The sequence below is a fragment of the Streptomyces sp. NPDC005962 genome, assembly GCF_040629205.1.
Taxonomy (GTDB): Bacteria; Actinomycetota; Actinomycetes; order Streptomycetales; family Streptomycetaceae; genus Streptomyces.
The window spans coordinates 1-461,373 of sequence record NZ_JBEXVE010000003.1 but is presented as its reverse complement, the minus strand read 5'-3'; the positions used below and the strand labels follow the sequence as shown (position 1 = coordinate 461,373).

General features: G+C 71.8%; 290 protein-coding genes, 8 tRNA genes and 2 pseudogenes (1 of these 300 only partly in view). 119 read left to right on the top strand and 181 right to left on the bottom strand.

What is annotated here, in order from left to right; all coding sequences use genetic code 11:
* From ABZ370_RS08280 to ABZ370_RS08255, 6 genes are all read right to left on the bottom strand, one after another.
* Positions 1-755, bottom strand: the 5' portion of a protein-coding gene (locus ABZ370_RS08280) for a ParB N-terminal domain-containing protein (protein ID WP_358618162.1). 151 nt of this gene lie to the left of the window's left edge; 755 of the gene's 906 nt are visible here — the first part of the coding sequence; it begins with the start codon at positions 753-755; its stop codon lies off the left edge, out of view.
* A complete protein-coding gene (locus ABZ370_RS08275; RefSeq protein ID WP_358618159.1) occupies positions 755-2,098 on the bottom strand; it encodes a hypothetical protein in 1,344 nt (447 codons plus the stop codon). The genes ABZ370_RS08280 and ABZ370_RS08275 overlap by 1 nt, the downstream gene beginning before the upstream one ends.
* 124 nt (positions 2,099-2,222) lie before the next feature.
* Entirely contained in the window at positions 2,223-2,531 is a 309-nt protein-coding gene (locus tag ABZ370_RS08270; RefSeq protein WP_358618156.1) for a hypothetical protein, read from the bottom strand.
* A gap of 194 nt (positions 2,532-2,725) precedes the next feature.
* Positions 2,726-3,136 (bottom strand): hypothetical protein, encoded by a 411-nt coding sequence (locus tag ABZ370_RS08265; RefSeq protein WP_358618153.1) that lies wholly within the window; start codon positions 3,134-3,136, stop codon positions 2,726-2,728.
* A gap of 140 nt (positions 3,137-3,276) precedes the next feature.
* Complete coding sequence (locus ABZ370_RS08260; RefSeq protein WP_358618150.1) at positions 3,277-4,494, bottom strand: ParB/RepB/Spo0J family partition protein; 1,218 nt, start codon at positions 4,492-4,494, stop codon at positions 3,277-3,279.
* Positions 4,495-4,961: 467 nt separating this feature from the next.
* Positions 4,962-5,132, bottom strand: coding sequence for a hypothetical protein (locus tag ABZ370_RS08255; protein ID WP_358618148.1), 171 nt, complete (start codon positions 5,130-5,132; stop codon positions 4,962-4,964).
* A gap of 247 nt (positions 5,133-5,379) precedes the next feature.
* On the opposite strand from ABZ370_RS08255, the gene ABZ370_RS08250 reads away from it, so the two are divergent.
* Both ABZ370_RS08250 and ABZ370_RS08245 read left to right on the top strand, forming a co-directional pair.
* Entirely contained in the window at positions 5,380-5,907 is a 528-nt protein-coding gene (locus ABZ370_RS08250) for a hypothetical protein (protein ID WP_358618146.1), read from the top strand.
* The gene (locus ABZ370_RS08245) at positions 5,864-6,685 is read left to right on the top strand and encodes a hypothetical protein (protein ID WP_358618143.1); all 822 of its coding nucleotides are present in this window, start codon (positions 5,864-5,866) and stop codon (positions 6,683-6,685) included. The genes ABZ370_RS08250 and ABZ370_RS08245 overlap by 44 nt, the downstream gene beginning before the upstream one ends.
* A gap of 6 nt (positions 6,686-6,691) precedes the next feature.
* Here ABZ370_RS08245 and ABZ370_RS08240 read toward each other — a convergent pair whose 3' ends face one another.
* Positions 6,692-7,672: a recombinase family protein gene (locus ABZ370_RS08240; protein ID WP_358618140.1), complete on the bottom strand. Its 981-nt coding sequence runs from the start codon at positions 7,670-7,672 to the stop codon at positions 6,692-6,694.
* 532 nt (positions 7,673-8,204) lie between these two features.
* Here ABZ370_RS08240 and ABZ370_RS08235 point away from each other — a divergent pair.
* Positions 8,205-10,088: a tyrosine-type recombinase/integrase gene (locus tag ABZ370_RS08235; protein WP_358618137.1), complete on the top strand. Its 1,884-nt coding sequence runs from the start codon at positions 8,205-8,207 to the stop codon at positions 10,086-10,088.
* Between the two features lie 147 nt (positions 10,089-10,235).
* Here the strand turns inward: ABZ370_RS08235 and ABZ370_RS08230 are convergent.
* From ABZ370_RS08230 to ABZ370_RS08220, 3 genes are all read right to left on the bottom strand, one after another.
* Positions 10,236-10,312 (bottom strand) — tRNA-Ile (locus ABZ370_RS08230).
* A gap of 180 nt (positions 10,313-10,492) precedes the next feature.
* A tRNA-Asn gene (locus tag ABZ370_RS08225) sits at positions 10,493-10,565 on the bottom strand.
* Positions 10,566-10,570: 5 nt separating this feature from the next.
* Positions 10,571-10,643, bottom strand: a tRNA-Asn gene (locus ABZ370_RS08220).
* A 226-nt stretch (positions 10,644-10,869) separates the two neighbouring features.
* Between ABZ370_RS08220 and ABZ370_RS08215 the strand changes: the two genes are divergently transcribed.
* Positions 10,870-11,142: a YtxH domain-containing protein gene (locus ABZ370_RS08215; RefSeq protein WP_358618135.1), complete on the top strand. Its 273-nt coding sequence runs from the start codon at positions 10,870-10,872 to the stop codon at positions 11,140-11,142.
* A 25-nt stretch (positions 11,143-11,167) separates the two neighbouring features.
* Entirely contained in the window at positions 11,168-12,619 is a 1,452-nt protein-coding gene (locus ABZ370_RS08210; protein WP_358618132.1) for an FGGY family carbohydrate kinase, read from the top strand.
* 61 nt (positions 12,620-12,680) lie between these two features.
* Here ABZ370_RS08210 and ABZ370_RS08205 read toward each other — a convergent pair whose 3' ends face one another.
* From ABZ370_RS08205 to ABZ370_RS08175, 7 genes are all read right to left on the bottom strand, one after another.
* The gene (locus tag ABZ370_RS08205) at positions 12,681-13,958 is read right to left on the bottom strand and encodes an RNA polymerase sigma factor (protein ID WP_358618129.1); all 1,278 of its coding nucleotides are present in this window, start codon (positions 13,956-13,958) and stop codon (positions 12,681-12,683) included.
* 195 nt (positions 13,959-14,153) lie between these two features.
* Positions 14,154-16,085 carry a DNA primase gene (gene dnaG / locus ABZ370_RS08200; RefSeq protein WP_358618126.1) on the bottom strand — a complete coding sequence of 644 codons (1,932 nt, stop codon included), beginning with the start codon at positions 16,083-16,085 and terminating at the stop codon, positions 14,154-14,156.
* 66 nt (positions 16,086-16,151) lie between these two features.
* Positions 16,152-17,447, bottom strand: coding sequence for an FAD-dependent oxidoreductase (locus tag ABZ370_RS08195; protein WP_358618124.1), 1,296 nt, complete (start codon positions 17,445-17,447; stop codon positions 16,152-16,154).
* A 317-nt stretch (positions 17,448-17,764) separates the two neighbouring features.
* A complete protein-coding gene (locus ABZ370_RS08190) occupies positions 17,765-19,189 on the bottom strand; it encodes a deoxyguanosinetriphosphate triphosphohydrolase (protein ID WP_358618122.1) in 1,425 nt (474 codons plus the stop codon).
* Positions 19,186-19,992, bottom strand: coding sequence for a CbiX/SirB N-terminal domain-containing protein (locus ABZ370_RS08185; RefSeq protein ID WP_358618119.1), 807 nt, complete (start codon positions 19,990-19,992; stop codon positions 19,186-19,188). Before ABZ370_RS08185 ends, ABZ370_RS08190 begins: the two co-directional genes overlap by 4 nt.
* Positions 19,993-20,742: 750 nt before the next feature.
* Complete coding sequence (locus ABZ370_RS08180; RefSeq protein WP_358618116.1) at positions 20,743-21,198, bottom strand: MarR family winged helix-turn-helix transcriptional regulator; 456 nt, start codon at positions 21,196-21,198, stop codon at positions 20,743-20,745.
* Between the two features lie 34 nt (positions 21,199-21,232).
* Positions 21,233-22,213, bottom strand: coding sequence for an adenosine deaminase (locus tag ABZ370_RS08175; protein ID WP_358618113.1), 981 nt, complete (start codon positions 22,211-22,213; stop codon positions 21,233-21,235).
* A gap of 165 nt (positions 22,214-22,378) precedes the next feature.
* Here ABZ370_RS08175 and ABZ370_RS08170 point away from each other — a divergent pair, with 165 nt between their 5' ends.
* Both ABZ370_RS08170 and ABZ370_RS08165 read left to right on the top strand, forming a co-directional pair.
* Positions 22,379-22,981 (top strand): Uma2 family endonuclease, encoded by a 603-nt coding sequence (locus ABZ370_RS08170; protein WP_358618111.1) that lies wholly within the window; start codon positions 22,379-22,381, stop codon positions 22,979-22,981.
* A 74-nt stretch (positions 22,982-23,055) separates the two neighbouring features.
* A complete protein-coding gene (locus ABZ370_RS08165) occupies positions 23,056-23,739 on the top strand; it encodes an ElyC/SanA/YdcF family protein (protein ID WP_358618108.1) in 684 nt (227 codons plus the stop codon).
* Between the two features lie 23 nt (positions 23,740-23,762).
* On the opposite strand, the gene cutA is transcribed toward ABZ370_RS08165, so the two are convergent.
* Complete coding sequence (gene cutA, locus ABZ370_RS08160) at positions 23,763-24,086, bottom strand: divalent-cation tolerance protein CutA (RefSeq protein WP_358618105.1); 324 nt, start codon at positions 24,084-24,086, stop codon at positions 23,763-23,765.
* Between the two features lie 109 nt (positions 24,087-24,195).
* On the opposite strand from cutA, the gene ABZ370_RS08155 reads away from it, so the two are divergent.
* Positions 24,196-24,555 (top strand): cupin, encoded by a 360-nt coding sequence (locus ABZ370_RS08155; protein WP_358618103.1) that lies wholly within the window; start codon positions 24,196-24,198, stop codon positions 24,553-24,555.
* A 106-nt stretch (positions 24,556-24,661) separates the two neighbouring features.
* On the opposite strand, the gene ABZ370_RS08150 is transcribed toward ABZ370_RS08155, so the two are convergent.
* Positions 24,662-27,265: a CBM35 domain-containing protein gene (locus tag ABZ370_RS08150; RefSeq protein ID WP_358618101.1), complete on the bottom strand. Its 2,604-nt coding sequence runs from the start codon at positions 27,263-27,265 to the stop codon at positions 24,662-24,664.
* Positions 27,262-28,341, bottom strand: a complete 1,080-nt coding sequence (locus ABZ370_RS08145; protein ID WP_358618099.1) for a LacI family DNA-binding transcriptional regulator — start codon at positions 28,339-28,341, stop codon at positions 27,262-27,264. The genes ABZ370_RS08150 and ABZ370_RS08145 overlap by 4 nt, the downstream gene beginning before the upstream one ends.
* Before the next feature lie 82 nt (positions 28,342-28,423).
* Between ABZ370_RS08145 and ABZ370_RS08140 the strand changes: the two genes are divergently transcribed.
* Positions 28,424-30,595, top strand: coding sequence for an alpha-galactosidase (locus ABZ370_RS08140; RefSeq protein ID WP_358618097.1), 2,172 nt, complete (start codon positions 28,424-28,426; stop codon positions 30,593-30,595).
* A gap of 9 nt (positions 30,596-30,604) precedes the next feature.
* Entirely contained in the window at positions 30,605-30,955 is a 351-nt protein-coding gene (locus ABZ370_RS08135; protein ID WP_358618096.1) for a hypothetical protein, read from the top strand.
* 24 nt (positions 30,956-30,979) lie between these two features.
* Here ABZ370_RS08135 and ABZ370_RS08130 read toward each other — a convergent pair whose 3' ends face one another.
* Both ABZ370_RS08130 and ABZ370_RS08125 read right to left on the bottom strand, forming a co-directional pair.
* Positions 30,980-31,879, bottom strand: coding sequence for a hypothetical protein (locus tag ABZ370_RS08130; protein WP_358618093.1), 900 nt, complete (start codon positions 31,877-31,879; stop codon positions 30,980-30,982).
* A gap of 53 nt (positions 31,880-31,932) precedes the next feature.
* Positions 31,933-32,529, bottom strand: a complete 597-nt coding sequence (locus ABZ370_RS08125; protein WP_358618090.1) for a TIGR04222 domain-containing membrane protein — start codon at positions 32,527-32,529, stop codon at positions 31,933-31,935.
* A gap of 176 nt (positions 32,530-32,705) precedes the next feature.
* On the opposite strand from ABZ370_RS08125, the gene ABZ370_RS08120 reads away from it, so the two are divergent.
* Positions 32,706-33,902 (top strand): SGNH/GDSL hydrolase family protein, encoded by a 1,197-nt coding sequence (locus tag ABZ370_RS08120; RefSeq protein ID WP_358618087.1) that lies wholly within the window; start codon positions 32,706-32,708, stop codon positions 33,900-33,902.
* Here ABZ370_RS08120 and ABZ370_RS08115 read toward each other — a convergent pair.
* From ABZ370_RS08115 to ABZ370_RS08105, 3 genes are all read right to left on the bottom strand, one after another.
* On the bottom strand, positions 33,883-36,546 hold the full coding sequence (locus tag ABZ370_RS08115; protein ID WP_358618085.1) for a fibronectin type III domain-containing protein: 2,664 nt from the start codon (positions 36,544-36,546) through the stop codon (positions 33,883-33,885). The genes ABZ370_RS08120 and ABZ370_RS08115 overlap by 20 nt on opposite strands.
* 147 nt (positions 36,547-36,693) lie before the next feature.
* The gene (locus ABZ370_RS08110) at positions 36,694-37,344 is read right to left on the bottom strand and encodes a 1,4-alpha-glucan branching protein (protein WP_358618083.1); all 651 of its coding nucleotides are present in this window, start codon (positions 37,342-37,344) and stop codon (positions 36,694-36,696) included.
* Between the two features lie 79 nt (positions 37,345-37,423).
* Positions 37,424-38,206, bottom strand: a complete 783-nt coding sequence (locus ABZ370_RS08105; RefSeq protein WP_358618080.1) for a TSUP family transporter — start codon at positions 38,204-38,206, stop codon at positions 37,424-37,426.
* 153 nt (positions 38,207-38,359) lie between these two features.
* On the opposite strand from ABZ370_RS08105, the gene ABZ370_RS08100 reads away from it, so the two are divergent.
* The 8 genes from ABZ370_RS08100 to nirD all read left to right on the top strand — a co-directional run bounded on the left by ABZ370_RS08100 (position 38,360) and on the right by nirD (position 46,980).
* Positions 38,360-39,709 carry an ATP-binding protein gene (locus ABZ370_RS08100; RefSeq protein WP_358618077.1) on the top strand — a complete coding sequence of 450 codons (1,350 nt, stop codon included), beginning with the start codon at positions 38,360-38,362 and terminating at the stop codon, positions 39,707-39,709.
* A complete protein-coding gene (locus tag ABZ370_RS08095) occupies positions 39,709-40,152 on the top strand; it encodes a roadblock/LC7 domain-containing protein (RefSeq protein WP_358618075.1) in 444 nt (147 codons plus the stop codon). The genes ABZ370_RS08100 and ABZ370_RS08095 overlap by 1 nt, the downstream gene beginning before the upstream one ends.
* A complete protein-coding gene (locus ABZ370_RS08090; RefSeq protein ID WP_358618072.1) occupies positions 40,149-40,508 on the top strand; it encodes a DUF742 domain-containing protein in 360 nt (119 codons plus the stop codon). The genes ABZ370_RS08095 and ABZ370_RS08090 overlap by 4 nt, the downstream gene beginning before the upstream one ends.
* Before the next feature lie 100 nt (positions 40,509-40,608).
* Entirely contained in the window at positions 40,609-41,229 is a 621-nt protein-coding gene (locus ABZ370_RS08085; RefSeq protein WP_358618361.1) for an ATP/GTP-binding protein, read from the top strand.
* The gene (locus ABZ370_RS08080; RefSeq protein WP_358618070.1) at positions 41,226-42,539 is read left to right on the top strand and encodes a cytochrome P450; all 1,314 of its coding nucleotides are present in this window, start codon (positions 41,226-41,228) and stop codon (positions 42,537-42,539) included. Before ABZ370_RS08085 ends, ABZ370_RS08080 begins: the two co-directional genes overlap by 4 nt.
* Complete coding sequence (locus ABZ370_RS08075) at positions 42,536-43,849, top strand: cytochrome P450 (RefSeq protein ID WP_358618068.1); 1,314 nt, start codon at positions 42,536-42,538, stop codon at positions 43,847-43,849. The genes ABZ370_RS08080 and ABZ370_RS08075 overlap by 4 nt, the downstream gene beginning before the upstream one ends.
* Positions 43,850-43,957: 108 nt before the next feature.
* Positions 43,958-46,591: a nitrite reductase large subunit NirB gene (gene nirB, locus ABZ370_RS08070; RefSeq protein WP_358618066.1), complete on the top strand. Its 2,634-nt coding sequence runs from the start codon at positions 43,958-43,960 to the stop codon at positions 46,589-46,591.
* A gap of 8 nt (positions 46,592-46,599) precedes the next feature.
* Positions 46,600-46,980 (top strand): nitrite reductase small subunit NirD, encoded by a 381-nt coding sequence (gene nirD / locus ABZ370_RS08065; protein ID WP_358618063.1) that lies wholly within the window; start codon positions 46,600-46,602, stop codon positions 46,978-46,980.
* On the opposite strand, the gene ABZ370_RS08060 is transcribed toward nirD, so the two are convergent.
* The 5 genes from ABZ370_RS08060 to ABZ370_RS08040 form a co-directional block, all read right to left on the bottom strand.
* Positions 46,963-48,165: a hypothetical protein gene (locus ABZ370_RS08060; RefSeq protein ID WP_358618061.1), complete on the bottom strand. Its 1,203-nt coding sequence runs from the start codon at positions 48,163-48,165 to the stop codon at positions 46,963-46,965. The two genes, nirD and ABZ370_RS08060, sit on opposite strands and share 18 nt — an antisense overlap.
* A 94-nt stretch (positions 48,166-48,259) precedes the next feature.
* Positions 48,260-49,435 (bottom strand): CU044_5270 family protein, encoded by a 1,176-nt coding sequence (locus ABZ370_RS08055; protein ID WP_358618059.1) that lies wholly within the window; start codon positions 49,433-49,435, stop codon positions 48,260-48,262.
* 1 nt (position 49,436) lies between these two features.
* Complete coding sequence (locus tag ABZ370_RS08050) at positions 49,437-49,973, bottom strand: sigma-70 family RNA polymerase sigma factor (RefSeq protein WP_358618056.1); 537 nt, start codon at positions 49,971-49,973, stop codon at positions 49,437-49,439.
* A 154-nt stretch (positions 49,974-50,127) separates the two neighbouring features.
* Positions 50,128-51,525: an endo-1,4-beta-xylanase gene (locus tag ABZ370_RS08045; protein ID WP_358618053.1), complete on the bottom strand. Its 1,398-nt coding sequence runs from the start codon at positions 51,523-51,525 to the stop codon at positions 50,128-50,130.
* A gap of 13 nt (positions 51,526-51,538) precedes the next feature.
* A complete protein-coding gene (locus tag ABZ370_RS08040; protein WP_358618050.1) occupies positions 51,539-52,591 on the bottom strand; it encodes an endo-1,4-beta-xylanase in 1,053 nt (350 codons plus the stop codon).
* Between the two features lie 121 nt (positions 52,592-52,712).
* Here ABZ370_RS08040 and ABZ370_RS08035 point away from each other — a divergent pair, with 121 nt between their 5' ends.
* From ABZ370_RS08035 to ABZ370_RS08025, 3 genes are all read left to right on the top strand, one after another.
* Positions 52,713-53,756, top strand: a complete 1,044-nt coding sequence (locus ABZ370_RS08035) for a LacI family DNA-binding transcriptional regulator (protein WP_358618047.1) — start codon at positions 52,713-52,715, stop codon at positions 53,754-53,756.
* Between the two features lie 286 nt (positions 53,757-54,042).
* Positions 54,043-55,353 carry an extracellular solute-binding protein gene (locus ABZ370_RS08030; RefSeq protein WP_358618045.1) on the top strand — a complete coding sequence of 437 codons (1,311 nt, stop codon included), beginning with the start codon at positions 54,043-54,045 and terminating at the stop codon, positions 55,351-55,353.
* Positions 55,353-56,264 (top strand): sugar ABC transporter permease, encoded by a 912-nt coding sequence (locus tag ABZ370_RS08025; protein ID WP_358618042.1) that lies wholly within the window; start codon positions 55,353-55,355, stop codon positions 56,262-56,264. Before ABZ370_RS08030 ends, ABZ370_RS08025 begins: the two co-directional genes overlap by 1 nt.
* Before the next feature lie 34 nt (positions 56,265-56,298).
* Here ABZ370_RS08025 and ABZ370_RS08020 read toward each other — a convergent pair whose 3' ends face one another.
* Positions 56,299-57,504 (bottom strand): transposase, encoded by a 1,206-nt coding sequence (locus ABZ370_RS08020; protein ID WP_358618039.1) that lies wholly within the window; start codon positions 57,502-57,504, stop codon positions 56,299-56,301.
* A gap of 272 nt (positions 57,505-57,776) precedes the next feature.
* Here ABZ370_RS08020 and ABZ370_RS08015 point away from each other — a divergent pair, with 272 nt between their 5' ends.
* Together ABZ370_RS08015 and ABZ370_RS08010 are read left to right on the top strand one after the other, a co-directional pair.
* Positions 57,777-58,592 carry a carbohydrate ABC transporter permease gene (locus ABZ370_RS08015; RefSeq protein WP_358618359.1) on the top strand — a complete coding sequence of 272 codons (816 nt, stop codon included), beginning with the start codon at positions 57,777-57,779 and terminating at the stop codon, positions 58,590-58,592.
* A 42-nt stretch (positions 58,593-58,634) separates the two neighbouring features.
* The gene (locus ABZ370_RS08010) at positions 58,635-60,992 is read left to right on the top strand and encodes a glycoside hydrolase family 3 N-terminal domain-containing protein (RefSeq protein ID WP_358618036.1); all 2,358 of its coding nucleotides are present in this window, start codon (positions 58,635-58,637) and stop codon (positions 60,990-60,992) included.
* A 28-nt stretch (positions 60,993-61,020) separates the two neighbouring features.
* On the opposite strand, the gene ABZ370_RS08005 is transcribed toward ABZ370_RS08010, so the two are convergent.
* Together ABZ370_RS08005 and ABZ370_RS08000 are read right to left on the bottom strand one after the other, a co-directional pair.
* Positions 61,021-61,623 carry a response regulator transcription factor gene (locus tag ABZ370_RS08005; protein ID WP_358618034.1) on the bottom strand — a complete coding sequence of 201 codons (603 nt, stop codon included), beginning with the start codon at positions 61,621-61,623 and terminating at the stop codon, positions 61,021-61,023.
* On the bottom strand, positions 61,620-62,798 hold the full coding sequence (locus ABZ370_RS08000) for a histidine kinase (RefSeq protein ID WP_358618031.1): 1,179 nt from the start codon (positions 62,796-62,798) through the stop codon (positions 61,620-61,622). The genes ABZ370_RS08005 and ABZ370_RS08000 overlap by 4 nt, the downstream gene beginning before the upstream one ends.
* A gap of 164 nt (positions 62,799-62,962) precedes the next feature.
* Between ABZ370_RS08000 and ABZ370_RS07995 the strand changes: the two genes are divergently transcribed.
* The 5 genes from ABZ370_RS07995 (at position 62,963) to ABZ370_RS07975 (ending at position 67,271) form a co-directional block, all read left to right on the top strand.
* The gene (locus tag ABZ370_RS07995; RefSeq protein ID WP_358618029.1) at positions 62,963-63,847 is read left to right on the top strand and encodes an ABC transporter ATP-binding protein; all 885 of its coding nucleotides are present in this window, start codon (positions 62,963-62,965) and stop codon (positions 63,845-63,847) included.
* A gap of 56 nt (positions 63,848-63,903) precedes the next feature.
* Positions 63,904-64,623: an ABC transporter permease gene (locus ABZ370_RS07990; RefSeq protein ID WP_358618027.1), complete on the top strand. Its 720-nt coding sequence runs from the start codon at positions 63,904-63,906 to the stop codon at positions 64,621-64,623.
* Positions 64,620-65,276: a GPP34 family phosphoprotein gene (locus tag ABZ370_RS07985; RefSeq protein ID WP_358618024.1), complete on the top strand. Its 657-nt coding sequence runs from the start codon at positions 64,620-64,622 to the stop codon at positions 65,274-65,276. Before ABZ370_RS07990 ends, ABZ370_RS07985 begins: the two co-directional genes overlap by 4 nt.
* Positions 65,277-65,391: 115 nt before the next feature.
* The gene (locus ABZ370_RS07980) at positions 65,392-66,324 is read left to right on the top strand and encodes an oxidoreductase (protein ID WP_358618022.1); all 933 of its coding nucleotides are present in this window, start codon (positions 65,392-65,394) and stop codon (positions 66,322-66,324) included.
* A 146-nt stretch (positions 66,325-66,470) separates the two neighbouring features.
* Positions 66,471-67,271 (top strand): putative protein N(5)-glutamine methyltransferase, encoded by an 801-nt coding sequence (locus ABZ370_RS07975; RefSeq protein WP_358618019.1) that lies wholly within the window; start codon positions 66,471-66,473, stop codon positions 67,269-67,271.
* 39 nt (positions 67,272-67,310) lie between these two features.
* Here the strand turns inward: ABZ370_RS07975 and ABZ370_RS07970 are convergent, their stop codons facing one another.
* From ABZ370_RS07970 to ABZ370_RS07940, 7 genes are all read right to left on the bottom strand, one after another.
* The gene (locus ABZ370_RS07970) at positions 67,311-67,685 is read right to left on the bottom strand and encodes a hypothetical protein (protein WP_358618017.1); all 375 of its coding nucleotides are present in this window, start codon (positions 67,683-67,685) and stop codon (positions 67,311-67,313) included.
* 43 nt (positions 67,686-67,728) lie between these two features.
* Complete coding sequence (locus tag ABZ370_RS07965; RefSeq protein WP_358618014.1) at positions 67,729-68,241, bottom strand: roadblock/LC7 domain-containing protein; 513 nt, start codon at positions 68,239-68,241, stop codon at positions 67,729-67,731.
* Positions 68,242-68,279: 38 nt separating this feature from the next.
* Positions 68,280-69,047, bottom strand: coding sequence for a transcriptional regulator (locus tag ABZ370_RS07960; protein ID WP_358618357.1), 768 nt, complete (start codon positions 69,045-69,047; stop codon positions 68,280-68,282).
* An 80-nt stretch (positions 69,048-69,127) separates the two neighbouring features.
* Positions 69,128-69,544, bottom strand: coding sequence for a hypothetical protein (locus ABZ370_RS07955; RefSeq protein WP_358618011.1), 417 nt, complete (start codon positions 69,542-69,544; stop codon positions 69,128-69,130).
* A gap of 141 nt (positions 69,545-69,685) precedes the next feature.
* Positions 69,686-70,030: a hypothetical protein gene (locus ABZ370_RS07950; protein ID WP_358618008.1), complete on the bottom strand. Its 345-nt coding sequence runs from the start codon at positions 70,028-70,030 to the stop codon at positions 69,686-69,688.
* A 70-nt stretch (positions 70,031-70,100) separates the two neighbouring features.
* Positions 70,101-71,450: an MFS transporter gene (locus tag ABZ370_RS07945; RefSeq protein ID WP_358618007.1), complete on the bottom strand. Its 1,350-nt coding sequence runs from the start codon at positions 71,448-71,450 to the stop codon at positions 70,101-70,103.
* Positions 71,451-71,543: 93 nt separating this feature from the next.
* On the bottom strand, positions 71,544-72,530 hold the full coding sequence (locus ABZ370_RS07940; protein WP_358618004.1) for an alcohol dehydrogenase catalytic domain-containing protein: 987 nt from the start codon (positions 72,528-72,530) through the stop codon (positions 71,544-71,546).
* 253 nt (positions 72,531-72,783) lie between these two features.
* Here ABZ370_RS07940 and ABZ370_RS07935 point away from each other — a divergent pair, with 253 nt between their 5' ends.
* Complete coding sequence (locus ABZ370_RS07935; protein ID WP_358618001.1) at positions 72,784-73,596, top strand: IclR family transcriptional regulator; 813 nt, start codon at positions 72,784-72,786, stop codon at positions 73,594-73,596.
* Between the two features lie 32 nt (positions 73,597-73,628).
* Here the strand turns inward: ABZ370_RS07935 and ABZ370_RS07930 are convergent, their stop codons facing one another.
* A complete protein-coding gene (locus ABZ370_RS07930) occupies positions 73,629-74,066 on the bottom strand; it encodes a MarR family transcriptional regulator (RefSeq protein WP_358618355.1) in 438 nt (145 codons plus the stop codon).
* A gap of 224 nt (positions 74,067-74,290) precedes the next feature.
* Between ABZ370_RS07930 and ABZ370_RS07925 the strand changes: the two genes are divergently transcribed.
* From ABZ370_RS07925 to ABZ370_RS07880, 10 genes are all read left to right on the top strand, one after another.
* Positions 74,291-75,127 carry a CoA-transferase gene (locus tag ABZ370_RS07925; protein ID WP_358617998.1) on the top strand — a complete coding sequence of 279 codons (837 nt, stop codon included), beginning with the start codon at positions 74,291-74,293 and terminating at the stop codon, positions 75,125-75,127.
* The gene (locus ABZ370_RS07920; RefSeq protein WP_358617996.1) at positions 75,124-75,909 is read left to right on the top strand and encodes a CoA-transferase; all 786 of its coding nucleotides are present in this window, start codon (positions 75,124-75,126) and stop codon (positions 75,907-75,909) included. The genes ABZ370_RS07925 and ABZ370_RS07920 overlap by 4 nt, the downstream gene beginning before the upstream one ends.
* On the top strand, positions 75,909-77,111 hold the full coding sequence (locus ABZ370_RS07915) for a thiolase family protein (protein ID WP_358617993.1): 1,203 nt from the start codon (positions 75,909-75,911) through the stop codon (positions 77,109-77,111). The genes ABZ370_RS07920 and ABZ370_RS07915 overlap by 1 nt, the downstream gene beginning before the upstream one ends.
* Before the next feature lie 9 nt (positions 77,112-77,120).
* Entirely contained in the window at positions 77,121-77,888 is a 768-nt protein-coding gene (gene pcaH, locus ABZ370_RS07910; protein ID WP_358617990.1) for a protocatechuate 3,4-dioxygenase subunit beta, read from the top strand.
* Entirely contained in the window at positions 77,888-78,466 is a 579-nt protein-coding gene (pcaG, locus tag ABZ370_RS07905) for a protocatechuate 3,4-dioxygenase subunit alpha (protein ID WP_358617988.1), read from the top strand. The genes pcaH and pcaG overlap by 1 nt, the downstream gene beginning before the upstream one ends.
* On the top strand, positions 78,453-79,742 hold the full coding sequence (gene pcaB, locus ABZ370_RS07900; protein WP_358617985.1) for a 3-carboxy-cis,cis-muconate cycloisomerase: 1,290 nt from the start codon (positions 78,453-78,455) through the stop codon (positions 79,740-79,742). Before pcaG ends, pcaB begins: the two co-directional genes overlap by 14 nt.
* A 387-nt stretch (positions 79,743-80,129) precedes the next feature.
* Positions 80,130-81,329 carry a 4-carboxymuconolactone decarboxylase gene (gene pcaC / locus ABZ370_RS07895; RefSeq protein ID WP_358617983.1) on the top strand — a complete coding sequence of 400 codons (1,200 nt, stop codon included), beginning with the start codon at positions 80,130-80,132 and terminating at the stop codon, positions 81,327-81,329.
* A gap of 95 nt (positions 81,330-81,424) precedes the next feature.
* Positions 81,425-82,699 carry a sugar ABC transporter substrate-binding protein gene (locus tag ABZ370_RS07890; RefSeq protein ID WP_358617981.1) on the top strand — a complete coding sequence of 425 codons (1,275 nt, stop codon included), beginning with the start codon at positions 81,425-81,427 and terminating at the stop codon, positions 82,697-82,699.
* Complete coding sequence (locus ABZ370_RS07885) at positions 82,699-83,613, top strand: sugar ABC transporter permease (RefSeq protein WP_358617978.1); 915 nt, start codon at positions 82,699-82,701, stop codon at positions 83,611-83,613. The genes ABZ370_RS07890 and ABZ370_RS07885 overlap by 1 nt, the downstream gene beginning before the upstream one ends.
* Entirely contained in the window at positions 83,613-84,479 is an 867-nt protein-coding gene (locus ABZ370_RS07880; protein WP_358617976.1) for a carbohydrate ABC transporter permease, read from the top strand. The genes ABZ370_RS07885 and ABZ370_RS07880 overlap by 1 nt, the downstream gene beginning before the upstream one ends.
* On the opposite strand, the gene ABZ370_RS07875 is transcribed toward ABZ370_RS07880, so the two are convergent.
* Positions 84,437-85,168 (bottom strand): FCD domain-containing protein, encoded by a 732-nt coding sequence (locus tag ABZ370_RS07875; RefSeq protein WP_358617974.1) that lies wholly within the window; start codon positions 85,166-85,168, stop codon positions 84,437-84,439. The two genes, ABZ370_RS07880 and ABZ370_RS07875, sit on opposite strands and share 43 nt — an antisense overlap.
* 201 nt (positions 85,169-85,369) lie before the next feature.
* Between ABZ370_RS07875 and ABZ370_RS07870 the strand changes: the two genes are divergently transcribed.
* Both ABZ370_RS07870 and ABZ370_RS07865 read left to right on the top strand, forming a co-directional pair.
* On the top strand, positions 85,370-86,512 hold the full coding sequence (locus ABZ370_RS07870) for an aminotransferase class V-fold PLP-dependent enzyme (protein ID WP_358617971.1): 1,143 nt from the start codon (positions 85,370-85,372) through the stop codon (positions 86,510-86,512).
* Positions 86,513-86,558: 46 nt separating this feature from the next.
* A complete protein-coding gene (locus tag ABZ370_RS07865; RefSeq protein WP_358617968.1) occupies positions 86,559-88,055 on the top strand; it encodes an amino acid permease in 1,497 nt (498 codons plus the stop codon).
* Here ABZ370_RS07865 and ABZ370_RS07860 read toward each other — a convergent pair.
* The gene (locus ABZ370_RS07860; RefSeq protein WP_358617966.1) at positions 88,041-89,147 is read right to left on the bottom strand and encodes a helix-turn-helix domain-containing protein; all 1,107 of its coding nucleotides are present in this window, start codon (positions 89,145-89,147) and stop codon (positions 88,041-88,043) included. The two genes, ABZ370_RS07865 and ABZ370_RS07860, sit on opposite strands and share 15 nt — an antisense overlap.
* A 404-nt stretch (positions 89,148-89,551) precedes the next feature.
* Between ABZ370_RS07860 and ABZ370_RS07855 the strand changes: the two genes are divergently transcribed.
* From ABZ370_RS07855 to ABZ370_RS07840, 4 genes are all read left to right on the top strand, one after another.
* Positions 89,552-90,391, top strand: coding sequence for a class I SAM-dependent methyltransferase (locus tag ABZ370_RS07855; RefSeq protein WP_358617963.1), 840 nt, complete (start codon positions 89,552-89,554; stop codon positions 90,389-90,391).
* Between the two features lie 118 nt (positions 90,392-90,509).
* On the top strand, positions 90,510-91,727 hold the full coding sequence (locus ABZ370_RS07850) for a helix-turn-helix transcriptional regulator (protein ID WP_358617960.1): 1,218 nt from the start codon (positions 90,510-90,512) through the stop codon (positions 91,725-91,727).
* Between the two features lie 73 nt (positions 91,728-91,800).
* Positions 91,801-92,235: a hypothetical protein gene (locus tag ABZ370_RS07845; RefSeq protein WP_358617958.1), complete on the top strand. Its 435-nt coding sequence runs from the start codon at positions 91,801-91,803 to the stop codon at positions 92,233-92,235.
* Complete coding sequence (locus ABZ370_RS07840; RefSeq protein WP_358617955.1) at positions 92,232-92,423, top strand: hypothetical protein; 192 nt, start codon at positions 92,232-92,234, stop codon at positions 92,421-92,423. The genes ABZ370_RS07845 and ABZ370_RS07840 overlap by 4 nt, the downstream gene beginning before the upstream one ends.
* Before the next feature lie 404 nt (positions 92,424-92,827).
* Here ABZ370_RS07840 and ppdK read toward each other — a convergent pair whose 3' ends face one another.
* A complete protein-coding gene (gene ppdK / locus ABZ370_RS07835; RefSeq protein WP_358617953.1) occupies positions 92,828-95,554 on the bottom strand; it encodes a pyruvate, phosphate dikinase in 2,727 nt (908 codons plus the stop codon).
* A 524-nt stretch (positions 95,555-96,078) separates the two neighbouring features.
* Here ppdK and ABZ370_RS07830 point away from each other — a divergent pair.
* Complete coding sequence (locus tag ABZ370_RS07830) at positions 96,079-97,353, top strand: hypothetical protein (protein WP_358618354.1); 1,275 nt, start codon at positions 96,079-96,081, stop codon at positions 97,351-97,353.
* Between the two features lie 31 nt (positions 97,354-97,384).
* On the opposite strand, the gene dusB is transcribed toward ABZ370_RS07830, so the two are convergent.
* Positions 97,385-98,536, bottom strand: a complete 1,152-nt coding sequence (dusB, locus tag ABZ370_RS07825; protein WP_358617950.1) for a tRNA dihydrouridine synthase DusB — start codon at positions 98,534-98,536, stop codon at positions 97,385-97,387.
* A gap of 167 nt (positions 98,537-98,703) precedes the next feature.
* Here dusB and ABZ370_RS07820 point away from each other — a divergent pair, with 167 nt between their 5' ends.
* Positions 98,704-100,203 carry an MFS transporter gene (locus ABZ370_RS07820; RefSeq protein WP_358617947.1) on the top strand — a complete coding sequence of 500 codons (1,500 nt, stop codon included), beginning with the start codon at positions 98,704-98,706 and terminating at the stop codon, positions 100,201-100,203.
* On the opposite strand, the gene ABZ370_RS07815 is transcribed toward ABZ370_RS07820, so the two are convergent.
* Positions 100,170-101,075 carry a helix-turn-helix transcriptional regulator gene (locus ABZ370_RS07815; RefSeq protein WP_358617945.1) on the bottom strand — a complete coding sequence of 302 codons (906 nt, stop codon included), beginning with the start codon at positions 101,073-101,075 and terminating at the stop codon, positions 100,170-100,172. The two genes, ABZ370_RS07820 and ABZ370_RS07815, sit on opposite strands and share 34 nt — an antisense overlap.
* Before the next feature lie 210 nt (positions 101,076-101,285).
* Between ABZ370_RS07815 and ABZ370_RS07810 the strand changes: the two genes are divergently transcribed.
* The 3 genes from ABZ370_RS07810 (at position 101,286) to ABZ370_RS07800 (ending at position 104,537) form a co-directional block, all read left to right on the top strand.
* Positions 101,286-102,659, top strand: coding sequence for an MFS transporter (locus tag ABZ370_RS07810; RefSeq protein WP_358618353.1), 1,374 nt, complete (start codon positions 101,286-101,288; stop codon positions 102,657-102,659).
* Between the two features lie 263 nt (positions 102,660-102,922).
* Complete coding sequence (locus ABZ370_RS07805) at positions 102,923-103,942, top strand: aldo/keto reductase (protein WP_358617943.1); 1,020 nt, start codon at positions 102,923-102,925, stop codon at positions 103,940-103,942.
* Between the two features lie 7 nt (positions 103,943-103,949).
* Positions 103,950-104,537 carry a TetR family transcriptional regulator gene (locus ABZ370_RS07800; RefSeq protein ID WP_358617940.1) on the top strand — a complete coding sequence of 196 codons (588 nt, stop codon included), beginning with the start codon at positions 103,950-103,952 and terminating at the stop codon, positions 104,535-104,537.
* Between the two features lie 57 nt (positions 104,538-104,594).
* Here ABZ370_RS07800 and ABZ370_RS07795 read toward each other — a convergent pair whose 3' ends face one another.
* Both ABZ370_RS07795 and ABZ370_RS07790 read right to left on the bottom strand, forming a co-directional pair.
* Positions 104,595-105,239: a response regulator transcription factor gene (locus ABZ370_RS07795; RefSeq protein ID WP_358617938.1), complete on the bottom strand. Its 645-nt coding sequence runs from the start codon at positions 105,237-105,239 to the stop codon at positions 104,595-104,597.
* The gene (locus ABZ370_RS07790) at positions 105,227-106,438 is read right to left on the bottom strand and encodes a sensor histidine kinase (protein WP_358617934.1); all 1,212 of its coding nucleotides are present in this window, start codon (positions 106,436-106,438) and stop codon (positions 105,227-105,229) included. The genes ABZ370_RS07795 and ABZ370_RS07790 overlap by 13 nt, the downstream gene beginning before the upstream one ends.
* A 172-nt stretch (positions 106,439-106,610) precedes the next feature.
* On the opposite strand from ABZ370_RS07790, the gene ABZ370_RS07785 reads away from it, so the two are divergent.
* Positions 106,611-107,129, top strand: a complete 519-nt coding sequence (locus tag ABZ370_RS07785) for a hypothetical protein (RefSeq protein ID WP_358617932.1) — start codon at positions 106,611-106,613, stop codon at positions 107,127-107,129.
* Here the strand turns inward: ABZ370_RS07785 and ABZ370_RS07780 are convergent.
* Both ABZ370_RS07780 and ABZ370_RS07775 read right to left on the bottom strand, forming a co-directional pair.
* Positions 107,068-107,370, bottom strand: a complete 303-nt coding sequence (locus ABZ370_RS07780) for a hypothetical protein (protein WP_358617930.1) — start codon at positions 107,368-107,370, stop codon at positions 107,068-107,070. The genes ABZ370_RS07785 and ABZ370_RS07780 overlap by 62 nt on opposite strands.
* Before the next feature lie 121 nt (positions 107,371-107,491).
* Positions 107,492-108,874: a glycine--tRNA ligase gene (locus ABZ370_RS07775; protein ID WP_358617927.1), complete on the bottom strand. Its 1,383-nt coding sequence runs from the start codon at positions 108,872-108,874 to the stop codon at positions 107,492-107,494.
* Between the two features lie 153 nt (positions 108,875-109,027).
* Between ABZ370_RS07775 and ABZ370_RS07770 the strand changes: the two genes are divergently transcribed.
* The 4 genes from ABZ370_RS07770 (at position 109,028) to ABZ370_RS07755 (ending at position 112,343) form a co-directional block, all read left to right on the top strand.
* Positions 109,028-110,014 carry a metal ABC transporter substrate-binding protein gene (locus ABZ370_RS07770; RefSeq protein ID WP_358617924.1) on the top strand — a complete coding sequence of 329 codons (987 nt, stop codon included), beginning with the start codon at positions 109,028-109,030 and terminating at the stop codon, positions 110,012-110,014.
* A gap of 38 nt (positions 110,015-110,052) precedes the next feature.
* Entirely contained in the window at positions 110,053-110,955 is a 903-nt protein-coding gene (locus ABZ370_RS07765; RefSeq protein ID WP_358617922.1) for a metal ABC transporter ATP-binding protein, read from the top strand.
* Between the two features lies 1 nt (position 110,956).
* Complete coding sequence (locus tag ABZ370_RS07760; RefSeq protein ID WP_358617918.1) at positions 110,957-111,832, top strand: metal ABC transporter permease; 876 nt, start codon at positions 110,957-110,959, stop codon at positions 111,830-111,832.
* An 88-nt stretch (positions 111,833-111,920) separates the two neighbouring features.
* Positions 111,921-112,343 carry a Fur family transcriptional regulator gene (locus tag ABZ370_RS07755; RefSeq protein WP_358617915.1) on the top strand — a complete coding sequence of 141 codons (423 nt, stop codon included), beginning with the start codon at positions 111,921-111,923 and terminating at the stop codon, positions 112,341-112,343.
* Positions 112,344-112,356: 13 nt separating this feature from the next.
* Here ABZ370_RS07755 and ABZ370_RS07750 read toward each other — a convergent pair whose 3' ends face one another.
* Positions 112,357-112,770: a VOC family protein gene (locus ABZ370_RS07750; RefSeq protein WP_358617912.1), complete on the bottom strand. Its 414-nt coding sequence runs from the start codon at positions 112,768-112,770 to the stop codon at positions 112,357-112,359.
* Between the two features lie 10 nt (positions 112,771-112,780).
* A complete protein-coding gene (locus ABZ370_RS07745) occupies positions 112,781-113,236 on the bottom strand; it encodes a helix-turn-helix transcriptional regulator (protein ID WP_358617909.1) in 456 nt (151 codons plus the stop codon).
* A 117-nt stretch (positions 113,237-113,353) separates the two neighbouring features.
* Between ABZ370_RS07745 and ABZ370_RS07740 the strand changes: the two genes are divergently transcribed.
* Positions 113,354-114,031 carry a hypothetical protein gene (locus ABZ370_RS07740; RefSeq protein WP_358617906.1) on the top strand — a complete coding sequence of 226 codons (678 nt, stop codon included), beginning with the start codon at positions 113,354-113,356 and terminating at the stop codon, positions 114,029-114,031.
* Between the two features lie 27 nt (positions 114,032-114,058).
* On the opposite strand, the gene ABZ370_RS07735 is transcribed toward ABZ370_RS07740, so the two are convergent.
* Positions 114,059-114,505: a DUF2000 domain-containing protein gene (locus ABZ370_RS07735; RefSeq protein ID WP_358617904.1), complete on the bottom strand. Its 447-nt coding sequence runs from the start codon at positions 114,503-114,505 to the stop codon at positions 114,059-114,061.
* Positions 114,506-114,554: 49 nt separating this feature from the next.
* Here ABZ370_RS07735 and ABZ370_RS07730 point away from each other — a divergent pair, with 49 nt between their 5' ends.
* The gene (locus ABZ370_RS07730; protein WP_358617901.1) at positions 114,555-115,394 is read left to right on the top strand and encodes an AraC family transcriptional regulator; all 840 of its coding nucleotides are present in this window, start codon (positions 114,555-114,557) and stop codon (positions 115,392-115,394) included.
* On the opposite strand, the gene ABZ370_RS07725 is transcribed toward ABZ370_RS07730, so the two are convergent.
* The 13 genes and pseudogenes from ABZ370_RS07725 to ABZ370_RS07665 form a co-directional block, all read right to left on the bottom strand.
* Positions 115,345-115,575, bottom strand: coding sequence for a hypothetical protein (locus ABZ370_RS07725; protein ID WP_358617899.1), 231 nt, complete (start codon positions 115,573-115,575; stop codon positions 115,345-115,347). The two genes, ABZ370_RS07730 and ABZ370_RS07725, sit on opposite strands and share 50 nt — an antisense overlap.
* Before the next feature lie 10 nt (positions 115,576-115,585).
* Positions 115,586-116,089, bottom strand: coding sequence for a hypothetical protein (locus tag ABZ370_RS07720; protein ID WP_358617896.1), 504 nt, complete (start codon positions 116,087-116,089; stop codon positions 115,586-115,588).
* Positions 116,090-116,130: 41 nt separating this feature from the next.
* A complete protein-coding gene (locus ABZ370_RS07715) occupies positions 116,131-116,238 on the bottom strand; it encodes a DUF6086 family protein (RefSeq protein ID WP_358617894.1) in 108 nt (35 codons plus the stop codon).
* Positions 116,239-116,677: 439 nt separating this feature from the next.
* Positions 116,678-116,890, bottom strand: coding sequence for a hypothetical protein (locus tag ABZ370_RS07710; protein WP_358617892.1), 213 nt, complete (start codon positions 116,888-116,890; stop codon positions 116,678-116,680).
* A 990-nt stretch (positions 116,891-117,880) separates the two neighbouring features.
* The gene (locus ABZ370_RS07705; RefSeq protein WP_358617889.1) at positions 117,881-122,251 is read right to left on the bottom strand and encodes a DUF6531 domain-containing protein; all 4,371 of its coding nucleotides are present in this window, start codon (positions 122,249-122,251) and stop codon (positions 117,881-117,883) included.
* Entirely contained in the window at positions 122,248-122,838 is a 591-nt protein-coding gene (locus ABZ370_RS07700) for a hypothetical protein (protein WP_358617886.1), read from the bottom strand. The genes ABZ370_RS07705 and ABZ370_RS07700 overlap by 4 nt, the downstream gene beginning before the upstream one ends.
* Complete coding sequence (locus ABZ370_RS07695) at positions 122,825-123,175, bottom strand: SseB family protein (RefSeq protein WP_358617884.1); 351 nt, start codon at positions 123,173-123,175, stop codon at positions 122,825-122,827. The genes ABZ370_RS07700 and ABZ370_RS07695 overlap by 14 nt, the downstream gene beginning before the upstream one ends.
* 111 nt (positions 123,176-123,286) lie before the next feature.
* Positions 123,287-123,435, bottom strand: a pseudogene (locus tag ABZ370_RS07690) (undecaprenyl diphosphate synthase family protein); the annotation flags it as partial.
* A 194-nt stretch (positions 123,436-123,629) separates the two neighbouring features.
* Positions 123,630-125,027 carry a cytochrome P450 gene (locus tag ABZ370_RS07685; protein WP_358617882.1) on the bottom strand — a complete coding sequence of 466 codons (1,398 nt, stop codon included), beginning with the start codon at positions 125,025-125,027 and terminating at the stop codon, positions 123,630-123,632.
* Positions 125,028-125,241: 214 nt separating this feature from the next.
* Positions 125,242-126,081 (bottom strand): isoprenyl transferase, encoded by an 840-nt coding sequence (locus ABZ370_RS07680; protein WP_358617879.1) that lies wholly within the window; start codon positions 126,079-126,081, stop codon positions 125,242-125,244.
* Positions 126,082-126,115: 34 nt separating this feature from the next.
* Entirely contained in the window at positions 126,116-126,862 is a 747-nt protein-coding gene (recO, locus tag ABZ370_RS07675; RefSeq protein WP_358617876.1) for a DNA repair protein RecO, read from the bottom strand.
* Between the two features lie 77 nt (positions 126,863-126,939).
* The gene (locus tag ABZ370_RS07670; protein WP_358617873.1) at positions 126,940-128,352 is read right to left on the bottom strand and encodes a hypothetical protein; all 1,413 of its coding nucleotides are present in this window, start codon (positions 128,350-128,352) and stop codon (positions 126,940-126,942) included.
* A gap of 36 nt (positions 128,353-128,388) precedes the next feature.
* Positions 128,389-129,129: a methyltransferase domain-containing protein gene (locus ABZ370_RS07665; RefSeq protein WP_358617870.1), complete on the bottom strand. Its 741-nt coding sequence runs from the start codon at positions 129,127-129,129 to the stop codon at positions 128,389-128,391.
* Positions 129,130-129,545: 416 nt separating this feature from the next.
* Between ABZ370_RS07665 and ABZ370_RS07660 the strand changes: the two genes are divergently transcribed.
* Positions 129,546-129,749: a hypothetical protein gene (locus ABZ370_RS07660; RefSeq protein WP_358617867.1), complete on the top strand. Its 204-nt coding sequence runs from the start codon at positions 129,546-129,548 to the stop codon at positions 129,747-129,749.
* 59 nt (positions 129,750-129,808) lie between these two features.
* Here the strand turns inward: ABZ370_RS07660 and ABZ370_RS07655 are convergent, their stop codons facing one another.
* Positions 129,809-130,390, bottom strand: a complete 582-nt coding sequence (locus tag ABZ370_RS07655) for a helix-turn-helix domain-containing protein (protein WP_358617864.1) — start codon at positions 130,388-130,390, stop codon at positions 129,809-129,811.
* A gap of 90 nt (positions 130,391-130,480) precedes the next feature.
* Here ABZ370_RS07655 and ABZ370_RS07650 point away from each other — a divergent pair, with 90 nt between their 5' ends.
* Positions 130,481-131,383 (top strand): SDR family oxidoreductase, encoded by a 903-nt coding sequence (locus ABZ370_RS07650; RefSeq protein WP_358617861.1) that lies wholly within the window; start codon positions 130,481-130,483, stop codon positions 131,381-131,383.
* Here ABZ370_RS07650 and ABZ370_RS07645 read toward each other — a convergent pair.
* The gene (locus ABZ370_RS07645; protein ID WP_358617858.1) at positions 131,352-132,629 is read right to left on the bottom strand and encodes a M20/M25/M40 family metallo-hydrolase; all 1,278 of its coding nucleotides are present in this window, start codon (positions 132,627-132,629) and stop codon (positions 131,352-131,354) included. The genes ABZ370_RS07650 and ABZ370_RS07645 overlap by 32 nt on opposite strands.
* Before the next feature lie 241 nt (positions 132,630-132,870).
* Between ABZ370_RS07645 and ABZ370_RS07640 the strand changes: the two genes are divergently transcribed.
* On the top strand, positions 132,871-134,166 hold the full coding sequence (locus ABZ370_RS07640; protein ID WP_358617855.1) for a serine hydrolase domain-containing protein: 1,296 nt from the start codon (positions 132,871-132,873) through the stop codon (positions 134,164-134,166).
* On the opposite strand, the gene ABZ370_RS07635 is transcribed toward ABZ370_RS07640, so the two are convergent.
* The 3 genes from ABZ370_RS07635 to ABZ370_RS07625 form a co-directional block, all read right to left on the bottom strand.
* Positions 134,139-134,654 carry an N-acetyltransferase gene (locus ABZ370_RS07635; protein ID WP_358617852.1) on the bottom strand — a complete coding sequence of 172 codons (516 nt, stop codon included), beginning with the start codon at positions 134,652-134,654 and terminating at the stop codon, positions 134,139-134,141. The genes ABZ370_RS07640 and ABZ370_RS07635 overlap by 28 nt on opposite strands.
* Positions 134,655-134,747: 93 nt before the next feature.
* Positions 134,748-135,296, bottom strand: a complete 549-nt coding sequence (locus ABZ370_RS07630) for a Clp protease N-terminal domain-containing protein (RefSeq protein WP_358617849.1) — start codon at positions 135,294-135,296, stop codon at positions 134,748-134,750.
* A complete protein-coding gene (locus ABZ370_RS07625) occupies positions 135,296-135,505 on the bottom strand; it encodes a helix-turn-helix domain-containing protein (RefSeq protein ID WP_055553048.1) in 210 nt (69 codons plus the stop codon). The genes ABZ370_RS07630 and ABZ370_RS07625 overlap by 1 nt, the downstream gene beginning before the upstream one ends.
* A gap of 105 nt (positions 135,506-135,610) precedes the next feature.
* Between ABZ370_RS07625 and ABZ370_RS07620 the strand changes: the two genes are divergently transcribed.
* The 3 genes from ABZ370_RS07620 to ABZ370_RS07610 all read left to right on the top strand — a co-directional run bounded on the left by ABZ370_RS07620 (position 135,611) and on the right by ABZ370_RS07610 (position 137,756).
* Positions 135,611-136,303 (top strand): GNAT family protein, encoded by a 693-nt coding sequence (locus ABZ370_RS07620; protein ID WP_358617845.1) that lies wholly within the window; start codon positions 135,611-135,613, stop codon positions 136,301-136,303.
* A 78-nt stretch (positions 136,304-136,381) separates the two neighbouring features.
* A complete protein-coding gene (locus ABZ370_RS07615; RefSeq protein ID WP_358617843.1) occupies positions 136,382-136,573 on the top strand; it encodes a YegP family protein in 192 nt (63 codons plus the stop codon).
* A 76-nt stretch (positions 136,574-136,649) separates the two neighbouring features.
* Positions 136,650-137,756 carry a hypothetical protein gene (locus ABZ370_RS07610; RefSeq protein ID WP_358617841.1) on the top strand — a complete coding sequence of 369 codons (1,107 nt, stop codon included), beginning with the start codon at positions 136,650-136,652 and terminating at the stop codon, positions 137,754-137,756.
* A gap of 71 nt (positions 137,757-137,827) precedes the next feature.
* Here ABZ370_RS07610 and ABZ370_RS07605 read toward each other — a convergent pair whose 3' ends face one another.
* Together ABZ370_RS07605 and leuA are read right to left on the bottom strand one after the other, a co-directional pair.
* Positions 137,828-138,541, bottom strand: coding sequence for a TerB family tellurite resistance protein (locus ABZ370_RS07605; RefSeq protein ID WP_358617838.1), 714 nt, complete (start codon positions 138,539-138,541; stop codon positions 137,828-137,830).
* A 166-nt stretch (positions 138,542-138,707) separates the two neighbouring features.
* On the bottom strand, positions 138,708-140,486 hold the full coding sequence (leuA, locus tag ABZ370_RS07600) for a 2-isopropylmalate synthase (protein ID WP_358617836.1): 1,779 nt from the start codon (positions 140,484-140,486) through the stop codon (positions 138,708-138,710).
* Positions 140,487-140,812: 326 nt separating this feature from the next.
* Here leuA and ABZ370_RS07595 point away from each other — a divergent pair, with 326 nt between their 5' ends.
* Positions 140,813-141,895: a M4 family metallopeptidase gene (locus tag ABZ370_RS07595; protein ID WP_358617833.1), complete on the top strand. Its 1,083-nt coding sequence runs from the start codon at positions 140,813-140,815 to the stop codon at positions 141,893-141,895.
* 27 nt (positions 141,896-141,922) lie between these two features.
* On the top strand, positions 141,923-142,189 hold the full coding sequence (locus tag ABZ370_RS07590; RefSeq protein ID WP_358617831.1) for a protealysin inhibitor emfourin: 267 nt from the start codon (positions 141,923-141,925) through the stop codon (positions 142,187-142,189).
* A 56-nt stretch (positions 142,190-142,245) separates the two neighbouring features.
* Here ABZ370_RS07590 and era read toward each other — a convergent pair whose 3' ends face one another.
* From era to hrcA, 16 genes are all read right to left on the bottom strand, one after another.
* Complete coding sequence (era, locus tag ABZ370_RS07585; protein WP_358617829.1) at positions 142,246-143,202, bottom strand: GTPase Era; 957 nt, start codon at positions 143,200-143,202, stop codon at positions 142,246-142,248.
* A 68-nt stretch (positions 143,203-143,270) separates the two neighbouring features.
* Positions 143,271-143,621 (bottom strand): cytidine deaminase, encoded by a 351-nt coding sequence (locus tag ABZ370_RS07580; protein WP_358617826.1) that lies wholly within the window; start codon positions 143,619-143,621, stop codon positions 143,271-143,273.
* Between the two features lie 130 nt (positions 143,622-143,751).
* Positions 143,752-146,712: an Ig-like domain-containing protein gene (locus ABZ370_RS07575; protein ID WP_358617823.1), complete on the bottom strand. Its 2,961-nt coding sequence runs from the start codon at positions 146,710-146,712 to the stop codon at positions 143,752-143,754.
* Positions 146,713-147,067: 355 nt separating this feature from the next.
* Entirely contained in the window at positions 147,068-148,375 is a 1,308-nt protein-coding gene (locus tag ABZ370_RS07570) for a hemolysin family protein (RefSeq protein ID WP_358617821.1), read from the bottom strand.
* On the bottom strand, positions 148,372-148,869 hold the full coding sequence (gene ybeY, locus ABZ370_RS07565; protein ID WP_358617818.1) for an rRNA maturation RNase YbeY: 498 nt from the start codon (positions 148,867-148,869) through the stop codon (positions 148,372-148,374). Before ybeY ends, ABZ370_RS07570 begins: the two co-directional genes overlap by 4 nt.
* A 38-nt stretch (positions 148,870-148,907) precedes the next feature.
* Complete coding sequence (locus ABZ370_RS07560) at positions 148,908-149,912, bottom strand: PhoH family protein (protein ID WP_358617815.1); 1,005 nt, start codon at positions 149,910-149,912, stop codon at positions 148,908-148,910.
* A 172-nt stretch (positions 149,913-150,084) separates the two neighbouring features.
* The gene (locus ABZ370_RS07555; protein WP_358617812.1) at positions 150,085-151,197 is read right to left on the bottom strand and encodes a PfkB family carbohydrate kinase; all 1,113 of its coding nucleotides are present in this window, start codon (positions 151,195-151,197) and stop codon (positions 150,085-150,087) included.
* 98 nt (positions 151,198-151,295) lie between these two features.
* Positions 151,296-152,216 (bottom strand): ribonuclease Z, encoded by a 921-nt coding sequence (locus ABZ370_RS07550; protein WP_358617810.1) that lies wholly within the window; start codon positions 152,214-152,216, stop codon positions 151,296-151,298.
* Between the two features lie 5 nt (positions 152,217-152,221).
* Complete coding sequence (locus ABZ370_RS07545; protein ID WP_358617808.1) at positions 152,222-152,581, bottom strand: histidine triad nucleotide-binding protein; 360 nt, start codon at positions 152,579-152,581, stop codon at positions 152,222-152,224.
* A 71-nt stretch (positions 152,582-152,652) separates the two neighbouring features.
* Positions 152,653-153,732: a tetratricopeptide repeat protein gene (locus tag ABZ370_RS07540; RefSeq protein WP_358617806.1), complete on the bottom strand. Its 1,080-nt coding sequence runs from the start codon at positions 153,730-153,732 to the stop codon at positions 152,653-152,655.
* On the bottom strand, positions 153,729-155,066 hold the full coding sequence (locus ABZ370_RS07535) for an ATP-binding protein (RefSeq protein ID WP_358617803.1): 1,338 nt from the start codon (positions 155,064-155,066) through the stop codon (positions 153,729-153,731). The genes ABZ370_RS07540 and ABZ370_RS07535 overlap by 4 nt, the downstream gene beginning before the upstream one ends.
* Before the next feature lie 20 nt (positions 155,067-155,086).
* A complete protein-coding gene (locus tag ABZ370_RS07530; protein WP_358617801.1) occupies positions 155,087-155,677 on the bottom strand; it encodes a hypothetical protein in 591 nt (196 codons plus the stop codon).
* Positions 155,678-155,736: 59 nt separating this feature from the next.
* A complete protein-coding gene (locus ABZ370_RS07525) occupies positions 155,737-156,480 on the bottom strand; it encodes a 16S rRNA (uracil(1498)-N(3))-methyltransferase (protein ID WP_358617798.1) in 744 nt (247 codons plus the stop codon).
* On the bottom strand, positions 156,477-157,565 hold the full coding sequence (locus tag ABZ370_RS07520; protein WP_358617795.1) for a nitronate monooxygenase: 1,089 nt from the start codon (positions 157,563-157,565) through the stop codon (positions 156,477-156,479). Before ABZ370_RS07520 ends, ABZ370_RS07525 begins: the two co-directional genes overlap by 4 nt.
* Before the next feature lie 155 nt (positions 157,566-157,720).
* Positions 157,721-158,854: a molecular chaperone DnaJ gene (dnaJ, locus tag ABZ370_RS07515; RefSeq protein ID WP_358617793.1), complete on the bottom strand. Its 1,134-nt coding sequence runs from the start codon at positions 158,852-158,854 to the stop codon at positions 157,721-157,723.
* A complete protein-coding gene (gene hrcA / locus ABZ370_RS07510) occupies positions 158,855-159,868 on the bottom strand; it encodes a heat-inducible transcriptional repressor HrcA (protein ID WP_358617790.1) in 1,014 nt (337 codons plus the stop codon).
* Between the two features lie 176 nt (positions 159,869-160,044).
* Here hrcA and ABZ370_RS07505 point away from each other — a divergent pair, with 176 nt between their 5' ends.
* Both ABZ370_RS07505 and ABZ370_RS07500 read left to right on the top strand, forming a co-directional pair.
* The gene (locus tag ABZ370_RS07505) at positions 160,045-160,779 is read left to right on the top strand and encodes an MBL fold metallo-hydrolase (RefSeq protein ID WP_358617787.1); all 735 of its coding nucleotides are present in this window, start codon (positions 160,045-160,047) and stop codon (positions 160,777-160,779) included.
* A gap of 23 nt (positions 160,780-160,802) precedes the next feature.
* The gene (locus ABZ370_RS07500) at positions 160,803-161,624 is read left to right on the top strand and encodes a DUF3097 domain-containing protein (RefSeq protein ID WP_358617785.1); all 822 of its coding nucleotides are present in this window, start codon (positions 160,803-160,805) and stop codon (positions 161,622-161,624) included.
* Positions 161,625-161,649: 25 nt separating this feature from the next.
* Here the strand turns inward: ABZ370_RS07500 and hemW are convergent, their stop codons facing one another.
* The 4 genes from hemW to lepA form a co-directional block, all read right to left on the bottom strand.
* Complete coding sequence (hemW, locus tag ABZ370_RS07495) at positions 161,650-162,882, bottom strand: radical SAM family heme chaperone HemW (protein WP_358617782.1); 1,233 nt, start codon at positions 162,880-162,882, stop codon at positions 161,650-161,652.
* 102 nt (positions 162,883-162,984) lie between these two features.
* Positions 162,985-164,931: an ATP-binding SpoIIE family protein phosphatase gene (locus tag ABZ370_RS07490; protein ID WP_358617780.1), complete on the bottom strand. Its 1,947-nt coding sequence runs from the start codon at positions 164,929-164,931 to the stop codon at positions 162,985-162,987.
* 210 nt (positions 164,932-165,141) lie between these two features.
* On the bottom strand, positions 165,142-167,031 hold the full coding sequence (locus ABZ370_RS07485; protein ID WP_358617778.1) for a long-chain fatty acid--CoA ligase: 1,890 nt from the start codon (positions 167,029-167,031) through the stop codon (positions 165,142-165,144).
* A 259-nt stretch (positions 167,032-167,290) separates the two neighbouring features.
* Positions 167,291-169,174, bottom strand: coding sequence for a translation elongation factor 4 (lepA, locus tag ABZ370_RS07480; protein ID WP_358617775.1), 1,884 nt, complete (start codon positions 169,172-169,174; stop codon positions 167,291-167,293).
* Between the two features lie 195 nt (positions 169,175-169,369).
* Here lepA and rpsT point away from each other — a divergent pair, with 195 nt between their 5' ends.
* Both rpsT and ABZ370_RS07470 read left to right on the top strand, forming a co-directional pair.
* A complete protein-coding gene (gene rpsT, locus ABZ370_RS07475; protein WP_358617773.1) occupies positions 169,370-169,636 on the top strand; it encodes a 30S ribosomal protein S20 in 267 nt (88 codons plus the stop codon).
* Positions 169,637-170,069: 433 nt separating this feature from the next.
* Positions 170,070-170,828 carry a hypothetical protein gene (locus ABZ370_RS07470; RefSeq protein WP_358617770.1) on the top strand — a complete coding sequence of 253 codons (759 nt, stop codon included), beginning with the start codon at positions 170,070-170,072 and terminating at the stop codon, positions 170,826-170,828.
* A gap of 38 nt (positions 170,829-170,866) precedes the next feature.
* On the opposite strand, the gene holA is transcribed toward ABZ370_RS07470, so the two are convergent.
* The gene (gene holA, locus ABZ370_RS07465) at positions 170,867-171,856 is read right to left on the bottom strand and encodes a DNA polymerase III subunit delta (RefSeq protein ID WP_358617768.1); all 990 of its coding nucleotides are present in this window, start codon (positions 171,854-171,856) and stop codon (positions 170,867-170,869) included.
* An 87-nt stretch (positions 171,857-171,943) separates the two neighbouring features.
* Between holA and ABZ370_RS07460 the strand changes: the two genes are divergently transcribed.
* The gene (locus tag ABZ370_RS07460) at positions 171,944-172,189 is read left to right on the top strand and encodes a hypothetical protein (RefSeq protein WP_358618351.1); all 246 of its coding nucleotides are present in this window, start codon (positions 171,944-171,946) and stop codon (positions 172,187-172,189) included.
* Between the two features lie 47 nt (positions 172,190-172,236).
* Here ABZ370_RS07460 and ABZ370_RS07455 read toward each other — a convergent pair whose 3' ends face one another.
* The 16 genes and pseudogenes from ABZ370_RS07455 to ABZ370_RS07380 all read right to left on the bottom strand — a co-directional run bounded on the left by ABZ370_RS07455 (position 172,237) and on the right by ABZ370_RS07380 (position 187,393).
* Positions 172,237-172,905: an O-methyltransferase gene (locus ABZ370_RS07455; RefSeq protein WP_358618350.1), complete on the bottom strand. Its 669-nt coding sequence runs from the start codon at positions 172,903-172,905 to the stop codon at positions 172,237-172,239.
* A gap of 80 nt (positions 172,906-172,985) precedes the next feature.
* Positions 172,986-175,472: pseudogene (locus tag ABZ370_RS07450) on the bottom strand (ComEC/Rec2 family competence protein); the annotation flags it as partial.
* Positions 175,469-176,281 carry a ComEA family DNA-binding protein gene (locus ABZ370_RS07445; RefSeq protein WP_358617765.1) on the bottom strand — a complete coding sequence of 271 codons (813 nt, stop codon included), beginning with the start codon at positions 176,279-176,281 and terminating at the stop codon, positions 175,469-175,471. The pseudogene ABZ370_RS07450 and the gene ABZ370_RS07445, both read right to left, overlap by 4 nt.
* Before the next feature lie 887 nt (positions 176,282-177,168).
* Entirely contained in the window at positions 177,169-178,014 is an 846-nt protein-coding gene (locus ABZ370_RS07440) for a DegV family protein (protein WP_358617762.1), read from the bottom strand.
* An 81-nt stretch (positions 178,015-178,095) separates the two neighbouring features.
* Positions 178,096-178,833, bottom strand: coding sequence for a hypothetical protein (locus ABZ370_RS07435; protein WP_358617760.1), 738 nt, complete (start codon positions 178,831-178,833; stop codon positions 178,096-178,098).
* A gap of 122 nt (positions 178,834-178,955) precedes the next feature.
* Positions 178,956-181,832, bottom strand: a complete 2,877-nt coding sequence (leuS, locus tag ABZ370_RS07430; RefSeq protein WP_358617757.1) for a leucine--tRNA ligase — start codon at positions 181,830-181,832, stop codon at positions 178,956-178,958.
* A gap of 291 nt (positions 181,833-182,123) precedes the next feature.
* Positions 182,124-182,196, bottom strand: a tRNA-Ala gene (locus tag ABZ370_RS07425).
* A gap of 104 nt (positions 182,197-182,300) precedes the next feature.
* Positions 182,301-182,534 (bottom strand): hypothetical protein, encoded by a 234-nt coding sequence (locus ABZ370_RS07420; protein WP_358617754.1) that lies wholly within the window; start codon positions 182,532-182,534, stop codon positions 182,301-182,303.
* Between the two features lie 5 nt (positions 182,535-182,539).
* Entirely contained in the window at positions 182,540-182,698 is a 159-nt protein-coding gene (locus ABZ370_RS07415) for a hypothetical protein (protein WP_358617751.1), read from the bottom strand.
* Between the two features lie 369 nt (positions 182,699-183,067).
* A tRNA-Ala gene (locus ABZ370_RS07410) sits at positions 183,068-183,140 on the bottom strand.
* A gap of 86 nt (positions 183,141-183,226) precedes the next feature.
* On the bottom strand, positions 183,227-183,868 hold the full coding sequence (locus ABZ370_RS07405) for a histidine phosphatase family protein (RefSeq protein ID WP_358617748.1): 642 nt from the start codon (positions 183,866-183,868) through the stop codon (positions 183,227-183,229).
* A gap of 8 nt (positions 183,869-183,876) precedes the next feature.
* Positions 183,877-184,317, bottom strand: coding sequence for a ribosome silencing factor (gene rsfS, locus ABZ370_RS07400; RefSeq protein WP_358617746.1), 441 nt, complete (start codon positions 184,315-184,317; stop codon positions 183,877-183,879).
* A gap of 135 nt (positions 184,318-184,452) precedes the next feature.
* On the bottom strand, positions 184,453-186,294 hold the full coding sequence (locus ABZ370_RS07395; protein ID WP_358617744.1) for an LCP family protein: 1,842 nt from the start codon (positions 186,292-186,294) through the stop codon (positions 184,453-184,455).
* A gap of 10 nt (positions 186,295-186,304) precedes the next feature.
* Positions 186,305-186,916, bottom strand: coding sequence for a nicotinate-nucleotide adenylyltransferase (gene nadD, locus ABZ370_RS07390; RefSeq protein ID WP_009717958.1), 612 nt, complete (start codon positions 186,914-186,916; stop codon positions 186,305-186,307).
* Positions 186,917-186,975: 59 nt separating this feature from the next.
* The gene (locus ABZ370_RS07385) at positions 186,976-187,143 is read right to left on the bottom strand and encodes a hypothetical protein (RefSeq protein WP_358617741.1); all 168 of its coding nucleotides are present in this window, start codon (positions 187,141-187,143) and stop codon (positions 186,976-186,978) included.
* A 100-nt stretch (positions 187,144-187,243) separates the two neighbouring features.
* Positions 187,244-187,393 carry a hypothetical protein gene (locus tag ABZ370_RS07380; protein WP_167542520.1) on the bottom strand — a complete coding sequence of 50 codons (150 nt, stop codon included), beginning with the start codon at positions 187,391-187,393 and terminating at the stop codon, positions 187,244-187,246.
* Between the two features lie 113 nt (positions 187,394-187,506).
* Here ABZ370_RS07380 and ABZ370_RS07375 point away from each other — a divergent pair, with 113 nt between their 5' ends.
* Positions 187,507-188,700, top strand: coding sequence for a M48 family metallopeptidase (locus ABZ370_RS07375; protein ID WP_358617739.1), 1,194 nt, complete (start codon positions 187,507-187,509; stop codon positions 188,698-188,700).
* 30 nt (positions 188,701-188,730) lie between these two features.
* Here the strand turns inward: ABZ370_RS07375 and ABZ370_RS07370 are convergent, their stop codons facing one another.
* The 5 genes from ABZ370_RS07370 to proB form a co-directional block, all read right to left on the bottom strand.
* Complete coding sequence (locus ABZ370_RS07370) at positions 188,731-189,801, bottom strand: hypothetical protein (protein ID WP_358617737.1); 1,071 nt, start codon at positions 189,799-189,801, stop codon at positions 188,731-188,733.
* Positions 189,802-189,953: 152 nt separating this feature from the next.
* Entirely contained in the window at positions 189,954-190,613 is a 660-nt protein-coding gene (locus tag ABZ370_RS07365) for a hypothetical protein (RefSeq protein ID WP_358617735.1), read from the bottom strand.
* 105 nt (positions 190,614-190,718) lie between these two features.
* Entirely contained in the window at positions 190,719-192,023 is a 1,305-nt protein-coding gene (locus ABZ370_RS07360) for a glutamate-5-semialdehyde dehydrogenase (RefSeq protein ID WP_358617732.1), read from the bottom strand.
* A 105-nt stretch (positions 192,024-192,128) separates the two neighbouring features.
* Positions 192,129-192,620 (bottom strand): hypothetical protein, encoded by a 492-nt coding sequence (locus tag ABZ370_RS07355; RefSeq protein ID WP_358617729.1) that lies wholly within the window; start codon positions 192,618-192,620, stop codon positions 192,129-192,131.
* Between the two features lie 259 nt (positions 192,621-192,879).
* Positions 192,880-194,040, bottom strand: a complete 1,161-nt coding sequence (proB, locus tag ABZ370_RS07350) for a glutamate 5-kinase (RefSeq protein WP_358618348.1) — start codon at positions 194,038-194,040, stop codon at positions 192,880-192,882.
* 373 nt (positions 194,041-194,413) lie between these two features.
* Here proB and ABZ370_RS07345 point away from each other — a divergent pair, with 373 nt between their 5' ends.
* Positions 194,414-196,501 carry a hypothetical protein gene (locus ABZ370_RS07345; protein WP_358617726.1) on the top strand — a complete coding sequence of 696 codons (2,088 nt, stop codon included), beginning with the start codon at positions 194,414-194,416 and terminating at the stop codon, positions 196,499-196,501.
* Positions 196,502-196,645: 144 nt separating this feature from the next.
* On the opposite strand, the gene obgE is transcribed toward ABZ370_RS07345, so the two are convergent.
* From obgE to ABZ370_RS07260, 17 genes are all read right to left on the bottom strand, one after another.
* Entirely contained in the window at positions 196,646-198,079 is a 1,434-nt protein-coding gene (obgE, locus tag ABZ370_RS07340; protein WP_358617723.1) for a GTPase ObgE, read from the bottom strand.
* A gap of 137 nt (positions 198,080-198,216) precedes the next feature.
* Complete coding sequence (gene rpmA / locus ABZ370_RS07335) at positions 198,217-198,474, bottom strand: 50S ribosomal protein L27 (RefSeq protein WP_009717948.1); 258 nt, start codon at positions 198,472-198,474, stop codon at positions 198,217-198,219.
* 14 nt (positions 198,475-198,488) lie between these two features.
* Complete coding sequence (gene rplU / locus ABZ370_RS07330; RefSeq protein WP_358617720.1) at positions 198,489-198,809, bottom strand: 50S ribosomal protein L21; 321 nt, start codon at positions 198,807-198,809, stop codon at positions 198,489-198,491.
* 256 nt (positions 198,810-199,065) lie between these two features.
* Positions 199,066-203,133 carry an Rne/Rng family ribonuclease gene (locus ABZ370_RS07325; protein WP_358617717.1) on the bottom strand — a complete coding sequence of 1,356 codons (4,068 nt, stop codon included), beginning with the start codon at positions 203,131-203,133 and terminating at the stop codon, positions 199,066-199,068.
* 224 nt (positions 203,134-203,357) lie between these two features.
* Positions 203,358-204,137: a TIGR03936 family radical SAM-associated protein gene (locus ABZ370_RS07320; protein ID WP_358617714.1), complete on the bottom strand. Its 780-nt coding sequence runs from the start codon at positions 204,135-204,137 to the stop codon at positions 203,358-203,360.
* Positions 204,138-204,297: 160 nt separating this feature from the next.
* Positions 204,298-206,223: a TIGR03960 family B12-binding radical SAM protein gene (locus ABZ370_RS07315; protein WP_358617712.1), complete on the bottom strand. Its 1,926-nt coding sequence runs from the start codon at positions 206,221-206,223 to the stop codon at positions 204,298-204,300.
* 70 nt (positions 206,224-206,293) lie between these two features.
* Complete coding sequence (locus tag ABZ370_RS07310; protein WP_358617710.1) at positions 206,294-207,919, bottom strand: CYTH and CHAD domain-containing protein; 1,626 nt, start codon at positions 207,917-207,919, stop codon at positions 206,294-206,296.
* Positions 207,920-207,979: 60 nt separating this feature from the next.
* On the bottom strand, positions 207,980-209,113 hold the full coding sequence (gene rodA, locus ABZ370_RS07305; RefSeq protein ID WP_358618346.1) for a rod shape-determining protein RodA: 1,134 nt from the start codon (positions 209,111-209,113) through the stop codon (positions 207,980-207,982).
* A gap of 65 nt (positions 209,114-209,178) precedes the next feature.
* On the bottom strand, positions 209,179-211,326 hold the full coding sequence (mrdA, locus tag ABZ370_RS07300; RefSeq protein ID WP_358617708.1) for a penicillin-binding protein 2: 2,148 nt from the start codon (positions 211,324-211,326) through the stop codon (positions 209,179-209,181).
* A gap of 43 nt (positions 211,327-211,369) precedes the next feature.
* On the bottom strand, positions 211,370-212,089 hold the full coding sequence (gene mreD / locus ABZ370_RS07295) for a rod shape-determining protein MreD (RefSeq protein ID WP_358618345.1): 720 nt from the start codon (positions 212,087-212,089) through the stop codon (positions 211,370-211,372).
* A 6-nt stretch (positions 212,090-212,095) separates the two neighbouring features.
* Positions 212,096-213,037, bottom strand: coding sequence for a rod shape-determining protein MreC (gene mreC / locus ABZ370_RS07290; RefSeq protein WP_358617706.1), 942 nt, complete (start codon positions 213,035-213,037; stop codon positions 212,096-212,098).
* A 152-nt stretch (positions 213,038-213,189) separates the two neighbouring features.
* Complete coding sequence (locus ABZ370_RS07285; protein WP_358618343.1) at positions 213,190-214,209, bottom strand: rod shape-determining protein; 1,020 nt, start codon at positions 214,207-214,209, stop codon at positions 213,190-213,192.
* A gap of 307 nt (positions 214,210-214,516) precedes the next feature.
* Complete coding sequence (ndk, locus tag ABZ370_RS07280; RefSeq protein WP_358617704.1) at positions 214,517-214,930, bottom strand: nucleoside-diphosphate kinase; 414 nt, start codon at positions 214,928-214,930, stop codon at positions 214,517-214,519.
* A gap of 88 nt (positions 214,931-215,018) precedes the next feature.
* A complete protein-coding gene (locus ABZ370_RS07275) occupies positions 215,019-215,372 on the bottom strand; it encodes a DUF4233 domain-containing protein (protein WP_358617702.1) in 354 nt (117 codons plus the stop codon).
* 1 nt (position 215,373) lies between these two features.
* Complete coding sequence (locus ABZ370_RS07270) at positions 215,374-216,894, bottom strand: folylpolyglutamate synthase/dihydrofolate synthase family protein (protein ID WP_358617699.1); 1,521 nt, start codon at positions 216,892-216,894, stop codon at positions 215,374-215,376.
* 66 nt (positions 216,895-216,960) lie between these two features.
* Positions 216,961-218,424: a penicillin-binding protein 2 gene (locus ABZ370_RS07265; protein WP_358617696.1), complete on the bottom strand. Its 1,464-nt coding sequence runs from the start codon at positions 218,422-218,424 to the stop codon at positions 216,961-216,963.
* A gap of 189 nt (positions 218,425-218,613) precedes the next feature.
* Positions 218,614-221,247: a valine--tRNA ligase gene (locus ABZ370_RS07260; RefSeq protein ID WP_358617693.1), complete on the bottom strand. Its 2,634-nt coding sequence runs from the start codon at positions 221,245-221,247 to the stop codon at positions 218,614-218,616.
* Between the two features lie 120 nt (positions 221,248-221,367).
* On the opposite strand from ABZ370_RS07260, the gene ABZ370_RS07255 reads away from it, so the two are divergent.
* From ABZ370_RS07255 to ABZ370_RS07245, 3 genes are read left to right on the top strand one after another with little or no spacing between them, the layout of a single operon-like run.
* Positions 221,368-222,300, top strand: coding sequence for a hypothetical protein (locus tag ABZ370_RS07255; RefSeq protein WP_358617690.1), 933 nt, complete (start codon positions 221,368-221,370; stop codon positions 222,298-222,300).
* Between the two features lie 31 nt (positions 222,301-222,331).
* Positions 222,332-223,321, top strand: a complete 990-nt coding sequence (locus tag ABZ370_RS07250) for a hypothetical protein (RefSeq protein WP_358617687.1) — start codon at positions 222,332-222,334, stop codon at positions 223,319-223,321.
* 59 nt (positions 223,322-223,380) lie between these two features.
* Positions 223,381-224,277, top strand: a complete 897-nt coding sequence (locus tag ABZ370_RS07245) for a hypothetical protein (RefSeq protein ID WP_358617685.1) — start codon at positions 223,381-223,383, stop codon at positions 224,275-224,277.
* A gap of 85 nt (positions 224,278-224,362) precedes the next feature.
* On the opposite strand, the gene clpX is transcribed toward ABZ370_RS07245, so the two are convergent.
* From clpX to ABZ370_RS07220, 5 genes are all read right to left on the bottom strand, one after another.
* On the bottom strand, positions 224,363-225,649 hold the full coding sequence (clpX, locus tag ABZ370_RS07240; protein ID WP_358617682.1) for an ATP-dependent Clp protease ATP-binding subunit ClpX: 1,287 nt from the start codon (positions 225,647-225,649) through the stop codon (positions 224,363-224,365).
* A 183-nt stretch (positions 225,650-225,832) separates the two neighbouring features.
* Positions 225,833-226,489 carry an ATP-dependent Clp protease proteolytic subunit gene (locus ABZ370_RS07235; RefSeq protein ID WP_358617680.1) on the bottom strand — a complete coding sequence of 219 codons (657 nt, stop codon included), beginning with the start codon at positions 226,487-226,489 and terminating at the stop codon, positions 225,833-225,835.
* A 62-nt stretch (positions 226,490-226,551) separates the two neighbouring features.
* Entirely contained in the window at positions 226,552-227,166 is a 615-nt protein-coding gene (locus ABZ370_RS07230; protein ID WP_358617678.1) for an ATP-dependent Clp protease proteolytic subunit, read from the bottom strand.
* 273 nt (positions 227,167-227,439) lie between these two features.
* Complete coding sequence (gene tig, locus ABZ370_RS07225) at positions 227,440-228,882, bottom strand: trigger factor (protein ID WP_358617675.1); 1,443 nt, start codon at positions 228,880-228,882, stop codon at positions 227,440-227,442.
* Positions 228,883-229,036: 154 nt separating this feature from the next.
* Positions 229,037-229,113 (bottom strand) — tRNA-Pro (locus tag ABZ370_RS07220).
* 152 nt (positions 229,114-229,265) lie between these two features.
* Between ABZ370_RS07220 and ABZ370_RS07215 the strand changes: the two genes are divergently transcribed.
* Positions 229,266-229,339 (top strand) — tRNA-Gly (locus ABZ370_RS07215).
* A 90-nt stretch (positions 229,340-229,429) separates the two neighbouring features.
* On the opposite strand, the gene ABZ370_RS07210 is transcribed toward ABZ370_RS07215, so the two are convergent.
* The gene (locus tag ABZ370_RS07210; protein ID WP_358617673.1) at positions 229,430-229,624 is read right to left on the bottom strand and encodes a hypothetical protein; all 195 of its coding nucleotides are present in this window, start codon (positions 229,622-229,624) and stop codon (positions 229,430-229,432) included.
* A 564-nt stretch (positions 229,625-230,188) separates the two neighbouring features.
* On the opposite strand from ABZ370_RS07210, the gene ABZ370_RS07205 reads away from it, so the two are divergent.
* A complete protein-coding gene (locus tag ABZ370_RS07205; protein ID WP_358617670.1) occupies positions 230,189-231,370 on the top strand; it encodes an acyltransferase family protein in 1,182 nt (393 codons plus the stop codon).
* A 93-nt stretch (positions 231,371-231,463) separates the two neighbouring features.
* Here ABZ370_RS07205 and ABZ370_RS07200 read toward each other — a convergent pair whose 3' ends face one another.
* The 5 genes from ABZ370_RS07200 to ABZ370_RS07180 form a co-directional block, all read right to left on the bottom strand.
* Positions 231,464-233,971, bottom strand: a complete 2,508-nt coding sequence (locus tag ABZ370_RS07200) for an FtsX-like permease family protein (protein ID WP_358617668.1) — start codon at positions 233,969-233,971, stop codon at positions 231,464-231,466.
* Complete coding sequence (locus ABZ370_RS07195; protein WP_358617665.1) at positions 233,968-234,780, bottom strand: ABC transporter ATP-binding protein; 813 nt, start codon at positions 234,778-234,780, stop codon at positions 233,968-233,970. The genes ABZ370_RS07200 and ABZ370_RS07195 overlap by 4 nt, the downstream gene beginning before the upstream one ends.
* A gap of 117 nt (positions 234,781-234,897) precedes the next feature.
* Positions 234,898-236,043 (bottom strand): PP2C family protein-serine/threonine phosphatase, encoded by a 1,146-nt coding sequence (locus ABZ370_RS07190; RefSeq protein ID WP_358617663.1) that lies wholly within the window; start codon positions 236,041-236,043, stop codon positions 234,898-234,900.
* 334 nt (positions 236,044-236,377) lie between these two features.
* Positions 236,378-237,187 carry a DNA-formamidopyrimidine glycosylase family protein gene (locus ABZ370_RS07185; RefSeq protein WP_358617661.1) on the bottom strand — a complete coding sequence of 270 codons (810 nt, stop codon included), beginning with the start codon at positions 237,185-237,187 and terminating at the stop codon, positions 236,378-236,380.
* Positions 237,187-237,675, bottom strand: a complete 489-nt coding sequence (locus ABZ370_RS07180; protein WP_358617658.1) for a ribose-5-phosphate isomerase — start codon at positions 237,673-237,675, stop codon at positions 237,187-237,189. The genes ABZ370_RS07185 and ABZ370_RS07180 overlap by 1 nt, the downstream gene beginning before the upstream one ends.
* A 183-nt stretch (positions 237,676-237,858) precedes the next feature.
* On the opposite strand from ABZ370_RS07180, the gene ABZ370_RS07175 reads away from it, so the two are divergent.
* Positions 237,859-239,286 carry an amino acid permease gene (locus ABZ370_RS07175; RefSeq protein WP_358617656.1) on the top strand — a complete coding sequence of 476 codons (1,428 nt, stop codon included), beginning with the start codon at positions 237,859-237,861 and terminating at the stop codon, positions 239,284-239,286.
* Between the two features lie 120 nt (positions 239,287-239,406).
* On the opposite strand, the gene ABZ370_RS07170 is transcribed toward ABZ370_RS07175, so the two are convergent.
* Entirely contained in the window at positions 239,407-240,000 is a 594-nt protein-coding gene (locus ABZ370_RS07170) for a biotin transporter BioY (RefSeq protein WP_358617654.1), read from the bottom strand.
* A 257-nt stretch (positions 240,001-240,257) separates the two neighbouring features.
* Between ABZ370_RS07170 and ABZ370_RS07165 the strand changes: the two genes are divergently transcribed.
* On the top strand, positions 240,258-241,679 hold the full coding sequence (locus ABZ370_RS07165) for an amino acid permease (RefSeq protein WP_358617651.1): 1,422 nt from the start codon (positions 240,258-240,260) through the stop codon (positions 241,677-241,679).
* A 141-nt stretch (positions 241,680-241,820) separates the two neighbouring features.
* Positions 241,821-242,462 (top strand): superoxide dismutase, encoded by a 642-nt coding sequence (locus ABZ370_RS07160; protein ID WP_358617648.1) that lies wholly within the window; start codon positions 241,821-241,823, stop codon positions 242,460-242,462.
* A gap of 110 nt (positions 242,463-242,572) precedes the next feature.
* Here the strand turns inward: ABZ370_RS07160 and ABZ370_RS07155 are convergent, their stop codons facing one another.
* On the bottom strand, positions 242,573-243,208 hold the full coding sequence (locus ABZ370_RS07155; protein ID WP_358617646.1) for a DsbA family protein: 636 nt from the start codon (positions 243,206-243,208) through the stop codon (positions 242,573-242,575).
* A 164-nt stretch (positions 243,209-243,372) separates the two neighbouring features.
* On the opposite strand from ABZ370_RS07155, the gene pepN (ABZ370_RS07150) reads away from it, so the two are divergent.
* Positions 243,373-246,021, top strand: a complete 2,649-nt coding sequence (pepN, locus tag ABZ370_RS07150; protein ID WP_358617644.1) for an aminopeptidase N — start codon at positions 243,373-243,375, stop codon at positions 246,019-246,021.
* Positions 246,022-246,143: 122 nt separating this feature from the next.
* Positions 246,144-247,211, top strand: a complete 1,068-nt coding sequence (locus ABZ370_RS07145; RefSeq protein ID WP_358617641.1) for a hypothetical protein — start codon at positions 246,144-246,146, stop codon at positions 247,209-247,211.
* A 30-nt stretch (positions 247,212-247,241) separates the two neighbouring features.
* Here the strand turns inward: ABZ370_RS07145 and ABZ370_RS07140 are convergent, their stop codons facing one another.
* Complete coding sequence (locus ABZ370_RS07140; protein WP_358617638.1) at positions 247,242-248,978, bottom strand: TIGR03767 family metallophosphoesterase; 1,737 nt, start codon at positions 248,976-248,978, stop codon at positions 247,242-247,244.
* Between the two features lie 325 nt (positions 248,979-249,303).
* Between ABZ370_RS07140 and ABZ370_RS07135 the strand changes: the two genes are divergently transcribed.
* Entirely contained in the window at positions 249,304-250,329 is a 1,026-nt protein-coding gene (locus tag ABZ370_RS07135; protein WP_358617636.1) for an aspartate-semialdehyde dehydrogenase, read from the top strand.
* A 180-nt stretch (positions 250,330-250,509) separates the two neighbouring features.
* Positions 250,510-253,083, top strand: a complete 2,574-nt coding sequence (gene pepN / locus ABZ370_RS07130) for an aminopeptidase N (RefSeq protein WP_358617633.1) — start codon at positions 250,510-250,512, stop codon at positions 253,081-253,083.
* 130 nt (positions 253,084-253,213) lie between these two features.
* Here the strand turns inward: pepN (ABZ370_RS07130) and ABZ370_RS07125 are convergent, their stop codons facing one another.
* From ABZ370_RS07125 to ABZ370_RS07100, 6 genes are all read right to left on the bottom strand, one after another.
* On the bottom strand, positions 253,214-255,001 hold the full coding sequence (locus ABZ370_RS07125; RefSeq protein ID WP_358617630.1) for a tetratricopeptide repeat protein: 1,788 nt from the start codon (positions 254,999-255,001) through the stop codon (positions 253,214-253,216).
* Positions 255,002-255,022: 21 nt separating this feature from the next.
* Positions 255,023-255,997 carry an acyl-ACP desaturase gene (locus tag ABZ370_RS07120; RefSeq protein ID WP_358617627.1) on the bottom strand — a complete coding sequence of 325 codons (975 nt, stop codon included), beginning with the start codon at positions 255,995-255,997 and terminating at the stop codon, positions 255,023-255,025.
* Between the two features lie 225 nt (positions 255,998-256,222).
* Positions 256,223-256,468: a hypothetical protein gene (locus ABZ370_RS07115; protein WP_358617625.1), complete on the bottom strand. Its 246-nt coding sequence runs from the start codon at positions 256,466-256,468 to the stop codon at positions 256,223-256,225.
* 117 nt (positions 256,469-256,585) lie between these two features.
* Complete coding sequence (locus tag ABZ370_RS07110) at positions 256,586-258,295, bottom strand: alpha-L-fucosidase (RefSeq protein WP_358617623.1); 1,710 nt, start codon at positions 258,293-258,295, stop codon at positions 256,586-256,588.
* Between the two features lie 647 nt (positions 258,296-258,942).
* The gene (malQ, locus tag ABZ370_RS07105) at positions 258,943-261,174 is read right to left on the bottom strand and encodes a 4-alpha-glucanotransferase (protein ID WP_358617620.1); all 2,232 of its coding nucleotides are present in this window, start codon (positions 261,172-261,174) and stop codon (positions 258,943-258,945) included.
* A complete protein-coding gene (locus ABZ370_RS07100) occupies positions 261,174-261,461 on the bottom strand; it encodes a hypothetical protein (RefSeq protein ID WP_358617617.1) in 288 nt (95 codons plus the stop codon). The genes malQ and ABZ370_RS07100 overlap by 1 nt, the downstream gene beginning before the upstream one ends.
* A 423-nt stretch (positions 261,462-261,884) precedes the next feature.
* On the opposite strand from ABZ370_RS07100, the gene ABZ370_RS07095 reads away from it, so the two are divergent.
* The gene (locus ABZ370_RS07095) at positions 261,885-264,908 is read left to right on the top strand and encodes a beta-N-acetylglucosaminidase domain-containing protein (RefSeq protein ID WP_358617614.1); all 3,024 of its coding nucleotides are present in this window, start codon (positions 261,885-261,887) and stop codon (positions 264,906-264,908) included.
* Positions 264,909-264,994: 86 nt separating this feature from the next.
* Here ABZ370_RS07095 and ABZ370_RS07090 read toward each other — a convergent pair whose 3' ends face one another.
* A complete protein-coding gene (locus ABZ370_RS07090; RefSeq protein ID WP_358617612.1) occupies positions 264,995-265,534 on the bottom strand; it encodes an HNH endonuclease in 540 nt (179 codons plus the stop codon).
* 409 nt (positions 265,535-265,943) lie between these two features.
* Between ABZ370_RS07090 and ABZ370_RS07085 the strand changes: the two genes are divergently transcribed.
* A complete protein-coding gene (locus ABZ370_RS07085; protein WP_358617609.1) occupies positions 265,944-267,032 on the top strand; it encodes a mechanosensitive ion channel family protein in 1,089 nt (362 codons plus the stop codon).
* Positions 267,033-267,085: 53 nt separating this feature from the next.
* On the opposite strand, the gene ABZ370_RS07080 is transcribed toward ABZ370_RS07085, so the two are convergent.
* A complete protein-coding gene (locus tag ABZ370_RS07080) occupies positions 267,086-269,023 on the bottom strand; it encodes a S53 family peptidase (protein WP_358617607.1) in 1,938 nt (645 codons plus the stop codon).
* A 254-nt stretch (positions 269,024-269,277) separates the two neighbouring features.
* Here ABZ370_RS07080 and ABZ370_RS07075 point away from each other — a divergent pair, with 254 nt between their 5' ends.
* From ABZ370_RS07075 to ABZ370_RS07010, 14 genes are all read left to right on the top strand, one after another.
* Positions 269,278-270,504, top strand: coding sequence for an ROK family transcriptional regulator (locus ABZ370_RS07075; RefSeq protein ID WP_358617604.1), 1,227 nt, complete (start codon positions 269,278-269,280; stop codon positions 270,502-270,504).
* Between the two features lie 88 nt (positions 270,505-270,592).
* Positions 270,593-271,921, top strand: a complete 1,329-nt coding sequence (locus ABZ370_RS07070) for an ABC transporter substrate-binding protein (protein WP_358617601.1) — start codon at positions 270,593-270,595, stop codon at positions 271,919-271,921.
* An 11-nt stretch (positions 271,922-271,932) separates the two neighbouring features.
* Positions 271,933-272,886 carry a sugar ABC transporter permease gene (locus tag ABZ370_RS07065; protein WP_358617598.1) on the top strand — a complete coding sequence of 318 codons (954 nt, stop codon included), beginning with the start codon at positions 271,933-271,935 and terminating at the stop codon, positions 272,884-272,886.
* Positions 272,887-272,915: 29 nt separating this feature from the next.
* Entirely contained in the window at positions 272,916-273,821 is a 906-nt protein-coding gene (locus tag ABZ370_RS07060; protein ID WP_358617596.1) for a carbohydrate ABC transporter permease, read from the top strand.
* Complete coding sequence (locus ABZ370_RS07055) at positions 273,818-275,080, top strand: 6-phospho-beta-glucosidase (protein ID WP_358617593.1); 1,263 nt, start codon at positions 273,818-273,820, stop codon at positions 275,078-275,080. The genes ABZ370_RS07060 and ABZ370_RS07055 overlap by 4 nt, the downstream gene beginning before the upstream one ends.
* 80 nt (positions 275,081-275,160) lie before the next feature.
* The gene (locus tag ABZ370_RS07050; RefSeq protein ID WP_358618342.1) at positions 275,161-276,231 is read left to right on the top strand and encodes a BadF/BadG/BcrA/BcrD ATPase family protein; all 1,071 of its coding nucleotides are present in this window, start codon (positions 275,161-275,163) and stop codon (positions 276,229-276,231) included.
* A 122-nt stretch (positions 276,232-276,353) separates the two neighbouring features.
* On the top strand, positions 276,354-277,772 hold the full coding sequence (locus ABZ370_RS07045) for a hypothetical protein (RefSeq protein ID WP_358617591.1): 1,419 nt from the start codon (positions 276,354-276,356) through the stop codon (positions 277,770-277,772).
* An 80-nt stretch (positions 277,773-277,852) separates the two neighbouring features.
* Positions 277,853-278,872, top strand: a complete 1,020-nt coding sequence (locus tag ABZ370_RS07040; RefSeq protein WP_358617589.1) for a glutamate ABC transporter substrate-binding protein — start codon at positions 277,853-277,855, stop codon at positions 278,870-278,872.
* A gap of 194 nt (positions 278,873-279,066) precedes the next feature.
* Positions 279,067-280,410 (top strand): hypothetical protein, encoded by a 1,344-nt coding sequence (locus tag ABZ370_RS07035; RefSeq protein ID WP_358617586.1) that lies wholly within the window; start codon positions 279,067-279,069, stop codon positions 280,408-280,410.
* On the top strand, positions 280,403-282,892 hold the full coding sequence (locus tag ABZ370_RS07030) for a tetratricopeptide repeat protein (protein WP_358617583.1): 2,490 nt from the start codon (positions 280,403-280,405) through the stop codon (positions 282,890-282,892). Before ABZ370_RS07035 ends, ABZ370_RS07030 begins: the two co-directional genes overlap by 8 nt.
* A gap of 3 nt (positions 282,893-282,895) precedes the next feature.
* Positions 282,896-284,209, top strand: a complete 1,314-nt coding sequence (locus ABZ370_RS07025) for a PP2C family serine/threonine-protein phosphatase (protein WP_358617580.1) — start codon at positions 282,896-282,898, stop codon at positions 284,207-284,209.
* A 122-nt stretch (positions 284,210-284,331) separates the two neighbouring features.
* Complete coding sequence (locus tag ABZ370_RS07020) at positions 284,332-285,699, top strand: VWA domain-containing protein (RefSeq protein WP_358617578.1); 1,368 nt, start codon at positions 284,332-284,334, stop codon at positions 285,697-285,699.
* 60 nt (positions 285,700-285,759) lie between these two features.
* Positions 285,760-286,983 carry an FHA domain-containing protein gene (locus ABZ370_RS07015; RefSeq protein ID WP_358617575.1) on the top strand — a complete coding sequence of 408 codons (1,224 nt, stop codon included), beginning with the start codon at positions 285,760-285,762 and terminating at the stop codon, positions 286,981-286,983.
* Between the two features lie 107 nt (positions 286,984-287,090).
* Positions 287,091-287,495 carry a globin gene (locus tag ABZ370_RS07010; RefSeq protein ID WP_358617572.1) on the top strand — a complete coding sequence of 135 codons (405 nt, stop codon included), beginning with the start codon at positions 287,091-287,093 and terminating at the stop codon, positions 287,493-287,495.
* A gap of 19 nt (positions 287,496-287,514) precedes the next feature.
* Here ABZ370_RS07010 and ABZ370_RS07005 read toward each other — a convergent pair whose 3' ends face one another.
* The 7 genes from ABZ370_RS07005 to ABZ370_RS06975 all read right to left on the bottom strand — a co-directional run bounded on the left by ABZ370_RS07005 (position 287,515) and on the right by ABZ370_RS06975 (position 296,638).
* Positions 287,515-288,303 (bottom strand): hypothetical protein, encoded by a 789-nt coding sequence (locus ABZ370_RS07005; protein ID WP_358617570.1) that lies wholly within the window; start codon positions 288,301-288,303, stop codon positions 287,515-287,517.
* Entirely contained in the window at positions 288,300-288,785 is a 486-nt protein-coding gene (locus ABZ370_RS07000) for a thioesterase family protein (protein ID WP_358617568.1), read from the bottom strand. The genes ABZ370_RS07005 and ABZ370_RS07000 overlap by 4 nt, the downstream gene beginning before the upstream one ends.
* 3 nt (positions 288,786-288,788) lie before the next feature.
* Entirely contained in the window at positions 288,789-290,453 is a 1,665-nt protein-coding gene (gene ettA / locus ABZ370_RS06995; protein WP_358617565.1) for an energy-dependent translational throttle protein EttA, read from the bottom strand.
* A gap of 241 nt (positions 290,454-290,694) precedes the next feature.
* Complete coding sequence (locus ABZ370_RS06990; protein ID WP_358617562.1) at positions 290,695-292,161, bottom strand: Cys-Gln thioester bond-forming surface protein; 1,467 nt, start codon at positions 292,159-292,161, stop codon at positions 290,695-290,697.
* A 207-nt stretch (positions 292,162-292,368) separates the two neighbouring features.
* On the bottom strand, positions 292,369-292,821 hold the full coding sequence (locus tag ABZ370_RS06985; protein WP_358617559.1) for a single-stranded DNA-binding protein: 453 nt from the start codon (positions 292,819-292,821) through the stop codon (positions 292,369-292,371).
* 205 nt (positions 292,822-293,026) lie between these two features.
* Entirely contained in the window at positions 293,027-295,015 is a 1,989-nt protein-coding gene (locus tag ABZ370_RS06980; protein ID WP_358617556.1) for a GTPase, read from the bottom strand.
* A 6-nt stretch (positions 295,016-295,021) separates the two neighbouring features.
* The gene (locus ABZ370_RS06975; protein ID WP_358618340.1) at positions 295,022-296,638 is read right to left on the bottom strand and encodes a dynamin family protein; all 1,617 of its coding nucleotides are present in this window, start codon (positions 296,636-296,638) and stop codon (positions 295,022-295,024) included.
* A gap of 383 nt (positions 296,639-297,021) precedes the next feature.
* Between ABZ370_RS06975 and ABZ370_RS06970 the strand changes: the two genes are divergently transcribed.
* Positions 297,022-297,097: transfer RNA gene (locus ABZ370_RS06970), tRNA-Arg, on the top strand.
* Between the two features lie 140 nt (positions 297,098-297,237).
* On the opposite strand, the gene ABZ370_RS06965 is transcribed toward ABZ370_RS06970, so the two are convergent.
* Positions 297,238-297,672 carry a MarR family transcriptional regulator gene (locus ABZ370_RS06965; protein WP_358617554.1) on the bottom strand — a complete coding sequence of 145 codons (435 nt, stop codon included), beginning with the start codon at positions 297,670-297,672 and terminating at the stop codon, positions 297,238-297,240.
* A gap of 439 nt (positions 297,673-298,111) precedes the next feature.
* Here ABZ370_RS06965 and ABZ370_RS06960 point away from each other — a divergent pair, with 439 nt between their 5' ends.
* The 4 genes from ABZ370_RS06960 to ABZ370_RS06945 all read left to right on the top strand — a co-directional run bounded on the left by ABZ370_RS06960 (position 298,112) and on the right by ABZ370_RS06945 (position 304,324).
* Positions 298,112-301,939 (top strand): amino acid adenylation domain-containing protein, encoded by a 3,828-nt coding sequence (locus ABZ370_RS06960; protein ID WP_358617551.1) that lies wholly within the window; start codon positions 298,112-298,114, stop codon positions 301,937-301,939.
* 32 nt (positions 301,940-301,971) lie between these two features.
* Positions 301,972-302,196: a tautomerase family protein gene (locus tag ABZ370_RS06955; protein ID WP_358617548.1), complete on the top strand. Its 225-nt coding sequence runs from the start codon at positions 301,972-301,974 to the stop codon at positions 302,194-302,196.
* Between the two features lie 70 nt (positions 302,197-302,266).
* Positions 302,267-303,007: an arylmalonate decarboxylase gene (locus tag ABZ370_RS06950; protein WP_358617546.1), complete on the top strand. Its 741-nt coding sequence runs from the start codon at positions 302,267-302,269 to the stop codon at positions 303,005-303,007.
* 93 nt (positions 303,008-303,100) lie between these two features.
* Entirely contained in the window at positions 303,101-304,324 is a 1,224-nt protein-coding gene (locus tag ABZ370_RS06945) for an MFS transporter (protein WP_358617543.1), read from the top strand.
* A gap of 56 nt (positions 304,325-304,380) precedes the next feature.
* Here the strand turns inward: ABZ370_RS06945 and ABZ370_RS06940 are convergent, their stop codons facing one another.
* From ABZ370_RS06940 to ABZ370_RS06930, 3 genes are all read right to left on the bottom strand, one after another.
* A complete protein-coding gene (locus ABZ370_RS06940; RefSeq protein ID WP_358617541.1) occupies positions 304,381-304,647 on the bottom strand; it encodes a GlsB/YeaQ/YmgE family stress response membrane protein in 267 nt (88 codons plus the stop codon).
* 113 nt (positions 304,648-304,760) lie between these two features.
* Positions 304,761-305,786, bottom strand: coding sequence for a hemolysin family protein (locus ABZ370_RS06935; protein ID WP_358617538.1), 1,026 nt, complete (start codon positions 305,784-305,786; stop codon positions 304,761-304,763).
* Positions 305,783-307,096 carry a hemolysin family protein gene (locus ABZ370_RS06930; RefSeq protein ID WP_358618339.1) on the bottom strand — a complete coding sequence of 438 codons (1,314 nt, stop codon included), beginning with the start codon at positions 307,094-307,096 and terminating at the stop codon, positions 305,783-305,785. The genes ABZ370_RS06935 and ABZ370_RS06930 overlap by 4 nt, the downstream gene beginning before the upstream one ends.
* Before the next feature lie 955 nt (positions 307,097-308,051).
* Between ABZ370_RS06930 and tgmA the strand changes: the two genes are divergently transcribed.
* Together tgmA and tgmB are read left to right on the top strand one after the other, a co-directional pair.
* Positions 308,052-308,243: a putative ATP-grasp-modified RiPP gene (tgmA, locus tag ABZ370_RS06925; RefSeq protein WP_358617536.1), complete on the top strand. Its 192-nt coding sequence runs from the start codon at positions 308,052-308,054 to the stop codon at positions 308,241-308,243.
* A gap of 25 nt (positions 308,244-308,268) precedes the next feature.
* Complete coding sequence (gene tgmB, locus ABZ370_RS06920; RefSeq protein ID WP_358617533.1) at positions 308,269-309,201, top strand: ATP-grasp ribosomal peptide maturase; 933 nt, start codon at positions 308,269-308,271, stop codon at positions 309,199-309,201.
* A gap of 4 nt (positions 309,202-309,205) precedes the next feature.
* Here tgmB and ABZ370_RS06915 read toward each other — a convergent pair whose 3' ends face one another.
* Entirely contained in the window at positions 309,206-310,192 is a 987-nt protein-coding gene (locus tag ABZ370_RS06915; protein ID WP_358618338.1) for a zinc-binding alcohol dehydrogenase family protein, read from the bottom strand.
* A gap of 100 nt (positions 310,193-310,292) precedes the next feature.
* The gene (locus tag ABZ370_RS06910) at positions 310,293-310,514 is read right to left on the bottom strand and encodes an MbtH family protein (RefSeq protein ID WP_358617530.1); all 222 of its coding nucleotides are present in this window, start codon (positions 310,512-310,514) and stop codon (positions 310,293-310,295) included.
* A gap of 118 nt (positions 310,515-310,632) precedes the next feature.
* On the opposite strand from ABZ370_RS06910, the gene ABZ370_RS06905 reads away from it, so the two are divergent.
* Genes ABZ370_RS06905 through crcB form a run of 3 tightly spaced genes read left to right on the top strand, consistent with a single transcriptional unit; the run spans position 310,633 to position 311,788 of the window.
* Positions 310,633-311,088 carry a CrcB family protein gene (locus ABZ370_RS06905; protein WP_358617528.1) on the top strand — a complete coding sequence of 152 codons (456 nt, stop codon included), beginning with the start codon at positions 310,633-310,635 and terminating at the stop codon, positions 311,086-311,088.
* Entirely contained in the window at positions 311,085-311,417 is a 333-nt protein-coding gene (locus ABZ370_RS06900; RefSeq protein ID WP_358617525.1) for a DUF190 domain-containing protein, read from the top strand. The genes ABZ370_RS06905 and ABZ370_RS06900 overlap by 4 nt, the downstream gene beginning before the upstream one ends.
* Positions 311,414-311,788 (top strand): fluoride efflux transporter CrcB, encoded by a 375-nt coding sequence (gene crcB / locus ABZ370_RS06895; protein ID WP_358617522.1) that lies wholly within the window; start codon positions 311,414-311,416, stop codon positions 311,786-311,788. Before ABZ370_RS06900 ends, crcB begins: the two co-directional genes overlap by 4 nt.
* A gap of 13 nt (positions 311,789-311,801) precedes the next feature.
* On the opposite strand, the gene ABZ370_RS06890 is transcribed toward crcB, so the two are convergent.
* A complete protein-coding gene (locus ABZ370_RS06890) occupies positions 311,802-312,737 on the bottom strand; it encodes a LysR substrate-binding domain-containing protein (RefSeq protein WP_358617519.1) in 936 nt (311 codons plus the stop codon).
* A 96-nt stretch (positions 312,738-312,833) separates the two neighbouring features.
* Here ABZ370_RS06890 and ABZ370_RS06885 point away from each other — a divergent pair, with 96 nt between their 5' ends.
* Genes ABZ370_RS06885 through ABZ370_RS06875 form a run of 3 tightly spaced genes read left to right on the top strand, consistent with a single transcriptional unit; the run spans position 312,834 to position 316,283 of the window.
* Entirely contained in the window at positions 312,834-313,580 is a 747-nt protein-coding gene (locus tag ABZ370_RS06885; protein WP_358617516.1) for a succinate dehydrogenase cytochrome b subunit, read from the top strand.
* 1 nt (position 313,581) lies between these two features.
* Positions 313,582-315,528, top strand: a complete 1,947-nt coding sequence (locus tag ABZ370_RS06880; RefSeq protein ID WP_358617514.1) for a fumarate reductase/succinate dehydrogenase flavoprotein subunit — start codon at positions 313,582-313,584, stop codon at positions 315,526-315,528.
* Positions 315,525-316,283 carry a succinate dehydrogenase/fumarate reductase iron-sulfur subunit gene (locus ABZ370_RS06875; RefSeq protein WP_358617511.1) on the top strand — a complete coding sequence of 253 codons (759 nt, stop codon included), beginning with the start codon at positions 315,525-315,527 and terminating at the stop codon, positions 316,281-316,283. The genes ABZ370_RS06880 and ABZ370_RS06875 overlap by 4 nt, the downstream gene beginning before the upstream one ends.
* Here the strand turns inward: ABZ370_RS06875 and speB are convergent.
* Complete coding sequence (gene speB / locus ABZ370_RS06870) at positions 316,280-317,266, bottom strand: agmatinase (RefSeq protein ID WP_358618336.1); 987 nt, start codon at positions 317,264-317,266, stop codon at positions 316,280-316,282. The genes ABZ370_RS06875 and speB overlap by 4 nt on opposite strands.
* Before the next feature lie 250 nt (positions 317,267-317,516).
* Positions 317,517-318,560, bottom strand: a complete 1,044-nt coding sequence (locus ABZ370_RS06865; RefSeq protein ID WP_358617509.1) for a sulfotransferase — start codon at positions 318,558-318,560, stop codon at positions 317,517-317,519.
* Between the two features lie 631 nt (positions 318,561-319,191).
* On the opposite strand from ABZ370_RS06865, the gene ABZ370_RS06860 reads away from it, so the two are divergent.
* On the top strand, positions 319,192-321,996 hold the full coding sequence (locus ABZ370_RS06860) for an AAA family ATPase (protein ID WP_358617506.1): 2,805 nt from the start codon (positions 319,192-319,194) through the stop codon (positions 321,994-321,996).
* Positions 321,997-322,035: 39 nt separating this feature from the next.
* Positions 322,036-323,697, top strand: a complete 1,662-nt coding sequence (locus ABZ370_RS06855; protein ID WP_358617504.1) for an NAD(P)/FAD-dependent oxidoreductase — start codon at positions 322,036-322,038, stop codon at positions 323,695-323,697.
* 229 nt (positions 323,698-323,926) lie between these two features.
* Here ABZ370_RS06855 and ABZ370_RS06850 read toward each other — a convergent pair whose 3' ends face one another.
* On the bottom strand, positions 323,927-325,339 hold the full coding sequence (locus tag ABZ370_RS06850) for a class I adenylate-forming enzyme family protein (protein WP_358617501.1): 1,413 nt from the start codon (positions 325,337-325,339) through the stop codon (positions 323,927-323,929).
* Between the two features lie 55 nt (positions 325,340-325,394).
* Positions 325,395-326,009, bottom strand: coding sequence for a thioesterase domain-containing protein (locus ABZ370_RS06845; RefSeq protein WP_358617498.1), 615 nt, complete (start codon positions 326,007-326,009; stop codon positions 325,395-325,397).
* A 375-nt stretch (positions 326,010-326,384) separates the two neighbouring features.
* On the opposite strand from ABZ370_RS06845, the gene ABZ370_RS06840 reads away from it, so the two are divergent.
* The 3 genes from ABZ370_RS06840 (at position 326,385) to ABZ370_RS06830 (ending at position 329,915) form a co-directional block, all read left to right on the top strand.
* Positions 326,385-327,398: an ABC transporter ATP-binding protein gene (locus ABZ370_RS06840; RefSeq protein ID WP_358617495.1), complete on the top strand. Its 1,014-nt coding sequence runs from the start codon at positions 326,385-326,387 to the stop codon at positions 327,396-327,398.
* The gene (locus ABZ370_RS06835; protein WP_358617492.1) at positions 327,395-328,942 is read left to right on the top strand and encodes an ABC transporter permease; all 1,548 of its coding nucleotides are present in this window, start codon (positions 327,395-327,397) and stop codon (positions 328,940-328,942) included. The genes ABZ370_RS06840 and ABZ370_RS06835 overlap by 4 nt, the downstream gene beginning before the upstream one ends.
* A 79-nt stretch (positions 328,943-329,021) precedes the next feature.
* Complete coding sequence (locus ABZ370_RS06830) at positions 329,022-329,915, top strand: ACP S-malonyltransferase (RefSeq protein ID WP_358617489.1); 894 nt, start codon at positions 329,022-329,024, stop codon at positions 329,913-329,915.
* 144 nt (positions 329,916-330,059) lie between these two features.
* On the opposite strand, the gene ABZ370_RS06825 is transcribed toward ABZ370_RS06830, so the two are convergent.
* From ABZ370_RS06825 to ABZ370_RS06785, 9 genes are all read right to left on the bottom strand, one after another.
* Positions 330,060-352,490, bottom strand: coding sequence for an SDR family NAD(P)-dependent oxidoreductase (locus ABZ370_RS06825; protein WP_358617486.1), 22,431 nt, complete (start codon positions 352,488-352,490; stop codon positions 330,060-330,062).
* Between the two features lie 60 nt (positions 352,491-352,550).
* Positions 352,551-369,779 (bottom strand): SDR family NAD(P)-dependent oxidoreductase, encoded by a 17,229-nt coding sequence (locus ABZ370_RS06820; RefSeq protein WP_358617484.1) that lies wholly within the window; start codon positions 369,777-369,779, stop codon positions 352,551-352,553.
* A gap of 41 nt (positions 369,780-369,820) precedes the next feature.
* Positions 369,821-379,444, bottom strand: a complete 9,624-nt coding sequence (locus tag ABZ370_RS06815) for a type I polyketide synthase (RefSeq protein ID WP_358617481.1) — start codon at positions 379,442-379,444, stop codon at positions 369,821-369,823.
* A 56-nt stretch (positions 379,445-379,500) separates the two neighbouring features.
* Positions 379,501-395,772, bottom strand: a complete 16,272-nt coding sequence (locus ABZ370_RS06810) for a type I polyketide synthase (protein ID WP_358617478.1) — start codon at positions 395,770-395,772, stop codon at positions 379,501-379,503.
* Between the two features lie 51 nt (positions 395,773-395,823).
* Positions 395,824-411,474: a type I polyketide synthase gene (locus ABZ370_RS06805; RefSeq protein ID WP_358617476.1), complete on the bottom strand. Its 15,651-nt coding sequence runs from the start codon at positions 411,472-411,474 to the stop codon at positions 395,824-395,826.
* 262 nt (positions 411,475-411,736) lie between these two features.
* Positions 411,737-416,701: a type I polyketide synthase gene (locus tag ABZ370_RS06800; RefSeq protein WP_358617474.1), complete on the bottom strand. Its 4,965-nt coding sequence runs from the start codon at positions 416,699-416,701 to the stop codon at positions 411,737-411,739.
* A 63-nt stretch (positions 416,702-416,764) separates the two neighbouring features.
* On the bottom strand, positions 416,765-436,954 hold the full coding sequence (locus ABZ370_RS06795) for a type I polyketide synthase (protein WP_358617471.1): 20,190 nt from the start codon (positions 436,952-436,954) through the stop codon (positions 416,765-416,767).
* 27 nt (positions 436,955-436,981) lie between these two features.
* On the bottom strand, positions 436,982-448,198 hold the full coding sequence (locus ABZ370_RS06790) for a type I polyketide synthase (protein WP_358617469.1): 11,217 nt from the start codon (positions 448,196-448,198) through the stop codon (positions 436,982-436,984).
* Between the two features lie 50 nt (positions 448,199-448,248).
* A partial coding sequence (locus ABZ370_RS06785) for a type I polyketide synthase (protein ID WP_358617466.1) occupies positions 448,249-461,373 on the bottom strand: 13,125 nt, incomplete at its 5' end.

Below are 461,373 nucleotides of genomic sequence, written 5' to 3'. Positions count from 1 at the left end.
GCCGTCCCCGCCCGGGTCGGTTCCCCGGAAGCAGCGTCGAACCAGCCCTCGGCCAGCTCGCCCACGTGCCGCTCGAACACGGCAATGATCACGCCGAGCGCCGTCGCGCTGTTGCCGATCTTGTACGCGGCCCGGGAGGTCTCCAGCGCATCGAGCACCGGCTCGTACTGCTCCAGACCCGCCACCCACCGCTGGTCCGCCGCCGCCGTCGACCGGGCCGCATCGAACGCGGCCTCCGCCCGCTCCAGCTCATCGGGCAGGAACATGAACTGCACGCTGGCGAAGTCGAGGTTCGCCTCCCCCAGGGAAGCGACGTCCACCTTCTCCAGCAACTCCAGGGCCTTATCGTCCAGGCCCGTGTACTGCCGCCACTCCACCGTCTCCAGCTCGTCGTACAGCTCCTTGAGGATCGCCGGGTCGTCCTGGCCCGCGATCGCGTTATGCGAAAGCTGGAGAGCAATCTGCCGCTGCCGGGGCAGCGGCTCATCTATCTGCATCCACCAGATCGTCCTCAGCCCGGCCTCGACCGCCGCCAGCGTCCGGTGGTTACCAGAGAGCACGATCAGCTGTCCGCTGTCGGTGTCGTTCCACACCAGCGGCGTGGAGGTCAGGTGCCCATCCCTCTTGATGTTCGCGACCAGCTGCTTGAACTGCTCGTGGGGCAAGAACCTCGCGTTGAGATCCAAGAGCGTGAGCGTGCGCGGGTCGCCCTCCACCATCTGCGGCGGGGCGAGCTGCATCGACTCCTCCATCATCACTCTCCTGTCTGCATCGTCGTCTGACGGGCGCCCCACCGCTTCGCCCACTTCTCCATGGCCTCAGCGAGCGTGTGATCGCCCATGACGCCCTGGTACTGGAGCTGGAACTTCCAGCCGTCCTCGGCGGACGGACCGCGCTTCGTCAGCCGCAGCAGCCCGCGGTACTTCATCGAGACCGGGTTGTTGCTGAACGCCGTGGTGGATACCGCCCGGACACGACGGGAGAACGCCCGCTGACACAGCAACTGGGCCTCGCTGGAGGTAGCCGCCAGCACGATCAGCTTCGACAACCGCGGGTAGTCGGTCGGCGCGACCGCGAAGTCGCTCAGCAGGTACGCCTCGTCAGGCGTGTAGCTACTCGGCGCCATCGCGAAGACACCGAGGATCTTGCCACCGCCGTCCTTGACCGCGACCGCCAGATTCGCAGCACCGGGCGCGATACGCGGGTTCAGGTACCGGGACCGCAGTGCGTTGAACTGGCCGGGCTTGAGCAGCGACAACGACAGGGGCGCCACCAGCTCATCACCGCCCCGAAGCCTCGGAGCCCTGACCGGCTCGATGGGCTGGCGAGGAGCAACGATGCGCGTGGGCGCCTCAGACGCGTAGACGTAGAAGGGAGCCGCCCTGGGGGTGGCCTTGATGACGCCGCGCAGGAAGGACTGCAGCTCGGGCACATCGTGGTTGGAGGCAGTCAACCAGTAGGGACGATCGGTGATCGCACCCAGCACGCCGACCACATCAGCATCCGACAGCGGTTCGTACTCCGGAGCATCCCAGGTGAAGTGCTGCTCCAGAGGCTCATACAGCTTCTCGTACCCGCCACCGTAGAAAGGGGGGAAGCTACACACCGGGGCATCGCGTGGCACCTTCTGGAGCCAGGAGCGCACATCCTCCACCTCGTAGGAGGCCAGCGCCACATCCGAGCGCGACAGCCGCTCCACAGTCTCAGCGTGCTTGGCCTTCCACTGATCCCGGTAGGAACGCACCACCCGCTCGTGCCAGAGACCATCCCGACCAACACTGGCCAGGAAACGCGTCGCCAACATCAGGGTGGCAACGGTGCCGATCCCGTCGTCCAGGGAATCAGCCATCCAGTGCAGTTGGTCCGCGCTCTCTTCGTGGAGCTGGATGCCGACGGGCTGTCCGGTGAGCCACCGCCCGATGGCGCTGGTGTAGATGGAGACGTCCGAGGAGTGGAGGGCGAAGCCCATGTCCGCCAGGGAGCGTTCGATGGTGAAGTTGCCGCAGCACGGGATGTAGACCGGGCTCCCTTGGGGCCAACTCCGGGCAGTCTCACGCACGATGGCACGCATGGGGCCCGGGATGGTGCCCTGGAACATCTCTCGCCTCCTGGGCGCTGCGATCACGAGGAACGACAGCGCCCGGCCTGGCGGGTGCCGGGCCGGGCGCTGTGCTGGAACTTAACACAAGAAGCATGAGGCATGCTTCAAGAGTGCAACCTATCTACGAGCCGAAACCGAAACGCACATCCATCTCAGCCTCATCCATATCGATCAGCATCTCCGAAGTGACCCCCAGATCCCGCTCAACCTCTTCCGGAAGCTCACTGTCGCAGTTGTAGGCAGTCACCCACACCTTTCCGTCAGAACCCCGGAGGACCACAGGAACGCTGTTCTCGGGGTTCTCACCCTCAACCGCCTTGTAAGCAACCCGCACATCAAGGTCGATCCCCTTGCAGCCCGTACGAGCCTCTTCCCGCTTGAGAACGTCGCCAATTACCGCCATCAGCGCACGAGCCGAGTAGAATTCCATCTCAATCCCCTTGCCTTTGAATTTCCCCTGTATTTCTTATCTTAATCCTAAGGTATTTGACCCGCTAAGCAATATGAATTGAGGGGTTTTTCATTTATTTTCTAGCCTAGCGCAAATTGCCACCCCAGATACACGAGAGCGCCCGGTCCGGTGATCCCCAGACCGGGCGCTGCAAGGGAAGGCAAGCCGTGCGCCTACATCAGGGTGCCCTGCTCAAAACGGTTAGCCATCGGTCCCAGTTCCCGAACCTCATCACCCGTGGCGTCCTTCCACCAAGTGGCGAAGACCCGGCGGTGGCACCACTGTGCCGGGTCCCTCAGGTCCTCGAAGCACAGCAGTACGAGCCTGTGCTCCCCCTCCGCTTCTGCTATCTCCCGCAGCCGAGCCGCGATCCGTGCCGCCCCGAGCCGATCCAAGTCCGCCCGGTACGCCGCGGTGAACTCGGGAAGACCTTTGGAGAAGTACTCTCGCCGCGGTGCCAGCTCACGCACCGAGTGCGTGAGCTGGTACGGGAGCCGGAAGCGGGGAGCGCCCAGGGTGATCCGTACGGGAACACCCTGTGGTGGCCGGAACTCCTGGTAGCGGTAGGTGAACAGAGTTAGCACGCAGCTCTTTCCTTTCCTGCTGCTCAGCACTTGGTGCTCGTGTTCCCTCAACGCCGCTGTCCCCAGGCCACTGGACCTGGGGACCTACGGAAGTCGACGGAGAGAAAGGGGGGGCGCGGTAGCCGCCGCGCCCCCAAGGCTCACTTCGTAGCCGTGGTGCCCGTGCCCCCTGCCGCCTTGGTCTCCGTGGCCGCACCGCTCTTGGCGACCTGCTTCTTGGCAGGTGCCTTGCGTGTGGTGGCCGTGTTCGCCCCCGCCGCCGACGTGCGGCTCCCCGGGCGCGTGGCACCCGACGGCTTGGGCCCAGGCTTGGCCGGAGCTGCCTTCTTCGCCTCAGGCTTAGCCGAAGCCGTCTTCTTCGCCTCGGGCGCGGCCGCGTCCTTGCCCTTGGACTCCTGCTCCGCCCTGGCCTCCTGCTGGACCTCGGCCACCTTCTTGTTGAACTCGGCCGACATCGCCCGCTGGATACCCTGGGCCTTGCTGAGGAGGTTTCGCACCAGCTGGACCTGACTGAAGAGCTTGCCGACCACCCGCACGTGGCGATCGAGATCGTCACCGAGGATCACGGCCAGGTCCTCCGGCTTCTTCTCCGCCAGCTCCTCAAGGAGCGGCAGCAGGACCTCTTCGGCCTTACCGAGACCGTCCTTCGCCTTCGCCTTGGCCTTCTTGCGGCTCTCCTGCTCCTCGACGCTCGGGGCCTCCTCATTGGTGAGCGACGTCTGCTTCTCCATCGTCTTGAGACCGTTCGCGAAGTGCTGCGCCTCGGCCTCGGAGTCGAAGTCGCCCCGCACGTACCGCGTCGCAGCGACCATCTGGTTGCCCGGGTTGAGCTGCGCGATGTGCCACGCCAGGTTCGGCTTGATGTGCCCCTTGTCCACCATCTCCGCGACCTCCTGGCGCAGAGTCAGAAGCCCCAGCCGCCACTTGATGTGCGTCTCCGTCTTCCCGAACTGCTTGGCGGTCTTCGCCGGGTTCCATCCCGCCGCCGCGAGATCGGCGTACGCTCCAGCCTCTTCCATGATCGTCATGTCCTCGCGCCCGACGTTCTCGGCGATGCTGAGAACGTAGGCCCGCTCCTCATCGATGTCCTTGATGACCTTCGAGGGAATGACCGTGAGGCCGGCCGCCCTGCAGGCCCGCCACCGTCGCTCGCCCGCTATCAGCATGTAGGGAGCCTCGCCGCCCTCGACCGGGCGGACAACGACCGGCTGGAGAAGACCGTTCTCCTCGATGCTGCCCTTCAGCTCCTGATGCTTCGCCTCGTCGAAGAACTTGCGAGGCTGGTCGGGGTTGGGAGAAATCTGGTCAATCTTGAGGTCTGCGAACATTTCCCGCGCCTTTCTCGAACCGAAAGCCACTTTCCGGCTTTCCCTTTGTTCTTATACTTATATCTTAATGGCAAATACCACTAATTCAAGTTACGGCGACTTTTAATTCGAGAAATTCAGTTCCGAATTCTGAGGGAATTCTCAAATTCGGCGTGGGCCTCAAGGTCCGCGCGCCTCCATCCCTCCGCCCAAGGACGCGACAGAGGGGTGAGCCGGACCGAACCCAGGGGGCGAGCGAGCCCGCCGCAGCATGACGCTGCGACGGGCTCGACTCCCATCACTGCACCCCACCGGCCACACCGATTGCGGCCAGCTCCCCGTGGGCGGGGCGCGGGGGGTCGGCCACCCACGAGGAGCAGGGAGAAGCGCCGTTGGCACGGCGCCGCCGGGGTCGGGTTCCTGCGGCTGCTGTACCCGACTCGGCCCCACAGAAGGTACAGCAGTGTTCTAAAAATGTCACCTATCTTGAGGTTGAAAGGCGCGCTGACCCCTGTAGCTCAACAGCCCTCACGCCTCTGCTCGTTCGGCCCCCCTCCCCGCGGATAGAGCAGAGCCTGACGCTCCAGCACCTCCCGCGCCTCCCTGGGGGCTGTCGACGCCGCCCGAGGAAGCACCCGCGGGCGCTCCTTCGCCAGCTCGGCGATCCGCCGCGCATCAAGCTCGGGCATGTTGCACTTCCTCCCCTGACCGGCAAGCTCGGCGCAACCGCCCCGCCGAACTCCCTCGGCGCGCCTGCCCCCATTGACAGACACAGGAGCACGATGATTGCCGGTCATCCATCCGTCGGCTCCGAGAGGGGAACTGTCCGACAAATCTTATAACCCCTCTGACCAGCAAGGTACTGTACAGCTATCGCCCCATAGCCACGGGCGATCACCAGTTGACGGACATACGGCGCACGGCGGGGAGAGGAACATGGCGGTCACCGACGACCAACCGCTCAGCCTGGGTGCGAAGTTGCTCACGTTGCTGCGACTGCGCCGCGACGCACAGGGCTTCACTCCCAGCGCCCGAGACATCACGAGCGCGACGACTCCGCCCGATCAGCGCAAGCCCGCCGTCTCCCACGGCCAGGTCAGCAGCCTCATGAACGGGACCAGCAGCAACCCCAGATCGTCCACCCTGGACGCTCTGGCGAGAGCTCTCGGCGCCCCGGCCGCGTTTCTGCTTCCCGGTTGGGACGACCTCACCGCGCTGACCGTGTACCAGGAGACCCCCGAGGCGCGAGAGACCCTTCGCTTAATGAAAGATCTGGACCCGCAGGACATTGTTGAAATCAATACGAAGCTCCGAGAGGTTCGTGCGCGCCGAGGACTGTCCACGGACGTCCCAGCGATACCGCCCCCTCCTCCCGGCGTCGACCAGCCCCGCGAAGGGCGCCCACGTCGGCTGAGCTTGCATGACGCTGCTGAGAGAGCGGCGGATGATCTGGAAGGACGTTGAGCCCTTGACCGGCCTCTTGTTCGGCGCGTGTGCCGTGCTTGTAGCCGTCAGCGCAGCCACCTACACGGCCTGCGCTCCCCCGCTGAGCCGCGATGAGCCGTTCTTCGTCGCTCGCCGGGCCCGGCTGTCGATCTTCACAGCGAGCTTCGTCAGCTCGTTCCTCGCGGTCCCCTCCATCGCCAAGACCGCAGACGGGCTCATCGAGCGCCCCGGGATCGCCACCCTCTGTTCGCACCTCGCTGCCGAGCTGGTCCTTCTGGGCATGCAGATCATGAACGTCAACTGGACACACCCCACAGCCTGTATCCGCAAAGCCATCGGGGTGCGCATCGTCATCGCCTGCTGCGTCATGGCTACGGTGATCTGGCAGTTCCACCGCATCAACGTTCCCTCGGAGGAACTTGCCTACGGGGCACCCGACAGCAGCGCGGTCGCCACCTACATGCTCATGCAATATGGCTTTCTGACCGTCGCAGGCACGGCCACCGGCCTCCGCTACGCGGCCCTGTCCTGCGCCATCTGGCGACGTCGACGCGCCGCAGCGGCCAGTCTCGCGGCTATCGCTGCGGGAACACTGCTCGCCGTGGTCTACGCCGGGAGCCGCATGGGAGCGGTTCTGGCGCACCTCGGAGGGCTCCCCTGGCCCAGCGCCGTGGGAGCCCTCGTCGTACCCACAGCAGGCGCGTTGTCGCTGCACCTCATCACGGTCGGATTCACGTTGCCCCTGCGTGGACAGCGAGCCACCCTGCCAATCCGTCCGTGGGCGGCAGGGAGCTGAGGAACGCTACGAGGACTGCTCGTCGGCCATGGGGCTTGCACCCCACTGGCGCCACTTCAACCCCACACGTTCAGCGTCCACGGTACGAGAGCCCCGGGCCACGGCCGGATACACCGCGATCTGCTCCAGCATGAGGGTCAGCACGCCCTGCTTCGACGCCAGCGGGGCATGCTTCCACCACCGGACGAGATCCGGCACGTCTCCAACAGGTACATGCCGAACCTGTTCCAGGAGCCGCGCCTGAACAGCGTTCTCTCGAATCCCCTTCGTCAACTGCTGGTCGGCAGCCCTGAAAGCGGCCAACGACAGGTCCGGAGAACTGGCGTAGCTCTCCCCCAGCTCCTTCTTCCGCACCTCGTCAACCTCGATCTGCCGACGAAGTTCGGCAGCCTCCACCAGAACCTCTTCACGCGCCAACGCGATCACCGCACTGACTTCCGGCTTGGCCAGCTCGGCCAGTACATGCTCGGCGAGATAGGTTTCGAGCAAGTCGGCATTGATACGGACCTTGCCGCACCCGCCCGGATGCTGCGCCGTGCTCGGCGGGCACCGATAGCCCCGGCTCCCCGTGTTCGAGGGTGACGAGCCGAGGGAGCCAGCGCACAGGCCGCAGACACCCAGAGCGCCCTGTACCAGGTACTCCCGTTGGTCGCCCTGAGCCTCGGCAGGTTGGTTCGGCTGGCGCATCGCTCGGATGGCCTTGAAGTCGGCTGGGGGGATGATCTGCGGCCCCCCAGTCTCGTAGAGGTTGCCGTTCTCGTCCTCTGCCAGCCCGGCGATCGCTGGGTGGTCGAGGACGTTCGCCAGGACTGCCGGTCGCCACTGGCCACCGCGGGTCGTGCGGTAGCCCTCGTCGTTCATCCAGTCGGTGATCGCCGAGTAGACCTGCTTCTCCAGACGACGGCTGGCAGCCTGCCGGATTCCAGCCGCCTCGCTCTCGCGCACGCGCTGGTACGCCATGTCGTCAAACCCGTATAGCCGAGGCATGTACTGGACTCCTTGACCCTCTCAGCCGACCCCCTTAGCACATCAATCTTACCGAAGATAGGTCACACTGTTGCAAAAACAACAGGACACCTCGTATTCGCACATCGTCCACACCAATCAACTGCGCGACCCTCCGCCACCTTCCACGCCGAGGACCCGCCACAGCTCCGCTGTGGGCACACGAACCGTGCCGCCGAGCGGCAGCGTCCGGACGGGGAAGTTTCCTGCCCGGATCAGCTCGTACGCCTTGTCCCGACCGATCCCAAGTGCTCGTCCAGCGGTTGTCACGTTCACCGTGGCGGGAAGGGCCAACAACTCCTCCAGGCCCATCGCTCCAGCAGCAGCCAGGGCCCGCCCGTTGGTCTCGTGAGCAGTCATCTCAGTTGTCGCTATCTCCCCCGCGCCAACTCGGAAAGGACTTTACAACAGTGTCCGACAGCCCCCGCAGGATGAAGAACAACCAAGTCAGACACGTACAGGCACGTACACGCAACCTCGGCTGGCTGCACGCCAGTCGACAGCAGGGGGTCGGATGTTCTCGCCGAGCTACTACCGGCGATGCCAGTGCAAGGGGCCGCTCAAGGACAAGGAAGGCAATCCAGTCCTCGACGCCGATGGCGCGCCGAAGATCGGAGACATCGGCCTGACGTGTCCGAAGCTGGGGAAGAGCCACGGCACCTGGTACCTCTACTTCGAGGCCGAACCCGGCGAGGGCGGCAAGCGCGCACGGGTCCGCCGAGGCGGCTTCGCCAAGCTGGACGACGCCAAGAAGAAGGCGAAGGAGCTGTATGCCGCCGTAACGGCCGGCACCGACGTGCTGTCCGACGAGAAGTGCGGCGACTTCTTCCTCCGGTGGATCAAGGCGAAGAAGTCCCTCGCCCGAACCACCCGCCACGGCTACGAGGAGCACATCAACCTCTACCTCCTCCCCCACCTCGGCCACATCAAGCGCCGCGACCTCAAGGTCCGCCACCTCGACAAGATGTACGACGCGATCGAGAAGGAAAACGCCGAGCGCATCCTCCAGCGCCTCCGCGTCGACCAGCTCCAGAAGAACCGCGACGAGTCACACCGGGTCTGGGTGAAAGCAGCCGGGAAGAAGGAGGAGCGCCGAGCCGCCCGCCGCGCGTTCCTCGAAGCGAACGCGTCGCTCCGCGAGGGCAAGAGGGGGCTGCGGAAGATCACCTCCGCCGCAACCATGCACCGCATCAACGACACCCTCAGCTCGGCGCTGTCCTGGGGGATCAAGCGCGAGCAGGCATTCGCCAGGAACTGGGCACAGCTCGTAGAGCTGCCGCCGGTCACCCGGCCGAAGCCGCTCGTCTGGACGCCCGAGCGCATCGAGCACTGGAAGCGCACCGGCGAGAAGCCCGGCCCGGTCATGGTCTGGACACCGGAGCTGACCGGCGAGTTCCTCGACTTCGTCAAGGACGACTGGCTCTACGAGCTATGGCACTCGTTCATCTTCCTCGGCCCCCGCCGAGGCGAGATGGCCGCGCTGCCCTGGACCGAGGTCAGCACCGACGCCCTCTGGATGCGGATCTCCCAGCAGATCGTGGAGGTCGCGTACGAGCTGTACGGCGAAGCTCCGAAGGCCGACAGCGTCCGCACCCTGTCCCTGAGCTTGGAGTCCGGGGACAACCTAGCCAGCTTCCGCTCGAAGCAGGCGCAGAAGCGCCAGGAGTGGGGGGACGCTTACGTCGAGACCGGCCGCGTCTATACGCACGAGAACGGCGAGGAGCTGCACCCCGACTGGATATCCCGACGCTTCCACCGCCTCGTGGAGCTGTCCGGTCTGCCGCCGGTCCGCCTTCACGACCTCCGCCACCTCGCCGCCACCCTGTCCCTGCTCGCCGGTTCCGACATCAAGGTGGTCCAGGAGAAGCTGGGGCACTCCTCGCGCCAGATCACCTCCGACACCTACACCAGCGTGCTGCCCGAGATGATGCGGGCCGAGGCCGAATCCATCATGGCTGTCGTCCCCCGCGACGTGCCCTTCGAGGTGCATACCCCGTTGGAGGTACCCGAGATGGTCTGGCAGAACGACATCGCCGTCTTCTTCACCCACGGCGCACGGCAGTCAGGTGGCGCCTGGGCAGTTGGAGCGCAGACCCAGCCCGACTCCGATCTCCTCGGCCTGATCACCCTGGCCAGCCAGGGCCAGGACAACGCCGCCAACGCCGCCGTGAAGTGGATTCGCGACCACTGCACCGCCAACGAATTGGAGCTGGTCCGGGTGGAGAATTTCAACGACCAGTACCCGGAGAAGCAGCGGGCGGACTTCTCGCTCACGCGCTTCACCATCGCCCGCCCAGAGTCCCCGGACCGGAGTAGCTGGGCACTGCCGATGGGCCTGCCGCCCGCTGCGACCCGGACCGCTCGTCGGACTCCGAATGGTGGTCGGAAGGCCGCGTGAGGCCCCTGCGTCCCCTGCACCGGCCGCTTGTCCCCTGTGTGTCCCCTGGACCTTGGTCCGAACGTGGGAATGGGGGTCGCCACGTTGGAGTGGCGACCCCCATTCTCACGTTTTCGCAGGTAAGAAGGTTTCTTCCCGCGTAGCAAGTGGTGGGGCGGGAGGGACTCGAACCCTCGACCGACGGATTATGAGTCCGCTGCTCTAACCGGCTGAGCTACCGCCCCGTAACGGCGCGTCGTGCACATCTGTGCGCGCCGTCTGCCGCAGCATAGCCGCTCATACGATCTGTTGCTTCGGCGGGCCGATGTTGGGCGCCCGCATGCCGTGGATCAGCGGGTGAGCACGGCGTGAACAGGGGATGAGGGCATGAAAAAGGACCCCGTCAGGGGTCCTCTCCCGTATTGCTCCCCCGACTGGACTCGAACCAGTAACCCTCCGGTTAACAGCCGAATGCTCTGCCAATTGAGCTACAGGGGACCGCGCTCCCCCGACTGGACTCGAACCAGTAACCTGCCGGTTAACAGCCGGCTGCTCTGCCAATTGAGCTACAGGGGATTGCTCCGTGTGCGCCGACCGCGCCCCCGTCCGGGGTTCCCGGAGGGCGTGCGTTCGCCGCGACACATACATTAGCGCAAGCAGGGGGGTGCTCCGCCAATCGGTATCCCGGCGCGTGGCCGTCAGATGATCCGCGGGTGATCGGAGGGTGATCTGCGGCGCCTGCGGGTAGACGTGCGGCACGACTCGGGGGTCCGACGCGAAGGACAACCAGAAGGGCAGGTCGATGCGCTACCGGCTGACGTTCATGACCGGGCTGGCTGTGGGTTACGTGTTCGGCACGCGGGCCGGCCGCGAGCGCTATGAGCAGCTGCGTGCGTGCGCGCAGCGGTTCGTGCGCAACCCGGCCGTCCGTAACACCGCCGAATCGGCCGCGCTGGGCGGCCGGGAGGCCGCCACGAAGGCGCTCGGCAAGGTGCGGCCGCTGCGGGACAAGATCGCGCAGCGGGATTCGCGTGCCGCGGCGAAGGAGGACGACTGGGGCACCAGCAACACCTAGCTACCGCGGTGGCATGATCTGGTCCATGGGGATAGTCGCCGGGTTGGACAGTTCGTCCGAGAGCACACGGATCGTCGTCTGCGATACGGATACGGGTGCCGTACTCAAGCAGGGGTACGCGCCGCACCCGACGCCGTCCTCCGGCGGTTCGCCCAATGACATGGACCCGCAGTCGTGGCTGCTGTCCCTCGGGGAGGCCGCCGAGGGCGGGCTGCTGGAGGGGGTCCAGGCCATCGGCGTCTCGGCGCAGCAGCACGGGCTGCTGGCGCTGGACGGGAGCGGGGCGCTGGTGCGCCCCGCCCAGATGGGCAACGACCGGCGGGTGCAGGCCGCGGCCGCCGATCTGATCGAGACGCTGGGCGGGCGGGCGGCGTGGGCCCAGGCCGTGGGCGCGGTGCCGACCGCCGCCCAGTCGGTGGCGAAGCTGCGCTGGATGGCGCGGTCGGAGCCGGACGCGGCGCGCCGGGTGGCCGAGGTACTGCAGCCGCACGACTGGCTGGTGTGGCAGCTGCTCGGGCGGCCGCTGCGACGTACGACGGACCGCGGCACGGCCTCCGTCACCGGCTACTGGTCGGCGGCGACGGGTTCCTGGCGGTCGGATCTGGCCGAGCTGGCGCTCGGGCATCCGGTGCGGCTGCCGGAGGTCGTCGGACCGGCCCAGGCCGCCGGGCAGACGCCGGAGGGGCTGCTGATATCCGCCGGTACGGGCGAGACCATGGCCGCCGCGTTCGGGCTGGGCGTGGGGGTCGGCGACGCGGTGATCTCGCTGGGGGCCTCGGGTTCGGTCTTCTCCGTCCACCACGAGGCGCTGGCCGACCACACCGGCACGATCCTGTCGTACGCGGACGCCACCGGGATGCATCTGCCCGTCGTGCACACGCTCAACGCGGTGCGGGCGCTGCGCGGTACGGCGGAGCTGCTGGGCACGGACCTGGAGGGGCTGTCGGCGCTCGCGCTGAACTCCACCCCGGGCTCGTACGGCATGGTGATGCTGCCGTATCTGGAGGGCGAGCGGACCCCGAACCTGCCGCACACCGCCGGGACGCTGACCGGGCTGCGGCGCGAGTCCATGAAGCCGGAGCATCTGGCGCGGGCCGCGTTCGAGGGCATGCTGTGCGGGCTCGCCGACGCGCTCGACGTCCTGCGGGGGCGCGGGGTCGGGGTGCGGCGGGTGTTCCTGCTGGGACCCGCGGCCGACCTCCAGGCGGTACGGGCGATCGCACCCGCGCTGCTGGGGGCGCGGATCGTGGTGCCGCAGCCGGCCGACTACGCCGCGCTGGGCGCCGCCCGGCAGGCCGCGTGGGCGCTGGGCGCCGCGCAGGGGACGGCGTCCCCGCACGAGCCGCCGCGCTGGCCCGCCGCCGCCAGCCAGGTGTTCGAGCCGGGCGACGACTTGGCGGTGGGGCAGGCGGTGCGGCAGCAGTACGTGGCGGTACGGGAGCAGACGCATCCGGGGGCGTTCGAGGCCGGGGGTTAGGGGCCCCCTGGGGCCTGATCCAAACGACCTGATCCAGGCGACCTGATCCAGGCGACAGGTCCTAGTCCAGGTAGCCGCGGAGCTGGTCGGCGAAGGCGTGGTCGCGGAGCTTGTTGAGGGTTTTGGACTCGATCTGGCGGATGCGTTCCCGGGTCACGCCGAAGATCCGGCCGATCTCCTCCAGCGTGCGGGGGCGGCCGTCGGCCAGTCCGTACCGCAGCTGGACGACCTTGCGCTCGCGCTCGCCGAGCGTCGACAGCACGGCCTCCAGATGCTCGCGGAGCAGCAGGAACGCCGCGGACTCGACCGGTGAGGCGGCGTCGCCGTCCTCGATGAGGTCGCCGAGCGCGACATCGTCCTCCTCCCCCACCGGCGCGTGCAGCGACACCGGCTCCTGGGCGAGGCGCAGCACCTCGCCGACCCGTTCCGGGGTGAGGTCGAGGTGGACCGCGACCTCCTCGGGGGTGGGTTCGTAGCCGCGCTCCTGGAGCATCCGGCGCTGTACGCGGACGACCCGGTTGATCAGTTCGACGACGTGGACCGGGACCCGGATGGTCCGGGCCTGGTCGGCGAGGGCGCGGGACATGGCCTGGCGAATCCACCAGGTCGCGTACGTCGAGAACTTGTAGCCGCGGGCGTAGTCGAACTTCTCGACCGCGCGGATCAGGCCGAGGTTGCCCTCCTGGACGAGGTCCAGCATGGTCAGGCCGCGGCCCACGTAGCGCTTGGCGACGGAGACGACGAGGCGCAGGTTGGCCTCGATCAGGCGGCGCTTGGCCATCCGGCCCAGGACGACCAACCTGTCGAGGTCGAGGGCGAGTTGGCTGTCGAGGTCGGAGGCGTTCGCGAGCTTCTCCTCGGCGAACAGGCCCGCCTCGACCCGGCGGGCCAGCTCGACCTCCTCGACGGCGGAGAGGAGCGGAATCCGGCCGATTTCGCGCAGGTACTGGCGGAAGAGGTCGGAGGAGGGGCCAGTGGTCTCGGCGCGTGCGGGACGCTCGGCGGGGGTGTCGTCCGGTTCGGGGTCGGGGTCGGACAGTACGGGGTTGGTGCGGTCTTCTGCTTCAGTGCCGGGTTCCGCTTCGGCGGCGGGTTCCGGTTCTGCGGCGGGTTCCGGATTCGCTTCGGGGGACCGGGCTTCGGTGGCGTCCGGGGACCCCGGGTCGCGGGCCGCGCCGGACCGCGCGGGCGGTTCCGGTGGCTCCACGGCCGACGGTGCCCGGGACTGCGGCGGCGGCCCGGGGGCCGCGTCGGTGAGGGTCTGGGTCTGCACGGGGGCGACCTCCAGGGTGATCGCTGCTGAGGCGGCAGAACGATCGGGTACGGATGCGGTAGCCACGCCGCCGTCCGTCCCGTACATCATGAGCGGACCTGCGGGGATTCCGGCCTACCCGGCCAACACCGCCGCGCTCCGAGGACTCAGGCACCACAACCCAGTGTGGGGTACGACACACGCCCGCCACGAGGGGCGTGCGAGCACTTTTTGCGCAGCGGCCGGTGACCGACCGGTTACGCGACGTCGGCTACCGCCCCGCTAGAGCGCCGCGGCGCCCTGGGTCTGGAGGGACTGGGCGTACTGCTGGAGGACCCACAGCTCGTTCTGGACGGCGGCCAGATGGGCCGGGTCGGCGTGCTGGCCCAGGCGCTGAAGCGTGCCCTGGACCTCCCTGATGCGGTGGTTGACGGCGGACTGGCGGACCCTCACCAGCTGCTCGCCCGCGTACGCCTCGTCCGCGTCGCGGCGGGTGTGGAGGGGCTCCACGGCCAGCTCGGTGACCATGGCGCGAACCGTGTCGTCGGGGGCGGCGTCGCGGACGCGGCGCAGGTAGTCGGCGTCGGCGCCCTCCGCACCGCCCGCGACCTCGACGGTGCGGCGCACGGCGGCGTAGGGCGGAGCGGTGAACTCGTCCTCCCCGTAGGCGTCGAAGGCCGGGGAGACCAGCTCGGGGCGCTGGAGGGCCAGCTTCAGCAGCTCGCGCTCGACCCGGTGGGCCGGGCTGCGGAGGTTCAGGGCGGGGCCCCGGGGGCCTGCCGGGGCCCCGGACCCCTGGGGGCCGCCGGGGCCGCCGGGCGCGGCGGACCGCTGGTTCGGGCGGCCGCGCTGGTCGGGGCGCTGGTCGCCGCCCCGGCCGCGATCCCGCGCCCACCGGGCGAGCTGGCTGACGCGCTGGACGACGAACTGGGTGTCGAGGATGCCCAGCAGCCCCGCGAGGTGGACGGCCGACTCGTGCTGGATGGAGCTGTTCTTGATGCCCGCGACGACCGGTGCGGCCTCGTCCAGGGCGGCGGCGCGGCCCACCGCCGTGTCGAGGTTGTGGCGGGCGACGATCTTCCGGATGGCGAACTCGAAGAGCTGGGTGCGGCTCTCGACCAGCGCCGAGACCGCGTCGTCGCCGTGCGCGAGCCGCAGATCGCAGGGGTCCATACCGCCGGGGGTGATCGCGATGTAGGTCTCGGCGGCGAACTTCTGGTCGTCCTCGAAGGCGCGCAGGGCGGCCTTCTGGCCCGCCGCGTCGCCGTCGAAGGTGAAGACGACCTCGGCGCCGGAGTTGTCCATCAGCAGCCGCCGCAGGATCTTGATGTGGTCGCCGCCGAAGGAGGTGCCGCAGGTGGCGATGGCGGTGGTGACCCCGGCCAGATGGCAGGCCATGACGTCGGTGTACCCCTCGACGACCACGGCGCGGCTGGTCTTGGCGATGTCCTTCTTGGCGAGGTCGATCCCGTACAGGACGTGGGACTTCTTGTAGAGCGGCGTTTCGGGGGTGTTGAGGTACTTGGGGCCGTTGTCGTCGTCGCGCAGCTTACGGGCGCCGAAGCCGACGACCTCGCCGGTGATGTCGCGGATGGGCCACATGAGGCGGCCGCGGAAGCGGTCGATGGGGCCGCGGCGGCCGTCCTGCGCGATGCCGGAGAGGATCAGCTCGCGGTCGGTGAAGCCACGGCCGCGCAGGAAGCGGACGAGGTGGTCCCAGCCCGCCGGGCTGTAGCCGACGCCGAAGTGCTGGGCGGCGGCCTGGTCGAAGCCGCGCTCGGCGAGGAACTTACGGCCGATCTCCGCCTCGGGGCTGTCCAGCTGCTCGACGTAGAACTGCGCGGCCGCCCGGTGCGCTTCGACCAGGCGGGTGCGCTCGCCCTGCTGGCGGCCGGGGGTGGCGCTGCCCTGCTCGTACCGCAGGGTGATCCCGGCCTGGGAGGCGAGCCGCTCGATGGTCTCGGAGAAGGAGAGGTGGTCGATCTTCATGACGAAGTCGACGGTGTCGCCGCCCTCCTGGCAGCCGAAGCAGTAGTACAGCCCCTTGCTGGGGCTGATCTGGAAGGACGGTGACTTCTCGTCGTGGAAGGGGCAGAGCCCCTTGAGATTGCCACCGCCCGCGTTCCGCAGCTGGAGATAGTCGGACACGACGGCGTCGATCGGGACCGCGTCCCGCACCGCCCGTACGTCGTCATCGTTGATCCGGCCTGCCACGCGTGAATTCTACGGCCGGGGTCCGACACCGATGCCCGGCACCGGTCGGGCCCCGGCCCGGGGGCGTTATGACACGAGCGAGGTGAGCGGGACGGACGGGTCGGCGAGGGCGGCCGGGTCGGGTCGGCCGCCGGTGCGGATGAGCTGCTGGATGGGCCCGGTGACGTCCCACACGTTCACGTTCATGCCCGCCAGCAGCCGACCGTCGCTCAGCCAGAAGGCGACGAACTGCCGCTTACCGACGTCGCCGCGGATCAGCACCTGGTCGTACGAGCCGGGCGGCGCGTAGCCCGAGTACTCCAGCCCGACGTCGTACTGGTCGGAGAAGAAGTACGGCACCCGGTCGTACGAGACGTCCTGGCCGAGCATGGTCCGGGCGGCAGCCGGGCCGCCGTTCAGCGCGTTGGCCCAGTGCTCGACGCGCAGCCGGGCGCCGGGCGGGAGCGCGCCGCGCACCGGGGTCCCCTCCAGGAAGGCGAGCGGGGCGGAGGCGGCGTCGCCCGCCGCGAAGATGTCCGGGTCGCTGGTGCGCAGCGCGGCGTCGACGGCGATACCGCCGCCCGACGCCCGGTCCACCACGTCCAGCCCGGCGGCCTCGGCCAGGGCGGTGCGCGGGGCGGCGCCGATGGCGGCCAGCACGCTGTGGCAGGGGTGCTCCTCGCCGTCGTCGGTGAGGGCGGCGAGCACCATGCCGTCCTGGCCGGTGATCTCGGTGAGCGTGGCGCCGAAGTGGAAGCGGACGCCGTGCTCGCTGTGCAGGTCGGCGAAGAGTGCGCCCAGTTCGGGGCCGAGGACGGAGTGGAGCGGGGTCGGTTCGGGCTCGACGATGGTCACCTCGGCGCCGTATCCGCGGGCGGCGGCCGCGACCTCCAGGCCGATCCAGCCCGCGCCCGCGATGACCAGCTGTCCGTTGTCGCGGCCGAGAGTGCCGAGGACGCCCTTCAGCCGCTCGGCGTGGGCCAGGCGGCGCAGGTGGTGGACGCCCGCCAGGCCGGTGCCCGGAATGTCCAGGCGGCGCGGCTCGGCGCCGGTGGCCAGCAGCAGCCGGTCGTAGTGGATGCGGGTGCCGTCGCCGAGGGTCACGGCCTTGGCGGCGCGGTCCAGGTGGGTGGCGGGCTGGCCGAGGTGGAGTTCGATGTCGGCCTGGGCGTACCAGGCGGGTTCGTGGACGAAGACGCTGTCGCGCTCCTGGCTGCCGGTGAGGAAGCCCTTGGAGAGCGGGGGACGCTCGTAGGGGTGGTCGCGCTCGTCACAGATCAGGATCACTCGGCCGGTGAACCCCTCCGAACGGAGGGTTTCCGCGGCTTTCGCCCCGGCCAGACCCCCTCCGACGATGACGAACGTCTGGTGTGCGTCGACCACTTGTTTTCCTCCTCGCTGCCGGGCGGTGCCTCTGCGTTTGCTTCTACCCCGGTCGCGTCGACCAGTCGCATCAGCCGGAGCTTTGGCCATAGGGAGCCTCCGGGGAGCCTCCCGCACCAAGCGGGGCGGGGGAAGGGGGCCGTGCGGAGTGGCGGGAACGGGCCGGGTGGGGTGTTGTGTGTTCCGGGTGGAGTGTCGTATGTGGCTGTATACGACTGTTTGTGTTCATGTGCGGTCGTACGTGGCGGTCATGTGTGACGGTCGTATGTGACGATCTTGCGCGGCGCGGTCATACGTGACGGTCATGTGCGGCGCGGTCATACGTGGCGTACCGAGCGCTGGGCCGTGAGGCGGGCGTGGAGGGAGCGGGCCGAGACGTCCGTCAGGGCGGCGATCTGGTCCACGATCGCGCGCAGCCGTCCCCTCTCGTCGCCCGCCGCGTCCGCCGCGTCGAACAGGGCGCGGAACTGCGGGTCGAGCCCGTCGGGGGCGCGGGCGATCAGTGCCTCGCCCAGTTCGGCGATCACGACGCGCTGGTCGGCGCGGACCAGCTCCTGGTCGGCGCGCTGGATGACGTAACGGTCCGCGACCGCCTTGAGCACCGCGCACTCCAGCCGGGCCGGGCGCGGCACCACCAGCTCGGCGCGGTAGCGGGTGAACCGGCCCGTGCCGTACGCCGCCCGGGTGGCGGCCTCGGCGGCGAGGCAGAACCGGCCGATGAGCTGGCTCGTGGCGTCCTTGAGGCGGGCTTGGGCGACGGACGTGCCGTCGTAGCCGTGCGGCCACCACTCCTGGTCGAGCAGCCGGTCCAGCGCCTCGGCCAGCTCCTGCGGGTCCGCGCCCGGGGCGTAACGGGCGGCGGCGACCGCGAACACCTCGCGCCGCTCGGGCTCGGCGAGCAGGCTGTTCGGGTCGAGGTGGCCCGCGTGCAGGCCGTCCTCGACGTCGTGCACCGAATACGCCACATCGTCCGCCCAGTCCATGACCTGGGCCTCGAACGGGGTGCGCTGCTCGGGCGCGCCGCGCCGGAACCAGGCGAAGACCGGGAGGTCGTCCTCGTACACCCCGAACTTCGGCGAGTCCGGATCGCGGGGGTGCTCGCCGCGCGGCCAGGGGTATTTGGTGGCCGCGTCCAGGGCCGCCCGGGTGAGGTTGAGGCCGACGCTGAGCGGTTCGCCGGTCTCCGCGTCGGGGACGAACCGCTTCGGTTCGAGCCGGGCCAGCAGCCGCAGCGACTGGGCGTTCCCCTCGAAACCGCCGCAGTCGCGGGCCACCTCGTTGAGCGCCTGCTCGCCGTTGTGGCCGAAGGGCGGGTGGCCGAGGTCATGGGCGAGGCAGGCCATCTCCACCAGGTCCGGATCGCAGCCGAGGGCGGCCCCCAGCTCCCGGCCCACCTGAGCGCACTCGAGGGAGTGGGTCAGCCGGGTGCGGGGCGTGGCGTCCCAGGCCGGGGTGCGGGCGGAGGCGCCGAGGTCCGCGTCGGTGGCCGGGGCGGCGGTCACGACCTGCGTCTTTCCGGCGAGGCGGCGCAGCGCGGCGGAGTGCAGCACCCGCGCCCGGTCTCGCTGGAACGCGGTCCGGCCGGGCCGCTTGTCGGGCTCCTGGACCCAGCGCTCCAGGTCCGCCGCGTCATAGCCGGGGGTCGTGGGGGTGGTGGTGCCGTAGTTCGTGGTGGTGTTCGTGGTGGTGTTCGTGGTGTGGTTCGTGGTGTGACCTGTCGTACGACCTGCTCTGCGGCTCATACACCGACGGTAACCGCCCGGTACGACAGCGGGGCGCTGGAGAGCGCCTGTTCGTAGCGGTGGAGCACCAGCCGGGCGACGGCCGGGTGGGCGCCGAGCGGGGCCGCCGCGATGCCGGGGGCGGCGTCCGCGCACTGGGTGGCGAAGCGGCCGGGTGCGGTGAAGTACGAGGCCACGGCGATGTCGCGGCGGCGGTCCCCGTGCGGGGTGTGCGGGGCGTACGGGGTGTGCGGGGCGAGGGCTCGTATGGCGTCGGCGACGGTGGGGGCGGCGGCGGACGCGTACGCCGGGACGACCGGTATGCCGCCGAGCCGGGCGCTGAGCAGGGCGGCCGTGGCGGTGGCGTCGACGGCCGCGTCGGGGTCGCGGGAACCGGCGGCGGCGAGGACGACGGCCTGGGGGCGGCGCCGGGTTCGGTGCCGCTGACTGGCCTCGCTGAGGCGGGCGTGCAGGGCCTCGGCGAGGAGCGGGTGGGGGCCGAGGGGTGCGGCGATGTGCGTCGTGAGGTGGGCGGCGGCCGCGGCTGCCGCCGGAAGGTCCTCCTTGACGTGATAGCCGCGGCCGAGGAGGAGCGGTACGAGGACGGCTTCGCCGCGGAGCGCGGCGAGGGTGTCCGCGAGGAGCGGCCGGTTCAGCTCGATGTGCCCGAGCTGGACGGGCACATCGGGGCGCAGGGCCCGGACCGCGTTCAGGAGGGCCGTCACGGTGCGCAGCGCCGCCGGGTCCCGGCTGCCGTGCGCCACGGCGACCAGCGTCGGGGGGCCGGAGGGGCGGGGGTGGGGTCGGGGCGACGCTGCTGTCATGACGTGACTGTGGCAGGGGCGTATTGCGCCGCCGTTGCGCGGCCGTGACGGGTGATTGCGGCGAGTTCACGGTGGGGGGTGGGGTGGGCTGAGGTGGGTGGTGGGGGTGGTTGCTGGGGTGGGTGGTGTGGGTGGTTGCTGGGGTGCGTGGTGGGTGCGCCTGGGGTTCGGTGGGTGGTGCGGGGGCGAGGCCTCCGGGGCAGGGCCCTGGACTCGTATATTTTTGGCGCCGGTGCCCGGAGACGTGGGGTGGGCCGGAAGTGTGCGCCACAAATACACGTCATCGTCCAGCACCCCACCCCTGCGACCCCGCCCCCTCCCGCATCGTCGGCGACTCCCCGCCGGTGGCCCCGGCCCCGGTCCGGCTCCGGGTCGCCCCGGGGCGGGCAGCCGGGCGGGGGTGGGCCCGACCCCGCCCCATCCCGTCGAGTAGTGGCTCCCCGCCGGTGGCCCCGGCCCCGGTCCGGCCCCGGGTCGCCCCGGGGCGGGCAGTCGGGCGGGGTGGGTCCGGCGCCGCCCCTCCCGTCGAGTAGTGGCTCCCCGCCGGTGGCCCCTGCCCCGGCCCGGCTCCGGGTCGCCCCGGGGCGGGCAGCCGGGCGGGGGTGGGTCCGGCCCCGCCCCCTCCCGCATCGTCGGCGGCTCCCCGCCGGTGGCCCCGGACCCGGTCCGGCTCCGGGTCGCCCCGGGGCGGGCAGTCGGGCGGGGTGGGTCCGACCCGTCGAGTGGCGGCTCCCCGCCGGTGGTCGGGGGTCAGTGGTGCCAGGCCTTGCCGTTGGTGTTGTGGATCATGCGTTGGAGGACCTTGAGGGTGGCGACGTAGTCCTCGTCGGGGATGCCGTCGTGGATGCGTTCCCGCATTGTCAGCTGGCGTTGCGCCGCGCGGTCGCGGAGGGCGCGGCCCTCGGGGGTCAGGTGGAGGCGCTGGGCGGTGGTGGTCAGCAGGCCGCGGTCGAGGAGGGCGTCCATCTCGGGTTCCAGGGCGGCGCCCGTGTCCAGGTAGCCCTGGAGGACGGCCCGCACCTCGTCGCGGGTGCGGCCGTCCTCACCGCCGTCGCGGACCTGGTTGAGAATCCACCACGCGGGCTGGCTGAGGCCGAATTCCGACAGCCCTTCCCGGATGTACGTCACGACCGCCTCGTGGGCGGCCCAGCTCCAGTAGCCGATGGGCTGGCGGATCAGTTCGGTGTCGCTGTGTGAGTACTCCATGGCGACGAACGTAGAAGTTCAACCAAGGTTGAGGTCAAGACGCGTCGAGTTCCCTCAGGTACGCCGCGCGCGTCTCCTCGTCCAGGAAGGAGGCCTGGAAGGAATTGCGGGCCAGGGTGCGCAGGGTCGTTTGGTCGAGCCCGAGGGCGTCGCGTACGGCGGTGAAGTTGTCCTCCGCGTAGCCGCCGAAGTAGGAGGGGTCGTCGGAGTTGACGGTCACCAGCAGACCGGCGTCCAGCATGGCGGGGAGGGGGTGGTCGGAGAGGTGGCCGACGACGCGGAGGCGGACGTTGGAGAGGGGGCAGACGGTGAGCGGTACCTGGTCCGTGACCAGCCGCTCCACCAGGGTCTCGTCCTCCAGGCAGCGCACGCCGTGGTCGATACGGTCGACGCCGAGGATGTCCAGGGCCTCCCAGACGTACGCGGGCGGGCCCTCCTCGCCCGCGTGGGCGACGCACTTCAGCCCGGCTTCGCGTGCCAGCGCGTACACCTCGCGGAACTTCGACGGCGCGTGGCCGACCTCGGCCGAGTCGAGGCCGACGGCGGTGATCCGGTCGAGGTAGGGGCGGGCCGCTTCGAAGGTGGCCAGGGCCGATTCGGCGGTCTCGTCCCGCAGGAAGCACATGATCAGGCGGGTGGTGATGCCGTGGGTCCGGGGGGCGTCGTCGAGGGCGCGGGTGAGGCCGCGGATGACGGTGCCGATGTCGACGCCGCGGGCGGTGTGCGCCTGGGGGTCGAAGAAGATCTCGGCGTGCCGGACGCCCTGCTCGCGGGCGCGGGCGAGGTAGGCGTTGGTGAGGTCGGCGAAGTCGTCCTCGGTGCGCAGGACGGCCATCAGCGCGTAGTAGAGGTTGAGGAAGTCCTGGAGGTCGGTGAAGGAGTACGCGGCGCGCAGCTCGTCCTGGGTGGCGTAGGGCAGCTCGATGCCGTTGCGCTCGGCGAGCGCGAAGGCGAGATCGGGCTCCAGGGTGCCCTCGATATGGAGGTGGAGTTCGGCTTTGGGGAGCGGCGGCACGGCTGGGATCACCTGCTGGTTTCACTGGTACGGAACGACTCCCCAAGGCTATGCGGGATGGGGCACATCGCTCGTTCGGGGTAATGCGAACGGATAACGGATACCTGGCGCCGCCCGTCGCTACGGTGAGCCCGAGAGTACGCTCCGTAGCAGATGGAGGATGCGGTGACCGCGATATTGGAGCGGCCGATGACCACGGGATTCGACGTTCTGCTCCGGACCACGGAGGAACTAGAGACCCCGGATGGCTTCAAGGCCGAGCTCATCAGGGGAAAGGTCGTCGTGTCGCCGTGGTCGAGCCCGTTCTACAAGCTGCAGATGAGGTCATTACGCCTTCAGCTTGCGGCCCATGTCCCCGAGGGGCATGACGCGGACACCTTCCCATTCCTGTTCAGCTTCGCCTCCTCCGAGCGCGCGTACGGACCTGACCTGTACGTCGCGGACTTGGCGGCCTTCCGCGGAAAGGCGCGCCACGTGGACAGCGAGGCGCTGTCCCTCGTCGCCGAGTTGACGTCGGTCTCCACGCGTGACGTCGACTGGCAGGAGAAGCTCGAGGTCTACGGCCGCCACGTGCCGGTGTACCTGGTGCTCGACATGCAGGCCGAGGAGATCACCGCCTTCTGGGACCCGTCGGACCACGGCTACCGGGCCCGGACGACCGTCCCCTTCGGCAAGCCGCTCCCCATCCCCGCTCCGTTTGGTTTCGACCTCGACACCAGCGAATTCGTTGGACCCGAGGAGCCCGAAGGCGACGACGCCGCCGAATAGCCCGGTGCAACCGACCCGCCCCTTGGCCGCGTCACTCAGCGCGATGGTGCTGGTGAGGCCGAGGAGGACAGGGCATGTTCAGGTGGGCGCAACAGCGGCTGCCTCGGACGCGGCGGGGGTGGCGGGGGGTTTTTCAGGTTGCCGTGCTCGTCAGCGTGCTGGCGCTGCTGCCCGCGACCTGGCTGCGGTTGAGTACGGAGGGGCGGGTGCGGTCGGCGGTCGGGGATGCGCCCTCGGCGCCGGTGGGGGTGGTGTTCGGGGCGGGGCTGTGGGATGGGGAGCCGTCGCCGTATCTGGCGCACCGGCTGGACGCGGCCGTCACGCTGTACCGGGCCGGGAAGGTGCGGGCGCTCCTGGTCACCGGGGACAACAGCCGCGACGACTACGACGAGCCGAACGCGATGCGTGGCTATCTGGTGAAGCGGGGTGTGCCGGACCGGCGCATCGTGAGTGACTTCGCGGGCTTCGACACCTGGGACTCGTGCAGCCGGGCCCGGCGGGTGTTCGGGGTGCACCGGGCGGTGCTGGTGAGCCAGGGGTTCCATATCCGCCGGGCGGTGGCGCTGTGCGGGGCGGCGGGGGTCGACGCGTACGGGGTCGCGGTGGACGAACCGCACGACGCGACATGGGGCTTCGGCGGGCTGCGGGAGACCGTGGCGGCGGGCAAGGCGGTGCTCGACGCCACGTTCCGGCCCGATCCTCGCTTCTTGGGTCCGCGGGAGCGGGGTATCAGCGATGCGTTGACGGCGGACAGATAGCAGATGACAGATAGTGGTTTTTGTCAGCTGATTGTTGTTTCCGCTACGACCCACGCCAGATAGTCCTCGCTGCCCCGCGTGATCGGCGTCGCGATCACTTCCGGCGTCTCGTAGTCGTGCGCCTCGCGGAGGTGCGCCTCCAGCTCGTCGTACCGGGCGGCGGTCGTCTTGAACAGCACCTGCCACTCGGCGGCGGTCTCGATCGCGTCCTGCCAGCGGTAGACGGAGGTCACCGGCTGGCTGATCTGTGCGCAGGCCGCCAGCCGCGCCTCCACGGCGCCGCGCGCCAGGGCCTCCGCCTTCTCGGGGGTGTCGGTGGTCGTCAGGACGGTCAGGTAGTCGGCCACGGCTGCCTCTTTCGGGGTGTCGCGGGGTGCGAACTGGCGCGCAACACGCTAGCCGGTGACGATTGAGGGAACCCGCCGACGATCAGATCAGGACGATCGAGGGGCACTCATGGATGACCTCACCGCGCTCGCACGCCACCATCTGGACCAGGCGAAGGCCGATCCGCACGGGCGCAGCGCGCATCTGTTCCTGCATGACGGGCCGCTGCGGCAGAGTGTGATCGCGATGGTCTCCGGTTGTCAGCTGGACGAGCACAACGCTCCCCCGGCGGCGAGTCTGCACGTGCTGCACGGTCATGTGCGGCTGACCGGGAGCGGGGTGCGCACGGATCTCATCGCCGGGCAGGTGGAGCGCGTTCCGCACGAGCGGCACGGGATGGTCGCGCTGGAGGACTCCGTGGTGCTGCTGACCGCCGTGACCGCCACCGTGGGCTGCCCCGCTCCCGGTGAGGACGCGGCGACCCCCTGACGGTGGTCACCTGAAGCGCGCCGTGCCGGTGTCCTCCGCGCTGACGCCGGAAGCGGTGCCCCACGCCCCGGTGCGTCTGCACGGCCGCACCGGGGCGTATCCGCGGTCAGCCGATGACCGGGGCGAGGTCGATCCGGTCGAGGTTGGGGGCGTACGCGCCCGGGTTGGCGAAGGTGACCGTGTTGGCGCCCTTGGCGAGGTCGACGGGGACGGCCAGGGTCCAGTAGTCGTCCCAGCCCCAGGTGTTCTTGAACATCACGCGCCGGGGCTTCCCCTTGCCGACCGTGATGTCCGCGCCGCGCGAGACGATGTCGGTGTTGTACGCGTGGCCGTTGTCGCGCCGCTCGTTGTTGGCGTAGCGGACCGCCATCAGATAGCGGCCCGCGGCCGGGGCCTGGACGGTGAGGGTGGCGGTGTTGGACGCGCCGTTGCCGAGCCATCCGGCGTAGCTGCCGCCCGAGGCGTGCGCGCCGGACTCGGGCTTGGCGGTGCCGGACAGCGCGCCGCTCTCCGCCTCGTAGCCGCGCACGCCCGCCGTGTCGTCGCCCGCGCCCGTGACGTCCAGGGAGCGCAGCCGCACGGGGGCGGCTCCGGCCGGGGCGGCGGTGACGCGGTTGTTCCCGGCGGTCAGGTAGAACCGCTGGGAGCTGGTCGTGGTCGCCGTGGTCGCTCCGTGCGCGGTGAGCTTCAGCTGGCCGCCTGTCGCGCGCGGGGTCACCGTGTAGTAGCCCTCGCGGGGCGCGTAGACGTCGAAGACCGCGGCGTCCCGGGGGCCGAGGACGAGGGCTCCGGTGCCGGTTCCGCTCGCCGAGGCGTAGTCGTAGGAGGGGCTGCCGGTGGTGTCCGCGAGCGTGGCCTCGTACGCGGCCGAGGGCTGCGTGGCGGCCGTGAGGTCGACGCGGTCGAGGGTCACCTCGGCCGTGTCGTGAGCCAGGGCGATCTCGTGGCGGCCCGCGGAGAGCCGGACGGTGTCGGTCTTGAGGCCGCGGTAGGTCCAGTTCTCGGTGGAGGGGTAGGTGACGGTGCGGGCCGCGCCGCCGTCGACCGTGAGGCGCTGGGTGGCCGGGCCGCCGCTCTGGTTGCCGTAGAGGACGGACAGGTCGTAATCCCCGGTACGGGGGACGTCCACGGTGAAGGCGACCTCGCTGGTGTCCTGGTTGAGGGAGCCGACGTCCTTGGTGCCGGAGGCGGCGTACCCGTTGGCGTTGGCGACGGTGCCCTGGGTGTAGACCTTGCCCGCCGTGATCGCCGCGTCCTCCGCCTCGTACGCGGCGTGCCACGGCGCCTGCGCGGGCTGCGGGGTTCCGCTGCCCGCCGGGGTGAGCACGATCCGGTACGCGGACATCCGGTCCATGCCGGTGAGCGGCACGGTCACCGAGCCGTCCGGGCGGACGGTCAGCTTCTTCCGGGCCAGGGTGCGGGGGGCGGCGTGCGCCCCCTCGTAGCCGGACCAGGCGGCCTCCGAGACGGCGGCGGTGACCTGGCGGCCGAAGACCTTCGGGTCGACGTGGCCGACCGTCACCTCCGCGTCGCCCGCCGCCCCGCCGACCAGCACCTGCGCCTGGCGTTTGGCGGTGTCGTAGGAGGCGAGGCCCTGGAGGGTGTCGACGGCGTCGGGGGTGGGCGGGGTGACCTTGACGGTCCGGCCGGTCATGGTGGCGTACCAGCGGAAGAACCACCACGCGCCGTTGGGGATGTTGGACTGGGCGACGCTGCCGGAGAGGTTGCCCGCGGCGTCCCAGTACGCCTGATCGGCGTAGACCTTGTTGCGCTCGAACATGGAGACCCACTGGACGAGTTGCCCCGGTACGGACAGATCGCGGCGGTTGGCGTACTCGTCGATGTTGACCGGTCGCGGTGCGATCCCCGCGCGCTTCTCCAGGGCGCGGTAGTCGTCGTAGTGACCCTGGAAGTCGCGCAGGGAGTCCGGCCCCAGCTCATGCCACGTGGTGACGTCGGGCAGTACCTTCTGCTGCTTCGCCCAGGTCAGGAAGTCGCCCATCAAGCGGGAGTGGTACGAGGACTCGTTGGGGCCCGCGATGCGGGCGTCCGGGTCGAGGGCGCGGATGCGGTCGTGGACGGTCTTCCAGTCGCGGAAGAAGCGGTCGCGGTTCTTCTCGTACGTGGCCTGGTCGGCGACGCCGAGGTTGTACCAGATCTGGTCGGGCTCGTTGAACGGGACGTAGACGAAGTGCTCGCCGTTGGGGGCGTCGGCGATGTCGCGCACGACCTTGTCGACCTTGGTGAGGTAGTCGTCGATGCCCAGGTCCTCATACGGCCACTTCGCGTAGATGTCCTGCATCATCACCAGGACGTCGCCGCCGCCGTTGCGGAAGAACGACTTCGAGACGGTGACGGCGTCGCCGTTGGGGTGCTGGGCGCCGCCCTCCGGCTTCTGGGTGACGGTGGTGAGCTTCAGCGGCGCGAGGGCGGCGTCGGTCGGCACGCCGTCGTCGCTCAGGCCGTACAGCGAGCCGTTGGCACCGTGCAGGACGGGGCCCTCGGGGGCGGCCAGGTCCACGGCGAGCGGCTGGGCGGCCTTCGGGGCGGCCGCGGGGGTCCGGTGCGGGGTGGCGTCGGCGGGAACGGCCGCCGTGAGGAGCGCGGCGGCGAGGGCGGCGGCGGTGGCGGCCGTTCTTATGCGGTGGCTTCTTATTGGGTGGCTGCCTATTCGGTCGCTGATTGTTCGGTTGCTGCTGGGTCTGGTCATGCGCGGGGGACCTCCGAGGGTGGGTTCGGCGGTAACGGGGCCGGCGGTGGGCCGGAGCTTTCGCGGACGATCAGCAGCGGTACGGAGACGGGGCACGGCGCGACCGGTTCGGCGTCCTCCAGCAGGCCGTACAACCGGCCGAAGGCGGCCCGGCCCAGGCCCGTGAAGTCGAGCCGTACCGTCGTCAGGGCGGGCGTGAGGAACGCGGAGTGCGGGGCGTCGTCGAAACCGGCCACGCTCACCTCGTCCGGGACCGCCCGGCCCGCCTCGTGCAGCGCCCGGATCACCCCGAGCGCGAGGTCGTCGTTGCCGCACAGGACCGCGGTGACGGACGGGTCGCGGGCCAGCCGCCGCCCCGCCCGGTATCCGCCCGCCGGATTCCAGCTCCCGGCCAGCGGGCGCGGCTCCGGCGCCCCGGCCGCGCGCAGCGCGTCCCGCCAGCCCGCGGTGCGCTGGCCGGTGCGGCGGGTGCTGGAGGGGATGGCGACGTAGTGCACGGTCTCGTGGCCGAGGTCCAGCAGGTGGCGGGTGGCGGTGCGGGCCGCCTCGCGGTCGTCCGTCCACACCCAGGGGCGGTGACCGGCGGGCGGCCGGGACGGGGTCTCGACGACGCCCACGACCGGGAGTTCGGCGGGTACGGCGGCCAGGGCGCGGACCCCGGCGGTGTCGTACGCCATCACGATCAGCCCGCCGCCGGTGTCGACGGCCCGGCGCACCCCGGCCCGGACGTCGGCGACGGTGTCGGACTCCAGGACGCCGATGGCGACCGTGTAACCCGCGGCGCGGGCGGCCTCCTCGATGCCCTGGAGGGTGGCGGCGTAGCCGTAGTGCGTGGTGTTCGCGGTCAGCACGGTGACCGACCGGGTCCGTCCACTGGCCAGGGCGAGCGCGGTGGCGCTGCGGCGGAAGCCGAGGGCTTTGATCGCGGCGAGGACGCGTTCGCGGGTGGCCGGTTTGACGCTCGGGTGGTCGTTGATCACGCGGGAGACGGTCTGGTACGAGACGCCCGCGGCGGTGGCGACGTCGCGGATGCCGGGCCGCCGTCCGCCCCCTCTTGTGTGACCGGTCACATGCACGCCAGGATTGTGACCGGTCACACAGGGGTCGTCAAGGGATTCGTCCGGCGGCCGTGGGTGGAATGGGTGGAAGGGGCGGGGCGTGCGGGAGACGTTCACATGGGGCCATTCGGCGCTCGCGGCCACGTTCGCGGCCGGGCCGGACGACGGGGTGCTCCGGCTCGTACGGCTGGGGCCGCCGGGCGATACCCCGCCGTCGAAGGGCACCCCGCCGTCGGAGACCGCGCCGTCGGAGGGCACGCCGGTGGTGGAGGTGCTGGCGCTCGGCTACGGCAGCGAGTGGTCCGGGCAGCGCGGTATCGAGACCGTGCTCGGTGGGCGCCTGCGGTACCGGGGGCACCGGGCCCGGGTGGATGACGGCTGGCACCGGCTGACGCTCGACCTCCACGACCCCGGCTCCGGACTCACCGCCGAGGTCCGCCTCTCCTCCCCCGACGGCCTGCCGGTGCTGCGCTCCGAGGTGCGGCTGACGAACGAGGGCACGGGCCCGCTCGTCGTCCAGGCCGTCCCCCACCTCGTCCTCGGCGGCCTCCCCTCCCCCGACGCGCTCGACGTCCACTGGGCGCGCAACGAGTGGCTGGCCGAGTGCCGTTGGGCCGCCGTACCGCTGCGCGACCGGATCGTGGACCTGTCGCGGGAGGCCCACGGCAACGCCAGCCGCGTCGCCCTCGTCCTCAGCAGCGTCGGCAGCTGGCCCACCGACGGCCATCTGCCGATGGGCGCCCTGACCGAGCGCGCCACCGGCCGGGCCTGGCTCTGGCAGGTCGAGTCGCCGGTGGGGTGGCGGTGGGAGGCCGGGGAGCGGGGCGACGGTACGTACGTCGCGCTCGGCGGGCCCACCGACGCCGAGCACCAGTGGCGCGAACGGCTCGAACCCGGCGCGTCGTTCACCACCGTCCCGGCCGCCCTCGCGCTCGCCGCGCGGGGCGGGTTCGACACGGCGATGGCCCATCTCACCGCGTACCGCAGGGCGATCCGGCGCCCGCACCCCGACCACACCGCCCTGCCCATCGTCTTCAACGACTACATGAACACCCTGATGGGCGACCCCACCACCGAGCGGCTGCTGCCCCTGATCGACGCCGCCGCCCGGGCCGGGGCCGAATACTTCTGCGTCGACGCGGGCTGGTACGACGACACCGACGGCTGGTGGGACAGTGTCGGCGCCTGGCAGCCCTCCACCCGCCGCTTCCCCGGCGGGCTCCAACTCGTCCTCGACCGCGTCCGCTCCCTCGGCATGGTCCCCGGGCTGTGGCTGGAGCCCGAAGTCGTCGGCGTCCGCAGCCCGGTGGCCGCCGAGCTGCCGGACGACGCGTTCTTCCAGCGCGACGGCGTACGCCTCACCGAAAACGGCCGCCACCACCTCGACCTGCGCCACCCCGCCGCCCGCCGCCACCTCGACGCGACGATCGACCGCATCGTCGGCGGCTGGGGCGTCGGCTACCTCAAGCTCGACTACAACATCAGCATCGCCCCGGGCACGGACTGGGACCCGGAGCGCGGCCACGCCGCTCCCGGCGCGGGCCTGCTCGGCCACGCCCGCGCCCACCGGCAGTGGCTGGCCGCCGTGCTCGACCGCCACCCCGCGCTCGTCATCGAGAACTGCGCCTCGGGCGGCCTGCGCATGGACGGCTCCTCCCTCGCCCTCACCCAGCTCCAGTCCACCAGCGACCAGCAGGACCCGCTCCGCTACCCGCCCATCGCCGCCGCCGCGCCGACCGCGGTGCCGCCGGAGCAGGGCGCGGTGTGGGCGTACCCGCAGCCCGGCTTCACCGACGACGAGATCCGCTTCGCGCTGGCCGGTGCGCTGCTGGGCCGGGTCCACCTCTCGGGCCACCTCGACCGGATGACCCCGGCCCAACTGGACCTCGTCCGCGACGCCCTCGCGGTCTACCGGCGGGTGCGCCCCGATCTGCCCTCGGCCGTCCCGTTCTGGCCGCTGGGGCTGCCGGGCTGGACGGACGCGTGGGTGGCGCTGGGGCTGCGTACCGGTGACGGCCGGACGTACGTGGCGCTCTGGCGCCGGGGCGGCGAACAGCCCGAACGGACCCTGCCCCTCCCCCACTTGGCGGGCCACGCGCTCCGCGTCGAACACCTCCACCCGGCCGAATCAGCCGCCGAAACCACCTGGGCGGCGGACCGCGCCGAACTCACCGTCGCGCTCCCGCGCACCCCCTCGGCGCTCCTGCTCCGCCTGACCGCCACCGACGATGAGGGCGGCCGACCCAACACCCTTGAGCAAGCGGCGAGTTAGGCTCGCGGCATGTCTTCTGTGCTCCTTCTGGGCCTCGATCCGCGGCTGGCACCCGGCGTGGACGCGGACGCCGTTCTCGCGCTCATCGACACGGACATGGCCCGCCTCCGCGAGCGGGGCGCGGACACCTCCACGGTGCTGCTCCGCCTCGACGAGTCGACCGAGTCCACGATCGTCGCGGCGCTGGCCGAACACCCCTGGGATGTCGTCGTCATCGGGGGCGGCATCCGTAAGCCGGAGCAGCTTCTGACGTTCTTCGAGCAGGTCGTCAATCTGGTCCGGCAGCACGCGCCCCAAGCGGCGATCGCGTTCAACACCAACCCGGGCGACAGCACGGAGGCCGCGCTGCGCCGGCTGTGAGGGCCGGCTGTGGGCGCGGGCCGGTCAGGCCGCGGGGCGCCGTAGGACGCGGAGCACCTCGGCGTCGCTCGCCGGGCGTGCGGTGCGCAGCATGCGGTGCAGTTCGTCCCGGTCGGCCGGGCCGCCCGGGCCGCGTGCGGTCACCGTGAGCCGCGTTCCGTCGCGGTGCTCCCACAGGACGATCTCGGCGGCCCCGCCGCCGAGGGTGCGGGTCGCCTCGATGATGCCGCCGCCGTCCCGCCCGGCGCCCCGGCTCACCATGAACGCCACGTCGGGCCTGCCGCCGCCCGCCGTGCTCGGGGCGTACGGGACGTAGTGGACGCGGAAGCCGTCGGCCGCCAGATCGCCGTTGCCCTCGTCCACGCGGTACCCGGCGGGCGGGTCGGGCAGCAGCAGCTCCTGCCGGGCCAGTGAGGTACTGGCCATCAGCCCCCGCATCTCCTTCTCCTGCTGGGACTTGTGGGTGACGGCCGTGCCGTACGCGACCACCCCGAGCACGGCCACCCCGGAGATCAGACGGACCGTCACCCCCGCGATGAACAGCGCCGCCACCAGCGCGTACGGCACCCCGCACAGCGCGGCGCGCTGCGCGGGCCCGCCCACGTGGAGCGCGCCGGAGCGCCAGGCTCCGACCCCGGCCGCGAGGCCGACCGTGCCGCCGACGAAGACCGTCACGGCCCAGCCGAGCCGTCCGCCCGGGGTCCGGCACGGCCTCACCACATGGCCCACCGGGGCCACGCCGACCGCGAGCACACCGACCATGGCCGCCGCGCCGATCGCGATCGCGGGCAGCCGGTCGACGTCGATTCCGAGCCCGCGGCCGAAGCCGATGCGGTAGGCGCGCGGCACCACCAGTGCCCCGGCCGCCCACACCAGCCCCAGGTAGAGGGCGAGATGCGTCCATCGTTTCCCCGTGGCCTTCACGTCTCGATCATGTCAGGACGCGTGACTCCAACACCTGAGTACCCCCACCCATTTCAGTCGCCGCCGCCACCTCCCCCGCCGCAGGAGTGACCGCCTCCGGTGTCGTGGCCGTGGTCCGATCCCCAGTCGTCGAGGGCATCGCCCAGCCGGATCAGACGGCGGCCGAGGCCGGGCGCCGGCGGGGTCGCCTCACCGACGTTGCGCCGCAGCGCACCCTGCGGCAGGGCGGCCGGGCCCTCGAAGACGTACGCGGGGAACGCGCCGCTCTGCTCGGCCTCCTCCAGGTGCCGCCAACCCGCGCGGGTGCGCCACAGGCGCCTGCGGGTGAGCAGGCCGGAGGAGACCATGCGGCGCTCGATCTCCTCCACTTCGGGCCCGGTCCGCACGTCACCGAGCAGGGAGAGCGTGTCGCGGGAGCGGCGTCGGCACAGGTCGACGATCGCGCGCTCGAAGGGGTGGGCGTCGGGGTGGTCGACCGCTTCGTCGACGGCACGCACCCGGGAGACGCGAATCCGCACCATGCCGCGCTCGTGCAGCGCGACGAGGGCGACTTCCATCATGCGCTGCGGCCCGCCGGTCAGGTAGGCGACGTCGTAGAGATCCAGCGTCTGCGGTGCGGGATCGGCGGTGCGCCGGAAAATACCCCTCATCGGAATGCCCCCTTCCACCCCAACTGCTTCCTTGTCGTCAGTTTTGTCCGGCAGGCGAGGTCACGAACCGTGATCGCGCCAGTTCAGAGGGAGATTTGAGGTTCGTTACCCCTGAGTCGCTTGCCTAAAAGTATTAGGCATATGGTTAAGCTGTTACGGCTTGAGAAAGGAAAGATATGGCACCCGAGCGACCGACCCGGACCACCCCCGTCACCGCCGAACTCCTGCGCGGCGCGCTCGACCTGGAGCGCACCGAGCACGGGCTGCTGCCGCACCGGCTGCCCGCCCGGGCCCGGGCGCAGTGCGCCGACGGGCAGTTGGCGATGGCGGAGGCCCAGCCCTCCGGTGTGCGGCTGGTGTTCCGTACCCGGGCGACCACGGTCGAACTGGACGCGCTGCGCACCAAGATGGCCTACCGGGGCGCGCCGCCCCGCCCGGACGGGGTGTACGACCTGCTGGTCGACGGCCGCCTGGCCGCGCGGACCGGTGTGACCGGGGGCAACGTCCGGATGGTCGACATGGGCGGCGCCGCCGCGGAGACCGAGCCCGGCCCGGTCGGCACCGTGCGGTTCGCCGGGCTGCCCGACCGCATGAAGGACGTCGAGATCTGGCTGCCGTGGAACGAGATCACCGAGCTGGTCGCCCTGCGCACGGACGCCGCCGTCGAGGCCGTGCCGGACAGGGGCCGCAGGGTGTGGCTGCACCACGGCAGTTCGCTCAGCCACGGCTCCAACGCCGAGAGCCCCAGCACGACCTGGCCCGCGGTGGCCGCCTCACGCGGCGGGGTGGAGCTGATCAACCTCGGCCTGGGCGGCGGCGCCCTGCTCGACCCGTTCACCGCCCGCGCGATGCGGGACACCCCGGCGGATCTGATCAGCGTCAAGATCGGTATCAATCTGGTCAACGCCGATCTGATGCGGCTGCGCGCTTTCACCCCGGCGGTGCACGGCTTCCTCGACACCCTCCGCGAGGGGCACCCCACCGCGCCGCTGCTGGTCGTCTCCCCCCTCTACTGCCCCATCCACGAGGACACCCCCGGCCCGTGTGCCCCGGACCTCTCCCGCCTCAGTGAAGGGAAGCTCCAGTTCCGCGCCACGGGCGACCCCGCCGAGCGCGCCGCGGGGAAGCTGACCCTCAACGTCATACGGGACGAGCTGGTCCGCATCGTGCGGCAGCGGGCGGCCGACGACCCTCAGCTGGGCTACCTCGACGGGCGCGGCCTCTACGGCGAGGCCGATTTCGCCGAGCTGCCGCTGCCCGACCAGCTCCACCCGGACGCCGTCACCCACCGCCGCATCGGCGAGCGGTTCGCCGATGCGGCGTTCGGGAGCGGGGGACCGTTCGGCGCCGGGGCTACGCGGCCGGGGTCGTGACGGACGCGGTGGCCGCCGGACCGGTGCCGGTGGCGGTCACCGCGGCGACCGAGAAGGTGTACGCGGTGGCCGGGCGCAGACCGCCGACAACCCGCAGCATGCCCTTGGCCCTGATCTGGGCCACCAGGACGTCCCGGCCGGTCACCTCGACGGTACGGCCGTCGGAGACGGTGATCCGGTAGCCGATGACGGGGGTGGCTCCGGCCGCCTTGGGCGGTGTCCAGGACACCGTCGCCACCGTGGCCTCGGCGTTCGCCTTCACGCCCGTGGACGCGTCCGGCAGCGCCCCGGCGGTCGGGGCGGGTGTCACGGGGGCCGCGGGCAGCGAACGCTCGCTCGTCCCCGTCCTGTTGTGAGCGGTCACGGTCACCGTGTACGGCGTGCCGTTGGCCAGCCCGTCGACCACCGCGTACGCCGTGCGCTTGAAGCGTGCGGCCGGGACGGTGGTGGACACGGCGCGGGAGCCGTCGGCGGGGGCGGCGGTGACGGTGTACGACGTGACGGGGGCGCCGCCGGTCACGTACGACGGGTTCCACGTCACGTACACCGAGCGGTCGGCCGCGAAGTCGCCCACTCGGGTGGGTGCTTCGGGGACGGAGTCCGCCGCGTATGTACGGCCGAGCAGCCCTCGGTAGCGGGGTTCGAGACCGGCCGCGGCCACGATGTCCGCCGGGGCCTCTCGGGGGTCGGACAGGATGTGGTTGCCGCTGGTCACCACGCCCTTGTCCGCGCCGTCGCGGTCGCCCTGCTCCCAGTAGTTGTCCGCGATGCGCGTCGGATCGTTGTTGCCGAGGTCGTCGCGGTAGTCGGTGTGCTTGCTGAGGACGTTGGCCTGGGCGCCATAGAGGACGTTGCCCTCGACCGTGACGTATGTGCAGCCGTTGTCGGTGTAGACCGACCTGCCCAGACCCCACTGGTCGCGGATGACATTGCCGGTGATCTTCTCGCCGTCGGCGAGCGAACTGCCGGTCAGGCCCTGGGTGTAGACGCCACCGCCGTCGTCGAGCGCCTGTAGGTAGTCGAAGATGAGGTTCTTGGACACCGTGTTGTCGCGGGAGACGTTGGCGGTGGCCGGTTTGGCGATCTTGTCGGGCCAGCCGCCCCAGCCCATGGAGATCGCGGAGTAGCCGACATGGTCGATCTGGTTGTGGGCGATGGTGGTGTTCCGGGTGTAGCCGTTGAGGATGGCGACACCGCCGTGATACTCGCGGGGTAGTGCGTAAAGGTGATTGTTGGTGACCGAGACCCGGCGGGTGAGGTCCGCGTCGGTGCCGGGCTGCGGTGCGTCGACGCCGCCGATCTCCAGGCCGTTGCCGGAGATGTCGGTGAAGACGCTGCCGCGCACGGTCGTGTCCTTGGTACCGGTGCCGAGTTCGAGCCCGGCCGCGCCGAGGTGAGTGAAGGCGTCATCGGAGAACTCGATGTTCCGGCCGTGGCTGATGGACACGTTGCCGGGCATCTTCGTCCAGGAGGCGTACGGGCAGGTGCCGCCCGGGGTGTACCCGCACAGCCCCTGGGTCTTCCAGCCGTCCGCGCCGGTCACCGTGTACCCCGCCTGAACCTCGGAGAAGCCCTCGGAAGTCGAGGGCGTGAGCCAGGTGGCGTAGGAGAACTGGAGGGAGCGGAGCGCGATGTCGTGCAGCGGGGCATCCCCGGTGCCGCGCCCGTCGACCAGCTTCTCCAGCGCCGGGGCCTCGACGGCGGCGGTACGGAGGTTCTCACCGGGGCGCGGGCGGTAGTAGACGGTGCGGCTCGACTGGTCGAGGTACCACTCGCCGGGCTGGTCGAGGACCTCGTACGCGTTCTCGACGTAACCGGGCAGTGCGCCGCCGGTGAGCTTGCCGGGGCCGACCATGTTGATGCTGCGGCCGGGGATGTCGGGGAACTCCACGCGCCGGGTGGAGTTGTCCCAGCACGGCTGCGCCACGGTCACCGTGGTGCCGCGCGCCGAGCCGATCGGGCAGCGCGGCTCGGTCCACGGGCCGAGTCCGTACTGCTGGATGTTCCACAGCGCCTCGCCGCTGGGGTAGACGAACTCGATGTCCGACGGATCGCGCCAGCGGGCGAGGGTGTCGGCGGAGGCGGTGTATCCGGTGGCGGTGGCGGTCAGGGTGACGGGGAGCGGCCCGCGCGCACGCTGGGCGCGTACGCCGTTGACGTACAGCTGCCGGGTGTCGCGGACCCCGGCGGGCGCGGGCGCCGACCACAGCCCGGAGCCGCCCTCGACCGGCCGCCAGCCCCGCACGGCCCGGCCGCCGCTCAGCACGGTGCCGGTGCCGCCCTGCCAGATGACGCGGTGTCCGCCGCGGCCGGAGTCACGGGCGTCGAGGACGAGCGGACGGCTCAGCCGATACGTACCGGGCGCGAGGTGCACGGTGAGGTCGGCGGTCTGGTGCGGGAGGCGCTTCCGCACGAGGTCGCGGGCGCGTTCGGGGGTGCGTACGGGGGCGGCGAGGGTGCCGGGGGCACGGTCGTTGCCGTACGGCGATACGTAGACGTCGGCGGGCTGGGGCCGGACGGCACCGGCCTGGGCGGTGTTCGCGTCGGCGGGGGCGCCGAAGGCGGCGCCCAGGGTGGCGAGGACGGCCGCGACGGCGGCGGCTCTTCGGACCGCCCGGATCGTTAAGCGGAAGTTCTCCGACATGTCCCTCCCTATGGGGAGCTCCTGGAGTGGGCCCACGGAAAGGTAGGATCTATGGCGGGAACGCGTCAATGGGCGGGGCGGAATCCGTGTCTCCCGTACTGATTCATGGGATCTCTCGGCTTCCGCCCCGACGTACCGTCAGGAAGCTCAGGCGTCGCGCAGGACGGCGAACCGGCCACGGGCCTCGCCGCCGTCCGGCAGCCGCCAGCCCGCGCTGACGTGGGCCAGGGCCGCCGCGGCCCGCCCGTCCTCGTCCGGCCGCAGGACGCGCGTCACGTCGAGGGTCAGGGAGCCGATCGCGAGGCGCGTTCCGTCGGGCCCGCTGGTGACGTCCGGCGCGCTGGATGAACCGGTCGGGACGGCTTCCGCCGCCGCCGGGTCCACCGTGACGGAGGGGTCGGGGGCGTCGGACTCGCTCTGCATCTGCGCCTCGGCGCGGCCCTGGAGCAGCGCGAGGAGCTGGGCGACGAGCACCGGGTCATGGGTCCCGTCGTAGATCCACCGCTGCCCGAGCACCCCGTGCTCGGACGTGCCGATCAGCGCCTGCTCTGCCCCGGCGAGCGGGGCGCCGCGGTAGCTCAGCGGTACGTGGTACCAGACCGGCCGCTCACCGGACGCGTCCCCGAGCACCACGAACTCGATCCCCACCTCCCCCGCCGGATCATCGAGCCGGAAGCCCCCGACCCGCGACAGCTCCGGCGCGTGTCCGGCGCCGCGGTACCAGGGCTGGGCGGGGAGCCAGGGGGTGAGGAGTTCGAGCTTGGTGGGGGCCATTGTGGTTTTGTGAATGACAGACATGCCCCCTGAACGCCCTCCCCCGGCGGGCTGTTCCCCCACCGGCGGGGTGAAGCGATGGTTCGGATGAGGGCCCCGAGCTTCAGGCCAGCCACTGGTCGTAGCCGAGCTTGACCACCAGCGAGACCACGACCACCACCAGCACCACACGCACGAAACCGCTGCCGCGCTTGAGCGCCATCCGGGCGCCCACCATGCCGCCCGTCAGGTTGAAACAGGCCAGCAGCGCGGCCAGGCCCCACAGCACCCGGCCCTGGGAGCCGAAGGTCAGCAGCGCGCCCAGGTTGGTGCAGACGTTGACGACCTTCGCGGTGGCCGAGGACGTCACCAGGTCGGTCCCCAGCGTCGCGGCCAGGGCGATGACCAGGAAGGTGCCGGTGCCCGGTCCGATCAGGCCGTCGTAGAAGCCGATGCCCAGCCCGACGCCCAGCACCGCCGTGAGGACGCGGTGGCGGGACAGCGGGCCGGTCATGGCGGGGGCGGCGCCGAAGGCGGGGCGGAGCAGGACGAACGCGAGGACCGCCAGCAGGACGACCATGATCAGGGGGCGCAGGACGGCGCTGTCGATGCCGGAGGCGAGGAAGGCCCCCGCGAGGGAGCCGAGGGCGGCCGCGACGCCGATGCGTACGGCGATCCGGACGTCCACCGGGGCCTTGCGGGTGTACGTGACGGCGGCGCCCGCCGTACCGCAGATGGCGACCGCCTTGTTGGTGCCGAGGATGAACGTGGGCGGGAAGCCCGGCAGCCCGACCAGCAGGGCGGGGAGCAGCAGCAGTCCCCCGCCGCCCACTACGGCGTCGATCCAGCCCGCCGCTCCCGCCGCCAGGCAGAGCAGGAGCAACGTCATCAGCGGTATGTCAGGCATAGCCGGGAGCCTACGAGGCGGGCTCGGCCGGGCCCGGAGGCGGCCGCACCTACCGCAACTCCGGGCCGCTGTGAAGGCGTGATCCGTCACGGGTGAGAGTTTGGCAACTACCTGACCCAACTGATCAGTTGATGAGTAGTATCTGCCCGGTTCATGGCCGTGTCCCGGATGGAGGTGTCAAAGGTGCTGTCGGGGACGGTGGCCGTCATCGTGGCTTTGTCCGTGGTTCTGGTGCTGGTGTTGCTCCTGGGGCTGCTGTGGGTCTCCAGACTGCGCAGAGCCGTCGCCCGGGCCCGGGCGGCGACCGAGCGGGAGCGGGCCGTCGCCGGGCAGGAACGCGCGACCGCCGAGCGGGAGCGGGCGCGCGCCGCCGAGCGCGCCGAGGAGATCACCCGGCTCGCCGCCGTACGGGCGGAGCTGGACGAGGCGGCCCGCCGCGAGCGGATGCTGCGCGACTCCGTCCAGGCGTCCTTCGAGTCCGTGGCCCGGAACATGCACGCCATGTCGACCGTGCAGCAGCAGGTCCTCGACGGCCTGGAGCAGCAGGTGGCCGACGCGCGGCTGATGGCCGAGGTGATGAAGGCCGACCACGCCGCCGCGCAGATGACCCGCAAGGCGCAGACCCTGCTGGTGATGTGCGGGATCTGGCCCGCCCGGCGGGAGACCCGGCCGGTGACGCTCTTCGACTGCGTGCGCGGCGCGCAGTCGCGGATCGTGGAGTTCGGGCGGGTGGAGGTGCACGGCGGGCAGACGCTGTACGCGGTCGCACCGGCCGTCGAGGGGCTGATGCACGCGGTCGCCGAGCTGCTGGAGAACGCGACGGTGTTCTCCCCGTCCCGCACCCAGGTGGCCGTCTCCGTCCGGGAGGTGGCGGCGGGCGCGGTCATCGAGATCGACGACGCGGGGCTCGGAATGCCGCCGGACGTTCTGGAACAGGCCACCGGGCAGCTGCGCGAGGGGCTGGATCTGGCCCAGTTGGGAGCGGTCCCACGGCTGGGGCTCGCCTGTGTGGGGCGCTGGTCGCGGGAGCTGGGGTTCGGCGTCGAGCTGTCGACCGCCTCGGCGTACGGCGGGACCCGGGTCGTGGTCTTCGTACCGCACCGGCTGCTGACCGAGCCGCTGGAGCGCGCCCCGGAGGCGGACGCCGAGCCGGTGGTCATCGAGCCGGTGACCACGGAGCGCGCCGACGGGGACCCGACCACCGCCGGGGACCCGGCCGCCGCCGGGGACGCCCCCGCCCCGGCGGGCGGCGGCCTGCCGCAGCGCCGCAACCGGCGCCGTACGACCCCGCGCACGGCCGCCCCGGGCCCCGGCGGCACCGCGGCGGACACCGACCCGTGGTCGCCCGAAGCCGCCGGGGCCTCCATCGCGAGCGTGGTGTCCGGCACCCGCCGCGGGCGGGCCGAGGCGGCGGAGACCGGGGCCCAGGACCGGGTGCGCGTCCCGGAACACGACCGGGGCCGGGACCGAGAAGATCACGAGGACCGACAAGGAGGCCGGTAGTGGCCGGAACCATATCCAGACTGCCCGACGTTGGATGGATGCTGCGTCCCTTGACCCAGATCGCCGGGGTGCGGCACGCCGTCGTCGTCTCGGAGGACGGTCTGCGCATGGGGCACGGCTCCGCCGAGGGACTGACGGGAGAGGTCGCCGAACTGGGCGTCGCCGAGGCCGAGTCGCTGGCCGCCGCCTGCGCTGCGCTGACGGTGACCAGCCAGTCCACGGTGTCGCTGCTGTTCGGCGAGGAGGCGGGGGTGAGACAGCTGATGATCGAGTCGGACGGCGGGTTCGTGCTGTTCACCTCGGCCGGTCAGGGCGCCTCCCTCGGGGTGGCCACCGGCACGGAGGCGGATGTCGGCCTGGTGGCGCAGCAGATGCAAGTGCTGGTGGCGAGAATCGGCGCCCATCTGAGCAGTCGGCCACGGGAGCAGATCAGCGCGCCATGACCGATCCCGGGGAGGAACGAACCACCGCCGCGGTGCGCCCGTACGTGATCACACGGGGACGCGCGGGTTCCTCACGGGATGCTCTGCCGCTGGAGACGCTGGTGAAGGCCTCCGGAAGCCCACTGCCCCCGGCTCTCCAGCCCGAGTACCGGCGGATCGTCCGCTGCTGTCAGGGGCTGCTGTCGGTGGCGGAGGTCGCCGCCCACCTCGGCCAGCCACCGGCCGTGGTGCAGGTACTGCTCGCCGATCTCATCGACTGGGGGCACATCGTGGCGCGCCCGCCCATCCGGGTGGCCGAGCGCGCCGATATGGACTTGCTGAGGAAGGTGCTCGATGGGCTTGAAAGCAAGCTCTGAGATCTCGATGCCCGACACGGACGGCGCGGACGGCGTGGACGACAACATGGATGACACCCACGGCATGAACGGCACGGACTCCATCGGCTCCATCGACTCCATGGGCTCCATCCAAGACATCGACGACATGGACGACATGGACGACGCGACGGTCATGTACGTGCAGCCCAGCGTGTCCGGCGCGGCGAAGATCCTGGTCGTCGGGCCGATGGGGGTCGGCAAGACCACGCTGATCGGCACGGTCTCGGAGATCAAGCCGCTGTCCACCGAGGCGACCATGAGCCAGGCGGGCGCCCGGGTCGACATGCCCGTGCGGCCGACGAAGTCCACCACCACCGTCGCGCTGGACTTCGGACGGATCACGCTGGGCGGCGAGTTGGTCCTGTACCTCTTCGGTACCCCCGGACAGCAGCGTTTCCTCCCCGCCTGGAAGGACCTGGCGCGCGGCGCCCTGGGCGCGCTCGCGCTGGTCGACACCCGCGATCTGGAGGCGTCCTTCGACGCCATCGGCCATCTGGAGGACCTGGACGTCCCGTTCTCGGTGGCCGTCAACTACTTCCCGGACAGCGTGCTGCACAGCGAGGACGATCTGCGCTCGGCGCTCGATCTGCTCCCCCACACCCCGCTGGTCATCTGTGACGCGCGCGAGCACGCGTCGTCGGTCAAGGCGCTGATCTCGCTGGTGAGCCATCTCATCGAGAGCGTCACGGAGGCGACATGACGGCGGCGTGGGCAACGGGCGCAGCGGGCACGACGGGCGCAGCTGGCGCGGCGGACACGGCGACGCGGCGGGTGCCGCTGCATGGGGCGGCGCTGGACGGGCCGCTGACCGAGCTGTACGAGCGGATGCGCCGCGACCACGGCAATGTGGTGCCGGTCGAGATCGCGCCCGGGGTCGAGGCGTGGCTCGTCATCGGCCACCGCGAGCTGCTCCATCTCACCCGCGACGAGCAGTACTTCTCGCACGATCCCCGCCGCTGGACGCCGCTGCGCGACGGCCGGGTGCCCGCCGATTCGCCGCTGATGCCGCTGGTGGGCTGGCGGCCCGCGCTGCTGTTCGCGGACGGCACGCAGCACCGCCGGATGCGCTCGGCGGTGGCCGACGCGCTGGCCCGGGTGAACGGGCACGAGCTGATCCGCACCGTGCGGGCCACCGCGGAGCGGCTGGTCGCCGGGTTCGCCGATCAGCACCGGGCCGATCTGGTGGCGCAGTACGCGCGCGTCCTGCCGCTCCAGGTGGTCACCGAGCTGCTGGGGCTGGACGAGGAGAGCGGGCCGCGGCTGGTGGAGACGCTCACCACGATCGTCGCCCCGACGGTGGCCGCCACCGGCGCCAACAAGCGGATGGGCCGCATCCTGCTGGACCTGATCGCCTGGAAGAAGCAGCGGCCGGGCGCGGACCTCACCTCCTGGCTGCTGGAGCACCCGGTCGGGCTGAGCGACGAGGAGGTGCTGCACAACCTGGTGTGCATCATCGTCGCGGGGAACAACACCACCGTGAACTGGATCGCCTCCACCACCCAGATCCTGCTCACCGATCCCGCGTTCCGCTCCTCGCTGGCCCGCGGCCATCTCACCGTGGACGACGCGCTCGACCTGGTGCTGTGGCGCCAGCCGCCCACCCAGAACTTCCCCGGCCGCTACGCCACCCGGGATCTGCGCCTCGGCGGCCAGGACATCCGCGCCGGGGACATGCTGATCCTCGGTCTTGCCGGGGCGAACGCCGATCCGGAGGTGCTGCCCGAGGACGGCCGGCCGGTGGTCGGCAACCGCTCGCACCTCGCGTTCGGCGCGGGCCCGCACACCTGCCCGGCGCGCGATCCGGCCCGGCTGATCACCCGTACCGCCGTGGACACGCTCCGCCACCGGCTGCCCGATCTGGAGATCGCGGTGCCGGAGGAGGAGCTTCCGTGGGTCACCTCGCCCTGGTCCAAGGGGCTGGCCAAGCTGCCCGTGCGGTTCTCCGCGCCGCAGCTCGCCGCCGACGCCCCGCCCGCCGCGCCCGACTCGCCTCCAGGAGACCGCAGATGACCGACGGCCGCTGCCCCGTACCGCACGACGGCCCCGCGCCGCATGACGGGCCCGTACCGGACGAGGGGCCCGCGCCGCATGACGGGCCCGCGCCGCACGACAGCGCGCCGCACCGGCTGGAGCCCGACGACCAGCACGCGGTCAACGCGGGGTTACGCGCACGCGGGGCCTCGGTCCCGGTCCTGCTGCCCGGTGGCGTACCGGCGTACGCCGTCACGCGGCACGAGGAGCTGAAGGGCTTCCTCGCCCACCCCGACGTGGCCAAGAACGCCTGCCACTTCGCCGCCCTGCAAAGCGGCGAGATCCCGCCCGGCTGGCCGCTGCTGACGTTCGCCACCGTGCAGGGCATGACCACCGCCGACGGCGCGGACCACAAGCGGCTGCGGTCGCTGGTCACCCGGGCGTTCACCCCGCGCCGGATGGAGGCGCTGCGCCCGGCCGTCGAGGAGCTGACCGCCGCACTGCTGGACCGGCTGGCCGAGGCCGCCGCCGCGGACCCGGACGGGGTGGCCGATCTGCGCCGTCACTTCGCGCTGCCGCTGCCGATGAGCGTGATCTCCCGGCTGCTGGGCGTCGACGAGGAGTACCAGGACCGGCTGCACGAGCTGTCCAACGAGATCGTCTCCACCCGCACCGCCCCCGAGCGGGTCCCGGAGGCCAACCGCGAGATGGTGGCGATTCTCGGCCAGGTGGCCGCGGCCCGGGCCAAGGACCCCGGGGACGATCTGACCAGCGCGCTGATAGCGACGCGCGCGGAGGACGGCGACCGGCTCAGCGAGGGCGAGCTGATCGGCACCCTGCTGCTGATGATCATCGCGGGCCACGAGACCACCCTCAACCTGATCACCAACGCCGTACGGGCGCTCTGCAACCACCGCGATCAGCTGGAGCTGGTCCGCTCCGGGGCCGCGACCTGGGACGACGTGGTCGAGGAGACGCTGCGGTACGACAGCCCGGTGAGCTACTTCCCGTTCCGCTACCCCACCAGGGACCTCCCCGTCGGCGACGCCGTGATCCCCAGGGGCGCGCCCGTGCTCGTCTCGTACACCTCCGCCGGGCGCGACGAGCGGGAGTACGGACCGGACGCGGACCGCTTCGTCGTGACCCGGGCGGCGCGCCATCTCTCCTTCGGCCACGGCGCCCACTTCTGCCTCGGTGCCCCGCTGGCCCGGATGGAGGCCGTGGTCGCGCTGAGAGGGCTCTTCACCCGCTTCCCCGAGCTGGATCTCGCGATTCCGGACGATCGTCTGGTCCCCCACCCCAGCTTCGTCGGCAACAGCCCGCGGAAGTTGCCGCTCATGCTCTTCTAGAGATGCTCAAGGGCTCACAGCCACCGGTGCGGCGCGCTGAGGGCAGCGTTGCGTCCGGGAAACGGTGGTGATGCGGTCGGGAAACAGCGCTCCCGCACGCTTCCTGGCATGACGAAGAGCGCACCGAAGACCGAGACCGCCCCCACGATCGTGCTCGTCGGGCACGGCATGGTCGGCCAGCGCTTCCTGGAGGCCCTGGCCGACCGGGGCGTGACGACACGCGCCCGGGTCGTGGTGCTGTGCGAGGAGCCCCGGCCCGCGTACGACCGGGTGCAGCTGACCTCGTACTTCTCCGGCCGGACCGCGGACGATCTGTCCATGGTCGAGGACGGCTTCATGGAGCGACACGGCATCGAGCTGCACCTCGGCGACCCCGCCGAAAGCGTCGACCGGGCGGCGCGCACGGTCACCGCGCGCTCCGGGCTCACCGTCCCGTACGACACGCTCGTGCTGGCCACCGGCTCGTACCCGTTCGTCCCGCCGGTGCCCGGCAAGGACAGCGAGGGCTGCTTCGTCTACCGCACGGTCGACGATCTGCTGGCGATCGAGGAGTACGCCAAGGACCGGGCGACCGGCACCGTGGTCGGCGGCGGGCTGCTCGGCCTGGAGGCGGCGGGCGCGCTGAAGGGGCTCGGGCTGACCACGCACATCGTCGAGTTCAACGCGCGGCTGATGGCGCTCCAGGTGGACGACGGCGGCGGCGCCGCGCTGCGCCGCACCGTCGAGGACATGGGGCTGGTCGTGCACACCGGCGTCGGCGGCAAGGAGATCACCGCCGACTCGAACGGCGCGGTGACCGCCATGGCGCTCTCGGACGGCTCGTCCATCGACACCGACCTGGTGATCTTCTCGGCCGGGGTGCGCCCCCGCGACCAGCTCGCCCGGGACTGCGGCCTGGCCGTCGGCGAACGCGGCGGGATCGCGGTCGACGAGCGGTGCCGCACCAGCGATCCGGCGGTGTACGCGATCGGCGAATGCGCGCTGGCCGCCGACGGGAAGGTGTACGGGCTGGTCGCGCCCGGGTACGAGATGGCGCAGACCGTCGCCGACGACCTCGCCACGGAGAGCGCCGAGGCGAGCTGCGAGGGCTTCACCGGCGCCGACACCTCCACCAAGCTCAAGCTGCTCGGCGTGGACGTGGCGTCCTTCGGCGATGCCCACGGCACCGCCGACGGCGCTCTCGATGTCGTCTACTCCGACTCCCGCGCGGGCGTCTACAAGAAGCTGGTGGTCGGCGCGGGCGGCGAACTGCTCGGCGGGGTGCTGGTCGGCGACGCCGACGCGTACGGCATGCTGCGGCCGCTGACCGGTTCCGTGCCGCCCGTCGCGCCCGAGCAGCTGGTACTCCCGGCCGGGCTCGGGGCGCCCGCCGCGCTCGGCCCGTCCGCGCTGCCCGACGAGGCGGTCATCTGCAGCTGCCACAACGTCACCAAGGGCTCGATCCGCTCGGCGGTCACCGATCACGAGTGCGTCACCGTGCCCGAGGTGAAGAAGTGCACCAAGGCGGGCACCGGCTGCGGAAGCTGCGTCAAGACGCTCACCACGCTCGTGAACGACGAGCTGGAGGCGGGCGGGATCAGCGTCGACAAGGGGCTGTGCGGCTGCTTCGGCTACACCCGCGCCGAGCTGTACGAGATCGTCCGCACCCTGCGCATCACCACCTACGCGCAGCTGCTGGAGGGCCACGGCCGCGACGAGGCGCGCGGCGGCGACGGCTGCGAGGTGTGCAAGCCGGCCGTCGGCTCGATCATCGCCTCGCTCGCCCCGACGCTGGGCGCCAGCGGCTACGTCCTGGACGGCGAACAGGCCGCCCTCCAGGACACCAACGACCACTTCCTGGCCAACCTCCAGCGCAACGGGTCGTATTCGATCGTGCCGCGCATCCCCGGCGGTGAGATCACCCCCGAGAAGCTGATCGTGATCGGCGAGATCGCCCGCGACTTCGGCCTCTACACGAAGATCACCGGCGGTCAGCGCATCGACCTCTTCGGCGCCCGGGTGGACCAGCTCCCGGTGATCTGGTCCAAGCTGGTGGACGCCGGGTTCGAGTCGGGGCACGCCTACGGCAAGGCGCTGCGCACCGTGAAGTCCTGCGTGGGCCAGACCTGGTGCCGCTACGGCGTCCAGGACTCGGTGCGCATGGCCATCGACCTGGAGCTGCGCTACCGGGGTCTGCGCTCCCCGCACAAGCTGAAGTCGGCCGTCTCCGGCTGCGCCCGCGAATGCGCCGAGGCGCGCGGCAAGGACTTCGGCATCATCGCCACGTCCAACGGCTGGAATCTGTACGTCGGCGGCAACGGCGGCGCCGAGCCGCGCCACGCCGATCTGCTCGCCCAGGACCTGGACGACGAGGGGCTGATCCGGCTCATCGACCGCTTCCTGATGTTCTACATCCGCACCGCGGACCGGCTGGAGCGCACCTCGGCCTGGCTGGAGCGGATCGAGGGCGGCCTGGACCACGTACGGGACGTGGTCGTCCACGACTCGCTGGGGCTGTGCGCCGAACTGGAGGCGCTGATGGCCGACCATGTCGCGGGCTACCGCGACGAATGGGCCGAGACCATCAACGACCCCGAGCGGCTGCGGCGGTTCGTCTCCTTCGTCAACGCGCCCGAATCGCCCGACCCGACGGTCGCCTTCGTCCCCGAGCGCGACCAGGTCAAGCCGGATCTGACGCTGCTGTCCGGCCCCACCATCCCCGTCCGTACCGCCCGCACTCTCGAAGGGACCTCCGTCCGATGACTATGCCGATGACGACGACCATGGCACCCGAGCGGCTCGACCTCCGCGTGGAACTCCTCGTCGACCAGCGGTGGTTCGCGGTCTGCGACCTCACCGACCTCCTCCCGGGCCGCGGCGTGGCCGCCCTGCTGCCCGACGGCACCCAGGTGGCGATCTTCCTGGACCGCGCGGGCCGCCCGTACGCGATCGGCAACCGTGATCCGTTCACCGGCGCGTACGTCCTCTCCCGGGGGCTGCTGGGCTCGGCGGACGGGCGGCCGTTCGTGGCCTCGCCGCTGCTCAAGCAGCGCTTCGACCTGGAGACCGGGCAGTGCCTGGACGATGAGACGGTCACCGTCCAGGCCTACGCCACGCGAACCGCCGACGAGGTGTCAGCGCAGGTCGCGTGAGACGAGCATCCCGCACTGGACGGGATCGCTCGCGCAGCCGGCCAGCCCCGCGGCGAACACGCCCTTCGTCCCGGGGACACCGGCCATGCCGGTCACCGAGGACATCTCGCTGTGTTCGGTGACGTCGGCGGGCAGTTCCTCGGTGGCCCACTCCGTACCGGTCCAGCGGGACAGCACGGAGTGGGGGTTGCCCGCGCTCCAGCCGCCGATCCACAGCCGCCCGGCGCCGTCCGCGCTCGCGGCGTTGATCTGGCCGAGGGGCGGCGCGGGGAGCCGCTGCCAGCGGCTGCCGGTCCAGCGGACGGCCATGGTGGCCTCGGGCGTGTCCTCGTTGGTGCTGCCCACCACGGAGACCGCGTTACGGCCGGTGGCCACGGGGAGCCCGGCCGTCCAGCCGGTCGGGGACGCGGCGGGGGTGGGCACCTCGCGGACCGTCCAGCCGCCGCCGTCCCAGTGGTAGAGCAGCGGCTTCGCCACCTCGCCGGTGAGGGTGTCGGCGGTGACCCAGACGTCGTCCGGGCCGGTGCCGGTGATGCCCGAGGGACGTACGTTTCCGCCGCCGGGTGCGGCGGGGAGGGACACCCGCTGCCACCGGGAGCCGGTCCAGCGCTCCAGGTAGGAGACGTCGGCGCCGCTCTCCGGATTCCAGTCGAAGCCGGTCAGCCAGGCGGACTTCGGGCCGAACGCGGCGATGTCGAGGACGAAGCTCAGCGATCCCTCGGGGGCGGCGGCGTGGTCGACCCCCCGCCACTTCTCGCCGTCCCAGTGCTGGAGCACCACCGAGGTGTTGTCGTCCAGCGTGCCCGCGGCCCAGGCGTCGTCGGGCGCCGCGGCGGCGGCCTCCGCCAGCCGGGCGGGCTTGCCGCCGGTGGCGGCGGCGGGCACGTCCTGCCATGTGGTGCCGTTCCAGTGCCTGATCAGCGGGGTGGACCCGGCGGCGCCGTCCGTGGTCCTGCCCACCACCCACGTGTCCTCGGCGCCGGTCGAGGCGACGTCCCAGAACTCGCGGGAGGCGGTTTCGCTCATCGGCGTCCGCAGCTTCCACGGGGTGGCGGCGGCGCCCGGCGTGGCATTCGCCGGGGTGCCGAGGGTGCCGACGGTGCTGAGCGCGACCGCGCACACCGCGACCGCCGTGCGCGGCCATCTCCGTCGCCGCGCTCCGGGACGCCCTGCGTTTCCGGCCATGATGCTCCTTCTGCCTGTGTGGTGTTCTCAGAAGGAAATGGCCGCTGACCGGGGATTCTTACCGGGGATTTTTACCGGGCGTTCCGATCGGATTTCAGGGCGTCTTCAGCTGCCGGTCCGTCCACTTGGCCGTGACGGTGGCGTTGTAGTTGACCACCGTGCCCGCCGTCAGCCCCGCCTCGGCGGCCTTCGCGTTCGGCCGGGTCAGCGTCTCCTGGTCGGCCAGCAGGGCCCCGGTCGCCGGGTCCACGATCAGCTCCGAGCGCCCCGTCCCGTAGTCGGGCCGGTCGGTCGCGGGGAGCGCGAAGCCGATCCCCTTGCGGCCCAGCGGGTCGGTCACCTCGCCGAGCGACCGGACTCCCGGCAGTTCCGCGATGACCCGGTACGCGGCGGCCCGCACCGCGGGCTTCACCGGCAGCCGGATCAGCCCGGCCGCCTGCTGCCACATCCACTCGGTGCGGCCCTTGATCTCGCTCCCCCGGTCCTCCTCGTACAGCTCCGACAGCTTCGCCTTCAGCTGGGCGCTGTCGCCGGGGAGTTCGCGCAGGTCCGCGTAGGTCACGTTGCGCGCGCCCAGGGAGGCGATCCGGTCGCCCAGGTTGGTGCGGGTCACCGTCGGCGGCTTCTTCTTCCCGGACCCGGTGTCCATCCGCAGGCCGAGCTTGCCGCCCTTGGCGGCGAGCGTCACGTCCTTCGGCATCCCGGCGGCCCGCCAGCGCGACGTGTCGCGTTCGGTGCGGGGTACGACGCGGTCGTCGAGCCCCGAGATCCACAGGCTCTCCGTACCGGGCCGTACACCGACGGACTGCTGGTCCATCCCGGAGGTGACGACGGCGAAGGCCGTTCCGGACGAGGCGACGACGCCGGTCCAGGCCGAGCGTGTGGTCGTCTGCCAGTACGTGCCCTCGTCCGTGGCGCGATCCGCCCGGGCGGCCACGTTCAGCAGCGCGAGACGGCCGTTCTCGGGGGTGTGCCGGGGGGAGTCGTCCGTGGCGGGATGGGCGCCGGCGCGGGCGCCGCCGGAACCCTGGGGGCCCTCGGGCAGGGCCACCACCGCCCCGACCGCGGCCGCCGCCACCGCGACGGGCAGCGCCCAGCGCCAGGTGAACAGCCGGGCGGACCAGCGGGGTTCGGGCGCCTCCGGTGTACTGGCGAGAATGGTGATCAGGTCGTGCCGCGCGCGCGCGGAACCGGCCAGTTGGTCAGGGTCCAGCTCCGGGGGCCGCGCGTTCGCCAGCCTCTTCATGACGTCGGGACGTGTGCGTGCCATGTCAGTGCTCCTTCGCTGTCACGGTCGGGTGGGCGTCGCGAGAGAGCCCGACCGCGTCCACGGCCCGCTCCAGCCGCCGCCGGGCCCGGTGCAGCCGGACCGAGAAGGTGGCGGTGGTGCAGCCGAGGACGCGCGCGGCCTGACGGGGGCCGAGCCCCTGCCAGGCGACCAGCGTCAGCAGCTCGCGGTCGGCGGCGGACAGCCCGGCGAGGGCCTGGAGCGCCGCCGCGCGGTCGGTCACATCGGCGGCCACGTCGTGGACCCGGGCGCCCGAGGTGATCAGGCGCTGTGCCTCCTCCGCGGCCAGGGCGTACTGCCTGCCGTCGCGGCGCCGCAGCTCACGGGTCAGGTTGCGGGCCACGCCGAGCAGCCATGGCAGCGGCGGCGCGGGAACGTCCCGCATCCGGCGCCAGGCGACGGTGAAGGTCTCACTGGTGATGTCCTCACCGACCTGCCGTCCCACCAGGCTGGAAACATAGGCCAGCACACGGGGGTGGCACTCCTCGTACAGGTCCCGGAAGCGTTGGGCGTCGGTCACGCCGTCTCCTCATCTTGGCTCTCTCACCTGGAAATGGCCGGGAGCCGCGACTTCTTACAGCGCTTCTCACATCGGAGGAGAGGAGTTTCGCGGCGACGGGGTGCCGGTGCCTGGACGGCGAGGGCGCCCACCGTCCAGGCGTACGCGAGGGTCCTCAGCCGGTCGTGCAGGCCGTGCCGTTGAGGGTGAACGCGGCGGGCGCGGCGTTGGCGCCGGACCAGGTGCCGTTGAAGCCGAACGACACCGAGCCACCGGCCCCGATGGTGGCGTTGTACGAGGCGTTCGAGGCCGTCACCCCGGCGCCGGACTGGGCGACGGTGGCGTTCCAGGCGGACGTCACCCGCTGGCCGGAGGGGTAGGTCCAGGCCACCTGCCAGCCGTTGACCGGGCTCGATCCGGTGTTCTTGACGGTGACGTTCGCGGTGAAGCCGGTGTTCCACTGGCTGGTGACGGTGTAGCCGACCGTGCAGCCGGTGGGACCGGGATCGCCACCGCCGCCACCGCCGTCGCCGGTCCAGCCGAGGGATTCGGCGATGCCGTAGTAGGCCGGTTTGGGCCGGTAGCCCTCGTCGTACGGGGTGGAGGCGCCCTGGCCGTCGAAGACGTCCGGAATCCAGGAGTCGGAGTCGGTGAAGCCCCAGACGGTGACGCCCTCGCAGCGGGCGACGGCCACGCAGGCGTCGGTGACCGCCCGGTAGTCGGCCTTCTGCTGGGCCAGTTTGGCGTCGGTGGCCGGGAGCGTCATCCGGATGTCCAGTTCGGTGACGGCCACGTCGACGCCGAGGTCGGCGAAGCGCTGCAGGTTGGCCTTCATCGTGGACGGCACCTGGCCGAGGATGAGATGGCCCTGGAAGCCGACGCCGTCGATCGGCACGCCCTGCGCCTTCAGCGACTTGACCAGGTTGTACATCCCGTCGCTCTTCGCGCCGAGGCCGTCGGTGTTGTAGTCGTTGAGGTACAGCTTCGCGTCCGGGTCGGCGGCGCGGGCGGCGCGCAGCGCGTCCGCGATGTACGACTGGCCGAGCTTGGTGTACCAGAGCGACTGGCGGAAGGTGCCGTCCTCGTTGAACGGCTCGTTGACCACGTCCCAGTGGTTGATCCTGCCCTTGTAGCGGCCGACCTCGGTGGTGATGTGGTCGGTCATGAGGGTGCGCAGCTGATCGGCGGTCCAGGAGCCGTTGGTGAGCCAGCCCGGCAGCTGGCTGTGCCAGACCAGGGTGTGGCCGCGTACCCGCATGTCGTGCGCCTCGGCGAAGCCGACGACCGCGTCCGCGCCGGACCAGTTGTAGCTGCCGCGGCTCGGCTCGACGGACTCCCACTTCATCTCGTTGCCGGGGGTGATGGAGTTGAACTGGGAGCCCGCGATGTCGGCGTAGGTGCCGGTCAGCTTGGACGCGGTGACGGCGGTGCCGTAGTACTTGCCCTTGGCCTGGGCGAGGTCGCGCAGGACGGGGTCGGCGGCGTTGCTGGGGGTGGCGAGGCCCAGCAGCAGGGCGCCCGCGGTGGCGAGGCCGAGTGCGGCTCTTCGGAATACGTGCGGGTGAAATCTCATGGCCCTGTCCCTTCTACGATCCGGCGAGTCCGTCGCGGAAGGCGCTGTAGGCGGGCTTGGGCTGGTAGTTGGTGTCGTACAGGTTGGCCGCGCCCTGGCCGGGGAAGGTGCCCGGCACCCAGGAGTCCCGGTCGCCGAAGCCCCATACGGTGATGCCGGTGCAGCGGGCGATCGCCAGACAGGTCCGCGCCACCGTCTTGTAGTCGTTCGCCTGCTGCTGGAGCTTGGTGGCGTCAGCCGGGGTGGCCATCCGGATGTCCAGCTCGCTGATCACGACCTCCACGCCGAGGTCGGCGAAGCGCTGCAGGTTGGCCTTCATCGTCGACGGGACCTGGCCCGCGATCAGATGGCTCTGGAAGCCGACGCCGTCGATGGGTACGCCCTGCGCCTTCAGCGACTTGACCAGGTTGTACAGGCCGTCGCTCTTCGCGTTCGTGCCCTCGGTGTTGTAGTCGTTGATGAAGAGCTTGGCGCTCGGGTCGGCGGCGCGGGCGGCCCGGAAGGCGTCGGCGATGTACGACTGGCCGAGCTGGCTGTAGAACTTGGACGCGCGGAGGGTGCCGTTCTCGTTGAACGCCTCGTTGACCACGTCCCAGCGCTGGACCTTGCCCTTGTAGCGGGCGACCTGGGTGGTGACGTGGCTGGTCATGATGGTGCGCAGCTCGGTGTTGGAGAACGAGCCGTTCGCCAGCCAGTTCGGCATCTGGCTGTGCCAGACCAGGGTGTGCCCGTACACCTTCTGACCGTTCGCCTGGGCGAACGAGACGAGGCGGTCGGCGGCGGCCCAGTTGAACTGGCCGCGGTTCGGCTCGACCGAGCCCCACTTCATGGCGTTCTCGGCGGTGACGCTGGAGAACTCGCTCTTGGCGATGTTCGCGTAGGTGGCGTCGCCGAGCCGTCCGTCGTTGACGGCGGTGCCGACGAAGCGGCCGGTGCGGTTGGCGACCTCGCGCAGGGTGGGGTTGGCGGCCGCCGCCGGGGATGGGGCGGCGAGGGTGGCGGCGAGCGCCGCCGCCGAGGCCACCAACGCGGCGCCGCGGGCGCTACGTAAGCTCAGAAGCTTCATGGGAGTGTCCCTCTCTTCTCTTCACGTCTGATCCGGTTTTCCGGAAGACTTCTGCAAGGTTCCGAGGGTGCGACCGGAAAGCTAGAGGCGGGCCTGACGCCCGTCAACGGAGGAGGCGGAAATGGCTACGGAGAGCGCGGGCCCCGACGGCGGCACCAGGCCCAAGGTGACGATCACCGCCATCGCCCAGGAGGCCGGGGTGTCCGTGCCCACGGTCTCGCGGGTCGTCAACGGACGGTCGGACGTCTCCCCCTCGACCCGGGCCCGGGTCGAGGACCTGCTACGCCTCCATGGCTACCGCCGCCGCCAGACCGCCCCCGGCGACCGTGCCGCCCTCCTCGACCTGGTCTTCAACGACCTCGACAGCCCCTGGGCCGTGGAGATCATCCGCGGGGTGGAGGAGATCGCGCACCAGGACGGGGTCGGTACGGTCGTCTCCGCCATCCACGGGCGGGCGGGCTCGGCCCGGCAGTGGATGAAGAACCTGCGGGCCCGCGCCTCGGACGGAGTGATCCTGGTGACGTCCGTCCTGGAGCCGGTGGTCCACGCCGAGCTGCGGCGGCTGAACGTCCCCATCGTGGTGGTCGACCCGGCGGGTTCCCCCGCCCTCGACGCCCCCACGGTCGGGGCCACCAACTGGGCGGGCGGCATGGCCGCCACCGAACACCTGCTGAGCCTGGGCCACCGCCGGATCGGTCTCATCGCAGGGCCGCCCCGGCTGCTGTGCAGCCGGGCGCGGCTGGACGGACACCGAGCGGCCCTGGAGGCGGCGGGTGTTCCGTTCGATCAAGCTCTCGTCGCACAGGGGGACTTCTACCACGAATCCGGTTTCCACGGCTGCGACCAGCTCATGACCTCCCCCACCCCGCCGACCGCCGTCTTCGCCGCCAGCGACCAGATGGCGCTGGGCGCCATCGAGGCCCTGCGGCGGCGGGGGCTGCGGGTGCCGGAGGATGTGAGCGTGGTCGGCTTCGACGACCTCCCCGAGGTCCGCTGGTCGGCTCCGCCGCTGACGACGGTGCGTCAGCCTCTGGCGGACATGGGCAAGCTGGCGGCCCGCACGGTGTTGCGGCAGGCGCGCGGCGAGGAAATCGACTCGCCCCGCGTGGAGCTGGCGACCCAGCTGATGGTCCGCGCCAGCACCGCTCCCCCGACCAAGGCCTGATCCCCACCCACCCGGGGCTCCGCCCCCGGACCTCGTTCCGGTGCTCCGCCCGGGTTCCGGTTCCGGACGCCCTTCGGGCGTGTCCTCACTCGCCGGACGGGCTGGACTTTCCAGCCCGTCCGGCGATTGAGGACCGGGGTCCGGGGCGGAGCCCCGGGTTCGGGAAGGGGCGGGGTGGGGGACAAAACCCCTCCCGATGCCCGAAGTATTGACACCGCATCAGGCCGCCCATACCGTCCACGCAACCGCTTCCGAGAATTATCGGGCTACTTCCGGAAGGCACGTGATGCGCATACCTCGGTCAAGGTCATCCCTCCGTGCGACGGGCCTCGCGGCGGCAGCCGCGCTCGTGGTGGGGGGAACGCTCAGCGGCTGCGGAAGCAGTGGGCCCGGTGGGTCGGGTAAGGGGGACATCAGCGTCTGGGTCTACCAGGACCCCTCGACCAAGGTGCAGCGCCAGGTCGTCGAGCGGTTCAACAAGACCTCGAAGGTGAAGGTCAAGCTCACCCAGGTGCCCGGCGACGGCTACTCGGACAAGCTGCGCACCTCCATGGGCACGCCCAACGCCCCCGACGTGTTCTTCAACTGGGGCGGCGGCAGCATCAGCGAGTTCGTCGAGAAGGACATGCTGCTCGACCTCGGACCCGCGATGAAGAAGGACCCGTCGCTGCGGAAGGGGTTCATCCCCTCGATCCTCGACGCGGGCGGCATCAACGGCAAGCGTTACGGCATCCCGATGCGCGGCATGCAGCCGGTGATCCTCTTCTACAACAAGGACGTGTTCAAGAAGGCGGGGGCCCAGCCCCCGAAGTCGTGGAACGACATCATCAAGCTCATCGGGACCTTCAAGGGCAAGGGCATCACCCCGTTCGTCGTGGCCGGTACCGACCCCTGGACCGAGCTGATGTGGGTGGAGTACCTGGTGGACCGCTACGGCGGCGCCGGGGTGTTCAAGAAGATCCAGAGCGAGGGCAAGGACGCGTGGGGCGACCCGGCGGTGCTGAAGACGGCGCGGACCATCAAGGACCTGGTGGACCGCGGAGCGTTCGGCAAGAACTACAAGTCGGTCAACTACACGGCGGACGGCGCGTCCACGTACTTCGCCAAGGGCAAGGCCGCGATGCATCTGATGGGCAGCTGGGAGTACGCCAACCAGAAGGCCAATCAGCCCGCGTTCGCCAAGTCGGGCCTCGGCTGGACCACCTTCCCGGCCGTCCCGGGCGGCACCGGTGACCCCAAGAACGTGGTCGGCAACCCGACCAACTACTGGTCGATCAGCGGAAAGCTGAAGGGCGAGAAGCAGCGGGCGGCGATCGACTTCGTCAAGTTCGCGGCCAAGCAGGACTACGCCAAGGCGCTGATCGCCAACGGCGACGTCCCCACGACCTCCGACGCGTCCGCGCTGCTGAACGGGCACGAGAACCCCACGTACGCCAAGTTCCAGTACGACATCGTGCGCGACGCCCCGGACTTCACGCTCTCCTGGGACCAGGCGCTGCCCGCCAAGTACACGCCGCCCCTGCACACCAACGTCCAGAAGCTGTTCAACGGACAGCTCAGCCCGACCGCGTTCGTCGATGCCCTGAAGGGCATGTGATGGCGGACGCCGCCACGAGACACACGAGACACAGACGCGTGGGGCGGCCCAGCGCCGTCTGGGCCCTGCCCGGCGCCCTGTTCTTCGTGTTCTTCGCCGTCGCCCCCATGATCCTCGTCGGCGCGCTGGCCTTCACCGACTGGGACGGCATCGGCACCCCGCGGTGGACCGGTCTGAGCAACTGGACCCGGCTGTGGGACGACCCCGACACCCACCAGGCGATCCGGCTCAGCCTGGTCCTCACCGCACTGACCTGGCTGGTCCAGACCCCGCTGGCGCTGCTGCTCGGGGTCTGGGCGGCCGGGCGGCAGCGCAACCGGGCCGTGCTGTCGGCGATCTTCTTCCTGCCGCTGCTGGGGTCGTCCGTCGCGCTCGCGCTGGTCTGGAAGTCGCTGCTGGACCCGAACTTCGGCCTGATCGCCGACATCGGCCCGGCCCTCGGGTTCGCGGACGGCGATCTGCTGGGCAGCTCGACGGGCGCGTTCGGCGCGGTCCTCTTCGTCACCGCGTGGCAGTTCATCCCGCTGCACACGCTGCTCTACCAGGGCGGCGCCCGGGCCGTGCCGCGCTCGCTCTACGACGCGGCGGCGATCGACGGCGCCGGCACCGTACGCCAGTTCTTCTCGATCACCCTCCCGCAGCTGCGGAACACCATCGTCACCTCGTCGGTGCTCATGGTGGTGGGCGCGCTGACCTTCTTCGACACCGTCCTGATCCTCACCAAGGGCGGTCCCGGCACCGACACCACGATCATGCCGTACCTGATGTACAAGAACGGCTTCCAGGCGTTCGACCTCGGCTACGCCGCCGCCGTCGCGACCATCCTGGTCGTCGTCGCCACCACCGTCTCCCTGCTGCTGGTACGGCTCACCGGCTTCACCGCGATGCGCAGCACCCGGGAGGGGGTTTGACTGCTCTCCCACCCGAAGGCGGGAGATTCCTGGCTCAGGCCGCCTCCCGGACCGGCGGCCCGGGAGGTCTTACGCCCTCGACACCAGCCGGGTCCAGACCAGCCCGGACGAGCATCACACGGGCGGAATTCTTGTCCCTGGGGGATACAACTCCGCACGCGACGCAGGTGTAGGTACGTTCCGAAAGAGGTAGCGCGTGCTTGGTTCTCGCTCCGCACCGCGCACAGTCCATGGTGGTGTACGCAGGGCACACAAGACGGATATCCCGCCCGTGCTTGCGCCCCATCTCGATCAGGGCCGCCTTCGTGGCACCGATGGCGGCATCCGCCGCCTTACGCGCCATCGACGTCCTGGCCAGGAACTTCGGCCGGAAGTCCTCCACCGCCACCACGTCATGATCACGGACCACCTTCTTGGCCCATTTTCGTGCGGTGTCCTGCCGCTGCCGGGCGATCTTCTTGTGCAGCTTGGCCGCCTGCCGCTTGGCGGTGCGGTAGCCCTTCGACTGTGGCGTGCCCTTCGGCGCGCGGCGACGGGCCATCATCCGCTGGTACCGGCCCAGCTTCGCCGCGGCCTTCCGACCATGTTCGGCGTGGGGAAGGTCGTGGGCGCCGGAGGTGGTGGTGGCGGTCTCACGTACGCCCCAGTCCACACCCAACACCAGACCGGTCCCGGGGAACGGCTCGACCTGGGCGGGGACGACGAACGACGCGTACCAATGACCGAGGCTGTCCCGGTAGACGCGCACGCTGGACGGGTCGGCCGGAAGCATGCGCGACCACACCACCCTCACCACAATGCCCCCCGCCAAGTGCAAGCGCCCGTCCTTCAGGCGGAAGCCACGCCGGGTGTAGTTCAGGGTCGCAGCCGCGTCCCGCTTCCTCTTCCAGCGGGGCATCCTCGCCCGCCGATGCATGGGCAGCCGGTCCTTGATGTCCTTCAGCGCCTTCGCACGGGACGTGCCGAAGTCACGAATGAGCTGCTGCTGAGGAACCGAAGAGCCCTCCCGCAGCCAGGGAGTGACACGGCGGGCCTCGGTCAGCATCTTGTCCAGCGCGGCCGGACCGCACCTCTCCCCACTCCTGTGGGCCTTCTTCGAGCGAGCAACACACTCGTTCCACACCCACCGACACCGACCCCACTCCGCCTCAAGCGCCGCCCGGGCACCGGCGGACACACGAAGCCGGAAGGTCCACCGGGCATACCCGGTGTCCTCGCTGGCCCTCGCTTCTGTCGTCACGATCGCCAATCTAAACGGGAGGTACGACAGTTGAGCGTTCCCACCCTGTCTAGCCTGCCCCGGCACGGTGCGACATGGACGCCGAAGCGCTCTCACAGCAATTCGGCTATCCCTGCCCCGCTCTGCGGGAGTCCGAATCGTCCCCGGCCTGAAGGCCGGGGCACCCTCGGAGGAATCAGGTGACCGACACCCTGCACCGGCACCCCACGGACGGCGTCCATACGCCGAAGAGGACTCCGGCGGCGGCACACCCCCGCCCCCGCCGCCGGGGTCTGCCCCGCGCGAACTACCCCGCCGGGCTCGGCTCGCTCCTCTGGCTGGGCATCGTCGGGCTGCCGCTGTACGTGCTGGTCGCGGCCACTTTCCAGACCCGTAACGGCTATATCGACGACGGCCCGCTGGCTCTGCCCGACCACCCCACGTTCGCCAACTACCGGCGGGTGCTGAACTCCGGCTTCCTCCACTACCTCCTCAACACCGCGCTGGTCACGGCCGTGTGCGCGGCGCTGGTGATCGTGCTGTCGGTGACCGTCGGCTACAGCGTCGTCCGCACCCGCAGCCGCGGCTCCCGCCGCGTCTTCCAGATCTTCCTGCTCGGGCTGGCGATCCCCTCCCAAGCGGTGATCATCCCGATCTATCTGGTGATCACCAAGCTGCATCTGTACGACACCCTCCTCGCCGTCATCCTGCCGACGGCCGCGTTCTCGCTCCCGGTCAGCGTGCTGATCCTGGTCGGCACGATGCGCGACATCGACGAGGAGCTGTACGAGTCGATGGCGCTGGACGGTGCGAGCCCGACCCGGGTGCTGCTCCAGCTGGTCGTACCGCTGTCCCGGTCGGGGATCTCCACGGTCGGGGTGATGTCCGCGCTGCACGCCTGGAACGGGTTCCTCTTCCCGCTGATCCTCACCCAGTCCAAGAGCAACCGGCTGCTGACACTGGGCCTGTACGACTACGTCGGCGAGTTCCGGGTGGACACCCCGGCGCTGCTCACCGCGGTGGTGCTGTCCATCGTCCCGATCTTCCTCGTGTATCTGTTCGCGCGGCGCCAGCTGATCAACGGTCTGATGGGCATGGGCGGCAAGTAAGCCGCACGCCCCGGTACTACGCCGCTCACCACAAGGAGCTTCATGCCTCACCCCTGGCAGGACACCTCCCTCCCCGCCGAGGACCGCGCGGACGAGCTGATCGCCCTCATGACGCTGGAGGAGAAGCTCGCCCAGCTGTACAGCGTGTGGCCGAATTCGGAGAGCGAGGAGGGCGAGGACGTCGCCCCGCTCCAGCACGAGGTGGCGGAGGCCGTGGACCTCGACGGCCTCCTCCCGCACGGCCTCGGCCAGCTGACCCGCCCCTTCGGCACCGCCCCCGTCGACCCCGCCGAGGGCGCCGCCGCGCTCGCCCGCACCCAGGCCCGTATCGCCGCGTCGAACCGCTTCGGGATTCCGGCGCTCGTCCACGAGGAGTGCCTGACCGGGTTCACCGCCTGGCGCGCCACCGTCTTCCCCACCCCGCTCGCCTGGGGCGCGTCGTTCGATCCGGCGCTGGTGGAGCGGGCGGCCGGGCAGATCGGCGGCTCGATGCGGTCGGTCGGCGTCCACCAAGGCCTCTCGCCGGTGCTGGACGTGGTGCGGGACGCGCGCTGGGGGCGTACGGAGGAGTCGATCGGCGAGGACCCGTACCTGGTCGCGACCGTCGGCACCGCGTACGTCCGCGGCCTCGAATCGGCCGGGATCATCGCCACGCTCAAGCACTTCGCGGGCTACTCGGCCTCGCGCGGCGCCCGTAACCACGCGCCCGTCTCGATCGGCCCGCGGGAGCTGGCGGAGATGATCCTGCCGCCGTTCGAGATGGCGCTGCGGGACGGCGGGGCCCGCTCCGTGATGCACTCCTACAACGACCTCGACGGCGTCCCCTCCGCCGCCAACCCATGGCTGCTGACCGAACTGCTGCGGGAGCGGTGGGGCTTCACCGGCACCGTCGTCGCCGACTACTTCGGCATCTCCTTCCTGGAGCTGGCCCACCGCGTGGCCGACTCCCCCGCGCGCGCCGCCGCCCTGGCGCTGGCGGCGGGCGTGGACGTCGAGCTCCCCGCCGTCCGCTGCTACGGCACCCCGCTGCGGGACGCCGTACGGGCCGGGGAGGTGCCGGAGGAGCTGGTCGACCGGGCGGTACGCCGGGTGCTGCGACAGAAGTGCGACCTGGGGCTGCTGGACCCGGACTGGTCCCCGCGCGCTCCACAGCGTATCGACCTCGACCCGCCCGCGATGCGGGCCGTCGCGCGGCAGCTGGCCGAGGAGTCCGTGGTGCTGCTCGCCAACGACGGCGATGTGCTGCCGCTGGCGCCCACCGCCCGCGTCGCCGTCGTCGGACCGCTCGCCGACGACCCCGCCGCCATGCTCGGCTGCTACACCTTCCCCCGCCACGTCGGCATCGAACACCCCGGCCTGCCCATGGGCGTCGAGGTGCCCACGCTGCTCGCCGCGCTCCGTGCCGAGCTGCCCGGCGCCCGGATCTCTCACGCCGAGGGGTGCGCCGCGCCCGGCCCGGCGCCCACCGCCCCGGCCGGTTCCGGTTCGGCGGGGGCGGCGGCGCTCACCGCCGAGAGCCGTCTGGCGCAGGCGGCGCGGATGGCGGCGGACGCCGAGGTGTGCGTGGCCGTGCTCGGCGACCGCTCCGGGCTCTTCGGCCGGGGCACCTCGGGCGAGGGGTGCGACGCCGCCGACCTCGAACTCCCCGGCGACCAGGGCGCGTTGCTCGACACCCTGCTGGCCACCGGTACGCCCGTGGTGCTGGTGCTGCTCACCGGCCGCCCGTACGCCCTCGGCCGCTGGGCGGGGCTGCTGTCCGCCGCCGTGCAGGCGTTCTTCCCCGGCGAGGAGGGCGGTCCGGCGGTGGCCGGGGTGCTGGGCGGGCGCGTCGGCCCGTCCGGGCGGCTGCCGGTGAGCGTGCCGTACGCGCCCGGCGGCCAGCCCTGGACGTATCTACAGCCCCCGCTGGGCCTGCGCGGCGAGGCCAGCACCGTCGACCCGACCCCGCTGTTCCCCTTCGGCCACGGGCTGACGTACACCTCGTTCGCCTGGGAGCGGCCGGAGGCCGATGCCGCCGAGGTGCCGACCGACGGCGAGACGACGGTACGGCTGACCGTCCGCAACACCGGCGACCGGCCCGGGACCGAGGTCGTGCAGCTGTATCTGCACGACCCGGTGGCCCGCACCGCCCGCCCGGTGGTGCGGCTGGTCGGCTACACCCGGGTGCCGCTCGGCCCGGGCGAGTCGGCCGAGGTGCACTTCACCTTCCACGCCGACCTCGCCGCGTACCCGGCGGACCAGGACGGCACCCGGATCGTGGAACCGGGCGCGCTGGAGCTGCGGTTGGCGTCCTCCAGCGCCGACGCCGACGTACGCCACACCGTCCCGCTGACCCTGACCGGGCCCGAGCGCCGGGTGGACCACCGGCGGCGGCTGGTGTGCGAGGCGCGCGTGAAGTGACCGTGGCACGCGGCACCCGCCACAACTCCTAGAGCCAGTCGTGTTCCCGCGCGTAGCGCGCCGCCTCGTGCCGGGTCCGGGTCTGGGTCTTGCGCATGGCGTTCGAGAGGTAGTTGCGTACGGTGCCCTGCGCCAGGTGGAGGCGGGTGGCGATGTCGGCGACGGAGTACCCGTCGCCGGTCACCCGCAGGACGTCGATCTCCCGGTCGGTGAGGGGGCAGTCGTCGACGACGGCGAGCGCGGAGACATCCGGGTCGATCCAGCGCTTGCCCTCGTGCAGGGTGGTGATGACCGCCGTGATGTGCGCGGGCTCCGCCGACTTGCTGACGAAGCCCTGGACGCCGAGTCTCAGGGCCTTGCGGAGCACCCCGGGCCGGGCATGCCGGGTCAGCATGAGGACCACTTGCTCCGGCCGCGTACGGCGGATCTCCGCGACGGCGCCGAGGCCGTCCACACCGGGCATCTCCAGGTCGATGACGAGCACGTCGGGCCGGTGGCGCAGGGTGGCCAGGACGGCCGACGCGCCGTCCTGTGCTTCGGCGAGCACGGTGATCTCGCCTTCGAGGGTCAGCAGCGAGGCCAGCGCCCGGCGGAGCAGGGCCTCGTCGTCGGCGAGCACCACGCTGGTCATCGGCCGTCCTCCCGCGCCGCGGAGGGCGCCGTCGCCGCCGTCGCCGTCGCCGGGGGAAGGGAGGGGAAGGCGGCGGCCGTGAGGAAGCGCCCGTCCGTTTGCTCCACCGTCAGCTCGCCTCCGTTGTCGCCCACGCGTTCCTTGAGATTGGCCAGTCCGCCGAGCGCTGGCAGGGGCGCGTCCCCGGCGCCGTCGTTGACGATGGTGATGCCCCGCTCCGAGAGGGTGATCCGCACCCGGGTGGCTTCCGCGTGGCGCAGGATGTTGGTCGTCGTCTCGCGGAGGACCTGGCCGAGCAGCCCGTTGACCCGCTCGTCGACGTCGGCCTCCCGGTTGACGCGCACCCGGATGCCCGCGGCCTCGAAGAGGTTCTTCGCGTTCTCCAGCTCCACGGACAGATTGAGCCGCCGCTGTGCGTAGGCGAGTTCCCTGGTCTGGGTGAGGGTGTCGCCGACCAGTGCGTGCACCTCCCGCAGCTCCTCCTCCGCGCGCCCGATGTCCCTGCGCATCAGCTTCTCGGCCAGCGTGATCTTCAGCTTCACCACATGCAGGGTGTGCCCCTGGATGTCGTGCAGATCGCTGGCGAACCGTATGCGTTCCCGGACGACGGCCAGCTCCGCTTCGCGTTCCCGTGATTGATCCAGCTCCTCGACGAGGTCGTAGAAGACCTGGCCGGCGAACATGCTGCCGGTCACCAGCACCATGACACCTGTCGGGACGAGGACGTAGATGATCAGGATGTCGGACACCGGAGCCGATGACACCAACAGCCTGGCCGAGCCCGCCACGGTGACGAAGACGACCAGCCCGACGGCGGCCACGACACGGTGGCGCGGCAGTTTGGGGGCGTACAGGGAGCCCACGATCGAGATGCCGTAGAACGCCGTATGGCCGCCCACCACCAGCACTCCGGCGATCCACACCAGGGCCGTGACGATCAGGCACGGGAGTACGACCCGGGAAATGCCGGTCCCCGTCCACCGCTGGGAGGCCACCAGCGCCGCGGCCACGCCCAGGCTCAGGATGACCGCCTGCCACCACGTCCGGGCATCGATCACCACCAGCAGTGTCCCTACGGAAGCGCTGACCGCGACCATCGTGGTGACGTTCAGTCTGCGCAGCCGTTCCCACATCTCCGGACGATGCCCGGAATGGCGCGGAGGTCGGGTATCCATGTGCGGCTCTCCGGGATCGAACAGCAGGTCTCTCCCGCAGTATTCTTCCCGTCCCGCGGTGGCACCAGTGACACCGCGTCATGGTCTCACCCCCACGAATGTCATGGCCCGGTGATGACACCACGCCACTGCCGGGCAAGCCCGATGACGGCTGAGATCGGCACATGACCTCGACACCCGTCATCGACGTTGACCATCTGAACCTCAGCTACGGCGACTTCCACGCCGTGAAAGACCTGTCCTTCCAGGTGGCGAGCGGCGAGCTGTACGCACTGCTCGGCACCAACGGGGCCGGCAAGACCTCGACCCTGGAGACCATCGAAGGCCACCGCACGGCCACTTCGGGCACGGTGCGGGTCTTCGGGCAGAGCCCGCGCGACCGGCGCGCCGTGCGGCCCAGGATGGGCATCATGCTGCAGGAGAGCGGCTTCTCCCCGGATCTGACGGTGCGGGAATCGGTCCGGCTGATCGGAAAGCTCTCCGGGCGCCGGGACAGGGCCGAACGCGTGCTCAGCATCGTCGACCTCACGCACAAGGCCACCACCAAGGTGTCCCAGCTCTCCGGCGGTGAGAAGCGGCGTCTGGACTTCGCCACCGCCGTGTACGGGAACCCTGAGCTGATCTTCCTGGACGAGCCCACCACCGGCCTGGACATCCAGTCCCGGGACGCTCTGTGGGACGCCGTGGACAAGCTGCGCGAGGACGGTTCCACCATCGTGCTCACCACGCACTACCTGGAAGAGGCCCAGCAGCGCGCCGACCGCATCGGGCTCATGCACCAGGGCACCTTCCACCAGGAAGGGACCGTCGCCGAGCTGACGCGGACCCTGCCCGCCGTCATCCGCTTCTCCCTTCCGGCCCCCGCCCCGGCGCTACCGCTCCAGGCCACGCGCGAGGCCGGCGGGGCGTTCCTCATCGAGACGCACAGCCTGCAGAAGGACCTGCACACCCTGCTCGGCTGGGCCGACGCCAACGCGATGGAGCTGCGGCAACTCGAAGCCGGGCCGACGCGGCTCGACGACGTCTTCCGCTCCATCGGCAGCGCGTAGCCACCCCACCTCCACCCGGCACATCTCCGGCACATCCCAGGAAAGCGGCCTTCACCATGCTCTCCATCGCTCTCAGCGAGCTGATCCAGATCTTCCGGAACCGGCTGGTTCTGGTCACCAGCTTGTTCATGCCCATAGCGATCAGCGCGTTCTTCGTCTACCGCCACGAGATCTTCGCGGAGGTGGCCAGCCTCGGATACATCGCGGCGGTGGTGATGTTCACCGTGTGCGCGTTCGGGCTCTACACCACCACCGTGACCACGCTGGCCTCGCGCCGCCAGAACCTCTTCCTCAAGCGGCTGCGCTCCACCCCGGCGGACGACGCGGGCATCCTCTCCGGGCTGATGCTCCCGGTCACCGTCATCGCGCTGGTCCAGATGACCGCGATCCTCATCGTGCTGGCCACGGTCGCCGGACAGCCGGACAACGTCCTCCTCCTGGTAGTGGCGGTCCTCTCGACGGTGATCATGATGCTCAGCCTGGGACTGGCCACGGCGGGACTCACGAACTCCCCCGAACACGCCCAGGTGACCACGCTCCCCGTCAGCATCGGCACCATCGCCATCGCCAGCTGGGTGGGAATCAGCGGCACCGAGAAGCTCACCCTGCTCAAGCGGCTCCTCCCCGGCGGCTCCGCCACCGAACTCGTCCTCAACGCCTGGAACGGCGGCGTCCCCGTGGCGGAGTCCCTGCTCCTGCTGCTCCCCACCCTGTGCTGGGTCGCCGTCGCCATCGCGCTCGCCTCCCGCCTCTTCCGCTGGGAACCGCGCCGATGACACACCACACCCTGCCCCAGCGCCTCTACCTGCTCTGCTACAGCGTCGGCAAGGGAAAGTTCGAACTCACCAACCTCCAGGGGCGCGGCCAGCTGCTGCGCGCCGCGGCGCTGACCGAGCTGGCCAGGGACGGGCTCCTCGTCCGCAGGGGAGGGAGGGTCGCGCGGCGCGCCGCCGATCCGCCGAGCGACCCCTTCCTCGCCGAGGTGTGGCGTGATCTGCCCACGGGGAAGCCGAAGAGCTGGCTCCCGCTCGTGCACAACAAGGCCCATACGGCGGAGACGCCCATCCGCCGGCAGCTCGCCGCGACGGGCGCGATCACGGTCCGGCACGAGAGATGGCTGGGAACGCTCCCCCACGACCGGGTCACCGTCAACGACCCCGAGCAGGTGCTCACCTGGCAGGAAAAGGTACGTAACGCCGTGCTCCTCGGCCCCGATCCAGCGGTCATTCCGGTGGACGAGCTGACCATGGCCGTGTTCGCGGCCGAGACCGAGGTGACCAGCGTCTTCACCGCACACGAGCGCCGCACCCACAAGCAGGCGCTCAGCACGCTCGCCGCACACTTCGACGAGGCCGTCCCCGGTCTGCGCAAGGCGCTGCGCGACTCCTACCTGTCGGACCGGGCCGTGGGCGCCGGCTGGAGCACCTGAGCACCGGTCCGCACACCTCGCCCCTCGCACACTCGCACCCTCGCGGCCCCCCGCCTACGCTGTCGCCGGAAAGGTTGGCTACCGGCGCGTAACGCAGACCCCGAAGGAGCGCGTGATGAAGGGCTGGACCGCGAGCGACATCCCCGATCAGACCGGCCGCACCGCCGTCGTGACCGGGGCCAACAGCGGCCTCGGCTACGTCACCGCCCGCGAACTGGCCCGGCGCGGCGCCCACGTGGTGCTGGCCTGCCGGGACGCGGGGCGCGGCAAGGACGCCGAGGAGCGCGTCCGGGCGCAGGTCCCGGGCGCGGCGGTCCGGGTGGCGCCGCTGGATCTGGCCGACCTGACATCCGTACGGGCCTTCGCCGCCGACCTCCCGGGTGACCGGCTCGATCTGCTGATCAACAACGCGGGCGTGATGGCCCTCCCCTACCGCAGGACCGCCGACGGCTTCGAGACACAGTTCGGCGTCAACCACCTCGGCCACTTCGCGCTCACCGGACTGCTGCTGCCGAAGCTGCTGGCGGCCGGGGTGGGCGCCCGGGTGGTCACCATGTCCAGCTTCATGCACCTGCTGGGCACGGTCGATCCGGCCGACCTCTCCATGCAGCGCAAGTACCGCCGCTGGGCCGCGTACGCCCGCTCGAAGTCCGCCAACCTCCTCTTCACCCACGAACTGGCCCACCGGCTGCGCACCGCGAACGCCCCCTTGGTGGCGGCCGCCGCGCACCCCGGTTACGCCGCGACCAACCTCATGTCCGCCGCCCCGAAGATGGAGGGCCGCCGGGCCGCCGAACGCTTCATGGCCATCGGCAACCGCTTCTTCGCCCAGACCCCGGACCGGGGCGCCCTCCCCATCCTCTACGCGGCCACCGCGCCCGACGTCCGCCAGGACGACTACTTCGGCCCACCCCTCCAGGGCCTCCTCCCCGGCTCCCCCACCCGCGCGACCCGCGCCAAGTGGACCCTGAGCGACAAGGCGTCCCGACAGCTGTGGGCGGCCTCGGAACAGCTGACGGGCGTGCGGTACCCAGGCCTCGGGCACTGATCGGGTAATGTGGCCGTCACTCGTACGCACCAAGGAGGTGAGACCCATCAACGCCAGTTCAGGCTGGGTGCTCTCGCCTCAGGGCTACATGGGATAGCCGACCGCCGGGAGCGCCCTCGGGGATTCCGAAAGGCTTCCAGGCTTCCATGTCGGCTTCACCTTCCTCTTCACTTGTCACCTTTTCCGCCGTCGTCGCCCGGCTTCGCGCCGCCGGGTGCGTGTTCGCCGAGGACGAGGCGCGGCTGATCCTTTCCGCGGCGCAGGACCCGGCCCAGACCGACGCCATGGTCGACCGCCGCGCCGCCGGGCTCCCGCTGGAACACGTGGTGGGGTGGGCGGAGTTCCGGGGGTTGCGGATATCCGTCGACGCCGGGGTGTTCGTGCCGCGGCGGCGCACCGAGTTCCTCGTCGAGCGGGCCGCCGCGCTGGCGCGGCCCGGGGCGGTGGTGGTCGATCTGTGCTGCGGGTCGGGCGCCCTGGGGGCCGCGCTGGTGGCGGCGCTGGGCGGCCGGGCCGAGTGGTACGCGGCGGACATCGACCCGGCCGCGGTGCGCTGCGCCCGCCGCAACGTGGAGCCCGCGGGCGGCACGGTGCGCGAGGGCGATCTGTACGAGCCGCTGCCCGCGGCGCTGCGCGGCCGGGTCGATGTGCTGCTGGCCAACGTGCCGTACGTCCCCACCGAGGAGGTCGGGCTGCTGCCGCCGGAGGCGCGCGTCCATGAGGCGCGGGTGGCGCTGGACGGTGGCGCGGACGGGCTCGACGTGCTGCGCCGGGTGACCGCCGGGGCGCCGGGGTGGCTGGCACCGGGCGGCAGTCTGCTGTTCGAGACGAGCGAACGGCAGGCCTCGCGCGCGCTCGACATCGTCGCCGGTGACGGGCTGGTCCCGCGCGTGGAGGTGTGTGAGGAGCGGGAGGCCACGGTGGTGATCGGGACCGTCAGCGGTTGATCGGTCGGCGGTTGACCGTGCAGCGGTCCGGCTGGGGTCTCAGACTTCCAGTTCGGCTTCGATCTTTTTCAGCTGGTGACGGGCCATCGCGAGGTTCGCGCGCCCGGAGTCCAGTACGAGGTAGAGGAAGAGGCCGTTGCCACCACGGCTCTTGAGCAGCCGGATCAGGTGGTACTGGGTGCTCAGGGTGATGAGGATGTCCTCGATCTCGTCCTTGAGGCCGAGGTGTTCCATGGTGCGCAGCTTGGAGCGGACGACGTCGGTGTTACCGGCGGCCGCCACGTTCAGGTCGAAGCTCGCGCCGCCTCCGACGGTGCCCAGCGCCATTCCGCTGGTGTAGTCGACGAGCGCGGCTCCGGTGGCGCCCTCTATCGACGAGAGCGCGTCCTGCAGTGCTGCTTCGGTGTTCGCCATGACGGTTCCTTTCGGGGTTCTGTGTTGTGCGGGGGGCTTGCGGCTACTTCGCCGGGGGCTCGCCCGTGCCCGGGTACCGGGAGCGGGTGCGGGCCCCGCCCGCGCGGGGGGAGGTGGGCCGTACGGGCAACGGGGGCGCGTCGGGGGTGGCGGGTGGCTGTCGGCGGGGGCGGTCGGGCTGCTGAACGGCGGTCTGCAGCAGTTCGCTGACGCGGCTGCTGGAGCGGCGTCCTTCGAGGTGCAGCCGGCCGACGTTCACCTGCCCCTCGGCCAGCAGGGTCAGCACGGCGGACGGTCCGGCGGCGTAGGTGGCCAGATAGCCGTGGTCGCTGCGGACGAGGAGTTCGCGGAAGCCGCCCTGCCCGGTGGCGTCGGTGAGCCGTAGGGCGATGCCCAGAGCGGCCGCGGTGAGGGCGGCCACCCCCTCCGGCTCCACGCCCCGGCAGTCCTGCGCCAGTACGAGCCCGTCGGCGCTGGCCGCGAGCGCGCCGGTCAGCTGCGGCATGCGCGACCGGAGCCGGTGGAGTTCGTCGAGGATTTCAGCCTCGGCCGACATGAGCTGTCTCCTTTCGGCACGCTGTCTGAGCGCGCGGATCACAGGGCCTCCAGTGCGTTCCTGAGTCGGCGCAGGAGGCTGAGGTCGGGGCCGGTGGACGTGTCCGGAGGCGGGGCGGCCCCGCCGCGGGGCCGTGGGGCGGCCACGCTGCCGGGCCGCGATGGCCGCGGTGGCCGCCGGGCCGGTGCCACGGCACCGGCGGCGGCGAGACGGCGGACGTCGACGAGCGTGTGGAAGGCGGGACGGCCCAGCAGGCGGGCGATGTCGGCCGCGGTGCACACCCCGTCGACGTGGTCGAGGACCGCGCGCTGCCGTCGCGGCAGGCTCGCGCCGGAGGAGCGGCGGGTCCGCACGAGCGGTTCGGTGTCCGCTTCCCGCTCCGGCCAGATCTCGTGCAGCAACTCCCGTCGGCGCGACGTCTCACGCTGCACCGAGCCGACCGGCACCGGGCGCACGGCCCCCATCCAGTGCGCGGCCCCGTACCGGAAGCGCGCCGGGCCACCGTCCGGCGCGAGTACGAAGAACGCCGCGTCGTACAGCGCCCCGAGGTGGCACAGTTCCAGCGCCCCCTCGGGGAAGCGGCCGCTGTCCACCAGAAACCGCCCCACCCGCTGTTCGGGTCCGGCCGCGTCAAGGGCCTGCCGCCACTGCTCGGGTGACAGGGCGCCGCCCGCCGTGAGCAGCAGCTCGAGATCGGGCGTCTCCGGGCTCTCCGCGTGGATGACGTGTCCGTCGGCGAGATGCAGCGTGCCCCGCTCCCGCATGAAGGAGCCGGTGGCCTTCTCGGCGGCGAGCCGGTGCAGCATGGGCGAAGCGCCCGGAGCGCTGTCGTCGGTGATCGCGGGGCGCCGCCGGGGCAGCCCGGGGGACAGTGCCCGCAACGCGCTCACCCCAGCACCAGTTGCCGCGCCATCTCGCCCAGCCGGATGCGGGCCAGGGCGAGATTTCCCTCCGTCCGGCCGAGCCATAGATGCAGGAAGACACTGCTGTCGAAGGTGGTGCGGACGAACTGGAGGACGTGGTAGCTGTCGCGGTTGGTGACGATCAGATCGTTGACGGGAGTGTCACCCCCGGACCCGCCGGAAGCATCTGACCAGTCGGACCCGTCGGCGGGGGCGAAAGACTGGTATTCCGCCGCCATCCGGGCGAGTTCCGCCGTCTCGGCCGCCGTGGCCTCGTGGTCGCCGCTCGGCGACTCCCCGACCGCGCCCAGTGCCAGGCCGCTGGTCCAGTCGACCACGGCGGCACCCCGGGCACCGGGCAGTTTCATGGCCTCCAGCAGACATTCATCGATTCCGGGCACCGTGACATCCCTCCCCGTGTGCGTCGAATGAATATGGAGAACCTAGACTCCATATGTGGGGGAGATGTGAAGACACAGGTAAATTCCTGTGGAACCTGTGACTAATGAGTAGCCGGTGTCAACGTTCTGAAATGCCGTCAATTATTGGCGGATGCGCCGGCCCGACGCACTGGCGCCGATGCGCTGATCCAGCGCGCGGCGGGCGCCGTCGAGGGCGGGGGCGGTGGCCCGCCGGGCGGACGCGGCGTCAGGGTGGCCGAGCGCGTCCGCGATGTCGCCCCAGGTACGGCCCGAGGCGAGCAGCGCCCGCACGGCGGCGCCGAGCGCGTGGTCGGTGGCTCGGCGGGCCTCGCCGATCCGGCTCAGGGTGGCGAGCAGATCGGGTGCGGTGCGGGCGGCGTCGGTGTGGTGGCCGACGAGGGTGAGCGACTGGTCCGCGGTCACCCACCAGTCGGCGGGGGTGGGGTGTTCTGGGGTCACGGTCACCCGGCCATCGTAACCCTGTGGACCGGTGAGTGGGTCAGATGGTCCGCTTGGCGGACCAGGGCAACGCTACCTACGCCTCGATGCGTTCCACTCGGTCGATGAGCAGCGCGTACGCCAGCAGCCCGATGGCGACGACGATGCCGATGTAGCCGAGTGCCCAGGCGAACGAGCCGGTCGCGTCGACGATGAAGCCGATGACGAGCGGGGTGAGCACACCGCCCGCGTTGGCCATGAAGTTGAAGACGCCGCCGCCGGTGCCGGTGAGCCGCCGCGGGACGGAGTCCGCGAACAGCGCCCAGCTGTTCTGCATCAGCCCCTGGGCGAAGAACGCGATCGACATGAAGGTGATCACGAGCGGCGCGGAGTCGGTGAAGTTCGCACAGACGATGATCGAGGCGAGCACGAAGCCGATCATCACCGGAAGCTTGCGGGCGACCGTACGGGACCGGCCGTTGTTCAGCATCCGGTCCGACCAGGCGCCGCCCGTCAACGTGCCGACCAGCGCCGCCAGATAGGGCGCGGAGGCCCAGAACCCGGCCTTGATGATGCCCATTCCCTTCTCCTCCACCAGATAGCTGGGGAACCAGGTGAGAAAGAAGAAGAGGACGGAGGCACTGGCGAACTGCCCGATGTACATGCCCCACAGCCGCTTGTTGGTGAACAGCATCCGCAGATCGGCGCCCAGGGTGGAGAGTTCCGCCTCGGAGGCCTTCTCCGCGGCGTCGGACGGCTCCCGCTCGTCGGGCTGCTGGATGTGGGCCAGTTCCTCGACGCTGACCTTCGGGCTCTGTTCCGGACGGTCGTACACCCGGCGGAACCAGACGACGGAGAAGAGCAGCCCGACCACCCCGGTGACCAGGAACACCGAGCGCCAGCCGAAGTGGACGGTGAGCAGCGACAGTACGGGCGCGGCGACCGCGAGCCCGATGTACTCGCCGGAGGTGTACGTGGCGGTGGCCCGGCCCCGCTCGTTGCCCGGGAACCAGTTGACGACGAGGCGGTTGTTGGACGGGAACGCCGGTGCCTCGAAGGCGCCGAGTGCGACCCGGATGCCGATGAGCGAGCCGAACCCGCGCGAGAGGGTGACCGCGGCGGTCGCGAGCGACCAGCCGATCAGGGCGTACCCGAAGGCCAGCTTGGCACCGGCCTTGTCGATGAGCCGACCGGTGGGGATCTGCAGCAGCAGATAGGCCCAGCCGAAGGAGGAGAGCAGGATGCCCTGCTGGGTGGCGGTGAGGTGGAGGTCGTCCTTGATGTGCGGGAGGGCGACCGAAAGGTTCGTGCGGTCCAGGTAGTTGATCGCGGTGATGACGAAGAGGGAGGCCAGCAGCCCGTAGCGGGCGCGGCTGACGGCCGGGCGGGCGGAGTCGGGGACGACGGGCGGGGGCGCGGCGGGAGCGGGCGTGCCGGTGGTGCTCATGGTGAGACTCCTTCGTCTCCGGATGCGGTGGGGAGAGGCGCGGGGAGGGGGACGGAGCGGGGGAAGGGGACGGAGCGGGGGAAGGGGCGCGGCTCAGTCGGCGGGGGTGAGCGAGATCCAGGTCTTGCCCGCGCGTTCACGGGCCCCGGCGAAGGCCTCCTGCGCGCGCTCCAGCGGGAAGCTCGCCTCGATCGAGGCGCCGGGCCGCACCGCGCCCGAGGCGATGTCGGCCAGCGCGGCGGTGAAGTCGCCGGGGTGGTCGTAGATGAGCGAGCCGCGGAGGGTGAGCTGCGCGCGGACGACCTCGTTAAGGGTGAGCGGCAACGGGTCGGCGCCCAGCCCGACCAGGACGAACGTGGCGCCCGGCACGGTACGTCCCAGCGCGGCGCGCAGCGCGGCCTGGGCGCCGGACGACTCGAAGACGTACCCGAACCCGCCCTCGCTCTCGTCCGCCGCCCGGGCGCCCAGCTCCACGGCGTGCGCCAGGCGCGCCGGATGGGGTTCGACGACGGCCGGGCGTACACCGATGGCCAGCAGCGCCTGGCAGAGCAGCAGCCCCTGGGCGCCCGCGCCGACGACGAGGGTCTTGTCGTCGGCGGTGACGCCCCCGCGGCGTACTGCGGTACGGGCCACCGTGTACGGCTCGGCGCAGGCCAGGTCGGTGGCGCGGGCGGACGCCGGGACCGGGTGGACGAAGGGGGCGGGGACGGCGACGCGTTCGGCGAGGAGGCCGGGGGCGTTCATGCCGACGATGGTGCGCTTGGCGCAGGCGGAGGTCAGTCCGCGGGCGCAGTCGGGGCACTGGAGGCAGGCGTAGTTGGGCTCGATGACGACGCGCGTCCCGGGGGCGGGGGCCTCGGCGGCCCGGGCGCCGACGGCGACGATCCGGCCGAAGCCTTCGTGGCCGACCACCCAGGGGAGGGTGGGGGGCTGCCGCGCGCCGTCGAAGACGGCCAGGTCGGAACCGCAGATCCCCATGCCGTCGAGCTGGACGAGGACATCGTGGGGGCCGCACTGGGGTTCCGGCCAGTCATCGGCGATCTGGAGGCGGCGGGGTGCGGTGAGAACGGCTGCTTTCACCGTGACTCCTGACATTGGTCCGCTGAATGGACCCGGAGGTCCGAGTGACGGCGACGATAGGACGTATGCTGAGCATCGACAAGAGGTTGCGGTCGAGTATCCGCGATGTGACGTGGCCCCCGGCCCCCGGGTACCGCTCTGACGTGCCCGAACGCCCTTGCCACCCCCGAAGCCACTGGTCCGCGCAGCGGACCCGGGCCCATACTGGGGCCGTCGGCGGACCAGTCGGCGGACCGGTGCGAGGAGTGGCGGCATGGGCAAGGGCGGGGCGTCGGACGTGGAGCCCGGCGGCGACGGCGGCAGCGGAGACAGCGGCGGGGGCGGCGGGATGAGGACGGTCCAACGGGCCATCGACATCCTCGGCCTCTTCAGCGAGCACCGCCCCGCCCTGTCCATCCGCGAGATCGTCGAGGCCAGCGGGCTGCCGAAGACGACCGTCCTGCGCATCCTGCAGACCCTGCGCCTCAACGGGCTGCTCTGGCTCGACGAACACGGCCGCTACACCGCCGGGCCCACCTTCCTGCGCTGGGTCCGCATGGCGGACCAGGGCTGGCGCCTGCCCGCCCCGGCCCGGCGGGCCCTGCGCGAGCTGGCCGCCGAGCACCGGGAGACGGTGCATCTGTACGTACGGCGCGATGTGCACCGCGTCTGCGTCGCCCAGGAGGAGGGGCCCCAGGCCCTGCGCCACATCGTGCAGGTCGGGGACGAGCTGCCGCTGTGGGCGGGCGGGCCCTCCAAGGTGCTGCTCCTCGGCGCCGACGATCCCCTCCTGGACCGGATCGCCCACCGCTCCCCGAACGGCCCGGCGCACGCCGATACGCTGCGCCGCTGGGCGGCGGAGACGGCCCGGCAGGGGTACGCGGTGAGCCACGGCGAGCACGAGGAGGGCCTGTCCTCGGTGGCCGTCCCCGTCCGCGGCCGGGGCGGCGAGGTGGTCGCGGCCCTGTCCTTCGGCGGCCCGTCGGCCCGCTTCACACCGGAGCGGCTGCCGAGGTTCGTGGCCTCGCTGGCGGGCGCGGCCCGTACGGTGGCGGGCGGTCTGGGCGCGCTTCCGACGGAGGGGTGACCGGGGGTTTCACCCCGTAAGACTCGACGAGGCTACGACCGCAGCTCCTCCGCCGCGTCCGCCACCCGCCCGATGAGCCGCAGCAGCAGCTCCCGCTCGCCCTCGTCCAGCGGCGCCAGGAACACCCGGTTCATCCGCGCCGTCCGCGTCACCAGCTTCCGGTGCAGCCGCACGCCCTCGTCGGTCAGCTTCAGGACGTTGCGGCGCCCGTCGCGCGGGTCGCGGACCCGCTCCAGAAGTCCGCGGCGGCCGAGCCGGGCGACCACGTCGGCGATCGTGGAACGGTCCAGGTGGACGTGTTCGCTCAGGGTCCGCTGGTCGATGTCCGGCTTCTCGGTCAGCGCGTTGAGGACCGCGAACTGCGGCGATGTGGTCTCCTCGGAGACCATCGCGCCCCACAGCAGCGAATGCGCCTGCTGAAGGCGGCGGGCCAGATGCCCGGGATGAGTATTGAGATCGACCGCACCCATGCCTGACACCGCACCCATGCCTGACCTCCCGGTCCCCGCCTTTGGTTCGTGTACTGAACAATTCTGCCCTGTGGAAGCACCAGTGTCGAGCGGCCTGGATTCGACTTAGACTCCCTTGACGAGCGCCCCGAGCGATGGGAGCGTTCGGAAACGGCAAGAAAATAGTCAGCACACTGAGCATTCCGGGACGGTCTGCGGAGGTGTGCGATCACCGCGGAGTGACGATGGCCGACATCCGAAGCCTGCACGACGCCGTGGCGGACCTCATCCACGACGGGGACACCGTCGCGATGGAGGGTTTCACCCACCTGATCCCGTACGCCGCCGCGCACGAGGTCATCCGCCAGGGCATCACCGACCTCACCCTCGTCCGTATGACCCCCGACGTCGTCTACGACCAGCTCATCGGCGCCGGGCTGGTCCGCAAGCTGGTCTTCTCCTGGGGCGGAAACCCGGGCGTCGGCTCGCTGCACCGCTTCCGCGACGCCGTCGAGAACGGCTGGCCCCGGCCCCTGGAGGTGGACGAGCACAGCCACGCGGGCATGGCCAACCGCTATGTGGCGGGCGCGTCCAAGCTGCCGTTCGCGGTGCTGCGCGGCTACCGCGGCAGCGACATCCCGACCCGTACGGACACCATCTCCACCGTCACCTGCCCCTTCACCGGTGAGGAGCTGGCCGCCGTCGCCGCGCTCAACCCGGACGTCACCGTGATCCACGCCCAGCAGGCCGACCGCGCGGGCAACGTCCAGCTGTGGGGGCTGACCGGCGTGCAGAAGGAGGCCGCGCTCGCCGCGACGCGGGTACTGGTGACGGTCGAGGAGATCGTCGAGGAGCTGGAGCCGCGGCCCGGCGGGATCGTCCTGCCGACCTGGGTGATCGACGCGGTGTCGGTCGTCCCCGGCGGGGCGCACCCCTCGTACGCCAGCGGGTACTCGGTGCGCGACAACGGCTTCTACCAGGCATGGGACCCGATCGCCCGGGACCGCGAGGCGTTCACGCGGTGGATCGAGGAGAACGTGCGCAGGCGTACCGACCGTACCGAAAAGGCTGCCGTCCGATGACCGAAAGCACCGAGACCGAGACCCCCGCCTTCACCCGCGACGAGCTGATGGAGGTCAACGCCGCCCGCGCCCTCGCGGGCGCCAAGACCTGCTTCGTCGGCATCGGCCTGCCCAGCACCGCCGCCAACCTGGCCCGCGCCACCGTCAACCCCGGCCTGGTCCTCATCTACGAGTCCGGCACCATCGGTTCCAAGCCGACCCGGCTCCCGCTGTCCATCGGCGACGGCGAACTCGCGGAGACCGCCGACTCGGTGGTCCCGGTGCCCGAGATGTTCAACTACTGGCTCCAGGGCGGCCGGATCGACGTCGGCTTCCTGGGCGCCGCGCAGGTCGACCGTTACGCCAACATCAACACCACCATCGTGGACCGAGGCCCGGACAAGCCCGAGGGCCGTCTTCCCGGCGCGGGCGGCGCCCCCGAGATCGCCTCCAACTGCGGGCAGGTGCTGATGGTGCTGCGCCACTCCACCCGCAACTTCGTGCGGAAGCTCGACTTCGTGACCACCATGGGCCACGGCGGCGGCCCCGGCGACCGCACCAAGCTGGGCATGCCCGGCGCGGGCCCGGTCGCCGTCATCACCGACCTCGGCATCCTGCGCCCCGACCCGGCCACCGCCGAACTGGTCCTGACCGAGCTGCACCCGGACGTCACCGTCGAGCAGGTGCGGGCCGCCACCGGCTGGGAGCTGACCGTCGCCGACACCGTGGGCACCACCGAGCCGCCGACCCCCGACGAACTGGCGGCGCTGCGCGCGCTCAAGGCCGCCGGGAAGGATGCCTGATGAACGCGTTGCCCGCCTTGCGTGACGTCTACATCGTCGACGCCGTCCGCACACCCATCGGCAAATACGGCGGCGCGCTCGCCGGGGTGCGCCCCGACGACCTCGCCGCCCATGTCCTGCGTGGCCTGGTGGCCCGTACGCCCGCCCTCGACCCGGCCCGTATCGACGACGTCTACCTCGGCAACGCGAACGGCGCGGGCGAGGACAACCGCGACGTGGCCCGCATGGCCGTCCTGCTCGCCGGGCTGCCGGTCACCGTGCCCGGCGCGACCGTCAACCGGCTGTGCGCCTCCGGTCTGGAGGCCGTGCTCCAGGCCGCCCGCGCCATCGCCACCGGCGACGCCCATATCGCGCTCGCGGGCGGCGTGGAGTCGATGTCGCGCGCCCCCTGGGTGCTGCAAAAGCCCGAACGCGCCTTCCCCGCCGGGCATCAGCAGCTGTACTCGACCACCCTCGGCTGGCGCATGACCAACCCCGACATGCCGCCCGAGTGGACCGTCGGCCTCGGCGAGGGCGCCGAGCTGATCGCCGACAAGCACGGCATCACCCGCGAAGCGCAGGACGCGTTCGCGCTGGCCAGCCACGAGAAGGCGGCGCGGGCGTGGAAGGACGGCGCGTACGAGGCCGAGGTGCTGCCGTACCCCGACACCGACCTCGTCCGCGACGAGACCATCCGCGACACCACCTCGATGGAGTCGCTGGCCAAGCTGAAGCCCGCCTTCCGGCCCAAGGACACGGGCACCGTCACCGCGGGCAACTCCTCCCCGCTCAACGACGGCGCCGCCGCGCTGCTGCTCGTGGACGAAGAGGGGCTGAAGGCCACCGGCCGCGAACCCCTGGCCCGCATCGGCGCCTCCGCCGTCACCGGCATCGAGCCGCAGTACTTCGGCCTCGGCCCCGTCGAGGCCGTACAGCGCGCCCTGGCCAAGGCGGGCCGTGGCTTCGCCGATCTGACCACCCTGGAGCTGAACGAGGCATTCGCCGCCCAGGCGCTCGGCTGCCTCGCCGAATGGCCCGGCCTCGACCCCGCCCTGGTCAACCCGCGCGGCGGCGCCATCGCCATCGGCCACCCCCTCGGCGCCTCCGGCGCCCGCCTCGCCGGAGCCGTCGCCCACCAACTCGCCGCGGCGGGCTCGGGCACGGGCGTGGCGTCCCTGTGCATCGGCGTCGGGCAGGGCCTCGCCCTCGTCCTCGAAAGGTAAGGCGCACCCATGGCACTCACCCAGGCCGACATCGACCGCGAACTCGCCGACAGCCGCGCCGCGTACGACAAGGCGCGCGCCGACGGCGCCCCCGCCGCCGACCACCCCGCGCGCGACTTCCGGCCGTACCGCAGCAGCGTGCTGCGCCACCCGCAGCAGCCGCTGGTCGCGGTGGAGGGCGACCCCGAGACCGTCGAACTGCACACGCCCGTCTTCGGCCACACCGACGTCACCGACATCGACAGCGACCTCACCATCCAGCACCGGGGCGAGCCGCTCGGCGAGCGCATCACCGTCTCCGGCCGCCTGCTGGACAGCCACGGACGGCCGGTGCGCGGTCAGCTCATCGAGCTGTGGCAGGCCAACGCGGCCGGGCGCTACGCCCACCTCCGCGACCAGCACCCGGCGCCGCTGGACCCCAACTTCACCGGCGTCGGACGCACCCTGACCGGCGACGACGGCTCGTACAGCTTCACCACCATCAAGCCCGGCGCCTATCCGTGGCGCAACCACGAGAACGCGTGGCGCCCCGCGCACCTCCACTTCTCCCTCTTCGGTACGGCGTTCACCCAGCGCCTCATCACCCAGATGTACTTCCCCGGCGATCCGCTCTTCGTCTACGACCCGATCCTGCAGTCCGTGACGGACGACTCGGCGCGGCAGCGGCTGGTGGCGGCCTACGACCACGCGCTGTCCCGGCCGGAGTGGTCGCTCGGCTACCGCTGGGACATCGTGCTGGACGGGCCGTCGGCCACCTGGATCGAGGAAGGCCGCTGATGACCCAGCTCTCCCCCACCCCCTCCCACACCGTCGGCCCCTTCTACGGCTACGCGCTCCCCTTCCCCGGCGGCGGCGACCTCGCCCCCGCGGGCCACCCCGACACCATCACCGTGCACGGCCGGGTCCACGACGGCGCGGGCGCGCCCGTCCCGGACGCCCTCATCGAGCTGTGGCAGGCGGGCCCGGACGGCTCGCCGTCCGGCGCGCCGGGATCGATGCGCCGCGACCCGGTGACCGGCGGCTTCGCCGGACGCAACGGTGTCGACTTCACCGGCTTCGGCCGCATCGCCACCGACGCCGACGGCCACTGGACGGCCCGTACCCTGCGCCCGGGAAGCCCCGCCGCGCCCTACATCAGCGTGTGCGTCCACGCCCGCGGGCTGCTGCACCACCTCTACACGCGCCTGTACTTCCCCGAGAACGCGCAGCTCAATGCCGCCGACCCGCTCCTCGCCGCGCTGGATTCGGCACGCCGGGAGACCCTGGTGGCGACGGCGGACCCCCAGCCGGGGACGTACCGCTTCGACATCCGCCTGCAGGGTGAGGGAGAGACGGTTTTCCTTGAGTTCAGGTAGTGACGACGTGGGGCTGCTCGCTCCCGTATGGGTTGAATCAGCGGTCGAGTCCGCCACCGGCGATACGGCCTACCTCCAGGCCATGCTCGACGCGGAGGCCGCCCTCGCCCGGGCGCTGGCCCCGGCCGACGCGGCCGCCGCGGTGACGGGCGCGGCCCGCGCCGGGCTGTACGACGTCCGCGACCTCGCCCGGCGGGCCCGCTCCGGCGGCAACCCCGTCATCCCGCTGGTCGCCGACCTCACCGCGGCGGTGGCCCGTACGGACCGCGACGCCGCGGCGTACGTCCACCGGGGCGCGACCAGCCAGGACATCGTGGACACCGCCACCATGCTGGTCGCGGCCCGCGCCCTGCCGCTGATCGTCGCCGACCTCGACCGCACGGCGGCGGAGCTGGCACGACTCGCCGCCGCCCACCGCGCCACCCCCATGCCGGGCCGCACCCTCACCCAGCACGCCGTCCCCACCACTTTCGGCCTCAAGGCGGCGGGCTGGCGTTCGCTGGTTCTCGACGCCCGCGACCGGCTCGCGGCGCTACGGCCGGTGGCCCAACTAGGCGGTGCGGCGGGCACGTTGGCCGCCTTCGACGACGGAATCCCGCTGCTGGCGCGCTTCGCGGCGGAAACCGGCCTCGCCGAACCCGACCTGCCGTGGCACACCCTCCGCACCCCCATCGCCGACCTGGCCTCCGCGCTGGCCTTCGGTGTCGGCGCGCTCGGCAAAATGGCGGCCGACGTACTGACCCTCTCCCGTACGGAGATCGGCGAGGTGGCGGAGGGCACGGGCGGCGGCTCGTCCGCGATGCCGCACAAGTCCAACCCGGTACGCGCCACCCTCATCGCCTCCGCCGCCCGCCAGGCCCCCGGGCTCGCCGCCACCCTGCTCGGCGCGCTCGCCGCCGAGGACGAACGCCCCGGCGGGGCGTGGCACGCGGAGTGGCAGCCCCTGCGCGACCTGCTGCGGCTGGCGGGCGGCGCGGCCCGCGACGCGGCGGAACTCGCTTCCGGCCTGCGGGTCTTCCCCGACCGCATGGCCGCGAACCTGGAGCTGACGGACGGCCTGATCGTCAGCGAACGCCTCATCGCGGCCCTCACCCCAACGCTGGGCCGCGCCCAGGCGAAAGACCTGCTGACGCAGGCGGCAAGGGAGGGCAAGCCCCTGACCGAGGCCCTCCACAACACCCTCCCCCCAGACCGCCTGCGCGAGCTGCTGGACCCCACCACCTACGTGGGCGAGGCCCCAGCCCTGGTAGACCGCGCCCTACGCCGCCATGCGTAACACCACCGGCGGCAAGTCCCCCACCCCGCCCCTTCCCGAACCCGGGGCAAGCCCCGGACCCCACCGGGGGCGCACCCCCAGGCCCCACGCGGGGGCTCCGCCCCCGAACCCCCGCCGGGGCTCCGCCCCAAACCCCGCTCCTCAAACGCCGGAGAGGCTGGAGCGTTGTGGGCAATCGTTCCGCGGGGCGGAACGGGTGGGCACAACCCACCCACCGGCCCGCACCCGGCAGCGAAGCCCCAGGGCCCACCGACCGTGCCCCGGCCTGCACCCGGTGGCGAAACGCCGGGGTCCAGGGGCAGCGCCCTTGGTTCGGGAAGGGGCGGGCTGGGGAACAAACACCGGCCGCAACCAACCCACACACCCGCACCCCCGGAGAGCCACCCCGTGAGCCACACCCCCCAACTCCACGCCACCCTGGACGGCCCCGCCACCGCCCCACCCCTCATCCTCGGCCCCTCCATCGGCACATCCCTCGCCGTCTGGGAACCCCAACTCCCCGCCCTCGCCCGCACCCACCGCACCCTCCGCTGGGATCTGCCGGGCCACGGCGGCTCCCCCGCCGAAGCCCTCCCAAGCGACGGCAGCGCCACCATCGCCGACCTGGCCGCACTCGTACTAAACCTCGCCGACACCCACGGCTGGCACCGCTTCGCCTACGCGGGCATCTCCATCGGCGGCGCCGTAGGACTGCATCTCGCCGCCCACCACCCCGACCGCATCACCTCCCTCGCCATCGTCTGCTCCTCGGCGCACTTCGCCGAGCCCTCCGTCTGGCGGGACCGAGCCAAGCTCGTACGCGAACAAGGCACCGAAGCGATGGTGGCAAGCCGCCCGGGCCTCTGGTTCTCACCCGAGTTCGCCACCACACCGAAGGGCCAAGCCCTGCTCCAGGACCTGCGCGACACCGACCCGGCAGGGTACGCCGCCTGCTGCGACGTCCTCGCCGACTACGACCTACGCCCCGCACTGCCCACCATCACCGCCCCCACCCTGATCATCGCGGGCCGCGACGACCCGGCCACCCCTCCCCCGCACGCCCGCGAAATCGCCGACGCGGTACCGGGCGCGAGCCTGGTGGAGGTCGCCCACGCGGCCCACCTGGCAGGCGTGGAGCGCCCGGAGCAGGTGACCTCCGCCCTGGTCGGCCACTTCACACACAGCGACACCTCCACACACAGCGACACCTCCCGGCACGCCGCCGGAATGGCCGTGCGCCGCGCCGTCCTCGGCGACGCCCACGTGGACCGCGCGGTGGCCCGTACGACCCCGTTCACCGCCCGCTTCCAGAACTTCATCACCCGCTACGCATGGGGCGAGATCTGGACCGGGGACGGCCTGGACCGCCGGATGCGCAGCGCCATCACCCTCACCGCCCTCATCGCCCACGGCCACGACACCGAACTGGCCATGCACATCCGTTCCGCGCTCACCAACGGCCTCACCCGCGACGAGATCGGTGAAGTCCTGCTGCAGAGCGCGATCTACTGCGGGGTCCCGGCGGCCAACTCCGCCTTCGCGACAGCCCAACGCGTCTTCGACGAGATCGACGACAACCCCAAGACCGGCACCGACCCCGACAGTTGATATACGGCCGCAACCCATCTGTCGTAATCCCACCCCATCGTTGATCGTTGAGTCTGACGGCGACACGGAGACGAGGCATCGAGGGGGCGCGGCCAATGTCCATCAGCCGTAGGAGACTGCTCGGCACCGGCGGCGGGCTCGTCCTGGCCGGGGCGACAGCGGCCGGGTGCGGGTCCAACACCGGGCGCGGTGGGGACGGCAAGGGCGGCAAGCCCGTCCTGTCGCAGTGGTACCACCAGTACGGCGAACCCGGCACCGAGCAGGCGGTGAAGCGGTACGCCGACGCCTTCGACGACGCACGCGTCGAGGTGCAGTGGCGGCCGGGCAACTACGACCAGCAGACAGCCGCCGCGCTGCTCACCAAGTCCGGGCCGGACGTCTTCGAGGTCAACGGGCCGACGCTGGACCAGATCCAGGGCGGGCAAGTAGTCGATCTGACCGACCTCCTCAAGGAGGCGAAGGACGACATCAACCCGGCCGTCCTCGCGCCCAAGACATACCGGGGCAAGATCTGGGCCATCCCGCAAGTGGTCGACATGCAGCTGCTCTACTACCGCAGGAGCATGCTGGAGGACGCCGGGGTGGAGCCGCCCCGGACGCTGGACACGCTGGTCGACGCGGCGAAGAAGCTGACCACGAAGAACGTCAAGGGGCTGTTCCTGGGCAATGACGGCGGCCCGGGCGTCCTCGGCGGGACCCCGCTGAACGCCGCCGGTCTGGAGCTGGTCACCGACGACGGCAAGGTCGGTTTCGACGACCCGGCCGCCGCCCGCGCGCTCGGCAAGCTGCACCAGCTGTACGCGGAGAAGTCGCTGCTGCTGGGGGCGCCTTCGGACTGGTCGGACCCGGCCGCGTTCACCCAGGGGCTGACGGCCATGCAGTGGTCCGGGCTGTGGGCGTTGCCGCAGGTCAAGACGGCGCTGGGGGACGACTTCGGGGTGCTGCCGTTCCCCCAGGAGGGCGCGCACGGGAAGCCCGCGGTGCCGGTGGGGGCGTACGGGGCGGCGGTGAGCGCCCGCAGCGAGCACAAGGAGCTGGCGAAGGCGTTCGTCAAATGGCTGTGGGTGGAGAAGACGGAGTATCAGGAGGACTTCGCGCTCACCTACGGCTTCCACATCCCGGCCCGGATCTCGCTCGCGCAGAAGGCCGCCAAGCTGCGCCAGGGCGCGGCGGGCGAAGCGGTGCGGTTCGCCACCGAGCACGGCCACGCCGAGCCGCTGCTGTGGACACCGGCGAGCAAGGTGGCGTATCAGGACGCCCTGAGCCGCGTCATCAAGGGCGGCGCGAACCCGGAGAGCGAGCTGCGGGCGGTGGTCCGTAAGACGGCGGCGGAACTGCGCCGCGTGCAGAACGCCCAGAAGAAGAGCTGATGCCGGGCAGATTACGGGAGCGGCGGAACCGGACCCTCTGGTTCTGGATCTTCGTCGGCCCCTTCGTCCTCGGCCTGACCCTCTTCACCTACGTCCCCCTCGCCTGGAGCGCCTACCTCAGCTTCTTCGACGCGCACAACACGGTTTCGCCGACCCGCTTCGTCGGGCTGGACAACTACACGGCGATGCTGCGCGACGACGCGTTCACCGGCAGCCTGGTGACGTTCCTGGTGTTCACGGCCTTCATCGTCCCGGCGACGTACGTGCTCTCGCTCTCCCTCGCGCTGATGGTGAACCGGCTGCCCCGGGCGCAGGCGTTCTTCCGGTCGGTGTTCTTCCTGCCGGTCGCGTGCAGTTACGTCGTGGCGGCGCTGATCTGGAAGATGTCGATCTTCAACGGGGTACGGTTCGGGCTGGCCAACACCGTCCTCGGCTGGTTCGGCGCCGATCAGATCGCCTGGCTGTCGACCACCGATCCGCCCTGGTACTGGCTGGTGATCGTCACCGTGCGGCTATGGCTCCAGGCGGGCTTCTACATGGTGCTGTTCCTGGCCGGGCTGCAGCGCATCTCGCCGCGGCTGTACGAGGCGGCCGCGGTGGACGGGGCGCGGCCGGGGTGGCAGGTGTTCCGGCACATCACCCTTCCGCAGCTGCGGGCGACGTCGGTCGCGGTGGTGCTGCTGCTGGTGGTCAACGCGTTCCAGGCGTTCGACGAGTTCTACAACCTGCTGGCCGACTCGCGCGGCTATCCGCCGTACGCCCGCCCGCCACTGGTCTACCTCTACTACACGGCGCTCGGGCAGGGGCAGGACCTGGGCCTCGGCAGCGCGGGCGCGGTGATCCTGGCGCTGATCATCACGGTGGTGACGGTGGTTCAGGCACGCTGGTTCGGCCTGGGCCGGAAGGAGGACTGATGCGCTCCCGTCAACAGCACCCGCGTGACGTACGGGACGCCCTGGTCAGCGCAGGACGCGCGGTGCGACTCGTCCTCCTGATCGCCCTCGCGCTGCTGTTCCTGATCCCGTTCTATCTCCTCGTACGCAACGGCCTGTCCAGCGAGGCGGACATCACCTCGCCCGGCTGGACGTTCTTCCCCGCCGAGCTGCACTGGTCGAACATCGGCGAGCTGTTCGACGACCCCAACGTGCCGATGGCGCACGCGCTGCTCAACTCCTCCCTGATCGCCGTCCTCACCACCCTCGGCACCGTGCTGCTCGCGTCGCTGGCCGGGTACGGTCTTGCCCGCATCCCGTACCGCTACGCCGACGCCGTCTTCTACTGGATTCTGGGCACCCTCATGGTCCCGGCCGCGGTCACCTTCGTCCCGAGCTTCGTGCTGGTCAGCTCGCTCGGCTGGGTCTCCACGCTGCGCGGTCTGGTCGTCCCGACGCTGTTCAGCGCGGTCGCGGCGTTCATCTTCCGCCAGTACTTCCTGGGCTTCCCGAAGGAGCTGGAGGACGCGGCGCGGGTGGACGGGCTCGGCTACTGGCGTACGTACTGGCTGGTCGTGGTGCCGAACGCGCGGCCGGTCTTCGCGGCGGTCGGCACGATCGTCTTCATCGGCGCCTGGAACGCCTTCCTGTGGCCGCTGGTCATCGGCCAGGACCGGGAGGCGTGGACGGTCCAGGTCGCGCTGTCGACGTTCACCACGGCCCAGAGCGTCAATCTGCACGAGCTGTTCGTGGCGGCCGCGGTGTCGATCGTGCCCCTGCTGGTCGTCTTCCTCTTTCTCCAGCGCTACATCGTCGCGGGCGTCGAGCGCACCGGCATCGATGACTGAGGTTCACCGGACGGCGTCGGCCCGTAGCGCCGCAGCCAGACCTCGGTCTGCGACAGATGGGCGCTCGCGGCCGCGGCGGCCGCCGCCGGGTCGTGCGCGGCCACGGCGTTGATGAGCGCCTCGTGCCCGAGGTCGCTGGCCAGCCGGATGGTGTCGGCCTCGGGGGCGCCATAGATGCTGTAGTGACTGCCGCGTGAGCGCAGGATGTCGATGAGCGCGGCCAGCGCCTCGTTGCCGCCCGCCGCGCACAGTGTCGCGTGGAACTCCCGGTCCAGGGCGTGCCGTTCGTCCTCGGCGTCGGACTCCGCCAGCCGTTTCTGCAGGTCGTGCAGGCGGGCCACGACCTGCTCGTCGGCGCGGGCCGCGGCGAGCGCGGCGGCCTGCGCCTCCAGGGGGCGGCGTACGTCGAACAGCTCCAGCAGACCGTCCAGGGGGAGGACGTCGACGGTCGCGGCGAACCCGGCCAGCATCTGCCCGGGGCGCAGCGTGGAGACGAAGGTGCCCGCTCCGTGGCGGGACTCCAGCATGCCGAGGGCGGCGAGCGACCGCACGGCCTCGCGGAGTGAGCCGCGTGAGACGCCGAGCCGGGCGCACAGTTCGGGCTCGGCGGGGAGTTGTGAGCCGGGGGCCAGCTCACCGCGGGCGATCATGCCGCGCAGCCCCTCGGCCGCCGCACTGGTTGCCGTCATAGGCCCCACCCTTCTCAAGTCATCTGATGAATCGAAGCCAACTCGGAGTCATCACGCGATGCCGCTACCGCCATTTTACGCACATGCCCTGTTCATTGCGGCTTCCTGCCTCTACGGTTCCCCACAGCGCAACCGAAGTCATCGGACAACTGTCGTCGGACAACTATGCCGAAGACCCGCTTGAGGGAGCTTATGTCCCGTATGCCCGATTTGTCGCACTGGCCCCTGGACCCCTCGGTCCGGCATCTCAACCACGGCTCGTTCGGTGCCGTCCCGCGCGTCGCCCTTGAGCGGCAGCAGGCGCTGCGCGAGGAGATGGAGACCAATCCCGACGACTGGTTCCGGAGGCTGCCGGAGCGGGTGGGCCGGGCGCGGGCCACCCTGGCGCGGTGGCTGCGGGTTCCGGCGGAGGCCACCGCGCTGGTGCCGAACGCGAGCGCCGGGGTGAGCACCGTACTGAGCAGCCTCGCCCTGCCCCGCGGCAGCGAGGTGCTGGTCACCGATCACGCGTACGGCGCGGTCGCGATGGGCGTGGCCCGTGCCGCCGCCCGGGCCGGGGCCCGGACGCGTACGCTCCACATCCCGCTCACCGCGACCGCCGAGGAGATCGCGGCCGGGTTCGCCGACGCACTCACCCCCGCCACCTCCCTGGTCGTGGTCGACCAGATCACCTCGGCCACCGCCCGGCACTTCCCCGTCGCCGCCATCACCCGGCTCGCCCACAGCGCCGGGGCGAAGGTCCTGGTGGACGGTGCGCATGCGGCCGGGATGCTGCCCGATCCGGTCGGCGCGGCGGGGAGCGCCGACTTCTGGGTGGGCAACCTGCACAAGTGGTGCTGCGCTCCGCGCGGTACGGCCGTGCTGGTCGCGCGCGGTCCGGACGCTTCGGACCTGTGGCCGCTCACCGACTCGTGGGGCGCGCCACATCCGTTCCCGCGCCGCTTCGACGAACAGGGCACGATCGACCTCACCGCCTGGCTCGCGGCGCCGTGGGCGCTGGAGTTCATCGAGGAGACGTACGGCTGGGACGCGGCCCGGGCCGGGATGACGAAGCTGGCCGAGATGGCTCAGGGAATCCTCACGGACGCCCTGCGCGCGGACCCGGCCGAGGTCGCGGGCGCCCCGGCACCCGCGATGCGGCTGGTCCCGCTGCCCGCCGGACTCGCCACCGACCACGAGGCGTCCCATGTGCTGCAGCGCCACATCTCGGCCGTGACCGGCTGCGAGACCGCCATCACCTCGTGGGACGGCCGTGGCTTCCTGCGGCTGTCCGCCCACGTCTACAACACCGTCGCCGACTACGAGCACCTGGCCGAGCGCCTCCCGGACTGTCTCAACGCCTAGGGGTGTCGTGCCGACCGCCCGGGCGGGAAAGAAAGCGAGCACCGCCATGCGCAACAAATCCATCGAGGCGACCATCGAGGACGCCGCCGGCCCCGACACCCGGCTGGCCCGCACCCTGGGGCCGCTACAGCTCACCCTCATGGGCATCGGCGTCACCATCGGCGCGGGCATCTTCGTGCTGACCGGCACCGCCGCCGCGAACTACGCCGGGCCCGGCATCGCGATCTCTTACACCATCGGCGCGGTCGCCACGGCGCTGGTGGCGCTGTGCTACATGGAGTTCGCCAGCACCGTCCCGGTCGCGGGCAGCGCCTACACCTTCGCGTACGTGTCGCTGGGCGAGCTGGTGGCCTGGCTCATCGGCTGGGACCTCATCCTCGACATGACGATGGGCGCGGGCGCGGTGGCGAGCGGCTGGTCGCAGTACGTCACCGACTTCCTCGCCACCTTCGGGATCCGCCTCCCCGCGTCCGTCGCCGGTCCGGACGCGACGGTCAACGTGCCCGCCGTCCTGGTCATCCTGGTGCTCACCGCCGTGCTGGCCTCCGGCGTACGCACCACCTCCCGCATCAACACCGCGATGACGGTGGTGAAGCTGGCGGCCATCATCCTCTTCCTCGCCATCGGCGTGACCCACATCGACCCCGCCAACTGGTCACCGTTCATCCCCGAGGCCAAGCCGGTGGGCGACGACGGCGACATGTGGCAGCAGCCACTGCTGGGATGGGCCGGGCTCGGGGCGGACGCCACATTCGGCACGGCCGGAATCCTGACCGGCGGCGCGATCGTCTTCGGCGCGTACTCCGGTTTCGACATCATGGCCAGCAACGCCGAGGAGGCCAAGCGGCCGCGGCGCACCCTGCCGATCGCGCTGATGTCCACCGTCGCCGTATGCGCCGTGCTGTACGTGGCGGTGGCGCTGACCGTGACCGGCATGCAGCACTACACCGGACTGGACAACGCCGCGCCCATCACCGGCGCGCTCAAGGCGGCGGGGGCCGACTGGGCGGTGCGGATCGTGGGCATCGGCGCGATCTGCGGGCTGACCACAGTGGTGATGATCATGCTGCTGGGGCAGAGCCGGGTGTTCCTCGCGATGAGCCGCGACCGGCTGCTGCCCGCCTGGTTCTCCCACGTCCACCCGGTCACCCGCAGCCCGCGGCGCATCACCTGGACCCTGGGACTGCTGGTGGCCTTCATGACCGCCGTGCTCCCCATCGGCGACCTCGCCGAACTGGGCAACATCGGCATGCTGACCTCCTTCATCGTCGTGTGCGCCGGCGTCGTCCATCTGCGCCGGACCCGCCCCGACCTGCGGCGCGGCTTCCGTACCCCGTGGGTGCCGGTCGTACCGGCCGTCGCGGTGCTGCTGTGCCTGCTGCTGGTGGGCAGCCTGCCCCTCATCACCTGGGCACGGTTCCTCGGCTGGATGGCCGCCGGGCTGCTGATCTACCTCTGCTGGGGCCGTCGGCACAGCAAGGTGGCCACCGGTGAACTGGCCACCGGGACGGATCGGTCGCGGGTGACCTCATCCGCGCCGTGACGGACCCCGGCCTCCCGCGGCCGTGCCGGTGACCACCTGCGCGAACGCCGTGGACCGGTCGCCGAGCGCCCGGTCGGCGGGGGCGCCGCCGCGCAGCAGGGCGGCGCCCAGCGGGGTGAGGGTGTGCAGGACGGCGCCGCCCTGGCGCAGCGTGTGGACGAGCCCCGCCTCGCGCAGCACGCTGGCGTGCTGGCTGGCCGAGGCGAGCGATACGCCGACCCGGCGGGCGAGTTCGCTCGTCGTACAGCCGCCGCCGACCTCCAGCAGCACCGCCGAGCGGGTGTGGCCGACGAGCTTGCCGAGCGACCGGGTCCGGCCCGGCCCGGCGACCGTGGGCGGGGCACCGGCGATCCGGGGGCTGCTGCGCGGCTGGTCCGGGGCGCCGCTCCGGGCGTGTTCGACGGGGTAGACCAGGACCGGGGTCAGCTCCGGGTTGAGGTAGGTCACCGGGGTTCTGCGGCAGAAGAACGACGGCAGGAGCAGCAGCCCCCGCCCGCGCAGCTCCAGGTCCCGGTCGACGGGGTAGTCCACCTCCAGCACGGGCGCGCGCCAGCGCATGGTCGGCGGCAGCGAGGCCAGCAGCCCGTCGGCGCCCCCGTCGAGCATGGCCCGGCCACGAGCGGCCCGGTCGGCCTCGATACGGGCCTGTATACGCGGCCAGTAGGGGGCGACGGCGGCCTCGTGGTACGAGCGCAACACGCTCACCAGCCGGTCCAGGGGCCGCCGTTCGCCCTGGGCCAGGCCGCGTATCCACCCCGGGAGCGCCCGGGCGGAGGGCAGCCGGTCGATTTCGGAGTACAGCCGCTCGGCAGGGGTCGCGTGCAGCGCGTCCATGGCGGCGTCGCACCCGATTACGCCTTCGGCGGGCGTCAGGAAGTCGGGAAAATAGCCCCGCGAGGGAATGAGCGGCGCCATCAGCCGGCCTTCGCCGTTGAGCCGGTTACGCGCCTCCGAACGCCATTCCCCGTATACGGTCTCGGCACGGTTCTCACGCAACCGGTGGAAACTTAAAACGGTCTCCCAGAGCGCGTCCGGGCGGATCGCCATCCGCAGCCGGGCCAGATCGAGTTCACTGAAATGAACACGGAGCACCAGACCCTCACAAGTGACATGGTGACAGCCCCCCGACCACCGTTGAGTATGCACGCTGGCACGGTCAGTGACCACGCCCTTTTGGCCAGATGTGAAAGGGGGAGCGCTACGGCCCGTCCAAGAGGAAAGCTGTTCTCCGGGAAAGCCGGACGGCGCCGGGGAAACACCACCGACGTCCGTCCGTAATTCAACAGACGGTGCTCTGGGCCGTATTGCTCGTTCCCGTGGGGGGTGACGAGCGCGCAACGGCGACAGGGCACTTGTTGCCGCCCGATCCGATGCCGGGCGGCAACGGCTCCCGTGGGGGGAGTGAGAGGGGGCGGCACCTCCGCACAAAGGTGCCGCCCCTTCAGCCGTGCCTTCGCACCTGCTGCGGCGGGGCCGACCTCGCTAGCCTGCTCCGCATGCCCGACAACACCACGCCCGCACGGCGCGACGACCGGCCCGAGGAGTCCCGGCGCGCGCGCCTGAGCCGGACGTTCGACGAGGACGCGGAGCTGTACGACCGAGCCAGGCCCGGATATCCGCCGGAGCTGTACGACGGCCTCACGGAACTCGCGGGTGTCCGCCCCGGCAGCCGCGTGCTGGAGGTGGGCTGCGGGACCGGGCAGGCGACAGTGCCGCTGGCCGGGCGGGGCTGCCGGATCACGGCCGTCGAGGCGGGCCCGCACATGACCGCGGTCGCCCGCCGCAACCTGGCCGGGGCCGCGGCGGTGGAGGTGGTGACGGCGGAGTTCGAGAGCTGGCCGCTGCCGGAGGAGCCGTTCGACGCGGTCGTCTCGGCGACGGCGTTCCACTGGATCGACCCAGCGGTACGGATCACCAAGGCCGCCGATGCGCTGCGTCCGGGCGGAGCGCTCGCCGTGGTGCGCAGCCAGCATGTGTGGGGCGGCACCGAGGAGTTCTTCGTCGGGGTCCAGCGCTGCTACGAGCGTTTCGACCCGGAGACACCGCCCGGCCTGCGCCCTCCCGCGGCCGCCGACATCGACGGCTCGGACCATGCGGAGGAGGTGACCCGAAGCGGAAGGTTCGGCCCCACGGTCTTCCGCCGCTACGAGCAGGACCTCACGTACGCCACGTCGGACTACCTGGACCTGCTGCGCACCTACTCCGGCCACCGAGCGCTCCCGGAAGCGGCCAGGAACGGGCTGCTGGGGTGCGTCGCGAACCTGATCGACGGGCGATACGGGGGCAGGGTGACCAAGCGGTATCTCATCGAGCTGGGAGTGTCCCGTAGCCGGTGAGTGAGCCTCCCCGGCGCGCGTGAAGTGAGAGCCGACCGGCCATAACTCCCCCTGCTACGGGGGTACCGTTCTGAGTGTCTACGTCAGAACGGAGCTCAAGATGCCCGAGAATTTTGGCGTGCCTGAGGGCGCACAGACGAATGGTCAGAGGCTCGCCCGGCTGCGGATGCGTCGCCGCTGGGATCAGCGCAAGCTCGCGCAGGAGAGTGGCTACTCACTCTCGTCCGTGAAGAAGTTCGAGCAGGGCAAACGGTCGTTGGACCGGGCCGACGTGATCCTCACGTTCGTCAAGGCGCTCGACTGCCACCCCACTGAAATCACCGGCCAGCCCTACACGCCCCCTGACTCGGATCTCGACGGTCAGGCCGCCGTCGCTGCCGTCGCCGCAGTGCGGCGTGCACTCCTGCGTCACGGCCGCCCTACCCGGCCTTCCGACCAGGAGGCCGCCGAGGTAGACCTTCCCGAACTGCGCGCGCGGGTCGCTGAAGCGAATCGATACCGGCAGACTGCCGCGCTCGCGAAGAGCGGGAACCTGCTGCCGGCGCTTCTCCGTGACCTGCAAGTGGCCGCCGACGTGTCCACGGGAGACGAACGCCGGGCGGCTTACGACCTGTTGGCGTCTGGCTATGAGTGCGCCATGCAGTACCTCTACAAGCTCGGCCGCAGCTCCGACGCCACCCTCGCCACCGAACGGGTCGTGTGGTCCGCAGAGCAAACGGACGATCCGCTACGTGCGCTGTCCGCCCGCTGGTACAACGCCGGCGAATTCCTGAGCATCGGCGAGCACGACGAGGCAGGCGCCATCATCGACGACACCCTCACCGAGCTGGGCAGCATCAGCAGCGACCGGCCGGAGAAGGTTTCGCTCACCGGGGCCTTCCACCTCAAGGCGAGCCTGAACTACGCGCGAGCCACGGCAGGGAAGGCGGCCGAGGCCGAGTTGGAGAAGGCGGAGCGGCTGGCCGCCCAACTGGCCGGGGACCGCAACGACTACCAGTTGCAATTCGGCCCGACCAACGTCGCCATCTGGTCCGTCTCGCTGCCCGTGGAGATGGGCAAAGGCCGGGACGCGGTGCGCCGCGCCGAGCACATCTCGGGCAAGTTCCCCGCCCAGTACGCGCAGGAACGGCGCTCGCACCATTACATCGACGTGGGCCGGGCGCGTTACTACAACGGGCAGCACGATCAAGCCCTTGACTCGTTCCTCGAAGCCGAGCGGTTGGCGCCACAGGCGACGCGGATGCATGCGGGTGTCCGCGAGACCACCAGCACCATGCTGAACACGAATCGCAACCGAGCGCTGGTGGAGTTCGGCATGCGCCTCGGCGTGGTCTGACCGAGGTAGGGACACAAGCTGTGTCCCTACCCCTGCCACGGCGCCCCTACTGTCAGTCATCACCTGATCACCGATGACGTCGAGGGCTCCCGTGCAGAACAACAGAACACCCGCGCCGTGGACTCCACCGCGCGGCGAAGTAGAGATGGTCAAGGTCGGCCCGTATTGGGACGTCCTTCGCGCGCCCGCCGAGATCGGCGAACGCGCCCTCGAATTACTCGGCGACACGTCCGGCGCCGTCATCGCGGACTACGGCCTGATGTACTGGCTCATCCCCAGCGGCCACGCCGAGTGGTGGGGCCGCATGCAGAACATCCACGCTCTCGGTGCGCACGCCGCCGAGGTCACGTACGTCGGCGTTCCGCCCGCGCATTGGACGGAGGGTCCGCGCCTGCACTGGCGCATCCCGGTGGGCCCCGACCGGTACCTGACCGGCGCGAACCGGCTGCGCGAGGCCCTGGCCCGGGCGATCGCCGCCGAGCCCGCCAAGGAGGCGACGGCCCGGTGACGGTCCAGATCTGCGCCCGCTGCCAGACGCCCACGAGGGAGCCGGTCGTCGTCGCGATCGGGCACGGCGCGAGCGCCGGCGGCGGCACCGTCTACGCCTGCCCCGGCTGCGCGCCCACGTTCCCGAAGCAACGCGACCCCTTCGGCAGCCTCCTCGCCCGCGACGAGCCCATCAGACGGCAGCGATGAAGCCTCTCTGGAAGCGGGCCCGCCGGAAGGCCGCCGCCCGCATGGCTCCCCAGCCGACGGCCTGGGCCCGGTTCCTCGACCACGCAGTGGGCTGCCCCGGCTGCCGCAACAGTCACCGATGTCCGGCCGGTGAGCGCCTGCACGCTGCTGTCCGGCGCGCTGCGCGCGCCGCTACCCCATAGCCGGGCGGGCGGCTGCTGATCCGGGCCCCGTACCGGATACGCCGACAGCGGCCCGCCCTCCCGGCCCCATCCGGCTGATCCACGCCGGTCAAGGAAGGGGGCGGCACCTCCGCACAAGGTGCCGCCCCCTTTGAGGTCCGGGGCCGGTGCCGGGTGAGGGTGGGTGATCCCGGCTGGGCCCCGGTGGTCCCGGCGGGCCTCAGCGGCCCGCGCTCGCCGCCGTCAGCGGCCGTTGGCCGCCGCTCGGCCCGACTCCAGGCGGGCTACGGGGATGCGGAACGGGGAACAGGAGACGTAGTCCAAGCCCACCTCGTGGAAGAAGTGGACGGACTCCGGGTCGCCGCCGTGCTCGCCGCAGACGCCGAGCTTGAGGTCGGGGCGGGTGGCCCGTCCGGCCCGGGCGGCGTCGCGGACCAGGGCGCCGACGCCGTCCTTGTCGATGGTCTCGAAGGGGCTGACGCCGAAGATGCCCTTCTCCAGGTACGCGGTGAAGAAGCTGGCCTCGACATCGTCGCGGGAGAAGCCCCACACGGTCTGGGTGAGGTCGTTGGTGCCGAAGGAGAAGAAGTCGGCGGACTCGGCGATCTGAGCGGCGGTCAGCGCGGCGCGGGGCAGCTCGATCATGGTGCCGAGGGAGAGCTTGAGGTCCACGCCGTGGGCGCGCTCGACCTCGGCGATGACCTGCTCGGCCTCCTCGCGGACGATCTCCAGCTCCTGCACGGTGCCCACGAGCGGAATCATGATCTCGGCGCGCGGGTCGCCCTTGGCGTTGCGGCGGGCGGCGGCGGCCTCGGCGATGGCCCGTACCTGCATGGCGAACAGACCGGGGATGACGAGGCCGAGGCGGACGCCGCGCAGGCCCAGCATCGGGTTCTGCTCGTGCAGCCGGTGGACGGCCTGGAGCAGCCGCAGGTCGTTCTCGTTGTGGTCCTTGCGGGACTCGGCGAGCGCGACGCGCACCGACAGTTCGGTGATGTCGGGCAGGAACTCGTGCAGCGGCGGGTCGAGCAGCCGGACGGTGACGGGCAGCCCGTCCATCGCCTCGAGCAGCTCCACGAAGTCCTTCTTCTGGAGCGGCAGCAGCTCGCCGAGGGCGGCGTCGCGCTCCTCGTCGCCGTGCGCGAGGATCAGCCGCTCGACCATCTCGCGGCGCTCACCGAGGAACATGTGCTCGGTGCGGCACAGCCCGATGCCCTGGGCGCCGAAGCGGCGGGCGCGGGCGGCGTCCTCGGCGTTGTCCGCGTTGGCCCGTACCCGCAGGCGGCGGACCCGGTCCGCGTACGCCATGATCCGGTGCACAGCGCCGATCAGCTCGTCGGCGTCGTCGGCGCCCGCGTGCATCCGGCCCTCGAAGTACTCGACGACCGGGGACGGGACGACCGGGACCTCGCCGAGGTAGACCTTGCCGGAGGAGCCGTCGATCGAGACGACGTCGCCCTCCTCGATGACCAGGTCGTCCTTGCCGTCCGGGCTCGGCACGATCATGCGGCGGCGCTTGGTGTCGACCTCCAGGTCCTCGGCGCCGCACACACAGGTCTTGCCCATGCCGCGGGCGACGACGGCGGCGTGCGAGGTCTTGCCGCCGCGGGAGGTGAGGATGCCCTCGGCGGCGATCATGCCGTCCAGGTCGTCGGGGTTGGTCTCGCGGCGGATGAGGATGACCTTCTCACCGGAGCGGGACCACTTGACGGCGGTGTACGAGTCGAAGACGGCCTTGCCGACGGCGGCGCCCGGGGAGGCGGCGATGCCGCGCCCGATCTTCCGTACAGCGTCGCTCGCCGCGGCCTCCTCGTCGAAGCGCGGGAACATCAGCTGCGCGAGCTGCGCGCCGTTGACCCGGCGCAGCGCCTCGGCCTCGTTGATCAGGCCCTGGTCGACCAGCTGGGTGGCGATCCGGAAAGCGGCACCGGCGGTGCGCTTGCCGACCCGGGTCTGCAGCATCCACAGCTTGCCGCTCTCGATGGTGAACTCGATGTCGCACAGGTCCTTGTAGTGCGTTTCGAGCGTTTCCATGATCTGCATCAGCTCGTCGTACGAGCGCTTGTCGATCTGCTCCAGATCGGCGAGCGGCACGGTGTTGCGGATGCCCGCGACGACGTCCTCGCCCTGGGCGTTCTGCAAGTAGTCGCCGTAGACGCCCTGGTGGCCGCTGGCGGGGTCGCGGGTGAAGGCGACGCCGGTGCCGGAGTCGGGGCCGAGGTTGCCGAAGACCATGGAGCAGATGTTGACCGCGGTGCCCAGGTCGTGCGGGATGCGCTCCTGGCGGCGGTAGAGCTTGGCGCGGTCGCCGTTCCAGGAGTCGAAGACGGCCCGGACGGCAAGGTCCATCTGCTCGCGCGGCTCCTGCGGGAAGCTGCGGCCGGTCTCCTGCGCGACGATCGACTTGAACTCGGCGACCAGCTTCTTGAGGTCGGCGGCGTCAAGGTCGACGTCGACGGTGACGCCCTTGGTCTGCTTGGCCGCGTCGATGGCCTCTTCGAAGAGGTCACCGTTCACACCCAGCACGGTCTTGCCGAACATCTGGATGAGGCGGCGGTAGGAGTCCCAGGCGAACCGGTCGTCGCCCGCCTGCGCGGCGAGCCCGGCGACGGACTCGTCGGAGAGGCCGATGTTGAGGACGGTGTCCATCATCCCGGGCATCGAGAACTTCGCGCCGGAGCGTACGGATACCAGCAGCGGGTCGTCGGCCTGGCCGAGCTTCTTGCCCATCTTTCCCTCAAGGGCTTCGAGGTGCGCACTCACCTCGTCGCGGAGGGCCGCGGGCTCGGAACCGCTGTCGAGGTAGACCTTGCACGCCTCGGTGGTGATGGTGAATCCCGGTGGCACGGGGAGACCGAGATTGGTCATCTCGGCGAGGTTCGCGCCCTTCCCACCGAGGAGGTCCTTGAGATCCTTGTTGCCCTCGGTGAAGTCGTAAACGAACTTCTGCTGATCTTGTGTTTCCGGCACGGGACTCGATCTCCTCGGCTCGGCTGCCCTGACGGCGGGGAGCGTACCCAGATCGAAGGCTCCTGAGTATGTCCACTCCACCGTCATCGGGCCGTAACCACCCGCCTGCCACGTGTTCGAAAGTGCGCCGCCGAATGGAGTGGTGCGGAGCACTCCTTCAAGAGTCGAACGCATGCATACGGCACGCATATGACGGCAGGCCCCTTCGCTACGTTCTGTCACTGCTGGTTCGAGGTCTCGAACGTCGAGAGCGTGACACTGAGTGCCACGCATTGAGGAGGTGAGCGCAGCGGGTGGCCACCGCGCCACCCCTTCGCGGCCGCTCATTTGAGCGAGAGGCTGATCAGAGTGGCGAGAATCACCCCTTCCTGGAGGGCCTCATCTCACTCCTTGGACACGAAGAGAGGGGGCTCGCTCAGATGAGCGATCCGCAGGTGAACGGTGTCGCGGGCCCGGTATCGTGCCTGCATAAGCGATAACGAGGAGGGCCCGTGACCAGCGCCCGGCCCGCGCTCGCGCAGGTGATGCCCGGCGCGCGGCGAGTCCTCGACGAGAACTGGACCGGCTCCTCCACGGTCCCCTCGCGCGGCCTCTATCCGCACCAGTGGAGCTGGGATTCGGCGTTCATCGCGATCGGATCGCGTCATCTTTCGGTACGCCGCGCCCAGCGGGAGCTGGAAACCCTGCTCACGGCCCAGTGGGACGACGGACGCGTCCCCCACATCGTCTACAACCCCGCGGTGCCGCCGGGCCCCTACTTCCCGGGCCCGGACTTCTGGTGCCCGTCCCCAAGGGGCATCGGCGCCGCGACCTCCGGGATCGTCCAGCCGCCGGTGCACGCGCTCGCCTGTCTGCTGGTCCACCGCGCCGACCCGCGCGCCTCGGTACGGTCCGGCTTCCTGGCCCGTACGTACCCCCGGCTCGCCGCCTGGCACCGCTATCTGACCGACCGGCGCGACCTGGGCGGCGGCGGGCTGGTGTCGGTGGTCCACCCCTGGGAGCCGGGCATGGACAACAGCCCCTGCTGGGACGCCCCGCTGGCCCGCGTCGAGCCCGTCCCGCCGGAGACGTTCCACCGCGCCGACCTCGACCACGGCGCGGCCGCCGACCGTCCCACGGACCTGGACTACGGACGCTACGTACGGCTCGCGGCGGACTACCGGGACGGGGGCTACGCGGACCGTCCCGGCACGCTCTCCTTCGTGGTCGAGGACCCGGGCGTCAACGCACTGCTCATCGCCTCCGAACACGCCCTGGCCGAGATCGCCCGGGACGTCGGCGCGGACCCCCGGCCGCACCGCGCCCGGGCCGCCCGGCTGACCGCCGCCCTGCTGGACCGGCTGTGGGACCCGGCCGCCGGGCTGTTCCTGTGCCGCGATGTGGTCGGCGGGGGCCTGATCCCCGAGCTGAGCGCGGCGGGCCTGCTGCCGCTGCTCGTCCCGGAGCTGCCCCGGGCCACGGTCGGCGCGCTGCTCCGCACGGCCGCGGGCGAGCACTTCGGGCTGGGCACCTCGGTGCGCCTGGTGCCCAGCTACGACCTGCTGGGCCATGCCTTCGACCCGTCCCGCTACTGGCGCGGCCCCGCCTGGTTCAACGTCAACTGGCTCCTGGAGCGCGGGCTGCGGCTGCAGGGCGCGGTGGACGAGGCGGACGCGCTGCGGGCCGCCGCCCTGGAGGTGGCCGCCGCGACCGGATTCTCCGAGTACGTCGACCCGTACACGGAGGAGGCGCGCGGCACCCGGGACTTCAGCTGGACGGCGGCGCTGGCGCTGGACCTGGCGGTCGGCTCGTCCCGCTGAACCGGGCTCAGCCGCTCCCGCTGAACCGGGCTCAGCCGCCCGAGGTGTCCAGCTCCGCGTCCGCCGTCACGCCCGCGCAGTCGTACGGGTCCGCCAGCCAGCCGTCCGGGAGCACCACCCGGTTGCGGCCGGAGGTGCGGCCGCGGGGGCCGTCGGCGCCGGACGGCCACTCCTGGTCCAGGTCAAGACCGGCCAGCAGCTCGTCCAGCTCGGCCAGGGACGAGGTGATCGCGAGCCGCTTGCGCATCTCGGAGCCGACCGAGAAGCCCTTGGTGTACCAGGCGACGTGCTTACGGAAGTCGATCACGCCGCGCTCCTCGTTCTCCAGCCACTCGGCGAGCAGCTCGGCGTGGCGGCGCATCACGGCGGCGACCTCCTTCAGCGTGGGCCGGGCGGAACCGTCCGCGCCGCCGGTCGCTCCGCCGGGTTCGAAGGCGGCGACCAGGTCGCCGAAGAGCCACGGCCGCCCCAGGCAGCCGCGCCCGACGACCACGCCGTCACATCCGGTCCGGCTCATCATCCGCACCGCGTCCTCGGCGGACCAGATGTCGCCGTTGCCCAGTACCGGGATCTCCGGGACGGTCTCCTTCAGCCGCGCGATGGCGTCCCAGTCCGCCGTGCCGCCGTAGTGCTGGGCCGCGGTGCGGCCGTGCAGCGCGATCGCGGTCACGCCCTCCTCGACCGCGATCCGGCCCGCGTCGAGATAGGTGATGTGGTCGTCGTCGATGCCCTTGCGCATCTTCATGGTCACCGGCAGCGCGCCCGCGCCCGTCACGGCCTCGCGCAGGATCGCGCGCAGCAGGTTCCGCTTGTACGGGAGCGCCGAGCCGCCGCCCTTACGGGTCACCTTGGGCACCGGGCAGCCGAAGTTGAGGTCGATGTGGTCGGCCAGGCCCTCGTCCACGATCATCCGCACGGCCTTGCCGACCGTCACCGGGTCGACCCCGTACAGCTGGATGGAGCGCGGCTTCTCGGTGCCGTCGAAGTGGATCAGCCGCATGGTCTTGGCGTCCCGCTCGACCAGCGCCCGGGTCGTGATCATCTCGCTGACGAAGAGCCCCTTGCCGCCGCTGAACTCCCTGCACAGGGTGCGGAACGGCGCGTTGGTGATCCCGGCCATCGGCGCGAGTACGACCGGTGGCTGGACCGTGTGCGGGCCGATCTGCAGCTGCGTCTGGGTCATGGGGTGAGCTTCCTCGCGGTGCGGGTAAGACGTTCGTATGGGTGGCCGTACCGGATCGCCGTACGCGTCGTCGTACGGACCGGACCTCTCATTGTCCCGCACTCGCGCAGGCAATCGGCCGGGCGGTTCACACCGTCGTACCCCCGACATCGTTGTAGCGTTCAACCATGCCTGAGCTCAGCCCCCGGCGGCGCATGTTCGTGCTGGCGATCTGCTGTATGAGCCTGCTGCTCGTCAGCCTCGACAACACCGTGCTGAACGTCGCCCTGCCCTCGATGCGCAACGATCTGCACGCCTCCGTCTCCGGAATGCAGTGGACGATCGACGCGTACACCCTCGTCCTCGCCGCGCTGCTGATGCTCGCCGGGTCGACGGCCGACCGGATCGGGCGCAAGCGGATCTTCCAGACCGGGCTGGTGATCTTCACTCTCGGCTCGGCCCTGTGCAGCCTCGCGCCCAACCTGGGGGCGCTGGTCGGGTTCCGTATGGTGCAGGCCATCGGCGGTTCGATGCTCAACCCGGTGGCCATGTCAATCATCACCAACACCTTCACCGAGCCCCGGGAGCGGGCCCGGGCGATCGGGGTGTGGGGCGGCGTCGTCGGCATCAGCATGGCGGCCGGGCCGATCGTCGGCGGGGTGCTGGTGGAGTCGGTCGGCTGGCGCTCGATCTTCTGGATAAACCTTCCGGTCGGGCTCGCGGCGATGGTGCTGACCGCCCGCTTCGTGCCGGAGTCGCGCGCTCCGAAGCCCCGCAGGCCCGACCCCATCGGCCAGCTGCTGGTCATCGCCGTCCTCGGCTCCCTGACGTACGCCATCATCGAGGCGCCGGGACACGGCTGGGGGTCGCCGCTGATCACCGTCTGCGCGACGGTCGCCGTCGTCGGGCTCGTCGCGCTGATCCGCTACGAGCGGCGGCGCCCCGAACCGCTCATCGATGTGCGCTTCTTCCACAGCGCCCCCTTCAGCGGGGCGACGGTGATCGCGGTGAGCGCGTTCGCGGCGCTCGGCGGCTTCCTCTTCCTGAACACGCTCTATCTGCAGGACATCCGCGGGCTCGACGCCCTGCACGCCGGGCTGTGGATGCTGCCGATGGCGTTCATGTGCTTCATCTGCGCACCGCTGTCCGGGCGGCTGGTGGGCCACGGCGGGCCCCGGCTGCCGCTGCTGCTGGCCGGGGTGACGATGGCGGCGAGCGGGGTGCTGTTCGCGGCCTTCGACGCCCAGTCGACCAATGTGCTGCTGCTGACCGGCTATGTGCTGTTCGGTATCGGATTCGGCCTGGTCAACGCGCCCATCACCAATACGGCCGTCTCCGGGATGCCCCGTTCGCAGGCCGGGGTCGCGTCGGCGGTCGCCTCCACCAGCCGCCAAGTGGGCCAGTCGCTGGGGGTCGCGGTGATCGGCGCCGTGCTGGCCGCGGGCGCGGCGGCCGGGGTGACGGACGCGGTGGCGGGCCACAAGGCCTCGGCCGCGGCGGCCACCGCGTTCGTGGACGCCGCCCGCCCGGCCTGGTGGATCATCGCCGGGTGCGGTGCCGTCATCCTGCTGCTGGGCGCGCTGACCACCGGCCGCTGGGCACTGGCCACCACGAAGCACGCCGCCGCGCTGTTCGAGGAGGGCGGGCCGACGGGTCAGACCTCGGCCCAGTCGAGCGCGAGGGCGTGAAGCGCGTCCAGCCGCTCACGGGACTCCGCGTCCGCCGGGGTGTAGGTGAGCAGCTTGGGCCCCTGGCTGGGGCCGGTCCACAGACTGGTCGAGGTCAGCCGCAGCACGCCCACGTTCGACTGCCGGAAAATCTTGATCTTGTCGCCGGGCCGGACGACCTCATGGCGTGCCCAGATCTCCCGGAACTCCGGTGAGGCCTCCTCCAGCCGCCTCAGCAGCGCCTTCCACGCGGGTTCCGCGACGTGTTCGGCCATCGCCGAGCGGAACTTGGCGGCCATCAGCCGGATCGTCTCCTCCCGCTCGACCAGGCTCGCCCGCCACTCGTCGTTGGTGAAGGCCAGCCACATGCAGTTGCGGTCCTCCGGCGGCAGCGCGTCCAGATCGCACATCAGCAGCCGGTAGGAGCGGTTGTACGCGAGGAGGTCGAACCGGGCGTTCTGCACGCACGCCGGGAACGGCTCCAACTGCTCCAGCATCACCTGGAGCGACTGCGGCACGCCCGTGCACTCGTTCCCGGGCTTCGGATCGACCTGCCCGGCGAGTACGAAGAGATGCGCGCGCTCGCTGCGGTCCAGGAGCAGCGCGCGGGCGATGGCGTCGAGGACCTGCGCCGAGACATGGATGTCCCGGGCCTGCTCCAGCCAGGTGTACCAGGTGACGCCCACCGTGGAGAGCTGGGCGACCTCCTCGCGGCGCAGCCCGGGGGTGCGTCGGCGGCGGCCGCGGACCAGCCCCACCTGCTCGGGGGTGATCCGCTCCCGGCGGCTGCGCAGAAAGGCCGCCAGTTCGGTCCGTCTGATGTCGGACGGGCGGCCGACCGTGGCACCTGTGGCAGCCGTAGCACCTGTGGCACTCTGCACCGTGATGGTCATGGCTCCAGGGTGCCCCATGGGCTCAGCCGGTTGCCAGGTACTTCTTGTACCAGGATAAAGAGACTCTGGTACCCGTCTGAGCGGGGCGGGATCGTCTTCAGTGTGACCGACACCGAAATCCCTACCAGAGCCCTCGCCCCGACCGCCCGGGGCGCCACCGTGAAGACCCCCGGCGCGACAACGACCGGCGGGACGGCCCCCGGCGGGACGCTGAGCGGGCCGGGGCTGTTCACCCTGCTGCTCGGGGCGGCCCTCCCCCTGATCGACTTCTTCATCGTCAACGTGGCCCTGCCCACCATGGACCGCGACCTGAACGCGGGCCCGGCCGTACTGGAACTGATCGTCGCGGGGTACGGCGTGGCGTACGCGGTGCTGCTCGTCCTCGGCGGACGGCTGGGTGACTCGTTCGGACGGCGTCGGCTCTTCCTCACCGGAATGGCGGCCTTCGGGGTGACCTCGCTGGCCTGCGGGCTCGCCCCGGACGCGTGGAGCCTGGTCGTGGCGCGCGTCGCCCAGGGCGCGTCGGCGGCGCTGATGCTGCCGCAGGTGCTGGCCACCATCCACGCCTCCACCAGCGGCTCGCACCGCGCCCGCGCGCTCAGCATGTACGGCGCGACGGCCGGTCTCGCCATGGTGGCGGGGCAGATCCTGGGCGGGGTGCTGGTGGCCGCGGACATCGCGGGCACCGGGTGGCGCGCGGTCTTCCTGGTCAACGTCCCGGTCGCGCTGCTCGGCCTGGCGCTGGCCGTGCGTACGGTGCCCGAGACCCGCTCGGACCGGCCCGCGCCGGTGGACGTGCCGGGCACGGTGCTGCTGGCCCTCTCGCTGCTCACGCTGATGGTGCCGCTGACCGAGGGGCGGGCGGCGGGCTGGCCGCTGTGGACCTGGCTGCTGCTGGGCGCGTTCCCCTTCGTGGCGACGGCGTTCTATGTGATCGAGCGCCGCGCCGACCGGGCCGGGAACACTCCCCTGCTGCCGCCGAGCCTGTTCGCGTCGCGCGGGCTGCGGCGCGGACTGCCGATCCTGGTGCCGTTCTCGATCGGCTTCGGCGGCTTCATGTTCGTCATCGCGGTCGCGCTGCAGCAGGGCCTGCGGTACGGGCCGGTCGCGGCCGGTATGGCACTGGCGCCGATGGCCGCCGCGTTCTTCGTGGCCTCGCTCCTGGGGCCGCGCCTGGTCGGCCGGTACGGCAGCCGCGTGGTGACCACCGGCGGACTGCTCCAGGCGGCGGGCCTCGGGCTGCTGATGCTGGCCGTGGCGCGCGACTGGCCGGACCTGTCCCTGGCCGGGCTGCTGCCGGGCGTCGCACTGGCCGGTCTCGGGCAGGGGCTGCAACTGCCCGTGCTGATCCGGATCGTGCTGTCCGAGGTGCCGACCGAGCGGGCCGGGGTGGGCAGCGGGGTGATGGTCACGACCCAGCAGTCCTCGCTGGCCCTGGGCGTCGCCACGCTCGGCACGCTGTTCCTCGCGCTGGCCCCGTCGGTGGGCATGGACGACGCACTGATGATCACACTCGCGGCGCAGCTGGCGGCGATAGCGCTGACGGTCGCGCTGAGCCTGCGGCTGCCGCGCGTGGTGGCGTGAGCGGAGGCCGTGGGGGTGACAGCCAGGCGATAACGGACGGGGGATGACAGGTACGCGATAACGGACGGGCGATGACAGGAAGGCGATGACAGACGTCGGATGACAGGTAGGCGATGACAGGAAGGCGATGACGGGTAGGGGATAACAGAAAGGGGATATCAGGTAGGCGATGACAGATATTGAAATCTGTCATCGCATCTGCCACGCTCGTCAACGCATACGCGTTACCCCTCAGCCCACGAGTCCCCGCAAGGAGCCACCCCATGCAGCTGCGCCAACTCGGCACCACCGGCCCCCAGGTCTCCGCGATCGGCCTCGGATGCATGGGCATGTCCGCCCTGTACGGCCCCGTCGACCGCGCCGAGTCCCTCGCCACCGTCCACGCCGCGCTCGACGCCGGGGTCACCCTGCTGGACACCGGCGACTTCTACGCCATGGGCCACAACGAACTGCTCATCAACGAGGCCCTGCGCACCGCCCCCGCCGCCCACCGTGAAAACGCCCTGCTCAGCGTGAAGTTCGGCGCACTGCGCGACCCCGGCGGCAGCTGGTCCGGCTACGACGGCCGCCCGGCCGCCGTCAAGAACTTCGCGGCCTACTCCCTCCAGCGCCTAGGCACCGACCACATCGACGTCTACCGCATCGCCCGCGTCGACCCCGACGTCCCGATCGAGGAGACCGTGGGCGCCATCGCCGAGCTGGTCGAGGCCGGGTACGTACGGCACATCGGGCTCTCGGAGGCGGGCGCGGAGACCATACGCCGGGCCGCCGCCACCGCCCCGATCTGCGATCTGCAGATCGAGTACTCCTTGGTCTCCCGTGGCATCGAGGACGAGATCCTGCCGGTCTGCCGTGAACTGGGCGTCGGCATCACCGCGTACGGCGTGCTCTCGCGCGGGCTGATCAGCGGCCACTGGAGCCGGGACCGCAAGCTCGCCGACAACGACTTCCGCAGCGCCAGCCCGCGCTTCGGCGGCGAGAACATCGACCACAACCTCAACCTGGTCGAGGCCCTGCGCAAGGTCGCCGATGACAAGGGCATCAGCGTCGCGCAGACCGCCATCGCCTGGGTGCTCGCCCAGGGGCCCAAGCACGCCACGGCCATCGTGCCGCTGATCGGCTCCCGCACACATGAGCAGTTGACCGAAGCCCTGGGCTCACTGGGCGCTACGCTCGACGGCGACGACCTGGCCGCGATCGAGGAGGCCGTCCCGGCCGGTGCCGCAGCGGGCGACCGCTATCCGCAGGCCCGGATGCACGACCTCGACAGCGAGAAGAAGTAGGGACCCGATGACGCCGCCCGAGACGCCCCTGACGCCCGACCGCGTCCTCGAAGCCACCGAGGACGTACTGCGCCGCTACGGCCCCGCCAAGGCCACCGTCGTGGACGTCGCCCGCGCGCTCGGGGTCAGCCACGGCAGTGTCTACCGCCACTTCCGCACCAAGGCGGCCCTGCGCGAGGCGGTCACCGAGCGGTGGCTCGACCAGGCCCAGGACGAACTGTCCGCCATCGCCCGCGCCAAGGGCCCGGCGCCCGACCGCCTGCGCGAGTGGCTGGCCACCCTCTTCGCCGCCAAGCGGCACAAGGCGGGCGACGACCCGGAGCTGTTCGCCACGTACCTGTCCCTGGCGGACGAGAACAGCGCCACCGTCGCCCGCCACATCGAGACGATGATCGACCACCTCACGAAAATCGTCGAAATCGGCATCGCGAACGGCGAATTCAGAAACTCCGACGCCCGCAGGGCGGCCAAGTCCCTCTGGTCCGCGACGGCCCACTTCCACGACCCGGTCTACGCGAAAGAGTGGTCGGACCCAGGCGCGGAACTGGCCTTCACCGACCTCTTCGAACTACTCCTGAACGGCCTGCGCGCGTAACCAAGCACGAAATCCCCGGGTCGCCCCGACAGCCCGGGGACCAGGGGCGCCCCGGGCTCAGCGCACGCCCAAAAACCGCAGCACCGCCAGCACCCGGCGGTGGTCCGCGTCGGCGACCGGCAGGTCCAGCTTCGCGAAGATGCTGTTGATGTGCTTCGCCACCGCGGACTCGCTGATCACCAGCGCCGCGGCGATGCCCGCGTTCGACCTGCCCCCCGCCATCAGCTCCAGCACGTCCCGCTCCCGCCGCGTCAGCCGGTCCAGCGGATCGCTGTGGCGGCGGACGAGAAGCTGGGAGACGACCTGCGGGTCCAGCGCGGTGCCACCGTCCGCCACCCTCCGCAGCGCGTCGACGAACTCCTCGACGTCCGCGACGCGTTGCTTCAGCAGATAGCCGATCCCGCTCGTGTGCGCGGTGAGCAGATCGGCCGCGTACCGCTCCTCCACGTACTGCGAGAGCAGCAGCACCGCCGTGTCCGGCCACTGCTGCCGGATCAGCAGGGCGGCCCGGACGCCTTCGTCCGTGAAGCCCGGCGGCATGCGTACGTCCACCACGGCGATGTCCGGGCGGTGTTCCTCCACCGCCGTCAGCAGCTCCTCCGCGTCCGCCGCCTCCGCCGCGACCTCAAAGCCCGCCATCTGCAGGACTTTGACGAGGCCGATCCGCAGCAGGACCGAATCCTCGGCGATCACAGCACGCACGGCAGCTCCACGGTGATGACGGTCGGGCCCCCGCGGGGGCTGCTGATGCCGAACGTGCCGTCCACCGACCCCGCCCGCTTGGCGAGCCCGGTGAGACCGGTTCCCCGGGCGGCGTCGGCCCCGCCCTCCCCGTCGTCGGCGACGACGATCCGCAGCGTGTCCCCGGTGCGGACGACCGTGACGTCGGCCCGATCCGCCCGCGCGTGCTTGGCGACGTTGGCGAGGGCCTCGGAGACGACGAAGTACGCGACGGCCTCGACCGTCGGGGCTGCTCGCTCCGGCACATGGACGTGCAGCCGTACCGGCAGCGGTGCGCGCGCCGCGATGCCGGAGAGGGCGGCGTCCAGGCCGAGTTCGTCGAGGACGGCCGGGTGCAGGCCGCGCACCAGACTGCTCAGCTCCTCGATCGCCTCCTTGGCCTCCCGGTGCGCCTCCTCGATGACCTGCCGGGCCTCGTCCGGCAGATCGGTCAGAGTGGCCTTGGCCAGGCCCAGGTTGACCGCCATGGAGACCAGCCGCTGCTGCGCGCCGTCATGCAGATCGCGCTCGATACGGCGGCGCTCGGCATCGGCCGCGTCGACCACGCCCGCGCGGCTCTCGGTCAGATCCTCGACCCGGCGCTCCAGTTCCCTGGCCGGTACGGGGCCCAGCAGCGCGGTCGCGGCGCGCGCGTCGAGCCGTACGAGGGCGCCGACGAGGGCGTAGGCGAGGGCCAGCAGGAGCACGCCGCCCGCCGTGACGTAGGCGGCCCGGGTCGAGTAGCCGACGTGTTCGACCCGCCAGGAGAGCGGAACGCCCCACACCCAGATGTACACGGTGACGGCCACGGAGCCCACGAGGGCCATCATGACGGCCAGCACCCAGCCCCAGGCGACCGCCGGTCCGGCCAGCAGGTGGTACCAGAGCTGCCGCCATGCCCGCCCGGGCCCGTGGATCTCGACCCCGGCCAGCGCCACGAACCGCCGCCGCTGGACGCGCGTCAGCACCGGCGTGGCCACGGCCGGGAGGACGAGAGGGAGGGTGAGGGCGAGCATGACCTCACCAAGGGCCGAGGTGTCCTCGTAGATCAGCCACGGCAGGCTCATCGGCACCGCCCAGGCCACGAACTGCACCGCCGCGCCCGAGGCACCGAACACGACATCGCGCCGCAGCCGGTGCAGGCGTTCGCGTGCGGCGCGCGGCACGGTCGGGAGTCTCATACGGCGACTCTAGAGCGGCGCCGAGCGGCCGCGCGCTGGAGCTCGGGCCCGGAAATGGGGTGCAACCAGTGCCACCCCATCCCGGCAACTGCCATGACCGACATGGGCGGTGGCGCCGACAAGGCTGGTCGGCAGGCCCGAGCGACGGGCCGTCCGGAAGGAGACCCGCCCCATGACGGCCCTGTACGCCCCCGCCCGGCCCGCCGCGCCGACGGGCCGCACCACGACGCGGCGCTCCCGCCTGGCGTGGATCGCCCGCATACGCCCCGAGACGGTGCTGCTCGCCTCGGGGGTGGCGCTGGTCCCCTGGCTGTACGTACTGGCGCGGACGCTCCCCTCCACCGCCCAGGTCGCGCACTGGAACGCGGCCTGGGTGGGCCTGGACGCACTCGAAGCGCTCGGGCTGCTCTCCACCGCCGTCCTGCGGCGGCGCGGGGACGACCGCCACCGCCTCACCGCGGCCGCCACCGGCACGCTGCTGGTGGTGGACGCGTGGTTCGACACGGTGACGGCCGCTTCGGGCGGAGAGCTGGCCGGAGCCGTCGCGATGGCGCTGGGCGCGGAGCTGCCGCTGGCCGCGGTGTGCGCGGCGCTCGCGCTGGGCGGCCCGCCGAAGGACACCCGACGGGTCAGCCCTGCGACGCCGCCCACCACAGCATCACCGCGGCCACCGCGAAGCACGCGAACATGATCAGCAGGGCCTGGCGGCGTGCCGCCGCGTCGGCCGTCATGTTCGGGGAGCCGAGGGCGCCGTGGGCCTGGGCGAGGTGGTCGAGGCCCTTGTGGCGGGCGCCGCCGTAGGTGATCCGTTCCGTCCAGTCGCAGTGCAGGCAGCCGAGAAGCCGCCGCTGCCCCGGGCCGTACCCGTAGCTGACCTCGAAGACGGTGCCGTCCTCGCGGGTGGCCGTGATGTGATGCGTCACGCCTCGCATGGTTGGTGAACCCCCGTTCCGAACCGAATCTGCCAAGCCGACGACGGGCCCCGGCGCCGCGGCATTCTATCCGCGGTGCCGGAGCCCGTCCTCGTGCTGTGCGTCCTGCCGTACGCGCTGGTCAGCAGCCGATCAGTCGGCCGCCCAGGTACGACTGGATCTGGTCGAGCGAGACCCGCTCCTGCTTCATCGTGTCGCGTTCGCGCACGGTCACGGCGTTGTCGTCGAGCGTGTCGAAGTCGACGGTGACGCAGAAGGGCGTGCCGATCTCGTCCTGACGGCGGTAGCGGCGGCCGATGGCGCCCGCGTCGTCGAACTCGATGTTCCAGTGCTTGCGCAGGTCGGCCGCGAGGCCCTTGGCCTTCGGGGACAGCTCCGGGTTGCGGGACAGCGGCAGCACCGCGACCTTGACCGGGGCGAGCCGCGGGTCGAGCTGCATCACGGTGCGCTTCTCGAGCTTGCCCTTGGCGTTGGGCGCCTCGTCCTCGATGTACGCGTCGAGCATGAAGGCCAGCATGGCGCGGCCGACACCCGCCGCGGGCTCGATGACGTACGGGGTCCAGCGCTCGCCGGCCTCCTGGTCGAAGTACGACAGGTCCTGGCCGGACGCCGCGGAGTGCGCCTTGAGGTCGTAGTCGGTGCGGTTGGCCACGCCCTCCAGCTCACCCCACTCGGAGCCGCCGAAGCTGAAGCGGTACTCGATGTCGGCGGTGCGCTTCGAGTAGTGGGAGAGCTTCTCCTTCGGGTGCTCGTACCAGCGGATGTTGGCTTCCTGGATGCCGAGGTCCCGGTACCAGTTGTAGCGCTGCTCCATCCAGTACTCGTGCCACTGCTCGTCCTCGCCCGGCTTGACGAAGAACTCCATCTCCATCTGCTCGAACTCACGCGTGCGGAAGATGAAGTTGCCCGGCGTGATCTCGTTCCGGAAGGACTTGCCGAGCTGCGCGATGCCGAACGGCGGCTTGCGGCGCGAGGTCTGCTGCACGGCGAGGAAGTTGGTGAAGATGCCCTGGGCGGTCTCGGGGCGCAGGTACGCGACCGAGCCGGAGTCCTGGGTCGGGCCGAGGTGGGTGGAGAGCAGCCCGGAGAACTGCTTGGGCTCGGTGAAGCTGCCCTTGTTGCCGCAGTGCGGGCAGTTGAGGTCGGCCATGCCGTTCTCGGGCAGCTTGCCGTGCTTGGCCTCGTAGGCCTCCTCCAGGTGGTCCGCGCGGAACCGCTTGTGGCAGGAGGTGCACTCGGTCAGCGGGTCGGTGAAGGTGGCGACGTGGCCGGACGCCTCCCAGACCTCGCGGGCGAGGATCACGGACGAGTCGAGTCCGACGACGTCGTCACGCGAGGTGACCATGGAACGCCACCACTGGCGCTTGATGTTCTCCTTCAGCTCCACGCCGAGCGGTCCGTAGTCCCAGGCGGCTCGCTGGCCGCCGTAGATCTCGCTGCACGGATAGACGAAGCCACGGCGCTTGCTCAGGCTGACGATGGTGTCGATCTTGTCGGCGGCCACGGTGCTCTCTTCATTGATGACGACATTGGAGGACGCGAAGCGAATGCTTCAGGTTACCGGCGGCGGCACCCCCCGGATCAAATCGATACCGGAACCGATCAAGAACAAGACCCTTGTTGACAACCGTTTCCATCTTTGTTGAAAATGAGAGTCATGAACATACGCCGCCTGTCCCCCACGGCAGCCCTGGTCGGGGCCGCCGCGATGGGGTTGACCACGCTCACAGCCTGCTCCTCCCACCCCGGAGACGGAAGGACGGGCGGCAAGCTGGATGTGGTGGCGTCGTTCTATCCCATGCAGTTCCTCGCCCAGCGCATCGGGGGGAGCCATGTCCATGTCTCCACCCTGACCAAGCCCGGCGTCGAACCGCACGACCTGGAGATCAGCCCCCGGCAGACGGCCCAGCTCAGCGAGGCCGGGCTGGTGGTCTACCTCAAGGGGCTCCAGCCGTCCGTCGACCAGGCCATCGGCCAGGCCGAGCCGCGGCACGTCGCCGACGCCGCCTCGTACACCTCCCTGGAGGACCACGGGACGGAGGTGGAGGGCGAGGACGGCCATGAGCACGGCGGGCACGACGAGCACGGTCACGACGCGCATACGGTCCACGAGGGCGACGCCTCCGCCGACCCCCACATCTGGCTGGACCCGGTGCGCTACGCCCGGGTCGCCGAGGGCGTCGGCAAGGCCCTGCAGAAGGCGGACCCGGACCATGCCGCCGCCTACAGGAAGAACACCGCCGCCCTGGTGAAGCAGCTCGGCGCCCTCAACGACGACTTCAAGACCGGGCTGAAGGGCCGCCGCACCGATACCTTCATCACCACCCACGCGGCGTTCGGCTATCTCTCCGAGCGCTACGGGCTGCGCCAGGAGGCCATCTCCGGGGTCGACCCGGAATCCGAGCCGAGCCCGGCACGGATGCGGGGGCTGCACTCGGTCGCCAAGAAGGACAAGGTCAACACCGTCTTCTTCGAGACGCTGGTGAGCGACAAGACGGCGAAGACCCTGGCAGGCGATCTCCACCTGAAGACAGACGTCCTCGACCCCCTCGAGGGGATCGGGGAGAAGTCCAAGGGCCGCGACTACCTCGAGGTCATGCGGTCGAACCTGACGGCCCTGCGCAAGGCGCTCGGCGCGGGATGACGCGCGACGAGATGACGCGCGAGACGACGGAGGAACCCATGGCAAAGGAACCCGACGGCAGCGCACGGCCCGGCGAACGGCTGGAACGCCGGACGACGGCCGAAGGCGCCGCGACACCCGCCCGCTCGGCAACGCCGGACCCCCCGGCAGCGGCCGACCCCTCGGCGGCGGCCGACGCCGACCCGGTCATATCCCTGCGCGGCGCCACCGCCTCGCTCGGCGGCCGCCCGATCCTGCGCGGCATCGACCTCACCGTGGGCCGCGGCGAGGTCGTCGCGCTCCTCGGCGCGAACGGCTCGGGCAAGTCCACCGCCGTACGCGCCGTCGTCGGCCAGGTGCCGCTGACCGGCGGCGAGCTGGCGCTGTTCGGCACCCCCGGCCGCCGCTTCCGCGACTGGGCCCGCGTCGGCTACGTACCGCAGCGGACGACCGCGGCCAGCGGCGTCCCCGCGACCGTCCGCGAGGTCGTCTCGGCCGGACGGCTGGCCCGCCGCCGGTTCGGGCCGCCACGCAAGGCCGACCGGGCGGCCGTCCGCCGCGCCCTGGAGCTGGTCGGCATGGCCGACCGCACCCGCGACCCGGTCGGGGCGCTCTCCGGCGGCCAGCACCAGCGGGTGCTGATCGCCCGCGCGCTGGCCGGTGAACCCGAGCTGCTGATCATGGACGAGCCGATGGCCGGGGTCGACCTGGCCAGCCAGGAGATCCTCGCCGGGACGCTGCGCGAGCAGGTCGCCGCAGGGATCACCGTCCTCCTCGTCCTCCATGAGCTGGGCCCGCTGGAGCCGCTGATCGACCGCGCGGTCGTCCTCCGCGACGGCTGTGTCGTCCACGACGGCCCGCCGCCCCAGGCCGTCGGCCAGCATGCGCTGCCCGGCCACGATCACGTCCATCCCCACGCGGCGCCCGACGCCGAACCGATCCGGACAGGGTTGCTGACCTGACATGCTGGAAGTCCTCGACTACGCCTTTATGCAGCGGGCCCTGCTCGCCGCCGTCCTCGTCGGCATCACCGCCCCCGCCGTCGGCATCTACCTCGTCCAGCGCCGCCAGGCGATCATGGGCGACGGCATCGGCCACGTCGCGCTCACCGGTGTCGCGCTCGGCTTCCTGACCGGTACGAATCCGGTCTGGACCGCCGTCCTGGTCTCCTCCCTCGGCGCCGTCCTGATGGAGCTGATCCGCTGGTACGGCAAGACCCGCGGCGACCTCGCGCTCGCGATGCTCTTCTACGGCGGCATGGCGGGCGGCGTCCTGCTGATCAACCTCTCGCCGACCGGCTCCAACGCCAACCTCACCACGTATCTCTTCGGCTCGATCACCACCGTGTCGCAGCAGGACGTCGTCGTGATCAGCCTGCTGGCCGCCTTCGTCGTCCTGATCACCCTCGGGCTGCGGCGCCAGCTGTTCGCGGTCTGCCAGGACGAGGAGTTCGCCCGGGTGACCGGGCTGCCCGTCCGTACGCTCAACCTGCTGCTGGCCATCACCGCGGCCGTCACCGTCACCGTCGCGATGCGCGTCGTCGGCCTGCTGCTGGTCAGCGCCCTGATGGTGGTCCCGGTCGCCGCCGCCCAGCAGGCCACCCGCGGCTTCGCGATGACGCTCGCGCTGGCGGTCGGCATCGGCGTCGTGGTCACCCTGTCCGGCACGGTCTTCTCCTTCTACAAGAACGTGCCGCCCGGCGCGAGCATCGTCGTCCTCGCCATCGGCGTCTTCGCCGTGATCACCGCACTCGCCGCTCCGCTGGCCAAACGGCGGGCCAGGCGTCCCGCCGCGGCGGCCGAGGGGCGGTGCACGCTCAAGGACGACGTACTCGTGTGATGCTTAGCTAGTCCGTAGCGATTCCGTTAGCTGGCACAATGGCCGAGCAGACAGAGCACTACGGGCAAGCGAGGTTGAGGAGGCAACTGTGGCGACCGCGGGTCCCCCAGTACGCGGCCGGTCCACCAGGCAGCGCGCCGCGGTGGCGGCGGCGCTGGACGAGGTGGACGAGTTCCGCAGTGCGCAGGAGCTTCACGACATGCTCAAGCACCGGGGCGACTCGGTCGGCCTGACCACCGTCTACCGCACCCTCCAGTCCCTCGCCGACGCCGGAGAGGTCGACGTCCTCCGCACCACCGAGGGCGAGGCCGTCTACCGCCGCTGCAACAGCGAGGAACACCACCACCACCTGGTCTGCCGCTCCTGCGGCAAGGCGGTCGAGGTCGAGGGCCCGGCGGTCGAGAAGTGGGCCGACGCGATCGCCGCCGAGCACGGCTTCGTGGACGTCGCCCACACGATCGAGATCTTCGGCACCTGCGGCGACTGCGCGGCCCCGGCCGCCGGGGGCTGACGGCTCGTCGTTGCTAGCGCTTCGGCTGGTTGAACCGCAGCATGTTCCCCGCCGGATCGCGGAAGGCGCAGTCGCGGACGCCGTACGGCTGGTCGATCGGCTCCTGCAGCACCTCGCCGCCCGCCGCCCGGATGCGCTCGAACGTGGCGTCCACGTCATCCGTCGCGAAGAGAACCCCGCGCAGCATGCCCTTGGCGAGCAGTTCCGCCATGGCCTGCTTGTCGGCGGGCGAGGCGTTGGGATTCGCCGCGGGCGGTTCGAGGACGATGCTGACGTCCGGCTGCGACGGCGACCCGACGGTCACCCAGCGCATTCCCTCGAATCCGACGTCATTGCGCACCTCCAGGCCCAGAATGTCGCAGTAGAAGGCGAGTGCCTTGTCATGGTCGTCGACGGCGATGAAGCAGGTCGAAAGCGTGATGTTCATGTATGCCACGCTACGACTGGGCGGCGGGCTTCGCTTCTCCGTTCCTGACCGGATTCCCGACCGGGTTCCCGACCGAGTTCCTGACCGGGCGGGTAAAGACCTTGGCGACACATGACGGAATGGCCGCCCCCGGCTCATGATCACGGGCCCGGTACCCACTCGGGCTCTCGCCCACCAGCTCCGTGAACCGCGAGCTGAACGACCCCAGCGACGTACAGCCGACCGCGAAGCAGACCTCCGTCACCGACAGATCGCCCCGCCGCAGCAGCGCCTTGGCGCGCTCGATCCGGCGCGTCATGAGGTAGCTGTACGGGGTCTCCCCGAAGGCGTCCCGGAAGCTGCGCGCGAAGTGCCCCGTCGACATCAGCGCCCCGCGCGCCAGCGCGGGCACGTCCAGGGGCTGCGCGTAGTCCCGGTCGATCCGGTCCCGCGCCTGCCGCAATCGGACCAGGTCATCCAGGTTCACCCCCCGAGGATCGCACGCCGCCCCGGACAGCTTCCAGATCCCGGCCGGTCCGTGGAGCCCCTGCAAAGATCGCCGCGAACGCGGTTCGGTCCGACCCCGTTGGGCAGATCGGCCGACGTGAAGAAGAAGCGCATAGCCCAGCTCGTCCTTTTCGGCGCCCTGGTGGCCTCCGCCTCCGTCCTGGCGACCCTCCTGGTCTCCTCTTCCGCCGAGGAAACGTCCGTCGGGAAGGCCCCGTCGCGGGGTACGACCGCCCACGTGCCCACGCTGACGGACGGAAAGATCCTGCCCGCCGACGAGTGGCCGGACGCTTGCGGATTGGTGACCCAACAGGACATCACGGCGATCCTTCCGGACGCCGAAGACATACAGCAGGCCTACCGCACGGTCCCCGCACTCTCGATCAAGGACTTCCGCGCGGACTCCTCCTGGAAGGCGAGCAACCGGTCCGAATACGGCGAGTGCGACTACGTCATGCGGCTGCCGGGTGAAACGTACAGCGCGACCCAGGCCTGGGTCCGCATCGACGCCGTGGCCGACCCCAAGCTGATAGCCGACTACTTCGAGAGTGGCGCGCCGGGAACCAACCCCGGTGAGGGTACGGACGGGGCGGACAAGTGCGTCATGGCCTTCGCCATCGACCAGAACTGGACGTGCCGCAAGGGCCCGCTCCTGTTCACGGTCGGCGGGCAGACCACCGCGACGTTCGAAGGCATGCCGGACGCGGCGCCCTTCGACTGGCGCGACAAGGTGACCCCCGAACTCGTCCGCGCCGTCACCGCGAAGATCAGGTAGCGCGAGGCAGACCGGCCTCGGCCTTGCTCAGGAGTGCATCCGCGCACCCTTGAGGACCTTGTCCACGGCGTTGCGCGGCCCGTACACGGCCAGCCCCACCAAGTCGAGCTGATCAGTCCCCACCGCCCGTACAGCCGCCCGGTTGTCCCGGTCGTTGCCCGTGCTGAACAGATCCGACGTGAACACAGCCCTCGGCAGCGCGCGGGACAGCGCACGCCCGTGCGCGGTGGTCAGCGTCTCCTTCGTCCCCTCGAAGACCAGCACGGGCTGGCGCAACATCGGCAGATACGCGGTCCCGTCGGCGTCCGCGTACGGCTCGCCGATCACCTCGGGCGCCACTGTGCCGAGCCCGCTGACGACAAAAGCGGTCACATTCAGCCGCTGCCAGGTCTCCAGGTCGTCGCGCAGCAGTACGGCGATCTTCGTATCGAAGCGGACAGGGGCGTTCTCAGTCGTCTCATCACTCGTGCTCATGATGTGAGCCTGCAGGCCGCACACCCTCGCCGTCTTGTACGTTCTTTGCATGGCGTCCCGACAGGAAATCTCTGCCTGGCGCCCGTCGGTCCCGGGCGTCAGCGAGGTCTTCCACGCCCACTTCACCGAGCACGCGTACCCCATGCACGTCCACGACGCCTGGACCCTGCTGATCGTCGACGACGGCGCGGTCCGCTACGACCTGGACCGCCATGAGCGGGGCACCCCGAACGACACGGTCAGCCTGCTGCCGCCACAGGTCCCCCACAACGGCTCCCCGGCCACCTCCCACGGCTTCCGCAAGCGCGTGATCTACCTCGACATGACGCAGCTGGACGAGAGCTTCATCGGGCCCGCGGTAGACGACCCGGACCTCACCGACCCCCTCCTGCGCAGACGCATCGCCCAGCTGCACGCCACCCTCGCCACCCCGGGCGACGAGCTCGAGGCGGAGAGCCGCCTGGCCCTCATCAGCCAGCGCCTGCGCGAACACCTCCGCCCGGGGCTGGCCGTCGCCGCCCCGGTGCCCCACCCCGGCATCGCCCACAACCTCCGCGACCTCCTCGACGCACACCTCCGCGAAGCCCCCACCCTGGAAGAGGCCGCCCGCCTCCTCCACGCCCACCCCGCACACCTCGTACGCGCCTTCAGCACCGCCTTCGGCATCGCACCCCACCAGTACGTGACGTCCCGCCGCATCGACCTCGCCCGCCGCCTGCTCCTCGACGGCCACCCCCCGGGCGAGGTGGCCCCCGCGGTGGGCCTCTACGACCAGTCCCACCTGACGCGCCACTTCAAGCGAGTCGTGGGCATAGCCCCGGGCCAGTACGCCCGGTTGGTCAACTCCCGTAGTAGTCCGATTCCCGGCGCTCCCGCCCCGTCGGCGTAATCTGCTCGCCGGTGAACACATAAACGACGTCGAGTCCGTCGAGCATGACCCCGTAATGGGGTTCCGTTCCGGGGTCGGGCGGCTCGGAAATGCCGACGATCGCACCGATGTATCCGCGCAGATCCGGCCGCCCCGGCGAGGCGACGACTCTGACCTCGGCGAAGAACGGAAGCTCTTCCACAGTCAACTCCTCACCTCTTCAAGCTAAACCCGACACTCCACACATCTCCCTTTCCCGGCCGGTGATCGCACTCTTCCCGATCGTCCACCACGATCACGGAGGTGTTCGTCTCGCGCACCAGGAATTCGAGGTAGCCATCCTGCTGTATGCGCTCGAACTCGGGCGCCCCCGGTGTCCTGGACAGGGCTTCCCGCAACTCGGCCCAGGAACAGTACGCGGGAAAGTCGACACCCATGTCCCGACGCCACTCCTCCGCCATGCCCTCGCTGTCATCCGCCAGCCGGTGCACCTCGATGACCCCGCTGGTCATGACCCACTCCTCTGGCCCTGGCCGACCGGAGAAGTACAGCTCCACGAATCCGTAGTCTCTGCGCAGGGTTTGATGCCCTTCATCGACCACTTCGATGAACTCAGCCTTCACTGCCTGGTCGACCTCCCTCATGGAGGCCCCAGGGCCGATTCCATGGAGTCGGCCAGTGGCAATGAGGTCCGCCAAGAAAGAGATTCCGTCCATGTCCCCTCCACGTGACAAATGGTTCGGTGGGTGGTCGATAGTCATCGCGCCATGAAGCGGTCCAGCTCCCGCATCGCGGTACGCAGTCGAGCCGCCCCGTTGGAGGGGTTCCACAGTGTCTCGTTGCCCATGTCGAAGTACTGACTCATCGCGATGGCCACCCGCCCAGGCAGTTCGACTCACTTCAACATCTTGCGTCGCCCGCCCACGCCCGGATCTCCAAGGCACCCCGGTGAACAGCCTCTTCCGGACTGTATGCGAGTTGCCCGCAGACCGCTGCGACGTCCGGCGCACGGTCCGATCCCGCGAGCGCGTCATGCACCCCGGTCTGCATCCAGTCGGCATGATTGTCGTCAGCCTCGACAACCGCGAGAGCGATGAGCCTCACGGCGGCCACCGTGCCCACCCGAGTCAGGGCCTCTGCCGTCCATCGGGTTACCGCCGTGTCCTCGGCGTCCAACAACAGCCCTACCAACGCTTCCGCAGCCTCAGGAACATCAGCGAAGGAAGCAAGGTCACACCCCGCACGAACACGTTGCGACCATGAAGGAGACGAAACCTCGGCCAAGGCCGCTTTCAACCCACTCATCACGGGCCGACCACCGGCGACGTCACCAGCGACGCGCGGAGTCTGCCCAGCCAGCGGTAGCAGAGATCGGGTGTGACGGCCTCGAACAACTCAGGCGTTGAGATCTCGAACAGGAACTGCGTCAGCAGGTCCTCGTGCCCTTCTTCGACCTCAACGTCCTCGCGAAAGTGCACCGTCTGCGCCCAGAGGGAGACCTCGCTGGGCTCTGCCAAGCCCCTCCACAACCTTCTCCAGCGCGGCCACAACGATGACGCGGTCGAGGGTCCTGACCGGTGACGCGCATTCGTCCCGGACCGCATGGATGAGGTCGGCCAGTGCACCACGCCAGTGGAGGAAGTCCTCAACGGCCCGGTTCCCCTTCATGTTCATGCTGGCCATGATCCCCAAACCGAAGCTCTGGACGCAATCGTCTCCACCGCGGCCACGGCCGCATCGCCGACGCGACCATGAATTCTGACCAGATGCCCCAATGCTAGTGCTGCGGCCCGCCGAACACCCGGGTCGCCATGATCGGCGAACTGAACAACCCGATTCTCCATTCAAGCGCGCGAACCGGGACGCTCACTACGAGACCCCCACCAAGTGCCTGAATTCTCGCGTTCACCTCCACTCGCAGTTCATAATTCTCACCAATGAGGATGGCGAGAGCCACGTCGAAGCAGACACGGATTACTGATTGACCTCGAAGGTGCAGGGCCGGCACCAGCAAGCCCTGAGGCCCCCTCAATGAATTCCATCCTCAGACAAATGCGAGAGCACTTACCGCGCTTGAAATTTCACTCTCCCTATATCCAGTTCGATAGAATGTCTCACGCTCCCCTAGCGCCGACACCACGAACTGAAGAAGAGTGGGCCACCGATACGCGATACGCTGGGGAACCTCCACCCTGATTTCGTCGGGGACGTGACCTTGCTCCCGATTTTGTTCACCATCAGCTGTCCACAGAGCGAAGGATTCCGCCTCCGCATTACTGTTCAGGACGATGCGGAATTGCTCCGCCGCCCGCCTCTTACCCAGCAGCTGCCGAATATCCCTCACACCAGTGAGCAAAATATCGAGATCACCCGGTGAGCACCCCTGGTCACGCAAGCGTGACTCCTGGAACTCGTAAAGTTGCATGGTGACCTGGAAAATGGCTCTGAATTGAGTGGCGTCCAGGACTGTCGTGCGGCCGGATCGATCCTTGGGATTTTTGTTCGCACTATTCGAGCACATTATCAAACCAGCCCCTTCCGCCCTTTGGCGTAAATACGGTTCCGCCGTCGCCGTTTTCAATCACAACGACACCCTTGTCTGGGTCCCAGTACCCCACTCGGCCTTCCTCTAGATCATACCTGGTGACAACGTTAGGCACATTACCGTTGATGACTCCGTCCACGTAGTGGGCCAACGCTTTTTCGTCGACCCCTCGAACGAAGTGTGTGCCATTACCATCTGGCCGTTGTGCCGACTTCAATGCATGGTCGGCGATGTTCTGAGATATTTGATCCGGCCCACATGAGTGCAATCCAAGGGGATCGGTCCACAGCAGTGAATTGGTCACGTAAGCGTAATGGTTGGGACCTGGTCTCAGCCCAAGAGGATCCGGGGTGGCGTAGCGGGCGGTTTCGGGGTCGTAGTGGCGGAAGTAGTTGTAGTACAGGCCGGTTTCGGGGTCGGCGTATTGGCCGGGGAAGCGGAGGGGGCAGTCCGTGGCGGATGGTGGGGCGGGGAGGGGGGTGCCCCAGAGGGTGGTGCGGGTTTGCCGGGCGAGGTGGCCGTCGGGGGTGACCAGTTCGGTGGGGGTGCCGACCAGGTCGGTGATGACGGCGTGGAAGTGGGAAGTGCCCAGGTCTCGGTTGGTTTGGGTGAGGGGGCGGTGGGTGCCTGGGGTGTAGTCCCAGGTGGTGTGGGTGCCGTCCTGTGTGGACTGTTCCGCGAGGCGGGTGTCTTCCCAGGTGAATTCGAGGGATTCAGCGGCGGTGCCGTCCCCGGCCAGGCGTTGTTTGGATATGCGGCGGGCGAGGGGGTCGTAGGTGTAGTGCCAGTGGTCGCCGTCGGGGGTGGTGGCGTCGGTGAGGCGGTCTTCGGCGTTCCAGGTGTAGGTCCAGGTGCGGGTCTGGCCGCTCAACAGTTTGCGGGTGCGGCGGGTCAGACGGCCCTGGGCGTCGTGTTCGTAGGTGGTGCGGCCCGCTCGGTGGATGATCGTGCCGGTGAAGTCGCGGTCGCCGGGGGTTTCGTGGTCGGGGGCCGTGGCGTGGGTGAGGTTGCCTGTCGTGTCGTAGGCGTAGGTCTCGGTCCAGCCGTGGGCGTGGACTGCGGTGACGCGGCCGACCGGGTCGAGGGCGAAGCGGCGGGTGCCGGAGGTGAGTTCGCGGATTTCGGTGAGGTAGCCGTCCGCGCGGTACGCGTATGAGCGGTGCTGGAGGAGACGGTCGGCGGCGTCGGAGCCACCGGTGAGGGTTTGGGTGGTGAGGCGGTCGGAGGTGTCCCAGGTCTGGGTGAGGGACACCCCGTCGCCCAGGCGGCGTTCGGTTTCGCGGCCCGCCGCGTCGTAGGTGAAAGACAGGGCGCCCGCGCCGTTGTCGAGGGTGGAGGGACGGCCTGCTGCGTCGTGTGTCCACGTGGAGTGCAGGCCGCTGGGGGTGGTGCGTTCCGTTCGGCGGCCCACGGCGTCGTACGCGTACGTCGTGGTACGGCCGTTGACGGTTTCTGACAGGACGCGGCCCAGAGCGTCGCGGTCGATGCTCAGTTCGGCGTCCGGGTTGGTCGCTTGGACCAGTTGGCCTGCGGCGTTGTAGGCGAAGGTCGTGGCTTCGCCCGTGTCGGTGAGCTGTTCGGCGATGCGGCCCAGCGCGTCGCGGGTGAAGTGGAGGGTTTCGCCTGCGCCGTTGGTGCGGGTCCGCAGGCCCCCGGCCGCGTCGTGGGTGTAGGTGAGGGTGCGGCCGTTGAAGTCGCTCTCGGCGGTGAGGCGGCCCGCCGGGTCGTAGGTGTAGTCCCAGGTCAGGCCCTGGGGGTTGGTCACGGTGGCGAGGCGTAGCTCGGTGTCGTAGGTGAAGGCGTACGTGGCGCCGTCGGGGTCGGTGCGGGTGGCGGGGAGGTCGAAGTGGGTGTGGGTGTGGGTGGTGGTGTGGCCCGCGGCGTCGGTGTGGTGGGCGAGGTTGCCCTCGGTGTCCCATTGCCACTCCTCCCGGGTGCCGTCGGGGGCCTCACGCCATGCGGGTTTGCCTTCGATGGTCCAGCCGTGGCGGGTCGTATGCCCCAGCGGATCGGTGATGGCCGTGATGCGGCCGTGCGGGCCCCGGCGGACCTGGGTGGTCTGGCCCAGCGGGTCGGTGACCGCGACCGGTAGACCGGCGGGGTTGGGGGTGACCTCGGTGGTGTGGCCCAGGGCGTCGGTGATGGCGGTGAGGTGGCCACGCGCGTTGTAGGCGTAGTGGGTGGTGGCGCCGGTGGGGTCGGTGGTGGCGGTGCGGGCGCCGCGGTCGTCGTAGGTGTGGCGCCAGGTCGCACCGTCCGGCTCGCGGATCTCCAGGGGCAGGCCCCAGGCGTCGTAGACGGCTTCGGCAACGGTGCCGTCGGGGCGCTCGACGGCGATGAGCCGGTCCTCGTCGTCGTAGCGGTAGCGGGTGGTGTGGCCCAGGGGGTCGGTGACGGCGAGGGGGTGGCGGTTGCCGGGGTCCCATTCGGTGCGGGTGGTGTTGCCCAGCGGGTCCGTTTCCGCGATCACCTTGTACGCCTCGTTGCAGACGTAGGTGTTGGTGTTGCCCTGGGAATCGGTGTAGCGGGTGGTGCGGGCGGCTGTGTCGTAGTGGAGACGGCCCGACATGATGCCGTCGGGGCCGATGGAGCGCAGGGCCCGGCCGCGGTGGTCGTAGACGTAGGCGTAGCAGGTGCCGTTGCGGTCGGTCCAGGAGGTGACGCGGTGCTCGTCGTCGTACTGGTACCGCAGCGGCAGTCCGGTGGAGTTGATGACCTCGCTCATGTCCGCGGCCTGGTCGTAGCCGAAGGAGACCAGCGTCGTGCTGTGCTCATGCTCCTGGCCGTGCAGCAGCCGCAGAGCGGTGATGCGCAGGAGCCCCGGGTCGGTGTCGACGGCGATGCGGTAGCCGCCGGAGTGGGTGACCTGCGTCGGCGCGCCGTAGGGGTCGTAGGCGATGTCGATGCGGTCGCCGGTCCCGGTGCGGTCGGTGATCGCGGTCAGGGCCAGCTCCCGGCCACCCGCCGGGAGGGGTGCGAAGTGCAGGGTGCGGTTGCGTTCGGGGGCGGTGACGGTGAACGTGCCGTCCGGTTTGCCGTCCCAGGACAGCGGCCATCGCGGTCCGTGCGTGGGCAGCACGGGAATGTCAGGCTTCGGCACCGGGTAGGTGAGGAGCATGCCGTCGTCGGTGATGTAGACGACGCCCTTGTCATCGAGTTCCAGGCGCTGGTCGAGGGTCCCGGCCCAGGTCCGGCCGAACCAGCCACCACACGGATGCCCGGAGACGTAGTGCCGCCCCAGCACCAGGGGCAGCGCGCCGGGGAGGGTGACGTCGGTGGCGGACATGACCATCTCGCCGGTCGCGACGTCGATCGGATCGCCGTCGCACTTCTTCTCGCCGTCCGAGATGCAGCTCTTCCCCGGCTCTTTGTCGGCGTGCTTGCGGGCGCTGCCGTCGCGGCGCAGTCCGCGTTCGCGGTTGAGGAGGCGCTGGGCGGCGTTCTTGGCCACGCCGGCACCGCGGCGTGCGGTTCCGGCGCCGCCGGTGGCCAGGGCCAGGAGGATTTCGGGAGTGAGCTGACCGGCGGCGCGGGCGGGGTTCTTCTGCCATTCGTCCCAGTTGACGGCCGCCTTGGCGAACTCCTTGGGGTGCTGGGCGGCGTAGGCGACACCGTCGACGGTGCCCGCCAGCCGCAGGCCGACGCCGTCGGGCCCGTCGTGGACCATGTCGTCGAAGCCCTCGTACCAGCCGCCCACGGTGTCGCCCGCACCACCGAGGAAGTCCTTGAACCTCTGCATGCCGCTGGGCCCCGGGGGCTTGTTGGGGGCCTTCTCCGCGGCTTTGTCGATTTTGCGTCTTGCCGCGTCGACGACCAGCGTCAGCTCGCTCTCGAGCTTGTCCAGCCGTCTGTAGCAGCCCTCCAGCGCGGACATCCCCGGATCGTCCTCCGGCGGACGCTCCGGCAGCGTCTCGGCCTTGCGGTCCACCGCCGCGTTGTAGTCGGTGACCTTGTTCCAGTAGCTCTTGGACTTCGCCCGCGCGTCGTCCGCGTCCTCGATGATCGGCTTGACCCGCTTCTGGACAGACCGCAGCTTGTCCGCGTAAGCGTCCAGCGCGTTCGCCGCCGCCTTGAAGTAGGTCTGCGCCGACTCCAGCTCCTTGGGCAGCTTCTTCGTCGCGTCCTTGAAGCTGTCCGAGGCGGCACCGGTCCAGTCCATCAATGACAGGACATCGAGCTTGTCGTATCCGTCCTTGAACGCCCCCGCATACGCGCGCAGCTTGACCGCGAGATCCTCGCTGTCCGACGGCTTGCCGGGAATGACATCCGAGGGCTTCGCGTGCGGCGGTATCCGCTCGGCCGTCCCGCCCTCGATCGCATCACGCTGCGTCACGCGATCGTCCCCTTCGACCCGCCGTCATCCACCCATCCCCCGTCGTAGAGCTTGCGCGGATTCCTGGGCGGCTCATACGTCCCGCCCGTGCCCCCGCTGTCACTGCCGCCACCGCCACCGCCGTCGTCGAGCCACGGCTCCTGATAGATCTCCGGCGGCGGATCGAACTTCGGCCGCGAACCTTCCTCCCACGCCTTCATACCGGCCTTGCCGAAAGGCAGTTTCGCGATGTTGTCCTCGGTCGGCGCGAAATCCTTGATCCGCAGCAGATCAGCCAGCATGTACGCGGCGATCACCTGCCGCAGCGTCGACACCACCGTGTCCGTGTGCTCCGCCACCCGGCCCATGCCAAAACCCCAGGCCGAGAGCATCTTCTCGCTCGAGTCGTAGATGTCGAAGTCGGCCGAGTTCTGGATGTCCTCCGACAACGCCTTCCAGTGGTCCTTGATCTTCCGCGCCGCCACCACCGACTCCTCCAGCGGAGTCAGCACCTTGCGCACCGAAGCGATCTGGATCTTGTACCCGTCACCCGGCTTCGGAGCGTCCGCGCCACCAGAACTCGCCGCCCCGCCCTCATGCTCCGCCATCACGTTCCCCCTGGCCGTCCATGGCCTTCAGCGCTTCGGTGTCCAGTACGAACGCCCTGGGGCCCAGCGGATCCACCAGCGCGCGTACGCCCTCGGGCAACAGCTCGACCAGGTCCGCCACCGTCGTCGACGCCCATCCGCACGGACCGGCGAACAACGCCAAGCCCTCCCAGGACGTGAACACCGGAACCATCGGGCCCTCATCCGTCTCCGAGACCAGAAAGCCCGGCTCCTCCGGCCGCTGGAAATACAGACGCCACTGCCGCATCGCCGCCAACCGCTCCGCATCAGACATCGACGCGGCCGCTTCCGCACGGACCAGATCGCGCAATGACATTCGTTCCCCCCGTTTCACTGGTGCCACTAACGGATCATCCCCAGCGCGTATGGTCGCACGTAGGTTCCATGCTCCGTATGAAGCTGTGGACGCCGGTGTGCCCCGGGCGGTTCAGGCGAGACAGGGCAGGCGCTCCGGGATCGCCCCGCCGAAGCGGCGGTCGCGGGAACGTATTCCAGGCAGGCGCGCCACAGGTCGCGGCGGTCGAAGTCGGGCCACAGCACGTCCTGATACACCATCTCGGTGTACGCACTCTGCCAAGCGGGGCGTGGGGACGGCCCCGGGCCAGTACGCCCGTACCGGGGCCCACCAGTCGAGCAGGCCCGCCCGCGCTCGGCGCCGCGCGGCGAGGTCTGCTCACTATCTGCTCGCCGGTGAACGTCGACACGAAGCCGAACCCGTTGAGCATGACCCCGTAGTGGGGGCCGCGCCGAGCAAAGAGTGCGCCGCCCGCCTACCCCCGGCGCAGGCTCGCCAGGAGCCGCCAGAGCGCGGAGCGGGGCCGTGTCGGCCGGCCGGGGGCGGTCGCGGGCTCGGGGGCCGGTGCGGGCAGTCCGGAGGCCGGGGCGGGCGCGAGCGCGGGGAGCCCGGGGGTCGGGGCCGCCGCGGCCCGGGCGCGCATCCGGAACCGGACCGGGAAGGACTTCAGACCTCGTACGTACGTCGACGAGCGCCACGGCAACTGGTCGGCGGGCAGCCCCAGTTCGAAGTCGCAGCGCTCGAACAGCCTGCCTACCGCCGTGGTCACGATCATGTCCGCGAGTTCCCGCCCCGGGCACTGGTGCGGCCCCGTGCCCCAGGCCAGATGGGCGCGCGAGCTGGTCGACCGCTCATAGCTGTTGGTCGTCGTGAACAGCGGGTCGCCGTGCGCGGCGGCGATCGAGGGGATGACCATGTCGCCCGCGGCGAGCCGGAAGTCCCCCAGGTCGGTGTCGGCCACCGGGTAGCGGGCGGTGAGGTTGACCCACGGGGGCGAGGCGATGTGCACGCGGTTGACGAGCTCTTCGGTGGGGCCCGCCATGAGGGCCGCGTGCGTCCCCACCTCTCCGTCCAGCACCTCCAGCACACTGTTGGTGATGGCGTGGCTGACCAGCTCGGACACGATGACGAGGATCGCGTACAGCTCGAGGCCGATCTGTTCCACCGTCAGTGGAGGGTCGGTGGCGAGCAGCCGGGTGGTCAGGTCGTCGCCCGGGTTCTCCCGCTTGTACGCGGCCAGCTCGGTCGTCGCCGCCACCAGCCGCCCGACGGCCGCACCGGCGTCCGGGCCACCGTCCACCATCCGCCACGAGTCCATGAAGACGTCGTCGCCCTGGTCGATCGGGAAGCCGAACAGCCGGTTGACGACCATCAGCGGCAGCGGACGCGCGAACTGTGCGCCCAGGTCCACCCATCCGCTGTCGCTGCCGTCCGCGAAGAACGTGATCAGCTCGTCGGCGTGCCGGGAGATGGCCTTCTGCATCTCCCAGGACTGCGGCGCCTGAGTGTCCTGGAAGGGACCGAGCGCGTCGTCCACGGCAGCGCGCGTCGCCTTGCGCTCCTGATCGTCGCTCAGCAGCAGATGGCTGACCTGATAGGCAGGCAGATGCGGCCAGTCGGACGGCACCCCGCCCTCACGCAGCAACCGCCAGTGCTGGACGTTCTTCTTCCATGTGCTCTCGTCCCGCAGGACCTCCCACACCTCGCGGTAGCCGAGAACCAGCCACACCGGGACCCCGTGCAGATCCACGGGAGCCACCGGGCCGTACCGGCCCCGCAATCGGGCGTAGACCGACCCGGGCCGGGTCTCGAAATCCCGGGTCATCAGCGGTTCAACGGCCAGGGATGCCAACTCGGACGGGGGGAATTGCATGTTCGATGTCCTAGGGGGTACCGCCCAGCGGTAGCTGGGGGAGCGACAGCAGTGCTCGTTCCGGCCAGGCCTGGTGGTCCGTGGTGGGGGGAAGAGCCACAGGGCATCCTGTCGCACGACACGGAGCGAAATCGACCCGCTACTGGGCAGCCACACTAGCGCCCGGACCAGGGGCTGAACAGAGCGGCCCCGGCCCGGACCTGCCGGAAGACCCTCATGCCGGCCGTGAGCCGTCCTCCTTCTTCAGCTGGTCCTCGTTCGGGATCGCGCCGCCGAAGCGGCGGTCGCGGGAGGCGTATTCCAGGCAGGCGCGCCACAGGTCGCGGCGGTCGAAGTCCGGCCACAGCACGTCCTGGTAGACCATCTCGGCGTACGCGCTCTGCCAGATCAGGTAGTTCGACGTGCGCTGCTCGCCCGAGGGGCGGAGGAAGAGGTCGACGTCCGGCATGTCGGGGAAGTAGAGGTACTTGGCGAGCGTCTTCTCGTTCACCTTGGACGGGTCGAGCTTGCCCGCCTGGACGTCGCGCGCCAGCGCCTGCGCCGCGTCCGCGATCTCCGCGCGGCCGCCGTAGTTCATGCAGAAGTACAGGGTCATGGCGTCGTTGTCCTTGGTCTGCTCCTGCGCGACCTGGAGCTCCTGGGCCACCGACTTCCACAGCTTCGGCATCCGGCCCACCCAGCGGATGCGGATGCCCAGCTCGTCCATCTCGTCGCGGCGGCGGCGGATGACGTCACGGTTGAAGTTCATCAGGAAGCGCACCTCGTCGGGCGAGCGCTTCCAGTTCTCCGTGGAGAAGGCGTAGAGGGAGAGGTTCTTGACGCCCATCTCCAGACAGCCCTTGAGGACGTCCAGCACGACGGCCTCGCCGACCTTGTGGCCCTCCGTGCGCGGCAGCCCGCGCTCCTTGGCCCAGCGGCCGTTTCCGTCCATCACGCAGGCCACGTGGTTCGGCACCAGCTCGGCGGGGATCTTCGGCGGGCGGGCGCCGGACGGGTGCGGGTCCGGGGCCCGGTAGTCGCGCCGCTGTCGGCCCAGAATCCCGCGTCGTGCCATGGGTCTCGCGTCTCCTTGTGTCCTGCGGTGTTCGTTACTTCTCTACGTACCGGAGCGATCTCAGGCCCCGCTCCAGGTGCCAGTGCAAATACGCCGCGACGAGCCCGCTGCCCTCCCGGACGTGGCGCGGCTCGCAGGCGTCCGCCGTCTCCCAGTCGCCGGTCAGCAGCGCGCCCAGCAGCGTCAGCGACTCCGCAGAGGGTACGACGCTTCCGGGTACCCGGCACTCCCCGCAGATGACGCCGCCCGCGCCGACCGAGAAGAACCGGTTCGGACCGGGCATCCCGCACTTCGCGCAGCTGTCGAAGCTCGGTGCGTAGCCGTTCACGGCGAGTGAGCGGAGCAGAAACGCGTCCAGGATGAGATGCGGCTCGTGCTCCCCGGAGGCCAGGGTACGCAGCCCGCCGACGAGGAGCAGATACTGCTGTACGGCGGGCTCGCCCTCATGGTCGGTGAACCGCTCGGCCGTCTCCAGCATGGCCGTCCCGGCGGTGTAGCGGGCGTAGTCGGTGACGATGCCGCCGCCGTACGGAGCGATCGTCTCACTCTGTGTGCACAGCGGCAGCCCGCGGCCGATCAGCTCGCCGCCGCGGGCGAAGAACTGCACGTCCACGTGCGAGAACGGTTCGAGACGCGCCCCGAACTTCGACTTCGTACGGCGCACGCCCCGGGCCACGGCCCGGACGCGGCCATGGTTACGGGTGAGCAGGGTGATGATCCGGTCCGCCTCACCCAGCTTCTGGGTGCGCAGCACGATGCCGTCGTCGCGGAACAGACTCATGCGGCTCATTGTCCCTCAGCGGGACAGGTGGTCCAGTCGCCCGCCCTGGCAGGTTCGCCGCTCTCGTGTACCTCCGCTCAGCGCGCGGCGTCCGCGAGCAGGTCGAGGGCGAGTTGCTGGAGCTCGGGGCGCAGAGCCCGGCGGCGCCCGGGACTGGACGTCAGGTGTTCAGCACTCGCGTCACGCCCGCGACGACGGCCGTCGTCAGCAGCCAGCCCGCCGCGATCAGCGCGTAGGCGGGCCATTGGACGGGCTCCGACGGCCAGTACCAGGCGTTGCGCTGGCCCAGGCCGCCGATGGGGATCAGCAGGTCGAGCGCGTAGACGAGCGGGCTGAACGGGGCGCCCTCCCCCGGCTTGACCGGCTTCGGGTGGGCGGCGCCGAAGACCGCCGTGCCGAGCAGGGTGAGGGCGGTGAGCCAGAGCCCGGCGAGCCAGGGGCGGTAGCCGTAGCCGACCGTCGCGTCGAGCAGATGGCCCCAGGCCCGGCCGAGCGGGCGGAGGGTGGCGCGGCGGTGGCGTTGCTTCGCGAGCAGGACGCCGCGCGCGTCGTCGTCGTGGGCCGATGGACTGGTACGTGGCGGCGAGCTGCGCGTACGGCTGCGGCCGGTATCCGTCGGGGTCGCGCTCGACGAGGGCCAGGCAGCGGGCGACGGGCAGGTGGGGTTCCAGGGTCTGGTAGACGAGGCCGTCGAGGTGGACGGGGGCGGACGCGTCGGTCGGGAGGTGCCATACGTCGAGGCGGCCGTGGCGCAGATCGACGGTGCCCTCCACCCGCGCGGTCCGCAGGTCCAGCTCCCCGGTCCGGATGTGCCGGGCGTCCACCGCGTGAGCGGCGGGGTGCCGGATCGTGGCGTCCCGGAAGCTGACGGCCCGGGCGACGGTGGCGGCCGTCAGCACGACCGCGCCCTCGGCGTGGAATCCGTCCCGGCCGACGATGCCGCTGCCGACGTCCAGCCGGGAGCCGTCGAGTGCCACACCGCCGGGGTGGGAGATGTGTGCGCCCTGGAGGAGCAGATTGCCGTCGATGCGGGTGTCGGCCAGGTTGACCGGGCCCCGGATGCGGGCCTTCATCAGGTCGAAGTTGCCCGCCACCGTCACCGCGTTGACCGCGAGGCCGGGCAGATACGAGCCGCCGAAACCGGTGACGTGCAGCGTGGCCCCGTACAGCTGGGGCGGCTCCTCGAACCAGCACTTCTCCAGCCGCAGTACGCAGCACACCTCCGCGAAGACCAGCCGCAGCCGCCCCGTCACCCGGGCGCCGACGAGGTGGACGACGGGGGTCTCGCCCGGCCTGGTGTCGGCGCTGCCGAGCAGCAGGGAACGGATGACCTCGGCCCGTACGGTGCGCTCGGGGCCCCAGCCGGGGCCGTCCGCCTCGGGGTCCTCAGGGCCCTCGGGCTCCTGCGGTGTCGCGGCGCTTCGTACGTCCACCTTGGCACCGGTCGCGAACGCTTCCCGGAGGCGGCGCTCCGGCTCGGTGAGCGTCATCGGGCCAGTATGACGCGGGAGTTGGCGCCGACCGGGCTATCGGGCGACCGCGGCTCCGGCGGAGGTCCGGTTCGCCCCCGAAACCGTGTCCGCGGGGCGCTGGAGCTGCCAGACGTGGGCCGGGGGCAGGTTGGCCCACACCGCGCTGCAGCCGGTGGCGTAGTGGCGCTGGTAGTCGGCCAGCACCTCCTCGGAGGCCCGGTGGCGCCGTGCCTGGGTGCGGGAGGCCAGCGCCATCAGGGTGCGGGCCTGCCGGGTGCCGCGGTAGGCGAAGTAAGTCAGCAGACCGCCGGGGCGCAGCAGCTCCAGATACCGGCCCATGATCGCTTCCACCTGGTGGGGGTCGAAGTTGGCGAAGGGCAGACCGGAGATGATCGCGTCGTAGCGGCGGCCTATGTCCAGCTCCTCGACGTACGCGTGGTGCACCCGGGCCTGACCGGGGTGTCCGGCCAGGTCCGGGTGGGTGCCGATGAGGTGGCGCAGCCGGTCGGTGAAGCGGGGATTGGCCTCGACGATGTCCAGGCGGCTGCCCGCCGGGAGCTGGGGGATGAGGGAGCGGGTGACCGACCCGGTACCGGCGCCCGCCTCCAGGACGTTCAGCCGCCGCCCCGCCTGAGATCGCACCGGCTCGGTCAGCGCGTGGGCCAGCGCCCGGCCGCTGGGGGCGAGGGCCCCGGTGGTGCGGATATCGCGGGCTGCCTCGAGCAGGAACATCCAGTTCCCGGCACCGCTCTGCGCGAGGGCACGATTGTGCGAGGGGGTGATCGAGTCGTCCATGGAACGACGCTACAAACCGGCCACGCGACAGCCGATCGTTCTCCATGTGACGGTGCCCACCCATGACGGCGGGGTGGCGGCACGGAAGCCCCGCGAAGGGGCTCCGGGGGGCCGTCCGACGGGCGTTCCGGGGCGAGTTGAGGCGTAAACCGGGAGGGGGCGCACACGGGCGCCACGACTTAGTGGCGTGCGTCACACTCGCCACTTCCGGGGTGGCGCGTCGACCGCCCGTGACCACTACCCGACCGTACGCACGGACACCCCCTTTCCCCCGCCCCGATGTCACAGCCCTGTGCTGGGCCGGGCGTGGTCCGGTCACAACCCGGGCCGGGGGCGGGAGTGTTGCGCACACTGGATACCACGGGGCGGGTCGGCGCACAGCTGACCTGCGAAGAAGCGACACCGGAGGGTGTGCCATGGCGACTGGTTGCCGGGACTGCGAGCGGTGTACGAAGTCATGGCTGGGGCGGGTGCTGGAGAACGCGGCCGTGGGACTGATGCACGTGTGCACGATCGGCATCAGCTATCTGATCAAGAGGGGCTTCCGGCGGCACTGCCCCCAGTGCAAACACCTGCTGTCCCGGCACGCACGCCGGGCGGACGGCTCCTTCCGGGACTAGGGACCGGGGGCCAGGGGCCAGGGGCCAGGGGCTAGAGACCAGGGACCAAGGACCAGCGGCTAGGGCTGGCCGTCGAGCGCAGCAGCCGCCGCCCGGAGTTCATCCAGTGCGTGGCGTGCGAGTTCGGCGCAGGTCCGCTGGTTGGCCGGATCGGCCCACTCGTCGAAGGCGTCGTAGAAGGCGCGGACGCCGAATTCGGCGGCGAGGCTCGCGGTCGGTTCCCGTACTCCGCGCCGGCGGAGCGCGTCCGCCATGGCTCCGGCGAGTCCGGCGCGCTTGAAGGCGGCACGCTCCTGCAGTTCGCTGTTTCCGGCGATGACCGGGCGGAGCCTGGCGCTGAACTCGCGGCGCTCGTCCGTGAAGGTGGCCGTGATGGCGTCGAGGGCCGCGCCGACCGCTTCGAGCGGCGTGGCCGAGACGGGCGCCGCGGTGATCGCGTCGGCGAGGAGTCGGCTGTGGGCGCCCTGGCCCGCGAACAGCACCTCCCGCTTGTCGGGGAAGTGCCGGAAGAAGGTGGTCTTCGTGAGACCAGCCCGATCGGCGATCTCGTTGACGGTGGTGGCGTCGTAGCCCTGTTCGGCGAACAGGTCGAGTGCGGCACGCACCAGCCGTTCCCGCGCGTTCGGTTCCCATCGAGCCATGCGCACAGCATAAGTGATGTTACTTGGTACCGTCAGATCGGCTATGGTGACGGTACCGAGTCACATCGCCCAGCCCCGGGAGAGTTCCTCATGCGCGTATTCGTCACCGGCGCGAGCGGCCACATCGGATCGGCTGTGCTGCCCGAACTGATCCGGGCCGGACACGAGGTCACCGGCCTGGCCCGGTCCGATACCTCGGCCGCCGCCGTCACCGCCATGGGCGCGGAGGTGCGCCGTGGCGACCTCGCCGACCCGGACGGTCTGCGCGAGGCCGCGGCCGGCGCGGACGCGGTCATCCACCTCGCGTTCAACCACGACGCCCTGTCGCACCGCGGCTTCGCCGACGCGGCGGCCGCCGACCTGGCCGTGGTGCGGACGTTCGGCGACGCGCTGGCGGGCACCGGCAAGACCCTCATCGGTGTCGGCCTGACGCACACCGGCGACGCGAAGCGCGACGCGGCGATCGACGCGAACCCCCGCTCCGCCGTCGCGCGCGAGATCGCCGGGTTCGCGGAACGCGACGTCCGGACCGTACTCGTCGCGATCCCGCCGGTCACCCACAGCACGCGGGACAGGAGCGGCTTCATCCCCAGGCTGATCGAGATCGCCCGCGACACGGGCGTGTCCGGCTACGTCGGCGACGGCGCCAACCGCTGGCCCGCCGGGCACGCCCTCGACGTCGGCCGCCTCTACCGGCTGGCGCTGGAGAAGGCCCCGGGCGGCTCACAGCTGTACGCCGCGGCCGAAGAGGGCATCACGGTGCGCGAGATCGCCGAGACCATCGGCCGCCACCTGAACGTCCCGGCCGTGAGCATCCCCGCCGAGCAGACCGCCGACCACTTCGCGGCCTTCCCGTTCATCACCTTCGACATCACGATGTCCAGCGCGGGCACCCGGCAGCTGCTGGGCTGGGAGCCGGTCCACCCCGGCTTGCTCGCCGAGCTCGAAGACGGCCACTACTTCACCACCGGCCGGGCAGGGTCCGCTCCGTGATCCAGCCTGCCATCGCCCGTACACCGAGGCCGATGGCGCGCTCGTCCGGGGCGAAGTCGGGAAAGTGCGGGTAGGCGGTGGTGACGGGGGCGCCGGGGGTGCGGACGCCGAGGAAGGTGTACGTACCGGGGACGCGGTCCAGGTAGAGGGCGAAGTCCTCGCCGCTGAAGGGCGGGAACGCGGCCCGCAGCTCGGCCACCGCGCCCCGGCCGACCGAGCGGCGCAGATGGCGGGCGAGCCCGCGGCCGTCGCGTTCCGGGCAGACCACGGCGGGGAACGGCTCGGCGGGAAAGTCCACGGCGTACGGAGCGGCCAGCCGCCGGATGTCCGCGCGTACCTCCCGATACCGCCCCTCCGGCCAGCAGCGGTAGGACACGCTCACCGTGTCGTCCCGCGCGCTCGCCCGGACGGCCACGAAGCGGGCCAGCGGCCCGCCCGGCACCTGGGCGTCGGCGACCAGCCGCTCCAGGTCGTCCGGTGTCTGCGGCTGGGCCACCGTGGCGAGCGCGGAGATCTCGGCGGCCAGGCGCGCCGCGGCCTCGGGCGCGTCCGGCCCCGGAAGCGTCACCTCCGCCTTGTCCTGGCCCGGCAGCCCGTAGCCCGCGGTAGTGGCGAACCGGCCGACGGGGAACGGCCCGCAGTGCAGCGCGTGGATCTCCTCGGCACCGGTGCGCTCCAGTACGCCCGCGTCGATCATCGCGCGGGCCCCGGACAGAGACTCCTCGGCGGGCTGGAAGAGGAACACCACCGTTCCGCGCAGCTGCTGCCGCAGCCGCGCCAGGACCCGCGCGACGCCGATGCCCACCGTGGTGTGGACGTCGTGCCCGCAGAGGTGGGCCGTCGCCGGGCCGCCCCCGATGATGTCCTGGGGCGGCACCGCGTCCATGTCCGCCCGGTACGCCACCGTCCGGCCCGGGCGCGCGCCCCGCAGGACACCGACCACGCCGTGGCCGCCCACCCCCGTGGTCACGGCCAGCCCGGCCGCCCGCAGCTCCCGGGCCACCACCCCGGCGGTGCGCCGCTCCTGCCCGGGCGGCTCGGGGTGCCGGTGGATGCCCCGTCGCAGCGCGATCAGCCCGCGCTCCAGGCGCGCCACCTCGGCGTCCACCGTCCGCTGCGTCACCGGCGGCTTCCCGGCGGCAGCGGCCGCTTCCCCCGCACTCCCCCACGCCACCCCCGCACCGGCCACCGCCGCACCGGCCAGCAGCGTGCGGCGGGCGAGCGTACGCCCGGCGTGAAGATTCATTCCTTCGCCGTGTGTCATGCCTTCGCCGTGTGTCATGCCGCAACAATCGCCGCACGCCCACGCCGTAGCCCATCCGGCGAACCACCGGCCCGGAGTGGGGGCAGCCCCCTCGGTCAGGGTTGCGTCGGGGGCGCACCCGGGGCGGGCCAGGGTTCTGCCGGAGGCCGCGGGGGCGCCGCTTCGGCAGAGTCGATCACGCCGGAACGACCGGCCGGTCATGAGCCCCCTGGAGCATCCCGACGTGAATCCGTCCTTACGCCGTACCTCCTTACGCCGTACCTCGTGGAGAGCCCTCGCGACAGCCACCGCACTGCTGGCCGCCGTATCGGCCGGGGCCGCCGCCCCGGCGACGGCCACCGCGGCCACCACGGCGCCCGCACCCGCACCCGCACCCACGCACCGGGCCCTGACGCCTCCGCTGAACCCGAAGGCGCTCCAGGAGGCGCTGGACGAGCTGCCGAAGCACCAGGTCAGCGGGGCGCTCGCGCTGGTCTCCGGCGAGGACGGGCGGTGGGCCGGGACATCAGGGGTCGGCAATCTGCGGACCGGGGAGCCCGTACCGTCGAACGGCTCGTTCCGGATCGGCAGCGCCTCCAAGGTGTTCACCTCGGCCGTGGTGCTCCAGCTGGCCGCCGAGCACCGGCTGAGCGTGGACGACTACGTCAAGGACCATCTGCCCGGCCTGCTGCCCGGCGCGTTCGACAAGGTGACCATCGGTCAGCTGCTCAACCACACCAGCGGACTTCCGGCGAAGGGCGGCGAGGAGTTCTGGGGCGACGGGACGAGCCAGTGGTTCGTGGACCACCGCTTCGAGAGCTGGCCCATCGAGCACATCGTCAAGACGCTCGTCGGCGACAACGACCCGATGTACGCGCCCGGAAGCGCCCAGACGTACAACGGGGTCAACACCTTCGTCGCCGGGCTGATCGTCGAGAAGGTCACCGGGCGCTCGTTCGCCGAGGAGGTACGGTCCCGGATCACCCGGCCGCTCGGGCTGCGCCACACCTACGTCCCCGACGTCGGCGACGCCCGGCTGCCCGGGCCGCACTCCCACGGCTATCTCACGGTCACCGGGGCGGACGGCGGCAGCCGTCGGGCCGACGTCACCGAGCAGGCGGCCTGGCCGTGGGCCGAGGGCGGCATGATCTCCACCGCCGCCGATCTGGACCGCTTCATGACCGCGCTCTTCCGGGGCCGTCTGCTGCCGCCCGCTCAGCAGAAGCTGCTCTTCACCGTGCCGGACGTGCCCAACGTCCAGAACAAGAACTGCGCGCAGAACCCCGACCCGGCGCGGAACAGGGCCTGCTTCAGCATGGGGCTGATGAGATTCAGGCAGGACGGCCGGGAGATCTGGGGCAAGACCGGCTCCCGCCCCGGCTACACCAGCGGCATGTTCGCCACCCGTGACCTCAGCCGCCGCATCGCCTACTCGGTCAACCCCACGGAACTGACCGGCGCCGAGAGCCCGTACGTCGCCCAGCTCGTCATGTCCGCGTTCCTGCCCACGGATCAGACACGGTCGAAGGGGTCGGCGTAGGCGAAGGGCCCCTTGAGGGTGGGTTGATAGGCGGTCAGGGGGCGGGCCTGGAAGTAGTCGCCCCAGGCCGGGTCGGGGGCCGTGATGCCGTACGCGGTCGCGGGGCGGAAGCCGAAGCGGCCGTAGTACGCGGGGCTGCCGAGGAGCGCGACCAGGGATTCGCCGAAGGCGTCCGCCGCGCCCAGTATCGCGTGCATCAGCGCCAGGCCCACGCCCCGGCGCTGGTGCGCGGGGTGGACGCTGAGGGGGCCGAGCCCGAGGGCGAGATCGGGGCCGACGTGGCCCCGGGTGCACACCACATGACCGATCACCTCGCCGCGGTCGTCGGCCGCGACGAACGACAGGGCCGATAACCAGGCGTCGCAGGAACGGAGTTCCTGGAGGAGGGTGACCTCGACCGGGACCACGGCCTCCGACTTCCCGAACGCGGCCGCCGTGACGTCGCGTACGTCCGCGATGTCGGAGGAGGTTTCTCGTCGGATCAGCATCGGCACAGGATGCGCGGCGAATCGCACCCGGGGCAACCCATTTGTGTGCCGCGGAGCCCCTGGTACGGAACTTCTACGAGGAGCGCGGCCCGGTCAGCTCGCCCGGGCGCGGGTGGCGAGGGCCCGTTCGGCCCGGACGTACGTCACGTCGTGATCGGCGAGGACGTTCGCGGCGGCGCCCGGGCGGGCGAGGAGGGCGAGCAGGAGGTGTTCGTCGCCGATGTGCTTGTCGCCGCGGCCGAGCGCGATCCGCAGCGATCGTTCGAGGACCGACTTGGCCTCGGGGTCGAAACGGGCGCGGGAGCGGCGACGGCGGCGCGGGGTGGCCAGGGCGCCGACGCCGTGTTCCTCCTCCACGCGGGAGACGACCGCGTCCACGTCGATGCCGAGCCCCGCCAGCGCCTCCGCGTCCGCGGGCGAGATGCCGCCGCGGCGGCGGACGTCGGCCAGGGCGCGTTCGATCGAGGCGCGCCGTGCGGTGGCGCCCAGGGTGGTCAGGACGTGGGCGGCGGGAGTATCCGTACGGTCCAGGAGCGCGAGCAGCAGCTCGGGCTCGCCGACCGTGGCGCCGCCCGTCTCGTCCGCCCGCCGGACGGCCTCGCGGACGGCCTCGCGGGCACTGGTGGTGAACCTCTCGAACATCAACGCCTCCCATGCTTCTTGTGAACGGCCTGACGGCTGACGCCCAGCTCGGCCGCGATCTCCTGCCACGACCAGCCCTTGGCGCGGGCGCTGCGCACCTGTACGGCCTCCAGCTGCTCCAGCAGCCGGCGCAGCGCGGCGACGGCGCGCAGTCCGACGCGGGGGTCCCGGTCGCCGGCGCGTGCGGCGAGATCCGTTGCTTCGGTCATGTCTGTCAATGTACGTTGACGAAAGGGCGAGCGTCAACCCTGGTTGACTACCCGGCGGCGGTAATTGGTTCGACGCGGCCCCGGCGGCTCCGGCAACCTCTCGCCATGGACCCCCATCACTGGCCCCTCTACGGGCTCCGCCTCCACACCCCACGCCTCGAGCTGAGGCTTCCCGGCATCTCCCGGACCGATGAGCTGGCCGCCGTCGCCGCGGGCGGGGTGCACGACCCGGCGGAGATGCCGTTCAGCGCGCCGTGGACCGACACCGCCCCGGAGGAACGCGGCCGGGCGACGTTCCAGCACGTCCTGCGGACGATCGCGGAGTGGCGGCCGGAGGACTGGACGCTGAGCCTCGCCGTGCTGCACGAGGGCACGGTGATCGGACGGCAGGACGTCTCCGCGACCGACTTCGCGGTGACCCGGGAGGCGGAGACCGGCTCCTGGCTGGGCATCGCCCACCAGGGGCAGGGCTTCGGCACGGAGATGCGCGCGGCCGTGGCCCATCTGGCGTTCGCCGGGCTGGGGGCGCGCAGCGTGACGTCGGGCGCGTTCATGGAGAACGGGCGCTCGCTCGGCGTCTCGCGCCGCCTCGGCTACCGCCCCGACGGCCTGGAGACGCTCGCCGTACGGGGCGAGGCCCGGACGCTCCAGCGGCTGCGGCTGGACCGCGCGGCCTGGGAGGAGCGGCGCACGGTCCCGGTCGAGGTGCGGGGGCTGGATGCCTGCCGGGAGATGTTCGGGGCACCCGCACCCGAGCCCGCGCCCGAGCCCACTCCCGGTCACCCTGAGCACCCCTGAGCGCCCCTGATGCGAGGGCGCGAGGCCCGATTTACGGTGGTTCGAGGGGGTTGAGACGAGCCGTGGAGGTGGCATCACATGGCGGGCAAGTTCGAGATCTACGAGGACAAGCGCGGCAAGCACCGCTTCCGCCTGAAGGCGGGCAACGGCGAGATCATCGCGGTCGGCGAATCGTATGACTCCAAGTCCGCGGCCCAGAAAGGCGTGGAGTCGGTCAAGAAGAACGCGCCCACGGCCGAGATCAAGGAGATCCCGACCGACAAGTCGTAGGACCGGGCCCCGGGCACAGCTGTAGCCGCGCCGTACGGCCGACGGCGTCCGTACGGCGCTCGCTACGCTCCCGTCCGTGACCGAACCCGCGATACCCCAGACCCCGGCCACGGACGGCTCCCGGCTCCGACGGGCCCGCGCCGCCCTGGCACGCCTCTGGTCGCACCCCCGGCTGAGGTGGCCCAAACGCGTCGTGGCCGCCCTCGCGGGGTGCCTGGTGCTGTCCCTGCTCGCCGCCGGGATCGCCCTGCGGCTGAATTACGCGGGCGACCCGGAGCCCGGAACCCGGACCCGGGGCCGGGACGCGGTGTGGCTCGGCCACGCCTGGGTGGACGGCCGCAACGGCGACGCCGAACTGGCCACCCTGGCCCGCCGGATACGCGGCACCGGCATCCGCGACCTGTACGTCCACACGGGCCCGCTGCGGCACGACGGCACCCTGCCCGCGAAGCTCTACCCGCGCGCCGGGTGGCTGCTGAAGGCCGTCCGCCGCGAACTGCCCGGCGTACGCGTACAGGCGTGGCTCGGTGACGTCCTGGCCACCGAGGGCCCGACCGGGCTCCGCCTCACCGACCCGCGCAGCCGGGTCCAGGTGGTGCGCTCCGCCCGCCAGGTGCTGGACGCGGGCTTCGACGGCGTCCACTTCGACCTGGAGCCGCTGCACTCCGGCGACCGCGACTACCTCACCCTCCTCGACGACCTGCACACCCTCACCCGCGCCCGCCGCGCCCCGCTCTCGGTCGCCGCCCACCAGATCGACCCGCTGCCCGCGCTGCACTCGGTGGCGGACTTCTTCACCGGCCACCCCAAGTGGTGGTCGCAGGCGTTCTTCGGGCAGGTGGCGCGACGGGTCGACCAGATCGCGGTCATGTCGTACGACACGTCGACGCCGCTGGAGAGCCTGTACGGCGGCTACGTGGCCCAGCAGACCGCACTCGCCCTCGAAGCCACCCCACCCGGAACCGACCTCCTCATGGGCCTCCCCGGGTACCACACCAACAACCTCGGCCGCCACGCCTGGGCCGAAACGGTCCCCGCCGCCGTCCGCGGCACCCGCCTCGGCCTCAGCCGCGAGGACCGCACCCGGAAGCGGTTCGGAGTGGCCCTCTACGTGGACTTCGCCGCGACGGACGCGGACTGGTCGGCGTACCGGACGGACTGGGGCGCACCCGCCAAGGATTGACGGCGCGACAGGCGGTCACGCCCATGGAGACGACGGCCCGGCGGCCCGGCTCGCCCTGCGGCCCGGGCCGTCTAGAACGCGGCGCGGGTCGCGGCCAGGAGGCGGGCCGTGTCGTCGGGGCAGATCATGAGGGCGCGGCCGACCGTTTCGAGGACCGCGCGTTCGGCCGGGCGGTAGGGGCCGTCGGCGACGGCGATACGGGCGCCCTGGAGGAGGATCGCTTCGCGGCCGGTGGGGGCGAGGTGGGGGGCCAGGGGCTCCAGGGCCTCGTGCAGTTCGATGGCGAGCGCCGTACCGCACGGGTCGAGGCCGTCGCGCTCGCCGGTGACGGCGCCGGGGAGGCGGCCGGTGTCGGCGGCGAGCGCTTCGATGAGCGCGAGGAGCTGGCCCTCGTCGCAGTCGGCGAACCCGGCGGCGCGCACGGCGCCGACCGCGACCTGCCGTACCGCCGTGGCCTCCGTGCCGCCCGCGGCCAGGACCGCGAGGGCGACGGTGTGCACGGCGTCGCGCAGCATCGCGGAGAAGCGGACAGTGGTGGGGTGGTCCAGGGCTTCGGTGCCGAACCGGGTGGCACAGGCGGCGCATTCGACGACTGGCGCGACCGGCCCGCGGGGCAGCAGCGGCAGGCCGAGCACCACGATGCGGCGGCGGCCGGTGCGGCGGCGGTAGTTGCGGTCGCCTCCGCAGTCGGGGCAGAAGAACTCACCATCGCCGATGGTCCGCCACAGAGTGCGGACGCCTAGCACACACAGGTCCCGGTCACGGCGGGCTCGCGCGAGCACCACGTCACACCTCCATAACGCTTCGGCCACGTTGCCGCGTTGACGTGATGCTAGCCACATCTATGATGCGCCGTCAGTACCCCGAACGGAGACAACAGGCCAAACCCGAGGCCCCGCCCACCTCGCGCGGTGAACGGGGCCCCTTGTGGGTGACAGGCTCAGCGGGCGTTTACCGCCCCGCGCGGTTGACCGCGGAGACGACGGCCTTGAGGGAGGCGCGCACGATGTTGGCGTCGACACCGACACCCCACAGCACCTTCCCGTCGATCGCGCATTCGATGTACGCGGCGGCCTGCGCGGCCGCGCCCTCGCTCAGGGTGTGCTCGGAGTAGTCCAGCAGCCGTACGTCGACGCCGATGGAGCCCAGGGCGTCGAAGAAGGCGGCCAGCGGGCCGTTGCCGGAGCCGGTCAGGACGGTCTCGGCGCCGTCCACGACGGCCTCCACGGTGAGCGCGTCGGTGCCCTCACTGGTGGTGGACGTCTGGGCGGTGCGCAGCGCGATCCGACCCCACTGGTTGTCCTCCGTCGGCAGGTACTCGTCCTGGAAGGTCGCCCAGATCTGGGCCGGGGTGACCTCGCCGCCGTCGGCGTCGGTCTTGGCCTGAATCGTCTTGGAGAACTCGATCTGCATGCGGCGCGGCAGATCCAGGTTGTGGTCGTTCCGCAGGACATAGGCGATACCGCCCTTGCCGGACTGGGAGTTGACCCGGATGACGGCCTCGTAGGAGCGGCCGACGTCCTTGGGGTCGATGGGCAGGTACGGGACGGCCCACTCGATGTCGTCGACCGTCTTGCCCTGCTCGGCCGCCCCGGCCTCCATCGCCTCGAAGCCCTTCTTGATGGCGTCCTGGTGGGAGCCGGAGAAGGCGGTGTAGACCAGGTCGCCCGCGTAGGGGTGGCGCGGGTGGATCTGCATCTGGTTGCAGTACTCGGCGGTGCGGCGGACCTCGTCGATCTGCGAGAAGTCGATCTGCGGGTCGACGCCCTGGGAGAACAGGTTCATGCCCAGGGTCACCAGGTCGACGTTGCCGGTGCGCTCGCCCTGCCCGAACAGACAGCCCTCGATACGGTCCGCCCCGGCCATGATCGCCAGCTCGGCGGCGGCGACGGCCGTACCGCGGTCGTTGTGCGGGTGCACGGACAGGCAGATGTGCTCACGGCGGGACAGGTTCCGCGACATCCACTCGAACCGGTCCGCGTGGGTCGACGGCGTCGAGCGCTCGACGGTCGCGGGCAGGTTGAGGATGATCTCGCGGCCGGCCTCGGGCTGCCAGACGTCCATGACGCCCTCGCAGACCTCCAGCGCGAAGTCCAGCTCGGTGTCGGTGAAGATCTCGGGGCTGTACTGGTAGCCGAAGACCGTGTCGTCGCCCAGGATCTTGTCGGCGTACTCGACGACCAGCCGGGTGCCGTCCACCGCGATCTGCTTGACCTGCTCACGGGTGCCGCGGAAGACGACACGGCGGAAGGTGGGCGCGGTGGCGTTGTACAGGTGCACGGTGGCCTTGTGCGCGCCGCGCAGCGACTCGACGGTGCGCTCGATCAGCTCTTCGCGGGCCTGGGTGAGGACGGAGATCGTCACGTCCTCGGGGATCGCGCCCTCCTCGATGATCGACCGTACGAAGTCGAAGTCGGTCGAGCCGGAGGAGGGGAAGCCGACCTCGATCTCCTTGTATCCGATGCGGACCAGCAGGTCGAACATCTCACGCTTGCGCACCGGGGACATCGGGTCGATCAGCGCCTGGTTGCCGTCCCGCAGGTCGGTGGAGAGCCAGCGCGGCGCGGCGGTGATCCGGTTGTCCGGCCAGGTGCGGTCGGGGATCTCGACGGCCTCGTACGGGCCGTACTTGTGGATCGGCATACCCGAGGGCCGCTGGGTGACGTTCGCGGCGGTGATGGGGGTGGGGCGGCCTACGGCGCGCTGACCGGGATTGTCGGACGTGCTCATGATGCGTGGGCTCCTCTGAGATCCGCTCGTGGTGTCCGCTGGGACGAACGTCCATGGGGCGGCCGACGGGGCGTAATCACCGCAACACCGAACTCCGCGGGGAGGGGGTCGGCCTACGACTACAGGCCCTCGCCGCGGCAGCTAAGGAGAAGCAGCCCGAAACGCATGATGCCGAGCAGCCTAACGGAAGACGTGTGCGGCGCGTGGCCCCGTATCACTATGCGGACCATGGCCTCCCGTACGGAGGAATGGCTATCAACCACTCGATTTCATCAATCATGACCGCAAGGCGTGACAAGTAATGGACGCGGTGCGACATTGCCTGGATGGATGTCAACGCGAACTCCCGCGGCCGCGGTGTCTTCTGCACGATCGTGCCGCCGCATGTCCTCGACAAGCTCTCCCAGCACGAGGACTCCGCCCTCGCCGACCCCGCCCGCCGCACGCTGGAGCGGGACGCCCTGGAGCGCACCCGCCGCCGGATCACCACCGTCCGCGGGATCGCGGCCCCCACCGCGGAGGGCGCGCTCTCCGACCGGCCGAAGCGCACGATCTACGACTCCCAGCACCAGGACGCGCTGCCGGGCAAGAAGGTGCGCGGCGAGGGCGACACGGCGACCTCGGACGACTCGGTGACCCGCGCCTACAACGGCCTGGGCGCGACCTTCGAGCTGTTCCTCAAGGTCTACGGCCGCCACTCGATCGACGACGCGGGCCTGGCGCTGAACGCGAGCGTCCACTACAGCGAGGACTACAACAACGCCTTCTGGAACGGCGAGCAGATGGTCTTCGGCGACGGGGACAACGAGATCTTCCTCGACTTCACCATCCCCATCGACGTCATGGCCCACGAACTGACCCACGGCGTCACCCAGTACACCGCCAACCTGGAGTACTTCGGCCAGTCCGGGGCGCTCAACGAGTCGATGTCCGACGTCTTCGGCTCGCTCGTCAAGCAGTACGCGCTGGGCCAGAGCGCCGACCAGGCCGACTGGCTGATCGGGGCCGGGCTGCTGGCGGAGCGGGTCACCGGCGTGGCCCTGCGCTCGATGAAGGCCCCCGGCACGGCGTACGACGACGACGTCCTCGGCAAGGACCCGCAGCCGGGCACGATGGACGACTACGTGCGCACCTCGCGCGACAACGGCGGCGTCCACATCAACTCCGGCATCCCCAACCACGCCTTCTACCTGGCCGCCACAGCACTCGGCGGCAACGCCTGGGAGAAGGCCGGGCGGGTCTGGTACGACGTGCTGACCGGCGGCGAGCTGTCCCAGGACGCGCAGTTCGACGACTTCGCCCGGCTCACGGTGGCCGCGGCGCAGGCCCGCTACGGCGACGGCCAGGAGCGGGACGCGGTGCGGGAGGCCTGGGAAGGTGTCGGAATCACGGGCCTGGGCGCGCGCTGAGCCTCACCCTCGGGTACTGATGGACTCATGCGTATCTCCGTGACCCGCTCCGGCGGATTCGCCGGAATCGAGCGCCGGGCCGATCTGGACACCTCCGGACGGCCCGACGCCACCCATCTGGCCGCCCTGGCCCACCAGGCCGTCGAAACCGGCGCCCCGGCGGCCACCCGCGGCGTCCCGGACGGCTTCCACTACGAGATCACGGTGGAAGGCCGCACGGTCCACGCCGCGGACCCGCACCTCAGCGAGGCCCAGCGCGAGCTGGTGCGGACGGTCCTGAAGGAGGGCACGTAGGGGGCTCGGAAGCCCCGCCGTGTCAAAAGCCCGGCAGCCTCAGAAGCCCAGCCGCCTCAGAAGCCCAGCCGGCGCAGCTGCTTCGGGTCGCGCTGCCAGTCCTTGGCCACCTTGACGTGGAGGTCGAGGAAGACCGGCGTCCCGAGCAGCGCTTCGATGTGTTTGCGGGACTTGGAGCCGACGTCCTTCAGGCGGCGGCCCTTCGGGCCGATGACGATGCCCTTCTGGCTGGGGCGCTCGATGTAGAGGTTGGCGTGGATGTCCAGCAGCGGCTTGTCCGCCGGGCGGTCCTCGCGCGGCAGCATCTCCTCCACGACCACCGCGATGGAGTGCGGCAGCTCGTCCCGTACACCTTCCAGCGCCGCCTCGCGGATCAGCTCGGCGACCATCACCTGCTCCGGCTCGTCGGTGAGGTCGCCCTCGGGGTAGAGGGTCGGGCCCTCGGGGAGCAGCGGGACGAGCAGATCGGCCAGCAGACCCACTTGCTGGTCGCCCACGGCCGAGACCGGGACGATCTCGGCCCACTCGAAGCCGAGTTCCTTGCCGAGCCGGTCGATGGCCAGGAGCTGCTGGGCGAGCTGCTGGGGCTCGACCAGGTCGGTCTTGGTGACGATCGCGACCTTGGGCGTCTTCTTGATCCCGGCCAGCTCACCCGCGATGAAGCGGTCGCCGGGGCCCAGCTTCTGGTCGGCGGGCAGGCAGAAGCCGATGACGTCGACCTCGGACCAGGTGGTCCGTACAACGTCGTTCAGCCGCTCGCCGAGCAGGGTGCGCGGCTTGTGCAGACCGGGGGTGTCGACGAGCACCAGCTGTGCGTCGGGGCGGTGCACGATGCCGCGCACGGTGTGCCGGGTGGTCTGCGGGCGGTTGGAGGTGATCGCGACCTTCGTCCCCACCAGCGCGTTGGTCAGGGTCGACTTGCCCGCGTTGGGGCGACCGACGAAGCAGGCGAAACCCGAGCGGTGCGGGGTCTCCCGCTGCTCGGTCGGGGACGGGGAGGTACCGGCAGTCATGGCCCCTATTCTCCCCGATGCCCCGGCCCGCTCCGACCAGCCGCCCACAGCCCCCTCTCCGGCCGCGGTCACACCGGCAGGGTGGTGCGCAGGGTGCCGTCGGTGGCGGCCAGCAAGATCGGGGTCCCGGCTCCGCCGAGGTCGCGGACGGCCGCGCGGTCCTCGTCGGTGGCGGTCTCCGCCTCGGTCACCACGGCCGCGGCCTCCAGCGACTTCGCGCCGCTGGCGACGGCCATCGCGACGGCGGTGCGCACCGCGCTGAGCTGGAGCGAGTCGAGGGCGACGGTGCCCGCGACGTAGGTGCGGCCCGTCTCGTCGCGTACGGCGGCGCCCTCCGCGACGCCGTTGCGGGCCCGCGCGGAGCGGGCCAGCGTGATGATCTTGCGGTCTTCGGGGTCCAGCTGCGCTGCTTCGCTCATACGGATGAGCATAGGACGCGGGTCTGACCGGGCGTGACACCGGTTGTGCGCATGGACCCGCGCCGGGCCGCAGTGGCAACGGTCCGGCGCGGGCGGCTGGAAGCCGCTCCAGGTTCCGCTACAGGTTCCGCTACGGGAGCAGCGGCAGCGGCTGGAACGTGAGCGTGCCCGACGCGGTGGCCGGGCTGAGGCCCGGGCCGCCCGCGAAGGTGGCGGTGTAGGTGCTGGCGGTCAGTACGGAGGGCGGGACGATGACGTTGGTGAGCGTCGCCGTACCGGACGCGTTGGTGACCGCGCTGCCCAGGGCGATCGGACCCAGCGCGGTGTTGGCCGTGAAGGCGATCGTCTGGCCGGGGACGGGGTTGTTGGCCTGGTCCTTGAGCGTGGCGCTGAGGGTGGGGATGACGAGCTGGCCGTTGAGCCGCAGCCGGATGACGGCCGGGGTGGCGGTCAGCGTGGTGGTCGTCGCGCCGGACACGGTCTGGGTGAGGGTCGCGGTCGACGAGTTGTGGCAGCCGTCGCCGCTGTAGGTGGCGGTGACCGTGTGGGAGCCGGTGGTGAGCGCGTTGGTGGTCACGGTCGTCTGCCCGGCCGCGTTGAGCGTTCCGGTCAGGGTCGGTCCGCCGCTGATCACAAAGGTGACGGTGCCGGTCGGGGTGCCGGTCGACGGGGCCACCGGGGCCACGGTGGCGGTGAAGGTCACCGTCTGGCCGGGGGCGGACGGGTTGGGGGTGGAGGTGAGCGTGGTGGTGGTGCTCCCCGTGTTGACTGTGGCGGCGCCGGTGGCCGTCGATCCCGCGACGCCCGTGCTGCCCCCGTAAGTGGCCGTGACGGTGTGCGCTCCCACGCCCAGCGCGCTGGTGGTGACGCAGGCCTGACCGCTCGCGTTGAGCGTTCCGGTCAGGGTGGGACCGCCGCTGATCACGAAGGTGACGGTTCCGGTCGGGGTGCAGGTGCCCGGCGCGACGGTCGTCACCTGGGCGCAGATCGTCACCGGCTGGCCGCACACGGACGGGTTGGGCGAGATCGTCAGTGCCGTCGTGGAGGTGGCCTGGTTGACGGTGGCCGTGCCGCTGCCTGTGGAGGGCGCGACGCCGCCGCCTCCCCCGTAGGTCGCCGTCACCGTGTGGGTGCCGACGGGGATGGCGGTGGTGGAGACGCAGGCCTGACCGGTGGCGCCCAGCGTGGCCGTGAGCGTCGGGCCGCCCGAGATCACGAAGGTCACCGTGCCGGTCGGGGGGCAGGTGCCGGGCGCCACGGTGGTCACCTGGGCGCACAGCAGGACGGATGCGCCGCAGACCGACGGGGAGGGCGTGACCGAGACCGTGGTGGTGGACGACGCGGGGTTGACCACCAGCGGGGCCGTGCCCGTCGAGCCCCCGACGCCGGAGTCGCCCGCGTAGGTGGCGGTGATCGTGTGGGTGCCGACCGGCACCGCCGTGGTGGTCACGCACGCCATGCCGGTGGCGTCCAGGGTCGCCGTCAGCGTCGGACCGCCCGAGACCACGAACGTCACGTCACCGGTCGGTACGCAGGTGCTGGGCGCGGCCACCGTCACCTGGGCGCAGATGGTCACCGCCTCGCCGCAGACGGACGGGCTCGGCGTCGCCGCGACCGTCAGCGTGGACGTGCCCTGGCTGACGGTGACCGTCCCGGTGCCCGTGGAGCCCGTGACGCCGGTGTCGCCCGCGTAGGTGGCGGTCACGACGTGCGTGCCGACGGGGATGGCGCTGGTGGTCACGCACGCCTGACCGGTGCCGTCCACCGTGGCCGTGAGCGTCGGGCCGCCCGAGACCACGAAGGTCACCGTGCCGGTCGGGGGGCAGGTGCCGGGCGGGACGGTCGTCACCTGGGCGCAGATCGTCACCGGCTGGCCGCAGGAGCCGGGGGCGGGGCTGGTGACGGTGGTGGTGGAGGCCGCCTGGTTCACCGTCGCGCTCGTGGTGGCCGTGGAGCCCGCGATGCCGGAGTCGCCCCCATAGGTGGCGGTCACGGTCTGTGTGCCCACGGGGATGGCGCTGGTGGTCACGCACGCCATACCGGTGGCATCGACCGGCGCCGTCAGCGTGGGACCGCCGGTGATCACGAACGTCACGCTCCCGATCGGGGTGCAATCGCTGGGCGGAGCCACCGTCACCTGCGCGCAGAGGGTCACCGGTTCGCCGCATACGGAGGGGCTCGGCGACGCCGTGACGGCGATCGAGGACGTGGCCTGGTCGACGGTGACCGTACCGGTGCCCGTGGAGCCCGCGACGCCGGTGTTGCCGGAGTAGGTGACGGTCACCGTGTTGGTGCCCAGCGGCAGTTCGTCGCTCGTCACACAGGCCTGGCCGGTCGCGTCGAGCGGCGCGGTGAGGGTCGGGCCTCCGGGGACGGTGAAGGTCACCGTCCCGGTGGCCGTACAGGTCCCCGGCTCGTCCACGGTCACCGTCGCGCACAGCGTCACCGTCTGGCCGCACACCGACGGATCGGGGGTGGCGGCGAAGGCGGTGGTCGAGGTCGCCTGGTTCACCGTCACCGGGACCAGGGGCGAGTTGGACGCGGAAAACTCGGTGTCCCCACCGTAGAAGGCCGCCGCCACATGGCTGCCGAGGTCCAGGTCGGGGACCGTGACGGATGCCTGGCCGGTGGCGTCGAGGGACGCGGTCAGGGCCGGTCCGTCGGCGCTGATGATGAAGGTCACGGTGCCGGTCGGCGTTCCCGCGGCGGGCGGTACGGCCGCCACGGACGCGGTCAGGGTCACCGCCTCACCGCAGACCGCGGGGTTGGGCGAGACGGTCAGGGAGGTGGCCGTCGCACCCTGGTTGACCTGCTGGATGGTGGTGCCCGTCGAGGGGTCCAGGTTGGCGTCACCGCTGTAGGTGGCGATCACCGCATGGGAGCCCACGGCCAGCGGACCGCCGGTGAGGACGGCCTGTCCGGCGGCGTCGACCGCCACGGTCGTCGTCCCACCGTCGATGACGAAGGTGACCGTACCGGTCGGGGTGAACGCACCCGGCGGAACGGAGGCGACGGTCGCGGTGTAGGTGATGGTCTGGCCGGGGACGGAGGGGTTCGGGGTGGACGTGACCGTGGTAGTCGAGGAAGCCATGGGGGCAGCCCCTTCCCGGGGTGCGGTGTGGGGAGGGGTGGACCGCCCGGGTCTCCACGCGGAGTGCCGCGAAGACCCTGTTCGCCCTGCGTGGGGGTGCCCATACGGCCGACCTGCCTACGTCACAACGACAAGCCGACTGTCCCCCGACAGGGGTATGGGCGGCCCACCGGTCGGTATCTGCAAGTAAGCCGTTGCCTACGCCAGATGGGCCAGACCGCAGAGGGTGAATGCATCCGTATGGCGCAGCGCGGCCCCGCGCGTCCGTGCGCCGCCCCGCGCGGGCGTGGTACGGGGGCGCTCTCACGCCCCCGTACGCCCTGGGTGTCGTGCCGTCCGACCGGCAGGAGCGCCCCTACGACTCGGCCGCCGCCGTCTCCCGCACCGGCTCCACCAGCACCGTCACGATGCGGTTGCGCCTGCCCGCCGGGGATTCGGCGGTCAGCCGCAGCGCCTTCAGGGCCGGGTCGGTGCCGCCTTCGGGGATGTCGACCTCGGCCGTGGCGCCCGCGATCGGCACCCGGCCCAGCGACTTGGCGAGCAGCCCGCCCACCGTCTCGACGTCCTCGTCCTCCAGGGCCGTGCCGTACAGCTCGCCGAGGTCGCCGAGGGCGAGCCGGGCGGTGACCCGGTGGGTGCCGTCGCCGAGGTCCTCGACGGGCGGCAGTTCGCGGTCGTACTCGTCGGTGATCTCGCCGACGATCTCCTCAAGGATGTCCTCGATGGTGACGATGCCCGCCGTGCCGCCGTACTCGTCGATCACCACTGCCACGTGGTTGCGCTCCTGCTGCATCTCGCGCAGCAGGTCGCCCGCGTTCTTGGTGTCGGGGACGAAGGCGGCGGGCCGCATCGCGGTGGAGACCAGCTCGGACTCGGACTCCCGGTTGATGTGCGTCTTGCGGACCAGGTCCTTCAGATAGACGATCCCGACGATGTCGTCCTCGTTCTCCCCGGTGACCGGAATCCGGGAGAAGCCGGAGCGCAGCGCGAGGGTGAGCGCCTGCCGGATGGTCTTGAAGCGCTCGATGGCCACCAGATCGGTGCGCGGCACCATCACCTCGCGCACCAGGGTGTCGCCCAGCTCGAAGACGGAGTGCACCATGCGCCGCTCGTCGTCCTCGATCAGCGACTCCTGCTCGGCGAGGTCGACCAGCGCGCGCAGCTCGGCCTCGGAGGCGAACGGGCCCTTCCGGAAGCCCTTTCCGGGGGTGAGCGCGTTACCGAGGAGGATCAGCAGCGGCGGGATGGGGCCCATGATCCGGGCCAGCGGGATCAGCACATAGGCGGCGACGGTCGAGGTGTTGAGCGGATGCTGGGCGCCGATGGTGCGCGGCGAGACGCCGACGGCCACGTACGACACCAGGACCATCACACCGATCGCGACGGTCAGCGCCTTCCAGGTCTCCGGGAAGGCGTGCAGACAGCCGAACGTGACGACGGCACCCGCCGCCACCTCGCACGCGACGCGCACCAGCAGCGCCACGTTGAGGTAGCGGGTGGGGTCCTCGGCGACCAGCATCAGCTTGGCGCTGCCCCGCCGCCCGGTCCGCACGGCTTCCTCGGCGCGGAACCGGGTGGTGCGGGCGAGGCCCGCCTCGGCGCAGGCCGCCAGCCAGGCGACCACCACCAGCAGGACCGCCGCCGTGAGGAGCTGCCCGGTCATCGCGTGGTGGGGGCCGGGGAGGGCCCGGTCAGGCCGTACTCGGCCCGCCAGCCGTCGACGATCGCCGCCTGGAGGCCGAACATCTCGGCGCGCTCGTCCGCCTCCTCGTGGTCGTAGCCGAGGAGGTGGAGGACGCCGTGGACGGTGAGCAGCTGCAGCTCCTCGTCCATGGAGTGCCCGGTCGGCGCCTCCTCTCCCTGCTTCCTGGCCACGTCGGGGCAGAGCACGATGTCACCGAGGAGGCCCTGCGGGGGGTCCTCGTCGTCCTTGACGGGCGGCCGCAGCTCGTCCATCGGGAAGGACATGACATCGGTCGGCCCCGGCAGGTCCATCCACTGGATGTGGAGCTGCTCCATGGCGTCGGCGTCGACGACGATCAGCGAGAGCTCGGAGAGCGGGTGGATACGCATCCGGGCCAGCGCGTAACGGGCGACGTCCAGGATCGCGCGCTCGTCGATGTCCGTACCGGATTCGTTGTTGACGTCGATCGACATGGGGTGGTTCGTCTTTTCTCGGGTCTCTTCGGGGCCGGTCACTTGCCGTTGCGGCTGTCGTACTGCTCGTAGGCGTCGACGATACGGCCGACGAGCTTGTGCCGGACCACGTCCTTACTGGTGAGCAGGGAGAAGTGCACGTCGTCGACGCCGTCCAGGATGTCCCGCACCTGGCGCAGACCGCTCTTGGTCCCGCCCGGGAGGTCGACCTGGGTGACGTCACCCGTGATCACGATCTTGGATTCGAAGCCGAGCCGGGTGAGGAACATCTTCATCTGCTCGGGGTTCGTGTTCTGCGCCTCGTCCAGGATGATGAACGCGTCGTTGAGCGTCCGGCCGCGCATGTACGCCAGCGGGGCGACCTCGATCGTGCCCGCGGCCATCAGGCGCGGGATGGAGTCGGGGTCGAGCATGTCGTGCAGCGCGTCGTACAGGGGCCGCAGATACGGGTCGATCTTCTCGTAGAGCGTGCCGGGCAGGAAGCCGAGCCGCTCCCCCGCCTCGACCGCCGGGCGGGTCAGGATGATCCGGTTGACCTGCTTGGACTGCAGGGCCTGGACCGCCTTGGCCATGGCGAGGTAGGTCTTGCCGGTACCGGCCGGGCCGATGCCGAAGACGACGGTGTGCTTGTCTATCGCGTCGACATAGCGCTTCTGGTTGAGCGTCTTCGGGCGGATCGTGCGGCCGCGGTTGGAGAGGATGTTCTGCGTGAGCACCTCGGCGGGCGTCTCGGCCGCCTCGCCCTCGCCGTTCTCGGCTGCGCGCAGCATGGAGATGGAACGCTCCACCGCGTCCTCCGTCATCGGTTGACCGGTGCGGAGCACCAGCATCATCTCATCGAACAGACGCTGGACCAGGGCGACTTCCTCAGGGTCCCCGGTCGCGCTGACTTCATTGCCCCGGACATGGATATCGGTCGACGGGAACGCCTTTTCAATCACACGCAGCAGCGAGTCACCCGATCCCAGGACCATGACCATCGGGTGCTTGGTCGGGACCGTGAACTGTGCGTGCGCCTGCGGTGCTGTGGTTGGTTGCGTCATGGGCTCGGCTCTGCGGCCTGCTCCTACCTCCGTCGACAAGGGTTCTCGTTGCTCGACAACCTTGAGATACCAGGGTACGACGGGGCACCGACAACACCCGAGTGCTTTTGCTCCATACCCTTCGTCACACCGGCCCGCCGCGGGGGAAGTGCCTGGTACCGGGCACGGGCGTTCACGCCCGGCGGAAACCGATCGTGGGGACGGCCCGGCGGAGCACCCCGGGGCGGGCGGCGGTGGGCAGCAGGCGGTCGAGGAAGGCGTAGCGGCGCAGCGCGCTCGGGGCCTGGTCGTCGTAGGAGCGGGCGTGCTGCCACCAGGCGCCGATCTCGCACCAGCCGGGCGCGGAGAGCGAGCCGCCGAACTCCTGGACGGACAGCGCGGCGGTCAGCCCGGCGAACGCGAGCCGGTCGGCGAGCGGCCAGTCGGCCAGGGTGCCGGTGACGAAGCCCGCGACGAACACGTCCCCGGCGCCGGTCGGGTCCAGGGCCTCCACGGCGATCGCGGGCACCTCGGCGCTCTCGCCGGTGCGGCCGTCCACCGCGTACGCCCCCTCCGGGCCCAGGGTGACCACGGCGAGCGGCACCCGGTCGGCGAGCGCGTGGGCGGCGGCCCGCGGGCACTCGGTGCGGGTGTAGCACATCGCCTCGGCCGCGTTGGGCAGGAACGCCTCGCAGTGCTCCAGGTCGGCGAGGTCCGCCGGGTCCCAGCGGCCGGTGTCGTCCCAGCCGACGTCCGCGAAGATCCGGCTGCCGTGCCGGGCGGCCTCGGCGACCCACTCCTCCCGGCGGCCGGGGACGAGGGAGGCGATGGCGGCCCGGGCCGGGGGCGGGCAGCTGGGTGCGGTCTCCTCGGGCGGCGGGGCCTCGTGGCCGTGGCTGACCATCGTGCGCTCGCCCTCGTACGCCATGGAGACGGTCACCGGGGAGTGCCAGCCGGGGATGGTGCGGGACAGCGACAGGTCGATGCCCTCGCCGCGCTCCAGCGCGTCCCGGCAGTAGTCGCCGTAGTGGTCGTCGCCGAACGCGGCGGCGAGCGAGGTGCGCAGCCCCAGCCGGGCCAGCGCGGTGGCCATGTTGGCGACGCCGCCGGGGCTGGAGCCCATGCCGCGGGCCCAGGACTCGGTACCGCGGACGGGCGCGGAGTCCAGGCCGGTGAAGATGATGTCGAGGAAGACGGTGCCGGTGAGATAGACGTCGCAGCCCGGGTCGCCGGGGCCGCGGACGTCCGCGAGCGGATCGAGAAGGGGGCGGCTCGCCGAGGGCTGGTCACCGTCGTGTGTCGTCACCGTGTGCTCCCAGGTCTGACCGTTCTGTTCTGTTGCTGCGGCAGGGCGGATGCGGCCAGTGTGCCCGATGGCACCCGCCCTACGGCGTGACGGCGGCGCTAACGCCGTTTCGGCACGGCGACGCTCATCAGGTCCTGGGCGACGGTCAGCTCCCCGTCGAAGCCCGCCGCCCGCGCCTGGCGCTCGAACTCGGCCGGGTCGCCGTACCGCTGCGAGAAGTGCGTCAGCACCAGGTGGCGTACGCCCGCCCCGGACGCGATCCGGGCCGCCTGCCCGGCCGTCAGATGGCCGTGGTCGGTCGCCAGCGGCTCGTCCTCGTCCAGGAACGTCGACTCGATCACCAGCAGGTCGCAGCGCTCGGCCAGCGCGTGCGCCCCCTCGCACAGCCGGGTGTCCATGACGAACGCGAACCGCTGGCCGCGCCGGACCTCGCTGACCTCCTCCAGGGTGACCGTGCGCCCGTCCCGCTCGATCACGCCGTCCCGCTGGAGGCGGCCGACCTCGGGCCCGCGCACCCCGTGCGCGGCGAGCCGCTCCGGCAGCATCCGGCGGCCGTCGGGCTCGACGAGGCGGTAGCCGTAGGACTCGACCGGGTGCGAGAGCCGGGCCGCCTCCAGGGTGTACGCGGGGGTACGGGCGATCACCCCGCCGTCGCCGCCGACCGGCTGCTCGGCCAGCTGGACGGTCTCGCGGTAGGCCGTGGCGTACCGCAGCCGGTCGAAGAAGCGCTGTCCGCTCGCCGGGTAGTGCGCGGTCACCGGATGGGGGACCCGGTCGAGGTTGATCCGCTGGATGACCCCGGACAGCCCCAGCGAGTGGTCCCCGTGGAAGTGGGTGACGCAGATCCGGTTGATGTCATGGGCGGCGGCCCCGGCCCGCAGCATCTGCCGCTGCGTCCCCTCGCCGGGGTCGAACAGGATGCCTTCGCCGTCCCAGCGCAGCAGATAGCCGTTGTGGTTGCGCTGCCGGGTGGGAACCTGGCTCGCGGTGCCGAGGACGACCAGTTCACGTGCGGACAACGGGACTACCCGGGGGGCCAGTTCAGGCCACGGCCGCCGAGGATGTGGGCGTGCGCGTGGAAGACGGTCTGCCCGGCCCCCGAGCCCGTGTTGAACACCACCCGGTAGCCCGTGCCGTCGATCTTCTCCTCGGCGGCGACCGTGGCCGTCTCGCACAGCACGTCCGCGGCGATCCGCGGCTCGGCGGCCGCCAGGGACGCGGCGTCCGCGTAGTGCGCCTTGGGGATCACCAGGACATGGGTCGGCGCCTGAGGGTTGATGTCGCGGAAGGCGACGGTGGTGTCCGTCTCCCGGACGACGGTCGCGGGCACCTCCCCCGAGACAATCTTGCAGAACAGGCAGTCGGCCTGCGGTTCTCCCGCCACCGGTGGCTCCTTACGGATCGTCGGCTGGATCATCGGCACTTACTGGATCGTCAAGGCTTCCGAACGGGATGCTACCGGGCCTCCCGCAGGGCAGCCCGCTCGAACCAGATGGTGATCAAGGGAGGCACCCAGCCCGCGTGGGTGAGCACTTGGAGGATCATCCGGTCCGTCCACGGGACGGTCACGATCAGCACCGCGCACACCGTGGACCACACCGCCTCGTACAGCGAGACCTTCACCCAGAACTCCCGCCGCACCAGGGACCAGACGCCCAGCTTGGCGCCCTGCGGCAGCTTCCGGTACGCGCGCCAGGCGCCCAGCGCCCAGACGGCCGCCATCAGGACGAGCGCGTAGAGCCTGGTGTCCAGTGGCGCGGGCAGCGCGGTCGGGTCGTCCCCGGTGGGGAAGACGCGCGCGGTCACCGCGGCGATCAGCAGGCACAGCAGGGCGAGCCAGCGGGTGCCGCGCACCATCCTGAACAGCGTCCCCTCAAGGCCCCTGCGCATCCCCTGGTTGCCCGGGGCGGCGGCCAGCGCCTGGACGTAGCCCTGGGCGACCTCCGGAAGCTTGGCGTCCTTCGAGTACGCCTTGCGGGTGGCGAGTTCCTGGAGCGCCCAGGCGTTGGACGGGTCGATACGCAGCACCTCGCGCACCGCCTGCTCGCACACATCGTGCCGCCCGAGGGCCAGGGACGCCTTCCACAGGGCGTAGTGGGTCTTGATCTCCTCCGGTCCGAGCCGCACCGCGGTCACCGCCGCCTCGTACGCCTGGGGCCAGCGGTCGGACGGGTAGATCAGCGCCTCGGAGAGCGCCACGTAGCCCGCCCAGTGGTCCGGCAGGACGCGGACCGCCTCGCGGGCGGCGGCCACCGACTCCTCCGAGCGGGCGAGGCGGCGCAGGGCGAACGAGCGGAACCGGTGCGCGCTGAAGTCCTCCGGGTCGCGGCGCAGCGCCTCCTGAGACGCGTGCAGCGCCTCCTCGAAGTCACTGGTGCTGTTGTGGCAGAGAGCCATCCGCACCCAGGCCAGGCCGTCGTCCGGATTTCCGGCCAGCCTGCGGGCCAGCAGCTCCTTCGCCTTGTCGAACTTTCCGAGTTCGATCAGCGCGGCCGCCTGGGCGGTCAGCGGGTGCTCGGTTCCGGTCTCGCTCACAGCATCCGCTTGCTCTTGAGGTACGCCAGCAGATCGTCGTACGTGCCGCCCTCGTTGGCGAACTGGGCCACATTGCGCGCGGTGTCGAACCACGGGCGGGTCGAGGGCCGCACCTGCCCCAGCGCGGCCATCAGATCGTCCTGGCCGATCATCCGGGGCTGTCCGGTCCGTACGGAGTCCATCAGCGCCCGCTCGGCCGCCGCCTCGCACAGGTACTTGAGGTCCGCGCCGGAGAACCCGTCGGTCCGCTTGGCCAGCTTGCGCACGTCGACGCCCGCGATCGGGCGGTCCTCCAGGTGATGGCGGAGGATCGCCTCGCGCGCTGGCTGGTCGGGCGGCAGCACCAGCAGGGTGCGGTCCAGGCGCCCGGGGCGGCGCAGCGCGCCGTCCACGTCCCAGGGGTGGTTGGTGGCGGCGAGCACGAACAGCCCCTCGTTGGCGTCCGCGTGGACGCCGTCCAGCTCCGCCAGCAGCTGGTTGACGGTGGTGCGCAGCCCGCTGTGGCGGAGCTGGCTGCGCTTGGCGCCCAGGGCGTCCAGCTCGTCCAGGAAGAGCACACAGGGGGCGCTGCGGCGGGCGGTCTCGAACAGCTCGCGCATGTTCCGTTCGGAATTCCCGATCCACATGTCGAGAACGTCGCTGATGCTGACGGACATGAAGTGGGCGCCCAGCTCCCCGGCCACCGCGCGCGCCACGTACGTCTTGCCGCAGCCGGGCGGCCCGTACAGCAGCAGCCCGCCGCGCAGGCTCTTGCCGTAGAGCTTGCGCAGCTCGGGGTTGCGCATGGGGGCGAGGAAGGCGGCTTCGAGGCGCTGCTTGACCTCGTCCATGCCGCCGATGTCGGCCAGGCGCACACCGGTGCGCTCCACCTCCCACGCGGAGGCGTCACCGGGGTCGTCGGAGCCGTCGGCGGCCAGCGGCCGGGGGGCCTCGGGGGTCGCGGGGTCTTCCGGGGTCCCCGGGTTCTCGGGGTCCCCGGAGTCGTCGGGGGTCTCGACGAAGCGCGGCGGGACGACGCCCGCCAACTCGCCCTCGGCCCGCCGCCAGTCGTAGGAACCGTCCCGGGAGGCGGAATCCGGGGCGCCGCGCGGCGGGGCGGGCGGGGCGGAGGCGGCCGCGGGCGGGGGCGGGGGCGCTACGGCGCGCGCCATCAGGGCCTGCGCCTCGGCGTTCCCGGGGTCACGCTGAAGGGCCGCCGCGATCTGGGATATCGCGTCCTGCCCCTGCCCGCCGTCCAGCAACAGCCCCGCCAAGTGCAGTCGCAGGGGTACGTCGTCCGGGGCGGTGGCGACGGCTGTGCGCAGGCTCTGGATCAGCGGTGACTCGTCCGGCATGGTCACAGCTTATGCGGACCCTATTTGCCGGATGCGGTGGTCCCCTGGTCCCACGGGTGCGTGGTGGTGGCCCGGTCCCAGGGATGGGTACGGGACGGGGTCGGGCTCCCGGTGTCGCCGCCGTCGGTCCTGTCGCCGCCGTCGGTCCCGTTGGTGTCGTCGGTCCTGTCGGTGTCGCCGCCGTCGCACTCGCCGATCACATTGGCCTGGAAGACCTTGTGGCCCTCCACCGTGCCGGTCAGATCGCCGCGCACACAGTGGTTCTCCCGCACATAGGTGACCTTGCCGCTGATCCCGACGGCCTTGTCGTCCTCGGTCCTGCCCCGGCAGTCCACCGAGGCGTCCGTGGTGCCCGCGTCACCGGAGCCGGAGGCCGAGGCCCCGGCCGTGGGGGTCCTCTTCAGATCCGCGTTGCAGGTCAGCCAGCGCACCCCGACACCGCCCCGCTCCAGGGCGGAGGTGGCGACCTTGTCCGTGGTGACCGAGACGGCGATCGCGGTGACCCCGCCGTCCCGCGGCTCGCACCCCGTCACCGCGACGGCCGCGGCCACCGCGGCCATGGCCGCCAGCAGCGGCCGTCCGTGCCGTACATGATGGCTCAATACCCCCATAGAGGTCAGGTTCCCATCACGCCCGGCGAACCGGAAGACCATCGTCGGCCACCCGGAGCTCAGCTCCAGCGGCCGGTGCGTCCCAACAGCAGCGCGGTGGCGGCCGTTCCGGCCGTGGAAGTGCGCAGAACGCTCGGGCCCAGCCGGTACGGCCGTGCGCCCGCCGCGGCGAAGGCCGCCAACTCCTCCGGCGAGACGCCCCCTTCGGGGCCCACGACGAGCACGATATGACCCTCGTGGGGCAGTTGTGCCGTCGCCAGGGGGTCGCTGCCCTCCTCGTGGAGCACGGCCGCGAGGTCGGCATCGGCGAGAAGTCGAGCAACCTCCTTGGTCGTCATCGCGTCCGCGACATCGGGGAAGGTCAGCCGACGGGACTGCTTGCCCGCCTCGCGCGCGGTCGACCGCCACTTGCCGAGCGCCTTCTGCCCGCGCTCGCCCTTCCATTGGGTGATGCAACGGGCGGCCGCCCACGGCACGATCGCGTCGACGCCCGTCTCGGTCATGGTCTCCACGGCCACCTCGCCGCGGTCGCCCTTGGGCAGCGCCTGGACGACGGTGATCCGCGGACTCGGCGCCGCCTCGTGGTGTACGCCGTCGACGTCGACCAGCAGCCGGTCCTTGCCCTCGACGGCCGCCACGGTGGCCGATACGCCGGTACCGGCGCCGTCCGTGAGGACGACGGGCTCGCCGGCCCGCAGCCGCTTCACCGACACCGCGTGCCGCCCCTCGGGGCCCTCCAGCGCGATACGGGCCCCTGTGGCCGCCCCCGCGAGGGAGTCGGCCACGAACACCGGGGCGGTCACGACACCACGCCTCGCGGGGCCTGGGGCCCGTAGATGGACGCCGCCGCGTCCAGTTCGACGGCCAGGGTCTCCACCAGCCGCGCGGCGGGCAGTTCGCGCGCCAGCCGGTGCCCCTGCCCGGCCCACAGCGCCATGGCCTGCGGGTCGCCCTCCTTGGCCGCCGCCTTGCGCAGCCCGGAGGTGAGGTGGTGCAGCTGGGGGTAGGCGGCCGGGGCGTACGGGCCGTGGTCGCGGATGAACCGGTTCACCAGGCCGCGGGCCGGGCGGCCGGAGAAGGCCCGGGTCAGCTCGGTCCGGCCGAACAGCGGATCGGTCATGGCCGCCTTGTGCCGGGCGTTCGCCCCCGACTCGGGGCAGACCAGGAACGCGGTGCCCAGCTGTCCCGCGGCCGCGCCCGCGGCCAGCACCGCGGCGATCTGCGAGCCGCGCATCAGCCCGCCCGCCGCGATGATCGGGATCTGCACGGTCTCGCGCACCAGCGCGACCAGCGACAGCAGCCCGAGCACGGCGCCGGGGGCGTCGTCGGCCGGGTCGTTACGGAAGCCGCCCTGGTGGCCGCCGGCCTCCACGCCCTGGACGCAGACGGCGTCGGCGCCCGCCCACTGGGCGGTCTCCGCCTCGACCGGCGAGGTCACGGTGACGATGGTCCGGGTGCCCACCCGGGCGAACGCGTCCAGCACGGCGCGGGTGGGACAGCCGAAGGTGAACGAGACCACTGGGACCGGGTCGTTCAGCAGGATCGCCAGCTTGGCGTCGTACGCGTCGTCGGAGCCGGACTCGGGGTCCCCGAGCACGGTCTGGTAGCGGGACGCCTCGCCCGCGACGCGGTCGGCGTAGACCGCGACGGCGGCCGGGTCGCTGGGCGGCTGCGGCATGAACAGGTTCACGCCGAAGGGGCGGCCGGTCAGCCCGCGCAGCTGCTTGATCTCCTCGTACATCGCCTCCGGCGTCTTGTAACCGGCGGCGAGGAAGCCGAGGCCCCCGGCCTCGATGACAGCGGCGGCGAGCTGCGGGCAGGAGGCCCCGCCCGCCATCGGAGCCTGCACGATCGGGTACCGAGCGAGATCGGTCAGCGCGGAGGACATGGGCACATGGTGCCATGTCCTCCGCGGTGATCCGCCACCGGATCAACGTGCGCCGAAAGCCGGATCAGCGTGCGCCCCAGGCCTTCGCGGCCGGGCGCCTACCGTCCGTTGGCTGCCATCCCCGGGGGCCAACCCCCGGACCCCCGGCCGGGCGCCTACCGTCCGTTGAACGCGTCCTTGAGGCGCGAGAACAGCCCCTGCTGGCCGGGCTTGAACTCCCCTGTCGGCCGCTCCTCACCGCGCAGCTTGGACAGCCGCCGCAGCAGCTCCTCCTGCTCCGGGTCGAGCTTGGTCGGGGTCAGCACCTCGACGTGCACGATCAGATCGCCCCGGCCACCGCCGCGCAGATGGGTGACGCCGCGCTGGTGCAGCGGGACCGACTGACCGGACTGGGTGCCGGGCCGGATGTCGACCTCCTCCAGGCCGTCCAGCGTCTCCAGCGGCACCTTGGTGCCGAGCGACGCCGCCGTCATCGGGATGGTCACCGTGCAGTGCAGGTCGTCGCCGCGCCGCTGGAAGACGGGGTGCGGGACCTCGTGGATCTCCACGTACAGATCGCCCGCCGGGCCGCCGCCCGGGCCGACCTCGCCCTCGCCCGCGAGCTGGATGCGGGTGCCGTTGTCCACACCGGCCGGGATCTTCACGGTCAGCGTGCGCCGCGAACGAATCCGCCCGTCGCCCGCGCACTCCGGGCACGGGGTCGGCACCACGGTGCCGAAGCCCTGGCACTGCGGGCAGGGCCGCGAGGTCATGACCTGGCCGAGGAAGGACCGCGTCACCTGCGAGACCTCACCGCGGCCGCGGCACATGTCACAGGTCTGCGCCGAGGTACCCGGCGCCGCGCCCTCACCGCTACAGGTCGTGCAGACGACCGCGGTGTCGACCTGGATGTCCTTGGTCGTCCCGAACGCGGCCTCGCTCAGCTCCACGTCGAGACGGATCATGGCGTCCTGGCCGCGCCGGGTCCGGGACCGCGGGCCGCGCTGCGAGGCGGTGCCGAAGAACGCGTCCATGATGTCGGAGAAGTTGCCGAAGCCCGCGCCGAAGCCACCGGCGCCGCCGCCCGCGGCCGACCCCGACGGGTCCCCGCCCAGGTCGTAGACCTGCTTCTTCTGCGGGTCCGAGAGAACCTCGTAAGCGGCGTTGATCTCCTTGAACCGCTCCTGGGTCTTCGGATCAGGGTTGACGTCCGGGTGCAGCTCGCGTGCGAGCCGACGGAATGCCTTCTTGATCTCGTCCTGCGAGGCATCGCGCTGCACGCCCAGGACTGCGTAGTAGTCCGTCGCCACTTACGACTCCGCCAGGATCTGTCCGACGTAACGTGCCACTGCGCGTACCGCTCCCATCGTTCCGGGGTAGTCCATGCGGGTCGGTCCGACCACGCCGAGTTTGGCGACGGCTTCGTCGCCCGAACCGTAGCCGACCGCCACGACCGAGGTGGAATTGAGCCCCTCGTGAGCATTCTCATGCCCGATGCGCACGGTCATACCCGAGTCTTGCTCGCCGAGCAGCTTGAGGAGGACGACCTGCTCCTCAAGTGCCTCCAGCACGGGCCGGATCGTCAGGGGGAAATCATGCACGAAACGCGTGAGGTTCGAGGTGCCGCCGATCATCAGCCGCTCTTCGGTCTCCTCGACAAGCGTTTCGAGCAAGGTCGCCAGCACGGTCGAGACCGTCCCCCGGTCCTCCTGCTCGAAGGACTCCGGAAGATCCTGCACCAATTGCGGCACATCCGCGAACCGGCGCCCCACGACCCGGCTGTTGAGCCGGGCCCGCAGATCCGCCAGCGAGTCGTCGCTGATCGGAGCCGGGCAGTCCACCACGCGCTGCTCGACCCGCCCGGTGTCGGTGATCAGCACCAGCATCACCCGGGCCGGGGCCAGCGGCAGCAGCTCCACATGCCGCACCGTCGAACGGGTCAGTGACGGATACTGCACCACCGCGACCTGCCGGGTCAGCTGCGCCAGCAGGCGGACGGTGCGCCCCACCACGTCGTCGAGGTCGACGGCGCTGTCCAGGAAGTTCTGGATGGCCCGCCGCTCCGGAGCGGACAGCGGCTTCACTCCGGCCAGCCTGTCCACGAAGAGCCGGTAGCCCTTGTCCGTGGGGATGCGCCCGGCGCTGGTGTGCGGCTGGGCGATGAAGCCCTCGTCCTCCAGCACGGCCATGTCGTTGCGCACCGTGGCCGGGGAGACTCCCAGCCGGTGCCGCTCGGTGAGCGCCTTGGAGCCGACCGGCTCCTCGGTGCCCACGTAGTCCTGGACAATGGCACGCAGCACTTCGAGTCTGCGTTCGCTGAGCACCCCGCGCACCTCCAGTCCAGCCGTGTCATCAGGTCGTCCCTCTGGCACTCAATGGTCGCGAGTGCCAGAACCCCTCAGCCAGTGTACGGCGGGGTGCGGTGGCCACGGCAAGAGCCGCCCCCCGCCGGCGCCCCGGCCACACGTCACGCTATCGCTGTTGAAGCTAGCGTCTCGGTATGAAGACGTGTTGGGAAGAGGCCGGGTGGGAACAGCTCGGTCCCGATATCGCCCGCCGCAGGCTGCCCGACTGGGACTGCACGGTCGGCGTGATCATCGGCCGTAAGGACGTCCTCGTGGTGGACACCGGCTCGACGCTGCGCGAGGGCGCGGCGCTACGTGCCGAGATCACCCGGCTGACCGGCCGGCGGCCGACCCGGATCGCGCTCACCCATCCGCACTTCGACCATGTCCTGGGGACGGCCGCCTTCGCGGGCTGCGAGGTGTACGGGGCGACCGGTCTGGACGGTCCGCTGCGCCGCGGCCGGGACGCGCTGCGCGAGGACGCGGTACGGCACGGAGTGCCCCCGGGGGCGGCCGCCGAGGCCGCCGACCACCTCGTACCGCCCCATCACGCGGTCTCCGGGGAGATCACCCTCGACCTGGGCGACCGGCCTGTGCTGCTGGCGAACGCAGGCCCCGGACACACCGCCCATGACCTGGCCGTTCTGGTCCCGGGCCGGGTTCCCGGCCAGCCGGAGGTGGTCTTCTGCGGAGATCTGGTGGAAGAGTCCGGCCCGCCCCAGGCCGGACCCGACGCGATCCCCTCCCACTGGCCCGCCGCCCTGGACCGGCTGCTCGCCCTCGGCGGCGAGGACGCGCGGTACGTACCCGGCCATGGGTCGGTCGTGGACGCGGCCTTCGTACGTGACCAACGCGACGAACTGGCCGCCCGCTTCGGCGTGTCCCGTTAAGCCGCCGCGCTATCGTCATCCGGATGCACAGCCGACAGTACGACGAGGATCTGACCCCGCCCTGGAAGCGGCAGCAGCCCGCCCCCGAGGTCCCGGCGGACCCGGATCTCGTGGTCGAGGAGGTCACCACCGGGTTCTGTGGTGCCGTGATCCGCTGTGAGAAGACCGCGCAGGGGCCGACGGTCACTCTGGAGGACCGCTTCGGCAAACATCGCGTCTTCCCCATGGAGCCGCGCGGCTTCCTCCTGGAGGGCCGCGTCGTCACCCTCGTACGCCCGCGCGCGACGACCACCGGCGCGCCGCAGCGCACGGCCTCCGGCTCGGTCGCCGTACCGGGCGCCCGCGCGCGGGTCGCCCGCGCCGGGCGCATCTACGTGGAGGGCCGCCACGACGCGGAGCTGGTGGAGCGGGTCTGGGGCGACGACCTGCGCATCGAGGGCGTCGTCGTGGAGTACCTGGCGGGCGTCGACGACCTCCCCGCCATCGTCCGCGACTTCTCCCCCGGCCCGGACGCCCGGCTCGGCGTCCTGGTGGACCATCTGGTGGCCGGGTCCAAGGAGTCCCGTATCGCCGAGCAGATCACCGACGAGAACGTGCTGGTCGTCGGGCACCCCTTCATCGACGTGTGGGAGGCCGTGAAACCGTCCTCGCTCGGCATTCCCGCCTGGCCGACGGTGCCGCGCGGCCAGGACTGGAAGACGGGCGTCTGCCGTGCGCTGGGCTGGCCGGAGAACACGGGCGCGGCGTGGCAGCGCATCCTGTCCGCGGTCCACTCCTACAAGGACGTGCGGCCGGAGCTGCTGGGCAGGGTCGAGGAACTGATCGATTTCGTCACGGCGCCCTGACGTCTTCGGCGCCCTGACGGCGGCTTCAGTCCACCAGGTCCCGCACCACCGCGTCGGCCAGCAGGCGGCCCCTGAGCGTGAGCACGGCCCGCCCCTGCGCGTACGGCTGCGGCTCCAGCAGGCCGTCCTCCAGAGCCCGCGCCGCGGCCGCCGCTCCGGCCGGGCGCAGCAGCTCCAGCGGGCACCCCTCGGACAGCCTCAGCTCCAGCAGGATGCGCTCGACCCGGCGCTCCTCGTCGGACAGCAGCTCCCGCCCGGCGCCCGGTGAACGGCCCTCGCTGAGCGCCTGGGCGTACGCGCCGGGGTGCTTGACGTTCCACCACCGCACCCCGCCGACGTGGCTGTGCGCGCCGGGGCCCGCGCCCCACCAGTCGGCGCCGCGCCAGTACAGCTCGTTGTGGCGGCACCGGCCCTGGGGCGAGGTGGCCCAGTTGGAGACCTCGTACCAGTCGAACCCGGCCGCCGTCAGCATCTCCTCGGCGATCAGATAGCGGTCCGCGTGGGCGTCGTCGTCGGTCATCGGCACCTCGCCGCGCCGGATGCGCCGCGCCAGCTGGGTGCCCTCCTCGACGATCAGCGCGTACGCCGACACATGGTCCGGGCCCGCGCCGAGCGCCGCCTCCAGGGTGGCCCGCCAGTCGTCGTCGCTCTCGCCGGGGGTTCCGTAGATCAGGTCCAGGTTCACATGGTCGAACCCGGCGGCCCGCGCCTCCGCGACGCAGGCCTCGGGGCGCCCGGGGGTGTGGGTGCGGTCCAGCACCTTCAGGACGTGCTGCCGGGCGCTCTGCATCCCGAACGACACCCGGTTGAACCCGGCCTCCCGCAGCGCCTCCAGATAGCGCGGATCGACCGACTCCGGGTTGGCCTCGGTGGTGATCTCGGCGCCGTCCGCGAGCCCGAACTCGTCCCGGATGGCGCCGAGCATCCGTCCGAGGTCTCCGGCCGCGAGCAGGGTGGGCGTGCCGCCGCCGACGAACACGGTCTCGACCGGCCGCGGATCGTCCCCCAGCACCTTCCGCGCGAGCCGCACCTCCTCCGCGACCTGCTCGGCATAGTTGTCCCGGGAGGCGAGCACGCCGCCGGAGCCGCGCAGCTCGGCGGCGGTGTACGTGTTGAAGTCGCAGTACCCGCAGCGGGTGGCGCAGTAGGGCACGTGCAGATAGAACCCCAGCGGCCGCCCCGCCGCCGCGGCGAGCGCGCCGGGGGGCAGCGCGCCGTCCTGGGGCATGGGGTCGCCGTCGGGCAGTACGGAAGGCATACGCCCCATTGTCCGCCATCGCGAGAGCCCGCCCCGCCCGGCGGCCCTCTGGAGGTCCTCTGGCGGCGCCTCTGGAGGACCGCGCCCCGCGAGGGGGCGCGGCTACAGGGCTGTGAGCACCAGCATCGCCAGGTCGTCGTCCGGCGGCTCCTCCGCGAAGTCGTCCAGCGCCCGCCGCACCCGCTCCGCGACCTCCCGCGCGCTCATGCCCGCGCAGCCCGCGAGGACCGCCGCCAGGCCGTCCTCGTCGTCGAACTGACGGCTGCCGGAGCGGTGCTCGGTCACTCCGTCGGTCACGCACAGCAGCGTCTCGCCGGGGGCCAGATCGAACGTTTCACTCTCGTACGCGGCGTCCTCGACCACGCCGAGGAGTATCTGCGGCACGGCGACCGTTCGTACCGTTCCATCGGGCTGGAGGACCAGCGGCAGCGGATGGCCCGCGCTCGCCAGCGTGCACCGCACCCCGCCCTCGCTGCCCTGCCCGAGCGGCACCAGCTCCCCGTACAGGAGCGAGAGGAACCGCGCCGGGCCGCCACCCGGCGGCAGGCCCGCGCCGCCCGGGTCGACGCCGCCCGCCGCCTCGACGGCCTCGCCGACGGCCTCCTCGCCCAGCAGCTGGTTGAGGCGGTCGAGGACCTCGCCCACCTCGTAGCCCTCCCGGCCCAGCAGCCGCAGCCAGGGCCGCACCAAGCCGGTCACCACGGCCGCCTCGGGACCGTTTCCGCAGACGTCGCCGAGCACGAAGCACCAGCGCCCGTCACCGGCCGGGAAGACGTCGTAGAAGTCGCCCCCGGCCGAGATGTCGCCGGTCGGCTCGTACACGACGGCCGACTCGACGCCGGGGATACGGGCGATCCCGGACGGCAGCAGCCCGCGCTGGAGCACCCGGCTGATGGTGGCCTGGCGCGTGTAGCGCCGGGCGGAGGCGAGGGCGAGGGCGACGCGGCGCGTGAAGTCCTCGATCAGGCCGACTACTTCGTCCGGCATGCGGACGAGCCCGGCCCGCCCGAGCAGCAGCGTGCCCAGCGCGCGCCCGCCCGCGATCAGGCGGCAGGCGAGGGCGGCGCCGCCGGGCCCGTACGCCGCGGGGTCGGCGGGCCACGGCCAGTCCAGGGCGCCGCCGCGCGCGGTGGCGGGCAGCTGGGGCGGTTCCTTCTCCAGCACCTGCCGCAGCCCCTCCATGCGGCTCTCACTGGCGTGCCAGACCCGGGCCAGCCGCGGCGGCCCGCTGCCGGAGTCGAGCCAGACCGCGCACCAGTCGGCGAGCCGCGGCACCAGCAGCTGTCCGGCCAGCGAGGTGACCATCTCCTCGTCGAACTGCCCGGCGAGCAGGTCGGACGCCTCGGCGAGGAACGACAGCGCGCCGTGCCGGGTCCATTCCGGATCGGCGCGGCGAGCGGGCGCCCGGCGCGGCACGGGGGCGACGATCTCGGTGCCACGCGCGGCCCACTGGGGCGCGAGGTCCCCGGCCACGGGCTCCTCGGGCACCACCGGTTCGGCGGCGGCCGTGACCGCCACCTGGAACCACACCGTCTTGCTGGCCCGCCGGTACGTGGTCCCCCACGCCTCGGCGATCTCGGCGACGAGCCGCAGCCCGTGGCCGCCGGCGCACTCCGCGCCGTCCGCGCCGTCCGGCGGGTCGCCGCGCAGCACCCGGGTGGGGTGGTGGTCGGTCACCTCCACGACGAGGGAGGGCGGGTCGCCCTCGTGGCTCGACACATCGAGCGCGCAGCACACCTCGACCGCGGTGCCCGCGTGCACCACGGCGTTGGTGACCAGCTCGCTCACCAGCAGGACGGCCTCGTCCGCGACCCGGTCGGTGATCCGGTCGGCGGCCGGTACGTCGAGCGCGGCCCACTCGGCGAGCGCGGCACGCACGAACCGGCGTGCCGCGGAGGCCGCGAGCGGACTGCAGGGCAGGCTCGCGCGGGCCGAGGCGCTGGTACGGACGGGACCGATTCCCCCGACCGGCAGAGCCACCCCGCCTGCGGATGCAGACGGGGTGGAAGATGACGTCCCCACTGTGCGGCTCCTGAGAAGCTCCGTCATATGCGCCGTGTCCGGCACGGACAGAGTGACAGACGGACCGCACTGATATGCACCGAGTCACGCAAGTTAACTGTGTTGAGGGGAAAAATCGTGCGTACGCCGGTCCTGTTCCGGTAAAGGGCCCCGGGGCCGACCCGGGGTGCCGCTGGGCGTGACGTCGTGACGGAAGCGGGGGCCGGCGCCGGGCGGGGACCGGGGCCGGCCCGGCCGTCAGACCTCGCGCGTCCCGGCGTACATGTCCTCGATCAGGGCCTTGTACTCGCGTTCCACCACCGGACGCTTCATCTTCAGACTCGGCGTCAGCTCGCCGTGCTCCACGTCCAGATCACGCGGCAGCAGCCGGAACTTCTTGATCGTCTGCCACCGTTGCAGCCCCTCGTTGAGCTGCCGCACATAGCCGTCGATCAACTCCCGCACCGCCTCGGTGTCCACGACCTCGGCGTAGGACTTCCCCGCCAGACCGTGCTCCTTCGCCCAGCCCATGAGGGTCGGTTCGTCGAGGGCGATCAGCGCGGTGCAGTAGTTGCGGTCGGCGCCGTGCACAAGGATGTTGGAGACGAACGGGCACACGGCCTTGAACTGGCCCTCGACCTCCGCCGGGGCGACGTACTTCCCGCCCGAGGTCTTGATCAGGTCCTTCTTGCGGTCGGTGATCCGCAGATAGCCGTCGGGCGACATCTCGCCGATGTCACCGGTGTGGAACCAGCCGTCGGACTCCAGCACCTGCGCGGTCAGGTCCGGCAGCCCGTGGTAACCCTGCATGACGCCGGGGCCGCGCAGCAGCACCTCGCCGTCGTCGGCGAACCGCACCTCCGTGCCGGGGAACGCCTTGCCGACCGTACCGGTGCGGTAGTCCGGCGGGTTGAGGAAGCTGGCGGCGCTGGACTCGGTGAGCCCGTACCCCTCCAGGATGTTGATGCCCGCGCCCGCGAAGAAGTAGCCGATCTCGGGGGCCAGCGCGGCCGAACCGGACACGGCGGCGCGCAGCCGCCCGCCGAACGCCTCGCGCAGCTTGGTGTAGACGAGTTTGTCGGCGGCGGCGTGCTGGGCCTTGAGGCCGAACGGCACGGACGGGGTGCCGGTGCGGCGGAAGTTGTCCTGGGAGATCTTGGCGTGGTCGCGAGCGATCCCGGCCGCCCACTGGAAGATCTTGTACTTGGCGCCGCCGCCCTCGCGGGCCTTCTGCGCCACCCCGTTGTAGACCTTCTCGAAGATCCGCGGCACGCCGCACATATAGGTCGGCCGGACCACCGGCAGATTCTCGATGATCTTGTCGACCCGGCCGTCCACCGCGGTGGTATGTCCGACGTAGATCTGCCCCGCCGTCAGTACCTTGCCGAAGACATGCGCGAGGGGCAGCCACAGGTACTGCATGTCGTCGGGGTAGAGCAGCCCCTCCCGGGTACCGATGGCGATGGCCATGTAGGACCAGGAGTCATGCGCCAGCCGTACGCCCTTGGGGCGGCCGGTGGTACCGGAGGTGTAGATGAGCGTCGCCAGCTGATCGGCGCGCAGCGCGTCCGTCCGCTCCCGTACGGCATCGGGGTGCTCGTCCAGATACGCCGCACCGCGCTTCTCCAGCTCGGCGAGGGAGAGCACCCAGCCCTCCGGGTCGTCCCCGGCGGGCGTCGCGTCCTCGGCCGCGATCACCACCACATGGGAGAGCTCGGGCAGCTCGTCGCGCTTCTCGCGGACCTTGGCGAGCTGGGCGCCGTCCTCGGCGATCAGGACCCGGCTGCTGGAGTCGGCGAGGATGAAGGCGGTCTCCTCGGCGTTGGTGCTCGGGTAGACCGTGGTGGTCGCCGCGCCCGCGCACAGCACGCCGAGATCGCCGAGAATCCATTCGACGCGCGTCGAGGAGGCGAGCGCCACCCGCTCCTCGGGGCGGACGCCGAGGGCGATCAGCCCGGCGGCGATGGCGAAGACGCGGTCCGCGCTTTCGCGCCAGGTCAGCGGCCGCCACTCGTCGGGGCCCCGGCCGGAGGCGGGCGGCACGGGATAGCGGTACGCCTCCTTGTCCGGTGTCGCCTCGACGCGCTGGAGGAAGTGCGTCGCCAGGGACGGCGGCCGGTTCTCGAGCAGTTTCTGGGTGTCGGTCACGGCATCCTCCGGGGCCCGCCTCAGTGCTTGGTGACTCGCGAGTAACCTTCGCGTGGCGATCAGCGTAAGGGCCGGAACCGTACTGCGTAAGGGGTTCCGGGTCACGTAGTTCAAATGAGGGGTGCGTTCACATAAGGGTGCGTTCACATGAGGACGTGCGTTCAAACGAGTGAGGGTCCGCTGTGGCTCCCTCATGCGTCGAGCGTCACACGAGAACGGGCCCGGCGCTTCCCTGAGCACCGGACCCCTTCGACGACGGCTACTTCTTCCCCTTGGCGTCGCCGCCGCCACCGTCGTCGGAGGACAGCACCGCGATGAAGGCCTCCTGCGGCACCTCCACGCTGCCGACCATCTTCATCCGCTTCTTGCCTTCCTTCTGCTTCTCCAGCAGCTTCCGCTTACGGGAGATGTCACCGCCGTAGCACTTGGCGAGAACGTCCTTGCGGATGGCCCGGACGGTCTCCCGGGCGATGACCCGGGAGCCGATGGCCGCCTGGATCGGCACCTCGAAGCTCTGCCGCGGGATCAGCTCGCGCAGCTTGGCGACCAGCCGGACGCCGTACGCGTACGCCTTGTCCTTGTGGGTGATCGCGGAGAAGGCGTCGACCTTGTCGCCGTGCAGCAGGATGTCGACCTTGACCAGGTCGGAGGCCTGCTCGCCGGTGGGCTCGTAGTCGAGCGAGGCATAGCCGCGGGTCTTGGACTTCAGCTGGTCGAAGAAGTCGAAGACGACCTCGGCGAGCGGGAGCGTGTAGCGGATCTCGACCCGGTCCTCGGAGAGGTAGTCCATGCCGAGCAGCACACCGCGGCGGTTCTGGCACAGCTCCATGATCGCGCCGATGAACTCGCTCGGGGCGAGGATCGTGCCCCGGACGACCGGCTCGTGCACCTTGTCGATCTTGCCCGCGGGGAACTCGCTGGGGTTGGTCACCGTGTGCTCGGCGCCGTCCTCCATGTCCACGCGGTAGACCACATTGGGTGCGGTGGCGATCAGGTCGAGATTGAATTCGCGCTCCAGGCGCTCACGGATGACCTCCAGGTGCAACAGCCCGAGGAAGCCGACCCGGAAGCCGAAGCCGAGGGCGGCGGAGGTCTCCGGCTCGTAGACCAGCGCGGCGTCGTTGAGCTGGAGCTTGTCCAGGGCCTCGCGCAGCACCGGATAGTCCGAGCCGTCCAGCGGATACAGGCCCGAGAACACCATCGGCTTGGGGTCCTTGTAGCCGCCCAGCGGCACCTCGGCGCCCTTGGTGAACTGGGTGATCGTGTCGCCGACCTTGGACTGGCGGACATCCTTCACACCGGTGATCAGATAGCCCACCTCACCGACGGACAGCCCGTCGGAGGCGGTCATCTCGGGTGAGTTGGTGCCGATCTCCAGCAGCTCGTGGGCGGCGCCGGTGGACATCATCCTGATGCGCTCACGCTTGCTGAGCGTGCCGTCCACGACCTTCACGTACGTCACGACACCGCGGTACGCGTCATAGACGGAGTCGAAGATCATCGCGCGGGCGGGCGCGTCCTTGACGCCGACCGGCGGCGGGACCAGCCGCACGACCGTATCCAGCAGCTCGTCCACGCCCTCGCCGGTCTTGGCGGAGACCCTGAGTACGTCGGAGACGTCGCAGCCGATCAGATGCGCCAGCTCGGCGGCGTACTTCTCGGGCTGGGCGGCCGGGAGGTCGATCTTGTTGAGGACCGGGATGATCGTGAGCTCGTGCTCCATCGCCAGATAGAGGTTGGCGAGCGTCTGGGCCTCGATGCCCTGGGCCGCGTCGACCAGCAGGACGCAGCCCTCACAGGCCGCCAGCGAACGCGAGACCTCATAGGTGAAGTCCACGTGGCCAGGGGTGTCGATCATGTTGAGCACATGGGTGACCGGCTGCGGATCGCCCTGCTCCTCGGTCAGCGCCCAGGGCAGCCGGACCGCCTGGGACTTGATCGTGATGCCGCGCTCGCGCTCGATGTCCATGCGGTCGAGGTACTGCGCGCGCATCTGTCGCTGGTCGACCACACCGGTCAGCTGAAGCATGCGGTCGGCAAGCGTCGACTTGCCGTGGTCGATATGCGCGATGATGCAGAAGTTACGGAGCAGAGCCGGGTCGGTACGGCTCGGCTCCGGCACATTGGTAGGGGTCGCGGGCACGCAGCGTCCTGAATCTAGGCGGGACTCGGTGTTCTCGGATTCTCCATGGTCCCATGGACGGCGACCGCTTCCGGGTTTGGGAGGCCGCCAGCGCTGCTGGTAATCTGGCGGACTGTGTCTTACGCGCGCCTCTCGCGCGGGACGCACACGCACGACAGACAGCGAAATCCAACGAACCTGCGAAGGCTCATACACGTGGCGAACATCAAGTCCCAGATCAAGCGCAACAAGACGAACGAGAAGGCGCGCCTGCGCAACAAGGCCGTCAAGTCCGAGCTGAAGACCGCGATCCGCCGGACCCGCGAGGCCGTGGCCGCCGGTGACGCCGAGAAGGCCACCGCCGCCGCCCGCACCGCCGGGCGCAAGCTCGACAAGGCCGTCAGCAAGGGCGTGCTCCACAAGAACAACGCCGCCAACAAGAAGTCGGCGATCGCCCAGCAGGTTGCCGGTCTCAAGGGCTGATGCTTGCGGGCCACCCGCACGGGTGACCCACCGGGGCGACTTCTCGCCCCCACCCCGCCGTGGGGAACGTCCGAGCCCTCTACCTCGGATCACGGACAGACTTCGTAGTACGCCACGCTACGTTCAATGCCCCCGGGCCCACTCCGGGGGCATTGCTGTGTCCGGATGTCCCTGCGCAGCGCGGGGTTTTCGGTGTTTCTGCGGGTATGTTCACGTCATGTCGATACCGGGGGACACACCCAATACGTACGGGCCGCCGCAGCCACCTCAGCCGCCGCTCCCACCACAGCAGAACCCTCAGCCACAATCGCCGCCCCAGTCGCCGCCTCCGTCGCCTCCTCAGCAGGGCGCGCCGCCGCCCGGCCCCTACGGACAGCCGCAGCAGCCTCCGCCGCCGCACACCCCGGCGTACGCGCAGCCGACGATGCCGGGGATGCCCGGACCGCAGCTGGGCAGCCCGCAGCCGGGCGGCGGGTACGGGGCGTACGGCGCACCCTCCCCGATGCCGCCCGGTGGCGGGGGCCGCAACGGTGGCGGGGGCGGAAAGGACTGGCTGTGGGCGCTCGGCGGGGCCGTCGTCGCCTCGGCGGTCTGGGCGGGTGTGGTGTTCGCGACCGGCGGGTTCGGCGGCGAGCCGAAGGCCGACCTCGCGGGCTACCGCTACCTGAGCAATCTGTGCACCTCGACCGACCTCAAGGCCGTCGAGGACGCCGGATACGAGCAGAAGGACTCCAGCGGATCGGCGAACCCGCGGCACAGCGCCTCCCGGGACCCGGCCCTGGACTCGATGACCTGCAGCGTCGACTTCGAGCCGACCGACGCCTCCACCAGCGACTACTCCTCGGAGTGGCTCTCCACGACGGCCGGTCTGCACCGGAAGACGAACCCGGAGCCGGAGTTCGAGGCCCAGTACCGGCAGTACGAGGACCAGCGGACCTCCAGCTACACCTACAAGGTGAGCGAGGTGGACGACCTCGGCGACGAGGCGTACGTCGTCACCCAGCGCAACTCCGGCAGCAGCGACACCGGGGCGTATGTGATCCTCGGCGTGCGGGAGGGCTGGACGACCTACCAGTCGACGTGGTCGGAGTACGTATCGAGCTCATCGAGCGCCGATCCGATGACGACGGAGGAGGCCACCGAGATGCTCGAGAAGAGCGCCCGGGCCACCTTGGCGAAGATGAAGGAGTAGACCAGCAGCCCCGGCGGCCGCCGGGGCTATTGGTTGGTCTAGGAACGGCCCGCGCGGGCGGCGCGGGCGATGGCGACGACGGCCTTCTCCAGGGCGTATTCCGGATCGTCCCCGCCGCCCTTGACGCCCGCGTCGGCCTCGGCGACCGCGCGCAGCGCGACCGACACCCCGTCCGCCGACCAGCCGCGCATCTGCTGCCGCACCCGGTCGATCTTCCAGGGCGGCATGCCCAGATCACGGGCCAGATCGCCGGGGCGGGCACCGCGCGGGGCGGAGGCCAGCTTGCCGATGGCGCGGACGCCCTGGGCCAGGGCGCTGGTGATCAGCACCGGGGCCACGCCCGTGGCCATGGCCCAGCGCAGCGCCTCCAGCGCCTCGGCCGCCCGCCCCTCGACGGCACGGTCGGCGACGGTGAAGCTGGACGCCTCGGCCCGGCCCGTGTAGTAGCGGCCGACGACGGCCTCGTCGATCGTGCCCTCGACATCGGCGGTGAGCTGGGACACCGCGCTGGCCAGCTCGCGCAGATCGCTTCCGATGGCGTCCACCAGCGCCTGGCAGGCCTCCGGGGTCGCGGACCGGCCGGTGGTGCGGAACTCCGACCGGACGAACGCCAGCCGGTCGGCAGGCTTGGTCATCTTCGGGCACGCCACCTCGCGCGCCCCGGCCTTGCGGGCGGCGTCGAGCAGCGCCTTGCCCTTGGCGCCACCGGCGTGCAGCAGCACCAGGGTGATCTCCTCGGCGGGGGCGCCGAGGTAGCCCTTCACGTCCTTGACCGTGTCGGCCGACAGATCCTGTGCGCTGCGCACCACCACGACCTTGCGCTCCGCGAAGAGCGACGGGCTGGTCAGCTCGGCGAGGGTGCCGGGCTGCAGCGCCTCGGGCATGAGGTCGCGCACATCGGTGTCGGGGTCCGCCGCGCGGGCGGCCGCCACCACCTGCTGCACGGCGCGGTCGAGCAGCAGGTCCTCCTGGCCCACGGCAAGGGTCACCGGGGCGAGGGGGTCGTCGGTCGTCGTCTTCCTGGCCATCGCGGTCCAGCATCCCACGGACCGCCGACAGCCCGGTCCTCCGTGCCTTTTCGTATGCCCGACAATGATCCGATGGTGGATGGAGGACTGAACGGCGAACGCCATGTGCTGGTGCTGCCCGAACGCGATGCGGCGGAGGAGGTGGCCGAGGCGCTGCCCGAGCGCTTCGGCGTCCCGGAGGAGCCCCAGCTGGTGCGCGACGCCCTGGCGGGTGAGGACGACGCCGAGGACGCCCAGTGGCTGGTGGTCGTCGAGGACCCGGCCGCACGGCTGGACCCGGCCGCGCTGCACGCCTTCGCCGAGGAGTACGAGGGCTGGCTGGAGACCGACTGACCGCCCGGGCGCCGTCCCGGAGCAGCCGTCGTCGGCTGCCCGCCGTCCTACCCGGTGACCAGCGCCAGCGCGAAGCCGTCGTATCCCTTCTCCCCGACTGTCTGCACCGCTGTCGCCGTCAGCCGGGACTCTCCCGCGATCAGCTCGGTGAAGCGGCGCACGCCCTGGACGCGGGGATCGGTGCTGGCGGGGTCGGCCACCTCCCCGTCCCGCACCACGTTGTCCCCGATGATGAGACTGCCGGGCCGGGTGAGGCGCAGCGCCCAGGCGAGGTAGTCGGGGTTGCCGGGCTTGTCGGCGTCGATGAAGACCATGTCGAAGGGGCCGTGCCCCTCCTCGGCCAGCCGCGGCAGCGACTCCAGCGCCTTGCCGGTGCGGATCTCGACGACCTCGCCCAGATCCGCCCGCTCCACATTGGCCCGCGCCACCTCCGCGCTCCGGGGATCGGCCTCCAGGGACACCAGCCGCCCGCCCTCGGGCAGCGCCCTGGCCAGCCAGATCGTGCTGTACCCGCCCAGGGTGCCGATCTCCAGGACGGTGCGCGCTCCCTGAATCCGGGCCAGCAGATGCAGCAGCTTCCCCTGATTGGGCGCCACCTGATGCGGCGGCAGCCCGGTGGCCGCGCTGTGCTCCAGGGCGGCGTCCAGGGCCGGGTCCGACGGCGCCAGAAGGCCGTTGAAGTAGTCATCGACCTTGGTCCACTGTGCGAGCGACATGAACGAGCTTCCTTTCGGAACCGGCTGAGTCCTCCTCTGGAACCTACTGGCATCCGGCGCCCCTTGACCCCGCCGACCACCGCCCGCAGCCGCGGGCCGGTCACCGCGATCGGCCCGTCCCGGTCGGTCCGCAGCACGGCGGCGCCCCGGGATTTCAGGGCCGCGACGGTGCGGGGTGACGGATGGCCGTACGGATTGTCGGCACCGCAGGAGATCAGGGCGATGCGCGGGCGCAGCCGGTGGATCAGCCCCGGGTCCTGGTAGGCCGATCCATGGTGGGCGACCTTGAGCACATCCACCGGTGGCAGCTCCGGATGCGCCGTCAGCAGCGCCTGCTGGGCGGGCGGTTCCAGATCGCCGAGGAGCAGCAGGGTCAGTCCCGCCGTACGGACCAGCAGGGTCACGCTCGCGTCGTTCGGCCCCTCCTGCGCCGGGGTGGCGGCCGGGGAGCCGGGCCCCGGCCACAGGACCTCCCACGAGAGCGGGCCCGACCGGCGCCGCTCCCCCGGCCCGGCCGTCACCACGGGCACCCGCGCCGCCGCGGCCCCGCGCCGCACGGCCGCGGCCTGGCCGGGCGGCTCCGCCAGGCCGGTCGTCTCGATCGCCCCCACCGACCGGCCGCGCAACACCCCGGGCAGCCCGGCGACATGGTCGGCGTGGAAGTGGGTGAGGACGAGCAGCGGGATGCGGACCACCCCCAGCGTCCGCAGACAGCGGTCGACGGCCCGTGGCTCGGGACCGGCGTCCACGACGACGGCCGTGCCGGGGCCGGCGGCCAGGACCAGCGCGTCCCCCTGGCCCACATCGCAGGCCACCATCCGCCAACCGGGCGGTGGCCAGCCGGTGATGACCCGGGTCAGCGGCGCCGGCCGGACCACCGCGAGCAGCAGGAGCAGGGCGCAGACCGCCCACAGCCACCGGTGCCGCAGCAGGCGGCGTCCCAGGAGGACGACGGCCAGGGTGACCGCCGCCAGCAGCAGCCCACCGGGCCAGCCGCCCGGCCAGCCCGCCTCCGCTCCGGGAAGCCCCGCGCCGGTCCGGGCCACCCCGGCGATCCACTGGGCAGGCCAGCCCGCGGGCCAGGCGATCCACCGGGCGACCGGAAGCGCGAGCGGTGCCACCGCGAGTGCGGCGGAGCCGAGGATCATGGCGGGCCCCACCGCCAGCTCGGCGAAGAGATTGCAGGGGATCGCCACCAGGCTCACCCGTGCGGCCATCATGACCACCACCGGGGCGCACACCGCCTGCGCCGCGGCGGCGGCCGCCAGCATCTCGGCGGGCCTCGGCGGCACTCCACGGCGCCGCAGGGCGGCGCTCCATCCCGGTGCGAAGGTGAGCAGCGCGCCGGTGGCCAGGACGGACAGCAGGAACCCATAGCTCCGGGCCAGCCACGGGTCGTACAGCAGCAGCGCGAGGGCCGCGGCGGCCAGGGCCGGGAGCAGGGAACGGCGGCGCCCGGTGCCGATGGCCAGCAGCGTGATCAGCCCGCATGCCGCCGCCCGCAGCACGCTGGGGTCGGGTCTGCAGACGATCACGAAGCCGAGCGTGAGCCCGCCGCCGAGCAGAGCCGTCGTCCGCAGCCGTATCCCGAGCGCCGCCGCCAGCCCGCGCCGCTCGGCCCGCGCGGCGAGGTGGGGCGGGCCGGTCAGCAGCGCCAGCAGAAGCGTGAGGTTGCTGCCGGAGACGGCCAGCAGATGCGTCATGTCCGTGGCCCGGAACGCCTCGTCCAGGTCCGGCGGGACCCGTGAGGTGTCCCCCACGACCAGCCCCGGCAGCAGCGCCCGCGCGTCCGGGGACAGCCCGTCGGTCGCCGTACGCAGCCCGGCGCGCAACCGGCCCGCCAGCCGCTGGACCGAGCTGGGCGCCCCGATGACGCGCGGCGGCCCGCCCCCGCCGCGCACCACCGCCGCGACACGGTCCCCGTCGCGCAGCGGGGGCGCCAGACGGCCGTGCACCCGCAGCCGTGTGGACGGCAGCAGCCGGAGCCACACCGCTCGCTGCCGGGCCTCCGGGCGGACCGTCACCAGCACCGGGGCCCGGGTGTCCGTCGTCGTGCCGTCAGGCCCGGTGATCCTGGTGGCCTCCGCCTCGACCACCACCGACACGGGCGCGAGCGCGGCCCCGCGCACCCGGGGGCGGCTGAGCCTCGGGTCCCCCGTGACCGTCACCTCGGCGGTCGCCTCGGCGAACTCCCCGGCCAGCGCCGGGACCGGTCCGCGCCGCACATCCGCCGCGTGCAGCGCGGCGACGGCCCCCGCGGTGGCCCCGCACAGCAGGACCGCCGCCACCGCCCCCGCCGTCCTGCGCCGGGTCTGTCCCAGGGTGGCCCGGCGCCGACGGGTCACATACAGCAGGACGGCTGCCGCCAGGCAGGCTCCCGCGCAGACCACGGCCACCGGGCGGCCCGGCGCGCCGAGGGCGATCGCCGCCGCCGCCCAGGCCGCCAGCGCGGGCGGCACCAGGCGGAGGTCCGCCGGGCCCTCCTGCCGGGGATCGGACGCCCCGCGCGGTGAGGCGGCGGCCGCGTGCACCGCCGCGCGGGGGCGTGCCGTCGGTTCGGACGTCATGGCTGAACCAGCGGGCGGAGATCGGCGAACCGGCGGTCGCCGATGCCGTTGACCTCGCGGAGTTCATCGATGGAGCGGAACTCTCCGTGCTGGGTGCGGTAGTCGAGGATGTGCCGGGCCAGGACCGGGCCGACCCCCGGCAGGGTGTCGAGCTGTTCCGCGGTCGCCGCGTTGAGGCTGATCACCACCCCGGCGGGCGGTGCGCCGGGGCCGGGGGCCGGGCCGGTGGGGGCGGTGCCAGCGGGGGCCGCAGTGCCCGCAGTGCCCGCGGGGGCCTGGTTCGCCGGGGCGCCGACCACGATCTGCTCACCGTCCACCAGGGGCCGGGCCCGGTTCAGTCCGCTCGTGTCCGCGCCCGGGCGCGCCCCGCCCGCCGCCTTGAGCGCGTCGGCGACCCGCGCCCCGGACGGCAGTTGGCGCAACCCCGGACGGCGGACCTTGCCCGTCACATCGACCACGACCGATCGTCCGCCCGCACCGGCCGCACCGGCCGCACCAGCCGCTGGACGCGCCCCAGCCGTCGGCCCGGGAGCAGCGGCTGCCGCACGCGCGGGTTCGGGTTCGGGCGCCCGTACGGTCTGCGGGCGGCCGCTCCAGAAGTGGTAGACCGCGAAGGCCAGCGCGACGACGAGGGTGACCGCCAGCGCGGCGACGGTCCGTAACTCCATGCCGCAGCGCAGCTGAAGCCACAGCGGCAGGCGTTCACGCAACGCCAGCCGCATCCGGTCGCGCCGCCGGAGCCCCCCGCCGGAGCCGGTGCCGGTCTCCTCCGCCTCTGCCGCCCCCTCGTCGTCCCCGGCATCCGGCACGGCCCAACCCGGTGCGCGACGCCGCCCGGGACCGCCGCGCGCGACGGCACTGCCTGCGCCCTGTTCCGAGGGCGCCCTCGCGTCGACAGCCGCCCTCAACGCCGGTGCAGCCTCCGGAGCAAGCCCCGAAACGGAAGCGGACGCCGAACCCCGGCCGGACGCCCGCCCCGGGCCCGGTGCCGCCCTTGAGCCGGATGCCCGACCCCGAGCAGGCACCGCACCCACGGCCGAAGCCGACCCTGCCCCCACTGCCCGGCCCGGGCCGGGCGCCTGCCCCGAGACGGGCGCCAGGTCCGGGGCTTGGGCCGAGCCCCGAGCAGCGGCACTGCCCCGAGCTGGCACCGGGCCCGGAGCGGGGGCCGGGGTGGCGGCGGCCACCGGAATCGGCCCGCTCCCCCGCCCCTGTGCAGGCACCGCACCTCGACCAGCTGCCCGCCCCGACGCGAACGCCGCGCCCAGGTCGGACACCCCGCCCACGGCCGAAGCCGACCCTGCACCCACCGCCCGGGCCGGAACGGGCGCCGGGACCGGGGCAGGGGCCGAGTCCCGCGCGGGCCCTGGGCCCGGAGCGGGGGCCAGGGAGGACTTTGGCGGGGGTGGGGATGGGGGGTTCGGGCTTCGGATGGGTGGGGGTGGGGTGGGGAAGAGGGCCGCCGCGCGGGCCTTGTGGGGCGGCGGGGCCGGGCGGCAGGCGGCGCGGGGTGCCGTGAGGCGGCGGTGGGGGCGGGCCTCGCGGTGGCGGCCCCGACCCGGACGCGTCGTCACGGTGCGTGATGGTGTCCTCATGCCACCCGACGGTAGGCACCTGCGCTCAGCCCCGTGGATCAGCTCTGATTTCCGGGGATAACCCACGGCTTGTGGAAAAGCCCGTCACCCGGACGGGTCCGCTACCGCGGAGAGACCACCGCGCCCAGCAGCCCCGGCCCGGTGTGCGCCCCGATCACCGCGCCCACCTCGCTCACGTACAGCTCCACGAGCCCCGGTACCCGCTCCCGCAGCCGCTCCGCGAGGGCGGTCGCGCGCTCCCCCGCCGCGAGGTGCTGGACGGCGATGTCCACCGGGCTCCGGCCCGCCCGCTCCACCACGATCTCCTCGAGCCGGGCGATGGCCTTGGAGGCGGTGCGGACCTTCTCCCGCAGTTCGATCCGGCCCTCGTCGACCTGGAGCAGCGGTTTGACCGCGAGGGCCGAGCCGAGGAGGGCCTGCGCCGCGCCGATGCGGCCGCCGCGGCGCAGATAGTCGAGGGTGTCGACGTAGAAGTAGGCGGCGGTGCCGTCGGCCCGCTTCTGGGCCGCCGCGACGGCCTCGTCCAGCGTGCCGCCGCCCTCCGCGGCCTCGGCCGCCGCCAGTGCGCAGAAGCCGAGCGCCATCGCGACCATGCCGCTGTCCACGACCCGTACCGGTACGGGCGCGTCCTGTGCGGCGAGCACCGCCGCGTCGTAGGTGCCGGAGATCTCGGCGGACAGATGGAGCGAGACGATGCCGGTCGCGCCGTCCGCCGCGGCCGCGCGGTAGGCGTCCGCGAAGGTCTCCGGGCTGGGCCGGGACGTGGTCACCGGCTTGCGCTTCCGCAGGGCGTCCGCGAGCGACAGGGCCGAGATCTCGGTCCCTTCCTCCAGCGCCCGGTCTCCGAGCACCACCGTCAGCGGCACGGCGGTGATGCGATGCCGCTCCATCGCCTCCTGCGGCAGGTAAGCCGTTGAATCGGTCACGATCGCGACATGGCGGGACATGACAGGGAGGTTATCCGGGGAAGCTCCGGGCCGACAGCGCGACCCCACCGATGATCATCGACCCTACCGGTAAGTCCGTGTTCAGGCAGTGTTCTCAGGGCGGGCGGACTTCTGCCAGGAGTACGGCCGCGGCCGGGTCGCGGCTCCGAGGGAGGGCGGCTCGCCCACCGGCTCCGGCTCAGGCTCCCGCTCGGGCTCCGACCGCGGGGCCGCCCCCGACGCCGACCGTGGGGCCGTCCCCGACGCCGGCCCCGGGGCCGACTCCGACAGCGGCTCCTCCACGGTCCAGTGCCGCAGCGCCCCCGCCTCCATCTCGATCTCGCGTCCCAGCGCGTCCAGCTCGTCGTGGGCGAACCGCTGTGCCCGCTCCCGCACGGCCCAGCGCAGCGAGTCCGCTGAGTGCGTGATCCGCTCCGTACGCTCCCGCAGCTCGGGGAGCACGGCGGCGAGGCGGGTCCGGTCGGGCTCCCGCTCCAGCCGCTTCAGGTCCTCGTCCAGCTCACGGCCGTGCTCGCCGAGCCGCCGGAACAGGTTCAACGACTCCGCCACGGAGCGGTCTTGGCCCGCCACCGCGTGCAGCGCCTGCTCGGTGGCGGACATCGACGTACGCAGCGTCAGCCGCAGCTCGGCAAGCTCACCGGCCGCGCCCGGCCGGGAGAACTGGCGGGCCCGGAGCCGGGTGTCCTCGACGGTGCGGCGGGCCTGGTCCACTGTGCGGTCGAGGCCGCGCTTGGCCGTCCTGACCACCCGCACGGTGACATACGCACCGGTCACCATGAACAGGACGAAAAGCAGCAACAGAATCCAGATGGCTTCCATGTGCGCTCCTTCGGGCGGCGGTCACCGCGGTGGCAGCAGCTGTCCTTCCAGCGTAAACGGACCGGGCGGGCCCAGGGTTCCTGACGAACCCCCAGCCCGCCCGTACGGCTGCCCCGGAGCGGTCAGGCCGGGACGATGTTCACCAGCTTCGGCGCCCGCACGATGACCTTGCGGATGCCCGCGCCGTTCAGCGCCGCGACCACCGCCGGGTCGCCCAGGGCCTGCGCCTCCAGCTCCTCGTCGGAGACCGACGGGGCGACCTCCAGCCGGGCCTTGACCTTGCCCTTGACCTGGACCACGCAGGTCACGGTCTCGTCCACGACGTACGCCGGGTCGGCGACCGGGAACGGCTCGTGGACGACCGACGCCTCGTGGCCCAGCTTGCGCCACAGCTCCTCGGCGATGTGCGGGGCCAGCGGCGCGATCAGCAGCACCAGCCGCTCCGCGATCGAGCGCGGCACCTCGTGCACCTTGGTGACGTGGTTGTTCAGCTCGGTGATCTTGGCGATGGCGGTGTTGAAGCGCAGCCCCACCATGTCCTGCCGGACCCCGTCGATCGCCTTGTGCAGGGCGCGCAGCGTGTCCTCGTCGGGCTCCGCGTCGACGACGGTGACCTCCCCGGTGGCCTCGTCCACGACGTTCCGCCACAGCCGCTGCAGCAGCCGGTACTGGCCGACGACCGCGCGGGTGTCCCAGGGGCGCGAGACGTCCAGCGGGCCCATGGCCATCTCGTACAGGCGCAGCGTGTCCGCCCCGTACTCGGCGCAGATCTCGTCCGGGGTGACGGCGTTCTTCAGGGACTTGCCCATCTTGCCCAGCAGGCGGGTGACCTTCTCGCCCTCGTACCAGTACGCCCCGTCGCGCTCCTCGACCTCGGCAGCCGGGACGGCGATGCCGCGGCTGTCCCGGTAGACGTAGGCCTGGATCATGCCCTGGTTGTACAGCTTGTGGAACGGCTCGACCGACGAGACGTGGCCCAGGTCGAACAGCACCTTGGACCAGAACCGGGCGTACAGCAGGTGCAGCACCGCGTGCTCGGCGCCGCCGACGTAGAGGTCGACGCCGCCGTGCGGCTGTCCCTCGCGCGGGCCCATCCAGTAGCTCTCGGTGCCGGGGTCTACCAGCCGCTCGCTGTTGTGCGGGTCCAGGTAGCGCAGCTCGTACCAGCAGGAGCCGGCCCAGTTGGGCATGGTATTGGTCTCGCGGCGGAACGGCCGCGGGCCGCGTCCGTCGCCCAGGTCCAGCACCACGTCGACCCACTCCTGGTTCCGGGACAGCGGGGTCTCCGGGGAGGTGTCGGCGTCGTCGGGGTCGAAGGTGCGCGGCGAGTAGTCCTCGACCTCGGGCAGCTCCAGCGGCAGCATCGACTCGGGCAGCGCGTGGGCCACGCCGTCCTCGTCGTAGACGATCGGGAAGGGCTCGCCCCAGTAGCGCTGACGGCTGAACAGCCAGTCGCGCAGCCGGAAGTTGACGGTGCCCTCGCCGATGGAGCGGGCCTCCAGCCACTCGGTGATCCGGGCCTTGGCCTCGACAACGCCCAGCCCGTCCAGCGAGACGCCGTCGCCCGCCGAGTTGACGATCTTGGCGTCGTACGAACCGAACGCGTCGTCCCAGGTCGACGGGTCCGTGCCGCGATCGTCCGAGGGCTCCACGACGCAGCGCATCGGCAGCTCGAAGGCGCGGGCGAAGGCGAAGTCACGGCCGTCGTGCGCCGGAACGGCCATGATCGCGCCGGTGCCGTAGCCCACCAGGACGTAGTCGGCGATGAAGACCGGAACCTGCTCGCCGCTGACCGGGTTGACCGCGTACGCGCCGGTGAAGACGCCGGTCTTGTCCTTGGCGTCGGCCTGCCGCTCGACGTCCGACTTGGCCGCGGCCTGCTTGCGGTACGCGTCGACGGCGGCGGCCGGGGTGGCGTGGCCGCCGGTCCACACGTCATGGGTGCCCTCGGGCCAGGCGGCCGGGACGATGGAGTCGACCAGGTCGTGCTCGGGCGCCAGCACCATGTAGGTCGCGCCGAACAGGGTGTCCTGGCGGGTGGTGAAGACCGTGATCTTGGCGTCGGGGCGGTCCTGTACGGGGAAGTCGACCCGGGCGCCCTCGCTGCGGCCGATCCAGTTGCGCTGCTGCAGCTTGATGGCCTCGGGCCAGTCCAGCGCGTCCAGGTCGTCCAGCAGCCGGTCCGCGTAGGCGGTGATCCGCATGTTCCACTGGCGCAGCTTGGACTTGAAGACCGGGAAGTTGCCGCGCTCGGAGCGGCCGTCGGCGGTGACCTCTTCGTTGGCCAGCACGGTGCCCAGGCCGGGGCACCAGTTGACGGGCGCGTCCGAGGCGTACGCCAGGCGGTAGCCGCCCAGGACGTCCGCCTGCTCGGGCCCGGTCAGCCCGTCCCAGGGGCGCCCGTCGGGGGTGGCGCGCTCACCGGAGGCGAACTGCTCGGCCAGGGTGTCGATCGGGCGCGCCGCCTTCGCCTCCGGGTCGTACCAGGAATTGAAGATCTGCAGGAAGATCCACTGGGTCCACTTGTAGTAGTCCGGGTCGATCGTCGCGAAGGAGCGGCGCGGGTCGTGGCCCAGGCCCAGGCGGCGCAGCTGGCGCCGCATGTTGTCGATGTTGGCCTCGGTGCTGACCCGGGGGTGGGTGCCGGTCTGCACGGCGTACTGCTCGGCGGGCAGGCCGAAGGCGTCGAAGCCCAGGGTGTGCAGGACGTTGTGGCCCGTCATGCGGTGGTAGCGGGCGTACACATCGGTGGCGATGTAGCCCAGCGGATGGCCCACGTGCAGCCCCGCACCCGACGGGTACGGGAACATGTCCATGACGAACTTCTTCGGCCGGGCGATGACCTCGGCGTCACCGGTCAGGTCGCCGCCCGGGTTGGGAGCGTCATACGTGCCGTTCGCGTCCCAGAAGTCCTGCCAGCGGGCCTCGATGTCAGCGGCCAGCGCGGCCGTGTAGCGGTGCGGCGCGGCCACCTCGGCTGCGGCATTGGTCTCGCTCATGATCCTCAAAGCTCCATTGGTCGTCTCTGCCCGCGGTACAGGCCGATTCCCTCTTGTCCGGTGAAACAAAAAGGCCCCTCGCACAGGAGGGGACGCCGCGCCGATGCCGACCGAAGATGATCGCGGTCGGTACTGATCAGCGCGGCCCGCTAAGCAGAAGGCGTACGGCACGCATGGAGTCAGGTTACCGCAGGGCACCGAGGCCCCGCAGCGAGGTGGCCCGGGGTGGGGAAAGCGGGTGACGAAACGGAAAACGGACCGTCCGCACCGGACAGCCCGCTCCTGGGATTGTGGAGCTAAGGAGAATTGAACTCCTGACCTCCTGCATGCCATGCAGGCGCTCTACCAACTGAGCTATAGCCCCAGGTCCTGCTGTTCCGCCCGGTTTCCCTCGGCGGCATCGCCTACATTACACGGACGCCCCGGGCTTTAGCCAAATCGATTCCCCGGGGCCGCGCCCCGCGCCCCTCACGCCGTCGCGAACGAGTAGAAACGCTTCAGCGTGCAGTGCTCTTCGAGGAGCCGACCGTAGATCGGCTCGCCCTCGAGCTCCCGGTAGGTCTCGATCGGATCGCCCTTGATGATCAGCGCCTGGGCGCACTCCGCGCACCAGTACTGGTAATCGGAGTTGAGCGGTTCCATGTCGCGGACGATGGGTGTGCCGCCGCTGCACCAGTCACATTTCCGGCTGTGTGCTCCCATGTCACTCAGCTCCAGCTGTGGCCGCAGGCCGTACACACGTAGGAAACACCGCCGTTGTCGCCGAGCACCTGAGCCACATGGCCGGAACCGCAGGACGGACATTCGATGCCCTCCCGAGCCGTCTCGGAAAGGTCCTCGAACGCGTCGAGGATGCTGGTCGGCATCCCACCCGTCCCTCCCCATCGGACTATCGGCCCTGCGCCCCCGCCGGCTGTCCGATTCTGCCACGGGGCGACGCCCAGGTCAGCGGAGATGCGACAGACGCCTCACCAGACTCATCAGCGCCCCGCACACCGCCACTTCCGCACAGCTCACGCGCTCGGTGCGGTGTCGTCCAACCTACCCAGGAAGATCGGACCGAACCCAGCCACCCCGGCGGCAGACGGAGTTGAGCCGACGTCAACAGGGGGCGGCCGCAAGCGAGACGGGCAGCGGTCCGTTCCGCCGCATACCAGCGCACGCCGACCCACGCGAGGATGCACAAAAGCGGCGATCCCGCCTCCCGGTGAGGGAGACGGGATCGCCGCCATCTGTGGAGCTAAGGAGAATTGAACTCCTGACCTCCTGCATGCCATGCAGGCGCTCTACCAACTGAGCTATAGCCCCGCTGCTCTCCGCGCCGCCGCGCTTCGAACAAGAAGGAGCTTAGCCGGTGACCAGCCGGAAAAGGAAATCGGGCCGGGAGGGGTCTGCTAGGCGTCGTCGCCGAGGACGGGCTCGGGAAGCGATCCGGCATTGTGCTCCAGCAGCCGCCAGCCGCGCGCGCCCTCGCCCAGCACCGACCAGCAGCAGTTCGAGAGGCCGCCGAGCGCCTCCCAGGTGTGCGGCTCCAGGCCGAGCAGCCGCCCGATGGTGGTGCGGATCGTGCCGCCGTGGCTGACAACCACGAGGGTGCCGCCGTCGGGCAGCTTCTCCGCTGCCTCCAGCACCACCGGCGCCGCCCGGTCGGCCACCTCGGACTCCAGCTCGCCGCCGCCGCGCCGCACCGGCTCGCCGCGCTTCCACGCCGCGTACTGATCGCCGAACCGCTCGATGATCTCCTCGTGCGTGAGCCCCTGCCACGAACCGGCGTAGGTCTCCCGCAGCCCCGCGTAGTGGGCGACCGCGAGTCCGGTCACGGTCGCCAGCTCGGCGGCGGTCGCCCTGACTCGCTTGAGGTCGGAGGCGATGACCGCGTCCGGCCGCAGTCCGGCCAGCAGCCGGGCCGCGCGGTGGGCCTGCGCGACGCCGGTGTCGGTCAGCTCGATGTCCAGCGAGCCCTGGAAACGGCGCTCGATGTTCCAGGCCGTCTGGCCGTGCCGCCACAGGACTATGCGGCGGCCGCGGCCGGTCATGGCGGCGTTCAGCTCAGCTCACCGCCCGCGCCGCCGTCCGGGCCCTGCGCCTGCGCGTGCTCCTCGGCCTTGCCGCGGGTGGCCCGGGCGTCGGCGGGCAGCTCCAGCTGCGGGCAGTCCTTCCACAGCCGCTCCAGGGCGTAGAAGACCCGCTCCTCGCTGTGCTGGACGTGCACCACGATGTCCACGTAGTCCAGCAGGACCCAGCGGGCCTCGCGGTCGCCCTCGCGGCGCACCGGCTTGGCGCCGAGTTCCTTGTTCAGTCGCTCCTCGATCTCGTCGACGATCGACTTGACCTGGCGGTCGTTGGGCGCCGAGGCCAGCAGGAAGGCGTCGGTGATCGAGAGCACGTCGCTGACGTCGTACGCGATGATGTCGTGCGCGAGCTTGTCGGCGGCTGCCTGGGCGGCGGCGTTGATGAGCTCGATGGAGCGGTCCGTGGCGGTCACAAGCGAGGCTTTCCGGTCGGTGGGGGACCCTCAGGGTCTGGTTCCCCAAGGGTCTCACGCCCCACCGACACCCCTCGCGGCCGTTCCGCCCCGCCGTGCCCGGCCGATGCCCGGCCGGTGGCCCCGCCGGACCTTCTAGCCCTGAGGGTCGTAGTCCGCGCCGAGGACCACCGTCACGTCCGCGTTGGCGGCGCCCTTGGCCTTCTTGACCGATGTGGCGGGCAGTCCGAGGGTCTTGGCGACCTCCTTGGCCTGCCCGGCCTGCCCGGCGTCCGCGTACGTCACCCGCGAGGTCTGCTGCGGTGCGCCGCCCTCGGTCGCGGCGACGACCGTGAAACCGCCGTTGACCAGCGCGACCCGGGCGGCGCCGGACGCGTCCGCGCCGCCGCCGGCGCTGGTCACGCTCACCCGCGCCGCGGAGCCCGGGTCGGTGTTCTTGACCGTGCCGCCGAGGACGTTCTTGACCACCCGGTCCGTCGCCTGGGCGCTGAGCGTGCCGTTGCTCTGGACCGGCAGCATCATCGTGTCGTACTCGCCGCCCTTGGACTGTCCGGCCAGCCGCGCCAGCGAGGCGCCGAGCTGCTGCTCGGACAGCGACGGGTCGGGGATCTGCGCCAGCCGCTCGACGGTCTTGGTGGCACCGCCCGTATCGCTGGAGAGCTTCTTCAGGGACGCGTCCATGACCTGGCCGAACCGGGTGAGCTGCTTGGTCTGCGCCTCGCCCGGGGCCCGGTAGGTGGCGTACGCCACAGCCGCCTGACCGCTCAGCACCTGCTCCTTGCCCCGCTTGACCAGCGGGTCCTCGCCCTTCCGGGACGACGGGACGGTGGTGTCGGTGTCCAGGGTGATGCCGCCGACCAGCTCGACGAGGTTCTCCAGATAGGGCGTGTCCAGCCGCCAGGTGCCCTGGATCTTGGAGCCCAGCAGGGTGGACAGGGAGTCCCGGGTGGCGTCGGAGCCCTCGTCCGTCACCGACTTGCCGAGCGTGGTGGAGCCGCCGTCCTCGGTGGAGACGGACAGCTCGTTCGGCAGCAGGACGGTAGTGCCCTTCTTGGTCGTCTCGTTGTCCACCAGCAGCGCGGTGGAGGTGCGGCCGCCCTTCAACTCCCGCAGATGGACGACGATCACGTCCCGCTTCTGCGGACCGGACGCCGCCGCGGCGCCGCCGTCCGCGGAGAGACCGGGCAGCTTGCCCGCGTACCAGAGGTAGCCGACCCCGCCCACGGCGGCGAGGGCCACCACCATGACGAGCGCGACGACCCGGTTGCGCCCCTTGCGGCGGCGCTCGTCACGCCGTTCGGAGCGGGTCTCGGCGAACTTCAGCCAGTCGATGACGTCTTCGGAGTCCTCGTCCGGCTCCTCCACGAAGGAGAACTGCTCGGTGCGGTACTCCGGGTCCTCCGGGTCCGTGCCGGGCTTGCCCGCGCCGCCGGGCTTTCGGGGCCCGTCCGGAGCGGGGGCCGCCGGGGCCGGGGCGCCGCGGGACGGCTCCCCCTGGTCCAGCTCGGCCAGCTCCTCGTACGGGTTCGGCTCGTCCTCCTCGGCCGCGGCGGGCGGGGCGGGCGCGGCGTAGGCATAGCTCTGCTGCCCGTACTGCTCCTGCTGCCCCGGCTGTCCCTGTTGTTGTCCCTGTTGCTGTTGCTGCCCCGGCTGCTGGACGTGCTGCGGATAGTGCTGCTGCTGTCCGTAGTACGGGTCGTACGGCTGCGTCTGCGGATACGGTGTCTGCGCCTGCTGGGCTTGCTGTGCCTGCTGGGCCTGGCCGTACGGGTCGTAGTCGTAGCCATAGCCGTAGCCGTCCTGCTGACCCTGGCCCTGCCCCTGCTGCTGCCCGTAGTACGACGACGGGTCGTAACCCTGCTGCGTCCCCTGAGGCTGGTACACCGGCTGCCCATAGGCGTCGTAGCCGTAGATCTGCGGCTCCTGGGCATACGGCTCCCGCGCGTACGGGTCGTACGGGTCCTGTCCGTCGTTCACCGGTGCCCCTTCAGCAGTCGTGCCGGTACAGCTCTCGCTTGTCGATGTACCGCACCACACCGTCCGGCACCAGGTACCAGACGGGTTCGCCGTGTGCGACACGCGCCCGGCAGTCCGACGACGAGATCGCCAGCGCCGGAACCTCGACCAGCGACACCCCGCCCTCCGGCAGTCCCGGGTCGGCCAGTATGTGCCCGGGCCGCGTCACCCCGATGAAGTGGGCGAGCGAGAACAGCACTTCGGCGTCGCGCCAGGTGAGGATCTGGGCGAGCGCGTCCGCTCCGGTGATGAAGAACAGGTCCGCGTCACCGTTCAGCGCGCGCAGATCCCGGAGCGTGTCCGTGGTGTACGTCGCACCGCCGCGGTCGATGTCGATACGGCTGACCGAGAACTGCGGGTTCGACGCGGTCGCGATGACCGTCATCAGATAGCGGTCCTCGGCCGGGGAAACCTTTTTGTGGCTCTTCTGCCACGGCTGCCCGGTCGGTACGAACACGACCTCGTCCAGGTGGAACTGCGACGCCACCTCGCTCGCCGCGACCAGGTGACCGTGGTGGATCGGGTCGAACGTCCCGCCCATCACACCGAGCCGCCGCTTGGCCGGCCCCTTCTCCTCTTCCATGCGTGCAGACCCTACTGGGCCCGGCTCGAAGCCGGGACCCGAAGAGGCAACGGCCCAGGTCAGCGGTCCCGGTTGAAGCGCGTGGTGATCCACAGCAACAGGAACAGGATGACCAGAGCGGCACCGCCGGTCATGTAGGGGCTGATGCTCTCGTGGGTGTCCACGTGCTCACCGCCCTCGCTCGCCAGGGTGGTCAGGGCAGCATGTGCGGTGCTGAAAGCGCTCATCGCAGGCGATACCTATCCGGGTCTCGGCGTCACGTCACGTCCGCAACATCGTATGCGAGCCGGATTCCAGACCTGCTCGCAGTCCTGGCTCGGCCCGCCCTCAGTCCTGTTTGTACCCGCGCAGCAGGAACCACGCGACCAGGACGGAGCCCACGACGCCGACGACGATGACGGTGCGCAGCAGCGCTCCCGGTCCCTGGTCCTTGGAAGTGGCGGCGAGCACGGCGGTGAGGCCAGTCATATCGGGCATGTCTCCACGCTAGACCCCCGCCGGTCAGGGCCTAAGGTGGGGTCCGCCAGGGGGACGGGCACGACCGAGGCACTCCCGGGAAATCCCGGGAACAGTCCGCACGAGGGGGACCGATGAGCGACGACCACACGCAGGGAACCGGCGACGGGAGCGGCGCCGGGGAAGGACGTGAACATGTGCCAGGCCGCGAGAGGCGGCGATTCCCGGGCATTTCCTCACGTGCGTACGAACATCCGGCCGACCGCTCGGCGCTGGTCGCGCTGCGCAAGCTGACCGGCTTCGACACCGTCTTCAAGGCGCTGAGCGGGCTGCTGCCGGAGCGCAGCCTGCGGCTGCTGTACCTGTCCGATTCGGTGCGGGTCAGCGACCGGCAGTTCGCCCACCTCCACGACATGCTGCGGGACGCCTGCTACATCCTGGACCTGGAGCGGGTTCCGGCGATGTACGTCACCCAGGACCCGAAGCCGAACGCCATGTGCATCGGCATGGACGCGCCGATCATCGTGCTGACCACCGGGCTGGTGGAGCTGCTCGACGCGGAGGAGATGCGGGCGGTCATCGGCCATGAGGTGGGCCACGCGCTGTCGGGGCACTCCGTCTACCGGACGATACTGCTGTTCCTGACCAACCTCGCGCTGAAGGTCGCCTGGATTCCGCTCGGCAATGTGGCGGTGCTGGCCCTGGTGACGGCGCTGCGCGAGTGGTTCCGCAAGTCGGAGCTGTCGGCGGACCGGGCGGGGCTGCTGGTCGGGCAGGATCTGCGGGCCTCGATGCGCGGGCTGATGAAGCTCGCGGGCGGCCACCATCTGCACGAGATGAACGTGGACGCCTTCCTGGAGCAGGCCGAGGAGTACGAGACCAGCGGTGATCTGCGGGACTCCGTGCTCAAGATCCTGAACATGCTGCCGCGCAGCCACCCGTTCACCACCGTGCGCGCCGCCGAGCTGAAGCGGTGGGCCGCGAGCCGGGACTTCCAGCGGCTCATGGACGGCCACTACCCGCGCCGCGACGAGGACAAGGACACCTCGGTCAGCGACTCCTTCCGGGAGTCGGCGAGCCATTACGCGGAGTCGGTCCGCACCAGCAAGGACCCGCTGATCGCGTTCGTACGGGACGTGGCGGGCGGCGCCGGGGACCTGGGCAGCAAGCTGCGCGACCGGTTCGCGGGCGGCGGCGGGCAGGGCGGGGACACCACCGAGGGCACACCCCCACGGGACGCCCAGGACGGCAGGGAGGGCCGCGACAGCGGAGACGGCCGGGAGGGCCGCCAGGAGGGCTCCGAGGGCGACGGGTCACCCCAGGCCTGACGCACGGGCGCTACGCGGCGTTACGGGGCGCTACGGCCCCAGATGCGTGCCCGGGGAGAGCACGCCGCAGAGGGAGACCGGGGTGCGGCCCGGGGCGTACGGGTCGGTGCCGACCGGGGCGTCGTTCCGGACGCTCTGCCCGGCCACCAGCGGCCGCAGATAGCCGGAGGCGTTCGCGGCGCACGCCTGCGGGCCCGCCAGCACGGAGCTGTGCACCAGCTCCACCCGGTGGTCGCGCAGATCCCCGCGGTCGAAGCGGAACCGGGTCTCTCGGCGGACCGTGTACAGCGAGGCGTGGTCCTGGGCCCGCTCGTGGGCGCGCTGGATCGCGTAGACGAAGACGTGGTCGGCGCTGACCTCCAGGGTCGAGGGGGTGCGCTCGACGACCGTCAGCGTGCCGTGCACCCGCACGGGCGCGTTGGCCAAGGTCACCTCGGCCGGGTTGAAGCGGGTCAGCCAGCCGGTGGCCGCGTGGCGGCCGTCGTCGACCGGGTGCTCGAAGCTCTGGTCGAACTGGAGCTGCTGGGCGGGATCGAGCAGCAGCCGCACCCGCTGCACCGGGCCGCCGGTGAGCACACCCGGGTCGAGGGTGGACTTCACCACGTAGTCCTTGGCCGTGGTGAGCGCCTCCATCACCTGGCTCTCGGAGAAGCCCTGGGTGCGCCGGACGACGGGCAGGGTGACCCCCTCGGCGCCGGTACGGAACGCGGCGGCCGGGCTCTCCCGGAACAGCTCCGAGGGCCGTCCTCCCGCCACCTCACCGCGCGGCGAGAGCGGCACCACGCTGCTGCGCAGGGGCTCGACGGCCTGCGGCGCGGGGGCCTGGTAGGGGTGGCGTACGCCCATGTAGACGGCCGCGGCGAAGGCGAAGGCGATCAGCAGGACGAGGACGACGGCCTGCCGCGACGCCCCGGCGCGGGCCCAGGCGTGGCGGCTGCGCACCGCGGGCGCGTGATCGCCCATGCGCTCCTGGGCGGAGAACTCCTGGAGCCGGGCAGCACGAACGAAGGACTCGTCGAATACGACGGAGCGGTACTCGTCCTCACCACCTCCCGGGACGCCCTCGGGTGTCCCCTCGGGAGGGTCTCCACGCCCGGTCATACCTCAAGAGTAGGTCGCGGGGGGCAGCGGTAAACGCGGTGGTACTCCACAACTTCACGCAGCGTGCGGAGGAAACGCCGCATACGGCGCGACGTGCTACGGGGACGCGGCGGGGGGTGTGACGCACCACTCCCTCACCACGGACCGCGCCGTCACGGGGAGCGCGGCACGACGGAGGCGGGCGGCTCCTCGCGCTCGGCAGCCGTGGAGGGCACGGACGGCACGGTCGGTACGGAACGCACGGCCGGTTTACCGCCCGGCCGCGCCGATGGCGTGCCGTCGACCCCGCTGGTGGCGGGCGGCGGGGACGGGTCCTGGCGGTTGCCCGAGGTACCCCGGTAGACCGCCGTGAAGGCCAGCGCGACCACCCCGATGCCCATCAGGACGGCCAGCAGCCAGGCCACCGGGCGATGCCAGCGGGCATGGCCTCGGTAGGGCCGCCCGGCGCTCCCGTAGCGCCCGTACGGCCCGTAGGCGCCGCCCAGCTCCCGGCCGGGGCCGAAGCGGCCGTCCGGGTCGGCATAGTCGTCGTACGGGCCGTCCCCGAATTCGCCGTCGGGACCGTACGCGTCGTCGAACAGCTCGTCCTCGGGGGAGCCCCCGGCTCTGCTGCGCCGGGACGCCTCGGCATCGGCACGGGCCTGCGCGGCGGCCAGCATCCGTTCGACGGCGGTGGGTTCATGGATGACGGCGGACCGTACGAAGTCCTCGTCGAAAACCACGGTGGCGAACTCGTCGTTCGCCTCCCCGTGGCTGCGGTCCTCGGGTTCGTCGCCGTTCGGGAACGGCTTGCCCCCCACGTCGTCCGGCACCCATTCAGAGTAGACCGGACGGGTCAATTTGGGCAGGGCAAAATGGTATTCGGGGGAAGATCCACCCGTTGATCTCCGGGTTCGCTCATCCCCCGAACGGGTGACTCAGCGGGTGTGTCCGTCGCCGGTGACGATGTACTTGGTCGACGTCAGCTCGGGCAGTCCCATCGGTCCCCGGGCGTGGAGCTTCTGGGTGGAGATGCCGATCTCGGCGCCGAAGCCGAACTGACTGCCGTCCGTGAAGCGGGTGGACGCGTTCACGGCGACCGTGGTGGAGTCCACCAATTGGGTGAAGCGGCGGGCGGCCGCCTGCGACGTCGTGACGATGGCCTCGGTGTGACCGGAGGACCACAGTCCGATGTGGGCCACCGCGGCCTCCAGGGAGTCCACGACCGCCGCGGCGATGTCGTACGACAGGTACTCGGTCTCCCAGTCCTCCATCGCCGCCGGGACGACCGTGGCCTTCGTCCCCTCGGCCTCGGCCAGCGCCAGCACCCGTTCGTCGGCGTGCACCGTGACGCCCGCCGCCGCCAGCGCGTCCAGGGCGCGCGGCAGGAACTCCGCGGCGATGTCCTGGTGCACCAGCAGCGTCTCCGCCGCGTTGCACACGCTGGGGCGCTGGGCCTTGGAGTTCACCAGGATGTCCACGGCCATGTCCAGATCGGCCTGGGCGTCCACATACACATGGCAGTTGCCGGTGCCGGTCTCGATGACCGGAACCGTCGACTCCTCGACCACCGTACGGATGAGCGAGGCACCGCCTCGCGGAATCAGCACATCCACCAGGCCGCGGGCGCGCATCAGCTCACGCACCGACTCCCGGCTCTCCCCCGGCACCAACTGAATGGCGTCCGCGGGCAGTCCGGCGCCGCCCACGGCGTCCCGCAACACCTTCACCAGCGCGCTGTTCGAGTGATACGCCGACGAAGAGCCGCGCAGCAGTACGGCGTTGCCCGACTTCAGGCACAGCGCCGCCGCATCCACGGTGACGTTCGGGCGGGCCTCGTAGATGATGCCGACGACGCCCAGCGGGACGCGCACCTGGCGCAGGTCGATGCCGTTGGGCAGGGTCGAGCCGCGCACCACCTCGCCGACCGGATCGGGCAGCGCGACCACGTCGCGCACATCGGAGGCGATGGCCCGCACCCGCTCCGGGGTGAGGGTCAGCCGGTCGACGATCGACTCGCTCGTGCCCGCCTCCCGGGCCCGCTCCACATCGTGGGCGTTGGCCTCGACGATCTCCTTCGTCCGCACCTCCAGCGCGTCGGCCATCGCCAGCAGCGCGTCGTCCTTGAGGGCGCGCGGCAGTGGGGCGAGGTCGACGGCCGCGGCTCGTGCCCGGTAGGCGGTCTGGAGGACGGGAGACTTCGGCCAAGGGTCGGTGAGCGGCGACGTGGGTGCGCTGGTCATGCAGGCAGCCTACTGAGCCGAGCGCGGCCGGCCCTCAGGTATTCCGCTCTTCGAGATGGCCTTCTCACATCTCGAAGCACCGCACCGGCTCTTCAGCGGGCCGCCTCAGAACGGGTGCACGCCCACCGGGGAGGCCGGCGGCGGCCCGTACCCCTCCGCGATGCGCTGGTGATACGTATCACGGTCGATGACCTCAAGGCCCACGATCTCCCACGGCGGCAGCTTGGCCGTGGAACGGTGCTCACCCCACAGCCGCAGCGCCACCGCCGCCGCGTCGTGCAGATCACGCGCCTCTTCCCAGTAACGGATCTCGGCGTGATCGTTGGCGTAGCGGCTGGTCAGCAGGAACGGATGGTCATGGGCCAGCTGCTCCAGAGCCCGCCGGACCTCCCGCAGCGGCGCCTCGGTACCCGAGACGCTCAGAGTGATGTGCCACAGCCGGGACACCTCGACACGTCGCTTGCCCTGCGTCGGCGCGTCATCCGTCCCGGCGTCGCCCGACCCGGCGCCGTTCACGCCGACACCGTTCAACCCGACACTGGTCAGGGTGCGCTCCGCCGCCCCTCGGGGCGGCGCCCCCGGGCGCCCTCGTCTCACCGGCGGCCTCCTGTAGCTCGCTGCTCCGCTCACGCGCGGGCGGAGCACTGTGGCGATGGTGCCGTACTCCCACCGCGGGCCCGCTGCCCGCGCGACCCCGTTGAACAAAGTTGACCAGTCCTCGCGCGGCCGCGGGGCGTTTTTGCGGAAGGTAAGCCCCCTTTTTTCGGGGGCTCGGCTCGCCTCCGGGGCGCGGAACCCGGTCACGCGAGGCAACCCGCCAACCCGCTTGGAACCCATGGGGAACCCAAGCGGAACGTCATCCGGGTCGGTGGAGCACCACCAGGTCGTCCCGATGCACGACCTCACGCTCGTAAGCGGGGCCCAGCTCGCGGGCGAGGTCTCGGGTCGACCGGCCGATCAGCCGCGGGATCTCCTTGGCGTCGAAGTTCACCAGTCCACGGGCCACCGCGTGGCCCTCGGTGTCGCGCAGCTCGACCGGGTCCCCGGCGGTGAATTCGCCCTCCACCGCCGCGATCCCCGCGGGCAACAGCGAGGTGCGGCGCTCCACGACGGCCCGCACCGCCCCGTCGTCCAGGGTGAGCGCGCCGCGCGGCTCCGAGGCGTGGGCGAGCCACAACAGGCGGTCGGCCGAGCGGCGGCCGGTGCGGTGGAAGTACGTACCGGTGGGACGGCCCAGCAGGGCGTCCCCGGCCCGGCTGGCGGAGGTGAGCACCACGGGAACCCCGGCCGCGGCGGCGATCCGGGCCGCCTCGACCTTGGTGACCATGCCGCCGGTGCCGACTCCGGCGCGGCCCGCGCTGCCGATCGAGACTCCGACGAGGTCCCCCGGGCCCCTGACCTCGTCGATGCGCGAGGCGCCGGGGGCCCTGGGGTCTCCGTCGTAGAGCCCGTCCACATCGGAGAGCAGCACCAGCAGATCGGCCCGTACGAGATGGGCGACCAGGGCCGCGAGCCGGTCGTTGTCCCCGAACCGGATCTCGTCGGTGGCCACGGTGTCGTTCTCGTTGACGATCGGCAGGGCGCCCATTGCCAGCAGCTGGTCCAGGGTCCGGGTGGCGTTGCGGTAGTGGGCGCGGCGGCTGGTGTCGTCCGTGGTGAGCAGCACTTGGCCGACCCGGCGCCCGTAGCGCGCGAAGGAGGCGGTGTAGCGGGCCACCAGCAGGCCCTGTCCGACGCTCGCGGCGGCCTGCTGGCGGGCGAGGTCGCGGGGGCGCCGCTCCAGGCCCAGGGGGGCGAGTCCGGCGGCGATGGCCCCGGAGGAGACGAGCACTATCTCCTTGCCGTCCGCAGCACCGGCACCGACCCCGGCACTGGCACCGGTCCCGCTCATGTCCTGGCCGAGCACCTTCGCGAGCACGTCCACCAGCGCGTCAACCCGGTCCGCGTCCAGCCCCCCTGCCGCGGTGGTGAGGGAAGACGAACCGATCTTGACCACGATCCTGCGGGCCGCGGCCACCTCGTCCCGTACCGCCGACCCGTCGTGCACTGCCACGCCTCTCCCCTGCTCATCCCGGGATGGTCCCCGGCTCTCACGCACACCTCGCGGAACGCGTGTCCCGCACACTCACATCATGACAAGGGGGCAATCTACGTGAGCCGGGCCCATGGCCGCCCGGCCATTTCACCGCCGTGACGGGCCGCCCTCCAGAGCCTGAGGTCTCGGGAAGATCGCGGAGAGATCACCGTGAGATGGCGGTGCGGCGCCGGGAGATCGTTTGAACCCGTTTAAGGGCGGTTGGCACCTGCGCAGATTGTCACCGGGCCAGAGCGCGGCATACGGTCAGGGGTCCCCCCACCCGCCCATCGCCCTCCCGCCAGGAGCCCAACCCGTGCCCTCAGCCGGATTCGCCCCACGCCGGGTCGTACAGCTCACGGCGCTGCTCGCCATGGTGGTGTTCTTCACCACGCAGCTCGTCGGCGCCGTGCTTCCGAACGTACCGCTCTTCATCGCCGCCTCGGCGTGCGGCCTCGCCCTCGATATCTTCCTGCAGCACAAGCAGCCCGGTCTGCTGTCGCTGCTGGGCAAGGTCCGCTTCGACATCACGGTGCGCCAGCTGTTCCGCGACATGCTCATCATGGTCGGACTGCTGCGGATAGAGGGAATCAATCCGCTCCACGAGCAGGCGCCGCTGACCGTCGGGCTGCTGCTGTTCTACGTCGTGCACTTCGCCTGCCAGGCGGCCGCCATAATGGTCCGCCGCACCCGGCAGCTGCCGTTCGTCACGCGCAACATCGACGCGTCCGCGCTGCGGCTGAGCGACGCCCCGCCGCGGCTGTTCTCCCGCCAGCACGGCCGCCGCATCCTGCGGCTCGCCGCCCCGGCCACCGCCGGACTGCTACTGACCGCCGGTACCAAGGACGCCGTCTGGGGCGCCGTCGGCCTCTCGATCGCCCTGCTGATCGGCATCGTCGGCACCGTCCACCTGGGCACCTGGCTGCTGCCGCGCAAGCGCGCGGTGAGCGAGGCGAAGGCCCTGGAGTGGCTCGACACCTGGCTGGCCGACTACCGGCCGACCGTGGGTATGTACTTCTCCGGCGGCACCAGCTCCGCGTACCAGGCGAACATGTGGCTCTCCACCCTCGCCTCGCTCGACGGCAACCCCATCATCGTGCTGCGCGAGCGGTTCATGGTGCAGAAGATCGACGCGACGGACATCCCGATCCTCTGCCTCCCCAAGGTCGCCCACCTGATGCGCATCGAGCACTCGACGCTCAAGGTGATGCTGCACCCGGCCAACTCGGGCAAGACCTCGCAGGTGCTGCGCATCCCCTCGATCAAGCACGCGTTCATCAACCACGGCGAGAGCGACAAGCTCTCCAGCTGCAACCCGTACGCCAAGGCGTACGACGAGGTGTGGGTCGCGGGCCCGGCCGCGCGCGACCGCTACCAGCTCGCCGACATCGGCGTCGAGGACAAGGACGTGGTCGAGGTCGGCCGCCCGCAGCTGGCGCCGATCCGCCCCTACGCGGGCGTACCGACCGGCGCGTACACCACCGTGCTGTACGCGCCGACCTGGGAAGGCTGGGACGGCAACCCGGGCAACACCTCGGTCATCCTGGCCGGGGAGAACATCGTCCGCGAGCTCCTCGCCGACCCCAAGGTGCGGCTGCTGTACAAGCCGCACCCGATGACCGGCTCCGTCGACCGGCGGGCCGGCCTGGCCGACGACCGCATCAGGGCGATGATCGCCGAGGCGAACACCCGGCGCGGCGGGGCCCGTCAGCCCGCCGAGGCCGCGGCCGAGCTGAACCGGCGCACCGAGGAGCTGAACCAGCTCACCAGCACCGCCTTCCGCCGCAGCGCGGACGAGATCGAGCGCATGAGGCTCCAGGGCGCCCCGGACGACAACCGCGCCGCGGGCGTGGCGGCGGCCACCGCCGCCTGGGAGAGCGCCTACTGGGCGTCGCTGCCGGACTGGGAGCACCAGATCGTCACCGGGCCGCGCCCGGCCATCTTCACCTGCTTCAACCAGGCCGACGTGCTGATCAGCGATGTGTCGAGCGTCGTCTCGGACTACCTGACGAGCGAGAAGCCGTACGCGGTGGCGAACACCAGCGGGCTGACCGAGGAGGAGTTCCGGGCGAACTTCCCCACGGTGCGCGCCGCCACGATCCTCGCGCCCGAGGCGTCGGAGGTTCCGGAGCTGCTGGAGACCGTCCGCGACCCCGAGAAGGACACCCTCGCGGCCGCCCGCGCCGAGCTGAAGGTGCATCTGCTCGGGCCGTCCGACCCGCCGTCCCTGGCGCGCTTCGACGGGGCCGCGCAGACGCTGTGCGACAAGGCCGACGAGCGGCGGGCGCGGATGGCCACCCGACTGACGGACGAGATCCCGTCGCAGCGGGAGGCCCGGGACGCGGCCGAGGAGGCGGAGCTCGAGGCCGGACCGTCGGAGCCGGAGGAGACGGCGACGGTCTGAGACCATCTCACGCGCCACGGCGCGCGTAAGGGCCCGGGAGCATCGCTCCCGGGCCCTTGTCGTGAAACCAGCCGCTCGCGGCCGACAGGGGCCGTCAGGGCCCGTGACGGGGGCAGTCCATCCCCATCCGGGCCCGAAGGCCGCCTAGAACGGCTTGAACGACTCGTACTCCTCGTCCGCGTCGTCCCGCTCCGCGTCCCGGTCGCGGCGCCGCTGCGCCGCCGGGCGGGGTTCCTCGAAGCGGTGGTCCTCACCGCGGCGGCCCAGCATCTCGGCACCCGACGCGAGTGTCGGCTCCCAGTCGAAGACGACCGCGTTGTCCTCGGGGCCGATGACGACCTCGTCGCCCGCGCGGGCGCCCGTCTTGACGAGCTCCTCCTCGACGCCGAGGCGGTTCAGCCGGTCGGCGAGGTAGCCGACGGCCTCGTCGTTGGAGAAGTCGGTCTGCCGGACCCAGCGTTCGGGCTTCTCGCCCACGACGCGGTAGAAACCGTCCTCGGCGACGACCTTGAAGCCCGCGTCGTCCACGGCCTTCGGGCGGATGACGATCCTGGTCGCCTCGTCCTTCGGCTTGGCCGCCCGCGCCTGTCCGACGATGTCCGCGAGGGCGAACGACAGCTCCTTCAGCCCGAGGTGGGCGACGGCCGAGACCTCGAAGACCTGGTAGCCGCGGGCCTCCAGGTCCGGACGGATGATGTCGGCGAGGTCCTTGCCGTCGGGGACGTCGACCTTGTTGAGGACGACGAGCCGGGGCCGGTCCTCCAGGCCGCCGTACTCGGCGAGTTCGGCCTCGATGACATCGAGGTCGGTCAGCGGGTCGCGCTCGGACTCCAGGGCCGCGGTGTCCAGGATGTGTACCAGCACCGAGCAGCGCTCGACGTGGCGCAGGAACTCCAGCCCCAGGCCCTTGCCCTGGCTGGCGCCCGGGATCAGGCCGGGCACGTCCGCGATGGTGTAGACGGTCGAACCGGCCGTCACCACGCCGAGGTTGGGCACCAGCGTGGTGAAGGGGTAGTCGGCGATCTTCGGCCGGGCGGCCGAGAGCACCGAGATCAGCGACGACTTGCCGGCGCTCGGGTAGCCGACGAGGGCCACGTCCGCGACGGTCTTCAGCTCCAGGACGACGTCCCCGGTGTGGCCCGGCTCGCCCAGCAGCGCGAACCCGGGGGCCTTCCGGCGGGCCGAGGCGAGGGCCGCGTTGCCGAGGCCGCCGCGGCCGCCCTGGGCGGCGATGAAGGTGGTGCCCTCGCCGATCAGGTCGGCGAGCACGTTGCCCTTCTTGTCGAGGACGACGGTGCCGTCCGGAACCGGCAGGACCAGGTCGCTGCCGTCCTTGCCGGAGCGGTTGCCGCCCTCACCGGGCTTGCCGTTGGTGGCCTTGCGGTGCGGGCTGTGGTGGTACTCCAGCAGCGTGGTGACCGACTGGTCGACGACCAGGATCACATCGCCGCCCCGGCCACCGTTACCGCCGTCCGGGCCGCCGAGCGGCTTGAACTTCTCACGGTGTACGGAGGCGCAGCCGTGGCCTCCGCTACCCGCGGCGACGTGCAGCTCGACGCGGTCCACGAAGGTGGTCATGACGGGTGCCTCCAGATACGTACGGGTAAGTGTTTCGTCGTTACCTGCGTAACGCGCCGAGGGCGGACCCGCTTCCCCGTCACGGGGAAGAGCGGTCCGCCCTCGGAAAGGTGTGTGGCGTCGTGCCGGTGCCGTGATTACTCGGCGACCGGAACGATGTTCACGACCTTGCGGCCACGGTGGGTGCCGAACTGCACCGCACCGGCGGCCAGCGCGAACAGAGTGTCGTCGCCGCCGCGGCCGACGCCCGTGCCCGGGTGGAAGTGCGTGCCGCGCTGGCGGACCAGGATCTCACCCGCGTTGACGGCCTGGCCGCCGAAGCGCTTGACCCCGAGCCGCTGGGCGTTGGAGTCGCGACCGTTCCGAGTGGACGATGCGCCCTTCTTATGTGCCATGTCTCCTCAGTCCCTTACTTCGCAGCCGAGTCGATGCTGGTGATCTTCAGCGCGGTGTGCAGCTGACGGTGGCCGATCCGCTTCCGGTAACCGGTCTTGTTCTTGTACTTCAGGATGTCGATCTTGGCACCCTTGTGGTGGTCCACGACCTCGGCCTGAACCTTCACACCGGCCAGAACCCACGGATCGCTGGTGACGGCATCGCCGTCGACAACGAGCAGAGTCGAGAGGGCGACAGTGTCGCCGACCTTGCTGGTTCCAATGCGGTCGACCTCGATGACATCGCCCACGGCTACCTTCTGCTGGCGGCCGCCGGTGCGCACGATTGCGTACACGCGGTTCTCACTCTCTCGCTAGTAAACGGGACCTCTGATGCCAGCCGCTCCACATGACCCCATGAAGGTCATGACAACCGAGTGATTCCCCGAATGACTTCTCGCGGTTCAGCACCGGCCGAGCGGCCTCTCCCGCGAAGCGGAAGGGATGTGCTCAGGGGCTTGGCGTAGGACGCCGAGGGTCAAGGTTACCAGAGGCCGGAGGCCGCCTACGCACGTGCGCGGGCAGCCTCCGGGCTCTCGTTCTGCGTCCTGCTCAGTCGTCGGCGGAGGCCGAGACCGACTGCGGCGTCTGCTGCTCCGCCGCCGCGGTCTTCTTCGACGCCGCCTTCTTGGTGGTCGTCTTCTTCGCCGTCGTCTTCTTCGTGGTGGCCTTCTTGGCCGCCGTCGTCTTCGACGCGGTCTTCTTCGCGACGGTCTTCTTGGCGGCCGTCTTCTTCGCCGGTGCCTTCTTGGCCGTCTTACGGGCCGTCTTCTTCGCGGGTGCCTCGGCCTCGCCGTCGGCCTCCGGCTCCGACTCCGGCTTCGGGTCCGACTCCGGCTCCGCCGCGGGAGCGCTGACGACCACCACGGCGGCATCCTCGGAGCCCGTGGGCGAGCCCGCCGGAGCGGTCGCCTTCCGGGTCGCCCGGCGGCGCGTACGCGGCGCGGGAGCGGCCTCCACGGCGGCCTCCGGCTCGGCGGCGGGAGCGGCGGCCTCGGGCGCCTCGGCGGGCGCCTCCGGCTTCGGCTCGTCCGCCACGACGACCACGGCCTCCGGCTGCTGCTCGGCGCTCTTCGGCGCACCCGCCGGAGCGGACACCTTGCGCGTCGCCCGGCGCCGGGGACGCCCACGGCCCGCGGCCGCCTCGGCCTCGGCGGCGCTGCTGTACAGCTCCTCGTCGACCGCGAAGGCCGGCTCCGGCAGCGCCTTCGGCTGCGCGACCTCCGCCGCGACCTCCTCGGCGGCCTCGGGCGCCTCGGCCTCGGCCACGGCGGTCTCCTCCGGCGCGGGCGCCTGCTGGCCGCCGGACTTCTTCTTCTTGCGCTTGCCGCCGCCACCGCCGCCGACCACCGTCGGCTGCTCCATGTGGACGATCACGCCGCGGCCGTTGCAGTGGACGCAGGACTCGGAGAACGACTCCAGCAGGCCCTGGCCGACCCGCTTACGGGTCATCTGGACCAGGCCGAGCGAGGTGACCTCCGCGACCTGGTGCTTCGTACGGTCCCGGCCCAGACACTCCAGCAGCCGCCGCAGCACCAGATCGCGGTTGGACTCCAGCACCATGTCGATGAAGTCGATCACGATGATGCCGCCGAGGTCGCGCAGCCGCAGCTGGCGCACGATCTCCTCGGCCGCCTCCAGGTTGTTCCTGGTGACCGTCTCCTCCAGGTTGCCGCCCTGGCCGGTGAACTTCCCGGTGTTGACGTCGACGACGATCATCGCCTCGGTCCGGTCGATCACCAGGGAGCCGCCGCTGGGCAGCCAGACCTTGCGGTCCAGCGCCTTCATCAGCTGCTCGTCGATCCGGTACGTGGCGAAGACGTCGACGTCCGAGTTCCACCTCTGCAGCCGGTCGGCCAGGTCGGGCGCGACGTGCGAGACATAGCCGTGGATGGTCTCCCAGGCGTCCTCACCGCTCACGATGACCTTGGAGAAGTCCTCGTTGAAGATGTCGCGGACGACCCGGACGGTCATGTCCGGCTCCCCGTAGAGAAGCGTCGGAGCGTTGCCGCTCTTCGCCTTCTTCTTGATCTCTTCCCACTGCGCCTGCAGCCGCTGGACGTCGCGGGCAAGCTCGTCCTCGCTCGCGCCCTCCGCGGCGGTGCGGACGATCACGCCCGCGTCCTCGGGGACGATCTTCTTGAGGATCTGCTTCAGCCGGGCGCGCTCGGTGTCGGGCAGCTTGCGGCTGATGCCCGTCATGGAGCCCTCGGGGACGTACACCAGGTAGCGGCCGGGCAGGGAGACCTGGCTGGTCAGCCGGGCGCCCTTGTGGCCGATCGGGTCCTTGGTGACCTGGACGAGCACGGACTGCCCGGACTTCAGGGCGGTCTCGATACGGCGCGGCCCGCCGGTGAGCCCCAGCGCCTCGAAGTTGACCTCGCCCGCGTACAGCACGGCGTTGCGGCCCTTGCCGATGTCGACGAAGGCGGCCTCCATCGACGGCAGCACGTTCTGGACCTTGCCCAGGTAGACGTTGCCGACGTAGCTGGTGGCCTGCTCCTTGTTGACGAAGTGCTCGACGAGGACGTTGTCCTCCAGCACGCCGATCTGGGTGCGCTCGCCGTTCTGCCGGACGACCATCACCCGCTCGACCGCCTCGCGGCGGGCCAGGAACTCGGCCTCGGTGATGATCGGCACCCGGCGGCGGCCCTGCTCGCGCCCCTCGCGGCGGCGCTGCTTCTTCGCCTCCAGACGCGTCGAGCCCTTGATCGACTGCACCTCGTCCACGCTGGACTCGGTGTCCTTCGCACGCCGCTCGCGCGGCTCCCGGACCTTGACGACCGTACGCTCCGGGTCGTCACCGCCCGACTCCCCGTCGGCGCCGTCCCCGCTGCGACGGCGGCGACGGCGGCGGCGACGGCTGCTGCTGGAGCCGCCACCGGCGGACTCACCGGCGTCGGCGGACTCCTCGTCGGCGCCCGGCTCCTCGCCGGTCTCGCCCTCGGCCTGCGCCTCGTCGTCGTAAGCGCCGTCCTCACCCTCGGAACGGCCCTCGGCGCCCTCGGCGTCGGCGGCCTCGCCCCGGCGGCGGCGACGGCCACCACGGCGACGGCGGCGGGCCGGGCGGTCGCCCGACTCGTCGTCGCCCTGCTCTCGGTCGGCCGGACGGCCGTCCTGCTCGGCGTCCTCGGTCTCGTCGGCGGGCTCCTCGGCCTCCGCCGGGCGCTCCTCGACGGGCTCGCCCCGGCGGCGCCGGCGGCGGCGGCCGCCCGCGGCGGGGGCCACCGGCTCGGCGGTCGCCGTCGTGCTCTGCTTCTCGGTCGCGCCGGTTTCCTGAGTGTCCTCGGTCTCCTCGGCCTCGTCGGCCTCTTCCGCGGCGGACGCGGCGGCCTCGGCGGCGGCGCTCTCCGGGGTCTGGAAGACCGGCTCGGTGAAGACCGGCGCCTGGAACACCGCTGTCGGCGGGCGGGCGGCCCGGCGGCGGCCACCGCGCGGCGCGGTCTCCGGCTCGCCCTCGGGCTCGGCGGCGCCGTCGGCGGCCCGCTGCTCGGGCTGCTGCTCCTCGGCGGCCGTCTTCCGGGTGGCGCGGCGGCGGGCACGGGAGCGCGGCGCCTCTTCGGCGCTCTCCTCCGTAGCGGCCTCGGCGGCCTCCGGGGCGGGCTCTTCGGTGGCCTCGGCGGCCTTGGCCGCGGCGGCGGCCGTCTTACGGGTCGCCCGGCGGCGGGTACGCGGCGCCGGAGCGGCCTCCGCGGAGGCCTCGGCTTCGGCGGCGGCGGGCTCGGCGGACACGGGCTCGGCCGGAGCGGTCTCGGCGGCCGGGGCCTCGGCACCCGGCTCGTCGGCGGCGGCCTCCGGCGCACCGGCCGGGGCGGACGCCTTACGGGCGGCACGGCGGCGCGTACGGGCACGGGGCGCCTCGTCGGCCGGGGCATCGGCTGCGACTGCGGCTGGGGCGGTGCTCTCGTCGCCACTGCCACCAGCGGCCGCCGCAGACGACGCGTCCACGTCGGAGGGCTCCGCCTGCGGGGCGCCCTCCGGGGCCGCTGCCTTGCGCGTCGCCCGACGGCGTGTACGGGCGGGCGGGGCGGACTCGGCGGCGGCCTCGGCCGGTTCCGCGGACGCTTCCGCGGCGGTCTCCTCCACCGGCACCACCGTCTCGGCGGCCTCCGGCGCGGCGGCCGGGGCGGTCACCTTACGGGTGGCCCGGCGGCGCGCACGGGCGGGCAGAGCGGGCTCCGACGCGGCGGCCGGGACCTCGGCGGGCTCGGCGGCGCGGGGGGCGTCCGCCGGGACCACGGTCTCCGCGGCCTCCGTCGCACCCGCCGGGGCGGTGGTCCTGCGCGTCGCCCTGCGACGCGCACGGGCGGGCGGAGCGGCGGAAACGCTGTCACCGTCGGAGGCCTCGGACGCGGCGGACACGGACACGGCTGACGCCTCCGCGGCGGACACGGCCGCACCGGCGGCGATCGACTCGGCCGGTATGGCCGGTACGGCGGGCGCGGTCACCTCGGCGTCGCTCACGCCGCCCACCGGCGGACCGGCGGGCCGGGAGGCCGCACGGCGGCGGCGCGGCGGCAGGGTGTCACTGGGTGAGAGGGAATCCCCGGGGGCGGCGACGCGCTGCGCGGCTTGTCCCTGGGGCTGGATAGGTTCGGTCGGCTCAATGGGCTCGAGCATGCGGGCGGTTCTCCCGTCACGCTCCCGGGCGCCGCGCCTGCTTCCGGCCGAACCTCACGCGCTGCGCGGGTTCCGCCGTCCGGGGCGCGGGCGCCGCACGGGAGCTGTCGTATCGCTCGCCGGGCCGGTTTTTCAGGGCCGGGACCGGCGAAAGTCTCCTGGTCAGTGCGCCTGCCGGACCCGGGTGGCTCCCAAGTGCCTGGGCGGCGCGTCGACGGCGGTCCTTACGCGGAACCTTCCGGCGCCGCCATCGCGGCGGTCAGCTCGGCGGCCGTGGGTGGGGCGGCCTGAACTGCCTCGCGATCGGGCGCGAGCGGGTCGGTCACCGTGCCGGACTCCTCATCGAGCAGCCCCTGCGCCAGCCTGGTCACCGCTGCGGGGACCGGCGGCGCCAGGTCGGCCGTGGCGCGGAGACCGGACAGGACGTCGTCGGGTCGAACGGCAGGTGTCAGATGCCGTACTACCAGCCGCAGTATCGCACAGCCACCGTCGCCAGGCCTATCGCCCCGACCTGCGACCGCTTCCAGGCGGGCCACCGCGGCGCGGGCGTCGAAGGTGCGCATGCCGTTTTTCGTCCGGCGCTCCACCTCGACGGCCTCTGCCTCCAGGAAGGCGGCCACGGCCCGTTCGGCGTCCGCCGGGGCGACCCGGTCGAGCCGGATCTCCCATACGGAGGCCTGGAGCCGGTCGGCGAGCCCGGAGGTGCGGGCCTCGACGGCGTCGGTGACGTCGAGTCCGTCGGGCAGCGACTCGTTGAGCAGCGTCCGCAGCGTCTCGGGGTCCCGCACCTCGGTGAGCTGGATCTCCAGGTACTCGGCCTCACTGCCGGTGCCGGTGGGTGCGGCATTGGCGTACGACACCTTGGGGTGCGGGGTGAAGCCCGCCGAGTACGCCATGGGCACCTCGGCGCGGCGCAGCGCCCGCTCGAAGGCGCGCTGGAAGTCGCGATGGCTGGTGAACCGGAGGCGGCCGCGCTTGGTGTAACGCAAACGGATGCGCTGCACCGCGGGTGCGGGCGGCGGGCCTTCGGGCTGTCGCTTGCCCAGGGGTCTGTCTCCTTGTTTTTCTTCGCTTCTCCGGCGCACGGGCCTGTGCGGGCCCGTGCGCCTTCCAGCGTACTTTGTGACCGGCCGGTTGCCCGAGGGCTACGTCACGACCGAAGGGCTACTTCACGACCGACAGCGGCAGCAGCTTGCGGCCGGTGGGGCCGATCTGGATGGACGTGTCCATCTGCGGGCAGACGCCGCAGTCGAAGCACGGGGTCCAGCGGCAGTCCTCGACCTCGGTCTCGTCGAGCGAGTCCTGCCAGTCCTCCCACAGCCAGTCCTTGTCGAGACCGGAGTCGAGGTGGTCCCAGGGCAGGACCTCCTCGTAGGTGCGCTCACGGGTGGTGTACCAGTCGACGTCCAGGCCGACCTCGGGCAGGGTGCGCTCGGCGCACTCCATCCAGCGGTCGTACGAGAAGTGCTCGCGCCAGCCGTCGAAGCGGCCGCCGTCCTCGTAGACGGCGCGGATGACCGCGCCCACCCGGCGGTCGCCGCGCGAGAGCAGGCCCTCGACGATGCCGGGCTTGCCGTCGTGGTAGCGGAAGCCGATCGAGCGGCCGTACTTCTTGTCGCCGCGAATCCGCTCGCGCAGCTTCTCCAGCCGCGCGTCGGTGTCCTCGGCGCCGAGCTGCGCCGCCCACTGGAACGGGGTGTGCGGCTTGGGGACGAAACCGCCGATCGAGACGGTGCAGCGGATGTCGTTCTTGCCGGACACCTCACGGCCCTTGGCGATCACCTTGGTCGCCATGTCGGCGATCTGCAGCACGTCCTCATCGGTCTCGGTCGGCAGGCCGCACATGAAGTACAGCTTCACCTGCCGCCAGCCGTTGCCGTACGCGGTGGACACCGTACGGATGAGGTCCTCTTCCGAGACCATCTTGTTGATGACCTTGCGGATGCGCTCGGAACCGCCCTCGGGGGCGAAGGTGAGGCCCGAGCGGCGGCCGTTGCGGGTCAGCTCGTTGGCCAGGTCGATGTTGAAGGCGTCCACCCGGGTCGACGGGAGGGACAGGCCGATCTTGTCTTCCGTGTACCGGTCGGCGAGGCCCTTGGCGATGTCGCCGATCTCGGTGTGGTCGGCGGAGGAGAGCGACAGCAGGCCGACCTCCTCGAAACCGGTGCTCTTCAAGCCCTTTTCGACCATGTCGCCGATGCCCGTGATGGAGCGCTCGCGCACCGGGCGGGTGATCATGCCCGCCTGGCAGAAGCGGCAGCCCCGGGTGCAGCCGCGGAAGATCTCCACCGACATCCGCTCGTGCACGGTCTCGGCGAGCGGCACGAGCGGCTGCTTGGGGTACGGCCACTCGTCGAGGTCCATGACGGTGTGCTTGGAGACACGCCACGGCACGCCCGAACGGTTCGGCACGACGCGGGAGATGCGGCCGTCGGCCAGGTACTCCACGTCGTAGAACTTCGGCACGTAGATGCTGCCGGTGCGGGCGAGACGGAACAGCAGCTCGTCGCGGCCGCCGGGGCGGTCCTCGGCCTTCCAGGCGCGGATGATCTCGGTCATCTCCAGGACGGCCTGTTCGCCGTCGCCGATCACCGCGCAGTCGATGAAGTCCGCGACCGGCTCCGGGTTGAACGCGGCGTGGCCGCCCGCGACCACGACCGGGTGGTCGACGGTGCGGTCGGCGGCGTCCAGCGGGATGCCCGCGAGGTCGAGCGCGGTGAGCAGGTTGGTGTAGCCCAGCTCGGTGGAGAAAGAGATACCGAAGACGTCGAAGGCGCTGACGGGGCGGTGCGCGTCCACGGTGAACTGCGGCACCTTGTGCTCGCGCATCAGCTCTTCGAGGTCCGGCCAGACGCTGTACGTACGCTCGGCGAGCACGCCCTCGCGCTCGTTGAGCACCTCGTAGAGGATCATGACGCCCTGGTTGGGCAGCCCGACCTCGTAGGCGTCGGGGTACATGAGCGCCCAGCGGACGTCGCACTCATCCCACGCCTTGACAGTGGAGTTGAGCTCGCCGCCCACGTACTGGATCGGCTTCTGCACATGGGGGAGCAGAGCCTCGAGCTGTGGGAAGACCGACTCGACAGACATCAGTAACCTTCGTGCGCGGACAGGGGTGACCCTCAAGCGTACCGGTCCCGCCGGGGCCGTTACGCCACGGTCATGGCTCCAGCGCCGCCCGGTGCTCCCGGCGGGAGACCTCGGCCCACAGACCGGGCAGTTCGCGCTCGCGGTCGGCCGCCCGGGCCTCCTCACGGCCGTGGAGCAGTCCGAGGGTGAAGGTGGACTCCCCCGCCGCGTGCGCCTGGATGGCCAGCTCGCGGAGCGCCTCCCGCGCGACCACGCTGTCCTGGTGGTCGCCGAGCAGCTCCTGCACCTCGGTCATGAGCCCCGCGAACGCCTTCGCGGGCGCCCCGAGCGCCGGGCGGGCGGCCTCGGCGGCGTAGCGGGCCCGTTTGGCGTCCTTGCGGGCCTCGTGCAGGACGACGTCCCGGTCGGGCCCCGAGGGGGCGTCCAGGACCGGCTCCAGGCGGTCCGCGAGCCGTTCGTAGTCGCGCAGCACGGCCTTGCGGATCACCTCGGCGGCCGGGCGGGCGGCGGCCGGGCGCAGCGGCGGGTCGGCCAGGAGCGCGTCGAGGGTGTCGAGCAGCGCGAGGTGGCGCTCGCCGTCCAGGACGCCGATCAGCCGGTCGCGGGAACCGGTGCGGCGCGCGTGCGACCAGATCTGCAGCCGGGCGGCGACGGGCCCGAGCCGCAGTTCGACGGGCACCTCGGAGAGCCGTTCGCCGATGCGTGCGGTGAGTACTTCGCGGTCCCGGTCGATGCCCAGCTCGGCGGCCAGCCACTTCAGCTCGGCGCCGATGGGGTCGGTGACGGTGCGGTCGAGGACCTTGCGGTACGAGCGGAAGGCGCTGCGCAGCCTCCGGGTGGCGACCCGCATGCGGTGTACGGAGTCGTAGGTGTCCAGGCGTACGGCGGGGTCGAGGGTGACGATCGTGGTGATCTGGCGGCGTACGTAGTCCAGGACGATGTCACCGGCGGTGGCCTCGGCCGTCTCCTTCCCGGCGTCCTTCTTGCCGGACTTCTGGCCGGACTTTTCGCCGGACGTTTTGCCGGACTTTCCGCCGGACTTCTTGCGGGACTTCTTCTCAAGCTTGTGGCCGCCCTCGCGCGGGGCGGTTTCGGCCAGGGCCCGGGCGAGCTTGGAGGGGAGGTCGGCGCGGCGCAGCCCGGCGTCCGTCAGATGCGGCTCCAGGGCGTCGAGCAGCGCGGGATCGCCGCCCTCGGCGAGCTCCACCTCGACCTCGGTCCAGCTCACCGGGTCGCCGGGGACGGGGGCCAGTCGGCGCGCGGTGACCTGGTCGGCGGACAGCTCGGCGAGCAGCGTGCCGTCGCTGTCCACGAGGTGCCGGACGTTCCGCTCCGACAGCAGGTGGACGAGGGGCACCAGGCCGGTGCCGCGGACGCGGGAGCGTACGAGGCCCGCGAGGTGCGCGGGCAGGGTGTCCGAGAGCGGGGCGCGGATCTCGTCCCGTACGTCCGGCCCCACCGGCAGCTTGAGGTGCCACCCGGCGTCGTCGCCCCCGGTGCGGCGGCGCAGGGTGATGCCGTCGGCGGCGAGCCGCTGTCCGGGGGTGTCGTAGTACGTGGCGTCGAGCGTGACGGCGCCCTGGTCCCTCACCTGCGCGATTCCGGCGACCCCGGCCAGCTCGGGGAGGCCGCCGGATGTGGTGCCGTCATCGGTGGTTTCGTACTTGCGTTCGATCTCCCGCATGATGTCCACCATGTGGTGAATGTAGTCGCCCGGGACGCTTCGCGGGAGTCCCCCGCGTCCCCCGCGTGCTGGTCAAGCCGATACGGGCCTCTGCACCCGGATGGACTGGAGCAGCCCGATCCCGATCCATACGGCGAACATCGACGAGCCTCCGTAGGAGACGAAGGGCAGCGGCAGACCGGCCACCGGCATGATGCCCAGCGTCATGCCGATGTTCTCGAACGACTGGAACGCGAACCAGGCGATGATCCCGGCCGCGACGAGCGTCCCGTACAGCTCGGTGGTGCCCCGCGCGATCCGGCAGGCGCGCCACAGGACGACGCCCAGCAGCACGATGATCAGGCCCGCGCCGAGGAAGCCCAGCTCCTCCCCCGCGACCGAGAAGACGAAGTCCGTCTGCTGCTCGGGCACGAACTGACCGGTGGTCTGGGTGCCGTGGAAGAGCCCCTTGCCGGTGAGGCCGCCGGAGCCGATCGCGATGCGCGCCTGGTTGGTGTTGTAGCCGACGCCCGCCGGGTCCAGGGCGGGGTTGGCGAAGGCGGCGAAGCGGTCGATCTGGTACTGGTCGAGGATGTGCAGCTGCCAGATCAGCAGCGCACCGACCACCGCGGTGGCGATCAGCCCGGCGATCCAGCGGTTGGACGCGCCGGAGGCGAGGAGCACCGCGAGCACGATCACCGCCATGACCATCACCGAGCCGAGGTCCGGCATCAGCATGACGATCGCGATGGGCAGCGCGGCCAGACCGAGCGCCTGGACGACGGTGCGGTGGTCGGGGTTGAGCCGGTCGCCCGCGTCCACGCGCGCGGCCAGCAGCATCGACATGCCCAGGATGATCGTGATCTTGGCGAACTCGCCGGGCTGGAGGGAGAACCCGGCACCGATCACGATCCAGGCGTGCGCGCCGTTGATGGTCGAGCCCAGCGGGGTGAGGACGGCGAGGACGAGGATGACGGACAGGCCGTACAGCACCGGCACCGCGCCGCGCAGGGTGCGGTGGCCGAGCCAGACGGTGCCGATCGCGAGCAGCAGCCCGATGCCGGTGTTCATGGCGTGCCGGACCAGGAAGTAGTACGGGTCGCCCTGATTCAGCTCGGTGCGGTTGCGGGTCGCCGAGTAGACCAGGAGGGTCCCGATCGCGGACAGCGCCAGGCAGCTGAGCAGCAGCACCCAGTCCAGGCGGCGCACGAGCGAGTCGCGCGCCATGAGCTTGCGCCAGGTGCCGCGCTCGGGGGTGAAGCGGGGGACGGAGTAGCCGTGGGTCGACGCGCTCACCGCCGCGCACCTCCCCGCCGCTTGGTGTCGCCCAGCAGGGCGAGCGGCTTGCCCACCGGCTGGGCCTCGATCGAGCCGTCGGAGGAGATCTTGGGGAGGTTGGCCTGCGGCGCGGGCAGCAGCGCCTTCTTCTTGTCGATCCCGCCCTTGCCGTCGACCCCGTACAGCGCGTTGTAGATCTTGCGCACGGCCGGGCCCGAGGCGCCGGAGCCGGTGCCGCCCTGCGAGATCGTCATCACGACCGAGTAGTCCTTGGTGTACGTCGCGAACCAGGAGGTGGTCTGCTTGCCGTAGACCTCGGCGGTACCGGTCTTGGCGTGCATCGGGATCTTGTCCTGCGGCCAGCCCTGGAACCGCCAGGCGGCGGTGCCCCGGGTGGCGACGCCCGCGAGCGCCTGGTCGATCTGGTCGCGCGTCTGGCCCTTCATCGGCAGCTTGCCGTGGGACTTGGGCTCGATCTCCTGGATGTGCTTGCCGTCCGGGCTGACGATCGCCTTGCCGACGGTCGGGTCGTAGAGCGTGCCGCCGTTGCTGATCGCCCCGTAGATGGTGGCCATCTGCATCGGGGTGACGAGGGTGTCGCCCTGGCCGATCGAGTAGTTGACGGAGTCACCGGCGCGCATCTTCATGCCTTCGAGGCAGTTCTCGTAGGAAAGCCGCTCGGTGTAGCTGCCGTTCTTCTTGCCGGTCTTGCACCAGGCGTCCTTGTTGGCCTTCCAGAAGTCCTTCTTCCACTGGCGGTCCGGGACCCGGCCGCTGACCTCGTTGGGGAGGTCGATGCCGGTCTTCTTGGCCAGGCCGAACTGATGGGCGGTCTTGTAGAACCAGTCGCCCGGGTTCTTCTTGGGCTTGTTGCCGCCGTCCTTCTTCCACTGCTCGTAGGCGAGGCGGTAGAAGACGGTGTCGCAGGAGACCTCCAGCGCGCGGCCGAGGCTGATCCCGCCGTGGCTCTCGGACTCGAAGTTCTTGAAGACCTGGCCGCCGATGTTGAACGAGCTGGAGCAGGTGTACGGGCCGTCGAAGGAGTACCCGGCGTTGACCGCGGCGGTCGTCGGGATCACCTTGAAGATCGAGCCGGGGGCCGCCTGGCCCTGGATCGCCCGGTTCAGCAGCGGGTAGTTGCTGTCCTTGCCGGTGAGCTTCTTGTAGTCCTTGCCGGAGATGCCGCCGACCCAGGCGTTGGGGTCATACGCCGGGTTGGACGCCATCGCCACCACCCGGCCGGTCTTGGCCTCCATGACCACGACCGAGCCCGAGTCCGCCTTGTACTTCGTGCCGGTGTTCCGGTCGTACTGCTTGCGGGCGTCCTTCATCGCCTGGTCCAGCTCCTTCTCCGCGACCGCCTGGACGCGTGAGTCGAGGCTGGTGACGACGTTGTCGCCGGGCCGGGCCCGCTGGCTCTCCCGCTGGCCGATCACGCGGCCGAGGTTGTCGACCTCGTAGCGGGTCACCCCGGCCTTGCCGCGCAGCTTGCTGTCGTACTCGTTCTCCAGCCCGTTGGAGCCGACCTGGTCGGAGCGGAGCAGCGGCGACTTGGTGTGCTCGGCCTTCTTGATCTGCTCGTCGGTGACCGGCGAGAGGTAGCCGAGGACCTGGGCGGCGTTGGAACCGGCCGGCGCGGCGTAGCGGCGTACGGCGGTGGGCTCGGCGCTGATCCCGGGGAAGTCCTCTTCGCGCTCGCGGATCTGGAGCGCCTGCTTGGCGCTGGCCTCGTCGGTGATCGGGATGGGCTGGTACGGGGAGCCGTTCCAGCAGGGCTGCGGGGTCTCGGCGTCACAGAGCCGGACCTTGTCCTTGACGTCCTTGGCCTTCAGGTGGAGGACGTCCGCGAGCCGGGTGAGGACGGCCTCGCCGTCGTCCGGCTCCTTCATCAGCGCGGTGCGGCTGGCGGAGACCACGAGCCGGGTCTCGTTGTCGGCCAGCGGCACCCCGCGGGCGTCCAGTATCGAGCCGCGGACGGCCGGGTGGACGACCTGCTGGACGTGGTTGTTGGCGGCCTTCTCGGTGTATTCGTCGCCGTTGCGGATCTGCAGGTACCACAGGCGTCCGCCGAGGGTGAGCAGCAGCGAGAAGACGATGATCTGGATGGCGACGAGGCGGACGGTGACCCGGGGAGTCCGGCCGGTCTCCGGGATATTGCTCATGGCGCTCCGTTGAGGGCAGCTGCGGTCGGCGGGAAGGCGGTGCTCACAGGCGCTTGACCCCCTTGAGCTTGACGCGGCCGTTCTTGATGCGGCCGGTCCGCTTCGTCGCCTTCGTCAGCAGGCCACCGCCCTGGCCGCCGAACCGGGCGGCCCGGCCGGGGCGGAACCGGCTCATCCGGCCGGACCGGACGCTGCCCGCCGAGGTGAGCCAGCGGGCACCGCTCTCGGTGCCGGTGCCGCCGGAGCTGTCGGCCATCCGGTCGTTCTCCCCGCGTCTGGCCAGCCCTATGATCAGCGGCACCGCGAAGGGGGCCAGCAGCAGGTCGTACAGGGCGGCCGTGAACAGCAGCTGGCCCAGGCCCACATGGCGGGCCGCGTCGTCGCCGACGAGGATGCCGACTCCCGCGTACAGCAGCGTGGCGCCGATGGCCGCCGCGACGACCACCACCATCGGCCCGGTGGCCGACCGGAGCTGGCCGGAATCGGGCTTGGCGAGCCCGACCAGATAGCCGATGACGCACAGCACCAGGGCGTAGCGCCCGGCGGCGTGGTCGGCGGGCGGGGCGAGGTCGGCGAGCAGACCGGCGCCGAAGCCGACCAGGGCGCCGCCGGTGTGGCCGTAGACCAGCGCGAGGCCGAGGACGACGAGCAGCAGCAGATCGGGGACGGCGCCGGGGAGCTGCAGCCGGGCGAGGACGCAGATCTGGATGACGAGGGCGACGACGACGAGAACGGTGGACAGGAGGACACGGTTGAGGCGCAGCATCGGTCAGCTCCTGTTGGCCGGGTTCGTAGCAGTGGCGGAGGGGGTGGCCGTGACGGTGACCGTGGGCGCCGGCTTGGGCTTCGCGGGCTTGGGCGGCAGCACGGTGTCGCGCGGGTTGGAGCGCGGCGGCTGGACGACCACGCCGACGATGTCCAGCCTGCTGAAGCGGACGTAGGGGCGTACCTGGAGGGTGCGGGTGAGGTCGCCGCCGGTGGGGTCGACGCGGACCACCTTGCCGACCGGGACGCCGGGCACGAACGGCTTGTCGGCCTGGGAGCCGAAGGTGACCAGCCGGTCGCCCTTCTTGATCTTCGCCTTGCCGTTGAGGAGCTGGACGTGCAGGGAGCGGTCGCCGCGGCCGGTGGCAAAGCCCAGCTCGCTGGACTTCTCCATCCGGGTGCCCACGGTGAAGTCGGGGTCGATGGCGAGCAGCACGGTGGAGGTGGAGGGGCCGACCGTGGTGACCCGGCCGACGAGTCCGTCGCCGTTGATGACGGTCTGGTCGCGCTGGATGCCGTCGTCGCTGCCGACGTCGAGGGTGACGGTCCAGGAGAAGCCCTGGGCGGCGCCGATGCCGATGACCTCGGCGCCCTTGATGCCGTACTGACCGGCGCCGGCGACCTTGCGCAGCTTGTCGAGTTCGACGGAACGGGCGCTGTTGCGGTCGTCGCTGCCGAGCCGCTGCCTGAGTCTGGTGTTCTCCTGCTCCAGTTGGCTGATGCGATCGTGCCGCGCGTCGGAGTCCCGGACGGCGGCGACGGCGTTGCCGACCGGATCGACGGCGCTCGCGACGCCGCCCTCCACCGGACCGAAGGCGGAGGCGGCGGCCTGACGGGCGCCGTCGAGGGGCGATTCCTCGCCGCCGCGGATGTCCACCGTGATCAGTGCGAACGCGATGGCGATCAGCAGCACCAGGAGCAGCCGGCTCTCTCGTGTGTCCCTCACGTGCGGCGACGTGCCTTCCTCGTCGAAGTCGGACCGGTCCCGATCTCGTTGTGGCCGTCCGGTCCTTAAGGAGCCTTATGCCTGTATATCAGCGGATCTGCCGATGCGCCGTACGGGCGACATACCGCCCGCACGGCCGATCCGCCTGGTTGTCATCTGCGCGGCTGGGCGTCCAGCACCTGCTGGAGCGCCTCGAATTCCTCCACGCACTTGCCGGAGCCGAGGGCGACCGAATCCAGCGGGTCCTCGGCGATGTGGATGGGCATACCGGTCTCCTGGCGCAGCCGCTCGTCGAGGCCGCGGAGCAGCGCGCCGCCGCCGGTGAGCACGATGCCGCGGTCCATGACGTCGCCGGACAGCTCGGGCGGGCACTTGTCGAGCGTGGTCTTGACCGCGTCGACGATGGAGTTGACCGGCTCCTCCATGGCCTTGCGGACCTCGGCGGCGGAGATCACGACGGTCTTGGGGAGCCCGCTGACCAGGTCACGGCCGCGGATCTCGGTGTGCTCCTCTTCCTCGCTCTCGAACGCCGAACCGATTGTGATCTTGATGTTCTCGGCGGTGCGCTCGCCAAGGAGGAGGCTGTACTCCTTCTTGATGTGCTGGATGATCGCGTTGTCCAGCTCGTCACCGGCGACCCGGATGGACTGGGCGGTGACGATGCCGCCGAGCGAGATGACGGCGACCTCGGTGGTGCCGCCACCGATGTCCACCACCATGTTGCCGGTGGCCTCGTGGACCGGGAGGCCGGAACCGATGGCCGCGGCCATGGGCTCTTCGATGATGTGCACCTGGCGGGCGCCCGCCTGCGTGGACGCCTCGATGACCGCGCGGCGCTCTACTCCGGTGATTCCGGACGGAACGCACACGACCACCCGAGGACGGGCCAGATAGCGGCGCTTATGGATCTTCAGAATGAAGTACCGCAGCATCCGCTCGGTGATCTCGAAGTCGGCGATAACGCCGTCCTTGAGCGGACGCACGGCGACGATGTTGCCAGGGGTGCGGCCGATCATCTTCTTTGCCTCGGCGCCCACGGCGAGAATTCCGCCGGTGTTGGTGTTGATGGCGACGACGGATGGCTCGTTGAGGACGATCCCGCGGCCCCTGACGTACACCAGCGTGTTGGCGGTCCCGAGGTCGACAGCCATGTCACGGCCGATGAACGACATGTTGTTCCCCATGAGGATACGTCAGGCCTTCCCTGCTGGAGCGATTGCTTGCTTGAGGTCGGCAGGATTGGTGCGCTGCGAGGCGCGGAAGCTTCATCGTAGTCACGCCCGCGCGAACACGCTGCGGGGGTCCTCCGCCATTGTCAGCAGAACACGAGCCCGCCCCCTCTAATGGTGACGTCGTGTCGCGGAGATGCGTTCCCCCGATCGGCTCGCATATGCCAAGAGGCGGCCGAGAAATTCGACCGCCCCCAGGTCAGCAGGGGTGTGACCAGCTGATGATCGATCAGACCGAGATCAGGTCGGATCAGGCGAGACCGGGAAAGAAAATCTTGATTTCCCGCTCGGCCGACTCTTCGGAGTCCGAGCCATGGATCAGATTTTCCCGAACGATGGTGCCGAAATCGCCACGGATGGAACCGGGCGCCGCGGCGATCGGGTCGGTCGGACCGGCCAGCGCACGGACGCCTTCGATCACGCGCTCGCCCTCGACGACCAGCGCAACGGCCGGCCCGGAGGACATGAACTCCACCAGGGGCTCATAAAAGGGCTTGCCGACATGCTCGGCGTAGTGCTGCTCCAGAAGCTCACGGCCCAGCTGGCGGAGCTCCAGGGCGGAGATCGTCCAGCCCGCCTTCTGCTCGATCCGGCCGAGAATCTCGCCCACCAGTCCACGTCGTACTGCGTCGGGCTTGAGAAGGACGAGCGTGCGCTGGCTCACGGTGCGGGCTCCTTAGGCGGTGACATAGAAGAAGTGGCATGCGGGTGAAGCTGTGCGGCTGAGGCTACATGGGTGATCGTCGGCCACGTCACGCAGCGTCAGGCGAGGGAGCGGAGGCCGCGGCGAACCGCTCCTTCGCCTGGTCCACCTTGCGGCCGAAGTGGACCGAGGCCCACCACAGCGCGGCGAAGACCACTCCGAGGATGAACATCGTGGTCACGACGAAGCCGCTCAGCACCAGCCCGATCTGGAGGGCCCAGCCGATCTGCACCGCTCCGGGACGGCTCAGCATGCCGCACAGCAGTACACACAGTGCCATGGCGATCCCGCAGACCGTCCACACGGTGCCCATCGACAGGCCGGACACCTTCATCGCGACCAGCCCGGCGAAGCCGATCACGAAGAACTCACCGATCAGAGTGGAGGCGCACAGCGTCCGCATTTCAGCCCTTTCCCAGAAGCAGCCGGGCCTCGCCGACCGTGATGACCGACCCGGTGACCAACACCCCCGCACCAGCGTATTCGCCCTCCTCCTCCGCGAGGGTGATCGCGGCCTCCAGGGCGTCGTCCAGCCGGGGCTCGACCTGCACGCGGTCGGAGCCGAACACCTCGACGGCGAGCCCGGCCAGCTCATCGGCGTCCATCGCGCGATGGCTGGAATTACTGGTCACCACGACATCGGCGAAAATCGGCTCAAAAGCCTCCAGCAGCCCACGAACGTCCTTGCCGTCGGTGGCCCCGACCACGCCGATCAGCCGACTGAAGTCGAACGCCTCGGTGACCGCCTCGGCCGCCGCCCGGGCGCCTCCGGGGTTGTGCGCGGCGTCCAGCACCACGGTCGGGCTGCGGCGCACCACCTCCATCCGGCCCGGAGAGCTGACGGCGGCGAAGGCGGAACGGATGCTGTCCAGGTCGAGCGGCCGGGCGTGCTGGGAGCCGACGCCGAAGAACGCCTCGACGGCGGCGAGCGCCACCGCCGCGTTGTGCGCCTGGTGGGCGCCGTGCAGCGGAAGGAAGATCTCGGGGTACTCGCCGCCGAGACCGCGCAGCGTCAGCAGCTGCCCGCCGACCGCGACCTCACGGGAGACCACCCCGAACTCCATGCCCTCGCGGGCCACCGTGGCATCCACCTCGACGGCGCGCTTGAGCATCACGGACGCGGCCTCCACGGGCTGCTGCGCGAGCACCACCGTGGCGTCCTGCTTCACTATCCCGGACTTCTCGACCGCGATCTCCTCCGGCGTGGTGCCGAGCCGGTCGGTGTGATCCAGGGAGATCGGCATGATCACCGCGACGTCCGCGTCGATCACATTGGTGGCGTCCCAGGTGCCGCCCATGCCGACCTCGACGACCGCGATGTCCACCGGCGCGTCCGCGAAGGCCGCGTAGGCCATGGCGGTGAGCACCTCGAAGAACGACAGCCGGTACTCCTGCCGGTCGTCGACCATCTGGATATACGGCGCGATGTCCTGGTACGTCTCGATGAAGCGCTCGGCGGAGATCGGCGCCCCGTCCAGGCTGATCCGCTCGGTGACGGACTGCACGTGGGGGCTCGTGTAGCGGCCGGTGCGCAGCTCGAAAGAGCCCAGCAACGCTTCGATCATGCGGGCGGTGCTGGTCTTGCCGTTCGTCCCGGTGATGTGGATCGAGGGATAGGCGCGCTGCGGTGAGCCGAGAATGTCCAGCAGCGCTTCGACGCGCACCAGCGAGGGGTCGAGCTTGGTCTCACCCCACCGGGTGGCCAGCTCCGACTCCACCTCGCGCAGCGCGCGGTCCACCTCGGGATCGGAAGGACGAGCCGGAATGCCATCGCCCTCCGGCGGGCCCGACTGCGCGCGCAGCGTCCGACTGCCGGCCTCGATCACCGCCAGGTCGGGGTCGCGCTCTGTCTCGGCTCCGACGATCTCGTCGAATTCATCCGATTCGTTCTGTTCATCCGGTTCGTTCTGGGGGCGCTCGCTCACGCCGACCAGTCTACGAGGGACCCCCGACAGGCCACGGAAGCGCCCACGCGGTCCCGGCCCCGCCCCTCAGGACGCCGCCCCGCCACCCAGGGCGGCGGACATCATCGACTTGGCGATCGGCCCGGCCAGACCGCCGCCGGAGATGTCCGCGCGCGGTGCGTCGCTGTCCTCGACCACCACCGCGACCGCGATCTTGTGGCCGCTGCCGTCATCCGCGTAACTCACGAACCACGCGAACGGATTACCGCTGTTGTTCTCGCCGTGCTGCGCGGTGCCGGTCTTGCCGCCGACCTCCATCCCGGGGATCTTCGCGTTGGTGCCCGTGCCCTTCTCCACGACCGTCCGCATCGCCGACCGCAGCTCCTGCGCCGTGGACTTCGACATCGCCTGGGTGAAGGCCTCCGGCTCGGTGCGGTCCAGCGCGCTCGCGTTCCCGTCCGTCGTGCGGTCAACCTCGTACGGCTTCATCAGCTTGCCGTCGTCCGCGATGGCCGAGGAGACCATCGCCATCTGGAGCGGCGTCGCGGTCACATCGAACTGACCCATACCGGTCAGCGCCGTCTGGGACTTGTCCATACCGCTCGGGTAGACGCTCTTCGCTGCGCGCACCGGGATGTCCAGCTTGGAGTCGTCGAAGCCCAGCTTCTTGGCCTCGGCGCCCAGCTTGGACTCGCCCAGGTCCACGGCCATCTTCGCGAAGACCGTATTGCACGAGTACTGCAGAGCCGTGCGTATCGTCGCGTTCTCGCAGGGCGCCGACGCGTTCTCGTTCTTCATGTCGGTGACCGTGCCCGGCAGCCGGTACGGGTTCGGGCTCTTGGTCGGCTCGTCCACCGACGAGTACACGCCGTCCTCCAGGGCGGCCGCCGCGACCACCAGCTTGAAGGCCGACCCCGGCGGATACGTCTGGCGCAGCGCCCGGTTCAGCATCGGCTGACCCTTGTCCTTGGTCAGCTTCAGCCACTCCTTCTGGTCCGAGGTACCGGACCCGGCGAAGTCGCCCGGGTTGTACGAAGGCGTGCTGGCCAGGGCGCGCACCGCGCCGGTATTCGGGTCGATCGCCACGGCCGCGCCGGTATTGTTCCCCAGCCCCTTGTAGGCGGCCTTCTGCACGGCGGGGTCGATCGTGGTCATCACGTCGCCCGGCTTGGACGGCTCCCTGACCAGCGCCTGGAGGGGGTTCTTCAGCCGGGTGTCGGTGCCGTCGAGCACGGACCGGTCGAGGGCCTCCAGCTGGTTGCTGCCGTACGACTGCGAGGCGTAGCCGGTGACCGGGGCGTAGACCTTGCCGTCGTGGTAGGTCCGCTTGAACTTCAGATCGCCGGTGGTCGCGCTGGAGCCGGTGAGGGACTTGCCACCGGCCATGATGTTGCCCAGCGGGTTGGCGTACTGGCTGATCGTGTTGCGTTCGTTGTGGGAGTTGTCCCGGAAGCCGGCGCCCTCCGCCAACTGGACATAGGTGACCCAGCCGAGCAGGGCCAGCACGAGCAGCAGGGAGAAGACGGACGCGCGGCGCAGGGGTTTGTTCATGGGAGGGGGGAGCTCCTTCCGGGACGTACGGGTGGATAACTCCCGGAAGACGGCCACGGGTTCCCGGTCAGGCGTACGGATGGTCTCCCGTAGGCCCGCTGTGGGACATCGCACACCGGCCCGGCAAGCCGGGAAGCGCCGAGCGCCCCCGCGCCGTGAGGGGCGGGAGCGCTCGGTACCGCTCGGAGGTCAGCCCTGGGGCAGGGACGCCAACTGCGCGGTGATCCTGGCGATGTCGGCCTCGGCGGTCGTCTGCCGGACGCGGATCTTCTCCACCACGTGGTCGGGCGCCTTGGCCAGGAACCCGTCGTTCGACAGCTTGGCCGTGGTCTGCGCCTTGTCCTTCTCGGCCGCGGCGAGGTCCTTGGCCAGCCGCTTGCGCTCGGCCTCGACGTCGATCGCGCCGGACAGGTCCAGGGCCACGGTCGCGCCCGCCACCGGCAGCGAGGCGGTGGCCGTGAAGCCCTCCCCGGCAGGCTGGAGGCGCAGCAGGGAGCGCATCGCGTCCTCGTGCACCGCGAGCGAGGTACCGGACAGCTCCAGCCGGGCCGGAACCTTCTGGCCGGGCTGAAGGCCCTGGTCGGCACGGAACCTGCGGACCTCGGTGACCACCTGCTGAAGGTTCTCGATCTCCCGCTCGGCGGCCTCGTCGCGGAAGCCGCTGTCCGTCGGCCAGTCGGCGATGACGACCGACTCCTGACCGGTGAGCGAGGTCCACAGCTTCTCGGTGACGAACGGGACCACCGGGTGCAGCAGCCGCAGCGTGACGTCGAGGACCTCACCGAGGACGCGCCGCGAGACGTCGGCCTCCGGGCCGCCCTTCTGGAAGGTCGTCTTGGACAGCTCGACGTACCAGTCGAAGACCTCGTCCCACGCGAAGTGGAAGAGCGTGTCCGAGAGCTTCGCGAACTGGTAGTCGTCGTAGAACGCGTCGACGTCCGCGACGACCTCGTTCAGCCGGGACAGAATCCAGCGGTCGGTGGCCGACAGCCGCTCGGGGGCGGGCAGTTCGCCCTCGACCGTCGCGCCGTTCATCAGCGCGAAGCGGGTGGCGTTCCAGATCTTGTTGGCGAAGTTGCGGGACGCCTGGACCCAGTCCTCGCCGATCGGCACGTCCACCCCGGGGTTGGCACCGCGGGCGAGGGTGAAGCGGACGGCGTCGGAGCCGTAGGTGTCCATCCAGTCCAGCGGATTGACCGCGTTCCCGAAGGACTTGGACATCTTCTTGCCGAACTGGTCGCGGACCATCCCGTGCAGGGCGATGGTGTGGAACGGCGGGGTGCCGTCCATCGCGTACAGGCCGAACATCATCATCCGGGCGACCCAGAAGAAGAGGATGTCGTAGCCGGTGACCAGCACCGAGTTCGGATAGAACTTCTCCAGGCTCTCGGTCCGCTCGGGCCAGCCGAGCGTGGAGAACGGCCACAGGCCGGAGGAGAACCAGGTGTCCAGGACGTCACTGTCCTGCGTCCAGCCCTCGCCGCTGGGCGGCTCCTCGTCCCCTCCGACGCAGACGACCTCGCCGTTCGGCCCGTACCAGACCGGGATGCGGTGGCCCCACCACAGCTGGCGCGAGATGCACCAGTCGTGGAGGTTGTCGACCCAGTCGAAGTAGCGCTTCGACATGTCCTCCGGGTGGATCTTGACCCGGCCGTCGCGGACGGCGTCGCCCGCCTCCTTGGCCAACGGGCCGACCTTGACCCACCACTGCATGGACAGCCGCGGCTCGATCGTGGTCTTGCAGCGCGAGCAGTGGCCCACGGAGTGGGCGTACGGGCGCTTCTCGGCGACGATCCGGCCCTCGGCGCGCAGCGCGCCGACGATGGCGCTGCGCGCCTCCAGCCGGTCGAGGCCTTGGAAGGGGCCGTGCGCGGTGATCACCGCGTGCTCGTCCATGACCGTGAGGTTCGGCAGGCCGTGGCGCTGCCCGATCTCGAAGTCGTTCGGGTCGTGGGCCGGGGTGACCTTGACCGCGCCGGTGCCGAACTCCGGGTCGACGTGCTCGTCGGCGACGACCGGGATGCGGCGGCCGGTGAGCGGCAGCTCGATCTCGGTGCCGACCAGGTGCCGGTAGCGCTCGTCGTCCGGGTGGACGGCGACCGCGGTGTCGCCGAGCATCGTCTCGGCGCGGGTCGTGGCGACGACGATCGCGCTGTCGCCCTCGCCGTACCGGATCGAGACCAGCTCGCCGTCGTCGTCCTGGTACTCCACCTCGATGTCGGAGATGGCCGTCAGGCATCGGGGGCACCAGTTGATGATGCGCTCGGCGCGGTAGATCAGCTCATCGTCGTAGAGTTTCTTGAAGATGGTCTGGACGGACTTGGACAGTCCCTCGTCCATCGTGAAGCGCTCGCGGTTCCAGGCGACGCCGTCGCCCAGCCGCCGCATCTGGCCGGAAATCTGCCCGCCGGACTCGTTCTTCCACTGCCACACGCGCTCGATGAACGCCTCGCGGCCCAGGTCGTGTCGGGAGACGCCCTCCTTGGCCAGCTCGCGCTCGACCACGTTCTGGGTGGCGATACCGGCGTGGTCCATGCCCGGCTGCCACAGCGTCTCGTAGCCCTGCATCCGCTTGCGGCGGGTGAGCGCGTCGATGATCGTGTGCTCGAAGGCGTGGCCCAGGTGGAGCGATCCGGTCACGTTGGGCGGCGGAATGACGATCGTGTACGGCTCCTTGCCGCTCTTCGCGTCCGCCTCGAAGTAACCGCGCTCTACCCAGCGCTCGTACAGCTGCCCCTCTACGTCGGCCGGTGCGTACTGGGTCGGCAGTTCAGGGTGGCTGTTCGGCCCGCTGTCGGGGCGCTGCTGAGAGTTCTCGGTCACCCCCGCAGTCTAAAGGGCCCCCGGACTCCGTTACGAACCCGTTGCGGCCCCGCCGCAACGCCGCCGACACGCGTCGGGAAGGATGTTCAGGACCTGTCATGCGCTTCTAGGAGAGGCACGATGAGCTATCAGCAGCCGCCGCCGCAGCCCGGTCCCTACGGGGCACAGCCGGGCCCCCACGGCGCCGGCCAGCCGCCAGTGCCGAATCCGTATGCCCAGCCCAGTGGCTACGGTCACCCGCAGCCCGGGCAGCAGGGCGGTTACGCGGGGCCCAATCCGTACGGCGGGGGCAGCCCGTACGGCGCCCCGGCGAACCCCTACGGCCAGCAGCCCCCGCAGCCCGGACAGCCGGGCCAGCCGGGGCAGCCCCCCCAGGGCTTCTACAGCGGTCAGCCGACGCCGCCGCCCGCCGCGCCCGGTGGCCGCGGCAAGGGCCGGACCGTCGGCATGGCGGTGGGTGCGCTGGTGGTCGTGGGCGCGCTGACGGCGGGCGCGTTCCTGCTGTTCGGCGGCGACAGCGGTCCGTACAAGCTCACCACCCCGAAGACGGTCGCCGAGGAGTACCAGCGCCAGGGCAACGGCACGGACGACGGCGATCTGTCTGCGTCGGGCAAGAAGGACCTCCAGCAGGTCCCGGTGGTCAAGGACCCGCACCTGGTGGCGGCCGACTACCAGACCGACGGCAAGGAGATGCTGAAGTTCACCGGTGTCTGGGGCGAGGTGACCGACCCCAACCGGGGCGCGGACCTCGCTCTGGCGGTCATCGTCAAGGCGCTCCAGGACAACGGCACCGCCCAGGCGAACGGAACGCCCCAGGAGTTCACGCCGGACGGCTTCGACGGGGACGTTCTGAAGTGCCAGTCCCTCAAGTTCACGTCGGATCAGGGAGCCATGGAGGCACCCGCCTGCGTCTGGGGCGACAAGAGCACTCTGGGCGTCGCGGTGCTGGCGGACCCGGCGGGGGCCGTGCTCGGCGGCAGCATGTCGCTGAAGGACGCCGCGGAGCTGACCGCCAAGGTGCGTGAGGACGCACGCGTCGAAATCGACAAATAGCTACAACAGCACAACCTAACGAGGGAAAAAGATGAGCTACAACCAGCCGGGCCCCTACGGCCAGCAGCCCCAGCAGCCGGGTCCGTACGGACAAGGCGGTGCCGCCGGCCAGCCCGGCTACGGCTACCCGCAGCAGCCGCCCCAGCAGCCCGGTCCGTACGGCCAGCCGCAGCAGCCCGGCTACGGTCACCCGCAGCAGCCCGGCCAGCCGCCGAACCCGTACGGCCAGCAGCAGCCGTACGGCCAGCAGCCCTATGGCCAGCAGCCGTACGGCCAGCCGGCCATGCCGGGGCCGTACCAGCCGGGCCCGGGCCAGGGCGGCGGCAAGAAGAAGGGCCTGGCGATAGCCATCGGCGCGGTGGTCGTGGTGGCCGCGGTGGTCGGCGGCATCATGGTGTTCAAGGGGGGCGACGGCGGCGGCACGGTCGCCGACGACGGCAAGCGGTACAAGCTCACCACCCCGGAGACGGTGGCCACCGAGTACACCAAGCAGGCCGGCAGCGACGACTCGATGACCTCCAGCGACACCGGCGACTTCGAGAAGTTCGGTGTGGAGAACCCGAAGGGCGCGGGCGCGGACTACAAGGCCGGTTCCGGGATGTCCGTGAAGCAGCTGCAGTTCAAGGGCGTCTGGGGCGAGGTGAAGGACCCCGAGACGGTCGTCGACGGCGCCTTCTCGAAGATGGCGAACGAGGCCACCAAGGACTCGTCGACCGACAGCAGCGGCGGGAAGGCCGAACTCGTCGGCAGCCCCGAGAAGGTGACCCCCGCCGGGACGGACGACGCCGTCATCAAGTGCCAGAACGCCAAGTTCACCCCGGGTTCCGGCGCGAGCGCGAGCGGTGTGGGCAGCAAGGGCTTCACCGTTCCGATCTGCATGTGGGGCGACCACAGCACGGTCGGCTTCGTGATCGTGTCCGACGCCGCCGCCGTGATCTCCGGCGGGGGCATGTCGATGGACCAGGCCGGGGACATCACCGCGAAGGTCCGCAAGGACGTCCGCGTCGAGATCCCGAAGTAGCGGTTCCGCAGCGCCCCGTCCACACGCCGCCCACGGTCCGGAGGGATACCCCCACACCCATGAGCCACAACCAGCCACCGCCGCCGCCCGGTCCCTACGGGGGCGGCGGACCCGGCCCGTACGGGGGCGCGCAGCCCAATCCGTACGGCGGGGGGCAGCCGCCGTCCGCGGAGCCCAATCCCTATGCCCAGAACCCGGGTTACGGCTATCCGCAGACGCCCCAGCCGGGATACGGCTATCCGCAGACGCCCCAGCCGGGGTACGGCTATCCGCAGCAGCCGGGTCCCTATGGACAGCATGGACAGCCCCCGCAGCCCGGGTACCCCGTGCCGCCCGGGCCCGCGCCGGGCCGCAATCGCACCACGATCATCGCGATGTCGGCGGCGGGGCTCGTGGTGGTGGGGGCGATCGTCACCGGCGCCGTGGTGCTGTCCGGCGGGAGCGACAGCGGTCCGCGGGCGATGCGGCTCGTGACCCCCAAGACGCTCGACGACGGCACGTACACCCTGGCCAAGGGCACCGACGCGCTCAAGGACGAGGGCACCAGCGTGCAGGACAGCATGCCCAAGGGCGCGACCTCGGTCCTCGGCCAGTACCAGCGCGCCGACGACGAGAACTCGGGGCTCGCGTTCTCCGGTATGTACGGGGAGATCAACGACCCCGACCGGGTTCAGGACGGGATGTTCAAGGGCTTCGAGGGCGGCGAGGGCTCCCCGGCGGTCGAGCAGAAGCGCAAGACGTTCCGGCCGGACGGCGCGGACGGCCCCGCCATAGACTGCGAGGTCGTGAAGATGTACGACCGGATCTACGCCCCGGCGTGCGCGTGGGCCGAGGAGACGGACGCGGCGATGGTGCTGGACGTCAACGCGGAGAACACGACCGCGTCCGACGTCGACATGGAAGCCTTCGCGAAGGTGACCGCGGGCATCTACAAGGACACCCGCAAGCCCGCCTGAGCCGCCCACAGGGCGCGTACGGCCCTGGGACGCGAAGAGGGCCCCGGGAGACCGGGGCCCTCTTCGTATGCGCTCTACGCGGCGCTCACGCGCTCTTCTCGTGCCGTTCACCCGGCTCGGTGCCGCGCGAGCGGGGCACCAGCGTCGGGTTGACGTTCGAGTGGACGACGTCCTCGGTGATGACGACGCGGGCCACGTCCTTGCGGGACGGCACCTCGTACATCGCCGACATCAGGACCTCTTCGATGATGGCGCGCAAGCCCCGCGCGCCCGTGCCGCGCAGGATCGCCTGGTCGGCGATGGCCTCCAGGGCCGGACGGTCGAAGTCCAGCTCCACACCGTCGAGTTCGAACAGCCGCTGGTACTGCTTGACGAGCGCGTTCCGCGGCTCGACCAGGATCTGCAGCAGCGCCTCGCGGTCGAGGTTGTGCACGGAGGTGATGACGGGGAGGCGGCCGATGAACTCCGGGATCATCCCGAACTTCACCAGGTCCTCCGGCATGACCTCCTGGAACTGGTCGCTCGCCTCGATCTCGCGCTTGGAGCGGATCGTGGCGCCGAAGCCGATGCCCTTGGCACCGGCCCGCGACTCGATGATCTTCTCCAGACCGGCGAAGGCACCGCCCACGATGAACAGCACGTTCGTCGTGTCGATCTGGATGAATTCCTGGTGCGGGTGCTTCCGGCCGCCCTGCGGCGGAACGGAGGCGGTGGTGCCCTCAAGGATCTTCAGCAGCGCCTGCTGCACGCCCTCGCCGGAGACGTCACGGGTGATCGAGGGGTTCTCGCTCTTGCGGGCCACCTTGTCGATCTCATCGATGTAGATGATGCCCGTCTCGGCCTTTTTGACGTCGTAGTCGGCGGCCTGGATCAGCTTGAGGAGGATGTTCTCCACGTCCTCGCCGACGTAGCCCGCCTCGGTGAGCGCGGTGGCGTCGGCGATGGCGAAGGGAACGTTGAGCATCCGGGCGAGAGTCTGCGCGAGCAGGGTCTTCCCGGAGCCCGTCGGACCGAGCAGCAGGATGTTGGACTTCGCCAACTCGATGCCGTCGTCCTTGCTGTGGCTGCCGTTCTCACCGGCCTGGACCCGCTTGTAGTGGTTGTACACCGCGACGGACAGGGCCTTCTTGGCGGCCTCCTGGCCGACCACATAGCCCTCGAGGAACTCGGAGATCTCACGCGGCTTGGGGAGTTCCTCCCACCGCACTTCCGATGTCTCGGCCAGCTCTTCCTCGATGATCTCGTTGCAGAGATCGATGCACTCATCGCAGATGTACACACCAGGGCCCGCGATGAGCTTCTTCACCTGCTTCTGGCTCTTCCCGCAGAACGAGCACTTGAGCAGGTCGCCGCCGTCACCGATGCGTGCCACGAGGTGCTTCCCCTTCGCCTTGGAACCGCTTTTGCTCCGCGGAACCGGGTGCTTGCGCTGCGAGCTTTCCGCCTGTTGTTTCCGGGGCCGGCCCCCAGCCCTCTATGACGGTACCTTGCCGGGCCCCCGGTTCGGGCCCCCCTTGGACCTAACTGGTCCAAGGGGCGCCGGGTCGCCCTGGCTTCAGCCCAGGCCGACCGAGGTCTTACGAGTCGAGACGATCTGGTCGACCAGACCGTACTCCAGCGACTCCTCGGCGGTCAGGATCTTGTCCCGCTCGATGTCGTCGCGAATCTTCTCGATCGGCGTGGTGGAGTGCTTGGCCAGCATCTCCTCCAGCTGCGCCCGCATCCGCAGGATCTCGTTGGCCGCGATCTCCAGGTCGGAGACCTGGCCCCGGCCGGTCTCGCTGTACGGCTGGTGGATCAGGATACGGGCATTGGGCAGTGCCATCCGCTTGCCGGGGGTACCGGCGGCGAGCAGCACGGCCGCGGCGGACGCCGCCTGGCCCATGCAGACCGTCTGAATATCGGGCTTGACGAACTGCATCGTGTCGTAAATGGCGGTCAGCGCGGTGAACGAGCCGCCGGGCGAGTTGATGTAGACCGAGATGTCGCGGTCCGGGTCCATCGACTCCAGGCACAGGAGCTGCGCCATGACGTCGTTGGCCGAGGCGTCGTCGATCTGGACGCCCAGGAAGATCACGCGCTCTTCGAAGAGCTTCGCATACGGGTCGTACTCCCGGACACCCTGGGAGGTGCGCTCGACGAAGCGCGGGACGACATAGCGCGATTCGGCCATCGGGCCGTCGTAGAGGCCGCTGCCGGGAATGTTGTTCATCTGGGTGTTCACCATCCTGTGGCGATCAAAGGGCTGGAGGTCGGCTATCGGGACGGCGGGGCTCAGGCCCCGGTGCCGCCCCCGCCCGGAACGCCAGAGGCCGAGGCCATGACGTCGTCGACCAGGCCGTACGCCTTGGCCTCCTCGGCGGAGAACCAGCGGTCGCGGTCGGAGTCGCGGGTGATCTGCTCGACGGTCTGACCGGTGTGGAACGCGGTCAGCTCGGCCATCCGCTTCTTGGTGTGCAGCAGCCGCTCGGCGTGGATCTTGATGTCCGAGGCCGAACCGGCCAGACCCGCGGACGGCTGGTGGATCAGGATCTCGGCGTTCGGCAGCGCGAACCGCTTGCCGGGGGTGCCCGCGCTCAGCAGGAACTGCCCCATCGAGGCGGCGAGGCCCATCGCGATGGTGACGACGTCGTTCGGAATGAACTGCATGGTGTCGTAGATCGCCATGCCCGCCGAGATCGAGCCACCCGGAGAGTTGATGTAGAGGTTGATGTCCTTGTCCGGGTCCGCGGCGAGCAGGAGCAGCTGCGCGGTGATCTTGTTGGCGATTTCGTCGTCGACCTGCTGGCCGAGGAAGATGATCCGCTCACCGAGCAGCCGGTTGTAGACCTGGTCGCCGAGGCCACCGCCGGTCGGCTCGCCGGCGGCGGAAGGCATCGTATTCGTCACGTATCCACCTGCTCGTCTCTGACGGCGACTGGCCGTCTCAGCGTCTTCTTCTGGGCTCGGGACGGGCCGGCCGGTGCGATCCGGCGGGCCTGCGAGACTCCCTGCCCTCGTATCTACGGACCCTAACGCGCTGGTCGGCGGGCGCCATCCCGCATCAGGAACTGTTCGCTCTGAGCGCAGGTCCACCGGCGCCGCGGACTTCGCGGAACACGAACGGGCCCGGACGCGCGCAGACGTTCGGGCCCGTTCGTACGGGCTGTGGAGCGGCGAGGGTCAGCCCTCGGCCTTCTCCTGGCCCTTCTCCTGCTCGGGAGCGGCCTCGGTGGCGGCGTCGGCGGTCTTCTCGTCCGCCTCCACTGCCTCGGTGCCCTCGGCGGCGGCCTCGACCGTCTCGGCGGTCTCGTCCTCGTCGTCCAGGTCGACGGTCTCGCCCTTGTCGTCCACGACCTTGGCGGCCTCGACCACGACGGCGAGCGCCTTGCCACGGGCGACCTCACCGACGAGCATCGGCACCTGGCCACCCTCGACGACCTGCTGGGCGAACTGGTCCGGGCTCATGCCGGAGGACTGCGCACGGCGCATCAGGTGCTCGGTGAGCTCTTCCTGACCGACGGACAGCTGCTCCTTGTTGACCAGCTCGTCGAGGACGAACTGGGTCCGGATGCCCTTCTCGGCCTGCTCCTTGAGCTCGGCGTCGAACTCCTCGGCGGACTTGCCCTGAAGCTCCAGGTAGGACTCCAGGTTCAGGCCCATCTGGCCGAGCTGGTGGTGCTCCAGGTTGTGCTTCCGGGTCTGGAGCTCGTCCTCGAGCAGCTTCTCGGGGATCGGCACCTCGACCAGCTCCAGGAGGGCGTCCAGCACCTTCTCCTGGGCCTGGGTGGCCTGGTCGTACTTCTTCGACTGCTCCAGGCGCTTGCGGCTGTCGCCGCGCAGCTCCTCGAGGGTGTCGAACTCACTGGCCAGCTGGGCGAAGTCGTCGTCCAGCTCGGGCAGCTCACGGGCCTTGACCTCGGTGACCTTGACGGAGACCTCGGCCTCCTTGCCCTGCGCGGAGCCGCCCTTGAGGTCGGAGGCGAAGGTGGCGGTGCCACCGGCCTCCAGGCCGGTCACGGCCTCGTCGATGCCGTCGAGCAGCTCACCGGAGCCGATGGTGTAGGTGACGCCCTCGGCGACACCGTCCTCCAGCACCTCGCCGTCGACCTTGGCCTCCAGGTCGATCACCACGATGTCGCCCTCGGCGGCGGCGCGCTCGACGGGGCTGGTGGTGGCGAAGCGGTCACGCAGCTGCTCGACCGACTTGTCGATGTCCTCGTCCGAGACCTCGATCGAGTCGACGGTGACCTCGATGCCGGAGTAGTCCGGGATCTCGATCGTCGGGCGGATGTCCACCTCGGCGGTGAACGTGAGCAGCTCGTTGTCCTTGAGCTCGGTGATGTCGACCTCGGGCTGGCCGAGCGGGTTCAGCTCACCCTCGTTGACCGCCTCGGTGTAGAACTTCGGGAGGGCGTCGTTGACGGCCTCCTCCAGCACCGCGCCGCGGCCGAAACGCTGGTCGATGATCCGGGCCGGGATCTTGCCCTTACGGAAGCCTGGCACCGTGACCTGCTGGTTGATCTTCTTGTACGCCGCGTCGAGGCTGGGCTTGAGCTCCTCGAAGGGCACCTCGACAGTGAGCCGAACCCGGGTCGGGTTCAGGTTCTCCACGGCGCTCTTCACGGTTCGGTCTCCTTGGGGCTGACGTGTGGTGTTCTGCTGCCTCGCACTGATGCTTCGCAGCGGATCGCGCCCGGTAAAGAAAGACACAGACGCGCAGCTTGCATAGTAACCGCAAGCATGACGCGGCCCACAATGCGATCTTGACGCCTGTGGATGGTCGGGGTGGCCGGATTCGAACCGACGACCTTCCGCTCCCAAAGCGGACGCGCTACCAAGCTGCGCCACACCCCGTCGGTGCGACACGTAGGGTACATGGCCGCGGACGGCCCGGCCCCCCGATATTCCACCGGTGGGCAAGGGTGTGCGGGAGAGGCCCCGGACCCGCTACGATGCTTTCCGTACCGCGGCCACAGGTGATCACACCTTGGTCACGCGCGGTGCGTGCGGGCGTAGCTCAATGGTAGAGCCCCAGTCTTCCAAACTGGCTACGCGGGTTCGATTCCCGTCGCCCGCTCCACGACGTACGAAGGCCCGGCCCCGAGGATCTCCCCGGGGCCGGGCCTTCGGCGTTTGCGGACCAGCCGGTCAGCGGTCGATCAGCGCTCGATCAGAGGTTGACGTCGCCGATGGAGCTGGCGACGGAGTCCAAAAAGTCCTGGATGTTCGGCGCCAGATCGGAAGAGGCCAGCAGGAAGCCGAAGAGAGCGGCGACGAGCGCCGGCCCCGGCTTCATCTTCCCGGCACGGATCATCAGTACGAGGATGATCCCCACCAGCACCACCAATGACAGGGAAATGACCACAGCTGATCACGCTTCCTCGGTCGCTCATGTCTTCACCCGGCCCCGGAAGCACGCGACCTCGCACACCCCCGCTGACAACCATCGTGCCATCAACTGCCGCTCCACAGCAGCAGGGTGGGGCGACCACCTGCGTCGGTACACACCACACCCACCCACTCGGTACCCCGCCGGGAATGCCTTACACGGACGGACACGGGTGACGCTCCCCACAATTCCGTGGATCAATTTTCGACCTGATCCCATAACCCGGAAGGGAATTCCGATTTCCATGAATCAGACATTTCACTGGAGACGCCTGAGGGGCATATGCACCATTTAAGGTGGATGAAACCCGACAGAACGGGCGCCCTTGGTCCCCATATCGAACAGCCGGATCGCTATGTCGACTTGATAACGGTCGGCTATCGGCCGGAGTGTGAACCGTATTACCGGGGAAGAGCAGGGCGAGGTTTTACGCAATAGAGGTTTCGGCGCTATCGTGCCTCAGATGTTCCACGCTGCCATCTCTCCCCCACGCGCAGTGCGGTCCCGGGTGCTCTCCCCCAGCTCCTGGTGGGAGGGCCTGTGACCAACTCCCTGCGCCCGCACGGTTCCCAGCGGTCCCCGCTCCCCCCGGCCCGGGAGGCCGAGGCTGCGGCGCCCCCCACGCCGCAGCGCGAAGAAGCAGGGCGTCAGGCGACTACGCCCGCCGCCAGTGCCCCTGCCGGGCAGAAGCCGAAGCAGCGGGACGCGTTCTTCGACAACGCCAAGTACCTCGCGATCGTCCTGGTCGCGATGGCCCACTCGTGGGAGCCGCTCACCGATACGAGCCGCACCGCGGAAGCCCTGTACATGACGGTGTACACCTTCCACATGCCGGCCTTCATCATCATCTCCGGCTTCTTCTCGCGCAGTTTCGACATGCGGCCCGACCGGCTCAAGAGGCTCATCACCGGGGTCGCGGTGCCCTATGTGCTCTTCGAGGTCGCGTACAGCTTCTTCAAGCGCTGGGCCGACGACGACCCGAGCCACCCGATCAGCCTGCTCGACCCCTGGTACCTGACCTGGTTCCTGGTCGCCCTGTTCGTGTGGCGGCTGACGACGCCGATCTGGAAGCTGGTGCGCTGGCCGGTCCCGCTGTCGCTGGCGGTCGCCACCCTGGCGTCCGTCTCGCCCGACATCGGCGACGACCTCGACCTCCAGCGGGTCCTGCAGTTCCTGCCGTTCTTCGTCATCGGCCTGTGCATGAAGCCCGAGCACTTCCAGATGATGCGGGGCCGCAGGATGCGGATCGCGTCCGTGCCGATCTTCGCCGGTGCCCTGCTGTTCGCCTACTGGGCGGCGCCCCGGATGAACTCGGCCTGGTTCTACCACCGTGACAGCGTCCAGGAGCTGCACGCCCCGGCGTGGACCGGCCCCGTGATGACCCTGGCCATGTTCGGCTGCTCGATGGTCCTCGTGGCGTGCTTCTTCGCCTGGGTGCCCCGCCGGCACATGTGGTTCACCGTGCTGGGCGCCGGAACGCTGTACGGCTACCTGCTGCACGGCTTCCTCGCCAAGGGCTCCCGCTTCTGGGGCTGGTTCGACATCGCCTGGCTGCACAAGCCGCTGGGTGAGATCACCGTCACCATCGTCGCCGCCAGTGTCATCACCGTGCTGTGCACCCCGCCGGTGCAGCGCGCCTTCCGCTTCGCGATGGAGCCGAAGATGGCGTGGGCCTTCCGCAAGGACCCCAACGAGCAGGCCCGTCACCGTACGGCCGCCTGACGGCTTTCACGATCGAGGGGCCGGGACCGTGTACGCACGGTCCCGGCCCTTTTCGCTGCCCGCTCACCCCTGCTGCCCGCTCGTCCCTTCCGGTCACTCCCCCGCGGGCGTCTCCCGGCGCAGCGCCGCCCGGGCGGGCAGGGCGGTCGCCGCGAGCCCGAGCGCCACGGCCGCGCCCACGAACCCGGCGTAGGTCAGCGGCGGCAGGTACGGACCCTCTCCGGTCAGCCCGCGCGCCATCGGTACGAGCGTGGCCAGGGCGATCGCCGTGCCCAGCACGACACCGGCCGTGGCCACGAGCAGCGCCTCCCAGCGCACCATCCCCAGCACCTGCCGCCGGGTCGATCCGATCAGGCGCAGGGTGCCCAGCTCCCGGCGGCGGTCGAGGACCGTCATCACCAGGGTGTTGACGGCGGCGACCGCGGCGAACCCGCCGAGCACCGCGGCCATGGTGGTGTTCGACCAGGCGTTCAGCGCGCGGTCCCGGTCCTGGGCGGCCGCGTAGCCGTCCCGGCCGGTGACCCGCTCACCGAGCCGCTTCCCGAGCGCCGCCGCGACCGTCCCGCGGTCCGCGTCCGGGTCGTCCCGTACCAGCACGTCGCCGTCGAAGGCCGAGGTGACGTGGGCCGCCAGGGCCGCGCGGGGCAGGGTGATCCGGGCGAGGCCCAGGCCCCGGCCGTATGTCGCGACCACCTCGGGCGCGGCCGTGGTGCCGTCGGGGAGGCGGAGCCGGAGCCGGTCGCCCAGGCGGACGTGCGCGGATTTCGCGAGGCTCGTGTCGACCGCCACCCGGCCCGGCCCCAGGTCCGCCAGGCGGCCGGTGCGGACGTCCAGGTCCTGTACGGCCGCCAGCGCGCGGCCGGTGCCGGAGACGCCCTGGGCCGTCGCGCCCTCCAGCCCGGAGCCCACCGGCACGAGCACCCCGGTACGCAGCACGCCCACCGCGGCCGCCACGCCCGGTACGGAGGCGGCGCGGTCGGCCGTGCCGTCCGGGAGACCGCCGGGGGCGGAGACGACGTGGTCGGCGACGATCCCGGCGCGCCGCTGGGCGGCCATGGCGTGGTCCTCGCTGGTGTGCAGGAACACGAGCGTCGAGGAGAACGCCATCGCCAGCACGATCGGGGTGATCGCCGAGGCCAGCCTGCGGGAGTTGGCCAGGGTGTTGGCCGATGCCAGGACGGCCGGGGCCGCGCCCGCGCGCAGTGGCAGCCCGATCAGCCAGGCGCACAGCCGGGCGACCAGCGGGCCGAGCAGGGCCACGGCCAGCATGAAGAGCATCACGATCCCGAGCGCCGTATCGGCCGCTTCCTCCCCGGAGGCCGAGGCGGCGATCCCGGCCAGCACGACGCCGCCGACCAGGGCCGCCGTGCCCAGCACGGTACGGATCGCCCCGGGGCGCAGCCGTTCGACGGCCGCCTCGCCGAGCGCCTGGCCGGGTGTGATGCGCGCCGGGCGGCGGGCGGCCGTCCATCCCGCCAGGAGCGAGGTTCCCAGCCCCGCGCCGACGGCGGTGACGAGCGGAATCCAGGAGACCGAGAGCTCCACGGGGGCGGGGATCGCGCCCTTGTCCTCCAACTGCCCGAACCACCAGTGCGCGAGGGCGATGCCGGGCAGGCAGCCCAGGGCGCCCGCGAGCGGGGCGACGAGCAGCGCTTCGACGGCGATGGAGCGGCGGATCTGGCGCGGGGTGGCGCCGATCGCGCGCAGCAGGGCGACCTCGCGGGCGCGCTGGCCGACGGAGAGGGCGACGGTGCCCGCGGCGGTGAAGACGGCGACGGCGGTGGCGATCCCGCCGAAGGAGCCGCCGAGGGCGGTGAGCAGTTCCCTGGCCCCCGCGATCGAGGGGTCCTCGACCGCGCCGCGACCGTCGCCGGTGTGCACCCGCGCGGTGGTGCCGTACGCGTCCTTCAGGTGCGCGGCCAGGCGGTCCGTACTGGTGCCGGGGGCTGGGCGGACGAGGATCGCGTCGACGGTACGGGGGTGGCCGGACAGGGCCCGGGCGCGGGCGTCGGTGAACCAGGCCGTGGGCCCGTCCTCGGCCGCGCTCCGGGCGATGCCGGACACCCGGAAGGTGTGCGGGCCGTCCGGGGCGCTCACCGTGACACGGCCGCCCACGCCGGTGCCCGTCGCGCGGGCGGCTCGCCGGCCGAGCACGACGTCGCCCGCCCGGGGCGGGGTGCCGGTGGCGAGCGTCACGCCCGTGAAGGGGGCCGCGCCCCAGCCGTGGCCGGTCAGCGCGGTGTGCGAGGCGCCGCGTAGCGGGAAGGTCGTATCGGGTGCGGCGGCCGCCGTTCCGGGGGTGCGGGCGGCGGTGGTGACGAGCGCGGCGTCGAGCCGGGCCCGGTCGGGGACCGGTTCGGACTCGTCCTCCCGGTCCTCGCCGCGGCCGACGACGTGGTGCGCACGCTGGTCGGCGGCGACGACGAGCGGGGCACTCGCGTAACGCTCGGGCGGTACGGAGGCCCGTATACCGGTCTCCAGCAGGATGCCGCAGGCGGACACGATCATCGCGGTCATCATCAGGGCGACGAAGGTGCCCGCGAAGGCGGCGGGCTTGAAGCGGACGGACGCGCGGGCCAGTCCGTTGGTGAAGGCCCTCACCGGACGACGGCGAGACCGGCGGGGGTGCGGGCGGTGAGCCTGGTCATCCGGTCGGCGATCTCGGATGCCGGGGCGCGGGTGAGCCGGTCGGCGATCGAACCGTCCGCGAGGAAGAGCACCCGGTCGGCGTAGCTCGCGGCCACCGGGTCGTGCGTGACCATCACCACGGTCGCGCCGAGCGCGTCCACCGCGTGCCGCAGCAGCCCGAGCACCTCGGCGGCGGTGACCGTGTCCAGGGCGCCGGTCGGCTCGTCGGCGAAGACCACGTCGGGGCGGGTGACCAGGGCGCGGGCGATGGCCACGCGCTGCTGTTGCCCGCCGGACAGCTGCCCCGGGCGGCGCCGGGCGTGCTCGTGCAGCCCGACCCGGGCCAGCACCTCGTGGGCCCGGTGACGGTCGGGGCGGGCACCGGCGAGCCGCATCGGGAGCAGCACGTTCTGCTCGACGGTGAGGGAGGGGAGCAGGTTGAAGGCCTGGAAGACGAAGCCGAGGCGGCTGCGGCGCAGCGTGGTGAGCTTGTTCTCGCTCAGTCCGGTGATCTCGGTGCCGCCGAGCCGGACGGACCCGGCGGTCGGCCGGTCGAGTCCGGCGGCGCACTGGAGGAACGTCGACTTGCCGGAGCCCGACGGGCCCATGACGGCGGTGAAGCTGCCGTGCGGGAGGGCGAGGTCGATGCCGCGGAGCGCGTGTACGGCGTTGCCGCCGCGGCCGTAGCGGCGCTGGACGCCCTGGAGTTCGATGGCGTGGGTGGCAGGGGCGGGGTGCGGTGCCGGGGGCGCCGCTGTCGTACGCCGCTTGCGCAGCCGCATGGTGGTGGCCCTTTCCAGGAGTTCGCCCGGTGTCCTACGAACGTAGGGAGCGGGAGTGTCCCGGAGCCATGGCGGTCGCCGCCGTATGGGGGTGGGGTTAACCCCCGGTAAGCGGCCCTACTGGCGGCAGATCAGCAGGAGCGCGCGGTCGTCGTTGACGTCCTTCGCCACCGTCTCGATCAGGTGCCAGGCCGCGCCCTGGAAGCCGGAGGAGACGTAGCGGTCGGCCTCGCCCGTCAGATGGTCGATGCCCTCGCTGATGTCGCGTTCGGCGGTCTCGACGAGGCCGTCGGTGAACAGCATCAGCACGTCCCCGGGGCGCAGGGTGCCCTTGGTGGGGTCGAACTGGGCGCCGTCGTAGACGCCGAGCAGCGGGCCGTCGGCGGACTTCTCCTCCCACTTGCCGGTGCCCGCGCTGAGCTGGAGCGCGGGCAGATGACCGGCGGAGAACAGCTCGAAGTCGCCGCTGTCGAGGTCGAGTACGAGGTGGACGGAGGTCGCGAAGCCCTCTTCCCAGTCCTGGCGCAGGAGATAGCCGTTGGCGGCCGGGAGGAAGCCGTGCGGGGGCAGCGAGCCGAGGAGGCCGCCGAAGGCGCCGGAGAGCAGCAGGGCGCGGGAGGCGGCGTCCATGCCCTTGCCGGAGACGTCGGTGAGGACGACTTCGAGCGTGCGGCCGCCGTTGCCGGTGCGGGCGGCGACCACGAAGTCGCCGGAGAAGGACTGGCCGCCGGCCGGGCGCAGCGCCATCTCGCGGTGCCAGCCGCGCGGCAGGGCGGGCAGCTTGCTCTGGACGCGGATGCGTTCGCGCAGGTCGAAGAGCATGGTGCCGCCGCGCCGCCAGGGCACGCCGACCCGGCTGCGGAACTGGGCGATGAGCAGCCCGGAGAAGCCGACGGCGGCGACGACGAGGATGGTGCCGGGGGTGACCCGGGCGGAGGTGTCCTCCTCGGTGTACGGGCCGAGGACGGCGGACTCCACGATGAGGGCGGAGGCCGCGGCCGCGTACAGGGCGAGCAGGCTGGCGGGGCGCAGCAGCAGTCCGCCCGCGACGATCGGCAGGACGAGGGCGGAGGGGGCGCACCAGTCGGGTGTGGCGATGGTGCCGCAGGCGATGGCGGGGACGGCGAGGAGCAGCAGGGCGAGGGCGAGCCGGTCGGAGCCCTCGCCGCGGAAGTAGTCGACTCCGGCTTTGCGCACGCCTGTGCGAGCCCGGTGCACAGCTTTGCGCATCCGGGCCATCGGAGTGTCCGCGCCGCCAGTCATTGCACCGGGACCCTACCCACCCGTTCGGACGCGCGTCGATTCGTGGCGCGTTGAACCACCCAGCCAGGGGGGCAATCGTAAGCGAAATTCGTTCGTGCGTACGGGAAACCGCTGCTGGGGATGGGGATATGAGCGCGGAGCCGAGGGTGCTCGACCGGCTTTTTGGGATGATTGGTACGGAAAGCTGGTACCCGCCCATGGTGTCGTACCCCATACGCCGGAGAAATCCGCGCTCCGGCGGGAGTTGACCGAATGCGAGCGCTGGACCGGCGCCCGGTTCTGCGGATGAGCCTCCGACGCTCCTTTGACGACCGCTGACGGATCATCCGCGGCCTCAACGCCGCTGGCAGCCGGGGCACCAGAACAGGTTCCGGGCGGCGAGCCCGGCGGTGCGGATCTCACCGCCGCAGACGTGGCAGGGCTGCCCGGCCCGCCGGTAGACGTAGACCTCGCCGCCGTGGTCGTCGACGCGCGGCGGACGGCCCATGGCCTCGGGGGTGTGCTCGGGGCGGACCGTGTCGATCCGGTTGTTCCGTACGCCCTCGCGCATCAGCTCCGCGAGATCGGACCAGATCGCGTCCCATTCGGCGCGGGCCAGCCCGCGGCCCGGGCGGTACGGGTCGATGCCGTGCCGGAAGAGGACCTCGGCGCGGTAGACGTTGCCGACGCCCGAGACCACCTTCTGGTCCAGGAGCAGCGCGGCCACGCTGACCCGGCTGCGGGAGATCCGGGCCCAGGCGTCGCCGCCGTCGTCGGCGGGGCGCAGCGGATCGGGGCCGAGCCGGTCGTGGATCGTCTGCTTCTCGGGGTCGGTGATCAGGGCGCAGGCGGTCGGCCCGCGCAGATCCGCGTATCCACCGGGGCCGACCAGCCGCAGCCGCACGGTCTCGGTGGCAGGCGGGGCGGGGGCCGGGCCGAAGGTGTACTTGCCGAAGAGCCCGAGGTGGACGTGGACCCAGCCGGTGGCCGCGAAGTCCAGGAAGAGGTGCTTGCCGTGGGCCTCGGCGTGCTCCAGCGCCTGGCCGTCCACGAGGGCCGCCCCGTCGGCGAACTTGCCCTGGGGGCTGGTGGCACGGACGGGCCGGCCGCCGAACCGGTCGAGGTGGTCGGCGGCCAGTCGGTGGATCGTGTGCCCTTCGGGCATCAGTCGCCGGTGGGGTGATGGGCCGGGACAGGCGGCAGTTCGCCGGTGGTCTCGTAGTCGGCGAGCATGGCGATGCGGCGGCTGTGCCGCTCCTCGCCCGAGTACGGGGTGCCCAGGAAGATCTCGACGAACTTGGTCGCCTCTTCGCGGGTGTGCATGCGCCCGCCGACGCTGATCACGTTGGCGTCGTTGTGCTCGCGCGCGAGGGCGGCGGTCTGCTCGCTCCAGGCCAGTGCGGCGCGTACTCCCTTGACCTTGTTCGCCGCGATCTGCTCGCCGTTGCCGGAGCCGCCGATCACGATGCCGAGGCTGTCGGCGTCGGCGGCGGTCCGCTCGGCGGCGCGCAGGCAGAACGGCGGGTAGTCGTCCTGGGCGTCGTAGATGTGCGGGCCGCAGTCGACGGGGTCATGACCGCCCGCCCGAAGCCACTCCACCAGGTGGTTTTTCAGTTCGTATCCGGCATGATCTGAGCCGAGGTACACGCGCATGTCCTGAGTGTGGCATGGCCGTGTCTTTCCCGCCGCGCCGGGTAGGCGCTCTGTTGATTCCTCCGCAACACCAAGGAACCTCATGGAAACCTCAAGTAACAATTTGAAATCGAAGGTTCACCTGTTGGTTCTCCTGAGATTCACTGGCGTCGCTCCTATTCCGGAAGCTAAGGATCGAGCCATATGAGCGCACAACAAGGGACGTCCCCCGACGGTCTCAAGGCCGGACTCAAGAACCGCCATCTGTCCATGATCGCGATTGGCGGGGTGATCGGCGCCGGGCTGTTCGTCGGCTCCAGCGCCGGTATCGCCAAGGCCGGACCCGGCATTCTCGTCTCCTACGCACTCGTCGGCCTCATGGTCGTCCTCGTGATGCGCATGCTGGGCGAGATGGCCGCCGCGAACCCGACGTCCGGTTCCTTCTCCGCCTATGCCGACCGGGCGCTCGGCCGCTGGGCGGGCTTCTCGATCGGCTGGCTCTACTGGTTCTTCTGGGTCGTGGTGCTGGCGGTCGAGGCGACCGCCGGTGCCAAGATCCTGGAGGAGTGGTGGCCCGCCGTACCGCAGTGGGGCTGGGCGCTGATCGTGATGGTCGTGCTCACCGCCGCCAACCTGGTGTCGGTCTCGTCCTACGGTGAATTCGAATTCTGGTTCGCCGGGATCAAGGTCGTCGCGATCGCCGCCTTCATCGTCATCGGCGGGCTCGCGGTCTTCGGCCTCCTGCCGGGCTCCGAGAACGAGGGCGCGGGGCTGCACCATCTGACCGACCACAGCGGCTTCCTGCCCCACGGTCCGGGCGCGATCCTCACCGGCGTGCTGCTGGTCGTCTTCTCCTTCATGGGCAGTGAGATCGTCACCCTGGCCGCCGGTGAGTCCGAGGACCCGCAGCGGGCCGTCTCCAAGGCCACCAACAGCGTGATCTGGCGTATCGCGGTCTTCTACCTGGGCTCGATCTTCGTCGTGGTCACCCTGCTGCCCTGGAACTCCAAGTCGATCGCCAAGGACGGCAGTTACGTCGCCGCGCTCGAATCGATCGGCATTCCGCACGCCGGTCAGGTCATGAACGTCATCGTGCTGACCGCCGTGCTCTCCTGCCTCAACTCCGGCCTCTACACGGCCTCCCGGATGGCCTTCTCGCTCGGGCAGCGCGGTGACGCCCCGGCCTCGTTCGCGAAGACCAACACGCGCGGTGTGCCGCAGGCCGCGATCCTCGGCTCGGTCGTCTTCGGGTTCGTCGCGGTCTGGTTCAACTACCAGTGGCCGGACACGGTCTTCGAGTTCCTGCTGAACTCCTCCGGCGCGGTCGCGCTCTTCGTCTGGCTGGTGATCTGCTTCACCCAGCTGCGGATGCGCGGCATCATCCTGCGCGAGAACCCGGACAAGCTCGTCGTCCGGATGTGGGGCTTCCCGTATCTGACCTGGGCGACGATCGGGATGATCTCGTTCGTGCTGCTCTACATGCTCACCGACGACGACGGACGCGACCAGGTGCTGTGGTCCACGGCGGCGGCGGCCCTGGTGGTGGTCATCGCGCTGGTACGGGACCGGATCGGCGGCCCCAAGACGGTCGCCCCGGCCGAGGACTCCTCCAAGGAGTCGGTGGCCCCGTAACCCCTGGATGCCGGATACGCGTCGGGCGGGCTGGTCTTCCCCAGCCCGCCCGACGCGTATGAGCCCAACGCGTATGAGCCCGACGCGTATGAGCCCGACGCGCAAGAAGAGAGACGCGGCTCAGCCGCGGCGGCCCACCAGCTTCCAGGCGGTCGGCAGCGCGCCCATGGCCAGCGCCGCCTTCAGCGCGTCCCCGACCAGGAACGGGACCAGACCGGCGGCCACCGCCTGGCCGAGCGAGCTGTCCGTGGCCAGCGCCAGGTAGGGGACGCCGACCGCGTAGATGATCGCGGAACCGGCCGCCATCGTGCCCGCGGTGCGCAGCGCCCCCCGGTCACCCCCGCGCCGCGCCAGGGCGCCCACCACAGTCGCGGCGAGCAGCATGCCCAGCACATAGCCGAAGGACGGCATGGCGGCGCCGGAGTCGCCCTCGGCGAACCAGGGCATGCCCGCCATCCCGGCCAGCGCGTACAGGGCGAGCGACAGGAAGCCCCGGCGGGCCCCGAGCGAGGTGCCCACCAGCAGCGCGGCGAACGTCTGCCCCGTCACCGGAACCGGCGAGCCGGGCACCGGCACCGCGATCTGCGCGGCGAGTCCGGTGAGCACGGCGCCACCCACGACGAGCGCGGCGTCACGGGCGAGAACACGCCGGGCGGGGAACACCGCGTCGGCGAGGACCGTACCGGTCGGGGCGGCGGCGGAAACAGTGCTCATCAGCGGAACTCCGAGGTCAGGAGGGGGTGGACTACGCGACGGTAACCCGGCGTGGCGGCGCCGGACACCATCGGATGACCACAAAGGCCGGGCCCCGGGCTTGGCGGCTTCGGGCAGATCGGTGCGATACGGAGCGTGACGACGATGTCCGATATCCAGAAAATTTTGACGCCAATGTTGTCCTGATCGGACGCACACCTTCACACTGGGGGCGTTTTGCATCCGCCCGCCCCTCACACAAGGGACAGAGACCAGTCATGAACCCGACACCTGCGCCCTCGGCGCCGGAGAGCGGCACCACGGCGACAGACGCGGGCGCGGACGCCTCGCGACCGCTCTCGCACGGCCTCAAGCAGCGCCATCTGTCGATGATCGCCCTCGGCGGAGTGATCGGCGCCGGACTGTTCGTCGGCTCCGGCGCCGGAATCGCCGCCGCCGGGCCCTCGATCGTCCTCGCGTACGCGCTCTCCGGCCTGCTCGTGATGCTCGTGATGCGGATGCTCGGCGAGATGTCGGCGGCCAACCCGGCCTCCGGTTCGTTCTCCGTGCACGCCGAACGCGCCATCGGGCCGTGGGCCGGGTTCACCGCCGGGTGGATGTTCTGGGTACTGCTGTGCGTGGGCATCGCCGCCGAGGCGATCGGCGCGGCCGGGATCATGGTCCACTGGTTCCCGGGCACCGACTCCTGGATGTGGGTCGCCGTCTTCATGGCGATCTTCTGCGGCACCAACCTCGCGGCCGTCAGCAACTTCGGCGAGTTCGAGTTCTGGTTCGCCGCGCTGAAGATCGCCGCGATCTCCCTCTTCCTCATCCTGGGCGCCCTCGCCATCCTCGGCATCCTGCCCGGCACCGACTCCCCCGGCAGCAGCAACCTCACCGGCGACGGCGGCTTCATGCCCAACGGTACGGACGGCCTGGTCGTCGGCCTGCTGGCCTCCGTCTTCGCCTACGGCGGCCTGGAGACGGTGACGATCGCGGCGGCCGAGTCCGAGAACCCGGTCAAGAGCGTCGCGGGCGCGGTGCGCACCGCGATGTGGCGCATCGCCCTCTTCTACGTCGGCTCGATGCTCGTCGTGGTCACGGTCATACCGTGGAACGACAAGTCGGTCGTCACGGACGGCCCGTACGTCGCGGTCCTCAACCACCTGGACATCCCGGGCGCGGGCAACATCATGAACGTCATCGTCCTGGTCGCCCTGCTCTCCGCGATGAACGCCAACATCTACGGCGCCTCCCGCATGTCCTACTCCCTGGTCACCCGCGGCGAGGGCCCCGCCTTCCTCGGCCGCGTCTCCGGCGGCGTCCCCCGCCTCACCGTGCTCGCCTCGTCCTTCTTCGGCTTCGTCGCGGTACTGCTCAGCTACTGGTGGCCGGACAGCATCTTCAAGTGGCTCCTCAACATGGTCGGCGCCGCGGTGCTCGTCGTCTGGGCCTTCATCGCCGCGTCCCAGCTCGTGACGCGCCGCCGACTCCAGCGCGAGGCGCCCGAGAAGCTGGTCGTCAAGATGTGGCTCTTCCCCTACCTGACCTACGCCGCCCTGGCCGCCACCCTCGGCGTCCTGCTGCTGATGCTCCGCGAGGACGACACCAGCACCCAGCTCTACTTCACGGTCGGCCTGACGGCGGTACTCGCGGCCATCGGCTACGCGCGCCAGAAGGCGGTTGCTGGGCGGCACTGACACGACAGCGCTGACGCCACTCGCCGGAAGGGCGGGGCGGCTCCCGATCGGGAACCGCCCCGCCCTTTCGCTTACCCGGACGACTATTGGTGCTAGCGTGTAGTTGCAAGTGATGTGCAATAAAGGTCCGGAGGGCTTGGCATGGCCATCTACACGCTTCCTGAACTTCCGTACGACTACTCGGCGCTGGCGCCGGTCATCAGCCCCGAGATCATTGAGCTGCATCACGACAAGCACCACGCCACATACGTCAAGGGCGCGAACGACACGCTGGAGCAGCTCGCGGAGGCGCGGGAGACGGATCAGTGGGGGGCGATCAATGGGCTGGAGAAGAATCTGGCCTTCCATCTGTCGGGCCACATCCTGCACAGCATCTACTGGCACAACATGACCGGTGACGGTGGTGGTGAGCCGCTGGAGAGGGACGGGGTGGGTGAGCTGGCCGATGGCATCGCCGAGAGCTTCGGGTCGTTCGACCGGTTCAAGGCGCAGCTGTCCAAGGCGGCCGCGACCACCCAGGGGTCGGGGTGGGGAGTGCTGGCGTACGAGCCGGTGAGCGGGCGGCTGGTGGTGGAGCAGGTGTACGACCACCAGGGGAACGTGGGGCAGGGCTCGGTGCCGATCCTGGTCTTCGACGCCTGGGAGCACGCCTTCTACCTTCAGTACAAGAACCAGAAGGTGGACTTCATCGAGGCCATGTGGAAGGTCGTCAACTGGCAGGATGTCGCCCGCCGCTACACGGCGGCGAAGGAGCGCGCGCACAACCTGCTGCTCGCGCCGTAATGGACCTCCTGCTTACGTGATCGTCTTCTCAGCCTTCACGGGCAGGCGGAAAACAGGGCCCCCGCGCGGTCGAGTCGCGCGGGGGCCCTGCCGTATCGGGGTGGGGGCGGTCAGTCGAAGATCGGGCCGACCGTGCGGGTGCGCTTGATCTCGTAGAAGCCGGGGATGGAGGCGACCATCAGGGTGCCGTCCCAGAGCTGGGCGGCGGCGTCGCCCTTGGGGGCGGGGGTGACGACCGGGCCGAAGAAGGCGATCTGCTCGCCGTCGGAGCCGGGGACCGCGATCACCGGGGTGCCGACTTCCTGGCCGACCAGGTCGATGCCCGCCTGGTGGGAGGCGCGCAGCTCGGTGTCGTAGGCGTCGGAGTCGGCCGCGTCCGCGAGGTCGGCGGGGAGTCCGGCCTCCTCCAGGGCGGCGATGATCGTCTCGCGGTCCTTCTCCAGGCCCTGGTTGTGGAAGCGGGTGCCGAGGGCGGTGTAGAGGGGGCCGAGGACGTCACTGCCGTGCTTCTGCTCGGCGGCTATGCAGACCCGGACCGGGCCCCAGGCGGTCTTCATCAGCTCCTGGTAGCGCTCGGGCAGCTCGTCCAGCTTGGACTCGTTGAGCACGGCGAGGCTCATCACATGCCAGCGCACCTCGACCGGGCGGACCTTTTCCACCTCGAGCATCCAGCGTGAGGTCATCCAGGCCCACGGACACAGCGGATCGAACCAGAAGTCGGCGGGAGTCTTGGCGGTCTCGGTCACGGTCTCTCCTCGGACGGGCGCGCGCGAATAAGAGTTATCGAGAGTTGTCTCGTACGGACAACGTGGGCGGGCCCGGGGACCATTCCCCGATACCGGGTGTCAGTGCCCCGTGACATGATTCCCGCGGTCCGAAATGGCGTGTGGAACTTGAGGGGAGCCGCTACGTGCCCGGTGAGAACCTGACCCGTGACGAGGCCCGCGAGCGGGCGAGGCTGTTGTCGGTCGACGCGTACGACGTGGCCCTCGATCTGCGGTCCGCGGTCGGGGCGGATACCGGACCGGGGCCGCGCACCTTCCGCTCGACGACGACCGTGCGCTTCCGCTGCGCCGAGCCGGGGGCCGCGTCCTTCGCCGACCTGGTGGCGCCGGAGGTCGTCGCGGTCCGGCTCAACGGGCGGGAGCTGGACCCGACGGCCGTCTTCGACGGGTCCCGGATCGCCCTGGAGGGGCTGGCCGGGGAGAACGAGCTGGTGGTGGACGCGCGGTGCGCGTACAGCCGCACCGGCGAGGGGCTGCACCGCTTCGTGGACCCCGAGGACGGCGAGGTGTATCTGTACACCCAGTACGAGCCGGCCGACGCCCGGCGGGTCTTCGCCAACTTCGAACAGCCCGACCTGAAGGCGCCGTTCACCTTCTCGGTGACCGCCCCCGGGAGCTGGACGGTGCTGAGCAACGGGACGGCCGCCGGAGCCGAGCCGTCCGGCGACGGCGACGGGGCCGCGACCACCCGTTTCACCCCCACGCTGCCCATCTCGACGTACATCACGGCCGTCGTCGCGGGCCCGTACCACTACGTGAGCGACCGGTACCGCCGCACCCGGCCGGACGGCTCGGTGCTGGAGATCCCGCTCGGCGCGCTGTGCCGCAAGGGGCTCGCCAAGCACTTCGACGCGGACGACATCTTCACGATCACCAAGCAGGGCCTGGACTTCTTCCACGACCACTTCGACTATCCGTACCCCTTCGGGAAGTACGACCAGGCGTTCGTGCCGGAGTACAACATCGGCGCGATGGAGAATCCGGGGTGCGTGACCTTCCGCGAGGAGTTCGTCTTCCGCGGGAAGGTCACCCAGGCGTCGTACGAGCAGCGGGCGACGGTGATCCTGCACGAGATGGCGCACATGTGGTTCGGCGACCTGGTCACCATGGAGTGGTGGGACGACCTGTGGCTCAAGGAGTCGTTCGCCGACTTCATGGGGGCCTTCGCGCTGGTCGGGTCGACCCGCTTCACCGATGGCTGGATCACCTTCGCCAACCGCCGCAAGTCCTGGGCGTACCGGGCCGACCAGCTGCCGTCCACCCACCCCGTCACGGCCGACATCCGGGACCTGGAGGACGCCAAGCTCAACTTCGACGGGATCACCTACGCCAAGGGCGCGTCCGTGCTCAAGCAGTTGGTGGCCTACGCCGGGCAGGACGCCTTCCTGGAGGGCGCCCGGCGCTACTTCAAGCGGCACGCGTACGGCAACACCCGGCTGGCCGATCTGCTGTCGGTCCTCACCGAGACCTCCGGCCGGGACATGGCGGAGTGGTCGCGGGCCTGGCTGGAGACCGCGGGTGTCAATGTGCTGACCCCGCAGGCCGTCTACGACGCCGAGGGGCACATCACCGAGCTGGCCGTCCTCCAGGAGGCCGGGGCCGACAGCGCTGTTCCCGATGATGCGGCTCCGCCGCGTGGGACGCTGCGCCCGCACCGGGTCGCGGTCGGGCTGTACCGGAAGGACGGTCCCCGCGGGGAGCGTCCCGGGGCGCTGGTGCGCTACGCCCGCGCCGAGGTGGACGTCGACGGCCCCCGTACGGTCGTCACCGGGCTGACCGGGGCCGAGCGGCCCGATCTGATCCTGGTCAACGACGAGGACCTCACTTACGCCAAGGTCCGCTTCGACGAGGTCTCGCTGGACACCCTGCGCGAGCGGCTGGGCGAGCTGAGCGACCCGCTCGCCCGCGCGCTGTGCTGGTCCGCGCTGTGGAACCTCACCCGGGACGGGCTGATGCCCGCGCGCGACTACCTCGCGCTGGTGGAGCGGTTCGCCGGGGCGGAGAGTGACATCGGCGTGCTCCAGATGGTGCAGGCGTGGGCGCTGTCCGCGCTGCATCACTACAGCGCGCCGGAGCGCCGTACGGCGGCCGGGAGCCGGATCGCCGAGAGCGCGCTGCGCGAGCTGCGGCTCGCCGAGCCGGGCAGCGGACACCAGCTCGCCTGGGCGCGGTTCTTCTCCCAGGTCGCCTCCGAAGACACCGAGCTGCGGATGCTGCGCGGGCTGCTGGACGGCTCGGCCCGGATCGACGGGCTCGATGTGGACCAGGAGCTGCGCTGGATGTTCCTGGCGTCGCTCGCCGCACAGGGGGAGGCCGAGGAGAAGGCGATCGCGGCGGAGCTGTCCCGGGACGACACCGCGTCCGGCAGGCGCCATCAGGTGCGCCTCCTGGCCGCCCGCCCCTCGGCCGCGGTCAAGGCCGAGGCATGGGCGGCCGTGGTGGACTCGGACCGGCTGTCGAACGCGCTGGTGGAGGCCACCATCGCGGGCTTCGACCAGGAGAACCAGGGCGAGCTGCTGGCCCCGTACGCCCCGCGCTACTTCGAGGCGATCGAGCGCGTCTGGCAGGAGCGGTCGATCGAGATCGCCATGGCGATCGTGCGCGGGCTGTTCCCGGCCACGCGGGGCGACGCCACCACCCTGGCGGCGGCCGACGCCTGGCTGACCGGTCATCCGGAGGCGCCGTCGGCCCTGCGCAGGCTGGTGCTGGAGGCCCGCGACGATCTCGCGCGGACCCTGCGCGGACAGGAGTGCGACGCGCGGGCCGCCGGATGACGGACCGCGGCGGGGGCCCTTTCGGCATTCGAACTGCCGTACTTTAGTGCGGTGTTGTCCGGTTTTGTCGACGGTTCTGTTACAGCGGTGAGGGGGGTGGAGCGGGCGGGAATGGCGTGGTCATGAACCACGACACACCGCTCTCCCCGCGCCCCCTCCACCAGCTCTCGGACGCCCGCCGCCGGGTCCTGACGACACTTCAGCTGCGTGAGCACGGGGTGACGGCGGCCCAGACCGCCGAGCGCTGCCGGGCCGGTGGCCCCTGGCAGCGCGTCCTGCCGGGGGTGCATCTGCTGCACCCGTGCCCGCCGACCGGCGAGGAGCGGGTGTACGCGGCGCTGCTGTACACCGCGAGCCGCGGCCAGGCGGCCGGTGCGGTCGGCGGGGCCGGGGCCGCGGCCGGTGCCGCCTCCGGGCGCGGCGAGACCGCGGGGGACGGCCGGTACGGCGGGGCGATGATCACCGGGGCGGCGGCGCTCGCCCTGCACCACTTCGCCTCCGCTCCCCCGCTGGCCTCCCTCGACCGCGTCGACGTCCTGGTGCCGCGCACCCGGCGGCTGCGTTCCACCGGCTTCGTGCGCTTCGTCCGCGCCCATCCCCTCCCGCTGCCGCAGGAGCGCGCCGGGATGCCCGTCGCCCCGGTCGCCCGGGCGCTGGCCGACGCGGTCGCCCGGCTCTCCGACGCGGTGGCGGTGCGCGCGCTGCTCACCGAGTCCGTGCGCCAGGGGCACTGTGACGCCGCGGCCGTGGTCACGGAGCTGAGCGGGGCCCGGCTGCTGTCCCGGCCGCATGTCGTCGACGCCGTGGACGCGCTGCTCGCCGAGGGGCGGGCCATCGCCGAGGGCCGGCTGTACGACATGGTGCGCGGCCACGGCCTGCCCGAACCGCTGTGGAACGTGGAGCTGCGGCTGCCCGGCGGGCCCGCGCTCGGCGGGGTGGACGCGTACTGGCGGGACCAGGGCGTCGCGCTGGAGATCGACGCCCGGGCGCCGCGCCACGGCGGGCCCGTCCCCGGCACCGCCCAGGCCCGTCGGCGCGAGCATCTGGAGGAGATGGGCATCACGGTCGTGCGCGTCACGCCCAAGCGGCTCAGAGAGGGCCTGGAGGAGCAGGCCGCGGTGGTCCGTACGGCGCTGATCGCGTCGGCCGACCGCGGCCCGGCCCCTTATGTGATGCTCCTGCCGCGCTGATCCTCACAGCGGGCCCGGGCGACAAGGGCCTTACGGCTTGCGCAGCAGCAGCTCGGTGTTGCGGTCGTCCGGGTCACCGGCGAGGGTCTGGCTGGCGCCGGGCGCGTTGAAGGCCAGTTCGCGGTAGAGCGCGGCGAGTCCGGTCTGCGACAGGTCCTCGAAGTCGGTGCGGCGCGGGGCGGCCGCCTCGATGAGCGTGGTGAACAGGGACAGCGTGCCGTCCTCGTTGTCCACGACCTCGATGACCCGGGCCAGCTGGGGGAAGTCGACGTGAGAGGCGGTGGTGATCTCCCAGAAGGTGTCGCGCGGCGTGATCTCGTTCTGGTGGCTGTGTCCGTTGATCCAGGCCAGCACCTGGGGGTGGCGCTGGAAGAGGGAGACCACCTCGTCGCCGCCGTGCCGGGCCTCGTCCGGGCGGGACGGGTCGGTGTTCATGTTGTTCAGGCTGTCGCTGTAGTGGTGGCTGTAGACGATGACGTAGTCGTCCTTGTGCTCCTTCAGCGTCCTCTCCAGCCACTTCAGCTGGGCGGTGCCGATCGAGCCGGTGTAGTGGCCGCCCGGGTCGGTGGTGTCCAGGCTGATGCCGACGACGTTCTCGGAGATCCGGAACGAGTAGTACAGGGTGCCCTCTTCGAGGTTGGCCTTGGTGTAGCCGTGGCCGACCGGGCCCGCCCCGGCGGCCAGCGGGTCGAGGTGCGCGGCCAGGTACTCCTTCTGGGTGAAGGGCGCACGGCGCTCGTCCGGGGTGACCGTGCGCATCTCCTTGGCGTGCGCCTCCACCAGGGCCTTCATGTCGGCGCCCTTGGGGTCGGCGCCCTTGCGCTGGCCCTTGTAGATCGCGGCGGCCTCGTCGGCCGGGATGAGCTGGAGCTTGCGCTTGCCGGTCGCGATGTCCGTGATGTAGTCGGCGCCGAACGAGTAGACGCCGCCCGCCAGATCGTCGTGGTTGCCGACGGTCGAGTACCACGGCAGCCGCAACCCGGGGCTGTTGACAGTGCGCAGGGCGGCTTCGAGGAAGCCCTCGATGCGCGGGAAGCCGAGCTGCTTGTCGGAGTCGCGCAGCGGCTGCTCCGGGTGCCAGAACTCCTTGAGCCCGCTGTTCTGCACGCCCTCGTAGTGGCGCGGGTCGCCGGTGTTGGGGGTGATCCGGCCGCCGTTCATGGCGGTGAGGAACCAGTCCAGCTCGATCTTCGAGTTGTTGTCGGTGTTGTCACCGGTGGTCATCACGAAGGAGAGCGGCGCGCCGGTGGCGGGGCCGCCGCGCAGCCCGTTGACCCGCTCGATGAGGGAGGCGAGGCCCACGACGGTGAGCGCCTCGTGGGGGCGCCAGGCGCCGGTGCGCCCGGAGCGCAGGAACTCGTAGCGCAGCGGGTGCTGAACGTCCGCCAGGTGCAGGTCCGTCAGCTGGACGAACGAGGCGAGGGCGGTGCGCCGGTCCTCCCGGCCCGCCTTGGCGCCGGTGATGTCGGTGCGTACCCGGCGCTCCCAGGCCGGGCCGTCGCCGAGGCGCCGGTAGCCGCCGGAGTCGGTGACCGGCGCGGAGAACGCCTCCAGGGTGGTACCGGCGTCGGAGGGAGCGGCGGGCGCCTGGCCCACCCTGCGCCCCGCGACCTGTGCCGTGGCGGGCTGCGAGGCATTGGCCGATCCGCTGCCGGGCCCGAAGGCGATGCCGAGGCCGGCCGTGGCGCCGGTGGCTGCCGCGGCGGTGAGGAAGGTGCGACGGTCGAGCGCGGCGACCGCGGAGGCGGCGGACCGAATGCGGGACATGCGCGATCTCTCCCCGAGTGGATTCGCGAAGCGGGTGGACAGCGGCGGCTGTCCTCACTTCGGATCGTTGGCATCGGGGATGGCCTGGGAGTGAACGACGCGGCAACGCAGGTCGCCGATCTCCTCACGACGATCTTCGTGAAGAAAACGGCCATCGCACCCTCGTGAACAGGAATTCTTCCGCTCACTTCGTGTTCACTCGCGAGGGAAGCCCGGGCCGTCCCGACCAGTGCGACATTGGTCACGGAAAGGTCACGGCGAGGCCTGAGACACTGGCCGGAGGGGTAGGCGTCACGAAGAGACACAACCAAGGAAAAGGGTTCATATGAGGATCGGAATCGTCGGAGCGACCGGCCAGGTCGGCGGAGTGATGCGGAGGATACTCGCCGAGCGCGACTTCCCCGCCGACCAGCTGAGGCTGTTCGCGTCCGCCCGTTCCGCAGGCCGCACGCTCTCCTGGGGCGGCACCGAGGTCACCGTCGAGGACGCGGCCACGGCCGACTACTCCGGTCTGGACATCGTGCTGTTCTCGGCGGGCGGCGCCACCTCCCGGGCGCTGGCCGAGAAGGTCGCCTCGCAGGGCCCGGTCGTGATCGACAACTCGTCCGCCTTCCGCATGGACCCCGACGTTCCGCTGGTCGTCTCCGAGGTCAACCCGCATGCGGCGGTGCAGCGCCCCAAGGGCATCATCGCCAACCCGAACTGCACCACCATGGCCGCCATGCCGGTGCTGCGCCCGCTGCACCGGGAGGCCGGGCTGACCGCCCTGGTGGCCACCACCTACCAGGCCGTCTCCGGCTCCGGGCTCTCCGGCGTCGCCGAGCTGGACAACCAGATCCGCAAGGGCGCCGAGCGCGCGGCCGAGCTGACCCACGACGGTTCGGCCGTCGACCTCCCCGAGCCGGAGGTCTACGCCCGCCCGATCGCCTTCAACGTGCTCCCGATGGCCGGGAAGATCGTCGAGGACGGCCGCCTGGAGACCGACGAGGAGCAGAAGCTCCGCAACGAGAGCCGCAAGATCCTGGAGATCCCGGACCTGAAGGTCTCCGGCACCTGCGTCCGGGTCCCGGTCTTCAGCGGCCACTCGATCCAGGTGAACGCCCGCTTCGAGCGTCCGATCAGCGTGGAGCGGGCCGTGGAGCTGCTGGCCGCCGCCCCGGGCGTGGCCCTCACCGACATCCCGACCCCGCTGCAGGCCGCGGGCCAGGACCCGAGCTTCGTGGGCCGCATCCGGGTGGACGAGACGGTCGAGAACGGTCTCGCGCTGTTCCTGTCGAACGACAACCTGCGCAAGGGCGCGGCGCTGAACGCGGTGCAGATCGCCGAGCTGGTCGCGGCCGAGCTGGGCTGACGCCCACGCCCGCCCCGGAGGGGGAGCGGCCCACGGGCCGCTCCCCCTCGGCGTTTCCCGAGCCGGTCGTACGGGCCGGTCATGTACCGGCGCGGACCGGTTCCGACGTGCGAGGATGGCAATCCGCCTGACGCATGGCGTACCGCACATACCGCACATGACGAACGGGAGAGAGCCGACGTGCCTGGTACCAACCTCACCCGGGAGGAAGCGCAAGAGCGAGCGCGCCTCCTGACCGTGGACGCGTACGACATCGAGCTGGATCTGAGCGGCGCGCAGGAGGGCGGCACCTACCGCTCGGTGACCTCGGTGCGCTTCGACGCCGCCGAGGCGGGTGTGTCCTCGTTCATCGACCTGGTGGCGCCCACCGTCCACGAGGTGGTCCTCAACGGGGACGCCCTGGACCCCGCCGAGGTCTTCCAGGACTCGCGGATCGCGCTGCCGTCGCTGCTGGCCGGGCGCAACGAGCTGCGGGTCGTCGCCGACTGCGCGTACACCAACACCGGTGAGGGGCTGCACCGTTTCGTCGACCCGGTCGACCAGCAGGCGTACCTCTACACGCAGTTCGAGGTGCCGGACGCCCGCCGGGTGTACGCGAGCTTCGAGCAGCCGGACCTGAAGGCCACGTTCCAGTTCACCGTGACCGCGCCCGAGGGCTGGACGGTGATCTCCGACTCGCCGACGCCCGAGCCCAAGGACAACGTCTGGCGCTTCGAGCCGACGCCGCGCATCTCGACGTACGTCACCGCGCTGATCGTCGGCCCGTACCACAGCGTGCACAGCAGCTGGGAGAGCGGCGACGGCCGGTCGGTGCCGCTCGGCATCTACTGCCGCCCCTCGCTCGCCGAGTTCCTCGACTCGGACGCCATCTTCGCGGTGACGCGGCAGGGCTTCGACTGGTTCGAGGAGAAGTTCGACTACGCGTACCCGTTCGCCAAGTACGACCAGCTCTTCGTGCCGGAGTTCAACGCGGGCGCGATGGAGAACGCGGGCGCGGTCACCATCCGCGACCAGTACGTCTTCCGCTCCAAGGTGACGGACGCGGCGTACGAGGTGCGGGCCGAGACCATCCTCCACGAGCTGGCCCACATGTGGTTCGGCGATCTGGTCACCATGGAGTGGTGGAACGACCTGTGGCTGAACGAGTCGTTCGCCACCTACACCTCCATCGCCTGCCAGGCGTACGCGCCGGGCAGCAAGTGGCCGCATTCGTGGACCACGTTCGCCAATTCCATGAAGACCTGGGCCTACCGGCAGGACCAGCTGCCGTCCACCCACCCGATCATGGCCGAGATCAACGACCTGGACGACGTCCTGGTCAACTTCGACGGCATCACGTACGCCAAGGGCGCGAGCGTGCTCAAGCAGCTCGTCGCGTACGTCGGCATGGACGAGTTCTTCCGCGGCGTGCAGGCGTACTTCAAGCGCCACGCCTACAAGAACACCCGGCTCGCCGATCTGCTCGGCGCGCTGGAGGAGACCAGCGGCCGGGACCTCAAGACCTGGTCGAAGGCGTGGCTCCAGACCGCGGGCATCAATGTGCTGCGGCCGGAGATCACCACGGACGCCGCCGGGACGATCACCTCCTTCGCCGTGCGGCAGGAGGCCCCCGCGCTGCCGACCGGCGCCAAGGGTGAGCCGACGCTGCGGCCGCACCGCATCGCGATCGGGCTGTACGACCTCGACGCGACCGGCAAGCTGGTCCGCTCCGAGCGGATCGAGCTGGATGTGGACGGGGAGCTGACCGAGGTGCCGCAGCTCGTCGGCACGAAGCGGTCCGCCGTCATCCTGCTCAACGACGACGACCTCTCGTACGCCAAGGTCCGGCTCGACGCCGACTCCCTGGCCGTCGTCACCGACCACCTGGGCGACTTCGAGGCGTCCCTGCCGCGCGCCCTGTCCTGGGCCTCCGCCTGGGACATGACCCGGGACGGCGAGCTGGCCACCCGCGACTACCTGGCGCTGGTGCTGTCCGGGGTGGCCAAGGAGTCGGACATCGGCGTGGTGCAGTCGCTGCACCGCCAGGTGAAGCTCGCGCTGGAGCTCTACGCCGCGCCCGAGTGGCGTGAGACCGGGCTCGGTCAGTGGACCGACGCCACGCTGGAGCATCTGCGCGCCGCCGCCCCCGGCAGCGACCACCAGCTCGCCTGGGCCCGCGCCTTCGCCGCGACGGCCCGCACCGATGCGCAGCTCGACGTGCTCGCCGGGCTGCTGGACGGCAGCGAGACGATCGAGGGCCTGGCCGTCGACACCGAGCTGCGCTGGGCGCTGGTGCAGCGGCTCGCCGCGACCGGGCGCGCCGACGAGGCCGAGATCGCCGCCGAGCTGGAGCGCGACAAGACGTCGGCGGGCGAGCGGCACGCCGCCACGGCGCGCGCCGCGCGGCCGACCGAGGCCGCCAAGGCCGAGGCGTGGGCGTCGGTCGTCGAGGGCGACAAACTCCCGAACTCGGTGCAGGAGGCGGTGATCGGCGGGTTCGTCCAGACCGATCAGCGGGAGCTGCTGGCCCCGTACACCGAGAAGTACTTCGCGGCGGTCAAGGACGTCTGGCACGTCCGCAGCCATGAGATGGCGCAGCAGATCGCGGTGGGGCTGTACCCGGCGCTCCAGGTCTCGCAGGCCACGCTGGACGCCACGGACGCGTGGCTGGACTCCGCCGAGCCCAGTGCGGCGCTGCGGCGGCTGGTGACGGAGTCGCGGGCGGGCGTCGAGCGCGCCCTCAAGGCCCGCGCGGCGGACGCGGCGGCGGGCTGACGCCGCGCTGACGCCGGCAGTGCGGGCCCGTGCGGCTCGCACTGCCGGCGGCGTTGCTGGGCGCGGGCCTGGGGTTTCGCGGTCAGGTGCAGCCCGGTGGCCGGTTTGTGCCCACCCGTTCCTCCCCCAGCTACCGCTGGGAGGTGCCCCCTGGCGAAACGCCTGCCCACGAACCGGCGAGGGGCTGGGGGTGGCGGTCGGCGGCTGTGCGGAGCCAGTGGTCGGCTTCCTCGGGGCGGCCGAGGGCGTGCAAGGCCTCGGCGAGCCAGTACGCGGCCTCCACGTGGTCGCCGTCGTGAGCGGTGTGCAGCAGCGGTACGGCCTCGGCGTGGGCGCCGCGCCGGACCATGCTGCGCCCGGCGAGGAAGGCGGGCGGTATGAGGCCGGTGCGGGCGGCGCGGACGTACCAGCGCTCGGCCTGCTGCGGATCGCCGCCGCGCTCCTCGGAGGTCCGGCCGAGCCACCACGCGGCGCCCCCGTGGCCGAGCCCGGCGGCGCGGTGGAACCAGATCTCGGCGGTGCGCCGGTTCCCGGCCTCCTCGTGGACGCGGCCGATGTCGTACGCGGCGGAGGCGTCGCCCTCGCCCGCGGCGGGTTCGAAGTGCTCCACCATGAGCGCGCCCCTGGCGCCGCCCCGCTGGTGCAGCATCCGGCCGAGGGCGAGCAGGGCGCGCGGCGTGCCCGCCTTGCGGTACCACTCGGCGGCCTCGGGCAGCCGGTGGATGTGGTCGAGGGCCTCGGCGTAGGCGAACCAGGCGTCGGGGCCGCCGTCTTCGGCGCGGGCGCGCAGCGCGGGGAGGCGGTCGCGCCACTGGGCGGAGCCCTGCCGTCCGGGGTCGGCGCGGATGGCGGCGACGTCCTCCAGGGCTCTGACGACCCGTTCCTCGCTTTCCGAGAACGGGTCCCAGTGCTCCGGGTCGATGCCGGTGGACAGCAGCCACTCCTCGGCCTCGTCCAGCCGCCGCTGACGGGTGCACAGCACGCCGAGGTTGTAGCAGGCCCAGAAGTGGCCGCCGTCCGCGTCGTCGGCGGTGCGGTACCAGGATTCGGCGGCCCGCAGCTCGCCGCGCTCCTCGGACCAGACGCCGAGCACGAACGCGGCGCCGTCGTAGCCGAGTTCATGGGCGCGCTCGACCAGGGCACGGGCCTCGTCCCGGCGACGCGCGTCGCGGGCGACGAAGATGGCCCGGTCGACCAGGGCCTTGACGCTGCCGACGGCCGCGGCGCGGGCGTACAGCGCCTCGGCCTCGTCGACCAGGTGCGGGCAGCTGTCGTACATCCCCTGCCGGTCGGGGTCGAGCAGCGGGCGCAGCGCCTCGTACGCGGCGTCGGGGTCGCCCGCGGCCTCCGCCGCGGCGAGGGCGTCGCGCCAGCCCGCCAGCTCGTCGAGGAAGTCCTCGATGACCTTGCGGGTGCGGGTGGCGATGTCGTCGCCCTCGGCCGACGCCTCGGCCAGCCGCTCCAGGGCGGTGTCCCACTCGCCCCGGGCGGCCAGCATCATGGCGCCGTCGGTCTTGCAGGCGACGCTGCCGAGCGCGGCCCCGCGCCCGTACCACTCCTCGGCACCGGCCGGGTCGCCCGCCTCCCGGAGGAGCCGGGCGAGCCCGAGGGCGCAGCCGGCGTCGCGGTCGGCGGCGCTCCGGAACCACCGTTCGGCCTCGGCGAAGTCGCCGCGGCCCCGGTGGCATGTCGCCAGCCTGCGCGAGGCGTCCGCGTCACCGGCGTCGGCGGCCCTGGCCCACCAGGGCAGGGCCTCGTCCAACTGCCCGCGCCCGGTGAGGAGTTCGGCGTACGAGCGGTAGGCGCCCGGCTCCCCGGACGCCGCCGCGGCCCGCAACTCGGCTGCCTCGTCACGGCTTTCACCGGACGTGTCCGCGGGTGCCGCGCCGGACGTCCCGCGCGAAGGATGATCGACCATCACCCGATGGTGCCAGAGTGATCAAGCCTGCTCGGCACGGGCCCTGCGCCGGGCCAGCAGCGCCTCACGGCGCTCGTCGAACTTGGTGGCCTGGTCATCGAGCCCGCCCATGTAGAGGCCGAGTTCCTCCTGCGCCTTGATCCCCTCCGGGCCGAGCCCGCTGATCTGGAGGACCTTGAGGAAGCGCAGCACCGGCTGGAGGACGTCGTCGTGGTGGATGCGCAGGTTGTAAATGCCCCCGATCGCTATCTGCGCGGCGGCCCGCTCGAAGCCGGGCATGCCGTGCCCGGGCATGCGGAAGCCGACGACGACGTCCCGGACGGCGCACATGGTCTGGTCGGGCGCCAGCTCGAAGGCCTTCCCGAGCAGGTTCCGGTAGAAGATCATGTGCAGGTTCTCGTCGGTGGCGATGCGCGCCAGCATCCGGTCGCAGACCGGGTCGCCGGAGTGGTGGCCGGTGTTGCGGTGCGAGATGCGGGTGGCCAGCTCCTGGAAGGCGACGTAGGCCACGGTGTGCAGCATGCTGTGCCGGTTGTCGGACTCGAAGCCCTCTTCCATGTGCGACATGCGGAACCGCTCCAGCTGCACCGGGTCGACGGCGCGGCTGGTGAGCAGGTAGTCGCGCATGACGATGCCGTGCCGCCCCTCCTCCGCCGTCCAGCGGTGCACCCAGGTGCCCCAGGCGCCGTCCCGGCCGAAGAGGGCCGCGATCTCGTGGTGGTAGCTGGGGAGGTTGTCCTCGGTGAGGAGGTTCACCACGAGCGCGATCCGGCCGACGTCGCTGACCTTGGACTGGTCGGGCGCCCAGGCCTCGCCGCCCATCACCCCGTCGAAGTTGCGGCCGTCGCTCCACGGCACGTACTCGTGGGGCATCCATTCCTTGGCGACGCCCAGGTGCCTGTTGAGCTCGGTCTCGACGACTTCTTCGAGCGCGTACAGGAGCTGTGTATCGCTCCACGCGGCCTGACCGTTGCGGCTGGAGGGGGCGAGGGTCACTGCGGAGCTCCTGGGGACGGGAACGACGGACATTACCTACGGCTCCGTAGGTTACGGCACCGTAGGTTAAAGCGAAAATAAACTGCCCCCGAGTCCGGTGTTTGGCGGCTGCTTGGCGGCCTCAGGTACGCGAGAGGGTACGCGGATACAACAAGGGCGCCCCCGGCCGGTTCGGCCAGGGGCGCCCTCGCAGCGCCGTTCAGCGCTTCGTCTCTCGTTCGCCCGTCATGAATCGGTCTGCTGACGGGACTTCTTGTCACCCAGCATGACGAGGCCCGCGATCACCAGGAACAGGAGGATCGGGGCGACGACGAAGAGGCCGAGCGTCTCGGCGACGCTCAGGCCCGGACCCGGGTCGTCACCGTCGTCGCGGGTGAGCGCGAACGCGGGGGACGACATCAGCTGCATCACCGTCGTCGCGGCGATGACGGCACCGGCGCGCACGGCGTTCTTTTTGGCCTTGTTGCTCACAGCCTCAAGTTATCGGACGGCTGTGGGGGGCGCGTGCGCGGGGTGGCCCTTAAGGCGGGGTGGCCCTTAGGGCGGGGTGGCCCTTAGGGCGGGGTGGCCCTTAAGGCGGGGTGGCCCTTAAGGCGTTCCCGCCGTCGCCGCGCGGTGGACGGTCACCGGCAGCAGCCGCGGCGTGGCGCGGGACTGCTGGACCCGCACCCGCACCGCGTCGGCGGTCACGGCCGTGGGCAGCGCCAGGATGCGCCGCGCGCCGACGGTGGTGCCGGAGGCGATGTCCCGCCAGGTCCCCGCGGTCCGCGCCTGTACGGTGAATGCCTCGACCCGCTGCCCGTACCGGATGTCCTCGCCGAGCCGCACCCGGTCGAACGTCACGGGTCCGCCGCCGGTCGGCAGGCCGGAGCCGTAGGTGTTCGTGACGGCCGTCCCGAACGCGGTCAGCGAGGCGACGTCGGTGTCGTCGATCCGGCCGTTCCTCGCGGGCGGGACGTTGAGCAGCAGCGAGGCGTTGCGGCCCACGCTGCGCTCGTACAGCGACATCAGCTGCGCGGCCGTCTTGGGGCGCTCGGCGGGGTGGTGGAACCAGCCGGGGCGCAGCGAGACGTCCGCCTCGGCCGGGTACCACTGGAGGTACTTCACGCCGGGGGCGGTCAGCTTCGCGCGGGAGCCGATGTCGGCGTCGGTGGAGTCGTTCGGCAGCCCTCCGCCGATCACGGTCCAGGGGTCGACGGCGGACGGGGTCACCGACCACTCGCTCTCACGGGCGACGCCGTCCTCGTTGCCCACCCAGCGCACGCCCTGGGCGCCCTGGAAGACGACGGTGTCCGGGGAGAGCGCGCGGATCAGCCGGAACCAGTTGGTGACGTCGTACTTCTGCGTGATCCCGGCGCCCGACCAGGGGTTCGCGCCGTCCAGCCAGAATTCGTCGACGGGGCCGTACTGGGTGAGGATCTCGTAGATCTGGTTGAGGTAGTACGCGTCGTAGTCGTCGGCGGTGAAGCGGAAGCTGGGCAGCTTGCCGGAGGCGACGTCGGCGGCGCGGTCGTCGCCGGGCACGAGGGTGGGGATGGTGCGCTCGGTGGGCCTGCTGCCGTTGCCGTACCGGCCCTGCCCGGCGGGTGCCTGGCCCGCGTCCTCCAGCGCCATGCGCTCCGGCAGCGACAGCTGCTGGCCGTTCGCCTGCTTCTCCCGGACCTTCTCGACCCACTGGGCGTGCCAGGCGTGCGGCAGCTCGGCCCCGTCGGCGGGCGAGAGGTACACCCCGACCTTGAGCCCCGCCGCGCGGGCCGCCTTCGCGTACGCCCCGAGCACGTCGCCGTCCGGGTTCTTCTGACCGGGGCCGCGGGTCCACCAGGGGCTGGCGGCGACGTCGTGGTCCGTGTAGCGGCTGGGGTAGAGCGTGAAGCCGTCGTGATGCTTGGCGGTGAGCATGACCTGCCGGGCCCCGGCCGCCTTGTACGTCCGCATCCACTGGCCGAAGTCGAGCGCGGCAGGGTCGAACAGCTTCTCGTCCTCGGTGCCGGAGCCCCATTCGCGGTTGGTGAAGGTGTTCATGCCGAAGTGGGTGAACGCGGTGACCTCTTGCTGCTGCCAGGCGAGCTGGCCGGGGGTGGGGACGGTGTGGACGGCCTTGTCGATGATGCGGGCGGGGGTGTCGCAGGCCTCGATGACGTGCTGTGACGCGTCCGCGATGGGGGCGTCGCAGGGGCCCTGGGCGGCGGCTCCGCCGCCCGTGGGTATCAGCGTCGCCGCGGCGGCCATGGTGGCGAGGGCGAGGGTGCGGAGTCTTCGCGCGAGCATGAGGTCCCTCCGGTATGCGGTTGTGTCCATGACACCCCTTCCCCCACCCCGCCCCTACCCGAACCCATGAGCAAGCCCCCGGGCCCCCGGGGCGGGCCCGGCGGCCGTGGCCAAGGCCGGACGCGGCCCGGTGGCCAGAGGCGCCCCGGCGACCGGATACAGGCCGTGGCCAAGCCCAGGCCGGTGGCCGGTTTGTGCCCACCTGTTCCGCCCCGCGGAACGATTGCCCACAAACCGAATGCTCGGCGGCCCGAGCCCCCGCCACCGACGCGCCGGAGCCCCGGCGGGGTGCGGGGCTGCCGCCCGGGGCTGGGGCCCAGGGGCGCACCCCCGGCAGGGCGCGGGGGCCCAGTCGCGCAGCCCCGGCAGGGGTCCAGGGCCGGAGCGCCGGTCGGAGGCCCAGCGGCTCAGCCCCCGCGGGGGTCCAGGGGCGCAGTCCCAGGGGCGCGGGGCACAGAGCCCCGGTAGAGGCCCAGAGCCGCAGCCTCGGCAGGGTGCGGGGGTCCACACCCCCGGCAGGGGCCCAGGCGGGCGCAGGGGCGTAGCCCCGGGCGGGGCGCAGGACGCAGCCCCGGCGGGGTGTGGGGCGGAGCCCCGGCGGGGGGCCGGGGGCTTGCCCTCGGTTTCGGGAAGGGGCGGGGTGGGGGCCAATCCGTCTCCGCCTGGGCGGGTGGGGGCTAATCCCGCCTGGTCAGGACCGTCATCAGGGCGTGTAGGCGAGGGGAGGTGGTCAGGGCCTCCAGGGGCATCGGGCTGCCCGCCGCGTCGGCGATCGGCAGGCGCCAGTTCGGGTACTGATCCCACGTACCCGGCAGGTTCTGCGGCCGCCGGTCCCCCACCGCGTCCGGCAGCCACACGCCCACCATCCGCGCGGGCGTGCGCAGCAGGAAGTGGTGGACGGCCCTGATCGCGGCCTCCTCGTCGCCCGGCCCCTCCGGCAGCAGGCCCAGCCGTCCCAGCAGCCGCGTCCACTCGGCGACCTCGGCCGCCTCGGCCGCCCGCTCGGCCGCGAGGGGGCGGGTGAGCAGGCCCAGCCGGTGGCGCAGGGCGACGTGGTCGCCGGTGAGCCGGGCCGCGGTGCTGGGGAGGTCGTGCGTGGTGGCCGTGGCCAGGCAGTCGGCGCGCCATTCCTCGGGGGCGAGAGGACGGGCGGCGGCGCCGCCGTCGCCGTTCCAGTCGCGTTCGAACCACAGCACCGACGTACCCAGCACACCCCGCCCGGCCAGGGCCTCCCGTACGCCGGGCTCGACCGTCCCCAGGTCCTCCCCTATGACGACGGCCCCCGCCCGGTGCGCCTCCAGGGCGAGCACGCCGAGCATCGCGTCCGCGTCGTACCGCACGTACGTGCCCTCGGTCGGCGGCCGTCCCTCCGGGACCCACCACAGCCGGAACAGGCCCATCACATGGTCGATGCGCAGCGCGCCCGCGTGCCGCAGCAGGCCGCGCAGCAGCTCGCGGTACGGGGCGTAGCCGGTGGCGGCGAGGGCGTCGGGGCGCCAGGGCGGGAGGCCCCAGTCCTGGCCGCGGGAGTTGAAGGCGTCCGGGGGCGCGCCGATGGACATGCCGGAGGCGAAGACGTCCCGCAGGGCCCAGGCGTCGGCGCCCGAGGGGTGCACCCCGACGGCGAGGTCGTGCACCAGCCCGATGCCCATGCCCGCGTCCAGCGCCGCGCGCTGGGCGTCGGCGAGCTGGCCGTCGGTGAGCCAGGCGAGCCAGGAGTGGAAGTCGGCGCGATCCAGGTGCTCGCTCCGGGCGCGGGCGGTACGGGCGGAGCGCGGGTCGGCCAGGCCGTCGGGCCAGCCGCGCCAGTCGGGGCCGTAGGTGTCGGCGAGGGCGCACCACAGGGCGTGGTCCTCCAGTGCCTGGCCGCGCTCGGCGAGGAAGTCGCAGTAGGCGGCGCGGCGGCCGGGGCCGAGGGGGACGGCCCGTACCAGCTCCAGGGCCTCGCGCTTGAGGGCCCAGACCGCCTCCCGGTCGATCAGGGCGCCGTCGCGCAGGACGGACGTACGGAGCGCGCCCGCGGCCTCCAGCAGCCGGTCGGCCCGCTCACGGGCGGCGCCGCCCAGATAGGCGTACTCGGGCACGTTCTCGACCCGCAGATGGACGGGGTCGGGGAAGCGGCGCGAGGAGGGGCGGTAGGGCGAAGGGTCGGTGGGGGCGGCCGGGGTGCCGGGCACCGCCGAGTGCAGCGGGTTGAGCTGGATGAAGCCGGTGCCGAAGGCGCGCCCGGACCAGGCGGCGAGGTCGGCCAGGTCACCGAGGTCGCCCATGCCCCAGGAGCGGGCGGACAGCAGCGAGTAGAGCTGGACGAGGAAGCCGTGGCTGCGGGCCGGGGGCGACGGCATCCGGTCGGGGGCCACGATGAGGGCGGCGGTGGCGGTGCGCCCGTCGGGGGCGTGGGCGGTGAGGGTGTGAGTACCCAGCGGTAATTCGGCGCCCGGGGGCCATGCCTCGCCCAGGGGAAATTCCGCACCTGGGGGCCATGCCTCGCCGAGGGGCCGTTCCGCACCCGGAGAATCCAGAGGCATCCGCGCGCCCGGCGGCGCACCCGCGGGTAATAACGGGCCGTCGACGGCCGCCGGCCCCCACCCGCGTGGTGCGCCGTCCTCGGTGCGCACGCGCAGCTCCGTACCGTCGGGCAGGGCCTCGGCCAGGCCCAAGCCGTCGGGCAGGGCCTGGCGCGGCGCTCCGCCGGGGCGCAGGACCACGCAGGGGGGCAGCAGCCGGTCGCGCTGTCGGCGCTCGTGCCGGTCCAGCGCGTCATTCACTGATCGGGGGGTGGAGGCGTCCACGCCCAGCGCGGCGAGTACGGCCACGACGGTGTCCTCGGGCACCTGGACGGTGCGGCCCGGGGCGGGCTCGTAAGAGGTGGCGACACCGTGCAGCTCGGCGAGCCGCGCTCTGCCCATCAGTACTCCATCGGCTCCATGGACGCGCCCGCGCCGGTCCCGGCGGCGGTCGGCTCACTCGTCAGAGGCATTTCGGTGGCGAGCGGGGGCTCGCTGGTCAGGGGGATGTTGTCGGCGAGCGGTGGTTCGCTGGTGAGGGGCGCCTCGATGGCGACACCCGACCCGAAACCGTCCAGTCCGCACAGTCCGCAGTCGGGGTCGGAGACCCCGGCGAACGGGTCCGGCTCACGCACGGCTTCGGGCACGGGTTTGGACAGGGCGCTGGGGAGAAGAGCTGACGCGGCCACACGGACCTCCGTGGGATGTCGGCAGTGTGTCAATGGCAAGGCCTACCCACTCAATCCAGCCGCAGACGTAAACGATGCCTGGACGTGCCGCACGTCACACCCACGGGACAGGCGATTTCACGGCCGGGAGGGGTCGGGAACACAGAGCTTACGGACAGGGCCCGCCTTCATCCGTCAGACTTGCGGGGGCGACACGACGGCGCGCAGGGGGCGGTCCACAGGGAGCGCACAACCGTCGGCACCACCGCGCTCGCGGCAATGCCGACAGTTCGGTCATGCGCGTTGACACCCTCACCGGCGTACTGGTGGGCTCGTCGCCAATTGGCGCCTTTCGCGGCCAGTACGACGGGGCCAGCTATCTGAATCGAGGAGACGCCCGTGCACTTCCGGGGGAAGAGGCCGAGGGCAGTGGGGGCGACGGCCATGGCGGCCGCGGTCATCGGTGGACTGCTCGGCGGCGCCCAGGGGGCGAGCGCCGCACCCGTGGACGATCCCGGCACCGCCGGGGCCTCCACACCGGACCGGAACAGCACCGGGGACGTACCGTCCGTCTGGCCGCGGCCCCAGTCGCTGCGCGCGCAGGGGGCGGACGTGGCGATCTCCGGCGAGGCCACGCTCATAGCCGACGGCGACGCCGATCCGTACGCACTGGACGCGCTGCGCGCCCTGCTGCACGACGCGGGGGTGCGTACGGTCAGCGAAGCCACTCCAGGGGGCACGCCCCCGGCGCGCGGGCTCGTGGTGCACGCCGGAGGCAAGGGTGCGCAGAGCGCGTTGCGCGCGCTGCGGGCGCCGGAGCGCGGCGACCTCCCGTCCGGCGGCTACCGGCTGGCCACCGGCACGGTGGACGGGCACGCCACGGTCGCGCTGGACGGTGTCGGGCCGGACGGCCTCTTCCACGCCGTCCAGACGCTGCGCCAGCTGCTCGTCCAGCGGGCCGGATCTCCGTCGTCGTCCCAGGGCGCCAAGGCCTTCGCCGGGGCCATCGTCCGCGACTGGCCCGGTACGGCGGTCCGCGGCACCACCGAGGGGTTCTACGGCTCCCCCTGGTCGCACCGGGACCGGCTGGCCCAGCTCGACTTCATGGGCCGCACCAAGCAGAACCGGTACCTCTACGCACCCGGCGACGACCCGTACCGCCAGGCCCGCTGGCGCGATCCGTACCCCGCCGAGCGGCGCGAGGAGTTCCGCGAGCTGGCCGCCCGGGCCCGCGCCAACCATGTGACCCTCGGCTGGGCGGTCTCTCCCGGCCAGGAGATGTGCTTCTCCTCCGACAGCGATCTGAAGGCGCTGCTGAAGAAGGTCGACGCCATGTGGGCGCTGGGGGTGCGCTCCTTCCAGCTCCAGTTCCAGGACGTCAGCTACAGCGAGTGGCACTGCGGCAAGGACGCCGACACCTTCGGCTCCGGCCCCAAGGCGGCCGCGAAGGCGCAGGCCCGCATGGCCAACGCGCTGGCCCGCCACCTCGCCGGGCGGCACCCGGACGCGGCCCCGCTCTCGCTGATGCCGACCGAGTACTACCAGGACGGCGACACCGACTTCCGGCGTGCGCTGGCCGACGATCTGGACACCGCCGTCGAGGTGGCCTGGACCGGCGTCGGGGTGGTGCCCAGGACGATCACCGGCGGTGAGCTGGCCGACGCCCGGGCCGCCTTCGGCCACCGGCTGGTCACCATGGACAACTATCCGGTCAACGACTACGCCCAGGACCGCATCTTCCTCGGCCCCTACACCGGCCGGGAACCGGCCGTGGCCACCCAGTCCGCCGCCCTGCTGGCCAACGCCATGGAGCAGCCGACCGCGTCCCGCATCCCGCTGTTCACAGCGGCCGACTTCGCCTGGAACCCGCGCGGCTACCGCTCCCAGGAGTCCTGGCAGGCGGCCATCGACGACCTGGCCGGACCCGACACCAAGACCCGCGCGGCGCTGCGCGCGCTCGCTGGGAACGACGCGTCCTCGGTGCTCGGCGGCGACGAGTCCGCGTATCTGCGCCCCCTGACCGACGCGTTCTGGGCGGCGGTCGGCCGTACGGACATGGACCGGCTGGACCGGGCGGCGGACCGGCTGCGCGCGGCGTTCGCGACGATGCGCGACGCCCCCGAGCGGCTGTCCGGGACGCTGGGCGAGGACGTACGGCCCTGGCTCGACCAGCTCGGGCGCTACGGCGACGCGGGCGTACAGGCCGTGGACATGCTCACCGCCCAGGCGCACGGCGACGGCGACAAGGCCTGGACGGCCCGGCTGGCGGTGGAGGGCCTCCGCGAGAAGATCGCGGACAGCCGGGTCACGGTCGGCAAGGACGTGCTGGACCCCTTCCTGAAGAAGGCCCTGACCCAGGCCGACGACTGGTCCGGCGTGCGGCAGCCGGGCCAGGAGAAGCTCCGTACCCGCGAGGCCGACCACGCGGCCGCCGACGGCAAGGCGACCACCACGGTGGTCTCCCCGGGCAAACCGGTCACCGTGCGCTTCGGCCGCACCCGCCCGCTGGCCTCGGTCTCCGCGCTCACCGGGCGGTCCGCGGAGGGCTCGGGCACCGTCGAGGCCCATGTGCCGGGCGAGGGCTGGCGCGGGCTCGGCGCGCTGGCCGCGGACGGCTTCACCCAGGTCGGCGGCAAGGGCGTGCGGGCCGACGCGGTCCGGCTGAGCTGGGCGGCGGGCACCACACCGCCCACGGTGCACGAGATCACCCCCTGGTTCGCCGACACCCCGGCGGTCGACCTGCGGCTGTCCCGTGGGTCCGTGGACGCCGAGGTCGGCGGCCGGTCCGCGACCATACGGGCCGAGCTGAGCTCGCTGCGCCCCGGCGATGTGAACGACAAGCTCACGCTGCGCACCCCGCACGGCATCACGGCCCGGACCCCCGAGGGCGTGACGGCCCCGCGCGGGGCCACGGCGACCGCCCGGATCGAGGTGTCGGTCGACAAGGACACCAAGCCGGGCACGTACGCCGTCCCGGTCCGCTTCGGCTCGGAGCAGCGCATGCTGACCGTCCGGGCCCTGCCGCGCACCGGCGGCCCCGACCTGGCCCGCGCGAAGGGGACGAAGGCGACCTCGTCCGGCGACGAGACCCCCGACTTCCCGGCCTCCGCGGCCGTCGACGGCGACTCCGGCACCCGCTGGTCCTCCCCCGCCGAGGACGGTGCCTGGCTCCAGCTCGAACTGGCCCGCCCGGCCCACCTCGGGCGGCTCGATCTGCGGTGGCAGGACGCGTACGCCTCGCGCTACCGGGTCCAGGTCTCGCCCGACGGACGCACCTGGCGTACGGCGGCGACCGTCACCGACGGCCAGGGCGGCCGGGAGATGGTGGGGCTGGACGCCCCGGACGCCCGGTTCGTCCGCATCCAGGGCGTCGAGCGCGGCACCCGGTTCGGCTACTCGCTCTGGTCGGTCGCGGCGTACGCGGTGGACGAAACCAAGAGCAAGAGCAAGAAGCCGGGCAAGGGCTAGCACCGCACCGAAGTGCCCCTTCGGCGGCTGAGCTGAAGGGGCACCTCGGAGGCGAGCCGAGCCTCAAAAATGCTTCAGCCCGGGTCTCAGGCGGATTTACAGCCGTCGATCCGGGCCATCGCATCGTCCGCGCCGAATGCCTCCAGGTATGGCAGCCAGCGCGGGTCCCTATGGCCGGTGCCGATGATGCGCCAGGCGAGGCCGGACGGCGGCGCGGGTTGATGGCGCAGCCGCCAGCCGATCTCGGCGACGTGCCGGTCGGCTTTGACGTGGTTGCACCTGCGACAGGCGGCGACCACGTTTTCCCAGGTGTGCTGCCCGCCACGGCTGCGCGGGATGACGTGATCGACGCTGGTTGCGACGCCACCGCAATAGGCGCATCTACCGCCGTCACGGGCGAAGAGGGCGCGGCGGGTGAGCGGGACGGGCCCGCGAAAGGGCACCCTCACGAAGCGCTTCAGCCGGACGACGCTGGGAGCGGGGATCGCGTGGGTTGCGCTGTGCATCAGGGCGCCTGAGTCCTCGAGGCTGATGGCCTTGTCGTTGAGGACGAGAATGAGCGCGCGGCGGAGCGGTACGACGCCGAGCGGCTCGTACGACGCGTTGAGGACCAGGACGTGCGGCACGGATGCCTCCTTGTACGCCGGCGGCGCGTGGCTCGCGCCGGGACGATCTCCCCCAGTTTCCCCTGAACCCTGGCCGGAACGCCACTATCACCGGGTTAACGGTTGAGAGGCATTTCCGCGCACCGCCCGTATGCGGCCCGCACACACTGCACACGAGGCCTTCGAAACTTCCTGGAGTGGCAAGAATCACGGCCCGGGCGGGCCCGGAGCCGATCTTGCGGCCGCCCGGACGGCCCGGAGAGCGGCGGAAACCGCGAGCTGAGGCCGTTCACCCTGCTTTCGTGCGCCCCCCGGGCGCCTTCACGCGCTGTCGAACACAGGAACGGCGGTTTCCCGCGCCCGGCTACTGTGTGAAGGAATTGCGCGTGCGCCAACCGCGCGTGCATGCCGTACACGAAGGGTTTCCGCTGTGTTCTGGTCCGCTGCTCTGGCCGCTGACTCGACGCCTCGTCCCACGACTCCGACGACTCTGGACGATGCGCACAGGAGCGCCACCAACGCCGCGGGCTGGGTGGAGGAGAACTGGTCCACCTGGCTCAGCGTCGGGCTGCGCATAGCCCTGATCCTGGTGATCGCGTTCGTCCTCCGGACCGTCGTGCGGCGGGGCATCACCAAGCTCATAGAGCGCATGAACCGCACGGCCCAGGCCGTGAACGGCACCGCGCTCGGCGGGTTTCTGGTCAATGTCGAACGGCGGCGGCAGCGGTCCGCGGCCATCGGCTCGGTGCTGCGCTCGGTCGCCTCGTTCTCCATCATGGGGACCGCGGGGCTGATGATCCTCTCCGCCCTGCAGATCAATCTGGCGCCGCTGCTCGCGAGCGCCGGTGTGGCGGGTGTGGCGATCGGTTTCGGCGCCCGCAACCTGGTCACCGACTTCCTCTCCGGCGTCTTCATGATCCTTGAGGACCAGTACGGGGTGGGCGACTCGGTCGACGCGGGGGTCGCCTCCGGCGAGGTGATCGAGGTCGGCCTGCGGGTCACCAAGCTGCGCGGGGACAGCGGGGAGATCTGGTACGTCCGCAACGGCGAGGTCAAGCGGATCGGCAACCTCAGCCAGGGCTGGGCGACGGCCGGGGTGGACGTCCAGATACGCGCCGACGAGGACCTGGACCGGGTCCGCGAGGTGATCAACCAGGTCGGCGTGGACATGGCCAAGGACGAGCCGTGGAACGAGCGGCTGTGGGAGCCGATCGAGGTGCTGGGGCTCACCGCGGTCTACCTGGAATCCATGATCGTCCAGGTCACGGCGCGGACCATGCCGGGCAAGGCGCTCGGCGTCGAGCGCGAGCTGCGCTGGCGGATCAAGAAGGCGCTGGACGAGGCGGGCATCCAGCTGGTCGGCCACCCGCCCGAGGCGAACCTGTCCACCGACGCGGCCGACCCGTCGGCGGGCGTGAACGCGCCGTCCGCGCTGGCCAACCCGGACTCGCCGCAGTCCACGGCGGCCAGCCCGCTCGCACCGCCCGCCACGACGACACCGCCCGCCCCCTCGAAATAGGGGACGGGCGGCGCCGGAGGAACCGGCCGCTCAGCGCCGGTGAATCCGGCCGCTCAGCGCCGGTGGGTGCCGAACGACGCCAGGTATGCGGCGGCCGGGGTGCCCACCCCGGTCACGTCGTCGTAGCCGACGACCGCGCTCAGCGAGCTGTCGCGGCCGAGGCTGCGCAGCGAGGTCACCAGGCCGTCCGCGTCGTCGTGGCTGTTGACGTAGTCGACCCGGACCACGCCGAGCGAGACCCCGGCGCCCAGCGGATGGTCGGTCACGTCGTGGTACGAGGCGGTGCCGTACCGGCCGTACAGCGAGGGGTTGGCGAAGCCGATGGGCCGCCCGCCGCCCGCCTGCTGGGCCAGCGCCTGGACGCCGGCGATCACCGGGGCGGCCAGCGAGGTGCCGCCGATGCGGTATTCCCCGTACTGGAGCGATCCGTCGGGGAAGGTCTGCGTCTGCCCCACCAGGAAGCCGGTGTTGGGGTCGGCGACGGCCGCGACGTCCGGGGTGACGCGCTGCGGCGCGGTTCCGCCGTTCGCCCGGGCGAGCGCGTCGGGGACCACTCCGCGCTGGTAGAACGGCTGCGGCACGGTCTTGCTGGTGCCGCCTCCGGCGCCCGAGGTGAACGCGCCGGGCAGGGAGTCCCAGTTGGTGCCGTCCGCCGCCAGGGGGGACTTGGTGGTGCCCCAGCCGGTCTCCCAGTGGTACGCGTTCCCCTTGCCGACGGCCAGTGAGGTGCCGCCGACCGCCGTCACCCAGGCCGAGTTGGCGGGGGTGTCGACCTGCTTGGTGCCGGTGGAGGCGACGTTGTCGCCGTTGTCGCCGGAGGAGAAGTAGAAGCCGATGCCCTCGACCGCGCCCTGCTGGAAGATCTGGTCGTAGGCGAGCGCCAGATCCGGGGTCTGGTTGGCCTCCACATCGCCCCAGGAGTTGGAGACGATGTCGGCCAGCCGGTTGTCGACGACCTTCGCGAGCGAGTCCAGCAGATCGTCGTCGGTGCAGGACGCGCCGCCGACGTAGACGATGTCGGACGCGGGGGCCAGCGCGTGTACGGCCTCGACGTCGAGCGTCTCCTCGCCGTACCAGCCGCTCGCGTCGCACTCCTCGGTGTGCTGGTACTCGGCGGGCAGCACCTGCGTCAGCTGGCCCTTGCGGTAGCCGGGGTCACCGTTGTCCCGCGCGTAGCGGGCGGCGTCGGCGGCGATGGTCGGCGAGGCGTAGGCGTCGGTGATGGCGACCGTCACGCCCTTGCCGGTGTCGCGGCTCTTGGCCCCGTAGGCGGCGCGCAGCTGCTTGCCGGTGTACCCCTTGACGGCGTACGGCTGCTTGGCGCCGTACGCGGAGGGCAGGCTCTTGTTCACCTTGGAGCCGTAGTAGGTGGAGAACGGCCCGGCGTTCTTGAAGACCGCTCCGGGCGGCGGCAGCGTCTCGCCCTGGGTGGCCATGTACTTCGCGCGCTTGGGCGCGTTGTCCAGGCCGACGACGGTCAGGACGGCGCCGTTCAGCGAGGCGGGCACGGTCGCGGCCCTGGACGGGGCCCGGTAGACCTTGCCGCCCTTGGCGTAGTTGTGCAGCTGAGTGCCGAACGCCTTCTCCGCGGCGGCCACTTCACCGGTCACGGAGAGGTAGTGCTGGTTGTGGCCGGTGACGGTGAGCCCGGAGCCGCGCAGCCAGGCGGTCACCGCGTCGGTCTGCCGCTGGGTCGGCCCGAACCGCGCCCGGGTCTGCCGGGCCGTCAGGTACGCGCCGTATGTGGGCGAGGAGGGGTCGGACACGGCGGCCGCGTAGTCGGCGAGCCCCTTGGCGTCCCGCCCGGCGAGGTAGACGCGCGCGGTGACCCTGCCGCTGTCGGCGGTGGCACCCCGGTCCGAACGCGCCGTCGCCCAGGCGGGTTTGGTCGCGCTCAGGGTGTCCCGGCCGGACGGCGCGGAGTCGGCCTGGGCGGCGGGTATGCCCAGGGTGAGCACACCGGCGGTCAGCGGCAGTGCCGTTGCCCCCACCAAAGCCGTGCGTATGGCGAAAGAAGACCGCCCGAAAGAAGACGGCCTGAAAGAAAACGATCTCACTTAGCCCCCTGCGATACGCGAAGTCGATCAGGCCACTCTTTCGATGACTTGTCCATGCCAGGTCTATGGCTTCGCCAAGAAGACACCAAATCCGGACGCTCGCACCCCATTGACGCCGCCCCGGAAGCGCCTTACCTTCCTCTTCATCAATAGGAAAGTTTCTTAACAGAGTGAGGCGGGGCACCACGATGGCCGCACCACCCCCCGGCAACACCACCCCCAACGGCACCCCCGGGACCCCCCGGGTCCTGCGCGCCATGAACGACCGGGCCGCGCTGGACCTGCTGGCCGCGCACGGCCCGCTCACCCGGACCCGGCTCGGGGAGCTGACCGGGCTGTCCAAGCCGACCGCCTCGCAGCTGCTGACCCGCCTGGAGTCCGCCGGGCTGGTCCGGCCGACCGGCAATGTGACCGGACGGCCCGGGCCCAACGCCCAGCTGTACGAGATCAACCCGGCCGCCGCCCATGTCGCGGCGCTCGCCGTCGACCAGGAGGGCATCACCGCCGCCGTCGCCGACATCACCGGCCAGGTGGTCGGGGAACACCGGGTGACCGCCCCCACCACCGACGAGTCCCTGACCGGCCGCACCGCGGAGCTGGTGGCCGAGGCCGTCGACGGCGCCCTGGCCGCCGCCGGGCTCGTCCGGGCCGACCTGCACGGGACCGTCATCGGCACCCCCGGCGCGCTCGACCCGCGCACCGGCACCCTGCGCTACGCACCGCACCTGCCCGGCTGGCAGTCGCGCGCCCTGCGGGACGAGCTGGCCGAGGTGCTGCACACCCCGATCGTCATCGAGAACGACGTCAATCTGGCGGCCGTCGCGGAACAGCACCACGGCACCGCCCAGGACTTCGACGACTTCGCCCTCGTCTGGGCGGACGAGGGGGTCGGCGCGGCCATCGTGCTCGGCGGCACCCTGCTGCGCGGGGCCACCGGCGGAGCCGGGGAGATCGGCTACATGCCGCTGCCGGGAGCGCCGCTCGCCCGCGGCGGGCCGGACGCCGCGGCCCGGCCGGACGGGGGCGGCGGGTTCCAGAAGCTGGTCGGCTGCCCCGCCGTCGTGGAACTGGCCCGGCAGCACGGCATCGAGGCGCCCACGGCCGCCAAGGCGCTGAGCGCCGCGCTGCGCACCCCGGGAGCGGGCGACGAGGTGCTGACCGAGCTGGCCCGGCGGCTGGCCACCGGGCTCGCCTCCGTCGTCGCGGTGGTCGACCCGGAGCTGGTGGTGCTGTCGGGGGAGGTCGCGCAGGCCGGTGGGGAACGGCTGCGCGAGCTGGTCGAGACCGAGCTGACGGGGCTCGCGCTGCCCCGGCCGGAATTGCGGATCAGCGATATCGAGGGGGACCCGATACTCATCGGCGCGCTGCGTCAGGCGGTCGCCGATGCCCGTAACACCGTTTTCGACACCGCCTGAGTTTCGCTACCGCCTTCAGTGCTGCCTTCACGCCTGCCTTCACTGCTGCCTTCGCCACCGCCTGAATTCCCCGCAAGGAAGTACCGCCATGCCACCAAGACTGGCTGTTCTCGCCTCGGTGCTCGGCGCCGGTGCCCTGCTGCTGTCCGGTTGCGCCAATCCCAGCACCGGCAGCGCGACCGACGATCCGACCAAACCCGTCACGCTGAAGTTCTGGCACGGCTGGTCGGAGAAGAACGAGGTCAAGGCGATCGACGCGAGCATCGCCCGGTTCGAGAAACTCCACCCCAACATCAAGGTGAAGGTCACCGGCAATGTCACCGACGCCACCTTGAACCAGGCGCTGCGGGCCGGCGGGGACGACGCTCCGGACGTGGCCTCGTCGTTCACCACCAACAATGTCGGACAGTACTGCTCGTCCGGGATGTGGGCGGATCTCGACCCGTTCATGAAGAAGACCGGACTGGACAAGAACAAGGTCTTCCCCAAGACGCTGCTGGACTACACCAGCTATGACGGCGATCAGTGCGCGCTGCCGCTGCTCGCCGACGCGTACGGCATGTACTACAACAAGGACGCGTTCCGTGAGGCCGGGATCTCCCGGCCGCCGCGCACCATGTCGGAGCTGAAGCGGGACGCCGTCAAGCTGACCAAGCGCACCAAGAGCGGCGGCTACGAACGGGTCGGCTTCATGCCGAACTTCCGGCTCTACCAGAACAGCCCGGACCGGTTCTTCGCCCAGTGGGGGCCGACCTACTTCGACAAGGACGGAAAGGCGCGGCTAGCGAAGGACAAGGCGACCAAGCAATTCTTCGCCACCACCCGGGACCTGGTGAAAAGCCAGGGCGGTTACGGTCCGCTGGAGAAGTTCCGTACCTCCTTCGGCGACGAGATGTCCTCGCAGAACGCCTTTCTCACCGGCAAGCTGGCCATGCACATGGACGGCGAATGGCGCGGCCTCTTCATGAAGGGCGCGAAATTCCGGTGGGGCACCGCCCCCCTGCCGGTACCCGATGACCAGCCCGAAACCTACGGCCGGGGCTATCTCACCGGAACGGTGATCGGCATCGGGCACAGCAGCACACACCAGAACGCGGCCTGGGAACTGGTGAAGTTCCTGTCCGCCGACACCGACCAGGTCGTCTCCTTCGCCAACGCCATCCACAACGTGCCGTCCACCAAAGCGGCGCTCACCTCCCCCAAGCTCGATTCCGACCCCACCTTCCGCGCCTTCCTGGACATCGCGCAGAACCGCTACAGCACCGCCCTGCCCGCCTCGATCAACGGCGGACAGTACGTGGTCTCCCTCCAGGACTTCTCCTATGGCGTCGAGGAAGGCAAGGAACCCGACCTGGACAAGGGGCTGAAGGAACTCGACAAGGAAATCGATGCCGACAATCTCCAGGCCCGGAACTGACGGAGCGCGATATGGCCACAGTGACGAACAATCCCGCTCTGCGCCGCAAGGCCATGCGCGCGCGGCTGCGCACCCTCGGTTTCCTCTCCCCCTGGCTGGTCGGTTTCACCGTCTTCTTCGGCTATCCGCTGGTCGCGACGGTCTATTTCTCCTTCATGCACTACAACCAGATCGAGACCCCGACGTTCGTGGGGCTACGGAACTGGCGGTATGTATTCGAGCAGATGCCGCTGTTCGGCCCGGCGCTGTGGAACACGCTCTGGCTGGTCGTGGTGATGGTCGCGCTGCGGGTCGTCTTCGGCCTCGGGATCGGACTGCTGGTCACCAAGGTCAAGGCGGGCGTCGGTTTCTTCCGCACCGCGTTCTACCTTCCGTATCTGGCTCCCCCGGTGGCGGCCACCGTCGCCTTCGTCTTCCTGCTCAACCCGGGCACCGGACCGGTGAACGACATCCTCGGGAAGATCGGGCTCTCCGCCCCCAACTGGTTCAACGACCCGGCGTGGGCCAAGCCCTCGCTCGTCCTGCTGTCCCTGTGGGGCATCGGCGACCTCATGGTCATCTTCATGGCGGCGCTGCTGGACGTGCCGAAGGACCAGTACGAGGCGGCCGAGCTGGACGGCGCCGGGGCGCTCCACAAGTTCCGCTATGTGACCTGGCCGTCGATCACCCCGATCGTGATGTTCGCGGTCGTGACGGGCGTCGTCCAGACCATGCAGTACTACACGCAGGCGCTGGTGGCCGGGAAGCTCGCCTCCGGTGTCAGCATCGGCCCCGGTTCGGTCATCCAGCCCGGCTATCCCGATCACTCCACCCTCACCGTGCCGCAGCTCGTCTACTCGCTCGGCTTCCAGAACTTCAACACCGGAGCCGCCTGCGTGCTCTCGCTCGTACTCTTCGCGATCGCGATGGCGGTGACGACGCTGCTGATGCGCCGGCGCGCCGGGCTGCTGTCGGCCGAGGACTGACCGGCCGAGGACTGAGAGGACCGTCCGTCATGACCGCAACCACCACCCTCACAGCGCCCTCCGCGCCCGTCCGCCCCCGCGCCCGGCGCTCCCCCGCCCCGGCCGCCCGCCGCCGCGCCGCGCTCCACTGGATCGCCGTGCACACCGTCGCCCTCGCCGCGGCGCTCTTCTTCCTGCTGCCGTTCGTCTTCGTCTTCCTGACCGCCGTGATGAGCGACAGCCAGGCGATGAGCGGCGACCTGTGGCCCACCGAATGGCACTGGTCGAATTACGCCGATGTCTTCCGGACCCCCGGTTTCCTCGACTGGTGGCGCAATTCGCTGATGTACGCCGTGCTCGGCACTCTCTTCACGCTCTGTTCTTCCATTCCCGTCGCGTACGCCCTCGCCAAGTTCCGCTTCCGTGGCCGCCGGACCGCCATGCTCCTGGTCATCTCGACGATGATGCTGCCGCCGCAGGTCATCGTGGTGCCCATGTATCTGGTCTGGGCCCAGCAGTTCCATCTGTCGGGCTCGCTGTGGCCCCTGATCATTCCGATGGCGTTCGGTGACGCGTACTCCATCTTTCTGCTGCGCCAGTTCCTGCTGACGATTCCGCGGGAATACCTGGAGTCCGCGCGGGTCGACGGCTGCGGGGAGTTCCGTACCCTGCTGCGCATCATCATCCCGATGGCCAAGCCGGGCATCGCGGCCGTCGCGCTCTTCCAGTTCTTCTACTGCTGGAACGACTATTTCGGCCCGCAGATCTACGCCGCGCAGAACCCGGGCGCCTGGACGCTCAGTTACGGGCTGGAGAGCTTCAAGAGCGCGCACAGCGTCAACTGGAACCTCACGATGGCCGCGACGCTGCTGGTCATGGCCCCCGTCATCATCGTCTTCTTCTTCGCCCAGAAAGCCTTCGTGGAAGGCGTCACACTGACAGGAGTCAAGGGTTGAAACTCGCAGTCGTGGGGGGCGGTTCCACCTACACCCCCGAACTCATCGACGGGTTCGCCCGGTTGCGCGATGTGCTCCCGATGGAGGAGCTGGTCCTGATCGACCCGGCCGCCGACCGGCTGGAGCTGGTCGGCGGGCTCGCCCGCCGGATCTTCGCCAAGCAGGGCCATCCCGGGAAGATCTCCTGGACCGACGATCTGGACGCGGGCGTGGACGGCGCCGACGCGGTGCTGCTCCAGCTGCGCGTCGGCGGCCAGGCCACGCGCGAGCAGGACGAGACCTGGCCGCTGGAGTGCGGCTGCGTCGGCCAGGAGACCACCGGCGCGGGCGGGCTCGCCAAGGCGCTGCGTACCGTCCCCGTCGTGCTGGACATCGCGGAGCGGGTGCGCCGCCGCAACCCGGACGCGTGGATCGTGGACTTCACCAACCCGGTCGGCATCGTGACCCGGGCGCTGCTGACGGCCGGGCACCGGGCCGTCGGCCTGTGCAACGTCGCCATCGGCTTCCAGCGGAAGTTCGCGAAGCTGCTGAACGTGGCGCCCGGGGAGGTGACGCTGGAGCACGTCGGCCTCAACCACCTCACCTGGGAGCGGTCGGTGCGCGTCGGCGGCCCGGTCGGCGAGGACGTGCTGCCGGGGCTGCTCGCCGAGCACGGCGACGCGATCGCCGACGACCTGCGGATGCCGCGCCCCCTGCTGGACCGGCTGGGCGTCGTCCCGTCGTACTACCTGCGCTACTACTACCAGCACGACGCCGTCGTACGGGAGCTGCGCACCAAGCCGTCGCGGGCGGCGGAGGTCGCGGCGATCGAGCGCGAACTGCTGGGGATGTACGGCGACCCCGCGCTGGACGAGAAGCCGGAGCTGCTGGGCCGCCGCGGCGGCGCGTTCTACTCGGAGGCGGCGGTCGACCTGACCTCGTCGCTCCTGCGCGACAGCGGGGAGGTGCGCATCGTCAACGCGTTCAACGACGGCACCCTGCCGTTCCTGCCCGACGACGCGGTGATCGAGGTCCCGGCGGCCGTGAACGCGACGGGCGCGAAGCCCCTCCCGGTGCGCCCCCTGGAGCCGCTGTACGCCGGGCTGGTAGCCCATGTCACGGCGTACGAACACCTGGCGCTGGAGGCAGCGTTGAAGGGCGGGCGGGAGCGCGTCTTCCAGGCGCTGCTCTCCCATCCCCTCATCGGCCAGATCGATGTCGCCGAGAAGCTGACCGACGACCTGATCGCGCACAACCGGGAGCACCTGGCGTGGGCCTGACGCAGTCCGAACCGGTCGGTTCCGCCCCGGCCCCCTCCGTCTCCGCCTCCGCCGCACGGGGGGCCGCACCGGGGCCATCCGTGCTGGCGGTCGACGCGGGGAACAGCAAGACCGACGTCGCGCTGGTCGGCCCGGACGGGGCCGTGCTCGGCACGGCCCGCGGCGGCGGCTTCCGGCCGCCCGTCGTGGGCACCGAGCGGGCCGTCGGCGAGCTCGCCCGGCTGGTGGAGGAGGCGGCGCGGCAGGCCGGTGGCTCCGGTCCGCCGCGGGTCGGGCATGTCTCGGCGTGCCTGGCCAACGCCGATCTGCCGAGCGAGGAGGAGGAGCTGACCCAGGCGCTGACCGGCCACGGCTGGGGCGGGACCGTCACGGTCGCCAACGACATCTTCGCGCTGCTGCGGGCCGGGGTCGCGGACGACGGCGAGCCGACCGGCGTCGCCGTCGTCTGCGGCGCCGGGATCAACTGCGCCGGGCTGGGCCACGGCGGGCGCACCGCCCGCTTCCCCGCCATCGGGCGGCTCTCCGGCGACTGGGGCGGCGGGGGCTTCCTGTCGGAGGAGGCGCTGTGGTGGGCGGCGCGCGCGGAGGACGGCCGGGGCGAGCCGACCGAGCTGGCCCGCGCCCTCCCCGCGCACTTCGGGCTGAGCACGATGTACGAGCTGATCGAGGCCGTCCACCTGGGGCGGCTGGAGCCGTCCCACCGCTATGCGCTGACGCCGGTGCTCTTCGCGGTGGCCGCGGGCGGCGACGAGGTCGCGCGCGCGATCGTCGACCGCCAGGCGGAGGAGGTGGTCACGATGGCCACGGTCGCCCTGACCCGGCTGGATCTGCTGGCCGAGGAGACGCCGGTGATCCTGGGCGGCGGGGTGCTCGCGGCCCGGCATCCGCAGCTGGACGGCCGGGTCCGCGAACTCCTCGCGGAGCGCGCCCCGAAGGCCGCGCCCCGGGTCGTGGCGGCCCCGCCCGTGCTCGGTGCGGCGCTGCTCGGCCTGGACCGCACCGGCGCGCCGCCGACGGCGTACGCCCGGCTGCGCGCGCACTACGACGGGGCCGCGGGGGCGCCGGCACGGCCCGCGCGAGCAGGGCGTACGGGGGCCCGGGTGGAAACTGACAGTGACGGAATGGGAACCGAAAGTCCCTCCCGAACGTAGTCAAAGGGGAGGGGAGATCGCGATCCGAGCAAGATCCAGGCAAGACCGGTGACCCGGTCGGGGGGCGCGGTCCATACTTCTGCGGACAGTGACCGTGGGGTCCGGACCAAGGGGGAGGTCTTGTGTCACAACCGTCGACTCTGTCGGCCACCGGCAGACCCGCGCCGCCGCCCGCGCCCGCGGCCCCGCCGCGGACCGGGTGGCGGGAGGGCGTGGACCGGTTGCGGACCGCGGCCACGACCGAGCCCGGGCGGCTGCGGATCATCGGGGCCGTGCTGGCCGCACTGGTGGTGGCGTTCGGAGCGGTGACGGCGTGGCAGGTCTCCGACCGGCAGACCGCGGCCGACGCGGTGGCCGAGCACAGCCAGCCGCTGAGCGCGGACGCCGCGCGGATCTACCGCTCGCTGGCCGACGCCGACACCACGGCGGCGAGCGGCTTCCTGGCAGGCGGCCAGGAGCCCGCCGCGGTGCGCCACCGATACGAGCGGGATATCGACACCGCGTCCGAGCTGCTGGTGCGGGCCGCGTCCAATACGGACGGTTCGGCCTCGGCGCGCGCCGAGATGCGGAAGATCAGCCAACTGCTGCCGGTCTACACGGGGCTGGTCGAGTCCGCGCGTGCCAACAACCGCCAGGGCCTGCCGCTGGGCGGCGCGTATCTGCGGTACGCGAACGACACGATGCGCACCCGGCTGCTGCCCGCCGCCGACCGGCTGTACGAGGCGGAGACCGCCCGGCTCGGGGAGGACTACGGGGACGCGAAGGCCTGGCCCTGGGTGGCGATAGGGGTGGGCGTGGCCGCACTGGCCGCCCTGGGATGGGCCCAGCGCCGCAACTACCGGCGGACCAACCGGGTGTTCAACCACGGTCTGCTGGGCGCGTCCGCCGCCGCCACGGTGGTGCTGGTGTGGCTGGTGGCGGGCCATGCCATCGCCCGGACCGAGCTGAACGACTCCGACGACCACGGGGCGAGGTCGCTGCGGGTGCTCAACGAGGCGCGGATCGCCTCGCTGCGGGCCCGCGCCGACGAGAACCTGACGCTGATCGCGCGCGGCGCGGTCGTCGTCGACACGGACGGCGCCAACAAGGGCAAGGACGCCTACGAGGTCAGCTACGCCTCCCGGATGGCCGGGCTCGTCGGCGGCGGCTCCGGCGGCGGTCCCGCCGCGGGCAGCCTGCTGGACCGGGCGCATGACCTCGCGGACGACGGCGGGGGCCGGAAGCCGGTGGAGGCGGCCGCCACGGCGGTCCGCACGTGGCAGGCCCGCCACCAGGCGGCCCGCGGCGCCGATGACGCGGGCGACTACAAGGACGCGCTGGAGAAGGTCATCGGCGCCAAGGACAGTACGGGCAAGTCCTTCGACCGGGTGGACGTCGAGCTGGCGAAGGCGCTGGACCATGAGCAGCGGCAGTTCCAGCAGGCTGCCGACAGCGGGCGCGGTGCGTTCACCGGGCTGGCGGTCGGGGCCGGGGCGCTGGCGGTGCTGGGCGCGGCGGGCGCGGTCCTGGGCATAGGCCGCAGGCTGTCGGAGTACCGGTGACGGCGATGGGGGGCGGAGACATGCGATCGGTACGACTGCGAACGGCACAACCGGGATCAGCACGACCGCGATCGGCGCGGATGCGATCGGGCCTCGTCGCGGTGGTGTGCGCCCTCGGGGTGACCACGGCCATCGTGGGGCCCGCGCTGATGGACGGTGGGGGCGGCGGGTCCCGGCAGTCCCGGCCGTCTCACGGGTCCCGTCCGGGTCCGCACGCCGTGGGCACCGGTTCCGGCGTGGCGGCCGAGAGCTGCAAGAAGCCGGAGGCGAGTCTGCGGCCGTCGGCGGCGAGCGGTCCGGCCATCAAGCGCATCAAGGAACGGGAGATCAACGGGCACAAGGTCGGCAAGCTGATCGCGGGCGTCGACCAGAACAGCTACCGCTGGGGCTATCGCGACCCGGCCACCGGTGAGCTGACCGGGTTCGACATCGACCTCGTGCGCGCGATCGCCAAGGACATCTTCGGCGATCCGGACGCGGTCATCTACCGCACCATTCCGACCAATCAGCGCATCAAAGCCCTCCAGCAGGGCAAGGTGGACGTCGTGGTGCGCGCCATGACCATCAACTGCGACCGGGTCAAGGACGTGGCGTTCTCCACCGCCTACTTCCAGGCCGGACAGCAGGTGCTGGTCCCCGACGACTCGTCCATCACCGGCTACAACAAGACCCTGCGCGGCAAGAGGGTCTGCACGGCGAAGGGTTCGACCGCCGAGGCCGTGCTGGACGACCCGGAAAAGGGCGTCAAGGCGCTCGGCGCGATCAAGGTCAAGCTCGTTCCCAGCCAGCTGGACTGCCTGGTCAGACTGCAGATGGACCAGGTGGACGCGGTGATCACGGACAACGCGCTGGCGGCGGGCCAGGCCGCCCAGGACCCCTCCGTCAAGCTGGTCGGCCCCCGATTCACCGATGAGCTGTACGGCGTGGCGATGAACAAGAACGACGACGACCTGGTACGCCGGGTCAACAAGGTCCTGGAGGACTACCGCAGAGGCGGCGCCGACAGCCCCTGGCAGCGTGCCTACCGCACCTGGCTCGCGGAGGATTTCGGCAGGACACAGCGGAACCCGGCGCCTCCAGATCCCGTGTACAAGAATTGAAGGGGTCAAGAAGTGAAGGGGTCAAGAAACGAAAGGCCCAGGGAATGAGGGCGTGAGCGCTGGAGGAGTCGTGGGGCGGCGGGAGCCGAGGATCACGAACCGGCAAGGATTAGCGCCCGGTTCATACGCGTAGGGATGTCGCAGCAGACGGATCACGCCTGACGGATACGGACACGGACTCGGAGAGGTGATCGATGGGGGTCCCGGGACCCTTCCCCGGCGCCGCGGGGACACCCGAGGGGCCGGCCATGGGCCGTGAAGAGGTCGACCGTGCGCTGGCGAGGCTCGGTGCCGAGCACGAGGCGATCGAGACGTCGCTGCTCGCCCTCCAGGACCACGCGGGCAGAAGGCTGCTCGAAGGCGCCGAGCTGACGGGCGTCACCAAGGACCGGTGGGCCACCACCGAGCAGGCCATCTCCCTGCTGTGGAGCTATTTCGACGCGTATACGGACGCCCTCCGGCGCGCCCGCGAGGTGCGCTCCCGGCACCGCTGGTCCACCCCGGGCGAGCTGGCCGAGCTGACCGAGCTGCTGCGCGGCCCCGGTATCACCCTGCCCAGCACCGCCACCCTCACCGGAACGCCGCTGCTCAGCGAGCAGTTGAGCCTGGACCGGCTGGTCGACCGGATGAACCGCTGGTATGCCGAGGCGCTGGACGTCATCGTCACGGCCGACGCCGTGTGGTCCGCGCTGCCCGCCCGGATCGACATGCTCGCGGCCGAGCTGCACCGCACCCGTTCGCTCGCCCACTCGGTCGGGGTGCGGCCCGGTGAGCACCCCTCGGGCGACGATCTGGAGGAGATCACCGCCGAGCTGACCGCGCTGCGCGCCGAGGTGGTCTCCGATCCGCTCGCCTTCTGGAAACCGGCCGCGGGCAGTTCGGCGCCCGGCGGCGGCAGCCCCGACACCGTCCGCTACGACCGCGCCGCCCGCGCCCTGGACGACGTACGGCGCGAGATCGAGGCCGTCCTGGACGTCCGGCAGGACGCGGAGCGGCGTCTGATGCGGCTGCGCGATGTGCTGTCCCGCGCCGATCGCACCCTCGCGGAGGCCCGGCAGGCGCGCGGCGAGGTGCTGGCGAAGATCGCGGCGTCCGAGGTGCCCGCGGTCAGCGGCCCGCCGACCGCCCTGCACGAGCAGCTGATCGCGGCCGCCGACTACCGGCGGCGTTCCCAGTGGCACCGGCTCTCCCCGCTGCTGGAGAGCCTGGAGCAGCGCGCCGACGACGAACTGCTGCGCGCCCGCGAGTCGCTGACGGCGGTGACCGCACCGCTCGCGGTCCGCGCAGAGCTGCGCGGGCGGCTGGACGCGTACAAGGCGAAGGTCGCCCGGCACGGTATGGCGGAGGACCCGCTGCTGGTCGAGCGGTACGACGCGGCGCGGCGGATGCTGTGGAGCGCCCCGTGCGATCTGCGCGTCGCCGAGCAGGCGGTCCAGCGCTACCAGCGGGCGGCCGCGGAGGCGCTGGCGCCCCGGCAGCCGGACCCCGCCGGTCATGGCGCCGCCGATCATGGGAGCGAGGGGGAGCGCCATGAGTGACACGGGCACCTGCCAGCGGCGCGAGTGCGGCGGGTCGTACGAGGACGTGGGCGGCGGCGAGCTGTACTGCGGCTCCTGTGGGATGGCCCCGGTGGTCTCCCCGCAGGGCATGGTGAGTTCACCGCCCACCGGTGTCGCCGCCGGGGGCCATGGCTCGGCCTCGTCGTCGCACTCGTCCCGCTCATCCCGGCCGTCCCGGTCGTCATCGTCCCGCCGCTCGGTGTCCGGGCGGCTGTCCCGCTCCTCCTCCGGGCGCTCCTCGCGTTCGGTCTCGGTGCGCGGCTCCGGTTCCTCCTCGACCGCCTCGGGGCGGAACGCGCTGGGTGCGGGCCTGGTCAGCGTCCCGGAGGTGCCGCGCCCCGATCCGCGTACGGCGGTGCTGGCCAACCCCGAGGTGCCGGAGCGCAAGCGCTTCTGCAGCCGGGGCGACTGCGGGGCGCCGGTGGGCCGCGCCCGCGGCGACCGGCCGGGCCGCACCGAGGGGTTCTGCACCAAGTGCGGTCACCCCTACTCGTTCGTGCCGAAGCTCGGCCCCGGCGACATCGTGCGCGGGCAGTACGAGGTGGCGGGCTGTCTGGCGCACGGCGGGCTCGGCTGGGTCTATCTGGCCATCGACCGTGCGGTGTCGGACCGCTGGGTGGTGCTCAAGGGCCTGCTGGACACGGGCGACGAGGAGGCGCTGGCGGCCGCCGTCTCCGAGCGCCGCTTCCTCGCCGAGATCGAGCACTCCAACATCGTCCGGATCTACAACTTCGTCGAGCACCTCGACCAGAGCACCGGCAGTCTCGACGGCTACATCGTCATGGAGTACGTCGGCGGCAAGTCCCTCAAGGACATCGCCAACGGGCGGCGCGCCCAGGACGGCAGGCGCGATCCGCTGCCGGTCGAGCAGGCGTGCGCGTACGGGATCGAGGCGCTGGAGGCCCTCGGCCATCTGCACAGCCGCAATCTGCTCTACTGCGACTTCAAGGTCGACAACGCCATACAGCAGCAGGACCAGCTCAAGCTCATCGACATGGGCGCGGTCCGGCGGATGGACGACGAGGACAGCGCCATCTACGGCACGGTCGGCTACCAGGCCCCGGAGATCGCGGAGCAGGGCCCCTCGGTCGCCTCCGACCTCTACACGGTGGCGCGCACGCTCGCGGTGCTCACCTTCGACTTCCAGGGCTATACGAACGTCTTCGTGGACAGCCTGCCGGACCCCGAGCACATCGAGGTCTTCCGGCGGTACGAGTCCTTCTACCGGCTGCTGGTGCGGGCCACCGACCCCGATCCGGGGCGCCGGTTCTCCTCCGCGCAGGAGATGTCCGACCAGCTGACCGGTGTGCTGCGGGAGGCCGTGGCGCTGCAGACCGGGCGGCCCCGGCCCGCGCTGTCGACCCTCTTCGGGCCGGAGACCCGGGTGGTGGACACGGCGTTGTTCGCCGATCAGGGCCAGGAGCCGTCCCTGCTGGGCGGGCGGACGACGGGCCGGGGCGCGCCGTCCGGCGGCCCCGTACCGCCGCAGGGCCCGCCGGCCCTGCCGCTGCCCGCCGTCGCTCCGCCTGACATCCCGCCGCTGGACGTCCGGGCCGCCGCCCTGGCCCTGCCCGTGCCGCTGGTGGACCCGTCCGATCCCAACGCCGGTTTCCTGGCCGGGTTGCTGTCGGCCCCGCCCGCCGAGGTCGACGCGGCGCTGCCCACCGCGCCCGTCGACTCGCCCGAGCTGCGGCTGCGCCGGGTGCGCGCCCTGCTGGAGCTGGGCCAGGCGCACGAGGCGGGCGTCGCGCTGACCGGTCTGGAGGCCGCGTACCACGACGACTGGCGGATCGTCTGGTACCGGGGGACGCACGCGCTGGCCATCGGCGACCACGAGACGGCCGCGCTGTCCTTCGACGCCGTCTACGACGCGTTCCCCGGGGAGCCCGCGCCGAAGCTGGCGCTCGGCGTCTGCGCCGAGGTGCTGGGCCAGCTGGACAACGCCGCGGAGTACTACCAGCTCGTATGGGCGACCGATCCGAGCTTCGTGAGCGCCGCCTTCGGGCTGGCCCGGGTCCGGCTGTGCTCCGGTGACCGGGCGGACGCGGTGCGGGTGCTGGAGTCGATCCCGGAGTCGTCCATCCACTACACGGCGGCCCGGGTCGCCGCGGTGCGGGCCCGGCTGCGCCAGCGGGTCGCGCGGGAGGCGCTGCTGGCCGATCTGACGGCGGCCGCGCTCCAGGTGGAGCGGCTGGGCGAGTTCGGCCTCGACGCGGTGCGGCGCGAGCGGCTGTGCACGGAAGTCCTGGGCAGTGCGCTGGATTGGGTACTGTCCGGCAGCAGCGGCGCGCCGCCGGGCAGCACCCGGCCGCCGCTGCTCGGCAGCAGCCTGGACGAGCGCGGGCTGCGGTTCGGACTGGAGCGCTCGTACCGGGTACTCGCCAGGCTCGCGCAGCGCGGCGAGGAAAGGATCGAACTGGTGGAGCGGGCCAACCGCTACCGCCCCAAAACGTGGGTGTGATCGATGTCGCAGATGCCGCAGCTCCCCCAGCTGTCAGCCTGCCCGACCTGTGCAGAGCCGCTGGAGGCGGGAGACAATTACTGTGGCCAGTGCGGAGCCGACCTGTCGGCGGCCGTGCCGTCCGCGCGGCGGGAACCGGAGGACTACCCGCTGTCGGCCCCGGCACCGGCGCCGGTGACCGACCCGCGGACCGCGGCGGCGCTGAACGCCCCGTCCCCACCGGGCCCGGCGGCGCCCGGCCCGGCACCGGCCACCCCCGCCGACGCACCCGTCGGCACTCACCCGCACACTCGGACGAATACTCAGACGCAGACCAGTACAAGCACGGCAGCGAGCGCGGGCACCGGCACCGGGGCAGACCCCCGGCTGTCCGGCGGCGACAGCCGCCCCCGGTGCGCCGCGTGCCAGGAGGGCACCATCGACAAGGACGGATACTGCGAGCACTGCGGGCACGCACAGACGCGTGAGCGCGACCATATGGAACGGGAGTTGGCGGGCGTCGCCGCGGCCAGTGACCGAGGGCTGCGCCACCACCGCAACGAGGACGCGTTCTCCGTGGCCACCGTCGCCCTCCCGGACGGCTCACCGGCCGTCGTCGCGGTGGTCTGCGACGGGGTCTCCTCGGCCACCCGCCCCGACGAGGCATCGGCGGCCGCCGCCCACGCAGCGGAGGCGTCGCTGCTCACCTTGCTCCCCAGCGGCACCCACCCCCAGCAGGCCATGAACGAGGCGATCGTGGCCGCCGCCGACGCGGTCAGTTCGCTCGCCCTGGAGCCCGGCGCGTCCGGCGCACCGGGTCCGCACGAGGAGCACCAGCGCCAGCAGAACGCTCCGGCGTGCACCATCGTCAGCGCCGTGGTCACCGGCGACCTGCTGACCGTCGGCTGGATCGGCGACAGCCGCGTCTACTGGGTACCGGATGACCGGGCGACCCAGCCCGCCCGGCTCACCGAGGACGACTCGTGGGCGGCCCAGATGGTGGCGGCGGGGCTGATGTCGGAGGCCGAGGCGTACGCGGACGAGCGGGCGCACGCCATCACCGGCTGGCTCGGTGCGGACGCCTACGAACTGGTGCCGCACACCGCCTCGTTCAAGCCCGACCGGCCGGGGGTCGTGGTGGTGTGCACCGACGGGCTGTGGAACTACGCCGAGTCGGCGGAGGAGATGGCCCGCGCGGTGCCGCCGGACGCCCGGGGGCGGCCGCTGCAGAGTGCGCGGGTCCTGGTGGGCCACGCCCTCAACGGCGGGGGCCACGACAACGTAACAGTGGCCGTGGTGCCGTTCCCCACCGCGCCGGAAGGGGCAGGATCGGCCTGACGGCCCGAGGGGGGACGGGTTCCGGCCCGGGGGAAGCGGCGCCGGACGTCATCACTCCGCCCACGCTCTCGTGGCACGGCACGATGCCCATACGTCCCTGTGGAGCGCCAAGGAGTGGATAGATGGCCAATTTCTCCAAGTCCCATGCGCCGCGGTTCTCGGTCGACGTCTATCAGAACGAGTACCTCCCGGAGGGAGGCCGTGAGGTCAACGCGATCGTCACGGTCACCTCGACCGGCGGCGGGACGACCGGAGGAATGCCGATCTCCGCTCCCGTCGCCGCCCCGGGCCGGTTCGCCCGGGGCGGCGGCTCCGCCGGTGCGGCCGTGGTGATCATGGTGGACTGCTCCGGTTCCATGGACTATCCGCCGACGAAGATGCGTCACGCGCGGGACGCGACCGCCGCCGCGATCGACACGGTGCGCGACGGGGTCGCCTTCGCCGTGATCGCGGGCACCCACAAGGCGGCCGAGGTCTTCCCGGGGAATGGCGGGCTGGCGATCGCCGACCCCGTCACCCGCACCGAGGCCAAGGACGCGCTGCGCGGGCTCTCCACGGGCGGCGGCACGGCGATCGGCACCTGGCTGAGGCTCGCCGACCGGCTGCTGGGCGCCGCCGATGTCTCGATCCGGCACGGCATCCTGCTCACCGACGGCCGCAACGAGCACGAGAGCCCGGAGGAGTTGCGGGCCGCGCTCGACGCCTGTGCGGGCCGCTTCACCTGCGACGCCCGCGGGGTCGGCACCGACTGGGAGGTCAAGGAGGTCACCGGGATCGCCTCCGCCCTCCTCGGAACGGCCGATATCGTGGCGGACCCGGCCGAACTGTCCGGGGACTTCACGCGGATGATGGCGACGGCCATGCGGAAGGAAGTCGCGGACGTCCATCTGCGGCTGTGGACCCCGGTCGGCGCCGAGGTGGTGTTTGTGAAACAGGTCGCACCCACGGTCGAGGATCTGACCGGGCGGCGCACCGAGGCCGGTCCGCGCTCCGGCGACTACCCGACCGGGTCATGGGGGGACGAATCCCGCGATTACCACGTGTGTCTGCGGGTTCCGGCGGCGGAAATCGGCCAGGAAATGCTCGCGGGCCGGGTCTCCCTCGTCCTGCCGCAGCCGGACGGCCAGAGCCCCGCGGGCCCCCTGCCGCAGGGGCTCGTCCGGGCCGTGTGGACGACCGACATGACCGCCTCCACCTCGATGAATCCGCAGGTCGCGCACTACACAGGCCAAGCCGAACTGGCACAGGTCATCCAACAGGGCATGGATGCGCGTAAGTCCGGCGATGTCGAGGGAGCGACCGCGAAGCTGGGAAGGGCCGTACAGCTGGCGGACACCTCGGGGAACAAAGACACGGCGAAACTGCTTGCGAAGGTGGTGGACGTCGTCGACGCGGCGACAGGTACTGTGCGACTGAAAGCGAAGGTCGCGGAAGCGGACGAGATGACACTCGAAACACGCTCATCCAAAACAGTTCGCGTCAAGAAGTAGCACGAAGAGATCGCGTTACGGCAGAAATGCCAAGAACGGCACAAGAGGGGGATCACCGACATGCCGACATGCCCTAACGGACACCAATCGGCGGCCGACGACTGGTGCGAGGTGTGTGGCCACCGGATGTCGGGGACACCCATGCCCTCCGGCCACGTCCCGCCGCCTCCGCCCCCTCCGATGCCCGGCGGTGGCTACGGCGCACCGGCCCCGGGCGGTCCGCCGCCCCCGCCCGGCGGCGGGTACGGCTACCCGAGCCCCCCGGCCCCGCCGCAGCCGGACATCGGCTACCAGCAGCCGGAGCTGTGCCCGCAGTGCCGTACGCCGCGTGAGGCGCAGGCGCCGTACTGCGAGGAGTGCCGCTTCAACTTCCTGACGCAGCAGCCCACTTCGTACGCTCCGCCGCCCCCCGGACAGGGTGGCTTCCCGCCGCCGCCCGGGCCGCCGCAGCCGTACGGGCAGCAGCAGGGCCCGCCCTCGTACGGGCAGCCGCCCCACCCCCAGCAGCATCAGCCGCCGCACCAGACGCATGGCGGCGACTACCAGGCCTCGCGCCCGTCCCAGATCAACCGCCCGGCCGAGCCGCTGTCGCCGTCGGACCCGAACCAGCCCTCCCGCCCGGCCTTCGGTGCCGCGGAGGACGACTGGCCGCTGCCGCCGCCGCAGGCTTCCGCGGGCGCCGCCGCCTCGCCGCCCCCTGCTCCGGCCCCGCCGCAGCAGCAGGGGTACGGCTACGGCTACCCCCAGGCGCCGCAGCCGCCCGCGCCCGCGGCCCCGTCCTTCGGCAACGAGGCGTACCCCGGTCACGGCGCGCCCCCGCCGCCCGGACCGTACGGACAGGGCGGCGGACACACGCCCCCGCCCCCGGCCGGGCCCGCGAACTGGGTCGCGGTCGTCGCACCGGACCGTGACTACTTCACGGCGATGATGCACCGCAGCGGCCCGGAGGCCGCCGGGCTGAACCTCCCGGCGTACTCCCCCGAGCAGCAACTGCAGCTGGGCGGCCGCCAGCAGATCACCATCGGCCGCCGCCGCCACAGCACGGGCGAGGCCCCGGACATCGACCTCGGGCGCGCGCCCGAGGACCCGGGCGTCTCGCACCAGCACGCGGTCCTCGTCCAGCAGCCGGACGGCGGCTGGGCGGTCGTCGACCAGGACTCGACGAACGGCACGACGATCAACGGCGGCGAGGAGCCGATCCAGCCGTACGTCCCGATACCGCTCCAGGACGGCGACCGGGTACACGTCGGCGCGTGGACGACGATCACCGTCCGCCGCGGATAGAAGGCCGAGTGAAGGGGCCGGGGTGCGTCGCCCCGGCCCGCTGCCTCCACGTTTCGGCGGGTCCTACGCCCTCTTCCCCGGGCCGGGTGGTCTGAGAGCATGGAGGCGTGAAAGACATTCCGCGCGGCACACTTCAGGAGCAGACCTTCTACGAGCTGGTCGGCGGCGAGCAGACCTTCCGGCGCCTGGTCCGACGCTTCTACCAGGGCGTCGCGGAGGACCCGCTGCTCCGGCCGATGTACCCCGAGGACGATCTGGGCCCGGCGGAGGAGCGGCTGGTGCTCTTCCTCATGCAGTACTGGGGCGGGCCCCGCACCTACAGCGACAACCGCGGCCATCCCCGGCTGCGCATGCGCCACGCGCCGTTCACCGTGAACCGGGCGGCCCATGACGCCTGGCTGCGCCATATGCGGGACGCGGTGGACGAGCTGGAGCTGGCGCCCGACCTTGAACGCCAGCTGTGGAACTACCTCACCTACGCGGCCGCCTCCATGGTCAACACAGAGGGCTGAGACCGCCCGCCCTGGAGTCCTAGGCGGGCGTCACGGACAGCCCGGGGAGCCCCGACGTACGCACCGCGATCGAGCCGTACGGGGTGCGCAGCCGCAGCCAGCCGCCCGCGGCCAGCAGGGCCGGCGGCTCGGCCGCCGGGGCGAGCGCGGTGGCGCCGCGGGAGCCGGTGGCGGCGGGCGCGCCCGCCGCCACGGGGCGCAGGAAGCCCAGCGACTGGGCGGCGTGCACGGCGCGCAGCGGCAGCCCGGTGTCCCCGAGCGTGCGGGACCAGATCTCGTGGCCGATGCGGTCGCGCTCGGCGCGCGTACGGTGCTCCTCGGGGAGCGCCTCGTCGCGGGCCCGGAACTCGGCGACCGCGGCGGCGACCGACCCGCGCACCTCGTCCGTGCCGGGCAGTCCGGGCACCCGGCGCCAGCCGCCGCGCGGCGGCAGCACCCCGGCCCAGGACGGGCCGGTGACGGCATCCGGCACGCCGACGGTGAGCCCGCCGGACGCCGTCCGGCCGGAGCCCGCCTCGTCCAGCGCGTCGGCGAACTGACCGGCCGAGACGGTGGTGTCCAGCGCCCCCGGCCCGCCGGGCGCACCGGCGTCCGTGGCGCCCGCGGTGACGACGGCTTCCAGCCGTGCCGTGCGGATGGCCAGCACCTCGAAGGACGGCGGCCGGCCGAAGACGGCCAGCACTCCGCCGCCCGCCTGCAGCCGGACCGCGGCGGCGCGGTCGTAGTGGATCAGCCGGGCGAGGAAGGCGGCCAGGTCGGCCGCCTCCCCGGCGTCGGCGAAGTGGAGCTCGTGCCGGAGGACCGTCATACGGTGACGGCCCCCTCGGCGGACTTCCCGGAGGTCGTCCCGGCTGCCTTCCCGGCCGACTTTCCGGAGCCCGGCTCGGACTCCAGGTACTCGGTCAGGAAGCTCTCCTCCTCGGGCGTGACGCGGCGCGGCCGACCCGCTTCGAGGTCGAAGGGGACGATGCGGGTGGCGGCCCGCACGTACACGGTCTCCTCGTCCTTGATCTCGTAGCGCAGGTTGATGTAGGCGGCACGAATATCCGTCACCCAGGTCTCGATGGTCACCGGCGTGTGCCGGTGGACGAGCGGCTTCAGGTAGTCGATCTCGTGCCGCGCCACGACCACTCCGCCGGTGAACGCGTCACTCCCGTTCCCCGGCGCCAGCCGCCACATGAAGTCGACGCGCGCCTCCTCCAGATAGCGGAGGAAGACCACGTTGTTGACATGGCCGAACGCGTCCATGTCGAACCAGCGCAGGGGGCAGGAGTAGAGGTGCCGGGCCATCCCTCAGCCCCGGGTGAGCTTCTTGTAGGTGGCACGGTGCGGACGGGCGGCGTCCGCACCGAGCCGCTCGACCTTGTTCTTCTCGTACGACTCGAAGTTGCCCTCGAACCAGAACCACTTGGACTCGCCCTCGTACGCCAGGATGTGGGTGGCGACGCGGTCGAGGAACCAGCGGTCGTGGGAGACGACCACGGCGCAGCCGGGGAAGTCCAGCAGCGCGTTCTCCAGGGACGAGAGGGTCTCGACGTCGAGGTCGTTGGTCGGCTCGTCGAGGAGCAGCAGGTTGCCGCCCTGCTTGAGGGTGAGCGCGAGGTTGAGGCGGTTGCGCTCACCGCCGGAGAGCACCCCGGCCGGCTTCTGCTGGTCCGGGCCCTTGAAGCCGAAGGCGGAGACGTAGGCGCGGGACGGCATTTCGACCTGGCCGACGTTGATGTAGTCCAGCTCGTCGGAGACGACCGCCCACAGCGTCTTCTTGGGGTCGATGTTGGCGCGGCTCTGGTCGACGTAGGAGATCTTGACCGTGTCGCCGACCTTGATCTTGCCCGAGTCCGCGGTCTCCAGGCCCTGGATCATCTTGAAGAGCGTGGTCTTGCCGGCGCCGTTGGGGCCGATCACGCCGACGATGCCGTTGCGCGGCAGGGTGAACGAGAGGTCGTCGATGAGGACCTTCTCACCGAACGCCTTGGAGAGGTTCTCCACCTCGACCACGACGCCGCCGAGCCGCGGGCCCGGCGGGATCTGGATCTCCTCGAAGTCCAGCTTCCGGGTCTTCTCGGCCTCGGCGGCCATCTCCTCGTAACGGGTCAGCCGGGACTTGGACTTCGCCTGACGGCCCTTGGCGTTGGAGCGGACCCACTCCAGCTCTTCCTTGAGGCGCTTGGCGCGCTTGACGTCCTTCTGCCCCTCGACCTTGAGCCGGGCCTGCTTCTTCTCCAGGTACGTGGAGTAGTTGCCCTCGTAGCCGATGGCGCGGCCGCGGTCGAGCTCCAGAATCCACTCGGCGACGTTGTCCAGGAAGTACCGGTCGTGGGTGATGGCCACGACGGTGCCCGCGTACTTTGCGAGATGCTGCTCCAGCCACTGGACCGACTCGGCGTCCAGGTGGTTGGTGGGCTCGTCGAGGAGGAGCAGGTCGGGGGCCTCCAGCAGCAGCTTGCAGAGCGCGACCCGGCGCTTCTCACCACCGGAGAGGGTGGTGACCGGCGACTCGCCGGGCGGGCAGCCGAGGGCGTCCATGGCCTGCTCCAGCTGGGCGTCCATGTCCCACGCGTTGGAGTGGTCCAGGTCCTCCTGGAGCTTGCCCATCTCCTCGAGCAGCGCGTCGCTGTAGTCGGTCGCCATCTGCTCGGCGATCTCGTTGAAGCGGTCGAGCTTGCCCTTGGTCTCCGCCACGCCGTCCTGGACGTTCTCCAGGACGGTCTTGGACTCGTCCAGCGGGGGCTCCTGGAGCAGGATGCCGACGCTGTAGCCCGGCGAGAGGAAGGCATCGCCGTTGGACGGATGCTCCAGCCCGGCCATGATCTTCAGCACCGTCGACTTACCGGCGCCGTTGGGGCCCACGACACCGATCTTCGCGCCAGGATAAAAGCTCAGCGTGACGTCGTCGAGGATCACCTTGTCGCCGTGCGCCTTGCGCGTCTTGCGCATGGTGTAGATGAACTCAGCCAAGAGAAACCGTCCGGCAGTCTGGTAGGTATCGATCTGCGGCCCGCGCCGCATGGGTGCATGCGGGCTCCGCCACGTCCAGGGCAGAGACACCCCACCCCATCTTGCCGTACGGCAGCGCCAAGGCGGAAACCAGTTGTTCCCCCGTCCGGGACGACCGCCCTGATACGAAGGGCCGGAGCCCCGCTTTCCGCGGCCCCGGCCCTTCTTCACTTCCGTCGTCGGCGGTCACGCCACCGGACGGTCACTCGCCCGAGGGGGCCTTCTTCCTGCGGACGAAGAAGATCGCGCCGCCGCCGATCACGACGAGGGCGATGGCGATGCCCGCGATCACGGGCGTGGTGCTGCTGCCGCCGGTCTCGGCGAGGTCGCCGCCGCTGGTCTGGTCGACGGCGGTGGTCTCACCGCTGACGACCTCGCCGGTGCCACCGGCCGACGCCGGGCCCGCCTGGGTGGAGGGGGAGTCGCTGCCGCCGCTGCCGGCGATCCGGCAGTCCAGGACGCCGGAGAAGGTCTTCTTGAAACCGTTCGGGCCCTGGACGCTGAACGTGTAGCTCCGGTCCTCGCTCACCGGAACGGTGACGGTCTTCGACTGACCGGCCTCGACCGTGTACTTCTGGTCCAGCAGCGTGAAGGTGAACGCCTCGTCGCCCTTGTTGGTCGTCGTGACGTCGACACCGCCCTCGGCGCAGTCCTTCTCGGCGGTGACGGCCGGGGCCGCGCCCTTCTCCGCCCAGTGGGCGGTGGCCGAGGCGGAGACGGTGCTCTCGCTGGAACCGGCGAGTATCTGGGTCTGGCTCTTTGTGTCGCTGGAGAACGCGCGGCCGACCGGAACCTTGGTGGCGGCCTGGGCGGTCAGCGAGACGGAGCCGTCGGACGCGCCGGACGGCACGTCGACGTAGACCTCGCCGCCGTTGGCGGCGCTGGTGATCGCCTTACCGCTCTTGTCGACGAGCTTGACGCCGGAACCGACGGCCTCGGTGCCCGGGGTGAGGGTGACACTCTCGGCGTTGGTGCGGACCTTGACCGGGCCGAGCCGCTCACCGGCCTTGCCCGAGACGGCGGGCGGTTCGAGGCTCAGCGAGGCCTTGGGCTCGGCCAGGTTCCGCGCACTCTTCTCCAGATAGTCGGCGAGCTTCTCGGCCGCCGGGTCGACCGCGTCGACCTTGGCCCCGTCGGAGAAGCGCCAGATGGCGACCTGGGTACCGGCTGCCGCGGTGTTCTCGGTGAGGGCGCCGGAGCCCGCCTTCGATGCGAGTTCGGCGAGGTCGTTCACCTGGGGGTAGGAATTCTGCAGAATCCAGTTGATCTTGCCCGCTTCGCGGTTGTTCGCCAGCGAGGTCTGGTTCCAGGGCTTCTCTTCGTATTTCGCCTTGCTCTGCGTCGGGTTGTGCAGGTCGATGCAGTACGTCTGGATGCTGCCGCCATTCTCGACCGCCATCTCGAAGAGACCGGCACCGACCTCCTGGTCCCCCGTGCCGCCCTTGTCGGCCTTATCAGCCGTATCGCCCTCGTCATCCCCGCTGTCGTGGATGACCGCCTTGTCGAAGGTCTTGAGGCCGCTCAGCGTGGCGGTGGCTCCACCGTTTCCCGGAGGCACATCGTCCGCGGCGGCGGTACCGGCGCCCGCTATCGCGCCCACGGCGACCAGCCCTGATGCCAGAACGGCGGCCACAAGGCGGGCGGCGCCCCGCCTCTTCACAGAAATCATGGTTTCCCCTCCGGGCGAGCGCCAGTCAGTTGGTGCGCCGCGCCAGCGAACTCAAAACTCAGTAACCCCCGTTGGGCACTCAGGGATACTAGGGAGCGAAAAGCCGCGCCATCCCCGATTGGACCGGGCGCCAACCGATCCGAATCGGAATTGTTATCTCCCCCACAGACCCCGAATGAGCTGGGATTATCGATAAATCCCCCCTGGTCACGGCGATGTTGCCCCAGTCGGTGCGTTTAAAAGCGGTTTGGCCTGGGAGACCCGCCGGAAGGCGGACGTACCGCGCGTGAGGTCGTGCCCGACCGCCACCGCGTCGAGCTCCGCGGTGACCCACCGCTTGGGTCCGCTCTCCCCCTCCCCCGCGCCCTGCCGGGCTTCCTCCCGCTCCCGCTCCTTCTCGCGCTCACGCACCCGCAGGGTGCCGTGGACCAGCAGCGGTTCGCCGAGCGAGACCGAAGCGGCCACGTTCGCCGCGAGGGTCCGCCAGGTCCAGACCGTGTAGAAGCTCGTGTGCGCGTCCGTCCACCCCTCGCTCCTGCGGTCCCAGCGACGCACCGTCACCGCCAGCCGGAACCGGGCCACCGCGACCCCGGCCGCCGTCTCCCAGAAATCCGGGCGCGTCGCGGCGTTCCCCACCAGCGTCGTCCAAGTCTCGTTCATGCCCGCTCCCCCATCGCCCGCGCTCTCCCGCGCTCCCCCGGCGGCCCACCGGACCGCCGACCCCCATGCTGCCCGCGATCCGCGCCCCTCGCCGGAGCCTGTGCACAACCCCCAGGCTGTGGACAACCCGCTCCCTCGTTCCGGTGAGGCGCCGCCCGAAGGCCCCGCCCCTCACCCGTCCCTCACCTCACCCCGCCCCCTCACCTCACCCCTCCCCCGCCGCGATCACGTACTGCGCCCGCACCTCCCGGTACCGCGCCAGCTCCGCCCCCACCGGCCCCAGCACCCGCGCCCGTCCGCAGCCCACCGCCGCGTCCCGCAGCCGGACCTCCGCCGCCTGTCCGTACCGCCGCGCGGGCCCCCGCGCCGCCAGCCCGCACGTCCACGCCAGCCCCGCCCCGGCCAGCGCGCCGCCCGCCGCCAGCGCCGCGGGCGCCCACCAGCCCGGTCCGCCGAACAGCCCCGCCACGGCCCCCGCCAGCCAGACCGCCGCCACCACCTGGAGCACCAGCAGCACCACCTGGCCCGCCGCCACCGCCGACCACCACCCGGGCCGCGTCAGGCACTGCCCGTGCCGCGCCGCCGCCAACGCCTCGTCCACCGCCTCCGGCAGCCCCCGGCCGCCCCACCCGGCCGCCTCCCGCACCGCCTGGGCCCAGGGCCCGGGCAGCCCGGCCGTGGCCTCGTCGGCGAGCGTGCGCACGGCCTCCTCCACCGCGGGCCGCGCCGTCACCGCTTCCATCGCCGCCGCCTTCGCCCGCGCCCCGGGCACCTCCCGCTCGTCCTCCGCCCGCCCGCCGACCGGCCTCCGGCCCCGGACCAGCCGCCCCCACCGCGTCCCGCACGCCCACCGCGCGTCCCGCAGCCAGGCCCGCTCCGCGGCCTGCCCGGCCGCCGCCGCGCCCGCCGCCTCCGCGAGCCGGTCCTCGAACGCCGCCCGCGTCAGGCCGGTGAACCCCTCCGGTGCCCCGTCCGCCACGTACTGCGGGCGCAGCCGGGCGGTCGTGCCGTCCACGTCCGCCGCCAGCCGTCGCTCCGCCGCGCCGCATTCGGCGGCGAGCCCGCCGAGCATGTCCCGCAGCTCCCCGACGCCCTCCCCGGTGAGCGCGGACAGGGCGAGCACGGCCGCGCCCGGCTCCCCGTGCTCGCCGAGCGCCAGCCCGTCCTCGTCGAGCAGCCGCCGCAGATCGTCCAGCACCTGGTCGGCGGCGTCGCCGGGCAGCCGGTCCACCTGGTTGAGGACGACGAACGTCACCTCCGCGTAACCGGCCAGCGGGCGCAGATAGCGCTCGTGCAGCACCGCGTCCGCGTACTTCTCGGGATCGACCACCCACACCACCGCGTCGACCAGCCCCAGCAGCCGGTCCACCCGGTCCCGGTGCCCCGGGGCGGCCGAGTCGTGGTCGGGCAGGTCCAGCAGGACGAGACCGCGCAGCGCGGGATCGTACGGGTACGCCGGGCGGCGGCGGTCCGCGAGCGGGATGCCGAGCCGGTCCAGCAGCCCGTCGGCGTGGTCGGTCCAGGCGCAGGAGAGCGGCGCGGCGGTGGTCGGACGGCGGATACCGGCCTCGGAGAGCGGCGCCCCGGCGAGCGCGTTGAAGAGTGTCGACTTACCGCTTCCGGTGGCTCCGGCGAGGGCGACGACGGTGTGCCCGAGCGGATGCCGTCCGCGCGCGGTGGCCTCGTCCAGTACCCGCCCGGCCCCGGCGAGGGTGCGTCCGTCCAGCCGGGTGCGGGACAGCCCCACGAGCTGGCGCAGGGCGTCGAGGCGCGGCCGCAGACTGCCGGCGGCGATGCTGCGGGCGCCGGGCCCGAAGGGCCGCTCGTAGGACGCGTACGCCTCGTAGACCTCATACGCCTTATACGGGTCGCCCGAGCCGTAGGAGGCGTAGGAGCCATGGGAGGCATGGGAGCCGTACGAGACGGCGGGCTCACAGGGCGCCGGTTCGCGGGGCTCCCGTGCGTCGCCGGACCCGCAAGCCTCTTGCGGTTCACGTTCGGCAGCGGTCCGCGGCGCCGGGGCGGTCGGGCCGGAGGCCTCCCGGGGGGCGCGGCGGACGGCCCGCCTCCCGGCGCGCCGGGCGATCAGCCCGTCGTCCCATGTCTGCCGCGCCCGCACCACACCGTCGGAGCCCGTATCGTCCCCGGGCCCGCATCCATCCCCGCCATCGAGACCGGCAGCAGTGGCCGTCACCTTGGGTCACCTCTCTTTCTGCAGTAGGGACAGTGCGGCGATCAGCTGGACCTGGTGGTCCGGGGTCACGTCGAGGGCGTCGAGGGGCGCCAGCCGCCGGTCGCGCTCCGCCTCCAGGACGCGCGCGACGCAGCCGTCGAGCAGCCGCCCGCCGCGGTCTCCGAGCCCCAGCGCGCGGTGCGCGCCCAGCGTCTCGGCGAGCCGTTCGCCCGCCTCACGGGCGCGGCGCCCGCCCAGCAGGGAGGTCACCAGCAGGGCGACGACCTCGTCGGACGCGTCGGTCCCGCTGCCGTCGGGGACGCGGGCGCGGGTCTCCTCCTCGGCCAGTTCCTCGACGCAGCGCTGCCAGCGCCGTACGGCCACGCCGATCCGTTCCCCGGCCTCGCGGGCGTCGGCCGGGGCGAGCCCGGTCCGGGCGGCAGGGTCCCGTTTCCCCGCCTCGGCGACCCGGTCGTCGGCGGCGGCCGCCGCGCTGCGCAGCAGGGTGGCGAGGGATTCGGTGAGCGCCGTAAGAAGCTCACCGGGGGTGCTGTCGTGCGGCTGGCCGTTCCAGTGGGTGAGCGCGCTGCCCGCGAGCGCCGCGCCCGCGGCGATCTCCCGCCGCACCCGCTCGGCCGCTTCCCCGTACGCCCCCTCGACGCGCTGGACCAGCCGCACCGCCGCGGCGTGCTGGGCCGCCGCCGCTCCGGCCAGGGCGGGCATCCGGGCCTGGAGCGAGGCGAGGACGCCGGCCGCGGTGCGGGCGGCGGCGACGGTACGGGCCTGCGGGTCCTGGGCGTGCCGGGTGAGCCAGTCGCGCAGCGCGGCGACGGCGGTGGCCGGGAGCAGTCCGCTGCCGCCGCCCGCCGACTCGGGAAGCTCGGGGATGGTGAACCGGGGGATCTCGCCGAGCCCGGCCTCGCCAAGGAGCGCGGCGTACTGCCGGGAGACCTCGGCGGCGACCTGGTGCGGCACCCGGTCGAGCACGGTGACAAGTGTCACGTCGTACTCCTTCGCGGTCCGCAGCAGATGCCAGGGGACGGCGTCGGCGTACCGGGTGGCCGTGGTGACCAGCACCCAGATGTCGGCGGCGCAGATCAGCTCGGCGGCGAGATCGCGGTTGCGGGCGACGAGCGAGTCGATGTCGGGCGCGTCGAGCAGCGCGAGCCCCCGTGCGAGCCCCGGGTCGGTCTCGATGCGCAGGGCCGCGGGCCCCTCGCCTTCCCGGGCCCGTTCCTCCTCGTCGTACGGTCCTTCCGCCCGGTCTCCCTGGGCGGGTACCCACACCCTGGTGAGCTGCGGCAGCACCCGTTTCCCGGCGAACCAGGAGTGATCGTCGGGGTGACACACCAGCACCGGCGTACGGGTCGTCGGCCGCAGCACGCCGGCCTCCGTCACCCGCCGTCCGACCAGCGAATTGACCAGAGTGGACTTCCCTGCTCCGGTCGAGCCGCCGATCACCGCCAGCAGAGGCGCTTCGGGGGCACGCAACCGGGGCACGAGGTAGTCGTCCAGTTGAGCGAGCAATTCGGCGCGGCTGCGGCGAGCGCGGTCGGCACCGGGGAGGGGGAGCGGAAACCGTGCGGCGTCAACGCGGTCGCGCAGTGCGGTCAGCGCGTCGAGCAGCCGGGGCCGTACGTCCAAGATCGCCACATGCGAAGAATGCCCGGTTTTGATCTCTTTTTGAAGCGTATGCTCACTCGTGCGCGTCTAAGAGACCCACCCGGATCACCTCAGACCGGACACGAGGCATACGGGACGCGCGGGACTCAGGCATAACGAGTAGACAACACCCGCCGTTTGGGGCGTGAAAAACGATGCGAGTTTCGTACCTGCCTGCGATTATCGGACCGCTTCACTGAACCTCCACAACGTGCCACGGAGGTGAAGCAACCGGGGCGAGGCGCAGGGAGCCCTATCCTTGTCCCCGGCAAGGTCACGGAACCGCCGCGCCCGGCCACCGGCACCACGGCCGCATCGCGGCCCCGTCGGCACCCGGGGGCTCAGCAGTTCCAGGCCCACCACCGGCCCCCGTAGCTCAGTGGATAGAGCAGGCGCCTTCTAAGCGCTTGGCCGCAGGTTCGAGTCCTGCCGGGGGCGCCACTGGCTTAACCGTCAGCCGGGCCGCACGGCCCGTCCCGCCCGCACCGCCGCCACGGCCGTGCGGGACGGCGAGGCGTGTGAACTCCTGTCGAAGGCTGACGTACCGCCGGGCGTCCCGGAGTTCACACGGCGCCCGGCGCCTACGGCGCGGGGGGCGTGTCGCCGAGCGAGAGCAGCAGCTTGCGCATCAGGTGGGACAGCTGCTCCTGCTCCGTCCGGTCCAGGGCGCTGAACAGCCGTTCTCCGTTGCGGATATGCCCCTCCACCGCGTTGTCCACCAGCTCGAACCCCTCCTGGGTGAGTGAAATCACCATGCGGCGGCGGTTGGTGGGGTCGAGTTCGCGGTCGACGAGGCCGCGGTCCACCAGCCGGTCGACCCGGTGGGTCAGCGCCGGGGGCTTGATCATCATGGTCGCGGCCAGGGCCTTCGGGGACAGGGCGTACGGCGGGCCGCTGCGGCGCAATGTTGCGAGCACATCAAATTCCCAGCGCTCCATACCCTCGCCCGCGAGGTACGCCGCCACGCCCTGCTCGACGAGCCGGGTCGCGCGCGAGAGCCGCCCCATCATCCCCATGGACCATGCGTCCAGGTCAGGGCGGCTTTCCGACCACTGCTGAAGGATGCGATCAAGCGCGTCATCCCCTTTCCCACGCCCCTGCCCACGCTGCTCGTTCACCTCGCCGGTCCCATCGAGTCGAGGTGAGTTCAACATCGAACTATTTGACATGTGGCAAGCCTACTTTCTACGGTCAGTGGCTGTCAGACAGCTCTGGGTACGCAAACGGGGGACACATCCAGGCGCGCCCTTGAGCACACCAAGCCTCGTCCATGCCCATGACCGGCGCCAGGCCCGGGATGTCTTCCGGCCGCAGGCCCCGGCGGACATGTCCGAGGTGACCACCGAAGACCTGAACAGACCAGTCTCGTCAAAACTGCTTGATCTCATCCGACGGCGTTCGTGCTCGAAAGCCATCGCCGGAAGCCATCAACCAGAGTCAACGGGAAGGTTTTTCATGCCTGTCGGCCATGCCACGCTGCCTGAGCTCCTTCGCACACAAGCCGCCTCACGACCCGACGACATCGCCGTCGTCTCCGCGGACGCCCACCTCACCTACGCGGGCCTCCTCGACCGAAGCGCCCGCTTAGCACGTCGCCTCCAGGAGTCCGGCGTACGCCGCGACCACCGTGTGGGACTCTTCGCCGATCCGTCCCTCGACCTCATCGTCGGCGCGTGGGGCATCCTCGGCGCCGGAGGCGCGTATGTGCCGCTCTCCCCGGACTATCCCGAGGAGCGGCTGCGCTTCATCATCGACAACGCCCGCGCCCACGTCATCGTCTGCCAGTCGCAGCTGGCCGACCGGCTGCGCCAGCTCGCCCCGTCCGACACCCTCGTCCTCACGGTGGAGGAGGCGCTGGCCGAGCGGCCGACCGGGGCCCCGCCGCCCCAGCCGGACCCCCTGGAAGAGCCACAGCCCGACGGGCTCGCCTACGTCATCTACACCTCCGGGAGCACCGGCAAGCCCAAGGGGGTGATGGTCGAACACCGCAGCATCGCGGCCCAGCTCGGCTGGCTCCGGGACGCCGGCCATCTGGGCGGCGGCACCGTCATCCTCCAGAAGACCCCGATGAGTTTCGACGCCGCCCAGTGGGAGATCCTCGGCTCGGCGTGCGGCGCCCGCGTGGTGATGGGCGCCCCGGGGGTCTACCGCGACCCGGAGGGGCTGATCGACACGATCGACCGCCACCGGGTGACCACCCTCCAGTGCGTCCCGACGCTGCTCCAAGCCCTGGTGGACACCGAGCGGCTGGGCGACTGCACCAGCCTGGTCCGGGTGTTCAGCGGTGGTGAGGCGCTCACCAGGGCGCTGGCCGCCGAGTTCTTCGCGACGCTGCCGACGGCGCGGCTGGTGAACCTGTACGGCCCCACCGAGTGCACCATCAACTCCTCGGCGTACGAGATCCGTCCGGACACCGTGGACGACGAACCCACCGTCATCCCCATCGGCGCCCCGGTCGCCCGCACCGGCTACCACGTGCTGGACGAGAACCACCGGCCCGTGCCGCACGGCGAAACCGGTGAGCTGTACATCTCGGGCGCCCAGCTCGCCCGCGGCTACCTGCACCGGCCCGAGCTGACCGAGGAGCGCTTCGCACACCTCGCGCCGGAGCCCGGGCAGGACCCTGTACGGCTGTACCGGACGGGCGACCTGGTCTCCCAGGCCCCCGACGGCATCGTCCACTTCCTCGGCCGGACCGACAGCCAGGTCAAACTGCGCGGCTACCGCGTCGAGCTGGACGAGGTCGCCCGCACCATCGAGAACCACGCCTGGGTCAAGCGGGCCGCCGTCCTGGTCAAGGACGACCCGCGCACCGGCTCCCAGAACCTCGTCGCCGCCGTGGAGCTGAACCCCAAGGAAGCCGCCCTGATGGACCAGGGCAATCACGGCTCCCACCACCAGTCCAAGTCCAACAAGCTCCAGGTCAAGGCCCAGCTCTCCAACCCCGGGCTGCGGACGTCCGAGCAGCTCGCCGGACGGACCCAGGTGGACCTGCCCGGCCGCGAGGCGAGCCCGGTGCTGCGCCGCGAGGCGTTCGCCCGCAAGACCTACCGCTTCTACGAGGGCGGGGACACCAGCCGCGCACGCGTCCTCAAGCTGCTCGACCACGGTGTCGACCCCCTCGCGTCCCGGCCGCTCGGCGAGCTGACCCTCGCGGGGCTGGGCGCGATCCTGCGCTCCTTCGGACAGTTCCACAGCGAGGAGCGGCTGCTGCCGAAGTACGCGTACGCCTCGCCCGGCGCGCTGTACGCGACCCAGATGTACCTGGAGATCTCCGGCATCGGCGATCTGCCCGCCGGTATCCACTACTACAACCCGCTGGACCATCAGCTCACCCTGGTCCGCGCAGTGGAAGATGATGGCGGCTCGCCGCGGCTGAAGGTCCACTTCGTCGGCAAGCGGCAGGCCATCGAGCCCGTCTACAAGAACAACATCCTGGAGGTCCTGGAGTTCGAGACGGGCCATATGGTCGGCCTGTTCGAGCAGGTGCTGCCCGCCCACGGGCTGGCCATCCACCCCGACGGGTTCCGGCCGGAGCTGCTGCCGCGGTTCGACGTGGCCGAGGACGACCACTACCTGGGCACCTTCGACATCCGGCAGAGCGACGGCCGGCAGCCGGAGGACCCCACCGAGGTCTACCTCCAGGTGAACCCCGGAAAGGTCACCGACCTGCCGGGCGGTCAGTACCGGTACCGCTCCGGCGACCTGGAGAAGATCTCCGACGAACTGGTGCTGAAGAAGCATGTGATCGCCATCAACCAGGCGGTCTACGAGCGCGCCAGCTTCGGCATCAGCGCCGTCAGCCGGGCGGCCGAGCCCTGGCTGGAGTACATCGCGCTCGGCAAGAAGCTCCACCACCTCCAGGCCAACCAGCTGGGGCTGGGCCTGATGTCCTCCGGCTACAGCTCCAAGAGCGGCCATCCGCTGCCCGCCGCGCGGCGTCTGGACAGCATCCTGACCGACGCCTCGATCCCGGCCGGCGCCTCCTACTTCTTCGTCGGCGGCCGGATCTCGGCCGAGCAGGAGGCGAGCGAGGGCATGGGCGAGGACATCGTCCATATGAAGGGCCCGACCGAGGTGATCAGGGACGACCTGGCCGCCTATCTGCCGGACTACATGCTGCCCAACAGGGTCGTCGTCCTGGACGCGCTGCCGCAGACGGCCAACGGCAAGATCGACGTCAAATCGCTGGCCACCTTCGAGGAACTGTCCCAGGGGCTGGAGAGCCGGGCCTTCGTGGCGCCGGAGACCGACATCGAAAAGGCCCTCGCCGAGCTGTGGGGGGCTGCACTGAAATACGAGCCGGTCTCCACCGAGGACAACTTCTTCGAGGCGGGCGGCAATTCGCTCATCGCCGTAACCCTGGTCAACCGCCTCAACAAGCGGTTCGGGACCAAGCTGCCGGTTCAGGTGCTCTTCGACGCGCCGACGGTCGCCCGGCTGGCCCCCCATATCGACGGCACCGCCACCGGGGAGATATCCCGGTTTCTGCGGCTGCACCCCGAGGGCGGCAAGTCGCCGGTCTTCTGCTGGCCGGGGCTCGGCGGCTATCCCATGAATCTCCAGCAGCTCGCCTCGGGCGCGGACGTGGACCGGCCGTTCTACGGAATCCAGGCGCACGGCATCAACGACGGCGAGACGCCCTACCCGACGATCCGGGACATGGCCGCGGCGGATGTGGCCGAGATCCGGAAAATCCAGCCGGAAGGCCCCTACACCCTGTGGGGCTATTCCTTCGGCGCCCGGGTCGCCTTCGAGACCGCGTGGCAGCTGGAGGACGCGGGGGAACAGGTGGAGAACCTGTTTCTGATCTGCCCCGGAAACCCCAAGGTTCGGGAGACGGACGGGAAGCAGTTCGGGCGTGAGGCGACATACCGCAATCCGGCCTACCTCACGATCCTCTACTCCGTCTTCACCGGCGGTATCAGCGGGCCCGACCGCGATCGCTGCCTTGAGACGGTCCGGAGCGAGGACGAGTTCGTGGCGTTCATCCATGAACTCCTCCCGCAGCTGGACGAAGCGCTCATCCGCCGCATCACCCGGATCGTGGAGGCCACCTACGAATTCGAGTACAGCTTCCGCGAACTGGCCGAGCGCGAGCTGAACACACCCGTGACCATCTTCAAGGCCTCGGGCGACGACTACTCGTTCATCGAGGGCAGCTCGGGCTATTCCGCGACCCCGCCGACCACGGTCGAGCTCGTCGGGGATCACTACAGCGTGCTGAAGAAAAAGGGGGTCGGCGAACTCGTATCGGCCATCCACACCCGCCTCGGCAACTGAGCCCCACGCAACTGAGCACCACGGAGGAAGACATGCCTCATCTCACCATCAAGCACTTCCCCCTGGACATCGGTGAACAGCGGCGGAAGCAGCTCACCGAGGACCTCACCGCGCTGGTGACGCGGCACTTCGAGGTCCCCGAGGGCGCCGTCTCGATCGCACTGGAACAGGTGGACCAGTCGTCGTGGAACGACGCCGTCATCGTTCCGGAAATCATAGGGCGGCAACACCTCCTCATCAAGGCCCCCAACTACTGATTAGGACCGATGAGTAGGACTACTGAGTAAGCCCCCAGCTCACCCTCACACGAGAGTCGAGGAGCGCGATATGACCGACTGCCTCGGACCGCGTCTCAAAGTCGGCGTGGTCCTTCCCGCGACCAACACCTCCGTCCAGCCGGAAATGGAAGCCATGCGCCCGGAAGGAGTGACCAACCACACCGGACGCATGCAGACCGAGGACACCTCGCTCACCGGCGGTATCGACGATCTGATCAGCAGCTACCGGGAGTCGACCCATCGGGCGATCGGCAGTCTTCTGCCGTGCAAACCCGACTGCTTCGTCATCGCTTTCTCCCCCGAGATCTACTGGGACGGCCCCGGCTCCCAGGACGAGGTGGTGGCTTCGATGAAGTCCGCCAGCGGGGGTCTTCCGGTCACCATGAGCCCGGACGCCTTCACCACGGCGCTGTCCCTTTACGGCGCCCGGCGGCTCGGTGTCATCACCCCGTACGTTCCGTCCGGTGACGACTCGGTGAGCCGGTTCTTCACCGAATCCGGATATGACGTGGTGTCGATGACGGGGCTGGGGTGCAGCAGTCCGGAACGGATCGCCCATGTACCCGAGCCCGAATTGCGGGACGCCGTGAAGGCCGTCGACACCCCGGACGTGGACGCGATCGTGCAGGTGGGCACCAATATGGCCATGATGCGCGTCGCGGCCGCCGCCGAGGAATGGCTCGGCAAGCCCGTCATCTCCAACAACACGGTGCTCTATTGGCGGGCACTGCGGCAGAACGGCGTCGCCGACCGCGTCAGGGGATTCGGCTCCCTGGCCACCGCCTACTGACACGCACTGACACCTACTGACCTGACCAACAGCCGGGCGGGGGCGGGCCGAAACGTCCCCGCCCGGCTCCGACACGGAAAACGGGAGAACTACGTGAGCACTACCGGCAGTGCGAAAACTGCCATGGACCCGCAGCGGGTCACCGACGACGAGCGCCTCCCCATAGGGAAACTCCTGGCGCTGACCACCGCCGGATTCCTGGCCATCATGACCGAGACGATGCCCGCGGGCCTGCTTCCGCAGATCGGCGACGGCCTCGGCGTCTCCGAAGGGCTGGCGGGACAGCTCGTCACGCTGTACGCGATCGGCTCCGTGGTGGCCGCCATCCCCGTCATCGCCGCCACCCGCAGTATGCGACGACGGCCGCTGCTGCTCCTCGCGGTCGGCGGGCTGCTGGCCTTCAACACCGTCACGGCGCTGTCCGCCAGCTACGAACTCACCCTCGCCGCCCGCTTCATCGCCGGTATGGCCGCCGGAGTCGTCTGGGGGCTGCTCGCCGGATACGGCCGGCGGATGGTCTCCGAACATCTGCAGGGCCGGGCGCTGGCCATCGTCGGAGTGGGCCAGCCGATCGCGCTGACGCTCGGGGTCCCGCTGGGCACCTGGCTCGGGTCGCTGTTCGACTGGCGCGGGGTGTTCTGGATCATGTCCGGCGTCGCGCTGCTGCTGATGCTCTGGATTCGTGCGCTGGTCCCGGACTTCGCCGGCCAGAGCGCCACCGAGCGGCTGCCGATCCGGAAGATCTTCGTCATGCCGGGCATCGCTTCCGTGCTGGCCGTGGTGCTCCTGTGGATTCTGGCGCACAACATCCTCTACACCTACATCGCGTCCTTCCTGGAGCGGGCCGGTCTCGGCGGGCGTGTCGACCTCGCGCTGCTGGTGTTCGGCGCCTCGGCCATCGGGGGGATCTGGCTCACCGGGGTCCTGGTGGACCGCAAGCTGCGCCCGGTCACCCTGCTCAGCCTCGCCGGGTTCGCGCTCGCGTCCCTGGTGCTGGGGGTCGCGGGCTCGTCGGTGCCGCTGGTGTTCCTCGGCATCGTCGTCTGGGGTGTGACGTTCGGCGGCGCGCCCACGCTGCTCCAGACCGCCAACGCGGACGCGGCCGGGGAGGCCGCCGACGTCGCGCAGTCGATGTTCGTCACCGTCTTCAACCTCGCGGTCGCGGGCGGCGGGGTGTTCGGCGGTCTCCTGCTGGAGTCGGCCGGTGCCGGGTCCATCCCCTGGGTGCTGTTCGGGCTGGCGCTGCTGGCCACCGCCGTGGTCGCCCTGGCCCACCGGAACGGCTTCAAGCCGGGCCCGCGGGTCACCGACGGCTGAGTCCTCGTCGGCCTCCTCCTCTGCACAGGCAGCGGAGGAGGCCGTTTCGCATGCCGTCAGCGGCGGGAGTTGCCGAAGAGCAGACGGTAGGCGATCAGCAGGACCAGGGAGCCGGCTATGGCGGCTCCCCAGGTGGCGGGGTCGAAGAACTGGTCGTCGACGGGGCGGTCGAGGAACTCGGCGGAGAGCCAGCCGCCGAGGAAGGAGCCGATGACGCCGATGACGGTCGTGCCGATCAGACCGCCCGGGTCCCGGCCGGGGAGGAGGAACTTGGCGATGGCTCCAGCGATAAGCCCGAGGACGATCCAGCTCACGATGCTCATGGTGCGGTTCTGGCCTTTCGAGGTACGGGGTGCAGGGCTGGGCTGCCCGTCTGGCTTCTTTACCGGACCGTTGGGGGCAAACCTCACGCCGCAGACATGAGGCACCGGGCCGGTCAGGGAGCGTCCGACGCGGCCTCCCCCACCAGCTCCTCCAGAACGTCCGTCATCGTCACGAAGCCGAGGACGGCGCCGCCGTCGCCCGTCACCGCCGCCAGATGGGTGCCCGCGCCGCGCATCGCCGTCAGGGTGTCGTCCAGCGGGGTGTCGGCCGGGACGCGGGTGACGGTGTGCAGGGCGGTGCGGGGGAAGGGCCGGTCGCGGTCGGCCACGCCGAGGGTGTCCTTGATGTGGAGGTACCCCAGAACCGCACCGCCGGGGCCGGTGACCGGCAGCCGGGAGAAGCCTGAGGCGGCCGCGGCGCGCTCCAGGACGGCGGGGGTGACCCGGTGGTCGACGGTGACCATCTCGCCGCGCGGGACCAGGATGTCCCCGGCCCGCCGGGTGCCCAGCTCCAGGGCGTCGCGCAGCCGCTCGCTGTCGGAGGCGTCGAGGAGGCCCGCGTCGCTGGAGTCCCGTACCAGCCGGATGAGTTCGGCGTCGGTGTAGACCGATTCGACCTCGTCCTTGGGCTCGACCTTCAGCAGCCGCAGCAGCCCGTTGGCGAAGGCGTTGATGCCGAAGACGACGGGGCGCAGCGCGCGGGTGAGGGCGACCAGGGGCGGGCCGAGGAGCAGCGCGGTGCGCTCCGGGGCGGCGAGGGCGATGTTCTTGGGGACCATCTCGCCGATGAGCATGTGCAGATAGGTGGCCGCGGTCAGGGCGAGGACGAAGGCGATCGCGTGCACCAGGGCCTCGGGGACGCGGGCGGCGGCGAACACCGGCTCCAGCAGGTGGGCGATGGCCGGCTCGGCGACCGCGCCGAGGACGAGCGAGGAGATGGTGATGCCCAGCTGGGCGGTGGCCATCAGGGCGGACAGGTGCTCCAGCGCCCACAGCACGGTGCGGGCGCGCTTCCCGCCGTTCTGGGCGTGGGGTTCGATCTGGCTGCGGCGCACGGAGATGAGGGCGAACTCGGCGCCGACGAAGAAGGCGTTGGTGAGCAGGGTGAGGGCGCCGATGGCCAGTTGCAGCAGGGTCATCGGGCGTCCTTCCCCGCGTCGGCGGAGGCCGGGGCGGTGATCCGTATGCGGTCGGCGCGGTGGTGGTCCACCTTGAGCACGGTGAGCTGCCAGCCGTCGGTCTCGATGCCGTCGCCCGCCCGGGGGATGCGTGCCAGGGCGGTGGCCATCAGGCCCGCGACGGTTTCGTACGGGCCCTCGGGCACGGTCAGGTCGATGGCGGACAGCTCGTCCAGCCGTACGGCGCCGTCCGCCTCCCAGGTGCCGGGTCCGGCGGGCACCAGGGCGGGGGTCTCGTCGGGGTCGTGTTCGTCGCGTACGTCGCCGACGACCTCCTCGACGATGTCCTCCAGGGTCGCGACACCGGCGGTGCCGCCGTATTCGTCGATGACGAGGGCCATGGTGTGCGCGCCGCGCAGCCGGTCCAGCAGCCGGTCCACCGGGAGGCTGTCGGGGACCAGCAGCGGAGGGGTGGCCAGCTCGGTGACCGGGGTGGCGGCCCGGCGGGCGGCGTCCAGCGCGAGGACGTCGCGGATGTGCACGGTGCCGACCACCTCGTCGAGGCTGTCGCGGTAGACGGGGAACCGGGACAGGCCGGTGGCCAGGGTGAGGTTGGCGGCGTCGGCCGCGGTCGCGTGCGCCTCCAGCGCCTGGACGTCCACCCGCGGGGTCATCACGTTCTCGGCGGTCAGCTCGCTCAGGTGGAGCGTACGGACGAACAGCTCGGCCGAGTCGGGCTCCAGCGCGCCCTCTGCGGCCGAATGGCGGGCCAGCGCGACCAGTTCGTCCGGGGTGCGCGCCGAGGCCAGCTCCTCGGCGGGCTCCAGGCCGGCGCGGCGCACCAGGCGGTTCGCGGTGTTGTTGAGGTGGTGGATCAGCGGGGCGAAGGCGGCGGTGAAGCCGCGCTGGGGGCCCGCGACGACCTTGGCCACGGCCAGCGGCCGGGAGATCGCCCAGTTCTTGGGCACCAGCTCGCCGATCACCATCAGGACGACGGTCGACAGCGCCACGCCCAGCACCGAGGCCACGGACGAGGCGGCGCCGCCAAGGCCCGCGGCCCGCAGCGGGCCCTGGAGCAGGACGGCCAGCGAGGGTTCGGCGAGCATGCCGATCACCAGCGAGGTCACGGTGATGCCCAGCTGGGCGCCGGAGAGCTGGAACGTCAGCCTGCGGGCGGCCTTGAGCGCGCTTCCGGCGCCCCGCTCGCCCGCCGCGGCGGCCCGCTCCAGCTCCCCGCGCTCGACCGTGGTCAGCGAGAACTCCGCGGCGACGAAGACCGCGCAGGCCAGGGTCAGCGCCAAGGCGAGCAGGACCAGCAGCACTTCGGTCAGCACGCCGGTCCCCTTCCTGTGCTTCCGCTGCTACCTGTGCTTCCGCTGCGCTCGCCGGCCCGCTCACGGGCGGACATGGGGGCGCATACGGGGGCGGATACGGATTCGTGCGCATCCGGGGTGGGGCGGGGGGTACTGGGAGGGTCGTCCATCGCGGTGACCGCGACTCCTTCGTGGCTTGAGGGGCTCTTGGTAAAAGAACGGCAAAGCACGGCCCATGGTTCCCGTCCGGCGGCCCGGCCTCCCGCTCTGGCAAGGGCCCGGGGGAAGTGCGGGCGACACCCGGCTACATGGCCGAATTGATCCACCCATGGCATGGGCGTGGGAGTTGCTTTACCTGGCCGGAACGTTCGGTCCGGCAAGAACGGTGAACGGCGCACAGAGAAGGAGTGAACGCCGCCATGGTGTTCAAACAACTACCTGGCCCATTCGGTGCCGACGCGCAGCCCCTGAACCCGGTGCGGACCCGGCGCGGACCCGGCGCGGTCCGCCGGTCCGGTGCGCTCCGGCGGGCCGCCGCCGGGCGGGACGGAAGAGACCCAGCTCACACCGGCGCTGCGCTGCACCGTTGCGGCCGAGGAGATCGAAGTGACCTTATCGGCCAACCCGGACGGCCCGGATGGCGTCTTGGAAGCCGACGGCCCGACGCGCCGTCGGGCAGGGCGGGTTGTTCGCGAAGGGGTACGGCACCCCCGGAAACCCCCGGAAAGGCTGAGGTGGAGGCATGGATGCGGCAGGTGACCGGCCGTCGCGCGGGGGCCGCCGCGGCGCGCACCGCGCCCCGGAACCGGGCCGGATGTAATGGAATTGCGCGTCCGGTGTGACGTACTTCATGCTGTCACAGATCTGACATAACAGCGCGTAGTGAACCTCCTACCGATTTATTACGTAGTGTTGTGTGATGGTCAAGCTCATCTCGAAACAAGCGAATCCCGTGGAGTATTAGAGGTCAGCCATGAAGCCCTTCGCCTTGAACCATGCGGTCCCAGCCGAGCAATCACCGGCCGTCATTCCGTACTCGTACAACGCCGCCCTGCAGCTGAATGTGCTGCCCGATGGACGCCCCGCCATCTCCGACCGGGGGGTGCTTCTGGAATGCGGCACGACGACCTCCACCGCGGGCTCCAAGACGCACTTCGACGACTGACCGACCCCACCGGCCTTCCACGTCGATGACGGTACTCATCCTGACCTGCCAGGAAGATGTGACAGCCGACCTGGTGGTGTCCGAATTACGCGCGCGAAATGTCCCGCTGATCCGATTCGATCCCGCCGACCTTCCCGGACAGGCGGGGCTCTCGGCCGAATTCGACCGCGGCGACTTCACCGGCTATCTGTCGACCGACGGTCGCCTGGTCAGCGTGAACAGCTTGCGGTCCATCTGGGTGCGCCGCCCGGGGCAGCCGGCGGCGCACGCCCCCGAGCCCTCCGAGTGGCTGACCGCCGAGTGCGGCCAGGCCCTTTACGGAATGCTGTATTCCACCGAGGCGCGCTGGATGAACCATCCCAGCGCCTCCCTGCTGGCACGTTCCAAACCGTGGCAGTTGCGCACCGCGCACCGCAGTGGATTCGCCGTTCCCCCGACGCTCATCACCACCTATCCGCGCGCCGCCAAGGAGTTCGCCGGTCAGTTCCAGGACATCGTGGTGAAGACCGTCTCCGGCCCTCCGCCGGTGAATCCCCCCATCACACTGCCCACCACCCGCATCGACCCCGACGCGGATTTCTCGGGCGTCGCGGCAGGTGCCACGCTTCTTCAGCGCTACATTCCCAAAACGGCTGATATCCGACTGACCTGCGTCGGCGGCCGTTTGTTCGCGGCCCGGAAGACGGCAGCTTCCGGGCAGGTTGACGGGAGGTATGGTTTCTATGGCCATCTATGGGACGCGGTGGACGTTCCCCACCGGATCGCCCAGGCCGTACAGGAATACATGACCTTCGGCGGTCTCGCCTACGGAGCTTTCGACTTCGCCGAGGACGACGACGGCACTTGGTGGTTTCTGGAGTGCAATCAGGGCGGCCAGTTCGGGTTCATCGAGCTGGAGACCGGCCAGCCGATCGCCGCCACCATCGCCGGCTGGCTCGCCGCGCCCCGTCCCGCCTAGCGCTTCAGGGCGCCACCAGCACCGCTACGCCGTTCACCCGGTCGTTCGCGAGGTCGTCCAGGGCCGCGTCCGCGCGGTCGAAGGGGTAGGGGGTGACCATGGCGCGGATGCGGTGGGCGGCGGCCGCGGTGAGGAACTCGCGGCCGTCCTCACGGGTGTTGGCGGTGACGCTGCGCAGGGTGCGCTCGTGGAACAGGTGGCGCTCGTAGTCCAGCGCGGGAATGCCGGAGAGGTGGATTCCGGCGACGCTCAGCGTGCCGCCCGCGTCCAGCGCCTCCAGCGCCACCGGCACCAGCTCGCCCGCCGGGGCGAAGAGGATCGCGGCGTCGAGCGGTTCGGGCGGCCGGTCGTGGGCGTCCCGGGCGGAGGCGGCGCCGAGTTCGAGGGCGAGGTCCCGGGCGGCGGCCGAGCGGGTCAGCACATGGACGACGGCGCCGCGCGCGATGGCGACCTGCGCGGTGAGGTGCGCGGAGCCGCCGAAGCCGTAGATACCGAGCCGTCCGCCCGCCGGGAGGTCGGCGCGGCGCAGCGCGCGGTAGCCGATGATCCCGGCGCACAGCAGCGGGGCCAGTTCCTCGTCGGCGTATCCGGCGGGCAGCTCGTAGGCGTACGCGGCCGGTACGGTGACGTACGGAGCGTAACCGCCGTCCGCATCCCACCCCGTGTAGACGGACGAGGGGCACAGGTTTTCCTGGCCGCGCACGCAGAAGCGGCACCGGCCGCAGGTACGGCGCAGCCAGGGGACGCCCACCCGGGCGCCCAGGGGGTGCCCGGCGGCCCGCTCGCCCGCCGCGATCACCTCGCCGACGGCCTCGTGCCCGGGGACGACGGGGGTGCGGTGCGGCGGCAGGTCGCCGTCGCGGATGTGGAGATCGGTACGGCACACCCCGCAGGCCCGGACCCGGACCAGCAGTTCGTCGTCCGCCGGGCGCGGAATCTCCAGCTCCACCTGGTCAATCCGGCCCGGCGCGCGAACCACCCAGGCCCGCATGGCGCCCGGAACAACCGGAGCGCCCGGAGCGTCAGGAATCGCACCCGTCACACGCCCAACGTAACGCCGTGGCGGGGCGGCCCGCAGATACGGAGCCCGGTCAGGACGTGGCGGGGGTGTCCATCGCGGTCGCGAGGCTCTTCGGACGCATGTCGGTCCAGTGCTCCTCGACGTAGTCCAGGCACGCCTGGCGGTCGTCCTCGGCGTGCGCGACGGTCCAGCCCTCGGGCACCTCGGCGAAGGAGGGCCACAGGGAGTGCTGTCCTTCGTCGTTGACGAGCACGACGTAACGGCCGTCGGGATTGTCGAACGGGTTGCTCATGGGCTGTCTCCTCGTTGTCTCAACTGCTGTCCGCACGCCTCACGATCTTCCGGGCATGACGGTACCGGCCGGGGACACGCGCCGTGAAGCGGTGCCCGCGCCACGTAGCCTGAGCCGTATGGCGGAGGGCACACGACGGCGGCGGCACAGCCCGTGGCGGGGGCAGGGCCCGGTGGTGTGCGTGGTCGCGGTCGGCGGCGCCATCGGCGCGGCCGCCCGGTACGCGGCGTCCCTGCTGTGGCCGACCGACTCGGGCGCCTTCCCCTGGACGACGCTGCTGGTGAACGTGGTGGGCTGTGCGCTCATCGGCGTCCTGCTGGCGCTGATCGGCGAGGTGTGGGCGGCCCACCGGCTGGTGCGGCCCTTCGTCGGCACCGGGGTGCTGGGCGGGTTCACCACCTTCTCGACGTACGCCGTGGACTTCCGGCGGCTCGTCCTGGACGGCCACGCGGCGACCGGTGCGGTCTATCTGGTGGTGACGCTGCTGGCGGCGATGGCGGCGGTATGGGGCGCGGTGGTGGGCACCCGTCGGGTCGTCGGGGTCGTGGGAACGTACGGCAGGAGCACGGGATGAACGCGAACGGACTGAGGCTGAGCGTCTTCGTCGGCGAGAACGACACCTGGCACCACAAACCGGTCTTCGCCGAAATCGTGCACCGCGCGCACCGGGCGGGGCTGGCGGGGGCGAGCGTGTTCCGCGGGGTGGAGGGGTTCGGCGCCTCGTCCCTGGTCCACACCTCCCGGCTGCTGTCGCTCAGCGAGGAACTGCCGGTCTGCGTGGTGATCATCGATACGGAGGAGCGGGTGCGGTCCTTCCTGCCCGAACTGGAGGAGATCACCGGCGACGGTCCGGTGATCCTGGACCCGGTCGAGATCGTCCGCTTCCCGGGGCGTGACCGGTGAACTGGCTCCTGGTGGTGGCGGGCGGGATGGTCGGCGCCCCGCTGCGGTATCTGACCGACCGGATGGTGCAGACCCGGCATGACTCGGTGTTCCCCTGGGGGACGTTCGTGGTGAACGTGGTGGGGTGCGCGGTGCTGGGAGCGCTGACCGGGGCGGTGGCGGCGGGAGCCGCGTCGTCGCAGCTGCAGCTGCTGCTGGGGACGGGGCTGTGCGGCGCGCTGACCACGTACTCGACGTTCTCGTACGAGACGCTGCGGCTCGCGGAGGACGGGGCGCGCGGTGTCGCGGCCGCCAACGCGGTGGGCAGTCTGGTCGCCGGGGTGGCGGCCGCCTTCGCGGGCGGAGCGGCGGCCACGGCGCTGTGGGGCTGACCCCTGGCGTGCGTCAGGGCAGCAGTCGGGTGCCGGGCGGCAGGCCCGGGAGGTCGTCCGCGTCGGCCGAGCGCAGATACTCCAGCAGCACCCGGCGCAGCTCGCGCGCGGCCCTCGGCGGGGCGACGTCCTTGCGGTGGGCGACGGCGATGGTGCGGCGCATCGTCTGTCCCGCGAAGGGCGTGACCCGCAGTCCCGAGCGCGCCGCCACCATGCCGGGGAGCACGGCGATGCCGAGCCCCGCCCGTACGAAGCCGAGCACCGCGTCCATCTCGCCGCCCTCGACCGTGAACGAGGGCTCGAAGCCCGCCGCCCGGCAGGCCGCCGTGGTGAATTCCCGCAGGTCGTAGCCGCGGCGGAACATCACCATCGGCCGGTCGCGAAGATCCTCGACCCTGATCCTGCGGGCCTTCGTGGGCGGCGGGGACGCGGGCGAGGAGGCGACCACCAGCTCCTCGCGCAGCAGCTCGGTGGCGGCGAGGGCCGGGGCCTGGCCGGGCAGCGGGGTGATGATCAGGGCGAGGTCCAGCTCACCGGCGGCGAGGGTGCGTACGAGGTCCTGGGAACCGCCCTCGTCGATGATCAGCTCGATACCGGGGAACTCGTCGTGGAAGCGGCGCAGCACATCCGGTACGAGGCTGGCGCACAGGCTGGGCGGGGCGCCGAGCCGTACCCGGCCGCGCCGGAGCTGGGCGACCTCCTGGACCTCGCGGTGCGCGGTCTCGGTGTCGGCGAGGATCTGGCGGGCCAGCGGAAGCAGCGCCTCCCCCGCGTCGGTGAGGGCGATGTGGCCGCGCGCGCGGTGGAAGAGATCGGCGCCCAGCTCCCGTTCCAGCGCCCTGATCTGCTGGGACAGCGACGGCTGGGCGACATGGAGCCGTTCGGCGGCCCGGGTGAAGTGGCGGGTGTCCGCGACGGCGGCGAAATAGCGGAGCTGCTGCAGCTGCACAAGCCGATCATAGGCAGGGTTCATAGACATCGGCTATGGAAACCAGCCGGATCATGTCTTGGACGAATCACCACGGCGCTGCCTAGCGTCACAGACATGGCACTGGCGACACGGACGGACACGGGCCACGAGCGGCGGCCCGCCCAGAAGCGGAAGCCGCCGCGGAAGCAGTCCTTCATCGGCTCCGTGTGGCGGTCGACCATCGGTAAGAAGGCCGTGATGGCCGTCAGCGGGCTGATCATGCTGGCCTATCTGGTGGCCCACATGCTCGCCAACCTGAAGATCTTCTTCGGGCCCGGCGACCTCAACGGCTACGCGCACTGGCTGCGCACCCTCGGCGAACCGTTCCTCCCGCACGAGGGGTTCCTGTGGCTGGCCCGCGTCGGGCTGCTGGCCGCCGTCGTGCTGCACGGCGTGGCCGCGTACCAGCTCAGCCGCCGGGATCTGGCGGCCAGGCCGCGCGGCTACGCGCATCAGCGGCGGCGGGCGAGCTACGCGACCCGCACGATGCGCTGGGGCGGGGTGATCCTCGGGCTGTTCATCGTCTGGCACATCCTGGATCTGACGACGCTCACGGTGAACGAGCGCGCCGAGCCCGGCCATCCGTACGAGAACATCGTGGCGACCTTCTCCACCTGGTACGGCAACACCATCTACATCGTGGCGATGCTCGCCCTCGGGCTGCACGTCCGGCACGGCTTCTGGAGCGCCGCCCAGACCCTCGGGGCGGGCCGGCCGCGCCGCGACCGGGCCCTCAAACTGGCCGCGAACGGCCTGGCGGCCATCCTGACCTGCGGCTTCATCGCCGTGCCCATCGGCGTGATGAGTGGAGTGGTGAGCTGAGATGAACACGTACCCGGAGTACTCGACCGGTGAGCCGATCGCCGACACCAAGGCCCCGGACGGCCCCGTGGAGGGGCGCTGGGACCGCCGCCGCTTCGAGGCGAAGCTGGTCAACCCGGCCAACCGCCGCAAGTACACCGTCATCGTGGTCGGTACGGGCCTGGCGGGCGGAGCGGCCGGGGCGACGCTGGCCGAACAGGGCTACCACGTCGTGCAGTTCTGCTACCAGGACTCGCCGCGCCGGGCGCACTCCATCGCCGCCCAGGGCGGGATCAACGCCGCCAAGAACTACCGCAACGACGGCGACTCCGTCCGCCGCCTCTTCTACGACACCGTCAAGGGCGGCGACTTCCGCGCCCGCGAGTCGAACGTCCACCGGCTCGCCCAGGTGTCGGTGGAGATCATCGACCAGTGCGTGGCGCAGGGCGTGCCGTTCGCCCGCGAGTACGGCGGTCTGCTGGACACCCGCTCGTTCGGCGGCGTCCAGGTCTCCCGTACCTTCTACGCCCGCGGCCAGACCGGGCAGCAGCTGCTGCTCGGCGCGTATCAGGCGCTCAGCCGCCAGATCGCCGCCGGGACCGTGGAGATGCACGCGCGCACCGAGATGCTCGACCTGATCGTCGTCGGCGGGCGGGCCCGCGGCATCGTGGCCCGCGACCTGATCACCGGCCGGATCTCCACCCACTTCGCGGACGCCGTGGTGCTGGCCTCCGGCGGCTACGGCAATGTCTTCTACCTGTCCACGAACGCCAAGAACTCCAACGCCACCGCGATCTGGCGGGCCCACCGGCGCGGCGCCTACTTCGCCAACCCCTGCTTCACCCAGATCCACCCCACCTGCATCCCGCGCTCCGGCGACCACCAGTCGAAGCTGACCCTGATGAGCGAGTCGCTGCGCAACGACGGCCGCATCTGGGTGCCGAAGGCGAAGGGCGACACCCGTCCGCCCGATGCGATCCCGGAGGACGAGCGCGACTACTACCTGGAGCGTATCTACCCGGCGTTCGGCAATCTGGTGCCGCGCGACATCGCCTCCCGGGCCGCGAAGAACGTATGCGACGAGGGGCGCGGGGTCGGCCCCGGCGGGCAGGGCGTCTATCTGGACTTCGCGGACGCCATCGGGCGGATGGGCCGGGCGGCGGTCGAGGAGAAGTACGGCAACCTCTTCGAGATGTACCAGCTGATCACGGCGGAGAACCCGTACGAGGTGCCGATGCGCATCTACCCCGCCCTCCACTACACGATGGGCGGACTGTGGGTGGATTACGACCTGCAGACCACGGTGCCGGGGCTGTTCGCGATCGGCGAGGCCAACTTCTCCGACCACGGCGCCAACCGGCTCGGCGCGTCCGCCCTGATGCAGGGCCTGGCCGACGGCTACTTCGTCCTCCCCGCCACGATCAACGACTATCTGGCCCGCCATCCGCACGACGAGGTCGACCCGGGCCATCCGGCGGTGACCGAGGCCCTGATGTCGGTGACCGACCGGCTGCGGCGGCTGCTGGAGAACGACGGCGACCGCACCCCCGACTCCTTCCACCGTGAGCTGGGCGAACTGCTGTGGGACGAGTGCGGCATGGCCCGCACCGAGACCGGGCTGCGCAAGGCGCTGGACCGCATCCCGGCGCTGCGCGAGGAGTTCTGGCGGCGGATCAAGGTACCGGGGAGCGGTGCGGAGCTGAACCAGTCGCTGGAGAAGGCCAACCGGGTCGTCGACTATCTGGAGCTGGCCGAGCTGATGTGCCTGGACGCGCTGCACCGCGCCGAGTCCTGCGGCGGCCACTTCCGCGAGGAGAGCCAGACCCCGGACGGCGAGGCGGCCCGCGACGACGAGGCGTTCTCGTACGCGGCGGCCTGGCAGTTCAGAGGTACCGGCAACGCGCCGGTGCTGCACCGCGAAGACCTGGTCTTCGCGTACGTCCACCCCACCCAGCGGAGTTACGCATGAGGCTCACCCTGCGGATCTGGCGTCAGCGCGGCCCCGAGGAGCCGGGCACCCTGACCGCCTACGAGGTCGACGGCATCTCGCCCGAGATGTCCTTCCTGGAGATGCTCGACACGCTCAACGAGCGGCTGACCCTGCGCGGCGAGGAGCCCGTCGCGTTCGACCACGACTGCCGCGAGGGCATCTGCGGGGCGTGCGGCATGGTGATCAACGGGCAGGCGCACGGCCCGGTGCGCACCACCACCTGTCAGCTGCATATGCGGCACTTCAGGGACGGCGACACCATCGACGTGGAGCCGTGGCGCGCCGCCGCCTTCCCCGTCGTCAAGGATCTGGTGGTGGACCGGTCGGCGTTCGACCGGATCATCGGCTCGGGCGGCTTCGTCTCCGTCCCGACCGGAAGCGCCCCGGAGGCGCACGCCACGCCCGTGCCGAAGCCCGTCGCGGACACCGCGTTCGAGCACGCGGAGTGCATCGGGTGCGGGGCGTGCGTGGCGGCGTGTCCCAACGGTTCGGCGATGCTGTTCACCTCGGCGAAGGTGACGCATCTGAACGTGCTGCCGCAGGGGCAACCGGAGCGCGAGTCCCGGGTGCTGGACATGGTCGGCACGATGGACGACGAGGGCTTCGGCGGCTGCACGAACACCGGCGAATGCGCCGTGGCCTGCCCGAAGGGCATCCCGCTCCAGTCCATCTCGACCATGAACCGGGAGTTCCTGCGAGCAAGCCTCAAGAGCGGCGGCCGGGGCACCCCCTAGGCCTGCTGCTGCTCCGCCTGCTGCTGCTCCTCCACCCAGCGCAGGAAGGCGATCTGCCGGGACATGAGGGTGACCAGCTCGTACGCGGTGTGCGAGGCGGCCACGGAGGTGATGTCGGCGTGGTCGTACGCCGGGGCGACCTCGACCAGGTCGGCGGAGACCAGATGGCAGTCGGCCAGCCCGCGCACGATCTCCAGCAGCTCCCGCGAGGTGAGCCCGCCCGCCTCGGGGGTGCCGGTGCCGGGGGCGTGCGAGGGGTCCAGGACGTCGATGTCCACCGAGATGTAGAGCGGCCGCTTGCCGATCCGCTCCTTGAGCTGCTGCACCACCTCGTCGACCCCGCGCCGCATGACGTCGGCCGAGGTGACGATCCCGAAGCCCAGCTTGGTGTCCTCGTCCAGGTCTCCCTTGCTGTACAGCGGGCCGCGGGTGCCGACGTGGGAGAGGGCGGAGGTGTCGAGGATGCCCTCCTCGACCGCGCGGCGGAACGGCGTGCCGTGGGTGTACTCGGCGCCGAAGTGGGTGTCCCAGGTGTCCAGATGGGCGTCGAAGTGCAGCAGCGCGACCGGGCCGTGCTTGCGGGCCACCGCGCGCAGGATCGGCAGCGCGATGGTGTGATCGCCGCCCAGCGTCATCAGCTGCGCGCCCGTGGACAGCAGCTCCTCCGCGCCCGCCTCGATGTTGTCGACGGCCTCGTGGATGTTGTGCGGGTTGGCGGTGATGTCACCGGCGTCCGCGACCTGGACGTAGTGGAACGGGTACGCGTCCTGCGCCGGGTTGTAGGGGCGCAGCTGGCGCGACGCCTCCCGGATCGCGTTCCCGCCGAACCGGGCGCCCGGCCGGTACGAGACACCCGCGTCGAACGGGACCCCGACCACCGCGATATCCGCGCTGCCGACCTGGTCCAGGCGCGGGACGCGGCCGAAGGTCGCTGGGCCCGCGAAGTGCAGCGTGCGCTCGCTCTCCTCGGGCGGGACGGGCATGGCGGGGTCGCGATGGTTCGCGGACATGGTCGGTACTGAGCCCTTCGCGTGAGGATGAAGCAGGGAGTCCTGCGTCAACCATTCAATCCCTCGATCGGGTGAATGCCCACCGTAATCACCCCCTAGAGGCAGTCACGCCCCTATCGGGCAGCCGGTACGCCGAGGCCACTCCGGCGGGCCCGGAGAGCGAAGGGCGCCACCCGGCGACCGGCCACCGAAGGGCAGTGGCCGCCGGGTGACGACATGCGCCTTACGGGTGAGCGGCCAGCGCCTCCATACCGGGACTACAGGATTCCAGCAGCGGGGCGAGCTCCACTTCGGGCAGCTTCTCCGCGGCGCCGCGGCGGCCGCCGTCGAGAAGTGCGATGGACGCGTCCAGCCAGGAGGGGAGCGGTTCCACACCGATGAATTCGGCCAGCCGGATCAGTTCCTTCTCCGGCTCCTCCAGAAGGTTCTCGTACGACAGCCCGGCGCGCTGTGACTCCGGGACCTCCTCCAGCTTCCGCAGACCGTCGACAATCACGCCGGACCACAGGCTGCCGAACGCGGCGAGCGGGATGGGCCGGTCCATCACCAGGGCCGGGTCCCACTCGTCGCCCAGCAGCGGAGCGAGGTCGGGCGGGAGTTGGGCCGCGTGCTCCGGGGTCAGCTCGTACGGCGACTCCAGGCCGCAGCGGATGGCCATCTCCTGCGTCAGCGGAAGCATCCGGAAGCTGACGTGCCGGCTCATGGAGACGGCGCAGTCAGGGCCTTCGCGGTAGAGATGCACAAAGCGCGCCTCGGGAAAGGCACGGTGCATTTCCGTTACCCGGCCGATGGACAGACCGCTCCGCTCGACGACGGTGCCGGGGTCGCCGAACCGTGCGCCGAGGCTGGCGAAGAGGGCCCGCCAGTGGTCCGCCGGGCTCCGTGTGGGCCAGGCGGTGACCTCGGACTCCAGCTCGTCGAAGAGTGCGTCCGGGTCGTCGGTCAGATGGGGCAGCACCATGACGCTGATGGCCGGGATACCGGTGGTCTCGGCGTCGAACCGCCCCTCGGGCAGCCGGTGGTAGAGGAACTCGGGCGGGATGGCCCCATTCTTGATCAAGGTATCGCTGACCGCGTTGGGCCGGGACAGATATTCCCAGAACTCAGGGCCGCTGAGCAGGGCCTCGTCCAGCACTTCCGCATCGGGAATGCTGGCGAACAATTCGTTGACGCTGAGAACGTCCGGGTGAAGATTGATGACCTGAGACAGCGCCGTCGAACCGCACCGGCCGGTGCCGACGACGAATGTCAAGTTCTGATTGAGCACGCGCACTTTCCTCCCATTTGCTCGTACAACTCGGCGTTTCCATGGTGGCCCATCACGCACCGCAGCCTGTCGTTGCAGTGTGAATGGACGCGTGGAGTCGACACCCATGACCCCACACGAGGGAAACGCCTGACAAGGCGATGCGAGGGGCGCTTCAGGGGTTCCAGAGTTTTCGGAAGCTTTGCGCAACTTTCACACGCGACAGGGCCATTGCTCCTCGCCGCACCCCGCCCCACCAGCGATGGAGCCGAGCCGAGCGGCCGCGCGGAGCTTCACAACTCGGCTACGGCACCGTGACCTCAATCGAACACATTCACCTGTGACGAGACAGTCATCTTTTCGCACCAACAGCACTGCTACAGTGCCCATCCACTCCATACCCGTGTTCCACGGCTGGCAAGCCTCAGCCAGGCGGGGAGGGGTTGCGAACACACGGCATGCCGTCGAACACACGTCATGACGCAGAGCAGCCATGCCGCCGCAGAGGGTGCGCTTACGGGAGGAACGGGGAGCACCAAAGGGCGGCACGGTATTTACAACTTCAGGGGACGGCGCATTACCAGGTGCGCCGTGCACGGTGATTCGATTTCACCGCCGCTGAGCACGACTGAATTCGGGGAAGGTTTCGTACGTGTTGGTGGAGCGCGATCAGGAGATAGCTCGGCTCAATCGTCTCCTCTTCGAGGACGCCCGGGAGGGGAGTCGAATCGCCGTCATCGGCGGTGCCGTGGCGTCGGGAAAGACCGCGCTGCTGCACGCGGTGACGGACACCGCGGGTGCGCGGGGCGTCCGGGTGCTGCCCGCGGTCGCCTCCACTTCGGAGCAGAATTTCCCGTACGCCTTACTCGATCAGCTCTACCAGGGCATGCCCGCGCGCCTTCGGCACGCCCGGCCGCGGCCCGTTCTCGACGCGCCCCCGCATTCGTACGACCCGGACCAGGTCGACCTCCCGCTCCTCCAGGAATTCCACCGCACGCTCGAGGAACTGACCGATGACGCGCCGCTGCTGATCGCCATCGACGACGTCCAGTACGCCGACCTGCCGTCCCTGCGCGCCCTCGCCTACGGCATCCGCCGCTGCCGCTCCGAAGCGCTGTCCGTCGTGGCGACCCGCGGCGCGCTCACCGGGCCCGCCGCCCCGGCCCTGGACGAACTGCTGCACCGGCCGAAGGTGTGCCACGTACGGCTCGCCCCGCTCACCGTCGCGGGCGTCACCACCCTGCTGACCGAGGAACTCGGCGCCGCTGAGGCCGAGCGCCACGCCGCCGCGTTCCACGACCTGACCGGCGGCAACCTCCTGCTGCTGCGCGGGCTGCTGGACGACCAGTTCTCCCGGCTCACCTGCGGCCCCCTCGACACCACGCCGGGCACTTGCGCCCCGGCGCCCGGCGAGCTGTTCCGGCAGGCCGCGCTGTCCTGCGTCTACCGAGGCGGCCCGGCCCACCACCGGATCGCCCAGGGGATCGCGCTGCTCGGCGACGCCTCGTCCACCCCCCTGCTGAGCAAGCTCGTCGCGGTCGAGGAGCGGCAGGTGCGGCACGCCGTCACGGCGCTCACCGACGTGGGACTTCTGCGCGGCGCGCACTTCAGGAGCGACGAGGTGCGCACCGTCCTGCTGGACGACCTGCCCGGCGACGAGCTCGGCACACTGCACCACCGGGCCGCGCGGCTGCTGAACGAGGAGGGCGCCGACCCCCTCGACGTGGCCGGTCATCTGCTCCATCACGAACCGGCCGAGCCGGTCGAGGAGTGGATTCCCCAGACCCTGCGCGACGCCGCCCGGCACGCCGTCGCCGCCGACCGCGTGGAACTGGCCGTCAACTGCCTGCAGTTGGCCCAGCGATGTACCACCGATGAGCGGGAGACGCTCATCCTCCAGGCCACGATGGTGGAAGCCATGTGGCCGTTCAATCCGCTCTCCCAGATGCGCCGTCTCCAGTCGCTGGCCGGTCCCGCGGGCAGCGGGCAGCTGCCGCCGGAGTACGCCGTCCCGGTCCTCCTGCGGCTGCTGACGCTCGGGCAGACGGCCGAGGCCGCCGCCGCCCTCGGCCGGATCGGCCGGGACGCGGCCCCCGGCTCGGAACTCGACACCACGCTGCGGACCATCGACCTCGCCCTGGCCTCCACCTACCCCGGCTCCCCCGAGCTGCGGACCTTCGTGGAGCGGGCGGCGCCGGACGGCCCGCGCGCGGGCGTTCCGCCGACGGCCGAGCAGACCCCCGAGTCGCCCCAGCTCACCGCGGGCAAGGCGCTGCGGACCGTGCTGTGCCACGGCGCCGACGACCAGGCCGTCCAGGCCGTGGAACGGGTGCTGGAGACCTCCCGGCTCACCGACGCGACCCTGCCGACGGTGCAGGCCGCGCTGCAGGCCCTCATCTACGCGGACCGGCTCGCCACCGCCGCCACCTGGTGCGACCAGCTGATCGAGCAGAGCGAGCGGCGCGGCGCCACAGCGGTGCTGGCCTCCTTCCACACCCTGCGGGCCCAGATCGCCCTGCGGTCCGGGCGGCTGCCGGACGCGGTGCGGTACGCGGAGCGGGCGCTGGAGGAGCTTCCGGCCCGTGGCTGGGGAGTCACCGTCGGCATGCCGCTCGCGATGCTGGTGGGCGCGCACACCGCGATGGGCAACCACGACACCGCCGCCGAGATCCTGGCGCGGCCGGTGCCGGAGGAGATGTTCCAGAACCGGTACGGGCTCCACTATCTGTACGCGCGCGCCTGCCACCAGCTGGCCACCGGCCGCCAGCACGCGGCCCTCACCGACTTCCGCGCCTGCGGGGAGAAGATGGCCGCCTGGGGCCTGGACTCGCCCGCCACCCTGGCCTGGCGGCTCGGTGCCGCCGAGACGTGGCTGACCCTGGGCAGTCAGGAGCGGGCCGCCCGGCTGGCGGAGGAGCAGCTGGAGCAGACCGGCCAGGCCCCCTCCCGCACCCGTGGCGCCGCGCTGCGCGTCCTGGCCGCCACCCGGCCGCCGGCCGAGCGGCCCGCCCTGCTCGAACAGGCGGTGAGCGTGCTCCGGGCGAGCGGCGGCTGGTACGAGATGGCGCGGGCGCTGGCGGATCTCGCCGAGGCGCACAAGCAACTCGGCGATCTGGACAGCGGACGGCTGATGACCCGCCGGGCCCTGTGGCTCGCGGACAGCTGCGGGGCCGAGGAGCTGTCCCGCTCGCTGCAGCGGACTCCGGGCCGCTCGGCCCTGTCGGAGGCGGCCCGCACCGGCGAGGACACCACCGCGTTCTCCGAACTGTCCGACGCCGAGAGCCGGGTGGCCGCGCTCGCCGCCTCGGGCTACACCAACCGGGAGATCGCCGCCAAGCTCTACATCACCATTTCCACCGTGGAGCAGCATCTCACCCGGGTCTACCGGAAAATCAACATAAGTCAGCGTCGAGACCTGCCCGCGAGCCTGGAATTCGATGTCGCCCACACCGCCTGATCTCCCCGCGGTGTCGCTCGTCCCCAAGAGGTTCATCCCATGACGTCCGCGACCACGGCTGCCACGACGATGCTGGTGCCGGACTTTCCTTTCTCCTACGACAACTGGCTGTCCCATCCAGCTGGTCTCGGTGCCCTGCCGAGTGCGACGCACGGCACGGAAGTCGCGGTCATCGGCGGCGGTATGTCCGGACTCACCGCGGCATATGAGCTGCTGCGCCTGGGACTTCGTCCGGTTCTCTACGAAGCGGAGCAATTGGGCGGCCGGATGCGTTCCACCCCCTTTCCCGGGAATCCGGAATACAAGGCGGAAATGGGCGCCATGCGCTTTCCCCTCTCCGCACGGTCACTGTTCCACTACATCGACCTGCTGGACCTGCGCACCCGGCCCTTTCCCAATCCGCTGGCACCGGCCACCCCGAGTACGCTGATCGACCTGAACGGTGACCGCGACCGGGCGCGCACCCCCGGCGAACTCCCGGACGTCTACCAGGAGGTCGCCGACGCCTGGGAGAAGGCGCTCCAGGAGCGGGCCGAGCTGGCCACGGTGCGCGACGCCATCCAGCAGCGCGACGTCGCCACCCTCAAAACCGTGTGGAACCGGCTGGTCAGGGAGTTCGACGACCAGTCCTTCTACGGCTTCCTGGCCACCTCCTCCACCTTCCAGTCGTTCCGGCACCGGGAGATCTTCGGGCAGGTCGGCTTCGGCACCGGCGGCTGGGACACCGACTTCCCCAACTCGGTGCTGGAGATCCTGCGCGTCGTGGTCACCGAGGCCGACGACAACCAGGTCGGCATCGTCGGCGGCTCCCAGCAGCTGCCGCGCGGGCTGTGGGAGCACGCCCCGGCCGCGCCCGCCCACTGGCCGGAGGGCACCTCACTGGCGTCGCTGCACGACGGCGGCCGACCGCGCCCGGCGGTCACCCGGCTGCGGCGGGCGGGGGACGGCATCCGGGTACGGGACGAGAGCGGCGAGGAGCGGGAGTTCCCCGCCGTGGTCTTCAGCCCGCATGTGTGGACGCTGCTGCACCGGATCGACTGCGATCCGGCGCTGCTGCCCACCCCGCTGTGGACGGCGGTCGAGCGCACCCACTACATGGGCGCCTCCAAGCTGTTCGTCCTGGTCGACCGGCCGTTCTGGCGGGACACCGACCCGGCGACCGGCCAGGACGTGATGAGCATGACGCTCACCGACCGGATGCCGCGCGGGGTCTACCTGTTCGACGACGGACCCGACCGGCCCGGGGTGATGTGCCTGTCGTACACCTGGAACGACGACTCGCTGAAGGTCGCCACCCTCTCGCCCGAGGAACGGCTGGAGCGGCTGCTGACCCAGCTGGGCGCGATCTACCCGGACGTCGACATCCGCTCGCACATCGTCGCCGGACCGCTGGCCGTCACCTGGGAGACCGAACCGCGCTTCATGGGCGCGTTCAAGTCCAACCTGCCCGGACACTACCGCTACCAGCGGCGGCTGTTCACCCAGTTCATGCAGGAGGACATGGCCCCCGAGCAGCGCGGCTTCTTCCTGTGCGGGGACGACGTCTCCTGGACGGCCGGATTCGCGGAGGGGGCGGTGACCACGGCGCTCAACGCGGTGTGGGGGGTGCTCGACCACCTGGGCGGCGCCACCCACCCGGACAACCCGGGCCCGGGCGACCGCTTCCCCGACTTCGCCCCCGTCGAGCTGCCGTACGACTAGGTCCTGTCCGGCGGATCTTCGTGGATCAGCCCGCGGCGTCTGGTGCGGTGCATCGCAAGGCGGAGGGTCGTCCTCGTACCGGGTCGTACTCGGGCGATCCCGACAACGCAGCGAGGTGCCGTGCCAGGCGTCGCGGGCCCGCGAAGATCCGCCGGACAGGGCCTAGGGGTTTCCCCAGACCTGACGAGGGGGCCGGTGCTCAAAGCCCGGCCCCCTCGTCGCGTTCCGTCTAGCCCTTCGCGATCTCTTCCAGCCGGCGCTTGTCCGGCTTGCCGTTGCGGTTGAGCGGGAAGGTGTCCAGCACCTCGACCCGGTTGGGCTGCTCGTAGACCGGCAGCACCTGGCACAGCCGCTCGCGCCAGTACTTGGCGTCCCGCCCCTCCTCGTCCTCGACGAAGAAGACCAGCTGCACATCGCCGCGGCGGCGCTCGTCGGGGAGCGGCACGATGCGGGTGGAGATGTGGGCGACGGCGGCCTTGCGCTCGACCAGCTCGGGGTAGAGCAGATAGCCGTAGCGGTGCACCGCGAACTTCCGGCCCAGGACGAAGAGGTTGTCGTCCTCGTCGAGGTAGCCGAGGTCGCCGGTGGGGAACCAGCCGGTCGGCATGGCGTCGATGCCGCCGTCCTCGTCGATGTGGCCCTCCAGCGCGTCCGGGGTGTCGACCTCGATCTCACCGGCCTGCCCGGGGGCGGCCGGGATGCCGGACTCGTCGATGACGCGCAGCTTGATGCCGTCCATGGCGCGGCCGCAGGAAACCGGGTTGTCCAGGGTGGCGAACGCGATGTTGCCCAGCTCGGTGCTGCCGTAGCTGTCCAGCAGCGGCAGCCCGAACTCGGCGACGTAGCCGTCGGAGAGCGCGCCGTCGAGCGGGGCCGCGCCCGAGCAGAACATGCGGACCTGCTCCAGCCGCGCCCGCAGCGAGGGCTTGCGGCGGGCCAGGTTGAGCATGGTGCGGTAGCTCGACGGGGTGGCGTCGAGCACGGTCGCGCCGGTCCGCCCGGCCATCTGCACGGCCCGGTCGAGGCGCTTGTAGGGGGCGATCACCAGGGAGCAGCGGGTGAGCCAGGCGATGAGCACCATGGACAGCCCGTACTGGTGGGCGAAGGGAAGCAGCGGCAGCAGGACGTCGTCCTCGCGGTGCCCGACCTGGGCGGCGTTGCGCTCCAGGTTGGTCAGGAACTTACGGCCCGACTTGACCGCGCCCTTGGGCTCGCCGGTGGAGCCGGACGTCCACATGATGAGGCCGTCCTGCCGGTCGGCCCAGGCGTCGAACGACAGCTCACGGGTGCTGAGCGGGCGCCCGGCGGCCGGGGCGATCAGCTCGTAGAGGTTCACCACACGGGCGTCGTCGTGGATCGGGGAGTCGTCGTCCACGAAGGCGAGGGCCGCGCCGGTGCGCCCGGCTATCCGCCGGGTCTCGTCCGGGTGCTCCTGCTGGTCGATCAGCACGATGGAGGCGCCGACGTGCATGAGGGCGAACAGCACACTGACGTAGGCGGCGGAGTTGCCCGCCTTGAGGATGACGCGGTCGCCCGGGGCGACCCCATGCCGCTCGCGGATCACATCGGCGACACGGATCGCGTCCAGCTCGAAGTCGGCCAGGGTCTGCACCGAGTCGAGCGCGTAGATCTTCGCGGTCATCGAACGTACTCTTTCCTTTTCACTCAGGAGTACGGGCAGCCCCGGGCTTGTCCCCCTAGGCTCCCTTGTCTTCGGCGCCGGTTTCCCACTCGGCATCGACGGTGGACTGCGAGAGCAGCTGGTCGTGCACGAGGTTCACGACCTCTCGCCGGCTCGAGTCGAGGTAGCCGCGGGAACCGGGAAACACCTCGAGGTCGAATCGTCCGCTGGTACGCCGCCGCCAGGCCCGTACGCCGCGCAGCGGGGTCTTGGGGTCGCCCTCACCGGCGAGGGCGACGATCCGGCAGCCGAGGGCCGGCGGGCCCAGGGCCCTGCCCCAGTGCGCGGTCCGGCCGGATACGAACAGGGTCAGCAGGGGCGTCCCGGTCTCCCGTTCCAGGCGCTCGGCCACGCGGTAGGCGAGGTCGGCGCCGACCCGGTGGCCGAAGAAGGCGATCGGACGGTCCGTCCACTCGCCCAGCGCACCGAAGATCCGGTCGACCAGCTCCGGGCAGTCGGCCAGCCGCTCGCCGTCCTCGCCGTCCTCGTCGCCGGTGTGGAGGGGGTATTGGATCGCCAGCACCTCCACGGTGGGCAGCAGGAGTTCGGACAGGGAGAGGTAGTACGCGGTGGAGCGGGCGGACTCCGGGAAACAGATCAGCCGGAAACTGCTCGGAGTTTCCGTTTGCAATATCCGAATAAGGCCCACATCATCGGGCTTGATCTGGCTCAAGGAGCACATCCCCGGGATTTCACTGAGGGGCCGGGCACGAGTACCCGGTGGGGCGCGTCGACCACGCTCGTCCGAGGCCCTGACTCCGTGAGGTTATGAGCCCTTCTCCTGCACCACAACCCCTAGTAACCGCTATTCGAGGTACGCCTTATATGCGGGTACCGCGCCATCCCGGCGTGACACGGGACCCGGGGGCGCCCCCTCAACCCCCCTCACTTGCGCCACCACCCCCTAAAGTGGAGGCAGTTACGCGCGCGGAGTCAAGCGGCTGTGTTAAACATGAGGCAAAGAATTTTCCTCCTCAAGCCAATTAAATTCGGTGCGACGACAGCGATGAACACAACACGTCCTATTGATTTCGCCGCCGTTGTCGACGGCTTGGTGAAGAAGTACCCCGGGCGCCCCGTCCCGGCGGTCGACAATCTCAGCTTCACCGTGCGGCACGGTGAGGTCTTCGGCTTCCTCGGCCCCAACGGAGCCGGGAAGACCACCACCATCGGTATCCTGACCACCCGGGTCGCCCCCACCGGCGGACGCGCCTTCGTACAGGGCGTCGATGTGATAGCCAGGCCCGCGGTGGCCCGGCAGTCCTTCGCCGTCGTGCCGCAGCGCAACAATCTCGACCGGTCACTGACGATCCGTCAGAATCTCACCTTCCACGCCGGCTACCACGGGCTCTCCCGTGCGGAGCGCGGCCGGCTGGCGGACGAGAGCCTGGAGTGGCTCGGCCTCACCGACCACGCCAAGAACCGGGCGGACCAGGTCTCCGGCGGTCAGGCGCAGCGCGTGATGATCGCGCGAGCACTGATGCACCGCCCCAAGGTGCTGTTCCTCGACGAACCGGCCACCGGTCTGGACCCGCAGTCGCAGATCTTCGTGCGCGACCGGATAGCCGATCTCAAGTCCCGTGGCGTCACAGTGGTGCTCACCACCCACGACATGGAGGAAGCCTCCAGGCTGTGCGACCGGATCGGCATCGTCGACCACGGCAAGCTGCTCGCCCTGGACACCCCGGAGGCACTGACCAGCAGGATGAGCAACACCGCCCTGACGGTCACGGTGCGGCCGCCGTACAGCGGCATGAACGGCGTGGTCCAGCTGGTGCAGAGCCTCGGTGTCGCGGAGCGGGTCGAGGTGCTGCAGCAGGAGGACCCCACCGCGCAGGGCGGAACCGACGGCGACGGCACCTTCCGCATGAAGGTCTACAGCAACGCGACCTCCTCCGTGCTTCTGCCCACCGTCATCAAGGCCCTGTCCGACACCGGCTGTGAAATCAAGGACCTGAATGTGAGCAAGGCGAGCCTGGAAGACGTGTTCGTCGAGCTGACGGGGAAGGAGATGCGATGAGCTCCTCCGCACGCCCCCCGTCCTCGACGGGCCAGAACACCGGTGGCGAGGCCGCCGAGGAGAAGCCCGGGACGGGTGCGGCGGCGTCCGCGAGCCGGGGCGGCCAGGGTGCCTCCGCCGACCGGGGCGCCGAGCGCGAGCCCGCCGACACCAGGACCACGAACTTCAAGACCCCGGACTTCGGGGTCCCGGGCGCCAAGCCGGACGGGAACAGGGCCGCCGACCCGAGGACCACCGATCCCAGGGCTGCCGACCCGAGGGCGGTTGATCCACGGGCAGCCGATCCGAGGGCCGCCGACCCGAGGGCGATCGATCCGCGGGCCGCCGAGGACGACGGTTTCGAGGACACCCGGACCGCGCTCGTCCCGGCCAGGCCGCGCGCCCCGCTGCCCCCCGCCACGGACCGGAATACCCCCGCGGTCCCGCCGGTCAGGCACGAGCCCACGCCGTACGAGGCCAGGTCCCATGAGACCAGGCCTCCTGAGGCCAGGCACGAGACGAGGCCCGGGGCCAGGCCGCACCCGGTCGGGGACACGGGTTCCAGGCACGGCGACATCGGCGACACGATGACCCTGGTCATCAAGCCCATACCGGCTCCGTCGGCGTCCCAGGCCGCACAGGACGCCAAGGCCGCGCTGAACAGCATCATCGCGGCGGCCGAGGCCCGTGCGCCCCTCGTGCCGCCCGAGCCGGAGCCCGAGCCCGGGCTCGATCTCGATATGCCCGACGAGAAGCGCCGCGGCGGGCGCCACCGGCGCCGCGCCAACCGGTGGCGGACGTTCTTCTTCATCCTGTGGCGCGACATCTTCGTCACCGGCCGCGAGATCGGTCCCTTCCTGGGACAGGTCATCGTGGAACCGTTCTTCATGCTGTTCGTCTTCGGCAAGGTGCTCGGCGAGATCGGCATGACCCAGCCCGGATTCCAGCAGGTGCTGCTGCCCGGTGTGGTGGCGCTCAACAGCTTCCTGGTCTCCCTGCAGAACACCGCGTTGCCCCTGGCCATCGACTTCTCCTGGACCAAGGAGATCGAGGACCGATTGCTCTCGCCGCTCCCGACCGGCATGGTGGCGGTGGAGAAGGCGCTCTTCGGAGCGATGCGCGGGGTGATCGGCGCCCTGGTCATGATCCCGATCGGGCTGCTGCTGCTGGACGACGTCTCCTGGCCGCTGTCCAAGATGCCGGAGACATTGGGCATCCTCAGCCTCGGCGGACTGGTCGGCGGTGCGGTCGGGCTCACCCTCGGCACCCTGGCGCCCGCGCGCCACATCTCCATCGTCTTCGCCATGACGCTGACCCCGATCATGTTCACCGGGGCCACGCAGTTCCCGTGGCGGAGCCTGGACGGTGTCCGCTGGTTCCAGATCCTGTGCACCTTCAACCCGCTGACCTACGTCACCGAGGCGATGCGCGGGCTGCTGCTGCCCGACGCGCCCGGGGTGCCGCCGTCGATCCCGCTGTGGATCTGCGCGTGCGCCATCGCGGCTTCCCTCCTGATTTTCGGGTTCATCGGTATCCGGGGCTTCAACCGCCGGGCGCAGGACTGAGCGACGGCCGGTCCAGAGAGTAAGGCAGCACATCATGACGGCATCCGAGCAGACGAAGTCAGCCATCGTTTTCCCGGGCATGGGACCTTCCGGCTTCTCCGAGGTGGGCAGGTTCCTGACGCTGGACCCGTTCGCCCGGAAGCGGCTCGCCGAGGCCGACGAGGCGCTGGGCTACTCGGTCTTCGACCGGCTCCGCGACTCCGAGGACGACTACGACGAGGCCACCCAGATCGCCTTCCTGGTGAACTCGATGGCCTCGGCGGACCGGGCGGAGCAGGAGCACGGCCTCGTCCCGGACCTGTGCGTGGGTCCCAGCTTCGGGCAGAAGGCGGCGACGGCGTACGTCGGTTCGCTGCCGTTTCCCGAGGTGGTGCGGCTCACCGCGGAGCTGGCCCGCTGTGAGCACACGTACTTCACCGAGGAGTACCAGGACGCGGTCACCCACACCTTCGTCCGCACCCCGCAGGAGAAGCTGACGGAGATCCTCACCGAACTCGGTGAGCGCGGTGAGTGGTACGACTACTCCGGCCATCTCGACGACGGCTTCTTCATGGTCTCGCTGCGCGAGAAGGAGCTCGACGGGTTCAAGAAGTCGATCAGCGACGTCGGCGGCTACTCCATGTACACCATGGTCCCGGCGGTGCACGCGCCCGCGTTCGCGGAGCTGCGGCGCCGGGCGGCCGAGGAGATCCTGCCGAAGTACGACCTCCTCGACCCGAAGCTTCCGGTGGTCACCGACCAGAACGGCACGATCGTGACCTCGGCCGGTGAGCTGCGCACGATGCTGCTGGACACCTTCGACCTGCCCATCCACTGGCCCAAGGTCGTCGACACGCTGAAGGGCGCCGGGGTGTCGAAGATGTACATCACCGGCCCGGACAACCTCTTCCACCGGCTGGACCGCACCAAGTCCAACTTCGAGGTCGTGACGGTGGGGCCGGGCAAGCGCTCGCGCCCTGCCCGTAAGCGCTGATTTCCCGCCTACGCGACACCCGTACCTCCGCAACACCCGCACAACACAGCAGCACAACACAGCAGCACAGCACAGCAGAAGGGCCGGGCCCCGCCCCCTCCTCGGAGGGGGCGGGGCCCGGCCCTTTCGGCGCCGGAGCGCCCGTCAGTCCGTCAGCCAGTCCTCCACCACGCGCGCCGTCGTACCGGCGTGGTCCTCCATCATGGTGAAGTGGTGCCCCGGCACATCGCGCACGGTGTGGGGCAGCTCCCAGTACGACCGCCAGTCCCCGTCGCGGGACCAGTCGAAGAACTGCTCTTCGGCCCGGACCAGCAGGGTCGGCGTCTTGACCTCGCGGGGCTCCCACTGTCCGAACAGCCGGAAGTACGCGCCCATGGCCAGCAGCCGGGCGTCGTCCACCGGCACATGGCCCGTGCTCCGCTCGTCGATCCCGGCCCTCAGACCGGGCTGGAGGGCCATGGCCGCCTGCCGGTCGTGCGAGTAGATGTCGAGCAGCACCACCGCTTCGGGGAAGACCCCGGCGCTCTCCAGCCGCGCGGCCACCTCATGGGCGAGCAGCCCGCCCGAGGAGTGGCCCAGCAGCACGAACGGCTCCCCGTCGGTCTGCCGCAGCACCGCCTCGGCCTGCGCCTCGATCACCGCCTCCGGGTTCGCCGGAAGCCGCTCCCCGGCAACGAAACCGGGGTTGCCCAGCGCCCAGACGTCCCGGTGGCCACGGAATCCGGCGGCGAACCGCGCGTACTGGTGCGGGCCTCCGATCGACAGGATCGAGGGGAAGCACACCAGCGCGGGCCGCGTGTCACCACGGGACAACCGCACCAGCGTGGGCGCCTTGTCCAACTCGGCGGCGCTCGCGAACGAGGGCCGGAACCGCGAGACGTCCATCAGCATCCGAGTGAACTCCCCCTGCTGACCGAGCTGTTCGGCTTCTCGCATCATCGCGCCGAACACGGCCGACGGCTCCGCTCCCGCCGCCTCCGTCTGCGCGGCATCCGACACCGCACCGCCCTCGGCGGCCACCGAACCGGCCAGCCCGGCGAGCAGTTGCCGGGCGACCAGCTCGGGCGTCGGGTGGTCGAAGAGCAGCGTCGGGGGCAGCCGCAGCCCGGTCGCGGCGTTGAGCCGGTTGCGCAGCTCGACGGAGGTCAGGGAGTCGAAGCCCAGCTCCAGGAAGCCACGCGTGGCCCCCACGGCCTCCGGGTCCTCGAAGCCGAGGACCACGGCGGCGTGGGTGCGGACCAGATCCAGCAGGGCCTTCTCCCGCTCCGCCTCGTCCAGCCCGGCCAGTCGCCGCGCCAGCGAAGGGCCGTCCGCGGCGGCCGCAGCGGCGGAGGCCGTGCGCCGCCGGGGCGTCGCCCGGACCAGTCCGCGGAACAGGGCGGGCAACGCGCCCTCGGCGGCCTGCTCCCGCAGCGCCGCGGTGTCCAGATGGAGCGGTACGAGCACCGCCTCACCGTCGACGGCGCACGCCGTGTCGAACAGCTCCAGGCCGTCCCGCGAGGACAGCGGCGCCATCCCGGAGCGCGCGATACGCCGCACGTCCGCGTCCGTCATGGTGCCGGTCATCGCGCTGCGCTGGTCCCACATGCCCCAGGCCAGCGAGAGGGCCGGCAGTCCGGCGGAGCGGCGCCGCACGGCGAGGGCGTCCAGGAAGACGTTGGCGGCGGCGTAGTTGGCCTGACCCGGCGCACCGAAGGTTCCGGCGACGGACGAGAACAGCACGAACGCCGCGAGATCGAGACCACGGGTCAGCTCGTCGAGGTTCCGGGCAGCGTCCACCTTGGGCCGGAAGACCGTGTCGATCCGGTCCGGGGTGAGCGTGGGCAGTGGCCCGTCGTCCAGCACACCGGCCGTGTGCACCACGGCGGTGAGCGGATGCGCCGGGTCCACCTCGGCCAGCATCGCCGACAGCGCCTCGCGGTCGGCCACATCGCAGGCCGCGACGCTCACCTCCACGCCCTGTGCGGTCAGTTCGGCGACCAGCTCCGGCATTCCCTCGGCGCGGTGCCCCCGGCGGCTGCCCAGCAGCAGATGCCGCACCCCGTGCCCGGTCACCAGATGGCGGGCGAGCTGCCCGCCGAGGACACCGGTGGCGCCGGTGATGAGCACCGTGCCGTCCGGGTCGAACCCGGGCAGCCCCTCCGGCGCCGGATCGGCGGCGACTCGGGCCAGCCGGGGTGCGTACAGGCCGCTCTCGCGGAGGGCGAGCTGCGGCTCACCGCTGGACAGCGCCGCCGTGAGCCCCTCGGCCGAGGCCTCGTCGCCGTCCAGATCCAGCAGCAGGAAACGGTCCGGGTTCTCGGTCTGGGCGGTGCGGATCAGACCCCATACGGGCGCGTTCGCCAGGTCGGACACCTCGGCGTCCGGGCGCGTGGCGACCGCGCCACGGGTGACGAACGCCAGCCGCGCCCCGTCGAAGGCCTCCTCCGCGAGCCACGCCTGCGCGCTCTCCAGCGCGGCGTGGGCGGCCAGCCTGGCGTCCTCGGCCACATCACCGGTGGTGGCGGTGGTGTGCGGGAGGAGGACGACGTCCGGCAGGTGCCCGCCGGAGGCCACCACGGCCGCCAGCTCGGCCAGGTCGGGGAACACGTCGTACTCGGCACCGGTGGATTCCAGCGCGGTGACGAGCCCCAGGCTGTCCGTACCGTTCGTACCGTTCGTACCTTCCGCGGCGGCCGCGTCGACCAGGGCCCAGCGGATGGCGGGTGCCACCGAGGGCGCCGGCACCGCGGCCCACTCCAGCCGGAACAGCGAGTCGTGGTAGGTCACCTGGGCCGCGCGCAGCTGCTCCGGGGCGACACTCCGCAGCGTCAGGGAGTCGACCGACGCGACCGCGCTTCCGTTCTCGTCCGCGACGGCCAGGGCCACCGCGTCCGGCCCGGCCGGTGCGATCCGTACGCGCAGCGCCGTGGCCCCCGACGTGTGGAGGGTGACACCGCTCCAGGAGAACGGCAGCCGCATCCCCTCGGCGCCGGCGCCCATGAAGTCGCCGAGCGCCACGCCGTGCAGCGCGGAGTCCAGCAGTGCCGGGTGCAGCCCGAACGACGCGGCCTCGGTCTGCTGCCGCTGCTCCAGCCGGAGTTCGGCGAAGACCTCCTCACCGCGTCGCCAGGCAGCCGTCAGCCCCTGGAACGCCGGGCCGTAACCGATACCGGCGGCGGCGAACCGCTCGTAGAGATCGTCCACCTCGATGGCGACCGCCTCGGCGGGCGGCCATTCGGCCAGCCCCTCGGCGGTGTCGGCGGCCGCACCGGACGCGAGGACGCCGCTGGCGTTGCGGGTCCAGGACCGGTCCGAGCCGTCGCCCCGGTCCGCGTCCGGCTCCGGGCGGGAGTAGACGTCCAGGGTCCGGCGTCCGTCCGCGTCGGGCACGCCGACGGTCAGCCGCAGCTGGACCCCGCCCCGCTCGGGCAGGATCAGCGGCGCCTCAAGGGTCAGCTCCTCCAGCAGTTCACAGCCCACCTGGTCACCCGCCCGGATCGCCAGTTCGACGAAGGCCGTCCCCGGCAGCAGCGCGGTACCGGCCACGGCGTGGTCGGCGAGCCAGGGGTGGGTGTGGAGGGAGAGCCGTCCGGCGAGCAGGAAGCCGTCGGAGTCCGGCAGTTCGACGGCCGCGCCCAGCAGCGGGTGATCGGCGGCGCCCAGACCGGCGGAGGCGACATCGCCCACCGAGGCCGGGACCTCGATCCAGTAGCGCTCGTGCTGGAAGGCGTACGTGGGCAGCTCGACGCGCTCCGCGCCCGTGCCCGCGTAGTACGCCTCCCAGTCCGGAGCCGCACCCCGGGTGTACAGGGCGGCCAGGGCGGCCGTCAGGCTCTCGGCCTCGGAACGGCCGGAGCGCAGTACGGGGGCGAACGCCGCGTCGTCGCCGGTGACGCACTCCTGCGCCATGGCGGTGAGCACACCGTCCGGACCCAGCTCGACGTACGTCGTCACGCCCTGGGCTTCGAGCGTGCGGACACCGTCGAAGAAGCGCACGGTCTCCCGGACGTGGCGCACCCAGAAGTCGGCCGTCACGATCTCCTCACCGGCGACACCGCCGGTGAGGTTGGAGACCACCGGGATCTTCGGGGCCTGGTACGTCAGACGCTCCGCGACCTCACGGAACGGCTGCAGCATCGGCTCCATCAGCAGCGAGTGGAACGCGTGGCTGACGGTGAGCCGCTTGGTCTTACGGCCCCGCGCCTCGAAGGACGCGGCGATCGCGAGGGTGGCTTCCTCCGTACCGGCGACGACCACCGAAGCGGGACCGTTCACGGCGGCGATCGAAGCGCCCTCGGTGAGCAGCGGCGCCACCTCGTCCTCCGACGCCTGGACGGCGATCATCGCGCCACCGGCCGGAAGCTCCTGCATGAGACGGCCACGAGCGGCCACCAGGGTGCACGCGTCCGCGAGGGAGAACACACCCGCCACATGCGCGGCGGCGATCTCGCCGATGGAGTGGCCGGAGACCATGTCCGGCTTCACACCCCACGCTTCGACGAGACGGAACAGCGCCACCTCGACCGCGAACAGCGCGGGCTGGGTGAAACCGGTCCGGTCCAGCGCCTCGGCGTCGTCCCCGAACAGCACCGTCTTCAGCGGCTGTTCGAGGTGCGGGTCCAGCTCATCACAGACGGTGTCCAGGGCTTCGGCGAACACCGGGTAGGCGTCGTACAGCTCACGCCCCATGCCCAGGCGCTGGCTGCCCTGACCGGTGAAGAGAAACGCCACCTTCCCCCGGGTCTCCACGCCCTGCACCACTCCGGCCGTGGACTCGCCCGAAGCGAGCACGGCGAGCCGGTCCAGGAAGGTCGCGCGGTCATCGGCGAGGACGGCCGCCCGGTGCTCCAGCACCGTACGGGACGTGGCCAGCGAGTAACCGACCGACACCGGGTCCAGATCGGGGCGCTCGGCCACATGGCTGTGGAGCCGGGCTGCCTGAGCCCGCAGGGCGGCCTCGCTTCCACCGGACACCACCCAGGGCACCAGCGGAAGAGCCCGGGGCTCCCTCGCCGCATCGGTCCCGGAGGCGGGCGTGCTGCCCGTCCGCCGTGGCTCGGGGGCCTGCTCGATGATGGTGTGGGCGTTGGTGCCGCTGATACCGAACGACGACACGGCGGCGCGGCGCGGACGGCCGGTCTCCGGCCACTCCAACTGCTCGGTGAGCAGCGAGACCGCACCCAACGACCAGTCCACATGCGGCGACGGCTCGTCCACGTGCAACGTCCTGGGCAGAACACCATGCTCGATGGCCTTGACCATCTTGATAAGCCCGGCGACGCCCGCCGCCGCCTGCGTGTGCCCGAAGTTGGACTTCACCGAACCCAGCCACAGCGGCTCATCCTCGCTGCGCTCCTGGCCGTACGTGGCGAGCAGCGCCTGCGCCTCGATCGGGTCACCCAGCGTCGTCCCCGTACCGTGCGCCTCGACGACATCGATCTCGGCGGCGGACAGCCGCGCGTTGGCCAGCGCCTGCCGAATGACGCGCTGCTGCGACGGACCATTCGGCGCCGTCAGACCATTCGACGCACCATCCTGGTTGATCGCGGAACCGCGAACGACCGCCAGCACCGGGTGACCGTTCTTCCGGGCGTCCGACAGCCGCTCCACGAGCAGCATGCCCACGCCCTCACCCCAGGCCGTACCGTCCGCAGCGCCCGCGAACGGCTTGCAGCGACCATCGGTCGCGAGCCCGCGCTGCTTGCTGAACGCCACGAACGTACCCGGGGTCGCCATCACAGTCACACCACCGGCGAGCGCGAGCGAGCATTCACCATTGCGCAGCGCCTGCACCGCCATGTGCAGCGTCACCAGCGACGACGAACACGCCGTGTCCACGGTGACCGCCGGGCCCTCCAGCCCGAACGTGTACGACACCCGGCCCGAAGCCACACTGCCCGAACTCGCGGTGCTGATATAGCCCTCAAGACCATCGGGCGCACGGTAGAGGAGCGTGCCGTAGTCGTTGTACATCACGCCCGTGTAGACACCGGTCTGGCTGCCACGGAGCCCGGCCGGGTCGATTCCGGCCCGCTCGAACGCCTCCCACGACGTCTCCAGCAGCAGCCGCTGCTGCGGGTCCATGGCGAGGGCTTCGCGCGGCGAGATGCCGAAGAACACCGGGTCGAAGTGGTGGGCGTCGTGCAGGAAGCCGCCGTTGCGGGCGTAGCTGGTGCCCCGCTGGTCGGGGTCGTCGTCGTAGAGCGACTCGATGTCCCAGCCGCGATCCGTGGGCATGTCGGTGATGGCGTCGGTGCCATCGACCACCAGCTTCCACAGCTCCTCGGGCGACGTCACCCCGCCGGGGAAGCGGCAGCTCATCGCGACGATGGCGATGGGGTCGTCGTCAACCGCCTTGGTGGCGACGACGGGCGCGGCGGCGTCCGACTGACTGCCCTGGGCCTCGGCCCTCAGGTAGGTGGCGAGGGCGATCGGGTTCGGGTAGTCGAAGATCAACGTCGCCGGAAGCCGCACGCCGCTGACGGCGGTGAGGCGGTTGCGCAGCTCGACAGCCGTGAGCGAGTCGAAACCGACCTCACTGAACGCACGCTGCGGTTCGACCGCTTCGGGCCCGGCGTAGCCGAGTACGGCCGCCACCTGTGTACGGACCACATCCAGCACGATCGCCTCGGCCTCGGCCTCGGACGTCCCGGCCAGCTGCTGCGCCAGCGCGCCGGACTGTGCCGCCGCGGCGGCCTGGGCGGCCCGCCGTGGCGGAACACGGACCAGACCGCGGAAGAGCGGCGGCAGCATTCCGACACTCGCCTGCGCGCGGAGGGCGGCCAGGTCGAGCGGCATCGGGACCAGCAGCGCCTCGTCGGCGGCATCCGCCAGATCGAAGAGCTCCAGGCCCTGGTCGGGGGTGAGCGCGACGACACCGCCGCGCCGCAACCGGGCGAGTTCCGCCTCGTCCAGCTCCCCGGTCATGGCGCTGGCCTCGGCCCACAGGCCCCAGGCGAGGGAGGTGGCGGGCAGACCCTGGGCACGGCGGTGCTGAGCGAGGGCGTCCAGGAACGAGTTGGCCGCCGCGTAGTTGCCCTGTCCGGCTCCGCCGAAGACACCGGCGGCGGAGGAGAAGACGACGAATGCCTTCAGGTCCAGATCCGCCGTCAGCTCATGCAGGTTCCACGCCGCGTCCACCTTCGGACGCAGCACACCGGCCATACGCTCGGGAGTCAGCGCCCCGATCACACCGTCGTCCAGCACACCCGCCGTGTGCATCACGGCCGTCAGCGGATGCTCGGCGGAGACGGATTCGATGACGCGGGCCAGGGCGTCCCGGTCGGCCACATCGCACGCGACCCACCGCGCCTCAGCACCCAGCTCGGCAAGCTCGGCGGTGAGTTCAGCGGCACCGGGAGCCTGGTCACCACGGCGGCTGACGAGCAGCAGCCGACGCACACCCCGCTCGGTCACCAGATGGCGCGCGAAGAGATTGCCCAGCATGCCGCCGGCACCGGTGATCAGCACCGTGCCGTCCGAACCGAAGGAGGCAGGGATCTCCTGACCGTCGGCGGAGTCGGGGGCGGTGGCGGCGGCGGGGGCGGTGGCGCGGGCCAGACGCGGAGCCTTGACCGCGCCCTGACGGACGGCGAGTTCCTGCTCGTCCGATTCCAGAGCGGCGGGGAAGGCGGTGAGCGAGTCCGGGTGGCCGTCGAGGTCCACCAGGATGACGCGACCGGGATTCTCCGACTGCGCGGAGCGGATCAGGCCGGTCACGGTCGTCTGGGCCAGGCTGGTCGCCGGGTCGTCGGTGGCGGTGGCCACCGCGCCCTGGGTGAGGACGACCAGGCGCGAGTCCGCGAAGCGGTCCTCGGCCAGCCACCTCTGCAGCAAGGTCAGCGCGTGGACGGCGATCTCGTGCGCCGTGGCGACCGGCGAGGAGTTCTCCCCCGAGGCCGCCAGCGCGGACACCACCACGTGGTCCGGGGCTGTGGCACCGGACCCGATCTCCTCGGCCAGCGCGGCCAGGTCCGGGTACGTCCCGGCCTCGACACCGAGGCCGGGGACGTCCACACCCTCCCCCACGACCGCCACACGGCCGTCGGAGGGCTTCCCGGAGGAGGCCGGGACCGGAATCCAGTCCACGCGGAACAGGGCGTCCGCCGCGTCGCCACCGGCTCGGTCGCCGCCCAGCTGCTCGGGGGACACGGTGCGCAGCACGAGCCGCTCCACCGACGCCACCGGAGCACCGGTCACATCAGCGAGCTGGAAGGCCACCGTGCCGTTCCCGGCCGACGACAGCCGGACCCGCACGCTGTCCGCACCCACCGAATGGAACCGGACGCCGGTCCAGGCGAAGGGCAGTCCGACTCCGTCCAGGTTCTCGGTCAAGTCGCCGAGGGCGATGGCGTGCAGTACGGCGTCCAGCAGCGCGGGATGCAGACCGAACAGGTCCGCACCGGGCTCGACACCCTCGGGCAGCGCGACCTCGGCGTAGACCTCGCCGTCGCCCCGCCAGGCGGCCCGCACTCCCTGGAAGGCCGGGCCGTAGCCGAAGCCCGCCTCGGCCAGACCCTCGTACAGGCCGTCGATCTCGATCCGCTCGGTCCCGGCAGGCGGCCAGACACTCAGCTCGAACGTCGGGGCCGACGACGGCGCGCTCTCCACGAGCACACCCGTGGCATGCCGCACCCACGGAGCCTCGTCGCCACCCTCATCGGGTCGCGAGTGCAAGGCGAGGGTGCGGCGGCCGGAGTCGTCCTGGGCGCCCACGGCGATCTGCAGCTGCATCCCGCCCCGCTCGGGCAGGATCAGCGGCGCCTCAAGCGTCAGCTCCTCCACCAGGTCGCAGCCGACCTGCTCACCGGCGCGCACCGCCAGCTCCACGAACGCCGTGCCGGGCAGCAGTACCGAACCCATCACCGCATGGTCGGCCAGCCACGGGTGGCTCTCCAGCGAAAGCCGCCCGGTGAACAGGAAGCCCTCGAAGTCCGGCAGTTCGACGGCCGCACCCAGCAGCGGGTGATCGGCGGAGCCCAGACCGGCGGAGGTGACATCGCCCACCGTGACCGGGACATCGATCCAGTAGCGCTCGTGCTGGAAGGCGTACGTGGGCAGCTCTGTACGGCGTGCGCCGGTCCCCTGGAACACCGCGTCCCAGTCCACGGACACACCCCGCGACCACGCCTCACCGACGGAGGCCCAGAAGCGCTTCAGCCCGCCCTCGTCGCGGCGCAGCGAACCGATCGCGGCCGCGTCCAGACCCGCGTCCTCGGCCGTCTCCTGCACACCCATCGCCAGCACCGGGTGGGCGCTGGACTCGATGAACGCCCCGAAGCCCTCGTCGAGGAGCCGCCGGACCGCGCCCTCCAGCTCGACCGTGCGACGGAGGTTGGTGAACCAGTACTCGGCGTCCAGCTCCGGACCCTCGACCCACTCCCCCGTCACAGTGGACAGGAACGGCACCTGAGCGGTCTGAGGCTGTACGGGGGCAAGCAGTGTGAGGAGTTCATCGCGCAACAACTCCACCTGCGCGGAGTGCGAGGCGTAATCCACCGGCACCCGCCGCGCCCGCACCTCATCCGCCTCACACGACGCCAACAGCTCATCCAGCGCCGTCGGCTCACCGGACACCACCACGGACGACGGACCGTTGACGGCCGCCACCGAGACGCGCTCCTCACCCCACCGGGCAATGCGCTCGCGTACGTCCGACACCGGCAGCGCCACCGACACCATGCCGCCCTTGCCCGCCAGCACCCGGCCAATGGCCTGACTCCGCAACGCGACCACCCGGGCCGCGTCCTGGAGGGTCAGAATCCCCGCCACACACGCCGCCGCGATCTCACCCTGCGAGTGACCGACCACCGCCGACGGCGCAACGCCGAACGAACGCCACAGCTCGGAAAGGGACACCATCACCGAGAACAACACCGGCTGGACCACGTCGACACGCTCCAGCGACGGCGCACCCTCCGCACCCCGCAGCACATCCACCAACGACCAGTCGGTGAACTCCGCCAGAGCGGCGGCGCACTCGTGGACACGGGCCGCGAACGCCGGTGCGGCATCCATCAACTCCACGGCCATTCCTGCCCATTGGGACCCCTGCCCCGGGAACACGAACGCCGTCTTGTCGGATGTCCCGATGCCCTGGACCGGAGCCTCACCCTGGGCCAGCGCCGTCAGGGCGCGGACGAAGTCGTCACGGTCGGTGCCCACCAGGACCGCGCGCTGATCGAAAGCGGCGCGGGTGGTGGCCAGGGAGTAGCCGACGTCGGCCGGACGCAGGCCCGGTTCGGCGGCGAGGTGGGCCAGCAGCTTGGCGGCCTGCGCGCGCAAGCCCGCCTCGCCCCTGGCGGAGAGCGGCCACGGCAGCACACCGGGCGCTTCGAGGGAGGGTTCGGCCGCCTCGGCCGCCGTCTCCCGCGACTCCGGGGCCTGCTCGATGATGGTGTGCGCGTTGGTGCCGCTGATACCGAACGACGACACGGCGGCACGGCGCGGACGGCCCGTCTCCGGCCACGTGTGCTCTTCGGTGAGCAGCGAGACCGCGCCCATCGACCAGTCCACATGCGGCGATGGCTCATCCACGTGCAACGTCCTGGGCAGGACGCCGTGCTCGATGGCCTTGACCATCTTGATGATCCCGGCGACACCGGCGGCGGCCTGGGTGTGGCCGAAGTTCGACTTCACCGAGCCCAGCCACAGCGGCTCGTCCTCGGTGCGCTCCTGACCGTACGTGGCCAGCAGCGCCTGCGCCTCGATCGGGTCACCCAGCGTCGTCCCCGTACCGTGCGCCTCGACGGCGTCGATCTCGGCAGCGGACAGCCGCGCGTTGGCCAGCGCCTGCCGAATGACACGCTGCTGCGACGGACCATTCGGCGCCGTCAGACCATTCGAGGCGCCGTCCTGGTTGATCGCGGAACCGCGTACGACCGCCAGCACCGGGTGACCGTTCTTGCGCGCGTCCGACAGCCGCTCCACGAGCAGCATGCCCACGCCCTCACCCCAGGCCGTACCGTCCGCAGCACCCGCGAACGGCTTGCAACGGCCATCGGTCGCGAGCCCGCGCTGCTTGCTGAACGCTACGAAGGTGCCGGGGGTGGCCATGACGGTGACACCGCCCGCGAGGGCGAGCGAGCATTCGCCATTGCGCAGCGCCTGCACCGCCATGTGCAGCGTCACCAGCGACGACGAGCAGGCGGTGTCGACGGTGACCGCCGGGCCCTCCAGGCCAAAGGTGTACGAGACGCGGCCCGAGGCCACACTGCCGGAGCTGGCCGTGCCCATGTAGCCCTCAAGGCCCTCGGGCGCACGGTGCAACAGCGTGCCGTAGTCGTTGTACATCACGCCCGTGTAGACACCGGTCCGGCTGCCCCGGACGGTCGCCGGGTCGATACCCGCCCGCTCGAATGCCTCCCACGACGTCTCCAGCAGCAACCGCTGCTGCGGGTCCATCGCAAGAGCCTCACGCGGCGCGATCCCGAAGAACACCGGGTCGAAGTGGTGGGCGTCGTGCAGGAAACCGCCGTTGCGGGCGTAGCTGGTGCCCTGCCGGTCCGGGTCGTCGTCGTACAGCGCCTCGATGTCCCACCCACGGTCGGTGGGCATATCGGTGATCGCGTCCCCGCCGCCGGTCACCAGCTTCCACAGGTCCTCCGGCGTAGCCACCCCGCCAGGGAAACGGCAGCTCATCGCGACGATGGCGATCGGGTCGTCGTCAACCGCCTTGGCAGCGACGACCGGCGCAGCCGCGTCGGCCTGGCTGCCCTGGGCCTCGGCTCGGAGGTAGGTGGCAAGGGCGATCGGGTTCGGGTAGTCGAAGATCAACGTCGCCGGGAGCCTTACGCCGGTGACGGCGGTGAGGCGGTTACGCAGCTCGACAGCGGTGAGCGAGTCGAAACCGACCTCGCTGAACGCGCGCTGGGCGTCCACCGCCTCGGGCCCGGCAAAGCCGAGCACGGCCGCCACCTGCGCACGCACCACACCCAGCACGATGACCTCGGCCTCGGCCTCGGAGGCCCCGGCCAGTTGCCGCGCCAGCGCACCGGACCGCGCCGCCGCGGCGGCCTGAGCGGCCCGCCGCGGCGGAACACGCACCAGACCACGGAAGAGCGGCGGCAGCATCCCCGCACCCGCCTGCTCGCGCAGAGCCGCCAGATCGAGCGGCATGGGCACGAGCAACGCCTCGTCGGCGGCATCCGCGAGGTCGAACAGCTCCCGCCCCTGCTCGGCGGTGATGGCGGCCACGCCACCGCGCCGCAGGCGGTCGAGCTCCGCGTCCTCCAGCTCCCCGGCCATACCACCGGACTCGGCCCACAGCCCCCAGGCAAGGGAGGTGGCGGGCAGTCCGGCGGAGCGGCGGTGCTGGGCGAGGGCGTCCAGGAAGGCGTTCGCCGCCGCGTAGTTGCCCTGTCCCGCACCGCCGAAGACACCGGCGGCCGACGAGAACAGCACAAACGCGGACAGGTCCAGATCCACCGTCAGCTCATGCAGGTTCCACGCCGCGTCCACCTTCGGACGCAGCACACCGGCCATACGCTCCGGGGTCAACGACCCGATCACACCGTCGTCCAGCACACCCGCCGTGTGCATCACGGCAGTCAAGGGATGCTCGGCGGGAATGGATTCGATGACTCGGGCCAGGGCGTCCCGGTCGGCCACATCGCACGCGACCCACCGCGCCTCCGCACCCAACTCGGCCAGCTCAGCCGTCAGTTCAGCCGCACCGGGAGCCTGGTCACCACGGCGGCTGACCAGCAGCAGCCGACGCGCACCCCGCTCGGACACGAGGTGGCGCGCGAACAGTCCACCGAGCGTGCCACCGGCACCAGTGATCAGCACCGTGCCATCCGCGTCGAAAACGGAGGGCTCCCGGTCGGTGGCCGGGGCCGTGGTCCGGGCCAGACGCGGAGTCATGACCGCGCCCTGACGGACGGCGAGTTCCTGCTCGCCCGATGCCAGGGCGGCGGGAAGTGCGGCGGGCGAGTCCGGGTGGTCATCCAGGTCCACCAGGATGACGCGGCCGATGTTCTCCGACTGCGCGGAGCGGATCAGGCCGGTCGCGGTGGCCTGCGCGGGCTGGGTCACCGGGTCGTCGGTGGCGGTGGCCACCGCGCCCTGGGTGAGGACGACCAGGCGCGAGTCCGCGAAGCGGTCCTCGGCCAGCCACGTCTGCAGCAGAGCGAGGGCGCGATCGGCGGTCTGATGCGCCATGGTGGCAGGCGAGGAGTTCTCCCCCGGCACCGCACGCGCGGACACCACCACGTGGTCCGGGCTCGCGGAGCCGGACTCGATCGCCTCGGCCAGCGCGGCCAGGTCCGGGTACGTCTCGGCCTCGACACCGAGGCCGGGTATGTCCACAGCCTCTCCCACGACCGCCACACGGCCGTCGGAGGGCTTCCCGGAGGAAGTCGGGACCGGAATCCAGTCCACGTGGAACAGGACGTCCGCCGCGCCACCGTCAGTCTGGTCGGCACCCAGCTGCTCCGGGGACACCGCACGCAACGCGAGCCGCTCCACCGAGGCCACCGGGGCGCCGGTCACATCGGCCAGTTGCAGAGCCACCGTGCCGTTCCCGGCCGACGACAGCCGCACCCGCACGCTGTCCGCACCCACCGAATGGAACCGGACGCCGGTCCAGGCAAAGGGCAGCCCGCCCTCCCCCAGATTCTCGGTCGGGCCACCCAGCGCGATGGCGTGCAGAACGGCGTCCAGCAGCGCCGGGTGCAGACCGAACAGGTCCGCACCGGGCTCCACGCCCTCGGGCAGCGCGACCTCGGCATAGACCTCGCCGTCGCCCCGCCAGGCGGCCCGAACGCCCTGGAAGGCCGGACCATAGGCGAAGCCCGACTCTTCCAGACCCTCGTACAGGCCGTCGATCTCGATCCGCTCGGCCCCCGCAGGCGGCCAGACGCTCAACTCGAACGACGGAACCGACGACGGCGCGCTCTCCACGAGCACACCCGTGGCATGCCGCACCCACGGCACCTCGTCGCCACCCTCATCGGGACGCGAGTGGAGCTCAACGCCACGGCGACCGGAGTCGTCCTCGGCGCCCACCGCGATCTGCAGCTGAACCCCGCCCCGCTCGGGCAGGATCAGCGGCGCCTCAAGCGTCAGCTCCTCCACCAGATCGCAGCCAGCCTGCTCACCGGCGCGCACCGCCAACTCCACGAACGCCGTGCCGGGCAGCAGTACCGAACCCATCACGGCGTGCTCGGCCAGCCACGGATGAGTCTCCAGCGAAAGCCGCCCGGTGAACAGGAAGCCCTCCTCGGCGGCCAGGGACACGGCCGTGCCGAGCAGCGGGTGATCGGCGGCGCGCAGACCCGCGAAGGCCACATCGCCCACCGTGACCGGGACATCGATCCAGTAGCGCTCATGCTGGAAGGCGTACGTGGGCAACTCGACGCGCTCCGCGCCCGTGCCCGCGTAGTACGCCTCCCAGTCCAGGACCGCACCCCGGGTGTACAGGGCGGCCAGGGCGGCCGTCAGGCTCTCGGCCTCGGAACGGCCGTTACGCAGTATGGGCGCGAACGCGGCGTCGTCGCCGGTGACGCACTCCTGCGCCATGGCGGTGAGCACACCGTCCGGACCCAGCTCGACGTATGTCGTCACGCCCTGCGCTTCGAGCGTGCGGACACCATCGAGGAAGCGGACAGCCTCCCGGACGTGGCGCACCCAGAAGTCGGGGCTGGTGATCTCCTCGGCGGAGACGACGTTCCCGCTCAGGTTGGACACGATCGGGATGCGGGGGGCCTCGTACGACAGCCCCTGCGCGACCTCGCGGAACGCGTCCAGCATGCCGTCCATGCGCGGCGAGTGGAACGCGTGGCTGACCGTGAGCCGCTTGGTCTTCCGCCCCTGCGCCTCGAAGCCCGCCGCGATCTGTACGGCCGCGTCCTCGTCGCCCGCGATGACCACGGACGTCGGGCCGTTGAGGGCGGCGATGCTGACGCGGTCGGTGAGCAGCGGGGCGACCTCGTCCTCCGACGCCTGCACCGCGACCATCGCGCCACCCGCCGGAAGCTCCTGCATCAGACGGCCACGCGCCGCCACCAGCTTCGCCGCGTCGGCGAGCGAGAGCACGCCCGCCACATGCGCGGCGGCGATCTCGCCGATGGAGTGGCCGGACAGCACATCCGGCTTCACACCCCACGCCTCGACCAGGCGGAACAGCGCCACCTCGATCGCGAACAGCGCGGGCTGGGTGTAGCCGGTCCGGTCGAGCACCGAGGCGTCGTCACCGAACAGCACTGTCTTCAGCGGCTGTTCGAGGTGCGGGTCCAGCTCATCACACACGGTGTCCAGGGCCTCGGCGAACACCGGGTAGGCGTCGTACAGCTCACGCCCCATACCCAGGCTCTGGCTGCCCTGACCGGTGAAGAGAAACGCCACCTTCCCCCGGTTCTCCACACCCTGAACCACTCCCGCCGCAGGCTCACCAGCGGCCAGCGCGGCAAGTCGGTCCAGGAGGGTCGCGCGGTCACCGGCGACAACAGCCGCCCGGTGCTCCAGCGCCGCGCGAGTGGTGGCCAGCGAGTGGCCGACGGACACCGGGTCCAGCTCGGGGCGCTCGGCCACATGGCTGTGGAGCCGGGCGGCCTGGGCCCGCAGGGCGTCCTCGTCCTTACCGGACACCACCCAGGGCAGCATCGGAAGAGCCGCATCGTTCCCGGAGACCGCCGTGCTGCCCGTCTGCCGCAGCTCCGGGGCCTGCTCGATGATGGTGTGCGCGTTGGTGCCACTGATGCCGAACGACGACACGGCGGCGCGGCGCGGACGGCCCGTCTCCGGCCACGTCTGCTGTTCGGTGAGCAGCGACACCGCACCCGCCGACCAGTCGACGTGTGCGGACGGCTCGTCCACGTGCAGGGTCTTCGGCAGGATGCCGTGCTCGATGGCCTTGACCATCTTGATGATTCCGGCGACACCGGCGGCGGCCTGGGTGTGGCCGAAGTTGGACTTCACCGAGCCCAGCCACAGCGGCTCGTCCTCGGTGCGCTCCTGGCCGTACGTGGCGAGCAGCGCCTGCGCCTCGATCGGGTCACCCAGCGTCGTACCGGTGCCGTGCGCCTCGACGACGTCGATCTCGGCGGCGGACAGCCGGGCCCCGGCCAGGGCCTGGCGGATGACGCGCTGCTGGGAGGGGCCGTTGGGGGCGGTGAGGCCGTTGGACGCGCCGTCCTGGTTGATGGCGGAGCCGCGGACGACCGCGAGGACCGGGTGGCCGTTCTTGCGCGCGTCCGACAGCCGCTCCACGAGCAGCATGCCGACGCCCTCGCCCCAGGCGGTGCCGTCGGCGGCGGCGGCGAACGGCTTGCAGCGGCCGTCGGTGGCGAGGCCGCGCTGCTTGCTGAACGCCACGAAGGTACCGGGGGTCGCCATGACGGTGACACCGCCCGCGAGGGCGAGCGAGCATTCGCCGTTGCGCAGCGCCTGCACCGCCATGTGCAGGGTGACCAACGAGGACGAGCAGGCGGTGTCGACGGTAACCGCCGGGCCCTCCAGCCCGAAGGTGTACGACACGCGGCCCGAGGCGACACTGCCGGAGCTGGCCGTGCCCATGTAGCCCTCAAGGCCCTCGGGCGCACGGTGCAGCAGCGTGCCGTAGTCGTTGTACATCACGCCGGTGTAGACACCGGTCCGGCTGCCGCGCACGGTCGCCGGGTCGATGCCCGCGCGCTCGAACGCCTCCCAGGTGGTCTCCAGCAGCAGTCGCTGCTGCGGGTCCATCGCGAGGGCCTCGCGCGGCGCGATCCCGAAGAAGACGGGGTCGAAGTGGTGGGCATCGTGCAGGAAGCCGCCGTTGCGGGCGTAGCTGGTGCCCTGCCGGTCAGGGTCGTCGTCGTACAGCGCCTCGATGTCCCAGCCACGGTCGGTGGGCATGTCGGTGATGGCGTCCGTGCCCTCGGTGACCAGCTCCCACAGGTCGTCGGGCGAGGCCACCCCGCCGGGGAAACGGCAGCTCATCGCGACGATGGCTATGGGGTCGTCGTCGTGGGCGGTGGTGGTGACGGTGGGTGCCGCCGCGTCCGACTGGCTGCCCTGGGCCTCGGCCCGCAGGTAGGTGGCGAGCGTGGCCGGGGTCGGGTAGTCGAAGGTCAGCGTTGCCGGGAGCCTTACGCCGGTGACGGCGGTGAGGCGGTTGCGCAGCTCCACGGCGGTGAGCGAGTCGAAACCGACCTCGCTGAACGCGCGCTGCGGGTCAACCGCTTCGGGTCCGGCGAAGCCGAGTACGGCCGCCACCTGCGTACGGACCAGGGCGAGGACGATCGCCTCGGCCTCGGCGGCCTCCGTCCCCGCCAGCTGCTGGGCGAGGGCGCCGGACTGCGCGGCGGCAGCCGACTGGGCGGCGCGGCGGGCGGGGGCCCGTACCAGGCCACGGAAGAGGGGCGGCAGCATGCCGACGCCCGCCTGGGTGCGGAGGGCGGCCATGTCGAGCGGCATGGGCACCAGCAGCGGTTCGTTCTGTCCGCACGCGGCGTCGAACAGCTCCCGGCCCTGGTCGGCGGTGATGGCGGCGATGCCGCCGCGCTGGAGGCGGGCGAGTTCCGCCTCGTCCAGGTCTCCGGCCATGCCTCCGGCCATCGACCACAGGCCCCAGGCGAGGGAGGTGGCGGGCAGGCCGTTCGCTGCGCGGTGCTGGGCCAGGGCGTCCAGGAAGGCGTTCGCCGCCGCGTAGTTGCCCTGTCCGGCACCGCCGAAGACTCCGGCGGCGGAGGAGAAGACGATGAATGCCTTCAGGTCCTGGTGCCGGGTGAGGTGGTGGAGGTTCCAGGCCGCGTCCGCCTTCGGGCGCAGGACGGTCGACAGCCGGTCCGGGGTGAGGGACGCGATCACGCCGTCGTCGAGCACACCTGCCGTGTGGACCACGGCCGTCAGGGGGTGGGCGGCGGGGATCGCCGCCAGGGTCTCGGCCAGGGCGGTGGGGTCCGCCACGTCGCAGGCGGCGAGGGTTACCTCTGCGCCCAGCTCGGTGAGTTCGGCGGTGAGTTCTTGCGCGCCGGGGGCCGCTTCGCCCCTGCGGCTGACCAGAAGGAGGTTTCGTGCACCTCGCTCCACCACCAGGTGACGGGCGAACAGGGCACCCAGAGTGCCCGTTGCGCCGGTGACCAGGACCGTGCCCTCGGGGTCCCACTCGGGGGCTTCGTCGTGCGCGGTCTTGGTGGTGCGGGCCAGGCGGGGGGTCTTGACCGTGCCCTGCCGGACTGCGAGTTCCTGCTCGCCGGACGCGAGGGCGGTGGGCAGTGCGGCCAGGGAGTCCCGGTGGCTGTCGATGTCCACGAGGACGATGCGGTCGGGGTTTTCCGACTGGGCGGAGCGGATCAGGCCTTGGGCTGCGGCGTGGGCCAGGTCGGTGGCGGAGGTGAGGATGACCAGGCGGGTGTTCGCGAAGCGGGTGTCGGCCAGCCACGTCTGGAGGAGGTGGAGGGCTTGGGTGGTGGCTTCGTGTGCGGCTTGGGTGGGGTTTTCCCCTGGCCCGCCCCTTCCCGAAACCATGGGCTCTGCCCCTGGGCCCCGGTCCTCAAGCGCCGGACGGGCTGGAGATGCCGCACCCGGGCCTTCAAGTGCCGCACCGTCCGCGTACGGCCCCGGACGCCCTTCGGGCGTGTCCTCAATCGCCGGACGGGCTTGATTTGCCGCACCTGGGCGTGCAGATGCCGCACCGTCCGGGGCATGGGGTGCCGCACCGTTCGGGGCGTGGGGTGGCGCACCGTTCGGGGCGTGGGGTGGCGCACCGTTCGATGTCAGGGAAACTACGACGTGCTCCGGGAGGGGTGTTCCGGATGCCACGGCTTCGGCTAGCGCGCCCAGGTTCGCGTACGCCGTGACCTCGTCGCCAAGCGTTCCGAGACCGGAGACGTCGGTGCCAAGCACCGCCCAGCGGGCGGGGGACGCCGGTTCAGGTGCGGGCGGGACCGGGGTCCAGTCGACGCGGAACAGGGCGTCCGACGGGCCGCCCGGGCGGGTTGGGCTCAGCTGGTCCGGGGACACCGTGCGCAGGGCCAGGGACTCGACCGACGCCACCGGGGCGCCCGTGACGTCCGCGAGTTGCAGGGACACCGCGCCGTTTCCGGCGGGCGTCAGGCGGACCCGGACCGTGTCCGCGCCCACCGAGTGGACGCGGACGCCGGTCCAGGCGAAGGGTAGGCCGCCCTGGCCCGGGGTTTCGGTCAGGTCGCTGAGGCCGATGGTGTGCAGTACGGCGTCCAGCAGCGCCGGGTGGAGGCCGAAGAGCGCGGCGCCCGGTTCGGTGTCCTCGGGGAGCGCGACCTCGGCGTAGACCTCGCCGTCGGCCTGCCAGGCGGCCCGCAGTCCCTGAAAGGTCGGGCCGTAGGCGAAGCCCGCCTCGGCCAGGGTCTCGTACAGGCCGTCGACGGCGATCTGCTGGGCGCCCGTGGGGGGCCAGGTGGTCAGGTCGAAGGGGGCCGTCGGGGCGCTCTGGGCGAGCAGGCCCGTGGCGTGGCGTACCCACGGCTCGTCGTCCGTGGCCGCGTCGGGGCGGGAGTGGAGCGCGAGGGCGCGGCGGCCGGTGTCGTCCTCGGCGCCCACGACGATCTGGACCCGGACCCCGCCCTGTTCGGGCAGGATCAGCGGGGCTTCCAGGGTGAGTTCTTCGACCAGGTCGCATCCGGCCTGCTCACCGGCGCGCACGGCCAGTTCCACGAACGCGGTGCCGGGCAGCAGCACCGTGCCCATGACAGCGTGGTCGGCCAGCCACGGGTGGGTGTCCAGGGCGAGCCGCCCGGTGAACAGGAAGCCTTCCGCGTCGGCCAGCGAGACGGCCGCGCCGAGCAGCGGGTGGTCGGCGGTGCCGAGGCCGACGGAGGACACGTCGCCGTAGGCGGTGCCCGCGTCCAGCCAGTAGTGCTCGCGCTGGAAGGCGTACGTGGGCAGCTCGACGCGCTCCGCGCCCGTGCCCGCGTAGTACGCCTCCCAGTCCGGGGCGGTGCCCCGGGTGTGCAGGGTGGCCAGGGCGGTGGTCAGTGTCTCGGCCTCGGGGCGGCCGGAGCGCAGCACGGGGACGAACGCCACGTGGTCGGTCTCGTCGCCCGCCAGGCAGTCCTGGCCGAGCGCGGACAGTACGCCGTCGGGGCCGAGTTCGAGGTAGGTGGTGACGCCCTGGGCCTCCAGGGTGCGGACGCCGTCGAGGAAGCGGACCGCCTCGCGGACGTGGCGGACCCAGAAGTCGGCGGATGCGATCTCCGACGCGGGGGCGATGCCGCCGGTCAGATGGGAGACGACGGGGATCTTCGGGGTCTCGTACGTCAGGCTCTCGGCGACCTTGCGGAACGCCTCCAGCATCGGGTCCATCAGCGGCGAGTGGAAGGCGTGGCTGACCGTGAGGCGCTTGGTCTTGCGGCCCTGGGCCTCGAAGGACGCCGCTATCGAGACAGCCGCGTCCTCGTCGCCCGAGATCACGACCGACGTCGGGCCGTTGAGGGCGGCGATGCTGACGCGGTCGGTGAGCAGCGGCGTCACCTCGTCCTCGGACGCCTGGACGGCGATCATCGCGCCACCGCCCGGAAGCCGCTGCATCAGGCGGCCGCGCGCCGCCACCAGCAGGGCGGCGTCGGCGAGCGACAGTACGCCCGCGACGTGGGCGGCGGCGATCTCGCCGATGGAGTGGCCGGAGACGAAGTCCGGCTTCAGGCCCCACGATGCGACGAGGCGGAACAGCGCCACCTCGATGGCGAACAGCGCGGGCTGGGTGAAGCCGGTGCGGTCCAGCGCCTCGGCGTCGTCGCCGAAGAGGACGTCGCGCAGTGGCCGTTCGAGGCGCGGGTCGAGCGCGGCGCACACCTCGTCCAGCGCCTCGGCGAAGACCGGGTAGGTGGTGTACAGCTCGCGGCCCATGCCGAGCCGCTGGCTGCCCTGGCCGGTGAAGAGGAACGCCAGCTTGCCCCGGGTCTCCACGCCCTGGACCAGCCCGGCGGCGGGCTCGCCCGCCGCGAGCGCGGCGAGCCGGTCGAGGAACGTCTCGCGGTCCCCGGCGACCACGGCCGCGCGGTCCTGGAGGCCGGCGCGGGTGGTGGCGAGGGCGTAGCCGACGGACAGCGGGTCCAGGTCGGGGCGTTCGGTGACGTACGTGTGCAGCCGGACGGCCTGGGCGCGCAGCGCGTCCTCGCCCTTGCCGGACAGCACCCACGGGAGGAGGGGGAGGTCGCGCGGCGGCACTTCGGCAACCGCTTCGGTGTCCTCGTCCGTCGCCTCGCCGGTCGCCTCGTCCGTGGCTTCCGGGGCCGGGGGCTGCTCGATGATCAGGTGGGCGTTGGTGCCGCTGATGCCGAACGACGACACGGCGGCGCGGCGGGGGCGGCCGGTCTCCGGCCACGGGCGGCCCTCGGTGAGCAGCGAGACGGCCCCGGCGGACCAGTCGATGTGCGGCGAGGGCTCGTCGACGTGCAGGGTCTTGGGCACATAGCCGTGCTCGATGGCCTTGACCATCTTGATGATCCCGGCGACACCGGCGGCGGCCTGGGTGTGGCCGACGTTGGACTTGATGGAGCCGAGCAGCAGCGGCCGTTCGGCGGGCTTCTCCTTGCCGTAGGTGGCGAGCAGCGCCTGCGCCTCGATGGGGTCGCCCAGCTTCGTGCCGGTGCCGTGCGCCTCGACGACGTCGATCTGGTCGGCCGTCAGCCGGGCGCTGGCCAGCGCCTGGCGGATGACGCGCTGCTGGGAGGGGCCGTTGGGGGCGGTGAGGCCGTTGGACGCGCCGTCCTGGTTGGTGGCCGAGCCGCGCACGATGGCGAGCACCCGGTGGCCGTTCTTGCGCGCGTCCGACAGCTTCTCCACGAGCAGCATGCCCGCGCCCTCGGACCAGCCGGTGCCGTCGGCGGCCGCCGCGAACGACTTGCAGCGGCCGTCGAAGGACAGCCCGCGCTGACGGCTGAACTCGGTGAACGTGCCGGGCGTCGACATCACGGTGACGCCACCGGCCAGGGCGAGCGAGCATTCGCCGTTGCGCAGCGCCTGCATGGCCAGGTGCAGGGTGACCAGCGACGACGAGCACGCGGTGTCGACGGTGAGCGCCGGGCCCTCCAGGCCGAAGGTGTACGCCACCCGGCCGGAGGCGATGCTGCTGGAGCCGCCGGTGCCGAGGTAACCCTCGACCCCGGGCGGCACGGCCCGCAGCCGCGACGCGTAGTCGTGGTACATGACGCCCGCGAAGACGCCGGTCTTGCTGCCGCGTACGGAGGTGGCGTCGATGCCCGCGCGCTCGAACGCCTCCCAGGTGGTCTCCAGCAGCAGCCGCTGCTGCGGGTCCATCGCGAGGGCCTCGCGCGGGCTGATGCCGAAGAACGCCGGGTCGAAGTAGTTGGCGTCGTGGAGGAAACCGCCCTGCCGGACGTAGCTCGTGCCCGCGCCGTCCGGGTTGTCGTCGAAGAGCCGCCCCATGTCCCAGCCGCGGTCGGTGGGGAACTCGGAAATGCCGTCCCCGGCTCCGGGCCCGTCCCCGTCCCCGGACACCAGCCGCCACAGATCCTCGGGCGACTCGACGCCACCGGGGTAGCGGCAGCTCATGCCGACGATCGCGATGGGCTCCTGGTCCTCCGACTCCACCTCCTGGAGGCGGCGTCGGGTCTCATGCAGGTCGGCAGTCACCCGCTTGAGAAAGTAACGGAGCTTTTCCTCGTTCATACGTGCGTTCCCTCTCGAGGAATCCGGAAGTCGGGTCCCTTGACGTTGGCCACGGTCACTTCAGGAGATCCCGAATTCTTTGCCGAGGAAGTCGATGAGGTCATCGTCCGTCGCGGACTCGATCTCCCCGACGACGTCGGCGCCGTCTTCCGGTCCTCGGTTGTCGTTCCATTGCGCGAGCAGCGCCTGCAGTCGTGCGGCGATCCTGCTCCGGTCCTCGTCGTCCGGGGTGGCTTCGGCGGCCCCGGCCAGGGACCTTTCGAGCCCGTCGAGTTCGGCGAGCAGCGAGGTGACCCCCGTCGCCTCGTCCGGCAGGATCTCGCCCCGCAGGTACTGGACCAGTGTGTTCGGTGTCGGGTAGTCGAAGACCAGCGTCGCCGGGAGCCGGACTCCGGTGGTCGCGTTCAGGCGGTTGCGCAGCTCGACCGCGGTGAGCGAGTCGAAGCCGACCTCGCTGAACGAGCGCGCCGGGTCGACCGTCTCCGGGCCCGGGTAGCCGAGTACGGCCGCCACCTGGGTGCACACCAGGTCGAGCACCGCCTCGTCGCGCTCGGGCTCGGACAGCCCGGCGAGCCTCGTGCGCAGCGCGTCCGCCCCGCCCGGGGCGGCGGCCGCGGACCCCGCCGCCCGGCGGGCGGGGGTCGCCGCCCGTACCAGGCCGCGGAAGAGGGGCGGCAGCATGCCTACGCCTGCTTGGGCGCGGAGGGCGGACATGTCCAGGGGCATGGGGACGAGCAGTGCGTCGGTGGTCTTCGTCGCCGCGTCGAAGAGCTCCAGGCCGGTGTCGGCCGTGAGCACGCCGATGCCGCCTCGGCGGATGCGGGCGATCTCCGTTTCGTCCAGCTCACCGCCCATGCCTCCGGCCATCGACCACAGGCCCCAGGCGAGGGAGGTGGCGGGCAGGCCGTTCGCTGCGCGGTGCTGGGCCAGGGCGTCCAGGAAGGCGTTCGCCGCCGCGTAGTTGCCCTGTCCGGCACCGCCGAAGACTCCGGCGGCGGAAGAGAAGACGATGAATGCCTTCAGGTCCTGGTCCGCCGTCAGACTGTGGAGGTTCCAGGCCGCGTCCGCCTTCGGGCGCAGGACCTTGGCCAGCCGGTCGGGGGTGAGGGACGCGATCACGCCGTCGTCCAGGACACCTGCCGTGTGGACTACCGCTGTCAGGGGGTGGGCTGTGGGGATCGCTGCCAGGGTCTCGGCCAGGGCGTTGCGGTCTGCCACGTCGCAGGCCGACCAGTGCACGGTGGCGCCCAGCTCGGCCAGCTCCGTTGTGAGTTCGGCTGCGCCCGGGGCCGCTTCGCCCCTGCGGCTCACCAGGAGGAGGTTTCGTACGCCGCGTTCGGCCACCAAGTGGCGGGCGAAGAGGCCACCCAGGGTGCCGGAGGCACCCGTGAGGAGGACCGTGCCGTCCGGGTTCCACTCGGTGGCTTCGTCCTGCGCCGATGTGGTCGTGCGGGCCAGGCGGGGGGCCAGAAGCTCGCCGTTGCGTACGGCCACCTGGGGTTCGTCCGTCGCTACGACCGTTGCCAGGGTGTTCAGGGAGGTGTCGTCGGCGTCGGTGTCGACCAGGATCAGGCGGTCCGGGTTCTCCGCCTGGGCGGAGCGGATGAGGCCACGGGCGGCGGCGTGGGCCAGGTCGGTGGCGGAGGTGAGGATGATCAGGCGGGTGTCCGCGAAGCGGTCGTCGGCCAGCCACTGCTGGAGCAGGGCCAGCACGTGGGTGGTGGCGTGGTGCGCCGTGGTGGCGGGCGAGGGGGTCTCCCCCACCCCGCCCCTTCCCGAAACTTGGGGCTCCGCCCCAAGACCCCGGTCCTCAAGCGCCGGACGGGCTGGAGATGCCGCACCCGGGCCTTCAAGTGCCGCGCCGTCCGCGTACGGCCCCGGACGCCCTTCGGGCGTGTCCTCAAGCGCCGGACGGGCTTGATTTGCCAGGTCCACCACTACGTACTCCGGAGCCTCCGTGCCCGCGTCCAGGGCGGACGCCAGTGCGGGCAGGTCCGGGTATGCGGGGGTGCCCAGGGTGTCCGTGCCCAGGGTCGCCCAGCGGGGCGTGGGCAGCGCGTCGGGGGACGACGGGAGCGGGGGCCAGGTGACGTGGAAGAGGGCGTCCGACGGGTTGCCCGGGCGGGTGGCGGCCAGTTGGGCCGGGGACACCGTGCGCAGGGCCAGGCCTTCCACGGACGCCACCGGGGCGCCCGTCGCGTCCGCCAGCGACAGCGACACCGTGCCCGTGGTGGTGCCCGTCAGCCGCACTCGCAGGGCGGAGGCGCCTACGGCGTGCAGGGATACGCCCGTCCACGAGAACGGCAGTCGGCCTTGGCCGCCGCCGTCTTCGTCGGCGGCGGCCAGCCCGAGGGCGTGCAGTGCCGCGTCCAGCAGGGCCGGGTGGAGGCCGAAGGTCTTGGCGTCGGCCTCGGTGCCCTCCGGGAGCCTGACCTCGGCGAACACCTCGTCCTCGCGCCGCCAGGCCGCCTCCAGGCCCTGGAAGACCGGGCCGTAGGCGAAGCCGGAATCGGCCAGGCCGTCGTACAGGCCCTCGACGGCGATCCGCTCGGCGTCGGCGGGCGGCCAGGCGGTGAGGTCGAACGTACCCGCGTCCGCGTCGGCGGTCAGCGCGCCGGTCGCGTGCCGCAGCCACGGCTCGTCGGCCGGGGCGTTCTCGGCGCGGGAGTGCATCGTCAGCGCGCGGCGGCCGGTGGTGTCGGGGGCCGTGAGCGACAGGCGGAGCTGGATCGCGCCCCGCTCGGGCACGATCAGCGGTGCCTCAAGGGTGAGTTCGTCCAGCCGGTCGCAGCCCGCGTGTTCCCCGGCGCGCAGTGCCAGCTCCACGAACGCGGTGCCGGGCAGCAGCACCGTGCCCATCACGGCGTGGTCGGCCAGCCACGGCTGGGCCTGGAGGGAGAGGCGTCCGGTGAAGGCGAAGCCGTCCGCGTCGGGCAGTTCCACGGCGGCGCCGAGCAGCGGGTGGCCCGCCGCGTGCAGGCCGATCGCGGTGGCGTCGCCGCCGGTGGGCCCGATGTCCAGCCAGAACCGGCGGCGCTGGAACGCGTATGTCGGCAGGTCCACCCGGTGCGCGCCGTACGGGGCGTACAGCGCCTCGAAGTCCACGGCGGCGCCCCGGGCATGGGCCTGGCCGAGCGCGGTGAGCAGCGTCTCCGGCTCCGGGCGCCCGCCGCGCAGGGTGGCGGCGAAGGCGTGGCTCCCGTCCGTGACGCAGTCCTGCGCCATGGCGGTGAGCACGCCCTCGGGGCCCAGTTCGACGTACGTGGTGACGCCCTGCGCTTCGAGTGCGCGGACACCGTCGAGGAAGCGGACCGCCTCGCGGACGTGGCGTACCCAGAAGTCGGGGGTCGTGATGTCGTCGGAGGAGACGATGTTCCCGGTCAGGTTGGAGACGATCGGGATGCGGGGGGCTTCGTACGTCAGCTCCTCCGCCACCTGGCGGAACGCGTCCAGCATGCCGTCCATGTGCGGCGAGTGGAACGCGTGGCTGACGGTGAGGCGCTTGGTCTTGCGGCCCTGCGCCTCGAAACCGGCCGCGATCTCCAGAGCCGCGTCCTCGTCGCCCGCGACCACGACCGACGTCGGGCCGTTGACGGCCGCGAGGCTCACCCGCTTGCTCAGGTGCGGCGTCACCTCGTCCTCGGACGCCTGGACGGCGATCATCGCGCCACCGGCGGGCAGTCGCTGCATCAGACGGCCACGGGCGGCCACCAGCTTCGCGGCGTCCGCGAGGGAGAGCACGCCTGCCACATGCGCGGCGGCGATCTCGCCGATGGAGTGGCCGGACAGGACGTCCGCGCGCAACCCCCACGCCTCGACCAGGCGGAACAGCGCCACCTCTACCGCGAACAGCGCGGGCTGGGTGTACGCGGTCTGGTCGAGCACCGAGGCGTCGTCGCCGAACAGCACCGTCTTCAGCGGCTGTTCGAGGTGCGGGTCCAGCTCATCGCATACGGCGTCCAGGGCTTCGGCGAACACCGGGTAGGCGTCGTAGAGCTCATGGCCCATCCCGAGCCGCTGGCTGCCCTGCCCCGTGAACAGGAACGCCACCTTGCCCTCGGCCACCGCGTCCGCCACGAGGCCGGGCGCGGTGCGGCCCTCGGCGAGGGCGGCCAGACCGGTCAGGAGGCCCTCGCGGTCCCGGGCGACGAGTGTCGCGCGGTGGTCGAAGGCGGCGCGGCCGGTGGCCAGGGAGTAGCCGAGGTCGGCGAGCGCGGCCTCGGGGTGGTCCGCCACATGGCTGCGGAGCCGGGCGCCCTGGGCGCGCAGCGCCTCCGGGGACTTGGCGGAGAGCACCCACGGCAGCGCCGCCGTGCCGTCCGCGAGCTCAGCCGCCGGACGCGGGTCCGGCTCGGGGGCCTGCTCGATGATGGCGTGGGCGTTGGTGCCGCTCATGCCGAAGGAGGAGATGCCCGCGCGGCGCGGGCGGTCCGTCTCCGGCCACTCCCTCGCCTCCGCGAGCAGCGACACCGCGCCCGCCTCCCAGTCGACGTGCGGCGACGGCTCGTCGATGTGCAGCGACTGTGGCAGCACACCATGCCGCATGGCGAGCACCATCTTGATGATGCCCGCGACACCCGCCGCGGCCTGCGTGTGGCCGAAGTTGGACTTGATGGAGCCGAGCCACAGCGGCTGCCCCTCCGGCCGCTCACGGCCGTAGGTGGCCAGCAGCGCCTGCGCCTCGATCGGGTCGCCCAGCGTCGTCCCCGTACCGTGTGCCTCGACGGCGTCCACCTCGGCGGCGGACAGTCCGGCGTTCGCCAGGGCCTGGCGGATGACGCGCTGCTGGGACGGACCGTTCGGCGCCGTCAGACCATTGGACGCACCGTCCTGGTTGACCGCCGTACCCCGCACCACGGCCAGCACCTGGTGGCCATTGCGACGTGCGTCCGACAGCCGCTCGACGAGCACCATGCCGACGCCCTCGCCCCAGGCCGTGCCGTCGGCCGCCGCCGCGAACGGCTTGCAGCGGCCGTCGGTGGCCAGGCCGCGCTGACGGCTGAACTCGGTGAAGACGGCGGGCGTGGTGATGATGGTGACACCGCCCGCGAGCGCCAGTGTGCATTCGCCGTTGCGCAGCGCCTGCGCCGCCAGGTGCAGCGCCACCAGCGACGACGAGCACGCCGTGTCGACGGTGACGGCCGGGCCCTCGAAGCCGAAGGTGTACGACACCCGGCCGGAGGCGATGCTGCTGGAGCCGCCGGTGCCGAGGTAGCCCTCGACGCCCTCGGGGACGGTGCTCAGCCGCGACACGTAGTCGTTGTGCATCTGGCCGACGAAGACGCCGACCTCCTTGCCGCGCAGCGTCCGCGGATTGATACCCGCGCGCTCGAACGACTCCCACGAGGTCTCCAGCAGCAGCCGCTGCTGCGGGTCCATCGCCATGGCCTCGCGCGGGTTGATGCCGAAGAACTCCGGGTCGAAGTCGGCTGCGTCGTACGTGAACCCGCCCTCGCGGGCGTACGAGGTGCCGGGCCGGTCCGGGTCCGGGTCGTAGAACGCCTCGATGTCCCAGCCCCGGTCGTCGGGCAGCCGGGAGATGCCGTCGCGGCCCTCGGCCAGCAGTTCCCACAGGTCCTCGGGGGTGCGGACGTCGCCGGGGAAGCGGCAGCTCATCGCGACGATGGCGATCGGGTCGTCCTCGTCTGCGTCCTTCGTCGTGGCGCCCGCCTGCGCCGTGACGGCCACGGCCGCCTCGGAGCCGAGCAGTTCGTCGCGCAGGTATCCGGCGAGCGCGGTCGGCGTCGGGTAGTCGAAGACGAGCGTGGCGGGCAGCCGGAGCCCGGCGGCGCCGCCGAGGCGGTTGCGGAACTCGACCGCGGTGAGCGAGTCGAAGCCGAGATCCCGGAACGCCCGGGAAGCCTCCACCGCGTCCGGCGAGTCGTGGCCGAGCACCATGGCCACCTGGCCGCGCACCAGGTCGAGCAGCAGCTGCTCGCGTTCGGCCGGGGCGAGGCGGACCAGCCGCTCCACCAGCGACGCGCCGTCCCCGGCCGCGCCCGACTCGGCGGTGCGGCGGGTCGTTCCGCCACGCACCAGGCCGCGCAGCAGCGGCGGCACCATCTCGACGCGGGCGCCCGTGAGCGACGCCAGGTCGAGCTGCATGGGCACCAGGAACGCGTCGCCGACGTCCTGGGCGGCGTCGAACAGCGCCAGGCCCTCGTCCGAGGACAGGCCCTGCACGCCCGAGCGGCTCATCCGGGACTTGTCGGTGGCCTCCAGCTCGCCGGTCATGCCGCTGGCCTCGGCCCACAGGCCCCAGGCGAGGGAGGTGGCGGGCAGGCCCTGGGCATGGCGGTGGCGGGCGAGGGCGTCCAGGAAGGAGTTGGCCGCCGCGTAGTTGGCCTGGCCGGGGCCGCCGAACGTCCCCGCCGCCGAGGAGAACAGCACGAACGCGGACAGGTCCAGGTGCCGGGTCAGCTCGTGCAGGTTCAGCGCCGCGTCCACCTTGGGCCGCAGCACCTTCTCCAGCCGCGGGCCCGTCAGTGAGCCGATCACCCCGTCGTCCAGCACACCGGCCGTGTGCACCACGGCGGTCAGCGGGTGTGCGGCGGGGACGGCGGCCAGGACGGCGGCGAGCTGGTCGCGGTCGGCCGCGTCACACGCGGCGACGGTGACCTCGGCGCCCAACTCGCGCAGTTCGGCGGCGAGTTCGGCCGCGCCCGTGGCCTGCTCGCCCCGTCGGCTGGTCAGCAGCAGGTGCCGGGCGCCGCGCTCGGTCACCGCGTGCCGGGCGACGAGGCCGCCCAGGGTGCCGGTGCCGCCGGTGATCAGCACCGTGCCGTCCGGGTTCCACGCGGCGGGCACGGTGAGGACGACCTTGCCGATGTGCCGGGCCTGGCTGAGGTAGCGGAACGCGTCCGGGGCCTGCCGCACATCCCACGCGGTGATCGGCAGCGCCCGCAGCGCACCCCGCTCGAACAGCTCCAGCAGTTCGCACAGCATGGCCTGGATGCGGTCCAGGCCCGCCTCGGTCAGGTCGAACGCCTGGTAGGAGACGCCCGGATAGGCGGCCGCGACCTCCTCGGGCGCCCGGACGTCCGTCTTGCCCATCTCGACGAACCGGCCGCCGCGCGGCAGCAGCCGCAGCGACGCGTCCACGAACTCGCGCGCCAGCGAGTCCAGTACGACGTCCACGCCCCGCCCGCCGCTGGCCTCGCGGAAGCTCTCCTCGAAGGCCAGGTCGCGGGAGGAGGCGATACGGTCGTCGGCCAGCCCGAGGCCGCGCAGCGTGTCCCACTTGGCCGGGCTGGCCGTCGCGTAGACGTCCACGCCCCAGTGGCGGGCCAGCTGCACGGCGGCCATGCCGACACCACCGGCGGCGGCGTGGACGAGCAGCGACTCGCCGCCGCGCAGGTCCGCCAGGTCGCGCAGCGCGTAGTAGGCCGTCATGAAGACGATCGGCACGGACGCGGCCTGCGCGTACGACCAGCCCTGCGGCATCGGCGCCACCATGCGGCGGTCCACGACCACCAGCGGCCCGAACCCGCCGGGCAGCATGCCCATCACCGGTTCGCCGGGCGCCAGATCGGTGACCCCGGGGCCGGTTTCGAGGACGACACCGGCGCCCTCACTGCCCATCAGGCCCGCGTCGCCGGGGTACATGCCCAGCGCGTTCAGCACATCGCGGAAGTTCACACCGGCGGCCCGGACCGCGACCCGCACCTGCCCGGCCTCCAGCGGCGCGGCGGCCTCCGGGGTCGGCAGCAGCGTCAGGTTCTCCAGCGTGCCCTTGTCCTCGATGTCCAGCCGCCACGCCTGCTCACCGGCAGGCGGCACCATCGGCCCGTCGGTGGCGATGCGCGCCAGCCGGGGCGCGTGGACGGTGCCACGGCGCAGCGCGAACTGCGGCTCGCCGGAGGCCAGCGCGGTGCGCAGGGCCTCGTACGAGGCGTCGGTGCCGTCGAGGTCGGCCAGCCTCAGCCGGTCGGGGTTCTCGGACTGCGCGGAGCGCACCAGACCCCACACCGGGGCATGCGCCAGGTCATACGTCCCCGCGTCACCGGCGGTGGCCACCGCGCCCCGGGTCACCAGGACCAGCTGGGAGGCGGCGAACCGGTCGTCGGCCAGCCACTCCCGTACGAGGGCCAGCGCGTCCTGGGTGGCGGTGTGGACCGCGCCCGTCACGTCGTCGGTGGCACGCGGTTCGAGGTGGGCGAGGACGAATTCCGGCAGGTCCCCTGCTTCGCCCAGCGCGGCCAGGTCGGTGTGGACCGCCGCACCGGACGTCAGCGCGTCGGGCGCGCCGCCGCCGAGCACCGACCACCGCACACTGCCCTGCGTGGCGGCCGGGGGCACGGTGGCCCAGTCCAGCCGGTACAGCGACTCGTGGTACGTGGCCGACCTGGCGCCCGCGAGCTGCCCGGCCGCGACCGGACGCAGCGCCAGCTGCTCCACGGACGCCACCGGGGCACCGGTCCCGTCGGCCAGCTCCAGCGACACCGCGTCCGTCCCGGCCGGGGTCAGCCGCACCCGGAGCGCACCGGCGCCGACCGCGTGCAGCGACACCCCGCTCCAGGAGAACGGCAGCCTGCCCTGCTCATCGCCGTCGGGACGGGCGAACGTGCTGTGCAGCGCGGCGTCCAGCAGCGCCGGGTGCAGCCCGAACGCCTTGGCGTCGGCCTCGGCGCCCTCGGGCAGCCGGACCTCGGCGAACACCTCGTCGCCGCGCAGCCAGGCCGCCTCCAGCCCCTGGAAGACCGGGCCGTACGCGAAACCGCCCTGCGCCAGGTGCTCGTAGAGGCCGTCGACCTCGGCGGGCTCGGCGCCCGGCGGCGGCCACGCCGTCAGATCGAACGACGGCCGCGGGCCGCCCGCCACCAGCACACCACTGGCGTGCCGGGTCCACGGCAGCTCGGCGGGCGCGTCCTGGGCCCGCGAGTACAGCTCCAGCGTGCGGTGTCCGGCGGCCTGCGGGGCGCCGACCATGATCTGCACCTGTACCGCGCCACGCTCGGGGAGGATCAGCGGCGCCTCGATGGTCAGCTCGTCCAGCCGGTCGCAGCCCACCTGGTCACCGGCGTGGATCGCCAGCTCGACGAAGGCGGTGCCGGGCAGCAGGACCGTGCCCATGACGGCGTGGTCGGCCAGCCACGGGTGGCTTTCGAGGGAGAGCCTGCCCGTGAGCAGGAAGCCGTCGGAGTCGGCCAGCGGCACGGCCGCACCCAGCAGCGGGTGATCGGCCCGGCCCAGGCCCGCCGACTCCACGTCGCCGACGAAGCCCGCAGGGTTCGTCAGCCAGAAGCGGCGGTGCTGGAAGGCGTACGTGGGCAGGTCCACGCGGGACGCACCGGTCCCGGCGAAGTACGCCGCCCAGTCCGGCGCCACGCCACGGACGTGCAGCCGGGCGAGGGCGGCGGTGACGGTGTCGGCCTCGGGGCGGTCCTTGCGGAGGGTGGGCACGAAGACGGCTTCGTCCTCGGTCACGCACTCCTGGGCCATGGCGGACAGCACACCGTCGGGGCCGAGTTCGAGGTAGGTGGTGACGCCCTGGGCCTCCAGGGTGCGGACACCGTCGAGGAAGCGGACGGCTTCGCGGACGTGCCGCACCCAGAAGTCCGGGGTCGTGATGTCGTCGGCGGAGACGATGTCCCCGGTGAGGTTGGAGACGATCGGGATGCGGGGGGCTTCGTAGGTCAGCCCCTGCGCGACCTCGCGGAACGCGTCGAGCATCCCGTCCATGCGCGGGGAGTGGAACGCGTGGCTGACGGTGAGCCGCTTGGTCTTACGACCCTGCGCCTCGAAACCAGCCGCGATCTCCAGTGCCGCGTCCTCGTCACCCGCGATGACCACGGACATCGGCCCGTTGAGGGCGGCGATGCTGACGCGGTCGGTGAGCAGCGGCGCCACCTCGTCCTCCGACGCCTGCACCGCGACCATCGCGCCACCGGCCGGAAGCTCCTGCATCAGACGCCCACGCGCCGCCACCAGCTTGGCGGCGTCCGCGAGGGAGAACACGCCCGCCACATGCGCGGCGGCGATCTCACCGATGGAGTGGCCGGAGAGGAAGTCCGCCCGCAGCCCCCACGCCTCGACGAGACGGAACAGCGCCACCTCGACCGCGAACAGCGCGGGCTGGGTGTACGCGGTCTCGTCGAGCACCGAGGCGTCGTCGCCGAACAGCACCGTCTTCAGAGGCTGTTCAAGGTGCGGGTCCAGCTCATCGCATACGGTGTCCAGCGCCTCCGCGAACACCGGGTAGGCCTCGTACAGTTCACGGCCCATCCCGAGCCGCTGGCTGCCCTGACCGGTGAACAGGAACGCCACCTTGCCGCCGTCGGCCACCGATCCCTCGGTCAGCCCCGCGGCGGACTCGCCGCGCACCAGGGCCTCCAGGCCCGCGACCAGCGTGGCGCGGTCGTCGCCGACCACCACCGCGCGGTGGTCCAAGGCGGCGCGCGTGGTGGCGAGCGAGTAGCCGAGGTCGGCCAGCGGCAGCCCGGGCCGCTCCTCCAGGTGGGCGAGCAGCCGTACGGCCTGGTCGCGCAGCGCGTCGGCGGACTTGCCGGACAGGGCCCAGGGCAGCACCCCGGCCGCGCGGGGCGCGGTGTTCGTCGCGGGCCGGGGCTCAGGCTCGGGCTCGGGGGCCTGCTCGATGATGGCGTGGGCGTTGGTGCCGCTGACGCCGAAGGAGGAGATGCCCGCGCGGCGCGCGTGCCCGGTCTCCGGCCATTCCCGCGCCTCGGCGAGCAGCGAAACCGCGCCCGCCTCCCAGTCGACGTGCGGCGACGGCTCATCGATGTGCAGCGACTGCGGAAGCACACCATGCCGCATGGCGAGGACCATCTTGATGATGCCCGCGACACCCGCCGCGGCCTGCGTGTGGCCGATGTTCGACTTGATGGAGCCGAGGTAGAGCGGCTGTTCGGCGGTCTTCTCCTTGCCGTACGTGGCCAGCAGCGCCTGCGCCTCGATCGGGTCGCCCAGCGTGGTCCCCGTACCGTGCGCCTCGACCGCGTCCACCTCGGCGGCGGAGAGGCCCGCACCGGCGAGGGCCGCGCGGATGACGCGCTGCTGCGACGGGCCGTTCGGCGCCGTCAGACCGTTCGACGCGCCGTCCTGGTTGACCGCCGTACCCCGCACCACGGCCAGCACCTGGTGGCCATTGCGGCGTGCGTCCGACAGCCGCTCCACGAGCAGCATGCCGACGCCCTCGCCCCAGCCCGTGCCGTCGGCCGTGGCGGCGAAGGACTTGCAGCGGCCGCTGGCCGACAGGCCGCCCTGGCGGCTGAAGTCGATGAAGGTGTCCGGGGTGGACATGACGGTGACGCCGCCCGCGAGCGCCATGGTGCACTCGCCGTTGCGCAGCGCCTGCGCGGCCAGGTGCAGCGCCACCAGCGACGACGAGCACGCCGTGTCGATGGTGACGGCCGGGCCTTCGAGACCGAAGGTGTACGACACCCGACCCGAGGCGACACTGCCCGCCGAACCGGTGCCGAGGTAGCCCTCCAGGCCCTCGGGGAGGGCGGTCAGCCGGGAGAGGTAGTCGTGGTACATGACGCCGGTGAAGACGCCGGTCCGGCTGCCGCGCACGGTCGCCGGGTCGATGCCCGCGCGCTCGAACGCCTCCCAGGAGGACTCCAGCAGCAGCCGCTGGTGGGGGTCCATGGCGAGGGCTTCGCGGGGGTTGATGCCGAAGAAGTCCGGGTCGAACTCGCCCGCGTCGTAGAGGAATCCGCCCTCGATGGTGGCGCTGGTGCCCGCCTGCCCCTGGTCGTCGCCCAGGATTCCGCCCAGCTGCCAGCCACGGTCGGTGGGGAAGCCGGAGATGGCGTCGGCGGCGCCCATGACGAGCTGCCACAGCTCCTCGGGGCTGCTGACGCCGCCCGGGTAGCGGCAGCTCATGCCGACGATGGCGATCGGCTCGTCGTCGGCGACGGCGGTGGCCGCCACCGGGGCCGCGGCGCCCTCGTCGGCCTGGTCGCCGAGGATCTCGGTGCGCAGGAACCCGGCGAGCGAGGTGGGTGTGGGGTAGTCGAAGACGAGGGTGGCGGGGAGCCGTACGCCCGTGACGGCGCCGATGCGGTTGCGCAGCTCGACGGCGGTGAGCGAGTCGAAGCCCAGCTCCTTGAAGGCGCGGCCCGCGCCGACGGCCTCCGGGCCCGCGTAGCCGAGGACGGCGGCGACCTGGCCGCAGACGATCTCCAGCAGCAGCCGGTCGCGTTCCGGGACGGACAGCACGAGGAGCCGTTCGGCGAGCCCGCCGCCGCCCGCGGCGCCCGACTCGGCGGTGCGGCGGGCCGGTCCGCCGCGCACCAGGCCGCGCAGCAGCGCGGGGACCATGGTGGCATCGGCGTGGCGCAGGGACGCCAGGTCCAGGTGCATGGGGACGAGCGCGGGGTCGCCGACGGCGAGCGCGGTGTCCAGCAGGGCCAGGCCCTCGTCGGAGGAGAGAGCGGCGACTCCGGCGCGGGTGATGCGCTGGATGTCGGCGTCGTCCAGCTCGCCGGTCATGCCGCTGCGCTCGGCCCACAGGCCCCAGGCCAGCGCGGTCGCGGGGAGTCCCTGGGCGCGGCGGCGCTGGGCGAGGGCGTCCAGGAAGGAGTTGGCGGCCGCGTAGTTGGCCTGTCCGGGGCCGCCGAGCGTTCCGGCGGCGGCGGAGAACAGGACGAACGCGGACAGGTCCAGCTCGCGGGTCAGCTCGTGGAGGTTCCACGCCGCGTCCACCTTGGGCGGCAGGACGCGGTCGACGCGCTCGGCGGTGAGCGAGCCGATGACACCGTCGTCGAGGACACCGGCGGTGTGCACGACGGCGGTCAGCGGGTGTGCGGCGGGGACGGCGGCCAGGGTTTCGGCCAGCGCGTCGCGGTCGGCCACGTCGCAGGCGGCGAGGGTGACGTCGGCGCCGGACGCGCGCAGTTCGGCGACGAGGTCGGCGGCGCCGTGCGCGTCGGCGCCACGGCGGCTGAGCAGCAGCAGGTGGCGTACGCCGTGCTCGGCGACCAGGTGGCGGGCGACCAGGCCGCCCAGGGTGCCGGTGGCGCCGGTGACCAGGGCCGTGCCCTCGGGGTCGAGGGCGGGGGCGGTGTGGGCGGCGTCGGAGGCGACCTTCGCCAGGCGCGGTACGACGACGGACCCGGCGCGGACCGCGAGCTGCGACTCGCCGGTGGCCAGGGCGGGGGCGAGGGCGCGATACGAGGCGTCGTCGCCGTCGATGTCGACGAGGGTGAAGCGGTCCGGGTTCTCGGACTGCGCGGAGCGCAGCAGCCCCCACAGCGGGGCGTGCGCCAGGTCGTCGGTGTCGGCGTCCGGGGCGGTGGCGACGGCGCCACGGGTGGCGATCACCAGCCGGGAGCCCTCGAACCGGTCGTCGGCGAGCCAGCGTTGGGCCAGCTCCAGCGCGCGGTGCAGGGCGTCGCGTACGGCGTCCTGCACCGGGATGTCCGTCTCGGCCGGGAAGAACGGCGCGACGACGGCCTGCGGCACCGGGGCGCCGCCGGTCACGGCCTCGCCGAGCGCGGCCAGGTCGGGATATCCGGCGGCGGTGGGCAGCGCGGTGGCCAGCTCGGGCGTCGGGTCGCCCAGCAGCGCCCACTGCCCGGCCACGACGGTGGTGGCGGACGGCACCGGGGCGGGGGTCCACTCGACGCGGAACAGCGCGTCGTGGAAGGCGCCGCGCGCGGAGTGCACCTGCTCGGGCGAGACCGGGCGCAGCAGCAGCGCGTCGACGGAGGCGACGGGCGCGCCGCTCTCGTCGGTGACCAGGACGGCCACGGAGTCCTGGCCCGCGGGCGAGAGCCGGACGCGCAGCGCGGAGGCGCCGACGGCGTGCAGCCGGACGCCGCTCCAGGAGAACGGGAGGCGGCCGTGTTCGGTGTCCTCCAGGAGGGAGCCGATGCCGACGGCGTGCAGGGCCGCGTCCAGCAGCGCCGGGTGCAGCCCGAACAGGTCGGCCTCGGCGCGGGCGCCGTCGGGGAGGCGTACTTCGGCGTACACGTGGTCGCCGTGCTGCCAGGCGGCCTTGAGGCCCTGGAACACCGGGCCGTAGGCGAATCCGCTCCCGGTGAGCCACTCGTACAGCCCGTCGACGGGGACCTCGGTGGCATCGGCGGGCGGCCAGGTGGTGAGCCCGTCATCAGGCGTCGTGGCGCCGGTGGCACCCGTGGCGGCGGTGGCGAGCACACCGGTGGCGTGGCGGGTCCACTCGCCCTCGCCCCAGGTGCCGTCGGCGGCCTCTTCGAGCCGCGAGTGGAGGGTCAGCGAGCGGCGGCCGGTCTCGTCCGGCGCGCCCACGGACACCTGCACCTGCACCCCGCCTTGCGGGGGCAGTACGAGCGGCGCTTGAAGGGTCAGCTCTTCCAGGACGTCGGCGCCGACGTGGTCACCGGCGCGGATGGCCAGTTCGACGAAGGCCGTGCCGGGCAGCAGCACGGTGTCCATGACGGCGTGGTCGGCGAGCCACGGGTGGGTCTGGAGGGAGAGCCTGCCGGTGAACAGGAATCCGGCGGCGTCGGCGAGCGAGACGGCGGCGCCGAGCAGCGGATGGTCGGCGGAGCCGAGCCCGGCGGCGGTGACGTCCCCGGTCCAGGGCCCGGCGGGCTCGGGCCAGTACAGCTCGCGCTGGAAGGCGTAGGTGGGCAGTTCGACGCGGCGGGCGCCGGAGCCCGCGAAGACGGCGGCCCAGTCGACGGCCACGCCGTGCACATGGGCGCGGGCGAGCGCGTCGGTCAGGGCGGTGGCCTCGGGGCGGTCGCCGCGCAGGATGGGCACGAAGGCGGCGCCGCCGTCGGTGACGCAGTCCTGCGCCATGGCGGTGAGCACCCCGTCGGGGCCCAGCTCGACGAAGGTGGCGACACCGTACTCTTCGAGCCTGCGGACGCCGTCGGTGTAGCGGACCGCCGAACGGACGTGCCGGACCCAGTAGTCGGGCGAGCAGATCTCGTCGGCGGACACGGACGTGCCGGTCAGGTTGGAGATGACGGGGATGACGGGCGGCGCGTAGGTGACGCCCTGCGCGACCTCGCGGAACGCCTCCAGCATGCCGTCCATGTGCGGCGAGTGGAACGCGTGGCTGACGGTGAGCCGCTTGGTCTTGCGGCCCTGCGCCTCGAACGACGCGGCGATTTCCAGAGCCGCGTCCTCGTCGCCCGCGATGACGACCGACGTCGGACCGTTGAGGGCGGCGATCGAGACACGGTCGGTGAGCTGCGGCGTCACCTCGTCCTCGGACGCCTGGACGGCGATCATCGCGCCACCGCCCGGAAGCTCCTGCATCAGACGGCCACGGGCCGCGACCAGCTTGGACGCGTCCGCGAGGGAGAGCACGCCCGCCACATGTGCGGCGGCCAGCTCGCCGATGGAGTGGCCGACGAGGAAGTCGGGCTTCACACCCCACGTTTCCAGCAGCCGGAACAGCGCCACTTCGAGGGCGAACAGGGCGGGCTGGGTGTACCCGGTGCGGTTGAGCAAGTCACCGTCGTCACCGAACATCACATCCCGCAGGGGCAGTTCGAGGTGGCCGTCGAGTTCGGCGCACACCTCGTCCAGCGCCTTCGCGAAGGCCGGGACGGCCGCGTACAGCTCGCGTCCCATGCCAGGGCGCTGGCTGCCCTGTCCGGTGAACAGGAACGCGACCTTGCCCTCGCCGACCTCGCCCTGGACGACCCCGCTCGCGGGGTTTTCCTCGGCGAGCGCGGCCAGTCCGCGCAGCAGGTCGTCCCGGCCGCCGTCGCCCGCGAGGACCACGGCGCGGTGGTCCAGCGCGGCGCGGGTGGTGGCCAGGGAGTGGGCGAGGTCGACCAGGCCGAGGCCCGGGTCGCCCTCCACATGGGCGGTAAGCCGCGCGGCCTGGGCGCGCAGCGCCTCCGCGCTCTGCCCGGACACCAGCAGCGGCAGCTGCCCGCCGAGCCCGGACCACTCGCCGTCGGCCGTCTCCGGCTCACGGTCCTCGGCGGGGGCCTGCTCGATGACGGTGTGGGCGTTCGTCCCGCTCACGCCGAACGAGGAGATGCCCGCGCGGCGCGGCTGGCCGGTCTCCGGCCACGGGGTGTTCTCGGTGAGCAGCGACACCGCGCCCGCCGACCAGTCGACGTCGCCGGAGGGCGCGTCGACGTGCAGCGTCCTGGGCAGGACGCCGTGCTCGATGGCCTTGACCATCTTGATGATTCCGGCGACACCGGCCGCGGCCTGGGTGTGCCCGAAGTTGGACTTGACGGAGCCGAGCCACAGCGGGCGGCCCTCGGCCCGGTTCTGCCCGTACGTGGCGAGCAGCGCCTGCGCCTCGATGGGGTCGCCGAGCGACGTCCCGGTGCCGTGTGCCTCGACGGCGTCGACCTGGGCCGGGGTGAGACGGCCGTCGGTGAGCGCCTGGCGGATGACGCGCTGCTGGGACGGGCCGTTCGGCGCCGTCAGACCGTTGGACGCACCGTCCTGGTTGATGGCGGAGCCGCGCACGAGGGCGAGCACCTGGTGGCCGTTCTTCCGGGCGTCCGACAGCCGCTCCACGAGCAGCATGCCGACGCCCTCGCCCCAGCCCGTGCCGTCCGCGCCGTCGGCGAACGCCTTGCAGCGGCCGTCGGGGGCGAGACCCCGCTGACGGCTGAAGTTGATGAACGCGCGCGGGCTGTTCATGACCGTGACGCCACCGGTCAGCGCCAGCGAGCACTCACCGCTGCGCAGCGCCTGCACGGCCAGGTGCAGCGCCACCAGCGACGCAGAGCAGGCCGTGTCGACGGTGAGCGCCGGGCCCTCCAGGCCGAAGGTGTAGGAGATGCGGCCGGAGATGACGCTCGCCGCGTTGCCGGTGAGCAGGTACTGCTCGACGCCCTGCGGCAGCCGGTGCAGCAGCTCCGGGTAGTCCTGGCCGTTGGTGCCGATGAAGACACCGGCCTTGCTGCCGCGCAGCGTGGCCGGGTCGATCCCGGCCCGCTCGAACGTCTCCCAGGAGGTTTCCAGCAGCAGCCGCTGCTGGGGGTCCATGCCGAGGGTTTCGCGCGGGCTGATCCCGAAGAACCCGGCGTCGAACTCGCCCGCGCCCTCCAGGAATCCGCCCTTGTCGGTGTAGCTGGTGCCCTGCTGGTCGGGGTCGGCGTCGAAGAGCGACGAGACGTCCCAGCCCCGGTCCGTGGGGAAGTCCGTGACGGCGTCACCGCCACCGGCCACGAGCTGCCACAGCTCCTCGGGAGACGTGACGCCTCCGGGGAAGCGGCAGCTCATGCCGACGATCGCGATCGGCTCAGGCTCCTGCGACTCGACCTCACGAAGACGCTGCCGCGTCTGGTGCAGATCGGCGGTCACCCGCTTGAGGTAGTCGAGGATCTTGTCCTGATCCGCCATTGGAGTCTCACCCATGCTTCTCGTCACAAACCTTGCGCCCGCGGACCCATCGATCCTTAGATTCCGAGTTCTTTCTCGATGAAGTCGAAGACCTCATCCTGCGTCGCCTCTTGCAGCTTCCGCGTCACCGTTCCGGCGCCGCCGCCGTCCGTCTCGGCACCGGCCGTACGGGGCTCCGCCCACTTCGCGGCGAGGTCCCGCAGCCGGGCCGCGATGTCCTCCCGCGACGCGCTCTCCGGGTCGAGGACGGACAGTGCCGACTCCAGCGCGTCCAGCTCCGCGAGCCCGGGCGCGGCCGCCGACCCGCCGTCGCCGACGAGTTCGCCGCACAGGTACTCGGCGAGCACCGCCGGGGTCGGATAGTCGAAGACCAGCGTGGCGGGCAGCTTCTGCCCGGTGGCGACGCCCAGCCGGTTGCGCAGCTCCAGCGCGATCAGCGAGTCGAAGCCCAGCTCCTTGAACGCCCGCCCGGCGCCGACCTCGTCGGCCGTCGGGTGGCCGAGCGCCGCGGCGGCGTTGGTGCGTACGACGTCCAGGACCACCAGGGACTGTTCGGCCCGGGAGATCCCGGTCAGCCGCTGCCGCAGCGCGTCCGCCGGGGAGCCGTCCGAGGCCGCCGCCGGGTCGCCGCCCGGGCCGCCGGTCTCCCGCAGCCGCCGCACCTCCGGCAGATCGCCGATGAGCGGGCTGGGGCGGACCGCCGTGTAGCCCTGGGTGAAGCGTTCCCACTGGATGTCGGCGACGGCCACGACGGTGTCGTCGTGGTCCAGCGCCCGGTGGAGCGCCGTGACGGCCGCGTGCGGGTCCATCGCCGGGACACCGCCACGGTCCAGCCGCTCGCCGATGGCGCCACCGGCGGCGAGTCCCGTCTCGCCCCAGCGGCCCCAGGCCACGGAGGTGGCGGGCAGGCCGTCCGTACGGCGCTGCTCGGCCAGGGCGTCGAGGTAGGCGTTGGCCGCCGCGTAGTTGCCCTGCCCGGCGTCGCCGAGGGTGCCCGCGATGCCGGAGAACAGCACGAACGCGGACAGCTCCAGGCCCTGGGTCAGCTCGTGCAGATGGCGCGCCGCGTCGGCCTTCGGGCCGAGGACGGTCGCGAACCGCTGCGGGGTGAGCGCGTCCAGTACGCCGTCGTCGAGCACACCGGCGGCGTGCATCACGGCGGTGAGCGGCTGGTCGGCCGGGATCGACGCGAGCAGCGCCTCGACGGCCTTGCGGTCGGCCACATCGCACGCGGCGACGGTCACCCGCGCACCGAGCGCGGTCAGTTCGTCGCGCAGCTCGGCCGCGCCGGGCGCCTCCGGGCCACGGCGGCTGGTGAGCACCAGGTGCTCGGCGCCACTGCGGGCCAGCCAGCGCGCCACATGGGCACCCAACGCGCCCGTACCGCCGGTGACCAGCGTGGTTCCGGCCGGCTTCCAGGTCCGTGCGGCGGGCGCACCGGCCAGCGGGGAGCGGACGAGCCTGCGGGCGAACACGCCCGCCGCCCGCACCGCGAGCTGGTCCTCGCCGTCGGCCCCGGCGAGCACCCCGGCGAGCCGGGACAGCGCCCGCTCGTCGGCGGCTTCCGGCAGGTCGACCAGACCGCCCCAGCGCTCCGGGTACTCCAGCGCGGCGGTCCGGCCGAGGCCCCAGACGAGCGCCTGCTCGGGGGAGTGCGGCCGGTCCGTGGTTCCGGTGGACACCGCACCTCGGGTGGCGCACCACAGCGGCGCCTCCACCCCGGCGTCGCCCAGCGCCTGGATCAGCGCGGCGGTGCCGGTCAGCCCGGCGCCGACGCCGTCCGTGCCGGGGGCGGTCCGCTCGTCGAAGGCAAGCAGCGAGAGCACCCCGGAGACGGTTCCGGCGTCGGCCAGTTCCTCGCGCACCAGGCGGGTCAGCGACTCGCGGTCGGCCGCTGCGGCGGCCGGGGTGATCTGCCGTACGTCCGCGCCGCGTTCGGCGAGCGTACGGACCGCGCCGAGCGTCCAGTCGTCGGTGACGGCGGACTCGGGCACGGCCAGCAGCCACGTCCCGGACAGCCGCGGGGCCTGTGCCTCGGACTGGGACTTCCACGTCACGCGGTAGCGCCAGCCGTCCACCGTGGACTGCTCCCGGGTCTGCTTGCGCCACGAGGCGAGGGCGGGCAGGACGGCGCCGAGCGAGGACCGCTCGGTGTCGTCGTCGCACGCGAGCGTGTCGGCCAGCGACTCCAGGTCCTCGCGCTCGACGGCCTCCCAGAAGCGGGCGTCGACGGCGTCGGACGGCGACGCCGGGGCGTCGTCCGCCACGGCGTCGGCGGCCTGCGGCCAGAGGTTCTGGTGCTGGAAGGCGTACGTGGGCAGCTCGACGCACTCGGCGCCCGTGCCCTCGAACACCGCGTCCCAGTCGACGTCGACGCCGCGCGTCCAGGCCTCGCCGAGGGAGGCCCAGAAGCGGTCGAGACCGCCCTCGTCGCGGCGCAGCGAACCGATCGCGGCCGCCTCACGGCCCGCGTCCTCGGCCGTCTCCTGCACGCCCATGGCCAGCACCGGGTGGGCGCTGGACTCGATGAACACGTTCATGCCCTCGTCGAGGAGGCGGCGGATGGCGCTCTCCAGCTCGACGGTGCGGCGGAGGTTGGTGAACCAGTACTCGGCGTCCAGCTCGGCACCGTCGACCCACTCCCCCGTCACGGTCGACAGGAAGGGAATCTGAGCGGTCCGCGGCTGTACGGGGGCGAGCAGTGTGAGGAGTTCATCGCGCAGCAATTCCACCTGGGCGGAGTGCGAGGCGTAATCCACCGGCACCCGGCGGGCCCGGACCTCGTCCGCCTCGCACGAGGCGACCAGTTCATCGAGCGCCTCCGGCTCACCGGAGACGACCACGGCGGAGGGCCCGTTGACGGCCGCCACCGAGACGCGCTCCTCACCCCACGGCGCGATCCGCTCCCGTACGTCCGCCACCGGCAGCGCCACGGACACCATGCCGCCCTTGCCCGCCAGCACCCGGCCGATCGCCTGACTGCGCAGCGCCACCACCCGGGCGGCGTCCTGGAGGGTCAGAATCCCCGCCACGCACGCGGCCGCGATCTCGCCCTGCGAGTGGCCGACCACCGCCGACGGCCGCACACCCAGGGAACGCCACAGCTCCGCCAGGGACACCATCACCGAGAACAGCACCGGCTGAACGACGTCCACCCGCTCCAGTGACGGCGCGTCCTCCGCTCCTCGCAGCACATCCGCCAACGACCAGTCGGTGAATTCGGCGAGCGCGGCGGCACACTCATCAATACGGGCAGCGAACACCGGTGAAGCATCCAACAGGCCTTCGGCCATGCCTACCCATTGTGACCCCTGTCCTGGGAACAGGAATGCGGCCTTGCCCCCGATTGAGGCCCCCTGCACCAGGTTGGGAAGGACCTGCCCCCTAGCGAGGGCTTCCAAACCGCGAGCAAGATCATCCCGCTCCGCGCCCACCAGCACCGCGCGCCGGTCGAAGGCGGCACGGGTGGTGGCCAGGGAGTAGCCGATGTCGGCCGGACGCAGACCCGGTTCGGCGTCGAGGTGGGCCAGCAGCTTGGCGGCCTGGGCGCGCAGCGCCGCGTCGCTCTTGCCCGACAGCACCCACGGCAGCACACCGCCGCTCCGCGGATTGTCCCGTCGCGGCTCCGGCTCCTCGGCGGGTGCCTGCTCCAGGATGGTGTGGGCGTTGGTGCCGCTGAAGCCGAACGAGGACACGGCGGCGCGGCGCGGGTGGCCGGTCTCCGGCCACGGCCGGGACTCGGTCAGCAGCTCGACGTCGCCCGCCGACCAGTCCACGTGCGGGGTCGGTTCGGCGATGTGCAGCGACTCGGGCAGGACGCCGTGGCGCATGGCGAGCACCGTCTTCATCACGCCCGCGACACCGGCGGCCGCCTGGGCGTGGCCGATGTTGGACTTGATGGAGCCGAGCAGCAGCGGCTGGTTCTCGGGCCGGTCCTGGCCGTAGGTGGCGAGCAGCGCCTGCGCCTCGATGGGGTCACCCAGGGTCGTGCCCGTGCCGTGCGCCTCGACGACGTCGACCTCGCCGGTGGCCAGGCGGGCGTTGGCGAGGGCCTGTCGGATGACGCGCTGCTGGGACGGGCCATTCGGTGCCGTCAGACCATTCGACGCACCGTCCTGGTTGATGGCCGAGCCGCGCACGACCGCGAGGACCGGGTGGCCGTTCTTCCGGGCGTCCGACAGCCGCTCCACGAGCAGCATGCCGACGCCCTCGGCCGGGCTGAAGCCGTCGGCGTCCGAGGAGAACACCTTGGAGCGGCCGTCGGAGGAGAGTCCGCGCTGGCGGCTGAACTCGATGAACGTGCCGGGGGTGGCCATGACCGTCACACCGCCCGCGAGGGCGAGCGAGCATTCGCCGCCTCGCAGCGCCTGGACGGCGAGGTGCAGCGCCACCAGCGACGCCGAGCAGGCGGTGTCGACGGTGACCGCCGGGCCCTCCAGGCCGAAGGTGTAGGAGAGGCGGCCGGAGACGACGCTCGCGGCGCTTCCGGTGGCGAGGTGGCCCTCGTAGCCCTCGGTGTTGTCGCGCATGAGGATCGAGTAGTCGGAGCCGTTGGTGCCGACGAAGACGCCGGACGGGCTGCCGTGCAGCGTGGCCGGGTCGATGCCCGCGCGCTCGAACGCCTCCCACGAGGTCTCCAGCAGCAGCCGCTGCTGCGGGTCCATCGCCATGGCCTCACGCGGCGAGATCCCGAAGAACGCGGGGTCGAACTCGGCGGCCCCGGTGAGGAATCCGCCCTCGCGGGTGTAGCTGGTGCCCTGCGCGTCCGGGTCCGGGTTGTAGAGGGAGTCGATGTCCCAGCCACGGTCGCCGGGGAACTCCGACAGCGCGTCGCCACCGGCGTCGAGCAGCTGCCACAGCTCCTCCGGGGTGCGGACGCCGCCGGGGAAGCGGCAGCTCATGGCGACGATGGCGATGGGCTCGTCGTCGGTGGACGCCGCCGCCACCGGCCGCGTGGCCACGGCCGCCCGCTGCCCGCCGGACAGCTCGGTGCGCAGATGGCGCCCGAGCACCGTGGGGGTCGGGTAGTCGAAGATCAGGGTCGGGGGCAGCTTGAGCCCGCTGGCGGCGCCGAGGCGGTTGCGGAGTTCGACGGCGGTCAGCGAGTCGAAGCCCAGGTCCTTGAAGGCCCGGCCCGGCTCGACGTCGTCGGCGCCCGCGTAGCCCAGTACGGCCGCGACGGCGGTCCGCACCAGGTCCAGCACCAGCCGCTCCCGCTCGGCCTCCGACGCCCCGGCGAGCTGTCGCGCCAGCGCGGCACCGTCGGTGCCCTCGGCCTCAGTGTCGCGGTTCATGTCCGCGATGACGTCGCGTGCCTCGGGCAGGTCGTGCAGCAGCGGGCGGGAGCGGCCGGAGGTGAAGGCGAGGACGAAGCGCTTCCACTCCATGTCGGCGACGGTCAGCACCGACTCGTCGCGGTCCAGGGCGTGCTGGAGCGCGGTGACGGCCGCGCCTGGCTCCATCTCGATGACGCCGTGGCGGCGCATCCGGTCGCCGACGCCGCCCTCGGCCATGCCGCCCTCGCCCCACGGCCCCCAGGCCAGCGAGGTGGCGGGCAGGCCCTGGGCACGCCGCCACTCGGCGAACGCGTCGAGGAAGGCGTTGCCGGGCGCGTAGTTGCCCTGGCCGGGCGCGCCGAAGGTGGCCGCGAAGGACGAGAACAGCACGAACGCGGACAGGTCGAGGTCGCGGGTCAGCTCGTGCAGATGGCGGGTGGCGTCGACCTTCACCTTCAGCACCCGGTCGATCTGCTCCGGGGTCAGCCCCTCGATCACCCCGTCGTCCAGCACGGCGGCCGTGTGCACGACGGCGGTGAGCGGACGGTCGGCCGGGACGGCGTTCACTACCTCGGCCAGCGCGTCGCGGTCGGTCACATCGCACGCGGCGACGGTGACCTGGGCGCCGAGCGCGGTGAGTTCGTCGCGCAGCTCGGCCGCGCCGGGCGCGTCCGGGCCACGGCGGCTGGTGAGCACCAGGTGTTCGGCGCCGTTGCGGGCCAGCCAGCGCGCCACATGGGCGCCCAGCGCCCCCGTACCGCCGGTGACCAGCGTGGTTCCGGTGGGCTTCCAGGACCGTACGGCGGGCGTGCCGCTCAGCGGGGCGCGTACCAGGCGGCGTACGAGGAGCCCGGTGGCGCGGATGGCCACCTGGTCCTCGTCCTCGGCTCCGGCGAGGGCGGCCACCAGGCGGGACAGCGCCCGCTCGTCAGCCGCCTCGGGCAGGTCGACCAGACCGCCCCAGCGCTCTCCGTGTTCCAGCGCGGCCACCCGGCCCAGGCCCCAGATCAGCGCCTGCTCGGGCGCGTCCGGCGCCTCGGCGCGGCCGACGGACACCGCGCCACGGGTTGCGGACCACAGCGGCGCGCCGATCTCCGCGTCGCCCAGCGCCTGCACCAGCGCGAACTGCCCCGCCACCCCGGCCGGGACGGAGCCGTGGCGCGGATGCGGACGGCCGTCCAGGGCGAGGAGCGACAGCACACCGGTGAACGGGATGCCGTCGGTGTCGGTGAGCGCGGCGCGCAGCCGCTCGGTGAGCTGCTCCCGGCCCTCGGTGCCGGGGTCGACCACGATCCGCCGTACGTCGGCGCCGCGTTCGGCGAGCACACCGGCCACGGCGTCGGTCCAGGTGTCCTCGGTGGCCGGGGTGACGACGAGCCACGCCCCGGACAGCCGCGCGGACTGCCCGGCACCGGACTGCGCCTCGGCGAGCGGCTTCCACGTCACGCGGTAGCGCCAGCCGTCCACCGTGGACTGCTCGCGGGCCTGCTTGCGCCACGCCGCGAGGGCGGGCAGCAGCGCGCTGACCTGCTCGTCGCCGTCGACGGCCAGTTCGGTGGCCAGCGCCTGCCAGTCCTCGCGGTCGACGGCGTCCCAGAAGCGGGCCTCGACGGGGTCGGCGGCGGTGGCCGGAGCGGGCGCCGTGCCCGCCTCCAGCCAGTAGTGCTGGTGCTGGAAGGCGTACGTGGGCAGCTCGACGCGCTCGGCGCCCGTGCCCTCGAACACCGCCTGCCAGTCGACGTGAACGCCACGCGTCCAGGCCTCGCCGAGGGAGGCCCAGAAGCGGTCGAGGCCGCCCTCGTCGCGGCGCAGCGAACCGATCGCGGCCGCGTCCAGACCGGCGTCCTCGGCCGTCTCCTGCACACCCATCGCCAGCACCGGGTGGGCGCTGGACTCGATGAACACACCGAAGCCCTCGTCGAGGAGCCGGCGGACCGCGCCCTCCAGCTCGACCGTGCGACGGAGGTTGGTGAACCAGTACTCGGCGTCCAGCTCCGGACCCTCGACCCACTCCCCCGTCACGGTCGACAGGAACGGAATCTGCGCGGTCTGCGGCTGTACGGGGGCAAGCAGTGTGAGGAGTTCATCGCGCAGCAATTCCACCTGCGCGTAGTGCGAGGCGTAATCCACCGGCACCCGCCGCGCCCGCACCTCATCCGCCTCACAAGACGCCAACAGCTCATCAAGCGCCGTCGGCTCACCGGACACGACCACGGACGACGGACCGTTGACCGCCGCCACCGAGACGCGCTCCTCACCCCACGGCGCCATCCGCTCCCGCACCTCCGCCACTGACAGCGCCACGGACACCATGCCGCCCCTGCCCGCCAGCACCCGGCCAATGGCCTGACTCCGCAGCGCCACCACACGCGCCGCGTCCTGCAAGGTCAGAATCCCCGCCACACACGCCGCCGCGATCTCACCCTGCGAGTGCCCCACCACCGCCGACGGCGCAACCCCGAACGAACGCCACAGCTCGGAAAGGGACACCATCACCGAGAACAGCACCGGCTGGACCACATCCACCCGCTCCAGCGACGGCGCACCCTCCGCACCCCGCAGCACATCCACCAACGACCAGTCGGTGAACTCCGCCAGAGCGGCCGCGCACTCCTCGACGCGCGCCGCGAACACCGGCGAGGTGTCCATCAGCGCCACCGCCATGCCCGCCCACTGCGAGCCCTGCCCCGGGAACACGAACGCCGTGCGGCCGCCGACGACGGACCCCTGCGCCACGCCCGACGCCATGCCGCCACCGGCCAGCGCGCCCAGCCCGGCGAGCAGTTCGTCGCGGTCGCGGCCTCGTACCACCGCACGGTGGTCCAGCTGGGCTCGCGTCGTGGCCAGCGACAGGCCCACGTCCAGCGGGCGCGGCGCCGTTTCGCCCCGGAGATGGTCGAGCAGCCGCTCGGCCTGCGCGCGCAGCGCCGCCGCGCTCTTGCCGGACACCGTCCACGGCACCACGTCCAGCCGCCGCGTCGGGGGTTCCTCGGCGGGCTCCTCCGCGTCCTCCTCGGCGGGGGCCTGCTCGATGATGGTGTGCGCGTTGGTGCCGCTGAAGCCGAACGAGGAGACGGCGGCGCGGCGCGGCCGGTCGGTCTCGGGCCACGGGGTGTTCTCGCCGAGCAGCGACACGGCGCCCGCCGACCAGTCGACGTGCGGGGTGGGCTCGTCGAGGTGGAGTGTCTTGGGCAGCACGCCGTGGCGGATGGCCATGACCATTTTGATGATTCCGGCGGCACCGGCGGCGGCCTGGGTGTGGCCGATGTTGGACTTGATGGAGCCGAGCAGCAGCGGCCGTCCCTCGGGCCGGTCCTGGCCGTAAGTGGCGAGCAGCGCCTGCGCCTCGATCGGGTCGCCCAGCATCGTCCCCGTACCGTGCGCCTCGACGACGTCGACGTCGGCGGCGGCGAGGCGGCCGTTGGTGAGCGCCTGGTGGATGACGCGCTGCTGGGACGGGCCGTTCGGCGCCGTCAGACCATTCGACGCACCGTCCTGGTTGACGGCCGAACCGCGCACGATGGCGAGCACGGGGTGGCCGTTGCGGCGCGCGTCGGACAGCCGCTCGACGAGCAGCATGCCGACGCCCTCGCCCCAGCCGGTGCCGTCGGCGGCGGCGGCGAAGGGCTTGCAGCGGCCGTCGGCGGCGAGCCCGCGCTGACGGCTGAACTCGGTGAACGTGGCCGGTGTGGCCATCACGGTGACACCGCCCGCGAGGGCGAGCGAGCATTCGCCGTTGCGCAGCGCCTGCACTGCCATGTGCAGGGTGACCAGCGACGACGAACACGCCGTGTCGACGGTGACGGCCGGGCCCTCCAGGCCGAACGTGTACGACACGCGGCCGGACGCGATGCTGCCGGAGCTTCCGGTGCCGAGGAAGCCCTCGACGCCCTCGGGTACGGAGTCGAGCCGCGAGGTGTAGTCGTGGTACATGACGCCCGCGAACACACCGGTGCGGCTGCCGCGCAGTCCGGTCGGGTCGAGGCCCGCGCGCTCGAACGCCTCCCACGACGACTCCAGCAGCAGCCGCTGCTGCGGGTCCATCGCCATGGCCTCACGCGGCGAGATACCGAAGAGCGTGGGGTCGAAGCCGCCCGCGTCGTAGAGGAAGCCGCCTTCGCTCACATAGCTGGCGCCCGCCTGGTCGGGGTCGGCGTCGTACAGCGACTCGATGTCCCAGCCGCGGTCGGTCGGGAAGCCGGAGATGGCGTCCTCGCCGCCCGCGACGAGCCGCCACAGCTCCTCGGGGGTGCGTACGCCGCCCGGGTAGCGGCAGCTCATGGCGACGATCGCGATGGGCTCCTGGTGCCGCTCCTCGACCTCGCGCAGCTGACGGCGGGCCTGACGCAGGTCGGTGGTGGCCCGCTTGAGGTAGTCGCGGAGCTTGTCCTCGTTATTCACCATTGCGTCGGCTCCTTGCGAAGGGGGAGGTGGTGCTCATGAGTTCCAGTCGCTCCCTTTCAGGAGGAGCCGAGTTCGTCGTCGAGCAGGTCGAAGAGCTCATCGTCGGTCGCGGATTCGAGGTCGTTGTCGTCGGTGGCGCCGTCGGCGGCCGCGTCCTGCGCGTCGTTCCACTTCGCCAGCAGGGCCTGGAGGCGCATGGTGATCCTGGAGCGGGTGACGCTGTCGTCCGTCGCCCCCGCCAGGGCGGCTTCCAGCCGGTCGAGTTCGCCGAACACCGACGGGCCGCCGCCGTCCCCGTGCGGGAGTGCCGCGCGCAGCTGGTCGGCGAGGGCATCGGGCGTCGGATAGTCGAAGATCAGCGTGGCCGGGAGCCGGAGCCCGGTGGCCGCGCCGAGCCGGTTGCGGAGTTCGACGGCGGTGAGCGAGTCGAAGCCCAGGTCCTTGAAGGCCGCGGCCGGTTCGATCGCCGCCGCGCTGCCGTATCCGAGCACGGCGGCCACCTGGGCGCACACCAGGTTGATCAGGTGGCGGTCCCGTTCGGCCGCGGACATGCCCGCGAGCCGGGTGGCGAGGCTCGTCGCCTCGTCCGCCCCGCCGCCACCGGCAACGGCGCGCCGCACCGGAATACGGATCAGCCCGCGCAGCAGGGGCGCGACGCCGGTGGCCGACTGGGCGCGCAGGGCGGCGATGTCCAGGGCAGCGGGGATCAGCATCCCGTGTCCGGCGAGCCCGGCCACGTCGAACAGGGCCAGGCCCTCGGCGCCGCCGAGCGCGTTCATGCTGCCGCGGTTCATCCGCTGCCGGTCGGTGGTGGCGAGGGTGGCCGCCATGCCGTCCTCGTCGTCCCACAGGCCCCACGCGAGCGAGACGGCGGGCAGGCCCTGGCCGCGCCGGTGGTGGGCGAGGGCGTCGAGGAAGGTGTTGGCCGCCGCGTAGTTGCCCTGCCCCGGGTTGCCGAAGACACCGGCCGCCGAGGAGAACAGCACGAACTCGGCGAGGTCCAGGCCACGGGTCAGCTCGTGCAGGTTCCACGCCGCGTCGACCTTCGGCCGCAGCACCCGCGCGACGCGCTCCGGGGTGAGGGATTCGACCGTCCCGTCGTCGAGCACACCGGCCGCGTGGATCACGGCGGTGAGTGGGTGTTCGGCGGGGATGCCGTCCAGGACGGTGGCGAGCGCGTCGCGGTCGGCCGCGTCGCACGCCGCCCAGGTGACCTGGGCTCCGCATGCGCTCAGCTCGTCCGCGAGTTGGGCAGCGCCCGCAGCCTCGCCGCCACGACGGCTCGTCAGCAGCAGCCGTCGGGCCCCGCGCTCGGTCACCAGGTGGCGGGCCAGCAGCCCGCCCAGGGTGCCGGACGCGCCGGTGACCAGCACCGTTCCCGCCGGGTCGAGGCCGGGCACGGCCGCCTCGTCGAGGGCGGCGACGCGGGCCAGCCGGGGCGCGTACGCGGCCCCGGCGCGCACGGCGAACTGCGGCTCGTCGGAGCGCAGCGCGGACAGCAGCGCGGGGAGGGACGCGTCGGCTTCCGTGCCACTGTCCACATCGGCCAGTACGAACCGGCCCGGGTGCTCGGCCTGCGCCGACCGCACCAGACCCCAGAGCGCGGCGTGGGTGAGGTCGTCCACGCCCTCGGCGTCATCGTCCGCCGTCACGGCCACGGCGCCCCGGGTGAGCAGGAGCAGCCGGGATTCGGCGAACCGCTCGTCGGCGAGCCACTCCCGGACCAGGGCCAGCGCGCGCAGGGTCACGGTGTGCGTCGCGGCTGCGGTGTCCCCATCGGTGGTGAGGTCGGGCAGGCACGGTACGAGGACCACGTCCGGCGCGATCCCCTCGGCCGCCACCGCCTCGGCGAGCGCGGACAGGCCCGCGTAGGTGTCGGCCTCGATCCCGTTGTCGGCCAGCGCCGCCGTGATCTTCAGGTCGCCGCCGCCGGTGTTCTCCAGGACGGCCCACAGGGCGGTGTCGTCCCCTTCTTCGGACGTGGGCAGCGCGGCCCAGTCGACGCGGAACAGGGACTCGTGGTGGCGGGCGTTGCCCGCGGTGAACTGCCCGGGGTCGAGCGGCCGGAGCGCGAGCGAACCGACCGACACCACCGGGGCACCGGCCTCATCGGTGATCTCCAGCGCCACCGCGCCCTGCCCCGCCGGGGAAACCCGCACCCGCAGGGCCGCCGCGCCGACCGCGTGGAGCCGTACGGAGTCCCACGCGAACGGCAGCCGGGCCTGCCCGGCCTCCTCCGCCGCCCAGAACGCGCCGAGGCCCACCGCGTGCAGCGCGGCGTCCAGCAACGCGGGGTGCAGCCCGTACGCACGGGCCTCGCCCTGCTGCGCCTCGCCGAGCGCCACCTCGGCGAACACCTCGTCGCCACGCTGCCAGGCCGCCCGCAGCCCCTGGAACACCGGCCCGTAGCCGAGGCCGAGCGCGGCGTAGCCGTCGTAGAGGCCGTCGACATCGAGCGACTCGGCATCGGCCGGGGGCCACTGCGCCATGGCACTCGGCGTGGCACTCGGCGTGGCAGCGGCCGGGCCGTTGGCGGTGGCGAGCACACCGGCCGCGTGCCGGGTCCACGGCTCGTCGGCGGCGTCCTCGGGGCGCGAGTAGATGTGCAGCGCGCGCCGCCCCTCGGCGCCGTCGGGCTCGTCCACGGAGACCCGCAGCTGCACCGCGCCACGCTCGGGGAGGACGAGCGGCGCCTCAAGCGTCAGCTCGTCGACCTGGTCGCACCCCACCTGGTCACCGGCCCGGACCGCCAGCTCGACCAGGGCCGTCCCCGGCAGCAGCACGGTGTCCATGACGGCGTGATCGGCCAGCCAGGGGTGCGTACGGAGCGACAGTCGGCCCGTGAAGAGGAAGCCGTCGGAGTCGGGCAGGTCCACCGCCGCACCCAGCAGCGGGTGGTCGGCGGTACCGAGCCCGGCCGACGCCACGTCGCCCACGGCCCCGGCGGGGGCCTCCAGCCAGTAGCGCTCGCGCTGGAAGGCGTACGTGGGCAGCTCGGCGCGGCGCGCCCCGGTCCCGGCGAAGAACGCCTCCCAGTCGACGGTCACGCCACGGACGTACGCACGGGCGAGGGCGGTCGTCAGCGCCTCGGCCTCGGGGCGGTCCTTGCGGAGGGTGGGCGCGAAGGCGGCGTCGTCTTCGCCGGTCACGCAGTCCTGGGCCATGGCGGTGAGGACACCGTCGGGGCCGAGTTCGACGTAGGTGGTGACGCCTTGCGCTTCGAGGGTGCGGATGCCGTCGAGGAAGCGGACGGCTTCGCGGACGTGGCGCACCCAGAAGCCGGGGGACGCGATCTCCTCGGCGGAGACGACGTTCCCGGTGAGGTTGGAGACGATCGGGATGCGGGGGGCTTCGTAGGTCAGCCCCTGCGCGACCTCGCGGAACGCGTCCAGCATCCCGTCCATGCGCGGGGAGTGGAAGGCGTGGCTGACGGTGAGCCGCTTGGTCTTCCGACCCTGCGCCTCGAAGCCCGCCGCGATCTGTACGGCGGCGTCCTCGTCACCCGCGATGACCACGGAGGTGGGTCCGTTGAGGGCGGCGATGCTCACGCGGTCGGTCAGCAGGGGCAGTACCTCGTCCTCCGCCGCCTGGACTGCGACCATCGCGCCACCGGCCGGAAGCTCCTGCATCAGACAGCCACGGGCAGCCACCAACTTGGCAGCGTCCCCGAGGGAGAACACCCCCGCCACATGTGCGGCGGCGATCTCACCGATCGAATGACCGGACAGGAAGTCGGGGCGCAGACCCCACGTCTCGACCAGCCGGAACAGCGCCACCTCGACCGCGAACAGCGCGGGCTGGGTGAAGCCGGTCCGGTCCAGCGCCTCCGCGTCATCCCCGAACAACACCGACTTCAGCGGCTGCTCAAGGTGCGCGTCCAGCGCGTCGCACACCGTGTCCAACGCCTCCGCGAACACCGGATACGCCTCGTACAGCTCACGGCCCATACCCAGCCGCTGGCTCCCCTGCCCGGTGAACAGGAACGCCACCTTGCCACCATCGGCCACCGAGCCCTCGACCAGACCGGCGGCGGACTCGCCACGCGCCAGGGCGTCGAGTGCGGCGCGGTCCTCGCCGACCACCACCGCGCGGTGGTCCAGCGCGGCGCGCGTGGTGGCAAGGGAGTAGCCGAGGTCGCCCGGAGTGATCTCCGGGTGCTCGTCCAGGTGCGAACGAAGCCGCGCGGACTGGGCACGCAGCGCGTCGGCGGTCTTCGCCGACAGAACCCACGGCGTCACGCCAGGCGTCACGGCCGCCTCATGCGGCGCATCGTCCTCGACGACAACGGGCGCCTGCTCGATGATGGTGTGGGCGTTCGTCCCGCTGAATCCGAACGACGACACCGCCGCACGGCGCGGACGACCCGACTCCGGCCACGCCGCCGCCTCACCGAGCAGCGATACCGCACCCGCCGACCAGTCGATGTGCGGCGACGGCTCGTCCGCGTGCAGCGTCTGCGGCAGCACGCCGTGGCGCATCGCCATCACGATCTTGATGATGCCCGCGACACCGGCAGCGGCCTGTGTGTGTCCCATGTTCGACTTGATCGAGCCGAGCAGCAGGGGCTGGTCCTCGGGCCGGTCCTGGCCGTAGGTGGCGAGCAGCGCCTGCGCCTCGATCGGGTCGCCCAGCGACGTACCCGTGCCATGCGCCTCCACCGCGTCCACCTCGGCGGCCGACAGTCCGGCGTTCGCCAGAGCCTGCCGGATGACGCGCTGCTGGGAGGGCCCGTTCGGCGCCGTCAGACCATTCGACGCACCGTCCTGGTTGATCGCGCTGCCCCGCACCACCGCCAGCACCGGGTGACCGTTCTTCCGCGCGTCCGACAGCCGCTCCACCAGCAGCATGCCCGCGCCCTCGGACCACCCCGTGCCATCAGCGTCCGCCGAGAACGCCTTGCAGCGGCCATCCGCCGCAAGCCCGCGCTGACGGCTGAACTCCACGAACGGCGCCGGGGTCGCCATCACCGTCACACCACCGGCCAGCGCCAACGAGCACTCGCCATTCCGCAGCGCCTGCACCGCCAGATGCAACGCCACCAACGACGATGAACACGCCGTGTCCACCGTAATCGTCGGGCCCTCAAGCCCGAACGTGTACGCCAGCCGACCCGAAATCACACTCCCCGCGTTACCGGTGCCGACGAATCCCTCAACGCCCTCCGGAAGCGCCGGGAGCGAGGACGCGTAGTCGTGGTACATGACGCCCGCGAAGACACCGGTACGGCTGCCCCGCAGCACACCGGGGTCGATCCCCGCGCGCTCGAACGCCTCCCACGACGTCTCCAGCAGCAACCGCTGCTGCGGGTCCATGGCAAGGGCCTCGCGCGGCGAAATCCCGAAGAAGGCCGGGTCGAAGTGGCCCGCTTCCGCCACGAAGCCGCCCTCGCGGGAGTACGAGGTGCCCGGGTGATCCGGGTCCGGGTGGTAGAGCCCGTCCAGGTCCCAGCCACGGTCGGTCGGGAACTCGGAAATCGCGTCCCGGCCCTCCATGACCAGCCGCCACAGATCCTCCGGGGTCTCCACCCCACCGGGATAACGGCAGCCCAGACCCACGATCGCGATCGGCTCATCGTCCACCGCCGACACCACCACAGGACCGGCCACCGCAGCCGCCGTCCCGCCGAGCTCCGCGCGCAGGAACTCTGCCAGCACCACCGGCGTCGGGTAGTCGAAGACCAGCGTGGCGGGCAGCCGCAGCTCACTCGCCGCGCCCAGCGCGTTGCGCAGCTCAACCGCCGTCAGCGAGTCGAAGCCCAGCTCACGGAAGGAGCGGCCGGGTTCGACCGTCTCCGGACCGGCGTAGCCGAGCACCGCCGCCACGTTCGAGCGGACCAGGTCGAGCAGCAGGTCGAGCTGTCCGGCCTCGCCGAGCCCCGCCAGCCGCCGCACCAGCGCACCCGATGCGGCCGCGCCCTCCGCCGTACGCCGCGCAGGCGCACGTACGAGCCCACGGAGCAGCGACGGCAGCGCGCCGCTGCCCGCCTGCGCCCGGAGCGCGGCCATGTCCAGCGACATCGGTACGAGCACCGGCTCGCCGAAGCGGCCTGCGGCGTCGAACAGCTCCAGCCCCTCGGCGGCCGACAGCGCGGCGACGCCGCCCCGGCTCATCCGGGACACATCGGCGTCGTCCAAGGCGCCGGTCATCGCACTGGAGTCGGCCCACAGCCCCCAGGCGAGGGACGTACCGGCCAGGCCCCGCGCCCTACGGTGCTGCGCCAACGCGTCCAGGAAGGCATTCGCGGCGGCGTAGTTGCCCTGACCCGCGTTACCGAAGACACCGGCGGCGGACGAGAACACCACGAACGCCGACAGGTCCAGGTCTGCCGTCAGCTCGTGCAGATTCCACGCCGCGTCCACCTTGGGGCGCAACACGTGGTCGATGCGCTCCGGCGTCAACGATCCGATCACGCCGTCGTCCAGCACACCGGCCGTGTGCACGACGCCGGTCAGCGGATGCTCTGCGGGGACGGCGGCCAGGGTCGCCGCCAGGGCCTCCCGGTCCGCCACGTCGCAGGCCGCCCACCCCACCTTGGCGCCCAACTCGGCCAGTTCGTCGGCCAGTTCGGCCGCGCCCGGCGCCTGGTCGCCACGGCGGCTCACCAGCAGCAGCTGCCGTACGCCACGCTCCGCCACCAGATGCCGCGCCACTAGCCCGCCGAGCGTGCCACTCGCACCGGTCACCAGCACCGTGCCACCCTCGGCGCCGAACGCCGATACGGCATCCGCAGAGTCCGCGACCGCCCGCGCCAGACGCGGCACCCGCACCGTCCCGGCACGCAGCGCGAGCTGCGCCTCGCCCGAGGCGAGCGCGGCGGGCAGCGCCCGGAACGACGCGTCCTGACCGTCGACGTCGACGAGCACCAAACGGTCCGGGTTCTCCGACTCGGCAGAACGCACCAGGCCCCACACGGCGGCGTGGGCCAGGTCGGTCACCGGCTCGTCCGCACCGACGGCTACGGCATCCGACGTGAGGACGACGAGCTTGCTGTCCGCGAAGCGGTCGTCGGCCAGCCAGGTTTGGAGGAGGGTGAGAGTGCGGGTGGTGGCGTCGTGTGCGGCTTGAGTGGGGTCTTCCCCTAGCCCGCCCCTTCCCGAAACCATGGGCTCCGCCCCTGGACCCCGGTCCTCAAACGCCGGACGGGCTTGATTTGCCACACGTGGGCGTTCAAGTGCCGCAGCCAGCGACACCACTATGTACTCCGGAGACTCCGCGCCCCCGTCCACCGCAGCCGCCAGCGCGTCCAGATCCGCGTACGTGTCGAAACGCCGCCCGGTCACCGACGCCAAGTCCGGGGCATCAGACCCCAGCAGAGCCCAGTGACCCGCCGCGCCCGCGCCCGCCGCGTCCGCCAGCTCGGGCCAGTCCAGCCGGTACAGCGACTCCTGGCGCGCGCCCCGTGCACCACGGATCTGCTCGGCGGCCACCGGTCGCAGCACCAGCGAATCCACCGACAGCACGGCACGACCCGCACCATCGGCCACCGCCAACGACACCGCGTCCGCACCGGCAGCAGACAGCCGCACCCGCAGCACCGACGCACCCACCGCATGCAACGACACACCCGACCACGAGAACGGCAAGCGCGCACCGTCCTCGCCCTCGATCAGGCCACCCAGGCCCACCGCGTGCAGAGCCGAGTCCAGCAGCGCCGGATGCAGCCCAAACGCACCCGCCTCGGACCGCGCGTCCTCCGGCAACTCCAGCTCGGCGAACACCTCATCACCAAGCCGCCAGGCAGACGTCAGCCCCTGGAACACCGGCCCATACGCCAGCCCCAGACCCGCCATGCCCTCGTACAGACCCTCGACCTCAACCGGCGTCGCACCCGCCGGAGGCCACACCTCCAGGTCGAGCGCCCCGGACGACGCGCCCTCGGCCAACGCACCCGAGGCGTGGCGCACCCATGGCTCATCCTCAAGCCGCGAGTACACCTCGAACGAACGCCGCCCAGCACCGTCCGCCGCACCGACCGCCACCTGAAGCTGAACGCCACCCACCTCAGGAAGCACCAACGGCGCCTCCAACGTCAGCTCCTCCACCAGATCACAACCGACCTGATCGCCAGCGTGAACCGCCAGCTCGACAAAGGCCGTGCCCGGCAGCAACACCGAACCCATCACCACGTGATCCAGCAGCCACGGATGCGTCTGCACCGACAACCGCCCCGTCAGCAGCAGCCCATCACCACCCGCGAGCGGAACAGCGGCCCCCACCAGCGGATGATCCACCGTCGCCAGCCCCAGCCCGGCCGTACCGCCCAGCGCGGCGGCCGAGACCTGGGGCCAGTAGCGCGCGTACTGGAACGCGTACGTCGGCAGGTCGACGCGAACAGCGCCCGCACCGGCGTAGAAGGCCGCCCAGTCCACCGCCACGCCCCGCACATGCGCCCGCGCAACAGCCGACACCAACGTCTCGGCCTCGGGCCGGTCCTTGCGGCAGACGGACGCGAACACGGCGTCGTCGCCGGTCACACACTCCTGCGCCATGGCGGTGAGCACACCGTCCGGACCCAGCTCGACGTACGTCGTCACGCCCTGCGCTTCGAGCGTGCGGACACCATCGAGGAAGCGGACAGCCTCCCGGACGTGGCGCACCCAGAAGTCGGGGCTGGTGATCTCCTCGGCGGAGACGACGTTCCCGCTCAGGTTGGACACGATCGGGATGCGGGGGGCCTCGTACGACAGCCCCTGCGCCACCTCGCGGAACGCGTCCAGCATCCCGTCCATGCGCGGCGAGTGGAACGCGTGGCTGACGGTGAGCCGCTTGGTCTTCCGCCCCTGCGCCTCGAAACCAGCCGCGATCTCCAGAACCGCTTCCTCATCACCCGCGATGACCACCGACGACGGCCCGTTGAGGGCGGCGATGCTCACGCGCTCGTTGAGGAACGGCGCCACCTCGTCCTCCGACGCCTGCACCGCAACCATCGCGCCACCCGCCGGAAGCTCCTGCATCAGACGGCCACGCGCCGCCACCAACTTCGCGGCGTCGGCGAGCGAGAGCACGCCCGCCACATGCGCGGCGGCCAGCTCACCGATCGAATGCCCGGACAGAAAGTCCGGCCGCAGCCCCCACGCCTCGACCAGCCGGAACAACGCCACCTCAACCGCGAACAGCGCAGGCTGGGTGAAGCCGGTCCGGTCCAGCACCGAGGCGTCATCACCGAACAGGACGCCCTTCAAGGGCCGTTCAAGATGCGCATCCAGCGCATCGCACACCGCGTCCAGCGCCTCCGCGAACACCGGGTAGGCCTCGTACAGCTCACGCCCCATCCCCAGCCGCTGGCTCCCCTGCCCTGTGAACAGGAACGCCACCTTGCCGCCACCGGCCGCCGAGCCCTCAGCGAGCCCCGCAGCGCTGCGGCCCTCCGCCAGCGCCTCCAGACCGGCCAGCAGCCCGGCGCGGTCCTCGGCGACGACGGCCGCGCGGTGGTCGAAGCCGGACCGGCTGGTCGCGAGCGAATAGCCGAGGTCGGCGGGGCGCAGTTCGGGGTGGGCGTCGACGTGTGCGCGCAGCCGTGAGGCCTGCTCCCGCAGCGCGGCCGCGCTGCGGCCGGAGAGCACCCAGGGCAGCGCGGGCGCGGTGTCGGGCCCGGCGGGAGCCGTCTCCGCCTCGGCCGGGGCCTGCTCGATGATCGTGTGCACATTGGTGCCGCTGATGCCGAACGACGAGATGCCCGCCCGGCGCGGGCGGCCCGTCTCCGGCCACTCCCGGGCCTGCGTCAGCAGCGACACCGCGCCCGCCGACCAGTCGACGTGCGGGGACGACTCGTCCGCGTGCAGGGTCTGCGGCAGCACCCCGTGCCGCATGGCCAGCACCATCTTCATTACGCCCGCGACACCGGCCGCGGCCTGCGTGTGGCCCATGTTGGACTTGATGGAGCCGAGCAGCAGGGGCTGGTCCTCGGACCGGTCGCGGCCGTACGTGGCGAGCAGCGCCTGCGCCTCGATCGGGTCGCCCAGCGTCGTGCCCGTACCGTGCGCCTCGACCGCGTCGACATCGCCGGTCGACAGCCCCGCACCGGCCAGCGCCTGCCGGATGACACGCTGCTGCGACGGGCCGTTCGGCGCCGTCAGACCGTTCGACGCACCGTCCTGGTTGACGGAGCTGCCGCGTACGACTGCCAGCACGGGGTGGCCGTTGCGTCGGGCGTCCGACAGCCGCTCGACGAGCAGCATGCCCGCGCCCTCGGCCCAGCCCGTGCCGTCCGCGTCGGCCGAGAACGCCTTGCAGCGGCCGTCGGCGGACAGGCCGCCCTGGCGGCTGAAGCCGATGAAGGTGGCCGGAGTGGCCATCACGGTGACACCACCGGCCAGCGCCAGCGAGCACTCCCCCGCCCGCAGGGCCTGCATGGCCCAGTGCAGGGCGACGAGCGACGACGAGCAGGCCGTGTCCACCGTCACCGCCGGGCCCTCCAGGCCCAGGGCGTACGCGACCCGGCCGGAGGCGATGGAACCGGTGCTGCCGGAGCCGATCGCGCCCTCGCCACCGGCGTCGGGTGACTGCTCCACGAGCGTGGCGTAGTCGTGGTACATGACGCCCGCGAACACGCCGGTCCGGCTGCCGCGCAGGGTCGTCGGGTCGATGCCCGCGCGCTCGAACGCCTCCCACGACGTCTCCAGCAGCAGCCGCTGCTGCGGGTCGGTGGCGACGGCCTCGCGCGGCGAGATGCCGAAGAAAGTGGGGTCGAAGTCGGCGGCGTGGTGGAGGAAGCCGCCCTCGCGGGTGTACGAGGTGCCCGGGTGCTCGGGGTCCGGGTGATAGAGCCCGTCCAGGTCCCAGCCACGGTCGACGGGGAAGCCGGAGATGGCGTCCTGGCCGGAGGCCAGCAGCTGCCACAGCTCCTCGGGGGTACGCACTCCGCCCGGGAAGCGGCAGCTCATGGCGACGATGGCGATCGGCTCATCGTCGACCGCGCCCGCCGTTGACGCCGGGACGGCCAACTGTGCGCGCGTGCCCGCCAGTTCGTCCCGAAGGTGTTCGGCCAGAACGAGGGAGGTCGGGTAGTCGAAGACCAGGGTAGCGGGGAGCCGCATCCCGGTGGCCGCGTTCACGCGGTTGCGCAGCTCGACGGCGGTCAGCGAGTCGAAGCCCAGGTCACGGAAGGCGCGATCGGGGTCCACGGACTCGGCGGAGCCGTAGCCCAGGACGGCGGCGACCTGCGTACGGACCAGGTCGAGCAGCAGGTCGAGCTGTCCGGCCTCGCCCAGCCCGGCCAGCCGCCGCACCAGCGCGTCCGACCCGGCGGCCGAGCCTTCCGCCGTACGACGCGCGGGCACCCGCACCAGCCCGCGCATCAGCGGCGCCACCACACCCGACGACGCGGCCTCGGCCCGCAGCGCCGCCAGATCCAGCCGCACCGGTACGAGCAACGCCTCGCCCGCGCCGCGCGCCGCGTCGAACAGCTCAAGGCCCTCGGCGGTCGACAGCGCGGCGACGCCGCCCCGGCTCATCCGGGACACATCGGCGTCGTCCAAGGCGCCGGTCATCCCGCTGGCATCGGCCCACAGCCCCCAGGCGAGGGACGTACCGGCCAGACCCCGCGCCCTGCGGTGCTGCGCCAACGCGTCCACGTAGGCATTGGCGGCGGCGTAGTTGCCCTGACCCGCGCCGCCGAAGACGCCCGAGGCGGACGAGAACAGGACGAACGCCGAGAGGTCCAGGTCTGCCGTCAGCTCGTGCAGATTCCAGGCCGCGTCCACCTTGGGGCGCAGGACGTGGTCGATACGCTCCGGCGTCAGCGAGCCGATCACGCCGTCGTCCAGCACACCGGCGGTGTGGATGACGGCCGTCAGCGGATGCTCAGCGGGAACGGTGGCCAAGGTCGAGGCCAGCGCATCCCGATCCGCCACATCACATGCGGCCCACCGCACCTCGGCGCCCAGCTCGGCCAGCTCCGCGCCGAGTTCCCCAGCACCAGGGGCCTGGTCGCCACGGCGGCTCACCAGCAGCAGCTGCCGTACGCCGCGCTCCGCCACCAGGTGCCGCGCCAGCAGCCCGCCCAGCGTGCCGCTCGCACCGGTGACCAGCACCGTGCCCTCGGCGTCGAAGTCTGGCACCTGCTCGGTGTCCACCACGGCCCGTGCCAGACGCGGCGCCCGCAGCCCGCCCTCTCGCACCGCCACCTGCGGCTCACCCGACGCCAGCGCGCTCGGCACCGCCGTACGCGCATCAGCCGCGCCATCTACGTCGACCAGTACGAACCGGCCCGGGTTCTCCGACTCGGCGGACCGCACCAGACCCCACACGGCGGCGTGGGCCAGGTCGGTCACCGGATCGTCCGTACCGGCGGCTACGGCACCCGAGGTCAGCAGGACCAGCCGCGCGTTCGCGAAACGGTCATCGGCCAGCCAGGACTGGAGGAGGTGGAGGGCCTGGGTCGTGGCGTGATGTGCGGCTTCGGCGGGCGAGGGGTTATCCCCCACCCCGCCCCTTCCCGAAACAATGGGCTCCGCCCCTTGACCCCGGTCCTCAATCGCCGGACGGGCTTGATTTGCCAGGGACACCACTACGTATTCCGGCAGCGCCGTTCCGGCGTCGGCGGCAGCAGCCAGCGCCTCCAAATCCGCGTACGTGTCGAACCGCTGCGCCAGGCCATGAACATCGGACCCGAGCAGCACGCACTTCCCCGCCGCGCCCGCGCCCGACACCTCGGTCCAGTCGAGCCGGTACAGCGACTCCTGGCGCGCGCCCCGTGCGCCACGGATCTGCTCGGCGGCCACCGGGCGCAGCACCAGCGAATCCACCGACAGCACGGCACGACCCGCGCCATCGGCCACCGCCAGCGCCACCGCGTCCGCGCCCACGGCCGACAGCCGCACCCGCAGCACCGACGCACCCACCGCGTGCAGCGACACACCGGACCACGTGAACGGCAACCGGGCGCCCTCGCCCTCGATCAGACCGCCCAGGCCCACCGCGTGCAGCGCCGAGTCCAGCAGCGCCGGGTGCAGACCGAACGACCCCGCCTCGGACCGCGCGTCCTCCGGCAGCTCCAGCTCGGCGAACACCTCATCGCCCAGCCGCCACGCAGACTTCAGCCCCTGGAACACCGGCCCATACGTCAGCCCGGCGTCGGCCAGCCCCTCGTACAGGCCCTCGACCTCGACCGGGGTCGCGCCCTCCGGGGGCCATACGCCCAGGTCGAAGGAGGCGGAAGACGACGCCCCCGAGCCCAGCACACCCGAGGCGTGCCGCTCCCACACCTCGTCCACGGCCGCGTCCTCGGACCGCGAGTACACCGTCAGCGAACGCCGCCCCGACGCGTCGGGCGCGCCCACCGACAGCTGGAGCTGTACCCCGCCCGCCTCGGGAAGCACCAACGGCGCCTCCAGGGTCAGCTCCTCCAGCAGATCGCATCCGACCTGGTCACCGGCGCGCACGGCCAGTTCCACGAACGCGGTCCCCGGCAGCAGCACCGAACCGGCCACCGTGTGGTCCGCCAGCCATGGGTGGGTCTCCAGGGCGAGGCGGCCGGTGTAGAGGAAGCCGTCGGTGTCGGCGAGCGCCACGGCGGCACCCAGCAGGGGGTGGTCGGCGGCGCCGAGTCCGGCGGACGCCACGTCGCCCATCGGGTATCCGGCGTCCAGCCAGTACGTTTCGCGCTGGAAGGCGTACAGCGGAAGGTCGGCGCGCGTGGTGTCCGTACCGGCGAACACCGCGTTCCAGTCCGGGGAGACACCACGTACGTGCGTCTGCGCGAGGGCGGTGGCCAGGCTGCGGACCTCCGGGCGGCCGGTGCGCAGCGCGGGGACAAGGGTGGCGTCGTCACGGGTCAGGCAGTCCTGTGCCATGGCGGTGAGGACGCCGTCCGGGCCCAGTTCCACGAACGTCGTGACGTTACGGTCCTCCAGCACGCGCACGCCGTCGAGGAAGCGCACGGCCTCGCGGACGTGGCGCACCCAGAAGTCGGCGGTCGTGATCTCGTCGGCGGAGACCACGGCACCGGTCAGGTTGGACACGATCGGGATCTTCGGCGCCTCGTACGTCAGCCCCTGCGCGACCTCGCGGAACGCGTCGAGCATCCCGTCCATGCGCGGCGAGTGGAAAGCGTGGCTGACGGTGAGCCGCTTGGTCTTACGGCCCTCCGCCTCGAAACCGGAAGCGATCTGCAGGGCCGCGTCCTCGTCGCCCGCGATGACCACGGACGTCGGGCCATTCACGGCGGCGATCGAGACACCCTCGGTGAGCAGCGGCGTCACCTCGTCCTCCGACGCCTGCACCGCAACCATCGCGCCACCGGTCGGAAGCTCCTGCATCAGACGCCCACGCGCCGCCACCAACCGGCAGGCATCGGCCAGCGACAGCACACCCGCCACATGCGCGGCGGCCAGCTCGCCGATCGAGTGGCCGGAGAGGAAGTCGGGCCGCAGCCCCCACGCCTCGACGAGACGGAACAGCGCCACCTCGACCGCGAACAGCGCGGGCTGCGTGAAGCCGGTCCGGTCCAGCACCGAGGCATCATCACCGAACAGGGCGCCCTTCAGCGGCCGTTCGAGATGCTGATCCAGCTCGGCGCACACCGCGTCCAGCGCCTGCGCGAACACCGGGTAGGCCTCGTACAGCTCGCGCCCCATCCCGAGCCGCTGGCTGCCCTGACCCGTGAACAGGAACGCCACCTTGCCGCCCGCCACCTTGCCGTCGAACAGCCCGGGCGTGGGCTCCTCGCGGGTCAGCGCGTCGAGGGCCCGGACCAGGCCGTCGCGGTCGTCGGCGACGATCGCCGCCCGGTGGTCGAAGGCCGCCCGGCCGGTGGCCAGCGAGAACGCGGCGTCGGCGAGCGGGAGTCCGGGGTTGGCGTCCAGGTGGGCGCGGAGTTTCGCGGCCTGGTCGCGCAGCGCGGTCCGGGACTTGGCCGCGACGGTCCACAGCGGCAGCGCGGCGGCGGGGGCAGCAGGCTCGGCGGCGGGCTGCGACTCCTCGGTGGCGGCGGCCGGGTCGGGCGCCTGCTCCAGGATGGTGTGCGCGTTGGTGCCGCTGATGCCGAACGAGGACACGGCGGCGCGGCGCGGCTGTCCGGTGTCGGGCCAGGCGCGGGTCTCGGTGAGCAGCGAGACGGCCCCGGCCGTCCAGTCGACGTTGGGGGTGGGCTGGTCGACGTGGAGGGTCTGCGGGAGGACCCCGTGGCGCATCGCCATGACCATCTTGATGATGCCCGCGACACCGGCGGCGGCCTGGGTGTGGCCGATGTTGGACTTGATGGAGCCCAGCCACAGCGGCTGCTCGTCGGTGTGGTTGCGCCCGTAGGTGGCGAGCAGCGCCTGCGCCTCGATGGGGTCGCCCAGCGTCGTCCCCGTGCCGTGCGCCTCGACCACGTCGATCTGCCCGGCGGTGAGCCGGGCGCCGGACAGGGCCTGGCGGATGACGCGCTGCTGGGAGGGGCCGTTGGGGGCGGTGAGACCGCTGCTGGCGCCGTCCTGGTTGATGGCGGAGCCGCGTACGAGGCCCAGCACCTGGTGGCCGTTGGCGCGGGCGTCGGACAGCCGCTCCAGCAGCAGCATGCCCGCGCCCTCGCCCCAGCCGGTGCCGTCGGCGGCGCCCGCGAACGACTTGCAGCGGCCGTCCTGGGCCAGCCCGTTCTGACGGCTGAACTCGGAGAACGTGCCGGGGGTGGCCATGACGGTGACGCCGCCGGCCAGGGCGAGCGAGCACTCGCCCCGGCGCAGCGCCTGCGCGGCGAAGTGCAGGGCGACCAGGGAGGAGGAGCAGGCCGTGTCGATGGTGACGGCCGGGCCCTCCAGGCCGAAGGTGTACGCGACGCGGCCGGAGGCGATGGAACCGGAGCTGCCGTTGCCGAGGAAGGCCTCGACGTCCTCGGGCGCGGAGAACAGCCGGGACGCGTAGTCGTGGTACATGACGCCCGCGAACACGCCGGTCGGGCTGCCCTGGAGCGTCGTCGGATCGATGCCCGCGCGCTCGAACACCTCCCAGGAGGTCTCCAGCAGCAGCCGCTGCTGCGGGTCCATCGCGAGGGCCTCGCGCGGCGAGATGCCGAAGAACGCCGGGTCGAACTCGGCGGCGTCGTGCAGGAAGCCGCCCTCGCGGACGTACGGCTCCTGGCCGCTGTCCGGCTCGGGATCGAAGAGGATGTCGGTGCCCCAGCCGCGGTCGGTGGGGTACGGCGAGGCCGCGTCACCGCCGCGGGCCACGAGGTCCCACAGCTGCTCGGGCGTACGGACACCACCCGGGTAGCGGCAGCTCATCGCCACGATGGCGAGGGGCTCCTGCTCGCGCTCCTCGACCTCGCGCAGCCGCCGCCGCGCCTCGCGCAGGTCGGTGGTGGCCCGCTTGAGGTAGTCGAGGTACTTCTCTTCGTTCGCCGTCGCCATTACGCCGTCTCCGCGGTGCTGAGATGAGTCGATGAGCTCTTGTGGAGCCGGTCAGGAGAGCCCGAGCTCGTCGTCGAGGAGATCGAAGATCTCGTCTGCTGTCGCGGACTGGATTTCACGGTCTTGTGCGGTGCTGTCCGTAGCACTGTGCGATTCGTTCCACTTCGACAGGAGGTCGCGCAGGCGGGTGGTGATGCCGGGGCTCTCGGCGTCATCGGGGGCGATCGTGGCGAGGATCGCTTCCAGCTTGTCGAGCTCCGCGTGCACGGGCTGGTGTGCGGTCGCGCTGTCCAGGCCGAGTTCCTCGCGCAGATACCCGGCGAGGGCGGTGGGCGTCGGGTAGTCGAAGATCAGCGTGACCGGCAGCCGCAGTCCGGCGGCGGCGCCCAGCCGGTTGCGCAGGTCCACGGCGGTGAGCGAGTCGAAGCCCAGGTCGAGGAAGCCGCGCCCGGCGTCGACGTCGTCGGGTGTGGCGTGTCCGAGGACGGCCGCCACATGGGTCCGTACGACCTCCAGGAGTTCCCGGTCGCGTTCGGTGTCCGAGAGCCCCGCGAGCCGCTCGGTGAGCGAGCCGGTGTCGGCCGCTCCGGCCGTTCCGGCGGCACCGGTGGCCCCGGTGTCGGCGGAGCGCCGTACGGGGGTACGGACCAGGCCGCGCAGCAGCGGCGGCAGCAGCCCGGCAGCGGCCTGGCCGCGCAGGGCACCGGTGTCGACGCGGATGGGTACGAACACGGCGGAGTCGGTGCCGGTGAGGGTGTCGGTCAGGTCGAACAGGGCCAGGCCCTCGTCCTGCGGCAGCGCCTCGTAGCCACCGCGCGAGATGCGGCTCACGTCGGTGGACTCCAGGCTGCCCGCCATGCCGTCGGCCGCCTCCCACAACCCCCAGGCCAGCGAACTCGCGGGCAGGCCGTGCGCGACCCGGTGCTGGGCGAGGGCGTCCAGGAAGGTGTTCGCCGCGGCGTAGTTGCCCTGCCCCGAGCTGCCGAAGGCTCCGGCGGCCGAGGAGAAGAGCACGAACGCGGACAGGTCCAGCTCACGGGTCAGCTCGTGCAGGTTCCACGCGGCGTCCACCTTGGGGCGCAGCACGGCGTCGATCCGCTCGCCGGTCAGCGAGCTGATCACACCGTCGTCCAGGACGCCCGCGGTGTGCACCACGGCGGTGAGCGGGTGCTCGGCGGGGATCGCGGAGAGGACGGCGGCCAGCGCGTCCCGGTCGGCGGTGTCGCAGGCCGCCCACGTGACGGTGGCGCCCAACGTGCCGAGTTCGGCGGCGAGTTCGGCCGCGCCGGGGGCGTCGCCGCCGCGCCTGCTGAGAAGCAGCAGCTGCCGTACGCCGCGCTCGGCGACCAGGTGGCGGGCGAACAGCCCGCCCAGGGCGCCGCTCGCGCCGCTGAGCAGCACGGTGCCGTGCGGGTCGCCGAATCCGGCCGGTTCCGGGGTGTCCGGTGTATCCGGGGTGTCCGGGTCGGCCGGGACGCGGGCGAGCCGGTAGGCGTGTGCGGTGCCGGAGCGCAGCGCGAGCTGCGGTTCGTCAGTGGCGAGCGCCGTCGGCAGCGCACGCTGCGAGGCGTCGGTGCCGTCGGTGTCGACCAACGCGAACCGGCCCGGGTTCTCCGACTGGGCGGACTTGACCAGGCCCCAGACGGTGGTGTGGGCCAGGTCGGCGATGTCCTCGCCGGTCCGTGCCGCGACCGCGCCACGGGTCACGAACACCAGGCGGCTGTCGGCGAACCGCTGGTCGGCCAGCCACGTCTGGACGAGGTCCAGGGCGTCCCGGGCGGCGGCCTTGGCCGCCTCGGGCAGCGGCGCCGAGCCACCGGGGAGGGGGACGAGCACCACATCGGGGGCGGTGCCGCCGAGGTCGTCGGCGAGGGCCGCCACGTGCGGGTAGTCGTCCAGCCGCTCGCCCGCCGCCGTGAACGTGGCGTCGGTGTCGGTATCGGCGTCGGCGCCGAGGGTCACCCAGCGTTCGCCCAGCGGGATGCCGGTGGCGGACAGGGGCAGAGCCGTCCACTCCGGGCGGAACAGCGACTCGTGGTGTGCGGTGCGCGAGGCGTTGACCTGGTCGGCCGACAGCGGGCGCAGCACCAGGCCGTCGATGGTGGCGACGGTGGCGCCGGTGCCGTCCGCGAAGTGGAGCGCCACGCCTTCGGCGGCCGGACGCAGCCGTACCCGCAGCGATGCGGCACCCCCGGCGTACAGCCGTACGCCGGTCCAGGCGAACGGCAGTCGCGCGCCTTCGCTCTCCGCGCCGCCGTCCGGGGTGTCGAGGCCGAGGGTGTGCAGGGCGGCGTCCAGCAGCGCGGGATGCACCCCGTACGTGGCGGCCTCGGGCTCGTGGCCGCGCGGCAGCCGGAGGTCGGCGAACAGTTCGTCGCCGCGCCGCCAGGCGCTGTGCAGGCCCTGGAAGACCGGGCCGTAGCCGAGTCCGGCGGCGGCCGCGTGCTCGTAGAACGCCTCGGTCGGCAGGGCGGTGGCGTCGGCCGGGGGCCAGACACCGAGGTCGGCGTCCGACGCCTGCTCGGCGGGTCCGCCCGGAGTGAGGAAGCCGGTGGCATGCCGCGTCCACGGCTCGTCGGCGGGGACGTCCTCCCGGCGGGAGTGCAGGGTCAGCCGGCGCCGCCCGGTGTCGTCGGCCGCGGCCAGTTCCAGCCGCAGCTGTACGCCGCCCTGTTCGGGCACGACCAGCGGCGCCTGCAGCGTCAGCTCCTCGACCGTGTCGCAGCCCGCCTCCTCACCGGCCCGCAGGGCCAGCTCGACGAAGGCCGTGCCGGGCAGCAGGACGGTGTCCATGACGGCGTGGTCGGCCAGCCAGGGGTGCGTCAGCAGCGAGAGCCGCCCGGTGAACACATAGCCACCGGTGTCGGGGAGTTCCACCGCCGCGCCCAGCAGCGGGTGGCCCGCCGTGTCGAGGCCCGCGTAGGCCACGTCCTCGGCGGAGATGCCCACGTCGAGCCAGTAGCGCTGACGCTGGAAGGGGTACGTCGGCAGCTCGACGCGGCGGGCGCCGCGACCGGCGTAGACGGCCGTCCAGTCCAGAGCCACGCCGCGCACATGGAGCTGGGCGAGGGCGGTGGCCAGCGCCCGGGCCTCGGGGCGGCCGTTGCGCAGGGCGGGGACGAACGCCGCCTGGTCCTCGTTGTCCTCGGTCTCCGTCTCTGCGAGGCAGTTCTCGCCCATCGCGGAGAGCACCCCGTCGGGGCCGAGTTCCACGAAGGTGGTCACGCCGCTGTCGCGCAGGGTGCGCACACCGTCGACGAAGCGGACGGACTCGCGGACGTGGCGGACCCAGAAGTCCGGCATGCGGATCTCGTCGGCCGTGGCCACGGTGCCGGTGAGGCACGAGACCAGCGGGATCGTCGGGGCGTTGAACGCCAGGCCCTCCGCGACCTTGCGGAAGTCCGCGAGCATGGCGTCCATGCGCGGCGAGTGGAAGGCGTGGCTGACCGTGAGCCGCTTGGTCTTCCGGCCCTGAGCCTCGAAGGACGCGGCGATCTCCAGGGCCACGTCCTCGTCGCCCGCGATGACCACGGACGTCGGGCCATTCACAGCGGCGATCGAGACACGGTCGGTGAGCAGCGGCGCCACCTCGTCCTCCGAGCCCTGGATGGCGACCATCGCGCCACCGGCCGGAAGCTCCTGCATCAACCGCCCGCGCGCCGCCACCAACTTCGCCGCGTCCGCGAGCGAGAACACACCCGCCACATGCGCGGCGGCCAGCTCACCGATCGAGTGCCCGGAGAGGTAGTCGGGCCGCAGCCCCCACGTCTCGACGAGCCGGAACAGCGCCACCTCGACCGCGAACAGCGCAGGCTGGGTGAAGCCGGTCCGGTCCAGCGCCTCGGCGTCGTCACCGAAGAGAACGTCACGCAGCGGCCGTTCGAGGTGAGCGTCCAGCTCCGCACACACCGCGTCCAGCGCCCGCGCGAACGCCGGGAACGTCTCGTACAGCTCGCGCCCCATGCCGAGCCGCTGGCTGCCCTGCCCGGTGAACAGGAACGCCATCTTGCCCTCGGCGGCGACCCCGCGCAGCTCTGCCGCCGGGTGCTCGCCGCGCGCCAGTACGTCGAGCGCACCCAGCACCTCGTCGTGGCCGTCGGCGACCAGGGCGACGCGGTGTTCGAGCGCGGCGCGGGTGGTCGCGAGGGAGAACCCGAGGTCGGTGAGGTCGGCCCCGGCCCCGGCGGCGATCCGCGAGCGCAGCCGCCGCGCCTGGGCGCGCAGGGCGTCCTCGTCGCGCGCCGACAGCAGTACGGGGACGTACGGCAGGGCCGTGGTGTCCGCCGGGGCGTCGTTCGCCTCGGGGGCGGGCGGCTGCTCGATGATGGCGTGGGCGTTGGTGCCGCTGATGCCGAACGAGGACACGCCCGCGCGGCGCGGACGGCCGGTCTCCGGCCACGTCTGCTGCTCGGTCAGCAGCGAGACCGCGCCCGCCGACCAGTCGACGTGCGGCGACGGCTCGTCCACGTGCAGGGTCTGCGGCAGCACCCCGTGGCGCATCGACAGCACCATCTTGATGATCCCGGCGACGCCGGAGGCGGCCTGCGTGTGGCCCAGGTTGGACTTGACGGAGCCCAGCCACAGCGGCTGCCCCGCGTCCCGCTCCCGGCCGTAAGTGGCGAGCAGCGCCTGCGCCTCGATCGGGTCGCCCAGCGTCGTGCCCGTGCCGTGCGCCTCGACGACGTCGACCTCGCCGGTGGCCAGGCGGGCGTTGGCGAGGGCCTGCCGGATGACGCGCTGCTGGGACGGGCCGTTCGGCGCCGTCAGACCATTCGACGCACCGTCCTGGTTGACGGCCGAACCGCGCACGACCGCCAGTACCTCGTGGCCGTTGCGGCGGGCGTCGGACAGCCGCTCCAGCAGCAGCATGCCCGCGCCCTCGCCCCAGCCGGTGCCGTCGGCCGCGCCCGCGAACGACTTGCAGCGGCCGTCGCGGGCCAGCCCACGCTGACGGCTGAAGTCGATGAACGTACCCGGGGTGAACATCACCGTCACACCGCCGGCCAGCGCGAGCGAGCACTCGCCGTTGCGCAGCGCCTGCGCGGCCAGATGCAGTGCCACCAGCGACGACGAGCAGGCCGTGTCGACCGTGACGGCCGGGCCCTCCAGCCCGAAGGTGTACGCGACGCGGCCGGAGACCACGCTGCTGGAGCTGCCGGTGCCGAGGTAGCCCTCGACCCCGTCGGGCACGGAGTGCAGCCGGGACCCGTAGTCGTGGTACATGACGCCCGCGAACACACCGGTCCTGCTGCCGCGTACGGACGAGGGGTCGATGCCCGCGCGCTCGAACGCCTCCCACGTGGTCTCCAGCAGCAGCCGCTGCTGCGGGTCCATCGCGAGGGCCTCGCGCGGGGAGATCCCGAAGAACGCCGGGTCGAACTCGGCGGCGTCGTGGAGGAATCCGCCGTCGCGGGCGTACGAGGTGCCCGGGGTCTCCGGGTCCGGGTCGTACAGGGCGTCGAGGTCCCAGCCGCGGTTGTCCGGGAAGCGGGTGATGCCGTCCTCGCCCGCGGCGAGCAGCTGCCACAGCTCCTCGGGGGTGGTGACCCCGCCCGGGTAGCGGCAGCTCATCGCCACGATGGCGATCGGGTCGTCGTCGGTGGCGGCCGTGACCGGCACCGGCGTGTGCACTGCCGCCTGAAGCTCGTCGCCCACCAGCTCGGTCCGCAGGTGGCGGGCCAGGACCTGCGGGTCCGGGTAGTCGAAGATGAGGGTCGCGGGCAGCCGCAGCCCGGTGGCGGCCTTGAGCTGGTTGCGCAGCTCCACGGCCGTCAGCGAGTCGAAGCCCAGATCCTTGAACGCCCGTCCGGAACCGATGGTGTCCGCACCCGCGTACCCCAGCACCGTCGCGACCTGCGCCCGGACCACGTCCAGCAGCAGCCGCTCCTGCTCCGCCACGCTCAGCCCGGCCAGCCGACCGGTCAGCCCGGCGTCGCCACCGGCCGCGACCGCGTCCACCGCGCGCCGCGCCGGGATGCGTACCAGGCCACGGAAGAGGGGCGAGATCGCGGGCTGGTTGCGCAGCGCGGCGAGGTCCACCCGCATCGGCACCAGTGCCGCAGCGTTCACGGTCAGCGCGGTGTCGAGCAGCGCGAGGCCTTCCGCGACCGGCAGCGGCGGCAGTCCGGCCCGCCGCATCCGGTTGATGTCGGCCTCGTCGAGGGTGTCGCCCATACCGGCCCCGGACCACAGGCCCCATGCGAGGGAGGTGGCGGGCAGGCCCTGGGCGGCGCGGTGCTGGGCGAGGGCGTCCAGGAAGACGTTGGACGCGGCGTAGTTGCCCTGTCCCGGACCGCCGAAGACGCCGGAGGAGGACGAGAACAGGACGAACGCCGAGAGGTCCAGCTCGCGGGTCAGCTCGTGCAGATTCCAGGCCGCGTCGACCTTGGGGCGCATGACGTGGTCGATGCGCTCGGGCGTCAGCGAGCCGATCACACCGTCGTCCAGCACACCGGCCGTGTGCACGACGGCCGTCAGCGGATGCTCGGCGGGGACGGTGGCCAGGGTCGCGGCCAGCGCGTCCCGGTCCGCCACATCACACGCGGCCCAGCGCACCTCAGCGCCCAACTCGGTCAGCTCGTCGGCCAGTTCGGCCGCGCCCGGCGCCTGGTCGCCACGGCGGCTCACCAGCAGCAGCCGCCGTACGCCACGCTCCGCCACCAGGTGGCGGGCCACCAGGCCGCCCAGCGAACCGGACGCGCCGGTCACCAGCACCGTGCCCTCGGGGTCCAGGTCGCGGCTCTCGCCCGGCTCCGGCTCCACGGCCACCCGGGACAGCCGTGGCGTCGACACCACACCCGCGCGGATCGCGAGCTGCGGCTCGCCCGACGCCACGGCGGCGGGCAGCGCTGCCGCCGACTCGTCCCGGCCGTCCACATCCACCAGGACGAAACGGCCCGGGTTCTCCGACTGCGCCGAGCGCAGCAGACCCCATACGGCCGCACCGGCCGGGTCCGCCACCGGCTCACCGTCGGCGGCGGCCACCGCGCCACGGGTCACGACCACCAGCGGCGCGTCCCCGAACCGCTCCTCGCCCAGCCACTGCTGAACGGTGGCGAGGGCGTCGGCGGCGGCGCGGTGCGCGCCCGAGGCCACGTCGTCGCCGTGGTGTTCCATGGACGGCGCCACGGCCACGTACTCGGGCGACGGAGCCGTACCCGAGGCGATGGCCCCGGTCAGCGCCGCGAGGTCCGCGTACGCGGTGCCACCGAGCCCCGGCGTGTCCGTGCCCAGAACGGCCCACCGGCCCTCGGCCGGGGTGTCCGTCATGGCCACGGGCCCGTTCGCCGTCCACTCCAGGCGGAACAGCGAGTCGTGGTACGCCGTACGCGCGCTCCGCAGCTGCTCGGCCGACACCGGGCGCAGCCCCAGCGTCTCGACGGCCCCGACCGGCGCACCCGTGGTGTCGGCGATCTCCAGCCGCACCCCGTCGTTGCCCGAGGGCACCAGGTGGACGCGCAGCGCGGACGCGCCGCTCGCGTACAGCGACACCCCGGTCCAGGCGAACGGCAGCCGTCCCTCGCCGCCGGTGTTGCCCAGGCCGTCGAGTCCGATGGCGTGCAGGGCGGAGTCCAGCAGCGCCGGATGGAGGCCGAACACGGCGGCGTCCTCGGCCACGTCCTCGGGAAGCGCCACCTCGGCGAACACCTCGCCGTCGCGCTGCCACGCCCTGCGCAGGCCCCGGAACTCCGGGCCGTACGCGAAACCGATGGCGAGCAGGCCGTCGTAGCGGCCGTCGAGGTCGATCTCGGTGGCGTCGGCGGGCGGCCAGGCGCCCAGCTCGAACGTCGCCTCGGGACGACCGCCCGCCGCCAGGACACCGGTCGCGTGCCGGGTCCACGGCTCCTCGGCGGGCAGGCTCTCGACGCGCGAGTGCAGCGAGAGCGGACGGCGGCCCATCTCGTCGGCCGCGCCCACCGAAAGCCGCAGCTGAACGCCGCCCTGCTCGGGCAGGACCAGCGGCGCTTCGAGGGTCAGCTCTTCGAGGTAGTCGCAGCCGACCTGGTCACCGGCGCGGATCGCCAGCTCCACGAACGCGGTGCCGGGCAGCAGCACACTGTCCAGGATCGTGTGGCCCGCGAGCCAGGGGTGGGTGGACAGCGCCAGACGGCCGGTGAACAGCACGCCGTCCGAGTCCGGCAGTTCGGCGCTCGCACCGAGTAGCGGATGCGCGGCCTCGCCCAGTCCCACCGCGGCCACGTCGCCGAGGAACAGCGACGACACCTTCGGCCAGTAGCGCTGGCGCTGGAAGGCGTACGTCGGCAGCTCGACCTGCGCGGCACCCGTACCGGCGTAGAACGCCGCCCAGTCGACCGTCACACCACGGACATGCGCCCGCGCGAGGGCGGCCGTCAGCGCCTCGGCCTCGGGCCCGTCCTTGCGCAGCGCCGATACGAAGGCGGCGTCGTCGTCGGTCACGCACTCCTGGGCCATGGCGGTGAGCACACCGTCCGGACCCAGCTCGACGAACGTGGCGACACCCTGGGCCTCCAGGGTCCGGACACCGTCCAGGAAGCGGACGGCCTCACGGACGTGCCGCACCCAGAAGTCCGGGGTCGCGATCTCCTCGGCGGAGACGACCTCCCCGGTGAGGTTGGAGACGATCGGGATGCGGGGCGCCTCGTACGACACCCCCTGCGCGACCTCGCGGAACGCGTCCAGCATTCCGTCCATGCGCGGCGAGTGGAACGCGTGGCTGACCGTGAGCCGCTTGGTCTTGCGGCCCTGCGCTTCGAACGAGGCCGCGACCGCAGCAACAGCGTCGTCGTCACCCGCAATGACCACGGACGACGGCCCGTTGAGCGCGGCAATCGAGACACGGTCGGTCAGCAGCGGCGCCACCTCGTCCTCCGACGCCTGCACCGCGACCATCGCGCCACCGGCCGGAAGCTCCTGCATCAGACGGCCACGCGCCGCCACCAACTCAGCAGCGTCCGCCAGCGAAAGCACACCGGCCACGTGCGCGGCAGCCAGCTCACCGATGGAGTGGCCGGACAGGAAGTCCGCCTTCACACCCCACGCCTCGACCAGCCGGAACAGCGCCACCTCCACCGCGAACAGCGCAGGCTGGGTGAACCCCGTCTGGTCGAGCACAGAGGCGTCATCCCCGAACAGGACGTCGCGCAGCGGCCGTTCCAGATGCGCGTCCAGGTGCGCACACACCGCGTCCAGCGCGTCCGCGAACACCGGATACGCCTCGTACAGCTCACGGCCCATCCCCAGCCGCTGGCTGCCCTGCCCCGTGAACAGGAACGCCACCTTGCCGCTCGCCGCCGAGCCCTCGACCAGGCCCGGCGCGGGCCGGTCCTCGGCCAGAGCGTCCAGAGCGGTCAGCAGCGCGGCGCGGTCGTCGGCGACCAGTGCGGCCCGCTCCTCGAACGCCGTACGGCGGGTGGCGAGCGTGAACGCCACGTCGCGGCCGTCCAGCTCGGGGCGGGAGTCGAGGTGTGCGCGCAGCTGTGCGGCCTGGCCGCGCAGCGCCTCGGGGTTCTTGGCCGACAGCACCCAGGCGGCCGGGCCGCCGGACCGGGAGACTGTCCCGGTTTCCTCATCAGGGGCCGGGGCCTGCTCGATGATGGTGTGCGCGTTGGTGCCGCTGATGCCGAACGAGGACACGGCGGCCCGGCGCGGACGGCCGGTCTCCGGCCACTCCCGCGCCTCCGTCAGCAGCGCGACCGCGCCCGCCGACCAGTCGACCTCGGGTGTCGGCTCGTCCACGTTGAGGGTCTGCGGCAGCACGCCGTGCCGCAACGCCAGCACCATCTTCATCACGCCCGCCACACCGGCAGCCGCCTGCGTGTGGCCGAAGTTGGACTTGATGGAACCGAGCCACAGCGGCTGGTCGGCGTCCCGCTCCTGGCCGTACGTGGCCAGCAGCGCCTGCGCCTCGATCGGGTCGCCCAGCCGGGTGCCCGTACCGTGCGCCTCGACCGCATCCACCTCGGCGGCGGACAGACCGGCACCGGCCAGCGCCTGCCGGATGACACGCTGCTGGGACGGACCGTTCGGCGCCGTCAGGCCATTGGACGCACCGTCCTGGTTGATCGCGGAACCGCGCACCACCGCCAGCACCGGGTGGCCGTTGCGCCGTGCCTCCGACAGCCGCTCGACGAGCAGCATGCCGACACCCTCGCCCCAGCCGGTGCCATCCGCACCCGCCGCGAACGCCTTGATACGACCGTCCGCCGCCAGCCCACGCTGACGGCTGAAGTCCACGAACGAACCCGGCGTCGACATCACCGTCACACCACCGGCCAGCGCCAGAGAGCACTCCCCCGCCCGCAACGCCTGAATCGCCCAGTGCAACGCGACCAGCGACGACGAACACGCGGTGTCGACGGTGACGGCCGGACCCTCAAGACCCAGCGCATACGACACGCGCCCCGACATCACACTGGCCGCGTTGCCCGTCCCCAGGAAGCCTTCCGACCCGTCGGGGGCGGAGAGGATCACAGGCAGGTAGTCCTGGCCGTTGGTACCGGCGAAGACGCCGACCTGCTGACCGCGCAGCGTCGTCGGGTCGATGCCCGCCCGCTCGAACGCCTCCCACGAGGTCTCCAGCAGCAGCCGCTGCTGCGGGTCCATGGCCAGCGCCTCGCGCGGCGAGATCCCGAAGAAGACGGGGTCGAACTCGGCCGCGTCCGCGAGGAATCCGCCCTCGCGCACATAGCTGGTGTTCTCGGTGCCGGACTCCGGGTCGTACAGCGACTCGACGTCCCAGCCACGGTCGGCCGGGAAGTCCACCACGGCGTCCTGGCCGGAGGCCAGCAGCCGCCACAGCTCCTCGGGGGTGCGGACACCGCCGGGGAAGCGGCAGCTCATGCCGACGATCGCGATCGGGTCGTCGTCGACGGCCACGCCCACGGACGACGCTCCGGTGACGGCCGGGCGGGAGCCGATGATTTCGGCCTGGAGGTGGTCGGCGAGGGCGATCGGGGTCGGGTAGTCGAAGATGATGGTGGCGGGCAGCCGCAGCCCGGTCAGCGTGGAGAGCAGGTTGCGGATCTCGACGGCGGTGAGCGAGTCGAAGCCGAGGTCACGGAAGGCGCGGCTGGGTTCCACCGAGTCCGGCCCGGGGTGGCCGAGGACGACGGCGACCTGGGTGCGGACGAAGTCCAGGGCGAGCCGGTCGCGTTCCTCGTCGGTCGCGGCGCCCGCCAGCTCCCGCGCCAGCGAGGACGGGTCTCCGGGCGTGGCGCCGGGGGTGGCGGTCACGGCGGCGCGGGCCGCGTCGAGGGCGCGCCGGGCGTCGGGGAGGTCGTCGATCAGCGGGTTGGGGCGGTTGGCGGTGAGGCCGGGCGCGAAGCGGTCCCAGTCGATGTCGACGACGAGGGAGAAGGTCTCGCCCAGGTCGAGCGCGGCGCCCAGCGCGGTGGTCGCGGCTTCGGGGGCGAGGGCGGGCAGCCCGGACTGGCGGAGGCGTTCGGCGACGAGTTCGTCGGTGGCCATGCCGCCCTCGGCCCAGGCGCCCCAGGCAATAGAGGTGGCGGGCAGACCCTCGGAGCGGCGCTGTTCGGCGAGCGCGTCGAGGTAGGCGTTGGCGGCCACGTAGTTGGCCTGGCCCGGGGCGCCGAAGGTGGCGGCCATGGAGGAGAACAGCACGAAGGCGGAGAGGTCGTGTCCGCGGGTCAGCTCGTCCAGGTGGCGTGCCGAGTCGGCCTTGGCGCGCAGCACGTCGGCCATGCGCTGCGGGGTCTGGGCGTCGAGCACGCCGTCGTCCAGCACACCGGCGGCGTGGACGACGGTGGTCAGCGGGTGTTCCGCCGGTACGGTCCCGAGGAGCGCGGCGAGGGAGTCCCGGTCGGCGACGTCGCAGGCGGCGAGCGTGACCTCGGCGCCCTGGGCGGTGAGTTCGTTGGCCAGTTCGGCCGCGCCGGGGGCGTCGGGGCCTCGGCGCCCGGCGAGCAGCACGTGGTCGGCGCCGTGGGCGACCAGCCAGCGGGCGACGTGGGCGCCGAGGGCGCCGGTGCCGCCGGTGATCAGCGCGGTGCCGTGGGTGGTCCAGCCGTCGCCGGTGGTCTCGTGGTGGGGTGCGCGGGCGAGCCTGCGGGCGTGGATGCCCTGCGGGCGGATCGCGAGGTGGTCCTCGTCGCGGAGCGCGTCGGGGCGGGCGAGGAGGTCGGCGAGGCGGGCGAGGGAACGGTCGTCGGCGGTCTCGGGGAGGTCGATCGACCCGGCCCAGCGGTCGGGCTGTTCGAGGGCGACGGTGCGGCCGAGGCCCCAGATCTGGGCCTGGACGGCGCTGGTGAGCCGGTCGGAGCGGCTGACGGAGACGGCGCCGCGGGTGGCGGACCACAGGGGCGCGTCGGTGGCGGCGTCGCCGAGGGCCTGGACGAGGGCGAGGGTGCCCGCGAGTCCGGCGGAGAGCGCGGGGTGCGCGCTGTGGGGGCGCTCGTCGAGGCCGAGGAGGGACAGCACGCCGTCGAGGCGGGTCTCCTGCTCCCCGTCCTCGGTGCGCAGGGCGGTACGGATCTGGTCGGTGACCGTGGCGCGGTCGCCTGTGGTGCCGTCGACGATGACCTGGTGGACGCGTATGCCGCGTTCGGCCAGGGTCCGCAGCGGCCCCGCGACCCAGGGGTGGCCGTCGTGTCCGGCGGGGGTGGCGACGAGCCAGGTGCCGGTGAGCGGTGTGGTCTGGAACGACGGCAGCGGATTCCACGTGGTGCGGTAGCGCGAGCCGTTGACGGTGGTGTCGACGTGGCTGCGGTGGCGCCACGCGGACAGCGCGGGCAGCACCTCGCTGAGCGGCTGGTCGCCGTCGAGCCCGAGGGTGTCGACCAGGGCGGCCAGGTCCTCGCTGTGGACGACCTCCCAGAACCGGGCGTCGGCGAGGGCCGGTGTGCTCGCGTCGGCGGCGGATTCGAGGTCGTACGCGAACGGGTTGGCGGGCCAGTAGCGCTGCCGCTGGAAGGCGTAGGTGGGCAGCTCGACGCGGCGGGCGCCGGTGCCCGCGTAGTACGTGCTCCAGTCGACGGGTACGCCGCGGACGTGGGCGTGGGCGAGCGCCTGGTGCACGGTGCGGGTCTCGGGGCGGCCGGGGCGCAGGGCGGGCAGGAACGCGAACGTCCTGGCCTTCGCCTCGGTGACGCAGTCCTGGGCCATGGCCGAGAGGACCCCGTCGGGGCCCAGTTCGACGAAGGTGGTCACGCCGAGGTCTTCGAGGCGGCGCACCCCGTCGAGGAAGCGGACGGCCTCGCGGACGTGGCGGACCCAGAACTCGGGCGTGGTGATCTCGTCGGCGCTCACCAGGTCGCCGGTGAGGTTGGAGACGATGGGGATCTGCGGGGCCTCGTAGGTGAGGCGCCGGGCGACCTGGCGGAAGTTGTCCAGCATCGCGTCCATGTGCGGCGAGTGGAACGCGTGGCTGACGGTGAGCCGCTTGGTCTTACGGCCCCGCGTCTCGAAGGACGCCGCGATCTCGGCAGCCGCGTCCTCGTCACCCGCGATGACGACCGACGTGGGCCCGTTCACCGCGGCGATCGAGACACCCTCGGTCAGGTGCGGCAGCACCTCTTCCTCGGACGCCTGCACGGCGATCATCGCGCCGCCGGCGGGGAGTTGCTGCATCAGCTGGCTGCGCGCGGCCACCAGGGCGGACGCGTGGGTGAGGGAGAGCACCCCGGCCACGTGGGCGGCGGCGATCTCGCCGATGGAGTGGCCGGCGAGGAAGTCGGGCCGCAGTCCCCACGCCTCGACGAGGCGGAACAGCGCCACCTCGATCGCGAACAGGGCGGGCTGGGTGTAGCCGGTCCGGTCGAGCGCCGCGGCGTCGTCGCCGAACAGCACGTCCTTCAGCGGCCGGTCGAGGAAGCGGTCGAGCTGGGCGCAGACCGCGTCCAGCGCCTCGGCGAACGCCGGGTGGCTCTCGTAGAGTTCGCGGCCCATGCCGAGCCGCTGGCTGCCCTGGCCGGTGAAGAGGAACGCGATGTTGCCCTCGACGGCCAGGCCCTCGGTGACCTCGGGGTGGTGGCGGCCCTCGGCGAGCGCTTGCAGGCCCGCGAGGAGTTCGTCCCGGTCGGCGGCGGCGACCACGGCGCGGCGGTCGAGGGCGGCGCGGGTGACGGCCTGCGAGTAGCCGATGTCGGTGGGCCGGTAGCCGGGGTTCGCGGCCAGGTGGGCGTGGAGCTGGGCGGCCTGGGCGCGCAGTGCGTCCTGGTTCTTGCCGGACAGTGCGACCGGTGTCAGGGGCGGGGTGGCCTGCGCCGGGTCCGGCTCCGCGCGACCGGGCACGACGTTCGTGCGGTCGGCATTCGCGTAGTCGGCACCCGCACCGTCGGCGTTCGTACGGTCGGTGGCGGGGGTGGCCGGAGCGGGGGGCTCCTCCAGGATGGTGTGCACGTTGGTGCCGCTCATGCCGAACGACGAGACGCCCGCGCGGCGCGGCTCGGCGCTGTCGGGGTCGTGCGGCCACTCGCGGGTGGCGGTGAGCAGTTCGACGTCCCCGGCGGTCCAGTCGACGTGCGGGGTGGGCTCGGTGAGGTGGAGGGTCTTGGGCAGCGCTCCGTGGCGCATGGCCATGACCATCTTGATGACGCCGCCGACACCGGCGCCCGCCTGGGCGTGGCCGATGTTGGACTTGATGGAGCCGATCAGCAGCGGCTTGCCCGCGGGCCGGTCCTGGCCGTAGGTGGCGAGCAGCGCCTGCGCCTCGATCGGGTCGCCCAGGGCGGTGCCGGTTCCGTGTGCCTCGACGGCGTCGACCTGGTCGGGCGAGAGCCGGGCGTTGGCGAGCGCCTGGAGGATGACGCGCTGCTGGGACGGGCCGTTGGGCGAGGTGAGGCCGTTGGACGCGCCGTCCTGGTTGACGGCGGAGCCACGGATCACGGCGAGCACCGGGTGGCCCCTGCGCTGGGCGTCGGAGAGCCGCTCGACGAGGAGGATGCCGACGCCCTCGCCGAGGCAGAAGCCATCGGCCTCGGGCGCGAAGGGCTTGGAGCGGCCGTCGAGGGCGAGCCCCCGCATCTTGCTGTAGTCGACGAAGACGCCGGGCGCGCACATCAGGGTCGCGCCGCCGGCCAGGGCGAGCGAGCATTCGCCCTGCCGCAGCGCCTGCACGGCGAGGTGGAGCGCCACCAGCGACGACGAGCAGGCGGTGTCGACGGTGACCGCCGGGCCCTCGAAGCCGAAGGTGTACGAGAGGCGGCCGGAGGCGATGCTCGCGGCGTTGCCGGTGCCGAAGTAGCCCTCGAAGTTTTCGTTGGAGCTGAGGATCGCCCCGAGATAGTCGTGATTACTGGTGCCGACGAAGACACCGACCTGCTTGCCGCGCGCCGAAAGCGGGTCGATTCCGGCCCGTTCGAAGGCTTCCCAGGAGGTTTCCAGCAGCAGCCGCTGCTGGGGGTCCATGCCGAGCGCCTCACGGGGGCTGATGCCGAACAGCGACGGATCGAAATCGGCGATTCCGTCGACGAATCCGCCCTCGTGCACATAGCTCGTGCCGGGGTGATCCGGGTCCGGGTGGTACATCCTGTCGACATTCCACCCGCGGTCGACCGGGAAGTCGCTGACCGCGTCGACGCCTTCGCTGACGATGCGCCACAAGTCCTCGGGCGACCGGACGCCTCCGGGGTAGCGGCAGCCGATCCCCACGATGGCGATGGGGTCATGGTTCTTCGCCTCGGCCTCTTGCAGGCGGAGGCGAGTCTGATGCAGATCCGCCGTTACCAGCTTGAGGTAGTCCCGCAGCGTCTCTTCATTCGCCATTTACGCAATCCATTTACGGCAGAGGGCATCGGAAATGCTCCACAGATCCTCAACAGGGGAGCCGGTAACCAACAACCAAATTAGTCGACTTCTCCACAAGAGGCTATGTCTGGGTTAACCCTCCCGACAACCCCTAGATGCCCCCTACGAACCCCTGGCGACCCAGGGAATCGATAGGGGGCAACCGGTATTGGAGAACTCTATTCAAGGGTGGGGAAAATCCTGTCCGACATCGGGAACGACGTCAATAGCAGAATTCCCGTCACGCCCTTCCGAGACCCTTGTTGATGAATGCGAACAGCTCCTCGTCGCTGGCCGACTGAAGCTGATCGGCCTCGGCCGCGCCCTGGGCGAGAGCCTCGGACGGCGCCGCCGCGGGCTCGGCCGGGGCGGCCGTGTCATCCGACTCGTTCCACTTCGCCAGCAGCGACTGGAGGCGCATGGTGATGCGCGCCCGGGTGATGTTGTCGGGCGTGCTGTCCCCGAGCACCGTTTCCAGCTTGTCGAGTTCTTCGAGCACCGGGGCGCCGGTGGCCGCCGCGTCCGGCACGATCTCGGCCCGCATATGGGCCGCCACGGCGGCCGGGGTCGGGTGGTCGAAGATCAGGGTCGGCGGCAGCTTGAGCCCGCTGGCCGCGCCCAGCCGGTTGCGGAGTTCGACCGCGGTGAGCGAGTCGAAGCCCAGGTCCTTGAACGCCCGGCCCGCCTCGATCGCCTCGGCCCCGGTGTGTCCCAGCACGGCGGCGACCGCGCCGCGCACCAACTCCAGTAGCACCCGCTCCCGTTCGGCATCCGGCAGCGTCGCCAGCCGGCCGGCCAGCGCGTCCCCGGCGGCGGCCTCCTCGGCGGAGTCCGCCCGCATCTCCTCGGCGATCTCGCGGGCCTCGGGCAGTGCGTCCAGCAGCGGACGCGGCCGGTCGGCGGTGAAGGCGAGGGTGAAGCGGCGCCAGTCCATGGCGATGACGGTGAGCGCCGTCTCGTCCCGGTCCAGGGCGTGCTGGAGCGCGGCGGTGGCGGGCAGCGGCGCCATCTCGTGGATGCCGTGGCGGCGCATCCGGTCGCCGGTGGCGCCGTCGACCGTGCCGCCGTCGCCCCACGGGCCCCAGGAGAGGGTGGTGGCGGGCAGCCCGTCCGCGCGGCGCTGCTCGGCGAAGCTGTGCAGGAACGCGTTGCCGGGCGCCTGGTTGCCCTGGCCCGGTGCGCCGAACGTCGCGGAGAAGTGCGAGAACAGCACGAACGCGGTGAGGTCCAGATCCTTCGTCAGCTCGTGCAGATGGCGCGTGGCGTCCACCTTGAGCCGCAGGACGCGCCCGGCCTGCTCCGGGGTCAGCCCCTCGATCACACCGTCCTCGATGACGGCGGCGGTGTGCAGGACGGCCGTCAGCGGCTGGTCGGCCGGGATGGCCGCGAGGGTTTCGGCGAGCGCCCCGCGGTCGGTCACATCGCAGGCGGCGAGGGTGACCTTGGCGCCGAGCCCGGTCAGTTCGGCCTCCAGCTCCACCGCGCCGGGGGCGTCCGCGCCCCGGCGGCTCGCCAGCACCAGGTGTTCGGCGCCGTTGCGGGCCAGCCAGCGGGCGACCTCCGCGCCGAGCCGTCCCGTACCGCCGGTGACCAGCGTGGTGCCGGACGGCTTCCAGGACCGCACGGGGGGCGTGTCGGCGAGCGGGGCGCGCACCAGACGCGGCCCGAAGACGCCCGCCTCGCGGATCGCCACCTGGTCCTCGTCATGGTCGGCGGCGAGGACGCCCATGAGGCGGGACAGCGCCTGCTCGTCGGGTGCCCGGGGCAGGTCGACCAGACCGCCCCAGCGCTCCAGATGTTCCAGCGCGGCCACCCGGCCCAGGCCCCAGACGAGGGCCTGTTCGGGGCATTCCGGCCGGTCGGCGCCTCCGGTGGAGACCGCGCCCTGGGTCAGGCACCACAGCGGCGCGCCGATTCCGGCGTCGCCGAGCGCCTGGATCAGCGCGAGCTGGGCGGCGGTCCCGGCGGGCAGGGCAGGGGCCTGAGGGTCCGTGCCCCCGGCGGGCGCGAGCAGCGACAGCACTCCGGTGAAGCCGCCCTCCGCCTCCGCGAGCGCGGTGCGCAGCCGCTCGGCGAGCTGTTCGCGGCCGTCCGTGCCGGGGTCCACCACGATCTGCTGGACGGAGGCACCGCGCCCGGTGAGCGCGCCCGTCACGGCGGCCGTCCACGCGTCGTCGGTGCTGGCCGCGACGACGAGCCAGCTGCCGTCCGGGAGCGCGGACCGCGCCTCGGTGAGCGGCTGCCATGTCACGCGGTAGCGCCAGCCGTCCACCGTGGACTGTTCGCGGGCCTGCTTGCGCCACGAGGCGAGGGCGGGCAGGACGGCGCTCATCGGCTGGTCGGCGTCGACGGTCAGCTCGGCGGCCAGGGCCTGCCAGTCCTCGGCCTCCACCGCCGCCCAGAACTTGGCCTCCACGGCGTCGTGCGGGGTCTCCCCCGCCGCGCGCCCCGCCCCGGCCTCGGGCCAGTAGCGCTGCTGCTGGAAGGCGTAGGTGGGCAGTTCGATACGGCGGGCTCCGGTGCCGTCGAACACCGCGTGCCAGTCCACGGCGACACCGCGCGACCACGCCTCGCCGACGGAGGCCCAGAAGCGGTCGAGACCGCCCTCGTCGCGGCGCAGCGAACCGATGGCGGCCGCGTCAAGACCGGCGTCCTCGGCGGTTTCCTGCACGCCCATGGTCAGCACCGGGTGGGCGCTGGACTCGATGAACACGCCGAAGCCCTCGTCGAGCAGCCGCCGGACGGCGCCTTCGAGTTCGACGGTGCGGCGGAGGTTGGTGAACCAGTACGCGGCGTCCAGCTCCGGGCCCTCGGCCCACTCCCCCGTCACGGTCGACAGGAACGGCACCCGGGCGGCCTTGGGCTGGACGGGGGCGAGCAGCTCCAGCAGCTCCTCGCGCAACAGCTCGACCTGGGCGGAGTGCGAGGCGTAGTCCACCGGCACCCGGCGGGCCCGGACCTCGTCCGCCTCACAGGACGCCAGCAGCTCGTCCAGCGCGGCCGGTTCGCCCGAAACCACCACGGCCGACGGCCCGTTGACGGCGGCCACCGAGATGCGTTCCTCGCCCCACGGCGCGATCCGCTCCCGCACCTGGGACACCGGCAGCGCCACCGACACCATGCCGCCCTTGCCCGCCAGCACCCGGCCAATCGCCTGGCTGCGCAGCGCCACCACGCGTGCCGCGTCCTTCAGCGTCAGAATCCCGGCCACGCACGCGGCGGCGATCTCGCCCTGCGAGTGGCCGACCACGGCGGCCGGTTCGACGCCGAGGGTGCGCCACAGCTCGGCCAGGGACACCATCACCGCGAACAGCACCGGCTGGACCACGTCCACCCGGTCCAGCGACGGCGCCCCGTCCACCCCGCGCAACACCTCCACCAGCGACCAGTCGGTGAACTCGGCGAGCGCGGCGGCGCATTCCTCGATACGGGCGGCGAACACCGGCGAGGCGTCCATCAGCCCCACGCCCATTCGCACCCACTGGGACCCCTGCCCCGGGAAGACGAACGCCGTCTGACCCGCGACGACGGAACCCCGCTCGACGCCCGCCGCCATGCCGCCGTCGGCCAGCGCGGCCAGCCCGGCCACCAGTTCCTCGCGGTCCCGGCCCTGGACCACACCGCGTACGTCGAGCGCGGCGCGGGTCGTGGCCAGGGACAGGCCCACGTCCACCGGGCGCAGCGCCGGTTCGTCCTGGAAGCGGTCCAGCAGCCGCCGGGCCTGGGAGCGCAGCGCCGCCTCGCTCTTGCCGGACACCACCCACGGCACCACGCCCGGCTGCCTGGACACCAGTTCCACCGGCTCCTGCTCCTCGGCGGGGGCCTGCTCGATGATGGTGTGCGCGTTGGTGCCGCTGAAGCCGAACGAGGAGATGCCCGCGCGGCGCGGGCGGCCCGTCTCGGGCCACGGGGTGGCCGATGTGACCAGCGAGACCCCGCCCGACGACCAGTCGATGTGCGGGGACGGCTCGGCGATGTGCAGCGACTCCGGCACCACACCGTGCCGCATGGCCAGCACCATCTTCATGACGCCCGCGATGCCCGCGGCGCCCTGGGTGTGGCCGATGTTGGACTTCACCGACCCCAGCAGCAGGGGCAGTTCCTCGGGGCGCTCGGCGCCGTAGGTGGCGAGCAGCGCCTGCGCCTCGATCGGGTCGCCCAGCGACGTCCCCGTGCCGTGTGCCTCGACCACGTCCACGTCGGCGCCGGACAGCCGCGCGTTGGACAGCGCCTGCTGGATGACGCGCCGCTGGGACGGGCCGTTGGGGGCGGTGAGGCCGTTGGACGCGCCGTCCTGGTTGACGGCGGAGCCGCGGACGACCGCGAGCACCTGGTGGCCGTTCTTCCGCGCGTCGGAGAGCCGCTCCAGCAGCAGGACGCCCACGCCCTCGGCCGGGCCGAAGCCGTCGGCGTCGGCCGAGAACGCCTTGCAGCGGCCGTCCTGGGACAGCCCGCGCTGACGGCTGAACTCGATGAACAGCCCCGGTGTGGACATCACATGGACGCCGCCCGCCAGCGCGAGCGAGCACTCGTCGAGCCGCAGCGACTGGACGGCCAGGTGCAGCGCCACCAGGGACGCGGAGCAGGCCGTGTCCACGGTGACGGCCGGGCCCTCCAGGCCGAAGGCGTAGGAGAGGCGGCCGGAGACGACGCTGCTCGCGTTGCCCGTGCCCAGGTGTCCGCCGAAGTCGTCGTCGGCGCCGAGCGCCACCGTCAGATAGTCGGAGGCGTTCATGCCCGCGAACACACCGGTACGGCTGCCGCGCAGGGCGGCCGGGTCGATACCCGCCCGCTCGAACGCCTCCCACGACGTTTCCAGCAGCAGCCGCTGCTGCGGGTCCATGGCGAGGGCCTCACGCGGCGAGATGCCGAAGAACGAGGCGTCGAACCGAGTGGCGTCGTGGAGGAAGCCGCCCTCGCGGGTGTACGTGGTGTCCGGGGTGTCCGGGTCCGGGTCGAACAGGTTCGGCAGGTCCCAGCCCCGGTCGGCGGGGAACGCGGTCTGCGCCTCGCCACCGGAGTCCATGAGCCGCCACAGCTCCTCGGGCGTGTGCACACCGCCGGGGAAGCGGCAGCTCATGCCCACGATCGCGATCGGCTCATGGGCCTGTTCGTCGACCTCCTGCAGCCGCCGGTGGGCGGCGGTGAGGTCGGTGGTGACCTTCTTCAGATATTCGCGGAGCTTGGCTTCGTTGGCAGTCGCCATGGACGTTCACCTATTCGCAGTGCTCTGGATCGTCGGGGGTCCGGGAGTGGGTGCCGTTCGCGGTCAGCCGTTGCCGAACCTCTTGTCGATGAAGTCGAAGAGTTCGTCATCGCTGACCTCTTCGAACGCGTCCGTCCCGTCGTCCGCCCCGTCGTCGTCCGCGGTGCGACGCACGTCGTGCCACTTCGCCAGCAGCGTCTGCAGGCGCACCGTGATGTTCGCATGCGCGGCCTCGTCCGCCGCGACCACCGCCAGCTCCTCCGGCGCCAGCGAGGACAGGCTGTTCTCCAGCCGCTCCAGCTCCTCCGTAATGGACATTCCGCCGTCCGCGGCCTCCGGCGCCACCTCGTGGCGCAGCTGCCGCGCGAGCGCCACCGGCGTCGGGTGGTCGTACACCAGCGTCGCCGTCAGCTTCAGCCCGGTGGCCGCGTTCAGCCGGTTCCGCAGTTCCACGGCCGTCAGCGAGTCGAAGCCCAGCTCCTTGAACGCCTGCTCGGCGCCCACCTGCTCCTTCGACGCGTAACCGAGGACGGCGGCCACCTGGCGGCGCACCAGGTCGAGCACGGTCCGCTCCTGCTGGGCCTGCGACTGCCGCGCCAGCTGCTGGGCCAGGGTCTCCGCCCCGGCACCCTCGGTCGCATCGGCGACGGCCGGGCCGCCGCTGTCGGCGGCCCGGCGCACGGGGGTGCGCACCAGGCCGCGGTAGAGCGGCAGCAACTCCCCGGCGGACGCGGCGCCGCGCAGCGCCGCCAGGTCCAGCCGTACGGGCACGAGCACGGCCTCGCCCGGCACCGCGCGGGCCGCGTCGAACAGGGCCAGGCCCTCCTCGGCGGACAGCGGCAGCACACCGCCGCGTGCCGCCCGCGCCAGATCGGCCTCGCCGATCCTGCCGCCCATGCCCCGCTCCTCGGCCCACATGCCCCACACCAGGGACTGCGCGGCCCGGCCGGTGGCGCGGCGGTGTCCGGCGAGCGCGTCGAGGAACACGTTCGCCGCCGCGTAGCCGCCCTGGCCCGGGCCGCCGATCGTCCCGGCCGCGGCCGAGAAGAGCACGAAGGCGGACAGGTCCAGATCGCGGGTCAGCTCGTGCAGGTTGACCGCCGCGTCGATCTTCGGCCGCAGTACGCGGTCGACCCGCTCCGGCGTCAGCATGTCGATGACACCGTCGTCGAGGACGCCCGCGGTGTGCACCACGGCCGTCAGCGGACGGTCGGCCGGAATCCCGGCCAGCAGGGCGGAGAGGGCCTCCCGGTCGGCCGCGTCGCAGGCGACGACGCGGGCCTGTGCGCCCAACTCGCCGAGTTCGGCGGTCAGTTCGGCCATGCCGTCGGCGGCGGGGCCGGTGCGGCTGGTCAGCAGCAGATGGCGAGCGCCGTGCACGGTGGCCAGGTGACGGGCGACCAGCCTGCCCAGACCGCCGGTGGCGCCGGTGATCAGGACGGTGCCCTCGGGGTCGATCCCGGTGTCGGGCTCGGTGTCGGGCTCGGTGGCCGGGGCCTCGACCCGGGCCAGGCGCGGTGCGTACGCCGCCCCCGCGCGCAGCGCGAGTTCGGGCTCGCCCGAGTCCAGCGCCGCCGCGATCGCCGGGTACGACACCTCGCCGTCCACGTCGAGCAGCACGAACTGCCCCGGGTTCTCGGTCTGGGCGGACCGCAGCAGCCCCCACAGGGGCGCGTTCACCAGGTCCGCGACCTCGGTGTCCCCGGCCGCGGCGACCGCGCCCCGGGTGACCAGCACCAGCCGGGCGCTGCCCGGCCGACCTCCGTTCAGCCACTCCTGGACCAGGCCCAGGGCCCGGTGGGTGGCCGCGTGGGCGTCCGCGGCGAGGTCGCCGCCACGGTCGGCCACCAGGGGCACCAGGACCGTGTCCGGCGCCGTCCCGTCCATCACGACCGCCATGTCCAGCGCGGTCAGGTCGTCGTGGACCGTGGCGGTGTGCCCGGCCGCGTCGAGGGCCACGCTCAGCTTGAGTTCGTCGCCGCCGACCACGGCGAAGCTCGCCGAGGCCCCGCCCGAAGCCCCGCCCGAAGCCGCCACCGGGGCCCAGTCGACCCGGAACAGCGTGTCCTGGCGTCCGGTCGTCGCCACCGCTCCGGCGATCCGGGCCGCGTCGAGCGGTGCGACGGTCAGCGCGTCCACCGACGCGACGAGCGCGCCCGCCTCGTCGGCCGCCACCAGCGACACCGTGCCGTCCGCCGCGTCCACCGCCGGGGCCAGCCGCACGCGCAGCGCCTCGGCACCCACCGCGTACAGGCTCAGCCCCCGCCAGGTGGCCGCCACCGCGGCACCGTCCACGTCCACGCCCAGACCCAGCCCCAGCGGCTGGAGCGCGCCGTCCAGCAGGGCCGGATGCAGGGCGAAGCGGGCGGCGTCCGCCTGCTGCGCCTCGCCGACGCGGACTTCCGCGTACAGCTCCTCGCCCCGCCGCCACACGCCGCGCACGCTCTGGAACGCCGGGCCGTGCAGCAGCCCGGCGCGCGCCATGCCCGCGTACAGCGCGGCGGTGTCCACCGGCTCGGCGTCGGCGGGCGGCCATACGGCGAACTCGCCGACGGGGGCCGCCGGAACCCCGGCCGGGGCGAGGACGCCATCGGCGTGCCGCGTCCACGGCCGGTCCTGCTCCGCACCCTCCGGGCGCGAGTACACCGCCAGCGGACGGCGGCCACCGTTGTCCGGCTCGCCGACCGACACCCGCAGCTGCACCCCGCCGCGCTCCGGCAGGATCAGCGGCTCCGCAAGGGCCAGCTCCTCCAGCAGCGCACAGCCCGCCTGGTCCCCGGCGCGCACCGCCAGCTCCACGAACGCGGAGCCGGGCAGCACGGCCGCGTCGGCCACCGTGTGGTCCGCCAGCCAGGAGTGCGACGCGAGCGAGAGCCGCCCGGAGAAGAGGAACGCGTCCGCGTCAGGCAGTTCCACCGCCGCACCCAGCAGCGGGTGACCGGCCGAGCCGAGCCCGGCCGAGGCCACCTCGTCCAGGGTCAGCAGGGCGTCGACCCAGTAGCGGCTGCGCTGGAACGCGTACGTCGGCAGCCCGACCTTGCGCGCGCCCGTCCCGGCGAAGAACGCCTCCCAGTCCGGGGCCGGGCCACGAACGTACAGCCGCGCGAGGGCATGCGTCAGCGCCTCGGCCTCGGGCCGGTCCTTGCGGCAGACGGAGACGAACGCGGCGTCGGCGTCGTCGCCGGTCACGCAGTCCTGGGCCATGGCGGTGAGGACACCGTCCGGGCCCAGCTCGACGAAGGTGGTGACGCCCCGCGCTTCGAGGGTGCGTACGCCGTCGAGGAAGCGGACGGCCTCACGGACGTGGCGCACCCAGAAGTCGGCGGTCGCGATCTCCTCGGCGGAGACGACGTCCCCGGTCAGGTTGGACACGATCGGGATGCGGGGCGTCTCATACGTCAGCCCCTGCGCCACCTCGCGGAACGCGTCCAGCATCCCGTCCATCCGGGGCGAGTGGAACGCGTGGCTGACCGTGAGCCGCTTGGTCTTACGGCCCTGCGCCTCGAAGAACGCCGCGATCTGCACGGCGTCCTCCTCGTCACCCGCGACCACGACCGACGTGGGCCCGTTGAGTGCCGCGATGCTGACGCGCTCGGTCAGCAGCGGCGCCACCTCGTCCTCGGAGGCCTGGACGGCGATCATCGCGCCACCGGCCGGAAGCTCCTGCATCAGACGGCCCCGCGCCGCGACCAGCTTCGCCGCGTCCGCGAGAGACAGCACACCGGCCACATGCGCGGCAGCCAGCTCGCCGATGGAATGGCCAGAGAGGAAGTCCGCCTTCAGCCCCCACGCCTCGACCAGCCGGAACAGCGCCACCTCGATGGCGAACAGCGCGGGCTGGGTGAACGCGGTCTGGTTCAGAACCTCGGCGTCGTCCCCGAAGAGGACGTCGCGCAGCGGCCGTTCCAGATGCGCGTCCAAGTGCGCGCACACCTCGTCGAGGGCGTCCGCGAACACCGGGTAGGTGTCGTACATCTGACGGCCCATGCCGAGCCGCTGGCTGCCCTGCCCCGTGAACAGGAACGCCACCTTGCCACCGGCCACCGAGCCCTCGACCAGGCCCGGCACCTCGGACTCGCCCCGTGCGAGCGCCGCGAGACCGGCCAGCAGCCCGTCCCCGTCGTCCGCTGTGAGTACGGCCCGGTGGTCCATGGCGGTGCGGGTCGTGGCCAGCGAGTAAGCCACATCGGTGTGGGCGACGTCGGTGGGTGCGGCCTCGCCGCCGAGGTGGGCCAGCAGCCGCGCGGCCTGACCTCGTACGGCGGCCGGGGACTTGGCCGACAGCACCCACGGCACCACCGGCAGCTCCGCATCGGAAGCCGGGGCCTGCTCCAGGGCCGGGGCCTGCTCCAGCACGGTGTGCGCGTTCGTACCGCTGATGCCGAACGCCGACACGGCGGCCCGGCGCGGACGGCCGGTCTCCGGCCACTGCCGCGCCTCCGTCAGCAGCTCCAGCTCCCCGGCGGACCAGTCGACGTGCGGCGTCGGCTCGTCCACGTGCAGCGTCTGCGGCAGCACGCCGTGCTGCAACGCCAGCACCATCTTCATCACGCCCGCCACACCGGCCGCGGCCTGCGTGTGGCCGATGTTGGACTTGATGGAGCCGAGCAGCAGGGGCCGATCGGCGTCCCGCTCCTGGCCGTACGTGGCCAGCAGCGCCTGCGCCTCGATCGGGTCGCCCAGCGTCGTACCGGTGCCGTGCGCCTCGACCGCGTCCACCTCGGCGGCGGACAGACCGGCACCGGCCAGCGCCTGCCGGATGACGCGCTGCTGCGACGGCCCGTTCGGCGCCGTCAGGCCATTGCTCGCGCCGTCCTGGTTGATCGCGCTGCCGCGCACGGTCGCCAGCACGGTGTGGCCGTTGCGGCGGGCGTCCGACAGCCGCTCGACGAGCAGCATGCCGACACCCTCGCCCCAGCCGGTGCCATCGGCCCCGGCCGCGAAGGCCTTGATACGACCGTCCGCCGCCAGCCCACGCTGACGGCTGAAGTCCACGAACGAACCCGGCGTCGACATCACCGTCACACCACCGGCCAGCGCGAGAGAGCACTCCCCCGCCCGCAACGCCTGAATCGCCCAGTGCAACGCGACCAACGACGACGAGCACGCGGTGTCGACGGTGACGGCCGGACCCTCAAGACCCAGCGCATACGACACGCGCCCCGACATCACACTGGCCGCGTTACCCGTCCCCAGGAAGCCGTCGCCGCCGTCCTGCGAGTGGAGGACGAGGGACATGTAGTCCTGGCCGTTCGTACCGGCGAACACGCCGACCTGCTGCCCGCGCAGCGTCGTCGGGTCGATGCCCGCCCGCTCGAACGCCTCCCACGAGGTCTCCAGCAGCAGCCGCTGCTGTGGGTCCATCGCCACGGCCTCGCGCGGCGAGATCCCGAAGAACGCCGCGTCGAAGTCCCCGGCGTCCGCCAGGAATCCGCCCTCGCGGACGTAGGTGGTGTACTCGTCGCCGGGCTCCGGGTCGTACAGCGACTCGACGTCCCAGCCACGGTCGGCCGGGAAGTCCGTCACCGCGTCCTGGCCGGAGACCAGCAGCCGCCACAGCTCCTCGGGCGAGTCCACCCCGCCCGGGAAGCGGCAGCTCATGCCCACGATCGCGATCGGATCGTCGTCGACCACGACGCCCACGGACGGGGACGTGGTGGCGGCGTCGGCCGCGCTCTCGTCGCCCAGGAACTCCGTACGGAGGTGGCCGGCGAGCGCCGAGGACGTCGGGTAGTCGTAGACCAGGGTGGGCGGCAGCCGCAGCCCGGTCACGGTGTTCAGCCGGTTGCGCAGCTCGACGGCGGTCAGCGAGTCGAAGCCCAGCTCGCTGAACGCCCGGCCCGCCTCCACCGCCTCCGCGTCGGCGTGGCCGAGTACGTCCGCCACGGCGGAGCGCACCAGGTCCAGCAGGACACGTTCGCGCTCGGCCGCCGGAACGTCCGCGAGCCGCCGCGCGAGCGAGGACTCGCCGCCACCGGTGGTACCGGCCGTCTGCGCGGCCAAGGCCTCCAGCGCCGTACGCGCCTCGGGCAGCTCCCGCAGCAGCGGGCTCGGCCGGGACGCGGCGAAGCCGGGGGCCAGCCGCTCCCAGTCGATGTCCGCGACCGTCACCGCGGCCTCGTCCAGGTCCAGGGCGCGCTGCAGCGCGGTGATGGCCAGCTCGGCCGCCATCGGCGGCACACCGGCGCGGCGCATGTGCTGCTCCAGCGCGTCGTCCGCGGCCATGCCGCCCTCGGCCCACGGGCCCCAGGCGACGGAAGTGGCGGGCAGGCCCTCGGCCCGGCGCCGTTCGGCGAGCGCGTCCAGGAAGGCGTTCGCGGCGGCGTAGTTGGCCTGACCGGCGGCGCCCAGGGAACCGGCGAACGAGGAGAAGAGGACGAAGGCCGTGAGGTCCAGGTCCCGTGTCACCTCGTGCAGGTTGGCGGCGGCTTCGGCCTTCGCGCGCAGCACGGTGGCGAAGCGCTCGGGGGTCAGCGACTCCAGGACACCGTCGTCCAGCACCCCGGCCGCGTGCACGACCGCCGTCAGCGGCAGTTCGGCCGGAAGCCCGGACACCAGCGCGGCCAGCGCCTCGGGGTCGGCGGCGTCGCAGGCGGCGACGGTGACCCGGGCGCCCGAGGCGGTGAGTTCGTCCCGCAGCTCGGCCGCGCCGGGCGCGTCGAGGCCCCGGCGGCTGGTGAGCACCACGTGCTCGGCGCCCTTGTCGATCAGCCAGCGGGCCACATGCGCACCCAGTGCGCCCGTCCCGCCGGTCACCAGTACCGAACCCGCACCCGGCCGCCAGTCACGGCCGTGCGCGTCCCCGGTGGCCCGGGTCAGCCGACGGCCGAAGACACCGGAGGCGCGTACCGCCACCTGGTCCTCGCCCTCGGCGCCGGTCAGCACCCCGGCCAGTCGGGACAGCGCCCGGTCGTCCACCGTCTCCGGCAGGTCGACCAGACCGCCCCACCGCTCGGCCAGTTCCAGGGCGGCCACCCGGCCCAGGCCCCAGACCCGTGCCTGCCACGGGTCCACCGGACCGTCGGACCGGCCGGTGGATACCGCGCCACGCGTGGCGACCCACAGCGGCGCGGCCACGCCCAGATCGCCCAGCGCCTGCGTCAACGCGGCCGTACGGAGCAGTCCTTCGGCGCCCTCGGCGACGGACGGCAGCGCGAACACGCCCGCCACCGGGCCCTCCGCGACCGCCTCGCGCAGCCCCTCGGCCATGCCCGCACGGTCCTCGGCGACCAGCTCGACCGGCTGGGCCTCGGCGCCACGTGCGGACAGTGTCCGTACGACCCCCTCGGCCCAGACGTCGCCCGTCCCGTCGGCGGACGCGACGACCAGCCACCGGCCGCTCAGCGTCCCCGCGCCCCGGGTCGGCGTCACCGGCTTCCACGTCACCCGGTAGCGCCAGGCGTCAACGGTGGACCGCTCGCTCTGCCGACGCCGCCACGACGACAGCATGGGCAGGACGGCGCTCAGCGAGGACAGCTCGTCCGCGTCCTCGGACCGGAGCGTCCCGGCGAGCGCGGTCAGATCCTCGCGCTCCACGGCCTCCCAGAACCGGGCGTCCACAGAATCCATGGCCGCCACCGCCTCGCGGACCTCTTCCGGGTCCTCCACCCAGAAGCGCTGCCGCTGGAAGGCGTACGTCGGCAGGTCGACCCGCGCGGCGCCGGTACCGGCGAAGAAGGCCCGCCAGTCCAGGGCGACGCCCCAGGTGTGCAGCGCGGCCAGCGCACCGGTCAGCGACTCCGGCTCGGCGCGGCCCTTGCGCAGCGCGGTCACGAACGCCCCATCATCACCGGTGGCGCACTCCTGTGCCATGGCGGTGAGCACACCGTCCGGGCCCAGCTCGACATACGTGGTGACGCCCTGCGCTTCGAGCGTCCGCACACCGTCGAGGAAGCGGACCGCCTCGCGGACGTGGCGCACCCAGAAGTCGGGGGACGTGATCTCCTCGGCGGAGACGACGGCACCGGTCAGGTTCGACACGATCGGAATGCGCGGAGCCTCGTACGACAGCCCCTGCGCCACCTCACGGAACGCGTCCAGCATCCCGTCCATGCGCGGGGAGTGGAAGGCGTGGCTGACGGTCAGCCGCTTGGTCTTACGACCCCGCTCCTCGAAACCAGCCGCGATCTCCAGAACCGCGTCCTCGTCACCCGCGATGACCACGGAGGTGGGCCCGTTGAGGGCGGCGATCGAGACACGCTCGGTGAGCAGCGGCGCCACCTCGTCCTCCGAGCCCTGGATGGCAACCATCGCGCCACCGGCCGGAAGCTCCTGCATCAACCGCCCACGCGCCGCCACCAGCTCAGCGGCGTCCGCCAGCGAGAGCACACCCGCCACATGCGCGGCGGCCAGCTCACCGATGGAGTGCCCGGACAGGAAGTCCGGCCGCACACCCCACGCCTCGACGAGGCGGAACAGCGCCACCTCGACCGCGAACAGCGCGGGCTGAGTGAACGCCGTCTGGTCCAGAGCCTCGGCATCCTCCCCGAACAGCACCGTCTTCAACGGCTGTTCGAGGTGCCGGTCCAGCTCGTCGCATACGGCGTCCAGCGCCTCCGCGAACACCGGATACGCGCCGTACAGCTCACGGCCCATCCCGAGCCGCTGGCTGCCCTGGCCCGTGAACAGGAACGCCACCTTGCCACCGTCGGCAACCGCCCCCGCGGCGGACTCGCCGCGCGCCAGCGCCTCCAGGGCTGTGACGAGCCCGGCGCGGTCCACGCCGACCACCGCCGCGCGGTGGTCCAGGGCCGCCCTGCCAGTCGCCAGCGCGTAGCCGATGTCCGTGGCATCCAGGTCGGGGTGGGTGCCGAGGTGGGCCAGGAGCCGTTCGGCCTGGCCGCGCAGTGCGGCCTCGGACTTGCCCGAGAGCACCCACGGCACCGTCGGCAGCTCCACGTCGGAAGCCGGGGCCGGAACCGGGGCCGGGGGCTGCTCCAGGATGGTGTGCGCGTTCGTACCGCTCACGCCGAACGACGACACGGCCGCCCGGCGCGGTCGGCCGAGTTCCGGCCACGGCCGGGCGTCGGCCAGCAGCTCGACGTCGCCCGACGCCCAGTCCACGTGCGGGGTGGGCTCGTCCATGTGCAGCGTCCGGGGCAGCACACCGTGGCGCATCGCCATGATCATCTTGATGACGCCCGCGACACCGGCGGCGGCCTGCGTGTGGCCGATGTTCGACTTGAGGGAGCCCAGCCACAGCGGCTGCCCCTCCGGCCGCTCACGGCCGTACGTGGCGAGCAGCGCCTGCGCCTCGATCGGGTCGCCCAGCGTCGTACCCGTACCGTGCGCCTCGACCACGTCGACGTCGGCGGTGGTGAGCCGGGCGCTGGTGAGCGCTTCGCGAATGACGCGCTGCTGGGACGGGCCGTTCGGCGCCGTCAGGCCGTTCGACGCACCGTCCTGGTTGATCGCGCTGCCGCGCACCACGGCCAGCACCCGGTGGCCGTTGCGACGTGCGTCCGACAGCCGCTCCACGAGCAGCATGCCCGCGCCCTCGGCCCAGCCCGTACCGTCTGCCGAGGCCGCGAAGGACTTGCAGCGGCCGCTGGTCGACAGACCGCCCTGGCGGCTGAAGTCGATGAAGGTCTCCGGGGTGGCCATGACGGTGACGCCACCGGCCAGCGCCATCGTGCACTCGCCGTTGCGCAGCGCCTGCGCGGCCAGGTGCAGCGCCACCAGCGACGACGAGCAGGCAGTGTCGATGGTGACCGCCGGGCCTTCGAGCCCGAAGGTGTAGGCGACCCGGCCGGAGGCGACACTGCCCGCGGAGCCGGTGCCCAGATAGCCTTCGAGCCCGTCGGGGACAGCGTTCAGGCGGGACAGATAGTCGTGGTACATGACTCCGGCGAAGACACCGGTCTTGCTGCCGCGCGCCGCCGCCGGGTCGATCCCGGCCCGCTCGAACGCCTCCCACGACGTCTCCAGCAGCAGCCGCTGCTGCGGGTCCATCGCGAGGGCCTCACGCGGCGAGATCCCGAAGAAGTCCGGGTCGAACTCGGCCGCGTCGTGGAGAAAGCCGCCCTGGCCCGTGGCGCTGGTGCGCGCGTTGCCGGGATCGTCGCTCCGCAGCCCGTCCAGGTCCCAGCCACGGTCGGCCGGGAAGTCGGAGATGGCGTCCACGGACCCCATGACGAGCTGCCACAACTCCTCGGGCGTGCTGACCCCGCCCGGGTAGCGGCAGCTCATCCCGACGATGGCGATCGCGTCGTCGTCGGTGACGGCGGCGGTCGGCACAGGGGCCGCCGTGCCCTCGTCCGTCTGATCGCCCACCAGCTCGGTCCGCAGATGGCGGGCCAGGACCCGCGGGTCCGGGTAGTCGAAGACCAGGGTGGCGGGCAGCCGCAGTCCGGTCACCGAGTTGAGGTGGTTGCGCAGTTCGACCGCTGTCAGCGAGTCGAAGCCCAGCTCCTTGAACGCCCGCGCCGATCCGATGGTCTCCGCGCCCGCGTACCCGAGCACGGTCGCCACCTGGTCACGGACCAGGTCCAGCAGCAGCCGCTCCTGTTCCGGCTCCGACAGCCCCGAGAGCCGCCGCGTCAGGTCCGACTCGACCGCCCCGGCGACGGCGTCCACCGCACGCCGCGCCGGTACCCGCACCAGACCGCGCAGCAGCGGCGAGACGGCACCGGCCGCGGCCTGCGTGCGCAGGCCCGGGAGATCCACGCGCATCGGCACCAGGGACGCTTCGCCCATGGACAGCGCGGTGTCGAACAGCGCCAGGCCCTCCGCCACGGGCAGCGGGGGAAGTCCGGCCCGCCGCATACGGGCGATGTCGGCCTCGTCGAGCGTGTCGCCCATGCCGTCACCGGCCCAGAGGCCCCACGCCAGGGAGGTGGCGGGCAGGCCACGCGCCGCACGGTGCTGCGCCAGCGCGTCCAGGAAGGCGTTGGCGGCGGCGTAGTTGCCCTGCCCCGGGCTGCCGAACACCCCGGCCACCGACGAGAACAGCACGAACGCCGTCAGGTCCAGGTCCTGGGTCAGCTCATGCAGATTCCAGGCCGCGTCCACCTTCGGACGCAGGACCGCCGCCAGCCGCTCCGGCGTCAACGAGCCGATCACACCGTCGTCCAGCACACCGGCGGTGTGCACCACGCCGGTCAGCGGATGCCCGGCGGCGAGGGTCGCGGCCAGCGCGTCCCGGTCCGCCACATCGCACGCCGCCCAGCGCACCTGAGCGCCCAACTCGACCAGCTCGGCGCCCAGTTCGGCGGCGCCGGGCGCCGCCTCGCCACGACGGCTGACCAGCAGCAGCTGCCGTACGCCGTGCTCGGCCACCAGCCGCCGGGCGACCAGGCCGCCCAGCGAGCCGCTGGCACCGGTGACCAGCACCGTGCCGTCCGGATTCCCTTCCGGGGCGCGGCTGTCGGCCCCGGACGCGGCGCGGGCGAACCGGGGAATCCTGAGGGCACCCTGCCGTACGGCGATGTCGGGCTCGCCGCTCTCCAGCGCCGCGGGCAGCGCGTCGAGCCAGCCCTGACCGCCGTCGACATCGATACGGCCGTCGACGTCGATGAGGACGAAGCGGTCCGGGTTCTCGGACTGCGCCGTACGCAACAGGCCCCGCACCGCGGCGCCCGCCAGATCCGCCACCGGCTCACCGGCCTCGGTGGCCAGCGCCCCCGAAGTCAGCACCGCCAGCCGCGCGTCCGCGAGCCGCTCGTCGTCCAGCCATGCCCGCACCAGCGCCAGCGCCTCGGCGGCGGCCCGGTGCGTGGCGCCTGCCACGTCCTCGCCGCCCCGCGCGGACGGTGCCACCAGCACGACCCGTGGTACGGCCGCACCGGCCTCGATCGCCGCGGTCAGCTCCGCGAGGTCGGCGTACGACGCGACGTCGGAGCCCACGCCCGCCACGTCACGCGCGAGGTCGTCGGTGCCCAGCACCGCCCACCGACCGCCGCCATCCGTACCGGCCACACCCGCGAGTTCGGTCCACTCCACGCGGAACAGCGACTCGTGATACTCGGTACGCGCACTCCGCAGCTGCTCGGCCGAAACCGGACGCAGCCGCAGCGCCTCCACCGCGGCGACCGGCACCCCGGCCGTGTCCGCGATCTCCAGCCGCACCCCGTCGCCGCCCGCGGGCGCCAACCGCACCCGCAGCGCCGAGGCACCGCTCGCGTACAGCGACACCCCGCTCCACGCGAACGGCAGCCGCCCCTCGCCATCTGTGTTGCCCAGCCCTTCAAGCCCCACGGCGTGCAGAGCCGAATCCAGCAGCGCCGGATGCAGACCGAACCGGCCCGCCTCCTCCGCGGCGTCCTCGGGCAGCGTCACCTCGGCGAAGATCTCACCGTCACGCTGCCACGCCCTGCGCAGCCCCTGGAACACCGGCCCATACGCGAAACCAATGTCCCGCAGGCCTTCGTAGCGGCCGCCGAGGTCGATCTCGGTGGCATCCGCCGGAGGCCACACACCCAGCTCGAAGGACGCCTCCGGCCGGCCACCGGGCGCCAGCACACCACTGGCATGCCGGGTCCACGGCTCCTCGACCGGCAGACCCTCCTGACGGGAGTGCAGCGACAACGACCGCCGACCCGCATCGTCGGCGGCGCCGACGGCAAGCCGCAGCTGCACACCGCTCTGCTCGGGCAAGGCCAACGGCACTTCCAGCGTCAGCTCTTCCAGATAGTCGCACCCCACCTGGTCACCCGCCCGGACCGCCAGCTCCACCAGCGCCGTGCCCGGCAGCAGAACCGTGTCCAGGATGGTGTGCTCGGCCAACCACGGATGCGTGGACAGCGCCAGACGGCCGGTGAACAGCGTCCCGTCCGAGTCCGGCAGTTCGGCGGTCGCCGCCAGGAGCGGATGCCCCGCCTCGCCCAGGCCCACCGCGGCCACATCACCGAAGAACAGCGACGACACCCGCGGCCAGTAGCGCTGCCGCTGGAACGCGTACGTCGGCAGCTCGACCCTCGTCACGCCCCTACCGGCGTAGAAGGCGGTCCAGTCCACCGTCACGCCGCGCACATGCGCCCGCGCGAGGGCGTTCGTCAGCGCCTCGGCCTCGGGACGGTCCTTGCGCAGGGCGGACGCGAAGGCGGCGTCCTCGCCGGTCACGCACTCCTGCGCCATCGCGGTGAGCACACCATCGGGGCCCAGCTCGACGAAGGTGGTGACACCCTGCGCTTCGAGCGTCCGCACACCGTCGAGGAAACGCACGGCCTCCCGGACGTGGCGCACCCAGAAGTCGGGCGACGTGATCTCCTCGGCGGACACCACGGCACCGGTCAGATTCGACACGATCGGAATACGCGGAGCCTCGTACGACAGCCCCTCCGCCACCTCACGGAACGCCTCCAGCATCCCGTCCATACGCGGCGAATGGAACGCGTGGCTCACCGTAAGCCGCTTGGTCTTACGACCCTGCGCCTCGAAACCAGCCACGATCGCCAGAACCGCATCCTCGTCACCCGCGATGACCACAGAGGTGGGCCCGTTGAGGGCGGCGATGCTGACGCGGTCGGTGAGCAGCGGCGCCACCTCGTCCTCCGACGCCTGCACCGCGACCATCGCGCCACCCGCCGGAAGCTCCTGCATCAGACGGCCACGCGCCGCCACCAGCTTCGCCGCATCCGCGAGCGACAGCACACCCGCCACATGCGCGGCAGCCAACTCACCAATGGAGTGGCCGGACAGGAAGTCGGGCCGCAGCCCCCACGCCTCCACCAGCCGGAACAGCGCCACCTCAATGGCGAACAACGCGGGCTGGGTGAAGCCCGTCCGGTCCAGCACCGAGGCGTCATCCCCGAACAGGACGTCACGCAGCGGCCGGTCCAGATGCGCGTCCAGCTCCGCACACACCTCGTCCAGCGCATCCGCGAACACCGGATACGTCTCATACAGCTCGCGGCCCATGCCGAGCCGCTGGCTCCCCTGTCCCGTGAACAGGAACGCCACCCGGCCGCCGGTCACCGACCCCCGGACCAGCCCGGCGGCGGAGCGGCCCTCCGCGAGCGCCTCCAGACCGGCCAACAGCCCGTCGCGGTCCTCCGCGACCAACGCCGCCCGCTCGTCGAGCGCCGACCGGCCGACAGCCAGGGAGAAGGCGAGGTCCACCAGCCGGACCCCGTCCTCCCCCACGAGGTGCTCGCGCAGCCGCCCGGCCTGCGCCCGCAGCCCCTCCTCCGTCTTGCCCGAGAGGACGAGCGGCAGCACACCGTCCGCCTCCCCCGCGACAGCCCCGGCCGACTCCACCTCGGCCACCGGCGCCTGCTCCAGCACCGCGTGCGCGTTGGTTCCGCTGAAGCCGAACGAGGAGACGCCCGCACGACGCGGCTGACCGGTCTCCGGCCACGGCCGGGTGTCGGCCAGCAACTCGATGTCGCCCGCCGACCAGTCCACATGCGGCGACGGCTCATCCACGTGCAAGGTCCGCGGCAGCACACCGTGCCGCATCGCCAGCACGACCTTCATCACACCTGCGACACCCGCGGCCGCCTGCGTATGGCCGAGGTTCGACTTCACCGACCCCAGCCACAGCGGCCGGTCGTCGGGGCGGTCCTGGCCGTAGGTGGCCAGCAGCGCCTGCGCCTCGATCGGGTCGCCCAGCGCCGTACCCGTACCGTGCGCCTCCACCACGTCCACTTCGGTGGCCGACAGACCCCCGTTGGCCAGCGCCTGCCGGATCACCCGCTGCTGCGACGGGCCGTTGGGCGCCGTCAGACCATTCGACGCACCGTCCTGGTTCACCGCCGTACCGCGCACCACCGCGAGCACCGGGTGGCCGTTGCGGCGCGCGTCCGACAGCCGCTCCACCAGCAGCATGCCGACGCCCTCACCCCACCCCGTGCCATCGGCGGCCGCCGCGAACGCCTTGACCCGGCCGTCCTGCGCGAGTCCGCGCTGACGGCTGAACTCGATGAACGCGCCGGGGGTGGACATCACGGTCACACCACCGGCCAGCGCCATGGAGCACTCACCGGCCCGCAGCGCCTGGACCGCCGTGTGCAGGGCGACCAACGAGGAGGAGCAGGCGGTGTCGATGGTGAGGGCCGGGCCCTCCAGGCCGAAGGTGTACGCCAGTCGGCCCGATATCACGCTGGCCGCGTTGCCCGTGCCCACATGGCCGTCGATGCCGTCCTGCTCACCGCTCAACAGCACCGACAGATAGTCCTGGCCATTGGTGCCGACGAAGACACCGGCCGCCGAACCACGCAGCGTCGCCGGGTCGATCCCGGCCCGCTCGAACGCCTCCCACGAGGTCTCCAGCAGCAGCCGCTGCTGCGGGTCCATCGCGAGGGCCTCACGCGGCGAGATCCCGAAGAAGGTCGGGTCGAACTCCGCCGCGGCGTCGAGGAAACCGCCGTCACGGGCGTACGAGGTGCCCGGCTGATCCGGGTCCGGGTCGTACAGCGCCTCCAGGTCCCAGCCCCGGTCCGTGGGCATACCCGAAACCGCGTCCGTACCGGACATGAGCAGCTGCCACAGCTCCTCGGGCGTCTCCACACCACCCGGGAACCGGCAGCTCATCGCCACGATCGCGATCGGCTCGTCGTCGGCCTCCACGGCCCCGGCCACCGCCGGGCCGTCGGCACCGGCCACCTGCCCGCCGAGAAGCTCGGTGAACAGATGGTCGGCGAGGGCGATCGGGGTCGGGTAGTCGTAGATGAGCGTGGCAGGAAGCCGCAGCTCGGTGGCGGTGTTCAGACCGTTGCGCAGCTCCACGGCGGTGAGCGAGTCGAAACCGAGATCCCGGAACGCCCGCTCGCCACCGACCTCCGCCACATCGGCGTGGCCCAGCACGCCCGCGACACGCGTACGCACCAGATCCAGCAGCGCACGCTTCCGCTCCGCTTCGGGCAGTCCGAGCAGCCGCCCGGCCAGCGCGGAAGCCGACTCGGCACCGCCCTCGCCACGCGCGCCGGAATCCCGTTCGCCGACGTCCCGGACCGGCGCCAGCTCGGTCAGCAGCGGACTCGGCCGAACAGCGGTGAACGTCGACAGGAAGAGTTCCCAATCGACATCCGCCACCGTGACGACGGCCTCCGGGCGGGACAGCGCCCGCTGGAGCGCGACCAGATTCAGATCCGGCGCCATCACCCGCAGGCCACGGCGGCGCAGCTGTTCCTCGGCGTCGCCCTCTGCGGCCATACCGCCGTCCGCCCACGGCCCCCAGGCCACGGCGGTCGCGGGCAGGCCACGGGCCCGGCGCCGCTCGGCCAGCGCGTCCAGGAACGCGTTGCCCGCGGAGTACGCGCCCTGGCCGCCGCTGCCCCAGATACCGGCGATGGAGGAGAAGAGGATGAAGGCGTCGAGGGGGTCGGACGACTCGTCGAAGATGCTGTCGAGGTGGATCGCCCCGGCCGTCTTCGCCTCCATGATGCGGGCGAACTCGGACCAGTCCCCGTCGGTGCCGGGCTCCTGGGAGACACCGGCCGCGTGCACCACCGCCCGCACCGGCGCACCGTCCGCCGCAAGCCTGTCCACCAGCGCCTCAAGCGCCTCGCGGTCGGCCACATCGCACGCCTCGACGGACACGACGGTACCGGTCCCGGACAGCTCGGCCACGAGCTCGGCCGCGCCCGGGGCGTCCGGGCCACGGCGGCTGAGCAACACCAGCCGCTCGGCGCCATCGCGGGCCAGCCAACGGGCCACATGCTGCCCCAACGCGCCCGTGCCGCCGGTCACCAGCACCGTGCCACGCGGCGTCCACGGCTCGGTGGAGGCGGCGGCCGCGTCGCGCGGAGCCCGCACGGCACGCCGTACGAAGACCCCGGCGGCGCGGATCGCCACCTGATCCTCGCCGCTCACTCCGGTGAGCACACCCGCGAGCCGGTCCAGCGCACGCCCGTCCAGCGACTCCGGCAGATCGACCAGACCGCCCCACCGCTCGGGCCAGCCCAGCCCCACGGCCCGGCCCATGCCCCAGAGCTGCGCCTGTGTCACGCTGTCGAGCCGGTCCGCGCCACCGATCGAGACCGCGCCCCGGGTCACACACCACACCCGTGCTGAGGCATAGCCGTCCTGCTGGTCCAGCGCTTCGACCAGCGCACCGGTCAACGCGAGACCGACCGGCACCGCCGGATGCTCCGGATGCGGGCGCTCGTCCAGCCCCAGCAACGACAGGACCCCGGCCACCGGACCATCGGCCGCCGCCGACGCGAGCCGCCCGGCGAGCGCTTCCACATCGGCATCGGCCACGTCCAGCTCGGCCCGCACCACCCGCACGCCACGCCGCACCAGATCATCGGCCACCGCGGCGACCCAGGGATCGTCCCCACGGCCCGCCGGAACCGCCAGCAACCAGGTGCCCGTCGGAGCGGCCGTCTCCGACGCACCACCCCGCACACGGGACTGGGGCCTCCAGACGACGTGGTAGAGACGGCCGTCGACCGTGGTCAGCTCCCGCTGTTCACGGCGCCACGACGACAGGGCGGGCAGCACCGCGCTCAGCGGCTGGTCGCCCTCGACCCGCAGTTCGCCTGCGAGCGCTTCCCAGTCCCCGCGCTCCACCGCCTCCCAGAAGCGTCCTTCGACCACGTTGACGGCCGGGGCTCCCGACGCCGCCGCCTCGGGAGGCGCCTCGAGCCAGTACCGGCGGTGCTGGAACGCGTACGTCGGCAGCTCGACCCGGTCGGCGCCCGTGCCCGCGTAGAACGCGGACCAGTCCACCGTCACCCCGCGCACATGCGCCCGCGCGAGGGCGTTCGTCAGCGACTCGGCCTCGGAACGGCCCTTGCGCAGCACCGGCACGAAGCAGGTCGCCGCCCCCGGGACACACTCCTCCCCCAGGGCGCTGAGCACACCGTCCGGGCCCAGCTCGACGAACGTGGTCACGTTCTGGGCTTCGAGCGCACGGACACCGTCCAGGAAGCGGACGGCCTCACGGACATGGCGCACCCAGAAGTCCGGGCTGGTGATCTCCTCGGCGGACACCACGGCACCGGTCAGATTCGACACGATCGGAATGCGCGGAGCCTCGTACGACAGCCCCTGCGCCACCTCGCGGAACGCGTCCAACATGCCGTCCATACGCGGCGAGTGGAAGGCGTGGCTGACGGTCAGCCGCTTGGTCTTCCGACCCCGCTCCTCGAAACCGGAAGCGATCTCCAGAACCGCGTCCTCGTCACCCGCGATGACCACCGACGACGGCCCGTTGAGCGCGGCAATCGACACCCGCTCGTTCAGCAGCGGCGCCACCTCGTCCTCCGACGCCTGCACCGCGACCATCGCGCCACCGGCCGGAAGCTCCTGCATCAGACGCCCACGCGCCGCCACCAACTCAGCAGCGTCCGCAAGCGACAACACCCCCGCCACATGCGCGGCAGCCAACTCACCGATCGAGTGCCCGGACAGGAAGTCCGGCTTCACACCCCACGCCTCGACCAGCCGGAACAGCGCCACCTCGACGGCGAACAGCGCGGGCTGGGTGAAGCCGGTCCGGTCGAGCACCGAGGCGTCGTCCCCGAACAGGACGCCCTTCAAAGGCCGTTCCAGATGCGCGTCCAGCGCGTCGCACACCGCGTCCAGCGCCTCCGCGAACACCGGATACGCCTCGTACAGCTCACGGCCCATCCCCAGCCGCTGGCTCCCCTGCCCCGTGAACAGGAACGCCACCTTCCCCGGCACCGGCGAGCCCTGCACCAGCCCCGGGGCGTCCTCCGCGCCCGCCAGGGCGTCGAGTGCGGCCCGGAAGCCGTCGCGGTCGGCCGCCACGACCACCGCGCGCTGCTCGAAGGCCGAGCGGGTGGTGGCGAGCGAGTGGCCGAGGTCGAGCGGGCGCAGGTCGGGGTGGGCCCGCACATGCGCGGCCAGGCGCCCGGCCTGGGCGCGCAGGGCGGCGGCGCCGCGTCCGGACAGGACCCACGGCAGCACGGCGGGTGCCACGGTGGGCGTCGCGGTGGCCGTGGCCGGTTCGGTCTCCGGCGCCTGCTCGATGATGGTGTGGACGTTCGTCCCGCTGACGCCGAACGACGAGACGCCCGCGCGGCGCGGGCGGCCGTCCGTCTCCGGCCACTCCCGCGCCTCCGTGAGCAGCGACACCTCGCCCGCCGACCAGTCGACGTGCGGGGTGGGCTCGTCCACGTGCAGCGTCTGCGGCAGCACACCGTGCCGCATCGCCATGACCATCTTGATGACGCCGCCGATTCCGGCGACGTTCTGGGTGTGGCCGATGTTCGACTTCAGCGAGCCGAGCCACAGCGGCTGCCCATCCGGCCGGTCCTGGCCGTAGGTGGCGAGCAGCGCCTGCGCCTCGATGGGGTCGCCCAGCGTCGTCCCCGTGCCGTGTGCTTCCACGGCGTCCACGTCGGCGGCGGTCAGGCGGGCGTTCTCCAGGGCCTGGCGGATGACGCGCCGCTGCGACGGCCCGTTGGGCGCCGTCAGACCATTCGACGCACCGTCCTGGTTGACGGCCGAGCCGCGCACCACCGCCAGCACCGGGTGGCCGTTGCGCCGCGCGTCCGACAGCCGCTCCACCAGCAGCACACCGACACCCTCGGACCAGCCGGTGCCGTCCGCCGACGCCGCGAAGGACTTGCACCGGCCGTCGGCGGACAGCCCGCGCTGACGGCTGAACTCCACGAACACATCCGGGGAGGACAGCACGGTCACGCCCGCCGCCAGGGCGAGCGAACATTCGCTCTGCCGCAGCGCCTGGACCGCCAGATGCAGCGCGACCGAGGAGGACGAGCAGGCGGTGTCGACGGTGGCCGCCGGGCCCTCCAGACCCAGGGTGTACGAGAGCCGCCCGGACGCGACGCTGGCGGCGGTACCGGTCAGCAGATGACCCTCGACGCCCTCCGGCAGGTCGTACCCGCCCGCCCCGTAGGCCTGCGTGGAGGCGCCGACGAACACACCGGTGCGCGAGCCCCGCATCGTCGCCGGGTCGATCCCGGCCCGCTCGAACGCCTCCCACGACGTCTCCAGCAGCAGCCGCTGCTGCGGGTCCATCGCGAGGGCCTCACGCGGCGAGATCCCGAAGAACCCGGGGTCGAACTGGTCCGCGTCGTACAGGAAGCCGCCACCGCGGGCGTAGAAGGTGCCCGCGCGCTCCGGGTCCGGGTCGTACAGCGCCTCCATGTCCCAGCCACGGTCGGCCGGGAAGCCCGAGATGGCGTCCTGGCCGCCCGCGACGAGCTGCCACAGCTCCTCGGGGCTGCCGACGTCGCCGGGGAACCGGCAGCTCATGCCGACGATCGCGATCGGTTCCCGGGACGCGTCGGTGAGCTGCTGGTTCTGCCGACGCAGCCGCTCGGTTTCCTTCAGCGAGGCCCGCAGCGCGTCAACGAGTTTTTCGTTGGGGGTTGTCATCGTGATACTCCGTGCTTTGGGTCCGCGTCAGGAATCGTTGCCGTCGAGGCCGTCGATATCGAGCGCCATGTCGATGAGGTGCTGCACGTCCATCGTGTCGATGGACTCGGTGTCGTCTTCGACGCCGCCGGTCCCGGAAGTGGCCGCTTCCGGTTCGGCCAGCCGGAGCAGCGTGTCCAGCAGCCCGGCTTCCCGAATCCGGCTCATCGGGAGGCTGGTCAGGACGCGGCGCAGCTCGGCGTCCCGCGGATCGGTGTCCAGATCGGCCGACGCGTGGCGCGGGCCGTCCGGGACCAGTTCGGTCAGGAGGTGCTGGGCGAGCACGGCCGGTGTCGGGTAGTCGTAGACCAGGCTCGCGGGCAGCCTGAGGCCGGTGGCCGAGCCCAGCCGGGTGCGCAGTTCGACCGCGGTGAGGGAGTCGAAGCCCAGCTCCTTGAAGGCGCGTCCGGCCTCGACCTCGTCGACGGAGGCATGGCCGAGTGCGGTGGCCACATGGGTGCGGACCACCTCCAGCAGCGCGTCCTCACGGTCGGCCGCGGCCAGCCCGGCCAGCCGCTCGCGCAGCGCAGACACTCCGTCGGCCGCCGCCTCGCCCTCGCCCTCGCTGCCGCCCCGCAGGGCCTTGACGACCTGGGCCAGATCGTCGATCAGCGGGCGGGGGCGGGCCGCGGTGAAGGCCGGGGCGAAACGCTCCCAGTCGACATCGGCCACGGTCACGGCGGTCTCCCGGCGGGAGAGCACCCGCTGGAAGGCGGCCATGTTCAGGTCCGGCGCCATCGGCGGCAGCCCGCGGCGGCGCAGCTGCGCCTCGGCGTCACCCTCGGTGGCCATACCGCCCTCCGCCCACGGGCCCCAGGCCACGGAGGTGGCGGGCAGGCCACGGGCGCGGCGCCGCTCGGCCAGGGCGTCGAGGAAGGCGTTGCCCGCCGCGTACGCGCCCTGGCCGCCGCTGCCCCATACCCCGGCGATCGAGGAGAAGAGCACGAACGCGTCCAGCGGCTCGGCGTCCTCGCCGAAGAGGGCGTCGAGGTGGACCGCTCCGGTCGTCTTGGCCGCCACGATCCGGGCGAACTCCGGGAGTTCGGTGCCCATGCCGGGCTCCTGGGAGATCCCGGCGGCGTGCACGACGGCCCGTACCGGGGTGCCGTTGGCCGCCAGCTTCTCCACGAGCGCTTCCAGCGCCTCGCGGTCGGCCACATCGCACGCCTCGACGGACACGGCGGTGTCGGTGCCGGACAGTTCGGCCACGATCCCGGCCGCCCCCGGCGCGTCGGGGCCACGGCGGCTGAGCAGCACCAGCCGCTCCGCGCCGTTCCGGGCCAGCCAGCGGGCGACATGCCGCCCCAGCGCGCCCGTGCCCCCGGTCACCAGCACGGTGCCGCGCGGCGTCCAGGGCTCGGCGGAGGCGGCGGCCGCGTCACGCGGGGCCGGGACGAGGCGGCGTACGAAGACCCCGGCGGCGCGGATCGCCACCTGGTCCTCGTCGTCGGACCCGGCGAGCACACCCGCGAGCCGGTCCAGCGCGCGTGCGTCGAGCGTCTCCGGCAGGTCGACCAGACCGCCCCACCGCTCGGGCTGTTCCAGGGCGACGACCCGGCCGTAGCCCCAGACCTGGGCCTGGGTGACGCTGTCCAGCCGGTCGGCGCCGCCGGTCGAGACGGCGCCCCGGGTGGCACACCACAGGCGCGCGGTGGCGTCGTCGCCCTGCCGCGCCAGCGCCACGGCCAGCGCACCGGTCAGCGCGAGGCCGACGGGCACCGCCGGATGCTCCGGATGCGGCCGCTCGTCCAGCGCCAGCAGCGACAGGACTCCGGCCACCGGGCCGTCGACCGATGCGAGATGGACCGCGAGGGCGTCGGGATCGGTGTCCGCCACGTCCAGTTCGACGCGTACGACGCGCACCCCGCGCCGCGTCAGGTCGTCGGCCACCGCGGCGACCCGGGGGTCCCCGGCGAGGCTCGCGGGGACGACGGTCAGCCAGGTCCCGGCGGGGGCATCGGCGGGGGTTCGCGGGCGCGGCTTCCACGTCACGTTGTAGAGGCGGCCATCGGCGGCGGACTCTTCGCGCCGGGCACGGCGCCACGACGACAGCGCGGGCAGCACCGCGCTGAGCGGCTGGTCGCCCTCGACACGCAGTTCGGTGGCCAGCGCCTGCCAGTCCTCGCGCTCCACGGCCTGCCAGAACCGGGCATCCACGACGTCCGCCGTGGCCTCGACGGCCCCTTCCGGGGCGGTGTCGGGCCAGTAGCGGCGGCGCTGGAAGGCGTACGTGGGCAGGTCGACGCGGGACGCACCGGTCCCGGCGAAGAACGCCGCCCAGTCCACCGCGGCGCCCCGGACGTACGCCTGGGCGAGCGCCGTGGTGACGGCCTCGGCCTCGGCACGGCCCTTGCGCAGCGCGGCCACGAAGGCGGCGTCGTCGCCGGTGACGCACTCCTGCGCCATGGCGGTGAGCACACCGTCCGGGCCCAGCTCGACGTACGTAGTGACGCCCCGCGCTTCGAGCGTCCGCACACCGTCGAGGAAGCGCACGGCCTCCCGGACGTGGCGCACCCAGAAGTCGGGGCTGGTGATCTCCTCGGCGGACACCACATCGCCCGTCAGGTTGGACACGATCGGGATACGCGGAGCCGCATACGACAGCCCCTGCGCCACCTCCCGGAACGCCTCCAGCATCCCGTCCATACGCGGCGAATGGAACGCGTGGCTGACGGTGAGCCGCTTGGTCTTCCGACCCTGCGCCTCAAAGCCCGCAGCGATCTCCAGAACCGCGTCCTCGTCACCCGCGATGACCACGGACGACGGCCCGTTGAGCGCGGCGATCGACACCCGCTCGTTCAGCAGCGGCGCCACCTCGTCCTCCGACGCCTGCACCGCGACCATCGCGCCACCGGCAGGCAATTCCTGCATCAGACGGCCACGAGCGGCCACCAACCTGGACGCGTCCGCGAGCGAGAGCACACCCGCCACATGCGCGGCGGCCAGCTCACCGATGGAGTGGCCGGAGAGGTAGTCGGGCCGCAGACCCCACGCCTCGACCAGCCGGAACAGCGCCACCTCGATGGCGAACAACGCGGGCTGGGTGAAACCGGTCTCGTCCAGGGCCTCCGCATCGTCCCCGAACAGCACGGTCTTCAGCGGCTGTTCCAGATGCGCGTCCAGCGCATCGCACACCACGTCCAGCGCCTCCGCGAACACCGGATACGCCTCGTACAGCTCACGGCCCATCCCGAGCCGCTGGCTGCCCTGCCCCGTGAACAGGAACGCCACCTCGCCACCGGCCACCGAACCCTCGACCAGGCCCGGCGCGCCACGCCCCTCGGCCAGCGCCGCGAGCCGCTCGCCGGGGAGTTCGCCGTCCCGGCCGAGCAGCACGGCGCGGTGCTCCAGGGCGGAACGGGATGTGGCCAGGGAGTACGCGAGGTCGAGCGGTCGGACCACGTCGTCCCCGCCGTTCGCGACGGCGCGCAGACGCTCGGCCTGGGCCCGTAGCGCGTCCTCCGTACGGCCGGAGACCGGCCAGGCGAGGACGGGCAGGGTCCGCTCCGGAGCGACGGAGTCGGCCGCAGACGCGGCATCGGCGGTCACGGTGTCCGGGCCCTGCTCGATGATCGCGTGCGAGTTGGTGCCGCTGAAGCCGAACGACGACACTCCCGCGCGGCGCGGATGGCCGGTCTCCGGCCACGGCCGGGACTCGGTCAGCAACTCGATGTCACCCGCCGACCAGTCCACATGCGGGGTCGGCTCGGTGACGTGCAGAGTCCGCGGCAGCACGCCGTGCCGCATCGCCATCACCATCTTCATGACTCCCGCGGCACCCGCCGCGGCCTGGGTGTGGCCGATGTTGGACTTCATCGAACCCAGCCACAGCGGCCGGTCTTCGGGCCGCTGCTGGCCGTACGTCGCCAGGAGCGCCTGCGCCTCGATCGGGTCGCCCAGCGAGGTTCCCGTGCCGTGGGCCTCGACGACGTCGATGTCCGAGGCCGAGAGATCGGCGTTGACGAGGGCCTGACGGATGACGCGCTGCTGGGACGGGCCGTTCGGCGCCGTCAGCCCGTTCGACGCACCATCCTGGTTGACGGCGGTGGAGCGCAGCACGGCGAGGACCGGATGGCCGTTCTTCCGGGCCTCGGAGACCCGTTCCACCAGGAAGAGCCCCACACCCTCGGCCCAGTTGGTCCCGTCCGCGTCACCGGAGAACGCCTTGATCCGGCCGTCGGCGGCCAGCCCGCCCTGGCGGCTGAATTCCACGAAGACCCCGGGGGTCGACATGATGGTGACGCCGCCCACCAGGGCGAGCGAGCACTCGTCGTTGCGCAGGGCCTGCGCGGCCAGATGCAGCGCCACCAGCGAGGACGAGCACGCGGTGTCGACGGTGAGCGCGGGTCCTTCGAGACCGAAGGCGTAGGACAGGCGGCCGGACGCCACGCTGGAGGCGTTGCCGGTGCCGAGGTGTCCTCCGAGCTCCGGTGAATCGTCCAGCAACAGGTTCAGATAGTCCTGTTCGTTGGAACCGATGTAGACACCGGTCCTGCTGCCGCGCAGCGACTGCGGGTCGATCCCGGCCCGCTCGAACGCCTCCCACGACGTCTCCAGCAGCAGCCGCTGCTGCGGGTCCATCGCGAGGGCCTCACGCGGTGAGATGCCGAAGAACGACGCGTCGAAGTCGGCCACGTCGGACAGGAAGCCGCCCTCATGGGTGAAGGTGGCGCCTTCGGCGTCCGGACCGCCGCCGTAGGGGGTGGTCAGGTCCCAGCCCCGGTCGGCGGGGAAGCCGGTGATGGCGTCCTCGCCGGAGACCAGGAGCTGCCACAGCTCCTCCGGCGACCGTACGCCACCGGGGAAGCGGCAGCTCATGGCGACGATCGCGATCGGGTCGTCGTCGCGGTCGGCCGAGGTGGTCATCCGGTGGGGGACGATCGCGTCGGCCACGTCGCCGACCAGCTCGCCGCGCAGATGGCCCGCGAGGACGGCCGCGTTCGGGTAGTCGAAGACCAGCGTCGGCGGCAGCCGCAGCCCGGTCACCTCACGGAGGCGGTTGGACAGTTCGACGGCGGTGAGGGAGTCGAAGCCCAGGTCCTTGAACACCCGGCCCTCTTCGAGGGCCTGCGGGTCCGCGTATCCGAGCACCGCCGCGACCTGGCTGCGGACCAGGTCCAGCAGCAGCCGGTCCTGTTCGGCCGCGCTCAGCCCGGCCAGCCGCCCGGCCAGGCCGGAAGCGCCACCGCCCGCGGCGTTGTCCACCACGCGCCGTACCGGAACGCGGACCAGGCCGCGCAGCATCGGCGCGAGCGTGCCCGCCGCGGCCTGGGCGCGCAGCGCCACGGCGTCGACCCGCATGGGGACCGGCGCCACCTCGCCCGAGCCGAGCGCCGCGTCCAGGAGGGCCAGGCCCTCCGCCGGGGACAGCGGCGGCAGCCCCGCGCGCCGCATCCGGCTGATGTCGATCTCGCTCAGGCCGCTGCCCATACCGGAGCCCGCCCACAGGCCCCACGCGAGCGAGAGGGCCGGGGCCCCCTCGGCGCGACGGTACGACGCCAGCCCGTCCAGAAATGTGTTGGCGGCGGCGTAGTTGGCCTGGCCGGGGCCGCCGAACACGCCCGAGACGGCGGAGAACATCACGAACGCCGCCAGGTCCGCGTCCCGCGTCAGCTCATGGAGGTTCCACGCGGCGTCCACCTTCGGACGCAGCACGCGCTCGACGCGCTCGGGCGTCAGCGAACCGATGACGCCGTCGTCCAGCACACCGGCGGTGTGCACCACGGCCGTCAGCGGATGTTCGGCGGGGATGGCGGCCAGCACCTCGGCGAGCGCTTCGCGATCGGCCGCGTCACACGCGGCGACCGTGACCTCGGCGCCCAGCGCGCGCAGCTCGGAGGCGAGTTCGGCCGCACCCGCGGCCCGCTCACCGCGGCGGCTGGTGAGCAGCAGGTGCCGCACCCCGCGCTCGGTCACCGCATGCCGGGCGACGAGGCCGCCCAGGGCACCGGTGCCGCCGGTGATCAGTACCGTGCCGTCCGGGTTCCATTCGGCGGGCACGGTCAGCACGACCTTGCCGACGTGGCGCGCCTGGCTCATGTAGCGGAACGCGTCCGGGGCCTGCCGCACGTCCCAGGCGTTGATCGGCAGTGGCCGCAGCGCCCCCTGGTGGAACAGGTCCAGCAGCTCGCACAGCATCTCCTGGATGCGGTCGAGACCCGCGTCGAACAGGTCGAACGCCTGGTAGGCGACACCGGGGTACTGGGCGGCCACCTCCTCCGGCTCCCGGATGTCGGTCTTGCCCATCTCGACGAACCGGCCGCCGCGCGGCAGCAGCCGCAGCGAGGCGTCCACGAACTCCCGCGCCAGCGAGTCCAGCACCACATCGACGCCGCGACCGCCGCTGGCCTCATGGAACGTCGACTCGAAGGCCAGATCGCGCGAGGAGGCGATCCGGTCGTCGGCCAGCCCCAGCGCACGCAGCGTGTCCCACTTGCCCGGGCTGGCGGTGGCGAACACGTCCATGCCCCAGTGGCGGGCCAGTTGCACGGCGGCCATACCCACACCGCCGGCGGCCGCGTGCACCAGCAGCGATTCCCCGCTCTCCACAGCGGCCAGCTCGCGCAGCGCGTAGTAGGCCGTCATGAAGACGATCGGCACTCCGGCCGCCTCGGCGAACGTCCAGCCCCGCGGCATCGGGGCCACCATGCGCCGGTCCGCCACCACCAGGGGCCCGAACGCCCCCGGCAGCATGCCGAAGACGCGGTCGCCGGGGGCCAGATCGGTGACATCGGGGCCGGTTTCCACGACGACACCGGCGCCCTCGATGCCCATCACCGGGGCATCGCCGGGGTACATGCCCAGCGCGTTCAGCACATCCCGGAAGTTCAGTCCGGCGGCCCGGACCTCGACCCGCACCTGCCCGGCCTCCAGCGGCGCGGCCGCCTCGGGGCACGGCAGCAGCGCCAGGTTCTCCAGCGTGCCCTTGTCCTCGATGTCCAGCCGCCACGCCCGCTCCCCGGCCGGAGGCACCATCGGGCCCCCCGAAGCCACCCGCGCCAGCAGCGGCGCGTGGACCGTGCCACGGCGCAGTGCGCACTGCGGCTCACCCGAGGCCAGCGCGGCACCCAGCGCCTCGTACGAGGCATCGGTGCCGTCCACATCCACCAGCACCAGCCGGTCCGGATGCTCCGACTGCGCCGAGCGCACCAGACCCCACACCGGGGACCGCGCCGGGTCGTCCGCCCCGGCGCCGCCCCCGGCGCCCACCGCGCCCCGGGTGACCAGGACCAGACGGGACGTGGCGAGCCGCTCCTCGGCGAGCCACGCCCGCACCAGAGCCAGCGCGTCCTGTGCGGCGGTGTGGGCGGCACCGGCCACATCGTCCTCGGCGGTGTCCCCCGGGCCGAAGTACGCGAGAAGATACTCGGGCGCCCCCGTCCGCCCGGATTCCACCGCATCGCCCAGCGCGGCCAGGTCGGCGTGGACCACGGCACCGGCCGTGAGCGCGACCGGCGCACCCGCACCGAGCACCGCCCAGGCCACACCGGCCCCGGACTTCTCTGCGGGAACCGGCACCGTGGCCCAGTCCAGCCGGAACAGCGACTCGTGGTACGCCGTCTGCCAGGCCAGCGCCCGTTCGGCCGGAACGGGGCGCAGGACCAGCGAGTCCACTCCGGCGACCGGCGCACCGGTCGAGTCCGCGATCTCCAGCCGGATGCCCTCCGCTTCCCGCAGCACCAGCCGCACCCGCAGCGCCGAGGCGCCACTCGCGTACACCGACACCCCGTTCCAGACGAACGGCAGTCCGCCCTTGTCGCCGTCGGCCGGGCCGAGCAGGGCGAGCGCGTGCAGCGCGGAGTCGAACAGCGCCGGATGCAGGCCGTAGTCCCGCGCGTCGGACGCGACGGAGTCGTCGAGCCGGACCTCGGCGAAGAGTTCGTCCCCGCGTCGCCAGGCGGCCGTGAGCCCCTGGAACGCCGGGCCGTACCGCAGACCGGCGTCGGCGAGGGTCGCGTACAGCTCCTCGGCATTGGCCGCCTCGGCGCCCTGCGGCGGCCACGCGGTCAGCGCGAACTCCGGCCGGGGCGCGCCCGAGGCGAGCACACCGTCGGCGTGCCGCGTCCACGGCTCCTCGACCGAGGCGTCCTCGGCCCGGGACAGCACGGTGAGGGACCGCCGTCCCGTCTCGTCCGGCGCGCCGAGCGCGACCTGAAGCCGAACGCCGCCACGTGCGGGCAGCACCAGCGGGGCGTGCAGGGTCAGCTCGTCGAGCAGGTCGCAGCCGACCTGGTCACCCGCGCGGACGGCGAGCTCCACGAACGCCGTGCCCGGCACCACCACCGCGCCCCGCACCGCATGGTCGGCCAGCCACGGATGGGTGTCCACGCCCAGCCGACCGGTGAACACCAGCCCATCGGACTCCGCCAGGGGCACGGCCGCACCCAGGAGCGGATGCCCGGCCAACTCCAGCCCCACGAGCGCCACATCGCCCACCGACGCCGCATCCGGCTCCAGCCAGAACCGCTCGTGCTGGAAGGCATACGTCGGCAGATCCACCCGGTCCGCGCCGGTCCCGGCGAAGAACCCGGCCCAGTCCACCGCAACCCCACGGACCTGCGCCCGCGCCACGGCGGTGGTCAGCGCCCCGGCCTCGGGACGGTCCTTGCGCAGGGCGGAGATGAACGCCGCGTCCTCGCCGGTCACGCACTCCTGCGCCATCGCGGTGAGCACACCGTCGGGGCCCAGCTCGATGAACGTGGTGACGCCCTTGGCCTCCAGGGTGCGCACACCGTCGAGGAAACGCACAGCCTCACGGACGTGGCGCACCCAGAAGTCGGGGGACGTGATCTCCTCGGCGGACACCACGGCACCGGTCAGGTTGGACACGATCGGGATGCGGGGGGCCTCGTACGACAGCCCCTGCGCCACCTCACGGAACGCGTCCAGCATCCCGTCCATACGCGGCGAGTGGAAGGCGTGGCTGACGGTCAGCCGCTTGGTCTTACGACCCCGCTCCTCGAAACCGGAAGCGATCTCCAGAACCGCGTCCTCGTCACCCGCGATGACCACGGAGGTGGGCCCGTTGAGAGCGGCGATCGACACCCGCTCGTTCAGCAGCGGCGCCACCTCGTCCTCCGACGCCTGCACCGCGACCATCGCGCCCCCCGCCGGAAGCTCCTGCATCAGACGCCCACGAGCAGCCACCAACTTCGCCGCGTCCGCAAGCGACAGCACACCCGCCACATGCGCGGCGGCCAGCTCACCGATCGAGTGCCCGGAGAGGTAGTCGGGCCGCACACCCCATGCCTCGACCAGCCGGAACAGCGCCACCTCAACCGCGAACAACGCGGGCTGGGTGAAGCCGGTCCGGTCGAGCACCGAGGCGTCATCACCGAACAGAACACTCTTCAGCGGCCGTTCGAGATGCCGGTCCAGCTCCGCGCACGCCGCGTCCAGCGCCTCCGCGAACACCGGATACGCCTCGTACAGCTCACGGCCCATCCCGAGCCGCTGGCTCCCCTGACCCGTGAACAGGAACGCCACCTCGCCACCGGAGACCGCGCCCTCGATCAGCCCGGGCGCCGACTCCCCGCGCGCCAGTGCCTCCAGGCCCGCGACCAGCCCGGCGCGGTCCTCGCCGACGGCCACCGCGCGCCGCTCCAGCGCCGCCCTGCCGGTGGCCAGCGAGTAGGCCACATCGGCGGTGCCGAGTGCGGGTTCACGGTCGAGGTGGGAGAGGAGGCGCCGGGCGTTGTCCCGCAGCGCCGCCCCGTTCCTGGCGGACAGGGCCCACGGCAGTACGGCGGCGGTGACCGCGGCCGTGGTGCCAGTGCCGGTGCCGTCCTCGTCCGTGGTCTGCGGCTCCTCCGGCTCCGGGGCCTGCTCCAGGATGGTGTGGGCGTTGGTGCCGCTCACCCCGAAGGCCGAGACACCGGCCCGGCGCGGCCTGCCGGTCTCGTCCCACTGCCGGGCCTCGGTCAGCAGGGACACCTCACCCGCCGACCAGTCGACGGTCGGGGACGGCTGGTCGACGTGGAGGGTCTGCGGCAGCACACCGTGGCGTATCGCCATGACCATCTTGATGACGCCCGCGACACCGGCCGCCGCCTGGGCGTGGCCCAGGTTGGACTTGAGCGAACCCAGCCACAGCGGCCGTCCCTCGGGCCGGTCCTGGCCGTAGGTGGCGAGCAGCGCCTGCGCCTCGATGGGGTCGCCCAGCGTCGTCCCCGTGCCGTGTGCCTCGACGACGTCGATTTCGGCGGCGGACAGCCGGGCGTTCTCCAGGGCCTGGCGGATGACACGCCGCTGCGACGGGCCGTTCGGCGCCGTCAGACCATTGCTCGCACCGTCCTGGTTGACGGCCGAACCGCGCACCACCGCCAGCACCGGATGCCCGTTGCGCCGCGCGTCCGACAGCCGCTCCACCAACAGCACACCGACGCCCTCGGACCAGCCGGTGCCGTCCGCCGACGCCGCGAAGGACTTGCACCGGCCGTCGGGGGCAAGGCCGCGCTGACGGCTGAACTCCACGAACACGTCCGGGGTGGGCATCACCGCGACGCCGCCGACCAGGGCGAGCGAGCATTCGCGCTGACGCAGCGCCTGGGCCGCCCAGTGCAGGGCGACCAGCGACGACGAGCACGCCGTGTCGATCGTGGCGGCCGGGCCCTCCAGGCCGAAGGTGTAGGCGATACGGCCGGACAGCACACTGGTGGCGCCGCCCGTGAGCAGCAGGCCCTCCAGCTCCTCGGGCGCGTTCCGGGTATCGAGGCCGTACCCCATGGCCGAGGCGCCCACATACACGCCGGTGCGGCTGCCCTTGACCGACGTCGGGTCGATGCCCGCGCGCTCGAACACCTCCCAGGAGGTCTCCAGCAGCAGCCGCTGCTGCGGGTCCATGGCGAGGGCCTCACGCGGCGAGATGCCGAAGAAGCCGGGGTCGAACGTGGTGGCGCCGTCGAGGAATCCGCCGCCGCTGTTGTAGAAGGTGCCCTTGCGGTCGGGGTCCGGATCGGCCAGTCCTTCCAGGTCCCAGCCACGGTCGTCGGGGAAGCCGGAAATGGCGTCACCGCCGTCCGCGACCAGCTGCCACAGATCCTCAGGAGAGCCGACGCCGCCGGGGAAACGGCAGCTCATCGCGGTGATCGCGATCGGTTCCTGCGCGTCCGCCTCCACCTCGGTCAAGCGGCGACGGGTCCGGCGCAGCTCAGTGGTCATCCACTTCAGATTGTCGAGAAGCTTCTCTTCGTTCACGCTAGCCACGGAAACGTCACCTCCTGATGTCGGTTGAAGAGCGGGGGGCGGTCATCACGTCAGGACCTTCCGAATTCACTGTTGATGATGTCGAAGATGTCTTCGGCGGAGGCGGAGTCAAGGTCACGTTCTTCCTCGTCGGTGCCGTCGCCGACCGCGGCGTTCTCGGTCTCGTTCCATGCCCGCAGCAGCGCTTCGAGCCGGGCCGTGACCCGCTCCCGTTCCGCCGTGTCGTCGGAGACGCCCGAGAGGGTGAATTCCAGCTTGTCGATCTCGGCGAGGACCGGGAGTTCCGGTGTGGTGTCCTCGTCGAGGAGGTCGGCACGCAGGACACCGGCGAGCGCGCCGGGCGTCGGATGGTCGAAGACCAGGGTGGCGGTGAGCTTCAGCCCGGTCGCCGCGTTCAGCCGGTTGCGGAGTTCGACGGCGGTGAGCGAGTCGAAGCCCAGCTCCTTGAACGCCCGGCCCGCCTCGACGGCCGTGGTGTCGTCGTGTCCGAGGACGGCGGCGACCTCCGTACGGACGAGGTCGAGCAGGACCCGGTCGGCCTCGGGCCCGGTGAGCCCCGCGAGCCGCTGCCGTAGGGACTCCGCCGGTGCCTCGGCCGTCCCGTCGCCCGCGTCCTCGGCCCGGTCCGCCGCGAGGGCGCGGACGACCTCGGGCAGATCGGCGATCAGCGGACGGGGGCGGGCCACCGTGAAGGTGGTGGCGAAGCGGTCCCAGTCGACGTCGGCGACGGTGACGGCGGTGTCGTTCCGGTCCAGCGCCTGCTGGAGTGCGGCGATGGCGGATTGCGGGGCCATCACCGGCAGGCCGAGGCGGCGCAGTTGCGCGGCCGCCTCGTCGTCGGCGACGAGTCCGCCGTCCGCCCACGGGCCCCAGGCCACGGAGGTGGCGGCGGCGCCCCGGGCGCGGCGCTGCTCGGCCAGCGCGTCGAGGAACGCGTTGCCCGCCGCGTACGCGCCCTGGCCGCCGCTGCCCCACACCCCGGCGATCGAGGAGAAGAGCACGAAGGCCTCCAGCTCGGTTTCGCCGAGCAGCGCGTCGAGGTGGGCCGCGCCCGCGACCTTCGCGGCGACCACGTCGGCGACGTCCGCCGGGGTGGTCTCCGCGAGCGGTGCGAACTGCCCCGCGCCCGCGGTGTGCACGACCGCGGTGAGCGGGTGGTGCGGGTGTGCGTCGCCGATGCGGGCCAGCAGCCCGGCGACCGCGTCCCGGTCGGTGACATCGCACGCGGCGACGGTCACCTCGGCGCCCTTCGCGGTCAGTTCGGCCGCGAGCTGCTCGGCGCCGGGGGCCAGCTGCCCACGGCGTCCGGCCAGGACGAGGTGGTCGGCGCCGTGGTCGGCCAGCCAGCGCGCCACATGGGCGCCCAGCGCACCGGTGCCGCCGGTGACCAGGACCGTCCCGTGGGGCCGCCACGGCGCTCCGGTGGCCGGGGTGCGCTCGGCGCGGACGAGGCGGCGGGCCAGGACTCCGGCCGTACGCAGCGCCAACTGGTCCTCGTGGCCGTCGCCGTGTCCGCCGAGCACTCCCGCCAGGCGGTCGGCGGTCCGTTCGTCGAGCGTCGCGGGCAGGTCGATCAGACCGCCCCAGCGCTCCGGGTGCTCCAGCGCGACCACCCGGCCCAGGCCCCAGATCTGCGCCTGTGCGGCGCTGACCAGCGGCTCCGAGGCGGCGGTGGCGACGGCGCCGGTGGTGGCGCACCACAGCGGTGCGTCCAGGCCCGCGTCCCCGAGCGCCTGCACCAGCACTCCGGTGCGCAGCAGCCCGGTGGGCACGGCGGGGTGATCGGGGTGGGGTCGCTCGTCCAGGGCCAGCAGGGACAGCACACCGTGGACGGGGTCACCAGCCGCGGCGTGGCGGACGCGGTCGGCGAGCGCGTTCCGGTCGAGGTCCCGGCCACGGACGACGCGCCGGATGTCGGCTCCCCGCTCGGCGAGTGCGTCCACAACAGCCCGCACGGTGTCGGCCCGACCGGCCGGTTCGACGACCAGCCAGACGCCGGGGACGGCGGCGAGCCGCGGCTCCTCCAGCGGCTTCCATGTGACGCGGTAGCGCCAGCCGTCGAGTGCGGACTGCTCACGTTCACGGCGCCGCCACTCCGACAGCTCCGGGAGCAGCGCGCTCAGCGGCCGGTCCACGTCGATGCCGACCGCGTCCGCCAGCGAGGTGAGGTCGTCGCTCTCCACGGCCTCCCAGAACCGGGCGCCGGCCGTGTCGGTGGCCGTGGCCGCCTGGTCGGGGGTGTGCCGCGCGGCGCCGTCGAGCCAGTAGCGCCGCCGCTGGAAGGGGTACGTGGGCAGCTCGACGCGGTGTGCGCCGGTCCCGGCGAACAGCGCCTCCCAGTCCAGGGCCGCGCCCCGGACGTGCAGGGTGGCGAGGGCGCCGGTCAGCGTCTCCGCCTCGGACCGCCCGCCGCGCAGCACGGACACGAAGGCCACGTCGTCCGGGCCCTCGTCGGTGACGCAGTCCTGCGCCATGCCGGACAGCACCCCGTCCGGGCCGAGTTCGACGTACGTGGTGACGCCCTGGGCCTCCAGGGCGCGGACGCCGTCGAGGAAGCGGACGGCGTGGCGCACATGGCGCACCCAGTAGTCGGAGGCCATGCCCAGCTCGTCGGTCACCGGCTGTCCGGTGACGGTGGAGACGATCGGGATGCGCGGGGCGTTGTAGGTGAGGCCTTCGGCGACCTTGCGGAACCCGGCGAGCATCCCGTCCATGTGCGGGGAGTGGAACGCGTGGCTGACCGTGAGCCGCTTGGTCTTGCGGCCCCGCGCCTCGAAACCGGAAGCGATCTCCAGCGCCACGTCCTCGTCGCCCGCGATGACCACCGACGTGGGCCCGTTCACCGCGGCGATGCTCACGCCGTCGGTGAGCAGCGGCGCCACCTCGTCCTCCGCCGCCTGCAGCGCGATCATCGCGCCACCGGCCGGAAGCTCCTGCATGAGACGGCCGCGCGCGGCCACCAGCGTGGCGGCGTCCGCCAGCGACAGCACCCCGGCCACATGGGCCGCGGCCAGCTCGCCGATGGAGTGCCCGGCCAGGACGTCGGGCCGCAGCCCGGCGGCCTCGGCCAGCCGGAACAGCGCGACCTCGACGGCGAACAGCGCGGGCTGGGTGAATCCGGTCCGGTCCAGCGGCTCCTTCTCGGCGCCGAACAGCACGTCGTACAGCGGCCGTTCGAGGTGCCGGTCCAGCTCGGCGCAGACCGCGTCCAGCGCCTCGGCGAAGACGGGGCTCGCCTCGTACAGTTCACGGCCCATACCGAGCCGCTGGCTGCCCTGCCCGGTGAAGAGCACGGCCGTACGGCCTTCCGTGGGCACGCCCCGGACCAGCTGTGCGGCGGACTCGCCCCGCGTGAGCGCGGTGAGCCCCGCCAGCAGCCGGTCCCGGTCCGGGCCGAGGACCACCGCGCGGTGCTCCAGGGCGGACCTGGTGGTGGCCAGGGAGTACGCCACGTCCACGGTGTCGAGCCCGGTGTCGGCCTCGAGGTGGGCGCGCAGCCGCCCGGCCTGGGCCCGCAGCGCGTCCTCGCCCTTGGCCGACAGCGGCCAGGCCACCACATCGGGCCGGACGAGGGGGCGCTTCGGCTCGCCGTCCTCGGCCTGCCCGGGGAGCGCGGCCGGCTCCGGGGCCTGCTCCAGGACCGTATGGGCGTTGGTGCCGCTGAAGCCGAACGAGGAGACGCCCACCCGGCGCGGACGGCCGGTCTCCGGCCAGGGCCGGGCATCGGTCAGCAGCTCGATGTCACCCGCCGACCAGTCGACGTGCGGCGACGGCTCGTCGGCGTGCAGGGTGCGCGGCAGCACACCGTGGCGCATGGCGAGCACCATCTTGATGACGCCCGCCACACCGGCGGCGGCCTGCGTGTGGCCGATGTTGGACTTGATGGCGCCCAGCAGCAGCGGCCGCTCCGGGTCCCGCTCCTGACCATAGGTGGCCAGCAGCGCCTGCGCCTCGATCGGGTCACCGAGCCGGGTGCCGGTGCCGTGCGCCTCGACCGCGTCCACGTCCGAGGCCGACAGGCCCGCACCGGCCAGCGCCTGCCGGATGACGCGCTGCTGCGAGGGCCCGTTCGGCGCCGTCAGACCATTGGACGCGCCGTCCTGGTTGATGGCGGAGCCACGGACGAGCGCGAGGACCGGATGGCCGTTGCGGCGCGCGTCCGACAGCCGCTCGACCAGCAGCATGCCGACGCCCTCGCCCCAGCCGGTGCCGTCCGCACCCGCCCCAAAGGCCTTGCACCGGCCGTCGGGGGCCAGGCCGCGCTGACGGCTGAACTCGATGAACGCGCCGGGGCTCGACATCACCGTGACACCACCCGCGAGCGCGATCGAGCACTCGCCCTGGCGCAGCGCCTGGATCGCCCAGTGCAGCGCCACCAGTGAGGCGGAGCAGGCCGTGTCGACGGTGACCGCCGGGCCTTCCAGCCCGAAGGTGTAAGCGAGGCGGCCGGAGACCACGCTCGCGGCGTTGCCGGTGGCGAGGTAGCCCTCGACATCCTCGGGGACCGTGTGCAGCGAGGCCTGATAGTCCTGCCCGTTGGAGCCGACGAAGACACCGGCCGAGGTGCCGCGCAGCGTCGCCGGGTCGATGCCCGCGCGCTCGAACGCCTCCCACGACGTCTCCAGCAGCAGCCGCTGCTGCGGGTCCATGGCGAGGGCCTCACGGGGTGAGACCCCGAAGAACGAGGCGTCGAAGTGTCCCGCGTCGTAGAGGAATCCGCCCTCGCGTGCGTAGAAGGTGCCCCGCTTGTCGGGGTCCGGGTCGTAGAGGGCGTCCAGGTCCCAGCCACGGTCGGACGGGAACTCCGCGATCGCGTCCCCACCCGCCGACAGCAGCTGCCACAGCTCCTCGGGCGAGCGCACCCCGCCCGGGAAACGGCAGCTCATCGCCACGATCGCGATCGGATCGTCGTCGGCCGCCACCGTCACGGGCGTCGGCCCCGAGGTGTCGACGGTGGTGTCGGCCGCGGTGTCCGGGCCGACCAGTTCGCTCCGCAGATAGCCTGCCAGGGCGGAGGCCGTCGGATAGTCGAAGACCAGCGTCGCGGGCAGCTGAACGCCCGTCGCCGCGATCAGCCGGTTGCGGAGTTCGACCGCGGTGAGCGAGTCGAAGCCCAGCTCGCTGAAGGCCCGCTCGACACCGATCGACTCCGAACCGTCATGCCCCAGCACCGCGGCCACCTGGCCCCGGACCACATCCAGCAGCAACCGGTCCCGCTCGGCCTCACCGAGCCCGGCCAGCCGCCCGGCCAGCCCGCCATCTTCGGACGTGCCACCGGTGTTCTGCTGTGTCTGCGCCACGCCCGCGAATTCCGCGAATTCCGCGATGAGGCGGCTCGGCCGGACGGCGGTGAACTCCGGTGCGAACCGGACCCAGTCGATGTCCGCGACGGCCACCGCCGCGTCGTCCAGGTCCAGCGCCCGCTGGAGGGCGGCGATCGCCACCTCGGCGTCCATCGGCGGCAGACCGCCACGGCGCAGCCGCTGCTCCAGGGCGTCGTCCGCGGCCATGCCGCCCTCGGCCCACGGGCCCCAGGCGATCGACGTGGCGGGCAGCCCCTGGGCACGCCGACGCTCGGCCAGCGCGTCCAACGAGGCGTTGGCGGCAGCGTAGTTGCCCTGACCCGCAGCACCGAACGTGCCACTGATCGAGGAGAACAGCACGAACGCGGACAGGTCCAGCTCACGCGTCAGCTCGTCGAGGTGCGCCGCAGCGGACACCTTGGCGCGCAGAACATTCGTGAAGCGCTCGGGGGTGAGCGCGTCGAGCACGCCGTCGTCCAGCACACCCGCCGTGTGGAACACACCGGTCAGCGGAAGCTCCTCCGGAAGCCCGGCCAGCAGCTCCGCGAGCGCGTCACGATCGGCCACATCGCAGGCGGCCACGGTCACGCGGGCGCCGGCAGCGGTGAGTTCGTCCCGCAGCTCGGCGGCGCCGGGGGCGTCGAGGCCACGGCGGCTGGTGAGCACCACATGCCCGGCGCCACCCGCCACCAGCCAACGAGCCACATGCGCACCCAACGCACCCGTGCCGCCCGTCACCAGAGTCGTACCGGCACCCGGCGACCAGGAGCCGTCGGAGGACGACGCGGTGGCCTGCACCAGTCGGCGTCCGAACACGCCCGACGCACGCACCGCCACCTGATCCTCGCCACCGACCCCGGCCAGCACCTCGGCCAGCCGGGCCAGCGCACGGTCATCAGCCGTCTCCGGCAGATCGACCAGTCCACCCCAGCGCTCGGGCAGTTCGAGCGCCGCGACGAGGCCCAGACCCCATACCTGTGCCTGGTCCGGGCTGACCGCACCGTCCGAACGGCCCACGGCCACCGCGCCCCGCGTGGCCACCCAAAGCGGCGCGCCGATGCCCGCATCGCCGAGCGCCTGCGTCAGCGCGGCCGTGGTCAGCAGACCATCGCCACCGTCCGCAAGGGCCAGCAGCGACACCACACCACCGGACACGGCCTCGTCGCCGACGGCCGAGGTCAGCCGAGCCGCCACCGCGGCACGGTCCTCATCGGCAGCCAACGCGACCTGCGCGACGTCGACACCACGGTCGTTCAGCATCCCGACGACACCGGCGGCCCACGCGGACCCGGTCGCCTCAGCCGGTACGACGACCAGCCAACGGCCGCTCAGAGAAGCGGTAGCGCGATCGGTGACCGGCTTCCACGACACCCGGTAACGCCAGCCGTCCACGGTCGAACGCTCCGACTGCCGTCGCCGCCACGAAGAAATCGACGGCAACAGGGCTTCCAGTGCGCCGTTGTCCTCGGCGCCGAGGTTCAGGGTCGCCGCGAGCGACTCCAGGTCCTCGCGCTCGATGGCCTCCCAGAAACGGGCGTCCACCGCATCCTGGGCCGTGGCCCCGGACGTGGCCGTCGACAGGTCGAGCCAGTAGCGGCGGCGCTGGAAGGCATACGTCGGCAGCTCCACGCGCCGCGCACCGGCCCCGGCGAAGAACGCCTCCCAGTCCACGGCCACGCCCCGGACCTGCAACGCGGCGAGGGCAGCCGTCACCGACTCAGCCTCCACCCGCCCCTTGCGCAGCACGGCGGTGAACGCGGCATCCTCGCCGCTCACACACTCCTGCGCCATAGCGGTGAGCACACCGTCGGGACCCAGCTCGACGAACGCCGTCACACCCTGCGCTTCCAACGTGCGGATGCCATCGAGGAAACGCACCGCCTCCCGGACATGCCGCACCCAGAAGTCAGCAGTCGCGATCTCCTCAGCAGAGATGACCGTCCCGGTCAGATTCGACACGATCGGAATACGCGGAGCCTCATACGACAGCCCCTCGGCCACCTCACGGAACGCCTCCAGCATCCCGTCCATACGCGGCGAGTGGAAAGCGTGGCTGACGGTGAGCCGCTTGGTCTTACGACCCCGCTCCTCGAAACCAGCCGCGATCTCCAGCGCCGCATCCTCATCACCGGCGATAACGACCGACGTCGGCCCGTTGAGCGCCGCGATCGAGACCCGCTCGCCGAGCAGCGGCAGCACCTCGTCCTCCGACGCCTGGACGGCGATCATCGCGCCACCAGCCGGAAGCTCCTGCATCAACCGCCCACGCGCCACCACCAGCTTCGACGCATCCGCAAGCGACAGCACACCCGCCACATGCGCGGCAGCCAACTCACCGATCGAGTGCCCGGAGAGGAAGTCGGGCCGCACACCCCACGCCTCGACCAGCCGGAACAACGCCACCTCGACGGCGAACAGCACGGGCTGAGTGAATCCGGTCTGATCCAGCGCCTCAGCATCGTTCCCGAACAGCACCGTCTTCAACGGCGTTTCGAGGTGGGCATCCAGCGCATCGCAGACCGCGTCCAGCGCCTCGGCGAACACCGGGTAGGCCTCATACAGCTCACGGCCCATCCCGAGCCGCTGGCTGCCCTGGCCCGTGAACAGGAACGCGAGCTTTCCGGCGACCGGCGAGCCCTGCACCACACCCGTGGCCGGTTCACCGGAAACCAACGCCTCCAGAGCACGCAGGAAACCCTCACGACCGTCGGCCACCAGCACCGCACGGTCCTCGAACGCGGTACGCCCGGCAGCCAGGGTGTAACCGATCCCGGCCAGGTCCACATCCCCATCAGCGGAACGCAACCGGTCGAGCAGACGACGGGCCTGCTCACCCAGCGCCTCACGCCCCACAGCCGACAACGGCCACGGCAAGACCGGCGGCACGACAAACGGCGCCCCGCCTTCACTCTTCTCGACAACCGGCGGCTGCTCGATGATGGTGTGCGCGTTGGTGCCACTGATGCCGAACGACGACACACCCGCGCGACGCGGACGACCCGTCTCCGGCCACTCCACCCGCTCGGTCAGCAGGGAGACCGCGCCATCCGCCCAGTCCACGTTCGGCGACGGCTGATCCACATGCAGCGTCTGCGGCAGCACACCGTGCCGCATCGCCATCACCATCTTGATGATGCCCGCGACACCGGCCGCGGCCTGCGTGTGACCGATGTTCGACTTGATCGAGCCCAGCCACAACGGCTGCCCGTCAGACCGCTCCCGGCCGTACGTGGCCAGCAGCGCCTGCGCCTCGATCGGATCGCCGAGTGTCGTACCCGTGCCGTGCGCCTCCACGGCGTCCACATCGCCAACCGACAGACCGGCGGCGGCCAGCGCCTGCCGGATGACGCGCTGCTGCGACGGACCGTTCGGCGCCGTCAGACCATTCGACGCACCATCCTGGTTGATCGCCGAGCCACGCACGACCGCCAGCACCGGGTGGCCGTTCTTCTCCGCGTCCGACAGCCGCTCCACCAGCAGCATGCCCGCGCCTTCACCCCAGCCCGTACCGTCGGCCGAGGCCGCGAACGACTTGCAACGGCCATCCGTGGCCAGGCCCCGCTGCCGGCTGAAGTCCACGAACGTCTCCGGCGTGGCCATGACCGCCACACCACCGGCCAGCGCCATCGTGCACTCGCCGGAGCGCAACGCCTGAATCGCCCAGTGCAGGGCCACCAGCGAAGACGAGCAGGCGGTGTCGATCGTGACCGCCGGGCCCTCCAGCCCGAAGGTGTACGCCACCCGCCCGGAAGCGACACTGCCCGCGTTGCCCGTGCCGATGTAGCCCTCGACACCATCCGGGATGGCGCCGGTCCCGGCGAGGTAGTCGTGGTACATGACGCCCGCGAAGACGCCGGTCCGGCTCCCGCGCACGGTCGACGGGTCGATGCCCGCCCGCTCGAACGCCTCCCACGACGTCTCCAGCAGCAACCGCTGCTGCGGGTCCATCGCCAGAGCCTCACGCGGCGAAATCCCGAAGAACCCCGGGTCGAAGTCCCCCGCGTCATGCAGGAAGCCGCCCTCGCGGGTGTAGCTGGTGCCCGCGTGGTCGGGGTCCGGGTGATACAGGCCATCGAGATCCCAGCCACGGTCGACGGGGAAGCCGGAGATGCCATCGCTGCCCATGGCGACGAGGTCCCACAGGTCCTCAGGGGTACGTACCCCGCCGGGGAAGCGGCAGCTCATCCCGACGATGACGATCGGATCGTCGTCCACCGCCCGGCTTGCCTCCACCCGCACGGGAACGAGGGGCGCCACGATCTCCTCGGCCCCCAACAGCTCCTCGCGCAGATAGCCCGCGAGGGCGGTCGGGGTCGGGTAGTCGAAGACGAGCGTCGCCGGAAGCCTCAGCCCGGTGACCGTCTTGAGGTCGTTGCGCAGCTCGACCGCCGTCAGCGAGTCGAAGCCCAGCTCCTTGAACGCCCGCCCGGCCTCGATCACATCGGCGCCACTGTGCCCCAGCACTGCGGCGACCCGCCCGCACACCAACTCCAGCAGCTCACGCTCCTGTTCGGACCGCGCGAGCCCGACGAGACGCTGGGCGAGCGAGGAACCGTCGATGGCCGTCCCGGCCCCGGCAGCAGCCCGCCGGGCCGGAGCCCGCACCAGGCCACGGAACAGGGCGGGGACGATACCGGTCGCCGTCGCCTCGGTGCGCAGCCCCGCGTAGTCGAGCCGCATCGGGAACAGCACCGCCGTGCCGTCGGCGCGCGCCGCGTCGAAGAGCGCGAGCCCCTCGTCGGCAGCGATCGGGGCGACCCCGCCACGTGCGATACGCCGCAGGTCGACATCGTCGAGCGTGCTGCCCATGCCCGCACCGGCCCACAGGCCCCAGGCCAGAGCGGTGGCTGGAAGTCCCTGCGCCACACGCTGCTGAGCAAGCGCCTCCAGGAACGAGTTGGCCGCCGCGTAACTCGCCTGCCCCGGAGCACCGAACACTGCCGCCGCACCGGAGAACAACACAAACGCCGACAGGTCAGCATCCCGCGTCAACTCATGCAGATTCAGCGCCGCATCAACCTTCGGACGCAACACCCCAGCCACCCGCTCAGGCGTCAACGAACCAAGAATGCCGTCATCCAGCACACCCGCCGTATGCACCACACCGGTCAGCGGATGCTCAGCCGGAACCGACCCCAGCACACCAGCCAGCGCCTCCCGATCCGCCACATCACACGCCGCCCACGTCACGGTGGCCCCGGCCGCCGTCAAATCGGCAGCCAGCTCATCCGCACCATCGGCATCCGCACCACGACGGCTCACCAACAGCAACCGCCGCACGCCATGAACCGAAACCAGATGGCGCGCGAAGAGACCACCGAGAGTTCCGGAGGCGCCAGTGATCAGCACCGTGCCGTCCTCATCGAACGACGGAGCGGTGTCGGTGTCGTCGGTGACCGGCACCCGGGCCAGCCGTGGCGCCAGCACCACGTCCCCGCGAAGCGCCAGCTCACCCTCATCCACGCCCAGCGCCGCAGGCACCGAACCGTACGAGTTCTCGTCGCCGTCGACGTCCAGCAACACCAGACGGCCAGGGTTCTCCGACTGCGCGGAACGGAACAGACCACGCACAGCGGCCTGCGACAGATCCGCCACACCCGCACCCGGCACGGTCTCCACCGCGCCCCGCGTCACCAGCACCAACCGCGCCCCGACAAACCGCTCATCAGCCAACCACGCCTGAAGCAAAGTGAGCATGCCCTGCGTGGCCTCGTGCACGGCCGGTGCGTCGCCACCGCCACCAAGACCGGCCACCACCACGGTGTCCGGCACGGACACCCCGGCGTCCACCGCCGTACCCAGCGCCGCAAGATCACCGTACGCGGCGAGCCTGATTCCGGACCCGAACGCGCCATCCAACGCGGCCAGTTGCTCATCGTCCGCGCCGAGCACCGCCCACTCGCCCGTCCCCGCACCCGCAGCGGGTGCCGGAACCGCCGACCACTCCAGCCGGAACAGCGACTCATGCAACCCACCCCGCGCCGCACGCACCTGGTCGGCCGAGGCCGCCCGCAACGCCACGGACTCGACCGTGGCCACCGCACGACCCGTACCGTCGGCCACCAGCAGCGAGACCACGTTGGACGACTGCTCCGACAGCCGCACCCGCAGCGCACCAGCCCCCGCCGCGTGCAACTGCACACCACTCCACGCGAACGGAAGCAGCGCACCCTCCGCCGACGCCGCATCGTGGTCGACTCCCTCACTGCCGAGGGCATGCAGCGCGGCGTCCAGCAGCGCCGGGTGCAACCCGAACCGCTCGGCTTCAGCGCCCGACGTCACCACCGCGTCGTCAGGGAAGCCGACCTCGGCGTACAGGTCATCGCCGAGCCGCCAGGCTCCCCTGAGCCCACGGAACACCGGCCCATAACCGAGGCCCGCCTCGGCCAGCTCCTCGTACAGCCCGTCGACCGCGATCGGCGTGGCGCCCTGCGGCGGCCACACACCGAGCTCCTCCAGGTCAGCACCCCGAACGCCGACCGCGAGCACACCGGTGGCATGCCGCGTCCACGGCTCCGCCCCCAGCGCGTCCTGCCGCCGCGAATGCAGACTGAACGAACGGCCACCGGACTCATCCGGCCCCTCCACAACAAGCTGCACCCGCACCCCGGTGTGCTCCGGCAACACAAGCGGCGCTTCCAGAGTCAGTTCGTCCAACCGCTCACAACCCACCTGCGCTCCGGCAGCACACGCCAGCTCCACAAAGGCCGTACCGGGCAGCAGCACGGTGCCCATGACCTCGTGATCCGCCAACCACGGATGCGTGCGAGGGGAAAGCACTCCCGTGAACAGATAGCCATCGTCATCCGCGAGCGCGACGGCGGCACCCAGCAGCGGATGCTCGATGTCGCCCAGCCCGACCGACTCCAGGTCGCCCACCACGAGGGCGGCGACGCTGGGCCAGTACCGCTGCCGCTGGAAGGCATACGTCGGCAGCTCCACGCGCCGCGCGCCGGCCCCGGCGAAGACGGCCGTCCAGTCCGGCGTCGCACCACGGACATGCGCCCGCGCGACGGCCGAGAACAGCGCCTCGGCCTCGGGGCGGTCCTTACGCAGCGCGGCAGCGAACGCGGCATCCTCGCCGGTCACACACTCCTGCGCCATCGCCGAGAGCACACCATCGGGACCCAGCTCGACGAACGTCGTCACGCCGTGCGCTTCCAACGTGCGGATGCCGTCGAGGAAGCGGACCGCCTCCCGGACATGCCGCACCCAGAAGTCGGCAGTCGCGATCTCCTCAGCGGAGACCAGCTCACCCGTCAGGTTCGACACGATCGGAATACGCGGGGCCTCGTACGTCAGCCCCTGCGCGACCTCGCGGAACGCATCCAGCATCCCGTCCATACGCGGCGAGTGGAAGGCGTGGCTGACGGTAAGCCGCTTGGTCTTACGACCCCGCTCCTCGAAGCCCGCAGCGATCTCCAGCGCCGCATCCTCATCACCGGCGATAACGACCGACGTCGGCCCGTTGAGCGCCGCGATCGAGACCCGCTCGCCGAGCAGCGGCAGCACCTCGTCCTCCGACGCCTGCACCGCGACCATCGCGCCACCAGCCGGAAGCTCCTGCATCAACCGCCCACGAGCGGCCACCAGCGTGCACGCGTCCGCCAGCGACAACACACCCGCCACATGCGCGGCAGCCAACTCGCCAATGGAATGCCCGGACAGGAAGTCCGCCCTCACACCCCACGCCTCGACCAGCCGGAACAACGCCACCTCAACCGCGAACAACGCGGGCTGAGTGAAACCAGTCTGACCCAGCGCCTCGGCGTCGTCGCCGAACAGCACATCCCGCAGCGGCCGCTCCAGATACAGATCCAGGTGCGCACACACCTCGTCCAAGGCATCGGCGAACACCGGATACGCCTCGTA

Bases quoted from the DNA above. Each gene is read 5' to 3' on its own strand.
- ABZ370_RS06910 (WP_358617530.1), bottom strand. From the start codon at position 310,514: ATGAGCAACCCGTTCGACAATCCCGACGGCCGTTACGTCGTGCTCGTC.
- ABZ370_RS07635 (WP_358617852.1), bottom strand. From the start codon at position 134,654: ATGCTGATCCGACGAGAAACCTCCTCCGACATCGCGGACGTACGCGAC.
- ABZ370_RS07310 (WP_358617710.1), bottom strand. From the start codon at position 207,919: ATGGTGGACATCATGCGGGAGATCGAACGCAAGTACGAAACCACCGAT.
- ABZ370_RS07580 (WP_358617826.1), bottom strand. From the start codon at position 143,621: ATGAGCGAAGCAGCGCAGCTGGACCCCGAAGACCGCAAGATCATCACG.
- ABZ370_RS07275 (WP_358617702.1), bottom strand. From the start codon at position 215,372: ATGCGGACGCTGTGCGCCTCCACTCTGATCGGTGAGTTCTTCGTGATC.
- ABZ370_RS07190 (WP_358617663.1), bottom strand. From the start codon at position 236,043: ATGACTGGCGGCGCGGACACTCCGATGGCCCGGATGCGCAAAGCTGTG.
- ABZ370_RS08240 (WP_358618140.1), bottom strand. From the start codon at position 7,672: ATGCCTCGGCTATACGGGTTTGACGACATGGCGTACCAGCGCGTGCGC.
- ABZ370_RS07780 (WP_358617930.1), bottom strand. From the start codon at position 107,370: ATGCGAGGCGTGACGCATCACATCACGGCCACCCGCGAGGACGGCACC.
- mrdA (WP_358617708.1), bottom strand. From the start codon at position 211,326: ATGAGCAATATCCCGGAGACCGGCCGGACTCCCCGGGTCACCGTCCGC.
- ABZ370_RS07995 (WP_358618029.1), top strand. From the start codon at position 62,963: ATGACCTCGACACCCGTCATCGACGTTGACCATCTGAACCTCAGCTAC.
- ABZ370_RS07020 (WP_358617578.1), top strand. From the start codon at position 284,332: ATGGCCAATTTCTCCAAGTCCCATGCGCCGCGGTTCTCGGTCGACGTC.
- ABZ370_RS07500 (WP_358617785.1), top strand. From the start codon at position 160,803: ATGCACAGCCGACAGTACGACGAGGATCTGACCCCGCCCTGGAAGCGG.
- ABZ370_RS06805 (WP_358617476.1), bottom strand. From the start codon at position 411,474: ATGGCGAATGAAGAGACGCTGCGGGACTACCTCAAGCTGGTAACGGCG.
- ABZ370_RS07180 (WP_358617658.1), bottom strand. From the start codon at position 237,675: ATGCGCGTGTACCTCGGCTCAGATCATGCCGGATACGAACTGAAAAAC.
- obgE (WP_358617723.1), bottom strand. From the start codon at position 198,079: ATGACCACCTTCGTGGACCGCGTCGAGCTGCACGTCGCCGCGGGTAGC.
- ABZ370_RS06935 (WP_358617538.1), bottom strand. From the start codon at position 305,786: ATGACCCTGCTGCAACTGGCCATCGGCGCCCTCACCCTGCTCACCAAC.
- ABZ370_RS07535 (WP_358617803.1), bottom strand. From the start codon at position 155,066: ATGCCGGACGAGTCACCGCTGATCCAGAGCCTGCGCACAGCCGTCGCC.
- ABZ370_RS08255 (WP_358618148.1), bottom strand. From the start codon at position 5,132: ATGCCCGAGCTTGATGCGCGGCGGATCGCCGAGCTGGCGAAGGAGCGC.
- ABZ370_RS07730 (WP_358617901.1), top strand. From the start codon at position 114,555: ATGGCGTCCCGACAGGAAATCTCTGCCTGGCGCCCGTCGGTCCCGGGC.
- ABZ370_RS06990 (WP_358617562.1), bottom strand. From the start codon at position 292,161: ATGATTTCTGTGAAGAGGCGGGGCGCCGCCCGCCTTGTGGCCGCCGTT.
- pcaH (WP_358617990.1), top strand. From the start codon at position 77,121: ATGGCACTCACCCAGGCCGACATCGACCGCGAACTCGCCGACAGCCGC.
- ABZ370_RS07505 (WP_358617787.1), top strand. From the start codon at position 160,045: ATGAAGACGTGTTGGGAAGAGGCCGGGTGGGAACAGCTCGGTCCCGAT.
- ABZ370_RS07560 (WP_358617815.1), bottom strand. From the start codon at position 149,912: ATGACGCAACCAACCACAGCACCGCAGGCGCACGCACAGTTCACGGTC.
- ABZ370_RS08120 (WP_358618087.1), top strand. From the start codon at position 32,706: ATGGCACCCGAGCGACCGACCCGGACCACCCCCGTCACCGCCGAACTC.
- ABZ370_RS08190 (WP_358618122.1), bottom strand. From the start codon at position 19,189: ATGAGCCGCAGAGCAGGTCGTACGACAGGTCACACCACGAACCACACC.
- ABZ370_RS07930 (WP_358618355.1), bottom strand. From the start codon at position 74,066: ATGGGTGCGGTCGATCTCAATACTCATCCCGGGCATCTGGCCCGCCGC.
- ABZ370_RS07980 (WP_358618022.1), top strand. From the start codon at position 65,392: ATGAAGGGCTGGACCGCGAGCGACATCCCCGATCAGACCGGCCGCACC.
- ABZ370_RS07385 (WP_358617741.1), bottom strand. From the start codon at position 187,143: ATGAGCGCTTTCAGCACCGCACATGCTGCCCTGACCACCCTGGCGAGC.
- ABZ370_RS07650 (WP_358617861.1), top strand. From the start codon at position 130,481: ATGCGCGTATTCGTCACCGGCGCGAGCGGCCACATCGGATCGGCTGTG.
- ABZ370_RS07370 (WP_358617737.1), bottom strand. From the start codon at position 189,801: ATGACCGGGCGTGGAGACCCTCCCGAGGGGACACCCGAGGGCGTCCCG.
- ABZ370_RS06965 (WP_358617554.1), bottom strand. From the start codon at position 297,672: ATGGGGATGATGGGGCGGCTCTCGCGCGCGACCCGGCTCGTCGAGCAG.
- tgmB (WP_358617533.1), top strand. From the start codon at position 308,269: ATGACGGTACTCATCCTGACCTGCCAGGAAGATGTGACAGCCGACCTG.
- ABZ370_RS07140 (WP_358617638.1), bottom strand. From the start codon at position 248,978: ATGTCCCGCATTCGGTCCGCCGCCTCCGCGGTCGCCGCGCTCGACCGT.
- ABZ370_RS07255 (WP_358617690.1), top strand. From the start codon at position 221,368: ATGAGCTATCAGCAGCCGCCGCCGCAGCCCGGTCCCTACGGGGCACAG.
- ABZ370_RS06840 (WP_358617495.1), top strand. From the start codon at position 326,385: ATGAACACAACACGTCCTATTGATTTCGCCGCCGTTGTCGACGGCTTG.
- ABZ370_RS08025 (WP_358618042.1), top strand. From the start codon at position 55,353: ATGGCGGACGCCGCCACGAGACACACGAGACACAGACGCGTGGGGCGG.
- ABZ370_RS06885 (WP_358617516.1), top strand. From the start codon at position 312,834: ATGGCACTGGCGACACGGACGGACACGGGCCACGAGCGGCGGCCCGCC.
- ABZ370_RS07015 (WP_358617575.1), top strand. From the start codon at position 285,760: ATGCCGACATGCCCTAACGGACACCAATCGGCGGCCGACGACTGGTGC.
- ABZ370_RS07455 (WP_358618350.1), bottom strand. From the start codon at position 172,905: ATGTCGCTCGCACAGTGGACCAAGGTCGATGACTACTTCAACGGCCTT.
- ABZ370_RS06915 (WP_358618338.1), bottom strand. From the start codon at position 310,192: ATGCGGGCCTGGGTGGTTCGCGCGCCGGGCCGGATTGACCAGGTGGAG.
- ABZ370_RS07595 (WP_358617833.1), top strand. From the start codon at position 140,813: ATGGATGTCAACGCGAACTCCCGCGGCCGCGGTGTCTTCTGCACGATC.
- ABZ370_RS08275 (WP_358618159.1), bottom strand. From the start codon at position 2,098: ATGTTCCAGGGCACCATCCCGGGCCCCATGCGTGCCATCGTGCGTGAG.
- ABZ370_RS07975 (WP_358618019.1), top strand. From the start codon at position 66,471: ATGTCGGCTTCACCTTCCTCTTCACTTGTCACCTTTTCCGCCGTCGTC.
- ABZ370_RS08245 (WP_358618143.1), top strand. From the start codon at position 5,864: ATGACGCTGCTGAGAGAGCGGCGGATGATCTGGAAGGACGTTGAGCCC.
- ABZ370_RS07160 (WP_358617648.1), top strand. From the start codon at position 241,821: ATGGCCATCTACACGCTTCCTGAACTTCCGTACGACTACTCGGCGCTG.
- ABZ370_RS08080 (WP_358618070.1), top strand. From the start codon at position 41,226: ATGACGGCGGCGTGGGCAACGGGCGCAGCGGGCACGACGGGCGCAGCT.
- ABZ370_RS07985 (WP_358618024.1), top strand. From the start codon at position 64,620: ATGACACACCACACCCTGCCCCAGCGCCTCTACCTGCTCTGCTACAGC.
- ABZ370_RS07720 (WP_358617896.1), bottom strand. From the start codon at position 116,089: ATGGACGGAATCTCTTTCTTGGCGGACCTCATTGCCACTGGCCGACTC.
- ABZ370_RS07655 (WP_358617864.1), bottom strand. From the start codon at position 130,390: ATGGCTCGATGGGAACCGAACGCGCGGGAACGGCTGGTGCGTGCCGCA.
- ABZ370_RS08000 (WP_358618031.1), bottom strand. From the start codon at position 62,798: ATGGATACCCGACCTCCGCGCCATTCCGGGCATCGTCCGGAGATGTGG.
- ybeY (WP_358617818.1), bottom strand. From the start codon at position 148,869: ATGTCGATCGACGTCAACAACGAATCCGGTACGGACATCGACGAGCGC.
- ABZ370_RS06820 (WP_358617484.1), bottom strand. From the start codon at position 369,779: ATGGGTGAGACTCCAATGGCGGATCAGGACAAGATCCTCGACTACCTC.
- ABZ370_RS08100 (WP_358618077.1), top strand. From the start codon at position 38,360: ATGGCCGTGTCCCGGATGGAGGTGTCAAAGGTGCTGTCGGGGACGGTG.
- ABZ370_RS08180 (WP_358618116.1), bottom strand. From the start codon at position 21,198: ATGGAGTACTCACACAGCGACACCGAACTGATCCGCCAGCCCATCGGC.
- ABZ370_RS06985 (WP_358617559.1), bottom strand. From the start codon at position 292,821: ATGAACGAGACTTGGACGACGCTGGTGGGGAACGCCGCGACGCGCCCG.
- hemW (WP_358617782.1), bottom strand. From the start codon at position 162,882: ATGCCTTCCGTACTGCCCGACGGCGACCCCATGCCCCAGGACGGCGCG.
- ABZ370_RS07830 (WP_358618354.1), top strand. From the start codon at position 96,079: ATGCCCGGCGCGCGGCGAGTCCTCGACGAGAACTGGACCGGCTCCTCC.
- ABZ370_RS06940 (WP_358617541.1), bottom strand. From the start codon at position 304,647: ATGAGCATCGTGAGCTGGATCGTCCTCGGGCTTATCGCTGGAGCCATC.
- ABZ370_RS06955 (WP_358617548.1), top strand. From the start codon at position 301,972: ATGCCTCATCTCACCATCAAGCACTTCCCCCTGGACATCGGTGAACAG.
- ABZ370_RS07005 (WP_358617570.1), bottom strand. From the start codon at position 288,303: ATGACGGTCCTCCGGCACGAGCTCCACTTCGCCGACGCCGGGGAGGCG.
- ABZ370_RS08075 (WP_358618068.1), top strand. From the start codon at position 42,536: ATGACCGACGGCCGCTGCCCCGTACCGCACGACGGCCCCGCGCCGCAT.
- holA (WP_358617768.1), bottom strand. From the start codon at position 171,856: ATGGCCAGGAAGACGACGACCGACGACCCCCTCGCCCCGGTGACCCTT.
- ABZ370_RS06875 (WP_358617511.1), top strand. From the start codon at position 315,525: ATGAGGCTCACCCTGCGGATCTGGCGTCAGCGCGGCCCCGAGGAGCCG.
- ABZ370_RS07620 (WP_358617845.1), top strand. From the start codon at position 135,611: ATGGACCCCCATCACTGGCCCCTCTACGGGCTCCGCCTCCACACCCCA.
- ABZ370_RS07865 (WP_358617968.1), top strand. From the start codon at position 86,559: ATGCGCAACAAATCCATCGAGGCGACCATCGAGGACGCCGCCGGCCCC.
- ABZ370_RS08045 (WP_358618053.1), bottom strand. From the start codon at position 51,525: ATGAGATTTCACCCGCACGTATTCCGAAGAGCCGCACTCGGCCTCGCC.
- ABZ370_RS08150 (WP_358618101.1), bottom strand. From the start codon at position 27,265: ATGACCAGACCCAGCAGCAACCGAACAATCAGCGACCGAATAGGCAGC.
- ABZ370_RS06905 (WP_358617528.1), top strand. From the start codon at position 310,633: ATGGCGGAGGGCACACGACGGCGGCGGCACAGCCCGTGGCGGGGGCAG.
- ABZ370_RS07790 (WP_358617934.1), bottom strand. From the start codon at position 106,438: ATGAGACTCCCGACCGTGCCGCGCGCCGCACGCGAACGCCTGCACCGG.
- dusB (WP_358617950.1), bottom strand. From the start codon at position 98,536: ATGACCCAGACGCAGCTGCAGATCGGCCCGCACACGGTCCAGCCACCG.
- ABZ370_RS08010 (WP_358618036.1), top strand. From the start codon at position 58,635: ATGCCTCACCCCTGGCAGGACACCTCCCTCCCCGCCGAGGACCGCGCG.
- ABZ370_RS07785 (WP_358617932.1), top strand. From the start codon at position 106,611: ATGACGGCCCTGTACGCCCCCGCCCGGCCCGCCGCGCCGACGGGCCGC.
- leuA (WP_358617836.1), bottom strand. From the start codon at position 140,486: ATGAGCACGTCCGACAATCCCGGTCAGCGCGCCGTAGGCCGCCCCACC.
- ABZ370_RS08105 (WP_358618080.1), bottom strand. From the start codon at position 38,206: ATGCCTGACATACCGCTGATGACGTTGCTCCTGCTCTGCCTGGCGGCG.
- ABZ370_RS07670 (WP_358617873.1), bottom strand. From the start codon at position 128,352: ATGACGCTCACCGAGCCGGAGCGCCGCCTCCGGGAAGCGTTCGCGACC.
- ABZ370_RS08235 (WP_358618137.1), top strand. From the start codon at position 8,205: ATGTTCTCGCCGAGCTACTACCGGCGATGCCAGTGCAAGGGGCCGCTC.
- ABZ370_RS06880 (WP_358617514.1), top strand. From the start codon at position 313,582: ATGAACACGTACCCGGAGTACTCGACCGGTGAGCCGATCGCCGACACC.
- ABZ370_RS07420 (WP_358617754.1), bottom strand. From the start codon at position 182,534: ATGGGAGCACACAGCCGGAAATGTGACTGGTGCAGCGGCGGCACACCC.
- ABZ370_RS07870 (WP_358617971.1), top strand. From the start codon at position 85,370: ATGCCCGATTTGTCGCACTGGCCCCTGGACCCCTCGGTCCGGCATCTC.
- recO (WP_358617876.1), bottom strand. From the start codon at position 126,862: ATGAGTCTGTTCCGCGACGACGGCATCGTGCTGCGCACCCAGAAGCTG.
- ABZ370_RS07325 (WP_358617717.1), bottom strand. From the start codon at position 203,133: ATGCTCGAGCCCATTGAGCCGACCGAACCTATCCAGCCCCAGGGACAA.
- ABZ370_RS08155 (WP_358618103.1), top strand. From the start codon at position 24,196: ATGGATGACCTCACCGCGCTCGCACGCCACCATCTGGACCAGGCGAAG.
- ABZ370_RS08250 (WP_358618146.1), top strand. From the start codon at position 5,380: ATGGCGGTCACCGACGACCAACCGCTCAGCCTGGGTGCGAAGTTGCTC.
- ABZ370_RS07765 (WP_358617922.1), top strand. From the start codon at position 110,053: ATGGCAAAGGAACCCGACGGCAGCGCACGGCCCGGCGAACGGCTGGAA.
- ABZ370_RS07135 (WP_358617636.1), top strand. From the start codon at position 249,304: ATGAGGATCGGAATCGTCGGAGCGACCGGCCAGGTCGGCGGAGTGATG.
- ABZ370_RS07990 (WP_358618027.1), top strand. From the start codon at position 63,904: ATGCTCTCCATCGCTCTCAGCGAGCTGATCCAGATCTTCCGGAACCGG.
- ABZ370_RS08185 (WP_358618119.1), bottom strand. From the start codon at position 19,992: ATGACAGCAGCGTCGCCCCGACCCCACCCCCGCCCCTCCGGCCCCCCG.
- ABZ370_RS08090 (WP_358618072.1), top strand. From the start codon at position 40,149: ATGACCGATCCCGGGGAGGAACGAACCACCGCCGCGGTGCGCCCGTAC.
- ABZ370_RS08215 (WP_358618135.1), top strand. From the start codon at position 10,870: ATGCGCTACCGGCTGACGTTCATGACCGGGCTGGCTGTGGGTTACGTG.
- ABZ370_RS07035 (WP_358617586.1), top strand. From the start codon at position 279,067: ATGGGGGTCCCGGGACCCTTCCCCGGCGCCGCGGGGACACCCGAGGGG.
- pcaG (WP_358617988.1), top strand. From the start codon at position 77,888: ATGACCCAGCTCTCCCCCACCCCCTCCCACACCGTCGGCCCCTTCTAC.
- ABZ370_RS06900 (WP_358617525.1), top strand. From the start codon at position 311,085: ATGAACGCGAACGGACTGAGGCTGAGCGTCTTCGTCGGCGAGAACGAC.
- ABZ370_RS07195 (WP_358617665.1), bottom strand. From the start codon at position 234,780: ATGCGGCTGCGCAAGCGGCGTACGACAGCGGCGCCCCCGGCACCGCAC.
- rodA (WP_358618346.1), bottom strand. From the start codon at position 209,113: ATGGCGCGCGACTCGCTCGTGCGCCGCCTGGACTGGGTGCTGCTGCTC.
- ABZ370_RS07265 (WP_358617696.1), bottom strand. From the start codon at position 218,424: ATGAACAAACCCCTGCGCCGCGCGTCCGTCTTCTCCCTGCTGCTCGTG.
- ABZ370_RS06830 (WP_358617489.1), top strand. From the start codon at position 329,022: ATGGGACCTTCCGGCTTCTCCGAGGTGGGCAGGTTCCTGACGCTGGAC.
- ABZ370_RS07615 (WP_358617843.1), top strand. From the start codon at position 136,382: ATGGCGGGCAAGTTCGAGATCTACGAGGACAAGCGCGGCAAGCACCGC.
- ABZ370_RS07815 (WP_358617945.1), bottom strand. From the start codon at position 101,075: ATGACCATCACGGTGCAGAGTGCCACAGGTGCTACGGCTGCCACAGGT.
- ABZ370_RS06960 (WP_358617551.1), top strand. From the start codon at position 298,112: ATGCCTGTCGGCCATGCCACGCTGCCTGAGCTCCTTCGCACACAAGCC.
- ABZ370_RS07680 (WP_358617879.1), bottom strand. From the start codon at position 126,081: ATGGCACGACGCGGGATTCTGGGCCGACAGCGGCGCGACTACCGGGCC.
- ABZ370_RS06810 (WP_358617478.1), bottom strand. From the start codon at position 395,772: ATGGCGACGGCGAACGAAGAGAAGTACCTCGACTACCTCAAGCGGGCC.
- ABZ370_RS07660 (WP_358617867.1), top strand. From the start codon at position 129,546: ATGGCGACTGGTTGCCGGGACTGCGAGCGGTGTACGAAGTCATGGCTG.
- ABZ370_RS07250 (WP_358617687.1), top strand. From the start codon at position 222,332: ATGAGCTACAACCAGCCGGGCCCCTACGGCCAGCAGCCCCAGCAGCCG.
- ABZ370_RS08125 (WP_358618090.1), bottom strand. From the start codon at position 32,529: ATGAGGGGTATTTTCCGGCGCACCGCCGATCCCGCACCGCAGACGCTG.
- ABZ370_RS06835 (WP_358617492.1), top strand. From the start codon at position 327,395: ATGAGCTCCTCCGCACGCCCCCCGTCCTCGACGGGCCAGAACACCGGT.
- ABZ370_RS07875 (WP_358617974.1), bottom strand. From the start codon at position 85,168: ATGACGGCAACCAGTGCGGCGGCCGAGGGGCTGCGCGGCATGATCGCC.
- ABZ370_RS07575 (WP_358617823.1), bottom strand. From the start codon at position 146,712: ATGGCTTCCTCGACTACCACGGTCACGTCCACCCCGAACCCCTCCGTC.
- ABZ370_RS07960 (WP_358618357.1), bottom strand. From the start codon at position 69,047: ATGCTGCACCGGCTCGCCGCCGAGAAGGCCACCGGCTCCTTCATGCGG.
- ABZ370_RS07235 (WP_358617680.1), bottom strand. From the start codon at position 226,489: ATGAACAACATTCCCGGCAGCGGCCTCTACGACGGCCCGATGGCCGAA.
- ABZ370_RS07845 (WP_358617958.1), top strand. From the start codon at position 91,801: ATGACGTCGAGGGCTCCCGTGCAGAACAACAGAACACCCGCGCCGTGG.
- ABZ370_RS07375 (WP_358617739.1), top strand. From the start codon at position 187,507: ATGAGCGACGACCACACGCAGGGAACCGGCGACGGGAGCGGCGCCGGG.
- ABZ370_RS07700 (WP_358617886.1), bottom strand. From the start codon at position 122,838: ATGGCGGAGCATGAGGGCGGGGCGGCGAGTTCTGGTGGCGCGGACGCT.
- ABZ370_RS07590 (WP_358617831.1), top strand. From the start codon at position 141,923: ATGCGTATCTCCGTGACCCGCTCCGGCGGATTCGCCGGAATCGAGCGC.
- era (WP_358617829.1), bottom strand. From the start codon at position 143,202: ATGACTGCCGGTACCTCCCCGTCCCCGACCGAGCAGCGGGAGACCCCG.
- ABZ370_RS07570 (WP_358617821.1), bottom strand. From the start codon at position 148,375: ATGACCGGGCAGCTCCTCACGGCGGCGGTCCTGCTGGTGGTGGTCGCC.
- ABZ370_RS07065 (WP_358617598.1), top strand. From the start codon at position 271,933: ATGGCCACAGTGACGAACAATCCCGCTCTGCGCCGCAAGGCCATGCGC.
- ABZ370_RS07965 (WP_358618014.1), bottom strand. From the start codon at position 68,241: ATGTCGGCCGAGGCTGAAATCCTCGACGAACTCCACCGGCTCCGGTCG.
- ABZ370_RS07405 (WP_358617748.1), bottom strand. From the start codon at position 183,868: ATGACCGGCCGCGGCCGCCGCATAGTCCTGTGGCGGCACGGCCAGACG.
- nirB (WP_358618066.1), top strand. From the start codon at position 43,958: ATGACGAAGAGCGCACCGAAGACCGAGACCGCCCCCACGATCGTGCTC.
- ABZ370_RS07175 (WP_358617656.1), top strand. From the start codon at position 237,859: ATGAGCGCACAACAAGGGACGTCCCCCGACGGTCTCAAGGCCGGACTC.
- rpmA (WP_009717948.1), bottom strand. From the start codon at position 198,474: ATGGCACATAAGAAGGGCGCATCGTCCACTCGGAACGGTCGCGACTCC.
- ABZ370_RS06825 (WP_358617486.1), bottom strand. From the start codon at position 352,490: ATGAACGAGGAAAAGCTCCGTTACTTTCTCAAGCGGGTGACTGCCGAC.
- ABZ370_RS07735 (WP_358617904.1), bottom strand. From the start codon at position 114,505: ATGAGCACGAGTGATGAGACGACTGAGAACGCCCCTGTCCGCTTCGAT.
- ABZ370_RS07925 (WP_358617998.1), top strand. From the start codon at position 74,291: ATGGCCGACATCCGAAGCCTGCACGACGCCGTGGCGGACCTCATCCAC.
- ABZ370_RS06850 (WP_358617501.1), bottom strand. From the start codon at position 325,339: ATGACCGCGAAGATCTACGCGCTCGACTCGGTGCAGACCCTGGCCGAC.
- ABZ370_RS08040 (WP_358618050.1), bottom strand. From the start codon at position 52,591: ATGAAGCTTCTGAGCTTACGTAGCGCCCGCGGCGCCGCGTTGGTGGCC.
- ABZ370_RS08030 (WP_358618045.1), top strand. From the start codon at position 54,043: ATGCGCATACCTCGGTCAAGGTCATCCCTCCGTGCGACGGGCCTCGCG.
- ABZ370_RS07645 (WP_358617858.1), bottom strand. From the start codon at position 132,629: ATGAATCTTCACGCCGGGCGTACGCTCGCCCGCCGCACGCTGCTGGCC.
- ABZ370_RS07630 (WP_358617849.1), bottom strand. From the start codon at position 135,296: ATGTTCGAGAGGTTCACCACCAGTGCCCGCGAGGCCGTCCGCGAGGCC.
- ABZ370_RS07380 (WP_167542520.1), bottom strand. From the start codon at position 187,393: ATGCCCGATATGACTGGCCTCACCGCCGTGCTCGCCGCCACTTCCAAG.
- ABZ370_RS06950 (WP_358617546.1), top strand. From the start codon at position 302,267: ATGACCGACTGCCTCGGACCGCGTCTCAAAGTCGGCGTGGTCCTTCCC.
- ABZ370_RS08165 (WP_358618108.1), top strand. From the start codon at position 23,056: ATGTTCAGGTGGGCGCAACAGCGGCTGCCTCGGACGCGGCGGGGGTGG.
- ABZ370_RS07770 (WP_358617924.1), top strand. From the start codon at position 109,028: ATGAACATACGCCGCCTGTCCCCCACGGCAGCCCTGGTCGGGGCCGCC.
- tgmA (WP_358617536.1), top strand. From the start codon at position 308,052: ATGAAGCCCTTCGCCTTGAACCATGCGGTCCCAGCCGAGCAATCACCG.
- ABZ370_RS07060 (WP_358617596.1), top strand. From the start codon at position 272,916: ATGACCGCAACCACCACCCTCACAGCGCCCTCCGCGCCCGTCCGCCCC.
- ABZ370_RS07665 (WP_358617870.1), bottom strand. From the start codon at position 129,129: ATGGACGACTCGATCACCCCCTCGCACAATCGTGCCCTCGCGCAGAGC.
- ABZ370_RS07970 (WP_358618017.1), bottom strand. From the start codon at position 67,685: ATGGCGAACACCGAAGCAGCACTGCAGGACGCGCTCTCGTCGATAGAG.
- ABZ370_RS07095 (WP_358617614.1), top strand. From the start codon at position 261,885: ATGGCGGCCGCGGTCATCGGTGGACTGCTCGGCGGCGCCCAGGGGGCG.
- ABZ370_RS07070 (WP_358617601.1), top strand. From the start codon at position 270,593: ATGCCACCAAGACTGGCTGTTCTCGCCTCGGTGCTCGGCGCCGGTGCC.
- ABZ370_RS07935 (WP_358618001.1), top strand. From the start codon at position 72,784: ATGGGCAAGGGCGGGGCGTCGGACGTGGAGCCCGGCGGCGACGGCGGC.
- ABZ370_RS07715 (WP_358617894.1), bottom strand. From the start codon at position 116,238: ATGAGTCAGTACTTCGACATGGGCAACGAGACACTGTGGAACCCCTCC.
- ABZ370_RS07040 (WP_358617589.1), top strand. From the start codon at position 277,853: ATGCGATCGGGCCTCGTCGCGGTGGTGTGCGCCCTCGGGGTGACCACG.
- ABZ370_RS07695 (WP_358617884.1), bottom strand. From the start codon at position 123,175: ATGTCATTGCGCGATCTGGTCCGTGCGGAAGCGGCCGCGTCGATGTCT.
- ABZ370_RS08035 (WP_358618047.1), top strand. From the start codon at position 52,713: ATGGCTACGGAGAGCGCGGGCCCCGACGGCGGCACCAGGCCCAAGGTG.
- ABZ370_RS07530 (WP_358617801.1), bottom strand. From the start codon at position 155,677: ATGGGGGTATTGAGCCATCATGTACGGCACGGACGGCCGCTGCTGGCG.
- speB (WP_358618336.1), bottom strand. From the start codon at position 317,266: ATGCCCGTCCCGCCCGAGGAGAGCGAGCGCACGCTGCACTTCGCGGGC.
- ABZ370_RS07435 (WP_358617760.1), bottom strand. From the start codon at position 178,833: ATGGAAGCCATCTGGATTCTGTTGCTGCTTTTCGTCCTGTTCATGGTG.
- ABZ370_RS07820 (WP_358617947.1), top strand. From the start codon at position 98,704: ATGCCTGAGCTCAGCCCCCGGCGGCGCATGTTCGTGCTGGCGATCTGC.
- ABZ370_RS07185 (WP_358617661.1), bottom strand. From the start codon at position 237,187: ATGCCCGAAGGGCACACGATCCACCGACTGGCCGCCGACCACCTCGAC.
- ABZ370_RS07415 (WP_358617751.1), bottom strand. From the start codon at position 182,698: ATGCCGACCAGCATCCTCGACGCGTTCGAGGACCTTTCCGAGACGGCT.
- ABZ370_RS07625 (WP_055553048.1), bottom strand. From the start codon at position 135,505: ATGACCGAAGCAACGGATCTCGCCGCACGCGCCGGCGACCGGGACCCC.
- ABZ370_RS07685 (WP_358617882.1), bottom strand. From the start codon at position 125,027: ATGCAATTCCCCCCGTCCGAGTTGGCATCCCTGGCCGTTGAACCGCTG.
- ABZ370_RS07025 (WP_358617580.1), top strand. From the start codon at position 282,896: ATGTCGCAGATGCCGCAGCTCCCCCAGCTGTCAGCCTGCCCGACCTGT.
- ABZ370_RS08110 (WP_358618083.1), bottom strand. From the start codon at position 37,344: ATGTCTGTCATTCACAAAACCACAATGGCCCCCACCAAGCTCGAACTC.
- ABZ370_RS08005 (WP_358618034.1), bottom strand. From the start codon at position 61,623: ATGACCAGCGTGGTGCTCGCCGACGACGAGGCCCTGCTCCGCCGGGCG.
- ABZ370_RS07440 (WP_358617762.1), bottom strand. From the start codon at position 178,014: ATGTCCCGCCATGTCGCGATCGTGACCGATTCAACGGCTTACCTGCCG.
- ABZ370_RS07890 (WP_358617981.1), top strand. From the start codon at position 81,425: ATGTCCATCAGCCGTAGGAGACTGCTCGGCACCGGCGGCGGGCTCGTC.
- ABZ370_RS07285 (WP_358618343.1), bottom strand. From the start codon at position 214,209: ATGTCGTTCATCGGCCGTGACATGGCTGTCGACCTCGGGACCGCCAAC.
- ABZ370_RS07490 (WP_358617780.1), bottom strand. From the start codon at position 164,931: ATGACGGAGCTTCTCAGGAGCCGCACAGTGGGGACGTCATCTTCCACC.
- ABZ370_RS06815 (WP_358617481.1), bottom strand. From the start codon at position 379,444: ATGGTGAATAACGAGGACAAGCTCCGCGACTACCTCAAGCGGGCCACC.
- ABZ370_RS07030 (WP_358617583.1), top strand. From the start codon at position 280,403: ATGAGTGACACGGGCACCTGCCAGCGGCGCGAGTGCGGCGGGTCGTAC.
- ABZ370_RS08210 (WP_358618132.1), top strand. From the start codon at position 11,168: ATGGGGATAGTCGCCGGGTTGGACAGTTCGTCCGAGAGCACACGGATC.
- ABZ370_RS06855 (WP_358617504.1), top strand. From the start codon at position 322,036: ATGACGTCCGCGACCACGGCTGCCACGACGATGCTGGTGCCGGACTTT.
- ABZ370_RS07855 (WP_358617963.1), top strand. From the start codon at position 89,552: ATGCCCGACAACACCACGCCCGCACGGCGCGACGACCGGCCCGAGGAG.
- ABZ370_RS07880 (WP_358617976.1), top strand. From the start codon at position 83,613: ATGCGCTCCCGTCAACAGCACCCGCGTGACGTACGGGACGCCCTGGTC.
- ABZ370_RS07470 (WP_358617770.1), top strand. From the start codon at position 170,070: ATGCCCGGACCGCAGCTGGGCAGCCCGCAGCCGGGCGGCGGGTACGGG.
- ABZ370_RS07945 (WP_358618007.1), bottom strand. From the start codon at position 71,450: ATGAGCACCACCGGCACGCCCGCTCCCGCCGCGCCCCCGCCCGTCGTC.
- ABZ370_RS07915 (WP_358617993.1), top strand. From the start codon at position 75,909: ATGAACGCGTTGCCCGCCTTGCGTGACGTCTACATCGTCGACGCCGTC.
- nadD (WP_009717958.1), bottom strand. From the start codon at position 186,916: ATGGAAGAGGAGAAGGGGCCGGCCAAGCGGCGGCTCGGTGTGATGGGC.
- ABZ370_RS07165 (WP_358617651.1), top strand. From the start codon at position 240,258: ATGAACCCGACACCTGCGCCCTCGGCGCCGGAGAGCGGCACCACGGCG.
- ABZ370_RS07170 (WP_358617654.1), bottom strand. From the start codon at position 240,000: ATGAGCACTGTTTCCGCCGCCGCCCCGACCGGTACGGTCCTCGCCGAC.
- ABZ370_RS07805 (WP_358617943.1), top strand. From the start codon at position 102,923: ATGCAGCTGCGCCAACTCGGCACCACCGGCCCCCAGGTCTCCGCGATC.
- ABZ370_RS07760 (WP_358617918.1), top strand. From the start codon at position 110,957: ATGCTGGAAGTCCTCGACTACGCCTTTATGCAGCGGGCCCTGCTCGCC.
- ABZ370_RS07125 (WP_358617630.1), bottom strand. From the start codon at position 255,001: ATGGTCGATCATCCTTCGCGCGGGACGTCCGGCGCGGCACCCGCGGAC.
- ABZ370_RS07145 (WP_358617641.1), top strand. From the start codon at position 246,144: ATGAACCACGACACACCGCTCTCCCCGCGCCCCCTCCACCAGCTCTCG.
- ABZ370_RS07315 (WP_358617712.1), bottom strand. From the start codon at position 206,223: ATGTCTGTCGAGTCGGTCTTCCCACAGCTCGAGGCTCTGCTCCCCCAT.
- ABZ370_RS08115 (WP_358618085.1), bottom strand. From the start codon at position 36,546: ATGTCGGAGAACTTCCGCTTAACGATCCGGGCGGTCCGAAGAGCCGCC.
- ABZ370_RS06800 (WP_358617474.1), bottom strand. From the start codon at position 416,701: ATGGCGACTGCCAACGAAGCCAAGCTCCGCGAATATCTGAAGAAGGTC.
- ABZ370_RS07360 (WP_358617732.1), bottom strand. From the start codon at position 192,023: ATGACCAGCGCACCCACGTCGCCGCTCACCGACCCTTGGCCGAAGTCT.
- ABZ370_RS07245 (WP_358617685.1), top strand. From the start codon at position 223,381: ATGAGCCACAACCAGCCACCGCCGCCGCCCGGTCCCTACGGGGGCGGC.
- ABZ370_RS08270 (WP_358618156.1), bottom strand. From the start codon at position 2,531: ATGGAATTCTACTCGGCTCGTGCGCTGATGGCGGTAATTGGCGACGTT.
- ABZ370_RS08085 (WP_358618361.1), top strand. From the start codon at position 40,609: ATGGGCTCCATCCAAGACATCGACGACATGGACGACATGGACGACGCG.
- ABZ370_RS07520 (WP_358617795.1), bottom strand. From the start codon at position 157,565: ATGTCCTCCGCGCTGACCGATCTCGCTCGGTACCCGATCGTGCAGGCT.
- ABZ370_RS07800 (WP_358617940.1), top strand. From the start codon at position 103,950: ATGACGCCGCCCGAGACGCCCCTGACGCCCGACCGCGTCCTCGAAGCC.
- ABZ370_RS08135 (WP_358618096.1), top strand. From the start codon at position 30,605: ATGTCTTCTGTGCTCCTTCTGGGCCTCGATCCGCGGCTGGCACCCGGC.
- ABZ370_RS07750 (WP_358617912.1), bottom strand. From the start codon at position 112,770: ATGAACATCACGCTTTCGACCTGCTTCATCGCCGTCGACGACCATGAC.
- ABZ370_RS06795 (WP_358617471.1), bottom strand. From the start codon at position 436,954: ATGACAACCCCCAACGAAAAACTCGTTGACGCGCTGCGGGCCTCGCTG.
- ABZ370_RS07075 (WP_358617604.1), top strand. From the start codon at position 269,278: ATGGCCGCACCACCCCCCGGCAACACCACCCCCAACGGCACCCCCGGG.
- ABZ370_RS07000 (WP_358617568.1), bottom strand. From the start codon at position 288,785: ATGGCCCGGCACCTCTACTCCTGCCCCCTGCGCTGGTTCGACATGGAC.
- ABZ370_RS07110 (WP_358617623.1), bottom strand. From the start codon at position 258,295: ATGGACACAACCGCATACCGGAGGGACCTCATGCTCGCGCGAAGACTC.
- leuS (WP_358617757.1), bottom strand. From the start codon at position 181,832: ATGAGCGAGACCAATGCCGCAGCCGAGGTGGCCGCGCCGCACCGCTAC.
- nirD (WP_358618063.1), top strand. From the start codon at position 46,600: ATGACGACGACCATGGCACCCGAGCGGCTCGACCTCCGCGTGGAACTC.
- malQ (WP_358617620.1), bottom strand. From the start codon at position 261,174: ATGGGCAGAGCGCGGCTCGCCGAGCTGCACGGTGTCGCCACCTCTTAC.
- ABZ370_RS08060 (WP_358618061.1), bottom strand. From the start codon at position 48,165: ATGGCCGGAAACGCAGGGCGTCCCGGAGCGCGGCGACGGAGATGGCCG.
- ABZ370_RS07920 (WP_358617996.1), top strand. From the start codon at position 75,124: ATGACCGAAAGCACCGAGACCGAGACCCCCGCCTTCACCCGCGACGAG.
- ABZ370_RS08055 (WP_358618059.1), bottom strand. From the start codon at position 49,435: ATGGCACGCACACGTCCCGACGTCATGAAGAGGCTGGCGAACGCGCGG.
- ABZ370_RS07885 (WP_358617978.1), top strand. From the start codon at position 82,699: ATGCCGGGCAGATTACGGGAGCGGCGGAACCGGACCCTCTGGTTCTGG.